This is a genomic window from Pseudoduganella lutea (assembly GCF_004209755.1).
Classification (GTDB): domain Bacteria; phylum Pseudomonadota; class Gammaproteobacteria; order Burkholderiales; family Burkholderiaceae_D; genus Rugamonas; species Rugamonas lutea.
In genome coordinates, this window is the sequence record NZ_CP035913.1 from 6,025,595 (window position 1) to 6,486,967 (window position 461,373).

The following is a 461,373-nucleotide window of genomic DNA, read 5'->3' on the forward strand; positions in this document are numbered from 1 at the left end:
CTCGGTGACGGCACAGGTGAGCACCGCCGCGGCGGTGCCCGAGCCGTCGAGCATCGCGCTGCTGGCCGCCGGCCTCGTGGGCCTCGGCTTCACGCGGCGCATGCGCACGGGACGCCCGCCTGGCGGCCGCTGATCGCCACCACGGCAGCGCACCCGCGGGCCCGGCCCGCACCACAATCCGTTCCTCCATCAAGGAGCATTACATGCGACATCTTGCATTCAAGGCGGCGCTGTGCGCCGCATTCCTGTCGTGCGCCGTGCCCGGCCGCACCGCCGATCCCGTCGACCCGGCGCGCCAGCACGCGCCATCCGACGGGTGGGCCAGCCAGGGCGGCGGCACAAAGGGCGGTTCCAGCGCTCCGGCCGCGCAGATCTACACCGTCGGCAACCGCGCGCAGCTGCTCGCGGCGATCTACAACGGCGGCGCCGAGGCCAAGATCATCAAGGTGGCCGGCGCAATCGACATGAGCGAGGGCCAGCCCTACGCCAGCAGCGCCGACCAGGCCGCGCGCGGCGCCATCCGCCTCAAGAGCAACACCACACTGATCGGCGCCGATGCCGGTGCCGGCATCGTCAATGGCCACATCGTCGTGTCCAACGTTTCGCAGGTCATCATCCGCAACCTGAAGGTGGCCAATCCCTGCGACGTGGGCCCCGTGTGGGATCCGACCGATGGCTCGTCCGGCAACTGGAATTCGGCATTCGACGCCATCGGCATCTCGGGTTCGAGCCACGTGTGGGTCGACCACGTGAGCTTCACGGATGCGCCGGTGACGGACGATCTGCTGCCCATCGAGAATGGCCACGTGAGGCAGTGCCACGACGGCGCGCTCGACATCACCAACGGCTCCGACTACGTGACCGTGTCGTACAACCTGTTCGAGAAGCACAACAAGAACAACCTGGTCGGCGGCAGCGACGGCGCGACCGGCGACGAAGGCAAGCTGCGCGTCACCTTCAGCAACAACGTGTTCCGCGACGTGGCCAGCCGCGCACCGCGCGTGCGTTTCGGCCAGGTCCACCTGTTCAACAATTACTATGCCGGCTCCCGCTCGCATGCCGTGTACCCGGTGAGCTATGCCGTGGGCGTGGGCACCGCGGCCAAGATCCTGTCGAACAACAACGTGTTCGAAGTGGCGGGCGCGCGGGCCTGCCCGGACGTCGTGAAAGACTTTTCCGGCGCCATCGCCGGCGCGTTCAAGGACAGCGGCTCGTTGCTGAACGCGGCGGTGCTGGGCACCTGCGGCGTTTCCGCCGCCGTCAGCTGGACACCGCCGTATGCCTACAGCCCGCGGCCGGTGGCGCTGGTCAAGGCGAATGCGCTGGCGCAGGCAGGCGGGGGCAAGCTGAAAACCGCGGTCACCGGTACCGGCAGCACCACGATCGATACCGGCCCGAGCCTCGTGTGCCCGGCTTCCGGCCTGTACTTCTGCGACGACTTCCAGGGTGGTACTGCGGCGAAATGGGACCTGCTGCCCGCGCCCGGCCCGAACGGCAGCTTCCGCGTGCAGGATGAAGTGGCCGGCAGCGCCAACAAGGTGTTGCAGTACACGGCCGCCTCCACGGGCGGCGTGCTTGCGCTCATCAAGCCGGCCGCGCTGGACAAGGTGCCGTCCGGCGATTATTTCGTCGAGGCGCGCATCCGCCCGATGACGAACGGCACCACCGGCAACAAGCACCTGTACCTGGTGACGCGCTATGTCGATTCGCAGAACTGGTATGGCGGCGGCCTGAACGTGCAGAACAGCACCGCCAGCACGCAGGTCGAGATCGCGAAGATGTTCGCCGGTTCGCTGAGCCGCCCGAAACAGGTGCGCAAGCCCATTTCCATCGATGGTCCGTTCTACACGGTGCGTTTCGAGATGATCGGCAGCACGCTGACCGTCTACCTCGATGGTGAAAACCTCGGCTCGGTCACCGACACGGCGTTTGCCGCGCGCGGCCTGGTGGGCCTGTACACGGCCAACAAGTCGTTCCAGATCGACGATGTGCGCATTGGCGACCCGGCCCTGAAACCCGCGCAGCTCACGCTCGAACCGGCCGTCACCACGTATATCGCGGAAGCGGGCGACGTGCCGCTGCAAGTGCAGGTCAATGCCCGCGCGCCGGACAGCACCACCGACAGCTACTCAGCGGTATCGAGCAACCCGGCGGTGGCCTCGGTGGCCCTCGACGGCAACCTCGCCACGATCACCGCGGTCGGTTCCGGCACGGCGAACATCGTGTTCACGTCCGGCTCCGATCCGCTGCTGACGCGCACGATCGCCGCCACCATCGCGCCGCGCTTCGTGCAGCCGACGCAGACCTACCAGCTCGACAACGCCACCTATCCTGCCGTGCAGGCCGGCAGCGAGCCGGTCGACCTGTCGCTCAAGCTGGTGTTCGACAAGCCGCCCGTGCTGGGCAGCGGCGGCAGCATCCGCGTGTTCCGCAGCGCCGACGATGCGCTGGTCGACGTGGTGCGCCTGACGGGCGAAACCGACACGATCGGCTATGCAGGCCAGGACATGGTGCGCAAGGTGAACACGACGCCGATCACGATCGAGGGCAATGCCGCAACGATCAAGCTGCACAGCAACAAGCTCGAGTACGGCACCGAGTACTACGTTGCCGTGTCGGACGGCGTGTTCACCGGCACCACGCTGGGCGGCGTGCCGTTCGCCGGTATCGGCAGGCTGGGTGGCTGGTCGTTCACCACCCGCGGCGACGCGCCGGCAGGCGACACCGTCACGGTCGACGACGATGGCGTTGCGGATTTCCGCACGGTGCAGGGAGCGCTCAACCATGCGATGCGCTATTTCGCCAAGGAAGAACCGGTCACCATCCGCGTGAAGAACGGCGCCTATCGGGAGCTGCTCTACCTGCGCAACAAGGACAATGTGCGCATCGTGGGCGAGAGCCGCGACGGCACGGTGATCCGCTACACCAACAACGATTCGCTGAACTCGGGTACCGGTTCGAGCCAGGGGGCCAGCACCAGCGGCGCCCGCGGCGGACGCTCGATCATGCTGGTCGAAGCGGCCGACATGCTCAGCCTCGAAACGCTGACCTTCAACAACACGACACTGCGCTCGCCATCGATCTCGGCCCAGGCCGAAACGCTGTACTTCAACAGCGATGGCGGCCGGCTGGTGGCGAAGGACGCAGCCTTCCACAGCGAGCAGGACACGCTGAACCTGAAAGGCTGGTCGTGGTTCTACCGCACGCTCGTGGCGGGCAACGTGGACTTCATCTGGGGCGGCAGCCGCGCCGCGCTGTTCGAGGAAAGCGAGATCCGCTCGGTGGGCGACACCACCAGCGCCACGGGCGGCGGCTACGTGCTGCAGGCGCGCGTGCCGACGGCCACCGACAAGGGCTTTGTGTTCCTCAACAGCACGCTGACCCATGGCCCCGGCCCGGGCCCGCTGCATGGCGACGTGCCGGACGGCGCGACCTACCTGGCGCGCAGCCCGGGCGGCACGTCGAGCTGGGACAACATCGCCTTCATCAACTGCCGCATGGACCGGCACGTTGCCCCGGTGGGCTGGGCCGGCCTCGGTGTGAACGGCCAGCCGGCGCCCAACCCGGTCGAACCGAACGCCACCTCCGGCTGGCGCGAATACGGCACCACCGACCTGGCCGGCGCGCCGGTCAACCTTGCTGGCCGCGTCGGCGGCTTCCAGCTCAGTGCCAGCGACGTGGAAGCGGGATTCTCGACGCGTGCAAAGGTGTTCGCGGCGTTTGGTAACGGTGCCGGCTGGGATCCGCAGCCGTGATGTGGCGGGTGTGACGGAATGGTGGGGTGCGCGCGCAACGGCCTGCCGGATGCGGCTCGGAGGAATCCGCAAGCTGCGTTGCGCTGGCTACTTGCGCGAGCGGTCCGATACATTCCGCCACACCGCATCCATATGCCGCTTGTAGGCTGCCCGTTCCGGCGCGAGTAGCGCTTTGTCGTGCTGGTGCGCGCCGCCAAGGGCGCCTGCCCAGGATGGCGTACGACCGATTCGCCGCGAATGGCCAGCTTCGTCGTGCCTTCACGCAGGATCACCTTCACCGTGTGCGGATCGATGCCGCCGCCGCAGAACAGGCGGTAAGGCACGGTTACTTCGGCGCGACCATCCCTGTTCAGGTCCGTGAAAGCGACGTGTTCTGTGAAGAAACCGCCGGCCACATCGAGGCCAGGGCAATCGCTGCCATCGCGGATCGTCCATTCCTGTTGCCATGTTCCGGATCCGGGCCGCTTGTAGAAATGCGCCGCGAGATCGATCTTTTCGATCCGACCGGAATGCGGTTCGGAAGGGGAGGGGCCGGCTTTCCGGACCAGCACGAGGATGTGTTCTCCGTCACGGTCGCCGATGCGCCAGGCGCCGGCAAGCTTGCCGTCGACCGCTATTGCGTGGCTGGCCAGGTAGCGGGCGTCCACGGCATGCGGCTTGCCGATGCCTGTATCAGCTCTGGTATCGGCGCCCGTATAGCCGCCCGCGGCGTGGCCGCACAGGGATAGGGCGGTACCGAGCACGATACTCGCCAGGCGGTGCTGACATGGGCGGCGTTGGCGCATGTTCGTCATCGTTCACCGGGCGCCAACGACCCGGCTTGCCTGCGTTGCGACGATTCATCGGACGACAGCTTGAATAGGCTGGTGGGAATGTAGAGCATCTCGCTCAAGCACACATGCCCCAGGAATACCAGCACGCGCACCTTGCACGCAATCCGCGAGTGCGGGGCCAGCAATGCATTGACTTCATCGTTCGACATGATCGAGTGCATCTGGCCGGGGCCAATGACCTTGTCGAAGAGCAGCCGCGTTTTGAATCGGAAGACCTTCTTGCCGCCGTCGACGCGCTCCCCGACAAGCTCTACCAGGCCCCGTGCCGGGCTGCGCGAATCGGATTCGGGTTCAAATGCGGGTTCCTTTTCGAGCGAGCAAACAAACATCCTGGAAGTCACCGACTGATAGCGTTTGCCCTCGTGCAGCTCCAGAACATTGACGTCGGCATCGAAATACACCTCATAAGGATGAGGAGCGTTGACGACGTCCACGAGCTGCAGCCTGGGTGGCGGGTGCGAATCGCATCCCGCAGCAAGGAGCAATGTGGGGAGAAGCCGGATGAGATGGTAGATGTTCTTCATTCTCGAAGAAGGGTGTGCCGGAAACTGACGAAACCTTGGCGAAGCCGCCGCTGCTGATGGGTCGGTTGACACACTGACCGCTTACAGAAGTGGGTGGTGCGATCGGACTTGAGAACATCGCCTGTTCCAATCACATCATGTTTGAGGCTGGGTCACGGTAAGGTAGACAAGGACACTGCTGCCATGCGCGCAGGTGAATCCCTCGACGACGCTGCCGGATTTTCGTACCTGCGTCGAATAACGGTGACAGTTGTCACCGCCGGCAAGTGCTATCTTTCCCAATTTCGCGCGTGCGAGTAGAGCCTTCGATGCAGCCGAGAGCCAGGGGCGTGAAACTTCGGGCACGACCCATAGCATGTCGGCTTTTTGCGCCCGCGCCGCTATCCATTCCGGTGCGACGTTATCCAGTTCTACCACAAGGGTGACATAGTCCGTGGGGGCAGGTAGCCCGCCCCTATATTCCGGCGTCTCGAAAAATTCCCATCGTCCGCTGGAAGCCGGAATGTCGAGTGCGATTTGCTCACGAATCTCTTCGAGGTTCGATGACATCCTGCTGCCCGCAGTCGGGCACCCGACAAGCCCTAAAGTCAAGAGGAAGATAAGATATTGCCACCGGCCGATAAAGGCCGTTTGGAAGATGCGCGTTGCGCTGAAGTTTTGGCTCATGGATGCCTTTTACGCTGGCGGTATTCTTGCAAGTCGAATTTTCTTTCCTCAAGCGCCGTTTTGCTTGCCAATTCTTTTACGTGATCGACAGATATATGGATCATATTGCTATAATAGGCTGGCCCATAGTATAGCAGTGTGCGGACCTTGCAGGCAATTCGGGTATGTGATGCCAGTAATTCTTCCACCTCGGAGTTCGACGAGATCGATTTAGCTTGGGTGGTGTCAGGAACGATGTGGGAAAATACCAAATGTGCTTTGAACAGATATTTACCTCTTGCGCCTGATTCCTGCACGCTTACTAAATTAACAATGCCACTTGCAGGGTTTTCCAAATCCTGTTCCGGACTGAAATCCTGCGTATCTGCGACCGAGCAAATCAAATTTGTCGAAAAAGGCTTTTGGTAACGGTTGCCGGAGGGGATGCTCAGGAGATCGATATTCGAATCAAAATATACATCGTAGTGATACGAGTGATCGATTACGTCTCTCAGCTTCAACTCTGCTGGCGGAGGAGGCGTGCATCCAATTGCGAGCAGTAGAATCGGCACGGCTCGGATTGCGTAAATCATTGTGTCAACCGTTTGATCGTTTCAATGAGGTTTCAGGCTTCAGACAGGCCCAGCCGAGCGCCCGGCAGGTATGCAAGGCCGCCGCAATGCCGTTTTGCTTACTGGTTCTGCAGGGTGACATCGGGCACGGAGTTGTCGTCTTCGACGTTCGCATGGATCGTGAAATAGCCGCGACCATCGATGCCGGTAGCTCCCCAGAACACGTGTTTTCTCGATAGCAAAGCGCCAGGCGTAATACGGAAAGTCACGTTGCAGGCCGTGCCGGGTGCGATCGGCGCCATCGAACAAGTACGATCGACCAGGTCGATCCTCTGGGCAGAACCTTCGCTTTTTTCCCAGGCGCTGAGTTGAACAGGACGGTTTCCGACGTTAGCGACACGTTAGTTCCGTATGCCAGCCGACGAAGAGCCATCGGCCATGCCCGGGCCGCGTCGTTTCCGGCATTTTGTAGCTCCAGCCAAGGCATGAACACCGTACCCGTCAGCGGACGGTCAGATAACAGGTCAATGTCCAACGGGTAGTCGGATGGGGCGTCTTCAAGTGTCAACATCGCTTCCGTTACAAACGGACCTGGCCCGAACTTCGACGGGAGGATGCTGATATTGACAGCATACTCCGATGTCCCGGCGCATCGAAGCTTCACCTTCACGGGCTCCACGCAGGTCCGTCAATGTGTTTCGAGTTGAACTACCAGAGGCTCTCAAACTTGGTGCTATCGCCTGATCCATGGTCAATTATGAGGGGTGAATCTTTGCTTGGCTTGCGCCACGCGCCACGCCAGCCATCGGCACACTCGTGTCGAGCAATAACGTCTTTGTTTCGAGAAACCTCAATTCCAGGAATTCCCCGCGCTGGCATGAAAATGCTGTACATGAACGGACCATTATGGAACCAGATTGTATCTTCCGCATTGTTCGCATAGGTTATTTCCGCGCGGTGAAAGACATTTTTTTTATCTTCCGCATCCGCCTTATAGGAAAGTTCTACTTTTGAGGCTGTTCCATATCGATATTCTAAATAATTCGAAGCGCCATTCTCTGAGGCGCAGATAGATACGACTTTCGAGTTGGAAAGTCCGCAAGAAAATAACGAGACTTCGGTCTTCTTGCAGAGTGTTTTATTTTCTGCGCGGAGTCCGCTGCATACGCTTAATGCGATCCCCACAAGCGCGCCATACGAGAATGCAGATTTAACGAGCGACATAGTCTGTTTGGAAGGAGGCTATTCCTCTGAGTTGAACCGCAGATCTCTTGGCTTAATATCGGTCATGATATTGCACTATTATATCTAAAATTCCCAGAGAAAAAATTGCGATTATTGCTGTTCACCAATGTCCTGATCAGTTCTATCCCTTGAAAAGGAAAAGCCCCGTTTCTCAGCAGTTTGTAGATCTTCTGAAAGAATGCGAAGCTCTTTGGTGCGACGTAAAGTTAGGTCTAAAATGCAGCTGTCGTGGGCTACCCCTGAGCACATGCCATGTACGCACTTTGCATCAACTTCCTCAACTTCACACTGTTCATCACGAAAAGCTATCCAGTTTCTCTGTGCGGCTCGTAAATCTTTCTTCTGCGATGCTGAGATCCGATTCATTAGTCGACGATATTCGTTATTCAGTCTCTCATCGATTTTTATGAATTCACTGTAACTTTCGCAGCGCGCTAGAGGAGTTTTATCTAGCTTGCAGTCTTGTGCATCTATCCTATTGCGCAGCACGCAATCGTCATTGCACTGCTGAGGCGCAGACATAGAAGCGCTTGCGAGTGAAAAAAACAGTAAGCCGACCGCGGCAAGTTGGTAAATGCTAAGCATATGTCGAAATATCATATAAATCCTCTGCTAAAAAGCCCAGTTCGTCGTCTATCAACCGCTTTGCACGCCTGGATTCATCCTCATGCACCGATACCGCGCCGATTGAACCATGTGCCTCAGCGATTGCCTGCATACATGCGAGTTCATCTTCAGAAGAAACGAATGGAAGCGCAAGTCCCAATTCTTTTGCGACTCTATAGGTCAGCTTGGAAAGCTTACTCCCTACGCCACCGCGAATATTGCAAGCCGCAATAAACGCCAGCGCTAAGGCGGAACGCACGTTATTATGTTTCGCCAGTGAAAGCATTGGATTGATGAAGTTTCTTACACCGTATTCTAATTGAGCCTCTTGAAAGTCAACCACTTTACCGGCAGACAAAAATCTGTCCCGCCATTCGCCTTTCCATAAATCGATTGGTGGATGACCAATGCTTGGAGCAATGGGTTGTACTCGTTTTCCACGGATTTCCCTTGCCGTTGGCAAATGAGAGCCAGACTGTGAATTAGCGAGCATCTTCAATTCGTTGCCTGCAGGCGTGTTATGTATTTGATTCCAATATGCTTGCCCGCTTAATGGAATTTGTGTGTTTTGAGCAAGATCTGGTCTTCCGGTTGTTGTAAGCTGGATAAGCGCATCGGAGAATTCTGGGTATCCCGCACCGAAGATCTCAGCAAATAATGATGGGTTTTTTGCGCGTAGGCACTTTAAAAGGTCGCCCAAGCTGCCGGAATCCTGTGTGTACTGAATGACCCCGTAAGAAAGACCGATATGGACAATCCTAGAGTAGGTTGTCTCTATTCCCTTTTTCCCATTTTTTCTTCCCACAAATTCTTGGTCAGAGTTAATACTTCCAAACCCATCTGAATTCATCTCGCATGTTGCGACAGAGGCCAGAATTTGTTTTTTCTCATTCTCTGTCAGTCGAACTCCATTGAATGTCAGTACATGAGGTTCTTTGCCCAATTTTTCTTTCAGTACTTTCTTTACATCAGTAACCTTTTTCTTGCTTTCAGAATTGGGTTTCTTAGGAAGTTCGGGAGTATGTGTAGGTGGAACCTTGTCACTAGTCAATGGAACCTTATGGGTATCCTGAATGTATTCATCGGCCTCCGCAGCACGCAGCCGCGCAAGCAGCTCAGTCAACCATTTCTCTGCTATTTCGCGACCTCGGAAAAGCGTATCTTCCCATAGTTCAGATATCGGTTTTTCGTCGGCTTGTGCTACTTTTTCTTTAGGTATTGGATGTACTTTAGTTGTCTCAGGCTGTTGCTTTAATTTTTTGTCAGGTATTTGCAGCCATTTACCTTCACGTATTTTATTGATATCAGTAATGTTATTAGCAGAGGCAAGATCTGCAATATCTACGGAAAACCGCTTGGCAATTGATGCCATGGTTTCACCTTTGATGATTTTATGCGTTTTCATGAATAGTGTGACGTTTTAAAATCTGAATTTCAAAAACCTTTGCTTTGTCTGCCAGTAGCAATTCAGTCGCACCGTTCCTGTCGGTTATTCCATCAATATATGTTGTGTTGTTGAGCCAGATACGGTAAGGCCTGTTTTTCAAGACGTGGCCAGCGCTATTTGTTAAGATTACCACCTGAGATGCACCAGGTACTGGCGATTGCTTCAGGCTTTCCAAGACATTTTCTTTAATAGATTTCGATGGAAGAGGAGGGATTGACGCCTGCTTATTGTTTCCTTCAGCAAACACATGCTTCCCACCCTTCACCGTAAAATTCCCCGGGCAAGCAAACGTAATATCCCCACCCTCCAGCGTGATGGAAGACTGCCCCGCCTGCAGCACGATCTTCTTGCTGGCCTTGATCTCGATGCTGTCGCTCACGGAAATGACAGTCACTTCCTTGTCCGCCAGGATCTCAAGCTGGTCGGTATGTGCCTGAAGCGACACCGGTCCGTTGCCGGCAAGCGCCTGGATGCCGCCCTCGTACGTGTACAGCGAGGTCGCTTCGGCCGATACGGAAGACACGGTATGCCCGGCCGCCATGTGCAGGTCCGACTGCGACGTCCAGTGCAGCTGCTGCCCCGCGAACAGCACCGTCGATGCCGGCGTTGCCCAGTTGATGCTGGACGCCGAATCCATCACCACCAGCGGGGCACCGAACTTTTCGACGGGGAAGCCGGCATCGGGCTCGCGCGAGCCGGCCTGGGGCTTGAGCGCCGGCTGGCCATTGACCGCACCGTCATGCTTACCCTTTTGTTCGGGATCGAGCAATGCCAGCATGTCTTTCCGGGCCTTCACCGCCGCCTCGCTGGTCAGCGCCTGCTGGGCACTGGCCGAGTCGAGCAGCGCCGTATCCAGCGTCTGCGCGGCCTGCAGCGACGATAGCGCCTCGGCGGCATCCATCTGGGTCGATGTGACACCGGCGGCCTGGCCGGGTCGTGCGGCGGTGGTGAGCAACACGCCTTCGCCGCCACGCACCACGGCCCAGGCGTCGGTGCGCAATTCGAAACCGCTGCCGCGATAGCTGCCCCGCTGCGCCGAGCCGGGTGACTGTGCGATCAGATAGCCGAGATTCAGTTGGGATGCTGCGCTCGACGTGGCAAGCCGCATCCGCAACTGGCCCTGCGTGTCGTCCAGCTGCCACTGGTTGTAACCGCCGCCATCGAAGCCTCGCGTGTGGATACCGGAAATCGTGCCCGCGTGGTTGGCGCCCGAGTCGACGCCGGCGGCGAAGGGCGGCGCATCGGCGCCCGTGTACAGCTGCGCGACGATGACAGGCCGGTCGATGTCGTTTTCGAAGAAATCCACTAACACCTCGGTGCCGATGCGCGGCGTGAACTGGCTGCCCCAGTTCGGGCCGGCCAGCGCTTCGGCCACGCGCACCCACGTGCCGGAGCGGTCGTCGCCCGGGGCGCTGCCTTGTTCGTCCATGTCGTGACCGAGGCCACCGGCGTTGGGACTGGCGCCTCGCTGCCATGCGAACTGCACCCGCACCTGATGGTCGCGCGTGGTCGTCGCTGCCGCATCGGGCGTGCCGACGACAAGTGCCGTCTGCGGCCCCAGCGCCGTGTGGGCATGGGGCAGGGCGGTTGCCACGGGCACGAGCGGCACGGCTTCGCGCACGCAGCAGAAGCGGTTGCGGTAGGTGCCCGGCTCCACGCCGGGGCGGCCGCCGGCGAGCGCGGGTTCGAAGTTGTTGCGTGCCTCGTGCTCCACCCACAGCACCTTGAAGGCATTGTCGCCGACGGCATAACGGTCGTGCTGCGTGAGCTGGAACGCATGGCCCGCCGCCAGGCGGCGTACCGCGCCTTCCCCCGTGAACAGCTTGTTGTCCCGCTCCAGCGCGTGCAGCATCAACAGGCTGTGAAGCTCGGCATCGCTGCTGGCGATGCATTCGCCGCTGCCGTCGAACACGGGCATTGGCGGGACTTCGCCGGCGTCGAGCACCGATTGCTGCTCGGCGGACGGTGCCATCACCTGTTCCGGATCCCAGCTGCTGATCGATACCGCGTTGGCCTGCACCTGGCGGCGGGCAGTGAAGGCGTCGATCGCGTCGTCGGTGTCGGTGGCGCGCACGCCGTGGAAACGGATTGCCGGGTTGCCGGGCGTCGCGGGCGCCGCGGCGAGGCTGTCGAAGATCACCAGCTTGTGGCGTGCCTGGCCGTCGCCGGATGCTTCCGCTCCGTCATGCTCGAAGCGCCACGACAGGCCTTCGGATGCCATCAGGCGCGCAAAGAAGTCGTAGTCGCTTTCGCGGTATTGCGTGCAGACGGGGCGCATGGCCAGTTCCTGCGTCACGTCGAATTCGAAGCGCAGCTGCGGATAGTCTTCGAAGAGTTCGGTGACGATGTCGAGCGCCGTCATGTCCTGGAAGATGTAGCTGTCGCAGCGCAGGCGCAGCAGCGCCAGTGCCGGCTCCAGGCGCAGGCGGTAGCGCGCCACGCCGCCGTCGGCACCGAGCCATTCGGCGCGCGTGCAGATGCCGTGCCATGCGCGGCGCGAATCGTCCGGCTGCAGCACGGTGACCGTGAGCTCCTCGCCGATGAAGCCATCGAGTTCCAGGTCCGTGGAGGTGCTCAGCGCGTCCACGTCGAATGCATACAGTTCGCTGACCGCCTCCCGCCCGGCGAAACGTTCGGCCATCAGCGCTTCGGGCAGGCTGCCCTCCTGCGCGCTGGCAAGCGTGACCAGCCGGGCGTGCTGGGACAGCCCGGTACCAAAGCGGCCAAGCGCCGCTACCATCGACTGCAGGTCCATCAGGGCAGGGTAATGGTCAGGTTCGCGGCGCGCGGCGCCATCTTGACGACGTCGTTGTAGGCAGCCATCTGCTGCCCGGTGTTCTTGCCGAGCGAGGTGCGCAGGCCGATGTAGCCGAGCGCGCAGATCAGCGTGAACACGGTCGCCAGTACCCACAGCGGGAAATCGCTGCGCAGCTTGTTGACGATCTGGTCGGGGCGTTCCGCATGCGGCGCGAAACCACCGCGCTTGCCCTTCATGTGGGCGATCTCGTCGCCCAGGCGCGAGGTGAGGTAGTTCAGCTTTTCCGAGCCTTCCAGGATATAGCGGCCCTGGAAGCCCAGCAGAAGGCACATATGGAACACTTCCAGCGCCTGCAGGTGCGCGCTGCCGCGTGTGCGCAGGGCCTCGAGGCGGTGGAAGAAGTTTTCGCCGGCCAGCTGTTCGCCGAACAGCGCCAGCTGCAACGGCTTTCTCGCCCACGCGTCGCGGATCGAAAAGCCGCTCTTGAGGATGATTTCATCGACGGCGGCGCAGAACGCGTATTTGGCGGCATCGATGTCGTCGGCCGAGGCGCCCTGCTTTTTCGCGTTGCGCCCGAACTCGTCGAGGAACTGCACCATGCGGGCGGCAAAGTCGGCGTCGTGCTGCGGGGCGTTGCCGTTCTTGAGCATGAACAGCGCGTAGAAGCCGTCGTACATCAGGTCGAGCAGGGTTTGCGGGGCGGCGCTCGCGTTGGTCGCGGGCGCCGCGGCGTCCATCAGGGAAGGGGCGGTCATGGTGTTCATCAGGCGGGCAAATCCTTGGCAATGCGGGGCAAAATCAGAGTCGGTAAGTTACTGCGGTCAGGAAGCGACGGCGACCAGTTCGAGCTTCAGTTCATTCATGCCCATCGGCACATAGATCGAGATCGACTGCGCCTTGATCATGCGTTCGTACATCTGCCCCTTCGATTCCAGCGTGAAGTAGACCGTATCGGGGCGCACGGGGATCGCGGCCGGCACCTGCGGCGCATGCTGCAGGCGCACGCCCGGCATGGCCGACAGCACGAACTTCTCGACGTCGTCGGGGGCGCCGACCTTGAAGCGCACCGGCACCACGTCGACCAGCTCCATCGCCGGCATGGCTGCCGAAACGGCCAGGTAGAACGCCGTCTTGTCGTCGATCTTGCCCGAATCGAGCTTGCCCAGGTGATAGGACGGCCGGATCTCCTCGAGCGCGATCGCGAAGTACTTCGACGAGATCACGGTGTCGATCAGCTCGCGGATGATCAGGTGCAGCCTGGCAAAGCCGGGGCCCGGCTCGTGGTGCTGGTAGGCGGGCAGGTCGGCCAGGGTCCAGCTTTTCGAGAACGTCATCAGCGCGCCGGCCAGGCCGAGCAACTGCTCGAACAGGCGTTCGGGATGCAGGGCCGGGTGGTGGAAGTAGTGCGTCAGCGAGGCATAGGCCGAGCTGGCCGTGTGCAGCAGCCAGAACGACGACATGTCGCCGGAGCGGTATTCGATCACGTTGCGGCTCGGCTCGCGGTGGTGGCCGTACAGCGCGCTGACCTTGGCCTGCAGGGCGTCGAGCAGGCGGCGCAGTTGCTGGGCCAGCGCCGGCGCGCTCTGCACCGACAGGGCCGGCGGAATGAAATCGGGATCGAGTTCGAAGCCGCCCGTGGCCAGGCGACGCAGGCGCAGCAGCGGGAAGCTCGTGTACGAGTCGCGCGGCTCGTATTCGGACACCAGCCGGACCGACTTCTTCAGGTAGGCCAGCTGGGCCTGCGCGGCTTGCGTGTACAGGTCCGGCGTATCGCGGTTGTCCTGCACGTAGCGGGCACTGTCAATGACCTGGCCCGGCGGGCAGAAGTTGCCGCCGAACGGCTTGAAGGCGGGCAGGGCGGCATAGAAGGTCACGCTCTGCTGGTTCTGCAGCATGGTCGACAGGTCGACGCTGGGCGGCAGCGCATCCACGGCGGGCGCCTCGACCAGCTCGCCGTCCTGGAAGCGCAGCGACAGGTCGAGCACGCGCAGCACGTTGTTGGCCAGCGCATCGGTATCGACGCGCAAGTGGTTGACGCCCCAGGCGTACGGATGCACTGCCCGCAGGCTGTGATGGAGCCGGTGCTCGTGGTACTGGTCTTGCTGCTGGAAGTGCTGCGGGCGCAGGAACAGCCCCTCTCCCCATAAAACTTTACTTGTCATGCTTTGTTATCCGCTTGTTCTAACCGGTTACCTTCCTGGTGGCAAGTCGTGCCTGTTGACCTGCTTCTCGAATTGGCGGAACAATAACATCTTTCCCGGCTCAACAGGGAGAGTGTGATTATTCAAGCGTGCGCGCGTACCAGAAAGTGAGAATGTGTGATTTTCAATTGGGTTTTGTTCAGTTTGATTTTCTGTTATTGTGCCGCCTGTCCGCTCAAAATTAAACTTAATGCAATAACTTCTCGTTACACTCAAGAGGATTTAGTATGACCATCAGTACTCTTCTGCCGCGCATCGGCGTGGCTGCCGCCCTGGTTGCGGCGCTCTCCGCCTGCAGCACGGCACCCGTGGTACCGCCGACGCCGCAGTTGCAGGATATGCTCGCCGAAGCCACCAAGGCTGCCACCACCGGCAACAAGGAGCAGGCCATTGCGCTATGGAAGCAGAGTGCTGCCGCCTATCCAACGGACAAGGCCCCATGGTTGAGTATCGCGCAGACGCGCTATGAAGCCGAACAGTATGGCGACGCCATCCAGGCCGCGCTGGAAGTGCTGGTGCGCGATCCCAACGACCAGAAGGCCAACAGCATCATCGCCATCAGCGGGCTGCGCCTGTCGACGCGCGCATTGAATGACCTGAGCCGGCAGAACAACCTGTCCGGCTCGATCAAGACGGAATCGCAAGGGCTGGCCAAGATACTGCGCGCAAGCCTGGGCGAAGAAACGCTGATCGTGGCGCCGGTGGAACCGCCGGCTGTGCGCGACCAGCGCCAGGTACGCACGAACAAGAAAGCCAAGACAACCAAGCAGCCGTCCGGAAGCAGTGCCCGTGCCAATCCATTCGATGCATTGAAGTAAATACCGTATTACACCAATAGTATCTATATTGGATTTCTTATTAGTAACGACTATTAGTAACGGCCATAGTCAGCCCAGCAGTTGGCCACATCGCGACTCATCTACAAAGGATTACTCATGTCTAAATCAGAAAGTGTGCAAAAGCGCCTGCAGAAAGTCCGGCCTCCACGGGTGCAGATGACTTACGACGTTGAAATCGGCGATTCCATCGACAGCAAGGAGCTGCCCTTCGTGATGGGCGTGGTCGGCGATTTCGGCGGTAACTCGGAAGTCGAGCAGAAGCGCCTCAAGGAGCGCGCCTTCGTCAATGTCGACCGCGACAATTTCGACGAAGTCCTCAAGGGCGTGGAACCGCGCGCAACCTACCAAGTGGAAAACACGCTGGCGGGCGACGACAGCACTTTCGCCGTGGACCTGAAGTTCACGTCGCTCGACGATTTCCGCCCCGAGGCGGTGGTCGAGCAGGTGGAGCCGCTGCGCAAGCTGCTGGAAGCGCGCACCAAGCTGGCCGACCTGCGCAACAAGCTGGCCGGCAACGACAAGCTGGAAGACCTGCTCAACGAAGTGTTGAACAGCACCGAGAAACTGGCCGAGCTGGGCCAGCAAGCCAACGCCCGGAAAGAATGACCATGTCTGCACAACTGAACGCCGGCGGCGCGGCTGCCGCCACCGAAGAAACCGCGCTGCTCGACCAGATTGTCGAAGAAAGCCGCGTTGCCCGCTCCAGCACCGAACATGAACGCGCCAAGGACCTGATCTCCGAACTGGTCAGCCAGGTCATGGAAGGCACCGTGGTGGTGTCCGACAACCTGGCCGCCACCATCGACGCGCGCGTGGCGGAACTGGACAGCATGATCTCGAAACAGCTGTCGGCCGTGATGCACGCGCCGCAGTTCCAGAAGCTGGAATCCAGCTGGACCGGCCTGCACTACCTGGTCAAGAACAGCGCCACGGGTCAGAACATCAAGATCAAGATGCTCAACGCGACCAAGAAGGAACTGGTCAAGGATTTCCAGAGCGCGATCGAGTTCGACCAGAGCACGATGTTCAAGAAGGTCTATGAAGAAGAATTCGGCACCTTCGGCGGCGCGCCGTTCGGCGCCCTGATCGGCGACTACGAAATCACCCGCCAGCCGGAAGACATGTACTTCATCGAACAGATGTCGCACGTGGCCGCGGCCGCGCATGCGCCGTTCATCAGCGCCGCGTCGCCGGAGCTGTTCGGCCTGGACAGCTACAGCGAGCTGGGTCGCCCGCGCGACCTGTCCAAGCTGTTCGACACGATGGAGTACTACAAGTGGAAGGCCTTCCGCGAATCCGAGGATTCGCGCTACGTGGGCCTGACCCTGCCGCGCTTCCTGGGCCGCCTGCCGTACAACCCGGCCGATGGCGCCATCACCGAAGGCTTCAACTTCGTCGAGGACGTGGACGGCACCGACCACCAGAAATACCTGTGGTGCAACGCCGCCTATGCGTTCGCCAGCAAGCTGACGGCCGCGTTCGAGGACTACGGCTGGTGCGCCGCGATCCGTGGCGTGGAAGGCGGCGGCCTGGTCGAAGACCTGCCGACCCACACCTTCAAGACCGACGAAGGCGAAGTGGCGCTGAAGTGCCCGACCGAGATCGCCATTACCGACCGGCGCGAGAAGGAACTGTCGGACCTGGGCTTCATCTCCCTGGTCCACTGCAAGAACACCGACTACGCCGCCTTCTTCGGCGCGCAGTCGGCGCAGAAGGCGCGCAAGTACGCATCCGACGCGGCCAACGCCAACGCGGTGCTGTCGTCGCAGCTGCAGTACATCTTCGCCGTCTCGCGCATCGCCCACTACATGAAGGCCATGATGCGCGACAAGATCGGCAGCTTCTCGGCCGCCTCCAACGTCGAGGACTTCCTCAACCGCTGGCTCACCCAATACGTGCTGCTGGACGACAACGCCAGCCAGGAACAGAAGGCCCAGTTCCCGCTGCGTGAAGCGTCGGTGCAGGTATCGGAAGTGCCGGGCCGCCCGGGCGTGTTCCGCGCCGTGTCGTTCCTGCGCCCGCACTTCCAGCTCGACGAGCTTTCCGTTTCACTCCGACTGGTCGCGGAGCTTCCAACGACCAAACCGTAATATCCAACATCCATCGAAAGGAAAATAATGGCAATCGACGTCTACCTGCAAATCGACGGCATCAAAGGCGAATCCGCCGACTCCAGCCACAAGGACTGGATCGAGGTGAAATCCGTGAACTGGGAAGTGCTGCAGCCGAAATCGGCAACGGCATCGACCGGTGGCGGCCACACCGCCGAGCGTACCGAGCACCGCGACATCGTGATCTCGAAGCTGGCCGACCTGGCAACCCCGCTGCTGCTGCAGAATTGCTCGTCGGGCAAAACCCTGCCGAAGGCAAAGTTCGAATTCCTGCGCGCCGATGGCCAGGGCGAACGCGTGAAGTACTTCGAGATCGAACTGGAAAACGTGCTGATCTCCAGCGTGGCGCCTTCGGTCGAACCAGGCGACATCCTGACCGAAGACGTGAAGCTGAAGTACTCCAAGGTCAAGTGGAAGTACACGCAGCAGAAAGTCGGCGGCGGCTCGGGTGGTAACACCTCCGGCGGCTGGGACCTGTCGACCAACAAGGTCGCTTAAGTTTTACCATCGAGGCGCCCATGCAAGGCTACACGCCAGGCCTGTTCGACCGGCTGATGGACGCGCCCGCCCATGGCGCCTCGCACGCAACGGTAACGCGGTTGTCGATCGAAGACCTCAAGGAAACGGTCGCCCGCGATCTCGAAGCGTTGCTCAACACCCGCATCGCACTGCCGGATGAACTGCTGCAGCAGTTCCCGGAGTGCGGCCGCTCGCTGGTGAGCTACGGCCTGCAGGATTTTGCCGGCCGTTCCCTGTCCAGCTTCGACGACCGCGCCTACATCTGCGCCTGTCTCGAAGAGGCCATCGCCCGCCATGAACCGCGCCTGCGCAACGTGCGGGCCACGCTGGACCTGCGCGAGGATGCAGTCAATTGCCTCAATTTCGCCATCACCGCGCTCCTGATCGTCAACACGGCGCAGGAACCGGTCAATTTCGACGCCATCCTGCAACCTTCAAGCCAGCAATACACGATCAGCAAGGCACGCCGGCCAGGATCGGCAGGAGCATGAGTTGGAACAGTTATTACCGTACTACGAGCGCGAACTGGGGTTCCTGCGCCGCTATTCCCGTGAATTCTCCGAGCGCTACCCGAAGATCGCCGGCCGCCTGCTGATCGGCGGCGAGGTCTGCGAGGATCCCCATATCGAGCGCATGATCCAGGCGTTCGCGCTGATGAACTCGCGCATCGCCAAGCGGCTCGACGACGATTATCCGCAGTTCACCGAGGCCTTGCTCGAGGTGCTGTACCCGCATTACCTGCGGCCGTTTCCATCGTGCTCAATCGTGCACATGGATTACGCCAGCCAGGCCGCGCAGCTGACCGCCGCGGCGGAGATACCGCGCGGCACCCGCCTGGCCACCCGCAAGGTCAAGGGCTCGGCCTGCACGTTCCGCACGGCCTACCCGGTGACGATCGCGCCGATCGCGCTGAGCGGGGCCGTCTTCGCGCCCATCATCGACGCGCCGGACACGGTGCGCCTGCCCCAGGGCGTCACGTCCAGCATCAGCATCACGCTCTCGGCCACGGCCGCGCAAGTGGCGCTGGGCCAGCTCAAATGCGGCAAGCTGCGCGTGTTCATCGATGGCGAGCCGTCGTTCTGCGCCGCGCTGCGCGACGCCCTGTTCATGCGCACGCTGGCGGCGTACGTAGAGGAGGGCGGCAGCGGGCGCTGGATCCAGCTCGGCGCCATCCCGCTGGCCCCGGCCGGTTTCGACGAGGACGATGCGCTGATCGATTTCTCGGCGCGCTCGCATGTCGCCTACCGCCTGCTGACCGAGTTCTTCTGCTTCCCCGAGAAATTCAACTTCGTCGACATCGACCTGGCAGCGCTGACGGCGCTGATCCCGTCGGGTACCCGCGAACTGACGCTGCACCTGGCCCTGTCGGGCCTGCGCTCGGATTCGGATATCGCGCGCATGCTCGGCGGCCTGTCGACGAACAACCTGCTGCTGGGCTGCACGCCCGTGGTCAACCTGTTCGAGAAACGCGGCGAACCGATCCGGCTGACCCACGCCAAGGCCAGCTACCCGGTGCTGGCCGACGCCCGCCGCGCCTTTGCCTACGAGGTCTACGCGATCGATTCGGTCAAGCTGGTGCGCCAGACCCCGCAGGGGAATCGGTGGTGGAATTCCGGCCTTTCTATTCGCTGCGGCATGGCCAGACGCCGGAGAAGAATGGCCATTACTACGTGGCACGGCGCGACGATGTCGTCGCCGACCGGAGCCCCGGCTACGAGACCGAAATCTCCATCGTCGACATCGACTTCGATCCGGCCGCGATCGAGACCGACACGCTGAGCCTGGAGCTGACCTGCACCAACCGCGACCTGCCGGCCTCGCTCACCTACGGCCTGCCTGGCGGCGACCTGTTCATGGAGGGCGGCTCGCGCGTGTCTGCCATCAGCTTCCTGCGCAAGCCCACGCGCTCGCAGCATTTCGGCCGCGGCGCGGGGGCCCACTGGCGCCTGATTTCGCACCTGTCGCTGAACCACCTGTCGCTCACCGATGGCGGCGTGGAAGCGTTCCGCGAAATGCTGGCCATGTATGATCTGCCGCGTTCGCCCGCATCGCAGCGCCAGATCGGCGGCATCGCCAACGTGGCGCACAAGCCGGCCAACGCCTGGTTGCCCGGCAATCCGTTCGCCTGCCTGGTGCGCGGCATGGAGGTGCGCCTCACGGTCGACGAGGAAGCCTTCGTCGGCAGCGGCATCCACGCGTTCGCCCACGTGATCGAGTGTTTCCTGGGGCTGTACGTGCATGCGAACAGCTTTACCCAACTCGTGATCGTGTCATCCAAAACCGGAGAAGAATTATTGAAATGCAGCCCGCGCAGCGGCGATTTGAGCCTGCTGTAATCGAGCGCCTGTTCGCCCAGCCGTACCGTTTCGAGTACTTCCAGGCCGTGCGCATGCTGGAGCTCTGGCTCAAGCGTCATGGCAAGGTGCGCGACGGGGCGGTGGCCAACTTCCTGCGCTTCACCAATTCCACCTCGCTGGCTTTCCCGGCCAGCCAGCTGGAAGGCATCGAAGTCGAGCCGCGCGATGTCGGGCTGGACCGGCATGCGCTTGCCGAGGCGCTGAAAAGCGCCACGCTGCGCTACGTGCGCATCACGCCCGCTTTCATGGGCCTGCTGGGCAATATGGGCGCGCTGCCGGCGCACTACACCGAGCGCATCGCCGCGCACGCGATCACCACGCGCGACGATGGCCCGCGCGCATTCCTCGATACCTTCTCGAACCGCTCGCTGGCGCTGTTCTATGAAGCCTGGCGCAAGTACCGGCTGGAACTGAAGTACCAGCTCGACGGCAAGGATGGCTTCCTGCCGCTGCTGCTCTCGCTCGCCGGGCTCGGCCAGCCTTCGCTGCGCAGCCGCTTCGCCGATGGCACGCATGGCGGCCTGCTGGACGAATCGGTGGCGTACTTCGCCACGGCGATGCGCCACCGGCCGGCATCGAGCGCGCAGATCGCCCGCGTGCTGTCCGAGTATTTCGCCGTGCCGGTAAAGACCGAGCAGTTCATCGGCCGCTGGTACGACATGCCCGAGGCGCAGCAATGCCGGCTGGGCATGGCCAACGCCATGCTGGGTGGGGGCGCCATGGCCGGCGCGCGCATCTGGCAGCGCGACCTGCGCCTGCGCATCGTGATCGGCCCGCTCAAGCGCGCGCGCTTCGACGCATTCCTGCCGGGAGGCGAGGCGGCCCGTGCGCTCGCGAGCATGCTGTCGATGATGACCGGCGTGAGCCTCGAATACGAGGTGCAGCTGGTGCTGTGCGCCCGTGAAGTGCAGGGTGCGTCGCTGGCCGATGACCGCAGCGGCGGCCGGCTGGGATGGGACACGTTCCTCGTGACCGGCGACACCCCGCGCAACCGCGACGACGTGCGCTACGACGTGCACGCGCTTTGAGGCGCGTGCCTGAACAAGCAAGTAGTGAATTTTTCATCCAACACCTGACCAACAAGGGACCACCTGCATGAGCCTGAATCTCAAGACGCTGATCGGCAAGTTGAACGACACCTGCCGCACGGCCGCCACCCGCGCCGCCGGCCTGTGCGTGTCGATGGGCCAGTTCGAAGTCGACCTGGAACACCTGTTCCTGGCGCTGCTGGAGCAGCCGAAGAGCGACTTTGCCGTGATCGCCCGCCAGAGCGGCATCGGTACAGGCATGCTGGAAGCGGACCTGCAGGCCGAGCTGGCCCGTCTGAAGACCGGCAACTCGCGCACGCCCGTGTTCTCGGCACGGCTGCCCAAGCTGTTCGAGCACGCCTGGCTGATCGCCTCGCTCGACATCCCGGACGGTCGCCCGGCCGAGATCCGCAGCGGCCACCTGCTGCAGGCGCTGCTGACCGATGCCGAACTGTCGCAGCTGGCCTACCGCGGCTCGAAACTGTTCGACAAGTTCGACGTCGACCAGATCAAGCACAACCTCGACAAGATCGCCGCCGGCTCGCAGGAAGCCGTTGCGCCGCCCACCCGCTCCGCGGCGCAGCCGCAGGGCAGCGACCCGGTGGGCGAGCTGGCGGGCGCCGCGCAGACGAAGACGCCGGCACTCGACCAGTTCACCACGAACCTCACCCAGCGCGCGCGTGACGGTAAGGTCGACCCGGTGATCGGCCGCGACACGGAAATCCGCCAGGCCATCGATATCCTGATGCGCCGCCGCCAGAACAACCCGATCCTCACCGGCGAGGCAGGCGTGGGCAAGACCGCCGTTGTCGAAGGGCTGGCGCTGCGCATCGCCGAAGGCGACGTGCCGGACGTGCTCAAGGGCGTGGAAATCCACACGCTGGACATGGGCCTGCTGCAGGCCGGCGCTTCCGTGAAGGGCGAGTTCGAGAACCGCCTGAAGAACGTAATCGACGAAGTGAAGAAAAGCCCGCACGCGATCATCCTGTTCATCGACGAGGCGCACACGATGATCGGCGCCGGCGGCCAGGCGGGCCAGAACGATGCGGCCAACCTGCTGAAACCGGCGCTGGCGCGCGGCGAATTGCGCACCATCGCGGCCACCACGTGGAGCGAGTACAAGAAGTATTTCGAGAAAGACGCGGCGCTGGCGCGGCGGTTCCAGGTCATCAAGGTGGAAGAGCCCAGCGAGGAACTGGCCTGCGCCATGCTGCGCGGCATGGCGCCGCTGATGGAAAAGCACTTCGGCGTGCGCGTCTACGACGAGGCGATCACGGAAGCGGTCCGGCTGTCGCACCGCTACATCAGCGGCCGCCAGCTGCCGGACAAGGCCATCAGCGTGCTCGATACGGCCTGCGCCAAGGTGGCGCTGGGCCAGAACGCCACGCCGGCCCTGATTGAAAACCTCGCGCGCAAGCTGGAGCGCATCGATGCCGAGGCGCAAGCGCTGCGGCGCGAGCAGAGTTCCGGCAGCGGGCATGGCGCGCGGCTCGAGGAACTGGCGGCGGCGCGGGCCGCGGCCGCCGACGAGCATGCGAGCCTGACGGCGCGCTGGGAACAGGAAAAAGCGCTGACGGAACGGATCATGCAGGAACGCCGCGGCCTGGAAGAAGCGGGCGAGGGCTATGCCAGCGCCGGCAATGACGTGCAGGCGCTGGTGGCCGAACTGCGCGCGCTGCAAGGCGAAACGCCGATGGTGCCGGTGCAGGTCGATGGCCACGTGGTGGCGGAAATCGTCGCCGGCTGGACCGGCATCCCGCTCGGCAAGATGGTGAAGGACGAGATCAACACGGTGCTCAAGCTGCGCGACCTGCTGGAAGAGCGCGTGCTGGGCCAGTCGCATGCGATCGAAGCCGTGGCGCAGCGCGTGCGCACGGCGCGCGCCAACCTGGACGACCCGAACAAGCCGAAGGGCGTGTTCCTGTTCGTCGGCCCTTCCGGCATCGGCAAGACCGAGACGGCGCTGGCGCTGGCCGACGTGCTGTACGGCGGCGAGCGCAAGCTCATCACCATCAACATGAGCGAATACCAGGAAGCGCACAGCGTCTCGGGCCTGAAAGGCTCGCCACCGGGCTACGTGGGCTACGGCGAAGGCGGCGTGCTGACCGAGGCCGTGCGGCGTAATCCGTACAGCGTGGTGCTGCTCGACGAAGTGGAAAAGGCCCACCCGGACGTGCTGGAGCTGTTCTTCCAGGTCTTCGACAAGGGCGTGATGGACGATGCCGAAGGCCGCGAGATCGACTTCAAGAACACCATCATCATCCTCACGTCGAACGTGGCCTCGAGCACGATGATGCAGGCTTGCCTGAACAAGAGCGAGGAAGAGCTGCCGGCGCCGGGTGCGCTGGAAGAACTGATCCGCCCGCACCTGATGAAGCAGTTCAAGCCGGCCTTCCTCGGCCGCCTGAAGGTGGTGCCGTACTATCCGCTGGCCGACGATGTGCTGGTCGAGATCATCGAGCTGAAGCTGGACCGGATCGCCCGTCGCATCGCCGTCAACCACAAGGCCGAGTTCTCGTACGACGAGGCGCTGGTGGAAGCCGTACTGGCGCGCTGCACCGAAGTCGATTCGGGCGCACGCAACGTGGACAACATCCTCAATGGCACGCTGCTGCCGGAAGTGGCGGAGTCGGTACTGGCGAAGATGGCCGAAGGGGCCTCGATCAGCAAGATCAGCGTGAGCGCCAGCGAAGAGGGGCAGTTCAGCTACACGATCGAGTGACGATATCGACCCGGGGCGTCGCTAAGGCAGCGCCCTGGCCAGCGCGGCCCTGGCAGAGCGGATATCCTTCGCCGCGCTGGCGTTGACGATATCGGCCAGTGCATTGCCGGACGCGATCTGCCCGTCGGGCGTTACCGGCACGATGGCGACGTGGCGCTTGCCGCTCGCCAATTCGAACATGGCGAGGTAGTACACGGCACCGCGCTTTTCAAGGCGCGTGGTCGCCAGTACTGCCTTGCATTGCTGCAGTCCCGATGCGACCGGCGCCGCGCCGGCCCGCGACAGCAAGCGGCATTGCCTTGCCTTCCTGTCTTCCAGGACCGCGAACCATGACTGCGGGGTTGCGATGAAGTGATCGTCCTGGAGCTGCGCCGGCGCAAAGCGCCTTGCTTCCCACTTGGCCTGGCCAAGGGCAACGACGTCCGCCTCCGGTCGGCGCAGGCCGCCCTTCAGTCCCGACGTCAGGTCGGTATCGGCAACATGACCCTTCGCGGGTCCGCATGAACATACTCGACGTAGCGGTAAAAATCCTCCCGCGTATCGCGCACGAGGTAGACCACGGCGACGTAATCACGGTCGCCCAGCCTGACTGCCGTCATCGATTCGATGTCCATGCATTGCGGCCAGTCGCTACCTTCGCCCGGGCCTGCCAGCTCCACTAGCTGCGGCTTGCCGTTCGCAGCCCTTCCCAGCAGGCCGCACGATGGCGCGTACGCCGACTTTTCGTAATACTGCAGCGGGACCAGGTCGGCGTTCGGCGAGCGGGGCAGGGGTGAACCGACCACGGTCCAGCCTCGTTCCCGGATGTAACTGGCAGCATTGAGCGGTTCGCCCGCTTGCGACCATCCGGCTGTGGACGCGAGCAATGCCAGTGCTGCACCGAGCCGGGCTAGCCATTTGTTCGATCGAATGGTCATTGCAGTGTTAACTTCTTTCGCTAGCGTGCGTCTAATGGTTGTCGTAATTCGCTTTGCTATCCCTGCAGGGATACCTAGTCGCGATTTTAATGTGGGCCAAGGGGTTCCTTGAACGTATATACCTTGTTCCCAATTTCGAACGAATAGCGAACGTTATCCCTTTTATCGATTCGGGTTCGCAGGGAAACCTTGTTTCCCGCCATGGTGAACGTTGCCGGGGTTGACGCCTTCTCGAAGGTGCCCTGAACGACTGCCGCGGAAAAGGGCGATCCGTCAGCAGGATTATCCGCAATTTTTACTACGGTTTGCATCAAGGGAGACCACTTTTTCTTGTCGCTCAAGGGGCTGGCAACGTAGACATGGCTATGCCCTGCAACTTTCTTCAGGTGATCGGTGAAATCCTCGTCGGATGCATATTTCGAAAACTCGGTCTTCATATCGATTGGCTTGATATTGGTTACCTCAAAGCAACACAAAACGCTAAGCCGATTACTCACTCCAACCAATCCGCTGAAAACGGTCGGGGCGTCCAGTTTCTGATTGGTAAAGATATACGTCGGTCGCGCGGTGACGTTCATTCCATCAGCCATGACCGGATACTGTTCCAGCAGGCCCACTACTGGAGCCCCGAGCGCGAAACAGCACTTAGCCAACATGCAGAGCGTCGACGCATAGATCAATTTTTTCATGTTTTAGCACAGGCGGTCATAAGCTGCGATAGCGGACGGTTTCGTCTCAAACAATCGGGCAAGGCGGAGCGGGCGGGCGCTGGCTTACCCGCGCTCGCGACAGGGACCGCAGATTGCTGCGTACCGGAAATTGTGGCGCCATGACGGATTTATTAATGTCGAGATTTATTAAAACTGGATAGTGTCGGATACCTTCATCCAGCCGGCGGTTTCTTTTTTACCGTGAGTGTATTTGACATGATACCAGCCGTTTCTTTCTTCAGTTACATAGGCAACATCTCCCGCTACAAGGAATGCCTTTCGAACTGTGCTATCGTTCGGCGAGTTGTGGAAAAAAGCACGCTTACTGCGAACTGTAATGACTCCGATCCAATCTCCTGCTGGTCCGGTATCTACTGACATAATGTACCTATTCCCGCTGTTCGTGATCCGAGGAGCACCGACCGACTCAAGGACCCAGTCACAGTCCCCCGGCGCCATGGATACCGGAAGTTCGATTCCAATGCTGCCTTTGGTAGAGATGAGAACAGCAAAGTCGTTCTGTACTGTATTTTTCTCGCCAATGTTTGCTGGCACTGCGTCTCTAACCGTAACTCTGACTTTTCCATCCGATGCCATTTTTCCATGAAACGCGAATTTACACTCGTCGGTTTTTCCTGGAGAAGTCAATAGTGCTGAAAAATATCCTGTGACAACTTTCGTTGTCGGATTTACTCCGACTGCAATAAAGGGATTTTCTGAAAAAGGACTGCTCGCTGAGATGACATTGGGCGCGGCAGTGCAAGAGGAAGCAAATGCCGTCGCCATGATAATGGCTGATAAGCTAAACTGCCGCAATTTATTTACCCTTGAATTTTTTGTATTCTTCGGCCAATTTGACATCATATGCATTATCCTTATAACGCGGTCCATTATAGGCGGCAGCTACGGCCGCCCAGTCGAGGTTTTTCAAGTGCGTGACAATTTTCGGAGATACGTACTTTATATACAGAATGAAGGAGCGCATCTGCTCTCGTGGCGATCGGGATACCTTGCGCGAAAAGTCCTTGGCCGACTCGTAACGCATTGTTTTCCAGTATTCGCCCATGATCTGGAAGGCGCCCCATGAACAGCTTTCGATTGCTGCATCCTGGTCGAGCTGATAAGCCTTCAATAGGCGTTTATAACTCCCGGCCCCCGCGATATATTTGTCTTTTTCTTTGGTAGCAGCACCACTCTTCAATAGCTGTTCCAATGATAGTGCAGCTGCTTTGGTCGCGGCGCTATCTTTTTTGCTTACGGGGCGATAGTAGTCGACATCGTCAGGCACATTCCTCTTCTTCTTGTAAGCCGCATCTGCTTTAACATAACGTGCCTTTGCATTGTAGTAAGCTGTGGGCAGAGAGATGTCGGGATATTTGGAGCTATATTGATGCTTTGTTGCTGCGGAGAATTTGTGCCGTTCATAGAGTATCTTTGGAACCGTTCGCTTCCCGACCGCAAGAAATCCGGCGCCACCCGACTCGACTTTGGCGAAAGCCTTGATTGCAGCCAGTTCGACTCCAAGCTCTTTCGCCGCCCATTCATAGTCGGCCTCTGTCATCACCGTGCCATCGTAAACGTCCAGGAAGTCGACATTTGGGATCTCGCCTTCGACAATGGTAAGAGGTTTTCCATCCGGCGTAGTGGTCGGAGTCGTTTTTGGACCAGGCAATGGCTGAGTAGCCGGCGACTGCGGCTTCTTTGGGTCGAATGCTGGTTTAACGGGTTCTTTTGGCGAGAGAGGCTTATTTACTGGTTCCTGCGGATGTGGCAACGCTTTTCCGTCAAGCTTCAAACGGTCAGTTGTGACGCTGACGAGCTTGTTTCGCGGTCCGGAGAGTATCTTTCCCACAGGCTTCCACGACTTGTCCAGGCGCTCGACGTAAATGACAACCTCATCCTTGATCGCGTCGGTGAATATTTGCTGTGTCAATCCTTCCGGTCCGGTTCGTCCACGCGCAACTTTCTTGTTGAAATAGATTTGATAACCAAGATCCCTGATGGGGTCCCTCTGGCCATCCTGCAGAAGGAAGCGCACTCCTAGAACGAGTTCTTTCTTTAGGTAAATTTTCTGGCCAATGCGTAATCGGTTGGGATTCGGTATGTCATTAATTGACAACAGGAACTTGACTGATCGGCCATTAATTTGTCCTATGCGGGTTAGCGTCTCACCTGGAGCCACAGGGTGAACGTCTCTCATTCCTCATCTCCGTCTTTTACATGTAGGACTACTTCATCAATGTTGTCATCGTACTCAAAGTGCTCTTCCAGATGCCAGTTGCTTTCACCTATAAGTACGATAAGGTCGGTGGATTCATCTGTATAGATGCGCCCTGTTAGGCCATCATCGTTAGTGGTGCCAGAGGTAAGGAACTTTCCATCCCGCGTGTAAACGCTGTACGGTTTGTTTTCGGAAGAGAAGAACCCGTCTTCGTTATATGCCAGGTGTGACAGGTCGAACTGCTGACTGAAACGAGCCAAATCCTGGTCAACCAGCGTGTCAGGCTTTGGAAGACTCAGTGATAACGGGGCCGCTTGAGCTGGCCCCGCCAGCTCCTTCTTGCTCGCCTTGAACGCCATGGTCCCCGGCCCATGCACCTCGATATTCCCGCCCGACAGCCTCAGCGAAGCGCCCTGTGCGGTCAGCAGCACGTGCTCCTTGGCCGCCACGCTGACACTCTTCGCCACGCTGGCCACGGTGATCGCCTTGTCCGCCGTGATCCGGGTCGGGCCGGACTGGCTCTGGCTGCTCACCTTGCCACTGGCCGCGTGCAGCCGGATGCCCGTTTCCTGGTTCGGTTTCGACGCGGCCTGGGCTTTGCCATAAGTGAACAGGCTGATCCCGGCCTTCACGACGTGAAAGATATTGCCCTGCGAAGCAAGGTTGATGTCCTGCCCCGCGCCCAGGCTCGTGACGCCGCCGGCGCTGACCACGGTGGAGGCGGGCGTCAAGGCGGCGATGCCCGATGGCGACGATAGCTGCAGATGCGGCGCGCTGTAAGCGGCCGCGGTGCCGGCGCCGCCCTGGTTGCCCTGGCCGCCCGTGGCGGTGGCCTGCAGAACCTCGCCAGAGGCGCCCAGCGCGGCGACCGCCGGCAGTTCGTCCGGTGCCGGTTCCCGCGGCAGCCGGGCGTTGTGCTTCTGCGCGGTTTTCGCAAGCGACTTGAGTAACTGCTGGCTTTGCTCCACCTGCGACAGCGCCGGGCCGGAATCCAGCGCGGACGAGCCAGCGCTTGCCGTATCCGTCGCCAGCAGCATGCCGCGAGCGGCGCGCAGTGCCACGCTGTGCTCAGCCTTGAGTTCCGCGCCGAAGCCGGCCGGATCGAGGCGCTGGTTGTCGGCCTGGTGGCGCAGGTGGCCGAGGTTCAGTTCGGCCGTGCCTTCGTGCGCCTTCGCGTGCTGCTGCAAGGCGACGCGCGGCTGGCCAGGGCTGTCGTCGAACACCAGCTGGCTGTAGGCGCCGGTGCCGCCGGCGCTGTCCCGCATTGCCTGGCTCTTGAAGCCGGACAGTACCGCGGCGTGCGCGTGCGCGCCGCTTTCGCCCGGAAACCACGCCGCCGCATTGCCGGTTGCCGCCCCTGTGCCACGTGCCACGCCGTTGCCTTGCGCGTCCCTGTCGCCCTTGCCGTTGTACACGGCGCCAATCACGATCGGCCGGTCGATATTGCCGTCGATGAAATCGACCAGCACTTCCTGGCCCACGCGGGGCAGGGCATTGGCGCCCCAGTTGGCGCCGGCGACCGGCGCGAGGGGCGTGGCAACGCGCACCCATGTGCCGGCTTGATCGTCGGCGGGGGCGCCGGCGTGACCTTCGGGTGCGGGATGGTCGAGACGGCTGTGGCTGGCGATGCCGCGCTGCCAGTGGAACTGCACCTTGATGCGATGGTCGCGGTCCGTGTGAACCGGTACACCCGGCGGGCCCACGACAATCGCGGTCTGCTGGCCTTGCACGGTCGGGCGCGGATGCAGCAGATGGCCCTGGCCATCGGCCCGGCTGCTCCTGTAGGGAATGTCGGCGCGGATGGCGTCGAAGCTGTTGCGGTACACGGGCCGTTCGGCGATGCGCCTGCCGGTGGCGTGCAGGCTGTGCGCGAGTGCCTGCGTATTCAATACCGCAACGGGATCTTCGCCCAGCCGCCGCACCAGTTGCGATGCCGTATCGGCCTGCAGGTTGTTGTGGGCAAGGTGGCGCACCCGCACGACCAGGAAACGATTGCCGTCATGCGTGGCATGACCCGACAGGGTAAGAGTGGTCCCGGGTGCGAGGGTGCGCACGGTGCCGGCACCCACGTGGACTTCCCTGCTTGCTTCGAGAGCCTGCAACTGGCGCTCGGCGATACGCTCGCCGTGCTTTTCGTTCGGGTACGCATAGGCGCCGGGAATGTCGCTGCTGCGCAGTTCGATATCGGTGGCGGCCGAGACCCCCACCGCGCGCGTGGCGCGGGCCCGGTAATCCCAGCTGCGCAGTTCGATCGCGTTGGTCAGCAGGCGCGTCTCGGTGCGCCAACGGTCGATGCTGTCGGCGGCCATGACTGCACCGGGCTGGGTGAAGCGGACTGTCTCCTGCGGGTTCGGCCCGAACGCGTCGTTGCTGTCGGCGATCACCAGCGTGTGGGTGCCGAGCGTGGCGCTGGCGGCGTCGCCACTGTGCTCGAAGAATGCGAACAGGCCTTCCTCGCGCATCAGCCGCTGCACGAATGCCCAGTCGCTTTCCTGGTACTGCGTCACCAGGCTGCGCACCGGATACAGCGCGCGGTCGGCCTCGATGCGCCAGGCCGGCGCCAGCGCGCCCTTGCCGTGATATGACTCGAACACCGCGTCGATGATGTCGGGCACCGACCGGTCCTGGAATATGCGGCTGTCGCGGCCCAGCGCGAGGAAGGCGGTCCACGGTTCGATGGTCAGGCGGTAGCGCGCCAGCCCGCCGTTGGCGCCGCACAGTTCGGCGGCGGTCACGTGGCCATGGAAGGTGCGCTCGGACTGGCCCGGCGCGGTCTGCAGCTGGAGCAGGGCCGGCTGGCCGAGCAATGACTTCAGGCGCAGCGCGGCATCCTGCGACAGCGCGGCAACCTGCAGGCGAAAGCCGCCGTCGATGCCTTCCTCGCCGTGCAGCGATTCGGCCAGCAGCACGTCGGCCCCCAGTGGTGTTTTTAGGCGCAGCAGGCGGCTCGATTGCGTGAACCCGGCCAGGGCCGATAAAACGGCCTGGACCAATTGTGTATCGCTGGTGACGGACATGACGGAATGTTCAGTAATTGCTGGTCAATGGGCTTGTGGGCGGCGGCCTGCCGCGGCTGTGTCAGTCCGACGCCGGCTGCACGCCCAGCAATTCCTCGATGTGTGCCAGCGAAGCCGAATCCTTGACCACGGAGCGCAGCCACGTGTGCAGGTCCTGCTCGCCCGCCTTGGCAGCCTTCTCGGCATAGTAGGACACGGGGCTGTGCGGCTCCGTGCGGCGGAAGAATTCGGCGATCGTGCGCAACTGGGTGATGGCCTGCTCGCGCGTGTGGATGGCGCCCGGCGGACCACCGGGCGAGCCGCCGTGCACGGCCGCCATCGCCTGTTGTTCACCCGGGGCCAGTGACGTGGCGGTATCGGCGGCAACCGGCGCCGCGTCCTCGGCGGGGGCGGCACGAGGGCCTGCATGTCGCGCACCGCGTCGCGCGCGCCCACGAAGCCCGGCGCGTCGTTGCCGAGGCGCTCGTCGGCCGCGCGTTCCAGTTCCACCAGCGCGTCCATGCACGCCTGGGCATCGGCCGCGAAGGCGCGGCGGAAGGCCGGCGACGTGGCGCGTTTGGCCGCTTCCAGTTCGGCCAGGCGGCGGTTGTCGTCGCCGCCCTGGCGCCGCGCGCTCTCGAAGTCGATCGGCGTGAAGGGGCCGCCGTTGCCATCTGTGATCGGCATCTCGCGCAGCAACGGCTTGATGCGGCCCAGCAGCCAGCTCAGGGTGCCGATGCGGCGCTCCTGGTCGCCGTCGTCCGCTTCCGGGTACAGGCCCTGGTCCCAGAACCGTTCGAACAGCCCGGCCAGCACGCGCAAGCCTTCGGTCAGGCCGCGCAGGTGGTGCTCCTTGGCGGCCGCCTCGGTGAGCCAGGCGGCCACGCGCAGGTCCTTGCTGGAGGTCTCGAGCAGGGCGGCGCAGCGGTGCACCACGAATTCCCAGTCGGCTTCCTTCAGCGTGGTGACCCATTCGCCCTGGTCGAGCGACGGGTCGTCGAAGGTGCGGGCGTGGGCGATGGCGTCCAGTTCGGGAGAAAAGGACAGGTCGATGCCGCCCGGCTGGTCGGCGCTGATCGGCTGGAGTAACTGCTCGGCTGAAAACATGCTCTGGTTCCTGTTCTTGTGTGGCCGCGCTTACTGCGCGATGCGGAATTCGATGCGGCGGTTGCGGGCGCGCCCTTCGACGGTGTCGTTGCTGGCGATGGGGCGGTCGGCGCCCTGGCCGGTGGCGGTCAGCAGGTCGCCGTTGATGCCGTTGGCCGCGAGGTAGGCTTTCACCGCTTCGGCGCGCGCCTGGCTCAGGCCCTGGTTGGTCGTGCGCAGGCCCTGGTTGTCGGTATGGCCGATGATCTCGATCTTGCGCTGGCGAAGCTTCTGCATGGCGCGAAGCATCTCGTCGAGGATGGCGCGCCCGGCCGGCGTCAGCGTGGCCTTGCCGACCTCGAATTCCACCGTGCGGTTGGCCAGCGTGCTGTCCAGGATGCCCTGGTCGGCGCTCGACACGCGCAAGCCGTTGTTGACGGTGTACGTGGGATTGAGGCTGGTGGCCACGTCGCTGGCGATCTTCTGGCGCCGCGCCTCGTTGGCGACTTCGCCGCGCAGGCTGACCGTGGTGCCGTCGATCTTGAGCTGGCCGCGGCTGATCTGCTTCAGTTCGGGCGTGAGGAGCTTTTGCACGTAGTCGTTCCAGTTGGCCGGCGTGGCGACCTGGCCGACGGCGATCTGGTCGACCACGCGGTCGGCACCATAGATTTCACGCAGGCGCGCGAGAACGGCAGCCCGGGTGGCTTCGTCGGGCACGGTGCCGGCGGCCAGCACCTGGCCGGGTTCGGGCGCGGCAGCCTGCGCGTGTACAGTGCCGGCGGCGAGGGCCAGGGGAAAAGCTAAAAGCAGGGGAAGCATCTTCAACATCATCAGGTTCCAATGAAGGCCGTGCACAGGGAATCGAACGCGGACTTGAGGGACAGGTCGGGTTGCGACAGGTAGACCGACAGCTGTTTCACGGCGTAGTCGTCGTTCACCTGGTCTTCCACCCAGTCCAGGTCATCGAAGGCGATGTGCCGGTCGAGGCCCGCCTGCGGGTCCATGATCGCCTGCAGCGTGTACGCCGACGCGCCGGAGAAGCCCAGCACCAGGGCCGGCCGCCCGGCCAGGCGGGTAATAAACAGCGCCAGCTCGAAATCGGCGCGCGCCAGGAACGGCGCCACCAGGTGCATCCAGAACGCCGCCGCGAGGCTGCGGTACATCGGGTCGACCGGGAGCGGCAGCACCAGGCTTTTTTCCAGGCGGCTGGAACTGCTGGCCAGCACCGGCTGCAGCAGCATGCCGAGCGCCAGCAGCACTTGCCGCAACGAGCCCTCGAAGCCGCCCTGCGCCAGCTGCGCCTGCAGGCCGCCCACGGTCTGCAACTCGAGGAAGTCGGCGAACGCGGCGCCATAGGCGGCCGCGCGCAAATCCAGCTCGATCACCTGGCCGGCCGCGGCCTGCAGCGGAGCGCTGGCATCCTGCGCATGCACCACGCCGTGGCTGAGCGCTTCCAGGCGGCTCCACAGGCGGTTCAGCACCAGCGGCGCCTCGCCCACGAAGGTGCCCGGCTCGGGCACTTCCAGGGTACCCATCATCAGGAACGGGAAGCGCCGCTGCGACTGGTCGCTGCTGGCCACGATGTGGCCGGCGATCGCATGGCGCCGGCGCGGGCCGATGATGGCGAAATTGAGCGGCTCGACGGCGTCATAGGACAGCTTCCAGCGCGCGTCGGCGCTCATCAGGTCCATCGCCTTGGCCAGCCAGTCGTCCAGCAGCTTGATCAGGGCAGGGTTGTCGCTGCCCTTGACGAAATCGCCGCGGCTGGGGATCTTGCCGAAGTAGCCGACGGCGGTGGCGCCGGCGGGGATCACGGGACGGCTCATTGCGCACCTCCTGCGGTGGTGGATGCCGCGGCCGAAATGACCGGCGACGGCACGATGATCGTTTCCGGCAGGCGCAGGCGCCGGAAGCCCTGGCCCGACTGCGCCGATGCGGCAGCGGGGCCGGGGCCGGATTCGTGGTGCCCATGATCTTCAGGTTCGCCGTCACGGTCACGCCGGCGTTGTTCCAGCTCAGTTCGAACACGCCATTGTCGCGGCGGTTGCGCTTCGCGCTTTCCACCATCTTGCGCAGCCCTTCGCGGCCCGGCTCGTTCAACAGCACCACCGTATTGCCCTGCGGCGTGATGGCGGTGATGCGCGTGCCCGGCGTGCCGGTTGCGTTCGGCCACACCATGTGCACCCAGGGCTGGGGCTGGCCACGCCAGCGCAGCGCCTGGCCATCGATCTCGATGGTGAACTCGGTGGCGCCGTTCGCGTTCAGGGCCTGCAGGTCGAACATGGTCTGCGGCTCGCTGCTGCTGGCCGCCGTCGCGGCCGCGTTGGCCACGCCGCCTTCCGACAGCGGTGCGACCCAGCCCGGGAAGCTGGTCAGCACCGCCGGGGCGAGGTTGATGCCCATGTCCGCCCAGGTCCTGGCGCTGAGCGTATCGCCGCGGCGCACCACCAGCGGGCCGATGGTCGTGTCGAAGAATTTCGCCACCGCGCCCGCCGGGCCGAAGACCTGGCCGATCTCGGCGTTGCTTGCCTCGAGCTTCGATTCGACCGAGAACGGATACTTCGGTGCGAGGTTCTGGCGGAACGGCGTGAGCACCTGCGCCGCCCAGACCTTGTCGATCTCCGTCTCGGTCGGCTTGACGATCACCGCGAAGCTCTGCATCAGCGGCCGTACCAGCAGCGGGCGCACGGCCTGCTTCTGCGTGTCGGTCATGCCGGTCAGCATCTGCTCGTCCACGTACTTCAGCGCGTCGGCCAGTTCGGAGCCCGTGCCGTCCAGCGTCTGCTGCATCAGCTGCTTGGCGCCGGGGCCCGGGTCGCCCTGGTTCTTGATCGTGTTGAAGCGGCTGCGCAGCTTGGACAGGTGGTTCATGTAGCCGCGCATCAGCGAGGCGTCGTTGTCCTTGGTCACCACCATGCGCGCCACGCCGGCGAATTCGCGGCCCACGGGACCCAGCGGCAGCGCGGTATTCTTCACGGTACCCGGCGCCTGGATGCTGACGTTGATGCGCGACGGCGTCTGGCGCAGGATCGTTTCGCGGAACCAGTCCATCACGCCGCGCTTGGCGCGGTCGATGCCCGCATCGGCGAGCGTGGGGTTGTCCCACGACGTCTGCTCGTACACGGTGCTGATCAACTTGCTGATCGGCGAGATCTGCGGGTCGCCCAGGCGGTTCATCGCGGCGGCGGCGGCGTCGAAGCCGGCCAGGTCGCGGATGGTCACGCCCTGCAGGAAGCGCTGCCATTCGCGCGCATATTCCGTCTTGTACAGTTCCACCAGGCTTTTCTGGATCTGTTCGGGGCTGCCTTCCAGCGTGAGGTCATCCTTGGCCGACGTGCGCAGCACCCAGTCGGCGCTTTGCAGTTCGCGGTTGGCGGCATCGCGGAAGGCATCGCGCACGAACCCTTCCAGGCTTCGCGAGTAAAAGTGCCGGGGATCGCGTAGCTGCCCAGTACCAGTTCCTTGTCCTGCTCGCCCACGATGCGCGCCACCGTCATGGTGGGGAAGCGCGTGGCGGCGCGGGCCTTGACGTCGGCATACACGCGTTCGCGGGCCGGCATGCCGCGCACTACGCGTTTCAGGTTCTCGCGGGTCTGTTCCACGAGAGCCAGCTTCGGTTCCAGGCGCGGCCACGAAGTATCCTGGATCTGCGCGAGGTAGAACGTGATGATGCGCTCGGCGCCGCGGATCAGCTGCTCGCGCGACATGGTGCCGCGGTTGGCGTCGAGCCAGTTGCGCCAGAAGCGCGTCAGCTGGTCGTTCAAGTGGGCGCCCTCGGCGCGTGCCGGGTCGGCCAGCATCAGGTAGGTCTTGAGGGCGTTGTAGGCATCCTCGCTGCTGGTGGGCGACGAATCCTTGAACTGCTGGCCGGCGGCCGGCGCTTCCGCCGTGGCCGCGGCAGTGGCGACAGTGTTGCCCGCGGCGGTGCGGGTGGCCGGCTGCAGCTGGGCCGCGTTGCGGTTCACTTCCGCCAGGTAGCCTTCCAGCGCTTCGCCGACGGGTTTCAGCATCACGGCGCGCACGCCGCTGAAGTATTCCTCGCGCAGCTTGCGTTCCAGCTGGTCGCCCTGGTACAGGCCCAGGCTGAGCGACAGCGGGCGTTTCTCGCGGTAGCTTTCCAGCTGCTCGATGCGGTCCTGCAGGATCTGCAGGGCCTCGAAGCGGGACTGCAGGTCGAGCCGCCTGTCCTGCACGCGCACGGCCTGGGCCAGGTCGGCTGCGACATTGGCGGCCAGCTGGCGGTTGTTCACGTACGACCAGCTCCAGCCGCCCAGCGCCAGGCCGGCGAACGCGGTGGCGGCAAAGAAGGCGGCGTAGCGCATGCGCGTCTTGGCGGGGCTGGCGTACTGCGCCACCAGGTCCTTGTCGGCGAAGATCACCTTGCGGAACAGGTTGAGCAGGAAGTAGCCCTGCTGCTGCTGTGCTTCCTCGTGATGGTCTGCCTGCAGGCGGATGTCGAAGCGCTGCGCCACGCGTTTCGACGACGCCGAGACCGGCGCGCCTTCCTGCAGCGCGCTGGTGAAGTAGAAGCCGCGGAACACGGGCTTGAACTGGAACGGGTTTTCCTCGAACAGGGTGGCGATGAATGCGCGCAGCGGCGCCTTGATCGTCGAGAACTCCAGCGGGAAGGTGAACACGCCCGGCGGCATGCGCTCGCGCCACTGCAGCGCCATATTGGCCGAGCTCAGGTCTTTCAGGCCTTCATACAGCTCGTCGAAGCGGGTGTCGAACTGGTCCAGCACCTGCTGGCCCGTGGCATGCTGGTTGTAGGGCAGGGTGGCGCCCCACACCCGGTCACGCTCGCCCCGCTCGCTGTCCTGGAAGAATTCGGAGAAGCCCGTGATCAGGTCGGCCTTGGTGAACACCACGTAGACCGGCGCGTGCACTTCGAGTTTTTCCGTCAGTTCCTGCACGCGCTGGCGCAGGTTCTTGGCCAGGTTGATCGCGAACTCGGGGCGGTTGCCGGTGAGTTCGGCCACGCTGACGGCGATGATGACGCCATTGATCGGCGCCTTCTTGCGGTATTTCTTCAGCAGCGACAGGAAGCCGAACCATTCGGCGCGGTCCTCGTCGGCCACCGAATAGCGGCCGGCCGTGTCGATCAGCACACCGTCGGTGGTGAAGAACCAGTCGCAGTTGCGGGTGCCGCCCACGCCCTGCACGATCTTCGAATCGGCAAACGGGAACTGCAGGCCCGAGCTGGCGATCGCCGTGCTCTTGCCGGCGGCCGGGTTGCCGATCACCATGTACCAGGGCAGTTCGTACAGCGCCGCGTCACCGGACAGGTGACCCAGCTTCGAACCCTTGATCGTTGCGATGGCATCGAGCATGCCCTGTTTGATGGCCTCGTGTTCCTGGCGCTGCGTGGCATTGGCCCTCGGCGCTGCCGCAATGGCCTGCTGCTCGAGCATCCCGCCCAGCTCGGCGGCCGCATGGCGGTCGTGCCACCAGCGCCAGCCCCACAGCGCGGCGCCGGCGATCACGGCCAGCAGGAACAGCCCCCGGCCCATGCCGGCGGCAGGCCAAGCAGCCGGGAAGAGATCCACAGCAGCGCAGCCAGGGCGAGATAGCCCAGTACCGTGAGGCTGGTGCGGGTGGTCAGGAACTGCCAGATTGAGTGCATCATCGTAAAACTCGATTAAAGAACAGCGAATGGGTTTGCAGCCGCACGAGGTGGCATCGCATCGGGTGGCATCGCATGGGGTGGCATCGGCGCGCTCAGGATTGTAGCGCCTGCGGGCGCACCAGCACGGCGCTGCGATGGCGGGCGTCTTCATTGCTCACGCAAAGCACGGGCGCCTGGCGCTCGAGCGCCTGCTGGTGGGCCAGCGCCAGCGCGGCCACGAACGACACGGCGCCCGCATGGCCGCAGGCGGTGCCGGTGGCCAGCACGTCGGTGCCCGTGTCGAGATGGGCGAGATGGTCGTTCGCCAAGTCCATCAATTCCATCATGCGGCTGGTGCGGTGGCCGGTATCGGCCGCCAGCATCGCCACGGCGGCAGGGGCTATGGCGGCCTGCGTGCAAGCTTCGCCGGCCAGCCGGCGCAGCAGCGCGGCATCGGCCTTGCGCGCCACGTCCGCCGAATCGTCGCGCTGGGCGGCGACCGCGTGCAGCTGCGTTGCCTCGCCGCCAAGCAGGGCAGCCTGCGTGACGTCGGCCAGCAGCAGGCCGGCCGCGCCTTCGCCCGGGATCAGTCCTTGCTGGCGAGTGGCCAGGAACAGGCGCCCATCGGCGGCCAGCGCGTTCACGCTGCTTTCACCGATCTGGGAATCGCCGGCCAGCAACATGGCCAGGGCCGGCGTGCCGGCCGCATGCGCCGTCAACTGGACCAGCCAGTTCGACACCGCCGCGCCGTTGGCCACCTGCGCCGCGACGGTAATGCTGATCCGGTCGGCTGGCCAGCCGCTTGCCTCGACGACGTGGCGAATCCACGCCGCGGCGGCATTGCGCTGCGCCTCGCTCCAGGCCGCGCTCAGTGCCAGCAGTACCTGGAGAGGCGGCAGCGCGGGCAGTGACGCCGTTCCTGCCGTGCCTTCGTCGGGCAACGCATGCGGGTGGCCGGCGGCATGCTGCGCCAGCTCGGCCGCCACCTGCGTGGCCATACCGAGCGTGCGCCACTGTTCGTCGGCGAGCAGGGGATCGAGCATGCCCTGCGCGTCGAACCATTGCGCGATCTCGTCGCGCTCATCGGGGGAGATCGGGTCGTCCGCGCGCGCGCTCATGACCGGGTAGCCTTCATCGTCCAGCAATTCGGGATCGAGGTCGCCGCGTGCCTGCTGGCCGGCGATCGCTTCGGCGAGTTCCGCCGGCGCAGCGCCATGCGGCGTGCGCAGGGCAACCGCGAGCACGGCCAGCGAGGGCCCGGCCACGGCGGGCGCCGGTGTTGCGGCTTGCGCCGGTGCGGCCGGGGGCGCCGCCTCGGCGCGCGCAGCAAGCAGGCGCCGTCCCGCCACGACCGCGGCCACCAGTGCCAGCGGCACCGCCACCAGGAAGGCAAACAGTTCGCCGTTCGATGGCGACTTGCCGCTGGCCTGCCACCACGCAATGGCGCCGCCCCAGCAGGCGACGAACGCCACCAGCGCCGCCAGGCCGCCCTTGATCCACGCCCCCATGGTCAGAGCTGGTCGATGGTGTTTTGCTGGCCCGCGATCAGCGTCGCGCCACAGCCGTTCTTGTCGCCATGGCGCGCCACCGGCTTGCCGTCCACGATGCAGGTCTGGTCACCGCTGACGATTGGCGTCGTGCCGTGGCCGGAGATCGGACAAGTCGTCTTGTCGCCCATGCGTGCAATGCCGATGCCGCCGCTGTCGCTCATGGCCGACGCCTCGATGACGGTGCCGCCATGCGAAGTCTTGTCGCCCAGCCTGATCACAGGTCCTGCCATGTTTCGTTCTCCCGCTTCCTTGTCTGCTTCATTGTCTCGCGCGGCATTCAGCGCCGCTTCATCACGCCGGGCATGCGCAGTTCCGTATGCCCCAAATCCTGCATTTTCCAGCGCCCGCCCCAGGTCAACCCCATCGATTCGGCCACCTCGCCATACAGCTGGTAGCCGCGCATCGCCCACGGATCCTTTTCCGAGATGACGATGCGGCCGTTGCGCACGAAGGCGCAGTCGGCCGCCAGCCCGTACTGGTGCCAGCTCTGGAACGCGGCCGCATTGGTCACGCCCGGGCCCATTGCCGCCAGCATGTCCTGGCGCTGCGGGCTGCGGTAGCCTTCCAGGATCGCCATGTCATAGCCATGACGTTCCTTCATGATCCGGAACACATGCAGGAGGCGCTGCTGGTAGACCACGTTGAGCAGTGCCCAGTCGCGGCTGGCCGACACGATCATCGGCCGCTCCTGCTGCACTTCCGCGCTGGCGAACGCCAAGGGCGGCAGCGGCGGCGGCGGCACGAGCTGCTCGCCCTCGAGCAGCGCCGCCACCTGCGTGTTGACGCTACGCGGCGATTCCTCGTAGTCGCTCAGCTGCGCATGGCCGGCGCTCATCCACGCCACCAGCGGCGGCACCGCCAGCAGCAGCGCGCCGCCCAGGCACAGCAGGTAATGCCGCCGCATGAAATCGCCGACCTCGCGCAGCGACGCGCCGGACGATCGCCCGATCGCATCCAGGCGCCGGCTTTCGCGCTGCGCCGCCGCGCGCCAACCGCGCTGCAGGCGATTTCCCGTGCCGGCCAGCGCCCGCAGCACCAGGGTGCGGCCCGATGGAAACAGCACCAGCCAGCTGATGAGGCAGGCCAGCAGGAAGTACAGTGCGACGGCGAGAAACAACACGTTGGGTTCGTCCTTGGACCAGTGATTGTCGCTGGCGCGGAAAATTCATTGCTCGAGAGTATAACTTACCTTATTGATAAGGGCATGCAGAGTTTTGCGTTTGTCGTATTGTTTTTGCGCACTTTTCGATACAAATTTTGCCCCGGACTTTTTATAATCGCGTAAAGTTATAGTTAAAATAATACGGGAGTGCATTTTGCAGGAAAGTGATGAACAGCGCCGCACCGGCCGGCCGAGCCTTCTTTCGGAAGGGCCGCCGCCAGGCGACGACCAGGGCATCCTGAACAAGCTGGACGGTCGCGCGGGCCCCGCAACTGGTGCGCGTGCGCCGCGCAAGGCGGGTCGCAGGACTGGCGTCATCGCCGGTCTCGTTGCCGTCGCCGCGCTGGGCGGCAGCGCCCTGGTGTGGTCCGGCATGGAGGATAGTGGCGCTGCCACGCACGTGGCTGCGGTACCGGTAACGGCATCCGCGCCGGCATTGGCGGCTGCACCGGCGCCCGCACCTGCCGTCGCGCCGGAGGTGCCCGAGCCAGCCCCGGCGCAGGAGGTCAGCGCCGCAACGATCCTCGACAATGTTCCCGACGCGGCGGCCCCCATTGCCGCGGCAGCCGCGGTAGCCGGCACGGCGGCACTCGTTGCGGACAGCAAGAGCGCGCCCAAGCCGCCGGTCGCGGCCGGGGAAAAGGATGAACTGGCGGCATTCCTCGACAAGGCCGATGCGGACAAGGCAAGGCATGCCCCGCAAAAAGCGGCGGTGAAGAAAAAGGCCGACGCCACGAAGGTGGCGCGCAAGGACAAGGCACCCGCCCGCGACAAAAAAACCGCGGTCGCGGCGGCGTCGAAGAAAAAGCCGGCCGCCAAGCCCGAGCCGAAGGTGGACAGCGACGTTGCCTTGCTGGCCGCGCTGCTGGCGCATTCGAAGGCGTCCCCGGGCCCCTCCAGCAAGACCGCGACGGAATACAAGCGTTGCGGCACGCGCGGCAGCGCGGCCGACGCCGACAAATGCCGCGAGCGCGTGTGCGAAGGCAGCAGCAAGGCCAAGGCCGAATGCAAAACGTTGAAAGTGGCCGAGGCGGCGGGTTAAGCATGGTATTGGTCGATGAAGTGCGGGCCGCGCTGGCCCTGTTTACCAGCGCCACCCGGCTGTATGCGCTGGAAGTGAATGATGACGCCCTGGACCTGGGCGCGGGCGGCCTGCTGGTCGAAGCGTTCGTGGCCGATGACCTGATACAGGGAGTCGGCGCGCGCGATGTGATCGCCGTTTCCACCAGTGCCCATATCGCCTTGCCGTCGTTGCTGGGCCAGCCGGCCAGCCTGCGGGTCAGCCTGGCCGACGGCACGCGCACCAGCTTTGCCGGCGAGATCAGCGCATTCGCGCAGCTGGGCAGCGAAGGCGGCCTGGCGCGCTACCGCGTGCGCATCTCCCACTGGATCTGGCGCCTGGCGCATGCCCGCAACAGCCGCGTGTGGCAAGACATGGGCGTGACCGACATCGTCGATGCCGTCTTCGATGCGCATGCGCCGGCCGCCCGCTGGCGCTGGAGCGACGAGGTCATGCCGTTCCTGAACGACGTGCCGCCACGCAGCTACTGCTGCCAGTACCGCGAAACCGACCTGGCCTTCGTCGAACGCCTGCTGGCCGAAGAGGGCCTGTCCTGGCGCTTCGAGCACGATGACGACGGTCCGCTGATGGTGCTGTTCGCGGACAGCACCAGCACGAGTGGTGTACCGGACGACCCGTCCAGCGCCGGCCTCGGTGTGCGCTTCCACGGCGCCCACGCGCGCGAGCAGAGCGACACCGTGCAGGCGCTGGCGTCGATGCGCAGTGTGCTGGCCTCCAGCAGCACGGTGCTCAGCTACGACTACAAGGCCAAGAAGGCGGTGGCGGCAAGTTCTCCATCGCACCAGTCGAATGGTTCGAAGCTGCCGCCCTTGGAATCGTTCGACGTGCCGGGCCAGTACGCCTATGCCGATGGCGACCAGGCGCAGCGTTACGCCAACCTGCAGATGGAATCGCGCGAGGCACGCAGCCAGCTGTGGCGCGGCCGCTCCACGGTGCGCACGCTGCGCGCCGGCACGCGGCTCACCGTCACCGGCGCGCCCTTGCAGCGGCTGGGCAAAGCGGCCGGCTACACGATCCTGCGCGTGGTCAGCGTGGGCGTGAACAACCTGCCGTCCCGCGCGGGCGAAGCGCTGGCCGAGCTGTTCGGGCCGATCCCCGAGTTGCTGCATGAGGTATCTCACGATGCGGCGCGCGACCTGCCGCCCGACTTCGACCTGGCCATCGAGCAGGCGCGCAAGGGCGGTTACGCCAACTACTTCGACGCGGTGGCCAGCGATGTCCCCTGGCGCCCCGTCCTCGTGGGTAGCGACGGTCGCGCGCATCCCAAGCCGACGGCACACGGCGCGCAAACGGCGATCGTCGTCGGGCCGGAAGGCGCCGACACGCCATCCGGCGCCGATGAACTGTATTGCGACGCGCTGGGCCGCGTGCGCATCCGCTACCACTGGCAGGACAGCGGTGACGCCACGTGCTGGGTGCGCGTGGCGCAGCGGCTTGCCGGCGGCGGCATCGGCAGCCAGTTTTTACCTCGTATCGGCCAGGAAGTGGTCGTGCAGTTCATCGAGAACGATATCGACCGGCCGATCGTCGTGGGCGCGGTCTATAACGGCCAGGGTGAAGGCGGCATTGCGCCGACACCGGGTGGCGAGCCGCCTTCGTCGGGCGATGGCGCTGCGCTGTTCCAGCCGGCGCACGATCACGGCATTTCCGCGCAGGGCAACCTGGCTGGCGGCAATGCGCCTGTGTGGCACGGCGCTTCCGCCGGCCTGGCCGGGCATCGCAACGCCGCCGCGCAATGGGGCGTGCGCACCAAGGAGTTTGGCGGGTTTGGTTATAACCAGCTGTTGTTCGACGACACCGATGCGCAGGGGCGTGTGCAGTTGCGCACCACGTCCGCGGCGACCGAGCTCAATCTGGGGCATTTGATTCACGCTGCGGACAACTACCGCGGCTCGCTGCGCGGGCAGGGCGCCGAATTGCGTACCGACGCGTATGGCGCCGTGCGGGGTGGCGCCGGGTTGCTGGTGTCCAGCTATAAGGTGGCGCATGGTGCCTCCTCGCGCGATCCGGCTGGCGAAAACGCGGCGGGGATTGCGCTGTTGAAGCAGGCGGTCAAGCTGGGCGAGACGTTCAGCAAGGCGGCTGTGACGCACGAGACGGTGGGGCTGGCTTCTCACCTGGGCGCTGCGAAGGCTTCTTCCAGCGTGGTCGATGACAAGGCCGCGCCGCTGGCCGCGATGCTGGCAGCGGTATCGGGGATGGTTGCGTCGGAGAGTTTCGATGACGCCCGGGCCGATGCTTCAGCCAGGAATACCAGTCCGCAGGATGGCAAGGTGCCGCATGCGAACGATGCCGTCGTGGCTGTTTCCGCCAGGGCGGGATTGAGCGTGACCGCCGGGCAGGCCGTGCAGCTGTCGAATGGCGAGACTGTCAGTTTGATGAGCGGGCAGGATAGCCAGTTCGTGACCGGTGGGCAGGTGCGCTTGCATAGCGGGCAGGCCATCGGCGTGTTGGCTGGTGCCGTCAAGGCAGGCGAGGGTGGGGTCGGATTGCAGATGATCGCCGCCAAGGATGCGATCGAGCTGCAGGCACAGGCCGATATGTTGAAAGTGCAGGCAAGGGATGAAGTGAATATTGTCAGTGCCAATGCGCATGTGGATTGGGCTGCAGCGAAGAGTATCAGCCTGTCGACGGCGGATGGGGCGAATATTACGATCGAAGGTGGGAATATTACGGTGCAGTGCCCAGGGAAGATTACGATTCATGCGGGGAAGAAGAGCTTTAACGCAGCCGCCAGCACAGATTACACCATGCCGGTTCTGCCCAATGAGAAAAATACCTGGACGGAACTGCATGCGGAGTATGACGATGCGTGGGCCACGCCGTGGCCGCTGGAGGACCTGCAATTCGCTGTGGCAGGCACCGTGATCAGCAAGGCTGCTACGGTCAACCCGTTGAAGTGAGATATGGAAAAGAGATCCGAGGAAGACCTGCGCCTGGCGGCGCCTAAAAGCGGCTCAGTCATTGTGACCGCAAAGCCGACTGTGACCGAGCGAGAAATCGTCCAGGAGCGTGGCAACATCGTACAAACCCTGCATGCGGCCTATCTGACGCTGAACGACGCAATGGCCGAGTTCCAGCAACGCTGGGATGCGAATCCCGCGATGTCGATTGCCGAGGGTGTGGTCGAAGGCGCTGCCGACGGCGGCTCGACCTGGCTCAGTGACCAGGCCGAGATGTTCGAGAAACAGTATTGGCAGCAGTTGGGCAAACAGATCGAGGAATTCTCCGGCGGTTGCATTGATCGCCTGGCGATCTACAGCCGCCAGCAGTACAACGACCTGGCGCGCGACGTCAATCGGCTGGTGGCTGACCCTGACAAGACTATCTACAACTGGGCATGGTGGCAGCAGTCGATCGAAGGCGCAGTGACTGGCACCATGCAGGAACAGGCAGCCAGGCTGCAAGCGCTGGAAGCCGAAGCGAGGCGCACCGCACGCATGGTGGCGGGCAGCGCGGAAAAGGCGCGCAAGCTGTACCAGCATCGTGCCGCGATCATGAACTTGCCCGTGCTGATTGCCGAGGGCGATCCAAAGCCGATCCAGGCGTTCGTGGAGAACGAGCTGATGGATATCGATCCCGAACTGGCGAAGGCAATCCGGGGTGATCAGCGCTTTGCTATCGTGCTGGAAATCCTGGCTGATAACGAAACCACGCTGTCATACATCGCCTATGCGGGGCTGATGATCGAAGCAATTCCACCCAATTTCATCGCGTATATCGGCGGCAAAGGCGCCGTGTACCTGATCATCGAATTGGTGTTGCTGGTCGCCACTGCCTTGCTGAGCGCGGGAGCTGCTGCGGCAGCACGTATTGCCTCGCTGCTGGCGCGGCTAGCGATGACGGGCGCTAAGTTGTCAGGCGCGAGCCGCAAATTCCAGCGCGCCAAGGTTGCTATCGCGGCCTTCGTCCGGGCGGTGGAGGATCTGCAGAGTGCTGTCGAACAGATTCATCAGTTAGGTCCCAAGTTAATCAGTGCCAGATCCAGGGGCCTGGTTGTGAGAGGGAATACTGAAACTACATTGTTGGCGAAAAAGCAGAGCATTCGGCGCGATAAACGCTGTCGAATCTGCGGCAGTACGAATCACCCGACTCCACGTAATCGGCGGGGTACTGTCATCTACCAATGACTGATGCAGAGACGGCCGCGATCTCGACTTACTCGTCGCTTTGCGCAAAATCCGAAGTATTGCTACGGATAATGCGGATTGCTACATATTCGCGGGTTTTACCCGTAGGCCGGCGTTAGTCCCCGACTGCGGATGGCGACGTTAAAAGTATAAACATTGCGCGCGACGGGTTTATACCTAGCCAAAAAATAACGATTTTTACATACTCTATAAAAGCAAAAAATATTGCACGCACACGATAATGTCAAGTCAGCCAAATCTACCTCGCAATGGAACGATAAATAAAAGAAGCAGTAATTATCTTCAAGCTTTGAAGCGCGTAACAATGAGTCCTGCTCATCCGCGAAATCAACAACTTAAAATGCAGGCTCATCATCTGATTTCAGAGAAGGGGGCACGTCTCAGTAATCTTGGTGACCGCATGGCGGATTTTGGTTACAATATCAATGCAATTAAGAATTTAGTCTTTATCCCTAGCACCCTGCAAGGAGCCTGTCTTCTCCAAGTTCAGCCACATCGAGGTGATCACACGGCGGTAGATCCTGTCGATAATGATGAGGAAAAACCCGCAGCTTATCATGTGATGGTTGCTATGAAGATTCAAAGGGATATGCCAGGCATCGAGAGAAAATGCGGAATACCGGGAACTGATGTTAAAGAATTAATCTGTAAAGCAATGGATGATCTTAGCGAGGAAATTGCTGATCTGATACAGAATGATCCGCGCGAAGCCAAACTTAGTGAGGTTTGGGCGAATTATGATCCTGAGAGTAAGGCGGGTTGTCGTGGTGTCGATTCGATTTCGGTTAAAAAGAAGGATTTGCTTGACGAATGTCCTGTTCACCGCAATCACACAAAAAATCAGGGTGAAGGCCAGCAGAAAGAGAATATCCATTATGTCCTTCGCACTCCGTATATTTTGAAGCCTGGTTCATAACATGACGAATTATAACGAAGACTATTATTTTTTGCGATATGATGAGGAAAATAAGCGTGCACCGTTTTTAACGCCTGATACCAATACTGTCGAGCGTCGTTATCAATATATTAGGCCGCTGATGGGTTCGGCGCCGCTTGTCTTCACAAATGGGTTTAGTAACGATTTCAAAGCTGCGCGTATTGTAGATGAAATTGCCGATGTGATGTTTGACGGGGCCACGTTTATTGCGAGCAACAGGATCCGGCAGAGGCTCTTGGAGCTTGATTTGCCAAATGTCTGGATGCACCCTTCAATTTACATTGATGATAAAGGGTGCTGGCACGAGGACTATTGGTACGTAGGCTTCGATGGGTTTATTGATTGCTGGGATCGCACTACCTCCAAGTATAATCCGACTCCGCGCGGATCAGGTCCGGAGCCGAGATTTAGCGTACGGCGATATTCGCTCGACCCGAATATACTTGAGAAAATTCCGTTGCGCGAGCGATTGTTATTCCGAATGGGGGGCGACACTAATGGTTTCGTAGTATGCCACGTTGACTTGCTCAAGCTTTTCCGGAACGGGCCCATGGTGCGGCCCATTACTGGTTGACTCATTCTTGCATCGAACTGCAAGGGCAGCAAGGTTCAAGGTGCGAGGCTTTAAGCAGCTCACAGGTCACTATAACTACGCAAAATATTGGGCTTTCAAAGGTTGGTTGGTAGAAGTGAGAGATTTCGATGGCAGATGGGAAATTAGAGTGTAAAAAGGTTCCCGCGTATCGATAATCCCGCGAAGCTTCTAGAGGAACATTATTCCATTGATGCTGGCTGTTAGTATATTGCGAGGTTTAAGAAGCAAACGGTGGCTGCAATGGATAAGGGTGATATTCGTAGCGTGACTTTCGCTATTAACGGTGGGCACTCGGCCCTGGACGAAAGAATGATTTACCGAGCGAATTAAAAAGATAGTTCTATGAAAATGGCGCGTGTCTTGATTGTTTTATGGCTGGGCGTAGTTTGTTCGATCTAACAAGCATTTGATGCCGTGGCTTCGCCAGTGAAATATTCTATCAACAGCCAAAAGCTCTCCGGTCAAAAGGGCATTGCGGGAACCGTGTCCATAAAAACTATTACGATTGAAAGTGTGCGTGGTCCTCACACGCTGGCATAGATAAAGCAGCACCCGACTTCGCTCGAAGGAAAAGAACATATTGCGCGAGATGAAGCGATGCAATATCGCCGCAGCGGGTCATTCTTGGCGTTTTGGTTTGATTTTGTGAAAATTGTAAGCTCTGCGAAATATATTAGTTTAATATTTGAAAAATCTACAGTTTGTGCCGGATCCCCGAGTATTGAGAAGGTTATTTTTATTTCCCTGGATCAGACGGTACTTTTGTGCTACGATATAAAATAGGCATACCTCAGCTCTCCGAGGGGTGCGGCGTAACGGAATCTATAATGATAAGAATTTTTTTTTCTCGTTGCCGCCTTTTTGGGTGGTGCCGCTGCACATGCTGAAATCCAGGTCGAAACGGAATGCTACTCCCGCGTCTCGCCTGGGAAGGATGGTAGGCTCATAAGAATGATATTTCAACGTTATGTGGATGCAGACTTAAAAAAAGAAGTAGGTTCATTCGTACAATACAACGATACGAAAGAAATTATTCCTCTAGTTTTTCGCAAACACGTTCCTACTGATAGGGATTCGCCTGAACTAGGGAATTTTGAAGACTTTAGGACTGAAATCGTAGATACAAAGGTGACCGGCGAGTATGCGTTTGGCCAAACAGGTGCCGGTATTAGACAAGGGAGATATGTTCGTTACACGAGCGCAAAGACCGGAAAGTCAGTCTCCTTCCAATATTTGGGGAATAACGACGGCTCGTGCAAAGTCAATCGCTGAAAAATAATCGTGATCTAGTGCAGGGCATTGGCGCATGCGATGTGATCGCCATTTTCACCAGTGCCCATATCGCCTTGCCATCGCTGCTGGGCCAGCCAGCCCTGTAGGTCAGCTTGGCAACGGCACGCGCACCAACTTTGCCGGCGAGATCAGCGCATTCGCGCAGCTGGGCAGCGAAGGCGGCGTGGCGCGCTACCGCTTGCGCATCTCCCACTGGATCTGGCGCCTGGCGCATGCCCGCAACAGCCGCGTGTGGCAAGACATGGGTGTGACCGACATCGTCGATGCCGTCTTCGATGCGCATGCCCCGGCCGCGCGCTGGCGCTGGAGCGACGAGGTCATGCCGTTCCTGAACGACATACCGCCACGTAGCTACTGCTGCCAGTACCGTGAAACCGACCTGGCGTTCGTCGAGCGCCTGCTGGCCGAAGAGGGGCTGTCCTGGCGCTTCGAGCACGATGACGACGGCCCGCTGATGGTGCTGTTCGCGGACAGCACCAGCACGAGTGGTGTACCGGACGACCCGTCCAGCGTCGGCCTCGGTGTGCGCTTCCACGGCGCCCACGCGCGCGAGCAGAGCGACACCGTGCAGGCGCTGGCGTCGATGCGCAGTGTGCTGGCCTCCAGCAGCACGGTGCTCAGCTACGACTACAAGGCCAAGAAGGCGGTGGCGGCCAGTTCGCCATCGCACCTGTCGAACGGTTCGAAGCTGCCGCCGCTCGAATCGTTCGACGTGCCGGGCCAGTACGCCTATGCCGATGGCGACCAGGCGCAGCGTTACGCTGACCTGCAGATGGAAGCGCGCGAGGCACGCAGCCAGCTATGGCGCGGCCGCTCCACGGTGCGCACGCTGCGCCCCGGCACGCGGCTCACCGTCACCGGCGCGCCCTTGCAGCGGCTGGGCGAAGCGGCCGGCTACACGATCCTGCGCGTGGTCAGCGTGGGCGTAAACAACTTGCCGTCCCGCGCGGGCGAAGCGCTGGCCGAGCTGTTCGGGCCGATCCCCGAGTTGCTGCATGAGGTATCTCACGATGCGGTGCGCGACCTGCCGCCCGACTTCGACCGGGCCATCGAGCAGGCCATGGTGTTCGCCTACAGCCTGTGCGCCGCTGTACTGGAGGCGATACCTCTCCAGCAATGGCTGCTGTTTCAGCTCGGTGGCACCGTGGAGTCGCACGTGATGTGCCACCGGTCGCTGGTACCGATATTTCGGGGAACCTCAAAGGGCGGGGCAGTGCTGAAAGGCGTCCGGGAGAGGGCGTAATTCTGCGAGGAAATTGATGAGCGACTACGATAACGAATATTTTTTCATCCGCAGCGATGATGCAAACGAATGCCTTCCCTATCTGCGGCCGGACGGGCGGACAAACGGAATAACCTTTCGCAACAGGGCCTTGCCGCAGACCACGCAACCGCTGGTCTTCACAAACGCTCTCAAAGACGATTTTCAAAGGGCGGGGATAAAGGATGAGCCAGCCGACATCCTGTTCGAGAGCAGCAATTTTCTTGTGAGGAGCCATCTTCACGAGCGCCTGCTCGAATGTGGGGTCCCCGACATGCATAGCCATCCGGCGGTCTATATCGGTGATGACGGCCTCTCGCACGAGGATTACTGGTTCATCGGATTCACGCGTCGCCTGGATTGCTGGGATCGGATGCGGTCGACATTCGACACGCCACCCGCAACGATCGGGGCAAATGACTTCTACAGTGTCCGTCGCTATGCCCTGAATGCCAGCTTGTTCGACGTCATGCCGCTCCGCCAGCGAAGACTGTTCCAGATGGGCGCGACGCAAGATGCCATGGTGGTATGTCACAAGTCCTTGGCTGCGATCTTTCTTGGCAACGGGAATAGCGGCGCCATCTTGCAACCCGTCGGCGACTATTGAGCTCATGATCCAGCCCGGTTCGCCCTGAACGGCCTCATCAACCTTTTCGACCGTTATAGGAAAAACAAAGATGGCCGACCTGGAAAAAGCAATCGCACTTGCCGTGGCTGCCCATGCGGGGCAGAAGGACAAAGCCGGCAAGCCCTACATCCTGCACCCGCTTCGCGTCATGCACCGGTGCACGAACGAAACGGAGCAGATGGTCGCGGTCTTGCATGACGTGCTCGAAGATACCGACATAACAGGTGCCGACCTGCGCCGGCAAGGTATCCCGGACGAGGTCATACGCGCGGTGGAATGCCTCACGAAGCGGGAAGGGGAAGCCTATGAAGCGTTCATTTCCCGCGTCAGCACCGATCGCCTGGCCCGGCGCGTAAAAATCGCGGACCTGCTCGAGAATCTCGACGGTTCCAGGCTGGCGTCCTTTGGCGAGCACGATGCGGCGCGCATGGCGCGGTATGTCGCTGCGCTGGCGCGTTTGCGTGCGGAAGAAAACCTGTAACGGGCGTGCCAGCCGATCGCAGGGTAAAGTGACCGCCAGCCGGTTTTCAGCTGCCCGCGCGCAGGACGCGCGGTTCGACTTCGCCACCCCGTATAGCGTTGCGCCCGCCACGCTTGGCCGCGTAGAGCTGGGCATCGGCGGCGTCGATCAGCTTTCCGGCCGATACGGGCGGCTCCGTGTGCATGACTGGCACGGTGGCAATGCCGAAGCTGGCCGTCGCCGACACGGCCTTGCCGGACTCCACGCGGCTGATGGCGCACGCGAAGGCAAGGCGGATGCGTTCGGCCAGCGCATGGGCGCCAGCGAGGTCGGTTTCCGGCAGCACCAGCAGGAACTCCTCGCCGCCGTAGCGCACCACGCGGTCGACCGTCTCGCGCGTCATCGCCATCAGCATGCCGGCGAAGTCGGCCAGTATCAGGTCGCCCGCCGTGTGACCATGCGTATCGTTGATCCGCTTGAAATGGTCGATGTCGCACAGGATCACGGAGAGGGCGGTACCGTAGCGGCGGGCGCGGGCCAGTTCCGCATCGAGCAGGCCCTTGTGCAGCACGCGGCGGTTGTAGCAGCCGGTCAGCGGGTCGCGGTCGGCCTGCTGCCGCTCGAGCACGGCGGAACGGTACTGTTGCCGTTGCGCGAGGTTGAACCGGATCGCGGCGATATAGCCGAGCGCATTGGCGAGGATCAGCAGCAGCACGAGCGTCAGCAGGTCGTCGGCTTTCAGGAAGCCCTGCACGGCAAGCATCGTGCCGAACACCACGCTGGAACCGACCCCGATCGCCACCGAATACATGAAGCGGTTCGGGAAGTTGACGTAGACGGCCATCAGGATGAGGGCCTGCGACATCGTGTTCCACGGCAGCGCTTCCGGCTGGAACCAGGCCACCACCATGAAGACGCCCAATGCCGCGACGAGCAGCGCACAGGCGGCCGCGATGGAAACGCGGACCGATCCGGGGCGGCGGGTAATGGCGTAGTGACCACCCAGTGCCACGCCAGCCACCAACACGCGCAGGCCCACGAGGAACCATGCGACGTTCGTGTCGCCCAGCGTGGCCAGGTCGGTCACGCCAAACAGCACGTAGAACGCCGCGGCGAACAGCAGGCTGCCCTTCAACTGGGCATTGCGTTGCGGTAGCAGGTGATGGATGAAACGGTCCTCGACCGCCGGGTCGTCGAATTCGGCGCGCCGGCGGTCGATCGTGAGGCTGGGTGTGGACAGGTCGAGGGACGGCACGGGCATCTCCGGCAGCCAGCCGGCGCGGTGCGCCACTGGCTGGACTGGTTGTACATCAAAAGTCTTGTAACAAGCGTTTTGAAGTCCCAACAACACACGGAGCTTGGGTGGTCGGCGTAAAAAATCGTTCGGGGACTCTGCGCTGCCAGCACATCGGCAGCGGGCGATCCGTATTCTAACGCAGTCCTGGGTGAAAAATTGCCGCTAGGATATATTTATTGATGAGATTATCCGGCAAGTGGTGGATTGCATACACCACCAGTGCCTGTCCGAAAGCTGACAACGCGACTTATCGGCCAGATTCACCGGCGGCCATGCCGCGCTCCGTCCGCAGGCATGCCATGAACCGGCCGAGCCGCTCGATCGCTTCCTGGAGTTGCGCGGTGCTGGCCGCATAGGATAACCGCACGTAGAAGTCCGCTTCGCAATGCCCGAAATCCTTGCCCGGCGTGAGCGCCACGTGCACTTCCTGCAAGACCCGTTCGCAGAATTGCCAGGACGTCAATCCCGTATCGCGCACGTCGAAGTACACATAGAAGGCGCCATCCGGCGGCACGGGCACCGGCAGGCCGATGCGCGCGAGGCCGTCGAGCACGAGTTCGCGACGGCGTGCGAATTCCACGCGGCGTTCCTCGCAGACGGCCAGCGATTCGGGCGTGAAGCACGCCAGTGCCGCCTGCTGGGCGATGGTCGACGGGCAGATATAGTAGTTCTGGGCCAGCCGTTCCATCGTCGGCACCAGTGCCTCGGGAACCACGCACCAGCCGAGCCGCCAGCCCGTCATGCCGAAATACTTGGAGAAGCTGTTGATGACGATGGCGTCGTCGTCCGACGCCAGCACCGTGCGCGGCGCATGGCCGGCGGCATCGCGGTCGCCCAGGTTCAGGTAGATCTCGTCGACGATCCGCCAGGCGTCATGCTCGCGTGCCCACGCGCAGATGGCGTCCAGTTCTTCCGGCAGCACCGAGGTGCCCGTCGGGTTCGACGGTGTCGCCACCATCACGCCGCGCGTGTGCGCCGTCCAGTGGGCGCGCACGCTGGCCGCGTCCAGCTGGAAGCGGCTTGCCGCATTCGTCGCCACCAGCCTGACGTCGGCGCCGAAGCTGCTGAGGAACTGGCGGTTGCAGGGATACGAGGGATCGCCGACGATGACCTGGTCGCCCGGATCGACCAGTGCGGCCGTCACCAGCAGCAGTGCGGCCGAGGCGCCGGCCGTCACGATGATGCGTTCCGGGGACAGCGTGAGGCCATGCTCGCGCAGGTAGAACCCGGCAATCGCGGCCCGCAGGGCCGGCAGGCCCAGCGCGGCGGTGTAGGGGAGGGCGCCATCTTCGGCCGCGGCGGCGGCGGCGCGGAGCACGGCGGCCGGAGCGCCGAAATCGGGCTCGCCGAGGCTCAAGCGGATCACGTCATGGCCAAGCTCGGCCAGGGCTGCGGCGCGCTTGCCGAACTCCATGGCGAAAAACGGGTCGACGGCTTGCGCGCGTTGGGAAATCTTCATCAGTTCATTCATGCGGTGCAAATGGGAACCCGCTAGTGTACCCGCTGCGCCGCCAAGGGCAAGGAGCGTAAAATGCCGGACCGCGACGCGACCTTCTTCCCATACCGATGACCCAGCCAGCACTGACCATTTCCCGCATCCTCCACGCCGGCTACGTGTTTGCCTGCGGCGGCACGCGCATCGCCTTCGATCCCATCTTTGAAAATCCATTCAGCCGCAACTGCCACGCTTTCCCCGCCGTGCGCTTCGACGTGGACGGCATTCGCCGCCAGCGGTTCGACGCGGTATTCATTTCGCATTTCCACGACGATCACTGCTCGTTCGACAGCCTCGACCTGCTGGACCGCGCCACGCCGCTGTACATCTACTGCCTTTTCGACGAGCTGTTCGACATGGTGCGCCAGCTGGGTTTTACCAGCGTGACGCCGTTGCGCCTGGATGTCCCGGTCGACGTCGGCGCATTCCAGGTGGTGCCCCGCGAAGCGATGGACGCGGACGTGGACTCGATGTTCCAGGTGAAGGCGGCGGGGCTGAACGTGCTCAATGTCGTCGATTCGTGGATCGACGACACCACGCTGGCGCCGCTGGTGGCGCAGGGGCCGTGGGACATGGTGCTGTGGCCATTCCAGACGATGCGCGAGCTCGAGGTGCTGGCGCCGTCGCGCTTCGCCGCCGCGCCGCCGTCACTGCCGGAAGAGTGGATACCCCAGCTGCGCGCGCTGGCGCCGCGCTATGTCGTGCCCAGTTCCTGCCAGTTCCAGCAGGAGCCATGGTCGTGGTACAACCGCGCGTTCTTCCCGATCTCGTATGCGCGGTTTGCGCAGGAAGTCACGGCGGCGCTGCCCGCCACCACGGTGGTGCGGCTCGATCCCTCGGTCTCGGTGGCGCTGGATGCCGTGTCGCTGCAGCCGGCGCCGCCGCTCGACTGGGTACTGCCCATCGGCGAGGGGAATGTGGATTACGCCTATCAGGGCAATGCCGCGCCGCCGCCGACCAGCGACATCGCGCGGCATTTCGCGCCGCTGACGGCAGGGCAGCATGCGCGTGTGCTCGACTTTTGCCGCATAGGGCTGCCGGACAAATATGGTACGGTGGAACCGGCATCGGAGTACTTCGACGAGCCGCGCACCTGGCAGCTGTCGGTCTACGATCACGCGGGCGTCGCCACGCACTTCCGCTACCGGCTGGAGCCCGGCGGCCCGGCCACGCCCGACGACGGCGTCACGCCGCCCGGCTGGACCACCGAGATTCCCGCCGCCCGGCTGTGGGCCGCGCTGGAGGAGGGCGAATCGCTGACGTCGATGTACCTGCGCATCAACGACGCCGTCTTCGATGCCGATACCGACAGCGCGCTGGCGCAGGCCGACGTCACCGACGATCCGCTGATCCGCTGCCTGTTCAGCGATACCTTCGGCGCCTACCAGGCGGCGCAGTTGCGCCGGGTGCTGGCGCGTTCGGGATCACCTGGCGCTCAGTTGCCAGCAACTGATTTGCCCAATCCGTTGCCCACTCATTTACCCAACAAATAAAGCGACTGGTTCCAGTCGTCCTGCCAGGGACGCAGGAAATCGTGCGACGCGAACGCGCGCTTCAACGGGCCGAGCGGCACGCCATACACATCGTGCAGCCCCAGCGCCAGCGTGACCGGATTCCATACGGCGTTGCGCTTGGATTTCCTGGCGCTGGCCTTTACGCGCGCGCCATCGTCGCCGAAGATGCCGATCGCGTCGTCGAGCGACTTTTCCATGTCCAGCCGTACGAGGCGCCCAAAGGCTGCCAGCACGTCGGCCTTGCCGATGCCCTGCTGCGATTCGCTGGCCGCCGGCGCTGGCCTGGTCGCTTCCGCCGCCGCGTGTTTCAGCTTGCCGGCCAGGCGCTCCACATCCTTCTTCTGGAAGCGCAACTGGTCGAGCGGCCGGCGAAAGCCCGGTTCCGGCAACCGGGCCACGATCTTGTAGGCGTCCTTCGTCATCGTGATCAGCACATCCTCGCTGCCCGCCGCGAGCCGGGCGATATCGCCCTCGAAGAAGATCGGCGCCGCATAGCCGCCGTTGGCGTCGCCGAACAGTTCCGGGTACGCGGGGTCGTAGTCCAGCCAGACATAGGGTGTGAGTTCGTGTTCGAGCAGGCGCGCCAGCGTCCATGGCGTGCCGGTCTGCGTTTCGAGCCAGGCGCAGGCTTCGGCTGTGGTGGCGCGGAAGGGCAGGTCGGTGGTGCTCATCGAATCTCTCGGCAGGAAAGGCGGGCCGCCATTGTAGTGCACGGGCGGCGATCGGGGGCCTGGCCCGGCGCCGTTCGGCGATAATACCGCCTCAATGACAAGATGAACGCTGCCGGCATGCCGGTGCAACGGGAACCACATGCAAGAGTTGATAGCGCAATTGCTCCGCCTTTACCTGCCTGCGGGCGCACCCGTGCCGCAGGGCCTGGAGGCCCACCTGGAAGGCCGGGCGACCCACGCCTTCGATCTCGTTAGGGACGGCGCGGTCCGCGCCATCGTCATCCCGTTCGAGCGGCAGCGTGATGCCGACGGTGCAATGCAGTGGGAGCGGCTGTGCGCCGTGGCCAACGCGCTGCAGGGCGAGCTGGGGCTGCCGGCGCCCGCGGTGAGCATTTCCGGCGCGGCCGGGTTTCGCCTGTGGCTGTCGTTCGAGCGGCCGATGCCGATCGTCCAGGCGCAAGTACTGCTCGACCTCGTTCGCACGGCGTACTGCCCTGACATGCCGCCGCTTACCGGCATTGGCGCGCCGATTGAGCTGCCGCCATGCCGCAACGCGGCGACGGACAAGTGGGCGGCATTCATCCACCCCGGCATGGGGGCCTCGTTCGCGGACGAGCCGGCGCTGGACATGATGCCGCCGCTCGCCGCGCAAGTCGCCTTCCTGCAAGGCTTGCAGCCGATCGACGACGAGCAGCTCCGGCATGCGCTCGACATCCTGCAGGCGGCGCAGCCGGAGACGGTGCCCGCACCCGCGCCCCGCGCTGCCGCCACGGAGCACGCGCCGGTTGCGCCCGCCGGCGATGTGCCTGCCGGGCTGCTGCTGAAGGACGCCACGCTCGAGGATATCGTGCGCCACCTGCACGCCAGGAACATCGAGCCGACGTTCCGGCATGTGCTGCCACGCGACTGACCCGGACGCGGCTTCGCTTACTTCCTGCTCTTGGCCTTGTCCCCGCCGGCAAACTGTTCGATCCTTGCCGTCGGCCCGGACACGATCAGCAGGTCGGCCGGCAGGATGCGGGTTTCCGGCCGGGCATGCTGGAAGTCCTCGTTGGCGCGCTTGACGCCGACGACGGTCACGCCGTGGCGCGTGCGCACATGCGATTCGGCCAGCGTCACGTTGTGCGTGTCCGCCGGCGCATGGATCTTGGCGATCGCGAAACCATCCTCGAACTCGATGAAATCCATCATCCGGCCCGTGATCAGGTGCGCCACGCGTTCGCCCATGTCCGCTTCCGGATATACGACATGATGCGCGCCGATGCGCTGGGCGATCTGGCCGTGTTCGGGCGTCAGCGCCTTGACCCAGATATCCTTGATGCCCAGTTCCGTGAGCACCATCAGCGTCATGAGGCTGGCCGCGAGGTCCGAGCCGATCGCCACGATCGCGTGGGAAAAATCGGCCACGCCCAGTTGCAGCATGACGTTCTCATTGGTCGAATCGGCCTGCACGGCATGCGTGAGGCGGTCGCCCCACACCTGCACCAGCTCTTCCTTCTTGTCGACGCCCATCACGTCGTGGCCCAGGTGCATCAGCGATTGCGCGACCGCGCCGCCGAACCTTCCCAGGCCGATGACGATGACGCTGTCGCTGGCCGAAAACGCGAACTGCTCCGTAAAAATCCTACCCCACAATTGGATGCTCCTCAGGAAAACGATAAGGCATGCGCCGTTCGCCGATGACCAGCGACGTGGCAAGCGTGATGGTGCCGACGCGGCCGAAGAACATCAGCAGCGCCAGCACGAACTGGCCCGCCGGCGGCAGGTCGGCGGTGATGCCCGTGGACAGGCCGGCGCTGCCGAAGGCGGCGATCACCTCGAAGATCACCTGGTCGGTCGGGAAATGCGAGATGCGCAGCAGTGCGATGGTGCCCACGGCGACGATCACGCTGCCGACGACCAGCACCGTGATGGCCTGCCGCTGCGCCGAAGCGCCGACGCGGCGGCCGAATGCCTCGGTATCGGCATGGCCCTTCGCCTCGGCGATCACGAGCAGCACGAGGATCATCACCGTGCCCACCTTCACGCCGCCGGCGGTACCGGCGCTGCCGCCGCCGACGAACATCAGGAAGTAGTGCAGGGCCCAGGTCTCCGGCGTCAGCGCACCGATGTCCACCGTGTTGAAGCCCACGGTGCGCGCGGAAGCCGACATGAACAGGCTGTTCAGCAGCTTCTCCGCGATGGACATGGGGCCGAAGGTCCGCGCATTGTCCCACTCGAACAGCAGGATGGCGACAAAGCCGCTGGCGACGAGTACCAGCGTGCCGGCCAGCGTCAGCTTGGTGTGCAGCGACCAGTGGCGCGGATCGCGGCAGCGGTCCCGCAGATCGTTCAGGATGGGGAAGCCGATGCCGCCGACCACCGCGGCGATCATGACCGGCAGCAGCACCAGCGCGTCGCCCGCATAGCGGATGAAGCCATCCGCATGGATCGAGAACCCGGCATTGTTGAAGGCCGACACGGCATGGAAGAAGCCGCTCCACGCGGCGTCGCCCCAGGCCATGTCGTGGCCGAAACGCATCCTTAATGTGAGGAGTGTGCCGATGACGAGCTGCGACAGGATCGTCACGCCGAGCACCAGCTTCGCCACGCTGGAAATGTCGCCGACCCACAGCGAGCGCGTTTCGGTCTGCGTCACCAGCCGCGTGCGCAGCCGCGGCGAGCGGTTCACCATCAGGCCGAGCAGCGTGGCCGCCGTCATCATGCCGAAGCCGCCCAGCTGGAACATGACCATGATCGTCGACTGGCCGAACACCGACCAGTAGGTGCCGGTGTCGACCAGCACGAGGCCCGTCACGCAGATCGCGGACACGGACGTGAAGAAGGCCACCATCGGCGGCGCCGGCACGCCGGCGGCGCGCGCCACGGGCAGCATCAGCAGCAGCGTGCCGATCGCGATCGCCAGGGCAAAGCCCAGGATGACCGTGCGCGCGGGGTGGAGGACTGTCTGTTTCAAGGTTCAGGCACCGGCATGGTGGCAAAGACCGACATGGTAATCGATGCCGCCGGTCCCGCCTAATCCCATGTGCCCGTCAGCAGCAACCGGTTTCCGCTTAGAAAATCGGTAACATCAGGCGAAGACCGGTGTCCGACACATTTTCCGGATGAAGCGCCCGGAAAAAGTGTCCGACACCACGCATGACAGACACCGGTTGTTTTGAAACATTTCCAGTCAAGTGATAACTAAGCGGCGCCTGTACCGGTACGTGTTGCCGGCGCTGCCGTCACGCCGGCACCGGTTCGCCCTGTGCATCCGGTATCCAGCACTCGCCGGCGCGGGCCACCAGCAGGCGCTCGGCGTGGGCCAGCCGCGCATCCGCCTCGACGATGTTGAGCATCGCCACCAGCAGCTGGCGCTGCAGGCCTGGGTCGGTGATTTCGCCAAGCACGCTGTCCAGCAATGCCGGGCCGATTTCCACTGCGCCGTGGCGCACCGTGCCGCCCAGCATGTCGCTGCACAGTTCGTCGAGCACTTCGCTGAACAGGGTCCAGTCGATGCCCAGGTCGCTCAGCACGGGAGCGTCTTTCAGCACCTGCAGTTCGGCCGGGTCGAGGTGGCCATCGACCACCATCGACAGGGCCAGGAGGCGGGCGCGGGCCTGCGGGCTGTTTGTTTCATACGGTCGCATTTCAGTTCCTTTGTTGGTCATGCGGCCCCACCGGGGCCGCGTCGTCATTACATTGATCAGGGCGATCAGTTATCGGTCTTCTTCGGCGGCAGCAGCAGGCTCGCCACCACGCTCGAGGCGATCAGGAAGGCCACCACCACCAGCGAAGCTTCCACCGGCATGTGGTACCACGGCATGATCAGCATCTTGGTACCGATGAACGCCAGCACCAGCGCCAGGCCATACTTGAGCAGGTGGAAGCGGTCGGCGATGTCGGCCAGCAGGAAGTACAGCGCCCGCAAGCCCAGGATCGCAAACAGGTTCGACGTGAACACGATGAACGGGTCGGTCGTGATCGCGAAGATCGCCGGGATTGAATCCACCGCGAAGATCAGGTCGGTCACCTCGATCAGGATCAGCACGAGGAACAGCGGCGTCACGTACAGCAGGCCGTTACGGCGCACCATGAACTTCTCGCCTTGCTCGTCCTCGGCCACGCGCAAATGCTTCTTGGCGAACTTCAGCACCGGGTTCTGCGTCACGTCCGGCTCCTGCTCGGACGCCATCAGCATCTTGATACCGGTGAACAGCAGGAACGCGCCGAACAGGTACAGCACCCACGAAAACTCCTTCACCACCCAGGCACCGGCCAGGATCATCACGGCCCGCATCACGATCGCGCCCAGCACGCCATAGATCAGCACGCGGCGCTGGTATTGCGGCGGCACCTGGAAGGCGCCGAAGATCAGCAGGAACACGAACACGTTGTCGACCGACAGCGCCTTCTCGATCAGGTAGCCGGACAGAAATTCCAGCGCCTTCTGGTCGGCGACCACTTCGCCCACTGTCCCCTTCAGGTGCCACCACAGGCCGGCGTTGAACAGCAGCGCCATCGTTACCCACACGCCCGACCATGCGGCCGCTTCCTTCACACTCACCTTGTGCGCCTTGTTACCGCCAAAGACGAACAAGTCGAGTGCCAGCATCACCAGCACGAATGCCACGAAGCCGGCCCACATGCCCGGTGTGGCTATATTTTCAAGTCCAGTCATATCGACCAACTCCTTAAGGAATATCAATACGCGAAGGATACCGGCGCCCGATTCATTGGACAAATCGAATATACTTGCCCGATACATCGAAAAAAACGATGAGTTATCGATCGATCATGTCTCGATGTCCAATCAACCATCCCGCCCGTCACGAACCATGAGCCTGAATTACAAGCATCTTCGATATTTCTGGATGGTGGCGCGCACTGGCACGATCGCCCGGGCGGCCGAGCAGCTGCACCTGACGCCGCAATCGATTTCCGGCCAGCTGACGGAATTCGCCGAGTCGCTCGGCGTGGAACTGTTCCGCCGGGCCGGGCGCACGCTGGAGCTCACCGAGGCCGGCACGCGCGTGCTCGGCTATGCCGACACGATTTTCCGCACGGGCGACGAACTGGTCGAAGCCCTGCACGACGAATCGGCGCACGCCACGCGCTTTCTCGTCGGCTGCGCCGATTCCGTGTCGAAAATGGTTGCCAGCCAGGTGCTGACACCCGCGCTGTCGCTGGCCGAGCCCGTGCGCCTCGTGTGCCGGGAAGGGCGGCTCGCCACGCTGCTGGGCGACCTGGCCGTGCACCGGCTCGACCTGATCATCGCGGACCGGCCGATGCCGCCCCACCTGGCCGTGCGCGGCTATTCGCACCTGCTGGGGGAAAGCGCGCTGAAGGTCTTCGGCGCGCCGGCCTTGCGTTCACGCCTGAAGGGGCCGTTCCCGCAATGCCTCGACAAGATGCCGATGCTGCTGCCGGGCGAGGATTTCGCCACGCGGCCGCGCGTGCTGCGCTGGCTCGAGGAACACGGGCTGCGGCCACGTATCGTCGGCGAATTCGACGACAGCGCGATGATGAAGGCGTTCGGGCGGGCCGGCGCGGGGCTGTTCTTTGCCCCCGGCGTGCTGGCCGACTATATCTGCAGGCAGTACGAGGTCGAGCAGTTCGGCGAGGCGCATGACGTGATGGACCAGGTGTATGCGATCACCACCGAGCGGCGCCTGAGCCATCCGGCCACCGTGGCGATCAGCCAGGAGGCGCGCAATCACCTGTTCGGCGGCTAGCGGCTTGTCCGACTTGGGACGTCGGAGCGAAAGATGGTCCGGTCCGGGCAAGCCGCTATGAGCCGGCGACGCCCCCGGTGTCATCCGTGGTCAACGTGACCGTAAACGCGCTGCCCAGCCCGAGCCCGTCGCTGTGTGCCGTGACCTGGCCGCCATGCAGCGCAACGATATTGCGCACCAGCGCGAGGCCGATGCCGAGGCCGCCCTGGGCGCGGTCGGGCGAACGCTCCGCCTGCGTGAACAGGTCGAACACATGCGGCAGCAACTGGTTGTCCAGGCCGATGCCGTTGTCGCGCACGCTGACCGTGAGTGCCGTGGCCGTCCGGTCGATGGCCAGTGTGATCCGCCCGCCCCGCGGCGTGTATTTAGCCGCATTGTTGAGCAGGTTGACGACCACCTGCACGAGCCGGTTCGGATCGCCGATGACGCGCGCGTCCGCGGCATCGCCTTCGATGGCGAACGCATGGTCGCGCGCCACGATGAGGGGGCGCGCCTGTTCCACGGCATTGGCGAGCATGGCCGCCACGTCCACGGGCACGCGGTCGAGCCGGATCAGGCCGCGGGTCACGCGCGACACGTCGAGCAGGTCGTCGACGAGCGACGTCATGTGCCGCACCTGCCGTGCGATCACGTCGCTGGCCCGGCGTATCGACTCCGCGCCTGCGCTGCCGCTCCGGAGCACATCCGCCGCCGCCGAGATCGGCGCCAGCGGGTTGCGCAGTTCATGGGCCAGCATGGCCAGGAATTCGTCCTTGCGGCGGTCCTGTTCGACCATCTCGTGGATGTCGGCATTCGCGCCGATCCATTCGCGCACGGCGCCGCCGGCGTCGGCGATCGGCACGCCCTTGACCGCCACCCAGCGGTAGTCGCCGTCCACGCGGCGGATGCGGTAGCGCGTCTCGAACACTGCGCGCGTCGCCACGCACTGGTTCCACAGCGCGGCCGTCGCATCGCGGTCGTCCGGGTGCAAGGCGTTCAGCCAGCCGTACTCCTTCCACTCGTCGTAGCGCTGGCCGGTGAATGCGCGCCACGACGGGGAATCCTCGACCACGCGGCCGTCGGGCGTGGTCGTCCAGACCATGTGCGATGTGGCCATCACGAGGGAGCGGAAACGCGCCTCGCGGTTGCGCAGCGCCTGTTCCGCCTCCACGCGCTCGGTGATGTCCTCGTGCATCAGCATCACTTCGAGGATATTGCCCTGGCCATCCTTGATCGGATGCGCGCGGGCGGTTACCCAGCGTGCCGGCCCGGCCCCGCCCAGTGCCGCGACGTCATAGCGGATGGCGGGGACCGCGACCGATTCGCCGGCAAATGCGCGGCGCAGATCCGCGACGATACCGGTCTCGATGAGTTGCGGATCTTCCAGCACGTTGTAGGCGGCGCTCAGCACATGGGCCTTCAGCGCCGAGCCTTCACGGATTTGCCACAGATCCTCCCACGCCTGGTTGACGTGCATCGTGCGTCCTCCCGGCGCGAGGATCTGGATGCTGACCGGCGCCTGCTCGAACAGGGCGCGGAATCGCATTTCGGGGCTTGCGCTGACGGTGGCGTCGGATGACGGGAACGTGGAGGCGGGTGGCATGGCTCGGACCTGGCGGAACAGTAGCCGGGCATGATGTCACAATTTTACGTTTCTTTGTGCAAAATAAATGTTTTGTGGTTCAATCCCGGGGCATGCCGGCGCGGCCTGGATCGCCGCGGGGTACCCCCGCGCCAGCGCGCTCACGGCCGCCGGGACTGCGGCGCCGCGGTGTAGCGATCGAGGAAATCGCGGAAGCGGCGGCCGGCGAATGCGGCGGCCGCCGCACGGTCGAAGCGGGCGATGTCGGCCTTGTCCGCCTTCGACGAATACAGCATGTAGAACGGCCGGGGCGGCATCGGCAGGCGCACCACGCGGATCGGGATGCCTGCCGCGCGGGCAAGGTAGCGTGGCGAATATTCGTTCTCGAAATAGGCCGCGTCGATCTCGCCAGTCTGGAGCCGGCGCAGGTTTTCGACCTGCCAGTCGGGTGTGGTCGTGCGAAGCCACCGGGCGCCGGACTTGCGCAGCGCGGGCGACAGCTCCGGCCCGGCGATCCAGCCGATGTCCAGGCCCGCCAGCTGGTCCAGCGAGTCCACGCCGCGCAGTGGCGAATCGTCGCGTACCGCCAGGTGCGGGCGGGCCAGCAAGTAGGTCCACCCGGCCGCCGTGGCTCCCAACTGGCGCACGCCCTCGCCGCTCGCCAGCAGCACCACGTCGAGCGTGCCGTCGCGCAGCGCTTGTACGGTTTCCGGCAACGACATCGGCGGCATCCAGCGAATGGCCACGCCGCCCGGCACCACTTCCCGCTCCAGGAAATCGCGCAATGCGCCGCGCAGCGGCCTGTTCGCCTCGCCAACGATCAGCGGGGCCACGATGAAGCCGCCGGCGCGCAGCGGGGCCGCGTGACCTGCGGTGCAGGCACTGGCCAGGAACACCGTCGACAGGAAGGCGGTAAGCGGACGGAACATGCGTGCATTGTAGTCCCGCACCAGCGCCCGGCGCCGCACACGCGGCATGTGGCGATCCAGGAGCCTACGCGGTGGTGCCGCCGATCGGCCCGTTGGCGGCGGGTGGGCAAGCGCCGGCGGCGGTCAGTGCGCCAAGCAGCTCTTCCGGTGCCACCGGCTTGACGAAGTGGCGGTCGAAGCCGGCCGCCGCGGCCTTTGCCTTGTCTTCGGCTCGGCCATATCCGCTCAGCGCGAACAGCACGACGTGCGGCCCGGCGATGGCGCGGATCTCGCGGGCCAGCGTGTAGCCATCCATGCCCGGCAGGCCGATGTCGAGGATGCACGCGTCCGGCCGGCACGCCCGCACGGCCGCCAGCGCCGACTCGGCGTCGTACAGGGCTTCGCAGTGGTGGCCGGCGCCGCGCAGCAGGATCGCCAGTGTGTCGGCGGCATCGCGGTTGTCGTCCACCAGCAGCAGCGCCATCGCTTTTCCCGGCAAGGCGGCCGGCGTGACGGTGACGGGCCGGTCGGGCAGTGCCACGGCGGGCAGCGAGACAGTGAAGCGGGCGCCGCGCCCGGGGCCGTCGCTGTCGGCCCGCACCGATCCGCCATGCAGCGCGACCATGCCGGAGACGATGGCCAGCCCGATGCCCAGGCCGCCCTGCGAACGGTCGGCACCGCGTTCGCCCTGCGTGAACAGCCCGAACACATGCGGCAGCAGTTCGGCTGGAATGCCGCACCCATCGTCGCTGACGGCCAGCATGGCCTGGCCGCCATCGTCGTGGAGCGTCACGCCGATATTGCCGCCCGGCGCGGTGAAGCGGATCGCATTGCTGAGCAGGTTGGCAACCACCTGTGTCAGGCGCGCGCGGTCGCCATCGACCCCCAGCGGCGTGGCCGGCAGCGCCGCCTCCAGGCGGTGTCGCTTCGCATCGAGCAGCGGCTGTACCTGCTCGAGCGCGTCGCGCACGGCCTCGCGCAGGTCGAAAGGGTGGCGCACCAGTTCGATCTTGCCGCGGCTGATGCGCGCCGCGTCAAGCAGGTCGTCCACCAGGCGCGACAGGTGCGACGCCTGCCGCGCGACGATGGCGGCGGCCATCGCGACCTGCGCCGGCTGCGCGATGCCGCGTTGCAGCAGCGTGGCCGCGGCGCTGATCGGCGCGAGCGGGTTGCGCAACTCGTGCGCCAGCATCGCCAGGAATTCATCCTTGCGCCGTTCTGCCGCGCGCAGGCCCTGTTCGGCCACTTCCCGGGCGGTCACGTCGATCGTCACGCCCCGCAACTGGTGCACGCCGCCATCCTGCCCGACGATGCAGCGGCCGCGCAGGTCGAGCCACATCGCTGCGCCGTTGTCGGCGCGCCGGGCGCGCACGATCATCTGGTATTCGCCGCGCCGGGCGATGGCCGCCGCGCGCGCCTCGAGCAGGCGGGGCAGGTCGTCGGGGTGCACGAGGTGCCATGGCCGGCGCAACGTTTCCAGTGACGCGCCGAACAGGACGATCGCGCTGTCCGAGAACAGGACCTCGTCGCGCACCAAGTCGAATTCCCAGACCGCCATGCGGGCCGCCATCAAGCCATCCTTCAGCCGCTCCTCGTTCAGCAGCAGGGCTTCGCGGGCACGCCGCGCTTCGCTGACATCCACACCCGACAGGAACACGCCCGCTGGCGGACCGTCGCCGGCAATCGGCTGCAGCGCGAAGTCGATGTAGCGCAGCCGTTCCGCCGGGCTGCCGCCGTTCCCCACATGGACGGGCGTTTCCCGGGCAGCATACGAGGTACCGCCACGAAACGCCGCATCGAGCTGGGCCACCAGGTGGCCGGATGCCAGTTCCGGCACGGCGGTGGCGAACGGCGTGCCGACCAGGCCGGTGCGGCCGACCAGCGCGTCGAAATCGGTATTGGTCAATTCGATCAGGTGGCCCGGCCCGCGCAGGATCACGACGAAGCCCGGCGCCTGCAGCAACAGGTGGTACAGGTGGTCGCGCTGGGCCTCGCTTTGCGCCACGCGCTCGTCGGCAAGCGCCTGTTCGGCGCGCAGTGCACGCCCCGCATAGATGCGCCCCAGGCCGCCCAGGTAGATCGAGAGCAAGCCCAGCAGCGCATAAGCGCCGATCGCCGCCGGCTCGCTGCCTTCCAGGGCGGGCGGCGTGCCGTGCGGATCGAGCATCCACACGCCGGCGAACAGCCCGGTGAGGAACACGAGCAGGGCCGGCCCATGGCCGAACGCGGCCGCCGCGAACACGAGGCAGGGGCTGAACACGAGAAAGGGCGCGCGGCCGCCGTCGAACCGCCACTGAAGCACCTGCAGCGCCACCGCCAGCACGGCCAGCGTGGCGGCGCCACCCCAGCGGGCACGGGGGCCGAGCGAAGCCATCCTGCGAACTACGCGCGCGTTTCCGAACATGTAAGCCTTTGGTCAGGTGCCGGCCCGGGTTTCCCGGCCTTGCCGAGGCAGAGTTTAACAATGCAGGCAATGGGCTCGCGCACGCCACACCACGCCATGCCATGCCGCGTCACGTCACGCCGCGCCGCGGGTGGCATTGCGGGCGGCCTGGCTGACTTTGGGTGGCCTTCAGGTTTGCCGACGGGCGCGGGTTCTGTTGACATTGTGGCTGTGTGGCAGCTGGCGCCGAACGCCGGGTGCCGAGTGCCGAGTCCTGAGTTCCAGGCATTGATCGCCAATTGGCATCGAGGGGACCGCGACCATCAGGCAGGAGAACGCCAAGCAGAAGTACAGCGAGCAGAAAATCAGCGCGCAGAAATCAGCAGGCAGAAATCAGCGAGCAGAAACAGGGAGCAGAAAACAGGGAGCAGAAAACAGGGAGCGGAAAACAGGGAGCAGAAAACAGGGAGCGGAAAACAGGGAGCGGAAAACAGGAGCGGAAAACAGGGAGCGGAAAACAGGGAGCGGAAAACAGCGAGCAGAAAAACAGCGAGCAGAAAAACAGCGGCATGAGTATTGCGGGCAAGCCGGTTCGAAAGCGGCCGCGCTGAGTCCGCAAGCAGCGATATACACTTGGCTCCTGCGGCCTGCGCCTCCGGCGCCGAGCGGTGGGCAATGGGCGGCAGGCGGCAGGCGGCAGGCGGCAGGCGGCCTCCGCCCCATGGCCGAGGCGAGCTGGCAGCCCCAACTGCAGTGGCAGCCAACGGCTTGCTGGCTATATATGCACGGTTCCGCAGTCACGGCTCACGCCTCGTTCGGTCTCGGATTGTCTGCCGTTTGTCTCGCCGGGTTTGAAATTCTCCCAGCGAATCAGGGAATTGCAGCATACCCGCGAGGCACTGGCGAGGCGTTCCGATAGCAAATGAGGCGCCCGCGCTGAGCCCCCAACCATCGATATATACTCGGCCCTTTGCGGCCTCGGCCGGCGGCGGGGGGCAGGATGGCAGGCGGTGGACGACTGGTGGCAGGTGGCAGGTGGCAGGCGGCAGGCGGCAGCCGGCAGGCGGCACGGGCCCCTGGCCAAGGCGATCTCGCAGTCTCAACCGCGGTGGGAGCCGACGGCTTGCCGGCTATATATGCACGGTTCCCCAATCACTGCTCCCGCCTCGTTCGGTCTCAGATTGTCTGCCGGTTGTCTCGTCGAGTTTGAAATTCTCCCAGCGAATCAGGGCATTGCAGCATACCCGCGAGGCGTTGGTGAGGCGTTCCGATAGCAAACGAGGCGCCCGCGCTGAGCCCCCAACCATCGATATATACTCGGCCCCTTGCGGCCTCGGCCGGCGGCGGGGGCATGATGCAGGACGGGGCACGGCAAGCAACGGGCAGCAGGCAGCGGGCAGCGGGCAGCAGGCGACGGGTGGCGTGCGACAGGTAGCAGGCGGCCCGGCCCCTGGCGCGGCGATTTGGCAGCCTCAACCGCAGTGGGAGCCAACGGCTTGCCGGCTATATATGCACGGTTCCCCAGTCACGGCTCGCGCCTCGTTCCGTCTCGGAGTGTCTGCTGTTTGTCTCGCCGGTTTCGAAATTCTCCCAGCAAATCAGCACATTGCAATACACCCGCGAGGCACTTGCGAGGCATTCCGAAAGCGAACGAGGCGCCCGCGCTGAGCCCCCAACCATCGATATATACCTGGCTCCTTGCGGCCTCAGCCGCGGCCGGCAGCGGGCGGCCTCGGCTGGCCAAAGTAATCTGGCAGCCTCAACCGCATGGCAGCCGACACTTGCTGGCTATATATGCATGGTTCCCCGGTTACGGCTCGCGCCTCGTCCGGTCTCGGAGTGTCTGCTGGTTGTCTCGCCGGTTTCGAAATTCCTCCAGCAAATCAGCACATTGCAATACACCCGCGAGGCACTTGCGAGGCATTCCGAAAGCGAACGAGGCACCCGCGCTGAGCCCCCAACCATCGATATATACCTGGCTCCTTGCGGCCTCAGCCGCGGCCGGCAGCGGGCGGCGGGCTGCCTCGGCTGGCGAAAGTAATCTGGCAGCCTCAACCGCATGGCAGCCGACACTTGCTGGCTATATATGCATGGTTCCCCGGTCACGGCTCGCGCCTCATTCGGTCTCGGAGTGTCTGCTGGTTGTCTCGCCGGTTTCGAAATTCCTCCAGCAAATCAGCACATTGCAATACACCCGCGAGGAACTTGCGAGGCATTCCGAAAGCGAACGAGGCACCCGCGCTGAGCCCCAACCATCGATATATACCCGGCTCCTTGCGGCCTCGGCCGGCGGCGGACACATGATGCAGCATGAGGACGGCAGGCGACGGGGGCAGGCAGCAGGCAGCAGGCAGCAGGCAGCAGGCAGCGGGCAGCGGGCAGCAGGCGGCAGGTGGCAGGTGGGCTCGACCATATTGCTGTGGCAACGTGGCACCTTCAATAACTGCCCCGACACTTGCCCGCCCTATGGACAGGGGCGCCCAGTTCCAGCTTGCGCCTCGTTCAGTCTCGGGCCGGCTCTTTTCTGGCTCGCCGATTTTGCATTTTCTCGGCTGAACCAGCGCCTTGTTGCACACCAGCGAGCACTTGCGAGGAATCTGAGTACTTGCGAGGCGTTTCGAAAGGCATCCGGGACGCCAGTCCAGGCATCCAACCATCGATACAACCGGATTCGGACGGCATGGCATATGGCACAGCTACCGCAAGCAGCACCCTAGCACGGCATCACGCCAGCACGGCAGCACGGCATCACGCCAGCACGGCAGCACGATTAAATGGCTGCGCGACCGGCAAGCCGCAGCCATCGGCTCTACCGTGGCACGCTGGCGGCCAGTGCAGGCGACACAACGCCGGTCCAGCCCGCGTTCATGCCAGCCGGGCTGGCTGGGCCGGCAGGCCCGGCGAAGCGGCCACGCAGACCCGGTCGCGCCCGCCATGTTTGGCGGCATACATCGCCGTGTCGGCGGCCTGCATCAGCGACTCGGGGCTGTCGCCATGGACCGGGAACGCGGCCACGCCGAACGAGGCGGAGGGCTCAGCACGTCCTTGTTGACGGTGAGGTTCAGGGCCCGGATGTCCTGGCGCAGGCGCTCGGCACGGCTGGCCGCGATCTCCAGCGTGCAGTCCGGCAGCAGCACGACCAGTTCCTCGCCGCCGTAGCGGCACGCCACGTCGCTGCCGCGGATCGATTGCAGCAGCACGCGGCCCACGTGGCGCAGCAGCAGGTCGCCGGCCTCGTGGCCGAACGTGTCGTTGACGCGCTTGAAGTGGTCGAGGTCCAGCATGATCAGGGCCAGCGGCACGTCGCGGCGCTCGGCGCGCGCCAGTTCCCGCTTCAGTGTCTCGTCCAGGTAGCGCCGGTTGTACAACTGCGTCAGCGGATCGATCACGGACTGGTGCCGCAACGAGGCGCGCAACTGCACGTTCGACAGCGCCAGCGCCACCTGTTCGCCCAGCTGCAGGATCCACGTGCGTTCTGTGGCGCTGTCGTCCTGGCCGAGCGCCATCCCTTCGGCCGTGATGAAGCCGATGACGTTGCCCTGCGTGACCAGCGGCAGGCAGATGCGCGGCAGCCGTGAGCCGGCCTGCGCCACGTGGCGGCAGGTGAGAGTGCCTTCATTGCCCAGCGTGAAATGCTGGGCACCCTTGCGCAGGGCCCAGCAGTCGAGCGGCTCGACGACGTCGGGATCGCTGGCGCTGCCCCAGGTTGCCTTGCGTTCGAGCACGTCGCGGGAATGGCGGTACAGGTACATCGAGCCGGACAACGCCGGCAGCAGCTGGCCGAAGTACAGCGCCACGATCTGCGCGCCTTCGTCCAGCGTTTCGGCCAGTTCCAGCGCGTGCAGCATCTCGCCGCCGCTTTGCAGCTGGACGTTGCGCCGTTCGGCCATGTCGGCCGTGAGCCGCAGCTGGCGGGATACTTCATTGGCATGTTGCTCGGCCTTGCGGCGCTGCGACAGCGCATTGCTGCCGACCGCGCCCATGAGGACCAGCAGCACGATATCGATGACGGTGGCCACGCTCGAGACATTCGCGGCAAGACGGGAGCGCGCGGCAAGCTCATCGCGCAGCGTGGTCCGGTAACGGCGATAGGCCGCCTCCTGCGTGCCGATCAGGACCCGCAGCCGGTCCATGTACTGCTTGCCGCGCCCCGTGTCGACGAGCGCCCCCGCGGCGACGCCGCCCTGCGCCGAGCGCACGCGCACAACGTCGCGCATGTAGGCGACCTTTGTTTCGGACAGGCGGGCGATCTCTTCCAGCGCCTTTCGTTCGGCGGCCGGTATCTTGTCCGCGGCCAGCGCCTGCTTCAGCGAAGGGAGCGCCCGCAGGGCGTCGTAATAGGGTACGAGGAATTCCTGCCGGCCGGTGATGACGTAGCCCCGCTGGGCCGCCTCGGCGTCGCTCAGGTAGTTGAGCAGCACCCCATATTCGCGTTCGCGCGTGGTGGTGGTATCCAGCTCTTCCATCACCCTGGTCACGCTCGCGGCGAGAAAATGGGACACCAGTGCAATGCCGGACATGAAGACGATGATGCAGGCGGCCGCTATCTTGAGTTTTGTTTCGACACGCATGTAGGGTGGACGCTCTCTCACGGGCGAAAGCGCTCACTGTAGCAAAAAGGCCGGCACAAGAGCGCCGGCCCGCGGCATCCCCTGCTACCCGTGTTCAGGCCGCCGTGTTCACGCGCTGATCCTGAACTCGCCGACCAGCGCCACCAGCGTGGCCGCCTGCTGTTCGAGACTCTCGGCCGCGGCGGCTGCTTCCTCCACGAGCGCGGCGTTCTGCTGCGTCACGCCATCCATCTGCACGATGGCCTGGTTGACCTGGCCGATACCACCGCTCTGCTCGGCGCCCGCCGCGGCGATCTCCGCGATGATGGACGCCACCTGGCGCACGCTGGCAACGACGCCGTCCATGGTGGCGCCGGCATCCTTCACCAGCGCGCTGCCGCGGTGCACCTGCGCGGCGGAGTCGCCGATCAGGGCCTTGATTTCCTTGGCCGCGCTGGCGCTGCGCTGCGCCAGCGTGCGCACTTCGCTGGCCACGACCGCGAAGCCGCGGCCCTGTTCGCCCGCCCGCGCCGCCTCCACGGCCGCGTTCAGGGCCAGGATATTGGTCTGGAAGGCGATGCTGTCGATCACGGCGATGATGTCCACCACCTTGCTCGACGACGCGTCGATCGCCGCCATGGTATCGACCACCTGGGCCACCACGGCACCGCCCCGCAGCGCCACGTCCGAAGCGTTGTCCGCCAGCTGGCGCGCCTGGGCGGCGTTGTCCGAGTTCTGGCGCACGCTGCCGGTCAGCTGTTCCATCGACGCCGCCGTTTCCTCCAGCGCGCTGGCCTGCTGCTCGGTGCGGGCCGACAGGTCGGCGTTGCCCTGCCGGATCTCGGCGCTGGCCGTGGCCACGCTGGTGGAACTGTCGCGCACCCGGGCCAGCACGTTCTCGATCTTGGCGATGAAGCTGTTGAAGCCCGTGGCGATCACGGCCAGTTCGTCGCTGCCCCGCACGGTCAGCCGCGCGGACAGGTCGGCATTGCCGCTTGCCAGTTGCGTCATCGCGCCGGCCAGCGTGCGCAGCGGCCGTGTCATGCGGCGCAGCACCGTCACCATGGCGATCGCGGCGACCAGCGCGCAGAGCGCCGAGGCCGCCAGCGTGTACATCAGCTGCTCGCGTGCCGGCGCGGTCGCGACCTGTTCCGGGAAGGACAAGCGCACGGCCCACGGTGCGACGTCGGCGTGCAACCGCACGGGTTGCAGCAGGTGCACGACGCCATCGGCGTCATACTCGAAAGGCTTGCCGGCGCGGATGGCTTCCAGCGCCGCGGCCGGCATGTCATTGGCCTGCTTGCCGTTACGCTCGAGCACCGGATGGCTGGCATACAGGCCGCCATTCGAGATCAGCGCCAGCTCCGCGCCCTCGATCGTCTTCATTTCGGCCAGGATACCCGTCAGTTTCGTCAGCATGAAGTCGCCGGTGACCACGCCGCGCACACCGTCCTTGGTGACGATCGGCGCCACCAGCGAGGCGATCAGCACGTCCTTGCCGTTCACGGGATAGGCATACGGTTCCGAGAAATAGCGCTTGCCGGTTTTCTTCGGCACGTCGTACCAGTCGTTGCCGCCCGGCGTGGTGGTGAATTCGATCGGTACCACGTTCACGCCGCCACCTTCCGCGCGGGTGAAATAGGGCATGTGGCGCCCGGTGGCATCGAAGCGGGGCTTCTGGCCGGCGAACTCGGCGTCCCTGCCGTCCAGCGCGTTCGGTTCCATCGTGGCGGACGTGCCCACCAGGTCTTCCGTGCCCAGCAGCACGGCCTTCGTGAAACTGTCCACCTGGTCACGGTTCGGCGCGTGCCCGTTGGCCAGCGTATTGCCCAGGCCACCGGCCAGCGTCGCCACGGCGGTCAGGTTGCTGCCCAGGCGCCCCTGCATCGCCGCGGCAGCTTCGGCAGCGGTGGTGTGCGCCAGGCGCATCGCCGCTTCGTGCGCCGTGTCGCGGCCGCGGATGCCCGTCACCGTAGCGGTGATGGCGAGGCTGATGATCACGAGAGCGGTGGCGGCGAGGGTGATGCGGGCGTTGAGCGACAGGGTGCCGCGCGACGGTTTGATGATTGCGAGGTTCATAGACGACTCCGGAAACGGATGGTGAATATATCCAGGCGGCAATAGTAACGTTGGCTGGCGAAGGCATGCCGGCCTGGTCCCGAACCGGCATGCATTTCGACAGGCACTGCGTCGCCCACGCAACAGAACGACGGTTTTGCGTTAATTCGGATACAACGTGTTGTCAACTGTGCAGTACTGTGGTTATTGCTCGGCGGCACGGTCCCGCCGCATGTGCGGGCACTATCTTATAATCAGCCTTGCAATGACCTTTGCACTCATTTGCACTCAGCTTGCAATCAGCCGTGACTTTTGGCCTCAGCCTTCTTGGGCCGGCACGGAGCCGGCACCTTCACTTGAATTCGATTATGGACACAGAAGCACAGTCACGGCGCGCGCGCCGCAAGCCGGCGCGCCGGATTTCCACCGGCGTCCCGGGCCTGGATGACATCCTCGGCGGCGGGCTCACCGCCGAGCGCGTCTACCTTGTCGAAGGCTCGCCCGGCTCGGGCAAGACGACACTGGGCCTGCAATTCCTGCTCGACGGCACCGCGCGGGGCGAGCGGGGCCTGTACATCACGCTCTCCGAGACAACGGACGAGCTCGATGCGGTCGCCGAAAGCCACGGCTGGACGATCGACGACATCGACATCTTCGAACTGGCCGACGAGACCGTGCTCGACCCGGGCGCGCAGCAGTCCGTGCTGCATGCTTCCGAGGTGGAACTGGGCGAGACCACCCGGGGCGTGCTGGAGCGCGTCGACCTGGTGCGGCCGGCGCGCGTCGTGTTCGACAGCCTGTCCGAGCTGCGCCTGCTGGCGCAGAATCCGCTGCGCTACCGCCGGCAGATCCTCGCCCTCAAGCAGTTCTTTTCCGTGCGCGCCTGCACCGTGCTGCTGCTGGACGACAAGACCAGCCAGTCGGACCAGCACCTGCACAGCATCTCGCACGGCGTGATCAGCCTTGAACAGATCGCCCAGGAATTCGGCAAGGAGCGCCGGCGCGTCAACATCATCAAGATGCGCGGCATGAAGTTCCGCGGCGGCTACCACGACTATGTGCTGGACACCGGCGGCATCCGCATGTTTCCGAGGCTGGTGGCCGCCGAGTACACGGCGGCGTTCCAGGCCGCGCTCCAGTCCAGCGGCAGCGTGGACCTCGATGCGCTGCTGGGCGGCGGCCTGACAAGCGGAACCAACACGCTGATCGTCGGCCCGTCCGGCGTCGGCAAGACCACGGTGACGGTGCGCTGCATGCTCGCGGCACTGGAACGGGGCGAGAAAGCCGCGTTCTACCTGTTCGACGAAGGCATGGGCACGTTCATGGCCCGCAACATGGCGCTCGGCATGGATCTCGCTGAGCACGTCGCGGCGGGCCGGCTGACGATCCGCCATATCGATTCCGCCGAGCTGGCGCCGGGCGAGTTCGCGCAGATGCTGCGCGACGCCGTGGAAATCGACGGGGTGGCCTTCATCGTCATCGACAGCCTGAACGCCTACATGCAGGCGATGCCCGGCGAGAAGTTCCTCACGCTGCAGATGCACGAGCTGCTGGCCTACCTGAACCAGAAGGGCGTGACGACGGTACTGGTGCTGGGCGAGCACGGCCTCATCGGCCAGGTACAGCGCGACGTCGACCTCAGCTACCTCAGCGATTCGACCGTGCTGCTGCGCTTCTTCGAGGCCTCCGGCGAGCTGCGGCGCGCGATCACGGTCATCAAGAACCGCACCGCGGGCCATGCGCTGACGATCCATGAACTGCTGCTCGACACCAGCGGCATCCGCATCGGTGCGCCGCTGGTCGGCTTCGATGGTGTCCTGACAGGGCTGCCGAACTACCGCGGCAACACGGCCATGATGACGCTGGGCGACGATGCGCCGCCCTGACGACAGCGAAGAGCGCGTCCTTGTGCTGGCCCCGCGTGGGCGTGACGCCGACGTGATCGCCGGTGTGCTCGACCGCCATGGCGTGCCGTGCGCCGCGGTGCGCGATTTCGCCGCGCTGGCCGATGGCGTCATGGCGGGCGCCGCGGCGGCGCTCGTCGCCGACGAGGCACTGCATGGCGCGGACCTGGCACCGCTGCTGGCATGGCTGGCGGCGCAGGAACCCTGGTCGGATTTCCCCATCGTAATATTGCTGTCCCGGCGCCTGGGCCCGCCTGACCCCGCGTCGGCCGCGCGCTTCGAGGCGCTGGGCAATGTGATTTTGCTGGAGCGGCCGCTGAGCGCCGAAACGCTGGGCAGCGCCATGGCCGCCGCGCTACGCGCCCGGCGCCGGCAATACCAGGCTCGCGCCGTGCTGGCCGATCGCGCGGCGATGTCCGGCGAACTGGCGGCACTCAATGCCACGCTGGAGGCGCGCGTGGCCGAGCGGACGCGGGCGCTGGCGCATGCGAACGACCGGCTGACGGCCGAAACCATCGAACGCGAGAACGCCCAGCGCGCGATGCTGCAGTACCAGAAGATGGAATCGCTGGGCCGGCTGACCGGCGGCGTGGCGCACGACTTCAACAACCTGCTCAACGTGGTGCAGGGCAGCATGGAACTGATCCTCGCCACGAGCACCGATGCCCACGTGCGGCGCCGGGCCGAGACGGCGAAGGCAGCCTGCGAACGGGGCGCCAAGCTGACGGCGCAACTGCTGTCGTTCGCGCGCAACCAGTCGCTGCACCTTCGACCGCTGTCCGTCGGGCCGCTGTTCGAGTCCGTGCTCGAGATGGCGCGGCCGCTGCTGGGCGATGCCTACGAGTTCGTCACGCGCGTGGACGAGCAGGTCGCCAGCGTGCTGGCCGATGCCAGCCAGATGGACATGGCGCTGCTGAACCTGGTCATCAATGCGCGCGACGCCATGCCCGGCGGTGGGCGCATCATGCTGCACGCGTCACTGCCGCGACCGCCGGCAGGATTGCTGCCGGACGGTGCCGACTCTGGCTTTGTCCGCATTGCCGTCTCGGACAATGGGCCCGGCATGGGTGCCGACGTGGTGGCGCGCGTGTTCGAACCGTTCTTCACGACGAAAGAGGTCGGCAAGGGCACCGGGCTGGGCCTGAGCCAGGTGTATGGCATGGCCCGCCAGTCCGGCGGCATTGCCCGCATCGACAGCACGCCGGGCCAGGGAACCACCGTCGAGATCTGGCTGCCGGCGAGCGGCGCCGAGGAGACCCGTGATGCCGAGGCCGCCGACGAAGCGCCAGCGCTGACGGGGCTGAAGGTGCTGATCGTCGAGGACGATGCCTTCGTGCGCGCCTGCATGGCCGACGCGCTGCTGGAACTGGGCTGCGACGTGACGCACGTCGCAGATGGCGCGGCGGCGCTCGCAGTGCTGGCGCAACGCCGTCCCGATGTGCTGCTGACCGACTACCTGATGCCGGGCATGACGGGCGCCGAGGTGGCGCGCCGTGCGCGCGGGCATTTCGCCGACCTCCCCGTCGTGGTGGCGACCGGTTATGCCGACATGGATGCGATCCGCGCGGCGATCGGCGACGTCGACATCCTGCGCAAGCCGTTCCCGATCGCTGCGCTCGGCGCCGCTGTGCGGGGGGCCATGCGGCGTGCATCGCACGAGCCGGCCGTGGGCGGCGAACCCGCGGCCTGAGTTCCCGCCGCCATCCTTCCCGCCCGCTGATTCTCGCCCACTGATCCGCCCGCTGCGCACGGCTTGCCGTAGCGGCGGACCAGCCGCAGGGTCATTTCGTTCAATACAGGAAAAGACAGGACCCGTATCGTGGCGCTTCGTTCAACAGGAGGAAGCGGCATGACACTTTATTTCTCGATGGCCGCGTTCGCGCTGGCGTCGTCGATCTCGCCCGGTCCCGTCAATATCGTTGCGCTCGGTGCCGGCGCCCGCCACGGGCTCATGGCCAGCATGCGCCATGTCAGTGGCGCCACGCTCGGCTTTACCGTGCTGCTGCTGGCCACGGGCCTGGGCTTGTACGAAGCGCTGCTGCGCTGGCCGCAGCTCATCGGCATGGTGCGCTGGGCGGGTATCGCCTTCCTGCTGTACCTGGCCTGGAAGCTGGCAGCCGACGATGGCGCGCTGCCGCTGGACGCCGCCGGCGCACGGGGCCCCTCGCTGCTGTCGGGCGCGGCGATGCAGTGGCTGAACCCGAAGGCGTGGCTGGCCGCAGTCTCCGGCATGGGCGCCTTCGCGGCCGATGGCGATACGGCCATGGTGTGGGAATTTGCCGCCATCTACTTCGTGGTCTGCTGGCTGTCGATCTTTTGCTGGGCATGGGCCGGGGCCCGCCTGCGCGGTTACCTGTCGAAGCCCGCGCGCGTGCGCCTGCTGAACCGGGCGATGGCGGGCCTGCTGGGCGCCAGCGCGGCCTGGCTGCTGGTGAGCTAGCTGCTGGCGGCTAGCTGCCGGAGACCTGGCGGCGGTGGTTCGCCAGGTTGTTGCGGTACTGGCCCGGCGTTGCCGCCACATGCCGCTTGAAGGCGCGCTGCAGGTGCGCCTGGTCAGCGAACCCGGCGGCCAGCGCCGCATCGGCGATGGGCACGCCGCGCCGCAGCTGTTCGCGGCAGTACTGGATGCGGCAATCGACCAGCCAGGCATGCGGTGTCATGCCATAGCGCGCCTTGAATGCGCGGATCAGGTAGGACGGCGACAGCCCCGTCGCCGCGCACAGGTCGTCCAGCGTGGGTGTGCCCGCGCGGTGCTCGCGCAGGTAGTCGGCGGCGCGCTGCAACTGGCGGCCGGCCAATTTCGCGGCCGGCGCCGGCTGCAGCACGTCGTGCATGAAGGTGAAGAAGTCGAGCGCCGCGCCATGCTTTTCCAGCGCATCGGCGGCCGGGTCCGCGCAGCTCGCGTACAGCGCCTCCAGGCGCCGGAACAGCCCAGGCGCGTAGCTGGCCACGGCCTGGTAGGGCTGGAATTCGCCCCGTTCGCCCTGCATGTCGGCCAGCCAGCGGCTGTCGACGTGGAACATGCGGTACGACCATGGCTGTTCGCCCAGCGGATTGCAGGCATGGGCGTCGCCCGGGTTCATGAGCACCACGGCACCGGCCAGCACGCGCTCGCGCGCGCGGCCGTTCACGTAGATGCTTTCGCCGCCCGTGACGGCGCCGATCGAAAAGGTTTCATGCGAGTGCTTCGCATAGCAGATGTCGCGGCCATCGGCGATGGCACGGGCTTCAAGGAAGGGCAGGGCGTCGTCGCGCCAGAAGGTGGGGTTGCTCATGACTGAATTGACTGTACCTGAATGTACCTTACTGTACCACCGCCAGTGCCCGTAGCACGACCAGCCGCCGCTGCAGGAATGCCGTGGCCTGCCGCTCGAGCAGGGCCGCCTGGTCGTCCGGCGTGGCGGACAGGTTACCGTGGCCGGGCGGCACGCCGTGCGCGCCTCCGTGCGCCAGCGCGAACGCCACCAGCTCGGCCACCTGCCGGTGGCCGCGCGCCAGCGCCAGCAGGAACAGCTGGTGCAGGCGCGGCACCGGAATGCCGCCGCCGGTGACGGGCGACGCCAGGTACTGCACGTCGCCGGCATGCTCGGCCAGCGCGACGAGGTGGTCGTTCAGGCGCCAGCAGGCAGGCCGCGCTTGTTCGGCAATGGCGTCGTCCTGGGCAAGCTGCACTTGCTGGGTGCCCGCCAGCAGGAACACCGCCTGCTGCGTCTGCAAGGTGGTGAGCCCCGCCGCCGCGCAGATGGTTTCCAGCTCGCCGATGGTGCGAGGCCGGTGGTCGGCCAGCGCCTCGATGACGGGGCGGTGCATCGCTTCGTTCAGGCCCACCTCGATCTGGCCGGCCTTGACGGAATACACGACGTCGGCCGGCGACATCACCAGCACGACCCGCTGCTGGCGCAGCAGCCGGGCGCGCTCCAGCGGCGCGAGCCGGCGCGCACCGCGCACCCAGTAATCGCGCCGGAACTGCTGGTTGACCATGAAGTCGAAGGCCATCTGCTTCAACGCCGGATCGTCGATCTCCTTGAGGAACGCGGCCTGCTCGGGCGTGACGATCGCACTGTCGATGTGCTCGATGTAGGTGGCCGGGCACGCGAAGTCGACCTTGGCCGGCGCCAGCCATTCGGCCAGCGCGGGGAACGACATCGGCTGCCAGTCACGGTTGAAATACTCGTGCGCCAGATACGCCGTCCCCTCCGCCTTCAGCAGTTCCATCCTGGCCAGCACGTGCGGGTTGGCCTGCACGAAGCCGGGATTCGTGGCCAGCAGGCGGTCGGCGAACCCCACCGCCTGGCCGATGCGCTGGCCGATGTTCGCGCTGGGCACCGTCATCGACGCATAATGGCGCGTCATCAGCTCGCGCACGGGGCACAGGGCGGCCCACCCGGGCTGCGTGTTGTAGCTCACGTACAGCACGCCGCCCACCTTCAGCTTGCGCCGCACGAAGTCCACCAGCACGCGGCGGTTCTCGTCCGACACCCAGCTCCACACGCCATGCATGCCGATGAAATCGAAATCGGGCAAGTCGGGCGGGCGCAGAAGTCGGCGAACGACGCGTCGGAAAGGTGGACATCGGCGCCCGACGCGGCCGCCAGGTCGCGGGCAAAGCCCGCCTGCGCGGGATTGAAGTCGGTGCCATGCCATTGCGTGCCCGATGCCGCCGCATGCACGTTGACGCTGACGCCTTGCCCGAACCCCAGCTCGCACGAGTAGCCTTGCCCGGGAAACATCAGCCCGGCGTGCAGGAACGCGAGCCGCACGCGCAGCGGATTCAGCTCCGAATACACGCCATAGGTATAGCCGATGTCGGACACGTAGCCGGCGGACCAGTCGGACATGCTGCCTCCTGTCGTTGACGATCCCGCCAGTGTAAGCCAAGCGGCAGGGCCGCGGGCTTACCGTTGCAACTCAGTCACCGCGGCGCTGTGCGCCCGGCACGCGCAGCAGCAGGGCCACGGCCAGCGTGATGATGATGCCGACGGCCAGCCAGACGAGGGCGCCCGACAGCGGGTGGCCGGGTTCCAGGCCGATGGCGGCATCGCTTGCGGCCTGGAGCGGCAGTGCGGCGCCGGCCAGCAAGGCAATGCCGGTGGGAATAATGGCCAACAGGGCGGTCTTGGTCAGCATGGGTACGCGAAGCCTTGTGGAGGAGGGTGGGACAAGTTGGTGGGACAATGAGCACATGATCTCGCATCCGCGATATCGATGGAAATCGTTGTTGTGCACGTGTACTATCCATGGCATGAATAAACATGGGGAACCAGACCTTGGATGAACTCCGGCGCATCGATCTCAACCTGCTGCTGACGCTGCACGCGCTGCTGGCGGAAAAGCACGTGACCCGGGCCGCGCTGCGCCTGCACAAGAGCCAGCCGGCCGTCAGCCATGCACTGGCCCAGCTGCGCGCCCATTTCGACGACCCGCTGCTCGTTCGGCGCGAAGGCCACATGGCGCTCACGCCGCGGGCCATGGCGCTGGTCGAGCCGCTGGCCGAGGCGCTGGCCACGCTCAACGGCCTGCTGGCCGAGCAGCAGTTCGACCCGGCCGCCGCGCAGCGCCGCTTCCGGCTCACGCTGTCCGACTATTCGGCGCGCATCATCCTGCCGCCGCTGGTGCGCTACGTGCGCCGTCACGCGCCGGGCATCGACCTGGCGATCAGCCAGGCCAGCCGCGACGCGATGCTGGCCCAGCTCGTCGACGGCGAAGTCGACGTGGCGCTCGGCATCTTCCCCGACCGGCCCGAGATGATCCACGTGCAGGACCTGTTCCCCGAGGAGTTCATCAGCCTGGCGGACAAGGGCACGCTGCCGGCGAAGGGCGGCCTGACCCTGGAGCAGTTCCTCGCGCGCCCGCACGTGAAGCTGGCGCTGCGCCCCGATTCCTACGATGAAATCGAAAAAGCGCTCGGCGACCTGGGACTGCAGCGCCACATCGCCGTGGCGCTGCCGCACTGGAGCGCCGCCGTGGAACTGATCGCCGGCACCGACCTGATCCTCACCGCCGCCAGCCGCACCACGGGTGCGATGGCGGCGCACAAGGCGCTGCGCCGTTTCAAGCCACCGTTCGAGCTGCCCAGTTTTTCGTACCAGCAGGCATGGCATGCGCGGCGCGACGACGATCCGGGGCACCGCTGGCTGCGCGACGCGATCTTTGCCAGCAGCCAGCCGGACGGGTGACAGGGGCAACGTCCGTCGTCGAATGACGTGCCGTACGGAATGATGTGCCGTGCGGAATGATGTGCCGTGCGGAATGATGTGCCGTGCGGCTATCTGACGCTGCCCACCAGCCGCGCATGCAGCAGTTCCCGCTCGGCCGGCACCGGCGCGTTCAGGTAGGCGAACTTGCCGGCGACGAGCGTGGCGACCGGCGCGCCGTCGCGGAACAGCACGCGGTTGCCGGCCAGCGCGGGCACCTTGTCGCCGGGGAGTAGAACACCGCCCAGGTTCAGCGGATCGACACCGGACACCAGTACGAGGGAACCGTCGTGGGGCCGCCGGCGCATCTCGCGCAGCAGCGGGATCGCTTCGGGCAGCGCGAACTGTTCGCCGGACAGGCCGGCGACGAAACGGCCGCCGCGGATCTCGCCGCGGGCTTCGAGCCGGTGATAGACGGGCAGCAGCTCGCGCCATGCGGGCAGCCAAGCCGCCTCCCGCTCCAGCAGGTGCCAGAACATCACGCCGTAGCGGCGCAGCAGCGTCATCGCGATGTGTTCCAGCGTGGCCGGCTCCGTGCGCGGCCTGCGCCCGGGCACGGGCCGGGCATCGGATTTGCCTTCGGCACCGGCTTCGGCGGCACCGCCCCGTTCGAGGATCGTCACACCATCGGCGCGGCGCACGACGGCCCAGCGGCCCGCTTCTTCCATCGTGGGACCGGCACCGCGGCGCCGTTTCCGGTCCATGGTGTTGCGCTTGTTGGCCGGCACCAGCATCGCGCGCAGGCCGGCGTAGCTGTCGGCGTTGACGAGGCCCGTCGCCACCAGTTCGCCCAGCGCTTCTTCCAGCTCGGCACCCAGCAGCCGGGCGTCGTGCGCCAGTTCGTCGTAGAACATCGCGCCGTGGGCGCGCAGCGCGTCGAGCACGCGCATGGCGCGCGACGATACCTGCACCTCGCTGGCGACGGCTGGCAACGCATGCCACAGCGCGAGCTGGCGCCGGGGCAGCAGCACGAGCGGCGTGCCGCGCACCGGGCCGCCGCTGGCGCTGGAAGGCGCGCCGACGCGCGTCCACACGATGCGGCCGGCGCGGCACAGCTCATCGAGCCACAGCATCGAATAATCCTTGACCCGCGTGGCGAGCAGGTCGCTTTCCCACGCGCCGGCGGCGGCCTCGTAGCCTTCCAGCTGGGCCAGCGCCTGGGGCAGGGCGTCGCTGCCCTGCAGGCGTGTGTCGTCGCTCACGTGCTGCCACTCGAACAGGAAGCGCATGAAATCCTGCCGCTCCACCGGTTCGATCTCGCGCCGCAGGCGCTTGATCGTGTAGCGGTGGATGCGCGCCAGCAGGTGGCGCTCGCACCATTGCTCGTCCGCCGCGCCCGGCGTGAAACGCCCGCGCATCACGTAGCCTTCGCTTTCCAGCTGAGCCAGGGCGATCGTTACCGTGCTCTCCGGCAGGGCCAGCGACGAGGCGATGGCGTCGACCGTCAAAGGCCCAAAGCCGGACAGCCGCGCGCGCAGCAGTTCGACGAGCGCGGCATCGCGCGTCCACGCCTCGTCGCCATCCAGGGCCAGGCGCTCGGGGATCGCAAGTGCCGGCGTGGCCACGGCATCCGGGTAAGCTGCCTGCGCCAGGGCCAGTCGCTCCAGCGCTAACCACAAGTCCACACCTGCGCCTTGCAGTTGCGTGGCCCGGCCGCCTTCCGCCAGCGCCATCAACCAGTCTTGCCAGCCGTCGTTGACCGCCGCCTCGTCGCGATTAACGCAGGCCAGCGCCACCAGCGCCTCGTGCATCTCGTCGGCATTGCGCACGCGCGGCCACGCTTCCTCCTCAACGGCCTCGATGGCGCCCGCATCGAGCGCGCCGAGATCGTCGGTGGACGACGGATCGGTCCAGCGCCGGTTCAGCACGGCCTGCGTGCGGCGCTCTTCCAGCGGTGCATCGTCGAGGAAGGCGTAGGGGCGGGCGGTGAGGATTTCCATCGCCAGCGGCGACGGCGCGGGCAGGTCGCGCGACAGCAACTGCACGTCGCCGGCCTCGATGCGGCGCAGCAGCGCCAGCCAGCCTTCGCTGTCCATCGCCTCGTGCAGGCAATCGTCCAGTGTCTGGTCCACCAGCGGGTGGCTGGGCAGTTCGCGTTCGCCGACGATGTTTTCCAAGCACGCGGCGCCATCCGGGAACACGGCGGCCAGCATGTCGTCGCTCTTCATGCGCATCAGTTGCGGCGCCACCTTGCGCCCGCCGGCGAAGCGGGGCAGGGCCAGCGCCGTAGTCGCGTTCCACCGCCAGCGCACGTTGAACAGCGGCGCATCGAGCAGCGCCTGGATGAGGATGTGCTCCGCGCTGGTCGAACGCAGGTAGCGCCACACGTCGTCCAATGGAAAACTGTGGCTTTCCGACAGCGACAGCACGATCGCATCCTCGGTGGCCGCCGCCTGCAGTTCGAAATTGAACGTGCGGCAGAAACGCTTGCGCAGCGCCAGGCCCCATGCACGGTTGATGCGGCTGCCATACGGCGAATGCAGCACGAGCTGCATGCCGCCCGATTCGTCGAAGAAGCGCTCCATGACGAGCGTGTCGCGCGTGGGCAGCGCCGATAGGGCCGCGCGGGCGCGGGCGAGATAGTCGACGATCTGGCGTGCCGCGTCGTCGTTCAGTCCCAGGTGTTCGAACAGCCAGTCGATCGCATGCTCGATTCCCTTTTCTCCATCGTCCCTCTCGCCCAGCAGCCGGTCGATCTCGCCGCGCAGGCGCGCCACGCCCAGCGACAGCTCGTCGCTGCGGCCTGGTGCCTCGCCCAGCCAGAACGGGATGTTCGGCGCCGCGCCGCGCGCATCTTCCACGCGCACCTTGCCCGCCTCCACGCGCACGATGCGGTAGGACGTGTTCCCGAGCTGGAACACGTCGCCGGCCAGGCTTTCCACGGCGAAGTCCTCGTGCACGGTGCCCACGTTCTGGCCACCCGGTTCCAGCAGCACCGTGAAGTCGGCATTGTCCGGAATCGCGCCGCCGGACGTGACGGCCGTCAGCCGCCCGCCGCGCCGGCCGCGCACCGTGCCGCTGACGGCGTCGCGGTGCAGGTAGGCGCCGCGCACGCCCTGGCGGCTGTTGAAGCCTTCCGTCAGCATCCGTAGGACGGCCTCGAACCGATCGCGTTCCAGCGACTCGTACGGCATCGCGCCACGCAATAAGTCGAACAGCGCCTCCTCATGCCATTCGCGGCTGCCCACTTCGGCCACGATCTGCTGGGCCAGCACGTCCAGCGGCGCCACGGGGATGTGCAGCGTGTCGAGTTCATCGCGCCGCACGCAGTCGAGCAGCGCCGTGCATTCCACCAGGTCGTCGCGCGATGTGGGGAACAGCCGGCCTTTCGGCAGGCCGCCCACGTGGTGGCCGGACCTGCCCACGCGCTGCAGGAACGCGGCGATGCTGCGCGGCGAGCCGATCTGGCATACCAGGTCGACGTCGCCGATGTCGATGCCCAACTCCAGCGATGCGGTGGCAATGAGCATGCGCAAGTCGCCCCGCTTCAGCCGCTGCTCGGCCTCCAGCCGGAATTCCTTGGCCAGGCTGCCGTGGTGCGCCGCCACGTGTTCCGCCCCGAGGCGGTCGGCCAGGTGGCGCGCCATCCGCTCGGCCATGCGCCGCGTGTTGACGAACACCAGCGTGGTCCTGTGCAGGGCCGTCAGTTCGGCCAGGCGGTCATACACGCGTTCCCACACTTCGTTCGGCATCACCGCTTCCAGCGGCACGGGCGGCAATTCAAGGCCTAGGTCGCGCGCCCGCACGTGGCCCACGTCGACCACCGCGCAATCCCGGCCGGCGCCGGCGAGGAATCGGGCCACGACGGAAATCGGCTTCTGCGTCGCGGACAGCCCGACCCGCACGGGGGCCGCATTGCCCCGCTCGATGCACAGGGCCGCCAGGCGTTCGAGGCTCAGCGACAGGTGGCTGCCCCGCTTGCTGCCGGCCACCGCGTGGATCTCGTCGACGATCACCGTGCGCACGGTGGCCAGCATGGCCCGGCCGCTGTCGGAACCGAGCAGCACATACAGCGATTCGGGTGTCGACACGAGGATGTGCGGCGGGCGCTTGCGAGCGGCATTGCGTTCGGCCTGCGGCGTGTCGCCCGTGCGCACGGCGCTGCGGATGCCGTGCGGGCGCAGGCCCAATTCCGCCATCTCGCGGTCGATGCCTTCCAGCGGTGCCAGCAGGTTGACGCGGATGTCGTTCGACAGGGCTTTGAGCGGCGAGATGTACAGCACCCGCGTTTCATCGGGCAGCGGCTGCTCCGCGCTTTCGCGCACGAGTGCGTCGATGGCGGCAAGGAAGGCCGTCAGCGTCTTGCCCGACCCGGTCGGCGCGGCAACCAGCGTGGCCTTGCCGGCCTGGATCAGCGGCCAGGCGCGGCGCTGCGCTTCGGTGGTGCCCCGGGTGAACGTCGCGTCGAACCAGGCCGCGACGGCCGGATGGAACGCATGCTTCGTGCGGGAACGGGAGGCCATCGCCGCGCCGGCTTACTCGCCGTGGAATTCGTCGGCGTTGGCGAACAGGTCCCACGAGGCGATGAACAGCGCGGCGATCACCGGCCCGATCACGAAGCCGTTCAGGCCGAACAGCGCCATGCCGCCGATCGTCGACAGCAGCACGATATAGTCGGGCAGCTTCGTGTCCTTGCCCACGAGCAGGGGGCGCAGCAGGTTGTCGACGAGGCCGATGACCACCACGCCGAACACGGTCAGCACCACGCCCTCCCAGATCGAACCGGTGATCAGGAAATAGGCGGCCACCGGGGCCCAGATGATGGCCGCGCCCACGGCGGGCAACAGCGACAGGAAGGCCATGATGACCGCCCACAGCAGCGGGCCGGGCACGTCCAGGAACCAGAAGATGCCGCCACCGAGGGCGCCCTGCGCCATCGCCACCAGCACGTTGCCTTTCACGGTGGCGCGGATTACCGTCGTGAAATTGTCGAACAGCGGCTTCTTGTAGCGCGAGGCGAGGGGCACCGCGCGCTTGACACGGGCCGCCAGCGTGCGCCCGTCGCGGAACAGGAAGAACAGCAGGTACAGCATGACGGTGGTGCTGACGAGGAAATCGAACGCCTTGCTGCCGAAGTTGATCGCATAGCGCGCCGTGGCCTGGCTGATCTGCGCGGCACCGGCCGTGAGCTTGGCCTGCAGCGCCGTCAGGTTGGCCAGCTCGAAGCGCTCGAGCAGCGACAGTGCCCATGCGGGCAGCGCGTTGATCACCTGCTGGAACATCCTGCCGAAATTGATCTGGCCCGATTCGATCATCGCGTACACGCCGGACGCCTGCTCGACGAGCGATGCGCCGATCATCGCCAGCGGCATGATGACCATCAGGAGGATCAGCAATAGCGCGAGGAGCGCCGCGGAGTTGGGCCGGTTGCCGAGCGCGTTCAGCAGGTGCGAATACAGCGGGGCGAACACGATCGCGAACACGATCCCCCAGAACACGGCGCCGAAGAACGGCAGCAGGATCCAGACGAAGGCCAGCGTGACGATGGCGAGGAGCAGCAGGAACGACGATTGCGGCAGAGTGTAGCGTTTCATGGTTTTTGTTCTGGTAGTGGTAGCAACGTGGCCCCATCATAGCCGAACGGGCAACGTTTTTTGCGCCTGCGCCTGCGCGTTGTGTGCGCTGCATACCACTCGTGCATACCCCCCTTCGCAGATCGCGCGCCAATCGTGCGCATGGGCTGCCGTGCAACTGGTCATAATGACAAGATGCGCCTTTCCGCCATCCTCATGGAACCGATGCACCCGGTCGACCGTTTGCCGGCCGGTTCTCGTCCGGTCATCGCCGCATGGGCGCGCCGATGACCGACGGCGACCCGGTCGGCTGCCACGACTGCGGCGCGCTGTACCGCTGGCGGCCCGTGGCCGATGGTCAGCGTGCCCGCTGCACCCGTTGCGGCAACGTGCTGTATCGCGGGTATGCCACCGGGCCGGCACCGACTCCGGCATCGATGGTGGCCGTCACGCTGGGCGCGGTGCTTGTCTACCTGATCGCGCAGTGCTTTCCCATCGTCGAGCTGGAAATGAACGGGCTCACGTCCGGGGCCACGTTGCTGCAGGCGATCGGCGTGCTGTGGAACGAGCGCATGGAGGTAATCGCCGCGATGGTGTTCTTCTTCGCGGTGGTGTTTCCCGCGCTGGAGCTGGGCGCGCTGCTGTATGTGTCGGCCGGACTGCTGCGCGGGCGTCGCGTGCCGGGTTTCCACCTGCTGTTGCGCGTCGTGCAGGGGGCGCGTCACTGGGCGATGACGGAAGTGCTGATGATCGGTATCCTCGTCACCGCGATCAAGATGACGAGCCTGGCGCGGGTGATTCCGCATCCCGGCCTGTTCGCGTTCGGCGCGCTGACGATCCTGTGCGCCGTCGCGCTGCGCTACGAGCCGCGCGCCTTGTGGGCACTGGGCGACCATGCCGGCCCACCGCCTCCATCGTCTGGACTGTGGAAGGAGCGGGACAAGGCAGGTGTGGACAATGCAGCGGTGGACACCGCGGCCGGGCCGCCGGTTGCCTGCCACGCCTGCGGGCTGCTCAACGACTGCGCATGCGAAGGCCGCCACTGCCGTCGCTGCGGCGCCACGCTGCACCGCCGTATCCCGAACAGCATCACGTGGACGTGGGCGCTGCTGGCCGCGGCGGCGCTGCTCTACGTGCCGGCCAACATCCTGCCCGTGATGTATACGGAATCGATCGGCGGCACGGGTGGCGACACGATCATGAGCGGCGTGGTGCTGTTCTGGGAGACGGGCTCCCCCGGGCTGGCCATCGTGATCTTCGTGGCCAGCGTGCTGGTGCCGGTATCGAAGCTGGTGGCGCTGGCGCTGCTGGCTGGCACGGCGCAATGGGGTTCGCGCTGGGCGCCGGCCGGCCGCACCCGCATCTACCGCATGGTGGAGTTCATCGGCCGCTGGTCGATGCTCGATATCTTTGTCGTCACGCTGACCGTGGCGCTGGTGCGTTTTCAAACGCTGGCAGTCATCACCGCCGGCCCCGGCGCGCTGGCCTTCGGCTGCGTGGTGATCCTGACGATGATCGCCTCCGCGCAGTTCGACCCGAGGCTGATCTGGGACGCGCTCGATGACAAGGAAAAGCGCGTCGAACACAACGGAGAAATGCATGCCTGAGCAAGACCTTCCGCCACCCGCCGTCGACCGGCCCAGCCGCTGGCTGCCGTCGCTGATCTGGCTGATTCCCGTGCTGGCCGCCATCATCGGCGCCACGCAGGTGGTGAACTGGATGACCAGCCGCGGGCCGACGATCGTCGTCAGCTTCGCCACCGGCGAGGGCCTGGAGGCCGGCAAGACCAAGGTCAAGTACAAGGATGTCGATATCGGCGAAGTCGTCGCGGTCACGCTCGGCGAGGACGGCAACCGGGTCGATGCAAAGATCCACATGGCGCGCGAGGCGAAGCGTTTCACGGCCGAGGACACGCGCTTCTGGGTGGTGCGCCCGCAGATCGGCGCCAGCGGCGTGTCCGGCCTGGGCACGCTGCTGTCCGGCCCCTACATCGGCGCGGCGCCCGGGACCAAGGGTGCGACCACGACCGAGTTCACCGGGCTCGACACGCCGCCCGCCGTGCCGCCCGGCCTGAAAGGGCGCGAGTACAAGCTGCATGCCGACAGCCTGGGCTCCGTGGGCATCGGCTCGCCCGTGTACTACCGCCGCCTGCGCGTGGGGCAGGTGGCCTCGTTCGAGCTGGATCGCAACGGCGACGGCATCGACATGTCCGTCTTCATCGAGGATCGCTACGTGGGCCTGGTGGGCACCGACACGCGCTGGTGGCATGCCAGCGGCGTGGACCTGCGGCTCGACGCGGCCGGCTTCAAGCTCAATACCCAGTCGCTGGCGGCGCTGGCCACCGGCGGCATCGCCTTTGAATCCGGGAACGGAAGAAAGCCCGCGGCCGCGGCGCCGGCGGGCAGCCGGTTCATCCTTGCCGAGGACCGTTCGGCGGCGCTGCGCGCGCCCGACGGTCCGGCCGTGGCGGCCGTGCTGTACTTCGACCAGTCGCTGCGCGGCCTCGTGCCCGGCGCAACGGTCGATTTCCGCGGCATCGTGCTGGGCGAAGTGCGCGCCGTGGGCGTGGAATTCGACCGCAAGCGCAAGGCGTTCCGCATGCCGGTCACGATCGACCTGTACCCCGGCCGGCTGGGCAAGCGCTTCCTGGATGCCTATTCGGGCGACGTGCAGGCGGGCCACGACACGATGGCGCGCATGATCGGTCGCGGCCTGCGCGGCCAGCTGCGCACGGGCAGCCTGCTCACGAACCAGCTGTACATCGCGCTGGACTTCTTCCCGAACGCGCCGAAGGCGGCGCTCGTGGTGGAGCCGGACCGGCTCGTGCTGCCGACCGTGCCCGGCTCGCTGGACGAGCTGCAAAGCCAGCTGCTGAGCATTGCCCGGAAGCTCGACAAGGTGCCGTTCGACGATATCGGCGCCAACCTGAACCGCACGCTGGCCCAGGCGGACGTGATGCTCCAGCGTGCCACGTCCACGCTGGAACGGCTCGACGGCGAAGTGCTGCCGGAGGTGAACGACACGCTGGCCTCGGCCCGCAAGACATTCGCGAGTGCGGAAAGCCTGCTGGCACAGGATGCGCCGCTGCAGTCCGACCTGCGCCGCACGCTGCAGGAAGTGACGCGCACGATGCAGTCGGTCGAAGCGCTGGCCGACTACCTCGAACGCCATCCGGAATCGCTGATCCGGGGCAAACCACAGGAAAAGAAAAAATGACGCCCTTGTTCGTTCGCGGCTCGTTCGCTCCCGCCCTGGCGCTGGCCGCCGTTCTGCTGACCGGTTGCGCCGCGCCCCCGTCCGACCATTTCTACACGCTGGCCGGCGGGCCCGCCCCCGCATCTGTTGGCGGCACAGCCCCGGTGTACATCGAGATGCTGGCCGTGAACATTCCGGCCTCGGTGAACCGGGACCAGCTCGTCGTCGGCACGGGGGAAGGGCGCGTCGACGTGCTCGACCAGCACCGCTGGGCCGGTCCCCTGGCCGATGAGATCGGCTCTGCGCTATCGCTGGGCGTTGCAGCCCGGCTCGGCGCCATCGACGTCTACCGCACGCCGGCACCCGAGGGGGCGGCGGTGTACCGGATCAGCACCAACGTCCAGCGTTTCGAGTCGGTGCCGGGCAGCTACGCGCTGGTCGATGCCGTGTGGAGCGTGCGGCAGGTGGGCAGTGCTACCGTGCTCACTTGCCGCAGCGTGCTGCGCGAGGATGCCGGCACAGCTTACGAGACCGTGGTGGCCGGGCACCGCGTCGCGCTGGGCAAGCTGGCCGACACCATCGCCGCGGCTGTGCGGGACCGGCAGGCAGGCAAGGCCACGAACTGCTGAGGCACTGATGGAGTGGCTGGTGTCAGACACTTTTTTCGGACGAATTTCCCGAAAAAGGTGTCTGACACCGGTTGTCCGCAACGCTCCGATAACGCATGCGAACACCGGTATCTGACACATCGCGGCCAACACGGACACCTCAATGTGGCGCCGCAAACGTTTTCGCGGTACTACACTCGGTCGCTGTCCTCCGCTGACCGGCGGTGTCGCGCCGGTCGTTCCGACCGCCCGCCGAAAGGAATCGCCGATGCCCGCCGCCCCAGCAGTATCGCCCCCCGTTCCCGTATCGTCACTCGCGCCGCCCACCCTCACCATTAACGGCATGCCGGTGCCGGTACCCACCGATCCGCGCGTGTCACTGCTCGACCTGCTGCGCGAACATCTCCATCTGACCGGCACGAAGAAAGGCTGCGACCAGGGCGCCTGCGGTGCCTGCACCGTGCTCGTCGACGGCGAGCGGCGCATCCTGTCCTGTCTCGCGCTCGCCGTGCAATACGCGGGACGGTCCGTCACGTCCGTGGAAGGCCTGGCGGCCGACGGCGCGCTGCACCCGCTGCAGCACGCGTTCATCGAGCACGACGGCTTCCAGTGCGGCTACTGCACGCCGGGCCAGCTGTGCTCCGCGCTGGGCATGGCGGCCGAACTGAAACGGGGCGTGCCCAGCTACGTGACGGCGGACCTGTCGGCCGAAATCGTCGAATTTTCCCATGACGAAGTGCGCGAACGGATGAGCGGCAACCTGTGCCGCTGCGGCGCCTACAACGGCATCGTCGATGCCGTGACGGAGCACCACGCGAAGGAGCCGCGATGAATCCCTTTGCCTATGCCCGCGCGATCGATGCCGCGGACGCCGTCGTCCGCGGCGGTACGCCCGGCTCGAAGTACCTGGGTGGCGGCACGAACCTCGTCGACCTGATGCGCGAAACGGTCGAGCATCCGGCGATGCTGGTGGATGTTACCGGCCTGCCCGATACCATCGACGAGCGCCCCGACGGCAGCCTGCTGATCGGCGCCGCCGCCACCAACACGGCGGTGGCCGAGCACCGGGCCGTGCGCAGCCGCTTCCCGCTGCTCACCCGCGCGATCACGGCCGGCGCGTCGGCGCAGATCCGCAACATGGCGACCGTGGGCGGCAACCTGCTGCAGCGCACCCGCTGCGGCTATTTCTACGACAACGACGGTTCGCGCTGCAACAAGCGCGAACCGGGGCAGGGCTGCGACGCGATCGGCGGCTTCAACCGCATGCATGCCATCCTCGGCGCCTCCGCGCATTGCGTGGCCACGCATCCTTCCGACATGTGCGTGGCGCTCGCCGCGCTGGATGCGGTCGTGCACCTGCAAGGCACGGGCGGCACCCGCGCCGTGCCGCTGGTGAGCTTCCACTTGCTGCCGGAAGACCATCCCGAGCGTGAAACGGCGCTGCAACCGGGCGAGCTCGTCACCGCCATCGAAGTACCGGCGCTGGCCTTCGGTGCCCGCTCCGCCTACCGCAAGGTGCGCGACCGGGCCAGCTATGCGTTCGCGCTCGTGTCGGTGGCGGCCGCGCTGGACGTCCACGATGGCGTGGTGCGCGACGTGCGGCTGGCGCTGGGTGGCGTGGCCCACAAGCCATGGCGCGCATCCACGGCCGAGGCCATGCTGAAAGGCCGGCCCGCGACGCAGGAGCTGTTCCATGCCGCCGCGGCGGCGGAACTGGCCGATGCGCGCCCGCTGCGCGACAACGCCTTCAAGGTCGACCTGGCACGCCGCGCCATCGTGGCCGTGCTGGACGGTCTCGTCGATACCCGATCCTAAGGAGCAGCGATGAGCATTCTTCAGAAAGCGGCGAAGGCGGTGATGCAGAAGGCCGTCGAGCTGGCGCCCGACGCCTTCATCCCGGGCGGCATTCCCGATCCGCTGATCCTCGAGCGCCATGCACTGATCGGCGCGCCCGTGCCGCGTGTCGACGGCGCGGTCAAGGTGCGCGGCGCGGCGCCGTTCGCGGCCGAGTTCGCGCTGGACGGCATGGTCTATGCGGCGCTCGTCCACAGCACGATCCCGCGAGGGCGGATCGCCGCGCTCGACACGGCGGCGGCCGAGGCGGCACCCGGCGTGGTGCTGGTGATGACGCACAAGAACGCGCCGCGCATGAAGCCCGTGCCGATGATCTTCACGCAGCCGAAGGCGGCGCACGGGGACAGCCTGCCCGTGTTCCAGGACGATGCCGTGTACTGGAACGGCCAGCCGGTGGCCGTGGTACTGGCCGAAACCCAGGAGCAGGCCGATCACGCCACATCCCTCGTCCGTGTCACGTATCACGCCGAGCCGGCGATCACCTCGCTGGCGGCCGCCAGGGCGCAAGGCCTCGAGCCCACCGCCTTCATGGGCGAGCCGCAGAACGTGGAGATCGGCGACGCGGAAGCGGCGCTGGCCGCATCGCCCTACCAGGTCGACACCGTGTACCGCACGCCGCTGCTGAACCACAACGCCATCGAGCTGCACGCCGTGACCGTGGCGTGGCACGATGGCGCGCTGCGCATCCACGACGCCGCGCAGGCGGTGGCGCACACGGCATGGTCGCTGGCGCAGGCGTTCGGGCTCGACGAAAAGCAGGTGCACGTGACGTCACCCTTCGTTGGCGGCGGGTTCGGCGGCAAGCTGCTCTGGCAGCACCAGGTGCTGGCCGCTGCGGCGTCGAGACTGGCGGGCAGGCCGGTGCGGCTCGCGCTGTCGCGCGAGGGGGTGTACCGCGTGGTCGGCGGGCGCACGCTGACCGAGCAGCGCGTGGCCATCGGCGCCGATCACGATGGCCGCTTTACGGCCCTGATCCACGCGGGCATGGTGGCGATGTCGCCCCATAACAACATGCCCGAGCCGTTCATCATGCCGGCCAAATCGCTGTACGCGGCAGGCAGCTTCCGGCTCGACGTGCAGGCGGTCCGCATGGACATGCTGGCCAACACGTTCATGCGCGCGCCGGGCGAATCGGTCGGTTCATTCGCGCTGGAGTGCGCAATCGACGAACTGGCCGGACGGATGGACATCGATCCGGTGGAGCTGCGGCGCCGCAACGAGCCGGACAGGGATCCCACGACGGGCGCGCCGTTTTCGTCGCGCCACCTGGTGGAAGCCTATCGGATGGGCGCGGAGCGCTTCGGCTGGGACGCCCGGCACGCGAAGCCGCGCATGCGGCGCGAGGGCGAATGGTTCGTCGGCATGGGCTGCGCCACGGCCACGTATCCGTATTACCGCATGGCCGGTGGCGCGGCGCGCATCACGCTCGCGCGCGACGCGTCGGGGCGCATCCGCGCGCACGTCGAAGTGGCCGCGCACGAGATGGGCATGGGCACGGCCACGGTGCAGGCGCAGCTCGTGGCGGCACGTCTTGGCGTGCCGCTGGAGGACGTGACAGTGTCGTATGGCGACTCGGCGTTTCCCGGCACGATCCTGGCCGGCGGCTCGCAACAAACGGCGGCGATCGGCAGCGCCGTCATTGCCGCGCTGCGCGGGCTGTTTACCGACCTGCTGCGCCTGGGCGGCCACGGCACGCCGCTCGACGGCCTGCATTTCGACGAAGTGCGCGGCCACTTTCAGGACAATGCGAGCGGCTTGTGCAAGGCGGGCGATCCGGCACGCCGGGCCAGCTATGCCGAATTGCTGGAACGCGCGGGCCACGACGCGTTGCAGGTCGAAGGGCAGGCACCGCCGCCACTGGAAAGCCGGCACTGGTCGATGCACTCGACCGGTGCGATCTTTTGCGAGGCAAGGGTCAATGCCGTGACCGGGGAGGCGCGGGTGACCCGGTTGCTGGGTTCATTCGATTGCGGCCGCATCCTCAACGCGAAGACGGCGGCCAGCCAGTTCCGCGGCGGCATGATCATGGGCCTGGGCATGGCGCTGATGGAGGAAACGCTGTTCGACCAGCGCAACGGCCGCGTGATGAACCCCAGCCTGTGGGATTACCACGTGCCGGCGCACCTGGACGTGCCTCCCATCGACGTGATGTGGACCGACATTGCCGACCCGCATGCGCCGGCCGGGGCACGGGGCATCGGCGAGATCGGCATCACCGGCACCGCGGCCGCGGTGGTCAACGCCATTCATAACGCCTGCGGGACCAGGGTGCGCGACCTGCCGGCCACGCTCGACAAGCTGCTGGGTTGAGCACCACGGGACGCCCGGCATTGCGGCCCATCCCCGGGGGCGGCACGGTCGCGCCGTCGGCTGGCCGCTATCGGCCTGGCGGCCCGCCTCGCTGTTCGCTTGACCGATCGCCCCGCCGCCCCTCCGCGCCAGCCGCGTCGTCGATCATCTGCACCAGGCGGTCCAGCTGGCGGTCGAGCATCGCCACCACGCTGGCTGCGGCGTGATCGGCCGGCAGCGTGATCTTCAGCAGTTCGAGCCCGTTGCGCATCGGTGCCAGCGGGTTGCGCAGGTCATGGCAGAACGCTTCGAGGAACGCGTCTTCATGGCGCTCGGCGGCGGCCAGTGCGCCGATGGCCGTGCGCAGCTTCTCCGTCAGGTCGTCGCGGGCAGCCTGGGCGGCAAGCGCTTCGGCCCGCAGGCGCTGCAATTCCCGTTCGAACGCGCGGCGGTCGCCCGAAGGCTGGATCGCCACTTCATCGAACGTGCCGGTATCGAAGCGGTGCCGCGCGATGGCAAGCACCGCCGGCACGCGGGCGCCGTCGCGCCGCACCAGGTCGATCTGCACGTCGCTGACCGCTTGCTGCAACTGCAGCATCGGCTGGCAATGCGACTGGTACAGCACGCCGGCGCCGATGCTGAGCAGGTCTTGCAGGCGCATGCCGCCCGTGAGTTCGTGGTGCGGGTAGCCCAGCCAGTTCACGCTGGCCACGTTCGCCTGCAGGATCATGCCGTCGGGATCGGTCAGCAGCAGGGCGCAGGGCGCGAGATTGAACAGGTAGGCGGGCGCAGGCAGTGGGTCTGGTCCAGACTCCGGCTGGCCGAAAGGGGGCTCGTATCGCAGCGACATGGCGTCAACCCGTCACGTGCCGGAGAAAGGGGCCAATCGCCGCGGCGCAGGCACGCGGTGCGCTCATGTGGGGGCAATGGCCGATATTGTCGATCAGGCGCAGCTCGCTGGCCGGCAGCGCCCGGTGCGTGTAGTCGCCCACGCTGGGCGGTGCGATCACGTCGTCCGTGCATTGGAGGATCAGCGCCGGTGTCGTCGAGTGGGGCAGGTCCTGGCGGTGATCGGAGAGGAAAGTCACGCGGGCGAAATGCGCGGCGATCGCCGGATCGGCGCGGCAGAAGCTGTCGGCCAGCTCGCTGCCGAGCTCCGGCCGGGCCGGCGCGCCCATGATGACGGGGGCCATGGCGCGGGCCCAGCCCTCGTAGTTGTCCGCCAGCGTCTGCAGCAAATCTTCGATGTCCGCCGTTTCAAAGCCGCCATGGTAGTCGCCGGCGTTCAGGTAGCAGGGCGACGGGCTGACCATCACCTGCGCCGCGAAGCGCTCGGGTTGCCGTATCGTGGCCAGCAACCCGACCATCGCCGCCACCGAATGGCCGATGAACACGACCGGCCCCTCGGCGAACGCCGTGGCGATCTCGAGCACGTCTTCCGCATAACCGTGCAGCGAACCATAGCGCGTGGGGTCGTAGGCGTTCCAGTCCGATGCGCCACTGCCGACGGCGTCGAAGGCAACGATGCGGTAACGGCCATCGAAGGCAGGCACGAGGTAGCGCCACATCGACTGGTCGCAGCCGAAGCCATGCGCGAACAGCAGCGTTGCCGGGCCGCTGCCCCACGCCTTGACATTGTTGCGTTGCCGGACGTCCATTGCCAGGTCCTCCGCACGAGCACTCTTCGCAGTGTAGCAGGCTTGTGCGCGGCCGGCACGGCCGCCTGGATGCTCAGCGGGCCGGCAGCACGGTGCCTGCAGCCTCGCCGAAACCGATGCGCGGCAGGCCGGGGCGCACAGCGCGGCCACGCAGCACGACCGTGTCGCCATCCTCGAGGAAGGTGCGCTGTTCGCCGTTCGGCAACGTGATAGCCGCCTTGCCGCCGCCGGACAGTTCCAGCAGCGAGCCCGCGGCTTCCGGTTCCGGGCCGGACTGGGTGCCGGAGCCCAGCAGGTCGCCCGGGCGCAGGCCGCAGCCGTTGACCGTGTGGTGCGCCACCATCTGCGCCACGCTCCAGTAGGAATCGCGGAAGTTCGAGCGCGATACGGAAGCCGCCTGCTGGCCTTCCCGGCGCATCGTTGCCGTTTGCAGCAGGACCTCCAGTTCGACGTCGAACGCGCCCGCCTCACGCAGCGCCGGATAATCGAGGTAGGGCAGCGGCTGCGGGTCGGCGGCGTCGCGCTGCCATGGCGCGCGATACGGCGCCAGCGCCTCGAGCGTGACGATCCATGGCGAAATCGTCGTGGCGAAGTTTTTCGCCAGGAAGGGCCCCAGCGGCTGGTATTCCCAGGCCTGCAGGTCGCGGGCGGACCAGTCGTTCAGCAGGCACAGGCCGAACACGTGCGCCTCGGCCGCATCGACGGGGATCGCGTCGCCGTCGGCATTGCCGGTGCCGACGAAGATGCCCACTTCCAGCTCGTAGTCGAGGCGGCGGCTCGGCCCGAAATTCGGCGCATCCGTGCCGCTGGCCGGGCGCGTCTGCCCCTTCGGGCGGGGAAAGCGCTGGCCTGATACCCCGATCGACGAGGCCCGGCCGTGGTAGCCGATCGGCACCCACTTGTAGTTCGGCAGCAGTGGCTCGTCCGGGCGGAACAGGCGGCCGACACTCGTGGCATGGTGGATCGATGTATAGAAATCCGTGTAGTCGCCGATGCGCGCCGGGATCGAGAACTCGGCCGCGGCCTGCGGTACCAGGGCGTGCTGCTGCGCCGCGGCACCGGCGCGCAGCAGCCGGGACAGCGCCAGGCGCAGCGCCGACCATGCGGCGGGCCCGGCGGCCATGAAATCGTTGAGTGTGTCGCGCTGCGCAAGGGCCAGCGCGGCGCTGGCCGGTTCGCCCACGGTGGCCGGGTCCAGCGCGGCCAGGTCGAGTACCTGGTCGCCGATCGCCACGCCGCCGCGGAACGTTTCCGTGGAACCGGCGCGCCGGAACACGGCGAACGGCAGGTTCTGGATCGGGAAATCGCTGGCCGGATCGTTCGCCGTGGCGACCCAGCTGGTGAGCGACGGATCGTGTGTTTCATTGATGTGCATGGTGCTTCCTTATGCCTGGGGCATGTTAGCCGGGTTGAAATGTTTGCCGATGCCTGCCCAGCATTCATGGTAGTCCGGCTGCAGCAGCGGCGTCGCCAGCGCGTGGGCCGTGGGGCGGATGATGTCGCGCGTCTCGAACATGAATGCCATCGTCGCCTCCACCTTTTGCGGCTTGCTGGTATCGGCCGCGCTGGCCTTCTCGAACGTGGCCGCGTCCGGACCGTGGCCGCTCATGCAGTTGTGCAGGCTGCCGCCGCCCGGCCTGAAGCCTTCGGCCTTGGCGTCGTACTGGCCGGCGATCAGGCCCATGAATTCGCTGGCCACGTTGCGGTGGAACCAGGGCGGCCGGAACGTGTTCTCGGCCGCCAGCCAGCGGGGCGGGAAGATCACGAAGTCCAGCGTGTCCACGCCGGCCGTGTCGCTCGGCGATTGCAGCACGAGGAAGATCGACGGGTCCGGGTGGTCGTAGCTGATCGAACCGATCGTATTGAAATGCCGCAAATCATACTTGTAGGGGGCGTAATTGCCATGCCAGGCCACGACGTCCAGCGGCGAATGGCCGATCGAAGCGCGCCACAGGTTGCCGGAGAATTTCGCCACGAGTTCGAAATCGCCCTCGCGGTCCTCGTACGCCGCCTGCGGCGTGAGGAAATCGCGCGGGTTCGCCAGGCCATTCGAGCCGATCACGCCCAGGTCGGGCAGTTGCAGCAGCGCGCCGAAGTTTTCGCAGAGATAGCCGCGGGCTTCGCCGTCGGGCAAGGTGACCTGGAATCGCACGCCGCGCGGAATGACGGCGATCTCCTGTGGTTCCACGTCGACGATGCCGAATTCGGTGGCGATGCGCAGCCGTCCCTGCTGCGGCACGACGAGCAGCTCGCCATCGGCATCGTAGAAGAAGCGGTCCGTCATCGGTGCGTTCGCGGCATACAGGTGAATCGCCACGCCGGCATTGCCGGCCATCGTGACCCAGCCGTCGACGAAATCGGTGGGCACGTCGGCAGGGGCATCGGCAGCGGATCCCAGCGCAGCTGGTTCGGTGGCGTGGGCACGTCGTCGAAACGGCTGACGATGCGGCCGTTGTCGATGCGGGTAAACGGTTGATGGACCGCGGCGGGCCGGATGCGGTACAGCCAGCTGCGGCGGTTGTGCGCCCGTGGGGCCGTGAAAGCCGTGCCGGACAGCTGCTCGGCATACAGGCCGTAGGCGGCGCGCTGCGGCGAATTGCGGTGTTGCGGCAGCGCGCCGGGCAAGGCTTCGGTGGCGAATTCGTTGCCGAAGCCGGACAGGTAACCCGGATGCAGGTCGGTCGTGTTCACGTCGTCTCCAGTCAGGATGCGGATGAGGGCATGTCAGAGTACATGCGGGCACTGTAGACCATTTGCACTGTGAATGGCAAAATGCACTTTATTTACGGGGTAAATAGAGGGACGATGGAACTGCGTGAACTGGACCTGAACCTGCTGGTCGTCTTCCAGGAAGTCTTCCGGGAGCGGCAGATCTCGGCGGCCGCCCGCCGCCTGCGCCTGACGCAGTCCGCGGTCAGCAATGCGCTGGCCCGCCTGCGCCGCGCCACCGGCGACGCGCTGTTCGTGCGCACGGCGGCCGGCATGCAGCCCACGCCGTACGCCGAGCGCATGGCCGAGCCGGTGGCCACGGCGCTTTCCCACCTCGAGCAGGCGCTGGCGCCAGCCGACGTGTTCGACCCGGCCGCCAGCCGGCGCCGCTTCAACGTCGCCATGACGGACTTGGGCGAGGTGTACTTCATGCCCCGCCTGGTGGAACTGTGCGGCGCCGCGGCGCCCGGTGTCGGGATCGCGTCGGTGCGGGCGGGCGCGGCGGACCTGCGGGCGGAAATGGAAGCGGGGCGCATCGATCTCGCCATCGGCGCGTTCGACGATGCCCCGGGCGCGCTGTACCAGCGGCGCCTGTTCCGGCAGGACTATGTCACCCTGTTCCGTGCCGGCCACCCGCTGGCCACCGGTCCGCTAACGATGAAGCGCCTGACGGATGCCCGTCACCTCGTGGTGGCGGCGCTGGAAAGTCCGTACGACCGCATCAATACCGCGCTGCAGAAGGCCGGCATCCTCACGTCCGCCAGCTTCTCCGTGCCGCATTTCTCGGCCGCGCCGTATATCGTCAGCACCACGGACCTGGTGGTGACGGTGCCGCGCAAACTCGCCGAGCGTGCGGCCGCGCCGTTTGGCCTCGTGTATGTAAAATCGCCGCTGCGGCTGGCGGCGCTGCAAACGAACGTGTTCTGGCACCGGCGCTACAACCAGGACGAGGGCAATCGCTGGCTGCGCACACTGGTGGCGGAAGCGTTCGGGGAATAGCCGCCACCCATCACCACAAAGGAAAACGCCATGCTTGTCAGTTTCACGATCCTGCTGCTGTTCCAGTGCCTGGGCGAAGGCATCGTCTACGTGCTGCACCTGCCGGTTCCCGGCCCCGTCGCCGGCATGCTGCTGCTGTTCGGCGCCCTGGTCGCGTCGCCGGCGCTGCTGGAAAAGATCGAGGCCGATGCCAATGAGCTGCTGCGGCACCTGTCGCTGCTGTTCGTGCCGGCCGGCGTGGGCATCGTGGCCGCGGCATCCTCGAGCAGCGGCCACTGGCTGGCGCTGCTGGCGGGACTGATGGGCAGCACGCTGCTGACACTGGCCGTGACGGCCCTGGTGCTGCGTGCCCTCATGCCAAAGGACCGCGATGTTTGAGCTGGCCGAACTGCGCTCGTTCTGGGTCTATCTCTCCGCCTCGCCTCTGCTGGGGCTTACGCTGACCCTGTGCGCCTACGCGGTGGCGCAGGCGATCTACGCTCGCTGCAAGTTCTCGCCGCTGGCCAACCCGGTCGCCATCGCGATCGCGCTCGTGTGCGTGGCGTTGTGGCTGTCGGGCATGTCGTACGAACGCTATTTCGCCGGCGCCCAGTTCGTGCACTTTTTACTCGGCCCTGCCACGGTGGCGCTGGCTGTGCCGCTGGTGCGGCAACTGCCACGGATGCGCCGCGCTTTCATGCCGGTCATGGTGGCGCTCGCGTGCGGCTCCGTCACGGCCATCGCGTCCGCGGTCTGCATCGTCGTGGCCCTGGGCGGTACGGCCCAGCTGGCCCGCTCGATCGGCCCGAAGTCGGCCACCACGCCGATCGCAATGGCGGTTTCCGAGCGCCTGGGCGGCCTGCCGTCGCTGACCGCCGTGCTGGTCATCGGCACCGGCATCTTCGGCGCCGTCACGGCAAGGTTCCTGTTCGGCTGGATGAAGATCCATTCGCACGAGGTGCGCGGCTTCGCGCTGGGCGTCGCCTCGCATGGCATCGGCACTGCGCGGGCGTTCCAGGTCAGTGCCGAGATGGGCGCGTTCGCCGGGCTGGGGATGGGCTTGAACGGGGTGCTGACGGCGTTGCTGGCGCCGGGGCTGATTCCGCTCGTGCTGGGGTGGCTGGGGAAAATTTGACCCTTAACGCAAGGGTTTGCCAAGTTGTGCCTCATAGGACTCAGCGACACGTTAGCGTAACTTAACAGCCTTAAACATTATGGGAAAAGAGTATCTACTTCGGCGGAATTAGGGCGTTCAACTGTTGTTCGTTGCGTAAGCGATTGAAACGACGGTGGTCGGATATTGCACGAATATCTCTTGCTTCGCTTTTGTTGTTGCGTAAACCAGACCAAGTCGGAAATTCCTTCTTTGCAAAATAGCCACGTGATATTAATCTCGAGACTCGGAACCAAGCTCCCTAAAACTATTAACAGCGATCTACGCAAGTCCCTGTAACCAAGCGGGCAGCAGCGCATGGAAACTAAGGTTTCTCTATAGTATTTTTTTTCGAAGATTATATTTCGAAATGGACATGGTTTCATTAGAAATTTTGTCGTACCGGCAGCTAGCGGAGGTTGCACGCTTATGAATAAATATTTCTCCTCGTTAGGTAGGATTGTATATTTGACAAGCATAGGATTTGCACTCATCCTATTTTTTTTGCTCGCTCGACATTGGAATGATTCGGATAACGCTGAGTTACCCGCATGGCTCCAGGCTTGGGGCGGTATTGCTGGGATTGCAGTGGCAGTCTGGATCTCACGAGAAGATATCAGACGGACGACTCGGGCCAAGTTGGAAGATGAGGAAATACTCGACAGTAGCGTCCGTAGAATTTTAGATAGTGCGGTAGATCTCGTTACACAGGTTGAGGAAGGTACGATCAGAAACGAATTGTCTTTATGTTGTGATCAACAATACTTGGAGCCGATTTATAAAGCATTTGTGGAAAGGAATTCCAGGGAGATCCATGCAGTATTGGTTTCGTTTTCCATAGAGCGTCTCGCTAGTATTGGTTTGATTGATAGTGTCATTCAGACGCGGAGAGCAATGATTGAGATTGCTGAGCAGTCCAAATGGTTTAACTTTGACAATTATGGCCAATTGGCACCGAAAACGAAACAGCAGTTTGATGTAGCTAAAAAAATGGTATTAAGCGCCTATAGAGACATGCCTAAACGTACCAAATCGAGGTAAATTGTTATCTATATTGAAATTATAAAACTGTACAGTGAGAAATATTATTCATGCGGTAGGGCTTTCTCCATGTAGATGACTGCTGTTGGCAATAGCGAAAGTTTATGCTTTATGATCTTGCTCATCAATGGTCGATGCAATAGACTATCTTCGATTGTAATGTTTTAGGAGAAATCTTGGATAACCTTTTACCTTTCACTATTGAAGAACAAAATCGTATGAAGGCGGAGGAAATATTTCGTTGGGAAGTGCGACGTAAGCTAGATCAGTCCTCAGATAAAGGGAGAAAATCGATAACAGCACTATTGAGTACTCCTTTAGGCTTATTTCTTCTGTCATCTGTTTTGCTTCCGGTACTAATCTGGCTTCATGGCTTAGTGTCTCAAGCTATTCAGGTTGAGCGCCAACGCAACGATGCTCGAGAGGCAAGAGTTGCGCGTGTCGAACGGCTCGATACAGAAATTTCTTATCGCTACAGCAAAGCGATGATGTACTTGCAGCAAGGGTTATTGGCAGTTCCGCAGTCGGAAAAGGCACAGATAACTCTTGAAAAAGCGATGCATCAGATGACTGCTAATCCACGAGTTGAAGAAGTGCACGTCCTTTATGATGACTTTGATAGGTCGAGTGGATATGCATTGCTGAGTGAATTACGTGATCATTTGGTTAGCGCGGGAATTAAATCTGAGCTGATTACTCAGTCGGGAACAGTGAGGTCCGTTATCTTAAAGCTGAGCAAGCTAGAGACAGATGTTCAATTACAAAAAGTTGAATTAAAGGAAGCCATCCAAGTATTGAAGGCTACCATGAATCTTCCGCCAGTTGAACAGTGCCAAGAGGTTGACGTCTCACGTTGGCATAAAGGGTTCGCTCGCACGGATTGTTCATCAAAAGAAGTTACATGTTAAAGGAGGATGGTATGTACATTTTTCGTAATGCGATCCTATTCGGCGCGTTTCTAATGCCGACTGCATTGGCCCACGCAGCGGATGCATCTTTTCCGAGGAAAAGCCGTGCCACTATAACGAAGGCGACTGACGTGATTATGTCCCCTCCAACCAACATTGCTGTTCGCAGTACTCTGCAATTCAAGCAATTAAATACTTCTGCGGCTAGAGCATTGGCTTCAGGTGGTTTTCAGATTCGTGTATTTACTCTATCACACCAAGCCGCAATTCCAGGTATAGTGACTGAACTGGATGACTGTAACATCTATATTTCGGCAGTCATACCTGTTCGTGCAGCTGCAGATGGGATGATCAATCTTGGCGAGATTAATGAGGCGTGGCTCGGCCAGTCAGATAGTGGAGATACTGTTCGATCTGGACGATTTCTTTTCATATTCGAAGAATTTGGGCCAAGAGATTCGCTGTTCCGACTCCGGAAAGAAGATGCAGGTTCTTATTTTAAGCAGGGTTTTATACTTACCGTTGATAAAAGTGTGCGGATGAGTATTGAGGAAGCAAGAAAGAAATTTACTGAAGCCGAAGAAAACCGTGTCCGGCTCTATATCGACGCTAATCGTATCCGTGACAGCGTCCCTTGTTACCGTTACATGGAACGCAAAGTTGCCGTACAAGAATTGCCAGATATGGGGGTAGGAGATCTGTTTGCTTGCACGCTAAAGCCTAACGATGCACTGCCAAGTGCGTGAAGTAGTGAGTTCTCATATCTAAGGCTTGGATCAGATCACAAAAAATAATAAAATCTGGTAGCGTCCAACAGCTGAATGGTACGATCTTGACTTAACCATACACTTCGAGATTAGTGACACAAGGCTGCGAAAACTGCACGCCAAAGTTTTTCGTTTGTTGCTCAGCGTATCGAGGAACGTGATCGAACTAGTAGTAATGATTGAATACTACTTAGCGAAAATTCCCAATCAGCGTCGTTCGCGCGAAAAATTGGCAAGGTTGCTGTCGAAAACAAGAATGCATTTTTCTGCGGAATTTTTTGCGCGGATGGCGAATGTGTAAGTCTTCGTTCGATCCGAAGTCATGCATCGTAGCCCCCCGAGGGGGCAGGGAGGCAGCATGCAGCGGCGAGATTTCATGCGGTACGCAAGTTCCCTTCCTGCGGGACTTCTACTGTCATCCCGTCCGGTGAGCGCAGATGCCAGCGGCAAAAAAGCCTATCTCCATTACTCGCAGCAGGAACTGGACGACGCGTATTCGGATGCGAAATGGGCGCCGAACATGCGGGAACTGCTCGGCGGGCAGGCTGCCGCCGGTACGCGCGTGCGGGCGGCCTTTCCGCCAAGGACGGCAAGCTACGGCACGCAGCTGTCGGAGAGGCTCGATGTGTTTTCGCCCGCAGGTGCAGCGCCTGCGTTACCGGCGATGATCTTCATCCATGGCGGCAACTGGCGGGTGGGCACTAAGGAATCGGTGTCGTACCTCGCACCCCGGTTTGTGAAGAACGATGTGGTGTTCATCGCGCCGGAATACGACACCATTCCCGCGACCACGCTGCCCGGCATGGTGGAGCAATGCCGGCGGGCGATCCTGTGGGTGTGGCGCCATGCGCGCGAACTCGGCGCTGATCCGGACCGAATCCACGTGGGGGTCATTCGGCTGGCGGGCACCTTGCCGTCGTCATGCTCGCTACCGACTGGACCGGCTTCGGCGCGCCAGCAGGCTTGTTGAAAGGCGGGCTGGTGCTCAACGGACTGTGCGACCTGGAGCCCGTGGTGCTGGCGGCCGGTAACCGACACCTGAAGCTGACGGCGGACGAACGGCGCGAATTGAGCCCCGTACATCGCCTGCAAACGGTGCGCTGTCCCGTGATCATTGCGTGGGGCACCGCAGAGCGCCCGGAATTCAAGCGCCAGGGGATGCTGATGGGACAGGAACTACGCGCCGCCGGGCGCCTTGCGGGAACGTACGTCCTGGAAGGCATTAACCATTTCGAGATTATCGACGCGATGGCTTCCGAACAGTCTTTGCACGCGGGAGCAACACTGGCAATGATGCGTTGATTCCTGGAGTTCTGCTGAAAGCCCTCACGCCGATCCCATGGTCAATCAGCAACTGTGATGTCGCCGGGCGAAAGCCGCACATGCAGTGCCTCCAGCAGTTCCGTGTCCACTTCCGCCGGGGCATGCGTCAGCAGGTCCTGGAATTGCTGTGTCTTCGGGAACGCGATCACGTCCCGGATGGAATCGGATTTCGTCATCAATGCAATCATGCGGTCGAGCCCGAATGCGAGGCCACCGTGCGGCGGGGCGCCGTATTGCAGCGCATCGAGAAGAAATCCGAACCGCAGCTGCGCTTCCTCGGCGTCGATGCCCAGCGTACGGAACACCCGTGACTGCAGTTCCTGCCGATGGATGCGGATCGAGCCGCCGCCCAGTTCCCAGCCGTTCAGCACCATGTCGTAGGCCTTCGCAATGCAGGCGCCCGGGTCGGTTTCCACCATGTTTTCGTGGCCGTCGATCGGGGCGGTAAAGGGGTGGTGCACCGCGGTCCAGCGCCCGCCGTCCTCGTCGTATTCGAACAGCGGGAAGTCGATGACCCACAGTGGTGCCCATCTGTCGTCGAACAGGCCGTTCGCCTTGCCGAATTCGCTGTGGCCGATCATCACCCGCAAGTCGCCGATCGCGAAGTTGACCGCCTTGGCCTTGCCTGCGCCGAACAGGAGCAGGTCGCCATTGCGGGCATCGGTACGCTCCAGGATCGTGGCCAATGCGTCGTCGTCCAGATCCCCGGCGATGGGAGACTGCAGGCCGCCGCGGCCCCTGGCCTTGTCGATGATCCTGATCCAGGCCAGGTGCGCGGTGCCCTGCCTGGCAACGAACCGTTCCCACGCGTCGATTTCCGCTTGCGCGATGCCGGCGCCGCCCGGCACGCGCAGGCCCACCACGCGCCCGCCAGGCAGGCTGGCGGCGGCCGAGAAACCCGGCAAGCCCGCGTCGGTCATTGTGTCGGTCAGTTCCGTAAAGACCAGCTTCACGCGCAAGTCCGGCTTGTCCGATCCATATTTGCCCATCGCTTCGGCAAAGTCCATGACCGGGAACGGGGCCGGCAGGTCGATGTCCAGCGTGTCCTTGAAGATCGTGCGGATCATGTCCTCGAAGAGATCACGGATTTCCTGCTCGTCCAAGAAGGAGGTTTCGCAGTCGACCTGCGTGAATTCGGGCTGGCAATCGGCGCGCAGATCCTCGTCCCGGAAGCACTTCGTGATCTGGTAATAGCGGTCGAAGCCCGCCACCATCAGCAGCTGCTTGAACAGCTGCGGCGACTGCGGCATGGCAAAGAAACGGCCCGCATTGACCCTGGACGGCACCAGGTATTCGCGCGCGCCTTCCCCGGTAGGCTGCGTCAGGATCGGTGTTTCGATGTCGATGAAACCCAGCTTGTCCAGGTAGGTGCGCATCGCCATCGTCACCCTGTGGCGCAGGCGCAGGTTGTCCTGCATGCGCGGGCGCCGCAAGTCCAGCACGCGGTGGGTCAGCCGGGTGGTTTCGCTGGCATGACCGTCGTCGAGCGCGATGGCTGCCGCCACGGAGGCGTTCAGCACCTGCAAGGCCTGGCACACGACTTCGATGTTCCTTGACGCTGCTTCGCCAGGCGTCCCTCCGGGAAGGCGATCGGTCACGATGCCCTGGACACGAACGCAATACTCTTCGCCCACCTCGCTGGCAACGGTGAACACCGCCGGCTGCGTGGCAAGGCACACCACCTGCACGCTACCCTCGCGGTCACGCAGGTCGATGCGGATGGCATCCGCGTCATCCTGGCGCACCTGCACCCAGCCGCACAGGCTGACCGTCCGACCCACGAGGGCCTCGGTGACAAGGCCACAATAATGCGTTCGCATCGACAAGATCTCGCTCCATCCAGGTTTATAAATGCACCGCTGGACTCTACCTTGCAGGGCACCGTGTCAAGAATCGTGCGCGATATACCGGCTAGACCGATATGAATATAACAACGCGGGGCAGCCCGCGCTGGTGAATCCGTTCGCACCATCGGATCGGCTGCGCAAGCAAGGCACAGGGATACCCGGTCATGGTGACGCCCGCTTGTGGATGCGGTAACCTGCCTTGTCGATGCAGGAACCATGCATCGTTGTGCCGTGCGGGCGGCCAGGAGGCGAGATGAAGCGACGCGATTTCATGGATTACGGCAGCTGCCTTGCGGTCGGAGCCATGCTTCGCGCCCCTGCGGCAATGGCTTTTTCCGATAGCGAAAAAGTCTATCTGCATTACTCGCAGCAGGAACTCGACGATGCGTATTCGGACCCGAAGTGGGCGCCGAACATGCGTGAACTGCTTGGCAAGCAGGCTGCGGCCGGTGCGCGGTTGCGGGCAGCGTTCCCGCCGAAGACACTGAGCTATGGCGCGCAAGCGGCGGAAAAGATCGATGTGTTTGCACCCGCCGGTGTCGCGGGCGGGTTGCCGGCGATGGTCTTCATCCATGGCGGGAATTGGCGGGTAGGCACCAAGGAATCGGTCTCATGCCTTGCTACCCCGTTCCTGGAAGGAGGCGCGATCTTCGCCGCGCCGGAGTTCGACAGTATTCCCGCCAACACGCTGCCCGGCATGGCGGAGCAGTGTCGCCGGGCCATCCTCTGGGTCTGGCGGCATGCGCGGGAACTGGGGGTGGACCCGGACCGGATCCACGTGGGTGGGCACTCGGCGGGTGGCCATCTCGCCGCGGTCATGCTGACGACCGACTGGACACGCCATGGCGCGCCGCCCGATTTGCTGAAGGGCGGGCTGGTGCTCAGCGGTTTATGCGACCTGGAACCTGTCGTGCTGGCGGCTGGAAACCGCCACCTGAAACTGACAGCGGCGGAACGGATCGAACTGAGTCCCGTCCATCGCCTGCGCGACGTGAAATGCCCGGTGATCGTTGCCTGGGGCACCGGCGACAGCCCGGAATTCAAGCGGCAAGGAATGCTGATGGCGCGGCAACTGCGCGCCGCGGGGCGCCTGGCCGGCACGTACGTGCTGCAGGGCGTGAACCATTTTGAAATCCTCGACGTTTTGGCCTCCGGCCAGTCGCAGCTTGCCGCAGCGGCGCTCGCGGCGATACGGTGAGCAGGCGAAGCCATCATCGCAAGACCTGCGCCGATCGCCGAATGTTGCCGTACGGGTACACCGGTTTCTCAAATACTTGCTCAGCGGCACTGTCGTGCTATCCTCGTCACTCGACGGCCAAAAAAACGCCGGCTCCATCGCTCAGCCTTTATTTGCCCGTCGTGGCCGTTGCCGTGTCCCTGTTGAATTATTTCCCACACAATTTGCTGTCGCATTGTTTGCCCATGGCAAGCGGCGCGGCCGGACCGCGCTCGGCCGCGGCCATGGCGACTATCCTGATCCTGTTCGCGCTCACGTTCTTTTCGGTACTCATCGAGAGCTGGAGCCGCCATACGGCCTATCGCAGCCAGCTGGGGCAAAGCCGCATCGCCGCCGAGAACGTGGCGCAGGCGGCCGACGAGCATGTCGAAGGGGCGATGAACACGGTCGCCTGGCTGCTCGACGGTATCGTCGAACGGGTGGAAACGGATGGTCTTGACGGCGAGGACAGGCGCCGCCTGCGCGACTACATGAAGACGCGGCTGGGCAGGAAAGACTCGGCGTTGCAGGGCATGTATGTGCATGGCCCGCGCGGCCAGTTGCTGATATCGACGGACCCGCATCCCACATGGCATGTGTCCAATGCCGATCGCGCCTATTTCGACTATCACCGCACGCATCGCGATGGCGAGGTGCGCATCGGGCCACCCATCGTGAGCCGCACCAGCGGCGAATGGATCATCACGTTGTCGCGCCGCTGGAACGACAAGGCGGGCAACTTCGGCGGCATCGTGCTGGCAACGATCCCGGTCGATTACTTTGAACGGTATTACCGGCGATTCTCCGTGGGTCCGCGCGGCGCCATGCTGCTTGCCATGACCGATGGAACGGTCGTGGTGGGACATCACTCCGGCAGGGATGACGTGGGCCAGTCCGTCGCCAGCTCGCCGCTGTTCCAGTTCATGCGGCGCAGCGGGCCGCGCGGTACCGTCATGTTGAAGACGGATTTCGACGGCGTCGAGCGGCTGATGAGCTATCGCCGTGTGGAAGGCTACCCGCTGGTGGTCACCGTGGCGCTGGCAAAGGAAGAAATCCTGGCCGACTGGTGGACGGTCACGCGGCAGGAATTCGCCGCCATCGTCGTCATGCTGGGCACCCTGTATGCGCTGGGCGGCTGGCTGCTCGTGCACATCCGCGGCAAGCAGCGCCTGGAAATCCGCCTGCGCAACGCCCAGGCGGAACTGGAAGCCAAGAACGCCACGCTGGACCGGCTGGCCCGCACGGACGCGCTGACCGGCCTGGCCAACCGCCGCTGTCTCGACGAATGCCTGGCAGCCGAAACGGCACGCGCCACCCGCGACGGCGGCCGCGTGGCGGTCATCATGATCGACGTCGATCATTTCAAGCGCTACAACGACACCTATGGCCACGCGGCCGGCGACGACTGCCTGCGCGCCGTGGCTGCCGCCATCGGTACCGTCGTCCACCGGCCGGCGGACCTGGCCGCGCGTTTCGGCGGCGAGGAATTCGCCATCCTGCTGCCCGGCACGGACGTCGATGGCGCGCTGCGGGTGGCCGAGGCGGCACGCGCCGCGGTGGGAACACTGGCGTTGCCGCACACCGGCAATGGTGCCGGCATCGTGACGATCAGCGCGGGCGTCGCCGCCATCCGGCCGCGCGAGGCCGATGCCGCCCGTTCCCTCGTCGAAGCGGCCGACGGCGCGCTGTACCAGGCCAAGGAAGCCGGCCGCAATCGCGTGGCCGCGGCCCGGACGCAGACGCAGACGCAGACGCAGACGCAGACGCAGACGCAGACCTAGACCCGGGAGCCGCCCGCCGGACTGACCGCCACCTGCAGCGTGGCCCGCAAGCCGGGCCGGTTGTCGGCCAGCAGCAGCGCGCCGCCATGCAGCCGCGCCACGGCCGAGACCACGGAAAGGCCGAGGCCCACACCGGGCGTGCCGCGGCTGGTGTCGCCGCGATAGAACCTTTCCACCACGCGGGGCCGTTCATCGGCCATGATGCCGGGACCGTTGTCGGCCACCACGATTTCCAGCATGTCGCGCCGCGGGCGCTGCACGGAGATGGCGATGTCGCCACCTTCCGGCGCATATTTCAGCGCATTTTCGACCAGGTTGCCGAGGGCCTGCGCCAGCAGCACCGGATCACCCACGGCGGTCGATGCGCCGCGCGGGGTGAATGCCAGCGCGATGTCCTTCAGCTCCGCGACCGGCGCGTAAAACTCGGCCACCTCGGCCGCCAGCTTCGCCAGGTCCACCTGGACGAAGCCGTTGCGCCGGCTGCCGCTGTCGATCTCCGCCAGGCGCAGCAGCGCATTGAAGATGTTCATCACGCGGTCCACGTCGCTGATCGCCGCATCGATCTCGGCAAACGTTTCTTCCTCGGCCGGGCGGGTCACCGACAGTTCCTCGAGCCGCGCACGCAATTCCGAGAGCGGCGTGCGCAGGTCGTGCGCGATCGCGTTCGACACGTCCTGCACGCCCGTCACCAGGTGTTCGATCTGGTCCAGCATGCGGTTCACGGTGCGCGTGAGCAGCTGCAGCTCGTCGCCATCGCGCGGTTCCTGGAGGCGGCGCGACAGCTTGCCTTCGATGATCGCGGCGGTCGTCTGGCTGATACCCTGCACGCGTGCCAGCAGTGCACGGCGGATCAGCACGCCGCCCAGCGCGGCGCCCATCAGCACCGTCGCGGCGCAGGCCAGCAGGCCCCAGACGAACAGCCGTTCCAGTTCGTCGAAGCGGTTCAGGTTACTGGCGATCAGCAGGCGGTAGCCGCCGCCAAGGGTGAGGCGCACCAGTTCGATGCGGCGCGGCTCACCAGCGACGTGGATCGTGGCCGATCCCGTGCCGTCGCGGTCCGGCAGGCCGGTGGGCCAGCCGGGCAGGTTGCCGGCCAGCTTGACACCGTTCGGCGCCATGAACAGGATGATCTTGCGCACGCCGTCGTTGGTGCCCACCACCTGGCTCTCGATGGCGGTCGTCAGCGCGAACGGCCCGCCGCGCGCGAACAGGTTGGCAAGCCGCTGCGCATCGGCCGTGATCAGTTCCGTGCGCACCTCCTGGATGTTGGTATGCCATGCATACCACAGCGGCCCGGCAAACATGGCCAGTACGAGCAGGCTGACGATACCGTAGCCGAGTGCGATCGTGCGCGCGGAAAAACCGGGCAGCCTCACGGTATTGCTCCTTTCCTTGCCCCTTTCCTTGTCCTTGTTCGGCTCATGGCTGGTCCGTCAGCATGTAGCCGGCATTGCGCACGGTGCGCAGCAGCGGCTTGCCGAAGCCGGCATCGATTTTCTGGCGCAGCTTGCTGACGTGGACGTCGATCACATTGGTCTGCGGATCGAAGTGGTAATCCCACACGTTCTCCAGCAGCATCGTGCGCGTGACCACCTGGTTCGCGTGCCGCATCAGGTATTCGAGCAGCTTGAATTCGCGCGGCTGCAGCGCCACAGGCTTGCCGGCCCGTGTCACCTTGTGGGCCAACATGTCCATGTGCAGGTCGTCCAACGCCAGTGTCGTCTCCACCGCCTGGTGTTGCGAGCGGCGCAGCAGCGCGTCCAGCCGGGCCAGCAGTTCGCCGAACGCGAACGGTTTCACGAGGTAATCGTCGCCGCCGCTCTTCAGGCCGTGGATGCGGTCGTCCACGCCATCGAGTGCGGACAGGATCAGGATCGGCACGTGGTTGCCACCCTGGCGCAGCGCTTCGACGATGGCCAGCCCGTCGATCCCGCCGGGCAGCATGCGGTCCATCACGATCGCGTCGTACGTTTCGCTCACGGCGTGGTACATGCCGTCGCGGCCGTTGTCCGCGTGGTCGACCGTGTGGCCGGCTTCGGTCAAGCCTTTCTTGACGAAGCGGGCAACGCGTTCGTTGTCTTCGACGAGTAAGAGTTTCATGGCTTTCAGAGGTGCTTTATAGCCCAACTGCGAGAGGCTGGGGTCAGACCCGGCGGGTCTGACCCCGGAATTTGCGCGCGGGTCTGGAATGCTCAGGATGCCGGAACCAACAAGCCTGCATCGGGCGCGGAAGGCGCGTCGCCGGTGCGCTCGAGCCACCCGCCACCGAGCGCGCGGTACAGGCCCACGAGGGCGGCCAGCTGGTTCTGCCGGGCGGCGATCAGTGAAACGCGCGCATTGTACAGGTCCGTCTTCGCCGTCAGCACGGACAGATAATCGTTCGTGCCGCTGCTATACAGCAGCTCGGCCAGTTCCAGCCGGCGCTGCTGCGACGCCACGTCGCGCCGGCGAGCCGCCAGTTCTGCATCGTAGGTGCCGCGCGCGGCCAGGCCGTCCGCCACCTCGCGAAATGCCACCTGCACGGCTTGCCGGTACTGCGCCACGCCGATGTCGCGCGCGATGCGGGCGTTGTCGAGATCGGCCTGGCGCGCGCCGCCGTCGAACAGCGGCAGCACGAGGCTGGGCGCGAACGACCAGACGCCGGTGCCCGCCTCGAACAGCCTGCCCAGCGCGGCGCTGGCGGTGCCGGCGCTGGCCGTCAGCCCGATGTTCGGGAAGAAGGCCGCGCGGGCCGCGCCGATGTTGGCGTATTGCGCGCGCAGCTGCGCCTCCGCCTGCAGCACGTCCGGCCGGCGCAGCAGCAGGTCCGATGGCAGGCCGGCGGGGATATCGGGAAACTGCGCGGCCAGCAGCGGCTGCCGGTCGAGCGGCGTTGCCGGCGCGCTTGCGGGCGGCAGCGGCTGGCCGAGCAGCAGCACCAGCGCGTTTTCCGCCTGTGCGCGCAAGCGCTGCTGGGCCGCGCGGTTGGCCAGCGCCTGTTCCACGGTGCCGCGCGCCAGCGTTTCATCGAGCTCCGACACGGTGCCCGTATCGAACTGCAGCTTCACGATGCGGTACGACTCGCGCGCCGCCGCCAGCGTTTCCTCCGTGACGGCCAGCTGCTCCGCATAGGCCAGCATGGCAAGGTACTGCTCGGCCACCTGGGCAACCAGCAGGATGTGGGTGGCCTGCCGGGCGTGGGCGCTGGCCAGGTACTGCTCGCGGGCGGCGTCCGTCAGGCTTTGCAGGCGGCCGAACAGGTCCACCTCCCAGGCCGCCGCGAACCCGGCGAAATTGCTGCGCGTGCTGTTGCCCCCGCCGTTACCCGCATTGTTGCTGCTTCCTGCGCTCCTGCCGCGCGTGCCCGACGCTTCGAGGTCGACGCGGGGCAGGGCGGCGCTGCGCTGCAGTTGCAGGGCCGTGCGTGCCTGGCCCACGCGCAGCAGCGCGATGCGCAAGTCCTGGTTGTTGGCCAGTGCGACGCCCACGAGCTGGCGCAGGCGCGCATCGACGAGGAAGTCCTGCCAGCCGATATCGGCCGCGGCGATGTTGCCATCCATGCCGGCTGCGCCGGCGCCGTCGTAGGCCGGGCCTGAAGGATAGGCGGCCGGTGCCGCGCCGGCCGGGCGTTCATACGCCGGCTGCAGCGCGCAGCCGGAAGCCAGTGCCGCCACCGACAGCAAGGTCGTCAGGCGCTTCATCAATTCACCTCCTGTACAGCGATGGCAGCGGGCTTGTGACCGCGCCTTTTTTCCCTGATCTTGCCGGCAATGAGCACGAAGAACAGCGGGATCATGAACGTGGCCAGGAACGTGGCCGTCAGCATGCCGCCGATCACGCCGATGCCCAGCGCGTTCTGGCTGGCCGCGCCGGCGCCGCTGGCAACGGCGAGGGGCAGCACGCCCAGCACGAAGGCCATCGACGTCATGAGGATCGGCCGCAGCCGCAGCTTGGCCGCTTCCATCGCCGCGTCCAGCACGTCCTTGCCCTGCAGTTGCAGTTCGCGGGCGAATTCCACGATCAGGATCGCGTTCTTGGCCGACAGGCCGATCGTCGTCAGCAGGCCCACCTGGAAGAACACGTCGTTTTCCAGCCCGAACAGCGTGGCCGCGGCCAGCGCGCCCAGCACGCCGATCGGCACCACCATGATGACGGAAACGGGAATGGCCCAGCTTTCATACAACGCGGCCAAACACAGGAACACCACGAGGATCGACAGCGCGTACAGCAGCGGCGCCTGGGCGCCAGCCTGCGATTCCTGCAGCGAGATGCCGCTCCACTCGTAGCCGATTCCTTCCGGCAGCTCGCCCATCAGGCGGTCCATGATTTCCATGGCTTCCCCGGTACTGTGGCCGGGCGCCGGCTGGCCCAGGATCTCGGCCGACGCGAGGCCGTTGTAGCGCTGCACCGACGGCGCACCCCATGTCCAGCGGGCGCTGGCGAAGGCGGAGAAGGGCACCATGGTGCCGGCGGCGTTGCGCACGTGCAGGAAGCGGATGTCGTCCGGGTTCATGCGGTATTGCGCGTCAGCCATCACGTAGACGCGCTTGATGCGGTTGTCCGTGTCGAGGAAGTTGTTGATATAGCGCGAACCCCAGGCGGTGGAAAAGGTCTGGTCCACGTCCGTCAGGTTCACGCCCAGCGCGGCCGCCTTCTCGCGGTCGACGTCGATCTTGTAGGTGGCGTTGTCGGCCTGGCCCGTGAACCGCACGCGGGAGAGGGCCGGTTCGTTTTTCGCCAGTTCCAGCAACTGGTCGCGTGCCTTCGCCAGCGCCTCCTGGCCCAGGCCGCCGCGGTCCTGCATCTGCAGCGAAAAACCGGTGGCCGAACCCAGGCCGCGGATCGGCGGCGGTTCCACCGCGGTGACCTGTGCTCCCTGGAAGTCGCCGTAGCGCGCGGAGATGCGGCTGCTCAGCGCCGCCACGGACAGGTCCTTGTCCGTGCGCTCGTCCCACGGTTTCAGGCGCACGAACAGCCGGCCCTGGTTCTGGCCCCGGTTCGGCTGGCTGGCGCCGATCGTGGCGAACGTGGAATCGACCATCGCCTTCTCGTCGTTCAGCAGGTAATGATTGATTTCTTCCAGCACCTTGCCCGTGGTCTCCAGCGTGCTGCCGGCCGGGGTCTGCACCTGCACGAACATATTGCCCTGGTCTTCGCGCGGCAGGAAGCCGCCCGGCAGGCGCAGGAACAGCAGTGCAACGACACCGATCATCACCACGTACAGCGCCATCCACACGCCGCGCCGGCGCACGATGGCGGCCACGCCGCCCAGGTAGCGGTCGCGGCTCGCGTCGAAACTCCGGTTGAACCAGCCGAAGAAGCCACGTTTTTCATAATGGTCCGGATCGGGGCGCTTGAGCAGGGTGGCGCATAGCGCCGGCGTCAGGGTCAGCGCGATGAACACGGACAGCAGCATCGACGCTACGACGGTCAGCGAGAACTCGCGGTAGATCGCGCCCACCGTGCCGCTGGAGAAGGCCACCGGCACGAACACGGCCGAGATCACGAGGGCCACGCCCACCAGCGCGCTGGTGATCTGGCTCATCGCCTTTTCCGTGGCCTCATAGGGCTCCAGGCCTTCCTCGTGCATCACGCGCTCGACGTTCTCCACGACCACGATCGCATCGTCGACCAGCAGGCCGATGGCCAGCACGAGGCCGAACATCGACAGCGTGTTGACGGTGAAGCCCAGCGCCGACATGATGCCGAAGGTGCCGAGCAGCACGACCGGCACCGTGATCGACGGGATCAGGGTGGCGCGGAAATTCTGCAGGAACAGGTACATGACGAGGAACACCAGCACGATGCCTTCGAGCAGGGTGATCACCACTTCATGGATCGACACTTCGATGAACGGCGTGATGTCGTTCGGGTACACCACCTTCAGGCCATGCGGGAAGAACGCCTTGAGCTCCTCAAGGCGGGCACGTACGGCATCGGCCGTGGTCAGCGCGTTGGCGCCGGGCGCCAGCTGGATGCCGATGCCGGAAGCGGACTTGCCGCTGTAGCGCACGTCGACGTTGTAGTTTTCCGGGCCGAGGGCCACGCGGGCCACGTCGCCGATGCGCACCGACGAGCCGTCCGGCTGCACCTTCAGCAGGATGCGGCGGAATTCGTCCGGCGTGCGCAGCAGGCTGGCCTGGTTGATCGTGGCCGACAGCGTCTGCCCCGCCACGGCCGGCGAACCGCCCAGCTGGCCGCCGGAGATCTGCACGTTCTGCGCCTGGATCGCGCGGTTCACGTCGAGCGGTGTCAGCGCGTAGCCCGTCAGCTTGACCGGATCGAGCCAGATGCGCATCGCATACTGCGTGCCGAACACGTTCAGACTGCCCACGCCGGGAATGCGCGACAGCGGATCCTGGATGTTCGACGCCACGTAGTTGGCGATATCGAACTTGGTCATGCTGTTGTCTTCGGAAACAAAGGCCGCCACCATCAGGAAGTCGCTCGTCGACTTCGTCACGCGCAGGCCCGACTGCTGCACTTCGGCCGGCAGCCGCGGCTCGGCCGAACGCAGCTTGTTCTGGACCTGCACCTGGGCGATGTCGGGATCGGTGCCCGGCGCGAACGTCAGCGAGGTGGTCGACTGGCCCGTATCGTCGGTGGTCGACGTCATGTACAGCAGGTTGTCGATCGCCGTCATCTGCTGCTCGATCACCTGCACCACGGTGTTGGCCATGGTTTCGGCGGAGGCGCCGGGGAAGGTGGCCTGGATCTGCACGGAAGGCGGCGAGACGGGCGGATACTGCTCGACCGGCATCTTGAACAGTGCGATGCCGCCCACCAGCATGATCAGCAGGGAAATGACGATCGCGAAGATGGGCCGCTGGATGAAGAATTTAGCCATGCGGGGTCATCCTCAGCGGGCTGCCGGGGCGGCGGCGGAAACGGGATCGGGGGCTGGTGCGGTAGCCAGCTTGCGCGGCGCCGCGGCACGCGCCTCGACGATGGTGCCGGGCCGCAGCTTCTGCACGCCGCTGACGATCAGGCGTTCGCCTTCCTTCAGGCCGTGTTCGACCAGCCAGTGGCCGTCGACCAGCGCGCCCGTTTCCACGGTGCGCACTTCGGTCTTGTTGCCGGCGCCAACGAGCATCACCGTGGCTTCGCCCTGCGGATTGCGGGTGACGGCCGGCGCCGGCACGCGCACCACGCCCTGGCGCACGCCCTGGTCGACGCTGGCGCGCACGAACATGCCGGGCAACAGCAGCTTCTCCGGGTTCGGGAAGCGTGCCCGCAGGGTTACGGAGCCGGTATCCCGGTCGACGGTCACGCCGGAAAACTCCAGCACGCCCGCATGCGCATAGGTGCTGCCGTCTTCCAGCTTGAGGCGCACCTGCGCCTTGCCGGCGCCCGCCAGTTTCAGGCTGCCGTTGGCGATGTCGCGGCGCAGCGCCAGGCCCTCGGCGCTCGACTGCTGCAGGTCGACATACATCGGGTCGAGCTGCTGGATCGTCGTCAGCAGGGTGGCCGAGCCGCCCTGTACATAGGCGCCCTGCGTCACCTGCGACACGCTGCTGCGGCCGCTGATCGGCGCCGTCACGCTCGTGTAGCCGAGGTTGATGCGCGCCGTCGTCACGGCCGCTTCCGCCGCGGCCACGTCGGCGGCGGCCTGCAATTGCGCCGCCTCGGCATTGTCATATGCCTGCTTGCTCACGGCGTTCCCGCCCACCAGCACCTTGTAGCGCTCCAGCTGCGACGTGCTGCTGACCAGGTTCGCCTTTGCCCGCTGCAGGGCGGCCTGCGCGCTCGACAGCGCCGCGCGGTAGGGTGCCGGATCGATCACGTACAGCGGATCGCCCTTGCGCACGTCCGATCCCTCGGTAAAGCGCCGGTCCTGCACGATGCCGTCGACCCGGGCGCGCACTTCGGCCAGCAGGAACGGCGCCGTGCGGCCGGGCAGTTCGAGTGCGAGCGGCACAGCCGTGCGTTCGACGGTCACCGTGGTGACCTGTGGGACGGTGGCGGCGCGGGGCGCCTTCTCGGCGCCGCAGCCGGCGAGGGCCAGCGCGGCCATGGAGGCGGCCAGCGAGGCCGCCAAAAACGTGGTGCGCACGGCAGCCGGACCCGCGTGGTGCGGGCGGTGAGGGAATGGCATGGATGGTCCAGGTGACAAGGGTTAACGATGGAATCCTCGAACCCCGCACTATGCCGGTTGGCGGCTAAAGGCGGAATGGCCGAATCATTAATTATCGTTAATCTGCGCGAACGATGGCGCCGCGACCGGCGCAACCCACTTGCGAGCGACATTGCCAGACCGGTGCCAGGGATCTGCTCACGGACCCGTTCACAGCTGGGCTAACGGGTCCGCCGCCGGCTCTCGTCCTGCCCGAGCACGCGGGCAATCACGTCATCGGGCAGCGCTTCGCGGCGCAGCATGCGTTCGGCACGGGCAATGTCCAGTCCCCCGGCCAGCGTGATGGCGGCCTCCACGACCGCCGCGTGGACGACGTCGCGCCGGCGTCCGGCCACGTGGTAGAAGCCCGGGCCTTTCGGGGCGTCCGGCGCGGGTTCGACGCTGGCGGACGCGGCAGCCGGCAGCGCCGTCATCGACGTGCGGCTCACGCCCGACGACAGCACACGCTCGACCAGGTCTTCGGCGGTGTGCGCCGACTGCAGGTACTGCATTGCCGCTTCCATGCCGCGCAACCTTAGCAGGATCAGCGCGATATCGATCGTGCGCGCTGTCGCGGTATCCCGGCGTGAATCTCGCATCCGTTCTCCTGGCGCTCAACGAACCGCGGTATCACCGCTGCCTTCCAGGCGCGGCTACCTATGGCAGATTAGCCTGCATCGGCCCCTGATGCAAAGCAATTTGTGCTTCAGGCCGGGCGCGGAAATGGGCTCTTCTGGCGGTGCGTGTTGTGAAATCGTCACACTACGACAGGAATTGGCCCGGCTGCAACGTGCCGGCGACGCACGCCACGTCACCGGACACGTCTCCGCCGGGCCGGGTCCGGCAGCGGCGGCCTGCGCCTTGCGGTAGGGGTTTTCCCTCTGAAACCCGCATGAACAGGGCCTCCCCGGACCTGGCGCGGGACACCGCCTGTTGCGACCGGTCGTTCGCTTATTCATTTGGACTGATATCCGATTCGATATCGAAAAGCGGAAAAATTTGATTGGATCGGTAATTTCCCCGTTACTAAGATGGGTTCGCAGCACCATGAAAGCGTTGCCCGAGCGACGCGCCAAAACAAGTAAAACACAGGAGATGCAGCATGAATAACACCGGAACCGGCACGGTCCGCCCATCCCGTAACCTGAAAATGAAACTGTCGGTTGCCGCGCTGATGGGTGCTGGCCTGCTCAGCAACGCCTCGGTATGGGCGCAAACGACCGAACAGACGGCACCGACTGAAACGCCGACCGTGGTCGTGACGGGCGTCAAGGCATCGCTGATCAAGAGCCTGGCGATCAAGCGCACCAGCGACCAGGTGGTGGAATCGGTTGTTGCCGAAGATATCGGCAAGCTGCCCGATAACAATGTCGTTGAAGCGCTGCAGCGCGTGACGGGCATCCAGGTCACCAACCGCGCCGGTGGTGAAGTCGGCACCTTGTCCATCCGTGGCCTGCCCGACGTCCAGACAACCTGGAACGGCCGGAGTATTTTCACCGCGTCCGGCACGCAGGTCGCGCTGCAGGACATTCCTTCGACCCTGGTTCGCCAGATCGACGTCTACAAGACGCGCGACGCCAGCCAGCTTGAAACGGGCATTGCCGGCCAGGTCGACGTCAAGTCGCTGCGGCCGTTCGATTTCAAGGGGCCGAAAGTGTCGCTTTCGGCGCGGGGAACCTATCTGGACCCCGCGGAAAAGACTAACCCGCAGCTTAGCGCCATGTTGAGCAACCGCTGGCAAACGGGCTTCGGCGAAGTCGGTGCCCTCGTCAATCTGTCGCAAACCAGGACGAGATACCGCAATGAAAGCGTGACGCCGGGTGCCATGGTGCCGTTCGCCAGCCCCAATGCCGCCGAAGTGCCCGCAGGCTACACGCCCCTGCAGCGCATCACCGACACGAGTATCTGGACGCCTGGCACCCTCACTGGCTTGCCGACGGCGGCGGGGTCGACGCTGGATTTCAACGGCAAGGCTCATCCATATTACCTGTCGCGCGACGCCATTTTCCAGTCCGACCTGCAGGGAGATCGGAAGCGCCCCTCCGCCAATATCGCCTTGCAGTGGAAACCGAACAGCAGTTCGGTCTATACGTTTGAATCGATGTACAACGGTTATCGAGACAAGGCCTTCAACCAGTTGCTGTTCAGCTTTGTCGACTGGTGGGGGGATCTCGGCAGCAACCCTGCCGGGACGATCACGACGTTCCCGGGAACGAACATCATCAAGAGCCGTACGGTCGGTAACGTCTATGGCTTCAACAGCGGCGACTACACCACGTCGGCAACCGATTCCCGTATCTATGCCCTGAACGGCAAATGGGACATTGGCGACAGGCTGAAGCTGGAAGGCGACCTGTCGTACCAAAGCAGCACCTTCCACTCGGAATTCACTGCTACCCGGATCGATCGCACCGCACCGTCCATCACTGTCGACTTCAATGACGGCGGCGACAATACGGCCTTCCGTTTCAATAACAATGCTGACCTGACCGACCCGACCAAGTGGAACGTCGCGCAGTTCTACGATACCGCCAACCGCAACAAGGGCAGCGCCGCGACGGCCAACCTGACGGGCGTCTACGATGCCGACTGGGGCCCGCTGCAGACGCTCCAGTTCGGCCTGCGCTTCGACGATCGCAAGGCATCGGAGGCCAACCGGACGCAGTCGGCCTTCTTGGGCCGCAACCTCGCCTCGCTGGATTCGAGGTATCAATCCACCAACTCGAACTTCGGCACGGACATCTCGGACGTTCCGCGCACGTGGCTGGAGCCCAATGCCTACTATATCCGCGACAATCTCGACGAGTGGCGCAAGCTCTATAACGCGGCCGACAAGAACTTCCTGACGACGGACCAGCTGAGCCTGCAGAAGACGTTCAAGGTCAATGAAAAGACGGCCAACCTCTTCCTGATGGCAAACACCCAGAACGACCTGTTCGGCCGTCGCCTGCGCGGCAATTTCGGCGTGCGCTATGTCAAGGTCGATACCGACATGACTTTCTACAAGGTCGATGCCACCACCAAGGCGGTCACGGCGACCAGTGCCAGCAAGTCGGCCAGCAAGCTGCTGCCCAGCATGACCCTGATCTACGACCCGGTCCAGGACGTGGTGGTGCGCATGAACTATGGTGAAACCCTGCGCCGCCCGGGCTTCGGTGCTTTGAATCCTGTCCTGCAACTCGGCGACGACGTGTCGAAAGTGGGTTATGGTTCGGGCAGCGGTGGCAATCCCGATCTGGAACCGACGCGCTCCAAGAACCTCGATCTGACGGCCGAGTGGTATTTCCAGAAGGACAGCGCGCTCTACGGCACGCTGTTCAAGCGCAAGATCAATGGCCTGGTGGTGGACTTGCGCCGCAAGGTGCACGTCGATCCGGCGGACGACCCGTTCCGCAACTCGACCTCCGGCGGCGACCATACGAACGGCTATGACTATGTCATCAACTCGCCCGTCAACGCCTCGAACGGTACGATCAAAGGCGCCGAGCTCGGCTTGATCTATTTCCCGAAAGGGCTGCCGAGCCTGCTGGACGGTCTGGGCATCCAGGCCAGCTTCACGCGACTCAGCTCGTCGCAAAACGTGCCCACCGCCAACGAAGCCGGCGTTATCGTCTCCCAGCTCGAGACACCGTTCTTCGGCGTGTCCGACAAGTCGTATAACGCCACCCTGGCTTACGAAAAGGGCCCGGTCAGCGCGCGGTTGTCCCATGTCTGGCGCTCCGGCTTCTTGTCCAGCAACGAAGCAGCCCTGTTTGCAAACCCGATCGGTATCTGGCGTCATCCGGAGAAGAGCCTGGACATGCAAATCTCCTACAAAATCAACGACAACATGTCGGTCGATATCAGCGGGGTCAACCTGACCAACGAAATGCAGCAGCAGTACTACCACTTCGGCGATGCGGGTAACGCGCAGGTCAGCAATTTCGGCACGCTCCAGATCGGACGTTCGGTCTCGTTCGGTTTGCGCTGGAAGATGTAAGCCCCGGCGGTCAAGAAGACTCCGCCAGCCAAAAAGGGCGTTGCCGCGTTACACCGGCAACGCCCTTTCGAGCCCGCCTGACACCGGCCGCGCGAAGCCGGGAATATACCGATGGTTGGGGCCTCAGCGCGGGCGCCTCGTTTGCTTTCGATATGTCTCGCAGGTGCCTCGCCGGTGTGTTGCAATGTGTTGATTTGCTGGGAAAAACGTGAAACCGGCGAGACAAACGGCAGGCAGTCCGAGAACGAACGAGGCGCGAGCCGTGAGGGCGGAACCATGCATATATAGGCAGCAAGTAGCCACTGCCACTGCGCTTGAGGCCGCCAGATCGCCTTCGCAAGGTGGCCGAGCCCGACTGCCACTTGCCGCCGCCGGCCACCGGCCACAAGAATCCCCGTATATATCGATGACTAAAGGTTCAGCGCGAGCGGCTAGTTCGCTTTAGAAAATCCGTCGCCCATGGTTTTCCTGCTCGCTGTTTTTCTGCCGGCGGATCGCCGCCCCGTCGATGCCGCCAGCTCAGCACTGCCAACTACTCGGCGCCAACTACCCGGCGCCCACTGCCTGCTGCCAAAAACAGCGAGGCAGTCACGATTACATCCGTAACGCCACCCAGCGCGAGCCCTCCCGGTCACTCTCCAGCACTGCATCGATGAACCGCATGCCCGCCACGCCATCGTCCACGGTCGGCAGGCCGGCTGTTTCAGCTGGCACGGGCAGCCCGGCATTCACCGCGTGGATGCGGGCGGCGGCATCCCGGTACAGCTGCGCGAACGCTTCCAGGTAGCCTTCGGGGTGCCCGGACGGCACGCGCGTCGCATGTTCGGCCGCCGCGCCGCGCACGCGGCCCCGGGTGAGCCGCTCGGCGCTGCCGCCTTGCGGCGTGAGCCACAGTTCGTTCGGGTTTTCCTGGTCGAACGCGAGGCTGGCCTTGGTGCCGAACACGCGCAGCTTCAGCGCGTTCTCGCAGCCCGTGGCCATCTGGCTCGACCACAGCATGCCGCGCGCGCCGTTCGGATACCGCAGCATCATCTGCACATGGTCGTCCAATACCCGGTTCGGCGTGAACGAGTGCAGTTCGGCCAGCAGCTCGTTCGGCTGCATGCCGGAGACGAAGCCGGCGAGGTGGAACGCGTGCGTGCCGATGTCGCTCGTGCAGCCGGTGGGGCCGGCGCGCTCGGGATCGTTGTGCCAGTTCGTGCGCTGGAACGCTTCGCTTTGCGGGCCCGCCTCGGCCATCCAGTCCTGCGCATACTCCACGTGGACCAGTCGCACGTCGCCGATCGCGCCGGACGCCACTAGTTCGCGCGCATGCCGCACCAACGGGTAGCCCGTGTACGTGTGGGTCAGCGCGAACACGCGGTTTTTCTCACGGGCCAGGGCCGCCAGCATTTCGCCCTCGGCGGTGGCGATGCCCAGCGGCTTGTCGCAGATGACGTGGATGCCCGCTTCGAGGAATGCCGTGGCCACCGGCGCATGCAGGTGGTTCGGTGTGACGATCGCCACGGCATCGATGCCATCGATGCGAGCGGCTTCGGCCCGGGCCATCTCGCGGTAGTCGGCGTAGCAGCGCGACGGATCGAAGCGCAGCGCCGTGCCGCTGGCCAGCGCGCGTTCCGGATTACTGGACAGCGCGCCGGCAACGACTTCATAGCAGTCGTCCAGCCGGGCCGCGATGCGGTGCACGGCGCCGATGAAGGCACCGTCGCCGCCGCCGACCATGCCGAGGCGCAGCTTGCGGGGCAGCGCCGTGGTTCCTGCCTGGGTCTTGATGATGCTCATGCCGCGATCCCCATCAGCTCGCGCAGCGCGGCCTGGTCGGTGCCGCTGCCGGCGAAGTCGTCGAAGGCCCGTTCGGCCACGCGGATGATGTGGCGGCGGATGAAGTCCGCGCCTTCGCGGGCACCATCTTCCGGATGCTTCAGGCAGCACTCCCATTCCAGCACGGCCCACCCCGTGTAGTCGTATTGCGCCAGCTTCGAGAAGATGCCCGTGAAATCGATCTGCCCGTCGCCCAGCGAGCGGAACCTGCCGGCGCGCTCCACCCAGCCGCTGTAGCCGCCATACACGCCTTGCCGGCCATCGGGCCGGAATTCCGCATCCTTCACGTGGAAGGCCTTGATGCGCTCATGGTAGATGTCGATGAACGCCAGGTAGTCGAGCTGTTGCAGCAGGAAGTGGCTCGGGTCGTACAGGATGTTGGCGCGCGGATGGTTGCCGGTGGCGGCCAGGAAGCGTTCGAACGTCACGCCGTCGTGCAGGTCTTCGCCGGGGTGCAGCTCGTAGCAGACATCCACGCCGGCGTCATCGAACACGTCGAGGATCGGCTTCCAGCGTTTCGCCAGTTCGCCGAACGCTTCCTCGACGAGGCCGGCCGGGCGCTGCGGCCACGGATACAGGTAGGGCCACGCGAGGGCGCCGGAAAAACTGGCGTGCGTAGTCAGGCCGAGGCGGCGCGAGGCCTTCGCCGCCGCCTTCACCTGGCCCACGGCCCATTCCTGGCGCGCCTGCGCATTGCCGCGCACGTGCGGCGCCGCGAAACCGTCGAACAGCTTGTCGTAGGCCGGATGCACGGCGACGAGCTGGCCTTGCAGGTGCGTGGACAGTTCCGTGATCTTCAGCCCGTGCTCGGCCAGCACGCCGGTGATCTCGTCGCAATAGGTCTGGCTGTCGGCGGCCTTGTCCAGGTCGATCAGGCGCGGGTCGGTCGGCAACTGCACGGCTTCGTAGCCGAGGCCTTTCGCCCAGCCGGCCAGGCCGGCCAGCGTGTCGAACGGCGCTTCGCCGCCCATGAACTGGGCGAGGAAGATCGCCGGTCCCTTGATGGTCTTCATGCTGAGCTTTCTTAGTATGGAGAATTCGGGTAATAGAACTGGCTGGCGTTCGCCCGCGTGATCAGTACCGACGGGATGATCGTCTTGGCCGGCAGCGTCTCGCCCTTCAGGCGCGCGTTGGCCGTCATCTTGATCGCGTCGTAGATGAACTTCGGCGAGTAGGAGACGTTCGCCTGGATCAGCTTGTCGCCGTCGATCACCTTCTTGACGGCGAACTTGGCGCCCGCGCCGCCGAACACTTCCTTGATGTCGGTGCGTTTCGCCTGCTCGATGGCCTTCAGCGCGCCGATGGCCATGTCGTCGTCGGCCGCCCACACGGCATCGATCGCCTTGAAGCGGGTCAGGTAATCCTGCGTGACCTTGAACGCATCGTCGCGGTTCCAGTTGCCGTACTTGGCATCGAGCACCTTGATGCCGGGATGCTTCGCGATCTCGGCGTTAAAGGCGTTCACGCGCTCGTTGTCGATCGTGCTGGGCATGCCGCGCAACACGACGATATTGCCCTTGCCGTTCAGCTTTTTCGCCAGATACTCGGCGGGCAGGCGGCCAAAGGCCGTGTTGTCGCCGGCCACATAGGCGTTCTGCGCGGACGGGCTGCTGAGCCCACGGTCGACGACCGTCACGTACACGCCCTTGTTCTTCACCTGCGCGACCGGCTGCGTCAGCGATGCCGATTCCAGCGGCAGGATCACCAGCGCGTTCATCTTGTTCACCACCAGCAGGTCCTGCACCTGGTTCGCCTGTTCCGGCGTGCTGCCGGCCGTCTTGACGATGACCTTCAGGCCGGGATGCGCCGCTTCCAGCTCCTTCTTGGCCTGGTTGGCCCACCAGACGATGCCGCCGGTGAAGCCGTGGGTGGCGGTCGGGATGGCCACGCCCAGCGTAACCGGTTGTGCTGCAGCCGGTGGTGCCGCAAGCGCGTGGCCGGCACCGGCCAGCAGGCAGGCGACAGTGATTTTGTTCAGTAGATGCATGACGATTCCTTTAAAGACTAGCGGCGGCCACGCTGCAGGTAGGCCACGGTGATGATGACGACACCCTGCACGGCGGCGTTCAGGTACACGCTGATGATGCTGGTGAGGTTCAGGATATTGCCGATCACGGACAGCAGGATCGCGCCGATCACGGTGCCCATGATGCGACCGGAGCCGCCCTTGAGCGACGTGCCGCCCACGACGACGGCGGCGATGGCTTCGAGCTCCCACAGGATGCCGGTCGTCGGCGTCGCCGAACCCAGGCGCGGCACGTACAGGATGGTTGCAATGGCCACGCACACGCCCAGCAGCAGGTATGTCAGGGTTTTCACGCGGTCCACGCGGATCGATGCATAGCGCGCCACCTGTTCGTTCGAGCCGATGGCCTGCACGTGCTGGCCGAACGGCGTGCGGTTCAGGATCACGACGCCGGCGACGGCGACCAGCGCGAAGATCCATACGGGGATCGGTATGCCCAGCAGGCTCTGGTAGTACACGGGGCCATACGTTTCCGACAGGTTGTAGTCCAGCGTGATCGCGCCACCGTCGGAAAGCCACGTGAGCACGGCCCGGAAGATGCCCAGCGTGCCGAGCGTGACGATGAACGGTTCGATCCTGCCGTGCGTGACGAGGAAGCCGTGCGCGCCGCCGGCCACGGCGCCGAACGCGAGGGCCAGCGCAATGCCGAGCACCACGGTCGCCAGCGGGGAGGGCGGGCTGGTGCCCAGCGCCAGGGCGTTCATCGCCACGATCATCACGCCGGCGATCAGCGCCGCCATCGAACCGACGGACAGGTCGATGCCGCCGGAGGCAATCACGAACGTCATGCCGACGGCGATGATGCCGATGAAGGCGGTGCGCGTGAGCACGTTCATCAGGTTGTCGACGGTGGCGAAATCGGGATTGAGCAACGCCCCGGCGATGCACAGCAGGATCAGGGCAATGACGGGGCCCGCGCCCTTGAGTCGACCGGATGCGCGGGAAAACAGGCTGGCAAGGGCGGGCTGGCCGGGGCTGCGCTCAGTGGTGGGTGTTGGTTGCATGGGAGATCAGGTTTTCTTCGGTGAGTTGGTCCGGCCCGAGCACGGCGTTGAGCCGGCCGCCGTGCAGCACGGCCACGCGGTGGCACAGGCCGATCAGTTCGATCAGTTCGGACGAGATGACGACGACGGCGCGGCCCTCGGCGGCCAGGCGGTGGATCAGCGCATAGATGTCGCGCTTGGCGCCCACGTCCACGCCGCGGGTCGGTTCGTCCAGCACCACGACCTTCGGGCCGGGCCGCAGGTATTTCGCCAGCGCGAGCTTTTGCTGGTTGCCGCCGGACAGCGAACGGGCCACGCAGTCCGGGTCGCGCAGCCGGATGCCGAAATCGGCGATCGCCTGGTCCAGCGCGGCGCGGCCCGCCTTCGTGTCGACCCAGGGTTTCGCATCGCGTTCCAGCGTCATCATCGTCAGGTTCTCGCGCAGCCCCAGGTCCATGTGCAATCCCTTGCCCTTGCGGTCTTCGCTCAGGTAGGTGAGGCCATGTTCCATCGCCTCGCGCGGGCTGCGGATTTTCACGCTTTGACCGGCGATTGCAACTGTTCCGGCGCTGCGGGGCCGCAGGCCGACGATGCTTTCGAACGCCTCGGTGCGGCCGGCGCCGACCAGCCCCGCGAAGCCGAGGATCTCGCCGGCGCGCACGTCGAAGCCCAGGTTCTCGACCCAGCCCGGCACGGTGAGACCCGATACACCCAGCAGCACCGGGGCGCTCGCGGGTGGCGGCGCCTTCGGCAGGAACATGTCGGAGACGTCCCGGCCCACCATCAGGTTGGCCATCTGCTGGCGCGTCACGTCCGCCGTATGGGCGCGCGTGACGAATTTACCGTCGCGCATCACGACCACTTCATCGGTGTGCTTTTCCATCTCGTCGAGCTTGTGCGAGATGTAGACGATCGTCACGCCCTCGCTCTTCAGCCGCGCCATCAGCGTGAACAGCTTGGCCGTTTCGCCGGGCGACAGCGTGGCGGTGGGCTCGTCCATGATCAGCAGGCGCGCCTTGCGCGACAGGGCCTTGGCGATTTCGACAAGCTGTTTTTCGGCGACGATCAGTTCCGAGACGCGGGTGTTCGCATCGACATCCAGGCCCACCTGTTCCAGGTACTGCGCCGCATCGCGCGCCATCGCGCGGTGGTCGAGCAGCCAGCCGCGCGTTTTCTCGTGGCCCAGGAAGATGTTCTGCGCGATGGACAAGTGCTCGGCCAGGTTGAATTCCTGGTGGATCAGCGCGATGCCGAGCGCCTCGGCATCGCGCGCGCTGGCGAAGTGGCGCTCGATGCCGTCGACGAGGAGCTGGCCGCCGGTGGGGCGCTCGTAACCGGCCAGGATCTTCATCAGCGTCGACTTGCCCGCGCCGTTCTCGCCCAGCAGGCCCACGACGCGGCCCGCCTCGAGCGCGAAGTCGACGCCGTGCAGCACGCGCACGGGGCCGAATTCCTTGACGACGTGGCTGAAACGTACGGAAAGGCTCATGTTATTGCTTCGGCAGTTTCGCCAGCACGGCCTGCAGGCCCTTCAGCGACGCGGCCACGGTTTCCAGCTGGCCCATGCCGTTCGGGTACTCTTCCTGCTCGATGATGATCCAGTCGGTGCCGCCGACCTGGCGCACGGCGCGCGCCAGGCCCGCCCAGTCGGTCTTGTCCTGCCCGATGATCGGCGTGCCGGCCGCGCCGTCGGCCAGTTTCGCCTTGAAGTGCGTGGTGGTGGTGCGGCCCGGATACTTCTGCACGTATTCGACCGGATCCTTGCCCGCATAGGTGGTCCAGCCCACGTCCTGCTGCATGATCGACGACTTCGGCGTGTTCTTCGCGATTACATCCCACGGCGTGCTGCCCACGGCACCGGCGAATTCCTCGGCGTGGTTGTGGTAGCCGATGCGCATGCCCTTGCCGGCCAGCTTGCCGGACAAGGCAGTGAGCTGCTTGCTCATCTCCGTGCTGCCTTCGGTGGTCTTGCCCCGTTCATCCATCGAGATCACGAGGTTCGAGCAGCCCAGCGTCTTGTAGAACGCGGTGGTGGCCTCGAACTTCGCGTCGGCCAGCGCGTCGAAATGCATGTGCGCGCCGGCGCATTGCAGTTTGTTCTTGTCCAGGAAGGCTTTCAGGCCCGCCGGGTTGCTCTTGTAGGGGCCGAACTCGCCGGCGAATTCCACGCCCTGGAAGCCCAGCTTGCCGATCTTCGCCAGCGTGCCTTCGAAATCCTGCTTGATTTCGTCCTTGACGGACCACAGCTGCACGCCGAGGCGCGGCTGTGTCGCCTGGGCGAACGCGAGGTTACCCCATGCTGCGGTGGCCAGCGCCAGCAGCGCCGTGAGTTTGATCTTTTTCATGTTGTCTCCGTGATGTGGGGGCGGGTAATCAGATGCGGCCGGCTTTCAGCTCGTCCACCGCGTAGGCGCAGGCACGGGCCGTCATCGCCATGAAGGTGAGCGACGGGTTTTGCCATGCGCACGAAGCCATGGCCGCGCCATCCGTCACGAACAGGTTCGGCACGTCGTGCGCCTGGTTGAAGCCGTTCAGCACCGAGGTCTTCGGGTCGCGGCCCATGCGCGCCGTGCCCATCTCGTGGATCGACAGGCCGGGCGGCCAGTCTTCCAGCGACTTGATGTGCTTGCTGATGTCCTTCAGGCCCAGGTCCTCCAGGATATTGGCCGCCGTATCGGCGATGTCTTCCTGCATCCTGCGGTCGTTGTCGGAATAGCTGCAATCGATGTGCAGCAGCGGCATGCCCCATTTGTCCTTCTTCGTCGAGTGCAGGCTCACCATGTTCTCGTAGCGGGGCAGCATTTCGCCCTGGCCGCCCAGGCCGAAATGCCAGGCGCCGGGCTTCCTGAGCATGGCCTTGAAGTCCTTGCCGAAGCCGGGCTTGCCCGCCGCGGCCGTCCACCCCGCGCGGCCCGCGCCGCCGGACAGCGCATAGCCGCGCAGGAATTTCTCGTGTTTTTCCAGCACGTTGCGAAAGCGCGGGATGTAGGGGCCGGTGGGGCGGCGGCCCTGGTAGTAATCGTTCTCGAAGCCTTCGATCCGGCCACTGGCGCCGGCACCGAACAGGTGGTCCATCAGGTAGTGGCCCAGCACGCCGGAGGAATTGGCGAGCCCGTTCGGGAACGCTTCGGACGTGGAGTTCAGCAGGATCGCCGTGGAGCCCAAGGTCGAGGCGCACAGCACCACCACCTTGGCGTGGAACTCGCGCATTTCCATCGTGTTGGCATCGATGATGCGCACCCCGGTCGCACGGTTCGTCCTGGCGTCGTAGATCACGCTGTGCACGATGCTGTCGGTGGCGATGCGCAGCCGGCCGGTGGCGACCGCCGGCGGCAGCGTGGAGCTCTGCGTGGAAAAATACGCGCCGAACGAACAGCCGCGGTGGCACTGGCTGCGCGCCTGGCACTGGCCGCGGCCTTGCGCCAGCTGCGTTTCGCCCGGCGTGCGCAGGTTGGCGGTGCGGCCCATGATCATGCGCGCTGGCGCATACTTCGCGTCGAACTGTTTTTTCAGCGCCAGTTCCACCGTGTTGAAGTCGAACGCGGGCAGGAATTCGCTGTCCGGCAGCACGGCCATGTTTTCCCGGCTGCCGCTGATGCCCACGTGGCGTTCCACGTGGCTGTACCACGATTCCATGTCGGCATAGCGGATCGGCCAGTCCACGCCGTGGCCATCCTTCAGGTTCGCCTCGAAATCCAGGTCGCTCCAGCGGTAGGACTGGCGCGCCCACATCAGCGACTTGCCGCCCAGCTGGTTGCCGCGGATCCAGCTGAAGGGCCGGCCCTCGGGCGTGGAATACGGCATGTCGCGGTCATTGTTGAAGAACTGCTGCGTGTGCTCGTCGAACGCGTAGCACATCTTCTGGTTGAAGAACTGTTCCTCGGCCACTTTCGCGTCGACCTTGCCGCGGTTCGGCATCACCCACGGGTCCTTGTTTTCGCCGATATAGTCGACGCCATGTTCGACGGGGCGGCCGCGTTCGACCATCAGCGTCTTCAGGCCGCGTTCCGTGAGTTCCTTGGCGGCCCAGCCGCCCGTGATGCCCGAGCCGACGACGATCGCGTCGAACGTTTCCGGGCTGTTCTTGATGTAAAACGACGAGACAGGTTCCATGTTCAGAGTGCCCAGGTGCGCGTGGATCGGTTGATCTTGACATTGCCGGTATAGCCGCCGGGGAAGGGCAGGTACGTCAGTTCCTTCGATGCGCCCGCCTCGGACGTGTAGTAGGCGAATGCCACGTAGCCTTTCAGCCGGCGGAAGAACCCCATGTCCTCGGCGTTGAACGGCGCCGTACCGGTATCGATGGCATGCAGCAGCGCCACCTGGCGCGCCTGGGACAGGGCGCCGAAGCGCTTGCCGCCCTTCGCCTGGGCCAGGGACTCGATGCGCGCCAGTCCGGCGCGAAACGCGATCTGGTCGCGATCGGGCACGCAGGCCTTCAGCAGGTGGTCGATCGTGCGGTGCGCGCCCACGGCCAGTGCACCCGGGGTGTCCGTCTGCGGAATGATCAGTTCGGCCAGCACGGCCGTCAGCGCGAGTTCGTCGCGCGTGAGCAGTTCCGGTGCGGCGTTCTTGCCGGGGGCCGCCACGGCGGCGAGAATGTCGCCGGATAGCGCTATCCCGCACAACGCACCGATGCGCAGCAGGGCGGAGCGGCGCGCATTGTCGTGCCGGATTCCAGGTCGTGCTTCGTGTCGTGCTTCAGGTCCTGCTTCGGCGGGCTCTTGCGGCCCTTGTTCACCTTGATGGAACATGCGTCTCCTCCAATAAGACAACGATTTCAAGCTCTGCTCGGACGGCATCGCGCAACTGGCATTGCCATTGCGGCTGCGGTGGCGTCAGGGCGGGGTGATGCGGGACCGGCGCGCGCCGGGGGCGCGTCCGACCAGGGACAACTGATATTGCTTCGGCGTGATGCCGACCACGGTGCGGAATTGCTTGGTGAAGTAGCTCTGGCCGCCGAAGCCCGTTTCGGCCGCCACGCGGGCGATATTGTTCACCTGGGGCAGCAGGCGGCATGCCTCGTGCACTTTCAGGTGCAGGATGTATTGCTTCGGTGTCAGGGAAAAGTGCTGCTTGAACTTGCGCTCGAACGTGGACAGCGACATGCACGACAGCCGGGCCAGGTGCTCGATGCTGACGTTTTCCATCAGGTGTGCCTGCAGGTATTCGATGCAGGCGCGGAATTCGTGGAAGGGTGCGATGACGTCCTGCGAGCGCTTGGCATCGCGTGAAAAACCCTCGATGCCGACGATGTCGCCATGCCGGTCGCGCAGTGGCGCCTTCGTCGTGAACAGCCAGGTCAGTTCGCCGCTCTCGCTGCCGAGCACTTCGAGCTTGTTTTTCACGGTGACGCCCCGTTCCATCACCGACAGGTCGTCGGCGCGGATGCGGTCGGCGATGTCGCGGCGGAAGAAATCGTGGTCGGTCTTGCCGAGGATGTCGTTGACGTCGGCCGGATGCGCATTCCCCTTCGCGCGCTGCTCCTGAAGCAGGCGGTTACCCCACACGAACTGGCCCGCCTTGTTCTTGGCGAAGTAGTACATGTCCGACAGCGTGTCGAACAACGCACTGGGTTTGGAGATCCCGTGGGCGGCGAAAAAATTGGCACATTCCGCCCGTGTGCCGGTGCCGGCGCGGGCATCGGGGCCTGCCTGCGGGCGTTCCTCGGGCGTGCCCTGCGATACCACCACACCCCTGCCAATGACGATCGTGCTCATCGCGGCTGTCTCCGTTTTCATTATGTCCGGATAGTAGCATTCCGGTAATTTTCGGCGTGTCAGAAAATCGGAAAAATTTATAACGAATTCGGCGCGGGTCCCCGTGGGGCCGGGTGGCTTCGACGCCGATGAACAGCGGTGCTACGAGGTTGCGGCGGCGCCCGCGAACCGGGGGGCGAGGGTGGCCCCGCTCGTCGCCAGCGCCGCCACGGCTTCGAAAGGCTGCGGCTGGCCATACAGCCAGCCCTGCGCATACTCGACCTTCCAGGTGCGCAGGTAATCGGCCTGTGCGGGCGTTTCGACGCCTTCGGCAACCATCACCAGCCGCATCGCCGAAGCCATCGCGATGATATGGCTGACCACCTGGTTGGTGGGAGCCGTGGTGCCGATCGCTTCGATGAACGAGCGGTCGATCTTCAGCGCGTCGACGTGCAACGATTCCAGATAGGACAGGCCGGCGTAGCCGGTGCCGAAATCGTCGATCGCCACCTTGATGCCGCGTGCGCGCAGCGCGCCGATGACGGTTCGCGCGGCCTCGATGTCGAGGATGCCCCGCTCGGTGATTTCCACGACCAGGTTGGCGGCCACGATGCCACCGCGCGCCAGCATGGCGTCGAACAGTTCGACGATCGGATCGGACTCCAGGTCTGTCGTGGAAACATTGACCGCCACGTGGAATGCCGGGTGCGCGGCCAGGAAATGCCGCGTATCGTGCTCGACCAGCTCGAGCACGCGCGCGGTGAGCGCCGTGATCGTGCCGGTTTGCTCGGCGAGCGGAATGAAGACGTCGGGGCCGATCAGCTCCCCGGTCGACCGCCGCCAGCGCAGCAGCGCCTCGGCACCGACGCACTGGCCCGACTGCAATGCGACGACCGGCTGGTACAGCATGAAGAACTCGTTGTCGCGCAACCCCTTGCGCAATGCGGTGGCGAGCGATGTCTGCTTGCGTGCCAGCAACAGCAGGGCCGCGGCCATCGCGATGCCCGCCACCACACCGGCCGGCACCAGCCGCAGTGCGACGACATGGCGGTGGGCCGGCAGGTCCGCCAGCGGCAGCGCCGCCACGCCGGCCGATGGAAACAGCGGGGACCGGGTCACGGCGACCAGGTAGCGGCCATCCGTGAAGGTGACTTCACGCCGGTTTCCGAGGCGCTTGAGCCACGCCCGGTCGACAAAGCCGGTCGACATCGACAACGGTTCGTCGGGCCGGCGTTCCAGGTGCAGCGCCGCCAGCGACATGCCGGGAATGGCGCTGCTGGCATCGAGCGGCAGGTCGGTGTGGAGCAGGGCCACATAGCCGTCGCGCTCGATCGCCATCATGCGTGTCGTGGTATCGCCTTCGACGGGAACGTGGGAATAGACCTTCAGGCCATCGGAGGCACGGAGGATGTGATTTCCCAGCGGCATCGGCGTATTCCCCTGCGATGAGCAGCGGATCACGCCGTCGCGCACGTGGCCGATGGTCTGGATATAGGTCGAAGTCAGGTCGATGCGCCGCATCAGTGCGAGCTGGCCGGAGGCACACGGGGCGTCGCGGGACTGCGCCAGCTGGCGGATGCCGCCCAGCGATTGCCGCACCATCTCGTCGGCCCGGTGTCCCACCTGGCGCGCATACCGCAGAGCCAGGTCGGCCTGCGTGGCGTAGGCATGGCGATCGGCTTCGCGCCACGCCAGCCACGGGGGCGCCAGCAGCGCGCCCAGCGCGGCCAGAATCGTGCAGGCAAGCAGGAAACGGTTCCGCAGCACGTTCTTCATCAGGGTTCGCCCCTCCCGCGCGCCCTGCCTGCACCCGCTGGTGCGGCACCGGCGCATCGTCGATATCCGGGCGCCAGTATAGTGGGAAGTGCCGGCCGGGGCCGCGCGGTTATGCCCGCCGGCGCTCCGCGTTCATGCGCATGCGCGCCGCCGTGCCTGCCGATTCCGTGCTATCCAGCCACGCCGGCGCCATGCTAGATTGCGCTACCATTTACAATAAAGCGAGACACCGATGACCTTCCTGCTCCATACCGCCCGCCTGGGCCTGATGACCGCCGCGATCGCCTTTGCCGGCCACGCCGGTGCCGCCGACGGCGCGTGGAAACCGCTCTTCAATGGCAAGGACCTGAGCGGCTGGACCACGTGGGTCAGCATGCAGCCCACGTCCGACAACATGAAGACGCCCACCACGATCCGCGGCGCGAACAACGATCCGAAAAAGGTGTTCTCGGTCGTCGACGGCATGCTGCGCGTGTCCGGCGAGGAGTGGGGCGGCGTCTCTACGACGGGCGAGTACGCGAACTTCCACCTGAAGTTCGACTTCAAGTGGGGCGAGAAAAAATGGTTCCCGCGGCTGGACGCGCCGCGCGACAGCGGCCTGCTGTACTACGCGGTCGGCCCGGAAGGCGCGCAAAGCGGCCACTGGATGCGCAGCCACGAATTCCAGATCCAGGAAGGCGACTGCGGCGACTACCACAGCCTCGATGGCGTGACCGTCGACGCCCGCGTGGGCGATGCGAACCAGGGCGACTGGAAGTTTTTCCGCTATGAACCATCGCAGCCGCTGCGCACCGGCCTCGCTGCCCGCATCCTGAAGAAGGGCAATTACGAAAAACCGTCGGGCCAGTGGAACACGATGGAAGTCATCGCCGACGGCAAGACACTCATCCACATCGTCAACGGCCATGAAGTCTTCCGCGGCGAGAATTCGCTGCAGAAGGTCGATGGCAAGACCGTGCCACTGGCACGCGGAAAATTCCAGATCCAGTCCGAGGGGGCGGAGACTTTCTATCGCAATATCGTCGTGAAGCAGCTCGACGGGCCGGCTGCGGTGGCGAAATACTGATCAGCAAAACAGGGGTGTTTCCCACAAACAGGGGACGTACCCCTGTTTCCCGGAAAGATTCCAATAGGCTGTTTCGCTTGACTGGCCTCCTGTTTCCCAGAAACAGGGGTACGTCCCCAGTTTTGTTGGGGTGAATCAGTTGCGCGCTTTTTCCCAATACCCCGGCGAGTTGTACACCTTCTTCAGGTGATCGATAAAATGCCGGATCTTGGCCGGCAGGTAGCGCTGCTGCGGGTAGACTGCCTGGATCGGGTAGCTCGGCACGGCATACTCGTCGAGCACCGTCACGAGTTCGCCCCGTTTCAGCTCGGACTGGATTTCCCACGTCGAGCGCCAGCCGATACCCAGGCCCTGCTTGACCCAGTCGAACAGCAGTTCGCCGTCGTTGCAGGACAGGTCGCCATCCACGCGCACGGCGAACGGTTTTCCTTCGTTATGGAAGATCCAGCCGCGCTGCTGGCCACCCTGCAGGTTGAAGGCCAGGCAGTTGTGGCGCACCAGGTCGTCCGGTGTGCGGGGGATGCCGTGGCGTTCGAAGTAGGCGGTGGTGCCGCATACCACGCGGCGGTTCGGGAACAGCGGCACGGCCACGTAGTTCGGGTCGGTGACTTCGCCGATGCGGATCGACATGTCATAGCCTTCGCGCACCAGGTCCACCACGCTGTCGGTCAGGTTGAACGACATTTTCAGTTCCGGGTGGTGCGAGCGGAACGCCGGCGCGTGCGGCGCCACGTGCGAGCGGCCGAAGGCGGCCGGCGCGGAGACGACCAGGTGGCCCCGCACCGTGGCGCGGCCGGCGCTGATGCTGTTTTCGGCAATGTCGAAATCGCGCAACAGTTGGCGGCAGGGTTCGATGAATTGTTCGCCCAGCGCGGTCAATGTGAGACCCCGCGTGGAGCGGTGCATCAGGCGCACGCCGAGGCGGCGTTCGAGAGCATCGAGGCGGCGCCCCATGACGACGGGCGTCACGCCCTCTGCGACGGCGGCAGCGGCGAAGCTGCCCTTTTCGGTGACAAGCAGGAAACTGCGAATTTCTGTGTAACGGTCCAATTGCATACTCCAAGTATCGACTGATCGAATACTAGCAGCAATTCAACAGATTGCGCCATCTCCGTATGCTGGGACCATTGACATTAACCCCCAGGAGACGAGCATGGCCCGCATGAGAGCGATCGATGCAGCAGCAGCAGTGATGCGTAAAGAAGGTGTATCCACGGTATTCGGTGTACCGGGCGCCGCTATCAACCCACTGTACTCGGCAATGAAGAAAGAAGGCGGCTTCAAGCACGTGCTGGCACGGCACGTGGAAGGCGCCTCGCACATGGCCGAGGGCTTCACCCGCGCCAAGGCAGGCAATATCGGCGTGTGCATCGGCACCTCTGGCCCTGCCGGTACCGACATGATCACCGGCCTGTATTCCGCGTCGGCCGATTCGATACCTATCCTTTGCATTACCGGCCAGGCACCGCGTGCCCGCCTGTACAAGGAAGACTTCCAGGCCGTCGACATCGAGTCGATCGCCAAGCCGGTCACCAAGTGGGCCGTCACGGTGCGCGAGCCGGCGCTGGTGCCGCGCGTGTTCCAGCAAGCCTTCCACATCATGCGTTCGGGCCGCCCAGGCCCCGTGCTGATCGACCTGCCGTTCGACGTGCAGATGGCTGAAATCGAATTCGACCTGGAAACGTACGAAAGCCTGCCGGCCTACAAGCCACAGGCAACCCGTGCCCAGGCTGAAAAAGCACTGGAAATGCTGAACGCGGCCAAGCGCCCGGTCATCGTGTGCGGCGGCGGCGTGATCAACGCCGACGCGGCAGCCAAGCTGCAGGAATTCGCCGAGATCCTGAACGTGCCGGTCATCCCGACCCTGATGGGCTGGGGCGCGCTGCCGGACGACCACCCGCTGATGGCGGGCATGGCCGGCCTGCAGACGTCGCACCGCTACGGCAACGCGACGATCCTGGAATCGGACTTCGTCATCGGCATCGGCAACCGCTGGGCCAACCGCCACACGGGCTCCGTCGAGGTGTACACCGAAGGCCGCAAGTTCGTCCACATCGACATCGAACCGACGCAGATCGGTCGCGTGTTCGGCCCTGACTACGGCATCGTCTCCGACGCCGGCGCCGCGCTGGACCAGCTGATCAACGTGGCCTGCGGCCTGGACGCGCTGGGCGCGCTGCCGGACCGTTCGCAATGGGTCGCCGAGTGCCAGGAACGCAAGCGCACCATGCTGCGCAAGACGCACTTCGACAACGAGCCGATCAAGCCGCAGCGCGTGTACGAAGAGATGAACAAGGCGTTTGGCCAGGAAACCTGCTACGTCAGCACGATCGGCCTGTCGCAGATCGCCGCCGCGCAGTTCCTGCACGTGTACAAGCCGCGCAACTGGATCAACTGCGGCCAGGCCGGCCCGCTGGGCTGGACTATCTCCGCCGCGCTGGGCGTGTGCGCAGCCGATCCGGAACGCCAAGTCGTCGCCATCTCGGGTGACTACGACTTCCAGTTCATGATCGAGGAACTGGCCGTGGGCGCGCAATTCAACCTGCCGTACCTGCACGTCGTCGTCAACAACGCGTACCTGGGCCTGATCCGCCAGGCGCAGCGCAACTTCGACATCGACTACTGCGTGCAACTGGCGTTCGAGAACGTGAACGCGCCGGAACTGGGCGTGTATGGCGTGGACCACGTGGCCGTCGTCGAAGGCCTGGGTTGCAAGGCGATCCGTGTCCGTGAAATCGCCGACATCCAGCCGGCATTCGCCAAGGCCCGCGAGCTGATGAAGGAATTCCGCGTGCCGGTCGTGGTCGAGATCATGCTGGAACGTATCACGAACATCGCGATGGGCACCGAGATCAACGCCATCAACGAGTTCGAGGCGCTGGCCACGGAAGAAGGCGATGCACCGACCGCCGTCAAGCCGCGCCTGAAGTAAGCGACGTAACGGAAGCACAGCCCGGCAAGGTGCCGGGCTGCAAGCAACAAGCATTGCACGAGCAAACAAGGAGAACCACATGCCAAGATTCGCAGCCAACCTGACCATGCTCTTCAACGAGCTGCCGTTCCTGGAACGCTTCAAGGCCGCCGCCGACGCGGGCTTCAAGGGCGTCGAGTACCTGTTCCCGTACCCGTTCGCCAAGGAAGAACTGGCGGCGCAGCTGGAACAGCACGGCCTCACGCAGGTGTTGCACAACCTGCCAGCCGGTAACTGGGAAAAGGGCGAGCGGGGTATTGCCTGCCATCCGGACCGCGTGGAAGAATTCCGCGAAGGCGTGGACCGGGCGATCGAATACGCGACCGCGCTGCGCTGCCGCACCGTGAACTGCCTGGTGGGCATCGCGCCGGCCGGCGTTTCCGAGGAAGTGCTGCGCAAGACCGTGGTCGACAACCTGGCCTACGCGGCGGCAAAGCTGAAGGAAGCGGGCATCCGCCTGCTGGTCGAGCCGATCAACACGTACGACATTCCCGGCTTCTACCTGAACCGCACGGAACAGGCGCTGCGCCTGCTCGACGAAGTGGGCTCCGACAACCTGTTCGTGCAGTACGACGTGTACCACGCCCAGCGCACCGAAGGGGAACTGGGCGCCACGCTGACACGGCACCTGAACCGCATCGGCCACATCCAGGTGGCGGACAACCCGGGCCGCAATGAACCGGGCACCGGCGAAATCAACTACGGCTGGCTGTTCCGCCACATCGACAAGATCGGCTACGACGGCTGGATCGGCTGCGAATACAAGCCCGCCGGCGACACGCGCGAAGGCCTGAGCTGGCTCCAGGACGTGAAGTAAGCAATACACGCAGTACACGCACTACACATAGCAGTACCCCGGACAACTGAAGAGAACACAGAGGAGAACATCATGGCAAATATCGGATTCATCGGCCTGGGCATCATGGGCACCCCGATGGCGAAACACCTGGCGGACGCCGGCAACACCCTGTTCACGTACTCGCAGACCCCGACCCCGTCGAACCTGATCGAAGCCGGCGCCAACGTGTGCGCCTGCGGTACCGACGTGGCCAAGGCCGCCGACATCATCTTCGTGATGGTGCCGGATACGCCGCACGTGGAAGACGTGCTGTTCGGCGAGCACGGCCTGTCGAAAGGCCTGACCGCCGGCAAGATCGTCGTCGACATGAGCTCGATCTCGCCGGTCGCCACGAAGGATTTCGCCAAGCGCATCAACGCGCTGGGCTGCGAATACCTGGATGCGCCCGTGTCCGGCGGTGAAGTCGGCGCCAAGGCCGCTTCGCTGACGATCATGGTCGGCGGCAGCCCGGAAGCGTTCGAGAAAGTGAAGCCGCTGTTCCAGCTGATGGGCAAGAACATCACGCTGGTGGGCGGCAACGGCGACGGCCAGATCACCAAGGTGGCCAACCAGATCATCGTGGCGCTGACCATCGAAGCGGTCGGCGAGGCGCTGCTGCTGGCCGCCAAGGCCGGTGCCGATCCGGCCCGCGTGCGTGAAGCGCTGATGGGTGGCTTCGCTGCCTCGCGCATCCTGGAAGTCCACGGCGAGCGCATGATCAAGCGCACGTTCGATCCGGGCTTCCGCATCGACCTGCACCGCAAGGACCTGAACCTGGCCCTGACGACCGCACGCCAGCTGAACATGTCGCTGCCGAACACGGCGACCGCGCAGGAACTGTTCAACGCCTGCGCCGCGCGCGACGGCGGTAACTGGGATCACTCGGCCATGGTCCGTGCCCTGGAAGTGATGGCCAACTTCGAGATCGGCCAGCAGGCAGGGAACTCGAAATGATCGCCGCGCCGCGTGAACTGTTAGGGGCAATGTTTACCGCCGCCGTGAACGCGGCGCAGCCATCGCTCACCATCGGCAAGTACCTGCCGCCCGCGCCCAAGGGCCGCACGATCGTCATTGGCGCCGGCAAGGCGTCGGCGGCGATGGCCCAGGCGCTGGAAAAAAACTGGCCGGGCAAGATCGACGGCATCGTCGTGACCCGCTACGGCTATGCCGTGCCGTGCGAACGCATCGAGATCCTCGAGGCGGCGCACCCGGTGCCCGACGCGGCCGGCCGCATCGCGGCCGAGCGCATCCTCGGCGCCGTGCAGGGGCTGACGAGTGACGACCTGGTGATCTGCCTGATCTCCGGCGGCGGCTCTTCGCTGCTGCCGCTGCCGGGCGAGGGCGTCACGCTGGAGGACAAGCAGGCGATCAACCGCGCGCTGCTGGCCTCGGGCGCCACGATTACCGAGATGAACTGCGTGCGCCGCCACCTGTCCGCCATCAAGGGCGGCCGGCTGGCAGCGGCCTGCTACCCGGCGCGCGTGGTCAATCTCCTGATTTCCGACGTGCCGGGCGACCACCCGGCCGACATCGCCTCCGGTCCGACCGTGGGCGACGCGACGACCTGCGCCGACGCGCTGGACATCGTCAAGCGCTACGGCATCGAGCTACCCGCCGGCGCGCGCCGCCTGCTGGAAAGCGGCGATGGCGAAACGATCAAGCCGGGCGACCGCCGCCTGGAAAACGTCACCACCCACATCATCGCCTCGCCGCAACAGGCGCTGGAAGCGGCTGCCGCCGTGGCCCGCGACGCCGGCGTGACGCCCGTGATCCTGGGCGACAGCATCGAAGGCGAAGCGCGCGAGGTGGCCCGCGTGATGGGCGGCATCGCACTGCAGGTTCATCGCCACGACCAGCCCGTGCCGAAGCCGTGCGTGCTGCTGTCCGGCGGGGAAACCACGGTGACGCTGCGCGGCAATGGCCGCGGTGGCCGTAACGTGGAATTCCTGTTGGCCCTCGCGATCGCGCTCGATGGCGCATCCGACGTGCACGGCGTAGCCGCCGACACCGATGGTGTCGATGGGGCCGAAGAAGTGGCCGGCGCCTTCATCGGCCCGGACACGCTGGCACGCGCCTGGGCCAGCGGCATCCGTCCTCGCGACAGCCTGGACAACAATGACGGGCATGGTTTCTTTGGCGCCCTGGGCGACGCACTGATCACCGGGCCCACCCTTACCAACGTCAACGACTTCCGGGCAATCCTGCTGGTGTAACAGCGGGCTGTAACAACGGGGCGGCAAATTCGCGGATGCGATGCCGCAGCCCCGGTTTCCGATGTCCTGAACGCATAAAAATATTTGGAGAACGCATGCTGCGCAAGCGCCGCTCACGGATTCTGGCTACCCTCGGGCCGTCCAGTTCCACGTACCAATCGATTCACGCGCTGGCCAAGGCCGGCGCCGATGTCTTCCGCCTGAACTTCAGCCACGGCAGCCATGCCGACCACGCCGAGCGCTATCGCACGATCCGCGACGTGGAAAAGGAAATCGGCCGTCCGATCGGCATCCTGATGGACCTGCAAGGGCCGAAGCTGCGCATCGGCCGCCTGTCCGGCGGCAAGGTGCAGCTCACGGAAGGCAAGAAGTTCCGGCTGGACCTGAATCCGGCGGAGGGCGACGCGACGCGCGCCAACCTGCCGCACCCGGAAATCTTCGCCGCGCTGGAAGCGGGCACCGACCTGCTGCTCGATGACGGCAAGCTGCGCCTGCGCGTCGATGCGTGCAGCGCCGAACATGCCGAGACCACTGTGCTGACGGGCGGCGTGCTGTCCGACCGCAAGGGCGTCAACGTGCCCGGCGTGGTGCTGCCGATCTCGCCGCTGACGGAAAAAGACCGTGCCGACCTGGCGTTCGGCCTGGAGCTGGGAGTGGACTGGGTAGCGCTGTCATTCGTACAACGCCCTGAAGACCTCACCGAGGCGCGCGCGCTGATCGGCGACAAGGCCTGGATCATGGCCAAGCTGGAAAAGCCGGCCGCCATCGATGCGCTGGAAGGCATCGTCGCGCTGTCCGACGGCATCATGGTGGCGCGGGGCGACCTGGGCGTCGAACTGCCGGCCCACCAGGTGCCGGTGCTGCAGCGGCGCATCGTGCATGCGGCGCGGGCAGCCGGCAAGCCGGTCGTCGTTGCCACGCAGATGCTGGAATCGATGATCGCATCGCCAGTGCCCACGCGTGCCGAAGTCTCCGACGTGGCCACCGCGATCTACCAGGGCGCCGACGCCGTGATGCTGTCCGCGGAATCGGCTTCGGGCCAGTTCCCGGTCGAATCGGTATCCGTGATGGACAACGTGATCACCGAGGTGGAGCAGGATCCGCTGTGGCGCGACGGTCTCGATGCCAGCCATTCGCCGTCGACGGCAACGACGGCGGATGCGATCTGCTGCGCGCTGCGCCGCGTCGACCGGCTACTCAAGCCCGCCGCCACGGTCACGTACACGATGAGCGGCGCAAGCTGCCTGCGCGCCAGCCGCGAGCGGCCCAACACGCCGATCCTGGCGCTCACGCCGCAACCGGCTATCGCGCGCCGCCTGGCCATCGCCTGGGGCGTGCACCCGATGTCGTTCGCCGAGGCGACGACGCTGGGCGGCATGATCGCCGACGCGCCGGCTGCCGCCGTCCGCTGCGGCCTCGCCGTGCCGGGCGACGACGTGGTCGTCATTGCCGGATATCCGTCCGGCGCCGCGGGCAGCACCAACCTGCTGCACGTCGTACGAGTCGAGTAACAAGTTGTTGTAAAGAGCTGTTGTTGTAAAGAGCTGTAGCTGTAGATGGGGGAAAGGACAGGTCGGGGGCCTGTCCTTTTTTTTCGTCCCATGGTTTTAGCGGGTCCGGCCCGCGTGCGGTACGGACGCTGTATCATCCCGGGCTCACCAAATTTCGCAACGCATGTTTTCTTTTCCTCTCTTGCCCGGCGCTTCGCGCGCCCTGCGGGCTGGCGACCTGCCGGCTCTCCTGGCCATCCAGCAAGCCTGTTATGGCGCCGCCTACATCGAGAGCGCGCAGGTGTACGCGCGCCGGCTGGCCAGCCCGGTCAACTGCTCGCGCGTGTGGGAGCGCGATGGCCAGGTGTGCGCCTACTTGGCGGCCTATCGTTCGCTGCTTGGGAAGGTCACGCCGCTGCACGGCGACTTCGGGGTGCCGCATGGCGCGGCCGATACGCTGTACGTGCACGACATGGCGGTGCTGCCGTCATGCGCGGGGCAGGGAATCGCCCGCGCGCTGCTCGAATCAGTGTGGGAAGAGGGCAGGGCCGCCGGGCTGCGCCACAGCGCCCTCGTGTCGGTGCAGGATTCGCGGGCGTACTGGGAGCGTTGCGGCTATGACGCCCGCGCGCCGTCAGGCCAGGCCGACCTGGCGCGGCTGGCCAGCTATGGCGATGGCGCCATCTACATGGTGCGCGAGCTCGATCTGGCGGGTTGATGACAGCGTGCGGATAGTACAGGGGCAGCGCTAAAGCCGCCGCGGCGCCCGCCTACTTGATGTTCGCCGCCAGCTTTTCCCACACGGCGTCCCCGATATCCGGGCGGCCGTCGGGTGCGCGCAGCACCAGGAAGAACACGTCTTTCTTCACACCGGTGGACATGTACATGAAATAGGCCGGCAGGCCGGTGGTGCGGCTGGTCATCGAGATCATCACGGCCGGATGCTTCGCGTCCTTGAACTGCCTGACCTTGACGTTGGTGGCCGATTCGCGCAGCTTGTTCAACGACCCGGGGTCGTCGATGCCGTAGAAGGTCTTGTAGCGCGCATCATAGGTGACCACGGTGGCCGTCGAACCGTACATATAGCCGTTGGCGCCCGGCAGGTTCTCGGCGGTTGCCCTTGCCGAATCGGCCGGTCGCATCCAGTACGAGTAGCCGATCTTCTTGATGTTCGACTGCGCGTACTCGACCGGCACGGGCACGTTCAGCGCGATGGGCTGCGGCAGGCGGCCCTTCATGAACACGTTGATCGGTACGTCGCGCGTCTGCACGGATGCGGCAGGCGCGGTGGGTGCTGCGGGCGTGGCGGGTGCGGTCCACGCCGCGGTGCTGGCAGCCAGGCCGGCCGCAAGGAAAAGCAGTTTCATGTTGAACCCCGGTTGACCGGCATTCCGCCGAGCGCGATGCGCGCCGGCGGAAGCGCGATCAGTTGTGAATGTATTTCGTGAAGACGTCGCTGAAATCGCGCTTGGTATGCGTGTCGAGGACGGCCGTGTTCAGTGCCGCCAGCAGCGCGTTGAACTGGGTGGTGAGGCTGCCGCCATCCGGCGCGATATTGAGCTTGTGGACGGAGGCCGTCGCTTCCAGCGCACGCAATGCATTCTTGCGGCACACCTCGTCGCGGCGCTGCTGCCGGCCGATCGAGATCAGGGCCTTGTAGATGTCCTTCAGCTGCTCGATGAACGTTTTCTTCACGTCGATCGAAAATGCGATGTCGTCCATCCTGAACTTCAGCTCGATGTCCATGTCCAGCGTGCCGGCGGTCTCGATGGCGACACCCGAGATCTGGAACGACGAATATTCGTAGCGTTTGATGGAACGCTTCGACGACACGGCCGAGTCGCCATCCACGTGGATCAGCGCGAGGTTGGTGAAGCAGTACTCATCTTTCTTGCTCTTGATGAGGAAGAATATCTGCTCGTCGTCTTCGCTGAACAGGTAATCGTCCGCATCGACCTTGTTGTAGTCGGCAGGCCCGACGATCACGCCGATATCACTGATGCCCAGCGCATCCGCCGCGAATTTCTTGAACATGGTTTTATCCCCGTTTTGGTGAAAGCGGCAACATTAACATTATTTGATTTGAAATAACATTACCTCGGCGTTTGCCAGCCGCTTATCGACGAGAGAATCAAAGCCCGGAACCCGCTCACTTGCCGGCAACCAGGTCGGCCATCGCGGCGCACGAACCCTCGGCCCGCAAGCCGGCGGCGACGCCCGCGCGGTCGGCCGGCGACCGGTTCTGGCTGGCCTTCCATTTTCCTTCGATTGCGTCGATGGGTATCTCGATGCCGGCCAGACCCGACAACAGGGCGGCCACGAAGCCGTCCGGCGCATCGGCCATCGTCCACGGATGCTCGCGCTTATCCTCATGGCTGGCGGTCAGTTGCGCCAGTTGCGCGTGAATCCAGTCCGCATCCTCGATGACGCGCGGCCGACCGCGTGCCTGCACCATGACGAAGTTCCAGGTCGGCACCACCTTGCCATGTTCGGCCTTCGACGCATACCAGGATGGCGTGACATAGGCTTCCGGACCATGGAAGACGACCAGGGCTTCCGCGCCGTTGCGCAGCGCATCGAGCTGACCGTGATTGCGCCCCAGGTGGGCGCGCAGGATGCCATGTTCGCCGCCTTCATGCAGCGAGAAGGGCACGAGGTTCGCCATCAGGCCGTCGGTGCCAACGGTGATGAGCGTGGCCAGCGGGCGGGCGCGGATCAGGTCATGGAGGACGTCCAGGCGGTCTTCGCGGAAGGGGGCAGGGCAGTGCATCGTGACTCCTTTCAGGTGATGTGGCCATTTTCCCGTAAAACTGGACTATCATTCAGAGCCAGATAGCTGAAAGATAACTGGTCCGCTTTGGGCTGCAAGGGCACTTTATGGCACGGCGCGAGCTCGTGATTGAAATACCTGCGCTGGGCGCGATCGACCGGCGGCGCGGCAGCGTGGGGCTGCAGGTCGCGGACGCGCTGCGCGGCGCCATCGCGCGGAACGAGCTGCATGCCGGTGAGCGCTTGCCCTCGACGCGCGCCCTTGCCGGATCGCTCGGCCTGTCCCGGGGCACGGTGACCGAAGCTTACGACCAGTTGATCGCGGAAGGCTGGCTGCAGGCGCAGGGCGGCTCCGGCACGCGCGTCGCCAGCGGCCTGCAGGGATTGGCGGGCACCGCGCGTCTCCCGGGCGGTACACCAACCGGGCCGGAGCCATCGCTGCCCCCATCCGTGGCCCGTTACACTGCGCTTGCGGAAGGCCTCGTGCCATTGCCGCAGGTGCCGTTTTCCGTGTCTGTCCCGCACGGCGACGTGGCGATGGATGACCATTGGCGCCGTGTGGGCAACCGCGTTCGCGCGTCGCAGGCGGCCGCGCCCACCGGCTACCCGGACCCGCAGGGGCTGCCGGCCCTGCGCGAAGCCATCGCCGATTACCTGCGGCGCTCGCGCGCGGTGAACACCACGCCGGAACGGATCGTCATCACCGAGGGCACCCAGCAGGGTCTGTATCTTGCCGCGAAAGTGCTGCTGGCGCCCGGTGACGCGGCGTGGGCCGAAGACCCCGCCTATCCGGTCCTCACGGCCGTGCTGGAAGACCGTGGCGCCCGCGTGCACCGGATCGCCGTGGACGGGCAGGGCATGGACATCGCGGCGGGGATCGCGGCCTGCCCCGATGCCAGGGCCGTGTTCGTGACGCCATCGCACCAGTACCCGATGGGCATGCCGCTTTCCATGCCGCGGCGGCTGGCGCTTGTCGAGTGGGCGCGCCGCCACGGCGGCTGGATCGTGGAAGACGATTACGACAGCGAGCTGCGTTACGCAGGGCAGCCATTCCCGGCGATGCAGGGGCTGGACGGCGACCGGGTGATCTATCTGGGCACATTCAGCAAGGTGATGGCCCCGTCGCTGCGCCTCGGCTACATCGTGGCGCCGCAACACCTCGTGAAGGCATTCGTCGGCGCCAGGGGCCTCATTGGCCGCGGCTCGCCGACGATGGAGCAGCACGTGGTGGCGGCCTACCTGAAAGAAGGGTACTTTGACACGCATATCCGGCGCATCCGCGGCATCTACGCGGAACGGCGGCAAGTGCTGATGGACGCGCTGCGTGCGGAGCTGCCGGCCTTGCGGATCGAACCGGCCGACCAGGGCATGCACATCGTCGCCTGGCTGCCGGCAGGGGTGGACGACGTTGCCGTCGCGTCGGATGCCCGCGAGGCTGGCATCGCGTTGCGCGCGCTGTCGCCCATGTGCTCGGACAAATTGCGGCTTTCCGCGCTGATGATCGGCTTTGGCGGTTTTACGGCTGACGCGTTGAGGGAAGCTGTACGACGGCTGCGCGATGTGCTGGCCGGGTTCATGGGCGCCGATGGGCGAGTGGGACTTGTTGGCAGTGTCAAGGCCGCACGGGCAGAAGCGTCGCACCGATTACGGTAAATTGTCGCTGACTGATTGATTGACGAGCGGCGACTGCGCCTGAGAGTTTCAATAAGGGATATGTATGAATCAAGATGCTGACGTCCAGGCCAATTTCTGGAATGAGTCGACCGGTCACTGTGATTGCTGCGGCAGGCAGTCCAAGACCATCTGGGGCGACCTGGCGGATTCGTCCGGCGCCAGGGCTGTCTACTTTGTACAGTGGACGGTTAATAGTCCAGAGCATATGGCGAACTTCGATCTTGTCCTCGGGCCCTGGGGGGATGGAACAAGCCCTTCTGATCGCGTGCTGGTGTCATTGCTGTATCGCCCCCGTCCCGGTGGAGGATCGTTCATGGTGACCAGTGGGAAAGGACGAAGAGCAGACGATCGCAGTCTTTGTGATCGCGCACTGGAGCGTGCGGACGTTGTCGGGACGCCGCTTGCAGGCGAGGTTTTCTCTCTAGTGGATGCGCTTTGGCGTACAGAGCCGAGGGTCGAAGAAATTCGGGCGCTTGACAGTATCGCCAGCCACGAAACATGAATGCAGGCCCGAGGTCGAAGCGGTCGATCAGGCGACGGTAATCCGGCTTACTGAAGGGGCAACGCGACTGATCCAGAGCTTGCCGGCGAATTGTCGAGACCGAACGGTGGAAAGTAGTCCAACAACTCCCATCAATTCACGGAGAACCGGGCGCTCATCTGTAGGGAATACTCCGATCTGGCCACAGGCTTGCCGACGCTGCTATGTCGAGGCTGGTGCTGGCCCGCTATGCCGGCGATCGTAAAGCTGAACTGAAAATCTGGCCGCCAAACATGCACTGCCTGGCGTCGCGCCAGGCAGTGCCAATGTCACGTTGCAGCCAAGACTTCAGCGGCTTACTTGGCGCGGTTGGCAATCTCGTTGCCGACATAGCCGCCGCCGAGAATGCCGGCCACGGTGGCCAGTTTCTTGCCATTGCCGTCGCCAATCTGATTACCGATCAGGCCGCCGACCACGGCGCCGGTGCCAATGGCCACATAGTTCGGCTTGGACTCCTGCACCACCGGCGCGGGGGCCGGCTGCTCATGGCGGGCCGCATAGGTGCGCGCTGGTTCCTTGCGCACGGCTTTCCGGGGCGCGGGCTCACGGTCACGGTAGACGATTTCCCGCACGATCACTTTTTCTGGTTGGGCCTGCTCGGCGGCCTGGCGCACGGCCGCTGCCGGTTGCAACACACCCGTGGTCGGCTGCAACGTCTGCGGCGAGAGCGGCTGCGCGCTCAACTGTGCTGCGGCCAGTTGCTGCGCTTCGAGCGCCTGGCGTGCACCAAGGGTTTGCGGTGCCGTCACGCTCGCCGGTGTGGTGAGCGCAGCCGGTTCTGCTTTGCTCGATGGCAGTATGCCGGTCAGGGCGGCGACACCGGCGGCGCTTACGGCAACCACCGATACGGCGGCGGCAGCGAACAGTGGGTGGATACGGCTTGCGGTAGCGACTTGTTCCATAATTTTTCTCCCTTTGGCCATTCATTGGCCGGCAGAAGTAGATTAATGGTTGAGGCACGTAGTGGATACACGTTGACCTGTATCACACGTTACCACTTGTAATCGAGCGCAGCATATTAGGGTCCTGCGCCGGAAGGCTGGAGGCAAGGGCGGAGCAGTGGGGCGGCGTCTCTTCCCGCGTGCTGATAGATGATCTACCGTTAGCGCGTGGACCAGCAGGCCGATGCGCCGCACCAGCCAACAAAAAAGCCCGCCCTCTCAGGAGGACGGGCTTCCCATCATCCAGCCGCGCCGGTGATCAGTCCAGCAGGTCGAACAGCGAGCGAGCAACCACCTTGGTTGCGCGGCGCAGGTCTTCCAGCACGATGTGCTCGTCGCCGCGCTTGGCGTTCGATTCCGACACGGTGCGCGGGCCGGCGCCGTACAGCACGGCAGGGATGCCGGCTTCGCCGAACAGGCGGGCGTCCGTGTACAGCGGGGTGCCGGCGGCGCCGATCTCTTCGCCGAACACGGAGGTGGCGTGGCGCGACAGGGCGTCCACCAGCGGGGCGTTGCCCGGCAGCGGCTGCAGTGCCTTGGACAGCAGCATCTGGCGGATCTCGATCGTCACGCCCGGGCAGTCAGCCACGGCTTCCTTCATCACGCGGTGCAGCTTGGCTTCCACTTCGGCCGGATTTTCTTCCGGGATCATGCGGCGGTCGACCTTCATGACGACCTTGCCCGGCACCACGTTCGTGTTCGTGCCGCCTTCGATCAGGCCGATGTTCACGTAAGGGTGGTTGATGCCCTTGACGTTGGAACGCACTTCCTTGTACTGGCGGTTCTGGTCGTACAGCGCGGTCAGCACTTTCGTGGCCGCTTGCAGCGCGTCGACGCCGGTTTCCGGCACGGCCGCGTGGCCGGACTTGCCGTGCACCGTGACTTCCATCTGCAGGCAGCCGTTGTGCGCGGTCACGACCTGGTAGCTGAAGCCGGCGGCGATCAGCACGTCCGGTTTCACCAGCTTGTTCTCGAGCAGGAAGCCCGGGCCCAGTTCGCCGCCGAATTCCTCGTCGTACGTGAAGTACAGTTCAACGCCGCCCTTCAGCGGCTTGCCCAGCGATTCCAGCGCGCGGGTGGCGAACGTGAACGTGGAGAAGTCGCACTTCGACACGGCGGCGGCGCGGCCATACAGCTTGCCGTCGACGACGTCGCCGCCGTACGGGTTCTGCGTCCAGCCTTCGCCCGGCGGCACCACGTCGCCGTGGGCGTTCAGGCCCACGGTGCGGCCTTCGCCGTACTTGCGGCGCACGACCAGGTTCGTGACCGTTTCCAGGCCCGCTTCGCGGGTGCGCTCGGCCGGCACGGCGTGCTGTTCGGCCTCGAAGCCGAATTCCTTCAGCAGTTCGGCGGTGCGCTCGGCGTGCGGCGCATTGTTGCCCGGTGGCGTGTCGGTCGGCACCTGCACCAGCGCCTGCAGGAAGCGCACCTGCTCGTCAAAATGCGCGTCGATCCACGCGTCGAGGGATTCGTAGGAGGAAGTAGTCGTCATGTCAGGTCCGAAGCAAGTTGATTGAGAAGGTTCTGGAATGCGCGCACGCACAGTTCCGTATCGTCGTTGGTAACCGATTCCAGCGGGTTGTGGCTGATGCCGGCATTCAGGCCGCGCAGGAACAGCATCGCCTGCGGCATCACACGGTGCAGCATCATCGCGTCGTGGCCCGCGCCACTCGGCATACGGAAGACCGGGAGGCCCAGCGCTTCGACGGCGCTTTCCCAGCGCAGGCGCCATTCCGGCGCGCACGGCGCGGCATCGGCCTGCATCGTTTCTTCCAGCGTGTACTGCAGGCCGCGGCGTTCGCAGATGGCCTTCAGTTCGTTGCGGATGTCTTCAGCGGCGGCATCGCGCACGTCGTTCGTCGTGGCGCGCACGTCGAGGCTGAAGCGGCAGCGGCCAGGCACCACGTTGATCGAACCGTTCGGCACTTCCAGCATGCCCACGGTCGCCACCAGGTCTTCCACGGCACCGCCGCGCTTTTCCGCGTACAGCACCAGTTCGGCCGCGGCGGCCGCGGCATCGCGGCGCATCGTCATCGGCGTGGTGCCGGCATGGCTGGCCATGCCCGTGATCTGGCCCACGTAGCGCACGCTGCCGTTGATCGACGTGACGATGCCCAGCGGCAGGTCGAGGGCGTTCAGCACCGGGCCCTGCTCGATGTGCGTTTCGATGAAGCCGAGGTAGCGCGACACGTCGCGCTTGAGCGCGTCGATGGTGGAAATGTCGAGGTCCGCGTTGGCCATGGCGGCGCGCATCGGCACGCCGTTCGCATCGACCTGGTCGAGCCAGCCCTTGTTGAATTCGCCGGTCAGCGCGCCCGAACCGAGGAACGTGGCCTTGTAGCGCTGGCCTTCCTCTTCGGCGAAGCCGATGACTTCGATACCGTAGGGCAGGCGGCGGCCGGCCAGGTGCAGTTCGCGCACGCACGCCATCGGCACCAGGATGCCCAGGCGGCCGTCGTACTTGCCGCCGTTGCGCACCGTGTCGTAGTGGGAACCGGTCATCAGGCGCTTGGCCTGCGGGTCCGCGCCCTGCTCGTTGCCGCCATGGTAGACGCCGACCACGTTGCCGACGGCATCGATCGTCACTTCATCGAAGCCGCACTCGTTGCGCATGCGGTCGGCCAGTTCGCGGGCACAGGCGCGGTGCGCGTCCGTCAGGTACGTCACGCACAGTTCGCCGCGCTCGGCGTAGCCCGGTTCGCTGTGGCAGGCCAGCTGTTCGTGCCAGTCCCACACCAGGTTGCCCAGCGTGGGCTCGGTGCCGAACTTGTCGTTCAGGCGGATCTCGGCGATGCGGTGGATGTTGCGCAGCGCTTCGTCGAACTCGAATTCCACCGGGTTGCCCAGGCGGCGCGAGAACGTGGCCATGATCTCGTAGCGGTTCATGCCCAGGCCACGCGGCCCGCGCACGGCCAGGATGAACGGGAAGCCGAACTTGGCGTTGTAGTCCGCGTTCAGTTTCTGGATGCGTTCGAATTCCTCGGGCGTGCAATCGGTCAGGCCGGCCTTGCTTTGCTCGTTCGTCGATTCGGCGGTCAGCGATTTCGTGACCATCGCCTTGCCGGCCAGCTCCGGGTGGGCCTTGATCAGGCCGAGGCGGGCTTCCTGCGGCGACTCGCGCAGCGTTTCGATCAGCGAGCGCTTCAGTTGCGCGAGGCTGCTGAAAGGCCGGGCGTGCCACGTCTGCTCGGCGATCCACGGCGAATGTTCATAGACGCCATCGAGCATGGCCGTGAATTCGGCCTGCGTAGCGTTGTTCAGTTGTTCCAGGGTCAGCATTGGGGTGTGCATATTATTCCCACGCGAATGCGGTGTCGGGGTTGAATGGATGCGCCTCTTTCCAGTGGCGCGCGATATCGATGCGGCGGGCGACCCAAACCTGGTCATGCTGGCCGATATAGTCGAGGAAGCGCTGCAGCGACCGCATGCGGCCGGGGCGGCCCAGCAGGCGGCAGTGCATGCCGATGCTCATCATCGTCGGCGTCTCGGCGCCTTCCTCGTAGTGCACGTCGAACGCATCCTTCAGGTACTGGAAGAATGGATCGCCATGCGAATAGCCCTGGGGCAGGGCAAAGCGCATGTCATTGCAGTCCAGCGTGTACGGCACCACCAGCTGCGGCGCCTGCGTGCCGTCGGTCTTGCGCACGTTGAGCCAGAAGGGCAGGTCGTCGCCGTAGTAATCGCTGTCGTACTCGAAGCCGCCGTAGTCGGCCACCAGGCGGCGCGTGTTCGGGCTGTCGCGGCCGGTGTACCAGCCGAGCGGGCGCTCGCCCGTCAGTTTGCGGATCGCTTCCATGCCGCGCGCCATGTGCTCGCGCTCGATGGCTTCGTCCACGTTCTGGTAGTTGATCCAGCGCCAGCCGTGGCACGCGATCTCATGGCCCAGTTCCACGAAGGCGGCCGTCACTTCCGGGCAGCGCTCCAGCGCCATGCCCACGCCGAAGATCGTCAGCGGCAGGCCGCGCTTCTCGAATTCCTTCAGGATGCGCCACACGCCCACGCGCGAGCCGTATTCGTAGATGCCTTCCATCGACAGGTGGCGGGCGGGGAAGGCGGCCGGATTGAACATCTCGGACAGGAACTGCTCGCTGCCGGCATCGCCATGCAGCACGGAGTTTTCACCGCCTTCTTCATAGTTCAGCACGAACTGCACGGCGACGCGCGCGCCGCCCGGCCAGTTCGCCTGCGGCCGGTCGCGGCCGTATCCTTTCAGGTCGCGAGGATAGAGTGGATTCATGGTTGCTTTTCTTCTATCGGTTGAGGATTTCAGCCAGGTCCACCTGCTGTGGATCCAGGTTCAGGTTGTGTTGCACATTGATGAGGTGCTTGCCGACCAGCCGCACCGCCGCCTTCACGTCGCGCCGCTCGAACGCATCGACGATCGCCACGTGTTCGCTGTGCGACTCGCCGGCCGAATGCGACGACTGGTGCATCAGCGCGATCAGCGAGGAACGGGTGAGCAGTTCGCTCAGCATCTGCGTCAGCACTTCGTTGCCCAGCATGCGGGCCACCACGAGGTGGAAGTCGGCCAGCAGGCGCGTGCGCCCCGGCACGGCCGCATCGTTGACCGCCGCGCTTTCCAGCGCGAGGTGCTCGCGCAGCTGGCGGATCTGCTCTTCGGTGATGGTGGCGCACAGCCGCTTGGTGACGGCCGTCTCGAGGATGCTGCGCATCTCGAACACGTCGCGTGCTTCCTCGGCGGAGGGCGTGGCGACGAACGCGCCGCGGGCCGGTTCCAGCACCACGAGCCGGTCGCGGCTCAACTGGTTGAACGCCTGCCGGACCACGGTGCGCGACACCTCGAAGATGTCGCCGATCTTCTGTTCCGACAGCTTGGTGCCCGGCATCAGCCGGCGTTCGGCGATCGCGGCGGTGATCGAATCGACAATGCGCTGGGTGGCGCCCGCCGCCGGCGCGTGCGCATCCGGTGCCAGCGTGGCGGGAACGATCTTCAGTTGGGTAGGGGATCTGGCCATGAATATCGGGTGATCGGAACATAAACTGGTTGACATCGGAAACAGAGTGTATACACTTTTCAAAAAAAGAAAAGCAAAAAGTGTATGCAATCTGTGCGTACCAGCTGTCGCCAGCGAGTACAATCCGGTGCATTCCAACCAACACCGGCAATCCTGCCGGCCCTACTCGAGAAAAGGAGCCCCATGGGACATTTAAGTACCCACGTACTGGACACGATGAACGGCTGCCCCGCAGCCGGCATGCGTGTGCAGCTGCAGCGCATCGATGGCGACACCGTCACCACGATCAAGAGCCTCGTGCTGAACGCCGACGGTCGTAACGACGGCGGTCCGCTGCTCAATGCCGAAACGATGGCGGTTGGCCGCTATCGCCTCGTGTTCTCGGTGGCCGAATACTTCCGCGGACGCGACGTGCGCCTGCCGGAACCGGCCTTCCTGGACGAGGTGCCGCTCGACTTCGGCATCGCCGACGCCGCCGGCCACTACCACGTGCCCCTGCTGGTCAGCCCGTGGTCGTATTCGACGTATCGTGGTTCCTGAGCCACAAACCGTAATTAGTTAGACGCCGTATATCCAGCTTAGACTGGATCGTATACAGTTATTAGTGTCGCCGCGGAGCACACCGGTACCGCCCCAAGCGTTGCCGATGGATGCGATGATTTGCCCCACACAGAGCCCGCTGTGGTGAGGGGACAGTACGGTGATCACACCGTGCTTCTCTGCTTGTTTGAGGCTCTATGGATATGTACTTGATGGACTGGGTCAACCTGCTGTTGCGTTGGACCCACGTCATTACCGCGATTGCCTGGATTGGCGCATCGTTTTACTTTGTTTTCCTCGACAACAGTCTCGAGAAGCCCACCGCGCCGGATCTCGTCGCCAAGGGCGTTGACGGCGAATTGTGGGCCGTCCACGGCGGTGGTTTCTACCACCCGCAGAAATACCTCGTCGCTCCGAAGTCCATGCCGGACCACCTGCACTGGTTCTACTGGGAGAGCTACGCCACCTGGCTGTCCGGTTTCGGCCTGTTCACGGTGCTGTACCTGTTCAATGCCGGCACGTTCATGGTCGACAAGTCGGTCTACGACTGGCCTGCACAGAGCGCCGTCATCGGTGCACTGGCCTTCCTGGTCGTGTTCTGGCTGATCTACGACACCATCTGCCGTTCCCTCGGCCGCACCAAGAACGGTGACATGAAGGTGGGCCTGATCGTGTTCGGCTTCGTGGTCTTCGCCTCGTGGCTGGCCTGCCAGCTGTTCGCCGGCCGTGCAGCGTTCCTGCTGGTGGGCGCGATGATGGCAACCGCGATGAGCGCCAACGTGTTCTTCTGGATCATTCCTGGCCAGCGCAAGGTCGTGAAGCAGCTGAAGGCCGGCGAGCCGGTCGACCCGATCTACGGCTGGCGCGCCAAGCAGCGTTCGGTGCACAACACCTACTTCACGCTGCCGGTGCTGTTCGCCATGCTGTCGAACCACTACGGCTTCCTGTACTCGGGCGAGCATAACTGGATCGTGCTGGTCCTGATGATGATGACGGGCGCCCTGATCCGCCACAGCTTCGTGGCCCGCCACAAGGCCCTGGTGCATGGCAAGCGCGTTCCTTGGGAACACGCGTTCGGTGGTACCGCCGCCATGGTCGCACTGATCATCTGGCTGGTGCCCGCACCGCAAGCCGAAGCGCCGGTCGAAGCCGCCGCGCCTGTCGCCACCGATGGCGCCACCGCAGCGGTCGAGCAAAGCCCGTTCGCCAAGGTCAAGACCGTGGTCGACCAGCGTTGCGTGATGTGCCACTCGGCGACGATGCAAAGCAAGGGCATCCGCCTCGATTCCACCGGCGAAATCAAGCGCCATGCGCAGGCCCTGTACCAGCAGGCCGTGGTGGCGAAGCTGATGCCGCTGAACAATGCGACCAACATGACCCCTGGCGAGCGCGATCTGCTGAAGAAATGGTATGAGGATGGCGCCAAGACGGAATAAGCCGTCGTGAAGCCACGCCGTTCAACCAACAACCAAAGCAAAAAGCAATAAAGCAAAAAAAGCAATAAAGCGATTCGAGTCGCAAGCGCGTGCCGGGTCCGGCCAGCTGCAACATGCATTCTGAAGTTTCATATAACAACCAGGAGACAAGGCATGAAGCAACAACAATTGGACCGGGCCCCGCCGCCCGGGTTGGAAATCGACCCGGTCGACGAGCGCTTGCCGCTCGGCCGCCTGACGGCACTCGGCCTGCAGCACGTTCTCGTGATGTATGCCGGTGCCATCGCCGTGCCGCTGATCGTCGGCCGCGCCCTGCAGCTGTCACCCGAACAGGTGACGATGCTGATCTCGGCCGACCTGTTCTGCTGCGGACTGGTGACGCTGATCCAGTCCCTCGGCATGACGAAGTATTTCGGCATCCGCCTGCCCGTGATGATGGGCGTCACCTTCGCCGCAGTCGGCCCGATGGTGGCGATCGCCAACGGCCTGCCGGGCGTCGATGGCGCCCGGGCCATCTTCGGTGCGGGTATCGGGGCCGGTGCGCTGGCCCTGCTGCTGGCACCGGCAATGAGCCGGATGCTGCGCTTTTTCCCGCCTGTCGTTACCGGCACCATTATCCTCGTCATCGGCATCACGCTGATGCGCGTGGGGGTGGGCTGGGCGATGGGCGGTCCCGACACCACGGCACGCGCCGTGGACGTGCCCACGCTGGTCTCGATGGTCGACCAGCTGAAGGCCGATGCGGCCGCTTCCGCCGCGCCGCTGGCTTCCAAGCTGCCGGGCCCGATCCCGACGGTGGCCAACCCGAACTACGGCGCGCTCGACAACCTGGGCATCGCCACCTTCGTGCTGCTGTTCATCGTGTTCACGGTGCGCTATGCCAAGGGCTTCCTCTGCAATATTTCCGTCCTGCTCGGCATCGTCGCCGGCTGCGCTGTCGCGTATTCGATGGGCAAGATGAACTTCGATAAGGTGGCCGGCGCCAGCTGGTTCGAACTGGTCACGCCGTTCGCCTTCGGCATGCCCACGTTCGACATCGTCATGATCCTCACGCTCACTGTCGTGATGATCGTGGTGATGATCGAATCGGCGGGCATGTTCCTCGCGCTGTCCGAAATGACGGGCACGAAGGTCGACCAGCAAAAGCTGGCCGCCGGCCTGCGCACCGATGGCCTGGGCACGCTGATCGGCGGCATCTTCAACACCTTCCCGCACACGAGCTTCTCGCAGAACGTGGGCCTGGTGGCGGTGACGGGCGTGAAGAGCCGCTGGGTATGCGTGGCGGGCGGCGTCATCATGATCGTGCTGGGCATGCTGCCGAAGCTGGCGGCGGCGGTCGAGGCGATTCCCCAGTTCGTGCTGGGCGGCGCCGGCCTCGTGATGTTCGGCATGGTGGCGGCAGCGGGCATCCGCATCCTCAACCGCGTCGACTTCCGCACCAACCGCTTCAATCTGTACATCGTGGCGCTGTCGATCGGCTTCGGCCTGATTCCACTGGTGGCGCCGCACTGGGCGCAGCAGATGGCGCACAGCCTGCACCCGCTGCTGGAATCGGGCATCCTGCTGACCGCCGTCGCGGCCGTGGCGCTGAACGTGTTCTTCAACGGGTCCGGCACCAAGGACGAGGCGCACGAAGCGGAGCTGTCGCACGCGTAAGCAATCCGTTCCGCCCGGGTCAGGTGGCCCGGGCGGAATTCTCATCACGGCATCCAGTACCGGTTGATGTCATCGAATCCCCACTTCCCCGCCTCCTCGCGACTCGCGATCCCGTCAGTCGACCCCGCCATGTTCAGGTCCACTTCTTCCGGCGCGATGTAAGCCATCGACCGGGCCGAGAAAAACACGCGCACGACCGGCTTCAGCAGCGACTTGCTGTTGTCGACCACCACGCCGAGCCGGTGTGATTTCAGGCGCAGCAGCGTGCCCACCGGATAGATGCCCATGCATTTCACGAACGCGGCAAACAGCACCGGGTCGAAATGGCCTTCGCGCGTCCATTCGGCCATGCGCTTGAGCGATTCGGCCGGGCACCATCCCGACTTGTAGGGGCGGTTCGATGTGATCGCATCGTAGACATCGCAGATGGCGCCCATCCTGGCGTGCACCGAGATCTGCTCGCCCTGGAGCCGGTCGGGGTAGCCTTTGCCGTCGAACCGTTCGTGGTGGTGCAGGCACACGTCCCGCGCGATGTCTGGCACGTCCTGCCAGCCGGCGAGCGCGGCGAAGCCCTTGGCCGGATGCTGCCGGACGACCGCGAATTCCTCGTCCGTCAGCTTGGCGGGCTTGTTGAGGATCCCGGTCGGGATGGCCGCCTTGCCCAGGTCGTGCAGCAGTCCGGCCAGCCCGCAGTCGCGCACTTCCTCGTCGGGCAGGCCGATCTGGCGCGCCAGCGAAACCATCATCGCGCAGACCGCCACGGAGTGCAGGTAGGTGTAATCGTCGGCCTGCTTCAGGCGCACGAGATTGATGAGCGCACCCTGGTTGCGCATCACCGAGGCGGCCACGTTTTCAACGAGCGTCACGGCTTCCGAGACGTCGGCGAGGCGGCCCATGCGCGCCTCGCGGAACAGGTTCATGACGGCGCCCTTGGCGCGCACGATGACTTTCGCTGCCCGGTGCATCTCTTCCTTCGTCGAGCTGTGCTCCGCCGGCGCAAAGGTGAAGGGCGCGCGGGCTGCCGCGGGTGCGGGCGGAACGGGCTGCGCAGGCTCGCGTGCTTCGGCTGGCGGTGCGGCTTGTACGTCGGCGCCCCGGGCGGTATCGATCCACAGCGTGGTGATGCCGGCGGAGCGGATCTTGCGCAGCGATTCTCGGGAGTCGACCAGGAACGAGGTTTGCCAGAGGGGCGAATCCAGCCAGGAGCCACCCGCCTTGTGCACGTACATGCCGATCCGGGCCTGGTCGATGGAAATCTGCTTCAGCACGACGGCACCATGGGTTCCGTCGGCCGGGCACGAGCGTGTGGAGGCGTAAGGGCAAGGGAGGGCTGCATGTCACATTCCAGAAATGATGGAAGGCGGATGCGAGGCCTCTCCGGTGGCGTGACTGGCGCTGGGTGGGGCAGTCCGCGTGTGCGACTATAACATGCTGTAAAGAAACAAAGATAGAGCATGTTGCATGTTGACATCAGCCTGCACGCCGGAAGCACGACACTGTCCGGTCGCCTGTGTCGACAGGCACCAGCGCGGTCAGAACCGGTGCTGGATCCCCGCCAGCACGCTTTTCTGCCGGCTGCCGAACCCGGCCTCGTCACGCGCGAGTCCCACGAGCAGGCCATGTTTGGCCTTTGCAATCGCAGCGGTGACGTACAGGTCGGTGCGGCGGGACAGCGCATAGCGCACCCGCCCGACGACCATCACGGGGTCGGCTTCGGCGGCGCCGTGCCGCACATCCTGGTAGTAAACGACGCCGGCCAGGGTGACGGCCGGCGTCACCATCACGTTCGTGCCCGCCCAGTACAGACGTGCCCGAACATCAGGCGTTCCCGCGGCTTCCTGCCGGTAGTCGCGCATCGCGGCCTGCAGTTTCACGGTCCCCGCCGAATACATGGCGCCCAGGTGCCACGCGGTGGTGTCGCCGCGCGTGCCGGTTGCCGCCTCCGGCACGCCGTTGATCCGTTCGTACGCCGCCATCGCCGACCATGGCCCGGCCATGTAGTTGACGGCCACGGCGCCTTTCGCGCCATCGCCGCTCGACGACCCTTCGCCCGCGCCATAGCTGGCACCGTAACTCAGGTTGCCCATCTTGCCCTGATACTTGACGAGATTGTCGAACGCGAACGCCATGCCGTATTTGCTGGCGCCGCTGGCATTGCCGGCCGGCGCCCACGAGTACTGGGGCGCGTATCCCATCGGATCGTAGGGCAGCACGAAGTCGTACACGGTGGTGAACGCGCGGCCGAGCAGCACAGTGCCCCAGCGGCCTTCCAGTCCCACGGTGGCCTGGCGCTTGAACAGCGGCGTGTCGGCCACGCCGGTGTCGGCCGCGATGCCCATCTCCAGCTGGAACAGCGCCTTCAGGCCGCCGCCCAGGTCTTCGCTGCCGACGAAACCGAGGCGCGACGTGTTCATGCCGCCGGAATTGATGCGCAGCGTGTTGCCTTTGTCGGCGCCGGCGTTATCGATCACGCCGATGTTCATGTCGACCAGGCCATACACATTCACGTTCGATTGCGCCGCGGCGGTGCCGCAGGCAAGGGCGCACACGCCCCATGCGAGCTTGCGTTTCATGGTGTCTCCGTATTTTTTTGGGCGCGCCGGGTCCTTGCCGGACCGGCGTCGGTGATGCAGGGGGAGGGCGGCCTGCCGGGCGATGCCGGCAGGCCGCGGGCGGGTCAGCGGTCGACGGCCTGCTTCGGCAGCAGGGTAACGAGGCAGGCGCCGATCAGCAGCATGGCCGAGGTGAGCATCAGGCCGGCGCCCTGCTTGCCCGTGAAGTCGTTCAGCCAGCCGACGAGCGATGGCGAGAAGAACCCGGCCAGGTTGGCGATGCAGTTGATCGTGGCGATGCCGGCCGCCGCCGCCATGCCGCCCAGGAAGGCGGTGGGCAGCGCCCAGAATTGCGAGGTGCCGCACAGCGCACCGGCCGCCGCCACGCTGAGCAGGGCCAGCGCCGTGCCCACACCGTCCGTGAAGGGCAGGGCGAACAGCGCGATGGCCGCAGCCACCATCGGCACGCCGCAATGCATGCGACGGGCGCGGGTGCGGTCCGAATTGCGGCCGACCAGCGGCAGGCAGACCAGCGCCACCAGGTAGGGGATCGCCGCCAGCAGCCCGACTTCTTCCATGCCGCTCACGCCGGCGTTCCTCACAATGGTCGGCAGCCAGAACGTCAGGCCGTACTGGCCCATCACGATGCAGAAGTAGATCGCCGTGAGCAGCCACAGGCGCTTGTCGGCCAGGAAGTCGCGGATCGTCTGGTGCGCCGCCTTGCCGTCGTTCTCGGCGGCGATGTTACGCTGCAGGACCGCCTTTTCCTCGGCCGACAGCCACTTCGCGCCGGCGATGCTGTCGTCCAGGTAGAACAGGATCGTGATGCCGAGGATCAGCGAGGGAATGGCTTCCAGCGCGAACAGCCACTGCCAGCCGCGCAGCCCATGCACGCCGGCAAACGATTCCATGATCCAGCCGGACAGCGGCGCGCCGACGATCGAGGCCAGCGGGATCGCCATGAAGAACAGCCCCATCACCTTGGCCCTTCGCGCGGAAGGGAACCAGTACGTGATGTACAGGATTACGCCGGGCGCGAAACCTGCCTCGGCCACGCCGAGCAGGAAGCGCAGCACGTAGAACATGGTGGGCGAACTGACAAAGGCGAAGCTGGCCGAAATCATGGCCCACGTGATCATGATGCGCGCCAGCCAGCGGCGGGCGCCGAAACGGTGCAGGATCATGTTGCTCGGCACTTCGAACAGGAAGTAGCCAAGGAAGAAGACACCGGCGCCCAGGCCGTACACGGTATTGCTCCACTGGAGGTCGGACAGCATCTGCAGCTTGGCGAAGCCCACGTTGACGCGGTCCAGGTAGGCGCCCAGGTAGCACAGCATCAGGAAGGGCACGAGCCGGCGCGTGACTTTCGCATAGGCCCGGGTTTCGATGTCGGTGGCGCCGGACGGGAAGGCGGCGCCCGCCGCGGGTGTGACGGTAGGTGTTTTCATGCGTGTCTCCAAATGTTCTGTCATCGCGCCGGAGGTCTTGCCGCCTCCTTGCGCCTGCGGGAAACTGCTGGCGGTCCGGCGCTCAGCGCAGCCAGGACCGGATGCTGCCGACCATCGCCTCCGTCGAGATGCAGTAGCGGTCGTGCAGCGTGGGCAGCGCGCCGGCATCGAGGAAGGCGTCCGGCAGCGCGATCTGGCGGAACGCCGGCGCCACGCCCGCGCGCAGCAGCGTGCCCGCCACCGCCTCGCCCAGGCCGCCCACCACGGAATGGTTTTCCGCCACCACCACGAGCCGGCCGCTGCGCGACGCTTCGCGCACGATGGTTTCCGTGTCGAGCGGCTTGATCGTCGGCACGTGCAGCACGGCCACGCCCACATTATCCTGCGCCAGCGCCTGTGCCACTTCCAGCGCCCGCATCGTCATGATGCCACTCGAAATCACCAGCACGTCGCGGCCATCGCGCAGCAGCTTTGCCTTGCCCAGCTCGAATTTGTAATCGTACTCGTCGAGCACGAGCGGCACTTTCCCGCGCAGCAGGCGCATGTAGACCGGGCCCTTGTGCTCGGCGATGGCGGCCGTCGCCTGCTCGGTGTCGAGCGCATCGCACGGGTCCACGATCGTCAGGCCCGGCACGCCGCGGAAGATGGCGATATCCTCGGTGGCCTGGTGACTCGGGCCGTATCCCGTGGTCAGGCCGGGCAGCGCGCAGGCGATCTTCACGTTCAGGTTTTCCTCGGCGATCACCTGGTGGATGAAGTCATAGGCGCGGCGCGACGCGAACACGGCATAGGTGGTGACAAATGGCGTAAACCCCTCTTTGGCCATGCCGCCGGCGGCACCCATCAGCAGCTGCTCGGCCATGCCCATCTGGAAGAAGCGCTCGGGGTACTCCTTCGCGAACAGGTGCATGTCCGTGTATTTTGACAGGTCGGCGCTCATGCCGACGATGTCGGGCCGGCGCGCGGCCAGATCCACCAGCGCGTTGCCGAACGGCGCGGCCACGGTGCGCTGGCCTTCGCTGGCGATGGAGGCGATCATCGCCGACGTGGTCAGGCGCGGTTTGTTCACAACGGCATTCATGCTTGGTCTCCTGCTTGGTCTTTTGCCTGGGCTTCATCGAGGATGGCGATGGCCTGCTGCCATTCGTCGGCCTCGACGCGGATGAAGTGGTTCTTGTCGCGCTGTTCCAGGAACGGCACGCCGGAGCCCATCAGCGTGTCGAACAGGATCACGCGCGGCTGGGGCGCGGAATGGTTGCGGGCCGCATCGAACGCCGCCAGCACGGCCGCGATGTCGTTGCCCTGCGCGCGCTGCACGTGCCAGCCGAACGCTTCCCATTTCTGCGCCAGCGGCTCGAAGCCGAGCACCTTCGTGGACGGGCCATCGGCCTGCTGGTTGTTGATGTCGACCAGCGTGATCAGGTTGCCCAGGCCGAAGTGCGCGGCGGACAGCGCCGCTTCCCATGTCGAGCCTTCATCGAGTTCGCCATCGGACATGGAGTTGTACACGAAGGCCGGATTGTTCTTCTGGCGCAGGCCCAGCGCCATGCCGACCGCGATCGTCAGGCCCTGGCCCAGCGAGCCGCCGGAGATTTCCATGCCGGGGGTGTAGGTGGCCATGCCGGACATGGGCAGGCGGCTGTCGTCGCTGCCATAGGTTTCCAGCTCGGCTTCCGGCAGGATGCCCGCCTCGAGCAGCGCGGCATACAGCGCGATCGCATAATGGCCGTGCGACAGCAGGAAACGGTCGCGGCCTTCCCATTCCGGCGCATCGGCACGATAATGCAGCGCGTGCCGGTAGGCCACGGCGAGGATGTCGGCCATGCCGAGCGCCTGGCCCACATAGCCCTGGCCCTGCACTTCACCCATCCGCAGCGCATAGCGGCGGATGCGGTAGGCGGCGGCCTTCAGGGCACTCAAACGGTCTGGTGCTTCGAGTTTCATTGCGGTCTCCGGTATCGAATCGTTGGTCTTGTCACGAAACCAGTGTAAGAATTGAAAGACCGACCGTATAGCGAGTAATTCTTGGCGATAGATGAAACCAGTTCAGCGATACCGCGCCCTGCGCAAGGCTTCCCTCAAGGGCTTGCAGGCTTTCGAAGCCGCCTACATGCATCGTTCCTTCGCCGCCGCCGCGCAGGAGCTGTCGATCACGGCATCGGCCGTGAGCCATTCGATCCAGACACTGGAAGAAGCGCTCGGCACGCTGCTGTTCGAGCGCGCGCGGCGCGGCGTGGTGCCGACGGAAGAGGGGGCCCGGCTGTATGACGTGATCCGCCGCTCGTTCGGCGACATCGACGACGAGCTGCGCACGATCCTCGACCGCGGCAGCAAGCAGCAGGTGGTGACGATCCAGTGCGCGCCCAGCTTCGCGGCGATCTGGGTGATGCCGCAACTGCCGGCCTTCCTGCGCGCCCATCCGGACATCGACGTGCGCCTGTGGGCCGTGCACCAGGCACCGGACTTTTCCAGCAGCGGCGTCGACGTGGCGGTGCTGTACGGCAGACCCACCGCCTCGGCCGGCGTGCACGTGGAACCGATTTCGGAACACGAGCGTTACCTGCCGGTCTGCAGCCCGAAGCTGGTCGATGGCTGGACCCTGCCGCTGCCGCCTGGCGATATCGAGAATTTCTATCTCATCCAGAACGACGTGTCGCTGACCTCATGGGATGAATGGATCGGGCGCTTCGCGCCGGAATGCCGGCACCCGGTGCGCGGGCTGCGGCTCGACCGCGCGTTCATGACCCTGAGCGCCGCCGAGAACGGCCTGGGCATGTGCATCGAGAGCACGGTGCTGGTGCAGGACTATCTTCGGGATGGGCGTCTGGTGTGTCCGTTCGGCGAGCTGGCCATCGAGGCGCGGGGGCATTACCTGGCCGTGCCGAAGAGCCGTGAAGGCTTGCAGGCCGTGCGCACGGTGGCGGACTGGATTCGCGGCTTCGTGACCGACACCGTCCGTTAGCGCGGAACAGCCCTGCCAAGCGCCGACAGCGACCGGGCCGCGACATCTGCGCCCAGGCCCCAGACGAGCGCTCCGAAGTAGTCGCTGAAGTGCGCCCCGAACGTAGGAGATCCGCCGAGGTACAGGATTTCATAGCCGACCAGGCAGAGGACCACCACCCCGGCCAGTTCCAGCAACCAGCCCCATGCGGCTAGTACACGGGGGCGCACGCTTTTCCACCTGCCAGGCTGCGGCGGGTTATCTTGCGGCATCTTCATTTGCAGTTCCAGGCCGTCGCTGGCGACCGGCGCTGCCGCATCGCGCAGCAGCTGCTGGTGTTGCATTTCAAGCTCCGCGAGCATGCCGCCCAGCCCGACCTGCTGCGCGAGTCTGGTCAGCCGTTGCTGCAGGGCGGCGGAAGCGAGCGCCGAGCCCGCGAGATGGCCGATCTTCTCCAGCAGGGCCACGCGGCCTGCGGCATCTGGGAGCGCAGTGGCGAATTCGGCCAGTTTGCCGTCGTCGATCATACGCTGCAATTGCGCCAGGAACATCGGCTTCTGCGGCTGTATGTCCGTGTTCAGCAACGCCACACGCGTTCGCAGCGAGCCGAGCTCGCGCTGGGCCGCCAACAAAGGCTTCCCGTGTTCGTTCATGAATTTGACCCCGCGACCCAGCGCGATGCCCGCGCAAAGCAGCGCCAGCACGCACCAGGGTGAAGCCCGCACGAGGACGTCGACCGGAACAGAGACGAAGCGGTCGCTTCCCTCGACGCCGAGCCGGGCGTAGCTGCTGTACTTATCAGGTCGCACGCCCAGGGCGTTCACTTGCAGGATCCAGTTCCCGTCCTTGTCACGCGACAGGCGTTTCTCTCCGGAGAAGTCGCCGTATCCGCGCGCCGACATCAAGGGCGACAGCGCGTACCGGTCCAGGGCAACGCCATCGGGCAGCCCTGATACGAACAGTGCCGCCTTGCCGATGACCGGCACGCCGGACAACGGTTCCGTCCCCGGCGCACCGCTCCTCATCACGGGCAGGGAAATGATCGGGGGGACGATCGCCAGCGTAGCTGCCGCCGGGAAACGCACCTGGAGCGAGATCTTCAGCTTCTCTTTAAAGTCCTTGCCATTGGCGACCGTCACGGTGCCGTGGTAGTTGCCGTAGCGCTCGGGCAGTGTACGGATTCGAAGTTCGTACACGAGCCCCGTCAGGTCGCCGGCCTTCGGTTCCACCACGACTTGCGCCGGATCGATGCGGGCCACGTCGGGCGTGCAACGCACAAGGGGCGTGGCCCTAAATTGTAAGGTGGCCTTTGCTTCGCCCTCGGCCGCGCTGAATGTCAGCGTGCGGATATCGCTGTCCTTGCCGGGTTCGCCTGAAAGTGCAATGGGCGCCGTATCGTCGAGCGTGAGCGCGGCCAGCCTGCCCGGTATTGCCAAGCAGGCCACGGCCAGCAGGATACGCCAGAAGTGTTTCATGGCTGATCGGCGCGGGACCGACCGAGGGACCTTCGGCACTGCTTGAACAGGCGCCGTGCGGCGCCGGCTAGCTCTACGCCTGCCGCGCCGGCGCGGTCGCCGCTCGCGGCGGTCGCATGAGGCGTTTTGCCGGTGTAGGCGTCGAGCATCGATACGACCGGCGCATCCGGTTCGGTCGGGGCGACGATCGCCATCGCCATGCGCACGAGTTCCACCTGATCGGTCCCGTGTGCCAGCGCTGCGGCCGTGAAATGGCCGGCCGCCCCTGCGCTATCCGCCTTCCTGCAAATCCGCCCGGTGCGGAGGTCGCGCATATCGCGTCCCAGGGAGTTCGCCAGCGCGAGGGTTGCGGCAACGCCGTTCGGACTTGCACCGAATTCCCGCGCCAGTACCTCGAGCCGGTCTCGCGCGGCCTCGTCGACACCGAAATCGCCAAACGCGAAGGCCTTGCCGACTGCCGCGTCGAGGGACAGGTGGGCGATGCGCCGTTCCGCTTGCGTTACCGGGGCGCGAATGACGATGGTGCAGAGCTGGCTGCGAACGACGTTACGTGAACCGTCGCCCAAGTCGAATTCCGCCGAGACCTGGTAGCGGCCCGTGTGACGGAAGGTGAAGCCGGTGTTGGTGTAGAAGACCTGCGCCACGCCATGCAGGGACTGGCCTGGCTCCAGCAGCACGGCGGGCCTATCGCCGCAGGCCACGATCAGGTCGCGAACGTCGTCGAGCTCGCGGTGTGGTGGCTTGACGAGCAGGCGCAGGTTGCCGCCGGAGAGGTTCAGGCCCTTGGGCACGGTGCGTGGCTGGCTACCGGCATTGGTCAACGTAAACTCGGCCTTGACGAACTCTCCGCGGTAGGCAACTTCCGGCAGGACGACAACGAGGTCCAGGCCGTCGCATTCTTCACGCGTCGCGAGTAGCCCGGCGGCGTCGACAGGTTCGTTGACGCCGCTGGCAAGGCTGCCGTGCCCCCAGCCAAAGCGCTTCCAGCCCGGCGCGACCTGTGGATCCGGCGAGTGAATCAGCGAAGCACGGCTATGGTCGTCGAACGCGAAGTCGATGTTGGCCGGAAAGGGCAGCTCTTCGGTCGCGAACATCATCAGGTCGCCGGTCTGGTTCATGATCGAGGTGCCCAGAGGGACGCCATGCACGTCGTGCTTTGGATGGAACAGGTTGAACGCGTGCCCCGCCTCGTGCACGAGTGTGCGCAGGAAGGCTTCGGGCACGTTGCCGATCTTTTGCTTTCGGACGAGGCCGGAGACGCGGGGATGATCCGGCAGCTGCATGTCGAAGAAACCGCACACACCTTCCCGGTGCGGTGCCGTGTCGTCGAACATGAGGCCAAAATTGTCTTCGTGCGCCGAGCCGATCAGCATCCACAGCCGCCAGGCACTGCCGGCATGGGCGGGACTGCGATGGGTGGCTAACGCATTTGCCAGTTCGATGGCCGACAACGCGCCGTCCGACGGGACGGTGCGCTCGTCGATGTGGACCGTGCAGTCCATCCCGGCGGCACGGTAGATGTCGGTAAAGTCCATGGCAACCCCACCATCACCCGCCAGCACCGGGAACGCGCGCCCGGCCATGACGTCGACCTCGATCTTGCAGCCGCGGTAGCAAGGCGACGTCTTTGTCAGCCTGGCGGTATAGGTTTCGCCGCCGAGGATCGCGTTGCCGGCGATGGCCACGGTCTGCTGCGGCAAGGCGGGATCGGCATGCCGGGTCGCGCCCGATAAGTCGAATTCCATATAGCCGGTGTCCTTGCCGCTGTTTTCCCGTGAAATGAATTCCTGCGTGACGCCGTTCCACAAGTGGCGCTCGAACCTCACGGCCAGCTTGCCTGCGTCGTAAACAGTACCCAGTGACCGGAAGTACCAGCTGTATTCGTCGAACGGTAACTGGGGATACCAGTGCGCTCCGAACCGGGCGGCATCCACCATCTCTTCCAGTGACAAACTCGCCGCGTTGGCGCCATCCTGCGGGCGCACATAGACGTCGCCGGAAACCCTGATCCTTCCGGGCGCAACCTCGATGCGCGCGCTTCCCCGTATGGCGACGGCCCCATTGCCGGCGGCCCCCTGCAGTTCGAGCAGCCAGCAGCCGTCGAGGTCTCCGAGTGGAACGGCCGGAGACGGGGCATCGACGCGGATGCCGTGCGCGCCGGAAGGCACGCCGGCCAGCATCCGCGCCAGCGCCAGCGATCCGTCTTCATCGGACTCAATTACCTGCTCTGCAACATGATAGCCGCCGAAGAGCGTCGTGTACCTGGCCATGATGGCACTCCTTCAGTTGCATGCGGTGCCGGCACCCAGATTCAGCAGCGCCGCGGTACATTGCGCCTTGAGGGCCGCGGCGGCGCTGGTCGTCTGAAACTTGTCGATGCATGCCGCAGCAGCGGGTTCGGCTTTCTTGCCGGCGCGGGCGGCCTGGTTGAATTCCCTGAGGGCCTTGCGCACGGCGCCAGCCTGCGCCGGGGTTGGCGCGTCCGCATCCCGGCATTCCTCGAGTGCTCCCAGCGCGGCCACCTGCTTGTCGTCGTAACTTGTCTGCGCGGCCTCTTCGGCCTGCCTACCAGTTTCGCGCGTGCTGGCCCGGTTGGCTGGCACAAGCCGATTCTGCAGCTCGGTGGTGATAGTTTCCTTCGAGTCGCCGAACACGCCGGCCACGAACGCGAGGAACTTGCTGGCATCCTGGGTTTCCGTGACGGCCGCCGACACGATCCAGGGTTCTTGTTCCTCACCGACGCTCATCGTGAACAGGTCCGACTCATGGGGGGAGCGATTGATGACGAAAGCAGTCGTATCGAACCTGGTCAAGTGAGCCGGATCGACATACTGGCGCGCCACGCCGGGTTCGAGCTTGCCGATGACCAGGGTTGCGGCAGGATTGCCGGCCGCGTCCGCGGCTTCCAGCGGTGAGTGTATCGAAATGAAGACTGCCACGTGGCGGGTCGGATCACGACGTAGCGAGCGGGTGAATAACGGTTCATTCATCCGCACATATTGCGGCGCGATCGTCAGTGCATTGCCTTTGGCAACTAGAATACGTCCCTCGAAGACAAAATCCGGCTGCGCTGCCAACCATAAGCGGTTGTCCCACAGTGCATCGAACCGTTTCTTGTCGATATAATCGCCCGATTTCCACTGCTGGAAGTCGGCAACCTTGCGATTTTCTGGTGTCGGCAAGCCTTTGTCTGAAAGTGGGAAGGGATCGGAATGGAACCACCCCCGCACGATCTGGATGCATGGTCCGAATTGTTTGGAGGAAAATAGGATATTGCGCGAGGTCTTGGCCGTTACCGCTTTTTCCTGCGACGCTTCGGTCAGCGCGGCACCTATGTGATTGACCCCGGCGGAAATGGCATTACTGAGCAATGCCGCGCCAATCGCTGCAGTTTCAGGAGCTTTCTCAATGAAGGCGCACGGGCCAATCGCAACCTGCGTTTCGTAGCGCGCATCCTGGGCATAGGACGGGCGCTCTGCGGTGTCTTCCCGCATCTTTAGGCCGCTGCACGCGCCAAGAAGCGGCAGCAGCATGGACAGCATCAGCATCCTAGTTGTGGTGTACATGATTGCGTCTCCTTAATTGAATCCGGCGGCTAGGTGGGCTTGGATAAATTCTTCCAGTGCGCCCGCGAGCACGAGTGCGACGTTGTGACGGGGGTGCGCCTCCGCATCGGGATTTGCGGCGTGGCCTTGCGTATGCAACGCAATCACGGTGCCGGTCAGGGTGTTACCGGAGACCTGAAGGACCGGTGCGCCGCTGTGTCCGCGCGCGGTGTCCACTGCATGCAGCAGTACCCTTGGCGAGTGTGTGGCAGCTTGCGCCCGGTGGGTGAAGAGAGTGCCGGGTTCTATTCCTCCCGGATTTGGATAGCCGGGTACTTCCACCTCGATGTCCCCGCCTGGACTGGAGATAAGCAGGGCAGGGCGTCCGGTCGGGGCAATAGCTAATGCGGCAATGTCGAACTGATCGAATGCGGCGGGTCCGCTATTTCCGAACTGCGCGTGCACCTTGGCGTCGAGCACAGTAATCGGCGCCGATTCCCCGGGAAATCTGACGGCAAAGGCCCGCCTGCCGTTTCCGCGGTCGTCGCGTTCGATTACGTGACCAGCCGTAATCACCGTGGCAGGGCCTGCAAGCCAACCGGTGCCAACCGGTTCGCTGTGTCCGTTCTCGATTATCTCAACCGTGCAGATCGAGCAAAACGGCACTGATGCAAAGGATAGCGCAGGCACCGGTTTCCAGCCAGGCAATCCCGCGACGTCCTCACCCAGTGGTGGCCGATAGCCAATAGGCCGCCGGCCGAGATTTTCATTCGGCATAATCAACTCCCAGTTCTGGTGGTTTATTTCGGCGGTAGTGCGCTCTCGGGAATGGACGGGTTAACCGGCCCCCCTCGTTCGGACAGTTTCACAGATGGTGAATATGCCGACGAGCTGGTTGGATTTTCTTTTGCACTTATGCCGCTACGGGAAGTAAATCTACTCCTGTCGAAAGTGAGTGGCAATGAAATAGTGAAAGCTGTTTGATTTATGAAACAGCATGAATTGCCATGCTTTTTGCGTTGAAATTTTTCCTCCGCATGCAGTCCGGCTTATGCCCTGTATTCCGTTGTAGCCATGCCACGAAAAGGAAGCCCGTATGATTTCAACCCGTCTCTTGCATAGCTCCCTATGAGGGGTAGACGAACCCTTGCATCTCGATTTATAGCTGCGTTGGGATTGGGCTATTACGAAAATCATTGCCGGAACTTGAGAAACAGCTGGAGATCCGAATCACGGGCATTTCCAGTTCTCTCAATGCCGGATCTAACTTAGGTGCGGCGAGCACTTGAGCAAAAAAAGGCAATATGCAATGAAAAGGAATCGAAGATCAGAAGATGGCTTGGATGGAAGCAAGCACTTGCGGCGCCATGACTGCGGCGCTGATGCCCTTCAGGACACGCCCGACGTTGAGGGCTCAAGGCGACAAGGCGAGACGCACAGCAGCGAAGCGGCGACGAATCCGGGCAGGCCGAGTAGGAACACGTTGCTGCGGCCGAACAAGTCGCCGGCATGACGCTGACATATTACGTTAACAACTGGATGGCTGATGACCTTGGGATGCGCGTCCGAACACTGGAGACCAACTTGTCCCGCGCGAGCATTATTTGAGTCTTGCACTAAGTATGTTAGCGCCGATGAGTTCGAAGCAAACAATGAGCACTTTGTGAAAGCAGTAGTGTGTAGGCGGGTATCGACCTCTACGGCTAATTCGGGGCAGCAACTGCCGTGCACTTAACGGCAGCAACCGGCCCAGCAGCGGACTGTGCGAAATGAAGGAAACTCATGCCAACCGTATTACATACACTTGGCCAACTGAAGGTTGGCGACTATTCGGTTTTGTCGAGACTGATATTGATGAACTTGGCGAAATGGTTGCAGAGATACTGCTGTAGAAAGTCACCGCGACGATAACGTGTAATCCATGGGCTCTTCGGTCTCGATGATCGACGCAAGAGTATTTGCCTCGCGTGGTTGCCGGGCTCCGCGATAGCCTGCGATTCCCAGCGTCCTGCCATCATGCGCAGTTTAATAGTCGGGACACCGGCTGCACACAAAAGCGCCGGCTCCGTCGTGCCGACAACCGTTCAGTGAATGAGCATCCCGCCATTTACATCCAGCGTCACGCCGGTGCAGTATGCGGACAAGTCGCTGCCCAGGAACACGACGGCGCCGGCAATATCGTCGGCCCTGCCCAGCCGCGCCAGCGGGATGTCGTTGGCGATCTCGCCTTTTCTCTCTTCCGTCAGCTTGCCTTTGATGATGTCGGTGGCGATCAGGCCCGGCGTGATGGCGTTGACGCGGATGCCATCGGGGCCGAACTCGCGCGCCATGGCCCGCATCAGGCCCAGCACGCCGGCTTTTGCGGCCGAGTAGTGCGGCCCGCCGAGGATGCCGCCGCCGCGCTGCGCCGATACCGACGAGGTGCAGATGATGCTGCCGCTACGCTGTTCCCGCATGGCGGGCAGCACGGCCTGCGACATCAGCAGCGTGCCGCGCAGGCTCACGTCGAGAACTGCGTCGTAGTCGGCCGCGGTGATGTCGAGCGTCTTGCGCGGCTGCGTGATGCCGGCGTTGGCGAACAGGATGTCGATGCGGCCGAAGCGCGCCAGCGCCGCCTGGGCCGCCGCGTCGCACTGTTCCTTGTTCGTCACGTCGGCCACCACACCAAGGTGCTGCGGCCCCAGTTCGGCCGCGGCGCCGGCCGGGTTGGCGCCGGCCAGGTCGAGGATCACCACGTTCGCGCCGTGCGCGGCCAGCATGCGCGCCGTCGCAAAGCCCAGCCCATTGATGCCGGCGCCGCCGGTCACGATTGCCACGCGATCTTTCAGTAACATTTGAGTCTCCGGTTTGTTCATGTCGTGCCGCCATGTTGGCCGACGGCAGGGATGAAAACAAACGAGGAAAACTCAGGGCAGGGCGAATCTATTTCACGGCTGGCGTCCCCGGCAGTGGCACCTGCCGGATGCGGCCATCGGCCTCGTACTCGAGCGGCGCGATGGCGATCGAACGCCGGTGGCTGCCGCCGCCCGGCAGCAGGGCATCGTGGTAGAACAGCCAGCTTTTACCCGCATGCTCGATGATCGCCTGGTGGTTGGTCGAGATCTTCAGGAAGTCCAGCACCACGCCGCGGTAAGTGAATGGCCCGAGCGGCGAGCTGCCTGTCGCATGCACGATCTGCCCGGGCCAGCCGGTCGAAAACGGAAAGTTCAGGAAGGGCGCTTCGCCATAGGCCTTCCTGCCCGTCTTGTTGGCCTTGTCCGCCTTTTCCGTCTTGTCCAGGGCGGGCAAGCCGGCGATGGCCACGTCCAGGATCGGGCCATCGAGCGTGATCATGTCGGCCTTCAGTTTCACCACCTTCGGCACGCGCGTGCCGAAGTACAGGTAAGCCTGGTCATCCTTGTCGACGAAGACGGCCGGGTCGATCGGCTCGTCGCCCGCATTGGCGTCGCGCGCCTTGTCGACCAGCGGCGTGCCGCGGGCATCGGCGAAACCGCCGTCCGGGCGGCTCGAGACCGCCACGCCGATCTTGTCGCCGCCCACCGGCGCGTAGAAGTAGAACTTGCCGTTGCGCTGCGCCGCTTCCGGTGCCCAGGCCTTGGCATCGGGACGCGCCCATTTGAACACGGTCACGTCGAGGGGGATGCCGGCATCCGTCCATGCCTTCATGTCCGGCGACGTGTACAGGCGCCACGTCGTGGAATCCCAGTAGTTGCCGGAGTTGCTGGCGTCGTCGGTGGCGTACAGGTAGAACTTGCCGCCGGCCTGCGTCGTGAAGTAATGCGGCGAAGGGTCGGCGTTGAAGCGTGGGGAGATTGGTTTGCCGGGTTCTGCGCCCGCGGAAAAGGCAAATGCCAGCAGCAGGGCAGGCAGGACGGACATCGGGCGGTGCATCGGCTCTCCGGTAACTGGTTGGTTTTCCCGCGATGGTAACGCGCCGCACCGCGCGCATTGCCCTGCTCGTATGCTTGTGTCAACATGTTGATTATTGTTCCAGGGAGACCGCCATGTCCAGGATATCGATAGCGCTGCTGGCCGCCGCGGCCCTGCTGCATCTGCCCGCCCATGCGCAGCAGGCGCCACCCGGAGCACCGGCCTATGACGCCGCGCTGGCGCAATCGCTCGGCGCCAGCGAGCAGGGCATGCGCCCCTATGTGCTGGTGCTGCTGAAAACGGGGTCCAAACCCGTGCCGAAGGGCGCGGACCGCGACCGGATGTTCGCCGGCCACTTCGCCAACATGGCGCGGCTGGCAAAGGAGAAAAAGCTGGTCATAGCCGGCCCCCTCGATGGCGTGGACGGCGTGCGCGGCATGTTCGTGTTCGCCACCGACAGCCTCGACGAGGCCAGGGCACTGGTCGCCACCGATCCCGTCATCGTGCAGGGCGAGATGGTGGCCGCGTACCATAAATTCTTTTCCACGGCCGCGCTGATGGCCGTGAACGATATCCACCACCGCATCGTCAAAAAGTAACGGAGACCCTCAATGCGCGCGTTCGTCCTGCTCATCGCCCTGTCGGCCAGCCTCGCGGGCTGCCGCTATCTGCCGCACGATACGAACCAGTCCTGCGACAAGCACATGGACTGGAACGACCGCAAGGCCTGCAAGGAACGGGTCACGACCGAATCGAAGGAATGGGAAAAGCGCAACGACAAGTGATGGGCTGTCGGCAGGGCTGTGCATCATCCGCATTGCGTGCGGGCTGAAAGTGTCCAATTGGCAAAGTGATCCGAACATCATGACGTACAATCACGCGCCGGCATCGATCGGCGCTCATCGGAACCACTAACCACTTCGAGACGAATGACTCACCTTCGCACCCCGATTTCCACCCCGCGCCATCTCGCGCGGACCACGTTGGCCATGATGCTGGCGTTTGCCGCTGGCGCACAGGCCGCCACCACCAGCCTGAACGACGCCTGGCAATTCCACCGCGCCGACGCGGCCGGCCTCGCCAGCGCCGACAAGGTGCCGGCCGCAGCCTGGAGCACCGTGAACCTGCCGCACGCGGCGCACATCGAACCGCGCGTTCCGACCGCGCCGTGGCAGGGCACCGTGTTCTACAAGAAGACGTTCGACGCGGCGCTGGCGCCGGGCGAGCGGGCGATCCTGCGTTTCGAGGCGGTGATGAACGTGGCCGACGTCTGGCTGAACGGCAAGCACCTGGGCCAGCACCTGGGCGGCTACCTGCCGTTCGCGTTCGATGTGACCGATCTGCTGAAGGCTGGCGGAAAGAACGAAGTCATCGTTCGCGCGAACAATGAAGATAACGCTATCACCGGCCCGAAGCCGCTGAAGGACCTCGATTTCATCCAGCATGGCGGCATGTACCGCGGCGTCAGCCTGATCACGAAGCCGGCCGTGCACATCACCGATGAAATGCTGGCCGCCACCACGGCGGGCGGCGGCGTGTTCGTCACGTTCCCGCAAGTGGACAAGGCGCAGGCCACCGTGCAGGTGAAGACGGAAGTGGCGAACACCTCGAAGGCCGCGCGCACCGTCACCGTGCGCAACACGCTGGCATGGCAGGGCAAGGAGATCGCCCGCGCGGAACGGAAGGTCACGCTGAAGGCCGGCGAGCGCCGCCACGTGACGATGCCCATGACGGTGGCGCAGCCGAACCTCTGGTCGCCGCAGGCGCCCAACCTGCACGTGCTGGACACGGCCATCGTGGGCGAAGGTGCCGGCGACAGCGTGCAGACGCGCATCGGCATCCGCCGCCTGGCGTTCGACGCCCGCCACAAACTGCTGGTCAACGGCGAACCGGTGCAGCTGCGTGGCGTGAACCGCCACCAGGAATATCCGCATGTGGGCTATGCGCTGTCGCCGCAGGCCGATTACCGCGATGCGCTGCTGATCAAGAAGTACGGTTTCGACTACATCCGCCTGTCGCACTACCCGCAGTCGCCGGCCTTCATGGCCGCGGCCGACGAACTGGGCCTGCTCGTCATCCCGGGCGTGCCGGGCTGGCAGTACTTCAACAAGAACCCGGCTTTTGCCAAGCAGGTGGTCAAGACCTGCGAGGACATGATCCGCCGCGACCGCAACCACGCCAGCGTGCTGGCCTGGGAATGCTCGCTGAACGAGACGGACATGCCGGACGCGTTCGTCGACACGCTGCACAAGACCGTGCACGCGGAGTACCCGGGCGAAGGCGCCTATTCGGTGGGCTGGCTGCCGCGTTCCTATGACATCTACATGCAGGCACGCCAGCACAGGATCGGCGACAAGCATGCGCTGCCGGCCAAGCCGCTGATCGTGTCCGAGTATGGCGACTGGGAATACTATGCGATGAACGCGGGCTTCAACCAGGGCGCCTGGAGCGACCTGAAGCCGGCCGACCGCTCCAGCCGCCAGTTGCTGTCGCAGGGCGAAAAGCACCTGCTGCAGCAGGCCGCCAACGTGGCCGAGGCGCATGACGACAACTTCACGACGCCCGCTTTTGCGGATGGCTACTGGGTCATGTTCGACTATGCGCGCGGCTATGCGCCGGACCTGGAAGCCTCCGGCGCGATGAGCATCGACCGGCTGCCGAAGTTCGCGGCCGAGTTCTTCCGCTCGCAGCGCAGCCCGGAGCAGGCGAATGCACAGTGGGGCGGCGGCCCGATGGTCTTCATCGCCAGTTACTGGACGCCGGAATCGTCGCCGCGCGTGCGCGTGTTCACGAATGCGGAGGAAGTGGAGCTGCGCCTGAACGGCAAGACCGTGGCACGCAAGAAAGCCGCGCCATCGTCGACGCACCCGCGCCTGAAACACCCGCCGGTGGAATTCGACACGGGCGGCTTCCAGTCCGGCGAACTGGTCGCCGTGGCATACACGGGCGGCAAGGTCGTCGCCGAGCACACGGTGCGCACGCCGGGCGAGCCCGTGAAGCTCGAGGTGGCGCTGGACGAGATGGGCGTGCCGAAGGCCGTCGGCGACCTGGTGTTCGCACGTGCCCGCGTGGTCGACGCGAACGGCACCACGGTGCCGGCGTCCGGCCAGGCCGTCACGTTCACGGCCGATCCGGGCTATGAAGTGATCCACAGCCCGCAGGCGGTGACCGAGGCCGGCATCGCCAGCGTGCTGGTGCGCGTGAAGCAGCCGAACGGCACGTTGTCCGCGGCCGCTGGCAAGCTGCAGGGCGCGCTCGCGCCGAAGTAAAGCACGAAAGACCGGCGCCTCGCGTTAGCGCCGTTCAGATAAGCCAAACCCACAGGCAGAAGCCGGGGTCAGACCCAACGGGTCTGACCCCAGACCTCTGCTTTTGGGCTTAATCCACAACTGCTTATGCGGCGAAGCCGCCGTCGATCAGCAGGTCGGCGCCGGTGACGAAGGCCGCTTCCGGGCTGGCCAGGTAGGCGATCATGCCGGCCACCTCGTCGGGCTTGCCGTGCCGCGGCAGCGCCATGAGGCTGTGCATCGTGGCGCCGAACTCGGCGTCGGCCGGGTTCATGTCGGTGTCGACGGGGCCCGGCTGCACATTGTTCACCGTGATACCGCGCGGCCCCAGGTCGCGCGCCATGCCTTTCGCCAGGCCCGTCAGGGCCGATTTGCTCATCGCATACACGGCACCGCCGGCAAACGGCATGCGCAGCGCATTGGTGCTGCTGACGTTGATGATGCGGCCGCCTTCGCCCATGTGGGCCAGCGCCGCTTCCGACGCCACGAAGACGGCGCGCACGTTGATGGCCACCGTCTCGTCGAAATCCTCCAGCGAAAATTCCGCCACGTCGCCCAGGCGCAGTACGCCCGCATTGTTGACGAGGATGTCGATGCGGCCGAACCGTTCGGCCACCGTGTCGATCGCGGCGGTCAGCGCTGCGGCATCGGCGGCGTCGGCCCTGATCGCCAGCGCCGTGCCGCCGGCCGCCTCGATCTCGGCCGCCAGCGCTTCGGCGGCGCCGGCCGACGCCGCGTAGCCGATCGCCACGGCCGCGCCGTCGCGTGCCAGCCGGCGTGCCGTGGCCGCGCCGATGCCGCGCGAACCGCCGTTGATGAAGGCGACTTTGCCGTTCAGCTTCGTGGTCATGATGTGTTCCTTTCGATGAGTGGATGAACCCAGTATGGCCGCGCCAATTGAATGGCGGTAGCCAATGAATGGCGGTTTCTCTTTCAACCGGTGGTTTAAAATGACCCATGGATACCGAACTGACCAGCTACCTGGACGCCTTTCTCGCGGCCGGCGAGGAGCGCAGCTTTTCCGCCGCCGCCCGGCGCCTCGGGTTGACGCCCGCTGCCGTCAGCAAAAGCGTGGCGCGCCTGGAAACGCGGCTGGGCGTGCGCCTGTTCCAGCGCAGCACGCGCAGCCTGGCGCTCACCACCGATGGCGAGCGGCTGTATGCGCAGGTGGGGCTGCCCCGGCGCGACATCGGCGACGCGCTTGCCGCGTTACGGCAAGGCGCTGGCGAGCCGGCCGGCACGCTGAAGGTGTCGCTTGCGCACGCGGTGGGCCGCGACTACGTGGTACCGCTGCTGGCACCGTTCGTGCGGCGCTATCCGGCCGTGGTGCCCGACCTGCATTTCGACAATCGCCAGGTGGATCTCGTGGCAGAAGGATTCGACGTGGCGATCGGCGGCGGCATCGCGTTGACCGAAGGCGTGGTGGCGCGCGAACTGGCCCGCGTGCGGCTCGTGCTCGCGGCAGCGCCGTCCTACCTGGAGGCCAATCCTCCGCCGGAAGGGCCCGGTGACCTGGCGCGCCACCAGGCCGTGGTGCGCCGGTCGCTCGATTCGGGCCGGCTGCTGCCCTGGCAGCTGTACCACCGCGACGGGGTCCAGGTGCTGGCGACGGCGCGTGCGGTCGCGGCGATGAACGATCCCGAAGCCATGGCCCACGCCGCCGCCCGCGGCATGGGCATCGCGCTGCTGCCCCTGGCGCATGCGCTGCCGTTGCTCGACAGCGGGGCGCTGGTGCGCGTGTTGCCGGAATGGGATGGCGGCCTGCGCACGCTGTCGGTCTATTACACGAGCAGGAAGCTGTTGCCCGCGAAGGTGCGGGTGTTCATCGACTTCCTCGTCGATCATTTTCGCGATGGCGGCCTGGCGGCGCGGCTCGCCGGATCGTGACGTAGGCACGGGAAGTAAACCGAACGCTCGTGCGTGACATTCGGAGAGAATTCGTGCGAATTGTCGAGTGTTGCTGGAGGTTGGTAACGATATGCGCGCGAAAGACGGCGTAATGTGTCACATGCAAGCGACAGATTGTGAAAACATCTAGCTGAAGAAACTTTACGTGCGGCAATTGCTTGCGGATAATGGGTTCACGGCGCGCAGGATCGGCGCCGGTCCGCCGCCAGGTGGATCTTGCCCACCTCGCCATCAGGACCCCGCATGAACAGCTCCGTACTCGCCCAGCCCGCTACCGAACAAGATCGCCACGCCGACGCCCTCGCCATCAGCGGCGCGCTGAACCGCGTGCAGGCCATCATCGAATTCCGCCTCGATGGCACGATCCTCCATGCCAACGAGAATTTCCTGAGCACGCTGGGCTATACGCTGGACGAAGTGGTGGGCCGCCACCATTCGATGTTCTGCGCGCCGGACTACGTGCGGTCGGCCGAGTACGATGCCTTCTGGGCCGGCCTGCGCCGCGGCGAGTTCGAACGCGCGCAATACCGCCGCATCGGCAAGGGTGGCCGCGATGTGTGGATCGAAGCATCCTACAACCCGATCCTCGACACCGATGGCAAGCCGTTCAAGGTGATCAAGTTCGCCTGCGACATCACGGCCTACAAGAAGCGCGCCAATGAACACGCGGGTCTCGTCGGCGCCATCGACAAGGCGCAGGCGGTCGTCGAGTTCGACATGCACGGCGTGGTGCTCAATGCCAACGAGAACTTCCTTGCCGTGATGGGCTATGAACTGGGCGATATCCAGGGCGAGCACCACCGCGTGTTCTGCGAGGACGATTACGCTTCCAGCCTGGAATACCGCAAGTTCTGGCAAAAGCTCAACCGCGGCGAGTTCGACGCCGGCCGCTACAAGCGCATCGGCGCCAACGGCCGCGCGGTCTGGATCCAGGCCACGTACAACCCCATCTTCGACCTCGACGGCAAGCCGTACAAGGTGGTGAAGTTCGCCACCGACATCACGGCGCAGGTGGCCCTCGAAGCGGAAGTCGAACGCAAGAGCGAAGAGGAGCGCCGCAAGGTGGCGCTGCTGCTCGCGCAGGTGGAACGGGCCGCGCACGGCGACCTGACCGGCACGCTCGACATGTCCGGCAGCGAACCGATCGACCAGTTGGGCGCCGGCGTCGGCAAGATGATCGCCGACCTGCGCGGCGTGATCGCGCACGTGGTCTCCGAAGTGTCGCGCCTGTCGTCGTCGGCCGGAACGATCGCCGAGCGGTCGAACCTGGTGGCCGGCGGCGCGCAGGCGCTCGGCGCCACGGTAGAAGAGATGAATGCATCGGTCGACGGCCTCACCGCGTCGATCACCACGATCGCGCGCGGCGCGGGCGAAGCCAACTCGCTGGCGCAAAGCACGAAGGAAGCCGCCGAGACGGGTGCGAAGGCGGTGGCCCGATCGATCGAGGCGATGGCGCTGATCAACCAGTCCTCCGAAGACATCAGCGAGATCGTCAAGGTGATCGGCGAGATCGCCAGCCAGACCAATATGCTGGCATTCAACGCCGCGATCGAGGCGGCACGCGCCGGCGAACATGGCCTGGGCTTCTCGGTCGTGGCCGACGAGGTGCGCAAGCTCGCCGAGCGTTCGTCCCAGGCCACCAAGGAAATCTCCAAGCTGATCGCGGAGTCTGTCAAGCGCGTGGCGCAGGGCAGCGAGATCTCGCGCCAGGCCAGCGATGCGTTCGACCGCATCGCCAGCGGCGTGGAACGCACGTCGCTGGCGATCGGCGACATTTCGGCCTCCGTCAACGAACAGTCGCTGTCGGCGCGTGAAGTGGCGGTGGCGATCAACCATATCGCCGAGGAATCGGAAAAGTCCGCCGGCTCCTGCGACAGCATCGCCGTGCAGACCGATGAACTGAACCGCACCGCGTCGGAGCTGAACCAGACCGTCTCGGGCTTCACCGTCTGAGCGGCCGGTCATGCAGACGCTCGACATGACGCCCGCGGCCGCGGCGGCAGCCATCGACGCGGCCCGCGCCACGGCCGCGCGAGCCCTGGCCGACGCGGCGGGGCTGGAGCTGTTCGGCTCCTTCCACCTGGGCGGCGAGGAATTCGCGCTGCCGGCGCTGGCACTTCGGGAAGTGGTCGCCTACCCGGAACGCGTGACCCGCATGCCGCTGTCGCCAGCCTGCCTGGAAGGCATCTTCACGCTGCGCGGCACGGCCATCCCGATCGTCAACCTGGCGCGCATCTTCGACCCGCAGGCGCCGGGCGCCGGCGCGCACCAGAAGATCGCCATCCTCGACCATGAGGACGTGCTCGTGGGCCTCGTATTCGACGCCACGGGCGAGGTGCTGCGCGTGCGCCCCGAACAGCGCAGCATCGTCAGCCAGGGCGCCGGCCGGCAAGCCGTCATCGGCGGCACGATCCTGCTGGAACATGGTGGACAGGAAGCGGAATCCAGGCTGCTCCAGGTGCTGGTACCCGATGCGCTGGTTCGCATCGACAACGTGCCGCAGGTGCGTTCCATGTCGTCCGCCACGCGGGCCGCCGAACGGGCGCGCTTCCTGCGCCATGCCGAGGCGCGCAAGTGCCTGTGCTTCAACGCCGGCGGCACGTCGTTCGCGTTCGCGATGGCGGCCGTGCAGGAGATCATCGACGTCCCCGAGCTGCGCACGTCCGTCATGATGGGGCCCCTGTGCAAGGGCTGGATCAACTTCCGTGGCCGCGCCGTGGGCATCGTCGATTTCGCCGCGCTGGTGGGCTGCGACGGCACCGTGGCGAACGATGCCGACCGGCGCATCCTCGTTGCCCGCATCGGCGACGAGCTGCTGGGCTTCCTGGTCGATTCGGTCGACACGATCATGCCGTATTTCGATGGCGACGTGCTGCCGATCCCGCTGCTCGGCACGCGGCGCGGCGCCATGTTCCGCGGCTGCCTGCCGCGCCAGGATGGGCCGGACACCTTGTTCCTCGACCATGCCAATGTGCTGAGCGACGCGGAACTGGCCGAGGTGTGCGCCGGCCACCGACGCATCTACCAGGACGACGCGGCGCGGGAAGCCGGCAGTGACGCAAGCCGCGCGGCAACGCGCCGGCAGGTGTACCTGGCGTTCGAGCTGGGCAGCCCATGGGCGACCGACATCGGCCAGGTGCGCGAGATCATTCCCTGCGCGCCCGGCATGGTGCGCCCGCCGGGTGCGCCGGCCTGCGTGCAGGGCATGCTGAACCTGCGCCAGCGCATGATCGCGGTCATCGACCTGCGCCGGCTGTACGGCATGCCGCCACTGGACGACACGGCCGACTGCAAGATCCTCGTGCTGGAACGGGGCAGCGAACGCTATGGCGTGATCGTCGACCGTGTCGACAGCATCGTCCATTTGCCGGCCAGCGCGCGGCGTCCGTCGCCGAAGTTGCTGCGCGCCGGTGGCATCGCCGACATGCGCTGCGACGTCAGCGAGGTGCTGGAACTGCCCGATGGGGCCGTGAAAAGCCTGTTCGAGCGCGAAGCGTTCTTCGTCACGCTGGAACGGGCGCTGGCCGTCTGACGACCTGCGGCTTCCGCGGGCGGCATCGGCAAGGCCGCCTATCAAGTACACTGCTCGCGAACCGAACCTTCGCTGACCGAGCAGATGACGAAAAAAGACGACAAGCAGAACCTTCCGCCGGTGCAGGTGCCGGCACCTGCACCGGCGCGCCGCCTCACCATCAAGGACGTGGCGCTGGCCGCCGGCGTGTCGCTGACGACCGTATCCCATGCGCTCAACGACCGCGGCTATGTCGATCCGGATACCCGGGCCAGGGTGAAGCGCGTCGCCACGGAACTGGGCTACCGCCCGAACCTGCGCGCCCAGCGCCTGCGCACCGGCAAGGCCAACAGCATCGCGCTGCTGTCGTCGATGCCGTTCGCCGTGGCGGGTGGTTCCTCCCGGCTCGGTTTCATGATGGAAGTGGCCGCCGTGGCGGCCGAGGCGGCGATGCAACGGGGCCAGGCCCTGATCCTCGTGCCGAACCTGGAAGGATCGAAGCAGCTCATCGACGAACTCGATATCGATGGTGCGCTCGTCGTGGAACCCGTGGCCGACGATCCCCAGATCCGCCGCCTCAGGGAGCGCGGTGTCGCCGTCGTGTCGATCGGCCGGGTCGTGGACGAGACGCTGCCGATCCCGCAGGTCGACCTGCAGAGCGCCGTGGCCGGCGAGCTGCTGCTGGAACACCTGCGCACGCAGGGCGCGCGCCACATCGCGCTGCTGGTCGGCTCGCAGAACCGGCATTCCTACCAGGAGATGGAGCGGGTGTACACCGCGTTCATCCGGCGCCACCGCCTGCCCAAAATGGTGGCCAAGGCCGACGAATACGGCGGCGAGGAGGCCGGGCGGGCCGCCTGCCATGAACTGCTCGCCGACTTTCCCGCCATCGATGCGATCTGCGTGCCGGTGGATGCCTTTGCGTCCGGCGCGATCACGGCGCTCAACGAGATGGGCCGTGCCGTACCCGGCGACGTGATGGTGGCGACGCGCTATGACGGCCTGCGGGCACGCAATGCCGTGCCGCCGCTCACGGCGGTCAACCTGCACCTCGAACAGGTGTCGGCGCTGGCCGTCGAGCTGCTGTTCCAGCACATCAATGGCGACAATGGCCAGCGCACCGTCTGCGGTCCCACGCCGGACCTCGTACCGCGGCGCTCCTCCCGGGCCTGAGGCCTGCCCGATGCCGGGCTGCACCTCCACGGCTGTTGCTGTTTTCTTACAACCGCACGGCGACCGGCGATGGAACGCTTGCACACGCCGCTGGCTTCACCTACACTTCCCAAAACGATTTGGGAAAAGTGCCATGAACACCTGCCGGGCTGCCGCCATTGCAATTGGCGGCTCGACAGGCTTCGTTCACGGCAGCCGGTCTTTTTTTTCGACGCAGCCCCAAAACGATTTGGGGCGAGCCCGGAAGGTCGCAGCAGCATGCCGCAGAGCAGGCGCCGCCACCGATCGCCGGGCCGCCCGACGCCAGTGAAGTGACCAACAACCATGGAGACAGACATGACGGAAATTTCGGCCAGCGCCGCCAGCGGCGCAGGAGCAGTATCATCGGGCAGGGCGGCGCCGCGCGGCGGTGCCGCGGAGGGCAGCGTGGAGGAAATCCGGGAAGGGGAAACGGCGGCGGGCGGGCCAGCGACCGCGCCGGTCGACGAACGTCTGCCGCTCGGCAAGCTGTTCGTGTTCGGCCTGCAGCACGTGCTGGTGATGGCCGCGGCGCCGATCGCCTCGGTCTTCATGATGGCCAAGGCGCTGGGGTTCGCACCCGACCTGACCATCAACCTGCTGAGTGCCACCTTCATCCTGTGCGGCCTGGGCACGCTGCTCCAGTCGCTGGGGCCGCGCGGCGTCGGTGCGCGGCTGCCGTTCGTCATGCTGCCCGGGGGCGCCCCCATCGTGCTGTTCATCCTCATCGCCCAGCAGACGGACCTGCAGACGGCCGCCGGCGCCGTGCTGCTGACGGGGGCAGCCTACTTCGTCTTCCTGCCGCTGTTCCGGTGCTGCCTGCGCTTCTTTCCCGCACTGGTCGTCGGCACGATGCTGCTGCTCGTATCGATCAATCTCATCAAGGTATCCGGGCTGCTGATCACGGGCAGCCCCGGCACGCCCGGTTTCGCCCAGCCGCTGAACATCGTGCTGGCCTTCGCCACGATCCTGTTCACCGTGCTGTTCTCGCGCCTGCTCACCGGCCTGTGGCGCCAGCTGTCGATCCTGCTCGGCCTCGTGGCGGGCACCTTCGTGGCGTTTGCGCTGGGCGCCGTGCACAGCGCGCCGATCCCGCTCTGGCCACTGGTGAGCGTGCCGTCGTTCCTGCCCTTCGGCGTGCCCAAGTTCGACGTCGTTGCCGCGCTGCCGCTGATCATCTTCTCCGTCATCTCGATGGTCGAAGCGACGGGCCAGACGGTCGCCATCAGCGAGACCGTGGGCAAGGAAATCGACCAGAAGCGCGACGTGCCGAAGACGATCCGGGGCGATGCCGTCATGTCGCTGCTCGGCGGCCTGTTCGGCACCTCGCTGATCGTCACCAGCGGTGAAAACATCGGCGTCGTGCGCGCCACCGGCGTGCGCTCGCGCTTCGTGACCGTGTGTTCCGGCCTGATCCTCGTGGTGTTCGGCCTGCTCGCGCCGCTGACGAAAGTGGTGAGCCTCGTACCGGAAGCGGTGGTCGGCGGGACCGGCGTCATCGTCTTCGCCATCGTCGGCGTGATGGGCATCGACATGCTGCGCCGCGCCGACCTGCGCAACCACGCCAATATGTACATCCTCGCCGTCGCGCTGTGCGTCGGCCTGCTGCCGATCGTCATCCCCGGCATGTACAGCAACTTCCCGCCGAACGTGCGCATGTTGCTTGGCAATGGCGTGGCGATGGGCGCGATCACCGCCGCGCTGCTGAACTACTTCTTCTTCCACCTCGGCCGGAAGGGCGCCACGGACGCGCCGGCCGATCCGCACTGACATTCACCAACCTGTACCACCACGAGGCCACCGCCATCCCGCCGGGCGGGAGGGCAGGTCGCGTTCATCGACAAAGGACCACCATGACACCGCGCTTGACTGCAAGACAATTCGACCATGCCGAGCAACTGCTGCTGCCCGAATGGGTGATGCTCAGGGACGGCCCCGTGCGCGGCTACGGCGTGCTGCTCGGCGGCGGCAAGTTCCGCGACGTCGCGCCCGTCGCCGTACTGCTCGACCGCCATCCGGGCATTCCGGTGCACAGCTTGCCGCGCACGCTGCTGATGCCCGGCTTCATCGATACGCACCACCACGTGACCCAGTCGTTCGGCAAGTCGCTCGTGTTCGGCGAACCATCGGAAATCTTCCGCCGCGTGTGGGTGCCGCTGGAAGGCTGCCTGACGAGCGAACACCTGTACATGGCCACGAAACTGTCGGCGCTGGAAGCGTTGCGGGGCGGCTTCACGACCGTGTGCGACGCGGGTACCCGTGCCGGCGGCACGCTCGACGCCGTGACGGGTGCGCTGGCCGACACGGGCATCCGCTCCGTGGTCGGGCTGATCTGCAACGACGCGGGCGGATCGGCCGGGGCGCCATCCTTCACGGAGATCCAGCGCCGCGCCGAAGCGCATATCGAGCGCTGGGGCGGCAACCGCCTGCTGCAGCCTTCGCTGGCGATCTCGATCCCCGAGGCGGCCACCGACCGCATGCTGAAATGGGTGGCCGACGTGTGCGACGAATCCGGGTGCATGTTCCAGACCCACGTGAACGAGCACCTGGCCTCGGTCGAGCGTTCGATCGAACAGCGGCGGCGGCGGCCGATCGAGCACCTGCACCACCTGGGCGCGCTGAATCCCTGCACCCTGCTGGCCCATGCCACGCTGGTGACACCGGAAGAGATCGCGATGCTGCGCGATAGCGGGGCGGCGGTCAGCTACAACCCGGTGGCCAGCGCGTGGAAGGGCAATGCGGTCGCGCCGGCGCACCTGATGGCGACGCTGGGCATCCGCATCGGGCTGGGCACCGACGGCACGCGCGGCGACGGGTTCCGCCTGCTCGACCATGCCGAGGCAGCGCAACGCTACGCCTTCGGCCTGGCCGTCGGCGATTCGTCGTGCGGTGCCGGCTGGCGCTGGTTCGACCGCGCCACGCAGGGCGGGGCCGACGTGCTTGGCATGGGCGCCAGCACGGGCGAGATCGCCGCCGGCAAGGATGCCGATTTCCTGCTGCTCGACCTCGACGTGCCGGAGATGACGCCGTCGTGGGACCTGACCTGGGAACTGGTGCGTCTTGCCAACCGCAGCCAGGTCATGGCGGTGTTCGTGGCCGGCAAGCTGCGCCTGCTCGACGGCTGGCCGGTCGACTGGGATGGCCGCGCCCTCGTGGCGGACGTGGCGGCAATGGCCAGCGCTGTCGTGGACGAAGCCCCCATCGTCAAGCTGCATGGCCTGAGCCAGGCATGCCGCGCGGCCGCGCCGAATGCGGGGACGGCACGATGAGCACGGACATCCTCGTCTGGATCGGCCTAGCCGTGTTTGCCGGCACGTTCATCCAGGGCTCCACCGGCATGGGGTTCGCGCTCATCGTCGCGCCCGTGCTGGGCTTCCTGAAGCCCGAACTGCTGCCGGGCGGGCTGCTGCTGATGATGCTGCCCCTGAACGCCTACGTGGCGTGGCGCGAATGGCGCTCGCTCGACCGGCGCGGCGTGGCATGGATCACGGGCGGCCGTGCAGCCGGCACCTTCGGCGGGCTCGCCGTGCTGCTGGCATTGCCGCCTTCCGCGCTGAACATCATGATCGGCGCGACGACGATCCTGGCCGCCGTCGCCACGCTGGCGATGCCATCGTTCGCGCCGAAGAAAAGCGCCTTCCTGTCGGCGGGCGTGTTTACCGGCATCACGGAAACGGCAACCGGCATCGGCGGACCGCCGCTGGCGCTGGTCTACCAGCACATGCCGGCGGCAACGTTGCGATCATCGGTGGCGCTGTGCTTCCTGCTGGGCGAAATCATCTCGATCGTGGTGCTGGCCATCAGCGGGCGCATCGACAGTAGCACGTTCGGCACGGTGGCCTGGGCGCTGCCGGCGATCGTGGTCGGCCTGGTCGCCAGCCAGGCCGTCTACCACCGGGTCAACGCCCGCTTCCTGCGCATCGCCGTGCTGGCCTTCGCCATCGTGTCCGGTGTGTTCATCCTCGTCCACCACTGATCCGTCATCACCCGCACCCGGAGACTTTATGTTCCAGATTGACCGCACCATAAGAAAATACGGGAATTTCGCATCATTGAAATTCGCCGCCACCGCCGCCATGCTGGCGGCGGCGTGCAGCAACGCCCACGCCCAGCCCACGCTGCGGCTGACGGGCCTGATCGACAGCTACGTGGGCAGGAACCAGCTCAGTGGCATGTCGTCGGCGGTGGCCAGCGTGGGCGCTGGCGGCATGTCGACGTCATGGTTCGGCGTGACCGGCACCGAAGACCTGGGCGACGGCTTGCAGGCGGAGTTCGCGCTGACGTCGTTCTTCAAGCCCGATACGGGCGCGCAGGGCCGCTTTCCGACCGATACCTTCTTTTCGCGCGATGCCAACATCGGCCTGAAGGGGCGCTACGGCGCGGTCCACATCGGCGCCTACACGAGCCCGAACTTCTTTCCCACCGTGCGCTTCAACCCGTTCGGCAACTCCACCGTGGTATCGCCGCTGCTGCTGCATTCCTATGTGCAGACCAACGGCGATCGCGCCACCTGGCGCAATTCGATTGCCGGCGACACCGGCTGGAGCAACCAGGTGTCGTACACCACGCCCGAGATCGACGGCTTCACGCTGGACCTGCACTACCAGTTCGGCGAGGTTGCCGGGCATTCGGGCAAGCGCAACGTGGGGGCGCGCGGATCGTACACGCGCGGGCGCCTTGCGATGGCCGCCTACGTGCAGCGCGTGGCCATCAACAATCCGCTCGATGCAGGCCTGCCGCGCTCGGCGCTCAACGCGCCCGGATCGCCGTCGCGCCAACTGGCGTGGTTCGTCGGCGCCATCGGCGATGCCGGATTCGCGAAGCTGTTTGGCACGTTCCAGCGCGCCAGCAGCGATGCCGACGTGCGCGACCGCACGTTCCAGCTGGGGGCGAACGTGCCGGCCGGCGGCGGAGCGTTTCTCGTCTCGTGGGCGAACACGCGGCGCAGCGGCCCGCTCGACGTCCCAGCGCTGGCGCGCAATACCGTGTCGGCGGGCTACGACCACTACCTGTCGAAGCGCACCGACCTGTATGCCGTGGTCATGGCGGACCGGATCACGGGGCAGGAGCGCGCGCACACCGCGGTCGCCGGCATCAGGCACCGGTTCTGAGGGCATCCCCGACCAGGCCACTGTCACTGGCACCATCCTGGGCGGCATAGGCCTGCCCGCCGGGCACGACGAGCGTGACGCACGTGCCCCGTTCGCTGCTGTCGAAGTGCAGCCGGGCACCGATCTGCGCGGCGCGTTCGCGCATGCCGGGCAGGCCGAAGTGGCCGGCCTTGCCGCCGGCGAAAGCGCCCAGGCCCTTGCCCTCGTCGCTGACCGTCAACGTGAAGGCACGCGCGCTGGCAACGGCAAGCAGCGTGACGGGGCCGGACGTGTGCCGCAACGCGTTGTTCAGCGCTTCGCGGGCGATCGCGTAGACGTCGCGCCGCAGCTTGGGCTGCAAGCGCGCCACCGCCTCGGGCGTGACCAGGCGGATACGCGCGGCGCCGCGGGGCGCCGTCAGGGCCACGTCGCGCAGCAGCGCCTCCCAGAATTCGCCGTCCGTGGCAAACTCGCCGCGCAAGCCGCGCACCTCGTCGCGGCCTTCGACCAGCACGTGTTCGGCCCGGTCCAGCACACGTTCGAACTCGGCCCGCACCGCGCTGTCGGCCGGCAGTTTCATCATCACCGCATGCATGCTGAGCATCATGCCCTGCACGCTTTGCAGGAAGGTGTCGTGCAACGAGCGGGCGATCGACTCGCGCTCGCGCACGCGCACCAGCAGCTGTTCCTCGATACGGGCGGCCATGCGGCGCGTACGCAGCCGGTAAGCGAGCGCTATCACAAGCAGGACGGCAAGTGCGGCGCCGCCGCGGAACCACCATGTCTGCGTGAAACGCGGCGCGATGTGAAAGCGCAGTGTCGTGATGCGGCTGGCGGTACCGCGTTCGTCGAAGGCCATGACATCGAACGCATGGTCGCCGGGGCCGAGGCGCTGGAAGAACGCCGTGCGGCGCGTGCCGGCATCCTGCCACGCTTCGCTGCCGGCCATCCGATAGCGGAAGGTGACACGCTGCGGCGTGCGCAGGCTTGGCACCGTGTAGTCGACCTGCACATCCTCGGTGCCTTCGGGAAGCTGCACCGGCATGGCCGCGCGATGGCGCTTGCCGCCGGCCGTCACCGACAGCACTTCCACGTCCGGCATGGCGGCGTCCGGCGGGAGCTTGCCGGGATCGACCCAGGCGAGCCCGCGTTCGCCGGTGAACCACAGCCTGCCATCGGGCGCGGCGAAAGCCGTGTTGGTGAAGTGCGAGGTTTCGCCGCCGCCCACGTAGCCCTCGAACGAATCGAACAGCGTGCCCCGCAATGCCACGCGCGGGTCGCTGGCGGTGCGCGCCCAGTCCGCCGCCTGCACGCGGAAGATGCCCCGTTCGGCATTGAGCCAGCGGGTGCGGCCGGGGCCTTCGACGATGCCGTTGACGACACCCAGGCCGCCCGGCACATCGGCACGCAGCGGATGGAAGCGGCCGCCGGCCAGGATCTGCGTGCCTTCCGCCCCGACACCAGCAGCGGGGCTCCCGGCCAGATGAACATGAATTTGCCGACGCCGATGCCATCGGTGCCATCGTAGTCGAGCGTGCCCGCGCCATCGACGATGCGCAGGCGGTTGCCGGGCAGGCCCAGATAGCTGCGGCCGGCGGCATCGGCCGCGACGACCGCCGGATTCGCGTCGACGTCCGCCGATGGGGCGGTCCAGCGCCCGCCCCGGTAGTGCCAGGGACCCGACCGCGCGGTCCATAGCCAGAACTCGCCGATGCCGGCCACCATTTTCGTGATGCGCAGGTTGTCGGATGCGGCGAGGTCCGGCGGCAGGCCGAAGCGCTGCACGCCATTCCTGCCATGCAGCGCGATGCCACGTTCGCCGGCCAGTACCAGGGTGCCATCCGGTGCACGGTCGAGCGCGCGCGCGGCAAGCGGGTCGGGCAGCGTTTCGACCTTGCCGCCGGCGATGCGCGAGAGGCCTGCCGTATCGTCGAACCGGCGTACCTGCACCGTGAGGATGCCGCCATCGAGCGCCGGCGCCGCCTGCGATTTGCCGCGGTCGAACAGCTCGGGCACCATGTGGACCGGCTGGTCGCGCAGCCGTTCCAGGCCCGATGGTGTGCCGATCCAGATGCTGCCATCGCGGCCTTCCATCATCGACACCACGGTCAGGCTGGTCATCTGCCATGGCTCGTCGAACCGCTCGGCGGCATCGACCGGCGTGAACGCCGCGCCATGCCGCCAGTGCGCCGGGCGCAGCACGCATACGCCGACCGGGCAGTTGCCGGACCACAGGTTGCCGTCGCGGTCGAACACCGACTGGAACGAGCTGCCGCGGCCGGTCGGCGACAGCACCCGGCGCGCCGACGGCGACGCCACGCGCGCGAACGCCTTGCCCTGCACCAGCCAGATGCCGCCATCGCCGGCTTCGATCACCATTGCATTCGCGTTGGCGGCGCGCACGCGTTCGAACGCCTTGCCGCCGGGCGTCATCACGTACAGCGACTGACCATCGACCGCCCACAGCCGGCCGGCGCCGTCGGCCAGTGCGTATTCGGCGCGGGCATTTGGATAGCCCAGTTCCGTGCCTACCCGCTCGGCCTTGCCGCCCGCCAGGCGGAACAGGCCGCGCCCCGTGGCCGCCCAGGCCACGCCGTCGCCGTCTTCGGCGATCGCGTACACGGCGCCCGTTTGTGCCGGCAACAGCAGGTGGCGATAACGGCCGCCGCGCAGCACAGTCACGCCGCCGCGGCCATGGCCGATCCACAGGGCGCCGTCGCGCGCCGGGCGCAGCACGGTGATGCCGGGGTTCTGCAGCTTGCTGCCATCCACGGTTTCATGCGGGTGGAAGCGCACGCCATCGAAGCGGAACAGGCCGGCCTGGCGGCCGGCGACCCACAGCCAGCCATCGGCCGTCTGCGCCAGCGTATCGATGAAGCGGGGCGCGCCTTCCGCTTCGCCCCACCGGTCGTGGCGGTAGCCATCGAGCGGAATGGCGGGATCGAGCGCGTGTACGGGTGGCCCGCTTGCGCACAGCACCGCCAGCAGGCAGGAATGGAGGAGCGCCCGAAGACGGTGGGTGGGTAACATGTTGCAATTGTCGTATGGGAACGAAGCGGCGTCCAGTCCGGCCGGGGGCAGCGGGCCCCAGTCAACGGCCGGCGTCATCATGTTGTCATAGAAGTAGTTTAAGTTTGACAACTATCTTTTCTTTCGGAGTTACCCGATGTCCCTGCCACGTTCCCCGATCCTGTGCCGCCGTACCGGCCTGCCGTTCAACACGCTGGTGCTGGCCGTGGCACTTGCCGGCCCGGCGCTGGCGCATGCCGCGTCGTTCAATATCGCGACCGGCACGACCACCACGGCGCAGAACCTTGGCACTGGCCAGGCGGGCAACGTGGCCGCCGGCGCGACGCTGGCCGTCGGCGGTTCGGCGGTCGCCGTGGCGGTCACGGGCGACAACGTCACATTGAACAACCAGGGCACGATCACGCAGTCGGGCGGCGGCCGCGCGATCCGCGCCAACGGCGCCGTGCAGCAGTTCGTCATCACCAATGGCAGCCTCACGAACGGCGCGGCACTGATCCGCACTGCGGATGCCGACGTGATCCAGATGAACAGCCCCGCGTCCAGCGTCACGCTGGAAAACTATGGCTCGCTGGTTTCGCTGAATGCCTCGGCCGGCGGTGCGCAGGCTGTCGACTTCAGCGCGGTGACCGGTGCGAACACCATCAACAACCACGCGGGCGGCCTGCTGCTGGCCACCGAGGCCGATGCCGTGCGGCCGGGCGAGCGCGGTGTCGTCTTCAACGCCGGCACGATCCGCTCGGTGACGGCGACCGGCAGCAGCAGCGACGGCATCGACGGCCAGGAAAACAGCGGCATCCGCATCACGAACGCGGCGACCGGCCTGGTGGACGCCGCCCGGCACGGCATCACGTTCGAACAGAAGAACGCGAACACGACGTCGACGCTGGACCTGACGAACCTCGCCGGCGGCATCGTGCGCGGCAACGACGGCTCGGGCATCAATGTCGACGGCTTCAATGGCCGGCAGGTGGTACTCGTCGTCAATGGCGGCCTGATCTCCGGCAATGGCGTGACGGGCGATGGCGACGGCGTCGACGTGGATGGCCTCGTGAACATCATGAACACGGGCGTGATCCGCTCGCTGAACGCGGTCGAGGCGGGCGGCCTGGCGTTCAGCGAAGGCATCTCGGCCGGCGGCGGCACGATCGTCAACAGCGGCACGATCGAGGGACTGGTCGCGGCGGGCAATACGCAGGCGGTGGGCCGCGGCATCACCTTGGCCGGCAACGACATCGAAACCGGTCCGCTGGCCGGCACCCGCGAGGGCCTGTACGGCAATGCGGCGATCGTCAATCTCGGCGGCGGCATCATCCACGGCCAGGGCGACTCCGCGATCGCCGTCACCGGCGGCACGGCCAGCGGCTACAAGGTCAGTGTCGACAACCACGTGGGCGCCACCATCCGCGGCGGCGGCACCACCGCGGCCGCGATCCGCACCAATGCCGACGACGCCACCATCACCAACGCCGGCACGATCGACGGCAGCAGCAGCGGCAAGGCGATCGCCTTCGGCGGCGGCAACGATACGCTCGTAATCAATGGCGGCGGTGCCGCGGTGCTGGGGACCATCGATGGCGGCGCGGGCACCAACAGGCTCGTCATCGAAGCGGGCGCCGGCGGCAGCTTTGCCTATGCGGGGGCGATCACGAATTTCGCGAGCGTGGAACTCAGGAGCGGCGCGCTGGCGCTGCAGGGCGCCGACGTCGTCGCCGCCGGCAGCGCACTGGTGCTGGCCGGTGGCACGCTGGACCTGACGGCCGCGGCGTCGCAGACCTTCGCCAGCCTGGCGCTGGCCGACAGCTCGGCCATCGTGCTGGGCGACACCGTGCTGACCTTCAATGGCCTGGGCACGATCGCGGTGGGCGAAACGCTGGCGCTGACGCAGGCGGGCGGCAGCTTCACGCTGCGCTTCCTCGGCGACTATGCGGGCAACGCGGCGTTCTCGCAGCTGATGGACGCGACGACGATCGGCAGCCAGGCCGTCACTTACAGCTTCGACGGCACGTATACGAACGTGAGCGCGGTGCCGGAGCCGGCCACCATCGGCATGCTGCTTGGCGGGCTGGGGATCGTGGCCCTGGCGGCGCGGCGGCGCAAGGCCGCAACGGTGTAAGCCGGTTCAGTAGCCACCAGCATCAGATACTGCCAGCGGCGTTATCGCACTGGTGTCGGACACCGGCCTCTTGGTGTCGGACACCGGTTTTCGCATGATCTTGCCGACTCCGGCGTGGAGAACCGGTGTCCGACACATTTTCCGGATGAAGCGCCCGGAAAAAATGTCCGACACCAATGATGCAGCAGCGTAAGCTGCTCGCAAAGCAAAAAGCCCGGCACGTGCCGGGCTTTTCACATCGGGAGGCGTATCAGGCGATATCGACCTGCTGGTTATCCTCGCCATACGGATACAGCGTGACGATGCGCCCGTCCTCGTCGTAGAACAGTTCCGTGACCTTCACCGAGCGCAGGTGCGTGACACCGCCGGACAGGCTGCTGTCATGGTAGTACAGGAACCACCGGCCTTCCACCTCGACGATGGAGTGGTGCGTGGTCCAGCCGATCACCGGCGTCAGGATCCTGCCCTGGTACCTAAACGGGCCATATGCATTGTCGGCCGTGGCATAGCACAGGAAGTGGGTATCGCCGGTCGAGTACGAGAAGTAGTACTTGCCGCGGTACTTGTGCATCCATGGGCCCTCGAAGTAGCGGCGGTCGTGGTCGCCCGCCAGCAGCTCCTTGCCGTCCTCGTCGAGGATGACGACGGCGCGCGGCGTTTCCGCGAACTGCTTCATGTCGGCCGACAGGCGGGCCACGCGGGCCTGCAGCGCCGGTTCCTCGTCACCCGGCTCCTCGTTGCCGGCGTCAAAGGCGTTGTCGCGATATTTCTGCAACTGGCCGCCCCAGATGCCGCCGAAGTAGATGTAGTGTTCACCGCCATCCTCGAACACGGCCGGGTCGATCGAGTAGCTGCCTTCGATCGGTGCCGGCTCGGCCGTGAACGGGCCTGTCGGGCTTTCGGATACGGCCACGCCGATCTGGAAGATGCCGTCGGCGCGCTTGGCGGGGAAGTACAGGTAATAGCGACCATCCTTGCGTGCCACGTCCGGCGCCCACATCTGGCGCGCCGCCCACGGCACGTCATTCACGTGCAGCGCCACGCCGTGATCGGTCACTTCGCCATCGGGGCGGTCCATCGAGAAGACGTGGTAATCCTCCATTGCGAAGTGGTCGCCGTTGTCGTTGAACGGGATGCCGGCTTCGATGTCGTGCGACGGGTAGAGGTAGATGCGGCCGTCGAACACGTGGGCCGACGGGTCGGCCGTATAGATATGCGTGACGAGCGGTTGCGAGATCGCGCTGCCTTTCAGCTGCTCGACGCGTGCCTGGTTGTCCTTGTTGTCTGCCATGTCGTTGCTGTTTCCGATGTTGATGATGATTGGACTATTGCGGGGCCGCGGCGCGGCGCAGGCCCAGTTCCTGTTCGATGGTGCGTTCCATCGACTTCCTGATTTCGTAGAACGCCAGGCTGCCGACGGCAAGCAGGAACGGGATCGCCGCGTACAGGCTGACGGACAGGCGGATGCCATCGGCCACGGCCGGGGCCTGCACCGCCTGCGTGGCGTCGTAGCCAACGGTCGACAGCAGCCCGGCCACCAGCGCGCCGCCGATGGACAGGCCCGCCTTCAGGCCGAAGATCATGGCCGAGAACAGCAGCGCCGTGGCGCGGCGGTTGTTCTTCCATTCCGAATAGTCGGCCACGTCGGCGATCATCGCCCACAGCAGCGGGATCGTGATGCCATAGAAGAAGCCGTGCAGCAGCTGCGACACGAACACGATGCCGATCGACGTGGGCGCGTAGAAGTAGAACGCCAGCATGAACAGCGTGGAGATGAACAGCGCGATGCCGAATACCTCGCGCTTGCCGAAGCGGTCGGCCAGTGGGCGCGAGAAGCCGATGCCGATGATCATCATCACGATGCCGATCGCGTTGAACACGCTGAACGCGGACGTGGGCGCATCTTCCGGCCACTGGAACGCGGTGAGGCCCACGCTCGCCAGCACGGCGTTGAGGCCGGCGATGAAACCGTTGAAGCCCACATCCTGCAGGAACACGGCCAGGTGCTGGCTCGACAGGTAGCTGCGGAAGTAATAGATGTACATGCCGCCCTTCAGGGCAAGCGTGATGAACACGAGGATCGTCACGGTCAGCATCACCATCCACGGGCGGTTGCGCAGCAGGTCCGTGATGTCCTGGCCGATGCTCGAGCGCTGCGCGGCCGTCGGCACGATGCGCTCGCGCGTGGTGAAGAAGGTGATAAGGAAGCAGATCGTGCCTGCGATGGCAAAGATGACCATGGTGTTGCGGAAGCCCGCGACCTTGTCGCCGTCGCCGAGGATCAGCACGAGCGGCAGCAGCAGCACCTGGATGATGAACTGCGCCACCATCACGGCCACGAAGCGGTAGGCCGACAGGCTGTTACGCTCGGACATGCTGCCGGTCAGCACGCCGGACAGCGCGGAGTAGGGCAGGTTGTTGGCCGAGTAAATCAGCATCAGCAGCACGTAGGTGAGCGAGGCATAGATGATCTTGCCGTCGGGCCCCAGGTCCGGCGTGCTGAAGGCGAGGATGGCGATCAGGCCGAACGGCACCGATGTCCACAGGATCCACGGGCGGAACTTGCCCCAGCGCGTAACGGTGCGGTCGGCAATCAGGCCCATCAGTGGATTGAAGCAGGCACCGACGAGGCCGCCGGCGAAGATGATCGTGGCCGCCGCGTTGGGCGACACCTTGAACACGTCCGTGTAGAAGAACGCGATGAAGGTGAGCAGGGTCTGGAAGATCAGGTTGGCCGCCAGGTCGCCCAGGCAGTAGCCGACTTTCTCCGTGACTGTCAGGCGGTCGGCAGCGCCCGGCTCGATGGCGGGCTGTTGCATGTTGGTCATGATGTCTCGCTTTATCGTTATGAGGTCGTAACACTCGCGTTATCGCAAATGAATAGCGCAACCATTTCTATATGTTAGCCCAAGTTCATCGCTTGTTGGAATATTTCTGGTTGCGCTACCGATCAGTGCCTCGAGAGTTATTCACAAAACTTATCTGTGTCATGCGGGAAATAAAGTGGCGGAATGCCGGGGCAACTGCGATGATGCACCTGTCTCCTCCAACTCTCCCAGAGAATTGGAATTCGCCGGCCCCGAGCCGGCATTTTTTTTTGCCCGCGGAAAGTTACCCAAAAAAATGGGGTACGTCCCCATTTTTTGTGCAACATTGCTCGAAAAATGGGGACGTACCCCATTTTCTCGGCAATTTTCAGCGCAGCGCCGGATACGTGAACATCAGGAAGTGCGTGGCGTTGAGCGCGAAGTGCGTGAGGATCGCGGCTTCGATCCGGCCGCTGCGCTGGTAGGCGAGGCCGTAGCCGAAACCGGCGAACGTGGCCAGCACGATCAGCGCGGGGCCGCCGTGCGCATGGGCCACGCCGAACAGGATGGCGGCCGTGGCCACGGCGATGCGAGCACCGTCCGGCCGGTGCGACAGCGCGGCGGCCAGCCGCCCCTGGACCAGTGCGCGAAAGAAGGCTTCCTCGGCCAGGCAGGTGGTGAACAGGTTCAGCAGCAGGAACAGTGGCGCGTAGTGGAACCAGCTGGCGAACCATTTCGGATCGATGGCGATGACGCCGGCGCCATAGCCGGCCAGCAGCACGATGACGGGTGTGGCCACGATCACGGGCCACGCGGCGATGACGGCGCGCCATGCCGCGCGGTCGCGCGCGGGTAGCGCGAACGTGGCGCACAGCACGATGCCCACGGCGGTCTTGTCCAGGTTGAGGTACAGCGATACGGGCACCGACGCCGCGCTGACCTGCAATTTCTCCAGCAGGAGCGGGTTGGCGAAGCCGGGCACGACGTGCAGCGCGAGCGCCAGCGCCAGCACGATGATCGCCGCCAGCAGCACGCCTTTCACGACGCGCTGTTTCACGCCTGCGCCCGTGGTGCGCTGCCATCCCGTGCACAGCGCGATGAGCACCAGCAGGGCCACCACGCCGCCGGCCTGCATTGCGCCGAGGGACACGGCGGTGGCGACGGCGATGGCCAGGCCGATCGGCCATGCTGGAACCCGGCCCAGTGGCGGCATCCACAACGAGAGGACGGCAAGCAGCCAGGTGGCGGCCAGGGGCCAGAACGAAGGGGGCAACGAAGTCATGGTCGGCGCGAGAGGGAAAGGTTGGCCATTATAGACAAAGAGGCAAGCCGCTTCCATGGCCCGATGGCTCTCGTGGGATGTACCTTAGAATGGCGGCTCCATCGCTCCAGGAACCGCCCGATGTTCGAGATCAGCCAGCTCCGCTGCTTTGTCGCAGTGGCGGAGGAATTGCACTTCAGCCGCGCGGCGGAACGGCTCAACATGACCCAGCCGCCGCTGAGCCGCCAGATCCGTCTGCTCGAGCACCATGTCGGTGCCCAGCTGCTGGAACGGAACAGCCGCACGGTGCGGCTGACGGCGGCCGGCAAGGCGTTCTTTCCCGAAGCGGTCCGCATCCTGCGCATGGCCGAGGAGGCGACGTTCACGGCCCGCCGCGCCGCGAAGGGCGAACAGGGCACGCTGGCGATCGGCTTCACGTCCGCTTCCGGCTACAGCCTGTTGCCCGAGGTAGTGCGCCGCCTGCGCGAACGGTCGCCCGGCATTTCGCTGACTTTGAAGGAGCTGGTCAGCACGACCCAGGTCGAGGCCTTGAACGCGGGCCAGCTCGACCTCGGCCTGATGCGGCCCCACCCGATGAATCCGGAACTGCACAGCACGCTGCTGGCACGCGAGGCGCTGATGCTGGCGATCCCGGAACGGGAAGCGGACGGCTGGCCGCTGGAGCCCACACTCGCCAGCCTGCACGGCAAGCCCTTCGTCATGTACTCGCCCTACGAGGCGCGGCCGTTCCACCAGATGCTCAGCGAACGCTTCGAGCGGGCCGGCGTGGTGCCCGATATCGTCGAACACATCGGCCAGGTGCACACGATGCTGGCGCTGGTACGCGCGGGGCTGGGGGCCGCGCTGATCGCAGAAGGCGCATCGCGCCTGCAATTCGATGGCATCGTGATGCGCCGGATGGAAACGGAACCGGTGGAAACCGTGTGCGCCTACCGGCGCGATAACGAGAACCCCGTGCTGCAGCTGTTCAGGCGCGATGTGTTGCCGACTTTTCACCCGGGCTAGATGCCTGCCGTGCATCGATCAGCAAGCTGATCGGAGCGCCAACCCCTTGATCAGATGGCGGAAAGTCCTGTCGCCCCGGCAGGCTGTTGATTCTGAGTAATTCAATTATTGAATTGGTGGCGTCACTGATTGGTTTGTTGGCATGGGAGCGCAGGCATATGATTCCCGGGCGTACAAGACAACAGGAGACACCATGCAGCACGCACCACCGATCGACAAAGCCCCAACCTCGTCTGCCACCCGCACCCGCACGCGCTGGACCATCCTGGCGATGCTGTTCGCCGTCACCACCATCAACTATGCGGACCGCGCCACGATCTCGATCGCCGGCCCGAGCCTGAAGGCCGATCTCGGCCTGTCGGCCGTGGAAATGGGCTACGTGTTCTCGGCATTCGCCTGGTCCTACGTGCTGGCCCAGCTGCCGGGTGGCTGGCTGCTCGACCGCTTCGGCACGCGCATCACGTATTTCTTCAGTATTTTCCTGTGGTCGCTGTTCACGATGCTGACGGGCGCCATCGGCTTCTTCACGGGCGCGACCGCGGTGGCGCTGCTGTTCGCATTGCGCCTGCTGGTCGGTGCCGCCGAGGCGCCTTCGTTCCCCGGCAACAGCCGCATCGCCTCGTCCTGGTTCCCCACCCATGAACGGGGCCTGGCCGCCGCCGTATTCAATTCGGCCCAGTATTTCGCCACCGTGCTGTTTGCCCCGATCATGGGCTGGCTGGTGCATACCTACGACTGGCACAGCGTGTTCTACGTGATGGGCGCCCTGGGCATCGGCCTGGCCTTCGTGTGGCTGAAGGTGATCCATGGCCCGCGCCAGCACCCGTCGATCAATGCGGCCGAACTCCAGTACATCAAGGAAGGTGGCGCGCTGGTCGACCTGGAGGAAAAAAAGCATGCCGGCGAGCCGAGCCAGGTCGACGTGTTCGCCGCCATCAAGGAACTGCTGTCGAACCGCATGCTGCTGGGCGTGTACGTGGCGCAGTACTGCATCACGACGCTGACATATTTCTTCCTGACGTGGTTCCCCGTGTACCTCGTGCAGGAACGCGGCATGACGATCCTGAAGGCGGGCTTCGTGGCCTCGATGCCGGCCATCGCCGGTTTCCTGGGCGGCATCGCCGGCGGCTGGCTGTCCGACCGCCTGAGCAAGGCCGGCTATTCGCTGTCCGTGTCGCGCAAGGTGCCGATCGTGCTGGGCATGTTCCTGTCGATGAGCATGATCGGCTGTAACTACATCGAGACCGACATGCTGGTGGTCGCCGTGATGTCGCTGGCGTTCCTGGGCAAGGGCATCGGCGCGCTGGGCTGGGCCGTGGTGGCCGACACGTCGCCGAAGGAAGCAGGTGGCCTGTCCGGCGCGCTGTTCAACACTTTCGGCAATACCGCCGGCATCACTACACCGATCGTCATCGGCTACATCGTGCAGAACACGGGTTCGTTCTCGGGCGCCCTGGTCTTCGTCGGCGCCAACGCGGCGGTCGCGATCTTCTGCTACCTGTTCATCGTGGGCGACATCAAGCGCGTCGTGTTGACCAAATCGTTGACCAAATCGTTGACCAAATCCCCGATCAAGTAATCGTTCTTACATTGGATACATACAAATGAATACCACCGTCTCCGGCGCTCCCGTCGTTACCGACATGCGTGTCGTCCCCGTCGCGGGCCAGGACAGCATGCTGCTCAACCTCTCCGGTGCGCACGGCGCCTGGTTCACCCGCAATATCGTGATCCTGACCGACAGCGCCGGCAACACCGGCCTGGGCGAAGTGCCGGGCGGCGAAAAGATTCGCCAGACACTGGAAGACGCGCGTGCCCTCGTGATCGGCAAGAGCCTGGGCGAGTACAACAACATCCTGAACGCGATGCGCGCCACCTTTGCCGAGCGCGACGCCGGTGGCCGCGGCCAGCAGACGTTCGACCTGCGCATCACGATCCACGCCGTGACGGCGATGGAATCGGCGCTGCTCGACCTGCTGGGCCAGTTCATGAACGTGCCGGTCGCCGACCTGCTGGGCGAGGGCCGGCAGCGCGACAAGGTCGAGATGCTCGGCTACCTGTTCTACGTGGGCGACCGCGCGAAAACAACGCTGGACTACCGCGCCGAGCCGGATGCGGACAATGCCTGGTTCCGCCTGCGCAATGAAGAGGCGCTGACCCCGGAAAGTATCGTGCGCCTGGCCGAAGCCACCCGCGAGCGCTATGGCTTCAACGACTTCAAGCTGAAGGGCGGCGTGCTGAGCGCGGATGCGGAAATGGAAGCGATCGTCGCACTGCACGAGCGTTTCCCCGAAGCGCGCGTGACGCTGGACCCGAATGGTGCCTGGTCGCTGCAGGAAGCGATCCGCGTGTGCCGCGACAAGCACGGCATCCTCGCCTATGCGGAAGACCCGTGCGGCGCCGAGAACGGTTTCTCGGGCCGCGAAGTGATGGCCGAATTCCGCCGCGCCACGGGACTGCCGACGGCCACGAACATGATCGCCACCGACTGGCGCCAGATGGCCCACTCGATCCAGCTGCAGTCGGTCGACATTCCGCTGGCCGACCCGCACTTCTGGACCATGCAGGGCTCCGTGCGCGTGGCGCAGCTGTGCCAGATGTTCGGCCTCACGTGGGGCTCGCACTCGAACAACCACTTCGACATTTCGCTGGCGATGTTTACGCACGTGGGCGCGGCGGCCCCGGGCAAGGTGACGGCGATCGACACGCACTGGATCTGGCAGGACGGCCAGCGCCTGACGAAGGATCCGTTGAAGATCGAGGGCGGTTTCATCGCCATTCCGCAAAGGCCGGGCCTGGGCATCGAGCTCGATGAGGCCGAACTGGAAAAGGCGCACCAGGCGTACAAGAACATGGGCCTTGGCGCCCGCGACGATGCGGCGGCCATGCAGTTCCTCGTGCCGGGCTGGCAGTTCGACAACAAGAAACCCTGCCTGGTGCGCTGACCGCCGGGTGCATGCCCGCCCGGATGGTCAGTTATTCACAGGCCTGATGGGAGGTATGCGGGAAATAAAGTAGCGTAATGGTGGAGTGGATGAGATGATGCACCTGTCTCCTCCAACTCTCCCAGAGAATTGGAATTTGCCGGCCCAGCGCCGGCATTTTTTTTGCCCGTTCGACTTTGGCGGTCTGTCGTTTATCCTACCTGCGCGATCCGCAGCAAGTTCGTGGTGCCCGGCACGCTGAACGGCATGCCCGCCGAAATGACGATCGTATCGCCCGCGCTGGCCACTTCTTCCCGGCGGGCGACCGCGCAGGCCTGGTCGGTCATCTCGGCCACGTCGGCCACCTCCGGGCACAGCACCGGGTGCACGCCCCAGGCCAGTGCCAGCCGCCGGGCGGTCGCCATGTGCGGTGTCATGCCGATGATGGGCGCGCGCGGCCGCTCGCGGGCCATGCGCAGGGCGGAATACCCGGAGCACGTGTAGGCGACGACGGCGGCGATGCGCAGCGCCTCGGTCACGCTGCGCACGGCGATGCCGATGCCGTCCGATGCCAGTGTGGCGGCGGCGCCCGCGGCGATCGCCAGCTCTTCGCGGTAATACGGATCGGCTTCCGTTTGCGCGATGATCGAATTCATGATGCGCACCGCGTCGCGCGGGTACTGGCCGGAAGCCGATTCGGCGGACAGCATCACGGCGTCCGCCCCGGCGTAGATGGCGGTGGCCACGTCCGACGCTTCGGCCCGCGTGGGCACCGGCGCCGCCACCATCGATTCGAGCATTTGCGTGGCCACGATCACCGGCTTGCCGACCTTCCTGCAGGCCCGCACGATGCGTTTCTGGATGGCCGGCACCTGTTCCGGCGGCATTTCCACGCCCAGGTCGCCGCGCGCGACCATGACCGCGTCGCTGGCCGCCACGATCGCATCGAGGCTGTGGATCGCCGCCGGCTTTTCCAGCTTGGCAACGATGGCGGCGCGGCCCGCCACGATGTCCCGGATCTCGTCGATGTCTTCCGGCCGCTGCACGAACGACAGCGCGACCCAGTCCACGCCGAGCTTCAGGCCGAATTCCAGGTCTTGCCGGTCCTTTTCCGTCAGCGCCGACAGCGGCAGCACCACGCCGGGCACGTTGACGCCCTTGCGGTCGGAAACCCGCCCGCCGGTGACGACGTGCGTTGCCGCGAAATCCGGTCCGCACGCTTCCACGCGCAGCCGCACCCGCCCGTCGTCGACCAGCAGGTCGGTGCCGGGCACCAATGCCGCGAAGATCTCGGGATGGGGCAGGGGCGCGCGATGCGCGTCACCCGCCACGTCGCGGTCCAGGTCGAGACGGAAGGCATCACCCGCGGCCAGCGTGACCGCACCCTCCGCGAACGTGCCGAGCCGCAGTTTCGGGCCTTGCAGGTCGAGCAGCACGCCGATCGGCCGCCCCGTTTCGGCCTCGATGGCGCGGATCGTGTCGAAGCGCTGGCGGTGGTCGGCATGGCTGCCATGGCTGAAGTTCAGCCGGAAGACGTCGGCACCGGCGTCGAACAGGGCGCGTATGGTGTCCGGATCCGAGCTTGCGGGGCCGAGGGTGGCGACGATCTTGGCGTTGCGTTGGCGATGCATGGGGTCTCCGTATCAGTGTTCGCGGCGCGGCAAGCTGGATTGAAGCACCAGCAGCGCGCGGAAATCGTTGACGTTCGTGAGCGTGGGGCCGGTGACGACGCTGTCGCCCAGCGCCCCGAAGAAGCCGTGGCCGTCATTGTCGTCCAGGCTGTCGTGCGGGCGCAGGCCCGCGGCCCAGGCGCGTTCCAGCGTGTCCGGGCGGATGACGGCGCCGGCGATTTCCTCCTGGCCGTCGACACCGTCCGTGTCGGCCGCCAGGCCGTAGATGCCGGGTTCGCCGCGCAGGGCCAGCGCGCAGGCAAGCAAAAATTCGACGTTGCGCCCGCCGCGGCCGTTGCCGCGCACGGTGACCGTGGTTTCGCCGCCCGACAGCAGCACGCACGGGCCCGCGAACGGCTGGCCGCGTCGCGCCGTCTGCAGCGCCACGCCCGCCAGCACCTTGCCCACGTCGCGCGCCTCACCTTCCAGGCTGTCGCCCAGGATATAGGGCGTGATGCCGGCATCGAGCGCCACGCGGGCCGCCGCTTCCAGCGCCATCTGCGGCGTGGCGATCATGCGCACCTCGGCGCGGGCCAGGCGCGGATCGCCGGGTTTGACAGACTCGCCACGGCCGCTGTGCAGTACGGCGAGCACGCGGTCCGGCAAGTCGATGCCGTAGCGGCGGATGATGGCCAGCGCATCGTCGCAGGTCGTCGGGTCGGGTACCGTGGGACCGGAAGCGATGTCGCGCGGATCGTCGCCCGGCACGTCGGAAATCAGCAGCGTGACGACTTTGGCCGGGTAACAAGCGGCGCCCAGCCGTCCGCCCTTGATGGCCGACAGGTGGCGCCGCACGCAGTTCATCTCGCCGATGGTGGCGCCGGATTTGAGCAGTGCCGTGTTGACCTGCTGCTTGTCTTCCAGCGTGATGCCCTCGAGCGGCAGCGGCAGCAGCGAGGAGCCGCCACCGGAAATCAGGCACAATACCGTGTCGTCCTCGTGCAGGCCGCCGACCATGTCCAGCATGCGCCGGGCGGCGGCGTGGCCGGCGGTATCCGGCACCGGGTGCGCCGCTTCTACGATCTCGATGCGCTCGCACGGCACCGCGTAGCCGTAGCGGGTGACAACCAGGCCTTCGAGCGGCCCGGGCCAGTTGCGCTCGACGGCGCGGGCCATCTCGGCCGACGCCTTGCCGGCGCCGATCACGATCAGCCGCCCCTTCGGCGCTTCGGGCAGCAGGCCGGGAAGGCACAGCGCCGGTTGCGAGGCGGCGATGGCTGCGTCGAGCATGCGCCGCAGCAGCCCGCATGCCTGCGGGTCTTCCCGCGTGTCATCCATCGATGTCTTCATGATAGGAGCATAGTACATGTCAGGCGGACACCTTGTGCACCGGCAGGAGCTCCGGTGCGGGCCTGTCCGCGTCGTCGTCCTGCTCGTACAGCGCACGCAGCTCTTCGGGCGACGACTGGCCGTCCAGCACGCGGTGCATCTGCTTGCGGTCCAGCGCGCCCACCCACTGGGCGATCGCCATCGTGCCGACCGCGTTGCCGATCGTGTTCGTGATGGCCCGCGCTTCGGACATGAAGCGGTCCACGCCCAGCAGCAGCACCATGCCCTCGACGGGGATCTTGCCCATCGAGGCCAGCGTGGCGGCCAGCGTGATGAAGCCCGAACCGGTCACGCCGGCCGACCCTTTCGACGTCACCATCAGCACGCCCAGCACCACCAGCTGGTCGGTCAGCGTGAGTGGCGTGTTCGTCGCCTGGGCGATGAAGATGGCCGCCATCGTGTAGTAAATGCACTGGCCGTCCGGGTTGAACGTGACGCCGGACGGGATCACGAGGCCGACGACGGGCTTCGACACGCCCACGTGCTCGAGCTTGCGCATCAGCTGCGGCACCACGGATTCGGACGAGCTGGTGCCCAGCACTGTGAAGATCTCGTCCTTTATGTAGCGCAGGAACTTCCACAGGCTGAAGCCGGAAATGCGCGCCACCAGGCCGAGGATCGCCACGACGAACACGAAGCAGGTGATGTACATGCAGGCCATCAGGTAGCCCAGCGAGACGAGCGAACCCAGGCCGTATTTCCCGACCGTGAAGCCGATGGCGCCGAACGCGGCCAGCGGCGCCACGCGCATGATCATGCCGACGACGATGAACATGCTGTTGCTGAACGCTTCCAGGAAGTCGACCACCGGCTTGGCGCGGCGGCCCATGTGCGACAGCGCCACGCCGAACATCGTGGCGAACACGAGGATCTGCAGGATGTCGTTCTTCGCCAGCGCGTCGACCACGCTGGTGGGGATCATGTGCAGCAGGAAGTCGACGAAGCCGCCGGAGTGGCCGGCGGCCGCCGTGTAGTTCTTGATGCCGGTCGTATCGAGCGTGTGCACGTCGACGTTCATGCCGACACCGGGCTTGGCCAGGTTGACGACGACCAGGCCCAGCCCCAGCGCGAACGTGGACATGACTTCGAAGTAGATCAGCGCGCGGGAACCCACGCGGCCCAGCTCCTTCATGCTGTCCATCTTGGCGATGCCCAGCACCACCATCGCGAAGATCACGGGGGCGAACACCATCTTGATGAGGCGGATGAACGCGTCGCCCAGCGGCTTCAGGTCGGCCGCGAAGTGCGGGTACAGAACGCCCAGGATGCCGCCGGCGAGCACGCCGATCAGCACCTGGACATACAGCTTTCCAAGGAATCGTTTTGACATGGTTGTCTCCAGTATGGGTAACGCTTCAGGCTGCTGCTACGCCGGATCCGCCTTGCTCTTGGTGGCAGGTCGGAATCAGCGGAAAACGATCGGATGCGGCTTCAGGCGGCCTTGCGATCGGCGTCCCTGGACAGGAAGTCGCACACCGCGCGCGTCACGTCGGCCGTGGTGGCCTTGCCGCCCAGGTCGCCCGTGTGCAGGGCTCGGTTCGCGGTCACGTGCTCGATGGCGGCCATCACGCGGGCGGCGGCTTCCGGTTCGCCCAGGTGCTCGAGCAGCATGACGACGGACCAGAACGTGCCGACCGGATTGGCCAGGCCCTTGCCCATGATGTCGAACGCGGAGCCGTGGATCGGTTCGAACATGGACGGATAGCGGCGCTCCGGGTCGATGTTGCCCGTGGGGGCGATGCCCAGGCTGCCGGCCAGCGCAGCGGCCAGGTCGGACAGGATGTCGGCGTGCAGGTTCGTGGCCACGATCGTATCGAGCGTGGCGGGGCGGTTGACCATGCGCGCCGTGGCGGCGTCGACCAGTTCCTTGTCCCATTTCACGTCCGGGAATTCCTGCGACACCTGCAGCGCGATCTCGTCCCACATCACCATGGCGTGGCGCTGCGCGTTGCTCTTGGTGATCACCGTGAGCAGCTTGCGGGGGCGAGACTTCGCCAGCTTGAACGCGAAGCGCAGGATGCGCTCGACACCCACGCGCGTCATCATCGACACGTCGGTGGCCGCCTCGATCGGGTGGCCCTGGTGCACGCGGCCGCCCACGCCCGAATACTCGCCTTCCGAATTCTCCCGCACGATGACCCAGTTCAGGTCTTGCGGCGCGCAGCGCTTCAATGGCGCGTCGATGCCCGGCAGGATGCGGGTGGGGCGCACGTTGGCATACTGGTCGAAGCCCTGGCAGATCTTCAGGCGCAGGCCCCACAGCGTGATGTGGTCGGGAATGTCCGGGTCGCCGGCCGAGCCGAACAGGATGGCGTCCTTGCCGCGCAGCGCGTCGAGACCGTCGGCCGGCATCATCACGCCGTGCTGGCGGTAGTAATCGCCGCCCCAGTCGAAGTCCTCGAACGCGAACTGGAATGTGCCGCTGTGCGCGGCCAGCGTGGCCAGGACTTCGCGGCCCGCCGGCACGACTTCCTTGCCGATGCCGTCGCCGGGAATGGTGGCGATCTGGTACGTTTTCATGGGTGTCTCCTGAGTGAATGGATTGAACAGAACGGAAGGTGTGGTCACTGTAGCGGGTGGACTGGCGCTCGAATGGCCTGTAAACTCAATCCGTTGTCAACCTGGAGCTCAATAATGGATGTGGGACTGCAGCCGGCAGAATTGACGTTCATGGTGACGCTCGCCACCAGCGGCAGCCTGAGTGCCGCGGCGCGGGAACTGGGCATCACCACGTCGGCCGTCAGCAAGCGCCTTGCGCTGCTGGAAGGGCGGATCGGCGTGCCGCTGGTAAACCGCACGACGCGCCGCATGAGCCTGACACCGGAAGGCGACGTGCTCATCGAGCATGCGCAGCGCATCCTGCGCGAGATCGCCGACCTCGAGCAGATGCTGACGAAGTCACAGGGAGTGCCGAAAGGGCAGTTGCGCGTAAATGCCACGCTGGGCTTCGGGCGATTGCACATCGCGCCGGCGATCTCGCAGTACGTGCTGCGCTATCCCGAGGTCGACGTGCAGCTGCAGCTCTCGGTCGATCCGCCGCCGCTGGCGGACGACCAGTACGACGTGTGCATCCGCTTCGGCGCGCCGGCCGATACCCGCGTGATCGCCCGGCGCCTCGCCGCGAACCGCCGGCTGCTGTGCGCAGCGCCGAAATACCTGGACCGGCACGGCGAGCCCAAGACGCCGGCCGAACTGGCGCGGCACAACTGCATCACGATCCGGCAGGGCGACGAGGCGTATGGCGTGTGGCGCCTGCTGGCCGGCCGCGATGCGGAAAACGACGCCGCCGCCGTCAAGGTGCGCGGCAACCTGGCGACGAACGATGGCGAGATCGCGGTGGGCTGGGCGCTGGACGGGCATGGCATCCTGATGCGTGCCGGATGGGATATCGAGCGATACCTGCAAAGCGGCCGGCTGGTGCAGGTGCTGCCGGGGTACCGCACGCCGGATGCGGACATCTATGCGGTGTATCCGCACCGGCATCAGCTGTCGGCGCGGATACGGACGTTCGTGGATTTTCTGGTGGAGCGGTTCGAGCGGCTGGACAAGCTGTAAAACCGCGGCCTCGGCGTCAGGCGCGACGCAGCTTCTTCGTCATCGCCAGCGCGGCCAGACCGAGGCCGAGCATGGCGTAAGTCGACGGTTCGGGGACCGGCGCCGTGACGAGCGTCAATGACGTGATGTTGGCGTTGGCCTGCATCCAGTTTTCCGTTCCAACATCGAGGAAGCTGTAGCTGACGGTCGCGGTGAAGTAGTCGGCGAAATTCAGGCTGGCCGGCGGCGCGTCGCCGGACAGCGAGCTGCCATCGTAATTGAAGAAAAAGAAATCACCGGATTCGAAACCTGCGCCGGACGCGTGGGTACCGATCGACAGGAAGTCCGACTCGGCGCCGGCTACGCCATCATGCACCTGCATCAGCGCCAGCCAGGCGAGGTCGGCGTCGGAACTGTACGACAGGCCGGTTTGCGCGTCCGTGATCGTCGCGCCCATGAAGCCTTCGTACAAGCGGTAGCTGGCCTGTTCTGGCTGTTCCGGCTGGTAGGAGCCCAGCGTCAGGTCCGTATTCCACGAAACGGTGCCGGTCCAGGTATCGCCGACGGAAATCGTCGGTCCCGCGCTGGAGCTCGACTCGACATTGTTGTAGATTTCCGTGCCGCCGGGATGCTCGGTCAGCCCCGAAACGTTGGCGGTAAACTGGTACGTGACAATGGCAGCTTGCGCGGGCATGGCGACAACGGCGGACAGCAGCAAGACAGGGACTATGCGCATGGCGATTCCTGTTATTGAAATGACCATGATTGCATCATCGTTATAACCCGTCAATAAGTTGTATTGCGTTGCAATTCTAAAGTTTCTGATGCAACTGCTGCATGTTGCGCTTTTACCACCGATGGCCCGCCATCTGGTATCAGGCGCGCGACTACTTCCTGGACACGAAGGCCAGCATACCGAGGCCCAGGCCCAGCATGCCCCAGGTGGCAGGCTCCGGGACCGGCGACTGGATGTCCACACGTGTCAGCGACGTGATCGTGGCGAAGGCTTGCAGGTTGGTGGCCCCCTGCGAGAAGCCATAATGCGCGGTCGCAAATGGGCTGCCCACACGCAGCGTCAACAGTATTGTTTTACTTGCAATTTGCCAGCCGCGCGGCCGCGGCCTGGGCATCGAGCCAATGCCGGAACGCGGTGAGCGGGGGATGGTCCGCCTTGCGCTCCGGGTACAGCAGGCGGTAGGAACGGTCGCTGCGGTAGACATGCGGCGCGGCCAAGACGAGGGCGCCGCGGGCCAGCTCGGGCTCGATCAGCAAGCGGGGCACGAGGCCGATCCCCATGCCGTGGATGGCGGCTTCGGCCACCATCGAATACAGTTCGAAGCGCGGGCCGGCCATATCCCCCTCGACGGCCATGCCGCAGGAACGGAACCAGTCGCGCCACATCGTCGGCCGCGTGCTGATCTGCAGCAGCATGCGCCGCTCCCAGCCACCGGGGATCGGCAGGTTCGGGCTGGCCACGGCGACCAGGTCCTCGGGCATCAGCACGATCCCTTCGGTACCGGGCCAGAATGCCTCGCCGGCATGGATGGCGGCGTCGAATGGCGTGTCGTCGAACAGGAACGGCCGGGCGCGGGCGGCGAGGTTGACGGTGATGCCGGGATGGCGCTGCAGGAAGTCCGGCAGCCGCGGCAGCAGCCATTTCGTCGCGAACGTGGGGACCACGCCCAGTTCCAGCGTGCCGCCGCTGCCGCCGCCGGCCATCAGTTCCAGCGTGTCGCGCTCGACGTCGTCCAGCCGCGCCATCACCTTGCGGCTGTACGCGAGGCCCGCCTCCGTCAATGCCACGCCGCGGCGCCCGCGGCGGAACAGTGCGACGCCGAGGAACTCTTCAAGCGCGCCGATCTGGCGGCAGATGGCGCTCTGCGTGACGGCCAGCTCGTCGGCCGCCTTCGTGAAGCTCTGGTGGCGGGCGGCGGCCTCGAAGGCGGAGAGGGCGAGGGTGGAAGGAATTTTTCGGCGCATGCAGGATCTCCAAGTGCGAAAAACGCACAGGTCAGTGCGTATAAAACGTTTGCCGCACGATTGGCGTGATTGTACATTGCGTCAATGTTCAACCTGCCCGAGATCCTGAAATGACATCCAAGCACAAAGCCGCCTTCCACTGGGACGATCCGCTGCTGCTGAACCAGCAACTGACCGATGAAGAACGCATGGTGCGCGATTCCGCCAGCGCCTATTGCCAGGACCGCCTCGCGCCCCGTGTGCTGGAAGCGTTCCGCAACGAGAAGACCGACAGCGAGATCTTCCGCGAGATGGGCGAGCTGGGCCTGCTGGGCGTGACGATTCCCGAACAATATGGCGGCGCCGGCCTGGGCTACGTGAGCTATGGCGTGGTGGCCCGCGAGGTCGAGCGCGTCGACTCCGGCTATCGCTCGATGATGAGCGTGCAGTCGTCGCTCGTGATGGTGCCGATCTTCGAATTCGGCAACGAGCAGACGAAACAGAAATACCTGCCGAAACTGGCGACCGGCGAATGGATCGGCTGCTTCGGCCTGACGGAACCGGACCACGGCTCCGACCCTGGCAGCATGACTACCCGCGCGCGCAAGGTCGACGGCGGCTACCGGCTCACGGGCAGCAAGATGTGGATTACCAACAGCCCGATCGCGGACGTGTTCGTCGTGTGGGCCAAGGATGACGAAGGCGCGATCCGCGGCTTCGTGCTGGAGAAGGGCTGGCAGGGCCTGTCCGCGCCGGCGATCCATGGCAAGGTGGGCCTGCGCGCCTCGATCACGGGCGAGATCGTGATGAATGACGTGTTCTGCCCGGAAGAGAATGCGTTCCCTGACGTGCGCGGCCTGAAAGGCCCGTTCACCTGCCTGAACAGCGCCCGCTACGGCATCGCCTGGGGCGCGCTGGGCGCGGCCGAGGATTGCTGGCACCGCGCCCGCCAGTATGTGCTGGACCGCAAGCAGTTCGGCAAGCCGCTGGCGGCGAACCAGCTGGTGCAGAAGAAGCTGGCCGACATGCAGACGGAGATCACCGTCGGCTTGCAGGGCTGCCTGCGGCTGGGGCGCATGAAGGATGAAGGCTCGGCTGCTGTCGAGATCACGTCGATCATGAAGCGCAATTCCTGCGGCAAGGCCCTCGACATCGCCCGCGTGGCGCGCGACATGATGGGCGGGAACGGCATCAGCGACGAATTCGGCGTGGCCCGCCACCTCGTCAACCTCGAAGTGGTCAATACCTACGAAGGCACGCACGACATCCACGCGCTGATCCTCGGCCGCGCGATGACGGGCATCGCGGCGTTCTGACGGCCATGGCGGGCACGATGAACGCAGGAGCCCTGGCTGGCCTGAAAGTGCTCGACCTGTCGCGCGTGCTGGCCGGGCCGTGGGCCGGCCAGCTGCTGGCGGACCTGGGCGCCGATGTCGTGAAGGTCGAGCGGCCGGGCAATGGCGACGACACCCGCGCATGGGGGCCGCCGTGGCTGCCCGACGCGGCAGGCAACCCCACGAGCGAGGCGGCCTACTACCTGAGCGCCAACCGCAACAAGCGCTCGGTGGCGATCGACATCGCCACGGCCGAAGGCCAGGCGCTGGTGCGGCAACTGGCGGCACGGGCCGACGTGGTGCTGGAAAACTTCAAGGTCGGCGGCCTTGCGCAGTATGGGCTCGACTATGCCAGCCTGAAGGTCGTCAATCCGCGCCTCATCTACTGCTCGATCACCGGCTTCGGGCAGGACGGCCCCTATGCGCAGCGCGCCGGCTACGACTTCCTGATCCAGGGCATGGGCGGGCTGATGAGCCTGACCGGCCGGCCGGATGGTGAAGCGGGCGCCGGTCCGATGAAGGTCGGCGTGGCGCTGACGGACGTGATGACGGGCCTGTATGCGTCGAACGCCGTGCTGGCCGCGCTGGCGCACCGCGAACGCAGCGGACAAGGGCAGCACATCGACCTCGCGCTGCTGGACGTGCAGGTGGCCGTGCTGGCGAACCAGGCGGCCAACTATCTCGTGGGCGGCACGGCGCCGCAGCGCATGGGCAATGCACACCCGAACATCGTGCCCTACCAGGATTTCGCCACGGCCGATGGCTACATGATCGTCGCCGTCGGCAACGACGGGCAGTTCCGCAAGCTGTGCGAGGTGCTGGGCCGGGCCGAGTGGGGCACCGACGAACGGTACGCCACCAACCCGCAGCGCGTGCGGCACCGCGCCGAACTCGTTGCCGGCATCCATGCCGTCACGGTCACGCGCACGACCGCCGAGTGGGTCGCGCTGATGGAGACGGCCGGCGTGCCATGCGGCCCCATCAACACCCTCGACAAGGTCTTCGACGACCCGCAGGTGCAAGCACGCGGCATGCGCATCGAGATGCCCCACCCGGTCGCGGGCACCGTCCCCCTGGTCGCCAACCCGATCCGCCTGTCGGCCACGCCGGTCACCTACGACCGCCCGCCGCCGATGCTGGGCGAGCATACGGCTGAAGTGCTGGCTGATTGGCTGCAAAACCGGTGACAGACACCAGTTCTTCGCAATGTTTCTAGAAAACCGGTGTCTGTCACCGGTTTTTTTTCACCTGCCAGGCGATCGATAATTCATAAGTAAAATACCGCTTGAAATTCAGATACCGATCAGTATAATTGATGCCTCTCATCAATTTCCTGACCGCCCATGCCCGCTTGGCACCGTTCCGACGAATCCGACCTGCCCCTGTGGGTGCTCGACCTTGATGACGAGCTGTACAGCGTGCATCATCGCCGCCTGTGCGTCTGGCCAGACGAGTTCGACGGCTGCTGGCACTGGGAGATTCAGACGTACGAGAATGCCGGTGTCGCCGCTTGCGGCAGCTGTGCCACGCTGGCCGACGCGCAGCAGGCAGCGGTCGTGGCGGCGCGGCGGCTGGCGGCCGGGCCGGCGCGGGAGGGCTGACGATGGCGACATCCCTGACGGCGGCGGCGCCCGTCGCGACGTCCCCGGCACCGGCCGCGCCGCCGGCACCGGTCGTTCACCCGTTCGGCCCGCGCCTGCTGACCGGCGTGGTCGGCGTGTTCGTGGCGGCGATGATGTCGGGCCTGAACAGCCGCATCGGCACGCTGGCGCTGGGGGACATCCGCGCCGTCTACGGTATGGGGATCGACGATGGCAGCTGGGTCGCGAGCCTGTACGGCGCCTTTGAACTGGCCGCGATGCCGTTCTCGGCATGGTTCGCGATCACGTTCTCGTTCCGCCGCTACCACATGGCCGTGGTGACGACGTTCATGCTGCTGGGCCTTGTCACGCCGCTGGCGCCCGATGCGGCCACGCTGCTCGTGCTGCGCTGCCTGCAGGGCTTTGCCGGCGGCCTGCTGATTCCGGTGCTGATGGCCGCGGCACTGCGCTTTTTCCCGGCGCCGATCCGGCTCTACGGCCTTGCCCTGTATGCGATGACGGCCACGTTCGCCCCGAACGTGGCCACCTGGCTCTCGGCCACGTGGACCGATGGCGTGGTGGACTGGCGCCTGCTGTTCTGGCAAACGGTACCGATGGCATTGTTCTCGCTGGCGGCGGTGGGCTGGGGCATCCCGCAAGACCCGGTGCGCCTCGAACGCTTCCGCCAGGTCGACTGGCTGGGGCTCGTGACCGGCATCGCGGCCCTCGTCATGCTCGGCATCGGCCTGTCGCAGGGCGAGCGGCTGGACTGGTTCAACAGTGTGCTGGTGTGCTGGCTGTTCGGTGGCGGCGGCGCGCTGCTGGGGATCTTCCTCGTGTGCGAATGGTTCCATCCCATGCCCTTTATCAAGCTGCAACTGCTGCACCGCCGAAACCTGGGCCTGGGCTTCACCATCTTCGTCGGCATGCTGGTGGTGCTGCTGTCCGGCTCCCTGCTGCCGGCCGATTACCTGGGCCATGCCTGGCATTTCCGCACACCGCAGCTGGCCGTCATCGGCCTGCAGGTGGGCCTGCCGCAATTCATTCTCGGCCCGGCCGTTTCCTGGCTGCTGTACAAGAAATGGGTCGATGCGCGGCACGTCTTCGTCATCGGACTCCTGCTGATTGCCGCGGCGTGCTGGGTCGGCTCGCGCATCACGCCCGAGTGGATGGCCGCCGAGTTCGCGCTGGCGCAGGCGCTGCACGCGTTCGGCCAGCCGATGGCCGTCATCGCGCTGCTGTTCCTGGCCACCAGCGTGGTGCAGCCGATGGAAGGGCCGCAGGTGTCGGGCATCGTCAACACGCTGCGCGCGTTCGGCACGATGTTCGGCAGCGCCCTCGTCGGCCGCCTGCTGGCCGTGCGCGAAGCCACCCATGCCAACGTGCTGCTCGACGGCGCGGTCAATATGCGGCGCAGCGCCGGTGCCGTGCCGCCCGATGCGCTGGCCGGCGTGGCCGACCGGGTCTCGCACCAGGCTTTCGTGCTGTCGATCGCGGACGGCTACCTGGCGCTCGGCGCGCTGGCGCTGGCGCTGGTGCCGCTGGTGCTGTCGCTGCAGTACATCGCGCCGCCCGTGCTGCCGCCGAAAACATAATTCACATCATTCGAGGATCACATGTCACTTCCAACTTCCGCAAAGATCGCGATCGGCGTACTGTTTGCCGCGCTTGCCGCCGGCAGCGCCTGGTCGTGGAGCCACCAGGAGGCCGGCGGCAGCCGCCAGAGTACCGACGATGCCTACGTGACGGCCGACTTCACGCTGGTGGCGCCGCAGGTTGCGGGCAAGGTGGCCGAAGTGCTGGTCGAAGACCACCAGGCCGTGGGCAAGGGCCAACTGCTGGCGCGGATCGACGACCGCGAGTTCGCCGTGGCCGTGGACATCGCCCGCGCCGACCTGACGAAAGCCGAGGCCGACCTGGCCAGCGCGCGCGCCGCGATCGCCCAGCAGGGCAGCACGATCCGGCGTGCCGCCGCCGCGGTCGAAGGCGGCGCCGCTACGCTGAAGTTCGCGAAGTCCAACGCCGAACGCTATCGCGACCTGGCGTCCGATGGCTCGGCGTCGATGCAGGACCGCCAGCAGGCCGAATCGCAGACCGATGCCGCGGCGGCAAACCACGCGGCGGACAAGGCCGCGCTGGCCGCCGCAAAGCAGCAGCTCGATGTGCTGGGCGCCCAGGTGGCGCAGGCCGATGCCCAGGTGGCGCGTGCGAAGGCGGCCCTGGCGGCCGCGCAACTGAACCTGTCGTACACCCGCATCGAGGCCCCCGTCGATGGCGTGGTCGGCCAGCGGGCCGTGCGCGTCGGCGCCTACGCGCAGGCCGGCGCCGCCATGCTGGCTATCGTGCCGCTGCAGCATGCCTACATCGAGGCGAACTTCCGCGAAACCCAACTGGCGCGGATGCGCGCCGGCCAGCGCGTTACAATTGCGGTCGACATGCTGCCCGGCACCACGCTGACCGGCCATGTCGAAAGCCTCGCGCCCGCCAGCAGCGTGTCGTTCTCGCCGATCGCACCCGACAATGCGACCGGCAATTTCACGAAAGTGGTGCAGCGCCTGCCCGTCAAGATCGTCATCGATCCGGGCCAGCGCGCCGCGCAACTGCTCAAGGTGGGCATGTCCGTCACGCCGACCGTCCTGTGCGAGGCGGGATAAAGCCGTCTTTACAAACCAGGATCATGACCGATTACGATGCCACCGTTACCAGGCCGGCGCGCCTGACGCGCGAACAGAGCCGGGCCCGCACCCGCGAGCGCCTGCTGGCCTCGGCCGCCGTCGTGTTTACGCGCGAAGGTTATGCGGGGGCGTCGATCGACCGCATCGCCGAGGAGGCGGGCTATTCAAAAGGCGCGATGTATTCGAACTTCGCGTCGAAGGATGAACTGTTCTTTGCGATGTTCGATTACTACGCGCTTGGCCAGGCCGATGAATTATGCCGGCGCCTGGATGCGGTGGACGATGCCGACGCGGTCATCGACACGGCATGCGCGTGGGCCGATGGCATGCGCCATGAACCGGACCTGCGACTGCTCGTAGTGGACATGGCGCGGCTGGCGCGTGCCGATCCGGCCGTGGCGGCGCGGCACACGAAGATGTTCGACGACGAATGGCACCAGGTGGGCTCGCGCCTCGTGAAGATCTTTCCTGGCGGCGCATCGCCGGTACCGGTGCTGCAGCTTGGCGCGCTGGTGATGGACATCGCCTACGGCAACGCCACGCAGCTGCATGCTGGGCTGACGGCCGGAGACCTGATCGGCGTTGCGCTGCGGGCGCTGCGCGACGCCTATGGTGGGCGACCTCCGGCACCGGGAAAGCGGCTGGCGTAGCCCCTTTCCCGGCCACGGGACCGGCTTACGGCGCCTTGCTTTCCAGCGTCACCTTCGCAGCCGACAAGCCGTCGGCGGTCGCGGTCAGCACCAGCTTGCCCGCCTGTCCCGCACGGGTGCGCACGATCGCCAGCGCGAGGCCATTGAACGCCTTGCGCTCACGCGACTGGAACGATTCGAAGCTGGTCGGATCGCCGTTGTCCGTGGCGATGATGTCGCCCGGGCCCGTGAGTGTAAACTTCACGCGGTTGGCGGTGCGCGGCACGGGCCGGCCATCCTTGTCGGCGATCGTCACCGTGACGAACGACAGGTCATCCCCATCGGCGCGGATCGCCTGGCGGTCGGCCGACAGCAGCAGCTTCGCTGCTTTTCCCGTCGTGTGTACGGTGTCCTCGGCCCAGCGCTTGCCATCCCTGTACGTCACCGCATGCAGCTTGCCGGGCTGGTACACCACGTCATCCCAGCGCAGCCGGTAGTCGCGGGGGCCGCGCTTCTTGCGGCCCAGCGATTTGCCGTTCAGGAAAAGTTCCGCCTCGTCGCCGGACGTGTACAGATGCACGGGCGTGACCTGGCCCACGCGCTCCGGCCAGTTCCAGTGCGGCAGCAGGTGCGCCATCGGCAGCTCGGGGCGCCAGCGCGCCTGGTACAGCCAGAAGCGGTCCTTCTTGAAGCCGGCCAGGTCGACGATGCCGAAATACGAACTGCGCGACGGCACGGCGATCTTCTTGAGGCTGTCCAGCTGCTGCGCCATGCGCTGCCGCTGCGCCGGGTCGGTGAAGTTCAGCAGGTTCGTCGCGTCGCTGTTGTACGGCGTGGGCTCGCCCAGGTAGTCGAAGCCGGTCCACACGAATTCGCCGGCGACGAACGGACTGTCGTCCTGGCCGCGGAATTCCTTGTCCGGCGGCGAAGCCCACGGCGGGGCGCTCAGGTCATAGCTGCTCACGTGGAAATTGGCCAGGCCCTTCGACTGGTCGTCGCTGACGGGGAAGAAGTATTCGCCGCGCGAGCTGACGGTCGATGCCGTCTCGCTGCCCAGCAAAGGGATGTGCGGCGCATGCTCGTGGAACTTCGCGTACTCATGCGGCTTGTAGTTGAAGCCGAACACGTCGGTGGCGTTCTGGAAACCGTTGTAGGCCGAGCCGACATGGTTGTAGGCGGCCGTCGTGGGGCGGGTACGGTCCTCGCCGCGCGCGATCTCGGACAGGTGCGCCGCCACCTTCCAGCCTTCGTCCTGGCCCTGCTCGACGATCTCGTTGCCGATGCTCCAGGCGATCACGCTCGGGTGGTTGCGGTCGCGGCGGATCATCGCGCGCAGGTCCTTCTCGTGCCACTCCTTGTAGTGCAGGTGGTAGTCGTTCGGCGTTTTCTTCAGGCCCCAGATATCGAACGCCTCGGCCACCACCACGAAGCCCATGCGGTCGGCCAGGTCGAGCAGCTCGGGTGCCGGCGGATTGTGACTGGTGCGGATGGCGTTCACGCCCATCTCGCGCAGGATCTGCAGCTGGCGTTCGAGCGCGCGCACATTGATCGCCGCGCCCAGCGCGCCCAGGTCATGGTGCTGGCACACGCCCTGGATCGTCAGGCGGCTGCCGTTCAGCAGGAAGCCCCGCTGCGCATCGAACGCGATCGTGCGGATGCCGAACGGCGTTTCAACGACGTCGACCACACGGCCCTTGTCCATCACCGTGGTGACGGCCACGTAGCGCTGTGGCGCGGTGGTGCTCCACAGCCGCGGGTTCGCGACGGCCAGCGCCTGGTTGAACTGCAGCTGGCGGCCGGCGGGGGATTTCCAGGGTGTGCTCGCATCCTTGCGCGCGACCGGCTGGCCGGTGCGCTTGCCCGCGCCATCGAGCGCGTAGATCTCGGTGGCGACCTGCACCTCGGTATCGGCACCGCGATTGTCCACCGTCACCTCGACGTTCACCGTGGCCGAGTCCTTCGTCACGATCGGCGTGGTGACGAACGTGCCGTACTGCGCCACGTGCACGGGCGCCGTCTTCACCAGCCAGACATTGCGGTAGATGCCGCCGCCCGGATACCAGCGCGACGACGCGGGCGGATTGTCGAGCCGCACCGCCACCACGTTGGCGCCGCCGGGTTTCACGTGCGGTGTCAGGTCCACCCGCCACGATGCATAACCGTAGGGCCAGCCGCCCACGTGCTGGCCGTTGATCCACACCTGGGCATTCGACATCGCGCCATCGATGTCCAGGTAGATGCGGCGGCCAACATCGGTGGCCGGCAGCGTGAAGTGCTTGCGGTACCAGGCCACGCCCCACCACGGCAGCTTGCCCGTGTCGTTCGGGTACTCCTGCCGGAACGGCCCTTCGATGCCCCAGTCGTGCGGCAGCGCCAGCTTGCGCCACGCGCCATCGTCGAAGGCGGGTTGCGCGGCCGGCGCCGCGGTAAGCGCCGCCGACGGATCTCGGGTGCCGGCGTCGTCCTTCTGGAAACGCCAGTCGGCGTTGAAGGCGAGGCGTTCGCGGACGGGCGCTTCGGCAGCGTGCGCGGCGTCGGCCAGCGTGAGGAAGCCGAAGGCAAGCAGCGGGAGGAGTCTTCTTAGCATGGGTGAATGAACGTGATGACAGAATCGAAAAAGTCTAGCCGCAATTGCAACGCCATTGCTATTCCATTTGTCGCGCGCGCTATCCGGAACCGATATAGCGTGCTTGCGCGCTCAATCATCATGCGCGGCCGATCAACCGGATGAGCGATCGACCGGCGCACTGTTCTACGCGCCGCGCAACATGCTAAGGTACGCCGCCCGATCCAGAACAACACCAAGCGGAGGAGACCATGCCCACCAACCCGACCTTGCGCCGCGCTGCGCTGGCCATGGCGCTGCTGGCACTTGCCGGCGGCGCGGCGGCGCAACAATCCAAATGGCCGGACATCACGTGGCTGTTCACGTCGTTCCAGGGCAAAGGCGATGGCCTGCACCTGTCGGCCAGCGCCGACGGCAAGGCATGGTCCGACCTGGGCAAGGTCTTCCTGAAGCCGTCCGTCGGATCGGGACTGATGCGCGATCCGCACATCCTGCGCGGGCCGGACGGCGTGTTCCGCATGGTGTGGACCACCGGCTGGAAGGACAAGGGCATCGGCTACGCGGCGTCGACGGACCTCGTCAACTGGTCGGCACAGCGCTACCTGCCGATCTTCGGGAAGACCCCCGGTGCGAACGATGCGTGGGCGCCCGAGACGTTCTACGACGAAGCGGGCAAGCAGTACGTGATCACGGTATCGTCCGACATCGATGGCCGCTTCGCCGAAACGAAGTCGGACGAGCGGATGAACCACCGCACGTACTACGTGACGACGAAGGATTTCGTCACGTTCAGCGAGCCGCAACTGTTCCTCGATCCAGGATTCGACCACATCGATACCACGGTCGTGCATGAGGAGGGCAGCAAGGGTGGACGCGATGGTGGACGCTATATCGCCGTCTTCAAGGAAGGCGACAGGCAGAAGGCCGGCAAGTGGGGCGCCGTGCGCTGGGCGGTGGCCGACAGCGCCCTCGGGCCCTACCGCGTGATGCCCGAGCCACTCGTCAGCGGCCTGCGCGCCGAAGGGCCCACGCTGTACACGCAGGATAGCAAGACCACGCTGCTGGTGGACTTCTATGCCGACAAGCGCTATGGCGCGTTCGAGACCACGGACTGGAAGACCTGGACCGACGTGTCGCCGCAGGTGGCGGTGGCGAAGGGCCAGCGGCACGGCACCGTTCTAGCGGTGCCGGCCTGGCTGGCGAAGGACCTTGTCACCGCACAGCCGGCCGCTGGCCCGGTGGAACCAAGGCCGGCGCCGCCGCCCGCGCTGGAAGGTTTCACGGCCGACCCGTCGATACGCCTGTTCGGCGACACGTATTACCTCTATCCCACGTCCGACAAGCCGAACTGGCAAACGACGGATTTCTCCGTGTGGTCGTCGAAGAACCTGGTGGACTGGAAGAAGGAGCGCATGATCCTCGACGTGGCCAATGACCTGAAATGGGCCAACGTGGAAGCATGGGCGCCGGACGTGATCGAGCGTAACGGCACCTACTACCTGTACTTTTGCGCGCAGGGGAACATCGGCGTGGCCACGGCGAAGTCGCCCACCGGTCCGTTCGTCGATGCGCTGGGCAAGCCGCTGATCGCCAAGGGCACGGGCGTGCAGTCGAACACGATCGACCCGTATCCGTTCATCGACGACGATGGCCAGGCCTACCTCTACTACGGCAACGGCAAGCTGGGCAACGTCTACAAGCTGAAGGCCGACATGGTCACGCTGGACGGCCCCGTGCACACGATCGAACTGCGGGACCACCGCGAGGCGCCGGTCGTCTTCAAGCGCAACGGCAAGTATTACTTTATGTGGTCGATCGACGATGCACGCAGCCCGAACTACCGCGTGGGCTGGGGCGTTGCCGACTCGCCCCTCGGCCCGGTGCGCTCGCCGGACCGGGATTTCATCGTCCTGCAGCGCAACGGCCCCGCCGTCGCCACGGCGCACCACAGCGTCGTCAACGTGCCGGGCACCGACCGCTGGTACGTGGCCTACCACCGCCATGCGCTGCCGCAGGGGAATGGCTACCAGCGGCAGACCGTGCTGGCGAGGATGACGTTCAATCCCGACGGGTCGATCCGGCCGATGGACCCGATGGTCGTGCCGTTCCGGCCGGGGGACGTGGGCGAGCCGGTCAAGGATGGCAGGGCGGCCGCGCCAGCTGCAGCGGGCCGCTGACCGGTTTTCCTGAGTATTCGAGCAGTCCGGCCACGCGCTTGCGCGCCCGGCGACGTGTTGTTTCGTGGCATGGTATCGTGCGCGTTTGCGGCATGCCGCGCCACGTTGTCCATTGCCATGCCCGACCATCGCCCCGATCCTGTCACCGCCATCGCTACCGCCCACGACTGGGCCATGACCCCGTTCGGCGCGGTGGCGGCATGGCCTGCGGCGTTGCGCGTGGCGGCCGGCATGGTGCTGTATTCGCGGCAGCCGATGTGTGTGATGTGGGGCGATGCGCTGCGCTTGCTGTTCAACGACGGATATCGCGCCTTGCTGGGCGCGCGGGCGCATGACGATGCGGTCCTGATGGGCCAGCCCTTCCGCGCCGTATGGCCCGAACTGGCCGACCCCGTCGGCCCCCTGCTCGACGATGCGCTGCGCGGCAATGCCACGGGCGCCGTGGAAGACCACCCGTTCACCGTGCAGCGCAACGGCTACCCGGAGCAGATCCACGTCACGTTCTTTACAAGTCCCATCCATGACGATGACGGCGCGATCGCGGGGTTGCTCGTCACCTGCGTGGAGACGACGGCCAGGGTTGCGTCGCGCCGTGAGCGCGACGATGCGATGGAGCGCCTGCGCCTGCTCGACGAGATCGGCGAGGCCACCCGCGTGGCCAGCGAGCCGCGCGCCATCATGGAGGAAGCCACGCGGCTGCTGGGCGAACACCTGGGCGTGACGCGCGTGGCGTATGCCGACCTGGAACCGGACAACGACCGCTTCACGATCCGGCACGACTGGCGCGTGCCGGGTGCGATCAGCACGGCGGGCGTGTATTCGTTGGACCTGTTCGGCTCCCGCGCCACGCAGAACCTGCGCATCGGCCGCACGCTCGTCATCAACGACGTCGACCGCGAACTCGCGCCGGGCGACGGCGACGGCATGTTCAACAGCATCGGCATCAAGGCGATCATCTGCTGCCCGCTCGTCAAGGGTGGCCGGCTGGTGGCGATGATGGCCGTGCACCAGGTGCATCCGCGGCAGTGGACCAGCGAGGACCTGGCGCTCGTGGAGGCGGTGGTCGAGCGCTGCTGGGCGCACATCGAACGGGTGCGTTCGACCGAGGCGTTGCGCGAGGCGGACCGCCACAAGTCCGAGTTCCTGGCGGTGCTGGCACACGAACTGCGCAATCCGCTGGCACCGATCCGCAACGGCCTGGAACTGCTGCGCCTCGGCGGGGGCGGCAGCGACGTCGTGGCGAAGGTGGGCGGCATGATGGACCGCCAACTGAGCCACATGACGCACCTGATCAACGACCTGCTCGACATTGCCCGCGTGTCCAGCGGAAAGATCGTGCTGCACCGGGAAGCGGCCGACTTGAACCGCATCGCCGCCGCGGCCGTCGAGGCAAGCATGCCGGCGATCGAAGCGGCCGGCCATGACCTGGAAGTGCAACTGCCGCCGGAGCCGCTGCCCATCGAGGCGGACACGGTGCGCATCAGCCAGGTGATCGGCAACCTGCTGACCAATGCCGCGAAATACACGCCGCGCAACGGCAGGATCCGCGTCGCTGCCCATGCCGACGGCGACATAGCCGTGATCACGGTGACCGACAATGGCATCGGCATCCCGGCCGAGTCGCTCGACGCCGTGTTCGACATGTTCACGCAAGTGGCCCGGCATATGGAGCGCTCGAACGGCGGCCTCGGTATCGGCCTGTCGCTGGTGCGGCGGCTGGTGGCGCTGCATGGCGGCACCGCAACGGCCGCCAGCCCGGGAGCGGGGCAGGGCAGCACGTTTACGATCCGCCTGCCGCTCGCGGGTACAGCGGCGCCGTTGGCCGAACCGTCACCATCCGCCCGTGCGGCGACGAGGCGCCTGCGCATCCTGATCGCGGACGACAATGTCGATGCGGCCCATTCGCTGTCGGACCTGCTGGCGCTGGACGGGCACGATACCCGTGTCGCCGCCGATGGCGCGGCGGCACTGGACGTGGCAGCGCAGTTCCAGCCCGAAGTCGTGTTCCTCGATATCGGCATGCCCGGCATGGATGGCTACGAGACCGCGCGCCGGCTGCGCGGCGTGCCCGGCCTGGATGGCGTGCGGCTGGCCGCGCTGACCGGCTGGGGCGCCGCCGAAGACCGCGCACGCAGCCGCGCCGCCGGCTTCGACCACCACCTGCTCAAGCCCGCCGTGCCGGCCGAAGTCAACGCGGTGCTGGCCGAGGCCTGAGGCGACGGATGCCGGCCGTGCCGGCATCCGTCGCACCGGTCTTCGATATTTCCACGATCATGGACGATTGCATCTTCTAACGATAATGAATTCTCATTATAATTAGGGTAATTTCATACCCATGACAAGGATGCATTCCCATGTACGACAAACGCACTCCGCTGGCGCTGGCTCTCGCGCTGGCCTTCGGTACTTCGTTCACCGCCCATGCCCAGACGACGGCCGAGCGCCATGGCGGCGATCCGGACAGCATTCCCACCGTGCTGGTATCGGCCAGCGCGCTGGGCGTGGTGGCCGACGACATGATCACGCCGGCCACCACGCTGGCCGGCGCCGAACTGGTACGGGTGCGCGAATCCACGCTGGGCGAGACACTGGGCCGCCTGCCCGGCATCACGTCCAGCCACTTCGGCGCGGGCGCGAGCCGCCCCGTGATCCGCGGCATGGATGGCCCGCGCGTGAAGATCCTGGCCGATGGCGCGGAAGTGCAGGATGCGGCGACGATCAGCCCGGACCACGCGGTGGCGTTCGAGCCGCTGCTGGCCGAGCGCATCGAGGTGCTGCGCGGGCCATCGGCGCTGGCCTATGGCGGCGGCGCGGTCGGCGGCGTGGTGAACATCATCGACCGGAAGATCCCGACGGCCCTGCCGTCGAAGGCTGTCGAGGGCAGCGCCGAAGTGCGCGCCGGTTCGGCCGCGCGTGAAAAGGCGGGCGCATTCGAGATGACGGCGGCGGCCGGCAGCGTGGCCTTCCATGCGGAAGGCGTCAAGCGCGATGCCGACGAATACCGTGTTGGCAAGGACTGGCCGGAAGGCCGGCGTGTCCACGGCAGCTACAAGGATACGGAAACGGGTACCGTCGGCCTGTCGTGGATCGGTGAGCGCGGCTATCTCGGCGCGGCCTTCACGAAGGAGCGCACGGAGTACGGCATTCCCGGCCACGCCCACGAATTCGAGGGATGTCATCCGCATGGCGATCACCTGCACTGCGGCGATCATGGCGACGAGGACGAAGAAGGCCACGACCATGGCCACGAGGAGGAGGGCGCGGTGCCCTACGTGAAACTGGACAGCGAGCGCTGGGATGTGCGCGGCGAATACCGCGACCCGCTGGCCGGGTTCTCGAAAGTGCGGCTGCGCGCCTCGTTTACCGATTACCGCCACGACGAGATCGAGGGCAACGAGATCGCCACCACGTTCACCAGCAAGGCGCACGACGCGCGGCTGGAACTGGAGCACAAGCCGGTGGCGGGCTGGCGTGGCGTCGTCGGCCTGCAGACCACGCGGCGCGATTTCGCCGCGCTGGGCGAGGAGGCCTATGTGCCGGCCACGCTGACGAAAAAGCATGCCGCCTTCGTGACCGAGGAATACCGGCTGGACGACTGGCGCTTCGAGGCGGGCCTGCGGCACGAATGGCAGGATATCGACGTGGCCGCCCAGCCGGAACGCGGCACCAGCGCGCGCGGCACGTCGCTGGCGCTCGGCGCGGTATGGAAGTTCGCTCCCCGGTATTCGCTGCGCGCGGCCATCTCGCGCAGCCACCGCCTGCCGGGCGCCGAGGAATTGTATGCGGACGGCATCCACCTGGCCACCAGTACGTGGGAAATCGGCAACGAGAACCTGGCGAAGGAAACGTCGAACAACATCGACGTCACGTTGCGCAAGTTCGCCGGCCCGACCACGTTCTCGGTGAGTGCCTTCCACAACCGCATCGACAACTACATCTATGCACGCACGCTGGACAACCACGAAGGCTTCCAGCTGGTGGAGTATGCGCAGCGCGATGCGACGTTCACCGGCATCGAAGGGGAACTGCGGCACGAACTGCCGGCGGGCCTGCAGGCCACGCTGTTCGGCGACTACGTACGCGCCAGGTTGCGCGACGGCGGCGGCAACGTCCCGCGCATCCCGGCCGGCCGCCTGGGCGCGAAGCTCGATGGCGAATGGCGCGGCTGGCATGGCATGGTCGAAGCCTACCGCGTGGCCACGCAGGACAAGGTGTCGCCGTACGAAGGCCGCACGGCCGGCTACAACATGCTGAACGTCGGCACGCACTACAACACCCGCATCGCCGGCCTGCCCGCGATGCTGTATACGCGGCTGAACAACGTGACCGACGAGCTGGCGTTCAGCCACACGTCGTTCATCAAGCACGCGGCACCGCTGCCGGGACGTAACCTGACCGCCGGCTTGCGCGTGACGTTCTGATCGGAGAAGCCGGGTGCGTGAAGTCGGACCATGGTCCGGCTTCGACGCTCCCGGACATGGGCTCGACGGTGCCTCCGGGCGCCTTGCGGCTCAGTGCTTGTGGGCGCGTGCGGGCCGCTTGGCCGCCGGGGTGGCTGCCGAGGTAGCCACCGGGGCGGCAGCATCGGGCGCCGCCTTGCCCTTGCGCTTGGCGGCGCATTCCGCGCATTCGCCATACAGGGTCAGTTCGTGGCGGTCGATGACGAAGCCGGCGGGCGCCAGGTCGTCCATCCTGCCCGGGCAACCTTCCACCTCGAACACACGGTCGCACGCCACGCAGTGGAAGTGGTGATGGTGGTGGTGCGCCGCATGCGATGTCTCATAGCGCGGGTTCTCACCCGGCAGCGTAACGGCCTGGAGTTCGCCTTCGCCCAGCAACAGCTTCAGGTTGCGGTAAATGGTCGCGATGCCGATCTCGGGCACGGTTACACGCACGGCATCGAGGATTTCGTGGGGACTGAGCGGGCGCGCCGCGGCTTCGATTGCCGCGCGAATCGCGGTGCGCTGGCGGGTTGAGCGTTCCATGGCAAGGCGTATCGGGTAAAGTCGCATTATCCCATAAGCGGCCCGGCGGTGGCGTGGCGCCGCGGCGCGGGCGGGCTGTGATGTATATTGCGGCACTGGCGCCGTTGCCATCCGACCAGGGAGTCCATGTTGAAATCCACGCTCGTCGGCCTCGCGGCCATCGCTTCGCTGACCCCGCTATTGCTGTTCCAGCCCGTCCACGCCCAGCCGGCGGCGCCGCTGAAAGGCGACGTCCGTGCCCGCGTCGATGCGATGTATCCCTGGCTGGATGGCATCTACAGGGACTTGCACGCCCACCCCGAACTCGCCTTCCAGGAAGTACGCACGGCCGGGAAGCTCGCGGCCGAAATGCGCAAGCTGGGCTTCGACGTCACCGAGAAGGTGGGCAGGACGGGCATCGTCGCGGTGCTGCGCAATGGTACCGGCCCCACGGTACTGGTTCGCACGGACCTCGACGGCCTGCCGATGGAAGAAAAGACCGGCCTGCCGTATGCCAGCAAGGCGCGGGCGCAAAGCGGCGGACGCGAAACCTTCGTGACCCACAGTTGCGGCCACGACGTGCACATGGCCAGCTGGCTGGGCACCGCCCGCACGCTCGTCGAACTGAAAGCCCGGTGGCAAGGCACCCTCGTGTTCGTCGGCCAGCCAGCCGAGGAAACCGTGTCCGGTGCGAAGGCGATGCTGGACGACGGCCTGTTTACGCGCTTCCCGAAACCCGATGTGGCGTTCGCGCTGCATTCCTGGCCGCTCGCGCACGGCACCGTCGGATTCAACGATGGCCCCGTGTCCTCCAATTCGGACGCGATCGACATCGAGTTCAAGGGCCGCGGCGGCCACGGTTCGGCGCCCGACAAGGCGCTCGATCCGGTCACCATCGCGGCCCGCTTCGTGGTGGACGTGCAGACCGTGGTGAGCCGCGAGAAGGATCCCAAGGAATTCGGCGTGGTGACGATCGGCGCGATCAATGGCGGCACGGTCGGCAACATCATTCCTGACAGCGTGCAAGTGCGCGGCACGATCCGCTCGTACAGCCCCGAGGTGCGCGACAAATTACTGGAAGGCGTGCGGCGTGTGGCCAATGCCTCGGCGGCGATGGCGGGCGCGCCGGCGCCGGACGTGAAGCTCACCGCCGGCGGGCAGGCCATCGTCAACAATGCGGAACTGGTGCGCAGGACGGAAGCCGTGTTCAAGGACGCCTTCGGCGACGCGAATGCCCAGCGCATGCCGGCGATGACGGCCAGCGAGGATTTCTCGCTCTTCGTCAACCAGGGCGTGCCATCGATGTTCTTCTTCACCGGCATCTACGATGCGAAGGACGTGGCCGAGTCGCAGCGGCCCGGCGGCAAGCCGGTCGCATTCAACCATTCGCCGTTCTATGCGCCCGTGCCGGAACCGTCGATCAAGACGGCCGCCACGGCGATGAGCCTGGCGGTGTTGCACGCGATGGCGCGGTGAAGCAGGGCGGCCCGGCACATCGGTGCCCGGCACCCGCATCGGCGCGATCGGGCACGTCCGGGCGCATCCAGGCTCAGTAAGGACCGCGGATATGGTCGCGCACGTGCCGTGCGTACACCTCGGCCAGTGCGCCGTGCAGCGTGGCGGGCAGCGGGTCGACCCCGGCGGCGGTTACGTTGCCCGTGACCTGCGCGGGCGAGCTGGCGCCGGGGATCACGACGGACACGGCTTCATGGTCGAGGATCCAGCGCAGTGCCATCTGCGCCATCGACAGCCCCGGCGGCACGAGCGCGGCTACCTGCTCGACGGCGGCGATGCCGCGTTCCAGTTCCAGGCCGGCGAACGTTTCGCCCACGTTGAAATGCTGGCCGTCGCGGTTGAAGTGGCGGTGGTCGTCCTGGCGGAACACGGTCTCTCGCGTGATCTTCCCGCCCAGCAGGCCGCTGGCCAGCGGCAGGCGCACGATGATGCCCACGCCTCGCGCCTGCGCGCGGGGCAGCAGTTCCTCGGCCGGCTTGCGGCGGAAGATGTTGAAGATCACCTGCAGCGACGCCAGACCCTGCTGTTCCAGGCAGATCATGCCTTCTTCCACCGATTCCACGCTCGCGCCCCAGCGGCCGATCAGGCCTTCCTGCTGCAGTTCGCGCAGCCAGTCGAACACGTGGCCCTGGCGCAGCACGTCGGTGGGCACGCAGTGCAGCTGCGTCAGGTCCAGCGCTTCCACGCCGAGCCGTTCGATCGAGCGCAGCGTGGCGTCGCGCAGCGACTCGCGGGTGTAACCGTCGGGGTAGATGCCGGCGCGGCCCAGTTTCGTGGCCACCACCAGCGAGGGATCGCGGTGCGTGGACAGGAACGTGCCGATCGAGCGTTCGCTGGCGCCGTCGCCATAGACGTCGGCCGTGTCGATGAAGCGCACACCGGCATCGTAGGCCGTTTGCAGGGTTTGCTGGGCAATGGCGTCGTCCCAGTCGTCACGCCAGCCGCCGCCCAGCTGCCAGCAGCCAAGGCCGATTTCAGGGACGGTGAAGCTGGCGAGTTTTCGTAGTTGCATAGTGTTCCTCGTTTATATTTAGCCGGGGCACATGATAGGTAATCCGGCCGTGGTTGTCGCATGATTGCAGTGTTGGCGTAAAAAAACCGGTGGCTTGGCAGGGGTTTCGCGGAGCATGCTCCGCGCCTGCCAAGCGGTGATGGCATGCATGCCATCACTCCTTGACACCACATTTGGAACAAAAAACCGGTGTCTGACACCATTTCCGGAAGATTCACCCGGAAATGGTGTCAGACACCGGTGTTCCGCGGCCAACAACGTAAGCTCGAAGCTGTTGGCGCGCTGGAGAACGAAAACTCAGAACGAGTAGTTCGCCTGGACCGTGTACCGCGGACCCGTCACGAACCACGCATGTCCGAACGTGCCGGCATGCTGCTGCATGGTCTGCTTCGACGTGGCGTCGTTCAGGTTCTGCGCCTCCAGGCCGATGCGGAATTTTTCCGTCACGTTGTAGAACACCGAGGCGTCGACCTGGCCATAGTTCTCCTGCCACAGCGGCAGGCCCCAGGCCACGTTGTGCTGGCCGTACGTCGGGCTGGCCGGGTTGCCGTCCGTGCCGTTCGTGTCGCGCGTGCCCCACTGGTTCACGCCGGCCAGGTAGCGCGAGCGCCAGTTGTAGGCCACCCGTGCCGACACCGGGCCGCGCTCATACATCAGCGCGAAGTTGATGGTCTTCTTCGACAGGCCCTGCAGCGGCATGTTGCCGAACGTGCGGCCATCCGTATCGCAGCCGTTGATGTACAGGTTCAGGTTGTTCGCATCCGCATTGCCCGAGCAGTACTCCGCGAAGACCGGGTTGTCCAGCTTGCGGCTGCTGTCCACGTACGTGAAGCTTGCCTGCACGCCCAGCCCCTTCAGGTAGCTTGGCAGCCAGTCGTAGTACTGCTGGTAGGCCAGCTCGAAGCCGCGCGCGTAGCCGTGCGCGCCGTTCACCGGGCCCGTCACCGCGAAACTCTGGGTCTTGCCGTTGACGTCCTGCACCTCGTAGTTGTACATCTGGTTGACGATGACGTTCTTCAGGTCCTTGTTGAAGAGCGCGAGCGTCACGGAGCCGGCCTTGGCGAAGTACCACTCGGCCGTCACGTCGACCGACGTGCCGGTGGTGGGGCGCAGGTTCGGGTTGCCGTCGGCCGTGCCGGTCAGCGACGTATTGGTGACCGTCACGATATTGTTTGCCGTGTCCGTGACGGTGGTGATCGACTGCGACAGCGGCGTGTACGCCTTCATCTGCGAGAAGTCCGGGCGCGACATCGAGCGGGCGATCGCAGCGCGGAATTGCAGCTGGTCGCTGTACTTCAGCCGCAGGTTCAGGCTGGGCAGCCAGTTGTGGTAGTCGTTTTCGTAATCGCGGCGGGTGGCGAACGGCGTGATGTTGGCGATCTTGTTGCGGTCCAAAACGGCGGCGGCATCCTCGAACGTCGGGATCGTCGGGTTATAGGTCGTGTAGCCGAACGCGGTGGACTTCGTTTTCACATAGCGCACGCCGATATTGCCGTCGACCGGATATTTCAGGTTGTCCCAGCCGAAGCGCAGCTGCGTGTAGAACGCGCGGGTCTTTTCTTCCTGGAAGTTGGTGCCGGCCGGGTCGTTGTCGAAGGTGGCCGCCGGCCATGGCGAGCAGGTGGTTCCCTTCTCCGCGCACAGGATGTCGTGGTAGGTGTGCAGCTTGGCGTAGCTGTCCGGGTAGCCGCGGGCCACCGCGTCGTCCGGGAACATGATCGCCGGCACCTGCACATCGCCGCCGAAGAAGTTGTTGAAGCTGCGCAGCGTGGCGCCGCCGGCGAACTTCGGATCGTCCAGCGTGGCCAGGCGGTCGACCTGCCAGCCCAGCATCCACGGCTGGCTGATCGCCTGCCAGTTGTAGCTGGGGTTCGTGTTCTGGTTGCGCGAATTGCGGTTCTGCAGGCGCACGCCGAAGCGCAGGTCGCGCAGCACCGGGTGGTCGAATTCGTACTTGATGTCGGTCTTCCATGCCTTGCTCTCGGCCTTGGAGCGGTCCTTGTGCTCCATCGTGTAGGCCCAGTAGTAATTCTTCGGGTCCGACAGGTACTTGATGTCGTCCGCATCGAACGTGATCTTCGGCAGGCCGCCGGTCAGGTCCAGCGTTTCCTTCTGCATCAGGATGCCGGTGGCCACGTCGGAATCGAGCGCCTGCGTGCTGGCGCGCACCACCTGAAAATCGGTCGTGGCGCTCCATGCCGGCGCGATGCGCCATTTGAGGTTCAGCGCCAGGTCGCGCGTGGCCGAGCGGCGGTCGGACACGCGGCGGTCCGAGTTCAGGTTGATGCCGCCATTGGCGGGGTTCGAGATCACGCCGGAGAGCAGGGCGCCATTGTCGTCATACACGCCGTTCGCCACCTGGATGCCGTAGGGCCGGTCGCCCGTTTCCTGCGACAGCAGCGCCTGTTCGGACCAGCCTTCCTTGTATTTCGACTGGAAATACGTCAGCGCCGCGGTAATGTCGCGGTTCGGCCGCCACTGGAAGGCCGCGTACTGGCCCTTGCGGTCGCGTTCCCAGTTCATCGAGCGCCACTGCGCGCCGCGCGGCACCCACACGGTGCGACCCGGCTCCGCGTTCGTCAGCGGGTAATAGGCTTCGATGAACAGTTCGTCGGTGCGCGTGTGGCTGATCGACGAGGCCAGGTCGATCAGGGCGCCGAATTCGCCGAAGCGGGTATTCCAGCGGTCCGACAGCAGCAGCGAGCCGGTCGGCTGGGCCTTGCCCTTGCGCAGGTCGGAATACGTGTACGACCCCGAGATGGCGCCCTTGAAGCCCTTGAAGTCGAACGGCATCGCCGTGCGCAGGTTGACGAGGCCGGAGACACCGCCTTCGGTCTGTTCGGCGGACGGGTTCTTGTACACGTCCACGCCGGCCATCAGTTCCGGCGGCACGTCGGTGAAGCTGAGCGAGCGACCGCCGTTGGCCGAGAAGGACTCGCGGCCGTTCAGCTCCGAGCGCACGTAGGTCAGGCCACGGATCGCAATGCCCGAACCCTCGACCGCGTAATGCTGCGGGTCGTTCGACATGCTGCGGTCCATCGTCACGCCGACCACGCGGCTCAGGATTTCGGTCACGGATCGGTCGGGCAGCTTGCCGATATCCTCGGCAACGATCGAATCCACGACTTCGTCGGCATCCTGCTTGAGTTTTTGCGCCGACTGCAACGCGGCGCGCTGGCCGCTGACGACAACGACAGCGCTGTTGTTTGCGGATGCCTGATTTTCGGTTGCGCTAACTTCCTGGGCCAATGCTGTGTGCGACCAGAATGCGAGTTGCGCGGCGGCCATGGCGATGGCCGTTTTTTGAAGGTGTCTCACTTTTGTCTCCTGTGTTTTTTATAATCGACCTGCGCGGTGCCCTCTTGTGGGGTGTGCCATCGCGGTGGAAATGAGCGGCGCTACCTGAAACCGTTTTCATCTCCCAGGACCGAATGTAGTCGAACTCGGCAGCCGGGGCAATCGCGACTTGCACAGGCGTTGTTGTTCAGTCAGTCCAATGAAACTGATCCTTGCCAAGCGCAACTTTTGGTGATCTAACATAATTTGGTTGCGCAAACATAACGCCGCTGAAGGACGGCCTGAATTGGGGTTGGCCATGCGGCAAACACTTGCCTCATGTCATGAAGTTGCGTCAAGTCTATTTCCCACAGCATGCCGGGATGCCGTCCTACAAGTTTCCAAGGGATAAGGAGTAATGTTCCTGGTTAGGTGGGGGACCAGGATCGGGCAGGTGAAATGGGCAATTTCAGTAACGAAAAGAGGGTGCTGCGGCGCATCCTGATCGTCGACGACAACTGTGACGCGGCCGAACTGCTGGCCGAGCTGGTGCGATTGTCGGGATATGAGGTCACGGTAGCGTTCAGCGGCTGCGTGGCATTGCAGACTGTGGAAGCATTTCATCCGGACGTGGTGCTGCTCGACATCGGCATGCCCGGCATGGATGGCTACGAGGTCGCCCAGGCCCTGCGCGCCCGGCCGGAGTGCGCCACGCTGCGCATCATTGCGCTGACTGCCTGGGGCGATGCCGCTGCCAGGGCGCGCACCGCCGCCTGCGGTTTCAACTTGCATCTTACGAAGCCGACCCAGCTGCCCACGCTGCTCGGCGCGCTCGAAGCTGCCTGAGCGCGAACTGGCAGGGTTGAATACCTCCCCCAGCACTTTTCCCTTACGGATGTCCGCTGCCGGCGGCACCGATTTCGACACCTCATCTGGTGAAAATCGTAGTAATTTTTCACTTATACTGCAGCCTGATCGGCATCCCGTGCCTTCGACTACATTTTTTGACTCTGCAATGTAGTTGCACATGGTATAGTTAGCGCTATCGCAACTATGATCGGCAAGCATGTCCAGCAATCAACCTGCTGACCGTTTGCGATCGCGATCGTCGATGGGGGCGCCGCCTGGTGCATCCTGTCGCCGCGATGGGACTTGGCACGGATCGGCCATGAGCCGGGCCGGACCGGAGTCGCCGGAGCACAGCAAAAAGTAAAAAAGCACAAAAATCAAAAAGTGAAAAAGTAAAAAGCAGAAGCAGGGGGCGATCGAACACCGCCCCTTACCAGAGACACACTCAAATACTTCCGATGAATCAACTTTCCACCCTGGACACGCTTGTCTTCTTGTTTTACTTCATCGTCATCTCCGGCTACGGCATCTGGATCTACCGCCGAAAAAAGAGCACTTCCGGCCAGGCATCGCATGACTACTTCCTGGCCGAAGGGTCGCTGACGTGGTGGGCCATCGGCGCCTCCCTGATCGCCTCCAACATCTCCGCCGAGCAGTTCATCGGCATGAGCGGTTCCGGCTTCAAAATCGGCATGGCGATCGCCGTGTATGAACTGATGGCCGCGGCCACGCTGATCATCGTGGCGGTGTTCTTCATGCCCGTGTACCTGAAGAACCGCATCTACACGATGCCCCAGTTCCTCGAACAGCGCTACGGCAAGGCCGTGGCCACGACGATGGCGCTGTTCTGGCTCGGCCTGTACGTGGTGGTCAACCTGACGTCGATCCTGTACCTGGGCGCGTTGGCCATTTCCAGTGTCGCCGGCATCAACGTCTTCGCCTGCATGATCTTCCTGGCCGTGTTCGCCGCTGTCATCACGCTGGGCGGCATGAAGGTGATCGGCTACACGGACGTGATCCAGGTGCTGTGCCTCGTCGTCGGCGGCCTCGTCACCACGTGGATCGCGCTGGACCTCGTTGCCATGCTGGGTGGCAAGAGCGGTTCCATCGCGGGTGCCAGCGAGCTGTTCGTGCGCGCCGGCGAGCACTTCGACATGGTGCTCGACCGCGGCAACCCGAACTACATGGATTTGCCGGGCCTCACCACGCTGATCGGCGGCATGTGGATCGTCAACCTGAACTACTGGGGCTGCAACCAGTACATCACGCAGCGCGCGCTGGGCGCGGACCTGAAGACGGCCCGCAAAGGCCTGCTGTTTGCCGCGTTCCTGAAACTGCTGATGCCCGTCATCGTGGTGCTGCCAGGCATTGCCGCCTTCGCGCTGGACAAGTCCGGCGCGCTGGGCGACTCGATGCGCGTGGGCGGTGAACTGAACCCGGACCGCGCCTACCCGACGCTGCTGGCCATGCTGCCGGCCGGTATCAAGGGCATTGCGTTCGCCGCACTGACCGCCGCCGTCGTCGCGTCGCTGGCCGGCAAGGCCAACAGTATCGCCACCATCTTCACGCTGGACATCTACAAGCAGCACTTCAACAAGACCGCCAGCGAACAGAAGCAGGTATGGGTCGGCCGCCTGACCGTGATGGTCTCCATCGCGATCGCCGCGCTGATCGCGCCGTTCCTGGGCATCGACAAGAAGGGTGGCTTCGCCTTCATCCAGGAATACACGGGCTTCGTGTCGCCGGGCATCCTGGCCATGTTCCTGCTGGGCTTCTTCTGGAAGAAGACCACGCACGCGGCGGCCATGTTCGCCACAGTGGGCGGCCTGGTGCTGTCGATCGTGCTGAAGTTCCTGCCGGGCATGATGGACCTGTCGTTCCTGGCGCCGATCGGCTTTGCCGTCGACAACGGCACGGGCGTCTACGAGATCCCGTTCCTGGACCGCATGTTCATCGTGTTCTGGGTCGTCGTCGCCGGCATGGTGCTGATCAGCAAGACCGCGGCCGTCTCGGGCGAGGCCAAGCGCATGATCGTCGATACCGGCATGTTCCGCGTGGAGCGCAGCTTCGCGATCGGCTCGGCCATCATCTGCGCACTGTTGATCGCCGTCTACGCGGCCTGGTGGTAAGCTGACCCGGGGGGCCGCGCCGGGCCCTCCACACCATTCACGCGACCCGGCTTCATGATTGCGCGCAACGCGTTATCATGCCGGGTCGCTTCCGGTTTTCCGATCCCTCCTGTCCGGTTGGTCTGATGACGAGCCCGGCGGGAGTGCGCCGGTTACCGTCCAGTCATAACGCACGAAGAAGAATAGAGGAACCGCATGTTCGATCCCACAGACCATCCGCACCGTCGTTTCAACCCCCTCATCGGCGAGTGGGTGCTTGTTTCCCCGCACCGCGCCAAGCGCCCGTGGCAGGGCCAGCAGGAAGCGATCGACAATTCCCCGCGCCCATCGCACGACCCGACCTGCTACCTGTGTGCCGGCAATACGCGCGTCAATGGTGAAGTCAATCCCGACTACAAGGGCACCTTTGTCTTCGACAACGACTTCGCCGCGCTGCTGCCGGACACGCCGGACGCGCCTGCCAGCACCGATCCGCTGTTCCAGAACACGAGCGCGCGCGGCACGAGCCGCGTGATCTGCTTCTCGCCGGACCATGGCAAGTCGCTGCCGGAACTGGACCTGCCGGCGCTGGAACAGGTCGTCGATACCTGGTGCGCGCAGGCCGAGGAACTGGGCAAGTCCTATCCGTGGGTGCAGGTGTTCGAGAACAAGGGCCAGGCGATGGGGTGCTCGAACCCGCACCCCCATGGCCAGGTGTGGGCGAACAGCTTCGTGCCGAACTCGCCGGTCAAGGAAGACGTGCAGCAACGCGACTACCTGGCGAAGCATGGCCGCCCGATGCTGCTCGACTACGTGGAGCGCGAAGCCGCTGCCGGCGAGCGCACCGTGGTCCAGACAGAACACTGGCTCGCCGTCGTGCCGTACTGGGCCAGCTGGCCGTTCGAGACGCTGCTGCTGCCGCGCTTCGAGGTAAAGCGCCTGGATGACCTGACGCGCGAACAGCGCGCCGACCTGGCTGTCGCCCTGAAAGCGCTGACCATCAAGTACGACAACCTGTTCCAGACGTCCTTCCCGTATTCGATGGGCTGGCACGGCGCTCCCTATGGTTCGGACGATACCCAGCCATGGCAGCTGCACGCCCACTTCTACCCGCCGCTGCTGCGCTCGGCATCGGTACGCAAGTTCATGGTCGGCTATGAAATGCTGGCCGAGGCGCAACGCGACCTGACGCCGGAACAGGCGGCGGCGCGCCTGCGCGAACTGCCGGATGTACACTATCTCCAGCGCCAGTAACCGACCCGACCAGGTCACCCGATTCAGTCACCCAAGTCACGCCAATAAGAAGAGATCCTGATGAGCGAAACGCTGATTAACCATACCCGCACCGCCTTTGAAAACAAGTTCGGCGCCGCGCCCGACGTCGTCGTGCAGGCCCCCGGCCGCGTCAACCTGATCGGCGAGCACACCGACTACAACGACGGTTTCGTGCTGCCTGCCGCGATCGACTACAGCACGGTGATCGCCGCGCGCCGCCGCGATGACCGCATCGTGCACATCGTGGCCGCCGACTACGCGGGCGCCGAAGACCAGTTCTCGCTGGATGCACCGATCGAGCGCCGCGACGAGCCGATGTGGGCCAACTACGTGCGCGGCGTGATCATCGACATGATCGAGCAGGGCCTGCCGCTGCAGGGCTTCGACATGGTGGTATCGGGCGACGTGCCGCAAGGCGCGGGCCTGTCGTCGTCGGCGTCGCTGACGGTGGCCATCGGCCGCCTGTTCGCCACGCTGCCGGGCTTTGAAAAAGTGACGCCGATCGACATCGCACTGGCAGCGCAGCGCGCCGAGAACAACTTCGTCGGCACCAAGTGCGGCAACATGGACCAGATCATCTCGGCCTCAGGCATCGCCGGCCACGCGCTGATGATCGACTGCCGCTCGCTGGAAACCCAGCCGGTGCCGATCCCGGCCGGCGCGGCGATCATGATCTTTAATTCGAACGTGCAGCGCGGCCTGGTGGACAGCGAATACAACACGCGCCGCAAGCAGTGCGAAGCCGCGGCAAGCCACTTCGGCGTGAAGGCCCTGCGCGACGTCGACCAGGCGATGCTCGATGCCCGTGGCGGTGAACTCGACGCCATGACCCTCAAGCGCGCGCGCCACATCGTTTCCGAGAATGCCCGCGTGCTGGCCGCCAACGAAGCACTGGGCAAGGGCGACCTGTCGCGCATGGGCGAGCTGATGGCCGCGTCGCACGCATCGATGCGCGATGATTTCGAAATCACCGTGCCGTTGATCGACCAGCTGGTGGACATCGTCAAGAACGTCATCGGCACCGAAGGCGGCGTGCGCATGACCGGTGGCGGCTTCGGTGGCTGCGTCGTGGCGCTGGTGCCGGAAGCGCAGGTGGCGCCCGTGCGCGCCGCCGTCGAGAAGGAGTATCCGGGCCCGAACGGGCAGGGTGCGACGATTTATGTTTGCAAGGCTTCGCCGGGTGCCGGGGTGGTGCCAGCCTGACCTGAAGTTACTTCGTCAAAAACCGCAGGCCGCGAGCCTGCGGTTTTTGTTTGTGCTGTGCACAAACAGTTTCAGACGGATTCCAGCCCTTCCGGGCTCGGCCGTTCGACGGGAACGGCGGCCCGCCGCCGCCGCCGCGCACTGGAATCAAGCTCCAGTACACGGCGGATCGCATTCGGTGAAATACCGAGCTGAACGAGGTGGGACCACGCTTTCAGCGTGCCTTCAATGTGTTCGATGGTGATGGCGCGATCGATTTCCCGTGCCATGTCCGTATCGCGCCGACGGTCTAGCGGTTGCATGAATTCTCCAGGGGGTTTGTGCGTAGCAGCATCCGGCAATGTTAATCGAAAGTCAAGCCTGTTCTGCTAGTCGGTTACTTTTATTTACATCACTGCCGGTATCGCGGCGCCATCATGCGGATGCCTGGGCAGCCCCACGTGCTCACGGGATTCGCGCGCGTCGAGGGAACGCGCATCCTGTATCCGCCTGGAGAGCCCGCTGCCGAATGACGGCGCTTATCTCGGCGCGCGCGTCACCAGCCAGATACCGGCGCACACGAGTGCCAGTGCAGCAAGATTCTTCCACTCGAGAATGCTCTCGTGCAGGAACAGCGCCGACAGCGCTGCCCCGAACACGGGGATCAGGAAGGCATACATGCTGATCGTGCCGACCGGATTGTGCTTCAGCAGCAGGCTCCACAGCGTAAAGGCCGCGGCCGACAGCAGCGCAAGGTAAGCCAGCAGGATGGCGGGCGCCAGCGTCATGTTACCCACCGTGCCGCCGCTCGCGTAGCCGCCGGCCAGCAGCGCCGCGCCGCCGATGGCCAGTTGCCAGCCCGTCATGACCATCGCATCCATGCCACCCGACACGTGCTTGCCATAGATCGACGCGGCCGACAGCACAAAGGCGGCGATGACGATGAAGCCTTCTCCCCGCAGCGTGAACGCGATGTCCAGCGGGCCGGCACCGAGGTTGACCGCCAGCACGCCGGCGAAACCCAGCAGGCAGCCTGCCGCCTTGCGCGGCGACAGGCGGTCGTTCCGGTAAATGAAATGCGCCAGCAGCACGCTGAAGAAGGTGGTCGTGGCATTCAGGATCGATGCGCGCACGCCCGTCGTGTAGGCAAGGCCGATGTAGAAGAACACATATTGCAGGCCCGTCTGGGCCAGGCCCAGCACGGTCAGCTGCCGCAGCTGGGCGCCGGTCAGCTTCAGGGCCGGCTTGCGCAGCGCGATGGCGAGCAGCACCAGGCACAGGCCGGCAATGAGGAAGCGGTAGCCGGCAAAGATCAGCTTTGAGGGCACGTCGTGCTGGACAATGCCCAGCAGCTCGTAGCCCGTCTTGATCGACGGGTAGGAACTGCCCCACAGCAGGCAGCACAGCGTGGCCACCAGGAGCACGGTCCTCGGGCGGGCGAAGGGGGAGCTGGTATCGGAAACGCTGGCGGCAGGCATGGATCTTCAGGAATGAAATAATGTTGAGTCCGCGATGATACGGGACATTGACCGGCCGTGCAGGCCCGCCCCTCGGGCACATGGACCGTCGTGTGTATAATCGGGCACGAAGCGCCCCCTTTCACGGTGCTCGACCACGATGCCTGCCACGATTCCCGCCCGTCACCGCCAGCCGCACGGTTCGTCCCTGAACGAGGGTGGCTGCGTGACGTGTGCCGCCCGCGCAGCCGCATTCCTGTCCGCACCGCCTTCCCGCAAGCGCCCGCGAGCTCTCGCCTGGCTTTCCCGGGCTCGGTGAGGAACCCCAGGCGGCCTTTGGCCGACCTGTCCTCCCGGGCCACTCCACTCTCCGACTGCCGCCCGCCCGAGCGGGCAAGGCCAATCCATTCGCCCGGCCGACGGCCGGGCATCAATTTGCAGGGATCATCATGAAACCGAAAATCGTCGTATCGTCGCTGGACATGGACCGACTGGAAGCACTGCTCGACGCGCTGCCGGATGCGCAGGCGCGCGGGCAGGACGCCCTGTTCGAAGAGCTGTCGCGGGCCGAGGTGGTGGAGCCGGCGGAGATGCCGCCAGACGTCGTGACCATGAATTCGCGCGTGCGCTTCATCATCGACGATACCGCCGAGGAATTCGACATGTCGCTGGCCTATCCGAAGGATATCGACGGCAGCGCCGCGAGGCTGTCGATCCTCACGCCCGTGGGCAGCGCGCTGCTGGGGCTGAAGGTCGGCGAAAGCATCGACTGGACCCGCCAGGATGGCGCCACCTTCACCGTCACGGTGCGCGACCTCGTTTACCAGCCGGAACGGGCTGGAGAGCTGCACCGATAGTACGGGCCGGCCGGCGCGCCTTCACGGCCGCCCGTCGATGGCCATTCAGTCGTACTTTCGCGCGCCGGGCGCGACCCCGTACCACGCGGGCGCGCCATCGAACACCACCTCGATCCGGTCCAGCACGAAGCCCGGATCGAGCGCATGCACGCGCAGCGTGTGCGCTCCCGGCGCCAGGGCCGGCAGCGGCAGCGTGCGCACGGCGGTGTTGGACAACACGTTCCGTTTCCACTCGTCGCTGCGGCCGACAGTGCCGAAATCCAGCGTTACCGGCGCGGCATCATCGAGCGATACGGCGATGCGCAGCTTGTTGCCTGAAGTGAGCGCATGCACGGGCACGGCCACGATCCGCAGCCGCGACTCGGCCTTCGTGTGGCTGTGGAAGGCGAATGACAGCGCCGGGGCGCCGGCCGGATCGTCGCGCGACGGCAGCGCGAGATCGGCCCGTTGCGCGGTGCCGAGGCTGCCGATGTCGACCGGCGCCCAGCCAGCGCTGGCGCCAGCGGTGGCGGCGGGCAGCGTGATGATCCTCTCGTGCTCGGTCGCAACCGCAGCGCCGGGCGCCACCTGCACCCGCACGCCGAGGCGCCTGTCGCCGCAGCCGATCCGCAGGCCGTTCGTGTCGCCCTTGCCGTCGTAGGTGACGGCGATGCGCTGCTCGTAGCCGTTCGTGGCGTCGAGCGCGCCATCGGCAGTCGATAGCCGCAGGCCGGCCGGCACCTGGTCCGCCGTCCAGCGCAGCGGCGCGGCGGCGTACTGGATCACGGTCAGCATCTTTGTTTCGGGCACGCCACGTGTAAACCACAGCGCGCCGCCCTGCGCCGAGAGCGGGGAGGGGTACGCCACGTCGCAATCCTTGCGGGACGGTACGCCATATGCCGGAAACACGGGTTCGAGGAACACGGGCAAGCGGCGCGGCGCCGCATCCATCATGCCGCGCCATTTGCCGCCGGCCAGCGCGTTGTAGTGCGCGGTGTCGGCGGCGATCGCGTCCTGCGCGTTCCTGGCCTGTCCTGCATGATACTGGGCCGATGGCCGGCCCATGCGCGCATACTGCGCGGCCAGGTCCAGCCTCAGGATGCGCGCATTCAGGTTCGCGCTGGCGCGCACCGGATACTGCACGAGCTGGAAGAACGCGTCCTGGCGGTCGGCCGGCAGTGCCGCGCCGATGGCCTGGGCGCGCAGGTCGAGCGCCTCGTAGCGCGCAAGGCGCTGCTCCGCTTCCTCGCCGCCGGCGGCCATGTAGTCCGTCTGGCGCGTCGGCGTCGTCGGTTCGGTCTGCGAAAAGCCCATGTACTCCGGCTTGCGCTCCCACGCCAGCGCATAGTACTCGCGCATGATGCCGGCGATGGCGGGCGCATGGCCCGCGCCGAACTGTTCCGCGAACCACGCCTGCATGTGGTCGGCGGCGGGGCGGTCGAGCTGACGCCTGTCGAAGGCCGCGTCGAGGAAGTACTGGGTCAGGTATTCGGCCGGTTTGATGTCGCCCACGTTGACCACCCACACGCGGTCGGTCCTGGTGGCCACGGCGCGCTGCAACTGGTCGCGGATCAGGCCCGGCGCCGTGGTGGCCAGCCACAGGTAATCGTGCGGCCGGCCCCAGTAGGAGATGTGGTAGTACAGGCCGTTGCCGCCGCCGCGTGCCGCTTCCTTCGGGTTGCCCAGCTGGTGCAGGTAGCCATAGTTATCGTCCGGCCAGACCAGCGTGATGTCGTCCGGCACCTGCAGGCCGCTGTTGTAGATGTCGAGCACCTCCTTGTACAACGTCAGCGCCTGCGCGATGTGCGGCAATGGCTTGCGCCACGCATCCGCCAGCAGCTTGCGCTGCACTGCAATCGCGTCCGTCACGCCGGCGCGTGCCGCGTCGATCGTGTCGGCACCTTCCATGGCCGAATCGTGCACGCCGCGAATGCCCATCGTGTACATCGCATCGGCCCCAGTCGTTTCATTGACGCGCCGCTGCCAGTAGCGGGTGATCGCGTCACGGTTGGTGAAGAAGTTGAACGGGCCGTCGCTCTTTTTCCATTCGCGCACGTTGTTGCGCATCATCGGCTCGGCGTGCGACGTGCCGACGACGATCGCGTAATCCTTTGCCGCCTGCGCGTTGCCCGGCACCTGGTAGAACGGTTTCGTCGAATCGTGCATCGCCGGCCAGATCAGGTTGGCCTTCAGGCGCCACAGCAGTTCGAAGATGCGCGCATACGTGGCCGGGCCGATATCCTTCGCCGGGTCGAACGTTTGCGCGGCCCATGGCTGCAGGCCCCAGTCCTCGTCGTTCAGGAAGATGCCGCGGTAGCGCACAGACGGTGCCGCCGACACGATCCTTTCGCCGCGCACGGCGACATGGCCGGTTACCTTCGGCTTCACGTCCGCCCACCATTCCCAGGCCGAGACGCCCAGTTCGCGCGTCACGTCGACCGCGCCGAACACTGCGCCGCGCACGTCCGATCCGGCGATGAGCAGCAGCCGCGTGCCGGGTTTCGTGCGCGACGCGATGCCGATGCGCTCGTATTGTTCCCACTTGCCGGCCAGTGCCGAAAAATCGAGGCCCTCGGCTTTCGCGATGTCGCGCAGCAGCGGCGAATCGTGCCGGCCGACGACAATGCACACCTCGCGGCAGTCGGCGAGCTTGCTGGCCGGCTTCGTATCCCCGCCGCCCACCGCCAGCAGGTCGCGCCGCAGCAAGTCGGCGGCGATGCGCATCGTTGCGTGGTCTTCCGCGAGCACGGTGGCGTTCTTGATGTCGAAATCGGCGGCGTGGACGGTGCAGCCGAACAGGAAGGAGATGCTCAGTGCAAGGCAGTTTCGTTGGCGGGTCATGAAAAGTATCGGAAGCTGGGCAGTGGGCGGCGCTGGTATATTACGCTGGACCGTGCGCGGGAATGTCCGTCCATTGCTCATCATGATGAGCGGATACGCGTTCCGCCTTGTACGGGCCCACCCATGAGGAGCCGCCATGTTCCGTTCCCTTGCCGCCAGCCTGTTTGCGCTGGCCTCGTTGCAACTGCCCGTGTTTGCCGCATCCGCCGCCGATGAAACTGCGCTGTGGAAGCGGCTCGCCTCGGGCGGTCACGTGATCGTCATGCGCCATGCCGCCACCACGCCCGGTGTCGGCGATCCGTCCGGTTTCAGGCTGGGCGATTGCAAGACCCAGCGCAACCTGTCGCCCGCGGGGCGGGCCGATGCGAAGGCGATCGGCGCGGCGTTCCACGCCCATGCGGTGCCGCCCGGCCGCGTGCTGACGAGCCGCTATTGCCGCTGCGTCGATACGGCGGAACTGGCCTTCGGCCGCGCGGAGCCCGCCGAAATGATCGATTCCACCTGGCAGCAGGACAGCGCCACGCAAGACCGGAAGGTCGCCGCGGTGCGGAAGTACGTGGCCACGTTCAGCGAACCGGGCAACCTGGTGCTGGTGACGCACGACGTGAACGTGCGCGCGCTGACGGGCGAGAGCCTGGCGCAGGGCGAGATGGTGGTGGCCAAGGCAAAGGCCGATGGCAGCCTGGAGGTGCTGGGAACGCTCGGCGTGCCGCGACCGGGACGGTGACGACACCGGCGCCATGACCGCGTGTTGCGGTAGTGTCCGACCGATGGCGGCGCCGGACTCTCGCGAAACCTAAGGCTGCCTGCAGGCGAGCGTAGTGTCGGCCGGCGTGAACGCATCGGGGCGCGGCGTGCCTTGCCGTGCCGACGAGTTTTCCACGAGGGCCAGCGCGCGGCGCCACTCGCGCGCCAGCAGGTCGCGCGGATCGGAAGGCCCGCCAGCGCACAACACGGTCGCCATCCGCGCCCGGCTCGCCGCGTTCAGGAACCAGCTCATGGGCGGGTCGGCGTCCAGCAGCCCGGCCGTGGCATGGCCGGGGCGCTTGCGGTCCGCTTCCGGGAAGCGCAATTCGATGACCTTGCCGGCGCTGCAGCCACCGAGCAGGCGGATGGCTTCCGCTTCCATGGCGTGGGCGCGCGCGGTGCGCGTCTGGTACAGCGCGAACGCCGGGGCGCTCAGTTCCATGGCGATCGGCAGCTTGCGCGACCGTGGCTGCGGTTTCGGATCGCAGATCCATTGCGCGCTGCCGGCGGGATCGTTTTCGATGACGATGACGACAATCTGCCGCGCCAGCGCCTGCTGGGCCGGCGTGCCGCCCTGCAGCTTGCCGATCATCGCGTTGAGCACCGCCACGCCCGAGTTCTCGAAATAGCCGCCATCGACCAGGTAGTCCCACACGGTGCCGCCGTCGGCGTGGCGGATCGCCGCGGCCGGGCTGACATACGTGAAGCGGGCGGAGTTGTGGACGGCGCCGGCGCGCGTCAGCCGGCTCGTGTCCAGCGTGCCGTCGAAAATGTCGTAGGCATCGGTGGGCACGAAGTGCAGGTCCGACTGCACGACCAGGCGGCCATCGCCGACCGTCGTCGTGTTGAAGATCATGCGGGGCACGGTGGCTGGCGTGGTGTGCGCCCCGCGCTGCGGTTCGCTCAGTGGCTGGCTCAGTGGCTGGCTCAGTGGCTGGTTTAGTGGTTGGCTCAGTGGTTGCATAAACCACGATGCCTGCGCCGGGCTGTGGTGCTGCCAGTCGCGCACCCACGCTTCCTCGAGGCCGCGCGAGCGGTCGCAGGCCGTGCAGGGCCAGGGCAGGAACCGCGCGATCGTGTCGCTGTACAGCATCTGGCCCACGGCCGGTGCCAGGAAATCGCGGGCCAGGAAGTCCGTCGGGCGCGGTGCCAGGGGTGTTTCGCCGGTGCGCCCGGCCTCCTGTTCGGCGGCCAGCGCGGCCACGAATGCCGCCACGCCCAGGCTGCCGCCCGAAACGCCGCTCACGGCATAGACGTTGTGGGCGAATTCGCGGTTGCGCAGGCGGGCCTGGTTTTCCAGGTTGGTGAGCACCACGCCGGTCCAGAACGCGGCCCGCGACGCGCCGCCCGCCGCCGCCACGAGGTAGATCGGATCGGCGCTGCGTGCGCCGCGCGCAGTATTCCACGCCTCCAGGTCGGCGGGGAACGCGGGCCGCGCGCCGCTGCCGGCCGGCGTGCCGTTCGCCGCCACAAAATGGTTTTCATTGAAAAACGACAGCACGAAGGCCAGCGCGAACGGCAGCAGCGCGAGCGATGGCCAGCCGGCGCTGCGCGGCAGGTAGGTCATGACGACGCTGCCGAACAGCGTCCACGAACCCAGTGCGACCAGCACCAGGGCGGGCGAACCGATAGCGCGGCTGGCCGTTTCCCGGCCAACGATCGTGGCCAGCAGCACGCCGAACGAGATCGCGAACATGACCACGATCGTGGCCACCGCCCCGCGGCTGAGGGTGGAGAAGCGGGGGTAGGGATCTTCATGGCGGCGCACCCAGCCGGCGTGCGCGGCCGCCAGCTGGCGGCGGAACACGGCGAACGCGAGAAAGGCGCCGGCCACCGCCGCCAGGGCCACCCAGTAGCGCGGCGAGGGCGTGGCCAGCACGAAGAACACGGTGATCGGCACCACGCCGAGCAGGCCGAGGATGCGCGGCATCCAGCGGCCGGCCAGCGCGGCGAAGCGGTCGTCGATGCAGGGGCGCAGCCGGTCGCGCGGGAAGCGCTTGCCCAGCATGATGCGGGCGCAGTACCAGCTTGCAAACGCCCAGTAGGCAAGGGCGGCGACGAACAGCGCATAGCTCGGCGACGCCAGTGGATCGGCGGTGCCGCCACCGTCCGGCTCGCCGAAAGCCACCAGCGTTTCGCGCACCTGTTCGAGGCCGAGCAGGATGACGTTGCCGGCCAGCGTCGTCAGCAAGGGGTACAGGCAAAGGTTCAATGCGCCGGCCAGGAAGGCCGTGCGGGTCAGGCGTGGCGTGGTGGTGGTTTCGGTGATCATGCTGTTCCCGGCGGCGGTTCAATGCGCCGCCGGGAACAGCATGACAAATCGCGCAGGCAAAAGCAACCGCGCCACGATTGACGCGGGGGGCGCTTAGTCCTTGATACTGCGCCCGGTGCTGCGCAGCGCCACCGTGGCGGCCTGCAAGCCATCGGCGCTCACGCGCACCGTGATCGGCCCTTTCGCGCCGGGTTTCGCGCGCACGATGCCGAGCACGAGGCCGTGGAACGCGGCCCGTTCCGGCGACTGGAACGACACAAAGCTGGTCGGATCGCCATTGTCGGTTGCAACGAGCTCGCCGGGGCCTTCCACCGTGAAGCGCACCGCATTGCTGGCGCGCGGCGCCGTCAATCCGGCCTTGTCGGTCACGCGCACGGTGATGAACGACAGGTCACGGCCGTCGCCGGCGATGGTCGCGCGGTCGGCGCTGGCGTGCAGCGCGGCCGGCGCATCGGCCGTCTTCACGGTGGAACGGGCCCACGCCTTGCCGTCCTTGTACGCCACGACTTCGATCGAGCCCGGCTCGTAGGTGACGAAGTCCCAGCGCAGGCGATAGGCGTACGGGGCCTTTTTCTGCTTGCCCTGCGACTTGCCGTTGACGAACAGCTCGGCCTCGTCGCCGGACGTGAACACGTGCACCGGCGTCACTTCGCCGACGCGATCCGGCCAGGTCCAGTGGGGCAGGATGTGCACCATCGGCAGTTCGGGGCGCCAGCGCGCCTGGTACAGGTAGAAGCGGTCCTTCTTGAACCCGGCCAGGTCGACGATGCCGGAATACGAGCTGCGCGCGCCGTAGTACGGGGTCGGTTCGCCCAGGTAGTCGAAACCGGTCCAGACGAATTCGCCGGCCGTGTAAGGGTTCTGGTCGAGCGAGGCGAATGCGCGGTCGGCGGAGCTGCCGAAGTCCGCCGCGAACAGTTCGTAGGCGGACACCTGCTGCGTCTTTGGATCGCCGCCGGCGCCCGGCCGCACCGAAGCGCTCAGCGCGCCGGGGACGGGGAACTGGTATGCGCCGCGCGACGACAGGGCCGACGCGCTTTCCGTGTGCAGGATCGCCTTGTCCGGGAATTTCTCGTGGAAGGCGGGGAACTGGCCGGGCAAGGTGCGGATGCCGGTACCCTGGTAGTTCAGGCTGATCACGTCCATCGTGCCCGGCAGCGGCATGTCCGGCTTGGCCCAGTTCATCGCCGTGGTGGCGGGGCGGCCGCCGGGATCTTCCTCGTGCACGATGCCCACCAGCTTGCGGCCGATGGCGGCGCCGTGCTCGCCCGTGTACTGCTCGCCCACCTCGTTCCCCACGCTCCACATCACGATCGACGGGTGGTTGCGGTCGCGACGCAGCATCGAACGCAGGTCCTGCTCGTGCCAATCCGGGAAGATCAGGTGGAAGTCGAGCGGCGTCTTCTTGCGCTCCCACGAATCGAACACTTCGTTCTGCAGGAGGATGCCCATGCGGTCCGTCAGTTCCAGCAATTGCGGGTCGGGCGGGTTGTGGCTCATGCGCACGGCATTGATGCCCATTTCCTGCATGATTTCCAGCTGGCGCTCGGCGGCGCGCACGTTGAAGGCCGCGCCCAGTGCGCCCAGGTCGTGGTGGTTGTTCACGCCGCGGATCGGCACGTGCTCGCCGTTGACATACAGGCCCTTCACGCCATCGAAACGCAGCTCGCGGATGCCGAACGGGGTTTCGTAGCGGTCGACCACGCGGCCATCGTGGCGTACCGTCGTCACCGCCGTATAGCGGTGCGGTTTCTGCGTCGGCACCGGACCCCACAGGCGCGGGTTGGCCAGCGTGGCGTCCCCGGCCACCGTGGCGCTGGCGCCTGGCGGCACGGTCGTCTTCGGCGAAACGACAGTGGCCACGGCCTTGCCGGCGATGCGGCCCTTGTCGTCCAGCGCGTACAGCTGCGTGGTGACTTCGGCGGCTGCGGGCGCGGTGCCGGCATTGTCCAGCGTGACGTTCCACGCCACCTGCGCCGATGCCTTCGATACCTTGGGCGTACGCACCTGCACGCCCCACTGGCCCACGTGCAGCGGCGCCGTCTTGGTGAGCCACACGTTGCGGTACAGGCCCGCGCCCGGATACCAGCGCGCCGATTCGGGCGTGTTGTCCAGGCGGATCGCCAGCTGGTTGTCGCCCGGTTTCAGGAATTTCGTCAGGTCGATGCGAAACGAGTTGTAGCCATAGGGCCAGCCGCCGGCCAGCCTGCCGTTGATCCAGACCGAGGAATATGCCATCGCGCCATCGATGTCGAGGAAGATCGACTTCCCGGCATCGGCGCCCGTGACGGCGATCTTGTTGCGGTACCAGGCCGGGCCCCATGTCTTCAGGCGGCCCATGCCGCCATAGGGACCGGTGGCGAGGAACGGGCCTTCGATGGCCCAGTCGTGCGGCAGCGTGACGGCGCGCCAGGCGGCGTCATCGAAGTCCGCCCTGGCGAACGGCGCGTCGAATGCCGGTTCCTGCGCCGGGCGGGCGTGGCGTTGTCCCGGGTCCTTGATGAAGGCGTTGCCGGTCGGGAGGATCCAGGGCTTCAGCAGCGGCACGTTGCCACGGGCGATGCGCGCGGCTTCCTCGGGCATCGCGTCGGCTACCTTGCCGTCGGCCGATTCCTTGACTTCGGGGCGGATGTCGTACAGGTACGGCGCGGAATTGCCGCCCGGGTCACCCAGGTAGAACTTCCAGCCCTCGTTGAACGGGATGCGCTGGCGCGGCGACTGCCTGTCGCCTGCCTCCAGCGGGGCCGCCACGGCCGTCACCACCATCGCGGGCACCGCCGCAAGGCACGACGCTGCCACCAACGTTCGTACTGCCCATGCGGCCGCCGGCCGCGCTTGACGCGAATGCTTCACGAATCCTCCAAGATGTCTCGCTGCGCTGTCCGATGCGGCTGGTAGCGTCTATCAACGCCGCCATTGCCCGATCTCGTGGGGCGCCGGTGCCATCATTTGCTTCCGCCGGCTTTTTATTTGTTAGCGCAACCAACGCGGAGTGTAGGGCGATGTCGGCGTCAAGTCAATCCGCGGCGGGGGAGAACCGGTGTCTGACACCATTTTCCGGAAGACCCACCCGGAAAATGGTGTCAGACACCGGTGTTCGTGGGCCAACACCTATCGGGCAATGCAACCGCTCCGACGCTAAGCGCAATTTCTGCTTTGCTTATGACGAAGCGGCGTATTACGAACTGCGAAATGGTTCGTTTCGATTGCCTGGGCAGGCCGCTATGCTGTTTTGCGGCTGGGCGATGGGCGCGGCCGCAGCCAGCCGGAGAACCAATTGTCAAAGCAAGATGTGAAGCAGATTCGCCTGAACGCCTTCAACATGAACTGCGTGGGCCACATACACCACGGCCTGTGGAAGCACCCGCGCGACAATTCCGTCGATTACCGCAAACCCGATTACTGGATCGAACTGGCGAAGCTGCTGGAGAAGGGCCTGTTCGATGCCGTGTTCCTGGCCGATATCGTCGGCGTCTACGACGTGCTGGGCGACGGCATCGACGTGACGGCGCGCGAGGCCGTGCAGTTGCCGGTAAACGACCCGAGCTACGTGGTGCCGCTAATGGCGCAGGTGACAAAACACATCGGCTTCGGCGTCACCGCCAACCTGACGTATGAGCACCCATATCTGTTCGCCCGCCGCTTCGCCACGCTCGACCACCTGACGAACGGCCGCATCGGCTGGAACATCGTCACCGGCTACCTGGACAGCGCGGCGCGCGGCGTGGGCCTGAAGCAGCAGATCGACCACGACGACCGCTACGATCGCGGCGACGACTTCATGGATGCGTTCTACAAGCTGCTCGAAGGCAGCTGGGAAGACGATGCCGTGTTGGCCGACCGTGAGCGCGGCGTGTATGCCGACCCGGCGAAGATCCACCGCGTCAACCACGACGGTCCGTTCTACAAGATCGACAACGTCTACAACCTCACCGAGCCGTCGCCGCAGCGCACGCCGGTGTTGTACCAGGCCGGCGCATCGAAGCGCGGCAACGCGTTTGCCGGTCGCCACGCCGAATGCGTGTTCACCGGTGGCCCGGACACCGCGGCAGTGGCGAAGATCGTCTCCACGATCCGTGGTCAGGCCGTCGAAGCGGGGCGCGAACGCGACGACGTGAAGATCCTGTCAAGCCTCACGGTCGTCGTCGACACGAACGAGAAGGCGGCGCGGGAGAAATTCGAGGAGTACCGCGCGTATTCGAGCCCGGAGGGCTCGCTCGCGCACATGGTCAGCGGTACCGGCGTGGACCTGAACCGCTTCGGCCTCGACGAGGAAATCACCGAGGAAAAGCTCGAGGCGCTGTATCCCGGCCGGCTGAAGCGCGTGGGCGAAGCGCGTGCCGGGCGCTTTGCCGAAGGCACCACGCGCCGCAAGCTGCTCGAGGCACGCCGCTTCGGATCGCAGCAGGCGCCGCTCGTCGGCACGCCATCGCAGGTCGCCGATGAAATCGAACGGATCGTCCGGGAAACAGACCTGGACGGCTTCAACCTCACGCGCACTGTGGCGCCGGAAAGCTACCGCGACTTCATCGAGCTGGTGATCCCCGAGCTGCAAAGCCGCGGCCTGTACAAGACGTCGTACGAGGAGGGCACGCTGCGCGAAAAACTGTTCGGCGCCGGCCGCGCGCGGCTGCCCGACCGCCACCACGCCGCGAGGTTCCGCACATGGAAATGACGGCTCCCTGGCGCAAGGGTGGCGCCGATACGCTGCTGCAAGTGCAGAAGCTCGATGTCTGGTACCCGAACGGCACCGCCGTCCAGGGCTTCGACCTCGACGTGCATCGCAACGAAGTGGTGGCGCTGGTCGGCGAATCCGGCTGCGGCAAGTCGACGGCCGCCGCGGCGATCGCCGGCCTGCTGCCACCGAAGGCGGGCGTCAACGGAGCGATCCTGTTCGAGGGGCGCGACCTGCTGGCGGCGCCGGAAAGTGCGCTGCGCGACCTGCGCGGCAACGCGATCGGCATGATCTTCCAGGAGCCGATGACGTCGCTGAACCCCGTGCTGACGATCGGCACCCAGATCACCGAAGTGCTGCGCCGGCACCGCGGGCTGGGCGCCGCGGCGGCCCGCGCCCGTGCCATCGAGCTGCTCGACCTGGTGCGCATTCCCGAGCCGCAGCGCCGGGTCGACGATTACGCGCACAACCTGTCCGGCGGCCAGCGCCAGCGCGTAATGATCGCCATCGCCGTCGCGTGCGAGCCACGCCTGCTGATCGCCGACGAGCCGACCACCGCGCTGGACGTGACGATCCAGGCGCAGGTGCTCGACCTGCTGGCCAGCCTGCGCAGGCAGCTGTCGATGTCGCTGCTGCTGATCACGCATGATCTCGCCGTCGTCGGCCAGTGGGCCGACCGCGTCGCCGTCATGCAGCACGGCCGCAAGGTTGAAGAGGGCTCGCGCGACGAGGTGTTCTTCGCGCCGCGCCACCGCTACAGCCAGGGTTTGCTGGCGTCATCGCTGCACGTCGACGGCGACTCCCACTACAGCCGCGTCAAACTGGCCGAAATCCGGCACGCGGTCGACCCGGCCGGCGAGCGCAGCTTCAGTTTCACGCAGCAGGAACACCGCCAGCCGGCGCAGCGCCCGGCCGCGATCCACCCGTCACCGGTACCGCCTGTGCTCACCGTGCGCAATCTGGTGGCGCAATACTCATCCCGCTACGGCACCATCTCCGCCGTCAAGGACGTGTCGTTCCAGATCGGCCGCGGCGAAACGCTGGGCCTCGTCGGCGAGTCGGGCTGCGGCAAGTCCACGCTATCGAAGACCATCGTAAGCCTGAACCGCGCCGTCGCTGGCCAGGTGATCCTCGACGGCACGGACATCGCACCGCTCACCGGCCGTGCATTGCGCCCCCATCGGGCGAACGTGCAGATGGTGTTCCAGGACCCGTATGCCTCGCTGAACCCGCGCCTGCGGATCGGCGACGCCCTGGACGAAGTGCTCGTCGTGCAGAACGTACGCGACCGCAACGAGCGGCAACGCCGCGTCGCCGCGATACTCGATGCCGTCGGGCTGCCCGCCACCGTCGCGCGCCGCTACCCGCATGAATTCTCGGGTGGCCAGCGGCAGCGCATCGGCATTGCCCGGGCGCTGATCCTTCGCCCGAAACTGCTGATCTGCGACGAGCCCGTGTCGGCACTGGACGTGTCGGTACGGGCGCAGATCCTGAACCTGTTCGTCGACCTGAAGCACGAGTTCGGGCTGTCGTACCTGTTCATCTCGCACGACCTGTCCGTCATCAACTACATTGCCGACCGCGTGATGGTGATGCAGAAGGGCGAAGTGGTGGAAACGCTGCCGCGTGACGACCTGTTCACGAATGCCCGCCACCCGTACACCCGCACCCTGATCGCGGCCACGCCAGCGTGGCCCGAAGCGCCGGTCGTCCTCGGCGACGCGTCGCTGTCGATCCGCACCGCATAGAAAAATCCATGAGAGCTTACATCCAACGCAGGCTGCTGCAATTCCTGCCCGTGGTATTGGGCATCTGCATCCTCAATTTCATCCTGATCCAGGCCGCGCCCGGCGACCTGGCCGAAGTGGTGGCGGCCGAATCGGCACAGGTCGAAGGCGCCATCGTCGAAGACCAGGTGGCTCGGCTGCGCGCATCATATGGGCTGGATGCGCCCCTGCACATGCAGCTGCTGGCCTATCTGGGCCGGCTGGCGACGTTCGATCTGGGTTACTCCCACCGCTTCGGCGAGCCCGTGGCGAAACTGGTCGCCGACCGGGTCGGCGCCACGGCGCTGCTCGGTCTCACGAGTCTCGTGCTGGCCGTCGTCATCGGCGTGCTGCTCGGCGCCGTGTGCGCGCGCTGGCGCAACAGCCGGCTCGACCGCGCGGTCTCCGCACTGATGGCGCTGTGCTATTCGGTGCCCGTGTTCTGGCTGGCCTTGATGATGGTGGTGCTGTTCGGCGTGACGCTGCAATGGTTTCCGATCGACGGCATGCGGGACGTCGGGCGCGCGGGGGAAGACGGCTGGGCGCAGGTGCGCGACGTGCTGTGGCATCTCGTTCTGCCCGCCACCACGCTGGCCGTCTACTCGATCGCCGTGTACGCCCGTTTTACACGTGCCTCGATGGTCGACGCATTGCAGGAAGACTATATCCGCACGGCGCGGTCGAAGGGACTGTCGGAACCCGTGGTGGTGTTCCGCCATGCCTTGCGCAACGCGATCCTGCCCGTGCTGACGCTGATCGGCGGCCACTTCGGCGAACTGCTGGCCGGCAGCATCGTCATCGAAACGGTCTTCAGCTGGCCGGGCCTGGGCAAGCTCACTTATGACGCGGTGGTCAACCGCGACACGAACCTGCTGCTGTCGATCCTGTTCCTCAGTTCCCTGCTGGTGATGGCCACCAGCCTGCTGCTGGACATCCTGTATGCCGCCCTCGATCCCCGCATCGAATTGAGAAAATAAGCTCAAGAAATGAAGAAGATCTCCTTATCCACCATTGCCAGCCTGTCGATCCTGCTGCTGGTGATCACCGCCGCGCTGGGCGCCCCGATCGTCTTTCCGGGCGATCCGCACGACATGGTCGCCACGCCATACCTGTGGCCGGGCCAGGACTGGGCCCATCCGCTCGGCTCCGACCTGATGGGCCGCGACATCGCCACGGGCCTGGCGCATGGTGCCCGTGTGTCGCTGCTGGTCGGCGCCTCGTCGGCCAGCCTCACGCTGCTGATCGGCGTCATCGTCGGCACGCTGGCGGGCTACTGCGGCGGCTGGGCCGACAACGTGCTGATGCGGCTGACGGACTTCTTCCAGATCGTGCCGCGCTTCCTGCTCGCCATCATCCTGGTGGCCGTGCTGGAACCGTCGATCTGGGTCGTCGTGCTGGCGCTGGGCATCACATCGTGGGTGCATACGGCCCGCGTGGTGCGCGCCGAGGTACTGCGGCTGCGCAATCGCGAGTACGTGCAGGCGGGACTGGCCGCGGGCATGAGCCACGCCCGCATCGTGCTGCGCCACATCCTGCCCAATGCGCTCACGCCCATCGTCGTCAGCACGTCGATCGTGGTGGCCGGCTGCATCCTGGCCGAATCGAGCCTGTCGTTCCTCGGCCTGGGCGACCCGAATGCGCTGAGCTGGGGCGCCATGATCGGGACCGGCCGCGAGGCCATCCGCACCGGCTGGTACATGATCGCGCTCCCCGGTGCCGCCACGATGCTCACCGTGTGGGCGCTGAACGTGCTGGGCGATGCGTTGAACGACTATTTCAATCCGAAACTTGGCAACTGAACGAGAGACCGAACATGCGTAACAACGAAGACAGCAACAAGGACGGCAAACATAAGGAAGGGAGCCATAAGGAAGGCAACCAGGCAGGCCCATCCTCGATCACCCCCATCGGCCAGGGCCGCGTGCACGTGATCCGCGACGACGAGGAAGCCCTTGCCGTGGCAACGGCCCTGGCGGCACAGTTCGCGCCTGGCGCGCAGTCGCGCGACCGCGAACGGCGCCTGCCAGTCGCCGAACTGCGCCAGTTGCGCCAGAGCGGGCTGTGGGGCATCACGGTGCCGCGCGAGTATGGCGGCGCCGGCGTGTCGTATGCCACGCTGGGCAGGGTGTTCGCGATCCTGGCGGCGGCCGACGGATCGATCGGCCAGATCCCGCAAAACCATTATTTCATCCTCGAGATCATCCGCCACGAAGGCAGCGAGGAACAGAAACGGTTCTTCTTCGAGCGCGTGCTGGCCGGCGACCATTTCGGCAATGCGCTGGTGGAACCGGACGTGCGCCGGCCGGAAGACCGCAAGGTCAGCCTGGTACGTGACGAAAGCGGCAGCGGCTATCGCGTCAACGTGCGCAAGTATTATTCGACGGGGGCGCTGTTCGCCGACTGGGTGCCGGTGGCCGTGGCGGACGAAGAAAAGCGCCACTTCCTGGCGATCTACCCGCGCACGGCCGAAGGCTTGCGCATCGTGGACGACTGGGCATCCTTTGGCCAGCGCACGACCGCCAGCGGCACGGTCATCGCCGACAATGCTTACCTGAAGCCGGAATGGCTGGTGCCGCATTCGGTCAATGCCGACCATGTAAAACCCGTCGGCCCCGTCGGCCAGATCATGCATGCCGGGATCGACACGGGCATCGCGCGCGCCGCGTTCGACGCCACGGTCGCCTTTATCCGCCAGCGCAACCCGAAAGCCGACGACGCACCGGCCGACGCCGTCTGGGAAGAGGACCAACTCAGCATCCGCGAGATCGGCGACCTGGCCGTGGCGCTGCACGGCACCGAAGCGCTGCTGGAGCGCGCCGGCCTGCTGATCGACAAGGCCTACCGCACGAACCTGGCTGCCGATTGGACCCGCGCCGCCGTCGCCGTGTCCGAAGTGCGCGCCGCCAGCACGCACAGCTCGCTGCTGCTGACCAATAAGCTGTTCGAACTGGCGGGCACGCGCTCGACGGCGCCCGACCATGGGCTGGACCGGCTGTGGCGCGACGCGCGCACGCACACGCTGCACGACCCCGTGCGCTGGCGCCTGTTCGATGTCGGCAATTACTACCTGAACGCCAAGGTGCCGCTGCGCCGGCCGAAGTGGGCGGAGAACCAGCAGAAGCCGAAGGCGATGCCGGAAGGGCCGGAACCGGTGACAGGCGCGCTGCCCGAGCCGCGCCTGGCGGCCGGGTTGTGAGGAGGGTGCCGATGAGTGTTCCCGCAACGTCAAACCCCGTCTTCGACGCCTTGCCGGACCTGTCGCGCCGCCAGCTGTTCCGCTTCGGCGGCGCGGCGCTGGCCGCCGGCATGCTGCCCGGAATTGCCGGTGCAGCACCTGAGGCCCCGGTACGCGGCGGCACGCTGGTGGCCATCGCCTTTCCGGAACCGGCCACGCTGGCCACGCACCTGAACGGCGCCAACCCGATCTCGCTGGTGACGTCGAAGATCTACGACCGGCTGTTCGTGGAAGGGAACAAGCACGAGCTGCTGCCGCGCCTCGGCCTGTCGGCCGAACCGTCGGCCGACGGCAAGGACATCACGATCAAGCTGCGCAAGGGCGTGAAATGGCATGACGGCCATCCTTTCGACGCGGGCGACGTGAAGTTCTCGATCGAGAAGATCTGGCCCTTGCAGGCGACGACGATCACGAACGTGATCGCCAGGGTCACGGCGCCGGACAGCCACACGATCGTGCTGCACCTGAAGGAAAAATGGCCGATCCTGCTGCGCTACCTCGGGCAGAGCGCCGGCCAGGTCTTGCCGCAGCACCTGTACGAGGGTACCGATATCGCCACGAACCCGCACAACAACAAGCCCGTGGGCACGGGCCCGTTCCGCTTCAAGGAGTGGCAGCGGGGCAGCCACATCGTGCTGGAGCGCAATCCCGAATACTACATCGCAGGCCAGCCATACCTGGACCGCATCGTCTGGAAGGTGATCAACGATTCCGCCAGCCGCGCCGCGGCGCTGGAAACGGGTGCCGCGCATTTCGCGGCGCGCAATCCGATCACGTTCGGCGACGTGGCACGCCTGAAGGGCCACCGCGACCTGGTGATCGACACGAAGCAGTATGAGCCGAATTCTTACTGGCTCGAATTCAACCTGCGCGATCCGCTCATCGGCAAGCTGGCCGTGCGCCAGGCGATCGCCCATGCGATCGACCGGGCCGCCCTCGTGAAAACCGTGTGGGGCGGCTATGGCGCGCCGCTGGATGCGCCCGTGCCGTCCGGGGTGTCCGAATACTTCACGAAGGACGTGCCAAGGTATCCGTTCGACCCCAAGCGCGCGGAACAGTTGCTGGACCAGGCGGGCTTCCCCCGCAAGGCTGGCGGCTGGCGCTTCAGGCTGACGCACGACTTCATTCCATTCGGCGACGATTACCGGCGCACCGGCGAATTCGTGCGGCAGGCGCTGCGCAAGGTGGGTATCGATGCTTCGCTGGGCGCGAAGGACCTGTCGACGTGGACGCGCGACGTGTTCACCGACCGCAAGTTCCAGGTCATCAGCACGTGGGGCGGCTGGTCGCGCGACCCGCAGGCCAGCCTGGACGTGCGCTTCGGCCAGCGCGGCGACCGCCGCGGCGTCCCGTGGAGCAAGGTGTCCGGCTACAGCAACAAGGAAGTCGATGCGCTGCTCGAACCGACCCGCTCCGGCGCCGATCCCGCGCTGCGCAAGGTGAACTACAAGCGCGTCCAGCAGATCGTGCAGGTCGAATTGCCGGTACTGCCGCTGCTCGAAGTGTATTTCTTCTCGGTGTATAACAGGCGGCTGAAGAACGCGGATGAACTTCCGTACCCGACCCGCAACAACTTCGCCAACGTGTGGCTGGCGAAGGCTTGAAGACGACAATAAGCAAAACAAAAGGACAACAATGAGCAACTACCAGCTTCTCGGCCGCAGCGGCCTGCGTGTTTCGCCACTGTGCCTCGGCACGATGATGTTCGGCGGCGTGACCAACGAGACCGACGCGCGCGCCATCATCGACGACGCGCATGAACACGGCATCAATTTCATCGACACGGCCGACGTCTACAACGGCGGCGAATCGGAACGCGTGGTGGGCCGGGCGATCGCCGCGCGGCGCGACAAGTGGGTGCTGGCGACGAAGGTCGGCAACAAGACGGGCGACTGGCCGAACGAATCGGGCCTGTCGCGCCGCCGCGTGCTGCACGCGGCCGAACAGAGCCTGGCGCGCCTCGGCACGGACCATATCGACATCTATTATTTGCACCGCCCCGATCCGTCGACACCGCTGGAAGAAACGCTGCGGGCGCTGGGCGACCTGCTGGCGCAAGGCAAGATCCGCTACTACGGCCTGTCGAACTTCCAGGCCTGGCAGATCGCCGAGGTGGCGCACCTGGCGCGCCAGCTGGGCATCGCCGGCCCGGTCGTCACGCAGCCTTACTACAATGCCGCGAACCGCATGCCGGAAGTCGAGCACCTGCCGGCCGCGGCACACTTCGGCCTTGGCGTGGTGCCCTACAGCCCGCTGGCGCGCGGCGTCCTGACCGGCAAGTACCGTCCCGGCGCGGCGCCGGAGGCGGGCAGCCGGATCGCCCGCAACGATCCACGCGCCCTGCAGACGGAGTGGCGCCCCGAGTCGCTGGCGCTGGCCGAGGCCATCGGCGAGGAAGCGCGGGCACGCGGCATCTCCACCGCCGAATTCGCGTTCGCGTGGGTGCTGAACAACCGGCACGTGTCGTCCGTCATCGGTGGACCGCGCACGCTGGAGCAATGGCGCAACTACCGCGCCGCGCTGGCCTACCGCTTCACGGCGGAAGACGAGGCGCTGTTCGACCGGCTGGTGCCGCCCGGCCACCCGAGCACGCCCGGCTACACCGACCCGGCCTACCCAGTGACTGGCCGGGTGCCCCGGGCATGACGGCGCCGGCTTCCGATAGCCCGGCTCCACCGCAGTTTTCCGAACACGTCGACCTGCACGCGATGCCCCGCGTGCTGGGCCGCCTAGCCCGACTGGCGCTGCGCCACCCCTGGCGCTGCGTGGCGGCGGTGGCGTGCGCGCTCGGCGCGGCGATCTTCAACCTCGTGATGCCCCGGCTGCTGGGCCGGGCCGTCGACCAGGCCGGGCATCTCGTCGACGACACGGGGGCGGCGCTGGCGGGCGCGGAGCAGGCGCTCGCCGTCACGGCCGTGCTGATCGTGGCGGCCTGCGCGATCCGTGGCACGCTGACGGGATTACAGGGCTATTGCGGCGAAACGCTGTCGCAGCGCGTGGCCTATGACCTGCGCATGGCGTTCTACGACAAGCTGCAGCAACTGCCGTTCAGCTACCACGACCGCATCCACACGGGTGAACTGGTCGCGCGCGGCATGCTGGACCTGGAAGGCGTGCGCGCCTTCTTTGAATTCGGCATCCTGCGCGCCATCACGCTGGCGCTGTTGCTGGGCGTCGGCTCGTGGCGCCTGCTGGGCGTGGACCCGGGCCTGGGCCTGCTGGCCTTGTCGTTCGTGCCCTTCGTGCTGTGCATCGCCATCGGCGCGGCGGTCCGGCTGCGGGCCAGCTGGCAGCGACTGCAAAAGATGATGGCCGAGCTGACCCTGCGCATGGAGGAAAACCTGCAGGGCGTGCGCGTGGTGCGCGCCTTCCATTCGAAGCTGGCGGAACTGGCGCGGTTCGACGAGATTTCGCTGCGCGCCTTGCGCCTGTCGAACATGCGCATCACCGAGCGGATGGGATCGATCGGGCTGATGACGTTCTTCTACTACGTATCGATGGCGTTGGTGCTGTGGGTGGGCGGCCGGCGCGTGGCGGCAGGGGAGCTGACGGTGGGTGCGCTGACGGAATTCCTCGCCTTCATCACCATCCTGCAGCAGCCGCTGCGCCAGGTCGGCATGGTGGTCAATTCCAGCGCCCGCGCCACCGGTTCCGGCGCCCGCCTGTTCGAGGTGCTGGACGCGGTACCGGACATCGCCGACCGCCCCGGTGCGGTCGAGCTGCAACCAGGTCCAAAAGCCCTGCGCTTCGAGAACGTCGGCTTCCGCTACGTGGAGGGCGGCCGCGAGGTGCTGCGCGGGATCACGTTCGACGTGCAGCCGGGCCGGGTGCTCGGCATCGTCGGGGTTCCGGGCAGCGGCAAGTCGACGATCGCGCATTTGGTCTCGCGCTTCTACGATGCCGGCAGCGGCCGCATCACGCTTGGCGGGCAGGACGTGCGGGACGTGACGCTGGCCTCGCTGCGCCGCGAGGTAGCGCTGGTCCAGCAGGAGAATTTCCTGTTCGATACGTCGGTCCACGACAACGTGGCCTACGCAGTGCCCGACGCGGCGATAGAGGAGGTGACGGCCGCCGCCCGCATCGCGCAGATCCATGACCACGTGGCGCACCTGCCGCAGGGCTACGGCACCCGCGTGGGCGAGCGGGGCGCGGCACTCTCCGGCGGGCAGCGGCAGCGGCTGACGATCGCCCGGGCGCTGGTGGGCGATCCGGCCGTCATCGTGCTGGACGACTCAACGGCCGCCATCGATCCCGTTACCGAGGGCAAGGTCCGCGCGGCATTGCAGGATGCCTGCCGCGACGCGGCAACCGTCATCATCGCGCACCGCCTGGGTGCGCTGCGCCATGCCGACCACATCATCGTGCTCGACGCCGGCGCGATCGTGGAGCGGGGCGACCACGCGGCATTGCTTGCCGCCGGCGGCCGGTATGCCGCGCTGTGGGCATTGCAACATCGCGCGGCACAGGATAAGGAATATGAGCACAGACAAGAGTATGACGAGAAGTACAGGGGTGACGACCACCATGCAGTGGAAGAGCCGCTGGCGAGGGTGGGCACATGAGCGCTGACCCAGGCACGCTCGCCCGGGAGCAGGGCGACGAAGTGTTCGCCCGCTTCGACCGCAGCGTGACGGCGCGGCTGTGGCAGTTCACGCGCGGCCACCGCGGCATGCTGGCCGTGGTTGTAGTGCTGGTGCTGCTGTACACGCTCGTGCAGGTGGCGATTCCCGTCGCCGTGCGGCACGCGGTCGACAGCGCGCTCGGTGACTCGGCGTTTGCGTTCGACACGGTGCTGGCCGTCTTCGCGCTGCTCGTCGTACTCAATGCGCTGCTGACCTTCTTCCAGGAATGGCTGGCGGCACGGCTCGCGCAGACCGTGATCTTCGACCTGCGCCGGGCGATGTTCGCGCACCTGCAGCGGGTGTCGCTGTCGATCCTCGACCAGACCCACGTCGGCCGGCTGATGGCGCGGCTGCAGGGTGACGTCAATGCCTTGCAGGAGTTCATGGAAACCTCGGTCACGGCGCTGGGCGACCTGTTCCTGCTCGTCGGCCTGGTCATCCTGCTGCTGACGATGGACTTCGAGCTCGGGCTGCTGACGCTGGGCGTGGTGCCGGCGCTGCTGATCCTGCGCCACGCCTGGCTGCCCTGGGCGAAGCGAATCTTTGCCCGCTCGCGCGAAGCATCGTCGAGCGTCAACGCGGCGCTGGCGGAAAACATCAACGGCATCCGCACCGTGCAGGAGAACCGGCGCGAAAGCGTGAACTACCGGCGCTACGAGGCCAAGGCGCGGGAAAACCTCGACGCGCAGACGGCATCGTCGCTGGTATCGCAGGTGATGATGCCGGCCGTCGACCTGCTGACCGGGCTGGCGATGGCGGTCGTCGTCGTGGCCGGTGGCCGGGCCGTGCTGGCGGGCACGCTGGACGTCGGCGTCATCGTCGCGTTCATCTTCTGCGTGCAGCGCTGCTTCGACCCGATCCGCACGCTGGCCATGCAGTACACGGTGATGCAGCGGGCGATGGCATCCGGCCAGCGCATCATCGAAGTGCTGGAAGTGCCCGTCACACTGGACGACCGCCCTGGTGCGGTGGCATGGAAGGATGCGCCGCCCTCCGTGGTGTTCGAGGACGTGACGTTCGGCTACCGTCCGGGGCAGCCCGTCCTGCATGGCTTGAATCTCGCTATCGCGCCATACCAGACGGTGGCGCTGGTGGGGCCCACTGGATCGGGCAAGACCAGCATCGCCGCGCTCGTGCACCGCTTCTACGACACATGGCAGGGCAGCGTGAAGGTGGGTGGGCGCGATGTGCGCGAGCTCACGCTCGATTCGCTCGGGCGCCAGGTGGGCATGGTCCTGCAGGAACCGTTCCTCTTCAGCGGCAGCGTGGCCGACAACGTGGCCTATGGCCTGGCCGGCGCCACGCGCGCGCAGGTGATCGAGGCGTGCAAGGCCGTGCACGCGCACGGTTTCATCACCGCGCTGCCGCAGGGGTACGACACGCAGCTGGGCCAGCGCGGGCGCAACCTGTCGACCGGGCAGCGGCAGTTGCTCAGCTTTGCGCGGGCGCTGCTGGCGTCGCCGAAGATCCTGATCCTCGACGAAGCCACGGCGAACATCGACAGCTTCACGGAGCTGGAAATCCAGCGCGCGCTGAACGTGCTGCGCCAGGGCCGCACGACGATCATCATCGCCCACCGGCTCGCAACGATCCGCGATGCGGACCTGATCGTGGTGCTGAATGGCGGCCGCATCGCCGAACAGGGCAATCACCGGCAACTGCTGGCGCGCAGTGGGATGTATGCGGCGCTGCATCGGAGCAGCAGTGCTTCGTTTGACGATCTGGTGCCCAACGCCCCAGGCTGAGAAGCGTGGCTACCGGCGTGCCGACTGCTTCGGGCGAACACCGGTGTCCGACACATTTTCCGGAAAGAGCGCCCGGAAAAAATGTCCGACACCAGCGCGCAGGGGGCGCGTGATACCTCTGGTGTCAGACACTATTTTCTGGGCGCCTCATCCAGAAAAAGGTGTCGGACACCGGTTCTCCCAACCGACGACCGGTTTCCCCAACCGCCCCGTTCCCCCTACTGCGGCGCCACCTTCAGCCCCGGCGCGAACATCTCGATGAAGCGGTAGGCGAAGCTGGGCAGGAACACGCCGTCGCGCACGCCCAGCATCGTCGTGCAGGTGCCGAACAGCTGGCCATCCGTCGCCAGTTCCTGCAGGCCGGACTGGTCGATGTCCTCGAGCGCCATTTCCGCAACGATGCCCACGCCCAGCCCGCGCCGCACATAGGTCTTGATCACGTCGGCATCCATGGCCGTCAGGCGGAAGTCCGGCACCAGGCCTGCCTGGCTGAATGCGGCATCGACGCACTTGCGGCCCGTGAAGTGCTCGTTGTACGTCACGAGCGGAAACGCGGCGATGTCGGCCAGCGTGACGGGCGCGCGCGCCAGCAGCGGGTGGCCGGCCGGCACCACCACGCGGTGGCTCCACGTGAAGCACGGGTAAGCCTGCACGGCCGGCGCCCCGTCCAGGGCTTCGGTGGAGATGCCGATGTCCGCGTCGCCCTCGCTGACCATCGTGGCGATCTGGCGCGGCGTGCCCTGGTGCAGTTCCAGCGTGACCTTCGGGTACGCCCGGTTGAATTCCTCCACCACTTTCGGCAGCGTGTAGCGTGCCTGCGTGTGCGTGGCCGCGATCACGAGGCGGCCGCTGTCCACGCCCGCATACTGGCTGGCGTAGCGCCGCAGGTTTTCCGTCTCCTGCAGGATGCGGCCGACGATCTGCACGGCGCCGTCGCCGGCGCGCGTGAGCGATGTGAGGCGCTTGCCGGAGCGGACGAACAGTTCGATGCCCAGTTCATCCTCGAGATCCTTGATCTGCTTGCTGACCCCGACTGCGACGTGTACAGCACCGCCGCCACCTCGGTCAGGTTCAGGTTGTTGCGCACGGCTTCGCGCACGAAGCGCAGCTGCTGGAAATTCATTTGTTGGTCGCTCCCACGTCACTATCACATCGCCATGATAGTTATCCATGCGGATTTGACAACGAACCGTTCCGAATATGGATATCGAAAACGTGTTTTCCCTGCTTTGCTTCGACGGGGCATGGCACCGATCCTTATATCGTCTGTCGTCATATCGATTCCATTTTTGATTGTTTGTGCAATGGAGTACCGTTCGGTACCTTCCGGCTGATCCAACCACTATCCATCGCACAGTCGAAAGAGAGAACAGCACGTGTACCAGGCAGAATCCAGCTCTAGCAGGACAACCCCCTCCAACCGCCATCGCATCGCCCTGACCGCCAGCGCGGCCGCCGCCCTTATGCTGTGCGCCAACGTCGCGCAGGCCGCGTCCGTCGCCGCCGCCGTTGCCGCTATCGAGGCGGCACCCGCCCTGGCCGTTGTCGCCGCGGACCAGGCCGAGGTGGCCGGATCGGCCGCCGCCGCTGGTGTCGCCACCGATGCCGGGTCCACCATCACGATGGCCGGCACCGTGCACGTTGCCGGCAAGGCGCTGAATGGCGCCGACCGCGCCCGGCTGCGGCTCGACGAGGTGCCGGGCGGCGTCAGTGTCGTCAGCCAGGAGCAGGTCGAGAAGGGCCGCGTGTTCACCAACGAGGACGTGCTGGCGTTCCAGCCGGGCGTGTATGCGCAGGCAGCCGGCGGGACCGACGGCATCAAGATCTCGATCCGCGGCTCTGCCATCAACCGCGGCACCAATTTCTTCCGTTCCGGCACACTGTTCCTGTTCGACGGCTTGCCCGTCACGGGGCCCGGCGGCACGCCCTATGAACTGTTCGAACCGCTCGGGCTGTCGCGCACGGAGATCCTGCGCGGCGCCAACGCCTTCGACGCGGGCGCACTGATGCTGGGCGGCGCCATCAATTACGTCACGCGCACGGGCCGGGATGCCGCGCCGTTCGAAGTGCGCATCGAGGGTGGCAGCTATGGCTACAAGAAGGTGGCCGTCAGTTCCGGCCAGGTGATCGGCAACTTGGACTACTACGTGGCCGGCATCGCGTCGGAGCGCGATGGCTACCAGCAGCTGTCGCAGGGGGAATCGCGCGGCTTCATCGGCAACCTCGGCTACAAGTTCAGCCCGAAGCTGGACACACGCTTCTACTTCCGCTACCGCAAGACCGACAATTACCAGCCCGGCGCGCTCACCGTCGCGCAGGTAGAACAGGACCCGCGCCAGGCCAACCCGGTCGCGGTGGCGCAGAACGCGCACCGCAACCAGCCCGGCTCCCGCTGGCTCGCCAACAAGACCACGTGGACGATCGACGAGGCCTCGTCGCTGGAAGTGGGCCTCGTCGTGCACGATTACCCGATCGACCAGCAGTTGGCCGTCAACGTGGGCAGCTGGGGCTTTTCGGACGCGTCGTATTCCTTGCAGTACGCACGCCGCGACACGCTGTTCGGCAAGCGCAGCGAAACCAAGGTGGGCGCACTGTCGACGAATCACCTGAACCACGGCTGGCTCGACACGCGCGTACGCATACCGGCCGCCGCCACGGCGAACCTGCCCGTTGGCACACTGATCCGCCGCGCCGAATACGATGGCGAAGACCACGTGCTCCATGCCGGCAACGACCTCGAAGTGGCGCCCAGGCTGTGGGTGACGACAGGCGTCTCCGCCGTCAAGACGAAGCGCTACACGGAAGTGGTCTATCCGGTCACCAACGAACCTTACAGACGCAGCACGACGGCGCTGGCGCCACGCGCCGGCCTGCGCTACACGTTCGACAACGACATCGTCGTGTTCGGCAACGTCAGCCGCTCGGTCGAGCCGCCGAACACGTGGGCGTTCCTGACGATTCCTCCCACATTTACATCGGGTCCCGCCACCGGGCTGTCGCGGCGCGGCCTCGACCTGAAGGACCAGAAGGCCAACACGGTGGAAATCGGCACGCGGGGCAGGGCTTTCGATTCGAACTGGAGCCTGTCCGTCTATCGGGCGCTGGTGAAGAACGAACTGCTGTCCGTGGAGGTGATCCCGGCGTCGGCCACGTCGGCGGGCATCACGGCCGAGTCGAACGCCACGCCGACTGTCCACCAGGGCATCGAGGCCGGGCTGGAGTCGCAGTTGTGGGATGGCGGCGCCGCCGGCAGGCTGTCGGCGCGACAGTCGTTCACGCTGAACGATTTCTACTTCCGCAACGATCGGCGCTTCGGGCGCAATACGCTGCCCGGCATCCCGAAACGCTACTACCAGGGCGAACTGCAGTACGAGCATCCGGGCGGGTTCTACGGCGGCGTGTCGGTGCAGGCGGCATCGCCGATCGACGTCGATTACGCGAACTCGTTCCGTACGCATGGCTACGGCATCGTCAACGCCAGTTTCGGCTATGACCACCCGCGCGCCGGCTGGAAGGTGTTCGTCGACTTGCGTAACCTGGCCAACAAGCATTACGTGTCCAGCGTGGCGCCGGCCTACAACGACGCCGGTACCGACCAGCGCCGCTCCGCACCGGGCGAAGGCTTCGGCGTGTACGCAGGCATCCAGTACGCTTTCCGCTGAACGGAGTTTCCTGATGAGCGACATCCACGCATCGCTGCACGCCGCGGCGTATCCCTCCGCGCGCCACGAGCCGGACTTGCCCGCCCTGACCGACGAGCAGTTGCGTGCGCGCTTCCAGCCGGTCTTCGACCGCATCGCGCGGGGCGCCGTCGAACGCGAACAGGAGCGCCGCCTGCCGTTCGAGGAAGTCCGGTGGCTGCGCGAGGCGGGTTTCGGCGCGGTGCGCATCCCGCGCCACTACGGTGGCCTGGGCGCCACGCTGCCGCAATTCTTCGCGCTGCTGCTGGACCTGGCCACTGCCGACTCGAATGTCTCGCACCTGCTGCGCGGCCACTTCTCCTTCCTGGAGAGTCGCCTGAACCATGAGGACGAGGCGACGCGCGAATTCTGGTTCCCGAAAGTCGTCGACGGGGCGCTGATCGGCTATGCGATGGCCGAGCAGTCCGCCAGCACGACGATCGGCACGTCGATCACCCGCGATGGCGACGGCTGGCTCCTGAACGGCAAGAAGTTCTACAGCACCGGCACGATCTATGCCGACTGGATCGTGGCAACGGCGAGGGATGGTGAGCAGCTGGCCAGCATCGCCTTTCCTGCCACGCTGCCGGGCGTGACCCGGCTCGACGACTGGGATGGCTTTGGCCAGCGCATGACGGGCAGCGGCACCACCGTGTTCGAGAACGTGCGGCTGCGCGACGAGCACGTGGTGCGCCGCTTCGATGGCACGGTGCCCGCATCGTACAACAAGGCATTTTTGCAACTGGTGCTGCTGACCAGCATGGCCGGTGCCGCGCAGGCTGGCGTGCGCGAGGCGATCGGCTTCGTGCAGGCCAAGACCCGGGCGTTCGACGTGCCCGGCGAATCGAGCCCGCGCCACGATCCGCTCGTGCAGCGTGTCGTCGGCCGGCTGGCCAGCCTGTCGTATGCGGCCAACAGCATCGTCGGCACGGTCGCGCGGACACTGGAGGACACGGCGCAGCGCGCCCGCGCCGGCGCGGCGGACGATGCGCTGTATGCCGCCGTCGAGATCGAGGCGTTCCAGGCGCAGCAGGTGGTGATCGACCTGGTGCTGCAGGCCAGCACGCTGCTGTTCGACGTGGGGGGCGCATCGGCCACCAGCGAGGCGCGCCGGCTCGACCGGCACTGGCGCAATGCCCGCACGGCGGCATCGCACAACCCGGCCATCTTCCGTGAAAAAATGATCGGCGACTATTGGCTCAACGGCACGGTACCGCCGCGCATGCCGACCGCCGAACCGGTACGTAACTGAAGAGTTGGTCGTTGCGCTGAAAGCTTTGGTTACAATCGATGACAATTTTCCATCTGCCACACGCTACCATGTTGGATTCCGCGGCGAGCGCTACCAGCGCCGCCGCGTCCGGCGACTGTCGGGTAACCGGGTATCCCGGTCGCCGCCGCCTGCCGCCGCCACTTGCGTAGTTCAACAACCAGAAAAGGCTCGCAGATGATTCCATTCCTGTATATGCACCTGGCTCCGCAGTTCCACTTTCCGTTCAGCGGCGCCGTCTCCCAGGCCATCGATCCCGACATCGCCTGGTTTTCGAACCTGATCCACCCGGGCGCGGGCCACGCGCGCATCGAGCGGCGCGCATTCGAGGAAGTGGCGTCGTATGGCAAGCAGCTGGGATTGATCACCGAAGTGCTGCTGGAGCAGGCGTCACGCGTGGACAGCGTCGATTCCGATGCCGTGCGCAAGCTGCGCGACTTGCAATCGCGGATCGAGAACATCAAGGTCGAGGAATACGGGGGCGAGCAGGTCGCCGTGGCGCGGCTGGCCCAGGCACTGGAGCGCTGGAGTACCGGCAATGCGGTGTTGCCCGCATTGGAAACGCAAGCCCGGCAGGTGGAACAATGAAGCGCCAGCCAAGGAAGAACAGCGACCTGGAAGCCGTCGTGCGCCAGGGCCTGGTCGTCGATTCCCAGCGCGGCGCGGCGAATGCCTGGGTGTACATGGCCGCGCAGGGCGTACCCAGCAACGTGATCGCGCGCGTGCTGTCGGCGCCGGACAACCGCCGCGACGGCGACCGCTTCGCCGTCGAGGCAAAACAGTTTCCCGCACCGGCGGTGCGCATCCGGGCGCCGCGGCACGCGCACTGACGGCACGCGCACTGACGGCGCGCGGAGCGACGGCGCGCCAATAAAACAAAAGCCTCCGCAAGCGGAGGCTTTTCATTTGCGGTCGCTGGAAATTACAGCGGCGGCAGCGGGCCGTTCACGTACGGCGCGCCAGCCAGTTCGATGGCGCGGCGCAGTTCGGCGAGGAACGAGGAAACCAGGCGGGCAAAGGTCGAGGTTTCGGTGGCGGCTTCAAAGCGCGGTGCGGTGGTCGTGGTCATGGTCAACTCCTGTATTCGTTTGCGTTCTGCGATGATTGAATTTTACGCGCGCTGGAGATATAGATCCAATTTTGATTTCCCATGCCGGCAATAAGTAGATCGAATAACTGGAGAGGGTCGTCATCATAATTTCTTTACGTAAATATGCGTTTTGCTTATTTCTCTGATGCGCGCTTATTTTCCGGAAAGAAAAGAAGCCAGGCGAGCCTGGCTTCTTCGTGGGCGTTACTCGCCATGGATTACAGGGGCGGCAGCGGACCGTTCAGGTAGGGCGCGCCATATTGCTTGATGGCGTTGCGCAGGAATGCGGCGAGGCGGCGCACTGCCCGGCTGAGAGCGGAGCCGGCGGTGTTTTCGGTGATGGTGTCGGCGATCGTGGCGTTCATGGCGTTTCCTTGCGATGTTCTTTGGATGAATGCATCGTACGGAATACGCAGATATAAGGCCAATTTCAAGTTCGGATAGCAGCCATGCGAGAGCGGAATAACTGTCCTGATCGCAACATGACAACTCTACGGTGCGTCAAAGACGAACGTTTACAGCAACCACTCCCTTTCGGAAGAAGTGCCTGGACCCCGTCGTAAGTCCGTTGGCGATTACTGCCGCCATCCTGGCTACCGGGCGACGCTGTCGACATCGCTGCGGTCCTGTGCCGACTTTTATGCATGGGGGGTACTTCAGCGTGTTCATGCGCTAGACCTGTTTGATTGGACTTGTACCTTGGTTGCGCAGCTTCAGTGCTTCGACCATCAAGGAAAATGCGGTCGTTGGCTGGCGCCGGCTTGGATAGTAAAGATGGTATCCAGACATCGATACAGACCAGTCCGCCAGGTACCCGTAGCGAGGCGCATCTGCTCGACAACCTGGGAGCCCGGCGCTTGCAATTGACCGCTGCCGATGTCCAGGAAATCGAAACAACGCTGTCGCGCTATCCTGTCTACGGCGACCGCATGGGCAAGGACCACATGAGCAGCATCGACTACACAGTCTGAACATTGGAAACATCGGCTGGACCAGCGTCCAGGCAATTGCGAATGAACTGGCGACCGTGGTGCCGCACGACAGAACGCCGCGCCAGGCATGCTGTGCATCACCTGTTGCCAGCGCTGCGTGAACCTTCCGACCCGCCTGTAGCGCGAATTCCTACGCGCCTGTAGGGGCAGGGCTTATAAAAAAACCATCGCACGCGGCCTACCATGGCGGCTCCTTCAAGCGACTTGGCATCACCAGATCGCATAAAGGATGTGTAGTGTTCAACTTACATTTTAAGGAGATCATCATGGCAGCCAATCGTTCGAACAACAACAATCCTCAAGGCAACAACCAGCACACCCAGAACGGCAACAGCCAGTCGGGCAACCGCCAGTCGGGCAATAACGGCATCAGCCAGTCCGGCAACGGCGGCACCAGCAACCGCGGCTTCGCGTCGATGGATCCGCAGCGCCAGCGCGAGATCGCATCGGAAGGTGGCCGCGCCGCCCACGCGTCGGGCAATGCCCACGAATTCACGTCGGAAGAAGCACGCCGCGCCGGCTCGATGAGCCACAAGAACGACGGCAACCGCCAGAGCAGCTCCGGCGGCAACAGCCAGTCGGGCAATCGCGGCAACAGCCAGTCCGGCAACCAGGGCAACAGCCAGTCGGGCAACCGCGGCAACAGCCAGTCCGATAGTCAAGGCAAGCAGGGCAGCCGCGGCACGCAGGGCGGCACGCCGGAACAGCACGCCGCCGCAGGCCGCCAGAGCCACAAGAACGACCGCTGACCGGATACCGGTCACACCGTTTGACGAAGCCACCCTGCGGGGTGGCTTTTTTACGGCGTGCCGAGGAGCCGCCCATGTTTGGCAACGCGGGCGCACTGCGCCGCCCTGCCGGATCGACCGGTTCGACAGGGCGGCCAGGCGCCAGCCAGCACCTGCTGACGATCGCGGCACGGCTTGGCTATGGCTCGATGAATCGTTCCTGCATACGCGCGCGCACCATTTCGGCGAGGATATCCCCATATAGCCGCCTGGCGAAGAAGAGCGTGGTGCCAGCATCGGCCACGATGGCGTCGATATCCGCCTTTGCCGCCCTTACTTGCGCAAACGCGGACCGTACGCGTGACTGGAACGATTGCAGGCTGCCGCGGATGCCGGCAATGTCTTCCACGGCGAAACCATTGCGGAAAAGAAGCTCCTCGACCAGCCGCGTGTCGACAAGCGCAAACAATTCCTGCGCCGACTTCGCGGCGACAAGCGCCTTTGGTTCGCGCGCGAGCGCCGCGTCAAGATTTTCCTGGATGGTGATCAGATCGGTTTCGTAGGCGACGAGCTCGTCGACCAGCCCGGAAGAAAAGGCCAGGCGTTCCTCCGGTCCCATCGTCGTGGGGCCGAGCAGCATGAACTCGCCGGACACATGCGTGCGGATGACAATGTTGTGCTGCTTGAGGTCGTAGACGAACGGTGCAAGATCCCGGTCGAGCAGATCGAGTGTTCGCATGGCCGCCTTCACGTTCGGGTCCTTCAAGTATTGCTCAACGCCGCGCTTGTCGGCCACGGGCTGTGGCAGGTGCTCGAGGCTGCTCAGCATTTGCTCCCGGAATTGCGCTTCGAGGATACCGGCGATCGCGCCCGTGACGATGCCAGCCAGCGCGCCCCTCACGGCTGTGCGTCCGCGAACCGTGCCAGGGTTGGGCGGTCCCCCGATCCTGCGCACGAGGATCGGCTCGGCAGCGCGCAAGGTAATCTGCGGCCGCCCTGCCTGTGTGGCACTGCGGCTGGCCGTCTTGGCGTGACCGTCTTCCCCGCCTGGCTCATGCTGTCGCGCACCGGCAAATGGGCCTCAATCCTCGTGATGCCCTTGCGCTCGGCATATGCGATGAGCCTGGCACGGCAGGACGGGCAAATCTCCTGGTCGACCACGACCACCAGCCGCCCGTTCTCGATCCGGGCCGGACCGTGGGCTTCCAGCGCCCGGATCGAGCGTGCCTCGGCATGCCCGTCGAGGCCCGCGCCGTCATAGGGCTCGGCCGCCAACGCCACCCTGCGGCCGTTCTCGTCGATCACCTGGAGTGCGCCGTAGGTTTCCCATCCCTTGCCCACGGGCGCGCCCCGGGCGCCAGGATCGAGTGCGCCTGGGGGCAGGGTCGCGGGTTTCGACCGGTGCCGGTCCGCATCGCCGCTGGGCGAAGCACCGAAGCCGCGCAGGTTCTGCACCAGCTGGCGCCACATCTCGGCGGGAGACAAGGGTTGCGTCAGCGGGTCCAGGGCCGCCTGTGCCCGCTTGACGATTCCTGGTGGACCCGGCGGGGTCGGAAGTTGTGGACCACCCATTGAAGCACCTCCTGCGTTCCGAGAAGCATGCGATCTGCTTAGTATCGCGCAACACGACGAGAAGTCAATGCCGGTTCAGGCTGCCAACGAGGACGGTCGCGGCGCCGCAACGGCCGGCCAGGACAGCTGGCGACCAGGCTTTGGGAAACTGAACTATGCAAAGGGCAATGTTGAGCTGCGCAAACAGTGCAAAAAAACGCCAGGCGCAGCGAGCGTTAGCAGAGCACACTTGTCGTACAACCAGTAGTGGCGCATGATTTTCCGGCATCACTTCCTTTACTGCAGTTCAACGACGGAGACCGCCATGATCCGCACTTCGATTCGCACGCCGCACGTTTCGCCCCGCCGCGCCCCGGCCCGCCAGGCCCTTGCCGCCGCCATTACCGCAATCACTGCCATCGTCACCATCGCCGCATCCGTCGCCGGCGCCCCGGCCCAGGCCCAGAACATCCCGCTCGCGGACCCGATCCCCGGCACGCTGCCCGCCAGCGCCGTCGGCATCACGCTGCGCCCGCTGCTGACGAACCTGACGGCGCCGGTGGCGGGCGCCGTGGCACCGGGCGAACCGGACCACCTGTACATCGTCGACCAGGTGGGCAAGATCTGGAAGGCCGCGGTGCGGGGCCCTGCCCAAAAAGGGCAGGCACAGCTCTTCTTCGATGTCGCCAGCCGGCTCGTGCCCCTCAATGAAAGCGATGAACGGGGCTTGCTGGGCCTGGCGTTCCACCCCGATTATGCGAGCAATGGCCGCTTCTACCTGTTCACATCCGAGCCGGTAACGGCGCCGGCCGACTTCTCGACACAGCCGGCCGGCGTGGCACCCGTCAACCACAGCGTGATCTCCGGATGGCGCGTAACGAATCCCGGCAGCGCCAATCCGTCCGTCGATCCGGCCAGCGCGCGCGTGCTGATGCGCATCGACAAACCGCAGGGCAACCACAATGGCGGCGCGCTGGCGTTCGGGCCGGACCGCATGCTGTACATCTCGCTGGGCGATGGCGGCGCCGGGGACGACCAGGGGCCCGGCCACGCGCCCGAAGGCAATGCCCAGAGCCTGGCGCCGGGCAATGTGCTGGGCAAGATCCTGCGCATCGATCCGCTGGGCAGCAATGCGGCCAATGGCGCCTACGGCATCCCCGCCGACAATCCGTTCGTGGGCCGCGAGGGCGCCGATGAAATCTTTGCCTACGGCTTGCGCAACCCGTTCCGGATGGCGTTCGATGGCGAGGGCCGGCTGTGGGCCGGCGACGTGGGCCAGCGCGCGATCGAGGAAGTCAACATCATCGTCTCCGGCGGCAATTATGGCTGGCGCGTCAAGGAAGGCAGCTTCCTGTTCGACGCCAACGGCACCAGCCCGGGCTTCGCGTACCAGGCAAGCCCCGGCGCACCTGCGGGGATGGTCGATCCCGTGGCCGAATACGACCATGCGGATGGCCCCGGACAGCCGCCGCTGCGGGTGGCGGTCATCGGCGGCTTTGTCTATTCCGGCATGTCGATCCCGTCGCTGCGGGGGCAGTATGTGTTTGCCGATTTCATCGGCAGCGATGGCACCGGCAAGCTGCTGACGCTGGGCGTGCGCAATACGGTGGAGCGGCTGCTGGCGCCGCAGCGCGATCCGCTCGGCTTCCCGGTCCTGGGGATGGCGCAGGATGCCGGCGGTGAAATCTACGTGCTGGGCAATGCGGACGGCGGCACGCGCGGCAATACCGGCGTGGTGCTGCGCCTGAACGGCCTGCGCTAGAGTAGGGGGCGTTTGCTACACTGCGGCCTTTTGCATCGCAAGAGGCCCCGATGGCATCGCCCGCATCGTCCACGTATTCCCCTTCGTCCGCATCACCCGGATCGCCGGTGTCTTCGACGTCCGTCACAATGCCCGAACTGCGCGCCTGGGCGCAACGCTGCCTGCTCGACACCGACCCCGTGTCGAAAACGGACGAGGTGGCGCGCATGGCCGCCGCCTATGCGTCCGGCGCCTGCACGCTCGACCCCAGTGCGGCGCTGGCCGACTCGCCGGCGATTCCGGGCCGCCCGGCACGGCCCGAACTGGTGCCGCCACGGCAGGTCGGCCGCCGTTCGATGGCCACGCCGGAAGGGCGGGCCATGCTCGTTCATGCGCTGGCGCATATCGAATTCAATGCCGTCAACCTGGCGCTGGATGCCCTGTGGCGCTTTGCCGGCATGCCGGCGCAGTACTACGCGGACTGGCTGCGCGTGGCAAGCGAGGAAGCCACGCATTACCGCCTGCTGGCCGGGCACCTGGCCACGCTCGGTCACGCGTACGGCGATTTCGCCGGCCATGACAGCCTGTGGGAAATGGTCGATCGCACCCGCGGCGACGTGACGGCCCGCATGGCGCTCGTGCCGCGCACGCTGGAGGCGCGCGGCCTGGATGCCGTGCCGCCGCTGCGCGCCAAGGTGGCGCAGGCCGGCGACATGGCCGCCGCCCATATTCTCGACATCATCCTGCGCGACGAGGTGGGGCATGTGGAAATCGGCAACCGCTGGTACCGCTGGCTGTGCGAGCGGCAGGGCCTCGAACCCTATGCGACGTATGACGCATTCGTCGTGCGCTACCGGGCACCGGTTCTGAAAGGGCCATTCAACCTGGAGGCGCGCCGGCTGGCAGGGTTCACCGACGAGGAGCTGGAACGGCTGGGCGCGTTGACCGGTACCGACGGCGAGGCGCAAGCTTCCTAGCCGCGTCACGCGGCCTGGCGCCGCCGGATCTCGCCCTGCACGCCGACCGCGTCGAGCGGGGAGGCGATGTAGTAGCCCTGCAGCTCGTCGCACTGCAGCTGCGCCAGCAGGGCCGCCTGCTCCGGCCGCTCCACGCCTTCGGCCACCACCTTCATGCCCAGCGCGTGGGCCATCGTGATGATGGCCGTGAACAGCACTTCGCCCTGGCCGTCGCCGCCGAGGCGCCTGGTGAACGATTTATCCACTTTCAGCAGGTCGAAATCGAGCTGCTGCAGCATCGACAGCGACGAGTACCCGGTACCGAAATCGTCGACCAGCAGCCGGATTCCCAGCGCGTGCATGGCCTGCAGGTGTTCGGACGTGCGCACCGGGTCGCGGATCATCGTCGACTCCGTCAGTTCGATTTCCACCCGGTCGGCGGGAATGCCATGCCGTTCCAGCGATTGCAGGAACAGCGCATGCATGTCGCGCTCGTTGAACTGGCGGCTGGAGACGTTGATCGATACTGGCACGGCCGCGCAGCCGTCACGCGTCCAGGCCGCGATCTGCGCGCACACGGTATCCACCACCAGTTCGCCCAGCGGCACGATCATGCCGGTTTCCTCGGCCAGCGGGATGAATTCGTCCGGGTAGAGCATCCCGGCGGTCGGGTGATTCCACCGCACCAGCGCCTCCAGGCTGGCCACCCGCTGCGTGGCGGCGCTGACGCGCACCTGGTAGTGCATCACGAACTGGTTGCCGGCGATGGCGGCCTGCAGCTCGCGTTCGCGTTGCTTGCGCTGGCGCATCGCGCCATAGAACGCCGGATCGAAGAACTGGTAACCGTTCTTGCCGCGCGTTTTCACTTCGTACATGGCGATATCGGCATGGCGCAGCAGCGTGTCGACATCGTGCGCATCGCCAGGGCACATGCTGATGCCGATCGACGCACCCACGCTGGCGGTGCCGGCGCCGATCGCCACGCCCGCGTGGAACGCCTGCAGCACGCGGCCCGCCACCTGCGCCGCCTCGCCCGTACCGTTCAGGTTTTCAAGGATGACGATGAACTCGTCGCCCCCCAGGCGCGCCACGTGATCGCCCGGGCGCACGGCGACCTTCAGCCGGCGGGCGACGATCTGCAGCAGCTCGTCGCCCGCCGCGTGGCCGAACGTGTCGTTGACGGCCTTGAAGCCATCGAGGTCGATGAACAGCACCGCCAGCAGTCTGTTGCCTGCCATGGCCCGCGTTACCCCGTCCGGCAGGCACTTGCCCACCCAGGCGCGGTTCGGCAGGCCGGTCAGCGCATCCTCGAAATTCTTGCGTTCCAGGTTCGACAGGTGGGCGCGCTCCAGCGTCACGTCGCGCAGCGTGACGGCCAGCACGTCGCCGGAGCGCCGCACCTTGATGCGCACGCAGGTTTGCCGGCCGCGGACGGTGGACTCGATATCGCCTTCGGCGCTGCCCTGCGCCATCGCCTGGCCCAGCAGCGCGATGGCCGGTTCCACCGGGATGGTTCCCGTGAGCGTGGAGACGCGCCTGCCGATCAGCTCTTCGCGCGTGTGGCGCGACAGCGCCGCGCCCTGTTCATTGCAGTCGACCGTCACGTAATCGACGACCGTGCCATCGGTGCCATACACCGGGGCGGTGATGAAAAAGCCCTCCGTGCTGGCTTCGGTGGCCTTGCGGTAGGCATCCTGGGCCACCGTCAGCCGGTAGCGCTGCAGGGCCAGCCGGCCCGACAGCCCCATGCCCACCAATACGAAGATCAGCAGCGCGATCGTGGCGCCGACGGCTGTCTGGCGCGATGCGATTTCGCGTTCCCGCACCACCGCCAGCGCATGGTCCTGGTCGGCCCCGGCCAGCACCATCAGCGGGACGCCTTCGACCGCCTGCCATCCGACATAGCGGCCGACGCCATCGCCGAATTCGGTGCCGCGGATGAAGGCGCTGCCGCTGCTGCTCGTCAGTGCCCGCTGCAGCGGCGGCGGCAGCAGCTGGATGCGACGGAACGCCTCGCCCAGCTTGAACGCGCGCACCGTGCCGTCGCTGCCCACGGCGGCCAGGAAGCCATGGTCGCCCAGCCGGCTGTCGTCGTATTCGGCGATCAGGTGTTCTGGATCGATCGTCACGACGGCAACGCCGGCAAACTCGCCGTCGCCATCGAGCAGCTTGCGCGAGAAGCGCACGGTATAGCCCGACCGCGTGTCATTCGCAAGGGGCATGCCGATGAACATGTCGTCGGCCGCGCGCAACTGCTGGGAGGTGAAGAAGGGCAGTTGGGCCACCCGCGCCAGGTCGCCGGCGGACCACACGCCATTGGCGTTGGTCATGAGCAGGCGCGCATCGCTGTCGAACAGGCTGATGCGCAATGGCGCGCCGGTGGGGTCGGCCATCTTGCCGAACTGCTCGAGCTTCACCACGCCGTCCAGCGCCTGCCATTGCACGCGGATGATCGTCAGCACCTGGTCGATCATGCCGAGATTGGCGCGGGTCTGCGTTGCGCCATCCTGGGCGATCTTCAGCGTGGTGGCCAGCACCTGGCGCTCGGCCGCGACCCGGTCGCGGGTAAAGCTGCTGAGCAGGAAGAGCCACGACGCGCCGGCGATCAACAGCCCGGCAATTGGCCACAGCAGAATGAACACCAGGTAGGGGCGCAAGGCGGCCAGCGGGGGCGGGCGCAAGCTGGCGAACCTGAAAGACATGTCGAGTCCGGGTCGAAAGGCGCGCGCGGCACAGGCTAGCGCCATGCTAGAAGAGCATACTCCTGTCGGCATGGCTGTGCCGCGCGGTATTGACGGGAGCGCAACACTTGGTCGTGGTGGAGCGCCCCCGCACAGACGGCGTCCTGCCGGTCGGGCGAGATATCATGAATCGATATACCGGCGATCATTAATGGAATTGGTCATCCGGCAACATGGCGCCTACGATACGCCCTTTATCTTCCGACAAAGGATTCTCCGTGGCCGGGCCAATCACTTCCGCAGGCGCGACGCTGGATGGACAGGCGCAATCGCCTGCCAGCTACAAGTCGGCGCTCTCGCTCCTGGCGAGCCTGTTCTTCATCTGGGGTTTCATCACCGTCATCAACAACACGCTGCTGCCGCACCTGCGCAGTGTGTTCGAACTCAGCTATACGCAGACGACGCTGATCGAATCCGTCTGGTTCATCGCCTATTTCGTCGCCTCGATTCCATCGGCGCGCCTGATCGAGCGGGTCGGCTACAAGAAGGCGATGGTCGTCGGCCTGTGCATCATGGCCGCCGGTGCACTGGGCATGATCCCGGCCGCGCGGTTGCCGTCGTATGCCGTGACGCTGGTCGCCCTGTTCGTCATCGCCTGCGGCATCACGCTGCTGCAGGTGGCGGCCAATCCCTACGTGGCGGTGGTGGGGCCGCCGCAGACGGCATCGTCGCGCCTGAACCTGGTGCAGGCGTTCAATTCGCTGGGAACCATGTTCGCACCGTTGTTCGGCGGCTACCTGATCCTGGGCCGCTCCACGAGCGGCACGGCCGAGGCGGGCCAGGTGCTGACCCAGGCCGAGCGCCTGGCGGACGCGCAAGCCGTGCAACTGCCTTATCTGATCGTGGCAGCCGTGCTCGTGCTGCTGGCCGTGATCATCGCCCGCTACCCACTGCCGGCGATGACGTCGCGCCGCGTGTCGAAAGAGGAGCGCGGCGCGCACTCGCTGTGGAAACACCGCAACCTCGTGTTCGGCATTCCGGCCATCTTCATCTATCTGATCGCCGAGATCGGCGTGGCCAACCTGTTCATCAACTTCGTGTCGCAGCCGGACATCGGCAACCTCACACACGAGCGCGCGTCGCACTACCTGTTCCTGCTGTGGGGCGGCATGATGGTGGGACGGTTCGTCGGCAGCATGCTGATGCGCTCGATCTCCGCCGAGCGCGTGCTGGCCGGGGCGGCCATCGGCGCGTTTGCCGTGATGCTGGTGGCGACGTTCGCCGGCGGCCCGACGGCGATGTGGGCGCTGATCGCCGTGGGCCTGTTCCACTCGGTGATGTTCCCCACCATCTTCACGCTGGGCATCCGCGGCCTGGGCCCGCTGACGGAAGAAGGCGCCGGCCTGCTGATCATGGCGATCGCCGGCGGCGCACTGGTCGTCGTGCAGGGCTGGCTGGCCGACATCTATGGCTTGCAGATGTCGTTCCTGCTGACCGTCGCGTGCGAGGTCTACATCCTGTTCTACGCGATGTGGGGCGCGAAGCCCACCAACGCGTTCCCGGACACGCAGCCCTGACAGGACCGGCCCGTACCCGGGCCGGTCACCTCCTCAGCGGGAGGCCCGGCGGCGCCATGCCGCCAGCAAGCCCAGGCCGCCCAGCATCATGCCGTACGTTGCCGGTTCCGGAACCGGCAGCGGCACGCCATCGAGCGTGACGCCATCGAACGCCAGTCCCGACTGGTACAGCTCGTCGTCCCAGTTCGTCACGCCGAACTCCAGGTAATACTGGCCGGCGGCGGCGATCGAATACGTCGACTGCACCCACCCCGTATAGCCGCAGCCGGCATCGAAGCATTCGCCGGAATCGAAGCCCAGCGGGCTCCACGTGGGGCCGCCCGCCACGATGTTCACCTGCGCCGGGGTCAGCGTGGCGGCGGCTGCCGGCATGCCGAAGCCCGGCACGGCGCTGCCGAACGACGACGTGCGCGCCGTGAACAGCAGGGCGACCTGGCCACCCTGTGCGTCCAGCAGGCGCGCCCACGCGTAGTCGGTATAGTCGGCGCCGTCGGAGCTGATGTAGTTGAACTTGAAGTCCAGCGCCTGGCCGGCCGTGGCGTTGAACAGGTTCGACACCAGGCGGCTGCCCGTGATCGTGTTGTCCGCCGTGCCCACGCCGGGCAGCGACACACCGGTAACGCCGTTCTCGCTCGACACGTAGCCGTAGGCACTGCCGCCGTCGGGCGCCAGCGTCACGTCGCCGTCGGCGGCAAGCGTGCCGCAATTGCCCTGGCATTGCCAGCCTTGCGGGAGACCGTTCTCGAAACCCTTCGCGGCGGCACTGCCACCGCCGAACAGCCCTGCGAGACATGCCGCGATACCAACCAGACGACCAGTGTTCATCGTTCCTCCATATTGTGGATAAGACAAAGGCGCACAGGCGCCCGGGGAGTGTTGATTTTAACTTAACACTTTCATCGGAAAACTATCGAAAAGTCACGCTGCCTCAAATGACGCGTCAGAAATACCTGACCCAGGCCTTGCCGCTGGTGCGCTTGTAATGCGCGAACCAGCGCGTGGGCCAGTACAGCGCAGCCGCCAGCAGCACGCTGGCCAGCCACACCTGCCAGACGTGGCCGAAATCGGCGCGCGGCACGTCCAGCAGGGCAGCGGCGCAGCGTTGCAGGGCGAGCAGCGCATACAGGTGCAACAGGTAATAGAACATCGGCGCGCCACCGAACACGGCCGGCACCGCCGTCCACCGCATCGGCCGTTCGACGAGGGCCAGTACGAGCAGGCCCACGCCCAGTGTCAGCAGGAGAAAACCCAGCGAGGGCGGGTACTTCGTGAAATTGAAGAACGACATCGCCGTCAGCAGCGGGTCGGCATGCGCCGACCACGGCACCGGCTCGCCATAGCCGTTCATGCCGCGCAGCACGGCCAACAGCGCCAGGCTGCCGGCGCCGATCGACAGCAGCCAGCGGCGACGCAGCGCCACCGACGTGGTGCGCGCATACAGCGGCCCGGCGGCATAGCCGAGCAGGATCACGCCGACCCACGCCAGCAGCGGGTAGCTGATTCTTACGCGCAGCGGGCCTTCGAACAGGAAGCCGCGCTGTTCGAGGATCGTCCAGGCGGCAGCGCCAAGGGTGCCCGGCGCGGGTGCGAACTGCAGCGCGTTGTGGCCCGCCACGATGACGGCGCCCAGCACGCCTAGGACCGCCAGCGGCAGCTTGTGCAGCAGCGCCAGCGCCAGCATCGCCAGCCCGATCGCCCAGATCACCTGCAGGTACAGCGTGGCAGGCGTGAAGCTGCCGGTCCAGGCGAAGTTCACCAGCGTCAGCTCCAGCCCCACGAGCAGGAGGCCGCGCTTGACGAGGAAGCCGGTGGCATCGCGGGGACCGGTGGACGGATGCGCATACAGCCATGCCGACAGGCCCGTGAGGAACACGAACATGGGCGCGCAGAAATGCGCGGCGATGCGCGACAGGAACAGCGCCGGGTCCGTGGCCGTGACGTCCATCGGGTCGCCCACCTGGTGCTGCAGGAAGAAAGTCTCGCGCACGTGGTCGACGGTCATCAGGAGCATGACGATGCCGCGGGCGATGTCGATCGAGGCGATCCGGTTCGCATGGTTCATCGGTGCCGCCTCAAGACGCGGATGGGGCGGTTCCTGCGCCGCGGTGACGGCGCGAGCAAGCACGCGCGGCGGGGCGCGCCAATATTGAAGGACGGGTGGGCGGCCATCTAGATGAGAATCAATTATCAGAAAGCCGGGATTGTACCCGGTGCGCGGGCCGCGCGCCATCCTTGCGGCCTGGCCGTCAGTCGGGCGCACCCATCATGCCGATGCCCAGTTCGATACCCCAGCGGCCCGTTTCGCGCGCCGCCGCCATGCGTTCGCGTTCCCAGGCAGCCAGCGCCGCATCGGCATAGCCGCAGCGCAGCGCCGCGGCCAGCGCCAGCGCATCGGCCGCCGCCTTTGCCGTGCCCGCGGCCGTGTGCGGGCGCACCACCGCCGCCGCATCGCCGAGCAGCACGGCGCGGCCGTCGCGCATGCCCGGGGCCTGGAGGTCGGCGATCACCTGCACGAACGGTTCGGCCGTCGCGTCGAGCAGCAGGCGCAGCGACGGTGCCAGCAGCGCGCGGCCATCGGCACGTAGCGCGTCGGCCTGGGCAGCGGGCATGGCGCCCGGTGGCAGCGACGCGGCATGTGCGCGGCCGTCACGATCCGTGAGTACCCCGGCCAGCGCGGCGCCGGCCGCCACGCGGCGGTACCAGACCCAGTTCCAGCGCCGCGCGCCCGCCGCGGTGGCGCCGTCCGCGCCGGGCACCGGGTAGGCCAGCAACTGGTGCCTGGCACCGTGCTGGAACACGAACGCATGGTCGAACCGTTCGACGAAGGCGGCCGGCAGGTCGCGTTCGGGCACCAGGCCGCGCCAGGCCACGTAGCCGGCGTAGGAGGGCGCCGCAGCGGGAAACATGCGCGCCCGCACGCTTGACCGGGCGCCATCCGCGCCGACCAGCAGGTCCGCCCGCGCAGTGGCGCCGCTGGCGAAGCGCACGTCGATGCCGTCTTCGTTCTGCGTGTAATCCGCCACGGCGCTGCCGGCGTGCATGCTGCCATCGGGCTGCGCGGCGCGCAGCACGCCGTACAGCGCGTTCCACGACGTCTGGGTCTGCGGCATGTGCGCGCGGCGCACCACCGCATCGGAAGCGTCGAGCCAGATGCGCTCGACGGTGGTCACGCCGGGCATGCCGGTCCAGCCGATGTCGGCGCGGCGCAGCGCGCGCAGCACGTCGCCCTGCAGCACGAGGCCGCCACCACGGCCCGACAGCGAGGACGGCGAGCGTTCATGAACGGTTGCCTCCCAGCCGGCGGCGCGCAGCAGGGCAGCCGCCATGAGGCCGCCGACGGACCCACCGGCAATGATCGCCTGCCTGCGCGAAGAAGTTTCCATGATCGCCGCGCCGGTCAGTGGACGATGTCGACGATGCCGCGCCGCACCGCCTCTCGCAATACTTCGGTGCGGCACGACGCGCCCAGCTTGGCCATGATGTTCTTCACGTGGTACTTGACGGTGCCCGGCGCGATGCCGGCCGCGCGAGCGATCAGCTTGTTCGACAGGCCCTGCGAAAGGAAGCGCAGCACGTCCAGCTCGCGGCCCGTCAGCGCATCGTTGTCGAGGCGCGACGCGAGGCGGGTGGCCACGTCGGGCGGTACGTAGCGGCGACCGGCGACAACGGCCTGCAGGCATTCGGCCAGCTGGGCTTCCGGCGCGTCCTTGAGCAGGTAGGCGCGGGCGCCGGCATGCAGCGCCCGGTACACGTGTTCTTCGCCATCGGAACCGGACACCATCACCACCCTGGCTTCCGGGTGGAAGGCGCGGATCGCCTGCAGCGCTTCCAGGCCGCCGACACGCGGCATCATGAGGTCCATCAGCACCACGTCGGGCCGCATGCGGCGGTACAGTTCGATCGCATCCGCGCCGTCGGCCGCTTCGGCCGTGACGGTGTAGCCGGGCTGGCGCGACACGACGCCGGCCATGCCGAGGCGTACGAGGGGATGGTCATCGACGAGCATCACGGATATGGTCATGTCATTCTCCTGCGAGTGGAAGGGATAGGAAAACGGTGGTGCCGCGGCCGGGGGCACTGTCGACGCGCAGCGCGGCGCCGGCCAGCGCCGCGCGCTCGTGCATGCCGCCGATGCCGAAGCCGGCACGGGGCTGGTGGAGATCGAAGCCGGCGCCGTCGTCGCGCACCTGCACCTGCACGCGGCCGGCACGGATGCGCAGGCGGCAGGCGATGACACGGGCGCGGGCATGTTTCGCGGCGTTGCCGACCGCTTCGCGGACGATCATCGCCACCTGTTCGCAGGCGGCCGGCGGGAGCACGGCATCGTCGTCGAGCTGCACGCGCAGGCGGCTGCCGGCGGCCAGCGGCTGGTTTGCCAGCGCAGCGCGGATCGCGCAAGCGGGGCTGGCTCCGTGTTCGCGGCTCGGCGCGGCGTCGCGCAGCTTGCGCACGAAGTCACGGGCGCTGGCCAGGCCCTGCTCGGCGGCCAGCATGGCGGTGGCGAGGCAGGCGGCCACCTGCGCCGGATCGGCATTGCCGCTGGCGGCCCGCAGTTGCAGCAGCACGGCGGTGAGGTCCTGCAGCACGATGTCGTGCACGTCGCGGGCGCAGCGCAGGCGCTCGGCACGGAGCGCAGCGAGCACGTCATCGTGCGCGGCGTCGCGGAAGGAGGGCATCGTGGCGTCGGGGCGGTGGATCGTCAGCTGTCTCATGGCTACTCGTTGGCTGGGAGTTGATCGGCGATGCCGGCAGCATCATTCGCTGTGCCGCCGTTCATCGTGGAGAAAGCATAAGCCGCCGCGCGGGCGGCGAACATCATACGTGCGTATGGTCCCGCGCATCGGGCACGCCGGGACCGGCCAGGGCACGCTCGATGCAGCCGACCAGCGCATCGGCGCGGAACGGCTTGCCGAGCACGCAGGAGGCGCCCGCCTGCGCGGCACGGCCCGGGGCGCCATCCTGCAGGAACGCGCTGATGACGATGAAAGGCACGCCGTCATCACGGCCGCGCAGCAGTTCGAGCAGTTCGAGGCCGCTCATGCCGGGCATCTGGAGATCGGAGATCACCAGGTCGGTCGCGCAACCGGCGGCAAGAAACTCCTCGGCGGAGGCGAACAGCCGGGCGCGCAGGCCCAGCGAGCGTACCAGGCTGCTGACGGCCGTACGCACCGAGGCATCGTCGTCGACGATGCAGACTTCCTGATCTGTGAGGGACACGGGGGCTCCTGATGGTGCAATCGGCAGGAGCTTAACGGCAATGGCGCAGCCGGGAAATCATACGTGCGTATGAGGCGGCGTTAGGACGTTAAAACCGGTGACAGACACCCGTTTTCCTGGAATGTTTCGAAACAACCGGTGTCTGTCACCGGTTTTCCAGAAAGATTTCAAAAGAACTGGTGTCTGTCACCGGTTTTCGCTACCGGTTTTCGTCAGCGGAGTGCCAGCGCCTCGGCCATGCGCACGAGGTCGGCGAAGGTCCGGGCCTGCATCTTCTTCATTGCCTGGCCACGGTGGATCTTGACGGTGATTTCGCTGGTGCCCACCTCGGCGGCGATCTGCTTGTTCATCAGGCCGCGGGCGGCCAGCGCCATGATTTCGCGTTCGCGCGGCGTCAGCGTGGCGTAGCGGCGGCGCAGGTCGGCCTGCAGGGCGTCGCCGGCGCGCCCGGCCGCGTCGCGCGCAAGAGCCTGGCCGACGGCGTCCAGCAGCTCTTCCACGCGGACCGGCTTGGCGAGGAAATCGATGGCGCCGGCCTTCATGGCGCGCACGGACATGGGAATGTCGCCGAAGCCCGTCATGAACACGACCGGCAGCGCGCAGCCCTGCGCCTTCAGCGCGGCGTGCAGGTCCATGCCGCTGTGGCCGCCGAGGCGCACGTCCAGCAGCAGGCAGCTGTTGCGGTCGTCGCGACAATGGCCGAGGAAGTCGGCGACCGAGCCGAAGGTGGCCACGTCCATGTCCGCCGAACGCAGCAGGCTCGACAGCGCGTCGCGCAGTGCGGCGTCGTCGTCGACGATATAGACCAGCGGCTTCACGCGGCGGCCTCGCGCGCCACGGGCAGCAGGATTTCCAGCGTGGCGCCGGAGCCGCCCGGCACGGCGGCGATGCGGCCGCCATGCGCTTCGACGATCGAACGGCAGATCGGCAGGCCCATGCCCATGCCATCGCGCTTGGTGCTGTAGAACGGTTCGAACAGCCGTCCGGCGCCATCTTCCGGGATGCCCGGCCCTTCGTCGCTCACGGCGATGCGCACGCCGTTGTCGCGTGGCGCGACCACCAGCCGCAACGTGCCGCCTTGCGGTTCCATCGCCTGCATGCCGTTCATCAGCAGGTTGATCAGCACCTGCTGCAGCTGCACGCGGTCGCCGGCCACGGGCGGCAGGCCTTCGGCGATGTCGACGACGAGCGTGGCGCCGTGGCTGGCGAGCTCACGCTGCAGCAGCGCCGCGCAGTCATGCACGATGCGCGCCAGGTCGACGGGCGCGAAGGCGGCGTCCGTTTTTTGCGCCAGCGTGCGGATGCGCCGGATGACTTCGCTGGCGCGGCAGGTATCGTCCAGCATCCTTTGCAGCGCGTGTTCCACTTCCTGCGGGTCCGGCTGCTGGCGGCGCAGCCAGCGCAGCGCGGCCTCGCCGTTGGCCGAGATCGCGGCCAGCGGCTGGTTGACCTCGTGGGCGATCGAGGCCGCCAGCTCGCCCAGCGTCGTGACCCGCGTCACGTGCGCCAGCTGCATGCGCGACAGGCGCAGCGATTCCTCGCGCTGCAACAGCCGCGCCGTGGCCTGCGCGCCGGCATGGGCCAGGTAGCCGCTGATGCCGATGGCGGCCAGGCTGACGGCGCAGCGGGCCAGCGAGGAATTGAGCACGCCGAACCATCCGGTGATCAGGTGCGCGGCCGCCGTCAGCACGAGGCACAGCGCCGTCACCGCCAGCACGTGGCGCGGCGACACGTGCACGGTGGCCAGCACGACGACGACATACATGACGGCGATCGCGCTGTCCATCGATGTGAAGGCATCGAGTGCGAAAATCGCCGTGGTCAGCAGCACGATGGCCCCTTTCAGCAGGGCCGTGCGCAGGGGTCCTGGCATGGGAAAACTTCACTGGTAGTTGGTTGGCGGCAGTATATGACGAGCAGTGGCCGCGGCAACCTTACCTGCCGGCCGCCTCCCACCAAAGGCAGAGGCATGCGTCGGCGGATCGGGGAAGGGAACCGACCATGGACGACGACGCGACCGGCACATCGATGCTATGCTGCCGCGCATGGAAAATCCTGTCCCCGCCCAAAGTGCCCATCGAGCCCATATCGCTCCGGTCGAGCTGACGAAAGCGTACCGCCTGCTGAACCATGGCCCCACCGTGCTCGTGTCCGCGCGCCACGGTGGCGTCGACAATGTGATGGCCGCCGCCTGGGCCTGCGCGCTCGACTTCAGTCCGCCGAAAGTCACGGTGGTGCTGGACAAGGCCGTGGCTACCCGGGCTCTCGTGGAGGGCAGCGGCCTGTTCGTGCTGCAGGTGCCGAACGCGGCCCAGGTCGACCTGGTGCACGCCGTGGGCACCCTCAGCAGGGTGGACGAGCCGGACAAGCTGGCCCGCTGCGGCGTCGAACTGTTCGGCATGGATGGCATCGACGCGCCGCTGGTGGCCGGCTGCTCCGCATGGCTGGCGTGCCGGCTCGTGCCCGAACCGCACAACCAGGCGGCTTACGACCTGTTCATCGGCGAAGTCGTTGCCGCGTGGGCCGATACGCGCGTGTTCCGCGACGGCCACTGGCACTTCGAGGATGCCGAACCGCGCTGGCGCAGCCTGCACTACATTGCCGGCGGCCAGTTCTATGCGATCGGCGAGTCGCTGCAGGCCACCGCCGCGTCGCAGTCTTAATACACGTCGCGACGGATGCGGCCTTCGGCCGCCAGCAGTTCCACCGTGTCGCGGCCCAGCAGGTCGGCCAGCGCGGCGTCGACGCCGCCGGCCATGCCCTGCAGGCTGCCGCACACGTACAGCACGGCGCCGTCGGCGATCCAGGCGCGCAGCCGGTCGCCGAGCGCGCGCAGCCGGTCCTGCACATAGCCTTCGCCGTCGCGCGAAAACACCAGGTCGAGTTCCGGCAGGAAGCCGTCGGCGGCCCAGCGTTGCAGCTCGCCCGCGCAGAGGGCATCGAACTCGCGCTGGCGTTCGCCGAACAGCAGCCAGTTGCGCCGCCGGCCGGCGGCCACGCGGGCGCGCAGGTGGCCGCGCAATCCGGCCAGACCCGAGCCGTTGCCGATGAAGAGGCAGGGCACATCGCTGTCGACGGGCGCGAAGGCCGGATTGGCCAGCAGGCGTGCCCGCACGGTCGTCCCAACCGGGGCGTGGGCCGTGAGCCAGCCGGATGCGAGGCCCATGCCCTGCTCGTGGCGCACCTGGCGCACCAGCAGTTCCACGGCACCATCGGCCGGCAGCGACGCGATCGAGTAACGGCGCGGCGCCAGGGGCTTCAGGATAGCGGCGCAGGCCTGGGCCGAAGGGAAGCGGTGGCTGGTGTCCGGCAATTCGCTGGCGGCGAGCAGTTGCGCCAGCGTGCCGCTGCCCGCACGCGCCTTGCCATCGAGCCCTGTCTGCGCCAGCCACGCCTGCACCACCGGCTCGGCGTGGCGTGCTTCGATCTCGACGAGCGCGCCGGGCAGCCAGTGCAACACGTCACCTTCCAGCCTGACTTCGAACAGCGGCGCGCCGAGGCTGCCGGGGTTGAGCAGCGTGCGCCCGGCCAGCGTCCATTGCGCCCAGGGTGCCTCGTCGGCGGCGGGCGCCTCGGCCAGCGGCGCCGCGCCCAGGCAGGCCAGCGCGGCAGACCAGCGCGTGACCGCCGCTTCGTCGCCATTATCCACCTCAACCGGCGCGAACAGCCGCGTCCCTCCCAGCGCGGCAAGCCGGTCGTCCAGCGCGCGGCCGAAACCGCAGAATTGGGCATAGGCGCTGTCGCCCAGCGCCAGCACGGCATAGCGCAGGTGCGGCAGCCGCTGCGTGGCGTCGGCCAGCTGGCGGGCAAAGCGGCGCGCGCCATCGGGCGGCTCGCCTTCGCCATAGCTGCTGGCCACGAAGAGTGCGTCGCGGTAGCCGGCCAGGTCCGCCGGTGCGATCGTGGCCACGGCCCGCACGTCGGCTGGCGTGCCGGCCGCCTGCAGCGCGGCGGCGGTGCGCAGCGCCAGGCGTTCGGCCTGGCCCGTCTGACTGGCGTAGGCGACGAGCACCGGATCGAGGCCGGGCAGCGCGAGCGCCCCGTCGGCGCCGTCCAGCGATCCCAGGCGGGCCCGCTCGGCCCGCGCCGCCCGTGCCTGGCGGCGGCGCTTCAGGTACAGCATCCAGCCAGTGATGGCGAAGCCGGGCAATGCCAGGCTGGCCAGCATCATGGCGATCTGGCCCGGCAAGCCGAAGTAGGTGCCAATGTGCAGCGGATAGAACGTCGTCAGCGCCCGTGCGCCCAGCGATTTCGCGGCGTACGGTTCGTTCTTCGTCAGGGTGCCGTCCGGCGCGATCGTCATCGCGCTGCGCGCGCGTGGGTGGGGGGCGTCGGCGGGCAGCCATGCGACCTGGATCGGGGCGTTCGGCTTGTCGGTAAAGCGCAGGAAAGCCATCTGCCAGCCGGGCGCCTGCTGGACGAACGTGTTCCAGGCCGGCGCCAGGTCGACTGGCGCCGGCCGCGCCTTTTGCATCCCCGGCCCGTGTGCAACCGGTTTGGCGGGCGCTTCACGCGGCGCGCGCTTCACGCCGGCCCAGCCATCGACCGTGTTCCTGAACGAGTCGAACGCCCAGTAGGCGCCGGTGAGGGTGAAGATGACGTAGGCGACGAGGGCCCAGGTGCCGGCTACCGAGTGCAACGCCCACAGGAACGAGCGCCCCTTCAGGCGCGTATCGAACGTCAGCCACGTGCGCCAGTTGCCGGCATTGCGCGGCCAGCGCAGGTACAGGCCGGACAGGGCCAGGCCCAGCAGGCACAGGGCCAGCGTGCCGGTGACCGGCTTGCCCGTCTCGCGGTCCAGCAGCAGCCAGCGGTGCAGGAATTCGATCCATTCGAATGCCGCTTCGCCGGCCAGCTCCGGCTGGATCGTGCCAGCATACGGGTGCACGTAGATGGACTCGCCGCGCGGCTCGCCGGGCAGCGCCGCCAGCCCGACGCGGGCCGCGGTGCCTGGCGCCGAATAGACGATCACCGACGCCACGCGCCGGTCCGGGTGGGCGGCGCGCACCGCGTCGGCCACCTGCTGCGGTGCCAGGGCGGGTGCATTCTGCACCGGCACGTGGCGCACGCCCGGATTGACCAGGTCGAGCATCTCTTCCTTGAAGACCAGCAGTGCGCCGGACAGGCCGATCACGATCAGCACGGTGCCGGCCGTGATGCCGATGAACCAGTGCAGCTGGAACCACACCTGTTTCCAGGTCGGCAGGATGAAGCGGCGGGCGGGAATGGGTGTCGGGGACGGACTGCGGGCGGGGAGCGGATCGCGTTTCATGGTGGGGGCGTCGTGCGCGCCGCACCGGGGCATGGGGTGGCGGCTGGGTTCGGATTGACAGGCATTATAGGCGCAAACTCCAGGAATGAGAATCATTCCTGTTGGCGAATGCGCCTCCTGTCGCTCAGCGCGCCGGCAACGTATAGCGCAGCGTGTAGTAGTGCTGCTTGCCTTCGATGTCGATCGTGGCCGTGCCGGCGATGCCCGCCAGTTCGCCGGTGCCCGAGCCGGGCGCGATCACGATCGCCAGGTCCTGGCGCCCGGCCTGCATCGTGCCGGAGTGCTGCATGACGAAGCTGCCGCGGCGTCCTGCCAGCGTTCCGGTGAAACGCTCCAACGCGACGTAGCCGGCGGTGCCGGTGGCCGGGCTGCCGGCCGTCAGCATCTCGCCTTCGCCTGTGCCGGCCAGTGCGCCGTAAAAGGTTTTCGTGAATGTCATGCGGCCGCGGTTATCGTCCGCGGTGGCCGGCGCGCCCGGTGCCGGCGTGACCTTCACGTCGAAGGTGCCCTTCACTTCGGTGGGCTGGGCCGGCGTGATGGCTTGTGTGGCGGTGGCGAGCGCGATGGCGGCGATGGTGTTCATGGACACTCCGGTCGTTGATAATGCTGCTACTGTAATACCGCTGAGCGGTGGCGGACCAGAAAAACACGACATGTCAGGCAGCATGCCCAAGGTGGTCCTCGATCCGCAGGGCGATGGGGCCGCTTCGATCCGCGCCGGCGCGACTGGCTGCTGTTGGCCAGCATTCTCTGCTTCGGCACCCAGTCATTTATCTCTTGCACAAGCAAAATGGATCATTTGGACTCGATTTATCAGAATACTGTCGACCTGGAAGTAGATCGTCTTTCTCGACTTTCTCCGTGTGAATTAATGCAGCTCACGCCGAAACATCGCGAAGTGGAGACCGGGCGGGGCGTCGTTGAACTGGCTTACTTGATCTTCGATGGTGGCGATTTTCGGCGCATCGCGGTCATGGCCGAGCGACCTGTCATGCTCGGTTTCGCCAAGAGAAAATTCGCAGGCGCGCTCAAAGTGCAATTGCGCTGCGAACGGTTGTCCGGAGACGAGGTTGCCGACCTGTATGATTAAAACCGGAGTACGCACGGATCGCCGCGCGTTGCAGGCACCGCAGGAGGGCTATCTGTCCTGCTACCGCCGCATCCGTGCCATGAGGATCGGGCGGGGATCGATGGGGCTGTCGAAAATGAACGTGGTGGCGCCATGTCGGCACTCGACAGCTATGCTTCCTGCATGTTGTTCAGCCACGCTGCGCACGAACGGCAAACCGATTTGCCACCCGCCTTCTCCCTTCATGGCGGTTCTTTTGTAGAGCTGGAAGATCGCTTCGATCCTGTCCGGGGGGATCGGCGGACCTTCGTTGGTAATGGATAAGGCGACACGGCCACCATAGCAACGCAGCATCGCCGTGATGGGCGTTCCGGGATCACTGTACTCGACAGCGTTCGATATCAGGTTCTCGATCGCCTTCGATATCGAATCACGATGCCAGAATCCATGCACAGCGGTTGCCATCACGTTGACGCGGGAAGCGGCGGTCGAGGATCGAACCACGCCCAGGAGGACGTCGTGAAGATCAAGCCACTGGAGCTCCGGCGTGTCAGTCGCGGGAGGACAAATCATCGACATATCGAGCATCTCGGACAGCATCGACCCGATGCGCGCCAGACGCTGCGACGCCAGTGCTCCAAGCTCGCGCGAGGCTTCAGTCTGCTGTCCCTCGAGAAGGTGATCGACGGCCATCGCTGCAGCGGAGAGCTGGGCACGAATGTCGTGCACCGCAGCTGTACTGAACTGTTCTCGCGCAGCCGCCTTGCTCAGGATGAAGCCTGTTATCGATTCGCGGATGGCTTCATCGATCAGGGAGTTAAGTCTGGCTGCCTGGTCGCGGGAGATGGCAAAGCCGGCATTCCCCCACGTGGTGAATAAGACACTTCTGAAGAGCTGAAGCTCATGCGCGACGGTTTCAACGTCATATCCGGTGAGTCGCGCACGCTCGCCGCCATGTTCGGAAGCCAGGGTTGATTGACGATAATTGAATATTTCACCGGACGCCACGGAGCACAACTGCTCATAAAAGATCGGCAAGGTATCCAGCAGCAGCGGCGCTGGTAACTCATGTGCAAAGCGTACCTGCTCCCGTACCGCGGTCATCCACGAGGCAAAGACGGTATCGCGCAACATCATGAGACGCTGGTGCAGATCGTCAGAATGTTGAGTCATGATCGATAAGGGGCGGTCATTTACTTGCGACCATGGTACCCCAGTCTACGCACACCAGGCTGTTTGCCGAGTCGTCGTGCCGACCCTCCCGGCGCTGTGCGGTTTGACGCTGCGTGCCGGGTTTCCCCTGAATGCAGGCGCGTCTGGTAAATGCCTCAACCGTGTGACGTGCGCCATAACCGCATCAGGCCGTTGTCATTGAGTGTTCCCGGCTGTCTGAACTCGGACGCGGGATTATTCCCGTTCCTGGCATGCTGATCCATCAAGACCCTCAGGATGACTTCCTGCGGCACTCTGCAGTACTGCATGTAATTCCATGCAAGCGACGGGCCTTGCGTCGTCTGGATTTGCAATCCTTTGTCGACATCGGCGGCTGTGACAATATTGGTCCTGGTGTACATGGCATTTACCTCGGTTTTTTCAGGGGCCGCACGGCAATGGTTGACTCGTTGATGTCGTTATTGCTGCGAAATCAGCTCACTTTCATAGCAAGTCAGATTATCGAACGCTTCAGTGGCTGCCTTCCTGGCTTGTTTGACCCGCATAAACAGGTCAGCAGCGAGCAGGGCATATACGTCAACTTTGGTGCATTCTGCCAACTCATGTGCAACAGCATGCTCTGCGGCCAGGGCCGCAACATAGTTGCGCTACGCATTAATTCCTTCAGCTCGGTATATTTTCATGGTGCACTTTTCTCATGATCGAGTAAAAACTCACGGACCAGAACGGCAAGATTTCGGCGAAGCCTGTTATCGGAAAATAACATGAGGCCAATTAATATTTTTGCAAGCGCTTATTCGTCGGGCGATGGATTGAAATCCTGGAAATAGCATGGGCTGAAACATATTGCGATGGAAATCGTTCCAGTCGGGAGCCTGTTGTTTGCCCCATGGGCCGCCAGGCCCGTGCAGGGATGGAGAACTGCTGCGTACCACATCATTGCGGGCCGACCTGCCTGTCGACGTTGGGCACGCGATGCCCGCTATAATCGAATTTTTCTATACAGCCGGGCCAGTCTCATGATCCTACGCCGCGGCATCACCCTCAGCCTGCGCCACCTGCTGATCCTGCTGACGGCAATCGGTTTCCTGCCGCTGGCGCTGCTCGGCACGTGGGGCCTGATGACGGCCGCCGACGTGCAGCAGCGCGAGCAGGACCGCTCGATGCTGGAACTGGCGCGGGCGTTGTCCTCGGCCGTCGATGCCGAGCATGATGGCGCGGCGTCGGCGCTGACCGGATTGGCGCGCACGCCGCAGCTGCAGGGCGGCGACCTGGCCGCGTTCCACGACATGGCCAGGCGGCAGGCCGCGGCACAGACGGGCTGGCTCGGTGTGATCCTGTCCGACAAGGCCGGCCACGCGGTATTGCGCACGATGGCGCCGTTCGGCGCGCCCGCCGCGCCCGTGGCCGATCCCGCCAGCCTGGCGCGGGCGGTTGCGACGGGCAAGTCCGTGGCCGGCAGCGTGATGCGGGGAAAGGGTGGCCGCGCCGCCTTTCCCGTGCGCGTCCCCGTCGACCTGCCGGATGGCCGCCGCTATGTGCTGTCCGCCGTCATCGCGCCGGACCGCATCGTCAACGTGATCCGCCGCCAGCGCGCACCCGGCGACTGGGTGATCGCCGTGATGGATGGCACCGGTCGGCGCGTGGCCCGTTCGCGCGACCATGAGCGTTTCGTCGGCGGGGCGGGCAGCCCCGGGCTGCAGCGCCTGCTGCGCAGCGGGGCCGAGGGGACCGGCGATTCACGGACGATCGAGAACGTGGAAGTGCGCACCGCCTTCACCACGTCGGCGCGCTGGGGCTGGACCGTGGTCGTCAGCGCGCCCACCGCGTCGCTGCGGCTGCCGCTGCTGCAGGGCGCGCTCGTCTACGCGGCCGGGCTGGTGCTTACGCTGGCGGCCTGCATCGCGCTGGCGTCGCTGCTCGCACGGCGCATCGTGCGCCGCATCGACTGCCTCGTGCAACAGGCCGCCGCGCTTGGCGCCGGCAAGCCGGTCGATGTCGAGCCTTCGCGCGTGCGCGAGATCGAACAGATGGGACAGGCGCTGGCCGCCGCGGCGGCCGCGCGCGACCGGCACGAGCGTGAGCGCTCGACCCTGCTGGCGTCGCTCGAGCGGGCCGTCGCTTCGCAGCAGGCGGCGCTGGCCGAGGCGCGCGAGGCCGGCCGGGCCAAGGATGAATTCCTGGCCGTGCTGGGCCACGAGCTGCGCAATCCGCTCAGCCCGATCGTGGCGTCGCTCGACCTGATGGACCTGCGCGGCGAGACGGGTGCCCAGCGCGAGCGCGCCGTGCTGCGGCGCCAGGTGGCCCACCTGAAGCGGCTGGTCGATGACCTGCTCGACGTGTCGCGCATCGCGTCGGGCAAGCTCGCGCTGGAGCTGCGGCCCGTGGACCTGGCCGACATCGCGCGGCAGGCCGTTGCCGCCGCGTCCGGCATGGAGGTCACGCTGGAGGCGCCGGCGTCGCTGTGGGTGCTCGGCGACGACAGCCGGCTCGCGCAGGTGCTGAGCAACCTGCTGTCGAACGCGGGCCGCTTTGGCGGCGGGACAGCAGCCGTTTCCCTCTCGACGGCGGCCGGCCCGGATGCGGAGCAGGGCATGGCCCGGCTGGCAGTCAGCGACCGCGGTACCGGGATGGCGCCGGAGCTGCTGGCGCGCGTGTTCGAACCTTTCTACCAGGCGCCGCAGCAGCTGGCGCGCCGCACGGGGGGCCTCGGGCTGGGGCTGGCCATCGTGCGCAAGCTCGTCGAGCTGCATGGCGGCCACGTGACGGCGCACAGTGCCGGTCCGGGGCAGGGCAGCACGTTCGAGGTATTGTTGCCCCTGGCGCAATGCGGGCAGGCGCCCGTGGCCGCGCCCGATGTACCGGTGGCGCAGGGCTTGCGGGTGTTGCTGGTGGACGACAACGAGGATGCCGCGCGGGCCAGCGCGCTGATGCTCGAGCACATCGGCCTGGACGTGCAGGTGGCGCACACGGCGCACGAGGCGCTGGCGGCCTATGGCGGCAGCGGCGCCGATGCCGCGCTGCTCGACATCGGCTTGCCCGACATGGATGGCTATGCGCTGGCCGTGGCGCTGCGAGAAGCGGCCGGCGGCAGGGCGCTGCGGCTGGTCGCGCTGACGGGCTATGGACAGAAGGGCGATGTGGCACGCGCACTCGATGCCGGCTTCGACCTGCACCTGACGAAACCGGCTTCGCTTGACGACCTCCGGCGCGCGCTCGCCGCCTGATTTCGTGTACCATTCCCCGTTTATTTGACAGGAAACGGCATCATGGCGGAACGCGGCACCCCGAGGTCGCGCGCTGACGCAACGACGGCTGCGCGTGTGGAAGATGCATTGAGGATCGTCGAGGCCGATGGCATCCATCCGGCACTGGAATTCATGCAGCGTGCGGGCGTCCCGCGCGAGATCGCATTGCGTGTGCTGTGCTCGCCACTATTCCACCGCCACGGCGAACGCCGCCGCAATCCCCGGTAACTGCCGCGCAGCGGCTTGCATCCTGTATTCCATCTAAGCGCAGTCCTACGTCGCGCAGGACAGCTCTCCGACTGGCGTCCCGCGCCCACCCTCCTACAATGAGGTAGGCTCGCATCCGGCGGGTCCTGCAACCTGACTCGAGGAGTAGCTGATGGCAACGATGAATACCGGCTCGGCCGACGTGGTCGCGCACAAGGCCCTGAATGCCGTGGACTGGATCGCGATGGTCCTGCTGATCGTGGGTGGCCTGAACTGGGGCCTGGTCGGCCTGCTCCAATTCGACCTGGTGGCCGCGATCTTCGGTGAACAGACGACCGCTTCGCGCATCGTCTATGCGCTCGTGGGCCTGTCCGCGCTGTACGGGATCTACCTGGCCGCGAAGAAGCTGCCGAATCACTGAGCAGCAGGCGCTCGCCGCACACCGGAGCCGCGCACCGCGCCGCTCCGGTTTTTCATTGGCGCGCCGTGCCGGCACACGCAATGGCGAATTCCAACGAAGCATAGTCGGAATGCTTCGTTCTGTTTCGTCAACGGTCCTTCTATATTGGCGGCTCGGCCATGTGCCCGCCTTTGCCAATGTTGACCGATGACCGCCGCATCCCCACACCCCGATTCCCTCACCGTGCGCAACGCCATGCTGGGCAACGAATTCCAGCGCAGCTATGGCTGGCTGACCGCCAGCATGCACCGCCTCGTCGGTTGCCGCAACGATGCGGAAGACCTGGCCGCCTCGACCTTTACCGAACTGGCCGCGCTCGACGACGTGCGCCACATCCGCCAGCCGCGCGCGCTGCTGACGACGATCGCGCGCCGCCTCACCTTTGAATTCTGGCGCCGGCGCGACCTCGAGCGGGCCTACCTGGCCGAACTGGCCCTGCGCCCGGAAGGGCACGGCGCATCGGCGGAAGAGCTCTGCATGACGGTCGAAGAAATCGTGCGCATCGATGCCGCGTTGGCGAAGTTGTCGCGCAAGGCGCGCGAAGCGTTCATCCTGAGCCAGTTCGAGGAGATGGGCTATGCCGAGATCGCGCTCCGCCTCGATGTCTCCGTCAGCATGGTGCGCAAGTACGTGGCGCAGGCACTGGCCGCCTGCTGGCCGGTGACGGAACCATGAGCGGGAGCATGGCGGAGCGCAGTCGCGCCGAACGCATGGCGATCGACTGGGAAGTGCGGCTGCGCGATCCGGGCGTGGACGAGCGCGCGCTGCGCGCCTTTCGCGCGTGGCACGACGCTGCGCTGGAGCACGCCGCCGCCTGGGCATCGCTGCAGGGCCGGCTGCAACGGATGGGGGGCCGCGACGGTGGCGCTGTGGCGCGGGCGCTGCGGTACCCCGTCGAAGAGCGCCGCCGTGCGCTGCGCGCCGGCTTCGGCATGGCGCTGCTGGCGGTGTCCGGCGCCGGCGGCTGGAAGCTGGCGCACGAGCTGGGCTACGACGCCACATGGCGCAGCGCCACGGGCGAACGCGGCGGCGCGACATTGGCGGACGGATCGGCGCTGCGCTTCGATGCCGGCTCGTACATCGACCTGGGCGCCGCGGCCGGGCGCACGCGGCTGGACCTGCGGCAGGGCCAGATGCTCGTGCGTGCGCGTGGGCCGCTGACGGTAGCGATGGGCGTGGACGGCACCCATGCCACGATCGACTGCAATGGCGTCGAACTGTGCGCCGGGCGCCTGGGCCGGCGTGGCGTGGTGACCGTGCGGGGTGGCGAAGCCGTGCTGCGCCTGCCCGGGCGCGCGCCGGTGGCATTGCCGTCCGGCGCGGCGATGACGTTCGATCGTGCCGGCGCCGTGCCGTCTGCCTTGTCGTTCAATGCAATGGCCGGCTGGACGCGCGGCATGCTCGTGGCCGACCGCCTGCCGCTGCCGGACCTGGCCGACGCCTTGGGCCGCTACCACCACCACATCCTGCGCGTGACGGGCGCGGCGGCCGGCCACGTCGTCAGCGGCGTGTTCCGGCTCGACGACCTGGAGGGCGCGCTGCGACAGATTGTCGCGGCGCTGCCGGTGAAAGTGGCGCGCTACGGCATGCTCGCCATCGTCGAATGAAAAATATTTTCAGTTTTCACTGACGCTTTCTGCATCTCGCTGCACAAGGGGATTACCAACGACATTCATGAGGTATCCCTTGCACAAGTTTTCAAAGCATGCCATCACGCTGGCCGTCATGGCTACCCTTCCTGCCCTCCATGCCCACGCCCAGGCCCAGTCCCAAGCGACACACCAGAATTACCAGTTGCCCGCGGCCCCGCTCGAGCAGACGCTGCTGACGATCGCGGCCGACACCGGCGTGGCGCTGGCCTACGATCCGCGCCTGCTGGGCGGCGCCCGCTCGGCGCCCGTGGTGGGCCGCTTCAGCGCGACCGAGGCAATTGCCCGCGCGCTCGACGGCAGCGGCTTCGAACTGGCGCCGAACGCCGGCGACGCGCTGACGATCCGCCGCCGCGCCGTGGCGCGGCCGCAGGGCCCCGCCGCCCTGCCGATGCTGAAGGTGTCGGCACCGGCCATGTCGGCAACATCGGCCGTCGCCGCCGCGCAGCCCGCGGCCACGATGGCCACGGTGACCGTCAGCGGTACGCGCCAGGTGGCCAGCGCGGGGAGCGCGGAGGACCCCCGGCGCGCGCCGACGTCGGCGTACCGCATCGGCGGCGACGAACTGGACGAGCAGAACGTCACCACGCTGGAGGAACTGCAACAGCTGGTGCCCGGCCTGAACATCCAGAGCACCGACCCGTCGGACATGCAGATCACGATCCGTGGCGTGGGCGACGGCGGCGGCCAGGCCTCGGGCGACGCGAACATCGGCATGCCCAGCGGCGTCGCCGTCTACGTCGATGGGGTCTATCTCGCCCGGCCCGGCATGCTGTCGAGCCTGGGCGACATCGACCACGCCGAAGTGCTGAGCGGCGCCCAGGGCACGCTGTTCGGCGCGAACGCCACGGGCGGCGTGGTCAACATCGTGACGAAATCGCCCACGTTCTTGCCCGAGGCGGGCATCACCGTGTCGGCCGGGCAGCATGGCTACCAGCGCGTGCGCGGCGTCGTGTCCGGACCGCTGTCCGAGAACTGGGCAGGGCGCCTCAACGCGGTGCGCAGCCATTCGGATGGTGCCGTCACCAACCTGCGCACGGGGAACAAGCTCAATGGCGGTGCGTCGAACGGCGCGCGCGGCCAGCTGCTGTACCGCGGCGGCGAGCGGTTCACCTTGCGCCTGTCCGCCGACTACAACAACAGCAACAGCGAACCGACCGCCGTGCTGGTGGCCACGCACGCCGTCAATGGCCGCGACACCTACCTGACGCATGCCGCGGCCGCCGGCCACAATGTAGTGTTCGGCCCGAACGTTGACCTGGACGATGAAAACCGCATTCACGTCTTGCAGGGCGGCGTGTCCGCGCTGGCCGAGTGGCAGCTGGAATCCGGCTGGCGGCTGCGCTCCGTCACGTCGCTGCGCTACTTCCACTCGCAGCCGACGATGGCCGACGGCCTGTCGGTGCGGGTCTATGCGAACACGGGTACCGAGGTGCGCGACAAGACGTGGTCGCAGGAAGTGCGCGTCGATTCGCCCGCGGGCCGCGCCGTCGACTACGCGCTGGGCCTCACTTACCTGGGCCAGCATGCCGAGACGCTGGCGCACACGCGCTATGCGAATACCACGGTGCCGGCGCTGTGGCTGGACAGCACGGCGTTCCGCAACCTCGACATCATCCGTCTCGGCCTGCTACGGGACCGCATGCTGTCGCCGTTCGCGCAGGGAACGCTGCACATCGGGGATGCCGTCGACATCACGGCCGGCGTGCGCGCCAACGTGCAGAAGAAAGGCGGCAGCTTCATCCGCTACAACCGCGTGCCGTTCAATTCCGGCTACCTGGAAGAAAACCACACGCTGCCCTCCGGCACGCTGGCCGCCACCTGGCGCACGGCGCCGGGGTGGAGCGCCTACGCCGCCGCATCGTACGGCGAAAAATCGGGCGGCCTGAACATCTCGGCCGGCGCCGCCCGGCAGGCCGGCCTCGACTCGCTGTACATCAAGCCGGAAAAGACGAAAACCGGCGAGATCGGCGTGAAAGCCAGCCTGGCGGGCGACCGGCTGGCGCTGAAGGGCAATCTGTTCCTGACCGAAATCAGCGATTTCCAGACCCAGGGCTACAACCCGGACGACCAGCAGGTCTACCTGCTCAACGCCGGCACGTTCATTTCGCGCGGCGCGGAAGCCAGCGCGCGCTGGGCACCGGACCGCAACTGGCGCATCGACGCGGCGGCCGTGTGGAACGACACGTACTACACGCATTACGACAATGCCCGCTGCCCGCCCGAGGTGACGCTGGCGCCGAACCCGCCGCCCTCGTGCAACCTCACCGGGTCGCGCGTGTTCAATGCGCCGAAGGTGACCGCCAACGCCAGCGTGCGCTATGGCTGGACCGGTGACAGCGGCCTGCGCTCGTTCGTCTCGGCCCGCTACGCCTACCGCAGCTGGATGTTCGGCACCGTCGACACGTCGGCGTTCACGCGCGTGCCCGGCTATGGCCTGGCCTCGTTCGCGGCCGGCACCGGAGGCAAGGCCGGCGCGGGTGAATGGAACGCCTCCATCTGGCTGAACAACGCATTCGACCGGACCTACTACAAGCGCCTCGGCAACGGCGACTACGGTTCGGTCTCCGGCTGGCTGGGCGAACGTCGTACACTCGGGGTCACGCTGGGCTACCAGTACTGATACCGCTATCTACGACTGTGCAAAACTTATCGTGCAACACGAACAGGGAGACCGATGGACCGCCGTAACCTGCTGAAACTCACCGCGCTGCTGGCCGGCGCACCCACGATGACGATGCTGCCGGCGCGCGCCGCCGGCCAGGCCGCGACGGCGCCGCCGCCAGCGACGGCGTTGCGCTGGCTCGATGGCGCGCCACCCGCCAGCTTCACCGGCGCCACGTTCGGGGTGCCCTGGCCGCAGGGCCTCGTGCCGCGCGCCAGCGGTTTCACCGTGCTGGTAGCGGCAGGCGGGGTAACGCCGGCACTGCAATCCTGGCCGCTGGCTTACTGGCCCGATGGTTCTGTGAAATGGAGCGGGCACGCGATCGGCGCCGGCGCCCCGGCTTCCGGCTATGACCTGCAGCCCGGGCCAGCCACGCCGGCGGGTGCGGCGATGGCAAGGCGCGATGGCGACGACATCGTCGTCGATACGGGCAGGCTGCGCGCCCGCGTGCCGGGCAAGGGCGGCAAGGTGCTGGCCGGGGTGGCGCTTGCCGGCCACGTGCTGCTGGGCGACGGCGAACTGGTGCTGCTGACCGATACCGTCAATGATGGCGAGGAGGGTACCGCCCGTCGCCGGCGCTGGCACGGCGAGGTGGCACGGGTGGAACTGGAGCAGGACGGCCCGGTCCGCACGGTAGTGAAAGCGACCGGCGCGCACCGGGTGGGCGACGGTGCGACGCTGCTGCCATTCACGCTGCGCCTGGAATTCCACCGCGACAGCGACGCGATCCGCGTACTGCATACCTTCGTCATCGACGTCGATCCGGCGAAGCTGGACGTGCGGGGCATCGGCCTGCGTTTCGGCCTGGCGCTCGACGGCGCGCCGCACGACCGCCATGTGCGCTTCGTGTCGGATGGCGGCGGCGTGTTCGCCGAAAGCGTGCGCAGCCTGACGGGCCTGCGCCGCGACGTGGGCGACGCCAATGCCGCCGCGCAGGTCGCCGGCCGCCCGTTGCCGCCGGTGGAGGAATTGCCGCAGGCCGTGCGCGACGGCCTGCGCTACGTGCCCGCGTTCGGCGACTACCGCCTGGTGCAGCCGAATGCGGACGGTTTCACGATCGCCAAGCGCACGGCAAAGGGCCATGGCTGGGTTCCCGCCGCCGCCGGCACCCGCGCCGGCGGGACCGGGTATGTGGGCGGCGCGAAGGGCGGTGTGGCGTTCGGCGTGCGCAATTTCTGGCAGAGCCACCCGGGCCAGCTCGACATCACCGGCGCCGCCGGCGACGACGCGGCCGTCACGTTGTGGCTGTGGGCGCCGGAAGCGCCGCCGATGCAGCTGCGCTTCTACGACGACGGCATGGGGCAGGACACGCATGCCAGACAGCGTGCCGCGCTCGACATCACCTACGAGGACTACGAGCCCGGTTTCGGCACGCCACACGGCATCGCGCGCACGAGCGAGCTGGAACTGCAGCTGCTGGCGGCCACGCCGGGGGCGGCCGACCTGGCCGCGATCGGCCAGCGCATCGCGCAGCCGCCCCGGCTGATGGCGACGCCGCAGCGCCTGCATGCGGCGGGCGTGTTCAGCGACTATTGGGCCCCCGCGGGGCAGGGGGCGCGCGCGCAACACCGCTGGCGTCGCGGCTGGCGCAGCTGTTCGACTACTATGAAAAACAGGTCGAGCAGCGGCGTTGGTACGGTTTCTGGGATTACGGCGACGTGATGCACACCTACGATCCGCGCCGCCACCAGTGGCGCTACGACGTGGGCGGCTTTGCGTGGGACAACTCGGAACTGTCCACCGACATCTGGCTGTGGCATTACTTCCTGCACTCGGGCCGTGCCGACGTGTTCCGGCTGGCCGAGGCGATGACACGCCACACGGGGGAGGTGGACGTGCACCACATCGGGCCGTTTGCACCTTTGGGCACGCGGCACGGCGTGCAGCACTGGGGCGACAGCGCCAAGCAGCTGCGCATTTCGACCGCCATCAACCGCCGCTTCATGTATTACCTGACGGCGGACGAGCGCATCGGCGACCTGCTCACCGAGCAGCAGGAGGCGGTGCGCCGGCTGCGCGACATCGTGCCCGGCCGGAAGATCGGCCAGCGGGCGGCGAGCGGCGCCAACGAGGCCAGCGTGGGCTTCGGCACGGATTGGGGCGCCATCGCCGGCGCCTGGTACACGGCCTGGGAACGCACCGGCGACAAGGCATGGCGCGACCGCCTGCTGGCCAGCATGGCCACGATCGCCGCGCAGCCGCATGGCTTCTTCACGGGCAGCGCGGTGATGAACCTGGACACGGGCGCGTTCCGCATCGATGGGTCGGGCAAGATCGCCGTCTCGCACCTGTCCGCCGTGTTCGGGCTGACGGAAATCTGCGCCGAGCTGCTGCGCACGTTGCCCGAGCCGGCCTTCCGCGACGCCTGGCTGCGCTACTGCCGCCTGTACAACGCCACGCCGGACGTGCAGAAGGCGGCCCTGGGGCAGGACCTCGGCAAGCTGAACCTGTCGCAGGGGCATGCCCGGCTGCTGGGCTACGCCGCCGCGCAGGACCGCGACCCGGCGGCGATGCGGGAAGCCTGGCGCCTGTTCGAGGCGGGCAAGGCGGGGCTGCGCGACGCCGATTTCACGATCCGGCGCGTGGCACGGCCGGCGGTGCTGGACGATGTCGACGAGGCGCCGCGCATCTCCACCAACGGCGCGGCGCAATGGGGACTGGGGGCACTGGGCCTGCTGGCGCTCGACGCTCGCGCCGCGCCGCCGGGCCGGGTGCTGGTGCGCGACGGCTTCAAGGCGTTCGACCCTCGCCGCTGGCGCGTTGAGGCGGAGCAGGGCGATCCGCGCGAGGTCGTCACGGTGAAGGATGGCGCGCTGCTGCTCGACACGCGCGCCGGCCTGACCGTGTGGCTCACCCAGCCGCTCGATGGCCACTACGAGATCGCCTATACCTGCACGGTGCTGGACGAGGGCAAGCCGGGCGACCGGGTGTCGGACATGAACATGTTCTGGCAGGCGCGAATGACGCGGCCATTGTCGGGCAAGCTGGCCGATTATGACCGGGTGCCCATGTTCTATGCCGGCATCGGCGGCAACCACAACACGACGACCCGTTTCCGGTGTTACGACGGCAGCGGCGAGCGGATACTCCTGCAGGAATATATCGACAGTCCATACCTGCTGCGGGCCAATCACCCTTACCGGGTGCGTATCGTCGTCGATGGTGACGGCACCCGGCTATACGTCGACAACGTGCAGTATTTCGCGTCCCGCCAACGGGTTGGCGCAGGCCTGTTCGGTCTGCGCACCACGCTGTCGCGGCAGCGGATCAACGATTTCACCGTTTTTCGTTTGGCGTGACAGGCCTTCAATCGAACGATCGTGCCAAAAGGGGCCGCACGCGATCTTTCATCTCAGGGTAATATTGACGGTTTCGCATGGCGTATCACTTTGATATCGCCGTGCCAGATCGACCGGTTCCACCATTACCAATTCGCCCAGGCGGCGCCGTTCCGGTGCCGCGATGGGCGGCCTGAAGGAGATTGCATGACCTACGAGCAGAACGAAGACAGCACGGACGCGCGCCGCGAACAGCAACTGCGCACGGACGCGCTGGAATACCACCGCTTCCCCACCCGCGGCAAGATCGAAGTGGTGCCGACGAAACCGCTGTCGAACCAGCGCGACCTGTCGCTGGCCTATTCGCCGGGCGTCGCCTACGCCTGCGAGGAAATCGCCGCCAACCCGGCCGCCGCCGCCGAGTACACGTCGCGCGCCAACCTGGTGGCCGTGATCACGAACGGCACCGCGGTGCTCGGCCTGGGCAATATCGGCCCGCTGGCATCGAAGCCCGTCATGGAAGGCAAGGGTTGCCTGTTCAAGCAGTTCGCCGGCGTGGACGTGTTCGACATCGAACTGGCCGAGAACGACCCGGACAAGCTGGTGGACGCCATCGCCATGCTGGAACCGACCGTGGGCGGCATCAACCTGGAAGACATCAAGGCGCCCGAGTGCTTCTACATCGAGAAGAAGCTGCGCGAGCGGATGAACATTCCCGTCTTCCATGACGACCAGCACGGTACGGCGATCATTTCCAGCGCCGCGCTGATCAACGCGCTGAAGGTGGCCAACAAGCGCATCGGCGACATCAAGCTGGTGGCCTCCGGCGCCGGCGCCGCGGCGATCGCCTGCCTGGACATGATGGTGGGCCTGGGCGTGCGCCGCGAGAACGTGTACGTGACCGACTCGCGCGGCGTGATCTGGCAGGGCCGCGAAGCAAACATGGAAGAAAACAAGGCGCGCTACGCGCAGAACACCGATGCGCGCACGCTGGCCGACATCGTGCGCGGTGCCGACGTGTTCCTGGGCTGCTCGACCGCGGGCGTGCTGACGGGCGACATGGTCAAGACGATGGCCGACCGCCCCGTGATCCTGGCGCTGGCCAACCCGGAACCGGAAATCCGCCCCGAAGTGGCGCTGGCCGCGCGGCCGGACTGCATCATCGCCACCGGCCGTTCGGATTACCCGAACCAGGTCAACAACGTGCTGTGCTTCCCGTACATCTTCCGCGGCGCCCTCGATTGCGGCGCCACGCGCATCACCGAAGAAATGAAGCAGGCCTGCGTGGTGGCGATCGCCGAACTGGCCGAAGCGGAAGTGTCCGAGACGGTGGCCGCCGCCTATGCCGGTCAGAGCCTGACGTTCGGCCCTGACTACATCATCCCGAAACCGTTCGACCAGCGCCTGATCGCGGCCATCGCGCCGGCCGTGGCGAAGGCCGCCGCGGAATCGGGCGTCGCCGCCACGCCGATCGCCGACCTGGCCGCCTACCGCGCCCAGCTCGAGCAGCAGGTATTCCACACGGGCCTCGTGATGAAGCCACTGTTCACGGCCGCCAAGGCCGCGCAGAAACGCGTGGTGTACGCCGAGGGCGACGACGAGCGCGTGCTGCGCGCCGTGCAGACCGTCGTCGACGAAGGCCTGGCCAAGCCGGTACTGGTGGGCGAGGCCGGCAAGGTCGACGCGGCGATCGCCGCCGCCGGCCTGCGCCTGAAGCGCGGCACCGACTTCACGCTGGCCGATGCCGGTGGCGCCGATACGACGGACCACGCGCTGGCACTGCTGAAGGCCGGCGAAGCCGATGCCGTGATCTGCGGCCTGCGCGGCAGCATCGACACGCATCTCGAGCAGGTGCGCGCCACGATCGGCTTGGCGCCGGGCGTGGAAGTGATGGCGACGATGAATGCGCTGGTGCTGGAAAAGCACACGCTGTTCGTGGCCGACACGCACGTCAACGACGACCCGACCGCGCGGGAACTGGCCGCCATCGCCCAACTGGCCGCCGCGCAGGTGCGTCACTTCGGCCTGGAGCCGAAGGTCGCGCTGCTGTCGCACTCGACGGCCGGCTCGTCCGAGCGCCCGTCCGCCCGCAAGATGCGCGATGCCCGCGCCGTGCTGGCCGAGGTGGTGCCGGAACTGCCGGTGATCGGCGAAGTGCAGGGCGACGTGGCACTGGTGGGCGGCGTGGTGCCTGGATTCACAGGCGAAGCCAATGTGCTGGTGATGCCGTCGCTGGATGCGGCCAACATCGCCTTCAACCTGTTGAAGGTTACGGGCGGCAAGGGCGTGACCGTCGGCCCCGTGCTGCTGGGCGCCGCCAAGCCCGTGCACGTTCTCGGCCCGGGTGCGACGGTGCGCCGTATCGTCAACATGACGGCCGTGGCCGTGGCTGACGCCGTGCGCTGATCGGCTTCGCCGGGTAACTAGAAGGGCCGCCAGCACGCTGGCGGCCCTTTTCACATGGGCGCGCAGTCTGAGCCAGGCATCATTGCCGCGAAGTCGGGTCGTCCTGCTTGCGCGGTAATGGCCGCCGGCGCGATTGCCACCGATGCCGGGCCCTGTGTCCATCGCGACATCGGCAGCCGGTACGCTTGCGAAGCGGGCGTGCGCCCGGCTATGCGAACGTCGTGCCCGGCTTCGTCAAGGCATCACGCCTTGAAGAAGTTCAGCAAGGTCACCGCCGGCGACATGCCGTAGATCTTGCGCCCCGTCTTTGCGGCCTCGACGATGTCGACGAGTTCCTCGTACTTGTCGGCCTGCCGCTCCTCCAGGTTCGTCATGTTCATGGTCCAGCGCACGAAGGTACGGAAGGCCGCCGGCTCGTTATACAGGAGGCGCAGGTCATGGTGACGGGGATCCTTGCTGATCTTGTCATACAGGGAGGCCAGGACCGGGGCAGGGCCTTCCAGTACCTGCATGAACCAGCCGCCGTTGTAGAACAGGCTTCCGGTGACATCGATCCTCGCATTGTTGGCTTTGGCCTGCGTCCAGATGGCGGACAATTCTTCCTTTTCCAGTTTGCGGGTGGATTGGCTCAGGTAGACGAGTTGATGAAGTGACATGGCAGGCGATCGTGGCGGGTTGCGGTTTGATATTTCCTGGCCTAGTCTAACTGGCCTTTGTTTTTTGGGGCGTTCTTTCACTGGCCAGGTGCAGGAATGCGTCAGGGCGCGGGCTCCCGGCAACGTGCAGAGCGATCAGGACTGGACGAATGGACCAGTTCAAACGAACCGACCAGCTTCGCCAATATTGCAACTAACCGAATGCGGGAAGGGATGCCCGACATCGCATGGCCCGGGAATTCGGGCCAGGGCATTCAGGCGGGCTGGCCAGCCCTGGACCCCGCAGCCACCCGTGCACCACCGGCGAGCCAGCCATGCTACCTTGCGCCCTTTGGCAAAAAAAGGAGCAGCCAGTGCGGTCATGCCTGTTTCTCCTGGCGGCGGTCTTCCATGCCGCCGCTGCTGCGCAAGTGCCCACCACGTATCACAATCCGCTGCCGGTCAGGCTGGCCAGCGGCGAGCTGGCGCAGAACTGCGCCGACCCGGCCGTGCTGCGCGATCCGCAGGCCGCGCAAGCCACGTGGTACCTGTACTGCACCACCGACCCGGTGAGCCGCAACGAGCGGGAAGGGGACGGTTACCGCTTCCGCTTCCTGCCCGTTTACCGGTCCACCGACCTGGTGCATTGGGACTGGGTAAGCGACGCCTTTACCGACCGCCCGGCGCCCGCCGCGCCGAAGTCCTGGCTGTGGGCGCCGGAGCCGCAATATCACGATGGCCGTTACTGGCTGTACTACACGATCACCGATACCGCCGATGCGCATAGTCCCGAGCCGGGCTGCGATGGCGACAGTTCCATTGGCGTCGCCAGCAGCGCGTCACCGGCCGGCCCGTGGCAGGCCAGCGGCAAGCCGGTGGTCGGCCCGCGCCGGGCGGCGCCGGGATGCAAGTTTGACTGGACGTTCGATCCGGATGTCGTCGTCGACGACCGCGGCACGCGCTGGCTGTACTACGGCAGCTATGGCGGCGGCCTGTTCGTGCAGCGCCTGGCCGCCGACGGCCTGTCGGTGGAAGGCGAGCCGCGGCGTGTCGGCACGTCGGGCCGGTACGAAGGGGCCGAGGTGGTGCGCCACGATGGCTGGTACTACCTGTTCGCATCGGCCACCGACTGCTGCGCCGGTCCGCTGACGGGCTATGCGCTGCACGTGGGCCGCGCCGCCAGCCCGCTCGGGCCATTCCTGGACCGGCAGGGCAACGACATGGCGGCGGCGCGGGCGGGCGGTACGCCGGTGCTGCCGCAGAGCGGCAACCGCTGGGTGGGCGCGGGGCACAATTCGGTGCTGCAGGATGCGGCGGGGCAGTGGTGGACGATCTACCATGCCATCGACCTGGCCGACCCGGTCTTCGCGCCGGGCCTGACGCGTCGGCCGGCGCTGCTGGACCGCGTGGACTGGGTCGGCGGCTGGCCGGTCGTGGCCGAAGGGCAGGGGCCATCGGATCGCGCACTGCCGGCCCCTGCGACGACCGCGGGGGCACGCGACCCGCCCCGGCGTTTGCCGGCACCGGCGTCGACGTGCGCTTGCTTTGGCGCGAGGACTTCACGCAACCGCCAGCCGCGCCCTGGCGCTGGCTGCGCGACCCCGGCACGTGGCGTGCGACGCCGGAAGGCCTGGCCTGGCGCACGCAGCCCGGTGACCTGCACGTGGACACCAACACGGCGCCGGTGCTGTCGCGCCCACTGCCGGCTGGCGCTGGCGACCTGCGCATCGAAACGCGGGTGCGGCTCGATGCGGCGGACGATTGCTGCACGCCGCATGTGCAGGCCGGCATCGTGGCAATGCGGGATGACGACAACTACGTGAAGCTGTCCGTGCTCGCATCCGCAGGGCTGCACCAGGTGGAGTTCGCCAAGGAACAGAAACCGGTGCCGGCCCATCACCCCCGGTACGGCAACACGGTGGCGGGAACGCCGGCTGCGCGGGAGGGCTGGACGTGGCTGCGGCTGGACGTGCGGCGCGTGGACGGAAGCGAGCGGTGGACCGCGTGGTCCAGCCGTGATGGCCGGGACTGGGTCGGCGGCGGCACGTGGACGCACCGGCTGGGCCCGGCACCGCGCATCGGCCTCGTGGCGATGGGGGGCGGCGGCCGGAACGTGACGTTCGGGCCGCTGGCGGTGAGCGCACTGCGGACGGGTGCGTTGCGTCCACCCCACTCAGCGGCCGGCAAGGAAGACGCGAGCGTCACGGTTACTCAACCGTGACACTGCGCGACGGATAAAAGACTTATCATAAGGACAAACGTGATGAGAGCCCTGCCCAAGGAGAACGAGATCGTGGACCACCCCCGGCCGCAGTTGCGGCGCCACCAATGGCTGAACCTGGACGGACCGTGGCAGGCGATGCTGGACGACGATGCCGTGCACCACGATCCGGCCGACGTGCCGTTCGACCGCACGATCATCGTGCCGTTCCCGCCCGAGGCGGCGGCCAGCGGCGTGCACGACCGCGGCTTCCGCCGGCGCGTGTGGTACCGGCGGGTGGTGGGGCTGGACGACGACCTGCTGCCATCGCCGGACGAGCGGCTCAAGCTGCACTTCGGCGCCGTCAACCACCGCGCGCGGGTGTGGATCAACGGCCACTTCGCCATGCAGCACAAGGGTGGCCACGGGCCGTTCTCGATCGACGTGACACGCTACCTCGATGGCCGTTCGATGGAGATCGTCGTGCAGGCCGAGGACGACCCGCACGACATGCACAAGGTGCGCGGCAAGATGGACTGGGAGCTGGAGCCCCATTCGATCTGGTATCCCCGTACCACCGGCATCTGGCGCACCGTCTGGATGGAGAAGGTGGCACGCTCGCACGTCGCCGCGGTGCGCTGGACGGCCGATGTGTTCACGTGGCAGATCCGCCTTGATGCTGACATCACGCACCACGCGCCCGGCAGCACCGTCAACGTGGTGCTGCGCCTGGGCGACCAGGTGCTCGTGTCCGACCGCTGCATGCTGCTTGAAAACCGGCTGTCACGGCTGTTCCAGCTGCCGGATCCGGGCATCGACGATGCGCGGGCACACTGGATGTGGAGCCCGGAAAGCCCGCAGTTGATCGATGCGGAGATCACGCTGCACGCGGCCGATGGACTCGTGCTCGACCATGTGGTCAGCTACACGGCGCTGCGCACGGTGTCCGTCGATGGCGACCGTTTCCTGCTGAACAGCCGGCCGTATTACCTGCGCATGGTGCTGGACCAGGGCTACTGGCCGGAAAGCCTGATGGTGGCATCCGCCGAGCAGCTGCGCCAGGACGTAGTGCTGATCAAGCGGCTCGGCTTCAACGGCGTGCGCAAGCACCAGAAATCGGAAGACCCGCGCTGGCTGTACTGGTGCGACGTGATGGGCCTGTGCGTGTGGGCGGAAATGCCGTCGGCCTACGGCTTTTCCAGCGAAACCGTGCACGGCGTGATGGAGGAGTGGAAGGAACTCGTCGCGCGCGACATTTCCCACCCGTGCATCGTGGCCTGGGTGCCCACCAACGAATCGTGGGGCGTGCCGGAACTGATGCACGATCACCGCCAGGTCGACTTCGTGCGCGCCATGTACCACATGACGCGGGCGCTGGACGGCACGCGCCCCGTGGTGGGCAACGACGGCTGGGAAATGCCGTGCGGCGACTTCGTCAACATCCACGACTACCATGCCGACCCCGAGGAACTGGTGTCGCGTTATGGCACCCGCGAAGGCTTGAAGTACACGTTCGAACACGTGCGCCCGGCCCGGCGCCGCCTCGTGATCGACGGTTTCGAGGGCACCGGCAAGCCGCTGTTCCTGTCCGAGTTCGGCGGTATCGCGTGCATGGACGAAGCCGACCCGAAAGGATGGGGCTATTCGGTGGCGCGCGACGGCGAGGAACTGCTGGAACGCTACCGCCGGCTGATGGACGCGATCCACCGCTGCCGGCCGCTGTCCGGCTTCTGCTACACGCAGCTGACGGACACGTTCCATGAAAAGAACGGCCTGCTGACGGAGCAGCGCGTGCCGAAAGCACCGATCGCCGCGCTGGCCGAAGCCACGCGCGGGCCGGATGCGCGGCTGCACGACTGGTACACGGACCCGCTGGGGCACAGTGAACTGTGGCGTGGCAAGCGTGCGCCCGAGCCGGCGCCGATGGGGGGCCAGGCCGCGGCCGTGCCCGCGACGCCGGAAACCACGCACGCGTCGGCCGGGCCGGAAGACCAGCCGGGTATGGCGGCGCCGGAGCCTGGTTTCCGGTTGCCCAGCGAGGCGGCCTAGCGGAAGGTCGGCCACGAACGCGGCCGCGAACGCCCGAACGGTAACGACAGCGGCAGCGACAACGGCAATTGCTACGATAACGACAGCGATAGCGAAAAAAGCAGGAACAGAACAACGAGCGGAGACACGGAATGCGAGCTGGCCAATGGTCGGCCGTGGCGCTGGCGCTGCTGCTTTGTTGCGGCGGCCCGGCCCGGGCCGAGGTGCAGGTGGTGCAGATGTGGACGCTGCTGTCCGGCGGCGACGGCGCCCGCATGCGCGCGCTGATCGAGTCGTTCAACGCTTCCCAGCAGGAAGTGCGCGTGGAAAGCACCACGCTCAAGTGGGGCGAGCCGTTCTACACAAAGGTGATCACGGCCACCGTGGCCGGCGCGGGGCCGGACCTGGCGACGATCCACCTGTCGCGCCTGCCGAACCTGGCCGGCGGCGGCGTGCTGCGGCCCATCACCACCGCCGAGCTGGCGTCCGCCGGCCTGCGGGGCAGCGATTTCCTGCCGCGCCAGTGGGCCCGCTCGCACTATGAGGGCGGCGCCTATGCGGTGCCGCTCGACACCCACCCGCTGGTCCTGTATTACAACAAGGATCTGGCCGGCAAGGCCGGCCTGCTCGATGCACAAGGCAGGTTGACCACCATCGTCGGCATGCCGGCGCTCACGAACGCGTTCCGCGCCGTGAAGGAAAAGACGGGCAAGGCGGGCCTCGCGATGGAGGCGGCGCAAAGCACCTATGCGATCTGGCGCCTGTGGCTGTCGCTGCTGGCCCAGCAGGGCCTGCCCGTGGTGGCGAACGGCCAGTTCGCCTACGGGCCCGCCGGTGAACGCACGCTGGCCGCGATCGCGCACTGGTTCCGTGCCGGCTACGCGACGGCGGGGCAGGATTACCCCGCTTCGACCAGCCAGTTCATGGCCGGCAATGCCGGCTTCATGATCAACGGGGTATGGGAAGTGCCGGAGCTGGTGCGCGGCACGAAGGCCGGCACGATCGGTTTCCGTTACGGCATCGCACCGTTGCCGCAGTTGTACAACAATGCCAGCACCTGGGCCGATTCGCACGGGTTCGCGATTCCCGCCAACGCGGGCCGGCCGATGACGCCCGAAAAGACCCGCGCGGTGCTGAAGTTCGTCGCCTATGTCAGCACGCATTCGTTCGGCTGGGCCGAGGGCGGCCACATTCCCGTGTACCGACCCGTGGCCGAGTCCGCCGCGGCGCGCGCGCTGATGCCGAACGCGGAATACGCCGCGGCCGCGGCCAATGTCGTCTACGACCCGGCCGGCTGGTACATGGGTGCGGCGGGGCCGCTGGAAGCGATCGCATCGAAATTCCTGCCGGCGCCGCTGGCCGGCCAACTGACGCCCGCCGACGCGCTGCGCCGTTTTGAAAGCGAAGCGCAGCGCCTGCTGAAGAAGCGCCCGCCACGCTATTGAAGAATGGAGAACCGATGAGGGGTCGCCGGTCCGAGATGCTGTCCGCCATGCTGCTGCTGTTGCCTTTCATGGCGGCATTCGTGCTGTTCTTCCTGCTGCCCGCCTTGCAGACGCTGTACCTGTCGCTGACCGAGAGCAGCCTGACGCGCACCAGCGCGTTTGTCGGGCTGGCCAACTATGACACGCTGATCCACGACCCGTCGTTCTGGTCATCGCTCGGCAACACGTTTTATTTTTCGCTGCTGACGGTCATTCCGCTGACCGCGCTCGGCCTGGTGATGGCGCTGCTGGTGGACCATTTCACGAAGGCGTCGGGCTGGCTGCAGGGCGCGTTCTTCCTGCCCTATGTGCTGCCGATCTCGGTGATGACGCTGATCGCGGACTGGATGCTGCAGCCCTCGTCGGGCATCGTCAACCACCTGCTGGGCGTGCAGCGCGCGTGGTTTTCCGACGTGGACTGGGCCATGCCCGTCGTGGCGATCGCCACGGTCTGGTGGACGGTGGGTTTCAACATGCTGATCTTCATCGCCGGCCTGCGCAATATCCCGCGCGAGCAGTACGAGGCCGCGGCGCTGGACGGCGCGCGCGGCTTCGCCGTGTTCCGTTACATCACGTGGCCGGCGCTGATGCCCGTGACGATCACGGCGCTCGTGCTGCAACTGATCGCTTCGCTGAAAGTGTTCGGCCAGACCTACATCATGACGACGGGCGGGCCGTTCAATACGACGCGGGTCACGCTGCACTACATGTATGAAACGGCGTTCACGCAAAGCGACGCCGGCTACGCCGCGGCCGTGGCCATGGCATTCATGTTCATCGTTGTCGCACTGGGACTGGCGCAGGCGCTGCTGCTGCGCAAACGAAAGGGGCGCGCATGAAGCATACGCCGCTGCACTGGACCGTGGTGGCCGCCGTGTCGGCACTGGCGCTGGCGATGCTGTGGGTGGCGCCGCTGCTGTGGGCGCTGTCGACGTCGCTGCGGCCCGAGTACGAGACCATCGCGCCCACCCTGCACCTGCTGCCGCAGCGCTGGACCGTGGAAGCGTTCACGAAGACGCTCGGCGCTGGCAACGTGCCGCGCTGGCTGTTCAACAGCGCACTGGTGGCGCTGGCCGTCACCGCCGTCACGATGGCGATCAGCCTGATGGCCGCCTTTGCGTTTTCCCAGCTGCGTTTTCGCGGGCGCAACCTGCTGTTCATGGTGTCGATGCTGGCACTGCTGCTGCCGTTCGAGGCGCTGCTGGTGCCGCTGTTCCGCACGATGAACGGGCTTGGCCTCATCAACACCTATGCCGGCATCGTGCTGCCGCAAGTGGTGTCGCCGGTGGTGATCTATGTGTTCCGCCAGTTCTTCGACGCGGTGCCGAACGATTTCCGCGATGCCGCGCTGCTGGACGGGGCATCGCCCCTGCGGGTGCTGTGGAGTGTCTACCTGCCCATGTCCGGCAATATCGTGTGGGCGATGGCGATCGTCACGTTCATCGCGGCATGGAACAATTTCCTGTGGCCGTTCATCATCGTCACGTCGAACGACATGATGACGATCCCCCTCGGCCTCACGCAAACCTACGATGCGTTCGGCGTGCGCTACGCGCAGTTGATGGCGGCCGCGCTGCTCGGCGCCTTCCCCGTCGCGCTGGCCTACATCGTGTTCCAGCGCCGCGTTACGCAGGGGCTGCTGGCCGCTACGGGCCTGAAAGGGTAGTGCCCTGCCGGGCGGGCGTCGCGAAACGTCGCGCCCGCGCAACCGAAACGGCCTAAGGAGTTGGCGTCAAATAAAGCTTGTGTCTATGATCATCAGGCAGCTTCTCCAGGCGAAGCGTCACGAGCCTGGCACGACCTCTTCCAAGAACAGCCCAGACATCGGAGACAGCCATGATTTCCCCCTTGATGACGACGCCAATGCGCCGTGCCGTTGCCGCCGCCCTGTGCGCAATGGCCGCCGGTGCCGCCGGCGCGCAGCAAACCCCCGACCCCGCCGCACCGCCCACCGCGGCCCAACCTCCGGCCCAACCGGCCGACACGCCTTCCGCATCTTCTTCGCCTTCCGCGCCAGCCGCCGGCCAGGCCACGCCGGACACGTCCGGCCAGTCCGCGCCGGCGCAGGCCACCGGCGGTAGTGATGCCGCCGTGCAGGGCGGCCCCATCGCCACCGTGGAAGTGACGGGCATTCGCCGCAGCATCCGTTCGGCCGAGCAGATCAAGCGCGACGCCACCCAGGTCGTGGACTCGATCAACGCCGACGATATCGGCAAGTTCCCCGACCGCGCGGCCGGCGATGCGCTGCAACGGATCGCCGGCGTGCAGGTGGGCCGCGACCGGGGCGAGACATCGACGGTGACGATCCGCGGCCTGCCGGACGTGGTCACGTCGCTGGACGGCAACGACATCTTCACCGGCCGCGGTCGCCGCCTGCAATACCAGGACCTGCCCGTGCAATCGATCGGCGGCATGGACGTGTACAAGTCCGCCACCGCCAACCAGCCAGAGGGCGGCATCGCCGGCGCCATCGACATCCGCCTGCGCGCGCCGTTCGACTACAAGGGCCGGACCGTGACCGGCTACCTGGAAAACCGCCGGCAGAAGGTCAACGGCAGCGACGCCGCCGAGACCCGCAACAGCCCCGGCGGCGGCGCGCTGTACAGCGACCGCTGGAACAGCGGCGCCGGCGAAATGGGCCTGCTGGTCGATGTGGCGTACAACAAGGAGCACTGGGGCTATCCGGTGCAGTGGGTGGACCGCCCGGACCGCATCTTCTCGGTCAGCCCGGACGGCACGGCCGTGCGGCTGAACGACGACCAGCCGCTCGCGCCATTGAACGCGGGCGACCGGCTGGGCAACCTGCCGCAGGTGGGCGGCATCTACAACGGCGGCGAACGCGAACGCTTTTCCGGGCATGGCGCATTCCAGTGGAAGATCAATCCGAAGCTCGACTTCACCACGCAATACCTCGGCACCGGCTATCGTGCCCGCACCGCGACCGACTATATCCTGGGCATCGTGGGCTGGGCGCCGCGCCTGAACAACGTGGTCTTGGGCGACCGGGGCTGCGACACGCCGTCGGGGCAGATCTGCCCGATCGTGTCGGCCGTCGCGCCACCCGCGCAGTTTTCCCCGAACCCCTATGACTGGGATCCCTATGTCGCCACCAGTGCCTGGGGCACGCAGGAGCGCACGAACACCCATTTCCTGAACACGAAGCTGCGCTTCCGCGACGGGCCGTGGGACGTCACGACGGGCCTGGCGTTCACCCACTCGAAGTTCATCCAGGACCGGGTGATCGTCGACCAGCAGATTCCCAACGCCACGGTGAATGTCTATACGTATGGGGCGGATGGTCACGGCGGGTACAACGCCGTGACGACGCCCACCAGCGGAACGCCACTGCGCGACCCACGCGAGTTCGTGCTGCGCGGCCTCGTGCAGAACTGGGAAGAGTCGCTCGGCAAGCAGACCCAGTGGCGCACCGACGGCACGTACAAGCTGAGCGAAGGATTCGTCCGCGCGATCAACGTGGGCCTGAAACTGTCGTCGCGTTCCACCACCTATCATTCGGCGGAACGGGCGAGCGACGTAAACCGCACCGCGCGGCCGAATCCGGTCGACGCGTTCGGGCCGGGCTTTGAAACCCTCAGCCCCGGCGTGGACCGGCTGGGCGGCCAGTACTACGTGCCGTCGTACGACTTCCTGATCGACCAGGCGGACCGCGTGCGCGCCGTGTACGGGGCGCCGGCGGGCCGCGTGCCGGATGACCCGAACCGTGTGTTCGAGCAGCGCGAGCGCTCGACCGCCGGCTATGTCAGCGCGCGCTGGCAGACCACGGTCGGCGGCATCGACGTGAGCGGCGATGCGGGCGTGCGCGTCATCCACGTGAAGCGCAAGCTGGAAGGCACGAGCCGCGTGGGCGACGTGATCACGCCGATCGACCTGTCGACATCGGAAAACAACTACCTGCCGAGCATCTCCGCCCTGGTCGGCTGGCGCCAGAACCTGCAGTCCCACTTCTCGGCCGGCAAGACGCTGACGCGGCCGGACTTCCTGCGCCTGAACCCCGCGCTGTCGCTGATCCCGCCCACCGTCAACGCACCGGGCACCGGCAGCGCCGGCAATGCCAACCTGGCGCCGACCAAGTCGACCAATCTCGATGCGACGCTGGAATACTATTTCACCGGCAACGGCTATGCGCAACTGGCCTTGTTCCATCGCGACTTCACGGGCTACCTGCAGGATTACACGCAGGACGAGATCATCGACGGCCAGCGCTACCGCGTGACGCGGCCGCAGAACTCCGGCCAGGGCACGCTGAAGGGCTTTGAATTCGGCACGCAGAAATTCTTCGACTTCCTGCCCGGCTTCTGGAGCGGCTTCGGCGCACAGTACAACTTCACGTGGATCAAGGACGAGAACGAAACCCGGCTCGACGTGAATTCGGCCGCGCTGACGAAGACCCGGCTGATCGACGTGGCGCGCAAGAGCCACAACTTCGCGCTGCTCTACGAAGGCCACGGCCTGACCGGGCGGCTGGCGGCCACGCGGCGCGGCGACTACGTGGAACAGGTGGCCGAACCGCGCTTCCTGCAGGACCGGGTCGTCAAGGCATCCACGTATGTCGACCTGTCGCTGTCGTACGAACTCACCAGGAACATCTCGCTGCAGTTCGACGCGATCAACCTGACGAAAGAGAAGTACGAAAGCTACGTGGGCGACACGATGCGCCCGCGCGACATCCGCTACACGCCCACCACGTATGGCCTGGGCCTGCGGTTCAAGCTGTGATCGGAGAGTCATGCATGACTGAGTATGTGAATCCCGTGTACCCGGCGACGTTCGCCGACCCGTTCGTGCTGCGCCATGGGAGTTATTACTATGCCTATGGCACGGCACCGGGCGGGGCGGACGGGCGCGCGTTCCCCGTGCTGCGCTCGCCGGACCTGGTGAGCTGGGAACCGCTCGGCTACGCCCTCGTGCCGCCAGGCGGCCATGACTTCTGGGCGCCAGAAGTGGCGTACGACGACGGCATGTTCTACATGTATTACTCGACGCAGGGCATCGAGGGGCGTGATCACCAGCTGCGCGTGGCCACGAGCGCCGATCCGGCCGGGCCCTTTGTCGATGCCGGCGTGGTCCTGGTGCCCGACCAGCCATTCTCGATCGATGCCCACCCGTTCAAGGATGACGACGGCCAGTGGTATCTGTTCTACTGCGTCGATTTCCTCGAGCTGGAAGACGACCACCGCGTGGGCACCGGCATCGTCGTCGACCGGATGACCAGCATGACGGCGCTGGAAGGCAAGCCGCGCATGGTGCACCGGCCGCACGAGGACTGGCACCTGTTCCTGAAGCAGCGCACGATGTATGGCAACGTCTACGACTGGCACACGGTGGAAGGCGCGGCCGTGCTGAAGCAGGAGGGGCGTTATTACTGCTTCTACAGCGGCGGGGCCTGGGAAAAGGAAAACTATGGCGTCAGCTACGTGGTGGCCGACCATCCGCTTGGGCCATACCGACGGCCGGAAGAGGGCGGGCGGGCGCTGCTGATGAGTACACTGCCGGGGCACTTGATCGGCCCGGGCCACAATTCGTTCGTGGCGTCGCCGGGTGGCGATGAAACGTGGATCGTGTACCACGCCTGGGGGCCGGACCGTGCCGGGCGGCGCATGTGCATCGACCGGCTGCGGTGGGAAGGCGGCCGGCCGGTGACGGAGGGGCCCACCGCAACGCCGCAGGCGGCGCCGGTGTAGCGGTGTAAAAGCTGTTTTCTCCTGCGGCATAAGAAAACCGGTGTCTGACACTATTTTCGGGGTGAATCTTCCCGAAAATAGTGTCAGACACCGGTGTTTCGCTGCCATCTACCAGCGGTTGATGTTTCAGCGCTCAACCGCTCAATTCGACGTGCGTTATTTCACGAAAAATCCCGCCGCTCGCCCGGCATCGCCAGTACGCGCTTGATGACGGAAGGCTTGATGCGCTTGCGTGTCAGGAACATGTGCGCATCCTTTAGCCCGGTGGACTGCTGCAGCAGCAGCGCACGGTTGATGATCAGTTCGGTTTCGATATCGGTGCGGGAATAGGCGCGGCGGACTTTGTACATCTTGTCTCTCCTTGGGTTGCTTGTTGCGTAATGTATTGCTATCAGTGATGCAATGACTTCATCGTATTAGGCCGGACTCTGCGCTACCGTGCGCCAGTTCACCTTCGCGAACGGGTCGGCGAACCGTCGTTTGTCATGGACGCAACACCTTTCTCTTGAAAATATTGCCGCACGGCATAATATGCTGCACTATTGCAGCTGTTCCGAGCCCCCGAGCAAAACATTGACCCTAGCCCGTCGCGTTTGCGATGAAGGCGAGCCGCGCATGCGTGCCGCCGACCCGTATCTGGAGCCTTGATGAAACCCGATTCCCCCCAAGTGCTGGCCCACGTCATGTCCGACGAGGAAACGCTGACCTACAACCCGAACCGCCTGCTCGATGGCCTGATCGACATCATGCACCTGAAGAACGACGCGGCCCTGGCCCGTTCGCTCGAAGTGGCACCGCCCGTGATCAGCAAGATCCGTCACCTGAAGCTGCCTGTCGGCGCTTCGCTGCTGATACGCATGCATGAAGTGAGCGAACTGTCGATCCGCGACCTGCGTTATCTGATGGGCGATCGCCGCCAGAAGTTCCGCATCAGCCCCGTGCACTTCAAGCCGGAAGCAACGGCCGAATAAGCCAGCCTTCCACCGGGCGGCCGCGCACGCGCGGCCGCTTCATCGCTATCTTTTTGTCATTGTTTGCGCGCATACTGCATGCCGCGCGTTCCCATGTCCGGAGCCGCCGTCGACTTCCGGCGACTACGAACGCATCAAAACGGAACGCCTCTAAACGGATGACCAAAGGAGAACATGCGATGAACCATGCCGAACATTTCGTCCACTACCGAATCTGCGATGCATCGGCGGCCGTGCCGCTTGATGACGAGCACTTCATCGCGGCCGACGACGAGACCAACGTGCTGCACGTCTACCGCTACGACGCGGGGCCTCCCGTGCGCGAATGCGACCTGACGCCGTTTCTCGATACCGAGGATGGTGGCGAGGCCGACATCGAAGGCGCGGCCGAATTGAATGGCCAGGTCTGGTGGATCACGTCGCACGGCTGCGACAAGAAGGGCAGGTCTAGCGCCACGCGCTGCCAGTTGTTCGCCACCGATCCGGCGGGCCGGCCTGTCGGCAAGCCCTACCGCCGCCTGCTGGACGACATGCTGGCGCATCCGCTGCTGGACCATTTCGAACTCGCCAAGGCGGCCCGCAAGGCGCCGAAGGATCCGGGTGGCCTGTGCATCGAAGGTCTCGCGGCCACGCCGGGTGGTGGCCTGCTGGTCGGGTTTCGCAATCCCGTGCCGCACGGCTGGGCGCTGATCGTGCCGGTGGCGGACCCCGCGCCGCTGCTCGATGGCGGCAGGGCCGAGCTGGGGGCGCCCATCCTGCTCGACCTTGCGGGTCGCGGTATCCGTGCGATCGAATGGTATGGCGATGCGTACTACATCGCCGCCGGTCCGCCGGCGGCAGGCGACGACTATGCGCTGTACCGCTGGTCCGGCCGCGCCGGCGACAGGCCACTGGCCGTGGATGTGCCCGCGCTCGCCGGCCTGCACCCGGAGTCGCTGTTCTTCGACGCGCAGGGCACGATGCACGTGCTGTCCGATGACGGCAAGGCACAGTCGGGCGGCCGCAAATGCAAGGAAGTGGCCGTCGAAGAGCGGACATTCCGCCGCCTGTCGATTCCGCGCGGCGAGTGGGACACTTATTGGGGCGCCTAGTCGAACGTCACCAGCGCATCGTCGCTCCATGAAGGGTCGGCAATGGGAATGGCGGCGGCGCCCGCCTTGACGGCCAGCGCCAGCGCGCGGCCTTCTTCGGCAAGCGCGGCATGGGCCACTGGCCGTCCCGCGTTGACGCTGTAGCCGCCGCCCTTGCGCGGCGCGCACCAGTCTGTGCCGCCCGCCAGGCTGATCGCGGCACTCTGCATGAAGCCGAAAAGATGCCTGGCCATCGCCATCTTCACGCGGCATTCGAGGCGCAGGTCGCCCATGCGGCGCACATTGTCCGGCAGCCCCGGCGTGCGCACGTCCGGTTGCGGCGTGCGGTTGGCGTCGAACTGGCCGACGTTGCGATTGACGGCCAGTTCGGCATCGCCGGGCAAGTCCTGCCGCGCCAGCGTAAAGAAGCCATCCAGCGCGAGTGGCACCGGCGTCAGCCGGTCGCCGTCGACAAGGGTCATGACAACATTGTCGAGCGCCGTGACGCCCGGTGTCAGCAGGAGGCGGAACCGCAACCCCGCCCGTGGCGCCAGATCGTGCCGCCCATCGTCGAACGCATCCATGCCTTCCGCCAGCACCGCGTATGGCCAACCGATGGCGATTTTCGCGCCTGGCACGATCACCCTTGGGGGCTCCGTCGCCTCCGTCGGGCCGGCATGGGCCGTGGCGGCAGCCGTCAGTAGGGCGAGCAGCAACATATAAAGCCATTTGGGCAGCGGATCAGGCATCGGCACGGCGGTTTCACAAAAGGGTTATCCATTGTGCGGCAGCCACGAAGGGCGCGGTGCTCAAGTCGCTGAGCGGATACATCCCGCCCAGTTACGCTGCCGCCCGTCGGCGAACTGTTGTATTTTTGTAACGGAAAACGATAAGCGGGTTTCGCTGGATTGCACTGTCGGAGCCGTATTCCCGGGCGCTTTGCAGCTATCTTCAAACGGAATACCAATTGATGAAAAAGTTATAGGCGCGCCTGAAAACCGCGCGTGTACCATCAAAAATGGTAACGTTGCCATATCGGATTGCCAATAATGGGTGGCGACGAGACTGCAGTGATGGGGAACGTCCATGCGCCGGGGAATGCAAATTTCCGGCATGAAGTGCCCAGCATTGCTGAAAGCTCTAACACCAAAAAACAAGGAGACCAAAGAATGCAAAAACATCGCATGCGCAAGACCGTGCTGGCGGCACTGATCGCCGAAATACTGATTCCGCTGTCGGCATTCGCACAGGATGCGCAGGGCACCACCGGGAACACGGCACAGCCCGAAAATGCGGCAACCGTCGTCGTCAGCGGCATCCGGGCTTCGCTCAGCTCGTCATTGAATACCAAGCGCATGCAGGATGGCGTGGTCGATGCCGTCTCGGCCGAGGATGCGGGCAAATTCCCGGACACGAATATCGCCGAATCGCTGCAGCGCGTGACCGGCGTGCAAATCCAGCGCAATAACGGCGAGGGCCGCTATATCTCGGTGCGCGGGCTCGGACCGGAGTTCAACAATGTGCTCGTCAACGGGCGCACGCTGACCAGTGACACGGGCGGGCGGGAATTCTCGTTCGACCTGCTGTCGTCCGACCTGATTTCAAAGGTGCTCGTCTACAAAACCTCGCAGCCCTTCCTGCCCGAAGGCGGCATTGGATCGACCGTGGACGTGCAGACGGCGCGCCCGCTGTCCGGCAAGACCGGCCATTCGTCGGTGATCAACGTCTCGCACTCCTACGACGACAATTCCAAGGAGCACACGCCGAACCTGGCCGGCATGTACACCTTCGCCAACGAGGCGCGCACCTTCGGCGTGACGGCTTCGGTGTCGTACACCGACCGCGCCTCGAAGCAGAACAAGGCCGTGACGGACGACTGGCACTACCGCGACGTGACGATGATCAACGGCGACCTGAACTCGCGCGGCCTGACGATGGCCGACGTGACGACGCGGAAGCTGTACATGCCGCAGAGCTTCGGTTTCCAGGTCGAGGATGAAAGCCGCAAGCGGACGGTCGGCAACCTGACCGTGCAGTACAACCCGTCGCGCGACTGGAAGCTGTCGGCCGATGCGCTGTATTCGCGCCTCGACCAGCGCAACAAGGTGATCGCCTTCAGCGACTGGAACAACCCGGTGCAGGTCGGCGTGCAGTACGACGACAACGACCAGGTGACGTCGTTCCAGCGCCCGGGGTCGGATTTCTACGCGAACAACCCGGGCCTGGTGGGCGAAGGAAGCCCACTCACCGAAGGCAATTCGAACGACATGATCGTCAAGGGCGGTGACCGGCTGTCGGAAACCAAGGCCTTCGGCCTGAACTCGAAATGGCAGCTGGCGCCGGACTGGAAGCTGGAAGGCGATGTCTCCACCTCGCGCACGACGTCGCAATCGCCGGACCAGTGGGTGGTGGCCGGTATGCTGCCCAGGAACGGCGACGTGCTGACCTTCGGCGCGAGGCCTACCGTGATCTTCGGCGACAACATCGCCGATCCCACGGCGGTGCGGGCCCACGCCGTGTCGAACGGCGAAGTGTCCAATTCCGACAAGCTGCACGAGGGCCGGCTGAACCTGTCGTGGAACCGCGAGGAAGGCCCCTTCAAGGGCATCGACACGGGCGTGTCGTATTCGCAGCGCGAAGTGGGGCGCCACGAGTTCGAAGCCGATTCGTGGAATGCGTTCAGCGGCTACCACGTGGCGCTGCCGTCGTCGCTGTTCACCGTGACGCCGATGGACGATTTCTTCGGCACCGGCGGCCAGGTGCCGAAGGCCTTCCTGCGCTTCGATCCGAACGAATACATGGCTTACCTGAACCAGCCGTCGCTGCTGGGCCAGTCGAACGACCCGGCCCTGTACGGCGACAAGTCGCGCTACCCGAATGGCCCGATGGGGATCAACTATGCGGCGCCGGCGTCGCAGTGGGGCGTGCGGGAAAAGGTGTCGAGCATCTTCCTCGACACGAAGTGGGAAGGCGAGCGCTGGTCGGCCAACGCCGGGGTACGCGTGGTGCACGTGAAATCGCGTTCGACCGGTTTCTCCCGCGAACTGCTGTCGGCCACGAAAAGCCCGAACGACACGACCTATATCCTGAACTGGGGTCCGCGTGTGGCCACCAGCGTCGACAACAGCTACAACAGCTACCTGCCGTCGGCCAACGTGAAGTTCGACGTGACGAAGGACATGCTGCTGCGCCTGGCGGCATCGAAGACGGAAACCCGGCCGACGCTGTCGCAGATGGGTGTCGACAACTGGTACGGCGGCAGGTTCGGCGACGTGCAGACGGGTGGCGGCAATCCTTACCTGAATCCGATGCAGTCGAAGAATCTCGACCTGTCGTATGAGTGGTACCTGTCGAAGACGAACTACGTCAGCGCGGCCTTGTTCTACAAGAAGGTGTCCGACTTCCTGGAGACGCGCTTGGTCGACATGCGCATTCCCCAGTACGACGAGGTGGTGCACGACAGCCGCGTGCGCAACGGGCAGAAGGGCAAGATCAAGGGCCTGGAGATCGCGGGCCAGTACGCGTTCGACGATGCGATCCCGTGGCTGCGTGGCTTCGGCGTGTCGGCAAACTACACCTATGTGGATGCTTCCGCGGAGCGCGATGGCGATGCGGCCGCGCTGGTGTGCGGCTACCCGGGTCTGTCGAAACAGTCGTACAACGGCTCGGTGTTCTACGAGAACGGCAGCTTCCAGGCCCGTGCCAGCTACAACTGGCGCAATCACTTCTCGATCAACTGCGGTGGCGGCAGCACCCAGCCGCGCAACCGCGCCGCGTATGGGCAGACCGATGCCAGCCTGCGCTACAACCTCACGGACACGATTGCGATCTATGCCGACGCGATCAACCTGTCGAACCAGCAGGCGCACGAGTATGCCAGCAACGAAAGCCAGTTCCTGATGCTGGAAGACGTGGGGCGCCGGGTCAACGTGGGCGTGCGCGTGGCGTTCTGACCGACCCGCACGGGAATGCGAAAGGGGCGCCGCGGCGCCCCTTTTTCACATCGTTGCCACTTCTATCGTTGCGGCATCAACCCTGCTTGCCCAGCACCGAATGGTGGCGCGAGTAGCCGAAATAGATGACCAGGCCGATCGCCAGCCAGATGCCGAAGGCCAGCCAGGTGTGCCACGACAGGTAAGCCATCAGGGTGACGCAGAACGCCACCGCCAGCAGCGGAATCACCGGCACGCCCGGGCAGCGGAATGCGCGGTGCAGGTCGGGGCGCTGCTTGCGCAGGATGATCACGGCGATCGAGACCAGCGAGAATGCGGCCAGCGTGCCGATGTTGATCAGTTCCGCCAGCACGTTCAGCGGTATCAGCGCGGCCAGCAGGCCGAACACGATGCCGACGATCCAGGTGGCGAGGAACGGCGTGCCATGCTTTGGATGGATCGCCGACAGGCGCTTGGGCAGCAGGCCATCGCGCGACATGGCGAAGATGATGCGGGTCTGGCCATAGGACATCACGAGGATCACGGTGGTCATGCCAAGGATCGCGCCCAGGTCGACGAAGCGGGCGACCCAGTTCTCGCCCGCGTACTTGAGCGCCAGCGAGACCGGGTGGTCGACGCCTGCGAACTGCTGGAACGGCACGATGCCGGTCATGATCGCCGACACGACCACGTACAGGATCGTGCAGACGGCCAGCGAGCCGATGATGCCGATCGGCAGGTCGCGCTCAGGGCGCTTGACTTCCTCGGCGGCCGAGGTGACCGCGTCGAAGCCGATGAACGCGAAGAACACGAGGGCGGCGGCGGACAGCACGCCTGTGTGCCCGAAGGGCATGAACGGCTGCCAGTTGACCGGCTTGACGTGGCCCACGCCGACGGCGATGAACAGCAGCACGACGCCGACCTTGATGGCCACCATCACGTTGTTCATGCGTGCCGATTCACGGATGCCCAGCGACAGCATGAACGCGATCACGATCATGATGACAAAGGCGGGCAGGTTGAAATACGTGGCCACGCCGGGCACGGCGCCGGGTGCCGCGCTGAGCGCGGTGGGCAGGCCGAAACCATAGCTGGCCAGCAGCGACTGCAGGTAGCCGGACCAGCCGACCGCCACGGCCGACGCGGCCAGGCCGTATTCGAGCATCAGGTCCCAGCCGATCATCCAGGCGACCAGTTCGCCCAGCGTGGCATAGCTGTAGGTATAGATGGAACCGGCGACCGGCACGGTCGACGCGAATTCCGCGTAACACAGCGCGGCGAACCCGCACGCCAGCGCGGCGATGACGAAGGAGAGGGTGAGCGCGGGGCCCGCTGTCAGTGCGCCGGTACCGGTCAGCACGAAGATGCCGGTGCCGACGATGGCACCGATGCCCATCAGGACGAGGTCGAAGGGGCCCAGGACTTTCTTCAACCCGCCGGGCGCGCGACTGGCCGCGACCATGTCGTCAAGGTTTTTGGTTCTGAAAATGCTCACTGCTTCTCCAATTTTGTTGAGATTGTCTCCGGCGCCGCGCGTTGCCGGGTAGGCCCGCAGCGGTCTGGTCGCTGATTTGCATAGCGGCAAGCCCTGTCGGGCATGCCGCCGCATACTAGCACAGCGGGAGAAGCATGAAAATCAGTTAACGTTTACGTCAACGAGCGCAAGGCTGCGGGAGGAGGAGAAGGGAGGCGAGGCGGGAGCAAGGGCTGCGACACGGAACACAGGAGGCGCCGGAAGAGGCGGCGCGCTCCGACCAGTCCGATCAGTGCAAGAAACGGCCGCGGCTGTCGATGTAGCGGCTCGTTTCAGCCATCTTGTCCAGCCGCGCCTGAACCAGCCGGTGCCACGCGTCAACCCACTTCGAAGCAGCCATGCTCTCCTCGGCCGAACTCGCATAGAGCGTGCGTTCGACCGCGCGTTGCTGGCGTTGCAGGGCATAGGAAACTTTGAAGATGCTGTTCATGGGTGCTTTCATCATCCGTTGGCTGGCACGATTGCCGTTGAAGTGAATTTTCCGGGATTCGACCGTACTTGAATGTGCGCCAGTTCACGTAGGACAGAGATTACACCGCCTGATCTTCGAATACTACATCGCGTCCTACAGTAGTCCGACTCTCAAAAACATGGCTCAACCATAAAGTGGAGGAAATGACAACGAACCGAAACATCGGACAGAACTCGACGAGGATAATGACAATGTACAAGACCACGCAAACCGACACGACCGCCCTGCCACCATCGATGATCCAGGTTCCCGGCGCTGCGCCGAAGGCAGTGCGCACCAAGCCTGCGCCACTGGGCATCAGTGTCACGGGTCTGCAGCAGAACGAATTGCTGCGCGCGCTGCCGATGGATGAACTGGAACATCTGATCCCCGACCTGGAACTGGTGGCCATGCCGGTCGGCAAGCACCTGTACGACTTCGGCGAGAAGATCGACTATACGTACTTCCCGACCACGTCGATCGTGTCGCTGCAATATGTCAACGAAGATGGCGTGACGACCGAAATCGCCGTGGTTGGCCGCGAAGGCGTGGCGGGCGTGACGATGTACAAGGGCGAGCGGGCCAGCAATACGGCAGTCGTGCAGGCCGCCGGCTATGGCTACCGCATGCGCACCGATGCGCTGCGCGCACTGTTTGCCGAGGGCGGCATGCTGGCCCAGCAACTGATGCGCTTCACCAGCTCCCTGTTTGCGCAACTGGCGCAAAATGTCGTGAGCAGCCGCCACAGCAGCATCGAACAAAAGCTGTGCCGCTGGCTGCTTGAACGCCTGGACCGCTCCCCATCGAATGAACTGAAGGTGACGCAGGAACTGATCGCCAACCTGCTGGGCGTGCGCCGCGAGAGCATCACGGCCGCTGCCGGCAAGCTGGCTGGCGACGGCCTGATCCAGTGCCGCCGCGGCATGGTCGTGGTGCTGGACCGCACGGGCCTGGAGCGTTGCGCCGGCGCCTGCTACTTCGCCGCCCGTGCTACCGCGGCGCAAGCCATGCACAGCCACTAAATTCCGCGGGATCGCCCCGGGACTCTCCGGAAACGGCAAGGCCGCCTTCGGGCGGCCTTGCCGTATCAGGGGTTCCCGCAGCAATCTTCCGTTTCAGTCTCCCGTTTCAGCACCAGCGGGGCGGATGCTGCCACGGCCCGCTTCCTTTGCCAGGTACATCTGGCGATCCGCCTCGCGCAGCAGGTCGCCCGGCGCCGGCGTATCGGCGGCGGCATGCAGCGCAATGCCGATGCTGGCACCAACCTGCACCATGTCGGGGTCATCCGCAGCATCCTTCGCCAATGCCACCGGCCGGGCGAGCTCGGCGATCAGCTTGGCCGCTACCGTGCGCGCCTGCGCCATCGTATAGGCCTGCCCCTCAAGCACGACGATGAACTCGTCCCCCGCCAGCCGCACCACGCTGTCGTTCTGGCGCACCGATGCGCGCAGGCGCCGCCCCACTTCGACCAGCAGCGCGTCGCCGGCATCGTGGCCATGCCGGTCGTTGACGGCCTTGAAACCGTCGAGGTCGATGAACAGCACGGCAAAGGCCAGGCCGTGCCGCTGCGAGCGCGCTTGCGCCTGGGGCAGCAGTTCCTCCAGGGCGCGGCGATTGAGCAAGCCCGTCAACGGATCGTGACGAATGTCGTGTTCCCGCTGAGCCTCGGCGAGCTTGCGGGCCGAGATATCGTGCAGGAAGGCGGAAAACGTGAGCTGGCCATCGATCTCTGTGGCATGGATGCGGATCTCGACCGTCAGCGCGCTGCCATCGCGGCGCACGGCCGGCAGTTCGAGCCGCTTGCCCAGCACGGTTGCCTGGCCCGAGGCGCGATAGCGCGCCATGCCCCGGCGGTGCTGCTCGCGCAGACCAATGGGAATGATGAGCTCGTCGAGGGCGCGCCCCGCCGCTTCCTGGGCCGTCCAGCCGAATGTGCGTTCGGCCTGGCGGTTCCACGCCGTGACATGGCCATGCGCGTCGATGCCGATATAAACGTCATTGGCATTTTCGAGAATGCTGGACAGTTCCGCCTCGCGGGCGCGCAGTGCCGCTTCGGCCTGTTGCTGGCGGCCGATGGCTTCGGTCAGGTGATGATTGGCTTCGACCAGCTCGCGCGTGCGGTCCTCGACCCGTGCTTCAAGCTGCGCGTGCAGCGCGGCCAGATCGTGCTCGGCCGTCTTGCGCGCCTGGATATCGATCACGGCCACGATGAAATACTCGGGCCGGCCCGTTTCGTCCGATTTCAGGCTCACGTTCGTGTGGACCCAGACGGTGCTGCCGTCGCGCCGGATATAGCGCTTCTGCCGTTCGAACTGGGTAATGCGGCCGGCAACGAGGTCGCGCACCAGGGCAAGGTCGTCGGCCACGTCGTCCGGGTGCGTGATCTGCCGGAACGTCAGGCGCCTGAACTCCTCTTCCGAGTAACCGAGGATCGCGCAGGCCGCGGCATTCACCGTGAGCCAGTTGCCAGTGTTCGCATCGATCAGGGCGATACCGAAGCTGGCCAGCTTGAAGATCGAGAACAGTCGTGCTTCCGTGCCGCGCATGGCCGCATCCGCTTCCTGCAGGTGGGCGCGCGCGCGCCCCAGCTGTTCGCGCCGGCGTACTTCGTCCGCGACGATGCCGGCGAGATCCTCGAAAGCCGCCAGCTCGTCGGGCGTCAGTTCGCGGGGCCGGGTGTCCAGCGCGCACAGCGTGCCGATCGCATGGCCCTCCTGCGACCGGATCGGCACGCCGATATAGAAACGGAATTTCAGGCCTTCGCGCACGAGCGGGTTGTCGGCAAAGCGGGGATCGTGCTGGGCGTCGTTGATGACCAGCGGCTCGCGCTGCGCGATCGCATGGGTGCAGAACGAGATGTTGCGGGGCGTTTCCGCCAGCTCCGTTCCCACGCGCGATTTGAACCACTGGCGGTCGCGGTCGACAAGCGAGAACAGCGCGATGGGTGCACCCAGCAGGCGGCTGGCCAGCCGCGTGACCCGGTCGAACACGGGCTCGGGTGCCGAATCGAGAAGTTGCAGCGCATGCAACAGGGCGAGGCGACCGGCTTCGTCGGGCCGGGCGCTGGAGTGGATGCCGGGGTGAGAAGGAGTCGGCGCAGTCATGCTCCATTGTAGCGGCTGCACCGGGAACGCATTGCGCGACGTGTTGCGGGACGCAAGGCGCAAGACGGCAGGTCACTGCTGCGGGCCGCTGGTGTGCATGGCATGGCGCATAGTGGCTGCCAGGCGCTTTTCAGACACTGTTCAGACGTTTTTCAGCGCTTCTCAAGCGTGCTCAAGCGTGCTCAAGCGTTTTCAAGCGTGTTTCAATCGCCAGCCATCGCGGTTTGCGGCGGCAGGCCGCCGGGCAGGGCGCTATTGCGGATACATGGCGCCGTCGATCGTGCCGCCGGCGCCGCGCCGCGGCACGCGGCTGCCGCCGGGAGTGGCCAGCACGCGCAGGATCGTTTCTGGCGGCAGGCCATGCTGCGCCAGGTAAGCCCATGCGAGAGCGGCGCCCCGTTCGGCGTCGTAGCGGATCGCCTGGTCGACCACGGCCGCCAGCGCGGCGTTGTTGCGCCGGTCGCTGCCGCTCCTGCTGTCACCACGCCCCTCGTTGCCCATCTCCAGAGTCATCATCGCCTCCGCCTGTGTCAGTTTGAAAGCATCCGCTGTTGCAAACCGCAAGTCAAGCTGGCTCATGTATTTTTTGTCGTCGGGTTATCGTTGGACCGGTAAAAACGGATGCGCCGGCGAGGGGCACGAAATCGATTGCGCCCGCCACGCGGACCGTGACGCGGTAGTCGTGATTCTTGAGAAGGTCGACCAGCAGCCGCTGGTCGAACGGCGCATCGTCGACGACGAAAATGTGCAAGTGGACGGTGGTGGCACGGGGAAGATGGTCTTGTCGGCAACAAATGCATTGTCGCGAATGCATTTTCCGATCATGCATCATGCTTGCCAGTGCAGCTTTTTCGCACAGTTCGTCGCTTTCAAAAGTGTTTTCGCTGCGCCCAAAACCGTGCCAGGTGAGGCTTCGTCCATAATTGAATCATGTGTTGAGTTAGGGCAATAAATCGTATTGCCTTCCTGAATTTTTTTTGGAGAGACGATCTTGATCAGTGTGAATTCGCGCCGCCTGGCTGCCGCCATTCTTGTATTCTGCGCCGCCGCTGCCAGCGCCAATGCCGCCGTGTACAACAACGGCAGCAGGACGGCCACGTTCGATGTGACGATGGGTCTGGTTGCCGACTGCACGATCGCCGCGAACGCGCTCAACTTCGGCGCCGGCCGCGGGGTGCTCGCCACCGCCGTTACCGCCACGTCGGACATCAAGGTTACCTGCACCAATACCACGCCGTTCAACCTGGGCCTGAACGAAGGGACGGGCACCGGTTCCTCCGGTACAACCCGCTATATGAGCGGCACGGGCGCCAATGCCGGCACCGTCAAGTTCAACCTGTACCAGGCGGCCGGTGGCGCCGTGTGGGGCAATACGCAAGGTACCGACACGCTGGGCGGCACCGGTAGCGGCACACAGCAGACGCTCACGGTATACGGAGAAATTCCCGCCCAGGCATCGCCGGCTCCCGACACCTACAAGTCGACGATCACGGCGACCGTCTACTTCTGATGCCCATGCCGCGCCCCGCCTTCGTTGCCTGCCTGCTGGCGCTCGGCTGCGCTGGTGCCGGCGCGGCCAACCTGCAGATATCGCCCGTGTCGATCACGTTTCGGGCGGGGCAGGGTGCCTCCGGCATTACGCTGCAGAACCAGGGCGACACGCCGGTGTACGGCCAGGTACGGGCCTACGCGTGGACGCAGCGCGATGGCGAGGACGTGCTGGGCGAGACGGCCGAACTGGTCGCAAGCCCGCCCATCATCGAGATCGCGCCGCGCGCCGCGCAGACGATCCGGCTGATCCTGAAGGCGGGTTCGCCGACCGCGGTCGAGCGCAGCTTCCGCCTGCTCATCGACGAACTGCCCCGCGCCGACGGCACGCAGTCCGGCGTGGACATCCGGTTGCGCTACTCGGTCCCCGTGTTCGTGCCGCCGGCCGGCGATGCCGCGCCGGTCCTGGCCTGGCGGGTCTTCCGGCAGGGTGGCGAATGGATGCTGCGCGTGGCGAACACGGGCGCGCAGCACGCGCAACTGGGGTCGACCACGCTTCGCAACGGGGCGGGAACAGAAATCATCGTCAGCAAGGGCCTGCTGGGCTACGTATTGCCCGGCCAGGAGCGGTCGTGGAAACTGCCGGTGGCGCAGGATGCCCAGCTTGACGGCAAGGTGGCGGTACGGTCCGTGGTCAACGCGCGGCCCGAGACGGCTGATACGGCAGGCCGCTGATGCGGGAGACATGCGCGCGCTGGCCGGGTTGATGGTCGTGGCGGCGATGCTGCCGGCGGGCGGCGCGCTGGGCCAGGCAGTGCCGCTGGCTGAACTGTATCTGGACGTCAGTGTCAACGGCGAGGAGACAGGCATGGTGTTGCGCTTCACACAGGGGCCGCGGGGTTTGCGCAGCAGCGTGCAAAACCTGCGCGACCTGCAACTCGATCCCGCCCTCTTCGGGCTGGCCGATCGCGACGAGTTCGATCTGGCCGCTGTACCCGGCCTGGCACACCGCTACGATCCCGGCGCACAGACGCTGGCGCTGACGGTTGCCGACGCGCTGCGCGCACCCACCGCCGTGGCAGCGCGCCCGGACCGGGACGTGGCCGCATCGGCCGGTACGTCGCGCGGCGCGTTGCTGAACTACCAGGTCTACGCGCAGGCGGGTCGCGGCGGCCGCGTTGCCGGGCTGCACGAGCTGCGCTGGTTCGATGCACGCGGGGTGTTTTCCTCGAGCGGCACCACCACGCTACGCGGCGAAGGCCGCGCCTATACCCGCTTCGATACCTGGTGGACGCGCTCCGATCCGCTCACACTGGAAACCGTGCAGGCGGGCGATATTGTCAGCAATGCGCTGCCGTGGAGCCGCTCGATGCGCCTGGGTGGCTTCCAGTGGCGCAAGAACTTCACGCTGCGCCCCGACCTGCTGACATATCCGGTGGCCTCCGTGCGAGGCACCGCCGTGGTGCCGACGGCCGTCAGCCTGTACGTGAACGGCATGCAGCAGATGGCGACGGAGGTGCCCAGCGGCCCATATGTGATCGACCAGATCGCCGGACTGAATGGCGCCGGGCAGGCCAGCATCATCACCCGCGACGCATTGGGCAGGTCGGTGGCGACCACGCTGCCGCTGTACATCGACACGCGGATGATGGCGCCCGGGCTGACCGACTTCTCCGCCGAAGCCGGGTTCCTGCGCCGCGACTACGGTACCCGTTCCTTCCGCTACGCGTCGAGCCCCGCCGCCAGCGCTTCCGTGCGTCACGGGTACACGGACGCCGTGACGCTCGAGGCGCATGGCGAAGCGGGTCGCGGTGTGGTCAACGGCGGCGGCGGTGCCATGCTGCGGCTCGGGCGTGCCGGCGTCGTTTCCGCATCGCTGGCCGCCAGCGTGGGGCGCGGGCGCGGCCTGCAGGGGAGTATGGGTTACCAATACATATCGGCCCGCTTCAGTGTTGACCTGCAGGCGCAGCGCGCCGGCGCGCGCTATGCCGATCTGGCCAGCGGCGAAGGCAGCCCGCCGCCGCGCCGGAACGACCGCGCCAGCGTGAACCTGGCGCTGCCTCTGGGGCAAAGTGCCGGCATCAGCTACGTGGGCTACCGGGTGCCGGGCCAGGAACGGGCGCGCATCGCGGCGCTGAACTGGTCGTCTTCGCTGCCGGGCGGCGCCTATGCCAGCCTGGGCGCATGGCGCGACCTGGACCGGCCCGATGCGCGCGGCCTGTCGTTCTCCATCAGCATGTCGTTCGGCGAGCGCATCTCGGCGAGCGCCACCGCTGGCCGCCAGCAGGGCCAGCGCAGCCACAACGTGGCGCTGGTGCGCCCCGCCGACTATGGCGGTGGTTTCGGCTGGGCGCTGCAGCAGGGCGGCATCGAAACGTCGCGCTACACGCAGGCGCAGGTGCAATACCTCGGCAGCGCCGGGCAGGCAACTTTGCTTGTCCAGCGCAACGGCGACAGCAATGGCCTGGCGCTCGACGCGGGCGGCTCGCTCGTGCTGATGGATGGTGTCGTGTCGCCCGCGCGGCAAGTGGGAGAAGGCTTCGCGCTCGTGTCCACCGGTGTGCCGGGCGTGCCGGTCGTGCACGAGAACCGGCCGCTCGGCAGCACCGACCGACGCGGCTACCTGCTCGTGCCGAACCTGATTCCCTACACCAGCAACACGCTGTCGATCGATACGACTGCATTGCCGGTCGATGCACGGGTTCCCAGCACGCGCATGACGGCCGTTCCGCAGCGGCTGGCGGGCGTGCTGGTGGCGTTTCCCGTCGAGCGCTACGCGGCCGCGACGGTCATCCTGCACGATGCCGAAGGCCGGCCGCTGCCCGTCGGCACTGCCGTGGCGGATCCGGTCTCCGGCAACGCCACGGTCGTGGGCTACGATGGCAAGGCGTTCGTCGACGGCCTGCGTGCACGGAACCGGCTGGTGATCGGTGCTGGCGCGAACCGCTGCGAGGTGCTCTTCGCATGGCAGGCGGCCAGTGGCGACCTGCCGGTGATCGGGCCGCTGGTCTGCCGCGCGGGGGTGTCGCCGTGACGGCGCGGCTGTGGCGGACGACTGGCCTGGCGGCCTCGCTGTTGCTGGCCAGTGCCGCCGCGCGGGCCGACAGCTGTACCGCGGCCATGTCGGACGTCGTGTTCGGCCAGGTCAGCCCGGTATCCGGGAGCGACTATTTCGCCAACGGTACGCTGACCGTGACCTGTACGTGGACACTGCTGGGCAACCTCGGCGTGCTGCTGCTGCCGAATGTGAATTACTGTGTCAACGCGGGGCCCGGCAGCGCGGGCACGTCCGTCACGGCGCGGGCGATGGCGAACGGCGCGGCGCGCATGCAATTCAACCTCTACCGGGACAGCAGTTATGCCGCGAATGCCGTGTGGGGTTCCACGGCGGTGGCGGGAACGTTGCCGGTCACGGGCCAGATGGGCGGCCTGCTGGCCCTCGGCTCACTGTCGCAAACCTTCACCATCCGCGGCAGGATTCCCGCCTCGGCACTTGCCGGCGTACCCTCCACGGGCGGTGCCGACACGGCCTACGTGGCCGATTTCGCCGGCCATGGCACGCTGCAGTACTCGTTCTATGGCTTGCTGGCGCCAGCCGCCGATTGCCGCGCCGGCGCCAGCACGTCGTTCTCGTTTAAGGCGCGCGCCACGGTGACCAACAACTGTTTCATCAACGCCGACACGCTGGCATTCGGCGCCAGCAATCGCGTGCTGGCGTCGGCCGTGCGGGCGGTCGGCACGCTGAGTGTCCAGTGCACCGCCAACAACCCGTACGCGATCTCGCTGAACGGCGGTTCGGTCTCGGGCAATCCCGCGGCGCGGCAGATGCGCAACGGGGCAACGGGGGAAAGCATCGGCTACGAGATTTCCGGCACGCTCGACGGCCCGCCGTGGGGCGATGGCAGTGGCGGCACGTCGATGGTGACCGGCACGGGTACCGGCGCGACGCAAGCCGTGAAGATGTATGGCAGGGTGCCTGCGCAGCGCACGCCGTCGCCGGGCACGTATCGGGACACGGTCACGGCGACGATCTGGTTCTGAGCGGCGGCGGCCGGTCAGAAGTAGACGACGGTCGGCTCGCGGTTCGCGGCGGGCGTGGTCAGCGGGGCTGGCTGGGCGGTGGCCGGCTGGGCAGCGGTGCCCGCTTTCGCCTGGATCAGGTACGGCGTCTCATGCGCGCAGCTCACCTGGGCGGCGGTGCCCTCACTCTGCACGGTGCAGGCTTCGGTCACGGTAAAACTTACCTGCATCGTCGCGCTGGCGCTCTTGCCGGCGGCGGAACAGAACACCGGCGCGCACGCCAGCAATACAAGGGCAATCTTTTTCATGGTCGTCACACATCGTCAAGGTGTCACTGCTGGCAAGGCGATCGCGCGTTCTGGGCGACAGCGGGAGCCAGCATGGTCTCGTTCCTGACAGGAGGGTTTGCTACTGCCGCGAGATGTACCAATGATACACGAGTATTGCTTTGAATCAATGTGAGAATGCGTGAGTTTGTGGTTTTTCGAGAGAATCGTTGCAGCCGCCCCACGTCATGAAATCAAGCCTGCTGGTAGCGCTGTTCGAACTCGCTGATCGGCACCGGCGGAGAAAACAGGAAACCCTGGTAGGCATCGCAGTCGTGCTCGCGCAGGAAGGCGAACTGCCGTTCGGTTTCGACTCCCTCGGCGATCACCTTCAATCCCAGCGTCTTGCCGAGCGAGACGATCAGCTCCGCGATCGCACCGGCATTGGCCACGTGTGCGACATCGCTGACGAACGAACGGTCCACCTTCAGCGCGGAGAGGGGAAACTGCTTCAGGTAGCTGAGCGAAGAGTAGCCGGTGCCGAAGTCGTCCAGCGAGAACAGCACGCCATGGCTGCGTAAGTGGGTCATCTTGGCGATCACGTCGTCCACGTCGCGGGCAAAGGCGCTTTCGGTCAGTTCCAGCGACAGCCGCGACGGCGGCGCGCCGGTTTCCGCCAGCACGGCCAGCACCCGGTCGGGAAAGTCCGGTTGCAGCAGCTGGCAGGCACTGACATTCACGGCCAGCACCAGATCGGCCAGGCCAGCGATGTGCGACCAGCGTTCAAGGCAGATGCAGGCATCGTGCAGCGCCTGCATGCCGATGCCCACGATCAGCCCCGTGGTCTCGGCCAGGCCAATGAATTCGGCGGGCCCGACCAGGCCGCGTTGCGGATGCTGCCAGCGCAGCAGGACCTCGCCGCCGACGACGCGGCCATCGGCGCCGAACTGCGGCTGGCAATGCAGCGGAAACCGGTGTCGCTTCAGCGATTCGCGCAGGTCGGCCTCCATCGCGCTGCGCTGGTCGATCGCGGCCTGCATCGCCGGGTCGAAGAAGCGCATGGTGTCGCGGCCAGCGGTCTTCGCGTGGTACATGGCGATATCGGCCTGGCGCAACGCCGCGTCGACGCTGCCATGTTCGTGGCCGAACAGCGCGACACCGATCGACGGCGTGACAGTGCAGGCGCGCCCGGCGCCGAGCTGGCCCAGCGGGTGGGGCCGTGCCAGCACGCCCAGGATCTTGCGCGCCACCTTGCCGGCCTCCACGGCCGCCTCGGTCGCGGTGCGGCCGAGGCCCTCGAGCGCGACCACGAACTCGTCGCCGCCCAGCCGGGCCAGGTGATCCGTTTCGCGCACGGCGTGGCGCAGCCGCTCGGCCACCTGGCGCAGCAGCAGGTCGCCGGCGCTGTGGCCCAGCGTGTCGTTGACCCCCTTGAAATGATCGAGGTCGATGAACAGCAGCGCGCCGACCGCCTGCGTGCGTGACGTGTGGCTGGCGATGCGCTGCAACTGCTCTAGCAGGTGGCGCCGGTTGGGCAGGCCGGTGAGCTGGTCGAAGTAGGCCAGTTCGTAGATACGCCGCTCGCTTTCCTTGCGCTCCGTGAGATCGGTGTTGGTGCCCGACAGGCGCAACGCGCGGCCGTCGTCGCCGCGCAGCACGAAGCCGCGCGAAAGGACCGGCACGTAATGGCCATCCTGGTGCCGCAGGCGGAACTCGATCGCATACGTGCGTTCGCGCCCGGCCAGCAGCGACGCCATGAACCGGTCGATCACCGGCATGTCGTCCGGGTGCATCAGGTGGCGCCAGGTGTCGTTGGCCATGCCGGCGCCGTCGGGCGGCAGGCCGACCATCTCCCACCACCGGTCCGAGTAGTACACGATGCCGGTGACCAGGTCCAGGTCCCACGTGGCGTCGGTCGAGCCGAGCAGCACGAGGCGCAGGCGTTCTTCCGACTTGCGCAGGTGCTCCTCGGCCAGCTTGAGCGCCGTGCAGTCGGTGAAGGAGACCACCACTTCCTGTACCGCGCCCGCCGCACCGAGCACCGGATAGGCGTTGCACAGCATCCACCTGGGCCGTTCTTCACCGGGGCGAACGATGCCGATCACGGCGCCGGACACTTCGGTACCCAGGCGCAGCACGCTCCACACGGGATAATCCTGCTCGGCCAGGGGGGCGCCGTCCGGGCCGAGCAGGCCCCATTCGGCCACGGCGGCCGGCAGGCCGGTAACGCCGTCCACGGTGCGGCCGAGCAGCCGTTCCGCCGTGCGGTTGGCGGTGGCGACGACGCCATCGGCCCGGTGGATCACCACACCGGCTGGCAGATGATCGAGCAGCTCACGCAATGCCCCCGTAGCGGACAGCTGGGCGACGGGAGGCTGCGCGTCCTCGCTCCTTTCAGGCTCCATCGGGGATCTCCTTTTGGTCAGCTTTCATCGTAGACCCATGTTGCCGGCGGTGGCGCTGCGCACGCTTGCATGGCGAAAAAGCTACAGTTGGCCTGGCTTTGCTGTCGTGGTTGCATATAAAGAATTTTTCGTGCAATATGGTAACCGCCCGCCGCCCTGAACCTCCTGCCGCGCGGGCCGAGTTCCCTTCCGCACCTCCGCGGGGACGCCACTCCTGGCGCATCTCACGACCACCGGTCGCGAATACGACGCACCCGCCTTCGCATTCGTACCGGCCGACAAAGCCCGATCCGGGCTGTGAACTGCAACCTCTGGAGAATGTCATGAATACCCTTGCTACCGCTGTGCGCCCCGACGCAAACGACGACGTGCTGCGCACGTACGACCCGAACCGCCTGCTCGACCACCTGATCGACCGCCTGGACCTGAAGAACGATGCGGCGCTGGCCCGCATCCTGGACGTGGCGCCGCCCGTGATCAGCAAGATCCGCCATTACCGCCTGGCGATCGGCGCCTCGCTGCTGATCCGCATGCACGAGGTGTCCGACATCTCGATCGGCAACCTGCGCATCCTGATGGGCGACCGCCGTGCCAAGTTCCGTGTGGCGTTCTCGCAGAACGACGTTCCCGACATGAGCCTGCGCGCCGCCTGACGGGCGTGGCAGGGGGGAGGGTGATGCGTCACGGCAACATTTGGCGCGCAAACGGCGCATTTGGCCCGGCTCTCGGGTACACTGGCGCTTGCCGTCCGCCGGTGCAAGCCGGGCCGGCCACCCTTCCGTGAACCCGCGCCCCCGGTTCCTGAGCCTCTACAGATAGTCAGGAATTTTCGATGTTTCGTCCTTCGGGGAGCGCCCGTCCCGCCACGCATTCCGCCACGCATCCGGCCCCGCATTCATCCCCGCGTCCGTCCCTGTTTGCGCGGCTGTTTCCGTGCCGCCGCCTCGGCACCTGGCTGGCCATGTGGCTGGCGCTGTCGGTACTGCTGTCGACCACGGTGCTCGTGCTGCTGCTCGGCCATCTCGCCACCGATGAACTGAAACGCTCGATCGGCGCGGGCCTGGCCGGGCGCGCACGCTATGCGGCGCAACAGCTGGACAGCACCATGTATGAGCGCTATCGGGAAGTGCGGCTGCTGGCGGCGCGGCCCGAATTCACCGCGCCGGAGCTGTTGATGCCGCAAAGGCGCGAACTCGTGGAGAGCCTGCAGCGCAGCTACCCCCTGTATGCCTGGATCGGCCTGGCTGGCCTCGATGGCAAGGTGGATGTCGCCACCGGCGGCCTGCTCGAAGGTGCCGACGTGGGGAGCCGCCCCTGGTTCTCGGGCGCCATGGCGGGCCGGTACGTGCATGATGTGCATGACGCGAAATTGCTGGCGAAGCTGCTGCCGCACGAGGAAGGCGGACTGCCCCGCTTCGTCGATGTCGCATTTCCCGTGGCGGACCGGGATGGCCGCACGCAGGGCGTGCTCGGTGCTCACCTGAACTGGAGCTGGGCCGAGCGGCTGCGGATACAGATCGACGCGGCCGGGAACTGGGCGGGCGAAACCCTCATCGTGGGCCACGACGGCAAGGTGCTTGCCGGCCCGGCGTCGATGACGGGCACGGTCGTCGAGTCGGCCGTGTTCAACGCGGCGCGCGGCGGCGGGCGCCACTTTGCCGAAGAGCGCTGGGCCGACGGGCGCGACTACCTGGTGGGCGGCGCCGTCACGCGCGGGTATGGGGCCTATCCCGGCCTGGGCTGGGTCGTGCTGACCCGGCAGGATACCCGCGCCGCCTATGGCGAAGTGCGCACGCTGCAGATCCGTGTGGCGCTGGTGGGGCTGGCGGTGGCGCTGGCGTTTTCGCTGGTGGCATGGCGCGTCTCGCGCCGCATCACACGCCCGCTGCAGAAGGCGGCAGCGCTGGCCGCAGCGATCGAGGAGGGCGCCACCCATTCGATCGAAGTCCCGGCCGGCAGCTTCGAGGAACTGGCCGCGCTGACGGGCGCCGTCAATGCCAGCCTGTCGCGCCTGAAGGAAAAGGAACGCCAGCTCACCGAGGTGAATGCGGAACTGGAACGACGCGTGGCGCAGCGTACGCGCGACGTGGCGCAGTCGCTCGAAGCGGTGCGCCACAACGAGGCGCGCATCCGCGCGATCCTCGAGACAGCCCATGACGCCTTCATCGGCATGGACAGCAATGGCCGCATTACGGACTGGAACCCGCGCGCCGAGCAACTGTTCGGCTGGTCGCACGCCGAAGTCGCCGGCCTGGCGCTGCACGACGTGGTGGTCCCGCTGGCGCTGCGCGAAGCGCACCGTGCCGGCCTGGGGCGCTTCATGGCCGGCGGCGCCAGCCGTGTCCTGGGCCGCAGCATCGAAGTCATGGCGCTGCGCCGCGACGGCAGCGAATTCCCGGTTGAAATGACGATCGGCCTGATCGACGTGGACGGTGCCCGTTCCTTCGGCGCGTTCCTGAACGATATCTCCGAGCGCAAGCGCATCGAGCGCGAACTGGCCGACAGCGAACGCTTCCTGCGCACCGTCGCGGACAACAGCCCGGCCCTGATCGCCTACCTCGACCGCGACGAAGTGTATCGCTTCGCCAACCGCCGCTTTGAAACGCTGCTGGGCGTGGACCCGGCGCACATGCTCGGCCGGCGCCTCGGCGACCTGGTCGGTCACAGCATCTACGACGGCCTGCGCGGCCATCTCGACGCGGTGTTGTCCGGGCAGGCCGTGCATTTCGAAGCGGAGTTCAATGTTCCCGGCTGGCCAAAGCATTTCATGGCCGACTACATCCCAGTTTCGGCGCCGATGGTGCCGTGCAGGGCTTCCACGTGATGGCCATGGACATCACGGACCGCAAGATGGCCGAGCTGGCGCAAGCGCGCAACGAACGGCTCGCGCAGGCCGCAAGCCGCGCCAAAAGCGAGTTCGTGGCCAACGTCAGCCATGAGATCCGCACGCCGATGAACGCCGTGCTGGGCCTTGCCCACCTGCTCGACAATTCGGGTCTGGCGCCGCAGCAGCGCGAATACGTGAACATGATCCAGTCCTGCGGCAAGACATTGGTCGGCATCATCAACGACGTGCTGGACTTTTCCAAGATCGAGGCTGGCCGTGTGGACATCGCCGCGCTGCCGTTCGAGCTGGGGGAAATCGTCGAGGCGGCCGCGACGGCGATGCGGGCCAGCGGCAAGCCGCTGGAACTCGTCGTCGACGTGGAACCGGACGTCCCCTCGGCCTTCATCGGCGACGCGATGCGCTTGCAGCAGGTGGTCTTGAACCTGGTCGGCAATGCGCTCAAGTTCACGGCGAAGGGCCAGGTGGTGTTTTCCGTCGCGCGCGTGGCGCAGCACGGCAACACGGCCACGCTGCGCCTGGCCGTGCGCGACACCGGCATCGGCATCGATCCGGAACAGCAGGCCCGGCTGTTCACGCCGTTCGAACAAGCCGATGGTGGCATTTCCCGCCGCTTCGGCGGCACCGGCCTCGGCTTGACGATCGCACGCCAGTTGACCGAACTGATGGGTGGACACATCACGGTGGCCAGCAAGCCGGGCGAGGGCAGCGAGTTCGCGGTCCTGCTGCCGCTGGCGTGCGCGCCGCTCCCGGCAGCGCCGGAGACACCACCGCAGGCACCGCTGCGGTTGCTGATCGTGGAGCCGCAGCGTGCCAGCCGTGCCAGCCTGGCACGTGCTGTCGAGACGCTTGGCTGGATCGCCGGCTGGGCCGACACGGCCGCACAGGCGGTGGCCGCGGCCGATGCGCCCGTCGATGCCGTGCTCGTCGACGGCGATGCGGGCGTGGTCGGGCAACTGCGACGCGGCCTGGGCGACCGTTGGCCGGGGCGCCCCATCGCCTTCCTGCAACTGGCCGGCGGCGTGGCGCCGGCCAGTCCTGTCCAGGACACAGTGCCGCTGGTGCGCCCCGTGACCGCGCAGGGCCTGCGTACGGCGCTGGCCACCGTGGTGGCGCCGGCGCCGCAGGCAATGCCGGCGGTAACCGCGGCGGTGCCGGAGCGCAGCGCCGAGCTGGCTGGCGTGCGCATCCTGCTTGTCGAGGACAATGCGCTCAACCAACTCGTGGCGAAAGGTATACTGGAACCGGCCGGCGCGCACGTGACGACGGTGGGGGACGGGCAGCAGGCGGTCGACCTGATGGCGGCCCAGTGCGGCGATAACCGCTGTGACTTCGACGTGGTGTTGATGGACGTGCAAATGCCCGTGATGGATGGTTACACGGCAACGCGCATCCTGCGCACCCGGCTGGGCCTGCAGTTGCCGATCCTGGCGATGAGCGCCGGCGTCACCGCCGCCGAGCGGGAGCAATGCCTGGCCGCCGGCATGAACGATTTCATTCCGAAGCCGATCGATGTGGAGCAGATGATGGAACAGATCCAGCAACAAGTTCAGCAAGCCCGGCGGCGGGAGCGTCCCGCCGCCCAGCCTGTGGCGCCCGCCGCGCACCGCTTCGATGTCGACCGGCTGGCCGCGCTGTCGGCGCGCAATCCGGCACAACTGCAGGCGCTCGTCGCGCTGGTGGCGCGGATGGCACGCGAGGCGCCGGCCGAACTGGCGCGCGCCCGCGGCGCCTGGCAGGATGGCGATGGCCATGGCGCCGCGCGCCTGCTGCATGCATTGCGCGGCTCCGTCGGCAGCCTCGGGGCGCGCACCTTCGCCAGCGTGACCGTCGAGCTGGAAGGCGCGCTGCGCGAGGACCGGCATGAGGATGCCGCGCGGCTGTTCGACATCGCCGCGCGCGAGCTGGATGCCACGACGGATGCCGCGCGCAACTGGCTGGCCGCCCAGCAGCAACCCGAGGTGCCGGCGGCGCAACCGGACGACGTGCGCCGCTGGATCGGCCTGCTGCGCGAGCGCGACCTCGACGCCGCCACCGTGTATGAAACGTTGCGCGGCGCCTTGGCCGCGCAGCTTGACGGCGCGCAGCAGGCGGCCGTGGCGGCCGCGATGGCCGCGCTCGATTTCGATGGCGTCCTGGCCGCGCTGCCCGCCACCTTGAAGGAAGACGGATGACCACTGCCGCACCGCGGAACACGATCCTGATCATCGACGACAACCCGGACACAATCCGGCTGCTGTCCGCCATGGTGCGCGAACAGGGCCGCGTGCTGTTCGCCACCAGCGGCGTGGCGGGCCTCGAGCTGGCGCGCTCTCAGCGGCCCCAGCTCATCCTGCTGGACGTGGAAATGCAGGGAATGGATGGCTTCGCCGTCAACGAGCAGATCAAGAAAGACCCGGACTTGCGCAGCTGCGCCGTGATCTTCGTGACGGCGCAAACGTCATCGGAAGCGGAAATCGCCTGCCTGGACGCCGGCGCCGTCGATTTCATTCCAAAGCCGCTGAACGCGGCCGTGGTGCAGGCCCGCGTGCGCACGCACCTGCGGCTGCAGGCGGCCGTGGCCGCGCTCGACGAGCTGGCCAACCAGGATGGCTTGACGGGCTTGTACAACCGCCGCTATTTCGACCAGCAGCTGGCCGCCGAATTTGCCCGCCACCGGCGCCACCAGCTGCCGCTGGGGCTGGTGCTGATCGATGTCGACGATTTCAAGCTGTTCAACGACCGGTATGGCCACCAGCGGGGCGACGCCTGCCTGCAGGAAGTGGCCGAGGCGCTGAACGATGGCGCGCGGCGGCCCGGCGAACTGGCCGCCCGCTACGGCGGCGAGGAATTCGTGGTGCTGCTGCCGAACACCACGCCGGACGCGCTGGCCCGTTACGGCGACTGGCTGTGCCGGCGGATCGCCGCGCTGGGCATTCCCCATCCGTCCGCGTCGGCGGCTCCGCACGTCACCGCCAGCATCGGGCTGTGCGCGCGCATCCCGGCCGAGGGCGATACGGCGCAGGCGATGCTGCATGCCGCCGACATGGCGCTGTACCGTGCCAAGCGGGCGGGGCGGAACCGGAGCGTGCTGGCCGGCGACGAGGTCATCGAAACGCAGCTTGGCTGAAGCATGGCACCGGATGGCGTTTCCGGCGGAAACGCCATCCGGTGCCGGTCCCGCGAGGCCTCAGGCGCCGGCTAGCGCCGCCTTCCGCTGCCTGGCCCAGTAGCCCACGCACAGCGCCAGCAGCCACACGGGAATCATGTAAACGGAAACGCGCAGGCCCGGCGTCAGGTACATCACGACGAGCACGCCGCCCAGGAACGCCAGGCACAGCCAGTTCGCCAGCGGCGCCAGCGGGCTCGGGAAACCCGTCACCTGCTTGGCTGCGCGCTTGGCGGCGCGGAAGCGCAGGTGGATCCAGCTGATCATGCCCCAGTTGATGATCAGGGCCGAGACGACCAGCCCCATCAGCATCTCGAATGCCTTGCCCGGCATGAAATAATTGACGCTGACGCACACGGCGGTGGCCACGGCCGAAACGCCCAACGCCGCCAGCGGCACGCCGCGCGCATTCACCTTCAGCAGCGAACGGGGCGCATTGCCCTGCAGGGCCAGGCCATACAGCATGCGGCTGTTGCAGTACACGCAGCTGTTGTAGACGGACAGCGCGGCCGTCAGTACGACCAGGTTCAGCGCATGCGCCACGGCCTTGGCGTCGAGCGCCTGGAAGATCAGCACGAACGGCGACCCGCCTTCCACCACCTTTTGCCACGGGTACAGCGACAGCAGCACGCCGAGCGCGCCGATGTAGAAGATCAGGATGCGGTAGATGGCCTGGTTGGTGGCCTTCGGGATCGTGCGCGACGGGTCGTCCGCCTCCGCGGCCGTGATGCCGACCAGTTCCAGCCCGCCGAACGAGAACATGATGACGGCGATCGCCATCACGAGCCCGGTCACGCCGTTGGGGAAGAAGCCGCCGTGCTGCCACAGGTTGGCGACCGTCGCTTCCGGCCCGGCGCCGCCCGAGGCCAGCAGCCACAGGCCGAAGCCGATCATGCCCACGATCGCCAGCACCTTGATGATGGCGAACCAGAACTCCATCTCGCCGAACGCCTTCACGGTGGTGAGGCTGATCGCATTGATGACGACGAAGAAGGCCAGCGCCGACACCCATGTGGGGATTTCCGGCCACCAGTACTGCACGTAGATGCCGACGGCCGACAGCTCGGCCATGCTGACCAGCACGTAGAGCACCCAGTAGTTCCAGCCCGACAGGAAGCCGGCCAGTGGGCCGCAGTACTTGTCGGCGAAGAAGCTGAACGATCCGGCGACCGGCTCGTCGACGACCATCTCGCCCAGCTGGCGCATGATCAGGAACGCCACGACCCCGGCGATCGCATAGCCGAGCAGCACCGACGGACCGGCCATGCGGATGGTCTGCGCGATACCGAGGAAGAGCCCGGTGCCGATGGCGCCGCCCAGCGCGATCAGCTGGATATGCCGGCTTTTCAGCCCGCGCTTCAAGCCGCCCGCATTATCGATGTCTGCTGCCATGGTCCCCGCCGGTCGTGTTCAAAGAGCACGATTCTATAGCATCGGGAAAGATCTGCGGAAGGCGGCTGGTGACCCGCTAGTGCGGTGGCGCGGCACGCCAGCGCGATGGCGGCATGCCGACCAGCCGGGCAAATGCCCGCGTGAACGCGGCCTCGGACTCGTAGCCGACCTCGAACGCGATCGCGGCCACGCTCGCCGGGCCCTGGCGCAGCAGCGTGGCGGCCACCTCCATGCGCCACCGTGCCAGGTAGCGCGCCGGCGACACCCCCAGCAGCCGGGCGAAGCGTTCGCAGAACGCCGAGCGCGACAGCGCAGCCGCCCGGGCCAGCTCGGCCACGTTCCAGGGATGCCGGGGATCGGCGTGGATCAGCGCCAGCGCGCGGCCCACCTGGCGGTCGCGCAGCCCGGCCAGCCAGCCGGTGGCGTGCTCGGGCAGGCGGGCGGCATGGCGGCGCACGGCGTCGATGAACATCGTTTCGCTGATGCGCTCGGCCAGCGCGCCGCCACCGGGGGTGCTACCGCCCCCCCCGCCATGGCCCGCCATCCCGCAGGCAGCCTGCAGCATCGCCTGCCGCAGCCAGGCGCCATCACCGTCCGCGGGCACGTGCAGCAGCCGCGGCAACGCTTCCAGCAAGGGGTTGAACGGGCCATGGTCGCAGCCGAGGAAGCCGCAGACGATGTCGCTGTGGCCGTCCGGCTGGCGCACCGCTTCGCCCCAGGTCAGGTTATTGCCGTCGATCGCAAGCGGCAACGGCTTCGGCAGCGCATGCGTGTCGCGCATCCAGTCCATCGAGAAAGGCAGCGGCGGCACGCCGGGCGCGCTGGCCATCACGTGCGCATCGCCCTGCGGGAACATGACGATGTCGCCCGGCGCCATGCGCACCGGCGGCTGGCCGGGCAGCGACGCCCAGGCAGTGCCTTCGAGCAGCACGTGGTATTCGATGACGCGGCCGGCGCCGGGCACGACCATGGCGGCGACCTCGGCCGAGGCAGGCGCTGCGACGGCCCATTCGGGCCCCACCGTCACGGCATAGAACACGGCGCCGCGCAGGCGGATGGCGCGCAGCACTTCGGACAGCGTGTCGACCGGCATGGCGCCTCCCCGCAGTGGATTTCCTATCGCGGACGTTTGGTCAAGCATGAACGACGTCCGGACAAGCGTCAAGCAGGGCAGGGTGGCAATAATGGCAAGGCTGCGCGGTGAAGGGCGGCACGCTTTGCGCGTTGCCTTTTTCCCTCCACCGCGCGGCACCATTCCAACAACCTGAAGGAGAATACGATGAATAACCTGGCTGAACCGTCCACCGCCACCCCCGACTTCGCTGCGATCAAGACGCGCCAGCAGGCCACCTGGGCCAGCGGCGACTTCGCGATCGTGGGCACCACGCTGCAGATCGTCGGCGAATTGCTGGCCGAAGCCGCCGACGTGCGGGCCGACGAACGCGTGCTCGACGTGGCCGCCGGCAATGGCAATGCCACGCTGGCCGCCGCGCGCCGCTTTGCCCGCGTGACGTCCACCGACTATGTGCCGGCGCTGCTCGACAAGGGACGCGACCGTGCCCAGGCCGAGGGCCTCGACGTGGCCTTCCAGGTGGCCGACGTGGAAGCGCTGCCGTTCGCCGACGGCGCATTCGACTGCGTGCTGTCGACATTCGGCTCGATGTTCGCGCCGGACCACCACCGCACCGCGGCCGAGATGCTGCGCGTGACGCGCCCCGGTGGCCGGATCGGCCTGGCCAGCTGGACGCCCGATGGCTTCATCGGCAAGATGTTCAAGGTGGTCGGCGGCTATGTGCCGCCGCCGGCCGGCGTGGCCGGCCCGCCGCTGTGGGGCACGGAGGGACACTTGCGGAACATCTTCGGGGATGTCGAGATGCACTGCACGCGGCGCGACTTCAACTTCCGCTACCGCTCGCCGGCGCACATGATGCAGGTATTTCGCGACTACTATGGCCCCGTGCTGAAGGCGTTCGCCGCGCTCGACGCGAACGGGCAGGCGAGCCTGCGGCGCGACCTCGAAGCCCTGGCGTGCGAGGCCGACATATCCGGTGGCGCGTCGCTCGTGGCCCCGGCCGCATACCTGGAGGCGGTCATCGTCAAGCGCTGACCGTTTATACGCACTGCACGCCCGCACCCACGCCGGCCGGCGCGGGTGCGGGCGTGGTGCTGTTCCTTTACAACAGTATCAGACCGCAATCCGCATGTCCGCCCGCATCGCCGGGCGGCGCGGCGCTGACGCGCCATGCCCTGGGCTGCGGCAGCGGCTGCGTCAGGCGTGTGCCGGCTTGCGTGGCAAGAGTTTCAGTGCGGCGAATGCCGCGCCGGCCACGCCCAGTACCACGGCGGCCGTGCTGCCGGAGAAACCAATGGCGTGATCCTTGGCCAGCTTGCCAGCCTGCGGCGCGACCAGCTGCATGCGGCGGCGGGTCATTTCCGCGCCCAGTTCGCTGAGGCGGTCGCGGCTCATCTTGCGCTCGGCATCCGGCAGCAGCACCGTTTCCTCGTCGGCCACGTGGTGCATCACGTCGCGCATCAATTCATGCACCAGCTCATCGTGCTTCGCTTCCGTGGCCTTGGTGGCGCGCAGCTGCGCGATCAGGCGGCGCATTTCGTTGTGCTCGGGTTCCGCCTTCAGCATCGTGGGGTCGGTTCCTTCGAGCTGGCGCATTACCGGGTAGAAGATTTCTTCTTCCAGCGTGGCATGGATTTCCAGGGCGGTGCAGATCGTCTCTGCCAGCGCCTTCTTCACTTTCGGCTTCTGCGTCGTCGTGTACTGGTGGAAGGTCACCAGCGTGTGCGAGTGATCGAAGCGGATCATGTCGGTAATCGTCGGGCTGAGCTTGTTCAGTGAAAACATCTTCTTCTCCTTGAAGTTCTGGCAACGCCCCATCTTAGGCGAGGTTCCCGGCGCCTAGCGTAGGAATAGCTCCCAGGCGAATGTCGGCCTACTGCGCACAAAGCTTACTGATCGGGTTATAGTTCAATTCAGACAAGCACTGCACCAGGAGCGATGATGAGATTCCAGCACCGTGCCTTGAAGCGCAGCACGCTCCCCTTGCAGGGGCGGGGATGGCGCAGCAGGCGCCCGCTGACCCGCTTCGACGACTTGTTCCAGGACCACCCGCAACCGATGTGGATCTACGATCTCGTGACGTTGCGCTTCCTGCGCGTGAACGCCGCGGCCTGCCGCCACTACGGCTACGACGAGGCCGAGTTCCTGCACATGACGATCCGTGAGATCCGGCCGCCGTCGGAACAGGCGCGGCTGAGCGCGGACATTGCCGCCGCGGCGCATGCGCTGCCTCAGTCCTCGGGCGTGTGGACCCACCTGAAGCGTGATGGCAGGCCGATCCTCGTGCGCATTTCCTCGCATGCGCTGATCTACGAAGGGCGCCGCGCGCGCCTCGTGTTCGCGCTGGACGTGACGCAGCAGGTGGCCACCGAACGGGCGCTGTACAAGTCCGAGCAGCTGTACCGGCGCCTGATCGACACCATGCCGCTGCAGGTGTTCTGGAAGGATCTCGGGCTGCGCTACGTGGGTTGCAACCGCCTGTTCGCGCGCGCCTCCGGCCTCGATGATCCGGCCAGCGTGGTCGGCAAGCGCGACCATGATTTCATCCGCCAGCACGCCGCGGCGCAGGGCGCGCACTCCGCGCTTGCCGCGGAAAAAGTTCACTCCGCGCTTGTCGCGGAAAAAGTTCACTCTGCGTTCGCCGCGGAAAATGCCGGCGCCGCGCTGGAAGCCGAGGATCGCATGGTCATCGAGACAGGGCGGCCGGTGCGCGGCCGCGAGCAGACGCTCGTGGCGCCCGACGGGCGCCAGCGCTGGCACCTCGTCAACAAGCTGCCGCTGCATGGCCAGCATGGCGAGATCGTGGGCCTGCTCGGCACGATCGAGGACATCACGGCCAGCCGGGAAGCCGGCGAGAAGCTGCGCCTGCAAAGCCGGGCGCTCGATGCCAGCGTCAACGCGATCCTGATCACGCGCCGCGCCGGCAGCGATGACGTGATCGAATACGCCAATCCCGCGTTTGCGCGCATCTCCGGCTACGAGCTGGCCGAGGTGGTCGGCCAGGACTGCCGCTTCCTGCAGGGCACCGACCGCGACCAGGAAGGCATGCTGGCCCTGCGGGAGGCCTTGCACGGCGACCGCGAAGTGACGGTGGAGCTGCGCAATTACCGCAAGGACGGCACGCTGTTCTGGAACCAGCTGCACGTGGCGCCCGTGCTGGACAGCCACGGCGCGACCACGCACTGGGTCGGCGTCATCAACGACATCACGGCATCGAAGCGCTACCAGCAGGAGCTGGAGCACCAGTCCACGCACGATGCGCTGACGGGCCTGCCGAACCGCAACCTGTTCCACGACCGCCTCGAGCAGGCGATCGCCTACGCGGCCCGCTACGAACACCAGTTGTGGGTCGTGGTGCTGGACCTGGACAACTTCAAGCTGATCAACGACACGCTGGGCCATGCGGTCGGCGACAGCCTGCTGCAGACGGTGGCCGGCCGCCTGCGCAATGCGCTGCGCGACTCCGATACCGTGGCGCGGCTGGGCGGCGATGAATTCATCCTGCTGTTGCCCGACCAGCCGGGCCAGTCCGACGGCACGCTGTCGCCGCGCACCGTGCAGGCCGTGCTCGACGCCGTCAGCGCGCCGATGCGGCTGGGCGCCCACGACCTGGCGCTCACCTGCAGCATGGGCGTGTCGGTGTTTCCGCGGGATGGGGATACCGCCCCCTCGCTGTTCAAGCATGCCGACATCGCGCTGTACCGCGCCAAGGACGGCGGGCGCAACCAGCTGCAGTTCTATACCAGCGAGATGAATGCCCGGGTCACGGAGCGCACCCTGATCGAGGGCCACCTGCGCAATGCGTTGCCGCGGCAGGAATTCGTACTGTACTTCCAGCCGCGCATCGATTGCGTCACCGGGCGCGTGGCCGGCCTGGAGGCGCTGCTGCGCTGGCGCCAGCCCGAGCTGGGCCTCGTCCAGCCGGACCGCTTCATCGGCGTGGCCGAGGAAACGGGGCGCATCGTCGAGATCGGCGAATGGGTGCTCCATGAAGCCTGCCGCCAGGCCAAGGCATGGCAGGATGCCGGACTGCTGCGCGTGCCGGTCGCCGTGAACGTGTCGGCCCGCCAGTTCAGGCAGGCCGGCTTCGTGCAGGAGGTGCGCGGCGCGCTCGAAGCCAGCGGGCTGGCCGCCGAGTACCTGGAGCTGGAATTGACGGAATCGCTGATGATGCAGAACATCGAAGCCGTCATCATGGCGATGCGCAACCTGAAGGAGAGCGGCGTGCGGTTGTCGATCGACGATTTCGGCACTGGCTATTCGAGCCTGTCCTACCTGCGCCGCTTCCCGCTCGATTACCTGAAGATCGACCGCAGCTTCGTGCGCGACATGCTGCACGACGCGCCGGGCTCGGCGATCGTACGCTCGATGATCACGCTGGGTCACAGCCTGGGCTGCCGCATCATCGCCGAGGGGGTCGAGACATCTGACCAGCTCGGTTACCTGACGCAGGAGGGCTGCGACGAAATCCAGGGCTACCTGTGCAGCCGGCCCTTGCCGGGCGAGCAGGCGGGGGAACTGTTATATCTGGAGGGGTAGGAGGCCGCGCAGCGAAGCGCCGCGCCGGCGGCGAACCATGAAAAACGGCGGGCTATGCCCGCCGTTTTTCATGGGATCGTCACAGCGCTCAGTTGCGGATCTCCAGCGCGCGGTTCACCGACAGCGCCGCCAGCGATGCCACGGCGCCGGACAGCAGGTACAGGCTCACGTAACCCAGGCCGTAATGCGCGGACAGGCCGAGCGCGACCAGCGGTGCGAAACCGGCACCGACCAGCCAAGCCAGGTCGGAGGTCAGCGCGGCGCCGGTGTAGCGGTGGCGCGGCGCGAAGTTGGCGGTCACGGCGCCGGCAGCCTGGCCGTACGACAGGCCGAGCAGGGCGAAGCCGACGAAGATGAAGATGGTCTGGCCCGAGTCGCCACCCTGCATCAGGGTCGGCACGAAACCGGAGAACACGGCGATGAGCGCGGCCAGCGTGCCCAGCGTGGTGCGGCGGCCGAAGCGGTCGGCGATCACGCCGGAGGCCAGGGTGCCCAGCAGGGCAACGCCGCCAGCCCAGAACTGCAGCCACAGGAAGTCGCCGATCGGCCGGGTCGAGTACAGCTGCACCCACGACAGCGGGAACACCGTCACCAGGTGGAACAGCGCGTAGCTGGCCAGCGCGGCCAGGGCGCCGATGATCACGTTGCGGCCCTGCGTGTGCGACAGCTCGGACAGGCTGACCGGTTCCAGCTCGCGCTCATCGAGCAACTTCGAATACTCCGGCGTCGACACGAGGCGCAGGCGGGCAAACAGTGCGACCACGTTGATGGCGAAGGCCACGAAGAACGGATAACGCCAGCCCCAGTCGAGGAAGTCCAGCGCCGACAGGTTGGCGACCATGTAGGCAAAGATGCCGGCGGCGATCATGAAGCCGGCCGGCGCGCCCAGCTGGCCCAGCATCGCATACCAGCCCCGCTTGTGCTGCGGCGCATTCAGCGCCAGCAGCGACGGCAGGCCGTCCCACGAACCGCCCTGGGCCACGCCCTGGCCGATGCGGAACAGGGCCAGCAGCACGATGGCCGTGGTGCCGGCTTCGGCGAACGAGGGCAGGAAGGCGATGCCGACGGTGGAAATACCCAGCAGGAAGAGGGCACCGGTCAGCTTGCCTTCGCGCGAGAAGCGCCGCTGGATCCACATGAAGATGACGGTGCCGAACGGGCGTGCGATGAAGGCAAAAGAAAAGATGACAAAGGAATACAGGGTTGCCGTCAACCGGTCGTCGAACGGGAAGAACAGCGAAGGGAATACGAGCACCGAGGCGATCGCATAGACGAAAAAGTCGAAATATTCGGATGCTCGGCCAATCACCACGCCCACGGCGATTTCGCCGGGATGGATTTCCCCATCGCGAGCATTAATGTTGCGTGCGCCGCTGCTGGTGGGACTTGGCTGATAATCCGCCGGGATGTTACTTCCGTCATAGGTAGTCGTTGCCATATTCGTCTCTCATGGTTTGTACACAAGTTCTTGCGAACTGCATTGGACAAGTTGAATCCACGATGAAACCTTACCTCGACTGTTATTGCCTCGACTGTGCGCCGCAATACATAAATGAAACATCGATGAAGCGCTGGCGGAAGTTTCATGAAGTGCAAGTCGACGACAAATCCGGGAAAGCACGATGAATCTCTTCCATGAACCGTTTGTCCGCTTGCTGCCAGTACCACACGATGCGTTCGGCGCCACGCTCGATGCAAATCACAGAACTGCCCAGAAATGGCCAGCCGGGGTGGGACAAAGTGTCCAATTCCATTTCGCACGCCTGTGACGGTACAGTAGCATGTTCTCAATCCTCTGTAGCGCACATAACTTAATGAAATCATCCATTGTTCGCAGTGGACTGGGTCTTCTCCCCCTGTTGTGGCTTACGGGCTGCAATACGGTGGTGTTGAATCCGTCCGGTGATATCGCGGCGCAGCAGGCTCATCTCGTGGTCGTTTCGTTCCTCCTGATGTGTCTGATCGTCGTTCCCGTCATTTTCCTGACCCTGTGGTTTGCCTTCCGTTATCGGAAGAGCAACACCTCGGCCAAATACGATCCAGACTGGGATCACTCCACGAAGCTGGAACTGGTCATCTGGGGCGTGCCCCTGCTGCTGATCATCGTGCTGGGCCTGATCACGTGGATCAGCACCCACCTGCTGGACCCGTATCGTCCGCTGCAGCGCATCGACCATGCGCGCCCGCTGCCGGCCGACGTGCGGCCGATGGAAGTGCAGGTCGTGGCGCTGGACTGGAAGTGGCTGTTCATCTATCCGGAGCAGGGCATCGCGACCGTGAACGAGCTGGCCACGCCGATCGACCGTCCGATCCGGTTCCGCATTACCGCCTCGTCCGTGATGAACGCGTTCTACATCCCGGCAATGGCAGGCATGATCTACGCCATGCCGGCCATGGAAACGCAGCTGAACGCCGTGATGAACAAGACCGGTGTCTATGACGGCTTCTCGTCGAACTACAGCGGTGCCGGCTTCACGCACATGCGCTTCAAGTACCACGCCATGAACGACGCCGACTTCAACGCCTACGTGGCAAAGGTGAAGGCCGAGGGCGGTTCGCTGCAGCGCCCCGAGTATTCGCAGCTGGCCAAGCCGAGCGAGAAGGACCCCGTGCGCCGCTGGGGCCAGGTCGACGGCACGCTGTACAACGCCATCCTGAACCTGTGCGTCGAGCCGGGTAGCCAGTGCATGGCGCAACAGATGCATGACGATGCGAACCGCAACGCCAAGCACCGGGCCCACCAGGAAGCGCGCAGGCAGGGTGCCAGCGAGGTCGCCAAGCTGGCGCGAGCCGACGCAGAGATCTGCACGACACCTGCGGACAAGACCAAACTTTCCATGAAGAGCAACAATGCAATCGTATCCAACTGAAACCGATCCGATCTTCGGAAGGCTGACCTGGGAAGCGATCCCATATCACGAGCCGATCCTGATCGCCACGTTCGCCGGCGTTCTGCTCGGCGGGATCGCCCTGGTCGGCGCAATGACGTATTTCCGCGTCTGGGGCAACCTGTGGCGTAACTGGATCACCAGTATCGACCACAAGAAAATCGGGATCATGTACATGATCCTGGGCCTCATCATGCTGCTGCGCGGCTTCGCCGACGCGCTCATGATGCGTGCCCAGCAGGCCATCGCCTTCGGCGACAATGCCGGCTTCCTGCCGCCGCACCACTACGACCAGGTCTTCACCGCCCACGGTGTGATCATGATCTTCTTCGTGGCGATGCCGTTCGTGACGGGCCTGATGAACTACGTGGTGCCGCTGCAGATCGGTGCGCGCGACGTGGCGTTCCCGTTCCTGAACAACTTCTCGTTCTGGATGACGACGATGGGCGCCGTGCTGGTGATGGCGTCGCTGTTCATCGGCGAATTCGCCCGTACCGGCTGGCTGGCCTATCCGCCGCTGTCCGGCATTCTCGCGTCCCCGGACGTCGGGGTGGACTACTACATCTGGGCATTGCAGATCGCCGGGGTGGGCACCTTGCTCTCCGGCGTCAACCTGATCGTCACCATCGTCAAGATGCGCGCGCCGGGCATGGACCTGATGAAGATGCCGGTGTTTACGTGGACCGCGCTGTGCACGAACATCCTGATCGTGGCCGCCTTCCCGGTGCTGACCGCCGTGCTGGCGATGCTGGGCATGGACCGCCTGCTGGGCACGCACTTCTTCACGAACGAAATGGGTGGCAACGCCATGATGTACGTGAACCTGATCTGGATCTGGGGCCACCCCGAGGTGTACATCCTGATCCTGCCTTGCTTCGGCATCTTCTCGGAAGTGGTATCGACGTTCTGCTCGAAGCGCCTGTTCGGCTACACCTCGATGGTGTATGCGACCTGCGTGATCATGATCCTGTCGTACCTGGTCTGGCTGCACCACTTCTTCACGATGGGCTCCGGCGCGTCGGTGAACGCCTTCTTCGGCATCACCACGATGATCATCTCGATCCCGACCGGCGCGAAGCTGTTCAACTGGCTGTTCACGATGTACCGCGGCCGCATCCGCTTCGAACTGCCGATGATGTGGACCATTTCGTTCATGGTCACGTTCACGATCGGCGGCATGACAGGCGTGATGCTGGCGATCCCGCCGGCCGACTTCGTGCTGCACAACTCGCTGTTCCTGATCGCCCACTTCCACAACGTGATCATCGGCGGCGTGCTGTTCGGCCTGTTCGCGGGCATCAACTACTGGTTCCCGAAAGCGTTCGGCTACAAGCTCGACGTCTTCTGGGGCAAGGTCTCGTTCTGGCTGTGGACCATCGGTTTCTACGTGGCCTGGCTGCCGGTGTACGCACTGGGCTTCATGGGCGTGACGCGCCGCCTGAACATGATGGAAGATCCGTCCCTGCAGCCGTACTTCGTGGTCGCCTTCATCGGTGTGCTGATGATCGCCGGCGGTATCGGCGCGATGCTGATGCAGTTCTTCGTGTCGTTCATGCGTCGCAAGCAGTTGCGCGACGTGACGGGCGATCCGTGGGAAGGCCGTACGCTGGAGTGGTCGACGTCGTCGCCGCCGCCGGACTACAACTTCGCGTTCACCCCGGTCGTGCATGACAACGACAGCTGGGCCGACATGAAGAAGAACGGCTACCAGCGTCCGCTGAAGGACTACGTGAAGATCCACATGCCGGCCAACACCGGCGCGGGCTTCATCATCGCGGCGCTGTCGGCCGTGGTCGGTTTCGCCATCATCTGGCACATGTGGCTGCTGGCTGGCGTCGGGTTCGCCGCCATGATGGTCGCGATCATCGTCCACACGTTCAACTACAAGCGCGATTTCTACATTTCGGCGGAAGAAGTCACCCGTTCCGAAGAACGCCATACCGCTTTGCTGGGAAGCCATGTCTGATACCTACGTAACCTCCGCCGGCGCGGCCAGCGCCGACCCGAGCTCGCGCTACCTGGTGCGCGAGCACCATCCGGAAAACGGCACCATGCTGGGTTTCTGGATCTACCTGATGAGCGACTGCCTGATCTTCGCCTGCCTGTTCGCGACCTATGCCGTACTGGGTCGCAACTATGCCGGCGGCCCGGGCGGCGCCGAACTGTTCGACCTGAAGCTGATCGCGCTGAACACGGCGTTCCTGCTGTTCTCGTCGATCACGTATGGCTTCGCCATGCTGCAGGCCAAGGCAAGGAACAAGTCCGGCACGCTGCTGTGGCTGGGCATCACCGGCGTCTTCGGCCTGCTGTTCCTGGCGGTGGAAATCTATGAATTCCACCACCTGATCCACCTGGGCGCGGGCCCGCAGCGCAGCGGTTTCCTGACGGCGTTCTTCGCGCTGGTCGGTACCCACGGCCTGCACGTGACGTTCGGCGCGATCTGGCTCGTGACGCTGATGGTCCAGATCAGCAAGCACGGCCTGATTCCGGAAAACCTGCGCCGCCTGAACTGCCTGTCGCTGTTCTGGCACTTCCTGGACGTGATCTGGATCGGCGTGTTCACCTTTGTCTACCTGATGGGAGTCCTGCCATGAGCGACCACAAACATCATCACGGCCATGGTCATGACGATCACGGTCACGGCCACGACGACCATCACGACGGTTCGGCCGTGCACGGCTCGATGAAGGATTACGTGATCGGCTTCGTGCTGTCCGTGATCCTCACCGCGATCCCGTTCTACCTCGTGATGAACAACGTGATCACGGATCCGGCCACCACCGGCTTCGTGATCCTGGGCTTCGCCGCCGTGCAGATGGTCGTGCACATGGTGTACTTCCTGCACATGAACGCGAAGTCGGAAGGCGGCTGGAACATGCTGGCCCTGATCTTCACGGTCATCATCGTCGTCATCACATTGGCTGGTTCGCTGTGGGTCATGTACCACATGAACAAGAACATGATGCCGAACATGCCGCATATCATGACGCCGCAGCAGGCGCACGACATGCCATGAACGACGCGCCACACCGTGGCGCCGAGCAAATGCCGCACGGTAGCGCGCGGGCAGCGGGTCCCTCCAGGGGAGCCCGCATCGCCCTCGCCGCCGCTGCGGCATTTTTCTTTTGCGCCTTTGCTTTTCTCGGCAGCTGGCAGGTCAAGCGGCTGCAATGGAAACAGGATCTGATCGCCCGTGTCGAGGCGCGGGTCCATGCCGACCCGGTGCCGGCACCGCGCGCCGCCGAGTGGCCCCGCGTGGCCGTCGACACGCACGAATACCTGCGCGTGACCATCCGCGGCACGTTCCTGTATGACTACACCACCCGCGTGCAGACGACGACGGCGCTGGGCATCGGCTTCTGGCTGATGACGCCGATGTGCACGGAGGACGGCATCGTGTTCGTCAACCGCGGCTTCGTGCCGATGAAATCGGGAGACCTGAATTTGCCGCCGCCGCCGGTGGCGTCGGGAGACGTTTGCGCGCAGGTGCGTTCACCCCAGCGGCAGGTGCCGGGGTCCGACCCGCCGGGTCTGACCCCAGGTGTTGCTTCCGGGGTTAATCCAGAGATCGAGATCACGGGCCTGTTGCGCTTTCCCGAACCGAAAGGGCGCATCCTGCGCGAGAACGATCCGGCGGGCGACCGCTGGTACACCCGCGACATCGGCCCGATCGCGGCGAAGCGGGGCATGCCACGCGCGGCGCCGTTCTTTGTCGATGCGCCCGCCGGCCAGGAACATCCGCGCGACGGCGACGAAAAACCGACCGGCGGCCTGACGGTCATCGCGTTTCCGAACAACCACCTGGTCTATGCGCTGACGTGGTTCGGGCTGGCCGCGATGGTCGTGGGCGGCTATTATCTCGTGCTGCGCTATGACAGGCGCCGGACGAAGGGAACGGATGACGGAACGGACTGAGGAACAGGGTACTGCCGAGCGGGGCAAGCCGGACGGTCAGCGCGAGCAGGTGGCGGCGGCCGGCGTGGAGTACGCGGCCGGCCACAAGAACATGATGCAGCTGATCCAGCTGCGCTGGATCGCCGTGTTCGGCCAGGTGGCCACGATCACCGCCGCGACCTATGTCTATGACATCGTGCTGCCGCTCGTTCCGATGCTGCAGGTGCTGGCCTGCCTGATCGCGTTCAACGTGGCCAGCCACCTGCGCTGGCACGAGGTGCGCTACGTGCGCAACACCGAACTGTTCATGGCGCTGCTGGTGGACGTAGCCATCCTCACCTCGCAACTCTACCTGTCCGGCGGCGCCACGAATCCGTTCGCGTTCCTGTACCTGCTGCAGGTGATCCTGTCGGCCGTGCTGCTGGCGCCGCCCTATGCCTGGACGTTCGTGCTGGTCACGGCCGCCTGCCTGGCCGGGCTGTCGCGCAACCACCTGCCGTTGCCGCTCGACGTGGAGCACGCGGGCGGCGTGCTGTCGCTGTACGTGCAGGGGATGCTGATCTGCTTCATGCTGAACGCGGCCCTGCTCGTGTTCTTCATTACCCGCATCACCGCCAACCTGCGTGCCGGCGATGCGCAGCTGGCCAACCTGCGCCAGCGCGCCGCCGAGGAAGAGCACGTGGTTCGCATGGGCTTGCTCGCCAGCGGCGCCGCGCACGAGCTGGGCACGCCGCTGGCCACGCTGTCCGTCATCCTCGGCGACTGGAAGCGCATGCCGGAGTTCTCCGGCAATCCCGAGCTGCTGGAGGAGATCGCCGAGATGCAGGCGCAGCTGAAACGCTGCAAGGCAATTGTGTCCGGCATCCTGCTGTCGGCGGGCGAGGCCCGCGGCGAGTCGTCGACGAAGACGACGCTGGCAACGTTCCTCGGCGAACTGGCGCAGGAATGGCGCAGCACCCGCCCCGTGCAGCATTTCTTTTACTTCAACCGCATCGGCGAGGACTTGCCGGTGGTGTTCGACGAGACGCTCAAGCAGATGATCTGCAACGTCCTCGACAACGCGCTCGAGGCGTCGCCGGTGCGGGTGGAACTCGAGGCCACGCGCGAGGACGGCCACCTGATCCTGCGCGTGACCGACACGGGCCCGGGCTTCGACCCGGCGGTCCTGGCGCAGATCGGCAAACCGTATAATTCCACCAAGGGCAAGCCTGGCAGCGGCCTGGGCCTGTTCCTCGTGGTCAACGTGGCGCGCACGCTGGGCGGCACCGTGGCGGCGCGCAACCGCGCCGCCGACGGCAAGGCGGGCGCCGAAGTCACGATCCGCCTGCCGCTGTCGTCCATCGCTCTCGACGGCATCGCTCCCTGATGCATCTCGCCTGATGCCTTGACCCGAAACCATCGAACCCCCTGCTGGCCAACCATGATCGACATGACCGAAGAACAACGCTGCCTGCTGATCGTCGAGGACGACGAAGCCTTTGCCCGCACGCTGGGCCGCTCGTTCGAGCGGCGCGGCTACCGCGTGCTGCATGCCGCCAACGTGGACGAGGCGGCGGCGCTGCTGGGCGACCATGCGCCTGGCTATGCCGTGGTGGACCTGAAGCTGAAGGGCAATTCGTCCGGCCTGGCCTGCGTGCAGCTGCTGCACCAGCACGATCCCGACATGCTGATCGTGGTACTGACCGGGTATGCCAGCATCAATACAGCCGTCGAGGCGGTCAAGCTGGGCGCGGCGCAGTATCTTGCCAAGCCCTCGAACACGGACGATATCGAAGCCGCGTTCGCCCACGTGGCAGGGAGCGCCGATGTCGAGCTGACGGGGCGCGCCACGTCGGTGAAGACGCTGGAGTGGGAACACATCCACGCCGTGCTGGCCGAGACCGAATTCAATATCTCGGAAGCGGCGCGCCGCCTCGGCATGCACCGGCGTACGCTGGCGCGAAAACTCGAGAAGCAGCGGGTGAAGTAGGGCGCAGAGGCCGTGCCGGGCGGATGATGCATGGGCGCGACACAGGCACGGCGCACGATTTGCCGTGACGGGCAGGCAGAAGGGAAACACGGTACAATATTGTTGCTCTGTGTTAATTAAATTGCACAAGCCAGCATGGTGCCCCATCCCCGCATCGCCTTTTGTCCCGCTTCCCGGCCACATCACGATACGACCACCATGACCTGTCCCCATGAAGGCGCGCGCCTCGAAGCGCTCCGCAAGCTCGACCTGCTCGACACACCTCCTTCCGAAGCGTTCGACCGCATCACCCGCATGGCGGCGCAGATGTTCAATCTGCCCGTCGCCGCCGTGTCGCTGACGGACAGTGACCGGCAATGGTTCAAATCGCGCGTGGGCGTCGACCACTGGTCGATTCCCCGACTGCAGGCCCCGTGCGGGGCCGTGGCGGAGACGGCGGAGTTCGTGGTCATTCCCGACCTGCTCGAGGACCCGGGCTATCGCGACAGCCACCTGGCCCGCAACGGCGTGCGCTTCTATGCCGGTGCGCCGCTGACGACACGCGACGGCCACGCGCTGGGCGCCATGTGCGTGCTGGGCACCGCACCGCGCCAGATCACGCAAAGCGAGCGGGCCATGCTGTCCGACCTGGCGGCGATGGTCATGTCGCAGATCGAGTTGCAGCACGCGCTGGGCCGGATCGACCCGATCAGCGGGCTGCCGAACCGCAATCAGTACATCGACGATTTCAGCGACCTCGAACGGGACCGGCCGCGCGGCGAGGAACGGCTGGCCATGCTGGTGCACCTGGCCAGCGCCGAGCAGCTGGCCAATGCCGCGCGCGTGATGGGTTCGACCTATGTGGACGGCCTCGTTGCCGAGGCGCTGCGCTCGTTCCGCGTGGCGTTCGGCGCGGGCACGAAGATGTACCACGTGGCGGCCACCCAGTTTCTGGTGCTGGTGGCGCCGGACATGGCGCTGGCCGAGTGCCATGCACGCGTGGATGCGTGGCTGCAGGGGCGGGATGCCAGGTCGACGTCGCGCTTCGTCACCACGCCGGCCGTCGGCATCGCGCCATTCGTCGTCGGTGCCACAGAAGCGCTCGACGTGCTGCGCATTGCCCAGGGCGCCGTGCACGATGCCTACGCCGGCGGCATGCAGGTGGCCGTCCATTCGTCGGCGCAGGATGCCGCCTACCAGCGGCGCTTCACGCTGCTGACCGAATTCGGCACCGCGCTCGAGGCGCGCAACCAGCTGCGGCTCGTCTATCAGCCCCGCATCGACCTGGCGACGGGGGCCTGCGTGGGTGCCGAGGCGCTGCTGCGCTGGTGCCACCCGGAGCTGGGCGGCATCTCGCCCGGCGAGTTCATGCCCATCGTCGAGCAGACGTCGATGGCCCGGCCCGCCACCGCATGGGTCGTCGACGCCGCGCTGCGCCAGTTGCGCGCCTGGCAGGAGGCGGGCCTCGCGCTGACGCTGTCCGTCAACGTGGCCGCGCCGAACCTGCTCGAACCCGATTTCGCTGCGGGGATTGCGGCGCAGCTGCACCGCCACGGCGTGCCACCCGGGCGGCTCGAGCTGGAAATCACCGAAAGCGCCGCGATGGGCAACCAGGCCGCGGCGGACCGCACGCTGGCGGCATTGCACGCGGTGGGCGTGCGCATCGCGATCGACGACTTCGGCACCGGCTACAGCAGCCTGTCCTACCTGCAGAGCATTCCCGCCCATGTGGTGAAGATCGACCAGGGCTTCGTGCGCGGCATCGACACGGATGAGCGCAAGCGCGTCCTGGTGAGCGCCATGGTGTCTCTTTCGCACGACCTCGGGTATCGGGTGGTGGCCGAAGGCGTCGAAACGGAGGCGGCCGCCGCGTTGGTGCGGGCGGCCGGCTGCGATGAGGCGCAGGGCTGGCTGTATGCCCGGGCGCTGGAACCGGCGCAGTTCGCCGAATGGCATGCGGAGCGGACGGCATGCGTGCCGGCCATTGGCAACGCCGGGCCTTCTCACCCATACTAGGGGCACCGCGGCGACCGCCGCGTTCGAAACGAGGTTCGGATGACGACGGCTTCCCTGCAAACGCTCCGGCTGGCCATGTTCAGTGCCCAGCCCTACGACCGCCGTTTCTTCGAGGAAGCGCGGGCCGCGCGGCGTTCGCCCGTGGCGATCGATTATCACGACACCGCGCTGGACATCGGCACCGCCGTGCTGGCGCAGGGTTGCGACGCCGTCTGCGTGTTCGTCAACGACGTGCTCGATGCCGCCGTACTGGAACGGCTGCACGGGCAGGGCGTGCGCGCGGTCCTGCTGCGCTGCGCCGGCTTCAACAACGTCGACCTGGTCGCGCTGGCGCGGCTGGGCATGTTTGCCGCGCGCGTGCCGGCCTACTCGCCGGAGGCGGTGGCCGAACACGCGGTGGCGATGATCCTCACGCTGAACCGGCATACCCACCGTGCGTTCAACCGTGTCCGGGAAGGCAATTTCGCACTGGACGGCCTGCTCGGCTTCACGCTGCACGGCAAGACGGCGGGCATTGTCGGCACGGGCAAGATCGGGCTGGCCACGGCACGCATCCTGGCCGGCTTCGGCTGCCGGGTGCTGGGCCACGACCCGTATCCATCGCCGGCGTTCGCCGCGCTGGGCACCATGGTCCCGCTCGACGACCTGCTTGCCCAGTCCGATATCGTGTCGCTGCATTGCCCGCTGGTCGATGCCACGCGCCACCTGATCGGGCATGCCACGCTGGGCCGGATGAAGGAAGGCGCGATGCTGGTCAACACGTCGCGCGGCGCCCTGGTGGATACGGCCGCGGTGATCGAGGCGCTGAAATCGCGCCGGCTCGGTGCGCTCGCCATCGACGTCTACGAGCAGGAAAGCGCGCTGTTTTTCCGCGACCATTCATCCGACATCATCGCCGACGATGTATTCGGCCGGCTGACCACGTTTCCCAACGTGCTCGTTACCGGGCACCAGGGCTTCTTCACCATCGAGGCGCTGCGCGAGATCGCCGCCATCACGTTCGACAACCTCGACTGCTGGCGCAGCGGCGGCGCCTGCGCGAACGTGCTGCCGGCAGCCTGACCGCAAACGCACGGAAGACAGGAATATCCCAAGACCTGGCATTCTGCAGGGTGTTGCCGGAGCGGCTATGATGCGCGTTCGACCAACCAACACGAGGTAAAGCCATGACCGATGAATCGCTGCGCGCGGCCCTGCGCGACCTGGCGCGGGGCGCACGCGGCCTGCACAAGGCCATGCTGGATGTGGAAACCCAGTACTTCGGCGCCGTCGGCGGCGTGCTGGAGCACCTGCAACTGGTGACAAACCATCCCCATTTCGCCTGGCTGCTGAAGTTGTCGGGCCTGATGGCGGAACTCGATGAGCGGCTCGATGACGCGGAAACGCTCGACGCCGGCGAGGCGGCGCAATGGCGCACCGCGTTCGAGAGCCTGATCGGCCCGCGCGCCGCGATCGACGAAGACTTCCGCAAGCGCTATCTCGCCCTGCTGCACGACGCGCCCGAGGTGGCGATGGCCAATGGCGCGCTGCGCCAGGCGCTCGGCAAGGTGCCGCAGGCGCAGTGACGCGGCATGCAAGGCGCTGTTGGCGGAAGTGCTGACTGGTTCCGCAGGAGCGTTCCCCACTTTTACACGAACAGCGAGCATGAAAAAGGCCGGGCAAGCCCGGCCTTCCAGATATTGCGGCTAACCCCGGATTACCAGCCGATATCCTTCAGCAGTGGCAGCGACAGGTCCTTCGGCGGTTCCACTTCATGCGTCAGGTCGCCGTTGATCGATGGCTCCATCAGCTGGTTCGGCGACGCGGACGTGGTGTAGTGCGACACCGAGGAGCCCGGCTGGAACGTGGTCGGCGTGAACATCAGGATGCGCTTCTGCTTGTCCGTGCCGGCCAGTTGCGTCGGGTCGGCGCCCAGCAGTGCCGTAACACCGGAGGTGGTGCGGCTGCGGAACGCCAGCGCTGCCTTGAGGGCCGCGCCATCCGCCTGGGTGATGCGTACGGACGGGATCGTGATGCTCGGATCGTTGCCGCTCATGCCGGCCGGATCGCCCGGGGCGTTGTCGGCCACGATCATCGCGATCGCGCCGGCCGCCTGCACGTTGGCCGCCTTGATGGCGAAGTTGCACGTGCCACGGTCGACCAGCGCGATATTGCCCTGCACGGCCTTGGCGTTGGCGCCCGTCAGCGGTGTGCAGGCCAGGCCCGTGTTGGTGGTGCGGTTTTCCACGACCGGCATGATCTGGCCGCTGACATTGGCGTCGGTGATGCGCGGGCCGAAGCTCGCTTCGCCGAACGGCTTGTTACCGGCCGCGCCGGCGGCGGCCGGGCCACCGATGGTGACCACGCCGCGCGGGCCGAGCACATCCGGCACCGCCGCGGTCACGTTCGGGCCGTCCCACGACATGCCATCGCCGCTGACCGCGTTGGCCACGCGCTCTTCCTCGGTCATGTCGATCCACTTCTTGTTGGTGCGGTTGTCCGTCATGAAGTGGTCCCAGATCGCCGGTGTTTCACCCAGGTACTGGCCGGTTTCCTCGTCCGTGAAGCTCTGGAAGCCCAGGCCATGGCCCATTTCATGCAGCAGCACGGTCACGAAATCGGTGGCGGTGCCATGGTTCGCGTCCAGGCCCAGGTAGAACGGCGAACCCGGCAGGCAATCCTCGGCCAGGCCGAGGCGCGAATTGAAGCGGGCGCGGATGTCGGCGACGTCCGGGCTCTGATCTTCGCCGGACAGCTTGTTGGCCAGCGCGGTCGGATACCAGGTACCCGCTTTTGGCGCGCCAGGGAAGTCGGAAAACACTTCCAGCGTGCCGGCCGAACCCAGCGTGGCACTGTTGGCCGTGCAGTTCAGCGGTTCGAAGCTGGCCTGGATGCGGATCGGTACCGAGCTTTCCAGCTTGGCGCCCCAGATGTTGGCCGCGTAGGTGAAGGCGATCAGTCGCTGCTCGCCCAGCGTGGTGCCGCTGTTGCCGCCGACCGGCGTGGCCGGCGTCGGGTCGTTGAAGCCCACGCCAGGGCCGTTGCCGTTGACGATGACGATTTCGGCGGCTTGTGCGGCACCGGCGGCGCCGAACGCGAAGGCAATGGCTGCCACGATGTGTTTCACGGGCTGCTTCACGAGGTGCGTCATGTTATTGCGCTTCATAGCGTTGTTCCTTGGCTTGCGCGGTGCGCGTGTTGTTGACCAGAGCGTTCGCGGCATCGGCGCCGGTGACGCAAGCTTCGGTGAGGCTGCCATCCGCATTACGGGTGACGACCGAGTAGACGGCCTTGTCGGCGACATTGATCTTGCGGGTGCCGTTCTTCGACACTTCCACACGCGGTGCGCTCGAAACGCCGCGCTCGGTCCGGCGTGCATGGGCGGAGGCGGCCGACGGTACCAGTGCGCGGTACTCTTCCGCGGTCGGAGCGCGCAGTGCGCCGGTGTCGGCATCGCGCACGACGACCATGCCCTGGTCTTTCGTTACCTGTTGCGTCGCTTCCTTCGATGCCTCGTGAGCCATCGCGCCCTGCGACATGCCCAGTGCGGCCAGGGCCAGGCCGGCGCCGGCGGCGGCGCGGCGGCTGCGGCGCGCGGCAAAGCCCACGGCACCCAGGCCCAGCGCCAGCATCAGCCAGGTCGACGGTTCCGGTACGGCGGCAATGGCAATGCTGTCGATGCCGATGTAGCTGGCTTCGTCATACGTGCCCGTGTAGTGGAAGCCGAAACGGCCCGTGCCCGTGCCCGTGATGTCGGCGGTGTACTGGGTCCAGCCATTCGGATAGGCCACGCCGGAAATCGACACCAGGGACGTGGTGAAGCCCGATGCGGCCGTGCCGGCGCCGGCGCTGAACAGGACTTCCAGCGAATCGGTGAAACCCTCTTCGGCGCTGTCGCGGGTGTAGAACGTCAGGCGGGTCGGGCCGGCCAGCGTGATTTCCGGGCTGATCAGCCAGCTGTCGATAACATTCGTGACGGGATCGGCTATCAGGAAGTTTGCGGCGATATACGACGTGTCCGCGCCGGCCTGCGCGCTGAAGATACCCGTGTTGCCCTGGAACCAGCCGGTGCTGCCAGCCTGTACCCAGTCGCCCAGCGACGTGACATCGTCGAACCCTTCGGTCAGGGACGACGGCGGCGTTTCCGCATGCGCGGCTGCCGATAGTGTCAGCGCCGCTGATGCAAAGAGAGTGAGGAAGGTTTTCATTGATTCACTTTCATTGACTTGTGGAAGAAGAAGCAAAATGTTTTGCAAATTGCAATCTGAGTATAAGACCAAGAACTGACGAGTTCATCGGTTGATAGTTACAATTTCAGATGTTTTTTTGATCCGTATCGAAAAAGCAACGTGCTTTTTTTTGCCTTTCCGCAAGCCCAGTATCCATGCGGGTTTCAAGCCCATCCGCGCACCCTGTCTTCCGGACAGTCACTGCACGCTTGACGTATTGGAGCACTTATGCCCCGTAATAAAATGTGAATAATGTGACTGCGGCGCGGGACTTGGCCGAATTTCGTCCGGGCATCGAAGGCGGGTACAATGCTGCCTTTATCTTTCCCCTGTCGCCACGTGTCGAGCCGCCAACTGTATTCACGCCTGCTGCTGCAATTCCGTCCTTATTCCGGCGCCCTGGCCGCCACCGTGCTCGCGGTGGGCATCGCATCGTTGACCGATGTGCTGCTGATCGGGCAGCTGCAGAGCGTGATCGACGCGTTCGGCGCGCAAGATCTTGCGCACGGTGCCAAGCCGGACAGCGCCGTGGTGTCGACCGTGAAAGGCTGGATCAGCCAGCTGCTGCCGGTCAGCTCGGGCCAGGCGGCGCTGTGGACGATCCCGGCGATCATCATGGCACTGGCGATCCTGCGCATGGTCAGCAGCTTTGCCGGCGATTATGGCGCCGCATGGCTCAGCAACCAAGTGCAGGCGGACCTGCGCGAAAAGATGTTCGCCCGCATCCTGCGCCTGCCGAACGGCTATTTCGACCAGTCGTCGACCGGCACCACGCTGTCGCGCGTCACCTTCGACGCCAACCAGGTGTCGCAGGCGGGCCTGAACGTGATCAACGTGGCAGTGCGCGATTCCGTCCTTGCCATCGGCTACCTGGTCACGATGCTCGTGTATGACTGGCAGCTGGCCGTGTTCTGCCTGACGCTGCTGCCGCCGGTCGCGGCCATCGTGACGTTCGCTGGCCGCCGGATGCGCCGCCTGTCCGAAAGCGGGCAGCACGCGATGGGCGAACTGACCCGCGTGCTGGACGAAAGCATCGGTGGCCAGCGGGTCGTGAAGATCTTCGGCGGCCAGAAGTACGAGCAGCGCCGCTTCGACGAAGTGGTAAAGCTGAACCGCCGCCTGGCGGTGAAGCACGCGGCCACGGCGGCAATGAACTCGGGGATCATCATGATGCTGATCGGCGTCATGCTGTCGGCCGTGATCTATTACGCGCTGCTGCGCGCGCAGGCCGATGCGCTTACGGCGGGCGACTTCGTCACGTTCATGGTGGCGCTGCTGGCCATGCAGTCACCGATCAAGAACCTCACCAAGATCAACGAGCCGCTGCAGCGCGGCCTCGCCGCGGCGAAATCCGTGTTCGGCGTGATCGACGCGCCGGTCGAGATGGACGACGGCACCCGCACGCTGGGGCGCGCCGGTGGCCGTATCGAACTGGCATCGGTCAGCTTCCGCTACGAGGGCACCGGCGCGGATGCCGCACCGGCGCTGGACAATGTGTCGCTGGACATTCCCGCCGGCGAAACCATCGCGCTGGTGGGGGGGTCCGGCAGCGGCAAGACCACGCTGGCCAGCCTGCTGCCGCGCTTCTACGATGTCAGCGGCGGGCGCATCATGCTCGACGGGGTGGACCTGCGCGATTACCGGCTGGCCGACCTGCGCGCGCAGATCGCGCTGGTGAGCCAGGACGTGGTGCTGTTCAACGACACGCTCGCCGCCAACATCGCGTATGGCGACCCGGCGCCGGACCCGGTGCGCATCGAAGCGGCCGCGCAGGCGGCCTATGCGCACGAATTCATCGTGCGCCAGCCCGACGGCTATGCGACCCAGGTCGGCGAGAACGGCCTGCGCCTGTCCGGCGGCCAGCGCCAGCGGCTTGCCATCGCCCGGGCGCTGTACAAGGATGCGCCGATCCTGATCCTGGACGAAGCCACGAGCGCGCTGGACACGGAATCGGAACGCCAGGTGCAGGCGGCGCTGGAACGGCTGATGGAAGGGCGCACCACCGTCGTCATCGCGCACCGGCTCTCGACGATCGAGAACGCCGACCGCATCGTCGTCATGCATGCCGGAACGATCGCCGAGATGGGCACGCACGCGGCGCTGCTGGCGCAGGGTGGCGCGTATGCGCGGTTGTACCAGACGCAGAAGCAGTTGAGCCACTGACCCGCGGCGCGTTCAGTCGTCATGCTTCTGTGACGGCGTGCGCACCGGGTCCTTGAGCACGTCCTGCACGTAGAGCATCGTCACCAGCACCGCCAGCACGGCGGTCAGCGGGGTGGCCAACGCCACGCCAGCCATGCCGAACAGGGCGCCGAACAGCAACTGCATGACGATGGTCAGTGCCGGCGGCAGCGACACGGTACGCTTTTCAATGAGCGGCGACAGCAGGTAGCCCTCCGCAAGCTGGATGCCGCCGAACAGCAGCGCCACGTAGAGCGCCTGCTGGGGGCTGTCCGAGAAGGCGATCAGCATGGCCGGCACGCCGGCCATCAGCGGGCCGAGATAGGGAATGAAGTCGAGCAGCCCGGCGATCAGCCCGAGGATCAGCGCCAGCGGCACATCCAGCAAGGCCAGGCCGGCGGCCGACAGGATCGTCACCAGCAGCATCGACGCGGCCTTGCCCAGCAGCCAGCGCGACAGCGTGCGGCCCAGTTCATCCATCACTTCGCGCGCCCGCTGCCGCCGGCGCGGCGGGACCAGCGTAATCAGGCCGTCGATGTAGATGTGGGGCTGGGCAGCGAAATACACACCCACGAACAGGATGATGACGGCATTGCCCAGCGCGCCCAGCAGGCCAGAGAAGAATAGTCCCGCGTTCGGCACGAGCTGGCCGAGCTGCTTTTGCATCTGTTCGGGCGATGGCACGCTGGCCATCAGGCGCTTGAGCAGCGGCTGCTGTTCCATGGCGGCGCGGAAGCGCTGCAGGGCCTCGGGCACGGCGGCGCCCAGCTTGTCGGCCTGCTCGCCGATCTGTGGCGCCATGAGGTAGCCGCCGATGCCGAACACGAGCAGGAGTGCCAGCACGACCACCGCCAGCGCGGCATTCCGGCCAAGGCGCAGTCGCGTGTGCACGATGCCGGCCAGCTCATAGAGCAGGATCGCGAACAGGATGCAGGCGAAGACGAGCAGCAGCGCGTCGTAGGCGAACCAGATGGCGGCCAGCGCCAGGATCGTCAGGATCGTGATGCCGTTGACGAGCGCCACGCGCCGCGTGAAACGGTGTTCGGTGGCCTTGCCGGGGTCGGGATCATGTTGCTGGTCCAAGTCTCGCTCCTTTCCGAAGTACTCCTTACAGAATTACGTCTTGCTGCGTCACTCCTTGCTGAGCAGGTAGGCGGCCATGTCGCGGGCATCGCGTTCCGTCACGCCGAGCGTGGGCATCGTCGTAAGCGGATCGATTTCATGCGGTACGCGGATCCAGCGGGCCAGGTTGTCGGCCGTGTTGGGCAGCACGCCGGCCACGTACTTGCGCTGCGACAGCCCGGCCAGGGGCGGGCCGACGAAGGTGTTCGGGCCCGTCACGCCGGGAATGTTGTGACAGGCCTGGCACGCATACTGGGTGAGAGCCATGCGGCCGCGTTCGATGTCCGGATAGGCCGGAACAGCTGGCGCGGCGGCGGTAAGCGGGCGGGATGCGGTGTCCTCGACTACCGCGCGGTAGCTGTCGCGCGTGTGCAGGGGAAAGCGCTGGAGAAACGCCACCAGGTCCCAGAGCTCTTCGTCGCGCAGGTGGAATTCCCATGCCGGCATGCCGGCCATGCGGATGCCGTGCCGCGTGATCCAGTACAGTTCGCGCGGTTGCCAGCGCCGGGCCGCGTCGACCAGTGGGCCGGGCACCGGCTGCATGCTCTTGCCGACGGGCGTCTGCGCGACGCCCGGCGCGCCGTGGCACTGCGCGCAATGCTGGTGGTACAGGTGCGCCCCGCGTACCGCGCGCGCCTTGTCCGCCAGGGGCGGTGTCGCCACGTTGCGCGCGTGGAAGCGCACCGATTCGCGCATGCCTTTTTCCAGGACCGTGTGCACGGGCTGCCAGTGCTGCTGCGTCGCCGCCACGTTGTACCAGCCGCTTTCCAGCACGATCCAGCCGCCCAGGGCGGCCACGGCCCCAGCGAAACGGTGGTGGCCAGGGCGGTCTTGACGATCAGTCGGAGTCGGTTGGAAGGCATCGATGGGACACAGGTAAAAGGGGATGCCGAGGGTGCGCACCGTTGAAAAAAATCCATGATGTGTTTGCTTTATTATATGGATTCTTCCGTTTTCTGCAGGAACAGTACGTGCGCGAAACACTACGTTGCCGGATAGCCGCCGCCATGCTGGTTGCCGTGCAGGCCGGCACCCTGGCCGGCTGCGGCGAGGACACGCCGCCGGTGCGGCGCGTGGCCGGCGGCGACGTCGAACGCGGCAAGGCGCTGCTGACGCAGTTCCAGTGTGGTGCCTGCCACTCGATTCCCGGCGTCGAGGCGGCGCGCAGCACGGCCGGCCCGCCGCTCGACACCTTCGGCCGCCAGAGCTATGTGGCCGGCAGGCTGCCGAACCAGCACGAACCGCTGGTGCGGTGGATCGTCGATCCGCCGGCGATCAAGCCCGGCACGCTGATGCCGAACCTGGGCGTGTCGCCCGAGGATGCGCGCCACATGGCGGCCTACCTCTATACCCTGCAATGACGGCGGCACCAATGACGGCGGCCGCGATGACGGGGCCGGCGCCACGGCAGTCGGCGCTCGACCCGGCCGGGCCGGATGCCCACCTCATCGACCAGCTGGGCTGGACGATGTCCATCGGTTCGCTCGTGATCCTCGCCGGCGTGATGGTCCTCGTCATGCGCGCGCTGCGTGCCCGCGCCACGGTGCGTTCACGCGTGTGGATCGTCGGCGGCGGCCTGCTGCTGCCGCTGGTCGTGCTGACGGCGTTGCTGGCATGGAGCCTGGCCAGCACGGCGGGGCTCTCGCAGCCATCGTCGCTGACGGCGCTGCGCGTGGCGGTCACGGCGAAGATGTGGTGGTGGGAGGTGCGCTATGTCGATCCCGCGACGGGGCGCGACGTGGTGCTGGCCAACGAGATCCGTATTCCCGCCGGCCGCCCCGTCTACCTTGCGCTGACGACGAGCGACGTGATCCATTCCTTCTGGGTACCCGCGCTGGCCGGCAAGGTCGACATGGTGCCCGGCCGCGTGCATGGCCTGGCGCTGCAGGCCGACCGGCCCGGCACGTGGCGCGGCCAGTGCGCCGAATTCTGTGGCGCGCAGCACGCGAAGATGGCGCTGCACGTGGTGGCGCAGCCACCGGCCGAATTCGATGCATGGCTGGCCGCGCAGGCCAGGCCGGCCGCCGCACCGGCCACCGCGCAGCTCGTGCGCGGCCGGCAGGCGTTCCTGGAGCGGCGCTGCGATGCCTGCCATGCGGTGCGCGGCGTGACCGGGGGACGCCTGGACCGTGAAACGGCGGGTCCCGACCTGACCCACGTGGGCAGCCGCCTGTACCTGGCGGCCGGCACGCTGCCCACCCGCCAGGGCACGCTGGCCGGCTGGGTCGCCGACCCGCAGTCGCACAAGCCGGGCGTGCGCATGCCTGCCGCCAGCGGCCTGGAAGGCGATGAGCTGCGCGCGCTGGTAGCATGGCTGGAGTCGCTGAAATGAGCAGGGAGGATCGCCACCCGTTGAAAGCGCTGCCCAACCGGCTGCCACGTCCGCCGGAAGAACTGGAACGCCTGGAGGCGGTCTGGCGCACGCCGCAAGGCTGGCGCCTGCTCAAGTCCGTCAACAACACCACGATCGGCTTGCTGTACATCGGCACGTCGCTGCTGTTCTTCGTGCTGGCCGGGGTGCTGGGTCTGTTGATCCGCATGCAGCTGGCGGTGCCGGAAAACGACCTGCTCGGGCCCGGTACCTACAACCAGATCTTCACGATGCATGGCACCGTGATGATGTTCCTGTTCGCGATTCCCGTGGTCGAAGCGGTGGCCGTGTACCTGCTCCCCGGCATGCTGGGTGCGCGCGACCTGCCGTTTCCGCGGCTCTCCGCCTATGCCTACTGGGCGTACGCATTCGGCGGGCTGGGCTTCTTCTGCACGCTGTTCGTGGGGCTGGCGCCGGACGGCGGCTGGTTCATGTACCCGCCGTTGACAGGCAAGGCCTACTCGCCCGGGCTGAACGCCGATTTCTGGCTGCTCGGCATCGGCTTCATCGAGATCTCGGCGATCGCCGGCGCCATCGAGCTGATCATCGGCATCCTCTTTACCCGCGCGCCCGGCATGACGCTGGCGCGCATGCCCGTCTACGCATGGGCGATGCTGGTGGTGGGCGTGATGATCGTGTTCGCTTTCCCGGCCGTGATCGGTGCCACCACGCTGCTGGAACTGGAGCGGGCATTCGACTGGCCATACTTCATCGCCGACCGGGGCGGCGACCCGATCCTGTGGCAGCACCTGTTCTGGTTCTTCGGCCACCCGGAGGTCTACATCATCTTCCTGCCCGCGGCAGGCATGGTGTCGACGATGATCCCGACGATCGCCGGCACCGCCCTGGTGGGGCGGCGCGCCGTGATCGTCGCGATGGTGGCGGTAGGCTTCTTCAGCTTCGGGCTGTGGGCACACCACATGTTTACGACGGGCCTGGGGCACCTGGAAGCAGGCTTCGCCTCGGCCGCCAGCATGGCCGTCGCCGTGCCGACGGCGATCCAGCTCTTTGCCTGGATCGGCACGCTGTGGAACGGCACCGCGCGGCACGGACGCCTGAAGATGTCGCCGCCGGCACTGTTCATCCTCGGTTTCCTGTTCATCTTCGTGCTTGGCGGGCTGACCGGCGTGATGGTGGCCGTCGTGCCCTACGACTGGCAGGTGCACGACACCTACTTCATCGTCGCGCATTTCCATTACGTGCTGATCGGCGGGATGGTGTTCCCGCTGTTTGCCGCGCTGTGCTACTGGCTGCCGCTCGTCAACGGGCGCGCCGTGCCGGCGCGGGTGGCGCGCTGGTCGTTCGGGCTGATGTTCGGCGGCTTCAACCTGGCCTTCTTCCCGATGCACATCACCGGCCTGCTCGGCATGCCGCGCCGTGTCTACACGTATCCGTCCGGCTTGGGCTGGGAGCTGCTGAACATGCTGTCCACGGTCGGCGCCTTCATCTTCGCCGCCGGCGTCGCGCTGTTCTTCGGCGGCATGGTGCGCGCACTGATGAAAAAGGAAAAGGATCCCGGCAACCCGTGGAACGCCGGCACGCTGGAATGGCTGCCGTCGGAATCCTATGCCACGCGCAGCATCCCCCAGGTGGATTCGGCCGACCCGTTGTGGACCAACCCCGGCATCATGCGCGAAGTAGAGCAGGGCGCGCACTGGCTGCCCGGCACCGTCACCGGCAAGCGCGAGACGATCGTCACCTCGCCGGTCGGCGCCAGGCTGCGCTACCTGCTGGTGCTGCCGACGGACGGCTGGACGCCGTTCCTGTCGGCCGCCGGCACGGCCGGCTTCTTCCTGCTGCTGACGGCGGAGCAGACGATGGCGGCATGGATCTGCGGCATCGTCGCGATCGTCACGCTGCTGGCATGGCTGTGGGAGCAGGACAGGCCCGCGCCTTGCCGCGAAGCCAAGGTCGGCGAGGATGCCGAGGGCAATGACGTCGTGCTGCCGGTCGGCGCCACCGGCGCCGCCAGCCATTCGTGGTGGGCGACGATCATCATGCTGATCGTTGACGCGGGTGTCTTCCTGTCCTTCCTGTTCACGTATGTGCACGTATCGATGCGGCTCGACGTGTGCCCGCCACCCGGTGCCCGGCTGCCGGCCTGGTGGATGCAGGGCCTGTCGTTCGCGCTGCTGCTGGGGGGCGGCGCACTGCTGGCCCTGGCCCGGCGGCGGCCGCTGGCAGCGCGGCAGGGGGTGCTGCGCTGGCTGCTCGGGGTGGCGATCGTGCTGGTCACGGCCGGCTTCGTGCTGGAACTCGCGGGTCAGCTGCAAAGCGGGCTCACTCCCACCAGCCATGCGTGGAGCGCGGCGGTTGCAGTGATGGTCGCCTACCAGGGCCTGCACGTGCTGCTGTGCGCCATCACCGGCATGTATGTCATCGCCCGTTCCTGGTGCCGTCACCTGACGCCGTACAGCCGCGGGTCGCTCGACAACACGGCGCTGATCTGGTACTACACCGTGCTGCAGGGTGCCGTCATCGGCATCGCGGTGCATGTCTGGCCGCGGCTGATGGGGTGAACATGGGCGACCACTTCTTCCGCAAGCTGTGGCAGGGCACCGCGCCGCTGGTGCTGTGGGCCAGCCATTTCTTCTTCTGCTACCTGTACGCGGCCAGCGGCTGCCGGCGCGAGACGTGGGCCGTGCTGCTTGGTGCCACGCTGCTGGCGCTGGCCGGTGCCGGCTGGCTCGCGTGGAAGGCGTGGCGCGGAGGTGGGGAGGCGTCGCTCGGCGTGCTGCATATGGCACGCCTTGGCGGCGCCATCCTGGCGCTCGCCGCAATCGCGTGGAGTGCGATGCCGCTGCTGGTCTTCGGGCGCTGTGGCTGAAGCTCCGTGGCTGGGCGATGCAGGCCGGCGCTCGGCGCCGGAGCGTGGTCAGAACGAATAGACGAGTGTCAGCGATGTCTGCGTATCGGTGTTCTTCTTCTCGACCGGCACGTTCGAATCGTTGCGTGCACTGAAGGCAGCCTTCATCTGCATGGTGCCGTTGATCTTGGCTTGCAACGCCGTCTCGGCCACGGAATGCGTGTTCGACGTGCCCCGCTCGACGGCGACCGTCTGCGTGAACAGGGCCGCATCGCTGATCTGCCAGCGCATGTTCGCGGCGCCGCGCACGGTGACGCCATCTTCTTCCTCGCCGGTGGCGCGCACGCCGGAGAAATAGCCCGGGCCCAGTTCCACTTCGACGATCTTGTCGTCCGACTTCAGCAGCCGCTTGGCGCGGCCCACCGAGACCGATGAATAGCGCGAGTAGGCGCCGAACCGGTCATCGACGTGGGAACCCAGCACGAACAGGCGCTCGCCTTCTTCCATCAGCTTGTAGGCGGCGCGGGCGGACAACGCGAAGCGCTCCGCCGAACGCACGTATTTCTTGTTGCCGTTGTTGGTCTGGGTCTGGTCTTCCTTGAAGAAGCCCGAGAGGATGTACTGGTTGCTCCAGTCCTCCAGCTCCTGCCGCGCATCGATCTTGCCGGTGACGGAAGTACCGGTCGTGTTGCCGGACGTGGTGATGGCGCCCAGTTCGGCGGACGTGTTCCAGGTGCGTTCTTCGATCGTGTCGGCGCCGAACGCTGCGCCATGCCCGAGGGCCATCGCGAGGATGAGGACAGAACGTAAAGTCATTGGCTGTCTGTGGCTCGTAAAACGGTGGGGACCCGCATTGTACCCCAGCTGTGCCTCCGCTGCCGCATGCACCATTGTAATAAAGGCACGGATGTTGCCTACCGTACGGAACGATGCGGCCCGTGCTGCCATAGTGCCTGCACATTGAGGAGTCGCGATGAAACCCGAAGAACTGGTCACCGATCCCCCGCTGGCGGCGCGCGCGGCGGGGCTGCGCTATGTCAGCGACAGCAAGCCGGGCCTGTCCCGCATCGCCGCCGATGGCGGTTTTCGCTATGTCGACGCGCACGGCGGCCCGGTCGACGACGACGCCACGCTGGCCCGCATCAAGGCATTGGCCATCCCGCCCGCATGGACCGATGTGTGGATCTGCGCGCAGGCCAACGGGCACCTGCAGGCCACCGGCCGCGATGTGCGGGGGCGCAAGCAGTACCGCTACCACGCCCGCTGGCGCAGCGTGCGCGACGAAGTGAAATACGAGCGCATGATCGCGTTCGGCCAGGCGCTCCCAAGCATTCGCCAGGCGGTCGAGGCGGCACTGAAGCTGCCTGGCCTGCCGCGCGAAAAGGTGCTGGCCACCGTCGTCTACCTGCTCGAGCACACGATGATGCGTATCGGTAATGAGGAGTATGCCAAGGAAAACAAGTCGTTCGGCCTGACGACGCTGCGCAACCGTCACGTGCGCATCGATGGCCGCGAAGTGGAATTCCGCTTCCGGGGCAAGAGCGGCGTTTTCCACGACGTGAAGGTGGCCGACCGCCGCCTTGCCCGCATCATCGAACGGATGCGCGACCTGCCGGGACAGGAACTGTTCCAGTACGTGGACGACGATGGCACGACCCATTCCATCGACTCGTCGGACGTCAATGACTGGTTGCGCACCGTCACCGGGGAGGATTACACGGCAAAGGATTTCCGCACCTGGTCGGGCACCGTGCTGGCCGCGCTGGCCCTGCAGGCATTCGAGAAATTCGATTCCGAAACGCAGGCCAAGAAAAACGTGGTCCGGGCCATCGAGTCGGTGGCAATGAAGCTCGGCAATACGCCATCCGTCTGCCGCAAGTGCTACGTGCATCCGGCCGTACTGGAAGCCTACATGGACGGCGCCGAACTGGCCGCGCTGCGCGCCCGCGCCGAGGAGGAGTTCAGCAAGGATCTGCATGCGCTGCAGCCGGAGGAAGCGGCCGTGCTGGCGCTGCTGCAGGAACGGCTGGCGAAAGCGGCGAAGGATATCGAGACGGCTCAGGCGCGGAAAAAGGGCAGGCGCAGTGCGCCGAGAAAGGGCGCGCGGGTACTGGCCGTGGCTGCCTGATCGGCCACCGCCCCGCCTGGCCACCGCCCGGTCACCGCTTCGCTTCAAACGATTTCTTCAGTCCCTCGATGGCGAATCTCTGCGCATCGAGCGCTTTCGGCACCGCCGCGCCCATGCCGAAGAATTCGTGCGTCACGCCGTCGAACTCCCGGTAGTCGACCCTCACCCCATCCTTCTTCAGCCGCTCCGCATACGACGCGCCCTCGCTGGCCAGCGGATCGATCTCCGCCGTGATCACGGTGGCCGGCGGCAGTCCCTTCAGCGTGTCCGCCTTCAGCGGCAGCGCATGGGGGTGCTGCGGGTCCGCGCCATAGTGCTTGAAGAACCACTGCATCATGGCCTTGTTCAGCGGTTTTGCGTTGGCATTGCGCTGGTAGGAAGGGGTGCTCATGTCATCGCTCACGACCGGGTAGATCAGCAGCTGGTGCACGGGCGCCGTCACCCCCTTGTCGCGCGCCATCAGCGACACGACGGCCGCAAGGTTGCCGCCCGCGCTTTCGCCGGCGACCGCAATGCGGCCGGGATCGCCGCCCAGCTCGCCGGCGTGGGCCTGCACCCATTGCCACGCGGCGAAGGCGTCTTCCGGGGCGGCCGGGAACCTGTGCTCCGGCGCCTGGCGGTAGTCGACCGAGACGACGACCGCTTTCGCGCCGGCGGCGATCGCCCTGATCGACGGCTCATAGGTCCTGGTATCGGCAATCACAAAGCCGCCGCCGTGGAAGTACACGACGACGGGGAAGGGCCCCTTGCCGGGCGGCGTGTAGACGGCCAGCGGAATCCTGCCACCGGCACCTTCGATGTCCAGCTGCTTTACCGTCACGCCGTCCTTCTGCGCGGGCATCGCGTCGTCCTTCATCACCTTTGCCGCGGCATCCGCTGCGGTGGGCTGCCGGCGGGCTTCCTGCGGCGTGAGTGTCTCGACCGGTTTGCCACCCAGCGCGGCCAGCGCTTCGAGCACTCTCTGCATGCGCGGCTCCGCCTTCGGCGGTTCTGCGCTGTCGAGGGCAAAGGCGGTCGTGGTGGCGACCAGGGTGGCGATGGCCAGGGACATGGCATGGATCTTCATGGAGGTTTTCCTGTGTGCTTGTGTTGCCGCCAGCTTCATCGAGCTTGCCGATGCCCTCCGTGCGCCAGGTCACCCTGGAAAGGCCGCTCACCCGGCAACCGCGGCGGCATGTTCGCCACTGCACACATCAGCTGGCACACGGCACACGCGAGCAGCGATCCGACCGCGCCATGCGGCGTCCTCCTACGGCCGGCCATGCCTGACCGTGACAGAATCGGCGCACCGATAAATTGAATGGAGCACGTCATGAAGATGAACTCTGCATTGATGGTGGCCGCCTTGCTGGCCGCCTCCGCCGCCACCGCGCAAACCGTCACCACGCCCGCCGCCGGCGGCCAGGTGAACACGGGCGTGAACACCGGTGTGAACTCGAGCGTCAATCGCGGCGCGGGACCTCTGCCGGCAACCACCCGCAGCGCGCCCGGCCCGGCGCCGGTGAACGGCGTCACGTCGCCCACGACCGGCACCATCGGGACCCCGGGCGTCACGGCACCGCTGGGGACGATCGGGAACACCACGAGCGGTGCCACGATGTCGCAGGGGCAGACCGGTTCGTCGGCCACGACGATCGGCCCGTCGAGCGTGCCCAATGTGACCGGCGCGCCGGGCACGATGAGTGCAACCGGCACGGTGAACCCGACGGGCACGCCGGCAGCCAGGACCGCGACCGGCACCGTCAACAGCGCCACCCCGGCCGGCACCAACCGCTCGGCCACCACACGCGGCACGCGGGGTTCGCAGGCGGGCGGTACCACGTCCGGCACTTCCGCCACGGGCGCCACCGGCAGCGGCATGACCACCGGTACCAGCGGCACCACCACGGGCACGTCCGGCACCGCCACGGGTACATCCGGCACGACGACGGGTACATCCGGCACGACCACGGGTACTTCGGGCACGACCGGCATGGGGACGGGCACGTCCGGCACCACGACCGGTACCTCCGGAACGGGCGGCACGACCCGGTGAGCGGCGCCAGGACCTGCGAGGCGCTGGTGATCGGCGGTGGGCCCGGCGGGCTCACCGCTGCCGTCTACCTGCGCCGCTTCCGCCGCGACGTGATCGTTGCGGACAAGGGCCACAGCCGCCTGTCGCTGATCCCAATCAGCCATAACTATCCCGGTTTTCCCGGCGGCGTGCCGGGCCATGAGCTGCTCGGTCGCCTGCGCCAGCAGCTCGACTGCTATGGCGGCACTGTCGACGATATCGAGATCACAGCGCTGGACAAGGAGGACGACGTGTTCGTCGCCCGCCACGACGGCGGTGAAATCCGCACGCCCGTCGTGGTGCTGGCGACCGGTGTCGCCGATGCCGGCCTGCCCGTCGAGGGCTGGGTGGATGCCGTGGCGGCGGGCGCGGTGCGCCTGTGCCCCGTGTGCGACGGCTACGATATCCTTGACAAGCGCGTGGCGGTCGCCTCGCAGCCGTACAACCGCACCGGGCATGCATTGTTCATGCGTACGTTCTCATGCGACGTGACGCTGTTCGAGCGGGAAGCCGGCATGCCGCTGACGCCTGAAGAGGCCGAAAGACTGCGCGTTGCGGGCGTGCGCTACGTGGCTTCGCCGCTGAAGGGCGTGACGCTGACGGATGCGATGGAGCCGGTGCTGCATACCGAGGATGGCGAAGACCACCGGTTCGACGTGTTTTATCCGATGCTGGGCGAAAAGGCCCGGTCCGGCCTGGCGCAGGGGCTCGGCGCGAAATGCGGCGAATGCGAGAAGGTGATCGTGGACGATCACCAGCGTACCACCGTACCGGGGCTGTATGCCGTCGGCGACGTGGTCCTTGGCCTGAACCAGATCAGCGTGGCGATCGGGCAGGCGGCAATCGCCGCCACGGCGATCCATAATGCCCTGCCCTGGCAATTCCGGCGGCGCGAATAAGGCACCGCGGACACTGCACGGTAACGTGCCAAAGAAAACGGCGGCCATTGGCCGCCGTTTCTGTTTCAAAAAGGGAGCGGGGCTCCCTTCCTGTTCCTTACTCCGCTTTTGCCGCGGCCTGCACCGAGGCCGATGCGGGAGCGACCTGGTATGCCGCCGCAGCGACACCACCCATCATGCTGCCGACCTTCGGCGCCGTCACCGGCGTGCGCAGCGGGTTGACGTTCGGCGCGGCATGCGGCTGCTCGTACAGCATTTCCGGTGCGGTCAGGCGCTCGAACTTGCGCGCTGGCGTGGTGGACTCGAGCAGGTCGCGCATTTGCGACGCCGTGTTTTCCCACGAGGTCTTGGCCACCACGTCGCGCATCTTGCGCGCCATTGCCGCGGTCTGTTCCGGCGTCTGTGCCAGCGCCGCTTCGACATGGGCCACGAATTCCTCGGCCGTGTGGCCGATTGCCACCACGTGCGAATACGGCTGTTCCACGTCGCGGATCGGCGTCGACACGATCGGCAGTTCGGCGGCCATGTATTCCAGCACCTTGGTCGGGCTGATGAACTTGGTGGCCTCGTTGATGGCGAACGGCATCAGGCAGACATCCCAGCCGGCCAGGAATTTCGGCAGGTCGTCATAGCCGCGCTGGCCCATGTAGTGGATGTTCGCGCGCTGCGGCAGGTGCGCCGGGTCGATCTTCACGACCGGGCCCACCAGCACGATCTGCCAGTCGGGGTTGGCATCGGCGATCTTGGCGGTCAGCTCGGTATCGAAGCGCTCGTCGATCACACCATAGAAGCCCAGGCGCGGATGCGGGATATGGGCCTGGTCCGGATGGCTCGCTTCGCGTTCCAGCGCATGGGCGAAGTGTTGCGCGTCGACCGAGCTGGAGAAGCAATGGGCATTCGAGTGGCGGTTCTTCTTGGCTTCGTACAGGCTCGGGCCGCCCGTGAATACGATGTCGGCGATATTGAGCAGTGCCGTTTCGCGCTGCAGCAGCTGGCGCGGCGGATTCTTGAAGGCGGACAGTTCATCCATGCAGTCGTACACGACGAGGCTTGCATGCAGCTGCGGCAGCAGCGGCAGCGCCATCGGCGTGTAGAACCACACGATCGGATCCTCGCCTTCCGGTACCAGCTTGGCCACCATCGGCTGCACCAGCGGAATCTGGTCGTCGTGGAAGCCGTGCTGCTGCACCGGCGTGTGCGGCTGGCACACGGTGATGTTCGGGGCCGGCTGCCACGTCTTCATGAAGCTTTCGCCCTGGTGGTGAATGGGCTCTTCCACCAGCACGATCTTGTAATGTTTGGCCAGGCGGGTCAGCAGGTGCTGTGGACGCTGAAAGACGAAGTCCCAACGCAGATGGCAGAACACGATAATGGTCGACATGGTTTCTCCCTTGCCCGTAACGGGTCGTTAATTGTGAGTCGTGAATTGTGGTGCTGCTAACTGTCGCCCGTCTCGCGAAGACGGGCGGAAATCCTGAGGCGATCAGACCGGTTCAGGCGGGTCCTGCGCGACAAGCTGGACGCTGCGGGTGGCCGCGCTGATCTTTTCGAACGGGATCTTCGGCGTGCGGTCCGCGTTCAACAGCCCGTTTGCTTCCTGGTACGTATCGGCAAACTGCGTGTAGCAGAAGCCGGAAAACATCTGCGTCTCGTTCACCACCTTCAGCAGGGCGGTGTATTGCTCGTAGAACGCATCGGCCGTCATTGCCCGCGAGTAGCCCCACGTGTCGATGTCGGGCGCCGATGTGTCGAAGGCGATACCGCCGAATTCCGTCAGCACGATCGGCTGGCCGCGGTGCGGGAAGCCGTCCAGCGTCAGGATGCGGCCGCCTGGACGCCGCTGGTCGAACAGCGTGCGGGCCGGATCGCTGACCTCGTAGCGCGCCTTGATGCGCTGCGGATCGCTGTCGTAATCGTGGATGCCGAGTATATCGGTGGCCGAAGCCTCCCATCCATCGTTGCCGATCACGGGCCGCGTCGAATCCATCATGCGCGTCATGTGATACAGCGCTTCGACGGCATTGCGATGCGCCTGCATCGACGTCAGGTTCGGCACGCCCCACGATTCGTTGAACGGTACCCACACGATCACGCAGGGGTGGCTGTAATCCCGCTCGATCGCTTCCTGCCACTCCTTGATCAGGCGCGTCATCGACTTCGGGCTGAACGAATACGCCGACGGCATTTCTTCCCACACCATCAGGCCCAGCTTGTCGGCCCAGTACAGGTAGCGCGGATCCTCGATCTTCTGGTGCTTGCGCACGCCATTGAAGCCCATCAGCTTGGCGAGTTCGACATCGCGTTTCAACGCCGCATCGTTCGGCGCCGTGATGCCGCTGTCAGGCCAGTAGCCCTGGTCCAGCACCAGGCGCAGCGGGTAGGGCCTGCCATTGAGCATGAACCGGTCCCGGTTGATGGCCACCGATCGCAGCGCTGTATAGGATCGTACCGTTTCCAGCTCGATGCCGTCGCACCGCAGGGTCAGTTCGACATCGAGCAGCGTCGGCTTTTCCGGGCTCCACAGCAGGTCGTTTCGGGAATCGTCGATGCCGGGGTCGGAAATGGCGATCTTGCGGTGCGCCTCCTGGCCCATCAGCTTGTATTCGTCGTCGGCCAGCAGCACTTCGCCGTGCCACAGCTTTACTTCGACCGTCAGCTTTTCGCGGCGGTCGCCCGCGGCCTGGATGTCGCAGCCGATCTCGAAGCCGTCGAAGTGGGGCGTCCACCGGATGCCCTTCAGGTAGGTGGCGGGCACCTGTTCCAGCCAGACGGTCTGCCAGATGCCGGTGGTGCGCGGATACCAGATCGAGTGCGGCTCGAGCTGCCAGTCCTGCTTGCCGCGCGGCTTGGCCAGATCATGCGGATCGTCTTCCGCGCGCAGCACGATCACCTGGCGCTGACCTTCGACGAGCGCATCGGTGATGTCGGCGCAGAACGACGTGTGGCCGCCCTGGTGCGTGCACACGAGCCGGTCATTGACCCAGACCCTGGCTTCATAGTCGACGGCGCCGAAATGCAGGATCGTGCGTTCGCCGCGGTCCTGCATGTCGAATTCCAGGCGATACCACGCCACGGTATGGAAACCCGTGTCGTGAATGCCGGAGAGCTTCGTCTCCGGCGCATACGGCACCTGGATCTGCTGCGTCCACTCGATGCCCTCGTCGGGGCGACAGTAACGCCGGTCGTCGTCGTAGGCGAACTGCCAGGTGCCGTTCAGGTTCTGCCACTTGTCGCGCACCAGCTGCGGTCGCGGATATTCGAAGTCACTCATGGGATCCTCTTTTAGTTATCGGGCCATTATTCGATATTGACATCGGGGTCCTGGCATCCAGGGATGCGGGAATCAGCAGCGTCGCGGCGGCGCCGGCGGCGTTTACTCTCGTTACGGCGCGCCGTCCCGCGGCAGCGGCCATGCCGACAGGGCACGAGGCCACGCGGGCGCCGCCGGAGCCGGCGCCGTCGCGCAGCTTCGCTACGGCCAATATGCGCCCATCGTTGTCGTTGGTAGGTTTGCCCGGCTGGTTCACGGAGCGTGATGCCCGGGCATGGACCGCCGGTTGCGGTCCGGAGTATGCTTCCAGATTCCGTGGTGCCGTGCTCACACGGCCTCCCGCGTAACGCTGGACGGCACATCCGGCTGCCCGGCGTGCGCGCTTGCGTCATGCAGCACATGAATGTGCGTGGGGAGGGTCATGTGACAGGTTCCGTTCTCTCTGGCTTCGAGTGGACATCCTATCAAGTATTGACCTCCCTACAAGTCAATTCCGCGCAGCAAGAGCCAGCTTTTTCGGCTCATCAGTTCGTAACTATTGGTTACCACACGGGGCGCAGCGCCGGCGCTATGGGAGGACACCAACCAGTGGTTACAGCGATGTAGGACTAGTCTGGCAATGAACCTAGTTGCGAGCTGACACTGCGAAAGCAACTTTTCGCAGTGCCAGCAGCGTTTATGCGCCCAGCCAGGTGTATTTGAAGAGGAAAACGAGGGCGATCACCCAGACCACGGCCTTGACTTCGCGCACGCGGCCCGTCAGCAGCTTCAGTGCGGCGTAGGTGATGAAGCCGAAAGCGATGCCGTGGGCGATCGAATAGGTGAAGGGAATCAGCAGCGCGGTGACGGCGGCGGGAATGCTTTCCGTGCTTTCATTCCATTCCACGTCCGCCAGGTCGCGCAGCATCAGGCACGATACGAACAGCAGCGCCGGTGCGGTGGCGTAGGCGGGCACCACGCTGGCCAGCGGCGAGATGAACAGCGCTGCCAGGAACAGCAAGGCCACCACGACGGCTGTCAGGCCCGTGCGGCCGCCGGCCTGCACGCCGGCTGCGCTCTCCACATAGGCCGTGGTGCTCGAGGTGCCCATGACGGAACCGACGACGATCGCCGTGCTGTCCGCCATCAGCGCGCGGTTCAGGCGCTCCATCTTGCCTTCGACGAGCAGGCCGGCGCGGGCGGCCACGCCCATCAGCGTGCCGGTGGCATCGAACAGTTCGACGAGGAAGAACACCAGCACCACGTTCAGGATGCCGGTACCGAACGCCCCGCCGATATCGAGCTGGGCGAACGTGGGCGCCAGCGAAGGCGGCGGCGAAAAGATGCCCTGGAAGGTATTGCCGCCGAAGAAGAACGACATGACGGTCACGACGACGATGCCGATGAGGATCGCGCCCTTCACGCGCAGCCGGTCCAGCGCGACGATCAGCAGGAAGCCCACGATGGCCATCAGGGCGGGTGCCTTGTGCAGGTCGCCCACCGTAACCATCGTCGCGGCGTTGGCCGTCACGATGCCGGCGCTCTTCAGCGCGATCAGGCCGAGGAACAGCCCGAGGCCCACGGTGATGGCCGTGCGCAGCGACGCGGGAATGCCCTTGACGATCATTTCCCGCAACCCGAAGATCGAAATGAAGAGGAACAGGCAGCCGGAAATGAACACGGCACCCAGCGCCGTCTGCCATGGCACGCCCATGCCGAGCACGACCGCATACGCGAAATAGGCGTTCAGGCCCATGCCCGGCGCCATGCCGATCGGGTAGTTCGCATACAGGCCCATGATGAGCGTGCCGAGCGCGGCCGCCAGGCAGGTGGCGACGAACACGGCTTCCTTCGGCACCCCGGCATCGCCGAGGATCGCCGGATTGACGAAGATGATGTAGGCCATCGTCAGGAACGTCGTGATCCCGGCCACCACTTCGGTGCGGACGTCCGTTCCGGCTTCCTTCAGTTTGAACAGTTTTTCAGCAATCGACACGTCGAGCTCTCCCGAATTGTTATGTTGTCCGCGAAGCATACCACCGGGGTTCGATCAGCAAGTCATCTGCGAGGTGATATAGCAATAAGTGTTGCATAGTTATAATAACGTCATGGTTTTGTGACGCATCGGGTGTGCGGCGACGCCTGCGGCTGCGCCAGCCGTCAGCCGTCAGCGGCGAGCCGCGAGTCGCCAGCCATCCTTCGACCAGCGCAGCGTGTGCGTCAGGCGCAGCGCATCGAGCAGCCGGTTGTCATGCGACACGATCGCGAAAGCGCCCGGCCAGGCCAGCAGCGCCGCCTCGAGCGCCGCGAGGGCAGGCAGGTCGAGATGGTTGCCGGGCTCGTCCAGGAGTAGCAGCTGTGCTGGCGTACGCCCCCACAGCGCGCAGGCTAGCGCCGCCTTGACGCGTTCACCGCCGGACAGCGCACCGGCCGCCACGCCGAGCCGCGTCGCCTCGAGTCCCAGCAGGGCGAGCCGGCTGCGCAGTGCGCCTTCGGCCAGCGGGCTGTCCAGCTGGCGCAGCCGGTCCAGCAACGTCGAGGCGGGCGGCAGCAGGGCCTCCGCTCCCTGGTCGAGCCAGGCGGTCGACACCGGCGTCGCGCACCGGCCGGCGCAAGGCGGCAGGACGCCCGCCAGCATCTTCAGCAGCGTGCTCTTGCCGCAGCCGTTGGGGCCGGTGATCGCCAGTCGCACGGGACCCGCAAGGACCAGGTCGAGCGGGCGCGCCCCAGCCGGCATGGGGGGCACCGCGCCTTCGCAGGCGATGACGACCCGGCCGGCCGGCACGGCGGCGTCGCCCAGCAACAGCGCGGGCAGCGCCGCATCGACGCCGGCCGCCGCCGCCTTCTGCACCGCATCCCGTACCGCTTCGTCGAGCGATGCGCGTGTCGTCTCCGCCAGCCGGACTTGCCGGCCGGCGCTGGCCTGTGCGCTGGCCTTGCGCCGGCCCAGCAGGACTGCGGCCTGGTTTTCTTCCCGTGCGGCGCGGTTTCCCCGGGCCGCACGGGCGTGGCGGGCATCGTGCGCGTCGCGCAGCTGCCGCAATCCGGCGTGCCGCGTCGCGCGCACGTGATCCAGCGCGGCCTGCGCGGCGGCGGCCTGCTCCGCGCGCCGTGCCTGGTAATGCGTGAAATTGCCGCCATACGCGTGCAGGCCCCGTTCATCCAGCTCGACGATGGCATCCATCGTGTCGAGCAGCTCACGATCATGGCTGATGGCGATGACCTGGCCCGGCCACGCGGCAAGGCGCGCATGCAGCCACGCGCGGCCCTCGCGGTCGAGATGGTTCGTCGGTTCGTCCAGTACCAGCACGTCGCGGCCGGACAGGAATGCGCCGGCCAGCGCGATGCGCGCGAGCTCGCCGCCGGACAGGCCCGCGGCAGGCGCGCCGTCGTGCAGCTGCGGCAGGCCCGCGGCGGCCAGTGCCAGGGCGAAATCGGTCGTCACGGTCCAGTGACCGTCGAGCACGGCCAGGTCGTCCGGTGTGCCGCCGCCGCTGGCCAGCCGCGCCGACGCGGCAAACAAGCGGCCGAGGCCGGCCACGTCCGCCACGGTGGCCTGCGGACCGGCGTCGACCCGCTGGGGCAGGTAGTGGATCGTGCCGTGGGCTGCCGCGCGGCCCCTGTCGGGCGCCAGCAGGCCGGCCATCACGCGGGCCAGCAGGCTCTTGCCGACGCCGTTGCGGCCCACCAGCCCGTTGCGGCGCGCCGCGAACGTGAACGTGAGGTCGTCGAACAGCGTGCGCCCGCCGGGCAGGCGCAGCGTGACGCGGTGCAGGGCGATGAACGAGGATGTGCAGGGCGCCGCCGGTGCGGCGGCAGGATGTCGGGCCATGAGGAGCTTTCGGAACGCGTGGTCGGTCCGGCCGGGGAAGGGCGCGGCGCTTGGCGGTGCGAAGGCTCAGATGGTCATTTGGGGGGAGTGCTCCTGGTGCGGTCCTGCCTGCCGTCGGCACGGCAGGCAGGGCAAGTTTAGCGGATCCGTGCGCCGTGTCAATCCAGGCCGAGGGCGCGGGCAACGTCGTCCCAGGCCACCAGCTTGAAGTTCTGCGGCCCGTCCGGCATGCGCTTGTAGCCATCCTGCACGACCAGCATGCCGCGTGCATGGGGCCCGCCCAGGTTCGCCGACGTCACTTCGAGGCCATCCGTCTCGGAAGCGCCGTCGATGCCGGCGTCCACGTTGACGCCGATCCGGAAGGCGCCGCGCACCCGATACGGCGGCGCGGCATCGAGCACCACGTAGCTGTCGTTGCCCTGGCTGGACACGACCACGTAGCTTTGCCGGGCGCCGCGGTACACGCCGATGCCTTCAACATCGGCGCGCAGCAGGCCGCCGGCCGCAAGCACCATCGACAGGCGCGGTTCCCGTGCCGCATCGGCGCTGGTCACCCACAGGCCGCGCCGCTCCTCGCCCACGAACAGCTGGCCGCTGGCCTCGTCGACCACGCAGCCTTCCGGCTGGGTTTCGGTGCGGAAGCGCCGCACGACGCGCGCGGTGAAGGCGCCATCGGCGCGGCCGATCCGGTAGTGCAGGTAGCGGCCATCCTTGTCGTTGACGAAGGCATCGAGGCCGCCGCCCACCGGGCGCGCCACGCAGGCGCCATAGATCTCGTCGAGTTCCGTCGGCAGCCGCGCCGCTTCGGTCACGGTGCCGTCGGGCGCGATCGAAAACAGCACCATCACGTTGTCGTCGCGCTGCGTGGCCAGCGCCAGGTCGAAGCGTTCGGCGCCAAAGGCGACATCCTGGCGCACGTCGACGTTGTTCAGCCGCCCCGACTCCAGCAACTGGCGCTGCCGGCCCTGCAGGTCGTATACGAGCAGGCCCTGCTTCTTGTTCGTGCCGAGCACCCGCGAGGCAGCCGGGTCGACGGGGTGCCGCCAGATCGCCGGATCGTCGGCTGCGTCGCCGGCGCGTGCCACCGGGTCCGTCTGCGCGCGGGCCGTCACCACCGGCAGCGGCGCCACGGGCGCTGCGGCCTTCATGGCCAGTGCGACGGTGCGCCAGTCCTTGCCGCCATACGCCAGCAACCGCCCCGTGCCATCGACGGCGAGGTTGTCGATGTCCGCGCCGGCCACCGCGACGGGCGACCAGCCGGTGGCGGTGCGGCGCCAGGCGTGCAGCGCGCCGTTCCCGTCGGTGGCGGCAACGCCGCCCGGCAGTACGGCCAGCGCCTGCGCGCCACCGGCCAGTTTGCCGAACGGCGGCGCCAGGCCGACAGCCCGCCGCGCCGGCGCACCTTCGGCATCGGCGCGGTAGGCCCACACGCCGGACCCCTCTTCGGCCACGTACAGCGTGCCGTCGGCGTCGTCGACCCGGCAATGCTGCACATGCGGCGGCAGGGCGAGCCGGCGCACGCGCTGCGGCGCTGCGCCATCGAGCAGCCACTGCTCGGCCTGGCCATCCTTGCCGACCAGGAAAGCGTGGGTGAGCCGTTGGGCGTCGCGGTACAGGCAGGCGGCCTCGATGCCGTAGCCCGTTTCGGGCAGCGGCGGCAGGGCGGCCAGCGTGCCGGCACGGCCGTCGACTCGCAGTGGAATGGCCCGTTCCGCATTGGCATCGATGACGATCGCCAGTGCCGCGCCGTGCGGCCCGGTGCGCACGTCGAGCTGGCGCCCGCGCACGGCCACGCTGGCCCGCCCGGTGCCCGCCGCGTCGACCAGGCGCACCGCGTTCTTTTCCAGCACCAGCCAGCCGCCGGGCAGCGGCGCCAGGTCGCGCGCGCCGGCCACGGCCGGTGGCAGGGGGCCGCGCCGGCAGGGGCCGCTAGCGCGGCCAGCAGCGACAGCATTGAAAGGTTTTTCATCAGAACAGGCTCGCTTTCAGGCCGATCTTGAACGTGCGGCCATATTGTTCGTACTGGACGTTGCGTGACTTGACGCCCTGGTACACATAGTATTTTTCATTGTTCAGGTTACTAGCTTCGAACGACAGCTGCCAGCGGCGGTCGATCTGCCACGACAGCGAGAAATCGAGCTGCGTCTGGCTGTCCACGATCCGGTCTCCACTCGCATCGAGCACATCGTCGCCCAGTTCCAGCAGGTAGGGCGACTTGTGGTTGACGGCCAGGCGCGTGCTCAGCGGTCCGTGTTCGTAGCCGATCATCGCGTTCGCCACCCGGCTCGACTGGCCAGGCAGGCGGATGGCGCGGCCGGCGCGGCGCCCGGCCTCCTCGTCGAAGCTGTCGATGCCGGCGCGCGAATGCGTCAGCGCGCCATTGAGGCCCACCAGCAGGCCGTTGAACGGTGCGGGCAGCATGCGCAGCGGCTGCTGCCACGCCAGTTCGATGCCTCGCACCTTGGCGCTGTCGCCATTGGCGTACGACGTGGCCGTGGTGTAGCCGGTCCATCGTCCGCTGCCGGCCAGGTTGGTCGCGTACGTGAAGTTGGCGATGTCCTTGTGGAAGACGTAGGCCGACATCGTGCCGTCGTTGCCCAGCACCCGTTCGATGCCCAGGTCGAGGTTGTGGGATTTCAAAGGGGCCAGGTCGGGATTGCCGATCGTGGCTTCCGTCGCGCTGTCCAGGCTGATGCCGGGCGCGAGCTGGCTGAAGTTGGCGCGCACCACGCTGTTGCTCCACGCGGCGCGCACCGTGGTGGCGCGATCAAGGTCGTAGCGGGCCTGCAGCGTCGGCAGCCAGTTCGTGTAGGAACGGCCGGCGCGCCGCGCCGTGATCGATTCGCTTTCGTCTTCCAGGATCGCGATCTGCTGGCCTGCCGCCTTGAAGCGCGTGCGCTCGGCGCGCACCCCGGCCAGCAGCGACCAGGCACCGCGCGCCAGCGTGCCCTGGACATACGCGGCATCGATGTCCTCGACCAGGGCGAAATCGTCCAGTGCCGATTCGGCGGCCTGCCGCGCGCCGGCGCGGGGCAGGCTGGCGACACGGGCACGGATGGCTGCCGGATCGAGGGCCGCGCCGATCGGGCCGAACGCGTAGTCCAGCTGGTGCGTGCCGACAAAGGCGCTCATCGAGCGTGTACCCGCGCCCCAGTAGCTGGCGCTGGTGGCATTGCCGCTGTCATAGGCCCACTGGTCCGTGTCGTTGTCCTTGTCGCGCCGGCTGGCCTTGGCGCCGAATTTCACCGCGTAGCCGTCGTCGAATTCGCGGGCAAGGTCGAGGCGCAGCGCGTTCGCGCGGTCCTTTGCAAAGCTTCGCTGCAGCGTGATCGCGTTCAGGTTGTAGCTGGCCGGATCGAAGGCGGCCGCCGGTGCAATGAGGCGCGGCGCCATCGTATTGGCAAAGCCGATGCCGGCGAAGCTGCCGCGAAAGCGCGCATCGTTGATCGATTCCGGCGCGTCGTCGGTGGCGCGGCTTGCCGTTGCCTCGGCCTGCACGCGCCAGTCGCCGAAGCGGCGGTCGGCGCTCGCCGTGAGCGAGCGGATCTCCTGCGTGTACTTCCGCTGGCGCAGGCGGCGTTCCAGGCGTGCGTCGTCCGTCACGCCTTCGGCCAGGTCGTCGTTTTCCACATTGCCCACCGTGAGGCGGTCGCGCACTTCATCGTCCGAAAACCGGCTCACGAAGGCGCGCAACGCATAGCTGGAGGCCGCATCGGGACGCCAGTCCAGGTTCAGCGCGGCGGCACGGCGTTCGCGCACCGGCAGGTAGTCACGCAATTCGAAGCCTTCGAGCCGGTTGCCGCGCCACGCGCCGCCCGTTTCCACATTGTCGGAACCGAACTTGCGCTTTTCGCCCGACAGGCCGGCCGCCACGCCCAGCTTGCCGCCGGCGAAGCGCTGCGCCCAGAGCAGGTTCGCATTCGGGCTCTCGCGATGCGTGTTCGTATCGTGGCTCGCACCGGCGCCCAGCACGAGCAGCGCGCCGGGCAGGTCGAACGCAGACAGCGTTTTTACCTCCACGGTGCCGCCGAGCGAATTCGCATCCTGGTCGGGCGTCAGCGTTTTCGATACGTGCAGCGTGCGGATCAGGCCCGCAGGCAGCACGTCCAGGGCGACGGCGCGCGTGCCGGCCTCCGGCGACGGGACCAGCGCACCGTTGATGGTGACCGCGTTCAGGTCTGGTCCCAGGCCGCGCACGCTGACATAGCGCCCTTCGCCCTGGTCGCGCTGCACGGCCACGCCGGGCAGCCGGGCCAGCGCCTCGGCGGCGTTCCTGTCAGGCAGGCCGCCGATGCCGTCGCTGGAGACGACGCTGACGATGTTGTCGGCCTTTTCCTGGGCCGCGATGGCGTTGGCAAGGCTGGCGCGCTGGCCGGCGATGACGACCGTCGGGTCGCCGGCGGCGTGGACGCCCGTGGCGGCCAGCAGGCCCAGGGCGGGGATGGCGAGGTGTCGCATGGTGATGGAACCGATCCGGTGGTTGAGATTGCGGCGGATTCTAGGCATCCCGTATGACCGATCGGTGACAGGCGGCCCGCCGCGGGCCCGGTGCGGGTGCCGCGCTGGCCCGGATGAGCTCAATTGACCCGGCAGCCGCCGCAGGCGGCGCCGCGCAGGCCATGCAACCGGCGCGAAATCGCGGCCACCGGTGAGCCGATCGCACCCCGGGCAGGATTGCAACGTCCTGGCGCGGACTGCGCCAAGGCGTCATCACGTTGTCACAACGGCACGCTAAGGTGGCCGGTCATGAAAACCTTCCAGCACTGCGCGATCCAGTCCCGCGCCCTCGCCATCGCCTGCCTTGCCGGCACGGCCATCGCGCTCCTGTATGCCACCGTTGGCACGATCAAGCCGGCCGAATCGTGGAAATGGTTCGACGTGGCGAGCGAGGGCGGCACGGCGCTCGTCGCCGCGGCGTGGGGCCTGATCGTGCTGGGCAGCCGCCCCGACGGCCGCGTGACGCGGCTGCTCGCCGCCGGCTTCGCCGCCATCATGCTCGGCTCGTGGGCCGACTGCATGGATGAATTCCTCGCGATCGACAAGGCCGCGCTGTGGGATCACGGGCTCGAAGCGCTCGTCCCGGCGGGCATGGTCATCCTCACCATCGGCATGGTGTACTGGCGGCAGGAGCAGGCCAGCCTGACCGAGCACCTGAAGAAGCGCGAGCGGCTGTTCCGCGACCACCGCGCATTCGACCGGGTCACGCAACTGGCCGACGCCGGCTATCTGCGGCCCAGCTAGCGCGCGAACTGGCACGCGGCCAGGGCACGTGCGCGCTGGTGCTGCTCGACATCGACGGCTTCCACCGCATCAACCGCGAACATGGCCCGGCCGAGGGCGACCGGGTGCTGCAGGCCGTCAGCCACATGCTGCTGCTGAACCTGCGCAACGACGACCTGCTGTGCCGCTACGCGGGCGACCGGTTCGCGGTGCTGATGCCGGGCCTCGCCGACGCGGCGGCCGATGACGCGGCCCGGCACCTGTGCCGGATGGTGGCGGCGATGCGGCACTATGTCGACGGTAACGTCGACAGCGACCGCGTGTCGCTGTCGCTGCGCTACAGCTGCGCCCAGGCTGGCGGCGCGCCCGGCCGCACGCCGGACACGGTGCTGGCCGACCTGTGTCGGCAGGTGGACGCTTGACAGGTGGACGAGTGATCCAGTGGCGCGGGGCCGCCGAACCGTCGATCCCGGCGCGGCAGCAGCCTTTGCTGGTGCTTGAATATGCCCGCTCGCGCGATGTCGGCGAGGCGGCCCTCCTGCGCGGCATGGGGCTGGATGCGCTGGCGCCGGACGCGCTGGTGTCGCCTGCCCAGCACCTGCAACTGCTGTCGAACGCGCTGCGCGCGCTGGACAGCGCCGATACCAGTTTCATGCTGGGCCAGCTGCTGCTGCCCGGTCACGACGGCGCACCCAGCAATGCACTCGTGCAGGCACCGACCCTGCGCGACGCGCTGCTGATCCTGTGCCGCTGGCATGCGCGCCTGACACCGCTGCTGCGCCCCCGCCTGGAAACGTGGGACGGCATGGCCGCGCTGTACTGGGTCGACAGCCATGGCGCGCCCGGCCTGCGGCCGGCGCTGGTGGAAATGCATATGACGGCCGTCGTGGCGCTGTGCCGCTGGCTGGGCGGGGAGCGGATGCCGTGGCGCTTCTGCTTCAACCGTGCCGCGCCGCGTCACGTGGAGCAGCACCACGTCCATCTGGGCAGCGAGTTGCGCTTCGACTGCCACTTCGACGCCATGCTGATCGAGGCCGGATGGCTGGACCGGCCGTGGCCACGTGGCAGCGCGCTGGCCGCCGCGCTGGCGCTGCGCGCCGCCGAGGACGAGCCGGAGCGGCCGCCCGGACTGCTGGCCGCGCTGTACGACTACCTGCTGGAGCGGGTGCGCACGGCACCCGTGCTGGAACGCACGGCCGCCGATTTCGGCGTGAGCCCGGCCACGCTGAAACGGCAACTGGCGCGCCACGGCACGCATTTCCAGGCGGAGCTCGACGGCGTGCGCGCGCACGTCGCCTTGTGGATGTTCCATGCGCAGGGCGCCGACAACGATGCCGTGGCGCGCTATCTCGGATTTCACGATGCCGCCAATTTCCGGCGCTCGTTCAAGCGGTGGACGGGCGTGACGCCCTGGTTGCTGCGGACGGGGATGGCGGGGTAGGGTGGTCGCAGAGGCAAACCGGTGTCTGACACCATTTCCGGGAGATTCATCCGGAAATGGTGTCAGACACCGGTGTTCAGCAGCCAACAGCTAGAACATGCGTCGGTGTTGGCCGCGCTGGCTCACGCCACCAGCAATGCCGCCTGCTCGGCGATCCGCTGCGCGCTGGCGGGATCGCTTTCCCGCAATGCCTCGACGACCTCGTTGAGCGACGAGCCGCAGGCGAACACCATCACGTCGCCGGGCTGGCACAGCGACAGGCCGTGGCGCAGCGCTTCATGGCCGTTCAGACGGCTATGGATGACGGCCTCAGGCTTGCCGGCGGCACCGGCACCGCCCAGCATCAGCCGCACGCAGTCGCCGGCAGGCCGGCCGCGGTTGTTCGATTCATACACGACGATCTCGTCGAAGCCGCCCGCGCACGTCTCGCCGACGGCTTCGAGGTCCTGGTCGCGGCGGTCGCCCGGCGCGGTGACCACGCCGACCACGCGGCCTTTCGACAGGCCCCGCGCCATGCCCGACAGCGCCGCATACGCGGCCGGATTGTGCGCGTAATCGACGACGACGGTGACGCCATGCACGTCGAACACATTGCTGCGCAGCGGGTTGGTGCGGCCGTCCGACACGAACGTGCCCAGGCCCGATGCGATCTGCTCGGGCGCGAAGCCGGAAGCCAGCAGCGCCGCCGCGGCGGCAAGCCCGTTGGCGATGTTGTAGCGGGCATGGCCGCCGAGCGTGGACGGCATGTCCGCCGCGCGCAGCAGCGCCAGGTGGCGCGTGCCGTCCGCGACGATCAGTTCACCGTCCTGCAGGTAGGCACCCCGGCCACCGTTGTGCAGGTGCTTGAGCAGCACCGGATTGTCCGGGTCCAGCGCGAAGAACAGCACCTCGAGCCTGTCGGCAAGCCGGCTGGCCATGCGCACGCAATGGCGGTCTTCCGCGTTGAGCACGACGCAGCGCGACGCCGCGCTGGCCACGACACCCTTCACGCGCGCCAGGTCCTCCACGGTGTTCACGCCGTCCAGCCCCAGGTGGTCGGCGCTGATGTTCAGCACCACGGCCACGTCGCAGCGGTCGAACGCCAGGCCGCGCTTGAGGATGCCGCCGCGCGCCGTTTCCAGCACGGCGAAGTCCACCGTGGGATCGGTCAGCACGGTGCGCGCCGACCAGTAGCCGCTGCAGTCGCCGCTGACGATGCGGCGGCCGTCGATATACACGCCCTCGGTCGTCGTCACGCCCGTGCGCAGGCCGGCCGCGCGCACGCAGTGCGCCGCCATCAGCGTGGTCGTGGTCTTGCCGTTCGTGCCGGTGATCGCGATGACGGGAATGCGGCCATTGTCGCCGCCATACATCGCCTCGACGATGGCGTCGCCCGCGTCGCGCGGCGTGCCGGCCACGGGGTACTGGTGCATGCGGATCCCCGGCGCCGCGTTCACTTCGATGATCGCGCCACCCTGTTCGGCCAGCGGCCGGGCGATGTCGCGGCAGACCAGGTCGATGCCGGCCACGTCCAGGCCGATCTTGCGCGCCGCGCGCACGCAGGTGGCGCGCGTCTCGGCGGGCAGCAGGTCCGTCACGTCCTCGGCGGTGCCGCCGGTGGACAGGTTGGCATTGCCGCGCAACAGGACGGGCACGCCCACCGGCGGCACGCTGTCGAAACCGTAACCCTGTTTCTCCAGCGCCTGCAGCGCATGCGCGTCGAGCGGGATCTGCGTGAGAATGTTGGCGTGGCCCTTGCCGCGCGCGGGATTGCGGTTTTCCATCTCGACCAGCTCGCGCACCGTGCGGTGGCCGTCGCCGGTCACGCACGGCGGGCGCCGCAGCGATGCGGCGGCAACCTTGTCGCCGGTGACGAGCACGCGGTAGTCATGACCTTCGATGAAGCGTTCCACGATCACGCTGCGGGAAAACTTGCGGGCCGCCTCGAAGGCCGCCGCCACCTGTTCCGGCGTCGTGCACTGGGTCGTCACGCCCTTGCCCTGGTTGGCATCGAGCGGCTTCACGGTCGCGGTGCCGCGCAGCTTGCGCGCCGCGCGCAGGGCCTCGTCGGCGCTGGTGACGACGGTGCCGCCAGGGACAGGCACGCCGGCCTCCTTCAGCAGTGCCTTCGTGAGGTTCTTGTCGCTGGCGATGCGGCAGGCGATGTTGCTCGCGTCGCCCGTCATGGTGGCCTGCAGGCGCTTTTGCCGGCTGCCCCAGCCCAGCTGGAACAGGTTGGCGTTTTCCGTGACGCGGAAATACGGGATGCGCCGGCGCCGCGCCGCCTTCAGGATCGCGGCGGTGCTGGTGCCCACGGCATTGCGCTCGGCCGTGCCGCGCAGCGCCGCCAGCGGGCCTTCCAGTGCGAACGGTTCGCCCTTCGCCAGCGCGCCGACGATCGCCAGCGCCAGGTCGAATGCCTCGAGGGCGACCTCCTCGACCTTGTAGGCGCACACGATGCGGTACACGCCGGGCTGGCCGCGCACGCGGCGCGTGCGGCCGAAGCCGGCCGGCGTGCCGGCCAGGCATTGCAGTTCCAGCGTCAGGTGTTCGATGATGTGGCCCATGTAGGTGCCGTCGCGCAGGCGCTCGGCGAAGCCGCCATAATGGCCGGGCGAGCAGCGGTGCGCCATCAGGCTCGGCATCAGGGCCAGCAGCGCGTCGGTGAAGTCGGGGACGTCGTTCGAGGCGACGCCATGCAAGTCTTGGAGGTCCAGTACTGTCAGCAGGCAAGGCCGTGCGGCATACAGGTTGGGGCCGCGCAGCACGCGCTGGTCCAGGATGTTCATGACAGGGGATTCCTCTTCGTGACGGTGCGGATGAAGTCGGTGAGCGGGGCCGGCGTGTCGCGCGTGGCGTCCGGCGGCAGCTGGTGCGGGTGGTTGATCTCTCCGGGCAGCGCGAAGCTGCTGCCGGTGGGCAGCAGGTGCAGGCGCACGTCGATCAGCTGCGGCGTGCCGCCGGCCGGGATGTCGGCCACGTTCGAGATCATCGCGCGGCCGTCGACGACCGTCACGCTGCCCGCGCCGATCACCTCGATGCCCACGCCGCGCTCGACCACGAGCGCCGTGTCCTCGTCGATGCCGATGCCCAGCAAATACGGATTCTGCGCGACGATCGTCAGCAGCCGCGCCAGCCGGTGCCGCTCGCTGAAATGCTGGTCGATGACGACGCGCTGGACGAAGCCGAGGCCGGCACCAAGGCTGACGGAGCCTTTTTCCGGCAACAGGTCGGCCTTGCCGTCGGCCAGCATGTGGCCGCACATGGCCGACGCGCCGGCGCTGGTGCCGCCGATGCACGCGCCGCTTTCCTTCAGCGCGCCGTGCATCGCCTCGTCGAGCAAGGTGCCGCCGATCATCGCCAGCAGGCGTTTCTGGTCACCGCCGGTCATCCAGATCCCGTCGCACTGGCGCACACGCGCCGCCAGGCCGGGATCGTTGGCGGTGGCGCGGTCCGGCAGGTCGACGCGCACCACTTCGCGTACGCCGATTTCACGGAACACCGTGTCGTAACGCTCCCACATCACGTCGGGCACGCGGCTGGCGGCCGTGATGACGGCGATCGTGCCTTGCGTGCCGCCGCACAGCTGCACGAAGCGCGACAGGATGTCCTTGCTGTTCTCGCGGTCTTCGTGGCCGCCGACGATGACGAGGTGGCCATGCTGGCTGCGGTCGAAGTGTTCGTTCGCCGGATGCCGGCTCGCTGGCGCGCTCATTTCCCCGCTCGTTTGTCCACTCATGCGCGCTCCTCCGCGCAGGGCATTTCGCGGTTGCTGCGCATGGCCGCCGCATGGCGGTTGATGGCGATGACGCCCACGTCGATTTCCGCCGGCAGCAGGTCCACGCCGCGCTGCACGGCTTCCTCGACCGGCATGCCGCCGGCCATCCAGGTATAGACGGTGTGGGCCAACAGATGGCGCACGATGTGTTCGCCGATGCCGGTGACGGCCACGGCGCCTTCCGCACCCGCATAGAAGCCGCTGCCGATGATTGGCGTGTCGCCGACGCGGCCCAGCAGCGACGGTGCCGAGCCTCCCGTGGAGCAGGCCACGGCAAAGTTGCCGGCGGCATCGCGTACCACGGCGCCGACCGTGTCGCATGGCGTGAATTCAGGCGGCGTGTCGTAGTTCCAGTAATCCTTGAACGCGCGGTTGGCCACGCCCGGCGTGGCGGGCTCCTTGCCGCCCAGCGTGGCCATCAGGCGTTCGTGCTTGGCGCGCTGGCGCTCGCTGATCGCGTGGTGGATCGCGAAGCCGGCCGTGCGGGCAAAACGTTCGGCACCTTCGCCGGCCAGCAGCCAGTGCGGGGTGCGGGCAACGGCCTGCGCCACCAGCACGGGATTTTTCACGCGCTGGAGGCACGCGACGGCGCCCAGGGCGCCTTGCGAATCCATCACGGACGCATCCATCTCGATGGTGCGGCCGTCCAGACACAGCACTGAGCCGCTGCCGGCGTTGTAGCGGCCGTCGTCTTCCAGCGCGACGACGGCGGCCACGGCGCCGTCGAGCGCGCTGCCGCCGCCGGCCAGGCGGTCGAGGCCCGTGCGGGCGGCGAACCGGCAGCCGTCATCCTGGTCTCGGCTGCCGCCTGCACCGCCGTGCGTGACGACGGTCGCTTGCAAATCTTGGGTCATGGGTCTTTCGCTCGGTATAAGTGATGCGTGAAAAGTCCGGCCAGATCAGGTGGGCCGGATCACTGTTGCGACATCAGTGCAATGGCTTGGACGCCTTCAGCCAGACGGCCGCGATGCGGTCCGCTTCGGCATAGGCGGGCGTGTCGAGTTCCTCGCCGAACACGTCGGGGTCGATTTCCTCGTACTGCCAGCTCATGCCCGCGTGCGCCAGCAGCGGCTCGATGCGCCGCAGGAACGGGTCGTCGTTGTGCAACATGGCCACGCCCGTGTACAGCAGCAGGCTGCCGCCCGGCGCGAGCCGGCTCAGCGCCTGCTTCGTCAGCGCGAGCGACAGACCAGCGCCCAGCTCGCCGCCACCATGACGGTAGGCGCGCTCGGATTTGTCCAGCAGGTAGGGCGGATTCGAGACGATGAGGTCGAACTCGCCCGGTACGTCCTGCAGCAGGTTGCTGTGGCGAACCACGACGTTGTCCAGCTCCGCCAACTGCGCGTTGATGCGGCACAGGTGCATTGCGCGGGCGTTGATGTCCAGCGCCAGTACCTCGGCGCCAGGGCAGTGGCGCGCCACCGTCAACGCGCCGGGACCGCCACCGGCGCCCACGTCCGCCGCGCGCCGCACCGGGCGCCCGGTCGCGGCGATCACGGCCAGTTCGCTGCGCAACGCACGCGCGAAGCGGTAGGTATCCGGTCCGAAGAACACGGCATCGGGTTCACTGGTGGGGTAGGCGGAATGGAAATACAGCTCACCGCCCAGTGTGGAGGCGCGCAGGGTCGAACGCCAGCCGTCGCGGTGTGGCTGGGCAATGCCGGCGCGGACCATCAGCGCGAGCAGTTCGGCCGACAGCGCCTCGGCGCGGAAGGGCCGGCTCCAGCCGAAGATGTCGGCCAGGTCGCGCGCCCACACGTGGTCGCTGCGGCCTTTCACGCGGCTGTGGGTGGCTGGCGTGACCGTGGTGAAGCGATACCCGGCGGCACGCAGCGCGCGGCCCAGGTCGAGCAGGGCGGCCGCATCCGGCATTGGCTGCCCGCGTACGGCGCATGGCGCGGCTTCCTGGCCAGAAAGGTCGGTGGAAACCGCGGCTGCGGCCCCCAGGCCGGACAGGCCCGCGCTGGCGGTGGCGTTCATCATCGTATCCCCTCGTTTCGTTGTGATCGTTGTAATCCCGTGACGCCATTGCGCTGGTCGCGCTACCGTTGCGCGCGGAGACGGCCTCGCCGCAGGGCGGCTGGCTCATTGCTTCATTGATACAGCCGGTTGAACACGCGCGTTGCCATCAGCCCGGCGGAGGTGTGATGCTGGTTCGGTGCCATCAGGCCGATCAGCAGGGCCATCGCCTCGTCCTTGCTGGCGGTCGCGGCCAGCTGTGCTTCCAGCAGGCGCAATTCACAGCCGATGCTTTGCCACGCATGTTCGTCCGCGGGGAAGGTGTGCCGGATCACACCACGCGGCGCCGTGTTGCGGGCGGGCGCCGAGTCCAGCGTGTCGAGGCTGCGGCGCAAGGCACGGTAGCTCGGCACGCGGGGAATGGCGGGATCGCTGCCGTCGCGTGGCGTGGCGATCCAGTCTTCCAGCAACTGCTGTTCATAGGGGCTGAAGACGCCGAACATCTCGGCGCGCTCGCCATGGATGAGTTTCCAGAAGCGGCTGTTCGCGGCCGGCTCACCGCGGCGGATCCAGCCCTGCTGTTCGAGCTTTTCCAGGAACTGGGGGATCTGCGCCGGGTCGGCCAGCCAGTCGTTGATGGTGCGGCCGGCCACGCGGCAGTAGTCGGAGTGCATGTTCTTGCCGACGACCGCCTTGGCGGCCAGCATCGCGACCGTTTCGCCCTCAAGGTCGAAGGAGGCGATGGACTCGACAGTACCGATGCCCAGGTCGTTCAGCCGGAAGCCGGCGGCCACGCGGCGCAGGAACGCAGCGCTGTCACCGACCCGCGGCACCAGGCGCCGCAGCGCTTCGAGCGCCGTGTGGGCGTGGCCCGTATCGGCATTGTCCACGGTGACGTGCAGCGTGAAGTAATAAGGATCGATGCCCAGCTCGTTCAATTCATACGACGTGATCAGCAGGTGCAGCGGCAACTGCTCGTAGCCGAGGTTGTAGCCGACGAGTTCGGGCAGGAAGTCATCCGCGCCCGCCGCCAGCGCAAGCTGGATCGCGCCCTGCACGAAGTGGCGATCGGGCAAACCCTGCCAATGCTCGCAGCCATGCTGTTCGAGCAGCTTGCGATAGATGGTGACGTGGTTCTTGTCCGGCACGCCGTTGCCCAGTTCTTCCAGGTAAATGCGGATCAGTGGCTGGTAATCCGGGTCTTGCCAACGCTCTAGCACGCCGTACAGCCACGCGCCATCGACGAGCTTGGTGGGGGCGACGGCCTTGATGAAGTACAGTGCCTGGGAGCGGGTCTTGAAGTAGCGGCGCGGCGCGCCATTCTTGCGGGCCGCCAGGTAAGCCCGGTATTCCGCGCCGACGGCATCGGTGTGGTGCGTGATCCACGCCGCCATCTCGTCGATGGTGGCTGGCAGGTCACATGGCAGGTTTGCCGCTTCGTTCAGCCGGGCTTCCAGGTAAGTGGCTGCGAGGGTGGGATTGGCATCGTCATGCAGCGCATGGTAGACGGCCTTGGCATCGCTGGTATCGATAGCAGCGTCAAGGCGTTGGGCGAGGGCGGTAGTGGGCATTCGTGTCTCGTGATTTGGCAGGCCGTGATGGCATAACGTTATTGAATCTCGTTAATACCGTTGTCATCTGTATAACGAGTATGCTGGCCCATTGCCGGGCTGAGTAGCAGCAGGCATCCCGTGCCCTTGTAAGAGACGGATTACAGAAATCGGAATCTCGATTAGTTCGCCCCTGCGTATAATGGACTTTCGGTTACGGGCACCTTTGGCATCGGGCAACGCGCGTCGGGAGTTTCGATCACATGGCACACATCCACCTAGTCTGGGAACTTGGCGGCGGCCTGGGGCATGCTGGCCGGCTGAAAATGCTGGCCCGCGTGTTGCTCGCGCGCGGCCATCGCGTCAGTTTCGCGCTGCGCGACCTGGGCTGCACGCAGCGCGTGCTGGCCGACCTGCCGGTGCCGCGCTTCCAGGCCCCGGTATGGCTGCAGCCCGCGGAGGGATTGCCATCGAATCACGCCAGCCTGGCCGAAACCCTGCTTGCCGTGGGATATCTCGACGTGCCTGGCCTGGCCGGCCTGGTGGCTGGCTGGCGCGCCCTCTTTGAAGAGATCGCACCGGACCTGGTCGTGGCCGATCATGCGCCGACCGCGCTGCTGGCCGCGCGCACGCTGCACGTGCCAACGAGTTCGGTCGGCATCGGGTTTTCCAGTCCGCCCGCCGACCGCCCCTTGCCCTGCCTGCGCGACTGGGATGGCGTGGCACCCCAGCGCCTCGCGCGCGCCGAAGCCCATGTCCTCAACGTGGCCAACGCCGTGCTCGAGATGCACGGCGCACCGGAGCTGCTGCACGCCGCGCGCCTGCTGCTGGGCGACGCGCCGCTGTTGTGCACCTGGCCGGAATTCGATCATTACGGCCGCGCGCCAGCCGAGGCGGAGTGGCTGGGGCCCGTCGGCCTGCCCCTGGGAACCGCCGCGCCAGCCTGGCCGCCGGGTGACGGGCCGCGCGTGTTCGCGCATCTGCGGCATGAGCATGGCCACCACGCCGCCGTGCTGCAGGCGCTGGTCGACGAAGGCTGCCGCGTGCTGTGTTACCTGCCGGAGGTGGCCGCGGGGCGCGCCGCACCGCTCAGCTCGCCGCGCATCGTGTATTCGGCCCAGCCGGTGGCGCTGGAAGCCGCCCTGCATGGCACTGTGCTGTGCATTTGCCATGCCGGCGAGGGGACGGTGGTGCAGTCGCTGCTGTGCGGCGTGCCCGTCCTGATGCTGCCAATGCAACTGGAGCAGTTCCTGATGGCGCGGCGGGTGGAAAGCTGGGGCGGCGGCATCAACGGCGCCCGGTGCGAGGCGGCTGGCGACTGGCGTGCCCCCGTGCGACAGATGCTGGACGATCGGCAGTTCCGCGCCGCCGCCGCCGCGTTCGCGCACCGGCGCGGCGACCGCACGACCCTAGAACGGGCCGAGCGGGTGGTGGATGCGTTCGAGCGGCAGATCGCATCCGTCAGGCGTTGACGCCGGCGGCAGGAAAGTTGCTCAAAAAATGGGGTACGTCCCCATTTTGCGGGCAACTTTTCAGTGATGCGGTGTGCTTGCCCGCTTACTTCGGTCGCGGCTGCCGCAGCCGCGCATCGGGTGGCACGAGCTTGCCGGCGCGGATCTGCCGCACGGCTTCGGCCACGGCCCGCGCACAGTTGCGCACTTCCTCCTGCAGCGCTTTGTCGCGGTCCAGTGTGTCGTGGCTTTCCGCATAGGATTCGTAATAGCCGATATAGCGATCCAGCACGGCCTGGTGGCCGGCGCCGATCAGGCCCATCCATTCGAGCCAGTCGGCCAGGTTGCGGCGCTGGCTTTCCACGCCCGCCACGTCGCCGTGGACGACCACGCCATAGGCGCGGCCCGCCAGGTGCTTCGGGTAATCCCAGCCTTTCAGCTCGAGCGCCTTGGCTTGCTCCGCGTCCTTGCCCTGTGTGCTGGTGGGATCGGGATTGCCGCCATCGGCGCACACCAGCCGGTCGATCATCAGCTTCAGCGGCGACGGCGACTGGTACCAATACGTGGGGGCCATGAGGATAACCCCGTGCGCCAGTACCCAGCGCTCGTAGATCTCGTTCATCCAGTCGTTCACCTGGTTCAGGCTGTGATTCGGATAGCAGCTGCACGGCCAGTGGCACAGTGGCATCGCGGTCGATACGCAACCCTTGCAGGGGTGAATGTGGTGGCTGTAGGTGGACGTGACGAGCGACAGGTCGAGCACGTCGGCCTCGATGCCTTCCGTCTCCAGCGCCGTGCGGGCCCATTCGATCATCCGGTATGTCTTGGACATCTCGCCGGGGCACGTGCCATCGTTGCGCGAGGCGCCGCAGACCAGCAGCACGCGCGAGGGTGTGGCGGGATCCTTCTGGCGCCGCTCGGCGGCCAGCAGTGCGTCGCGGGCCGCCTTCCACTCGACGGCCAGGTCGTAGCCGGGATCGGCAAAGCCGGGGCCGGCCTTCACGGTGATGGGCGCCTTGCGGCTGTCGCGGTAGTTGGTCCAGGCGACTTCCTCCAGCCTGGCGATATCGGCGCGCAGCGGCTCGAATCGCGGGTCCTGGAACGATTGCGTGAACTTGCGATGGAACTGCTCGCGGTCGAGCTTGTCGGGCGCCTGGCCCTTGCGTACCTGCGTCATGGTCTCCTCCGTTGCATCCGCTCATCGTGGCACCGCAGAGCCCATGGCTCTGTACGCTGCCGTACCGTCCTGGACAGTGAGGCGCGTTGCTGCCAGCCAGTCACTGGCAGCGGGCAGCGGCTTGCTGTCCGCGAGTTTCGCGTGTCATTTTTCGGCATCCAGCCTTCATTGCAGGGTGATCTGCATCAATGTACACTCGGCAGTAATAACGCCAGCCCAAGCGCCCACGTGTACTCGCCAACGCAGATCGATCCCGTCGTCAGTTTCCACAACGCGCAAGGCGAAGCGGTGCGTGCGACGATCGTCAACGTGCAGCGGCGCTCGCTCGTGATGGAAGTCTACAACCCATGGTCCATCGTCCAGGTCAGCGAAGTGCTGAGCGAGGTGACGGTGCGGATGGGCGCACGCGAAGCCTATGTGGGCAAGGCGGTCGTCATCAGCATGGTCAACACCGGCCTGACGGCGATCGTGTCGACCAGCCTGACGGACGAATGGCGCGAGCTGACCGAAGTGGCCCTGGCGCCCGGCGTCATCGGCCAGAAGGCGCAGGCGTTCGTCGACGGCTGGAGCGAGCGTTTCCGCATCCGGCGCGACTACCAGATCGTCGTCAACGAAACCCGGGCGTTCCTGGCCGACGCGTCGCGCTGGCTGGAACAGGTGGACCTGGCCGACGCCACGCCGGGCGGCCAGGCGACGGCGCGGCTGCCGGCCGAGTATTTCCTGGAACTGGCGCTGCCACTGATGGGCAAGATGAAAGCGTGCTTTGACAATTTCAACCACGAGGCTTCGCTGGTCGACGAGGAGCAGGCGGCCGTACACCGCGCTTTCGCCCAGGCTGCGCTGCACCCGCTGATCCTGCGCGCGCCGTTCGTGTTCCGCACCTATACGAAACCGCTGGGCTATGCCGGCGACTACCAGATGGTCAACCAGATCCTCGGCGATCCGCGCGAGGGCCCGAACACCTACTTCCAGGTCGTCAACGCGGCCTTCCTGCAGACCGCCGTGGCCACGGCGCACCGGCACCGCATCGACATCCTCGTGCAATACCTGCTGCGGCTGGCGCAGCGGGCACGGGCCGCCGGCCGCCCGCTGCGGGTGCTGAACGTGGGCTGCGGGCCGGCCGAGGAAGTGGCCCGTTTCCTGCAGCAATGCGACGAGCCGGAATGGCTGTCGTTCGAACTGGTGGACTTTTCCGGCGAAACGCTGGACTGGACGCGCACGCGCCTCGACGCAGTGCAGCGGGCCTCCGGCCGGCGCACGGCGATCGACTTCGTGCAGGACTCCGTGCACCAGTTGCTCAAGCGCCGCGATGCCGTAGGAACCGGTCGCGGCGAGTTCGATGCCGTGTATTGCGCCGGCCTGTTCGACTACCTGTCCGGCAAGGTGTGCGCGCGGCTGACCCATTATTTCGCGACGCGCGCGCGCGCGGGCGGCACGCTGCTCGTCACCAACGTGCACAGCGCGAACCCCGAAAGGTTCAGCATGGAGCACATCCTCGAGTGGTACCTGATCTATCGCGACGAGGCGGGAATGCGGGCGGTCCTGCCGCCGCGCCGCGGCGGCACCCGGGTGTACACCGACCCGACCGGCGTGAACGTGTTCGCCGAGATGACGGTCGAGCCGTGAGAGGCACGGTCACGCCGGTGCGCGGCAATTACGCCAGGGAGCTGTCGGGATTCCACCTGATGCAGAGCCGGGCCTGCGCGGTGACGGTCATCGTGCTCGTGCTGCTGGGCTTCGTGCTCGATCTCGCCGTGTACCCGCAGGAGATGGCGCGCTTCGCCGTGGCCCGAATCGTGACCAGCATCGGCGTGCTGGCGGGCCTTGGCATGCTGTACACCGCGTTCGGCAGGCGGCACGTGCACGCGGTGACGTTCGCGTGGCTGACGCTCCCGCAACTGATGATCGCCTGGATGATCCACGTGACCCAGGGGGAGGTCTCGCTGTTCTATGCGGGCATCATCCTGACCCTCTTCGCGGTCGGCACGCTGTTCCCGGTCGGCTACATGTACACGCTGGGATATGGCCTGCTGACCCTGACGTTGTACTGGATCGCCTGCGTGGCGCGGCCGCAGGGCGTGACGGACCATGCACAGTTCCTGTTCCACTCCACGATCATCCTGTTTTCGGTGGCCGCCAGCACCGTCTACACGTTCTACAACGAGCGCGGGCGGCGGCAGCTGTTCGACCTGAAGGAAGAGCTGGCGCAGAAGAACGACGAGCTGGAACGCACGAACCGCAGCCTGGCCGACATCAAGGGCCAGATGCTGCAGCAGGAAAAAATGGCCGCGCTCGGCACGCTGTCGGCCGGCCTGCTGCACGAGGTCAACAATCCGGTCAACTTTTGCCTGATGGCGATCGAGGTGGCGCGGGAAGAACCGGCGGCGAAGGGCAGCCCGATGCTGCTTGAATGCCTGGAAGACGCCCGGGAAGGCATGTTGCGCGTACAGTACATCGTGTCCGACCTGAAGACCTTCGCCTACCGGAACGAACATGTGGACGGCAGCACGTTCCTGTTGGAGCGGGCACTCGATGCGGCCGTGCGGCTGGTGAGCCACGAAACCAAGGGCATCGCGATCCGGCGCGACCTGGCCGGCGAAACGCTGGTGCGCGGCGACGAGGCGGCCATCGTCGGCGTGCTGATCAACCTGCTCAGCAATGCCGCGCTGGCGCTGCGCAAGGGGCCGACGCCGGCGCCGGAAATCCTCATTGCCTCCCGCGAGGAAGGTGAGCGGCTGCGCGTCACGGTGCGCGACAACGGGCCCGGCATCGCGCCGGAGAACCTGCAGCGCGTCGTCGAGCCGTTCTTCACCACGCGCGAAGTGGGGCAGGGCCTGGGGCTCGGGCTGTCGATCAGCTACAGCGTGATCGAGCGCCATGGCGGCCACCTGGCGGCTGAAAGCCAGCCCGGGGAGTGGACCCGGTTTTCATTCGACCTGCCTCGGGCGGGTGGGGAGCGCTGATGGAACAGGCCGCAGAGGGCACGACGCCCACCGTGCTGTACGTGGACGACGAAGACCTGGCCCGCAAGTACTTCGGCCGCGCCTTCGGCAACGAGTACCGGGTGCTCACGGCCCCGGGTGTCGACGCGGCGATCGACCTGCTCGGTGGCCACGACGTGGACGTGCTGGTGACCGACTACCGGATGCCGGGCAGGACCGGCAGCGATCTGCTGCGCGAGGTGGCACGCGCGTGGCCGGGGCTCGTGTGCATCCTCGTTACCGCCTACGCGGACAAGGAGATATTGCTGGAAACGGTCAACGGCGGCGATGTGTTCCACGTGCTGGAAAAGCCGGTCCGGCAGGATACGCTGCGCGAAGCGCTGCGCCGGGCCAGCATGGAAGCGGCGCGCCGCGCGCGCGACCGCGCCATGCGCGACCATGGCCAGATGGCGGTCGAGGAAACGGTCGCGTTCCTGTCGCACGAATTGGGCGCGCCGCTGGCGTCGATCGCCGCATTCGCACGCTCGCTGGCGCGGCAGGACCATGGCGGGAATCCCGTTGACGACGATGTGCCGGGGCGCGATGACGCGTGCCCGCAAGATCGCCATGCATTGCCGATGCGCGCGCGGATCGGCAATGCGGCCGCCCACATGGGCGAGAATGCCCGTTACTGCCAGTCCGTGCTCGATTCCTTCGTCGACGCCATCAAGCGGGCGTCGCCGGCACCGGCGGCCCGCGCGGCCGGTGCCGGCGCGCAGCGCATGGTGGAAGCACTGCTGGCATCCTATCCGATGAGTGCGGGCGAGCGGGCGGCGATGTCGGTCCACGTGCAGCAGGATTTTGCGATTCGCGCGTCGCCCAACTGCGTGGCGCTGGTATTGTCCTCCCTTGTCGCCAATGCGCTGCAGGCGTTGCGCGGCCAGTCGGCGCCGCGGCTGCGCGTCACCGTGGGCGCGGGCGGGCGCCCGGCGATCGCCGTCGAGGACAACGGCCCCGGCATCGCGCCGGAAATCCTGCACCGCCTGCTGCTCGACCCGGTATCGATGCACGGCGAGGGCGCCGGCTGGGGCCTGATGTTCTGCCACCGGGTGATGCAATCGTTCGGCGGGCACTTGCGCGTGCAATCGACACAGGCGTCGCCGGACCACCCGGAGCGCCAGCGGGGAACCACCGCCACGATGAATTTTCCAGAAACACAAAAGGAACAAGCATGACCGACGCTGCCAAACCATTGCCAGCCATCCTCTACGTCGACGATGAACCGACGGCCCTGAAATACTTCCAGCGTGCGCTCGCCTCGCAAGCCACCGTGCTGACGGCGGAATCGGTCGAGGAAGGCAAGCGCGTGCTGGACCGGCATGCCGACACCATTGCCGTGCTGGTGTCCGACCAGCGCATGCCCGGCGCCTACGGCAACGAGCTGCTGTTCTACGCGTGGGACCGCTATCCGCATATCGTGCGTATCCTGACCACCGCGTACTCGGAAATCGTGCACACGGTGGAGGCGGTAAACCAGGGCCAGATCTACCGTTACATCCAGAAGCCTTGGGACATCACCGCGCTGCGCATGGAAATGAAGCAGGCGGTCGAGCTGGCCCGGCTGCGCCGGGAGCACGCGCAACTGCTGCGTGAAAAGCTGCTCATCCGGCAAAAGCAGGCCGTGGCCAACCGCATCGGCACGCTGTATGCGCTGTGCGCCGGCGTCACCGGCAACGCCGGCACCGTGCCGATCGATGCCTACCTGTCGGCGGCGCTCTGCGCCGGGCTCACGCCGCCGGAGCCGGACTGGCTGCTGATGGACTACTCGGACCTGATCGGTTCCGAAGCGTTTCGCAGCGCCGCGTTCGGGCGGACCGTGCGGGAACAGCTCGATGCGCTGGCCGGCGGCGGCGCCGTGCCGGGCGACGTGTTCGGCCTGCTGGCCGAAGCGTTCGACGATGGCTTCGACCGCACGGCCGAAGGCGGCACCATCGTGCACACGTCGCGGCTGACCGAATTCCTCGAGACGCCCACCGCCAGCGGGGTGTCGGACCTGCACGCATTCTGGCTGGCGGTGCTGCTGTGGCTGGGCCGGAATGGCCAGACGCTGCAACTGTCCGGCGGGCCTGACGGCGTGCACGCGCGGCTGGTGCCGGCCGGGACCACGCCCACGCCGGTGCAACTGGCCGGCTGGATCGAGCAGTTCTAGTGCCCGTTTGGCGTTCGTGCGCCGGGACTGCCGCGGTTTCGCTACGATGCCCGGAACATCGACCATGGAGGACCATCATGCCACGAGGTGCGAGCCCGAAACGGGAACACGAATACGAAAAGCTCGAGAAGCAGTTCGAGAAGGAAGGCCGCTACAAGGGCCGCGAAGAGGAAGTGGCGGCGCGTATCGTCAACAAGCAGCGCAAGCAGTTCGGCGAAACGCAGGGTGCGAAGGCGAAGGACCGCGCCGGCGCGTCGCCCGACCGCAGCGTGCCGATCGCCAATTACGAACACCTGACCGTGCCGCAGGTGAAGGGCGCGCTCGCCGAGCTGACGGCCGCGCAGCGCCGCAAGGTGCGCACCTATGAGGTGAAGCACAAGAATCGCAAGGGTGTGCTGGAAGCGCTGGACCGGTTGCACTGAGTCCGCCGCAGTCCGCCGCCCCGGGGCGCGAGGGCGGCCATCCGCCGCTCGCGCTTGCTGGCGCAATCGGCGGTCCGTTAGAATACGCTTCTTCTATCCATCGCATTCTTCCTGATCGCCGCCGACCCCGATGTTCATCCGCCCGCTGTACGCCGCCGCCCTCGCGGCCGCGCTTTTCCTGCCTTCGCTCGCGCCATCCGCATTTGCCTTCGAGGCCTGCCCCCAGCATTACGTGGAAGGCCAGGCCCCGCGCATCCTCAACGACAAGCTCGCCCGCGCCACGCGCCCGCTGTGCTATGACGTGTTCGGTATCATGCATTCCGGCATCACGCGCACGCCGCTGTGGTCGGCCGAGCACCTGACGCCGCGCCGCATCGAGAAAGCCGAGGACATGTCGCGCGATAACGCCTTCCACGCCGAGTCGCGGCTGCCGAAGGCGCAGCGCGCCGAACTGGCCGACTATGCGCGCAGCGGCTTCGACCGGGGCCACATGGCACCGAGCGGCAACATGCCGGACGAGAAGAGCCAGTACCAGAGCTTCACGCTGGCGAACATGGTGCCGCAGGATGCGGACAACAACCGCCACGTGTGGGCCGGCATCGAAAGCGCCGTGCGCAAGATGGTCAAGAAGGAGGGCGACCTGTATGTGATCACCGGCCCCGCCTTCCTGGGCAGCGACTTGCGCAAGGTGGGCAACGTGCTGGTGCCGAGCCACCTGTACAAGGTGGTCTACAGCCCGCGCCAGCGGGCCGGCGGCGCGTGGTTCGTGGCCAACGAGGCCGATGCGAAGCCCCAGACGATGACCATCGCCCAACTGGAACGCAGGATCGGCATCGATCTGATACCGTCGCTGTCGGCGCAGCAGAAGCTGGTGATGCTGAAGCTGCCGAAGACCACGAAACGCAAGGGCTGAAAGGAACCCCACAGATGAGCAAGAAATTCGTGCCGTATGCGAACGAGGCCGACGTGCTGGCGATCGGCGGACTGTCGATCGAGAACCGGCTGGACCGGATCACGATCGATGGCGACATTGACCTGACGATGGACAAGCGGGGCCTCGAGCATGCGCGGGCGCTGCACCAGCTGCTGGGTGCCGTGGTGGCGAAGCTGGAAGAGCAGGACTTGCCGGCAACGCTGCCGGCACCCGCCGTGAAAAAGGTCGCGAACCCGTTCGACTGAGTTCGCCTGGCGCTTAGCCCGGCCGGCCGTCCGGTCCGGCGATCGCGCCGTTCCGAAGGGCCACCACCCCGTCATCGACGGCAACCAGGCCCGCCAGCCGGCCGTGGCCGAGCGCCCGGCCGATCCGGGCTTCCGCCTCGGGCCCCGTGCGCGCCATGCCCAGCAGCCGGCACACGGCGCGGGCCAGTCCCGCCTGCGTCGTGGCACCTTGCCCGTCCAGCACGTGCAGCGCGATATTGCCCAGCTCTTCCAGGCACACCTCGTCGATGGCGCGTTTCGCGTCCGGCTCGGCGCCGGGCAGCCGGTAGCCGTCCCACGTGGACGGATCGTGGTGCCCGGGCCAGTAGAACACATCGTCCTCGACCGTCGTGCGCACGCCGCCGGGCAGCAGGCCGGCCAGGTGCTTCTCGATACGCGCCCCGGTGCGTGCCAGTCCCCAGGCGCGCATGACACGGCGGAACAGCACCGCTTGCGCCAGCGGCCCTTCCTCGTCGATCACGCGGTGCAGCTGATGGCGCAGCTCGGCAGCCGCCGACGGCTCGTAGAACCGCTCTGGGTCGCTCTTCGGCAAGGTCACCGGCACATACAGCATGGCCGCGCCGTGCGCAGGTGGTGCGGCTTCCACCGTAACGGGCGGGATCGCCGGTGCGGCTGGCGGCGTTGTCGCGTCTCCGGTAGCCGGAATGTCTTCTTCCTCCTCGGCCGCTTCAGCCGCATCGGCCGCTTCGACCGTTACTGCGTTCTCGGGTATCTCCTGCTGCAGCAGCGCATCGAGACGCGCCAGCAGGCGCCGCAGCGGATCTTCGGGGTCGAGCCACCAGTCGGTGGACCAGACGCGGAACAGTTGCCAGCCCAGCCCTTCCAGCACGTGCTGGCGCAGCCGGTCGCGGTCGCGCGCGGTGGCGCCGGAATGGTAGGAAGGGCCGTCGCACTCGATGCCCAGCAGGTAGCGCTCCGGCGCCCGCGGGTCCACCACGCCCAGGTCGACCCGGTAGCCGGACACGCCCACGCGCCTATGCACGGTCCAGCCATGCTGGCGCAGGGCGGCGGCCACCTGGCGCTCGAACGGGCCGCCATCGTCGTCGCCGCCGGATGTGGTGCGGCCGGGCAGCGCGCGTGGCCCGTGTTGCGCGAATTCCAGGTAATGACGCAGGTCGCGCACGCCGCTGGCGCGCACGCGCGCCAGGTCGATCTGCTCCGGCAGCAGCGTGCTGTAGATGATTACGGCCTGGCGCGCGCGAGAGATCGCCACGTTCAGGCGGCGGTGCCCGCCTTCCAGGTTCAGCGGGCCGAAGTTCAGGCTGACCTTGCCCTGGGCATCCGGCCCGTAGGTGACGGAGAACAGGATGACGTCACGCTCGTCGCCCTGCACGTTTTCCAGGTTCTTGATGAACAGCGCTTCCTGGGCCGGTTGCGCGATGGCGGCATCGAGCGCCGGGTTGGCGCGGCGGCGTTCCTCCAGCAGGCGCTCGATCAGGCCTTGCTGGGCGCTGTTGAACGTGACCACGCCCAGCGTCTGCGCGCGCCGCGCCGGATCCAGGTAATGCTGCTCGATGGTCGCCACGATGGCCGCTGCTTCGGCCCGGTTGGTCTTTGTGTTGCCGCGGTCGTACACGCCCGGCACGTGCTGGAAGCGCACGGCGGTGTCCGCGGTGACCGGCGACGGGAACGTGACGAGCGCGTTGCCGTAATACGTGGCGTTGCTGAACGCGATCAGGCTCTCATGGCGGCTCCGGTAGTGCCAGTTCAGCGTCAACTCCGGCAGGCCGATGCCGAGGCATTCGTCGAGGATGCTTTCCAGGTCCTGCACTTCGGTTTCCGCGTCGCCGTGTTCGCCATCGTCGGCGCGGCTGAAGAAACTCGTTGGCGGCAGCTGCTTCGGATCGCCCACGCAGACGAGCTGGCGGCCGCGGGCGATCGCACCCACCGCATCCCACACGGGGATCTGCGACGCTTCATCGAAGATGACGACATCGAACGGCGCGTGGGCGGCGTCGAGGTACTGCGCCACGGACAGGGGCGACATCAGCAGGCAGGGCTTCAGGCGCGGCAGCAGCGTCGGCAGGCCCGCGATGAGCTGGCGGATCGGCATGTGCCGGCGCTGCTTCTGCAGCTCCCGGCGCAGGCGGCCCAGTTCGGAATCGGAGCCGGTGGCCAGCGTGGCCCCGGCCGGGATCCGCGCCGCGAGCGAAGCTACCACGTACTGCTGCGTGAGCTGCTGGAAGCGCTCGTCGGCCTGGCGGAACTCGCGGATCTTGCGTTCATGGTCGGCGCTGGAAAACGCGCACAGTACGGGTTCGCGGTCGATCGCCTTGCGCACCCACCAGTTGCGGTAGCTGTATTCGAAGTAGTCGGGTACCCGCTCCAGCGCCACCGCGCCCCCTTCCAGCGCCGCGACGATTCCCTGCAGGCCACCTGAAATGGCGCGGGCGCGCACGCCTTGCCACAGGCACCATGGCCGCAACTGGCGCGCGTGCAGCTGCCAGCCTTCCAGGATGTGCCTCACCTGCGCGACGGCGCCGTCGGCACCCGGGTCCATGCCCAGGTTGTCGCCGCAGCCGCCCAGGTTGGACGTCTGGCGCAGGTGCGTGGAAAACTCGCGCCACGCGTCGCGGTAAGCGGTCAGGCCCTTGCAGGCCGGCGCTCCGGCGGCCAGCAGCGCGCGGTTGTCCGTCACGTACGGCAGCAGGCTGGCGCGCAGCGATGCCACCGTTTCGACGTCGCCACCGGCCAGCCGGACGATGGCATCGGCATAGTCCCTGGCCCAGCGCTCGGCGCGTGCGACAGCTTCCCAATCGGTGCGGTGTCCCGCGAAATCCGCTCCCAGCAGGGTGCCGGCATCGGCCGACAGCGCTGCGATGGCCGCGTCTTCCTCGTTGACCCTGGCCAGCGCGTCCAGCAAGGCCGGCATCTCGCTTTCCGCCGCCGCCTGCGCGTCGGTGCGGTAGGTCTGCAGGCGCTTGGCCAGGCCGCGCGTGGCGAACCAGCTTTTCGGCCACCACGCCGTCTGCGCCGCGGTCCAGTCGCGCCGCAGGTCGGCAGCCGACAACTGCGCGGCGGCTTCCGCATAGCGGCCCGCCAGCGGTTCCCAGGCGCGGTTGCGCGCCAGGCCATGCTCGCGCAGCGCGGCCAGCCGCGTGCGCGCCGCTTCGTCGTGCGCCACCCGGGCAACGCCGGCTGGCACGCGCGGCGCCGCCAGCAGCGCTTCGGCCAGCCGGTCGAGGGCGGCGAAGTCGGCCAGCGACAGGTCGTCGGGCGCGGCGCCGAGCCACTGCAGCGGCATGACGGCGGCCGTGCCCAGCGCCCCCGCCCTGCCAGCCAGCGCGGTGGCGCTCTCCAGCAGATCCTGTTCCCATGACGGCGACCAGGCCGCGGTGCCGATGCGGCCCAGCGCGTGGCCGGCCAGTGTGGTCAGCTGGCTCGCCAGCGCGCCGATCTGGCGGCTCGTCTCGCGCCACGCCTCGAGCTGCGTGCGGGCGTGCGCGTCGGGGTCGTGCCATGCGAATGGAGCGGGGCGCTCGCCGGCGTGCGCGATGCACGTGCCGATGGCGTCATAGATCGTCAGGTCGTTCGGGTGCGACCGATGCAGCGCCACGGCGACATCGTTCAGGTCCGCGCGCAGCGCGGCCAGGCGCGTTACCTCCAGTTCCCACTCCTTTACCGAGCGCGTGCCGGCCGCGTCGAGCGCGATGCCGAGCTGCCGGATGACGTCGGCCTTTTTCGCCTTCGACGAGTGCAATTCCAGGCTGAACGGGCCCAGGCCGATCGCGTTCAGCCGGCGATGCACGACTTCCAGCGCGGCCATTTTTTCCGACACGAACAGCACCGACTTGCCGGTGGCCAGCAGGTGGGCGATGAGGTTCGTGATCGTCTGGCTCTTGCCGGTGCCGGGCGGGCCTTCGATGACGAGATTGGTGCCGCTGCCCGCCACGCAGATCGCCCGCAACTGCGAGGAATCCGCCAGCAGCGGCGCGAACAGCGCGTCCGGCGCGTGGCTGGCATCGAGCGTGCGCGGTTCGAATCCGAGCGCGGTGCCGGCGAAGGCCTCGCCCGGGTGGTCGACGAGCTGGGCCACGACCGGGTTGTCCTGCAGCTGGCGATGGCGGTCCTGCAAGTCCTTCCACATCAGGTACTTGGTGAACGAGAAGATGCCGAGGTGGACCTGCTCGTGCACTTCCCACCCTTTCAGCTCGCCCACGTGCAGGCGGAACGACTGCAGGATGCCGGCCACGTCGATGCCCTTGTCGTCCGCGGGCAGCACGTCGAAGGCCGGCAGTTTCAGCTGGAAGTCCTGCGCCAGCTTCTGCACGAGCGTGGGATTGACGAGCGCTTCGTCGTCGTGCCGCACCAGCCGGAAGCCGCTGCGCACGGACTGGCGCGTGAGCGTGACGGGCACGAGCAGGATCGGCGCCAGGTGCGATGCTTCCGCCGCCGGATCCTCGCGCCATTCCAGCAAGCCGAAGACGAGGAACAGCGTGTTGGCGCCACCTTCTTCCAGGCTGGTGCCGGCCGCCCGGAAGATGTCCAGCAGGCGGCCGTCGAGCGCATCTTCGGCAACCTCCACGAGGATCTCGCCACGGCCGAGCGCGTCGACGGCCAGCGCGTCGAGCGGCGCCTGTCCCGTGCGCGCGGTGAACGCGGGCGCTTCGCGCGGGTCGCCGCCCGCCATCAGCACGGGCGCGGCACGCAGCCGGAAATCCTTGCCCTCGGCCAGTGTGTCTTCGAGCGCGCCCGGATCGGGGCAGATCACGCGCAGTGTCGTCTTCGACGGCCTGAAGTTCAGCAGGCGGTTGCGCAGCGTCAGGTCGAGCAGGCGGCTTTTCCAGCGCGCCAGGCGGCCTTCGGGCGTGTCCGCGGCCGGGAGCGATGCCGGCAGCAGCGCCGGATCGAGCGGCGGCAGCGGCGGCATCGGTTCGATCGCCGGCGCATCGTCCTGCACCGGCACATCGCCGGCGCCACCGGCCGCCCCTGCGGAACGGGAGGGCAGCGGACGGATGTGCAGTTCGCGCGCGCGGCGGATGTCGATTGCGCAAAGGAATGCCGCGTCGTCGGCCAGGTGGTCCTCGCCGGCGGCGCGGGCCAGGCGCAGCGACTGCCGCTGGCCGTCCGTTACGCCGGTCGTCTCGAACACCATCAGCTCGCCCGACTTGACGCGCTTGCGCACGGTTTGCGCATCGTCGACCAGCGCGCTGGCGAAACAGGTATCGACGAGCCAGACGCCCACCCAGGCATGGCCATCCTTGAGCAGCACGACCGGGTGCAGGCCGGCCTGCTCCATCAGGGACGCGAACAGCATGGCAAGATCGAGGCAGGTGGCCAGTTTCGTGTCGATGATGCGTTCGGGCGTGCGGATCTTCTGGCCATCGGTACCGAACGATGCCGGCGGGTTCGCATAGTGCAGGTCTTGCGCCAGTACGGCGCCATGCAGCGCCGACACCTGCTGCCAGACCTTCTCGCGGTTGCGCGACTGGTAGCCGTTCATCGACGGGCTGCCCGGCGCGTCGCGCAGCAGGGCCGCCGCCGCGGCGACCAGGCGATCGACGACGCGCGCGTTCGGCATGCAGAATGCCGCCAGCAGTTCCGGCAATGCGCGCGTGCCGGCCCACTGGTCGTACGCCAGGACTTCGATGCCGTGACGGGCTTCGAACGGCGCGTGGCCATCGGCCTGCGCCGCCAGCACGATGGTGCCGCGCACGGCTTCGTCGAGCCCCGCCAGCCAGGCGTGGTCCGGCTTCAGGTCGACCGGAGAAATCGTGCGGGTTTCGCCCGCTTCCAGCCGTTCGAAGCGCAGTGGTACACCGGTCGCAAAGGGCGGATCAGAGTCGATCGACACCACGACATTGGCCAGCGGGGCCGCGCCGCCGTTGGTGAGCGCGATCGCGCGCACTGCCGGCACGTCGTTCTGCATCGCCGCATAACCGGTAGTGGCATCGGTTGTGAAGGTAACAGCGAGCGGCAGCGAGGGTAAAGGCGGGTCTGACAGGTCGGAGGCGGCGGTTTGGTCTGGTGTCATTGGCGTGGTGGGTGCTGGCTATCCTGCCAATGTTATCAGGAAGGTTGTCCGGCCGGAAAGGACGGCCGTGCGTAATCAGCGCATGCGCGTAACGGCGGCATCGCGCAATGGCCGCCAGCCCAGCCTTGCCTCGACCAGCCGGCGGTAGCGGGTATCGATGTGCGGCGGCGTGCGGCGCAGGTAGAACTCCGCGGCCTGTCGCCTTTCGCCTTCGAGGCCCGCCAGGAACGCCACGACTTCCTCGGCGGAGGGCATGTGCCCGCCGCGGCCGGCGAACTTCGGTGGCACGGCCGTCCAGACGGCGGCATCGATGTGCCGTTCGCGCAGCCAGCCGCCGATCAGCGAAGTCACGGCCGCATGTCCCGGGACATGCGGGGTGCGCTATCACTATCAACGGCGGGAATGCTGCCGATGAACTCGGGGTGGCCCGGCGCGATCTTTTCCCGGGCGGCCAGCATGGCGCGCGCCGCATCAAGGTCGGGGGCATTCAGGTAGGCCCAATAGGTGGGCACGAGCGGCTGGCCGGGGCACAGCACGAGCGCCAGTTCATCGCTGTCGTCGCTGTCGCGGCCGTATTCCAGCGGGAGCAGGGGGCCGCCGGGATGCCAGCCGGATGCCAGTTTCAAGGGGCCGGGCTTCCACAGCAGCGAGCCCCAGGCAATGCAAACGATGTTCATCGCGGTTAAATGTCATGGACAAGATTGCATTGTAGGGGGCGCCGTGGAAACGCAGAGCACGGCTGGACGATGGGCAGAATGCCGGCTGAAAGTCAGCTGAAAGTGAGCTGAAAGTGAGCTGAAACGGCCGGACACGGGCGCCGCGCGGATCTCGGGCTCAGCGGTGAATGACCACCAGCAGCGCCTTTGCTTCTGTCTTGCCGATATTGCGCAGCGCATGCTGCTGGTCCGCCGGATAGCGTGCGGTACCGCCCAGCTTGACCTTTTTCTTGTGCGCCCCCACCTCGATCTCGATGGCGCCGTGCAGCAGCGTCACGTGCTCGGTGGTGCCGGGATCGTGTGGCTGCGACACCAGTTCGCCGCCGGGCGCCAGCGTGAGTTCATACCATTCGTATTTGCCGGCCAGTTCCATGGGGCCCAGGATGCGCAGCACATAGCCCGCATGGTTGCCGGGGAGGGTGGGCGTTTCATGGGCGTCGACGACGCGGATCGTGTCGACGGGGCGCTGTTCGTCGGCCAGCAGTTCGCCGATCGCCACGCCCAGTGCGTTCGCCAGGCGCCATGTGATGGCGATGGTGGGATTGGCCTTTTCGCGCTCGATCTGCGACAGCATCGATTTCGACACGCCGGCGATGCGCGACAGGTCTTCCAGCGTGAGGCCGCGGGCCAGGCGCAGGCGTTGCAGGGCGGCACCCACCTCGGGCGGGGCGCTGGCGGTGGGGACGACGGACGATTTCATCATTGGCGGTTGCAAAGTTCAATAAGCTTATGTAGGATTCACTATATCGAACAAAAGTTCAAGATAGTGAAAACCGGAGAAAATACAGGAATCATGGCGAAGTTCGATACCCTGTTCTCCGCGATGCACGGTACAACAGGGGCAACATGCCGGTCAAGCAACCGGTTGACCCCATCATCGGCTCGACCGGACACGGTGCGACCGGTCACAGGACCCACAAAGAGGACAAGCATGAGCGAACAAGCGGATTTCTACGCCGGCCTGCGGCACAACCTGGAACAGCTGCGCGAACAGGGCCTGTACAAGCCCGAACGCGTGCTGGCTTCCCGCCAGGGTGCGGAAGTGACGGGTGACGACGGGCGGACGCTGATCAATATGTGCGCCAACAATTATCTGGGGCTGTCCGGCCAGGAATGGGTGGCACAGGCTTCGATCGACGCCACCGAACAATACGGCTACGGCCTGTCGTCCGTGCGCTTCATCTGCGGCACGCAAACGGTGCACAAGGAGCTGGAACGGGCGATTTCCGCATTTCTCGGCACCGAGGACACGATCCTTTACGCCGCGGCGTTCGACGCCAACGGCGGCGTGTTCGAACCGCTGTTCGACGAGAACGACGCGATCATCTCCGATGCGCTGAACCATGCGTCGATCATCGACGGCATCCGCCTGTGCAAGGCGGCACGGTTCCGCTATGCCCACAACGACATGGCCGACCTGGAAGCCCAGCTGCAGGCCGCAAGCGGGAAACGCCACAAGATCATCGTGACCGACGGCGTGTTCTCGATGGACGGCACGATCGCCCAGCTGGACCGTATCGTCGCGCTGGCCGAACAGTACGGCGCGCTGGTGATGATCGACGAATGCCACGCTTCGGGCTTCATGGGCAAGACCGGCCGCGGCACGCACGAGCACCACGGGGTGCTGGGCAAGATCGACATCATCACGGGCACGCTGGGCAAGGCGCTGGGCGGCGCGATGGGCGGGTTTACGTCCGGGCGCAAGGAAGTCATCGACACGCTGCGCCAGAAATCGCGCCCGTACCTGTTCTCGAACACGCTGGCCCCGTCGATCGCCGGCGCTTCGCTGGCCGTGCTGGAGAAGATTTCCGCATCGACCGAGCTGCGTGACCGGCTGCACGAGAACACGGCCTACTTCCGCCGCGAGATCGAACGCATCGGTTTCACGATCAAGCCGGGCACGCACCCGGTGGTGCCGGTGATGCTGTTTGAGGCGCCGGTGGCGCAGAAATTCGCGGCGCGCATGTATGAACTGGGCGTGCTGCTGTCCGGCTTCTTCTACCCAGTGGTGCCGATGGGGCAGGCGCGCGTGCGCGTGCAGCTGTCCGCGGCGCATACCCGGGAACAGCTGGACAAGGTACTGGCCGCGTTCGCGCAGGCCGGCAAGGAACTCGGCATCTTGAAGGAAAAAGAATGATGGAACGGATACTCGTCATCGGCGCCAATGGGCAGATCGGCAGCGAACTGGTGGAGGCCCTGTCGATCAGGCACGGCGCGGACAATGTGTTTGCCACCGATATCTCGCCAAAGAACCTGTACGGCGCGGCGCAATACCAGGTACTGAACGTGCTGGACGAGGAGGCGCTGGCGCAACTGGTGTCGTCGCAGGACATCACGCAGGTGTACCAGCTGGCCGCCATGCTGTCCGCCACGGGCGAACAGGCGCCTCTGAAAGCGTGGAAGCTCAACATGGATGGCTTGCTGAACATCCTCGAGATTGCCCGCGAGCGCAAGGAACTGGGCAAGCCGCTGAAGGTGTTCTGGCCGTCGTCGATCGCCGCGTTCGGTCCGAACACGCCGCAGGACGCCACGCCACAGATGACGGTGATGGATCCCACGTCGATCTATGGCATCAGCAAGCTGGCCGGTGAACGGCTGTGCGAGTACTACCACCTGAAATATGGCGTGGACGTGCGCAGCATCCGCTACCCCGGCATCATCAGCTACAAGTCGCCGCCGGGCGGCGGAACGACGGACTACGCGATCGCGATCTTCCACGCGGCACTGCGCGGCGAGCGCTACGAGTGCTTCCTCGGCCCGCAGACGACGCTGCCGATGATCTACATGGCCGATGCGATCCGCGCCACCATCGAATTGATGGAGGCGCCGGCGGAGAAGGTGAAGATCCGTTCGTCGTACAACGTGGCCGGCGTGTCGTTTTCGCCGCAGGAACTGGCGGCGGCGATCAAGGCGCACGTGCCGCGCTTTGCCGTGTCGTACAAGCCGGACAGCCGCCAGCAGATCGCCGACACGTGGCCGCAAAGCCTCGACGATGCCGAGGCCCGCGCCGACTGGGGCTGGCAGGCGCGGATCAGCGTTGACGAGATCGTGCGCGAGATGCTGGCAAACGTCGACGTGAAAGTCAGCCAGGCCGCCTGAGTTCTTTCTCCCATCTTCATTACAACGATAAAGAGACACAAGATGGACATGAGCGTATTCGATCTGTTCAAGATCGGCATCGGGCCTTCGAGCTCGCACACGGTGGGGCCGATGGTCGCGGCGCGCCGCTTCCTGCTGGAGCATGGGCCGCTCGACGAGGTGACGGGCGTAACGGCCGAGCTGTATGGCTCGCTGGCGCTGACCGGCGTGGGCCACGCTACCGACAAGGCGGTACTGCTGGGCCTGATGGGCGAAACGCCGCAGGACGTGGATCCGGACCGGGTCGATCCGATGCTGGCCGAGGCCGGGCTGCGGGGTGAGCTGAACCTGCTGGGCGTGAAGCCGGTGCCGTTCGTTCGCGCGCGGCACCTGGTGTTCCACAAGACGGAAAATCTGCCCGAACACCCGAACGGCATGCGTTTCATCCTGCATCGCCCGGGCGGCGATACGAGCCAGGTGTATTACTCGGTCGGCGGTGGCTTCATCCGTGCCGAAGGCGAGGGCGCGGCCAGTGCCCGGCCCGCCGCGCCGGTGCCGTACCCGTTCGATACGATGGCCGACCTGCTGGCGCATGGCGAGCGCACCGGCGCGACGATCCCGCAGATGCTGCGCACGAACGAACTGGCGCGCATGGCGCCGGAGCAGCTCGATGCGGGGCTTGACCGGATCTGGCAGGTGATGCGCTCGTGTATCGCGCGTGGCCTGGAAACCTCGGGCCAGCTGCCGGGCGGGCTGAATGTGAAGCGCCGTGCGGCCCGGCTGTGGCAGCAGGCGCAGGGCGCGGACCGTGCCAACGAGTTGCCGCACGATGCGCTCAACGGCGTGTCGCTGTATGCGATGGCTGTCAACGAGGAGAACGCCGCGGGTGGCCGCGTGGTGACGGCGCCGACCAATGGCGCGGCCGGCATCATTCCCGCCGTGCTGAAATACTATGCCGAGGACTGCAAGCCGCTCGACCCGGTGCGCGGCGTGCGCGAATTCCTGCTGACCGCGGCGGCCATCGGCATGCTGTGCAAGCGCAATGCCTCCATCTCCGGCGCGGAAATCGGCTGCCAGGGCGAAGTGGGCGTGGCCTGCGCGATGGCGGCCGCCGGCCTCGTGGCCGCGCTGGGCGGTTCCAACGCGCAGATCGAGAACGCCGCGGAAATCGGCATCGAGCACCACCTGGGCATGACGTGCGACCCCATCGGCGGGCTTGTGCAGATTCCCTGCATCGAGCGCAATGGCATGGGGGCCGTGAAGGCGATCACGGCCGCTTCGCTGGCGTTGAAGGGCGACGGCACGCATTTCGTGAGCCTCGACGAAGTGATCGAAACGATGCGCCAGACGGGCGCCGACATGCAGGCGAAGTACAAGGAAACGTCGCTGGGCGGTCTGGCGGTGCATGTGGTAACGGTGAACCACGCGGCTTGCTGACGCGTTTCCGCCCGCAGCGGCGCGACCGCGGTACCGGCATGGCGCCGGGTTTCCGCGGCCTCCCGCCTGGCTGCTGCTATCCTGCGTGCTGGCCAACTATCGCTGCCTGCACGATGCCCGCTTCGATCCGCTCTTCGCTCCGCCTGGCCAGCACGCTGGTCGCGCTGGCGCTGCCCCTCCCGCATGGCGCAGCCGCTGCCGGCTCCACTACGCCCGCGCTGCAGCCGCGCATCGCCGCGCTGCTGCATGAACAGGGCTTGCCGGGCGCCGTGTGGACAACGCTCGATGCGCAAGGGGGCGCCGGCGTGCGCGATGCGCGCAGCGGTGCCGCGATGCGGGGCGACGAGCGGGTGCTTCCCGGGTCCATTGCCAAGACCGTGCTGGCAACGGGAATCCTGCGGCTGGTGACCGAACGGCGCCTGGCACTGGATACGCCCGTTGCCGGCCTGCTGCCGGGCCTGGAATTCGACAACCGCTGGGCGGCCAGCGATCCCGTGCGCATCCGCCATCTGCTCGACCACACGTCGGGCCTCGACGATGCCCGCTTCTGGCAAGTGTTCACCATGCAAGCCCGCGCCGACGCGCCGCTCGCTGCGGCGTTCCCGCCGGGCAGGGGGCTGCTGCGCAGCCGCCACCGGCCGGGCACGCGCGTATCGTATTCCAACATGGGCTACACGCTGCTGGGCATGGTCATCGAAACCGTCACGGGCCAGCGCTACGAGCATTACCTGGACACGCAGCTGCTCGCGCCGCTGGGCATGCGGGACAGTACGTTCGGCTTTGTCACGCAGCACGGCGACCGGCGGCTGGCAATGGGGCACTTCGAAGGCGGGGCGACCCAACCCGTCACGCCATCGTATGTACGGCCCGCCGGCCAGTTCACGACGACGGCCGCGGACATGGGCCGCTTCGCCCGTTTTCTCATGAGCGATGGCCGCGTTTCTGGCAAGCCGTTCGTCGACCCGGTGCTGCTTGGGCAGATGGGCGAGCCGGCCGGCACCGAGGCGGCTCGCGCGGGGCTCGGTGTGGGATATGCGCTGGGACTGCGCAAGGTGGATCGCCACGGCGTGGTGGCGAAATGCCACAGCGGCAATACGATCGGCTTCCGGGCGATGCTGTGCCTGTTCCCGTCAACGCGGCAAGGCTTCTTCCTCGCCATCAATGGCGACAGTGAAACGGCCGATTACCATCGCTTCGACGCCTTGCTCATCGGGGCGCTGGGGCTCCACACCCCGGTGCCGGCCCGCCCCGCGGCACCTGCGTTCGATACGGGCGCCTGGCACGGGTGGTATGTTCCCGCACCGAACCGTTTCGACAGCATGCGCTTCCTCGATCATGCGTTCGGCTTCCTCCACGTTACCGGAGACGGGACATCGTTGCGGATCGCAGCGCTGCAATCGGCGGACATCGTGTTGCGCCATGCCGGAGAAGGGCTGTTCCAGGCACCCGGCAAGCTGCTGCCGTCGCACGCGCTGCTGACGCTGGCGGACGGCACGCGCGTCATGACGAACGGCACGCAGAGCCACGAGCAGGTTTCCATGGCGGGCCTGTTGGCACTCTGGGCAAGCATCGCGGCCGGGATGGCGGGCCTGGCCGCCATCCTCGTGATGGCGGCGATGCGGCTGGCCCGGCGAAAGCTGTCGGCGCGCGATCCGCTGTGCGTGCCGTTCGCGGGTGTATTGGCCCTGTTGCTGCCGCTGCCATTGTTTTACCGGCAATCGTTCCTGCAATTGGGCGACGTGACGGCGGCCAGCGTGGTGCTGGCCGCCACGACGGCCGCGCTGCCACTGGCCATGCTGGTCGGGCTGGCGGCGGCCGTACGCAGACCATCCCGGCCCGTCGCCGACATGGCGGTCCTGGCGGCCGTGCTTCAGCTGGCACTGGTGCTCGCGGCCTGGGGCCTTCTGCCGCTGCGGCTGTGGATGTGAAGCGGGCCTGATACAACATAAAATTCGAAAAGCTGGCAAATTTCGCAAAGAAACTGCGGCCGCACTATAATAGGGATCCCTCTTCTGTGCTCAAACCGGATTACCAGAACCATGCAATATGTGTCCACCCGCGCCGATGCGTCGGCCGCTGCAGCATCTTCCCAGCAAACTTCCGCACAAGTATCGGCAAACTTCAGCGACATCCTCCTCGGCGGCCTGGCCCCCGATGGCGGCCTGTACCTGCCTGTTGACTACCCGCAGGTGACGGGTGCGGAACTCGATGCGTGGCGCAAGCTACCGTATGCCGATCTCGCGTTCGAGATCCTGCGCAAGTTCGCCACCGACATTCCGGAAGCGGACCTGAAGGCGCTGACGCACAAGACCTACACGGCGGACGTGTACCGCAATGCCCGCGAAGGCGAGAGCGCGGCCGACATCACGCCGCTGCGCGTGCTGGAAGAAGAGGGCGGCAAGAAGCTGGTGCTGCAGGCCCTGTCGAACGGCCCCACGCTGGCGTTCAAGGACATGGCGATGCAACTGCTCGGCAACCTGTTCGAATATGCGCTGGCCAAGCAGGATGCCCAGCTGAACATCTTCGGCGCCACGTCGGGCGATACGGGCAGCGCGGCGGAATATGCGATGCGCGGCAAGCGCGGCATCCGCGTATTCATGCTGTCGCCGCACAAGAAGATGAGCGCGTTCCAGACGGCGCAGATGTTCAGCCTGCAGGACCCGAACATCCTGAACATCGCTGTCGAAGGCGTGTTCGACGATTGCCAGGACATCGTGAAGGCCGTGTCGAACGACCTGGAGTTCAAGGCGCGTCACAAGATCGGTACCGTCAACTCGATCAACTGGGCACGCGTGGTCGCGCAGGTGGTGTACTACTTCCGCGGCTACCTGGCGGCCACCACGTCGAACGACCAGAAGGTGTCGTTCACGGTACCGTCCGGGAACTTCGGCAATATCTGCGCGGGGCACATCGCCCGCATGATGGGCCTGCCGATCGACAAGCTGGTGGTGGCCACCAACGAGAACGACGTGCTGGACGAGTTCTTCCGCACCGGCATCTACCGCGTGCGCAAGTCGGCCGAGACCTACCACACGAGCAGCCCGTCGATGGACATCAGCAAGGCGTCGAACTTCGAGCGCTTCATCTATGACCTGGTCGGTCGCGATCCAGCGCGCGTGAAGGCGCTGTTCACGAAAGTGGAAAGCGACGGCGGCTTCGACCTGTCCGGCGCCGAGGGCAGCGACGGCGACGAATTCGCGAAGGTGGCGCAGTATGGCTTCAAGTCCGGCAAGTCGACGCACGCCGACCGCGTGCAGACGATCCGCGACGTGGCCGACGACTACGGCATCGTCATCGACACGCACACGGCCGATGGCATCAAGGTCGCGAAGGAATACATCGAGGAAGGCGTGCCGATGATCGTGCTGGAAACGGCGCTGGCGGCGAAGTTCAACGAAACGATCCTGGAAGCGCTGGGCGAGGATGCCGAGCGCCCGGCAGGGTTCGAGGATATCGAATCGCTGCCGCAGAAATACACGGTGATGCCACCGGACGTCGACAAGATGAAGGCGTACATCTCGGCCAACGTGAACGCGGCCAATGTCAACGCGGCCGACAAGGGCCAGTAAATGACGGGCGCCCGCAAGCCGATGCTGTCGCGGCAGGAAGCGCTGGACTTCCTGCTGGCGGCATGCCGCCCCGTGACGGATGCGCAGATGGTGCCGACGATCGAGGCGAACGGCCGCGTGCTGGCCGCCGATTGCGTGTCCGGCATCGACGTGCCCGCGCAGGACAATACGCAGATGGATGGCTATGCGGTGCGCGCCGCCGACTGCGCCGGTGGCGCGGCCACGCTGCCGGTCTCTCAGCGCATTCCCGCCGGCCACGTGGGCGAACCCCTGCAACCCGGCACCGCCGCCCGCATCTTCACGGGGGCGTTCATCCCGCCGGGGGCCGATGCGGTGGTGATGCAGGAACAGTGCGAGGCGAACGGCGATGCCGTCACGATCCGCCATGCGCCGCAGGTGGGCGAATGGGTACGGCGCGCGGGGGAGGACATCCGCAGCGGCAGCGTGATCCTGCCGGCCGGCACGCGACTGCGCAGCCAGGAACTGGGCCTGGCGGCATCGATCGGCCTGGCCACCCTGCCGCTGCTGCGCCGTGTGCGCGTGGCCGTGTTTTTCACGGGCGACGAACTGACGATGCCCGGCGAACCCCTGGCACCGGGCGGCATCTACAACTCGAACCGCTTCCTGCTCCGCGCACTGCTGGAAAACCTGGGCTGCGACGTGACCGATTTCGGCATCGTGCCGGACAGCCTGGAAGCCACCCGTGCCGTGTTGCGCGAGGCGGCGCAGGCCAGCGACCTGATCATCACTTCCGGCGGCGTGTCGGTGGGCGAGGAAGACCACGTGAAGCCGGCCGTGGAAGCCGAGGGCAAGCTCGCCATGTGGCAGATCGCCATCAAGCCGGGCAAGCCGCTGGCGTTCGGCGAAGTGGGCAAGGCCTTTTTCATGGGGCTGCCGGGCAACCCGGTCTCGAGCTTCGTCACGTTCCTGCTGTTCGTGCGGCCATTCCTGCTGACATTGCAGGGCGTGGCAGCGCGGGAAGTCGCGGGCAAGCCGCTGGCGTTTCCGCTGCGCGCGGACTTCGACTGGAAGGGCGACCGCCGCAACGAATTCCTGCGCGTGCGCATGAATGGCAACGGCGGCCTGGACCTGTTCCCGAACCAGGGATCAGGCGTGTTGACGTCGACCGTGTGGGGTGACGGGCTGGTGGACAATCCGCCGGGCCAGGCGATCCGCGCCGGCGACACCGTCCGCTTCATCCCGTTTACAGAATTGCTGTATTGAGTGCTGTACTGATATGCGAATCAACCTGAAATTCTTTGCCAGCGTGCGTGAAAAGCTGGGGACCGGCGCCGAGACCATTGACGTGCCGGGGGACGTGGCGACCGTGGGCGCGCTGCGCGACCTGCTGGTGGCCCGTGGCGGCGCATGGGCCGAGGCGCTCGGCGAAGGCCGCGCGTTGCGCATGGCCTGCAACCAACAAATGTGCGATGCGTCCGAAGTATTGGCCGAGAACGCCGAGGTGGCGTTCTTCCCGCCCGTGACGGGCGGCTGAGCCTTTAACGTTTCTTCTTGCGCGGCGCCGGAGCGGGCTTTGGCAGGGTGGCTTCGCATGCGGCGCACTGGAGTGCCTTGCGATAGCGGTTCCACGCGGCGCCGGTAAAGATCGCGGCGGCCACGGCGGCCCAGATGGCAGCGCTGGCGATGTCCGCCGGCGTCGTCGTTCCTTTCGCCCATTCGACGGCGGCCAGGATGGCGAACAGCGGCACGGCCGCCAGCAGGTAGCGCTTGATCCAGAAAACGGGGCCCATCGGTTCCTCCAGCGGTGGTTTTTTGCCAGTATGCCGGGGCCGGGCGCGTTTTGCACTACAATCTCGCTCCTCATGCATACCCCAGATACTTCCCCAGCGCGGCGCCCGCGCGTGGCGATCGTCGGCGGCGGACCGGCTGGCCTGATGGCTGCCGAAACGCTGTCCCGCGCCGGCGCATTCGACATCCACCTGTACGATGCGATGCCCTCCGTCGGCCGCAAGTTCCTGCTGGCCGGCCGCGGCGGCATGAACATCACCCACGCCGAGCCCTACGAACAGTTCGTTGCGCGCTACGGCGCCCGCGCCGATGCGCTGCAGCCGATGCTGGACGCATTCGGGCCGGACGCCGTGCGGGCATGGGTGCATGGCCTGGGCATTGAAACATTCGTCGGCACGTCCGGCCGCGTCTTCCCGACCGAAATGAAAGCGGCGCCGTTGCTGCGCGCATGGCTGCACCGCCTGCGCGAAGCGGGCGTGCAATTGCACCAGCGGCACCGGTGGACCGGCTGGGTGGACGATGCGCTGCGCTTCGAGACGCCGGCCGGCGAGCTGCTCGTCCAGGCCGATGCGACCATCCTTGCGCTGGGCGGTGCCAGCTGGGCGCGGCTGGGCTCCGACGGCGCGTGGCTGCCCTTGCTGGCCTCGCGCGGCATCGACGTCGCGCCGCTACGGCCGTCGAACTGCGGTTTCGACGTGGGCTGGAGCCCGCTGTTCGCGCAGCGGTACGCGGGCCAGCCATTGACCACCGTGGCGGCGACGTGGACCGACGGTGCCGGGCAGCGCGTGCGCAAGCAGGGGCAGTTCGTGGTGACGGCCACCGGCGTCGAAGGCAGCCTGATTTACGCGCTGTCCGCGCCGGTGCGGGACCAGATCGCGGCGCAAGGCAGCGCCGTCATCTTGCTGGACCTGCTGCCGGATCTGCCAGCGGAACGGGTACTGGCCGAGGTGACGCGTCCGCGCGGGTCGCGGTCGATGTCCAGCCACCTGCAGGGGCGGCTGGGGATCAAGGGCGTAAAGGCCGGCCTGCTGCACGAGTGCCTGAGCAAGCAGGCCTATGCCGACCCGGAGGCGCTCGCCCGCGCGTTGAAAGCGTTGCCCGTGACGCTGCGGGCGCCGCGGCCCATCGACGAAGCCATCAGCAGCGCCGGCGGGGTGGCGTTCGAGGCGCTCGAGAGTACGATGTTGCGGTCGATGCCGGGGGTATTCGTGGCCGGCGAGATGGTCGACTGGGAGGCGCCGACCGGAGGGTATCTGTTGACGGCTTGCCTGGCCAGCGGCGTGGCGGCCGGCAAGGCGGTTGCCGGCTGGCTTGCAGCGGCCCGGGCCTAGCGGCGTTTGGTTAGAGGGCCGGGGAGCGGCGTTGTGTCGCTACTCGAACGCCACGTCGCCCGACCCCGTGCGACTGACGCTGCGCTCATCCGGATTGCCGTACACCGTCACATCGCCACTGCCGGCGACGGCGATCGTGGCGCGCTTGCGGGCGAAAACCTCGGTGCTGCCCGAGCCCTTGACCTCGACGGACACCGTGTTCGAGGCCATGTGCTGCGCATCGATGACGCCCGAGCCGGTCAGTTCGGCGTCCAGTGCATCGCACGTGCCCGACACGCTGATCGATCCCGATCCGTACAGTGCCAGTTGCACGTCCTCGCCGCTGCCCGATTTCAGGTCCAGGCCACCGTTGCCATGGACGGCGGCCTGCACGTGCCGGTAGCGGCCGGAAAATGAGAGGTCGCCGGAGCCGTTGATCGTGATCTTCAGCCGCTCGCCGGAAAAACCCGTGATCGAACTGTCGCCGCTGCCGCGGATGTCGACCGACTGGAGCGACGGCAGCACCGCTTCCACCTGCAGCGGGCGCTTGTGGTGGAACAGCATGCCGGTGGTGGCGATGCGCAGCGTGCCGTCCTCCTGCGATGTGGCGACGTTGCCGAGCAGGCGCTGTTCGCCGCGCACCTTTAGCGACGGTGTGCTGCCCTGGCGCAGCGTGAGGTCGATCGGCCCCTGCAGATCGATCGCCGTGATGCCGTGGCCGATCTCGCGCATTTCGGTGCGGGTGACCCGCCCGGCGGTCGTCGACGGATTGGCCACGCCCTGTGCGCGCAGCATGGTGTAGGACACGCCGATCAGCCCCAGTGCGAGGACAAACAGCGACAGGCCTACCTTGACGAGGGTTCGGATGCGCATCACCGGCCCCGCAGCAAGGCGTGGTTCATCTGCACATAGCGGCGCAGGCCGATGGCGCTGTAGCGCGTGACCACCAGCGACAGCAGGAACAGCGCGATGCCGCCCAGCACGAGGCCGAAGCCGAGTACTGTCTGCGTGGCGCGCGACGCGCCTTCGGGATCGACGGAAATGCGCACGCTGCCGTCGGCCATGGCTTCGGCATTGTCCAGCAGGCGGCCGGAGCGGCTGTCTTCCTCGTCGAGTTCCTGCTGCAGTCCGGGCGACGGCTGCTGGCTGACCTCGATGCCGCCATCGCCGATCGAGATCCTTGTCTCCAGGCGCTCCCGCCCCTCGTCGTCGCCGATGTCGGCAAGGTGGCGCAGCGGACCGGCGAGTATCATTTCGTTGGCGCCCGCCAGGCCGCTTGCGGCCACGGCGATGCCGCTGACGTAGAACGCGAACGAACACGCGTACACGGTCAGCAGCAGCGCCGTGAACACGGCTGCCGGCACCACCATGAACAGGTTGAACACCGCCAGGCCGGCGAACGACACGAGCATGCGGCCAAGGCTGGCCGGCGTGCGCTTCTGCTCGAACGACTCCAGGTGCACGCTGGCACGCAGGGTCATCGCGATCCTGCGTGGCTCATCCAGGTCGGCCACGATCTCGGCCTCGCTGCGGCCCGCCACGAGCCCGTCGATGAAGCGCTGTTCGTAGTACGCCAGCGTTTTCGCGACCGTTGCCAACGGCAGGCCCGTCATGGCCTTCCTGAGCGCGTCGAGATATTCCTGCTTGCCCATCGGTGTTTCCTAGTGCATCGCCAGTTGCAGCGCCACGGGGTGGCCGTGCGCGTCGATCTGGACGATCGCCGCTGCGCTTAGCAGGACGATGGCCAGAACGGCGAGGGTTGTCAAAGTGATCTTCATGTCCGGTCCTCCGATGTTGCCACTGTACGGCTGCCGCAAGGAACATGCCAACGCGCTGCGACAGGCTGCAAAAACCGGGGGGCGGGCGGTCTCCACGCGGGACAGGGCGGGAGCGCATGCAATGCGGCAGTGCGAATCAACACAAGAGCCAGGCAACGAGGGAGCACGGATGGCCGCAAGAGCGCGGATCACCGCAAGAGCGCGGATCACCGCAAGAGCGCGGATCACTGCAAGAGCGCGGATCACCGCAAGAGCGCTGCGGCGGAGATCCCGCTGCGCACCGCCATTTCCAGCGTGGCGGGATAGTCGCCGGCCGTGTAGTCGCCTGCGAGGACGAGACCGGCCAGCGGCGTGCCGTTTGCCGGGCGGTCCAGGCCGGCCGTGCACGCGAAGGTCGCGCGCTTTTCGGTGACGACCTTCGTCCATGCCGGACTGCCGAGTTCCCGGCGGTGAAATGCGCGCGCCAGTTGCGCGGCGATGGCCTGGGCCAGCTCGGGCTGGGGCAGGGCGCTCGCCGCGCCCGACGCGCTGACGATCACGGCCAGCAGCCCCGCCTGCGCCGGGTCGAGCTGGCCGCGGTCGAACACGAACTGGCCCCATTGGCCGTTGTCCGGTTCGTCCTCCAATGCAAAGAACGGCCCGGGCAGCGTGATGGCTTCGTACTGCAGATAGCAGGTGGTGATCGGTTCATACGTCAAAGCGGACAACTGCGCGACGACCGGCGCCGCATCGGGAAGCGGCGCCAGCAGTGCGGCGGTGGCCACGGGCGGCGTGGCGAGCACCACCTTGTCGAACGGCGTGCCGTCGAGCAGCCAGCCATCGGCCTGCGCCACCACCTCCGAGATTTTTGCACCTAACCGAATGGTGGCGCCACGCTCCGCCAGCCACCGCGCCGCGGTATCGGGAAACAGGGCCGACAGGTCGTGGCGGGGGACCAGCATGTCCGACGCCTTGCGGCGCGCGCCCAGGCTGTCGCGCAGGACGGCGAGGAAGACTTTGGCGGAAGCGGATTCCGGCGGCGTGTTCAGCGCGGCCAGGCAAAGCGGGCGCCACATCAGTTTGACGAGGCGCGGCGTCTGGTCGAAGCGTTCCAGCAGTTCGGCCACGGTGCAGTCGTTGTCGAGCTGCCAGCCCATCCAGCGCGCCGTCGTCGAGAAGCGGGCCATCGCCAGCTTGTCGTCGCGGCCCAGGCCCGTGGCGCGCAGCAGCGCAATGGCGAGGTGCAGCGGGGCCGGCAGGCGTGGCGCGACGAAATCCATGCCGCCGGGCGGGTAGCGCATCTGCAGCGGCAGCGCGAGTACAGCACGGGCCAGGTCGACGCCGACGGTGCGCATCAGTTTCAGCGATGCCGCATAGGCGCCCAGCAGGATGTGCTGGCCATTGTCGAGGGTGCGCCCGGCTGCCTCGATGCGGCGCGCGCGGCCGCCCAGCGTGCGGCTGGCTTCGAACAGCGTGACATCGGCACCGCGCCGCACCAGTTCGACGGCGGCGGCGCAGCCGGCCCAGCCGCCGCCGACGACCGCCACGCGGCTAGCCATTCAGGTCAGCCACGAACGTAGGTCTTCCACGCCAGCCACAGCTTGCGGATCGGCGTCAGCGAAATGCGCTGCGTGAGCACGTGGTAACCGTCGCGCTCGATCTCGTCGAGCACCGTGCGGTAGATGGCCGCCATGATCAGGCCGGGGCGCTGGGCGCGGCGGTCTTCCTTGGGCAGCAGCGCGAACGCTTCCTCGTAGGCCTTCTGGGCGCGGTCGGCCTGGAAGGCCATCAGCTTCGTGAACCCTTCCGTGTGGCGCGCGTTCAGCAGGTCCGCCGCGGTCACGCCGAACTGCTGCAGTTCGTTGATCGGCAGGTAGATGCGGCCCTTGCGGGCATCCTCGCCCACGTCGCGGATGATGTTCGTGAGCTGGAACGCGTGCCCCAGCTTTTCGGCATAGCGCAGCGTTTGCGGGCTGGTCGAACCGAAGATGCTGGCCGACAGGATGCCGACCACGCCGGCCACGTGCCAGCAGTATTTCGACAGGCCGGCGTAATCGAGGTAGCGCGTCTGGTTCAGGTCCATCTCCATGCCGTCGATGATGGCCTGCATGTGTTCCTGCTGCAGTCCATAGGGCACCACGTGCGGCTGCAGGGCCTTCGTGACCGGATGCGTGGGCTTGCCCTCGTACATGGCCGCCATCTCGGTGCGCCACCACGCCAGCTTGATGCGGGCCAGCGATTCGTCGGTGCATTCGTCGACGGTGTCGTCCACTTCGCGGCAGAACGCATACAGCGCCGTGATCGCGCGCCGGCGTTCGGGCGGCAGGAACAGGAAGCTGTAATAGAAACTCGAGCCGCTGGCGGCGGCCTTCTGCTGGCAGTAATCGTCGGGGGACATGTAATTATTTTGCAATATTGCGCGAATCGAAGGCGCTATTCTAAGGGTAAGGGCCGCAACGCGCGCCAGAAAACTTTCAGCCAGTCGGCACGGCGCAGCACGGGGCGGCGCCGGAACACGTCGTAATCGACTTCCTCGATCGCCTCCAGGATGCGCAGGCCGCCATGCACGATAAGGCGCAATTCGAGGCCGATGCGGCCCGGCAGACGCCAGGCGAGCGGTGCCCCGGAGAGCATCAGCGCGCGCGTGCGTTCCACCTCGAAGCGCATCAGCGCGCGCCACTTGCCGCGCGCCGCCGGATCGTGCAGGTGGGCGGGGGAGATCGCGAAGCGGGCCAGGTCGTCGAGCGGAATGTAGATGCGTTCCTTTTGCTGGTCCACGGCCACGTCCTGCCAGAAGTTAATCAGCTGGAGCGCCGTGCAGATGGCGTCCGAGTCGCGCACGTTGTCCGGCGTGGCCGCGCCATACAGGTGGAGCATGAGCAGGCCGACCGGATTGGCCGAGCGCTCGCAGTAGTCGAGGAGTTCGTCGTATCGCTGGTAACGGGTGACGGTCACGTCCTGCCGGAAGGCGGACAGCAGGTCGTGGAACGGCTTGAGCGGCAAGTCGTGGGCGGCGATGGCGGCGGCGAGATTGCGGAACATCGGCTCGGGCGGTGGCGAGCCCAGTTCGATATGCACCAGCGCGGCCTCGTACTCGCCCAGCGCGGCAAGGCGCTGGGATGGCGTCGCGTCGCCTTCGTCGGCAACATCGTCGGCGCCGCGCGCGAAGGCGTAGATGGCCTGAACGGCGGGCACGAGGCGGCGCGGCATCAGCAGCGAAGCGACAGGGAAGTTCTCGTAATGATCAACGGCCATGGGCGGGCGCCTGCCTAACTGACGCGAAAGTCATTTTCAAACCGCCATGTCACGACTATAATTTTCTTCTTACTTTTGTACATTACTTAACAGAAAGTCATTGATTCAGCCCGCAATCATAGTGGCTTAGCGTTCCCGCCGCAATTGCAGCCGAACCGGAGAGAAGGAAAATACCGTGCAAGCCAAGAAGCCTTACCTGATTGCGGCCATTGCCGTGCTGCTCGCCGCCTGCTCGAAGCCGCCGGAAAAAACGGAAGACGTGCGTCCGGTACGGGCGATCGTGCTGGAAAGTTCGGACGTCGACGTGAATGCCGAGTTCTCCGGCGAGGTGCGCGCCCGCTACCAGTCGCAGCTGGGATTCCGCGTGCCCGGCAAGATCGTGGCGCGCAAGGTCGATGTCGGCGCCACCGTGCGCAAGGGCCAGGCGCTGATGCAGCTCGATCCGCAGGACCTGCGACTCGGGCAGGCGCAGGCGCAGGCCACGCTGCGGGCGACGGAAACGACGCGCGACCTGGCCGCCGCGGACGTGAAACGCTACCGCGAACTGCGTGCCCAGAATTTCGTGGCGCAGGCCGTACTCGACGAAAAGGAATCGGCGCTGCGCGCGGCTGAGGCGCAGGTGGATGCGGCCCGCGCCGGCTACCGCGAGCAGTCGAACCAGGCCGGCTATGCGGCGCTGGTGGCGGACGTCGACGGTGTCGTCACGCAGGTGGCGGCCGAGGCCGGGCAGGTGGTGGCGGCCGGCACGCCGGTCGTGACGGTGGCGCGCACCGACGAGAAGGAAGTGGTGTTCGGCGTGCCGGAAGACCGCGTGGACGCGTTGCGCCAGGTGTCGGATGTGCACGTGCGCCTGTGGGCGGCGCCGGACCAGGTGGTGCCGGCGAAGATCCGTGAAGTGTCGCCGGTGGCCGATCCCGCAACGCGCACGTACGCGTTCAAGGTCGCGCTGCCGCCCACGCTGACCCAGGCCAAGCTGGGCATGACGGCGGTGGTGCAGTTCGCGTCGAAAGGGGAGCCGAAGATCAAGGTGCCGCTGTCGGCATTGTTCCACGAACGCAATGCAACCTCCGTCTGGGTGGTCGAGCAGGGCGCCGTCCGGCTGGTGCCGGTGACGGTGGTGGCCGCCGAAGGCAACGACCTGGTGCTGGGCAGCGGCGTGAAGGCGGGGCAGACGGTCGTGACGGCCGGCGTGCACCTGCTCAAGCCCGGCCAGAAGGTGCGCATCCTGGGTGACGATGTGCCGAAGGCGCCGCCGGCGCCTGCCGCGAAGGGGGCATGATGAGCGGTTTCAACCGGGGTTTCAATCTCTCGCGGTGGGCCCTCGAACATATTCCGCTGACGCGCTACCTGATCGCCGTGATGCTGATCGGCGGCATGCTCAGCTACAAGAACCTGGGCCAGGACGAAGACCCGCCGTTCACCTTCCGGATCATGGTGGTGCAGGCCTTCTGGCCGGGTGCCACGGCGCTGCAGATGGCCAACCAGGTCACGGACAAGCTGGAAAAGAAGCTGCAGGAAACGCCGTATATCGACGAGATCAGCAGTTACTCGAAGCCAGGCCAGACGCTGATCATGCTCAGCCTGCGCGAATCGACACCGCCGAAGGAAACCGGCAACGCCTGGTACCAGGTGCGCAAGAAGGTGGGCGACATCGCCGGCACCTTGCCGCAGGGCGTGATCGGACCCACGTTCAACGACGAATTCGGCGACACGTATGGCTCGATCTTTGCGCTGTCGGGCGATGGCTTCACGTATGCCGAAATGAAGGACTACGCCGACTTTGTGCGCCAGCAACTGCTGCGCGTGGGGAAGGTCTCGAAGGTCGAACTGTTCGGCGTGCAGGATGAAAAGATCGACATCGAGTTCTCGCACCAGAAATTCGCCCAACTGGGCATCCCGTTCGAGCAGATCGTCAACCAGATCGCCACGCAGAACACGGTCGAGGCGACCGGCACGCTGGTGACGCCGACCGACAACCTGCAGGTGCGCGTCACGGGGGCACTGGCCACCGTCAAGGACCTGGAAGACCTGGAGCTGCGCGCCAATGGCACCACATTCCGGCTCGGCGATTTCGCGAAGATCCGCCGCGCTTACCAGGATCCGCCGCGCGACAAGATGCGTTTCAACGGCAAGGAAGTGATCGGGCTGGGCGTCTCGATGGAAAAGGGCGGCAACATCATCGAGATGGGCAAGGCGCTCGAGGAAACCGTGTCCGCCCTGCGGGGCAAGCTGCCGGTCGGGATCGAGCTGGCGCGCGTGTCGGACCAGCCGCAGGCCGTCACCGCCTCCGTGGGCGAATTCGTCCACACGCTCATCGAGGCCGTGCTGATCGTGCTGGCCGTGAGCTTCCTGGCGCTGGGGCTGCACACGAAACCGAAGTGGCGGCTGGACGTGCGCCCCGGGCTCGTGGTGGCGCTGACGATTCCATTGGTGCTGGCCGTGACGTTCCTGTTAATGCGCATGCTGAACATCGACCTGCACAAGATCTCGCTGGGCGCGCTGATCATCGCGCTGGGCCTGCTGGTCGACGATGCGATCATCGCCGTCGAAATGATGGTGCGGAAGATGGAGGAAGGTCTGTCGCGCCTCGAGGCGGCCACGTTCGCGTATACATCCACGGCGATGCCGATGCTGACCGGCACGCTGATCACCGTGGCCGGCTTCGTGCCGATCGGGCTGGCGCAGTCGACGGCGGGCGAGTACACGTTCTCGCTGTTCTCGGTGAACGCGATCGCATTGATCATGTCGTGGGTGGTGGCCGTGGTGTTCACGCCCTATATCGGCTACCTGCTGCTGAAGGTACAACCGCACGCGCCCGGCGAGCACGGTCACGACGTGTTCGATTCGCCGGGCTTCCAGCGCTTCCGCCGCGTGGTGACCTGGTGCGTGGAGTGGCGCAAGACGACGATCGCGGCCACCCTCGTGATCTTCGCGCTCGGCGTGTATGGCTTCAATTTCATCGAGAAGCAGTTCTTCCCGGATTCCTCGCGGCCCGAACTGATGGTGGAGATGTGGTCGCCCGAAGGCACGGCGTTCGCCGCCAACGAAGCCCAGGTGAAGAAATTCGAGGACTTCATCCGCAGGCAGCCGGGCGTGGTGTCAGTGACGAGCTACGTGGGCACCGGCAGCCCGCGCTTCTACCTGCCGCTGGACCAGATCTTCCCGCAATCGAACGTGTCGCAGATCGTGGTGCTGCCGAAGGACCTGCAGGCGCGCGCGGACCTGCAGAAGAAGATCACGCAGGTCTTCCATGACGATTTTCCCGAAGTGCGCGGCCGCGTGAAGCTGCTGCCGAACGGGCCTCCGGTGCCTTACCCGGTGCAGTTCCGCGTGACGGGCACTGAGGTCGACAAGGTGCGCACGATCGCCGACCAGGTGAAAGGCATCGTGCGCGCCAACCCGAACGCCGTGGGCGTGAACGACAACTGGAACGAGTCCGTAAAGGTGCTGCGGCTGGACCTCGACCAGGACCGCATGCGCGCCCTGGGCGTGACGACACAGACGGTGATGCGCGTCGCGAACACGGTGCTGTCCGGCACCGTGGTCGGCCAGTTCCGCGAGGGCATCCGGCTGATCGACATCCAGGTGCGCCAGCCGGTGGCGGAACGCCAGACGATCGAGATCCTGAACAATACCAACGTGCCGACGGCGAGCGGCCGTTCGGTGCCGATCTCGCAACTGGCCAGGGTGGACTTCGTGTGGGAGCCGGGCGTCGTGTGGCGCCTGGGCCGCGAGTGGGCCATCACCGTGCAGGCCGACGTGGTCGAAGGCATCCAGGGGCCCACCGTGTCGGGGCAGATCAATCCTGAGCTGGCCGACCTGCGCGCGCGCCTGCCGGCCGGCTACAAGATCGAGGAAAAGGGCGCGGCCGCCGATTCCGGCGAGGCCGAGCAGTCGATCGCCGTGAACCTGCCGCTGGCGCTGTTCCTGATCTTTACCCTGCTGATGCTGCAGTTGCACAGCTTCTCGCGATCGCTATTGGTGTTCCTGACCGGGCCGCTGGGCGTGGCCGGGGCGGCGTTCGCGCTGCTGCTGCTGGACCGGCCGCTGGGCTTCGTGGCGAACCTGGGCATCATCGCGCTGTTCGGCATGATCATCCGCAACTCGGTCATCCTGGTCGACCAGATCGAGCAGGACATCAAGGGCGGCGCCGCGCCCTGGGATGCGATCGTGGAATCGGCCGTGCGGCGCTGCCGGCCGATCCTGCTGACCGCGGCCGCCGCCGCACTGGCGATGATTCCGCTGTCGCGCTCGGTATTCTGGGGGCCGATGGCGGTGGCGATCATGGGCGGGCTGGTGCTGGCGACGGCATTGACGCTGCTGTTCCTGCCGGCCTTGTATGCGGCATGGTTCCGCGTTAAAAAGCCGGTGCGCTAGCAATGAATGAAAGCGACATGGACGAATGGGCCAGCTTATTAATTGATCAGTTGGCTAAAGGTCAAAAATCATCCCCATTTTTGGGAAAAACCAGTAAAATGCCGTGTTGAAGTTGAAAGCCCCTGTGATTTTCAGGGTAGGGCGACCCGTTTTCACTTAATGGTCGCCCTTTGCTTTTGCGCAAAGTAGCAATGGGAAAGCTGGAGATCCCGAACAGCGCCGAGCCGGCTGGTAATACGCGGCGGCGCTTGTCGAGGTTTCCCATAGCGCGAGGATGGCGAAATTGGTAGACGCACCAGGTTTAGGTCCTGACGCCAGCAATGGTGTGGGGGTTCGAGTCCCCCTCCTCGCACCAACAGTATTCACAAATTTTTTGGACGATCTTTACATGGCAACTGCTGTCGAAAACTTGGGCAAACTCGAACGCCGACTCACGATTTCCTTCCCGCTGTCGGACGTCCGCTCCGAAGTGGAAAAGCGCCTGAAGGCGCAAGCCAAGTCCGCGCGCGCCCCCGGCTTCCGCCCGGGCAAGGTGCCGATGAAGATGGTGGCGGCCCAGTATGGCTACCAGATCGAAACCGAAGTGCTGAACGATAAAGTGGGCCGCGCGTTCAACGACGCCGCCAACGAAAACAACCTGCGCGTTGCCGGTTTCCCGAAGATCGAACCGAAAGAAGGTTCGCCGGAAGGCCAGCTGGCCTTCGACGCCACGTTCGAGGTGTACCCGGAAGTGGAAATCGGCGACCTGTCGCAGGTCGAGGTCGAGACCGTGAAGTCGTCCGTGACCGACGTCGAGATCGACAAGACGATCGATATCCTGCGCAAGCAGCGCGTGCACTTCCACACCAAGGGTGAGGCGGGCGAGCACGGCGACGGCGGCGAAGCCGTGGCCGCCAACGGCGACCGCGTGACCGTGGATTTCGTGGGCAAGATCGACGGTGAAGAGTTCGCCGGCGGCAAGGCCGAGGATTATGTGTTCGTGCTGGGCGAAGGCCGCATGCTGCCGGAATTCGAAGCCGCGACCGTGGGCCTGAAAGTGGGCGAGGCGAAGACCTTCCCGCTGGCCTTCCCGGAGGATTACCACGGCAAGGACGTGGCCGGCAAGACCGCCGAGTTCACCATCACGCTGAAGAAGCTGGAATGGGCGCACCTGCCGGAAGTCGATGCCGAGTTCGCGAAATCGCTGGGCGTGGCCGATGGCGACCTGGCCAAGATGCGCGATGACATCAAGGTCAACCTGGAGCGCGAAGTGAACGGCCGTGTCAAGGCGCGCAACAAGGAAGCCGTGATGGATGCGCTGGTGAACACCGCCACGCTGGACGTGCCCCAGGCGCTGATCGACCAGGACACCGAGCGCCTGGCCGAGATGACCCGCCAGGACATGGCCGCCCGCGGCATGAACGTAAAAGATGTACCATTCCCTCCGGAGCTGTTCAAGGACAAGGCCGAGCGCCGCGTGCGCCTGGGCCTGATCCTGTCGAAGCTGGTGGGCGACAACGAACTGCAAGCCACGCCGGAACAGGTGAAGGCGCAGATCGAAGACTTCGCGCAGAGCTATGAAGATCCGCGCGAAGTGCTGAAGTACTACTACAGCGACCGTCGCCGCCTGGCCGAGGTGGAAGCCCTTGTATTGGAAGAAAACGTCGTTACTTACGTCCTGGGCCTGTCGAAGACGTCGGCGAAGGAAGTGCCGTTCGACGAACTGATGGGAAGCGCAGCACAGGGCTAAGTAAGCCTGTCGCACAACATCCGGCACCGGCCGGCTGCAAGTTACGTGATGTTGCGGACTTCAGCCGGCCGGTGCGTTTCACAAGGAAAAGGAATGATCGGAATGAACCGCAATCCGGCGCTGGACACGGAAATGCTCGGCCTGGTGCCGATGGTGATCGAACAGAGCGGCCGTGGCGAGCGCTCGTATGACATTTACTCGCGCCTGCTGAAAGAGCGCGTGATCTTCATGGTCGGCCCGGTCAACGACCAGATGGCCAACCTGATCGTGGCGCAGCTGCTGTTCCTGGAGAGCGAGAATCCCGACAAGGACATCTCGCTGTACATCAATTCGCCTGGCGGTTCGGTTTCGGCTGGCCTGGCGATTTTCGATACGATGCAGTTCATTAAACCCGATGTGTCGACGCTGTGCACGGGCATGGCCGCGTCGATGGGCGCCTTCCTGCTGGCCGCCGGCGCCAAGGGCAAGCGTTTCTCGCTGCCGAATTCGCGCATCATGATCCACCAGCCTTCCGGTGGGTCGCAAGGCCAGGCTTCCGATATCGAGATCCAGGCGAAGGAAATCCTGTACCTGCGTCATCGCCTGAACAGTATCCTCGCGGAACGCACCGGCCAGACGATCGACCAGATCGCCAAGGACACGGACCGCGATCGCTTCATGTCCGGTGACGAGGCCGCCGAATATGGCCTGATCGACAAGGTGCTGACGACCCGCGCTTGATTCGACCCAGGCCGGTAGCGGTTAGCGCGAGCCAAAACGCGAAAATTACGCCCGGACGCCACACCGTTCCGGGCGTTTTATTTTTATTTCGGGTAGCATGTGGTTGTGTGCAGGACTTCTTGCTCCATCACACGCCACGTCTGAATGCCGCATGTGTACGCTACGTCATGTCTTACTGTGGATCTGAACGGCGTATCATTTTGCGGCTGTCCGGCGGCTCATTCAGCGGCACAGTCAGCAATGCGTGCAGCACCCATTCTTGTAACTAAAGAAAACGTCCCATGTCCGACAAAAAATCTTCCAGCGGCGAAAAACTTCTGTACTGCTCCTTCTGCGGCAAGAGCCAGCACGAGGTCAAGAAGCTGATCGCCGGGCCCTCCGTCTTCATCTGCGACGAGTGCATTGATTTGTGCAATGACATCATCCGCGACGAGACGTCCAGCATCGAATCCGTTACGGGCGCCAAGTCGGACCTGCCGACGCCCCACGAAATCGCCGAGCTGCTGAACCAGTATGTGATCGGCCAGCAAACGGCGAAGCGCATCCTGTCGGTGGCGGTGTACAACCACTACAAGCGCCTGAAACACCTCGGCAAGAAGGACGACGTCGAGCTGGCCAAGAGCAATATCCTGCTCGTCGGCCCGACCGGTTCCGGCAAGACCCTGCTGGCGCAAACGCTGGCGCGCATGCTGAACGTGCCGTTCGTCATCGCCGACGCCACCACGCTGACCGAAGCCGGCTACGTGGGCGAAGACGTTGAAAACATCATCCAGAAGCTGCTGCAGAGCTGCAACTACGATGTGGAAAAAGCCCAGCGCGGCATTGTCTACATCGATGAGATCGACAAGATCTCGCGCAAGTCCGACAACCCGTCGATCACCCGCGACGTGTCCGGCGAAGGCGTGCAGCAGGCGCTGCTGAAGCTGATCGAAGGCACGATGGCTTCCGTGCCGCCGCAAGGTGGCCGCAAGCATCCGAACCAGGATTTCGTGCAGATCGACACCACGAACATCATGTTCATCTGCGGCGGCGCGTTCGACGGCCTGGCGAAGATCATCTCGAACCGTTCGGAAAAGAGCGGCATCGGCTTCTCCGCCACCGTGAAGAGCCAGGAACAGCGTTCCAACAGCGATATCCTGCTGGAAGCGGAACCGGAAGACCTGATCAAGTTCGGCCTGATCCCCGAACTGGTCGGCCGCCTGCCGGTGGTGGCCACGCTGGCCGAGCTGACGGAAGAGGCGCTGATCCAGATCCTGGTCGAGCCGAAAAATGCGCTGATCAAGCAATACGGCAAGCTGCTGGAAATGGAAGGCGCGGAACTGGAAATCCGCCCGGCCGCGCTGCACGCGATCGCCCGCAAGGCGCTGGCCCGCAAGACCGGTGCCCGTGGCCTGCGTTCGATCCTGGAACATGCACTGCTGGACATTATGTATGACCTGCCGAATCAGCAGAATGTCACGAAAGTGGTTATCGACGAAAACACCATTACCCAAGGTGCAAAGCCGTTGTTGATTTATCAGGAGTCGCCAAAAGCGTCCGGCGAGAATTGATTTATCAAGAAACCAAGGCCTGCACACAGGTCGAAAAAAGCGTTTTGCATCCTTAGAGCAACGCAGTACAATCGAAACCAATAAGAGAAGCAGGCTTCACTCGAAAAGCCACTCGCGGCGCTCGTCGCGCGTGGCTTTTTTATTTTCTGCTGACTTTTAGAGCAGCGCCGCCAATGTTTTCAGCAAAGTTAATGTGTTGAGAAGAATTATTCTGGCGGCGGGTCTTGTGATTCGGCTGCGAGTGCCTACATCATAAACATGCTTTTACATAAGGTACGCCATGACAACTTCCAAATTAACTGAGCAGACCCAACTGCCGTTGTTGCCTTTACGGGATGTCGTCGTTTTCCCGCATATGGTGATACCCCTGTTCGTGGGGCGTCCAAAATCGATCAAGGCGCTGGAAGCGGCAATGGAGCAAGGCAAGAGCATCATGCTTGCCGCACAAAAGGCTGCCGCAAAGGACGAACCTTCTCCCACCGATATTTATGAAATCGGCTGCGTTGCCAACATCCTGCAAATGCTGAAGCTGCCCGACGGTACCGTGAAGGTGCTGGTCGAAGGCGCGCAGCGCGCACGCATCCGCAAGATTACCGATACGCCCACGCACTTCGTGGCCGAGCTGCAGCCTCTCGATTCCGAAATCGGCGACGATTCCGAGATTGAGGCGATGCGCCGCGCGATCGTGCAGCAGTTCGACCAGTACGTCAAACTGAACAAGAAAATCCCGCCCGAGATCCTCGCTTCGCTGTCGGGCATCGATGACGCCGGCCGCCTGGCCGATACGGTGGCCGCCCACCTGCCGCTGAAGCTGGAACAGAAGCAGGTGATCCTCGAGATCTTCAATGTCGCCAAGCGCCTGGAGCACCTGCTCGGCCAGCTCGAAGGCGAGCTCGATATCCTGCAGGTCGAAAAGCGCATCCGTGGCCGCGTCAAGCGCCAGATGGAAAAGTCGCAGCGCGAGTACTACCTGAACGAACAGGTCAAGGCCATCCAGAAGGAACTGGGCGAAGGCGAAGAGGGCGCCGATTTCGACGAACTCGAGAAGAAGGTGCAGGCCGCCAAGATGCCGAAGGAGGCACTGGACAAGGCCAATGCCGAGCTGAAGAAGCTGAAGCTGATGTCGCCGATGTCGGCCGAAGCCACTGTGGTGCGCAACTATATCGACACGCTGGTGTCGCTGCCTTGGAAGAAGAAATCCAAGGTCAACGGCGACCTGTCCAACGCCGAGAAGGTGCTCGACACGGATCACTATGGCCTCGAGAAGGTCAAGGAACGCATCCTGGAATACCTCGCGGTGCAGCAGCGCGTGGACAAGCTGAAGGCGCCGATCCTTTGCTTCGTCGGCCCTCCGGGTGTCGGCAAGACGTCGCTGGGCCAGTCGATCGCCCGTGCCACGAACCGCAAGTACGTGCGGATGGCGCTCGGCGGTGTGCGCGACGAAGCCGAGATCCGCGGCCACCGCCGTACCTACATCGGCTCGATGCCGGGCAAGGTGCTGCAGTCGCTGGCGAAGGTCGGCGTGCGTAATCCGCTGTTCTTGCTGGACGAGATCGACAAGATGGGCGCGGACTTCCGCGGCGATCCGTCGTCGGCCCTGCTCGAGGTGCTGGATCCGGAACAGAACCACACGTTCTCGGACCACTACATCGAGGTGGACTTCGACCTGTCCGACGTGATGTTCGTGGCCACGTCGAACTCGTACAACATCCCGCCGGCGCTGCTGGACCGGATGGAAGTGATCCGCCTGTCGGGCTATACCGAGGATGAAAAAACCAGTATCGCGCTGCGCTACCTGCTGCCGAAGCAGATCAAGAACAACGGCCTGAAGGAAGGTGAAGTGTCGGTCAGCGAAGCGGCCATCCGCGACGTGATCCGCTACTACACCCGCGAAGCCGGCGTGCGTTCGCTGGAACGCGAAGTGTCGAAGATCTGCCGCAAGGTCGTCAAGCTGCTGCTGCTGAAGAAGACCGAGAAGAAGGTCATCGTCACGCCGAAGAACCTCGATAAATTCCTGGGTGTGCGCCGCTATGATTTTGGCGTGGCCGAGAAGGAGAACCAGGTGGGGCAGGTGGTCGGCCTTGCCTGGACCGAGGTCGGTGGCGACCTGCTGACGATCGAATCGGTTGCGATGCCAGGCAAGGGCGCCGTGCTGCGCACCGGCACGCTGGGCGACGTGATGAAGGAATCGATCGAGGCTGCCCGCACGGTCGTCAGGAGCCGCGCGCAGCGCCTCGGCATCAAGCCGGAAGTGTTCGAGAAGCAGGACATCCACATCCACGTGCCGGAAGGCGCGACGCCGAAGGACGGTCCGTCCGCCGGTATCGCGATGACGACGGCGATGGTGTCGGTGTTCACCGGCATTCCGGTTCGCGCCGACGTGGCGATGACGGGCGAGATCACGCTGCGCGGCGAGGTATTGCCGATCGGCGGCCTGAAGGAAAAGCTGCTGGCGGCTCACCGCGGCGGTATCAAGACGGTGCTGATCCCCGAGCAGAACGTGAAGGACCTGGCCGAGATTCCGGACAACGTCAAGAACAAGCTCGAGATCGTGCCGGTGCGCTGGATCGACAAGGTGCTGGAAATCGCCCTGGAACGCCAGCCGGAACCGCTCGCCGAAGTGCCTGCCGTGGAGCCGGTCGCGGCAGCCACGCAGAAGGCGGATGGCCCGACGGAAGTGGTCAAGCACTGACGTTTTACGGCGCGTCGTGAAAAACAGGCACCCGAGGGTGCCTGTTTTGCGTTTCAGAGGGTGTTTTTTACATATTGACGCCTTGACACAGAGCAAGCCCGGCTTGTTTAATACGGCCTGAGATTTTTCTCTGCCTTGAAAGTACCGCTTTCGTCCTGAAAAACGAAATAAACGGTATAAACGATTTAAACCTTTGTGACGGGGAACAAGCTGTGAACAAGACTGAACTGATCGACCATATCGCCACTTCCGCTGATATCTCCAAGGCGGCCGCGGCGCGTGCCCTGGACGCGATGATCGATGGCGTAACCACCACTCTGGCCAAGAACGACAGCGTTACCCTGGTCGGCTTCGGCACCTTCATGGTGAGCGAGCGCGCTGCCCGTACCGGCCGCAACCCGCGCACGAAGGAAGAGATCACGATCGATGCAGCGAAAGTACCGAAATTTAAGGCTGGTAAAGCGCTGAAAGATGCAGTAAACTAATTGCCTTCGGTGAGCAGCCCTGCTGTTCACCGGTCTGGTCGAATGACCGGCAACGGGCGCTTAGCTCAGTTGGTAGAGCGGATCCCTTACAAGGATTAGGTCGGGAGTTCGAGCCTCTCAGCGCCCACCAGCAGTTCAAGTTGCTGCTGTGAAGTAACGATGTAAACAGTATTGTGCGTTTGCTGGAGCGGTAGTTCAGTTGGTTAGAATACCGGCCTGTCACGCCGGGGGTCGCGGGTTCGAGCCCCGTCCGCTCCGCCAGCTACAGTGCGCAGACATCAAATGCAGTAAATCGTTTCCGCTAGCGGAGACACTACCGGGAGCGGTAGTTCAGTTGGTTAGAATACCGGCCTGTCACGCCGGGGGTCGCGGGTTCGAGCCCCGTCCGCTCCGCCAGAATCAGAAAAAGAAGCCTGCGAAAGCAGGCTTTTTTTCGTCCTGATTCTGGCGCAGCGGAGGACTCCCCCTGCGAGGAGTCCGGCGGGGATCGAAGGGAGTAAGGCAGGGGTTTCGCGAAGCACTGCTTCGCGCCTGCCGAACGCCGCAGCCATGCAGGGCTGCGGCTCGCTTACCAGCGATTCTGCGGCCGGCAGGATGTCGGCGAGTCCCGTCCGCGATGCCAGCCCAGCCGGGCTGGCTCGTCCGTTCTCCCTCATTCTCCAGTGCTCCCCCGCAGGGGATCACGACCGCGCGAAGCCCCGCTTCGCGTAGGCGCAGCCAAGCCTGCTCAGCCACCCGGCATGCGTCCCGCCAACCGCAGGTTCCACGGGCCGCACGCGCGTCCGTCCCACCTGTCGCCAACCGCACGCTCCGCCGGCCGCACGCGCGCCCGTCCCACGTTCCCCACCCCACTCAACCTTGCCGAAAATTCAAATGCTCACCTTGCTACATCGGAACACCGCCCCTATAATCGCGTGAGCAGCGAAAGGGGCGAACGCTAACGTTCGCCTTTTTTTTGTAATGCATAACCTGATAAATTGGCCATGTTTGAATTCATACGTACGCATCAAAAACTGATGCAGATTTTGCTGGCGATCCTGATCATTCCATCGTTCGTGTTCGTTGGCGTGCAGGGCTACGAAAGCATGGGCGACAGCGCGACGACGCTCGCCAAGGTCGACGGCAAGGTCGTGACCCAGCAGGAGTTCGATAACGCGCTGCGCCGCCAGCTGGACCAGTACCGCCAGCGCTTCGGCGAGCAGTTCGACCAGAAGATGTTCGACACCCCCGAGTTCCGCCAGAGCGTGCTGGACAACCTGATCGCGCAACGCGCCGTCACGTCCGAAGTCGTGCGCGGCCACCTGACGGTCAGCGACGCGGCACTGCAAAAGGCCATCCTCGACAGCATCAAGGATATTCCCGGCATGATCACGCCGGAAGGCAAGGTCGATATCGAGCGCTACCGCGCAACGCTGGCCAACAACAGCGGCCTCACGCCGGAAGGCTTCGAGCAGACGATGCGCCATGACATGGCTGTCCAGCAGCTCGTCAGCGGCATCCAGGGCACGGCGTTCGCGCCACGGACCGTGACGAAGCTGGTCACCGACCTGACCGAACAGGAGCGCGACGTGCAGGAACTGGCGATGCCTCTGCAGCAGTTCGTGGCCAACGTGAAGGTCACCGACGAGATGGTCAAGGCATACTACGACAAGAACGCCAAGCAGTACGCCGTGCCGGAGCAGGCGCGTATCGAATATGTGGTGCTCGATGCCAAGGCGATCGAAAGCCAGGTCAGCGTGACCGACGAGGAAGTGGCGGCGTTCTACAAGTCGAATGCCACCCGCTACACGGCACCGGAAGAGCGCCGCGCCAGCCATATCCTGGTGGCCGTCAACAAGGATGCCAAGCCGGCCGACAAGGCCGCCGCCAAGGCCAAGGCCGAAGCGATCCTGGCCGACCTGAAAAAGGCGCCGGGCACGTTTGCGCAGGTCGCCAAGGCGAAGTCGGAAGATCCGGGTTCGGCCGAGCAGGGCGGTGACCTGGGCGTGATCGAAAAAGGCTCGCTGGTGCCATCGGTGGAGCAGTCGATCTTCGCGCTGAAGCAGGGCGAGATCAGCAACGTCGTCGAATCCGAATTCGGCTACCACCTGATCACCGTGACGTCGCTGAAGCCATCGGTCGTCAAGCCGCTGGACGATGTGAAGACGGACATCGCGGCCGACCTGAAGAAGCAGAAGGCCGGCAAGAAATATTCGGAAGTGGTGGAGACCTTCACCAACACCGTGTATGAGCAGGCGGACAGCCTGAAGCCCGTTGCGGACAAGCTGGGCCTGAAGATCGAGACGGCCGACAACGTGACACGTACCCCGGCCGCGGGTGCCGCGCCGGCACCGTACAACAACGCGAAGTTCCTCACCGCGGTGTTTGCCGACGATGCCGTCAAGAACAAGCGCAACACCGAAGCGGTCGAAGTGGCGCCGAGCACGCTGGTTTCCGGCCGTATCGTCGAATTCAAGCCGGCATCGCAACAACCGCTGGCCAACGTGGCTGCGCAGATCCGCCAGCGCGTGACGATGGAAGAAGCGCTGAAGGCCGCCAAGGCTGCGGGCGAGGCCAAGCTGGCTGCGCTGAAGAAGGCCGACGATGCGACTGGCTTCAGCCCGGTCCAGAAGGTCTCTCGTGCCAACGCCCAGAACCTGCCGCAGCCTGTCGCGCGTGCCGTGCTCAAAGCCGACGTGTCGAAGCTGCCGGCCTACGTGGGCGTGGAGCTGCCGGGCATGGGCTATGGCATCTACCGGATCGGCGCCGTGCACCAGCCTGCCGCCGCCGACGAAGCGCGCCTGGCGTCGGCCCGTGAACAGATCGGCAATATCGTCGCCCAGCAGGACATGCTGAACTACGTCGAAGTGCTGAAGGAAAAGGCCAAGGTCAAGATCATGCGTCCGCTTACCGACGCGAAGGCCGGCGACGCCCAGTAAAGGCGGCGTGCAGCCAACGAAAAAAGCCACCCTCGGGTGGCTTTTTCATTGCGTTTTCATTGCGTGCGCGCGATGACTCAGTCTTCGTGCAGGGACCGCGCGGCGGCCAGGAAGGAAGCCGGCGAGATGTCCGGCAGTTCGACGGCGCGAGCCTGGTCGTACTGCGTGAAATTGCGCTGGATCGAACGGGCGTAGGCCGGGTCATAGTGATCGACGAGCAGTTCGTCGACGAGTTCCGGCATCCGCCCCTCGGTCGCCATGTGCTGCCACTTGCCGATCCGTTCCTTGCCATGCAGGTCGGTCAGGTAGGAGAGCTGCGTGTTCAGCGCCGGGGCATTGCAGGCGAAGTGCTGGTAGTCCTCGATCAGCAGCTGTACGCGGTGCTCGCGCGCTACCTGCAATGCGACGCACGGCGAGGCGCGCATGCGCTCCATCAGCGCGGCGGGAACGCGCAGCGCACCCACCTTCTTGCTTTCCGATTCCACGAAGACCGGCAGCGCCGGGTCGAAGCGGCGCAGCCGGTCCCAGATCGACGTCTCGAACGCCTTTTGCGTGGGCTGTGGCTGGCAGGGCAGGTTGCCCAGCACCGAACCACGGTGCGCCGCCAGCTGCTCCAGGTCCAGCACCTGGGCGCCGATCGATTCCAGCGTGTCCAGCAGCCGCGTCTTGCCGCTGCCGGTGGTGCCGCAGATCACGCGGAAGTCCAGTTCCGGCGCATGCTCCAGGTCGGCGTTGACGCGGTTGCGGAATGCCTTGTAGCCGCCCTCGAGCTGCACCACCGGCCAGCCGATCTTCGCCATGATATGCGCCATCGAGCCGCTGCGGTTGCCGCCGCGCCAGCAGTAGACCAGCGGCTTCCACTCGCGCGGCTTGGCGTGCCACAGCGTGTCGATATGGTGGGCGACGTTCGCCGCCACCATTGGCGCGCCGACCTTCTTGGCTTCGAAAGGGCCGGCCTGCTTGTACAGCGTGCCCACGACGATGCGCTGCTCGTCGTCGAGCACCGGGCAGTTGATTGCGTTCGGCAGGTGATCGAGCGCGAATTCGGCCGGGGTGCGCACATCGATGATGGTGTCGAAGTCGTCGAGCCGGGCCAGCACGTCGTCGATGGGGAGGATTTCGGGATACTTCATTGCGTCCTTAGGATGGGCAGCAGGTGCGGCCAGATATTGTTCAGGATGAGGGGATGGGCGGTGGCCAGCGGGTGGATGCGGTCGGCCTGGAACAGCTCCATCTTCTCGGCCACGCCATCGAGCATGAACGGCGCCAGGGCCACTTTCTCGTCGCGGCTGATCGCCTTGTACATCGCGAAGAATTTTTCCGAATAGTCGCGGCCATAGTTCGGCGGAATGCGGATGCCGACCAGCAGCACGCGCGCACCCGCGCCCCGCGCCGCCTTCACCATCGCGCGCAGGTTGCCGTCGGCGGCAGGCACAGGCAGGCCGCGCAGCCCGTCGTTGGCACCCAGTTCGAGCACCACGTAGTCCGGCTGGTGCTTCTTCAGCAGCGCCGGCAGGCGTGTACGGCCACCACTGGTGGTCTCGCCACTGACGCTCGCGTTGACGATGCGGATATCGAGTTTCTGCGCCCGCAGCTTGCCCTCGAGCAGCGCGACCCAGCCGGTACCCCGCGCCAGGCCATATTCGGCGGACAGGCTGTCGCCCACCACGAGCAGCGTTTTTGGGGCAGAATAGGCGCTCGCCGGGCTGCCCCACAGCAGCAGCATGGCGCAAAGGCACGAACAGAACCGCGAACCGATTCCGGAACTGATTTTTTCAACCAAGCCAAGCAGACCTTCGACCATGCCAGATTTTCCTCACGCGACCAGCAATTTCATTCCAAGCTCGCCTGCAACGTCGCACAATAATGCGCACGACAATGCGCACGACAATGGGCACGGCGCCGGCGCCGGCGCCGTGGCCGGCGCGGCGGCGATCGCGGTAACGGGCCTGACCAAGCGCGTAGCCGATGCAAGCGGCGAGCTCACCATTTTGCACAGCGTGGATTTTACCGTGCAAAAGGCCGAGACGCTGGCAATCGTGGGCGCATCCGGATCCGGCAAGTCCACGCTCCTCGGCTTGCTGGCTGGCCTCGATACGCCGAGCGATGGCAAGGTGCTGATCGATGGCACGGATATCTTCGCGCTCGACGAGGACGGCCGCGCCGCCCTGCGCAAGGCCAAGCTGGGCTTCGTGTTCCAGTCCTTCCAGCTGCTGCCGCACCTGACGGCGGTGGAAAACGTGATGTTGCCGCTCGAGCTGGCCGGTGATGGCGATGCCCGCCCGAAGGCCGAGGCCATGCTGGGACGCGTGGGCCTGGCGAGCCGGTTGAAGCATTATCCGAAATACCTGTCCGGCGGCGAACAGCAGCGCGTGGCGTTGGCGCGCGCCTTTGTCACGCAGCCACCATTGCTGCTGGCGGACGAGCCGACGGGCAGCCTCGATGCCGCCACCGGCGAAGCCGTCATCGCATTGATGTTCGAACTGAATCGCGAGCACGGTTCCACGCTGGTCCTTGTGACGCACGACCCGGCAATGGCGGCGCGCTGCGGCCGCACGATCACGATCGCCGCCGGCCGCCTCGTGTAGGTCGATCGCTGTTCAGCGCGACCGCTGGGCGGCCGGCTGGGTGTGCTGTTGCGCCACGAGCCGGTTCAACTCCACGCGCATCGTGGGAATCAGTTCGCTGGCCGTCAGGCCGATCGGCCCGGTGCCTTCCGCCACCAGCATGTCGGCCGCGATGCCGTGCAGCCAGACGGCGGCCAGCGTCGCTTCCCAGCCGGGCCAGCCCTGTGCCAGCAGCGCCCCGGCCAGGCCGGCCAGCACGTCGCCGGTGCCCGCGGTGGCCAGGCCGGCATTCCCGGTCGGATTGATCGCAACCCTGCCGTCCGGTGCGGCGATGACGGTGCCCGATCCTTTCAGCACGATGCAAGCGTTCAGCATCGTGGCCAGTGTGCGGGCGGCCGCAAGGCGATCGGCCTGCACCGCGTCGATCGGCTTGCCCAGCATGCGTGCCGCTTCGAGCGGATGGGGCGTGGCCAGCGTGGGCGCGGCGCGGCTCGCCACGGCGCCTCGCAGCGCTGGATCCGCCGCGAGCAGGTTGAGCGCATCCGCGTCGAGTACCAGCGGCTGCCGTGATGCCACCGCGCGTGCCAGCAGGCGTGCGGCCTCGTCACCGTTGCCGAGCCCAGGCCCGGCCACGGTCACGCCGCCGGCGAAGTCGATATCCCGTGCGGGTCGGCACATCAGTTCGGGCTGTCCCGCATCCACGGGCAGCGGTTCGCCCGCAAAGCACAGGTAGACGCGGCCCGCGCCGCCCTGCAGCGCGGCCCTGCCGGCCAGCACGGGGGCGCCGGCCATGCCCGGTGCGCCACCCAGCACGAAGACATTGCCATAGCTGCCCTTGTGGCTGTTGTGGCGCCGCACGCGCGCATGGCGTGCGAAGAACGCCGGATCGTTCAGGTGCATCGACGCCGGCGGGAGCGATGCCGCCGGCAGGTCCAGGCTGGCGACGATGATGTCGCCGGCGTGGTCGCGACCGTCGCAGGTGTGGAGGCCGGGCTTGTCGCCGATGAACGTGATGGTGTGTGTGGCGCGCACCGCGCGGCCGCCGATATTGCCTGTCTGGCCGGCGCCGACGATGCAGCCAGTATCCGCATCGAGCCCGCTGGGCACGTCCAGCGCGAGGATCGGGCAGGAGAGCGCGTTGACGGCGTCCACCAGCGCGCCGGGCACGCCGTCGAGCGGGCGTTGCAGGCCGATGCCGAACAGGCCGTCGACCACGAGGTGCCAGTCGCGGGCCGCGATGGCCTCCGGCGGAAGGTCCACGAAACGGGCCGTGCTGGCCTCGGCGCGCTGCAATGCCCGGTCCCGCTCGGGCGCCGAGGTGCGCGCTGGCGCAAGGTGAACGATGGAGACGTGGGCACCGGCATGCGCCAGGTTCGCGGCGACCTCGAAGGCGTCGCCGCCATTGTTGCCGGGCCCGGCCAGCACCAGCACGCTGGCGCCGTCGGTGGCAAAAGGCAGCAGGTCGAGGGCCGTGTCCGCGCCGGCGCGACCGGCGCGTTCCATCAGCGTGCCGCCGGGCAGGGCTGTGGCGCAAAGGCGTTCGACATCGCGGATCTGGGCAACGCTGTACAGGGGATTCATGGCCGGTGCACCGAAGGGATGGGAGCCGATAGAATAGCGCTTTTCCCGGGCAACGCGTTTCCCTCACGACGGAGCAGGCATGGACTGGCAATTCTGGATCGACCGCGGCGGCACCTTCACGGACATCGTTGCGAGGCGGCCGGACGGCACGCTGGCCACGCACAAGCTGCTGTCCGAAAACCCGGAGCGTTACCCCGATGCGGCGCTGGCCGGCATAAGGCACCTGCTTGGCGTCCCGGCTGGGGAACCTGTGCCGCCGGGGCTCGTCGGCGCGGTCAAGATGGGAACCACGGTGGCCACCAACGCGCTGCTCGAACGCAAGGGCGAGCCGACAGCGCTGGCGATCACCCGCGGCTTCGGCGATGCGCTGCGCATCGCTTACCAGAACCGCCCTCGGTTGTTCGACCGCCATATCGTGCTGCCCGAGCTGCTGTATGGCCACGTGGTCGACATCGATGAACGCGTGGGCGCCCACGGCGATATCGTGATCCCGCTCGACGAGGCGGCGGCACGGACGGCATTGCTGGCCGCGTACGGGCGTGGCTTCCGCTCGCTCGCGATCGTCTTCATGCACGGCTACCGTTTCACGGCGCACGAAAAGGCCGTGGCCCGCATCGCCCGCGAAGTGGGCTACACGCAGGTTTCGGTCTCGCACGAGGCCAGCCCGCTGATGAAGCTCGTCGCGCGCGGCGATACGACCGTGGTCGATGCCTACCTGTCGCCGATCCTGCGCCGCTACGTCGACCGGGTGGCCGCCGAGCTGCCCGGCGTGCGGCTGCAGTTCATGCAGTCGAATGGCGGCTTGACCGATGCACGCGCGTTTCACGGCAAGGACAGCATTCTCTCCGGGCCGGCCGGCGGCATCGTCGGCATGGTGCGTGCCAGCCGCCTCGCCGGCTTCGACAGGATCATCGGCTTCGACATGGGGGGCACCTCCACCGACGTCTCGCATTATGCAGGCGAGTTCGAACGCGTGTTCGAGACGCAGGTGGCCGGCGTGCGCATGCGCGCGCCGATGATGAGCATCCACACGGTGGCGGCCGGCGGTGGCTCGATCCTGCACTTCGATGGCAGCAGGCTGCGCGTGGGGCCGGACAGCGCGGGCGCCGATCCCGGCCCGGCCAGCTACCGGCGCGGCGGGCCGCTGGCTGTCACCGACTGCAATGTCATGCTGGGCAAGATCCTGCCCGCCGAGTTCCCGCACGTGTTCGGTCCTGGTGGCGACCAGCCGCTCGACGCGGACACGGTGCGCGAACGCTTTGCGGCACTGGCCACGGAGATCGGCCAGGCCAGCGGCGCTGCGCCCGCGCCGGAAGCACTGGCGGCCGGATTCATCGAGATTGCGGTCGGCAACATGGCCAACGCGATCAAGCAGATCTCCGTGCAGCGTGGCCACGACGTGACCGGCTACGCGCTGACCAGCTTTGGCGGCGCCGGCGGCCAGCACGCCTGCCTGGTGGCCGACGCACTGGGCATGAAGACCGTGTTCATCCATGCGCTGGCCGGCGTACTGTCCGCCTATGGGATGGGCCTGGCGGACCAGGCGGTGCTGCGCGAGCAGGCGATCGAAACGCGGCTCGCCGGGTCCGCGCTGCCGGCGCTGCATGCGGCGCTGGATGCGCTGGCGGCCGATGCGCGCGCCGAATTACTCAGGCAGGGCGCCGACGACGGCCACATCGTTGTCGTGCGGCGCGCGCACCTGCGCTATGAAGGCACGGACTCCGCGCTCATCGTGCTGTTCGACGAGGAGGAGGGCATGCGCGCGCAATTCCTGGACGCCTACAAAAGACGTTTTTCCTTCCTGATGCAGGACCGGGCCCTGATCGTCGAGGCGGTGTCGGTCGAAGCGATCGGCAAGGCCGAGGCACCGGCCGAAGCGGCGGCGGCCGCGCCGACTGGACGATTGCCCGAACAGTCGCCGCGTAATGACGCAGCGCCGCCCCACCGCACCGTGCCCATGTTCAGCGCCGGCCAGTGGCGCGACACGAGCCTGTACCGGCGCGACGCCTTGCGCAGCGGCGACGTGCTGCGCGGCCCGGCCATCATCGCCGAAGCCAATGCCACCACGGTCGTGGAACCCGGCTGGCAGGCGCAGGTGACACCGCAGGATCACCTGGTGCTCACCCGGATCGAGGCGCTGCCGGCGCGCCGCGCGATCGGCACGACGGCCGATCCGGTCATGCTGGAAATCTTCAACAACCTGTTCATGTCGATCGCCGAACAGATGGGCCTGCGCCTGCAGAACACGGCGCATTCGGTGAACATCAAGGAGCGCCTGGATTTTTCGTGCGCGATCTTCGATGGCGACGGCAACCTGATCGCCAACGCACCGCACATGCCCGTGCACCTTGGTTCGATGGGCGAAAGCATCAAGCGTGTGATGCACGCCAACGCGGGCGCGATGCGCCCTGGCGACGTGTACATGTTGAACGATCCCTACAATGGCGGCACGCACCTGCCGGACGTAACGGTCATCACCCCTGTCTTCGACGCAACGGGCATGGACATCCTGTTCTATGTGGGCTCGCGCGGCCACCATGCCGATATCGGCGGCACCACGCCCGGCTCCATGCCGCCCGATTCGCGCACCATCGAGGAAGAGGGCGTGCTGATCGATAACTTCAAGCTGGTCGATGGCGGCGCGCTGCGCGAGGCGGAAACGCGCGCGCTGCTGGCCGGCGCGCGCTACCCGGCACGCAATCCCGACCAGAACCTGGCCGACCTGCGCGCCCAGGTCGCCGCGAACACCAAGGGCGTGGAGGAATTGCGCCGGATGGTGGCGCACTTCGGGCTGGACGTGGTGCGCGCCTACATGGGCCACGTGCAGGACAACGCCGAGGAAGCGGTGCGGCGCGTGATCGGCGCGCTGCGCGACGGTGCATTCACGGTCGATCTCGATAATGGGGCACGGATCAGCGTGGCCGTCACGGTCGACACGGCGTCGCGCAGCGCCACGATCGATTTCACCGGCACGTCGCCCCAGTTGGACAATAATTTCAACGCGCCGTCCGCCGTCTGCATGGCCGCGGTGCTGTACGTGTTCCGCACGCTGGTGGACGACGACATTCCCCTCAATGCCGGGTGCCTCAAGCCGCTGCGCGTGATCATCCCGCCCGGCTCGATGCTTAATCCACGCGCGCCGGCCTCGGTTGTTTCCGGCAACGTGGAAACGTCGACGTGCATCACGAACGCGCTGTACGGCGCCCTGGGCGTCATGGCGGCGTCGCAGGGCACGATGAACAACTTCACGTTCGGCAGCAGCCGGCACCAGTACTATGAAACGATCAGCGGCGGCTCCGGCGCCGGCGCCGGGTTCGACGGCACCGACGTCGTGCAGACGAACATGACGAACTCACGCCTGACCGATCCGGAAATCCTGGAGTTCCGTTTTCCGGTGCGGGTCGACAGCTACGCGATCCGGCAGGGCTCGGGCGGTGCCGGCCGCTGGCGCGGCGGCAATGGCGGCGTGCGGCGCATCCGGTTCCTGGAACCGATGACGGCGGCGATCCTGTCGAACAACCGGATCCATGCGCCATTCGGCATGGCCGGCGGCGCGCCTGGCGCGCTGGGCAGGAATACCGTGGAGCGGGCCGCTGGCGGCGTCGAGGAACTGGGGCACATCGGCAAGGTAGCGATGCAACCCGGTGACGTGTTCGTCATCGAAACGCCGGGGGGCGGGGGCTACGGCACGCCGACGTGAGTCAGTCCGATATGAGTCAGTCCGATATGAGTCAGTCTTCATCGCCGCCGGGTGGCGCCGGCTGCACCTTGATGCCGCGGCGCGCCAGGGCCTCGCGCAGCAGGAACTCGATTTCCGCGTTCACGCTGCGCAGGTCGTTCGCGGCCAGCCGCTGCAGCTCGGCCCACAAGGCCGGGTCGATCCGCAGCGGGTAGGCTTTCTTTCCAGGACTCCCCATGGTGCTCAGTCCATCATTCAGTTATACAGGGTGCCTGCGTTGATGATCGGTTGCGCATTCTGGTCCGAGCACAGCACCACGAGCAGGTTGCTGACCATCGCCGCCTTGCGCTCCGGGTCGAGTTCCACGATGTCGCGTTCGGCCAGCGCCTTCAATGCCGCATCCACCATGGTGACCGCGCCGTGCACGATCTTGGCACGCGCACTGATGATGGCCTCGGCCTGCTGGCGGCGCAACATGACCTGGGCAATTTCCGCGGCATAGGCCAGGTGCGTGAGCTTGGCATCGACCACTTCCACGCCGGCCGCCTCGAAGCGGGCTTGCAGCTCGCTGCGCAATGCATGGGCCACTTCGCTGGCACCCGCGCGCAGCGTGGTTTCGCCTGCCGCCAGGTCGTCCGCTTCGTCATAGGCGTATTGCGAGGCCAGGTGGCGCAATGCGGCTTCGGCCTGGATCGACACATAGCGCTCGAAATCATCGACCTCGAACACGGCCTGCGCCGTATCGCGCACGCGCCACACGACGGCGGCGCCGATCTCGATCGGATTGCCGCGCCGGTCGTTCACTTTCAGCGTGGCCACGTTCAGGTTGCGCGCGCGCACCGTCAGCTTGCGCTTGCGGTAGAAGGGAAATGCCCAGCGCAGGCCCTCGTTGCGGTCGGTACCGACATATTTGCCGAACAGCGTGAGGATCGCTGTCTCGTTCGGCTGCAGCATGAACAGGCCGGCGCCGAGGAAGATGCCGGCGACGATCATCAGCAACCCCGGCAACACGAGAAAGCCGCGCAGCGCCAGCCCGCCCCCGATGACGAGCAGAATGCCCAGGGCGCCCGCCGCATAGCCGTTGACCGACGTGAACGGCGCTTCCTGCCTGACCTGTGTACCCATCTGGATCTCCCTGGAATTATATGAAAGTGATATCACTTTAAGATCACTGTATCGGCTTGTCAAGGGAGAACCGGCGTTGGCGCGGCCCGATCATGTCAGTGATCGTTGGCGGGGCAGTGACTTTCCGAGAGAAATCCGCAACCTCGCGCAGCTAGAATGGGGGACGCCGGAATGGCCGGCCCGAATATGGAAATCTCCAGTGCAAGCTCCAGGGCGCCGCAAGCTGATCATTGCAATGCTGGCCGTCGCGTGTGTCGCGGCGCCGCTCGGCTATGGCTACCTGAACGCCAAGCCCGCCCGCGAAGCGGAACTGGCGCGCGTCGCGCAACGCGAAATCCGCGCCACCGTCCTGGCCACGGGGCAACTGGTGTTCCGGCAGGAAGTGCAACTGTCCGCCGAGGTCATCGGCAAGGTGGCCGCCGTGCTGGTGAAGGAAGGCGACGGCGTGCAGAAGGGCCAGGTCCTGCTGCGGCTGGATCCCACCGTCTACCTCGCCGAGGTGGCCCAGCAGGAAGCGAACCGGCGCAGCGCCTCGATCGCGATCGAGCGGGCGCAGATCAACGTCGCCAACCAGCAGCGCGCGCTGGACCGCGCCCAGCGCCTGTACCAGGCGAAGTTCATCGATATCTCCAGGCATGACGACGCAGTGCACCAGGCCGATCTGGCACAGGTGGAATTGCGCGCCAGCCGCGAGGCGCTCGGCCAGGCGGAAGCGTTGCTGTCCCAGGCGCGGGAGCGGCTGGCGAAAACGGAAGTGCGCGCGCCGATCGACGGCACGGTGACCGCGCTGCCGATCAAGGTAGGTGAAACCGCCGTGGCCAGCACCACGGGGATTGCCGGCTCGTCGCTGATGACGATCGCCGACATGGGCGCGATCATCGCCGAAGTGAATGTCGATGAAGCCGATATCGCCCAGGTGGCTGCCGGCCAGCCCGCGAAGGTATTCCCGGCCGCCTACCCGGAGCAGCCGATCGCCGGCCGGGTCGAGCAGATCGCCATGGCGCCGCGGGTGGCACCGCCGGGTGCCGCCGCGCAGGGCCGCAGCTACGTGGTCAAGCTGCGGCTCGACGAAACCCGGCCGGCGCTGCGCTCGGGCATGACGTCGCGCGTGGAGATCGCCGCCGGCACCACGGTGAAGCGCCCGGCAATCCCGCTCCAGGCGCTGATGAACGAGCCGCAGGGCAGCCGCGGCGCCATCGGCGGGTACTACGCGTTTGCCGTGGTCGATGGCCGGGCCGTGCGCAAGCCGGTGCAGGTTGGCGTCTCCGACGATACGAACCAGGAGGTGCTGAAGGGCCTCGCGGTGGGCGACACGGTCGCCGTGGGGCCGGCGCGATTGCTGCGCGAACTGCGCGACGGCGACCCCGTCATTGCGGCGCCGGTCGCCGGGCCCGCGGGAGGAGGGCGTTGATCCGCCTGCAGGGCCTGGGCAAGCATTACCGCATGGGCGACCAGACCGTGCATGCGCTGCGCGACATCGATCTGGTAATCGAGCGCAACGAACTGGTGGCGTTCATCGGCGCATCGGGTTCGGGCAAGTCGACGATGATGGGCATCATCGGCTGCCTGGACCGCCCCAGCAGCGGTACGTTCCTGCTGAACGGCAGTGCGGTGGCGCACATGAGCGACGATGAACTGGCGCGCGTGCGCAACCGCGAGATCGGTTTCGTCTTCCAGAGTTTCCACCTGCTGCCGCGCATGTCGGCACTGGACAACGTGGCCCAGCCGCTGGTCTACCGCGGCATCGCCCCGGTAGAACGCCGTGACATGGCCATGCAGGCGCTGCAGCGGGTGGGACTGGAGGCGCGCATGCACCACCGACCCAACGAACTGTCCGGCGGCCAGCGGCAGAGGGTGGCGATCGCCCGTGCGCTGGTGGGCGCACCGGCGCTGCTGCTGGCCGACGAGCCGACCGGCAACCTCGATTCGGCCACCACGCGCGACATCCTGGCGCTGATCCGCGATGTGCACGCGGCCGGCCAGACGGTGGTGATGGTGACGCACGAACCGGACATTGCCGCGCAGTGCTCGCGCGTGGTGCGGCTGCAGGATGGCCGGATCGTGTCCGATACGGGCGCGGCATGACGATCCTGCTGCGCGAAAGCGTGCGCTCGGCGCTGGCGTCGATCCTCGCCCACCGGCTGCGCAGTTTCCTCACGGCGTTGGGCATCATCATCGGCGTGGCGTCGGTGATCACGGTGATCTCGCTGATCCAGGGGCTGTCGAAGAGCGTGTCGGACCAGTTCGCCGGGCTGGGCGGCACCAGCGTGACGATCCGGGCGTATAACGACATGAAGGACCAGATGCGCGGCAAGGTCAACTACCTGCGGCTGGAAGACGTGGAGCAGATCCGCCTGCGTGGCGAGAGCATCCGGCACGTGAGCCCGGTCTTCACGCCCGGCTTTGCCGAAGTGCGCTACCTGGGCGCCACGACGACGGCGCGGGTGACAGCCACGTCGGCCAGCTACCAGGACGTGAACCAGCGCTATACGCGGCTGGGGCGTTTCATCACCGAGCCGGACGACGCACGGGCGCGGCGCGTGGCCGTGATCGGCGAAGACCTGGTCGCCGAGCTGCACCTGCCGGCGGACCCGCTCGGCAAGTTCATCTTCTATGGCGGCGAATGGTTCAAGATCGTGGGCGTGCTGGAAAAGCAGGGTGCCGTCTTCGGCATGTCGCAGGATAACTACCTGATCATCCCGTTCAAGACCGGGCGCAGCATCATGGGCAACAACCGCCGGCTGAATCTGTCGATCACGGTGGCGGTCGACCAGCTGGCCGACCTGGATGGCACGATCCGGCAGTTGTCCGCCGTGATGCGCACGGCGCACCGCCTGCAGCCGGGCCAGCCCGACGATTTCGAGATCCAGTCCGCGGAACAGCTGGCGCAGAGTTTCGAGAAGATCAGCATGATGGTGACGCTGGTCATGGGCGGCGTGGTCGGTATCGCGCTGCTGGTGGGCGGCATCGGCATCATGAACATCATGCTGGTGTCGGTGAAGGAACGCACGCGCGAGATCGGCATCTGCAAGGCGCTCGGCGCGCGCAGCCGCGACATCCTGGCGCAATTCCTCGTGGAGGCGGTCATCCTGGCCACGCTGGGCGGCCTGATCGGGCTGGCGCTGGGCTACGTGCTGGGAGCCGCCATCGCCGCCCTGATCCCGGACTTCCCGCCGGCCGTCGTGCCCTGGTGGGCCGTGGCACTGTCGCTGCTGTTTTCCGGCGGCGTCGGCATCGTGTTCGGCGTGATGCCGGCCCGGCAGGCGGCGCGGCTCGATCCGATCGAGGCCCTGCGCTACGAATAAAACGGCTGCTTTCTTTCCTGGTGGATACGGCACATGCCACCGGTGCCGGGGTTTCACTCGGGTTTAGCCCTATAAACTGCCCGTTGAAACAGGTATAATGCCGGCAAATCAACCAGCCCATTCAGCGCTGGCGCACTTCGAGAGCCCGTGGTTTCTATTGCCGTGCCCATTTTCTTCTTAATCCGCAGCCCTGCTGCATCGACTCGCTCCCAACCATGTTGATACTCCCGGGCTCCAACGCCCTGTCCGCATTCCGTAGCCAGCGTCTTCTCTCCCAACTGCAAGCCGTGGTGCCCGCCGTGACGGCGGTCCAGGCCCGCTATGTCCACTTCGTCGACACGCCATCGGCCCTGTCCGACGAGGACCGTGCGCGCCTGGATGGCCTGCTGACCTATGGCGAACCGGCCCACGCGGACATCGACGACGGCGCGGTCGAGTCGTTCGTGGTGATCCCGCGCTTCGGCACGATCTCGCCCTGGGCGTCGAAGGCCACGGATATCGTGCACAACTGCGGTATGACGTACATCCACCGCGTGGAGCGGGGCGTGGCGTATCGCGTGGTGCTCAAGGGCGGCATCCTGGGCACGAGCCTGGGCGCCGCCAAGGGCCTGAACGCGGAACAGCTGCAGGCCGTGGTGGCACTGCTGCATGACCGCATGACGGAATCGGTGCTGCGCGACCCCAGCCAGGCGGCCGGCCTGTTCGCCAGCCTGGAAGGCAAGGCGCTGGAAACCGTGGACGTGCTGGGCAATGGCCGCGAAGCACTGGTGCGCGCCAACACGGAACTGGGTCTGGCGATGTCGATTGATGAGATCGATTACCTGAACGACGCGTTCACGGCGGCGGCGCGCAACCCGACGGACGTGGAACTGATGATGTTCGCGCAGGCGAACTCCGAGCACTGCCGCCACAAGATCTTCAATGCCGACTGGACCATCGACGGCACGGCGCAGGACCGCTCGCTGTTCAAGATGATCAAGAACACGCACGAGAAGCAGCCGAAGGGCACCATCGTCGCGTACTCCGACAATTCGTCGATCATGGAAGGCGCGACCGTGACGCGTTTCTTCCCGCGCGGCGAAGGCCATGAATACGGCGCGTCGACGGAACTGGTCCACACCTTGATGAAGGTGGAGACGCACAACCACCCGACGGCGATCTCGCCCTTCCCGGGCGCTTCCACCGGTGCCGGTGGCGAAATCCGCGACGAAGGCGCGACCGGCCGTGGCGCCAAGCCGAAGGCCGGCCTTGCGGGCTTCACCGTATCGAACCTGATGCTGCCCGACGCGGTGCGCCCGTGGGAGAATGCGTCCAATGTCACGGCGAAAGATGGCGCTACCGAGGCGGCGTACGGCAAGCCGGAACGCATCGCTTCGCCGCTGCAGATCATGATCGACGGCCCGCTGGGCGGCGCCGCGTTCTCGAACGAATTCGGCCGCCCGGTGCTGGGCGGCTACTTCCGCACCTATGAGCAGAACGTGGGCCACGCTGTCTACGGCTACCACAAGCCGATCATGATCGCCGGCGGCATCGGCAACATCTCGGCGCAGCACACGCACAAGAACGATATCCCGGTCGGCAGCCTGCTGATCCAGCTGGGCGGCCCGGGCATGCGCATCGGCATGGGCGGCTCGGCCGCGTCGTCGATGGCGACGGGCACCAATACGGCCGACCTGGACTTCGATTCAGTACAGCGCGGCAATCCGGAAATGGAACGCCGTGCCCAGGAAGTGATCAACGGCTGCTGGCAGCTGGGTGAAAACAACCCGATCATCTCGATCCACGACGTGGGCGCGGGCGGTTTGTCGAACGCGTTCCCGGAAATCACGAATGACGCCAAGCGCGGCGCGATTTTCGACCTGCGCAAGGTGCCGCTGGAAGAATCCGGCATGGCGCCGAAGGAAATCTGGTCGAATGAATCGCAGGAGCGCTACGTGCTTGCGATCGCGCCAGGCGACCTGGACACGTTCCGCGCGCTGTGCGAACGCGAGCGCTGCCCGTTCGCCGTGGTCGGCACGGCCACCGAGGAACGCCAGCTGAAGCTGATCGATCCCGAGAACGGCAGCAATCCGGTGGACATGCCGATGGACGTGCTGCTCGGCAAGCCGCCGAAGATGCACCGCGACGTACAGCATGTGGAGCGCGAATTCCCGGCCATCGACCTTACCGGTGTGGAGCTGGAAGAGGCCGCGCGGCGCGTGCTGCTGCAACCGACCGTGGGCGACAAGAGCTTCCTGATCACGATCGGCGACCGCACCGTGGGCGGCATGTCCGTGCGCGACCAGATGGTCGGCCCGTGGCAGGTGCCGGTGGGCGACTGTGCCGTGACCACGCTGGCCTACGAAGGCTATGTCGGCGAGGCGATGGCGATGGGCGAGCGCACGCCGCTGGCCGTCGTCGACGCGCCGGCGTCGGGCCGCATGGCCGTGGGCGAGACGGTCACCAATCTGGCCGCGGCGCCGATCGCGGATATCGCGTCGATCAAGCTGTCGGCCAACTGGATGGCCGCGTGCGGCCAGCCGGGGCAGGATGCCGCGCTGTTCGATACCGTGAAAGCCGTGGGCATGGACCTGTGCCCGGCGCTGGGCATCTCGATCCCGGTGGGCAAGGATTCGCTGTCGATGCGTACAACATGGGCAGAAGGCGGGTCCGACGATGGCGAACAGAAGGCTGTCGTGTCGCCGGTGTCGCTGATTGTCTCCGGTTTCGCGCCGGTGTACGACGTGCGCAAGTCGCTGACGCCGCAGATCCGCACCGACCTGGGCGAGACGGCGATCATCGTCATCGACCTGGGCCGTGGCAAGAACCGCATGGGTGCGTCGATCCTGTCGCAGGTGCTGGGCCAGTTGGGCAATGAGACGCCGGACGTGGACAGCGCCGAAGACCTGAAGGGCTTCTTCGCCGCCGTGCAGCAGCTGAACCGCGACGGCAAGCTGCTGGCTTACCACGACCGTTCCGATGGCGGCCTGTATGCCACGCTGGCCGAGATGGCGTTCGCCGGCCGCGCCGGCCTGTCGATCAATCTCGACATGCTGACGCTGGAAGGCGAGCACGCGGCCGACTGGGGCGATGCGAAGAACTGGGCCAGCCAGGTGGGCGAGCGCCGCAACGAACTGACCCTGCGCGCGCTGTTCAGCGAGGAACTGGGCGCCGTGATCCAGGTGCGGGCCGAGGAAAAATCGGCCGTGATGGACGTGCTGCGCTCGTTCGGCCTGGGCGCCTGCAGCCATATCATCGGCAAGCCGAACGACCGCGGCGTGATCGAATTCACGCGCGACGCCAAGCTGATTTACTCAAAGCCGCGCGCCGAGCTGCATCGCCTGTGGAGCGAAACGAGCTGGCGTATTTCGCGCATGCGCGAGAACCCGGCCACGGCGGACCAGGAATACGACCGCCTGCTCGACGAGCAGGACCCGGGCATGACGCCGAAGATCACGTTCGACCTGAACGAGAACGTGGCCGCGCCATTCCTCGCCACCGGCGCCCGCCCACGTGTCGCCATCCTGCGCGAGCAGGGTGTCAACTCGCACATCGAGACGGCGTGGGTGATGCACCAGGCGGGCTTCGCCGCGATCGACGTCCACATGAGCGACCTGATCGCGGGCCGCGTCAGGCTTGACGATTTCCAGGGCGTGATCGCCGTGGGCGGTTTCTCGTACGGCGACGTGCTTGGTGCCGGCGAGGGCTGGGCCAAGTCGATCCTGTTCAACCCGGCGCTGTCCGACCAGTTTGCCCGCTTCTTCGGCCGCACCGATACGTTCGGCCTGGGCATCTGCAACGGCTGCCAGATGATGAGCAACCTGAAATCGATCATCCCGGGCGCGCACGCCTGGCCGAAGTTCACGACGAACAAGTCGGAGAAATTCGAAGCCCGCTTCGCGCTCGTCGAGGTGCTCGATTCGCCGTCGATCTTCTTCCAGGGCATGACCGGCACGCAGACGCCGATCGCCATCGCGCACGGCGAGGGCTATGCGGACTTCAGCCAGACCGGCAGTCTCGACGAAGCAATCGCCGCGATGCGCTATGTGGACAACCGTGGCAACGCTACGGAAGCCTACCCGTTCAATCCGAATGGTTCGCCGCGCGGTATCACGTCGGTGACGACACCGGATGGCCGCTTCACCGTGCTGATGCCGCACGCCGAGCGCGTGTTCCGCACCGTGCAGCACTCGTGGGCGCCGGACGGCTGGGCCGAGGATTCGCCGTGGATGCGCATGTTCCGCAACGCGCGCAAGTTCGTCGGCTGATTGTCGGCTGAGCTTCGGCGCTGCATGAAAAGCCGGGCTTGCCCGGCTTTTTTACGCGTGCAGTGTGGTCTGTCGCATTGCAACAGTGTTAGGATTGCAAGATTCATGCGACCGCAACGGTGCGGTTTTCACATTAGGAGCAGACAGATGCAGATTTCGATCCGACAGACCCTGGTCATGGCAGCGCTCGTCGTTGGCGCGAACGCGCAAGCGGCCGAGGTGACGGTGCCGATCCA

Annotated in this window: 352 protein-coding genes, 4 tRNA genes and 6 pseudogenes (2 of these 362 only partly in view); 195 read left to right on the forward strand and 167 right to left on the reverse strand. The window is 66.0% G+C overall.

The genetic code is table 11. From position 1 onward, the window contains the following. Positions 1–133: the end of a PEP-CTERM sorting domain-containing protein gene (locus tag EWM63_RS25490; protein ID WP_130189032.1), read on the forward strand. Its footprint begins 455 nt before the window's first position; the window shows 133 of its 588 coding nt (coding positions 456–588); the start codon falls outside the window, past its left edge; its stop codon occupies positions 131–133. Between the two features lie 70 nt (positions 134–203). Next, positions 204–3,755, forward strand: a complete 3,552-nt coding sequence (locus EWM63_RS25495; RefSeq protein WP_130189033.1) for a pectinesterase family protein — start codon at positions 204–206, stop codon at positions 3,753–3,755. An 87-nt stretch (positions 3,756–3,842) separates the two neighbouring features. Here the strand turns inward: EWM63_RS25495 and EWM63_RS33090 are convergent. The 10 genes and pseudogenes from EWM63_RS33090 to tssK form a co-directional block, all read right to left on the reverse strand. Beyond that, positions 3,843–4,540 (reverse strand): annotated as a pseudogene (locus tag EWM63_RS33090) (M949_RS01915 family surface polysaccharide biosynthesis protein). Between the two features lie 5 nt (positions 4,541–4,545). Continuing rightward, the gene (locus tag EWM63_RS25505; protein ID WP_130189035.1) at positions 4,546–5,112 is read right to left on the reverse strand and encodes a hypothetical protein; all 567 of its coding nucleotides are present in this window, start codon (positions 5,110–5,112) and stop codon (positions 4,546–4,548) included. Between the two features lie 135 nt (positions 5,113–5,247). Beyond that, positions 5,248–5,778 carry a hypothetical protein gene (locus EWM63_RS25510; RefSeq protein WP_130189036.1) on the reverse strand — a complete coding sequence of 177 codons (531 nt, stop codon included), beginning with the start codon at positions 5,776–5,778 and terminating at the stop codon, positions 5,248–5,250. Beyond that, on the reverse strand, positions 5,775–6,350 hold the full coding sequence (locus EWM63_RS25515; RefSeq protein WP_130189037.1) for a hypothetical protein: 576 nt from the start codon (positions 6,348–6,350) through the stop codon (positions 5,775–5,777). The genes EWM63_RS25510 and EWM63_RS25515 overlap by 4 nt, the downstream gene beginning before the upstream one ends. Positions 6,351–7,037: 687 nt before the next feature. Continuing rightward, positions 7,038–7,553, reverse strand: coding sequence for a hypothetical protein (locus EWM63_RS25520; RefSeq protein ID WP_130189038.1), 516 nt, complete (start codon positions 7,551–7,553; stop codon positions 7,038–7,040). 111 nt (positions 7,554–7,664) lie between these two features. Next, positions 7,665–8,159, reverse strand: coding sequence for a lysozyme inhibitor LprI family protein (locus tag EWM63_RS25525; RefSeq protein ID WP_165390922.1), 495 nt, complete (start codon positions 8,157–8,159; stop codon positions 7,665–7,667). Then, a complete protein-coding gene (locus tag EWM63_RS25530) occupies positions 8,152–9,585 on the reverse strand; it encodes a LysM peptidoglycan-binding domain-containing protein (protein ID WP_130189040.1) in 1,434 nt (477 codons plus the stop codon). The genes EWM63_RS25525 and EWM63_RS25530 overlap by 8 nt, the downstream gene beginning before the upstream one ends. After that, entirely contained in the window at positions 9,572–12,382 is a 2,811-nt protein-coding gene (locus tag EWM63_RS25535) for a type VI secretion system Vgr family protein (protein ID WP_130189041.1), read from the reverse strand. The genes EWM63_RS25530 and EWM63_RS25535 overlap by 14 nt, the downstream gene beginning before the upstream one ends. Then, positions 12,382–13,149, reverse strand: coding sequence for a type IVB secretion system protein IcmH/DotU (icmH, locus tag EWM63_RS25540; protein WP_130189042.1), 768 nt, complete (start codon positions 13,147–13,149; stop codon positions 12,382–12,384). Before icmH ends, EWM63_RS25535 begins: the two co-directional genes overlap by 1 nt. Before the next feature lie 57 nt (positions 13,150–13,206). Then, a complete protein-coding gene (gene tssK, locus EWM63_RS25545; RefSeq protein WP_130189043.1) occupies positions 13,207–14,547 on the reverse strand; it encodes a type VI secretion system baseplate subunit TssK in 1,341 nt (446 codons plus the stop codon). Positions 14,548–14,813: 266 nt separating this feature from the next. Between tssK and EWM63_RS25550 the strand changes: the two genes are divergently transcribed. The 8 genes and pseudogenes from EWM63_RS25550 to tssH all read left to right on the forward strand — a co-directional run bounded on the left by EWM63_RS25550 (position 14,814) and on the right by tssH (position 24,162). Continuing rightward, a complete protein-coding gene (locus tag EWM63_RS25550; RefSeq protein WP_130189044.1) occupies positions 14,814–15,404 on the forward strand; it encodes a tetratricopeptide repeat protein in 591 nt (196 codons plus the stop codon). Between the two features lie 117 nt (positions 15,405–15,521). After that, positions 15,522–16,031, forward strand: a complete 510-nt coding sequence (gene tssB / locus EWM63_RS25555) for a type VI secretion system contractile sheath small subunit (RefSeq protein WP_130189045.1) — start codon at positions 15,522–15,524, stop codon at positions 16,029–16,031. Between the two features lie 2 nt (positions 16,032–16,033). Next, positions 16,034–17,515 (forward strand): type VI secretion system contractile sheath large subunit, encoded by a 1,482-nt coding sequence (gene tssC, locus EWM63_RS25560; RefSeq protein WP_130189046.1) that lies wholly within the window; start codon positions 16,034–16,036, stop codon positions 17,513–17,515. Between the two features lie 27 nt (positions 17,516–17,542). After that, positions 17,543–18,034, forward strand: coding sequence for an Hcp family type VI secretion system effector (locus EWM63_RS25565; RefSeq protein WP_130189047.1), 492 nt, complete (start codon positions 17,543–17,545; stop codon positions 18,032–18,034). A gap of 20 nt (positions 18,035–18,054) precedes the next feature. After that, positions 18,055–18,546: a type VI secretion system baseplate subunit TssE gene (gene tssE / locus EWM63_RS25570; protein WP_130189048.1), complete on the forward strand. Its 492-nt coding sequence runs from the start codon at positions 18,055–18,057 to the stop codon at positions 18,544–18,546. A gap of 1 nt (position 18,547) precedes the next feature. Further along, a pseudogene (gene tssF / locus EWM63_RS25575) lies at positions 18,548–20,391 on the forward strand (type VI secretion system baseplate subunit TssF). After that, entirely contained in the window at positions 20,355–21,440 is a 1,086-nt protein-coding gene (gene tssG / locus EWM63_RS25580; RefSeq protein WP_130189049.1) for a type VI secretion system baseplate subunit TssG, read from the forward strand. Before tssF ends, tssG begins: the two are co-directional and overlap by 37 nt. A 67-nt stretch (positions 21,441–21,507) precedes the next feature. Next, complete coding sequence (gene tssH, locus EWM63_RS25585) at positions 21,508–24,162, forward strand: type VI secretion system ATPase TssH (RefSeq protein ID WP_130189050.1); 2,655 nt, start codon at positions 21,508–21,510, stop codon at positions 24,160–24,162. 21 nt (positions 24,163–24,183) lie between these two features. Here the strand turns inward: tssH and EWM63_RS25590 are convergent, their stop codons facing one another. The 13 genes and pseudogenes from EWM63_RS25590 to EWM63_RS25650 form a co-directional block, all read right to left on the reverse strand. Beyond that, positions 24,184–24,450, reverse strand: a complete 267-nt coding sequence (locus tag EWM63_RS25590; protein ID WP_130189051.1) for a hypothetical protein — start codon at positions 24,448–24,450, stop codon at positions 24,184–24,186. Between the two features lie 173 nt (positions 24,451–24,623). After that, positions 24,624–25,079, reverse strand: coding sequence for a hypothetical protein (locus EWM63_RS25595; RefSeq protein ID WP_130189052.1), 456 nt, complete (start codon positions 25,077–25,079; stop codon positions 24,624–24,626). Between the two features lie 86 nt (positions 25,080–25,165). Beyond that, the gene (locus EWM63_RS25600; protein ID WP_130189053.1) at positions 25,166–25,768 is read right to left on the reverse strand and encodes a hypothetical protein; all 603 of its coding nucleotides are present in this window, start codon (positions 25,766–25,768) and stop codon (positions 25,166–25,168) included. A gap of 168 nt (positions 25,769–25,936) precedes the next feature. Beyond that, the gene (locus tag EWM63_RS25605) at positions 25,937–26,653 is read right to left on the reverse strand and encodes a hypothetical protein (RefSeq protein ID WP_130189054.1); all 717 of its coding nucleotides are present in this window, start codon (positions 26,651–26,653) and stop codon (positions 25,937–25,939) included. After that, the gene (locus tag EWM63_RS25610) at positions 26,607–27,989 is read right to left on the reverse strand and encodes a LysM peptidoglycan-binding domain-containing protein (RefSeq protein WP_130189055.1); all 1,383 of its coding nucleotides are present in this window, start codon (positions 27,987–27,989) and stop codon (positions 26,607–26,609) included. The genes EWM63_RS25605 and EWM63_RS25610 overlap by 47 nt, the downstream gene beginning before the upstream one ends. After that, positions 27,986–31,027 (reverse strand): type VI secretion system Vgr family protein, encoded by a 3,042-nt coding sequence (locus EWM63_RS25615; RefSeq protein ID WP_130189056.1) that lies wholly within the window; start codon positions 31,025–31,027, stop codon positions 27,986–27,988. Before EWM63_RS25615 ends, EWM63_RS25610 begins: the two co-directional genes overlap by 4 nt. 24 nt (positions 31,028–31,051) lie before the next feature. Then, positions 31,052–32,113: a type VI secretion system protein TssA gene (gene tssA / locus EWM63_RS25620; protein ID WP_229487504.1), complete on the reverse strand. Its 1,062-nt coding sequence runs from the start codon at positions 32,111–32,113 to the stop codon at positions 31,052–31,054. 30 nt (positions 32,114–32,143) lie between these two features. Further along, entirely contained in the window at positions 32,144–32,923 is a 780-nt protein-coding gene (locus tag EWM63_RS25625) for an OmpA family protein (protein ID WP_130189057.1), read from the reverse strand. Next, positions 32,923–33,918, reverse strand: a complete 996-nt coding sequence (gene tagF, locus EWM63_RS25630; RefSeq protein ID WP_130189058.1) for a type VI secretion system-associated protein TagF — start codon at positions 33,916–33,918, stop codon at positions 32,923–32,925. The genes EWM63_RS25625 and tagF overlap by 1 nt, the downstream gene beginning before the upstream one ends. Further along, a pseudogene (gene tssM, locus EWM63_RS25635) lies at positions 33,915–37,715 on the reverse strand (type VI secretion system membrane subunit TssM). Before tssM ends, tagF begins: the two are co-directional and overlap by 4 nt. 95 nt (positions 37,716–37,810) lie before the next feature. Beyond that, the gene (locus EWM63_RS25640) at positions 37,811–39,205 is read right to left on the reverse strand and encodes a hypothetical protein (RefSeq protein WP_130189059.1); all 1,395 of its coding nucleotides are present in this window, start codon (positions 39,203–39,205) and stop codon (positions 37,811–37,813) included. A 2-nt stretch (positions 39,206–39,207) separates the two neighbouring features. After that, positions 39,208–39,477: a PAAR domain-containing protein gene (locus tag EWM63_RS25645; RefSeq protein WP_130189060.1), complete on the reverse strand. Its 270-nt coding sequence runs from the start codon at positions 39,475–39,477 to the stop codon at positions 39,208–39,210. Between the two features lie 47 nt (positions 39,478–39,524). Beyond that, on the reverse strand, positions 39,525–40,367 hold the full coding sequence (locus EWM63_RS25650; RefSeq protein WP_130189061.1) for a M15 family metallopeptidase: 843 nt from the start codon (positions 40,365–40,367) through the stop codon (positions 39,525–39,527). Between the two features lie 196 nt (positions 40,368–40,563). On the opposite strand from EWM63_RS25650, the gene EWM63_RS25655 reads away from it, so the two are divergent. The 8 genes from EWM63_RS25655 (at position 40,564) to EWM63_RS25690 (ending at position 50,836) form a co-directional block, all read left to right on the forward strand. Continuing rightward, positions 40,564–41,451: a hypothetical protein gene (locus tag EWM63_RS25655; RefSeq protein WP_130189062.1), complete on the forward strand. Its 888-nt coding sequence runs from the start codon at positions 40,564–40,566 to the stop codon at positions 41,449–41,451. A 2-nt stretch (positions 41,452–41,453) separates the two neighbouring features. Next, positions 41,454–44,393, forward strand: coding sequence for a type VI secretion system Vgr family protein (locus tag EWM63_RS25660; RefSeq protein WP_130189063.1), 2,940 nt, complete (start codon positions 41,454–41,456; stop codon positions 44,391–44,393). Positions 44,394–44,396: 3 nt separating this feature from the next. After that, entirely contained in the window at positions 44,397–45,620 is a 1,224-nt protein-coding gene (locus EWM63_RS25665) for a hypothetical protein (RefSeq protein WP_130189064.1), read from the forward strand. Between the two features lie 325 nt (positions 45,621–45,945). Continuing rightward, positions 45,946–46,557, forward strand: a complete 612-nt coding sequence (locus tag EWM63_RS25670) for an AHH domain-containing protein (protein WP_165390924.1) — start codon at positions 45,946–45,948, stop codon at positions 46,555–46,557. A 1-nt stretch (position 46,558) separates the two neighbouring features. Beyond that, entirely contained in the window at positions 46,559–47,152 is a 594-nt protein-coding gene (locus EWM63_RS25675; protein ID WP_130189066.1) for a hypothetical protein, read from the forward strand. A gap of 1,327 nt (positions 47,153–48,479) precedes the next feature. After that, positions 48,480–49,709, forward strand: coding sequence for a type VI secretion system Vgr family protein (locus tag EWM63_RS25680; RefSeq protein ID WP_229487505.1), 1,230 nt, complete (start codon positions 48,480–48,482; stop codon positions 49,707–49,709). A gap of 16 nt (positions 49,710–49,725) precedes the next feature. Next, positions 49,726–50,334, forward strand: coding sequence for an imm11 family protein (locus tag EWM63_RS25685; RefSeq protein WP_130189067.1), 609 nt, complete (start codon positions 49,726–49,728; stop codon positions 50,332–50,334). Between the two features lie 70 nt (positions 50,335–50,404). Continuing rightward, complete coding sequence (locus EWM63_RS25690; protein ID WP_130189068.1) at positions 50,405–50,836, forward strand: HD domain-containing protein; 432 nt, start codon at positions 50,405–50,407, stop codon at positions 50,834–50,836. A gap of 46 nt (positions 50,837–50,882) precedes the next feature. Here EWM63_RS25690 and EWM63_RS25695 read toward each other — a convergent pair whose 3' ends face one another. Both EWM63_RS25695 and EWM63_RS25700 read right to left on the reverse strand, forming a co-directional pair. Beyond that, the gene (locus EWM63_RS25695; protein WP_165390925.1) at positions 50,883–52,070 is read right to left on the reverse strand and encodes a GGDEF domain-containing protein; all 1,188 of its coding nucleotides are present in this window, start codon (positions 52,068–52,070) and stop codon (positions 50,883–50,885) included. A gap of 289 nt (positions 52,071–52,359) precedes the next feature. Next, the gene (locus tag EWM63_RS25700; protein WP_130189070.1) at positions 52,360–53,571 is read right to left on the reverse strand and encodes a pyridoxal phosphate-dependent aminotransferase; all 1,212 of its coding nucleotides are present in this window, start codon (positions 53,569–53,571) and stop codon (positions 52,360–52,362) included. 107 nt (positions 53,572–53,678) lie between these two features. On the opposite strand from EWM63_RS25700, the gene EWM63_RS25705 reads away from it, so the two are divergent. After that, positions 53,679–55,100: an MBL fold metallo-hydrolase gene (locus tag EWM63_RS25705; RefSeq protein WP_130189071.1), complete on the forward strand. Its 1,422-nt coding sequence runs from the start codon at positions 53,679–53,681 to the stop codon at positions 55,098–55,100. On the opposite strand, the gene EWM63_RS25710 is transcribed toward EWM63_RS25705, so the two are convergent. Continuing rightward, positions 55,082–55,792: a hypothetical protein gene (locus EWM63_RS25710; RefSeq protein WP_130189072.1), complete on the reverse strand. Its 711-nt coding sequence runs from the start codon at positions 55,790–55,792 to the stop codon at positions 55,082–55,084. The two genes, EWM63_RS25705 and EWM63_RS25710, sit on opposite strands and share 19 nt — an antisense overlap. A 139-nt stretch (positions 55,793–55,931) precedes the next feature. Between EWM63_RS25710 and EWM63_RS25715 the strand changes: the two genes are divergently transcribed. Continuing rightward, on the forward strand, positions 55,932–56,702 hold the full coding sequence (locus EWM63_RS25715; RefSeq protein ID WP_130189073.1) for a hypothetical protein: 771 nt from the start codon (positions 55,932–55,934) through the stop codon (positions 56,700–56,702). Between the two features lie 17 nt (positions 56,703–56,719). On the opposite strand, the gene EWM63_RS25720 is transcribed toward EWM63_RS25715, so the two are convergent. From EWM63_RS25720 to EWM63_RS25735, 4 genes are all read right to left on the reverse strand, one after another. Beyond that, the gene (locus tag EWM63_RS25720; RefSeq protein WP_130189074.1) at positions 56,720–57,427 is read right to left on the reverse strand and encodes a potassium channel family protein; all 708 of its coding nucleotides are present in this window, start codon (positions 57,425–57,427) and stop codon (positions 56,720–56,722) included. Beyond that, positions 57,417–58,748: a TrkH family potassium uptake protein gene (locus tag EWM63_RS25725; RefSeq protein WP_229487506.1), complete on the reverse strand. Its 1,332-nt coding sequence runs from the start codon at positions 58,746–58,748 to the stop codon at positions 57,417–57,419. Before EWM63_RS25725 ends, EWM63_RS25720 begins: the two co-directional genes overlap by 11 nt. A gap of 268 nt (positions 58,749–59,016) precedes the next feature. Beyond that, positions 59,017–59,421 carry a tellurite resistance TerB family protein gene (locus EWM63_RS25730; RefSeq protein WP_130189075.1) on the reverse strand — a complete coding sequence of 135 codons (405 nt, stop codon included), beginning with the start codon at positions 59,419–59,421 and terminating at the stop codon, positions 59,017–59,019. Positions 59,422–59,486: 65 nt separating this feature from the next. Further along, positions 59,487–60,452 carry a TerC family protein gene (locus EWM63_RS25735; protein WP_207221154.1) on the reverse strand — a complete coding sequence of 322 codons (966 nt, stop codon included), beginning with the start codon at positions 60,450–60,452 and terminating at the stop codon, positions 59,487–59,489. Positions 60,453–60,609: 157 nt separating this feature from the next. Here EWM63_RS25735 and nhaR point away from each other — a divergent pair, with 157 nt between their 5' ends. After that, positions 60,610–61,506, forward strand: a complete 897-nt coding sequence (gene nhaR / locus EWM63_RS25740; RefSeq protein WP_130189076.1) for a transcriptional activator NhaR — start codon at positions 60,610–60,612, stop codon at positions 61,504–61,506. A gap of 55 nt (positions 61,507–61,561) precedes the next feature. Here the strand turns inward: nhaR and EWM63_RS25745 are convergent, their stop codons facing one another. The 5 genes and pseudogenes from EWM63_RS25745 to EWM63_RS25785 form a co-directional block, all read right to left on the reverse strand. Further along, positions 61,562–63,088 carry a PAS domain-containing sensor histidine kinase gene (locus tag EWM63_RS25745; RefSeq protein WP_130189077.1) on the reverse strand — a complete coding sequence of 509 codons (1,527 nt, stop codon included), beginning with the start codon at positions 63,086–63,088 and terminating at the stop codon, positions 61,562–61,564. Between the two features lie 140 nt (positions 63,089–63,228). Further along, complete coding sequence (locus EWM63_RS25750; protein ID WP_130189078.1) at positions 63,229–64,044, reverse strand: transporter substrate-binding domain-containing protein; 816 nt, start codon at positions 64,042–64,044, stop codon at positions 63,229–63,231. A 16-nt stretch (positions 64,045–64,060) separates the two neighbouring features. Next, positions 64,061–66,349, reverse strand: coding sequence for a hybrid sensor histidine kinase/response regulator (locus tag EWM63_RS25755; protein ID WP_165390926.1), 2,289 nt, complete (start codon positions 66,347–66,349; stop codon positions 64,061–64,063). Between the two features lie 2,988 nt (positions 66,350–69,337). Beyond that, positions 69,338–70,929, reverse strand: a pseudogene (locus EWM63_RS25780) (diguanylate cyclase); the annotation flags it as partial. Positions 70,930–71,037: 108 nt separating this feature from the next. Continuing rightward, complete coding sequence (locus tag EWM63_RS25785; RefSeq protein ID WP_130189084.1) at positions 71,038–72,987, reverse strand: methyl-accepting chemotaxis protein; 1,950 nt, start codon at positions 72,985–72,987, stop codon at positions 71,038–71,040. A 347-nt stretch (positions 72,988–73,334) separates the two neighbouring features. Between EWM63_RS25785 and EWM63_RS25790 the strand changes: the two genes are divergently transcribed. The 3 genes from EWM63_RS25790 to EWM63_RS25800 all read left to right on the forward strand — a co-directional run bounded on the left by EWM63_RS25790 (position 73,335) and on the right by EWM63_RS25800 (position 77,310). Next, the gene (locus EWM63_RS25790; RefSeq protein WP_130189085.1) at positions 73,335–74,852 is read left to right on the forward strand and encodes an ATPase domain-containing protein; all 1,518 of its coding nucleotides are present in this window, start codon (positions 73,335–73,337) and stop codon (positions 74,850–74,852) included. Next, a complete protein-coding gene (locus EWM63_RS25795; RefSeq protein ID WP_130189086.1) occupies positions 74,839–76,560 on the forward strand; it encodes a response regulator in 1,722 nt (573 codons plus the stop codon). The genes EWM63_RS25790 and EWM63_RS25795 overlap by 14 nt, the downstream gene beginning before the upstream one ends. Positions 76,561–76,719: 159 nt before the next feature. Continuing rightward, on the forward strand, positions 76,720–77,310 hold the full coding sequence (locus EWM63_RS25800) for a LysE family translocator (protein ID WP_130189087.1): 591 nt from the start codon (positions 76,720–76,722) through the stop codon (positions 77,308–77,310). Positions 77,311–77,320: 10 nt separating this feature from the next. On the opposite strand, the gene EWM63_RS25805 is transcribed toward EWM63_RS25800, so the two are convergent. The 4 genes from EWM63_RS25805 to EWM63_RS25815 all read right to left on the reverse strand — a co-directional run bounded on the left by EWM63_RS25805 (position 77,321) and on the right by EWM63_RS25815 (position 79,997). Continuing rightward, on the reverse strand, positions 77,321–78,145 hold the full coding sequence (locus EWM63_RS25805) for an AraC family transcriptional regulator (RefSeq protein WP_130189088.1): 825 nt from the start codon (positions 78,143–78,145) through the stop codon (positions 77,321–77,323). Positions 78,146–78,173: 28 nt separating this feature from the next. Continuing rightward, positions 78,174–79,394, reverse strand: a complete 1,221-nt coding sequence (locus tag EWM63_RS25810) for a methyltransferase regulatory domain-containing protein (protein WP_229487507.1) — start codon at positions 79,392–79,394, stop codon at positions 78,174–78,176. After that, positions 79,298–79,708, reverse strand: coding sequence for a class I SAM-dependent methyltransferase (locus EWM63_RS32565; protein ID WP_229487508.1), 411 nt, complete (start codon positions 79,706–79,708; stop codon positions 79,298–79,300). Before EWM63_RS32565 ends, EWM63_RS25810 begins: the two co-directional genes overlap by 97 nt. A gap of 70 nt (positions 79,709–79,778) precedes the next feature. Further along, positions 79,779–79,997: a DMT family transporter gene (locus tag EWM63_RS25815; protein ID WP_165390928.1), complete on the reverse strand. Its 219-nt coding sequence runs from the start codon at positions 79,995–79,997 to the stop codon at positions 79,779–79,781. A 140-nt stretch (positions 79,998–80,137) separates the two neighbouring features. Between EWM63_RS25815 and EWM63_RS25820 the strand changes: the two genes are divergently transcribed. After that, positions 80,138–81,046 carry a LysR family transcriptional regulator gene (locus tag EWM63_RS25820; protein WP_130190615.1) on the forward strand — a complete coding sequence of 303 codons (909 nt, stop codon included), beginning with the start codon at positions 80,138–80,140 and terminating at the stop codon, positions 81,044–81,046. A gap of 89 nt (positions 81,047–81,135) precedes the next feature. On the opposite strand, the gene EWM63_RS25825 is transcribed toward EWM63_RS25820, so the two are convergent. Beyond that, positions 81,136–85,527 (reverse strand): Lhr family helicase, encoded by a 4,392-nt coding sequence (locus EWM63_RS25825; protein ID WP_130189090.1) that lies wholly within the window; start codon positions 85,525–85,527, stop codon positions 81,136–81,138. A 12-nt stretch (positions 85,528–85,539) separates the two neighbouring features. Further along, positions 85,540–86,598, reverse strand: a complete 1,059-nt coding sequence (locus EWM63_RS25830) for an AI-2E family transporter (protein WP_130189091.1) — start codon at positions 86,596–86,598, stop codon at positions 85,540–85,542. 266 nt (positions 86,599–86,864) lie between these two features. Between EWM63_RS25830 and EWM63_RS25835 the strand changes: the two genes are divergently transcribed. From EWM63_RS25835 to EWM63_RS25860, 6 genes are all read left to right on the forward strand, one after another. Beyond that, positions 86,865–88,184 carry a paraquat-inducible protein A gene (locus EWM63_RS25835; protein WP_130189092.1) on the forward strand — a complete coding sequence of 440 codons (1,320 nt, stop codon included), beginning with the start codon at positions 86,865–86,867 and terminating at the stop codon, positions 88,182–88,184. Next, entirely contained in the window at positions 88,177–89,793 is a 1,617-nt protein-coding gene (locus EWM63_RS25840) for a PqiB family protein (protein ID WP_130189093.1), read from the forward strand. Before EWM63_RS25835 ends, EWM63_RS25840 begins: the two co-directional genes overlap by 8 nt. Beyond that, positions 89,790–90,401: a PqiC family protein gene (locus EWM63_RS25845; protein WP_130189094.1), complete on the forward strand. Its 612-nt coding sequence runs from the start codon at positions 89,790–89,792 to the stop codon at positions 90,399–90,401. Before EWM63_RS25840 ends, EWM63_RS25845 begins: the two co-directional genes overlap by 4 nt. Before the next feature lie 247 nt (positions 90,402–90,648). Next, positions 90,649–91,212, forward strand: coding sequence for a 2Fe-2S iron-sulfur cluster-binding protein (locus EWM63_RS25850; RefSeq protein WP_130189095.1), 564 nt, complete (start codon positions 90,649–90,651; stop codon positions 91,210–91,212). Then, positions 91,209–92,195: an FAD binding domain-containing protein gene (locus EWM63_RS25855; protein ID WP_130189096.1), complete on the forward strand. Its 987-nt coding sequence runs from the start codon at positions 91,209–91,211 to the stop codon at positions 92,193–92,195. The genes EWM63_RS25850 and EWM63_RS25855 overlap by 4 nt, the downstream gene beginning before the upstream one ends. 9 nt (positions 92,196–92,204) lie before the next feature. Further along, complete coding sequence (locus EWM63_RS25860) at positions 92,205–94,544, forward strand: xanthine dehydrogenase family protein molybdopterin-binding subunit (protein WP_130189097.1); 2,340 nt, start codon at positions 92,205–92,207, stop codon at positions 94,542–94,544. A gap of 67 nt (positions 94,545–94,611) precedes the next feature. On the opposite strand, the gene EWM63_RS25865 is transcribed toward EWM63_RS25860, so the two are convergent. The 4 genes and pseudogenes from EWM63_RS25865 to hmgA all read right to left on the reverse strand — a co-directional run bounded on the left by EWM63_RS25865 (position 94,612) and on the right by hmgA (position 98,872). Then, positions 94,612–95,373 (reverse strand): histidine kinase dimerization/phospho-acceptor domain-containing protein, encoded by a 762-nt coding sequence (locus EWM63_RS25865; RefSeq protein ID WP_130189098.1) that lies wholly within the window; start codon positions 95,371–95,373, stop codon positions 94,612–94,614. A gap of 4 nt (positions 95,374–95,377) precedes the next feature. Then, on the reverse strand, positions 95,378–96,181 hold the full coding sequence (locus EWM63_RS25870; RefSeq protein WP_130189099.1) for an alpha/beta fold hydrolase: 804 nt from the start codon (positions 96,179–96,181) through the stop codon (positions 95,378–95,380). A gap of 73 nt (positions 96,182–96,254) precedes the next feature. Beyond that, positions 96,255–97,556, reverse strand: coding sequence for a fumarylacetoacetase (fahA, locus tag EWM63_RS25875; protein ID WP_130189100.1), 1,302 nt, complete (start codon positions 97,554–97,556; stop codon positions 96,255–96,257). 9 nt (positions 97,557–97,565) lie between these two features. After that, positions 97,566–98,872 (reverse strand): annotated as a pseudogene (hmgA, locus tag EWM63_RS25880) (homogentisate 1,2-dioxygenase). Between the two features lie 114 nt (positions 98,873–98,986). Here hmgA and EWM63_RS25885 point away from each other — a divergent pair. From EWM63_RS25885 to EWM63_RS25920, 8 genes are all read left to right on the forward strand, one after another. Next, entirely contained in the window at positions 98,987–99,889 is a 903-nt protein-coding gene (locus EWM63_RS25885) for a LysR family transcriptional regulator (protein WP_130189101.1), read from the forward strand. Between the two features lie 30 nt (positions 99,890–99,919). Continuing rightward, complete coding sequence (locus tag EWM63_RS25890) at positions 99,920–100,267, forward strand: CidA/LrgA family protein (protein ID WP_130189102.1); 348 nt, start codon at positions 99,920–99,922, stop codon at positions 100,265–100,267. Continuing rightward, positions 100,260–101,003: an LrgB family protein gene (locus tag EWM63_RS25895; RefSeq protein WP_130189103.1), complete on the forward strand. Its 744-nt coding sequence runs from the start codon at positions 100,260–100,262 to the stop codon at positions 101,001–101,003. The genes EWM63_RS25890 and EWM63_RS25895 overlap by 8 nt, the downstream gene beginning before the upstream one ends. Positions 101,004–101,450: 447 nt before the next feature. Then, a complete protein-coding gene (locus EWM63_RS25900; protein WP_130189104.1) occupies positions 101,451–102,062 on the forward strand; it encodes a hypothetical protein in 612 nt (203 codons plus the stop codon). 176 nt (positions 102,063–102,238) lie between these two features. After that, complete coding sequence (locus EWM63_RS25905; protein ID WP_130189105.1) at positions 102,239–102,970, forward strand: hypothetical protein; 732 nt, start codon at positions 102,239–102,241, stop codon at positions 102,968–102,970. Next, positions 102,964–103,716 carry a hypothetical protein gene (locus EWM63_RS25910; RefSeq protein WP_130189106.1) on the forward strand — a complete coding sequence of 251 codons (753 nt, stop codon included), beginning with the start codon at positions 102,964–102,966 and terminating at the stop codon, positions 103,714–103,716. The genes EWM63_RS25905 and EWM63_RS25910 overlap by 7 nt, the downstream gene beginning before the upstream one ends. A 379-nt stretch (positions 103,717–104,095) precedes the next feature. Beyond that, complete coding sequence (locus EWM63_RS25915; protein ID WP_165390929.1) at positions 104,096–104,707, forward strand: alpha/beta hydrolase; 612 nt, start codon at positions 104,096–104,098, stop codon at positions 104,705–104,707. Further along, the gene (locus EWM63_RS25920) at positions 104,659–105,039 is read left to right on the forward strand and encodes a hypothetical protein (RefSeq protein ID WP_130189108.1); all 381 of its coding nucleotides are present in this window, start codon (positions 104,659–104,661) and stop codon (positions 105,037–105,039) included. Before EWM63_RS25915 ends, EWM63_RS25920 begins: the two co-directional genes overlap by 49 nt. Before the next feature lie 41 nt (positions 105,040–105,080). On the opposite strand, the gene aspS is transcribed toward EWM63_RS25920, so the two are convergent. Beyond that, positions 105,081–106,880 carry an aspartate--tRNA ligase gene (gene aspS / locus EWM63_RS25925; protein WP_130190616.1) on the reverse strand — a complete coding sequence of 600 codons (1,800 nt, stop codon included), beginning with the start codon at positions 106,878–106,880 and terminating at the stop codon, positions 105,081–105,083. Positions 106,881–107,160: 280 nt separating this feature from the next. On the opposite strand from aspS, the gene EWM63_RS25930 reads away from it, so the two are divergent. Both EWM63_RS25930 and EWM63_RS25935 read left to right on the forward strand, forming a co-directional pair. Then, a complete protein-coding gene (locus EWM63_RS25930) occupies positions 107,161–108,105 on the forward strand; it encodes an alpha/beta hydrolase (RefSeq protein WP_207221156.1) in 945 nt (314 codons plus the stop codon). Between the two features lie 263 nt (positions 108,106–108,368). Next, a complete protein-coding gene (locus EWM63_RS25935; RefSeq protein ID WP_165390930.1) occupies positions 108,369–109,904 on the forward strand; it encodes a GGDEF domain-containing protein in 1,536 nt (511 codons plus the stop codon). Here the strand turns inward: EWM63_RS25935 and EWM63_RS25940 are convergent. The 6 genes from EWM63_RS25940 to EWM63_RS25965 form a co-directional block, all read right to left on the reverse strand. Then, positions 109,901–111,280: a sensor histidine kinase gene (locus EWM63_RS25940; RefSeq protein WP_229487509.1), complete on the reverse strand. Its 1,380-nt coding sequence runs from the start codon at positions 111,278–111,280 to the stop codon at positions 109,901–109,903. The two genes, EWM63_RS25935 and EWM63_RS25940, sit on opposite strands and share 4 nt — an antisense overlap. 43 nt (positions 111,281–111,323) lie before the next feature. Continuing rightward, a complete protein-coding gene (locus tag EWM63_RS25945) occupies positions 111,324–112,004 on the reverse strand; it encodes a winged helix-turn-helix domain-containing protein (protein ID WP_130189110.1) in 681 nt (226 codons plus the stop codon). A gap of 92 nt (positions 112,005–112,096) precedes the next feature. Beyond that, on the reverse strand, positions 112,097–113,584 hold the full coding sequence (locus tag EWM63_RS25950; RefSeq protein WP_130189111.1) for an efflux transporter outer membrane subunit: 1,488 nt from the start codon (positions 113,582–113,584) through the stop codon (positions 112,097–112,099). Beyond that, entirely contained in the window at positions 113,584–116,730 is a 3,147-nt protein-coding gene (locus EWM63_RS25955; RefSeq protein ID WP_130189112.1) for an efflux RND transporter permease subunit, read from the reverse strand. Before EWM63_RS25955 ends, EWM63_RS25950 begins: the two co-directional genes overlap by 1 nt. A 12-nt stretch (positions 116,731–116,742) precedes the next feature. Further along, the gene (locus EWM63_RS25960; protein WP_165390931.1) at positions 116,743–117,978 is read right to left on the reverse strand and encodes an efflux RND transporter periplasmic adaptor subunit; all 1,236 of its coding nucleotides are present in this window, start codon (positions 117,976–117,978) and stop codon (positions 116,743–116,745) included. A gap of 200 nt (positions 117,979–118,178) precedes the next feature. Then, positions 118,179–118,595, reverse strand: a complete 417-nt coding sequence (locus EWM63_RS25965; RefSeq protein WP_130189113.1) for a hypothetical protein — start codon at positions 118,593–118,595, stop codon at positions 118,179–118,181. Between the two features lie 503 nt (positions 118,596–119,098). On the opposite strand from EWM63_RS25965, the gene EWM63_RS25970 reads away from it, so the two are divergent. After that, entirely contained in the window at positions 119,099–121,975 is a 2,877-nt protein-coding gene (locus EWM63_RS25970; RefSeq protein ID WP_130189114.1) for a TonB-dependent receptor, read from the forward strand. 594 nt (positions 121,976–122,569) lie between these two features. Here EWM63_RS25970 and EWM63_RS25975 read toward each other — a convergent pair. The 10 genes from EWM63_RS25975 to EWM63_RS26020 form a co-directional block, all read right to left on the reverse strand. After that, entirely contained in the window at positions 122,570–123,757 is a 1,188-nt protein-coding gene (locus EWM63_RS25975) for a Gfo/Idh/MocA family protein (protein ID WP_130189115.1), read from the reverse strand. Continuing rightward, a complete protein-coding gene (locus tag EWM63_RS25980) occupies positions 123,754–124,809 on the reverse strand; it encodes a sugar phosphate isomerase/epimerase family protein (RefSeq protein ID WP_130189116.1) in 1,056 nt (351 codons plus the stop codon). Before EWM63_RS25980 ends, EWM63_RS25975 begins: the two co-directional genes overlap by 4 nt. Positions 124,810–124,820: 11 nt before the next feature. Continuing rightward, positions 124,821–125,783: a substrate-binding domain-containing protein gene (locus EWM63_RS25985; protein WP_130189117.1), complete on the reverse strand. Its 963-nt coding sequence runs from the start codon at positions 125,781–125,783 to the stop codon at positions 124,821–124,823. Positions 125,784–125,800: 17 nt separating this feature from the next. Further along, entirely contained in the window at positions 125,801–126,826 is a 1,026-nt protein-coding gene (locus EWM63_RS25990) for an ABC transporter permease (RefSeq protein WP_130189118.1), read from the reverse strand. Continuing rightward, entirely contained in the window at positions 126,804–128,294 is a 1,491-nt protein-coding gene (locus EWM63_RS25995; RefSeq protein WP_130189119.1) for a sugar ABC transporter ATP-binding protein, read from the reverse strand. Before EWM63_RS25995 ends, EWM63_RS25990 begins: the two co-directional genes overlap by 23 nt. Position 128,295: 1 nt before the next feature. Beyond that, entirely contained in the window at positions 128,296–129,150 is an 855-nt protein-coding gene (locus tag EWM63_RS26000) for a sugar phosphate isomerase/epimerase family protein (protein WP_130189120.1), read from the reverse strand. Positions 129,151–129,178: 28 nt separating this feature from the next. Beyond that, positions 129,179–130,918, reverse strand: a complete 1,740-nt coding sequence (locus EWM63_RS26005; RefSeq protein WP_130189121.1) for a GMC oxidoreductase — start codon at positions 130,916–130,918, stop codon at positions 129,179–129,181. Between the two features lie 2 nt (positions 130,919–130,920). Further along, positions 130,921–131,559 (reverse strand): gluconate 2-dehydrogenase subunit 3 family protein, encoded by a 639-nt coding sequence (locus EWM63_RS26010; protein ID WP_165390932.1) that lies wholly within the window; start codon positions 131,557–131,559, stop codon positions 130,921–130,923. 84 nt (positions 131,560–131,643) lie between these two features. Further along, positions 131,644–132,525: an AraC family transcriptional regulator gene (locus EWM63_RS26015; protein WP_165390933.1), complete on the reverse strand. Its 882-nt coding sequence runs from the start codon at positions 132,523–132,525 to the stop codon at positions 131,644–131,646. Positions 132,526–132,666: 141 nt separating this feature from the next. Next, complete coding sequence (locus tag EWM63_RS26020; RefSeq protein ID WP_165390934.1) at positions 132,667–134,280, reverse strand: EAL domain-containing protein; 1,614 nt, start codon at positions 134,278–134,280, stop codon at positions 132,667–132,669. A 232-nt stretch (positions 134,281–134,512) separates the two neighbouring features. Here EWM63_RS26020 and EWM63_RS26025 point away from each other — a divergent pair, with 232 nt between their 5' ends. After that, positions 134,513–135,346 (forward strand): 3-keto-disaccharide hydrolase, encoded by an 834-nt coding sequence (locus tag EWM63_RS26025; protein WP_130189125.1) that lies wholly within the window; start codon positions 134,513–134,515, stop codon positions 135,344–135,346. A gap of 135 nt (positions 135,347–135,481) precedes the next feature. Here EWM63_RS26025 and EWM63_RS26030 read toward each other — a convergent pair whose 3' ends face one another. Beyond that, positions 135,482–136,396 carry a LysR family transcriptional regulator gene (locus tag EWM63_RS26030; RefSeq protein WP_130189126.1) on the reverse strand — a complete coding sequence of 305 codons (915 nt, stop codon included), beginning with the start codon at positions 136,394–136,396 and terminating at the stop codon, positions 135,482–135,484. 103 nt (positions 136,397–136,499) lie between these two features. Between EWM63_RS26030 and gcl the strand changes: the two genes are divergently transcribed. The 6 genes from gcl (at position 136,500) to EWM63_RS26060 (ending at position 143,576) form a co-directional block, all read left to right on the forward strand. Beyond that, positions 136,500–138,278, forward strand: a complete 1,779-nt coding sequence (gene gcl / locus EWM63_RS26035; protein WP_130189127.1) for a glyoxylate carboligase — start codon at positions 136,500–136,502, stop codon at positions 138,276–138,278. Positions 138,279–138,357: 79 nt separating this feature from the next. Next, positions 138,358–139,134, forward strand: a complete 777-nt coding sequence (hyi, locus tag EWM63_RS26040; protein WP_130189128.1) for a hydroxypyruvate isomerase — start codon at positions 138,358–138,360, stop codon at positions 139,132–139,134. Between the two features lie 72 nt (positions 139,135–139,206). Next, positions 139,207–140,109, forward strand: a complete 903-nt coding sequence (locus EWM63_RS26045; RefSeq protein ID WP_130189129.1) for a 2-hydroxy-3-oxopropionate reductase — start codon at positions 139,207–139,209, stop codon at positions 140,107–140,109. After that, complete coding sequence (locus tag EWM63_RS26050; RefSeq protein WP_130189130.1) at positions 140,106–141,368, forward strand: glycerate kinase type-2 family protein; 1,263 nt, start codon at positions 140,106–140,108, stop codon at positions 141,366–141,368. The genes EWM63_RS26045 and EWM63_RS26050 overlap by 4 nt, the downstream gene beginning before the upstream one ends. Positions 141,369–141,463: 95 nt before the next feature. Further along, positions 141,464–142,879 (forward strand): pyruvate kinase, encoded by a 1,416-nt coding sequence (pyk, locus tag EWM63_RS26055; RefSeq protein ID WP_130189131.1) that lies wholly within the window; start codon positions 141,464–141,466, stop codon positions 142,877–142,879. A gap of 163 nt (positions 142,880–143,042) precedes the next feature. Further along, positions 143,043–143,576, forward strand: a complete 534-nt coding sequence (locus EWM63_RS26060; RefSeq protein WP_207221157.1) for a GNAT family N-acetyltransferase — start codon at positions 143,043–143,045, stop codon at positions 143,574–143,576. A 52-nt stretch (positions 143,577–143,628) separates the two neighbouring features. Here the strand turns inward: EWM63_RS26060 and EWM63_RS26065 are convergent, their stop codons facing one another. The 3 genes from EWM63_RS26065 to EWM63_RS26075 form a co-directional block, all read right to left on the reverse strand. Continuing rightward, complete coding sequence (locus EWM63_RS26065; protein WP_130189132.1) at positions 143,629–144,225, reverse strand: hypothetical protein; 597 nt, start codon at positions 144,223–144,225, stop codon at positions 143,629–143,631. Between the two features lie 58 nt (positions 144,226–144,283). Further along, positions 144,284–144,892: a PH domain-containing protein gene (locus EWM63_RS26070; protein WP_130189133.1), complete on the reverse strand. Its 609-nt coding sequence runs from the start codon at positions 144,890–144,892 to the stop codon at positions 144,284–144,286. Between the two features lie 115 nt (positions 144,893–145,007). Continuing rightward, positions 145,008–145,628 (reverse strand): FMN-binding negative transcriptional regulator, encoded by a 621-nt coding sequence (locus EWM63_RS26075; RefSeq protein ID WP_130189134.1) that lies wholly within the window; start codon positions 145,626–145,628, stop codon positions 145,008–145,010. A 107-nt stretch (positions 145,629–145,735) separates the two neighbouring features. On the opposite strand from EWM63_RS26075, the gene pdxR reads away from it, so the two are divergent. Together pdxR and EWM63_RS26085 are read left to right on the forward strand one after the other, a co-directional pair. After that, positions 145,736–147,280, forward strand: a complete 1,545-nt coding sequence (pdxR, locus tag EWM63_RS26080; RefSeq protein WP_130189135.1) for a MocR-like pyridoxine biosynthesis transcription factor PdxR — start codon at positions 145,736–145,738, stop codon at positions 147,278–147,280. Positions 147,281–147,344: 64 nt separating this feature from the next. Further along, positions 147,345–147,803 (forward strand): hypothetical protein, encoded by a 459-nt coding sequence (locus EWM63_RS26085; RefSeq protein ID WP_130189136.1) that lies wholly within the window; start codon positions 147,345–147,347, stop codon positions 147,801–147,803. 335 nt (positions 147,804–148,138) lie between these two features. Here the strand turns inward: EWM63_RS26085 and EWM63_RS26090 are convergent, their stop codons facing one another. The 5 genes from EWM63_RS26090 to EWM63_RS26110 all read right to left on the reverse strand — a co-directional run bounded on the left by EWM63_RS26090 (position 148,139) and on the right by EWM63_RS26110 (position 153,759). Next, entirely contained in the window at positions 148,139–148,744 is a 606-nt protein-coding gene (locus tag EWM63_RS26090) for a glycine zipper 2TM domain-containing protein (RefSeq protein ID WP_130189137.1), read from the reverse strand. A 298-nt stretch (positions 148,745–149,042) separates the two neighbouring features. After that, positions 149,043–150,275: an ArgE/DapE family deacylase gene (locus EWM63_RS26095; RefSeq protein ID WP_130189138.1), complete on the reverse strand. Its 1,233-nt coding sequence runs from the start codon at positions 150,273–150,275 to the stop codon at positions 149,043–149,045. Further along, a complete protein-coding gene (uraD, locus tag EWM63_RS26100) occupies positions 150,272–152,074 on the reverse strand; it encodes a 2-oxo-4-hydroxy-4-carboxy-5-ureidoimidazoline decarboxylase (RefSeq protein WP_229487510.1) in 1,803 nt (600 codons plus the stop codon). Before uraD ends, EWM63_RS26095 begins: the two co-directional genes overlap by 4 nt. A gap of 1 nt (position 152,075) precedes the next feature. Beyond that, positions 152,076–153,020 carry an allantoinase PuuE gene (puuE, locus tag EWM63_RS26105; RefSeq protein ID WP_130189139.1) on the reverse strand — a complete coding sequence of 315 codons (945 nt, stop codon included), beginning with the start codon at positions 153,018–153,020 and terminating at the stop codon, positions 152,076–152,078. Positions 153,021–153,033: 13 nt separating this feature from the next. Beyond that, positions 153,034–153,759, reverse strand: a complete 726-nt coding sequence (locus EWM63_RS26110) for a GntR family transcriptional regulator (RefSeq protein WP_130189140.1) — start codon at positions 153,757–153,759, stop codon at positions 153,034–153,036. A 183-nt stretch (positions 153,760–153,942) separates the two neighbouring features. Here EWM63_RS26110 and uraH point away from each other — a divergent pair, with 183 nt between their 5' ends. The 3 genes from uraH to EWM63_RS26125 all read left to right on the forward strand — a co-directional run bounded on the left by uraH (position 153,943) and on the right by EWM63_RS26125 (position 157,391). Further along, positions 153,943–154,299 (forward strand): hydroxyisourate hydrolase, encoded by a 357-nt coding sequence (gene uraH, locus EWM63_RS26115; protein WP_130189141.1) that lies wholly within the window; start codon positions 153,943–153,945, stop codon positions 154,297–154,299. 197 nt (positions 154,300–154,496) lie between these two features. Beyond that, positions 154,497–155,735 (forward strand): urate hydroxylase PuuD, encoded by a 1,239-nt coding sequence (locus tag EWM63_RS26120; protein ID WP_130189142.1) that lies wholly within the window; start codon positions 154,497–154,499, stop codon positions 155,733–155,735. 153 nt (positions 155,736–155,888) lie between these two features. Next, complete coding sequence (locus tag EWM63_RS26125; protein WP_130189143.1) at positions 155,889–157,391, forward strand: nucleobase:cation symporter-2 family protein; 1,503 nt, start codon at positions 155,889–155,891, stop codon at positions 157,389–157,391. A 44-nt stretch (positions 157,392–157,435) separates the two neighbouring features. On the opposite strand, the gene EWM63_RS26130 is transcribed toward EWM63_RS26125, so the two are convergent. From EWM63_RS26130 to EWM63_RS26150, 5 genes are all read right to left on the reverse strand, one after another. Then, positions 157,436–158,659: an HD-GYP domain-containing protein gene (locus EWM63_RS26130; RefSeq protein ID WP_130189144.1), complete on the reverse strand. Its 1,224-nt coding sequence runs from the start codon at positions 158,657–158,659 to the stop codon at positions 157,436–157,438. A 264-nt stretch (positions 158,660–158,923) separates the two neighbouring features. After that, on the reverse strand, positions 158,924–159,964 hold the full coding sequence (locus EWM63_RS26135) for a porin (protein ID WP_130189145.1): 1,041 nt from the start codon (positions 159,962–159,964) through the stop codon (positions 158,924–158,926). Between the two features lie 104 nt (positions 159,965–160,068). After that, complete coding sequence (locus EWM63_RS26140; protein WP_130189146.1) at positions 160,069–161,391, reverse strand: MFS transporter; 1,323 nt, start codon at positions 161,389–161,391, stop codon at positions 160,069–160,071. 82 nt (positions 161,392–161,473) lie between these two features. Continuing rightward, a complete protein-coding gene (locus EWM63_RS26145) occupies positions 161,474–162,472 on the reverse strand; it encodes a transketolase family protein (protein WP_130189147.1) in 999 nt (332 codons plus the stop codon). Continuing rightward, positions 162,469–163,335: a transketolase gene (locus EWM63_RS26150; protein ID WP_130189148.1), complete on the reverse strand. Its 867-nt coding sequence runs from the start codon at positions 163,333–163,335 to the stop codon at positions 162,469–162,471. The genes EWM63_RS26145 and EWM63_RS26150 overlap by 4 nt, the downstream gene beginning before the upstream one ends. Before the next feature lie 91 nt (positions 163,336–163,426). On the opposite strand from EWM63_RS26150, the gene EWM63_RS26155 reads away from it, so the two are divergent. Continuing rightward, positions 163,427–164,353 (forward strand): LysR substrate-binding domain-containing protein, encoded by a 927-nt coding sequence (locus tag EWM63_RS26155; RefSeq protein ID WP_130189149.1) that lies wholly within the window; start codon positions 163,427–163,429, stop codon positions 164,351–164,353. On the opposite strand, the gene EWM63_RS26160 is transcribed toward EWM63_RS26155, so the two are convergent. From EWM63_RS26160 to EWM63_RS26190, 6 genes are all read right to left on the reverse strand, one after another. After that, a complete protein-coding gene (locus EWM63_RS26160; protein ID WP_130189150.1) occupies positions 164,350–165,807 on the reverse strand; it encodes a hypothetical protein in 1,458 nt (485 codons plus the stop codon). The genes EWM63_RS26155 and EWM63_RS26160 overlap by 4 nt on opposite strands. After that, positions 165,804–168,077 carry a hypothetical protein gene (locus EWM63_RS26165; RefSeq protein WP_130189151.1) on the reverse strand — a complete coding sequence of 758 codons (2,274 nt, stop codon included), beginning with the start codon at positions 168,075–168,077 and terminating at the stop codon, positions 165,804–165,806. Before EWM63_RS26165 ends, EWM63_RS26160 begins: the two co-directional genes overlap by 4 nt. Before the next feature lie 12 nt (positions 168,078–168,089). Further along, on the reverse strand, positions 168,090–169,373 hold the full coding sequence (locus EWM63_RS31885; protein WP_165390935.1) for a hypothetical protein: 1,284 nt from the start codon (positions 169,371–169,373) through the stop codon (positions 168,090–168,092). A gap of 12 nt (positions 169,374–169,385) precedes the next feature. Next, positions 169,386–170,129, reverse strand: a complete 744-nt coding sequence (locus EWM63_RS26175; RefSeq protein WP_130189152.1) for a trypsin-like serine peptidase — start codon at positions 170,127–170,129, stop codon at positions 169,386–169,388. Between the two features lie 1,307 nt (positions 170,130–171,436). Next, positions 171,437–172,186, reverse strand: coding sequence for an SDR family NAD(P)-dependent oxidoreductase (locus EWM63_RS26185; protein ID WP_130189153.1), 750 nt, complete (start codon positions 172,184–172,186; stop codon positions 171,437–171,439). An 88-nt stretch (positions 172,187–172,274) separates the two neighbouring features. Further along, entirely contained in the window at positions 172,275–173,243 is a 969-nt protein-coding gene (locus EWM63_RS26190; RefSeq protein ID WP_130189154.1) for a family 43 glycosylhydrolase, read from the reverse strand. 113 nt (positions 173,244–173,356) lie between these two features. On the opposite strand from EWM63_RS26190, the gene EWM63_RS26195 reads away from it, so the two are divergent. From EWM63_RS26195 to EWM63_RS26200, 3 genes are all read left to right on the forward strand, one after another. Beyond that, positions 173,357–173,821: a YciI family protein gene (locus EWM63_RS26195; RefSeq protein WP_165390936.1), complete on the forward strand. Its 465-nt coding sequence runs from the start codon at positions 173,357–173,359 to the stop codon at positions 173,819–173,821. Between the two features lie 12 nt (positions 173,822–173,833). After that, positions 173,834–174,007, forward strand: a complete 174-nt coding sequence (locus tag EWM63_RS31890; RefSeq protein ID WP_165390937.1) for a hypothetical protein — start codon at positions 173,834–173,836, stop codon at positions 174,005–174,007. A 144-nt stretch (positions 174,008–174,151) separates the two neighbouring features. Next, positions 174,152–176,491 carry a glycoside hydrolase family 2 TIM barrel-domain containing protein gene (locus EWM63_RS26200; protein WP_130189156.1) on the forward strand — a complete coding sequence of 780 codons (2,340 nt, stop codon included), beginning with the start codon at positions 174,152–174,154 and terminating at the stop codon, positions 176,489–176,491. 124 nt (positions 176,492–176,615) lie between these two features. Here EWM63_RS26200 and EWM63_RS26205 read toward each other — a convergent pair whose 3' ends face one another. After that, positions 176,616–177,359 (reverse strand): SDR family oxidoreductase, encoded by a 744-nt coding sequence (locus EWM63_RS26205; protein WP_130189157.1) that lies wholly within the window; start codon positions 177,357–177,359, stop codon positions 176,616–176,618. Positions 177,360–177,466: 107 nt separating this feature from the next. Between EWM63_RS26205 and EWM63_RS26210 the strand changes: the two genes are divergently transcribed. From EWM63_RS26210 to EWM63_RS26245, 8 genes are all read left to right on the forward strand, one after another. Beyond that, entirely contained in the window at positions 177,467–178,396 is a 930-nt protein-coding gene (locus EWM63_RS26210) for a LysR family transcriptional regulator (protein WP_130189158.1), read from the forward strand. A gap of 264 nt (positions 178,397–178,660) precedes the next feature. Next, the gene (locus EWM63_RS26215; protein ID WP_130189159.1) at positions 178,661–180,370 is read left to right on the forward strand and encodes a methyl-accepting chemotaxis protein; all 1,710 of its coding nucleotides are present in this window, start codon (positions 178,661–178,663) and stop codon (positions 180,368–180,370) included. A gap of 10 nt (positions 180,371–180,380) precedes the next feature. Beyond that, positions 180,381–181,949, forward strand: a complete 1,569-nt coding sequence (locus EWM63_RS26220; RefSeq protein WP_229487511.1) for a chemotaxis protein CheW — start codon at positions 180,381–180,383, stop codon at positions 181,947–181,949. Between the two features lie 84 nt (positions 181,950–182,033). After that, the gene (locus EWM63_RS26225; protein ID WP_130189160.1) at positions 182,034–183,101 is read left to right on the forward strand and encodes a LacI family DNA-binding transcriptional regulator; all 1,068 of its coding nucleotides are present in this window, start codon (positions 182,034–182,036) and stop codon (positions 183,099–183,101) included. A gap of 336 nt (positions 183,102–183,437) precedes the next feature. Further along, positions 183,438–184,889, forward strand: coding sequence for a uracil-xanthine permease family protein (locus EWM63_RS26230; protein ID WP_130189161.1), 1,452 nt, complete (start codon positions 183,438–183,440; stop codon positions 184,887–184,889). Positions 184,890–184,972: 83 nt separating this feature from the next. Beyond that, positions 184,973–186,388 (forward strand): amidohydrolase family protein, encoded by a 1,416-nt coding sequence (locus EWM63_RS26235; protein ID WP_130189162.1) that lies wholly within the window; start codon positions 184,973–184,975, stop codon positions 186,386–186,388. Further along, positions 186,385–187,095 (forward strand): sulfite exporter TauE/SafE family protein, encoded by a 711-nt coding sequence (locus EWM63_RS26240; RefSeq protein WP_130189163.1) that lies wholly within the window; start codon positions 186,385–186,387, stop codon positions 187,093–187,095. Before EWM63_RS26235 ends, EWM63_RS26240 begins: the two co-directional genes overlap by 4 nt. Before the next feature lie 28 nt (positions 187,096–187,123). Next, positions 187,124–188,230, forward strand: coding sequence for a porin (locus EWM63_RS26245; protein ID WP_130189164.1), 1,107 nt, complete (start codon positions 187,124–187,126; stop codon positions 188,228–188,230). Here the strand turns inward: EWM63_RS26245 and EWM63_RS32980 are convergent. Together EWM63_RS32980 and EWM63_RS32580 are read right to left on the reverse strand one after the other, a co-directional pair. Then, a complete protein-coding gene (locus tag EWM63_RS32980) occupies positions 188,214–189,311 on the reverse strand; it encodes an ATP-binding protein (protein WP_307720869.1) in 1,098 nt (365 codons plus the stop codon). The two genes, EWM63_RS26245 and EWM63_RS32980, sit on opposite strands and share 17 nt — an antisense overlap. Continuing rightward, positions 189,284–191,239, reverse strand: a complete 1,956-nt coding sequence (locus tag EWM63_RS32580; RefSeq protein ID WP_229487512.1) for a ligand-binding sensor domain-containing protein — start codon at positions 191,237–191,239, stop codon at positions 189,284–189,286. The genes EWM63_RS32980 and EWM63_RS32580 overlap by 28 nt, the downstream gene beginning before the upstream one ends. A 136-nt stretch (positions 191,240–191,375) precedes the next feature. On the opposite strand from EWM63_RS32580, the gene EWM63_RS26265 reads away from it, so the two are divergent. Next, positions 191,376–193,352 (forward strand): beta strand repeat-containing protein, encoded by a 1,977-nt coding sequence (locus EWM63_RS26265; RefSeq protein ID WP_130189168.1) that lies wholly within the window; start codon positions 191,376–191,378, stop codon positions 193,350–193,352. 250 nt (positions 193,353–193,602) lie between these two features. Here EWM63_RS26265 and EWM63_RS26270 read toward each other — a convergent pair whose 3' ends face one another. The 3 genes from EWM63_RS26270 to EWM63_RS26280 form a co-directional block, all read right to left on the reverse strand. Further along, a complete protein-coding gene (locus EWM63_RS26270; RefSeq protein WP_130189169.1) occupies positions 193,603–194,643 on the reverse strand; it encodes a glycoside hydrolase family 43 protein in 1,041 nt (346 codons plus the stop codon). A 34-nt stretch (positions 194,644–194,677) separates the two neighbouring features. Beyond that, the gene (locus tag EWM63_RS26275) at positions 194,678–196,180 is read right to left on the reverse strand and encodes an MFS transporter (protein WP_229487513.1); all 1,503 of its coding nucleotides are present in this window, start codon (positions 196,178–196,180) and stop codon (positions 194,678–194,680) included. Between the two features lie 367 nt (positions 196,181–196,547). After that, positions 196,548–197,441 (reverse strand): CPBP family intramembrane glutamic endopeptidase, encoded by an 894-nt coding sequence (locus EWM63_RS26280; RefSeq protein ID WP_165390939.1) that lies wholly within the window; start codon positions 197,439–197,441, stop codon positions 196,548–196,550. 120 nt (positions 197,442–197,561) lie between these two features. Between EWM63_RS26280 and EWM63_RS26285 the strand changes: the two genes are divergently transcribed. From EWM63_RS26285 to gudD, 3 genes are all read left to right on the forward strand, one after another. Continuing rightward, positions 197,562–198,446, forward strand: a complete 885-nt coding sequence (locus EWM63_RS26285) for a LysR substrate-binding domain-containing protein (protein ID WP_130189171.1) — start codon at positions 197,562–197,564, stop codon at positions 198,444–198,446. Positions 198,447–198,639: 193 nt separating this feature from the next. Next, entirely contained in the window at positions 198,640–200,025 is a 1,386-nt protein-coding gene (locus EWM63_RS26290) for an MFS transporter (protein WP_130189172.1), read from the forward strand. Positions 200,026–200,050: 25 nt separating this feature from the next. Continuing rightward, the gene (gene gudD / locus EWM63_RS26295; RefSeq protein ID WP_130189173.1) at positions 200,051–201,391 is read left to right on the forward strand and encodes a glucarate dehydratase; all 1,341 of its coding nucleotides are present in this window, start codon (positions 200,051–200,053) and stop codon (positions 201,389–201,391) included. 191 nt (positions 201,392–201,582) lie between these two features. Here gudD and pyk (EWM63_RS26300) read toward each other — a convergent pair whose 3' ends face one another. The 4 genes from pyk (EWM63_RS26300) to EWM63_RS26315 form a co-directional block, all read right to left on the reverse strand. Then, positions 201,583–203,001 carry a pyruvate kinase gene (pyk, locus tag EWM63_RS26300; RefSeq protein WP_130189174.1) on the reverse strand — a complete coding sequence of 473 codons (1,419 nt, stop codon included), beginning with the start codon at positions 202,999–203,001 and terminating at the stop codon, positions 201,583–201,585. A 12-nt stretch (positions 203,002–203,013) separates the two neighbouring features. After that, positions 203,014–204,330 (reverse strand): glycerate kinase type-2 family protein, encoded by a 1,317-nt coding sequence (locus EWM63_RS26305; protein ID WP_229487514.1) that lies wholly within the window; start codon positions 204,328–204,330, stop codon positions 203,014–203,016. A gap of 19 nt (positions 204,331–204,349) precedes the next feature. Continuing rightward, complete coding sequence (locus EWM63_RS26310) at positions 204,350–205,699, reverse strand: dicarboxylate/amino acid:cation symporter (RefSeq protein ID WP_130189175.1); 1,350 nt, start codon at positions 205,697–205,699, stop codon at positions 204,350–204,352. Positions 205,700–205,800: 101 nt separating this feature from the next. After that, the gene (locus tag EWM63_RS26315) at positions 205,801–206,889 is read right to left on the reverse strand and encodes a tartrate dehydrogenase (protein ID WP_130189176.1); all 1,089 of its coding nucleotides are present in this window, start codon (positions 206,887–206,889) and stop codon (positions 205,801–205,803) included. 114 nt (positions 206,890–207,003) lie between these two features. Here EWM63_RS26315 and EWM63_RS26320 point away from each other — a divergent pair, with 114 nt between their 5' ends. Then, on the forward strand, positions 207,004–207,924 hold the full coding sequence (locus EWM63_RS26320) for a LysR family transcriptional regulator (RefSeq protein ID WP_207221159.1): 921 nt from the start codon (positions 207,004–207,006) through the stop codon (positions 207,922–207,924). Positions 207,925–207,940: 16 nt separating this feature from the next. On the opposite strand, the gene EWM63_RS26325 is transcribed toward EWM63_RS26320, so the two are convergent. The 3 genes from EWM63_RS26325 to EWM63_RS26335 form a co-directional block, all read right to left on the reverse strand. Then, positions 207,941–208,639 (reverse strand): PEP-CTERM sorting domain-containing protein, encoded by a 699-nt coding sequence (locus tag EWM63_RS26325; protein ID WP_165390940.1) that lies wholly within the window; start codon positions 208,637–208,639, stop codon positions 207,941–207,943. A 151-nt stretch (positions 208,640–208,790) separates the two neighbouring features. Beyond that, a complete protein-coding gene (locus tag EWM63_RS31900; protein ID WP_165390941.1) occupies positions 208,791–208,970 on the reverse strand; it encodes a PEP-CTERM sorting domain-containing protein in 180 nt (59 codons plus the stop codon). Positions 208,971–208,992: 22 nt separating this feature from the next. Then, positions 208,993–209,883: a LysR family transcriptional regulator gene (locus EWM63_RS26335; RefSeq protein WP_130189179.1), complete on the reverse strand. Its 891-nt coding sequence runs from the start codon at positions 209,881–209,883 to the stop codon at positions 208,993–208,995. Positions 209,884–209,993: 110 nt separating this feature from the next. Between EWM63_RS26335 and EWM63_RS26340 the strand changes: the two genes are divergently transcribed. The 6 genes from EWM63_RS26340 (at position 209,994) to EWM63_RS26365 (ending at position 216,101) form a co-directional block, all read left to right on the forward strand. After that, positions 209,994–211,178 (forward strand): acyl-CoA dehydrogenase, encoded by a 1,185-nt coding sequence (locus tag EWM63_RS26340; RefSeq protein ID WP_130189180.1) that lies wholly within the window; start codon positions 209,994–209,996, stop codon positions 211,176–211,178. 5 nt (positions 211,179–211,183) lie between these two features. Next, on the forward strand, positions 211,184–212,383 hold the full coding sequence (locus EWM63_RS26345) for a CaiB/BaiF CoA transferase family protein (RefSeq protein WP_207221160.1): 1,200 nt from the start codon (positions 211,184–211,186) through the stop codon (positions 212,381–212,383). Positions 212,384–212,539: 156 nt separating this feature from the next. Next, positions 212,540–212,797, forward strand: coding sequence for a hypothetical protein (locus EWM63_RS26350; RefSeq protein ID WP_130189182.1), 258 nt, complete (start codon positions 212,540–212,542; stop codon positions 212,795–212,797). A 2-nt stretch (positions 212,798–212,799) separates the two neighbouring features. Beyond that, positions 212,800–214,371, forward strand: coding sequence for an MFS transporter (locus EWM63_RS26355; RefSeq protein WP_130189183.1), 1,572 nt, complete (start codon positions 212,800–212,802; stop codon positions 214,369–214,371). A 21-nt stretch (positions 214,372–214,392) separates the two neighbouring features. Beyond that, positions 214,393–215,430 (forward strand): HlyD family secretion protein, encoded by a 1,038-nt coding sequence (locus EWM63_RS26360; protein ID WP_130189184.1) that lies wholly within the window; start codon positions 214,393–214,395, stop codon positions 215,428–215,430. Between the two features lie 23 nt (positions 215,431–215,453). Further along, positions 215,454–216,101, forward strand: coding sequence for a TetR/AcrR family transcriptional regulator (locus EWM63_RS26365; RefSeq protein WP_130189185.1), 648 nt, complete (start codon positions 215,454–215,456; stop codon positions 216,099–216,101). Positions 216,102–216,126: 25 nt separating this feature from the next. Here the strand turns inward: EWM63_RS26365 and galB (EWM63_RS26370) are convergent, their stop codons facing one another. Further along, on the reverse strand, positions 216,127–218,667 hold the full coding sequence (gene galB / locus EWM63_RS26370; protein WP_130189186.1) for a beta-galactosidase GalB: 2,541 nt from the start codon (positions 218,665–218,667) through the stop codon (positions 216,127–216,129). Between the two features lie 230 nt (positions 218,668–218,897). Between galB (EWM63_RS26370) and EWM63_RS26375 the strand changes: the two genes are divergently transcribed. The 3 genes from EWM63_RS26375 to EWM63_RS26385 all read left to right on the forward strand — a co-directional run bounded on the left by EWM63_RS26375 (position 218,898) and on the right by EWM63_RS26385 (position 225,244). Continuing rightward, a complete protein-coding gene (locus EWM63_RS26375) occupies positions 218,898–220,823 on the forward strand; it encodes a glycoside hydrolase family 43 protein (protein WP_130189187.1) in 1,926 nt (641 codons plus the stop codon). 117 nt (positions 220,824–220,940) lie between these two features. Continuing rightward, positions 220,941–223,037, forward strand: coding sequence for a hybrid sensor histidine kinase/response regulator (locus EWM63_RS26380; RefSeq protein ID WP_229487515.1), 2,097 nt, complete (start codon positions 220,941–220,943; stop codon positions 223,035–223,037). Positions 223,038–223,177: 140 nt separating this feature from the next. Beyond that, positions 223,178–225,244, forward strand: a complete 2,067-nt coding sequence (locus tag EWM63_RS26385; protein ID WP_130189188.1) for a TonB-dependent receptor domain-containing protein — start codon at positions 223,178–223,180, stop codon at positions 225,242–225,244. A 90-nt stretch (positions 225,245–225,334) separates the two neighbouring features. Here the strand turns inward: EWM63_RS26385 and EWM63_RS26390 are convergent, their stop codons facing one another. Next, positions 225,335–225,808 (reverse strand): transcriptional repressor, encoded by a 474-nt coding sequence (locus EWM63_RS26390; RefSeq protein ID WP_130189189.1) that lies wholly within the window; start codon positions 225,806–225,808, stop codon positions 225,335–225,337. Positions 225,809–225,934: 126 nt separating this feature from the next. Between EWM63_RS26390 and EWM63_RS26395 the strand changes: the two genes are divergently transcribed. After that, the gene (locus EWM63_RS26395; protein ID WP_130189190.1) at positions 225,935–227,263 is read left to right on the forward strand and encodes an amidohydrolase; all 1,329 of its coding nucleotides are present in this window, start codon (positions 225,935–225,937) and stop codon (positions 227,261–227,263) included. 73 nt (positions 227,264–227,336) lie between these two features. Here EWM63_RS26395 and EWM63_RS26400 read toward each other — a convergent pair whose 3' ends face one another. Together EWM63_RS26400 and EWM63_RS26405 are read right to left on the reverse strand one after the other, a co-directional pair. Next, positions 227,337–228,314 (reverse strand): aldo/keto reductase, encoded by a 978-nt coding sequence (locus EWM63_RS26400; protein WP_130189191.1) that lies wholly within the window; start codon positions 228,312–228,314, stop codon positions 227,337–227,339. 297 nt (positions 228,315–228,611) lie between these two features. After that, positions 228,612–231,632: a TonB-dependent receptor gene (locus tag EWM63_RS26405; RefSeq protein WP_130189192.1), complete on the reverse strand. Its 3,021-nt coding sequence runs from the start codon at positions 231,630–231,632 to the stop codon at positions 228,612–228,614. A 417-nt stretch (positions 231,633–232,049) separates the two neighbouring features. Here EWM63_RS26405 and EWM63_RS26410 point away from each other — a divergent pair, with 417 nt between their 5' ends. From EWM63_RS26410 to galK, 4 genes are all read left to right on the forward strand, one after another. After that, positions 232,050–232,436 (forward strand): response regulator, encoded by a 387-nt coding sequence (locus tag EWM63_RS26410; protein ID WP_130189193.1) that lies wholly within the window; start codon positions 232,050–232,052, stop codon positions 232,434–232,436. Between the two features lie 461 nt (positions 232,437–232,897). Further along, on the forward strand, positions 232,898–234,568 hold the full coding sequence (locus tag EWM63_RS26415; RefSeq protein ID WP_130189194.1) for a sodium:solute symporter family transporter: 1,671 nt from the start codon (positions 232,898–232,900) through the stop codon (positions 234,566–234,568). Positions 234,569–234,763: 195 nt separating this feature from the next. Continuing rightward, positions 234,764–235,801, forward strand: a complete 1,038-nt coding sequence (locus EWM63_RS26420) for a UDP-glucose--hexose-1-phosphate uridylyltransferase (protein ID WP_130189195.1) — start codon at positions 234,764–234,766, stop codon at positions 235,799–235,801. A 60-nt stretch (positions 235,802–235,861) separates the two neighbouring features. Next, positions 235,862–237,025 carry a galactokinase gene (galK, locus tag EWM63_RS26425; protein WP_130189196.1) on the forward strand — a complete coding sequence of 388 codons (1,164 nt, stop codon included), beginning with the start codon at positions 235,862–235,864 and terminating at the stop codon, positions 237,023–237,025. Positions 237,026–237,096: 71 nt separating this feature from the next. Here the strand turns inward: galK and EWM63_RS26430 are convergent, their stop codons facing one another. Continuing rightward, positions 237,097–237,327, reverse strand: coding sequence for a hypothetical protein (locus EWM63_RS26430; protein WP_130189197.1), 231 nt, complete (start codon positions 237,325–237,327; stop codon positions 237,097–237,099). 216 nt (positions 237,328–237,543) lie between these two features. Next, entirely contained in the window at positions 237,544–238,482 is a 939-nt protein-coding gene (locus EWM63_RS26435; RefSeq protein ID WP_130189198.1) for a DMT family transporter, read from the reverse strand. 428 nt (positions 238,483–238,910) lie between these two features. On the opposite strand from EWM63_RS26435, the gene rnk reads away from it, so the two are divergent. Then, positions 238,911–239,318, forward strand: a complete 408-nt coding sequence (gene rnk, locus EWM63_RS26440) for a nucleoside diphosphate kinase regulator (RefSeq protein ID WP_371861136.1) — start codon at positions 238,911–238,913, stop codon at positions 239,316–239,318. A 45-nt stretch (positions 239,319–239,363) separates the two neighbouring features. Here the strand turns inward: rnk and EWM63_RS26445 are convergent, their stop codons facing one another. Next, positions 239,364–242,138 carry a glycosyl hydrolase 115 family protein gene (locus EWM63_RS26445; RefSeq protein WP_165390942.1) on the reverse strand — a complete coding sequence of 925 codons (2,775 nt, stop codon included), beginning with the start codon at positions 242,136–242,138 and terminating at the stop codon, positions 239,364–239,366. A gap of 136 nt (positions 242,139–242,274) precedes the next feature. Between EWM63_RS26445 and EWM63_RS26450 the strand changes: the two genes are divergently transcribed. Next, positions 242,275–242,865, forward strand: a complete 591-nt coding sequence (locus EWM63_RS26450; RefSeq protein ID WP_130189199.1) for a histidine phosphatase family protein — start codon at positions 242,275–242,277, stop codon at positions 242,863–242,865. Positions 242,866–242,934: 69 nt separating this feature from the next. On the opposite strand, the gene EWM63_RS26455 is transcribed toward EWM63_RS26450, so the two are convergent. Next, positions 242,935–245,157, reverse strand: a complete 2,223-nt coding sequence (locus EWM63_RS26455) for a patatin-like phospholipase family protein (protein WP_130189200.1) — start codon at positions 245,155–245,157, stop codon at positions 242,935–242,937. A 93-nt stretch (positions 245,158–245,250) separates the two neighbouring features. After that, positions 245,251–247,956 (reverse strand): beta-galactosidase GalB, encoded by a 2,706-nt coding sequence (gene galB, locus EWM63_RS26460; RefSeq protein ID WP_229487516.1) that lies wholly within the window; start codon positions 247,954–247,956, stop codon positions 245,251–245,253. A 478-nt stretch (positions 247,957–248,434) separates the two neighbouring features. On the opposite strand from galB (EWM63_RS26460), the gene EWM63_RS26465 reads away from it, so the two are divergent. From EWM63_RS26465 to EWM63_RS26505, 9 genes are read left to right on the forward strand one after another with little or no spacing between them, the layout of a single operon-like run. Then, a complete protein-coding gene (locus tag EWM63_RS26465; protein ID WP_259772494.1) occupies positions 248,435–249,832 on the forward strand; it encodes an LLM class flavin-dependent oxidoreductase in 1,398 nt (465 codons plus the stop codon). Beyond that, positions 249,829–251,580: an ABC transporter ATP-binding protein gene (locus tag EWM63_RS26470; protein WP_130189201.1), complete on the forward strand. Its 1,752-nt coding sequence runs from the start codon at positions 249,829–249,831 to the stop codon at positions 251,578–251,580. The genes EWM63_RS26465 and EWM63_RS26470 overlap by 4 nt, the downstream gene beginning before the upstream one ends. Before the next feature lie 8 nt (positions 251,581–251,588). After that, positions 251,589–252,575 carry an ABC transporter permease gene (locus EWM63_RS26475; protein ID WP_130189202.1) on the forward strand — a complete coding sequence of 329 codons (987 nt, stop codon included), beginning with the start codon at positions 251,589–251,591 and terminating at the stop codon, positions 252,573–252,575. A 9-nt stretch (positions 252,576–252,584) separates the two neighbouring features. Further along, positions 252,585–253,397 (forward strand): ABC transporter permease, encoded by an 813-nt coding sequence (locus EWM63_RS26480; RefSeq protein WP_130189203.1) that lies wholly within the window; start codon positions 252,585–252,587, stop codon positions 253,395–253,397. 14 nt (positions 253,398–253,411) lie between these two features. Further along, positions 253,412–254,794, forward strand: a complete 1,383-nt coding sequence (locus EWM63_RS26485; RefSeq protein ID WP_130189204.1) for an SfnB family sulfur acquisition oxidoreductase — start codon at positions 253,412–253,414, stop codon at positions 254,792–254,794. A gap of 11 nt (positions 254,795–254,805) precedes the next feature. Further along, a complete protein-coding gene (locus EWM63_RS26490; RefSeq protein WP_130189205.1) occupies positions 254,806–256,437 on the forward strand; it encodes an ABC transporter substrate-binding protein in 1,632 nt (543 codons plus the stop codon). Between the two features lie 31 nt (positions 256,438–256,468). Further along, complete coding sequence (locus tag EWM63_RS26495; RefSeq protein ID WP_130189206.1) at positions 256,469–257,479, forward strand: aldo/keto reductase; 1,011 nt, start codon at positions 256,469–256,471, stop codon at positions 257,477–257,479. Next, complete coding sequence (locus EWM63_RS26500) at positions 257,476–259,395, forward strand: ABC transporter ATP-binding protein (protein WP_130189207.1); 1,920 nt, start codon at positions 257,476–257,478, stop codon at positions 259,393–259,395. Before EWM63_RS26495 ends, EWM63_RS26500 begins: the two co-directional genes overlap by 4 nt. After that, positions 259,392–261,200, forward strand: coding sequence for an ABC transporter ATP-binding protein (locus EWM63_RS26505; protein WP_130189208.1), 1,809 nt, complete (start codon positions 259,392–259,394; stop codon positions 261,198–261,200). The genes EWM63_RS26500 and EWM63_RS26505 overlap by 4 nt, the downstream gene beginning before the upstream one ends. Positions 261,201–261,418: 218 nt before the next feature. Here EWM63_RS26505 and EWM63_RS26510 read toward each other — a convergent pair. Beyond that, positions 261,419–262,323 (reverse strand): annotated as a pseudogene (locus EWM63_RS26510) (LysR substrate-binding domain-containing protein). A gap of 340 nt (positions 262,324–262,663) precedes the next feature. Here EWM63_RS26510 and EWM63_RS26515 point away from each other — a divergent pair. From EWM63_RS26515 to EWM63_RS26530, 4 genes are all read left to right on the forward strand, one after another. Then, on the forward strand, positions 262,664–264,862 hold the full coding sequence (locus EWM63_RS26515; RefSeq protein WP_207221161.1) for a TonB-dependent receptor family protein: 2,199 nt from the start codon (positions 262,664–262,666) through the stop codon (positions 264,860–264,862). A 13-nt stretch (positions 264,863–264,875) separates the two neighbouring features. Further along, positions 264,876–266,132 carry an acyl-CoA dehydrogenase family protein gene (locus EWM63_RS26520; protein ID WP_130189209.1) on the forward strand — a complete coding sequence of 419 codons (1,257 nt, stop codon included), beginning with the start codon at positions 264,876–264,878 and terminating at the stop codon, positions 266,130–266,132. 195 nt (positions 266,133–266,327) lie between these two features. Then, the gene (locus EWM63_RS32130) at positions 266,328–266,738 is read left to right on the forward strand and encodes a hypothetical protein (protein ID WP_207221162.1); all 411 of its coding nucleotides are present in this window, start codon (positions 266,328–266,330) and stop codon (positions 266,736–266,738) included. Then, positions 266,735–266,980, forward strand: coding sequence for a hypothetical protein (locus EWM63_RS26530; protein WP_130189210.1), 246 nt, complete (start codon positions 266,735–266,737; stop codon positions 266,978–266,980). Before EWM63_RS32130 ends, EWM63_RS26530 begins: the two co-directional genes overlap by 4 nt. 92 nt (positions 266,981–267,072) lie before the next feature. On the opposite strand, the gene EWM63_RS31905 is transcribed toward EWM63_RS26530, so the two are convergent. After that, positions 267,073–267,219 carry a hypothetical protein gene (locus EWM63_RS31905; RefSeq protein ID WP_165390943.1) on the reverse strand — a complete coding sequence of 49 codons (147 nt, stop codon included), beginning with the start codon at positions 267,217–267,219 and terminating at the stop codon, positions 267,073–267,075. A 239-nt stretch (positions 267,220–267,458) separates the two neighbouring features. Beyond that, on the reverse strand, positions 267,459–267,605 hold the full coding sequence (locus EWM63_RS31910; RefSeq protein ID WP_165390944.1) for a hypothetical protein: 147 nt from the start codon (positions 267,603–267,605) through the stop codon (positions 267,459–267,461). 893 nt (positions 267,606–268,498) lie between these two features. On the opposite strand from EWM63_RS31910, the gene EWM63_RS26545 reads away from it, so the two are divergent. Next, positions 268,499–268,981 (forward strand): KGG domain-containing protein, encoded by a 483-nt coding sequence (locus tag EWM63_RS26545; RefSeq protein ID WP_130189211.1) that lies wholly within the window; start codon positions 268,499–268,501, stop codon positions 268,979–268,981. Positions 268,982–269,159: 178 nt separating this feature from the next. Here the strand turns inward: EWM63_RS26545 and EWM63_RS26550 are convergent, their stop codons facing one another. Together EWM63_RS26550 and EWM63_RS26555 are read right to left on the reverse strand one after the other, a co-directional pair. After that, complete coding sequence (locus tag EWM63_RS26550; RefSeq protein WP_130189212.1) at positions 269,160–269,861, reverse strand: hypothetical protein; 702 nt, start codon at positions 269,859–269,861, stop codon at positions 269,160–269,162. Beyond that, complete coding sequence (locus tag EWM63_RS26555; protein WP_130189213.1) at positions 269,858–270,415, reverse strand: hypothetical protein; 558 nt, start codon at positions 270,413–270,415, stop codon at positions 269,858–269,860. The genes EWM63_RS26550 and EWM63_RS26555 overlap by 4 nt, the downstream gene beginning before the upstream one ends. A 421-nt stretch (positions 270,416–270,836) precedes the next feature. Between EWM63_RS26555 and EWM63_RS26560 the strand changes: the two genes are divergently transcribed. Together EWM63_RS26560 and EWM63_RS26565 are read left to right on the forward strand one after the other, a co-directional pair. Beyond that, positions 270,837–272,273: a PQQ-dependent sugar dehydrogenase gene (locus tag EWM63_RS26560; RefSeq protein WP_130189214.1), complete on the forward strand. Its 1,437-nt coding sequence runs from the start codon at positions 270,837–270,839 to the stop codon at positions 272,271–272,273. A gap of 128 nt (positions 272,274–272,401) precedes the next feature. After that, entirely contained in the window at positions 272,402–273,229 is an 828-nt protein-coding gene (locus EWM63_RS26565) for a ferritin-like domain-containing protein (RefSeq protein WP_130190631.1), read from the forward strand. A 5-nt stretch (positions 273,230–273,234) separates the two neighbouring features. Here EWM63_RS26565 and EWM63_RS26570 read toward each other — a convergent pair whose 3' ends face one another. Continuing rightward, complete coding sequence (locus tag EWM63_RS26570; protein WP_165390945.1) at positions 273,235–275,910, reverse strand: bifunctional diguanylate cyclase/phosphodiesterase; 2,676 nt, start codon at positions 275,908–275,910, stop codon at positions 273,235–273,237. 257 nt (positions 275,911–276,167) lie between these two features. Here EWM63_RS26570 and EWM63_RS26575 point away from each other — a divergent pair, with 257 nt between their 5' ends. After that, on the forward strand, positions 276,168–277,466 hold the full coding sequence (locus EWM63_RS26575) for a sugar MFS transporter (RefSeq protein WP_130189216.1): 1,299 nt from the start codon (positions 276,168–276,170) through the stop codon (positions 277,464–277,466). A 33-nt stretch (positions 277,467–277,499) separates the two neighbouring features. Here the strand turns inward: EWM63_RS26575 and EWM63_RS32585 are convergent, their stop codons facing one another. The 8 genes from EWM63_RS32585 to EWM63_RS26615 all read right to left on the reverse strand — a co-directional run bounded on the left by EWM63_RS32585 (position 277,500) and on the right by EWM63_RS26615 (position 284,556). Then, positions 277,500–278,291, reverse strand: coding sequence for an NF038132 family protein (locus EWM63_RS32585; protein WP_130189217.1), 792 nt, complete (start codon positions 278,289–278,291; stop codon positions 277,500–277,502). 115 nt (positions 278,292–278,406) lie between these two features. Continuing rightward, on the reverse strand, positions 278,407–279,528 hold the full coding sequence (locus EWM63_RS26585; protein ID WP_130189218.1) for an acetyltransferase domain-containing protein: 1,122 nt from the start codon (positions 279,526–279,528) through the stop codon (positions 278,407–278,409). Between the two features lie 184 nt (positions 279,529–279,712). Next, on the reverse strand, positions 279,713–280,849 hold the full coding sequence (locus EWM63_RS26590; protein ID WP_130189219.1) for an FAD binding domain-containing protein: 1,137 nt from the start codon (positions 280,847–280,849) through the stop codon (positions 279,713–279,715). Positions 280,850–280,863: 14 nt separating this feature from the next. Beyond that, the gene (locus EWM63_RS26595; RefSeq protein ID WP_130189220.1) at positions 280,864–281,487 is read right to left on the reverse strand and encodes a response regulator; all 624 of its coding nucleotides are present in this window, start codon (positions 281,485–281,487) and stop codon (positions 280,864–280,866) included. A 1-nt stretch (position 281,488) separates the two neighbouring features. Further along, positions 281,489–282,178 (reverse strand): sensor histidine kinase, encoded by a 690-nt coding sequence (locus tag EWM63_RS26600; RefSeq protein ID WP_130189221.1) that lies wholly within the window; start codon positions 282,176–282,178, stop codon positions 281,489–281,491. 103 nt (positions 282,179–282,281) lie between these two features. Beyond that, positions 282,282–282,683: a response regulator transcription factor gene (locus EWM63_RS26605; protein WP_130189222.1), complete on the reverse strand. Its 402-nt coding sequence runs from the start codon at positions 282,681–282,683 to the stop codon at positions 282,282–282,284. A gap of 212 nt (positions 282,684–282,895) precedes the next feature. After that, on the reverse strand, positions 282,896–283,501 hold the full coding sequence (locus EWM63_RS26610) for a response regulator transcription factor (RefSeq protein ID WP_229487517.1): 606 nt from the start codon (positions 283,499–283,501) through the stop codon (positions 282,896–282,898). Further along, entirely contained in the window at positions 283,498–284,556 is a 1,059-nt protein-coding gene (locus tag EWM63_RS26615) for a sensor histidine kinase (protein WP_130189223.1), read from the reverse strand. The genes EWM63_RS26610 and EWM63_RS26615 overlap by 4 nt, the downstream gene beginning before the upstream one ends. A 172-nt stretch (positions 284,557–284,728) precedes the next feature. On the opposite strand from EWM63_RS26615, the gene EWM63_RS26620 reads away from it, so the two are divergent. After that, complete coding sequence (locus EWM63_RS26620; RefSeq protein ID WP_130189224.1) at positions 284,729–285,346, forward strand: flavin reductase family protein; 618 nt, start codon at positions 284,729–284,731, stop codon at positions 285,344–285,346. Here EWM63_RS26620 and EWM63_RS26625 read toward each other — a convergent pair. Together EWM63_RS26625 and EWM63_RS26630 are read right to left on the reverse strand one after the other, a co-directional pair. Continuing rightward, positions 285,343–287,955 (reverse strand): sulfite reductase flavoprotein subunit alpha, encoded by a 2,613-nt coding sequence (locus tag EWM63_RS26625; RefSeq protein WP_130189225.1) that lies wholly within the window; start codon positions 287,953–287,955, stop codon positions 285,343–285,345. The genes EWM63_RS26620 and EWM63_RS26625 overlap by 4 nt on opposite strands. A 124-nt stretch (positions 287,956–288,079) precedes the next feature. Beyond that, on the reverse strand, positions 288,080–288,538 hold the full coding sequence (locus tag EWM63_RS26630; RefSeq protein WP_130189226.1) for a DUF3224 domain-containing protein: 459 nt from the start codon (positions 288,536–288,538) through the stop codon (positions 288,080–288,082). A 207-nt stretch (positions 288,539–288,745) separates the two neighbouring features. On the opposite strand from EWM63_RS26630, the gene EWM63_RS26635 reads away from it, so the two are divergent. Continuing rightward, the gene (locus tag EWM63_RS26635) at positions 288,746–289,045 is read left to right on the forward strand and encodes a hypothetical protein (protein WP_130189227.1); all 300 of its coding nucleotides are present in this window, start codon (positions 288,746–288,748) and stop codon (positions 289,043–289,045) included. Between the two features lie 60 nt (positions 289,046–289,105). Here EWM63_RS26635 and EWM63_RS26640 read toward each other — a convergent pair whose 3' ends face one another. Continuing rightward, positions 289,106–290,161 carry a sensor histidine kinase gene (locus EWM63_RS26640; protein WP_165390946.1) on the reverse strand — a complete coding sequence of 352 codons (1,056 nt, stop codon included), beginning with the start codon at positions 290,159–290,161 and terminating at the stop codon, positions 289,106–289,108. A 287-nt stretch (positions 290,162–290,448) separates the two neighbouring features. Between EWM63_RS26640 and EWM63_RS26645 the strand changes: the two genes are divergently transcribed. The 10 genes from EWM63_RS26645 to EWM63_RS26685 all read left to right on the forward strand — a co-directional run bounded on the left by EWM63_RS26645 (position 290,449) and on the right by EWM63_RS26685 (position 304,110). Beyond that, positions 290,449–290,898 (forward strand): hypothetical protein, encoded by a 450-nt coding sequence (locus tag EWM63_RS26645; protein ID WP_130189229.1) that lies wholly within the window; start codon positions 290,449–290,451, stop codon positions 290,896–290,898. A gap of 318 nt (positions 290,899–291,216) precedes the next feature. Further along, entirely contained in the window at positions 291,217–293,424 is a 2,208-nt protein-coding gene (locus EWM63_RS26650; protein WP_130189230.1) for a hybrid sensor histidine kinase/response regulator, read from the forward strand. Positions 293,425–293,466: 42 nt separating this feature from the next. Continuing rightward, a complete protein-coding gene (locus EWM63_RS26655; RefSeq protein WP_130189231.1) occupies positions 293,467–293,673 on the forward strand; it encodes a hypothetical protein in 207 nt (68 codons plus the stop codon). Between the two features lie 151 nt (positions 293,674–293,824). After that, the gene (locus tag EWM63_RS26660) at positions 293,825–294,073 is read left to right on the forward strand and encodes a DUF378 domain-containing protein (RefSeq protein WP_130189232.1); all 249 of its coding nucleotides are present in this window, start codon (positions 293,825–293,827) and stop codon (positions 294,071–294,073) included. A 186-nt stretch (positions 294,074–294,259) separates the two neighbouring features. Next, complete coding sequence (locus EWM63_RS26665; RefSeq protein ID WP_165390947.1) at positions 294,260–294,787, forward strand: sigma-70 family RNA polymerase sigma factor; 528 nt, start codon at positions 294,260–294,262, stop codon at positions 294,785–294,787. Positions 294,788–294,795: 8 nt separating this feature from the next. Then, positions 294,796–295,719 (forward strand): FecR family protein, encoded by a 924-nt coding sequence (locus EWM63_RS26670; protein ID WP_165390948.1) that lies wholly within the window; start codon positions 294,796–294,798, stop codon positions 295,717–295,719. Positions 295,720–295,786: 67 nt separating this feature from the next. Next, positions 295,787–298,384 (forward strand): TonB-dependent receptor, encoded by a 2,598-nt coding sequence (locus EWM63_RS26675; RefSeq protein ID WP_130189234.1) that lies wholly within the window; start codon positions 295,787–295,789, stop codon positions 298,382–298,384. Positions 298,385–298,438: 54 nt separating this feature from the next. Next, positions 298,439–300,088, forward strand: coding sequence for an exo-rhamnogalacturonan lyase family protein (locus tag EWM63_RS32590; RefSeq protein ID WP_229487518.1), 1,650 nt, complete (start codon positions 298,439–298,441; stop codon positions 300,086–300,088). After that, complete coding sequence (locus EWM63_RS32865) at positions 300,019–301,725, forward strand: exo-rhamnogalacturonan lyase family protein (RefSeq protein WP_259772518.1); 1,707 nt, start codon at positions 300,019–300,021, stop codon at positions 301,723–301,725. Before EWM63_RS32590 ends, EWM63_RS32865 begins: the two co-directional genes overlap by 70 nt. Positions 301,726–301,911: 186 nt before the next feature. Continuing rightward, positions 301,912–304,110: an NADP-dependent malic enzyme gene (locus tag EWM63_RS26685; RefSeq protein ID WP_130189235.1), complete on the forward strand. Its 2,199-nt coding sequence runs from the start codon at positions 301,912–301,914 to the stop codon at positions 304,108–304,110. A 242-nt stretch (positions 304,111–304,352) separates the two neighbouring features. Here the strand turns inward: EWM63_RS26685 and EWM63_RS26690 are convergent, their stop codons facing one another. Further along, the gene (locus EWM63_RS26690; protein WP_130189236.1) at positions 304,353–304,766 is read right to left on the reverse strand and encodes a BLUF domain-containing protein; all 414 of its coding nucleotides are present in this window, start codon (positions 304,764–304,766) and stop codon (positions 304,353–304,355) included. A 353-nt stretch (positions 304,767–305,119) separates the two neighbouring features. Between EWM63_RS26690 and EWM63_RS26695 the strand changes: the two genes are divergently transcribed. The 8 genes from EWM63_RS26695 (at position 305,120) to EWM63_RS26730 (ending at position 316,159) form a co-directional block, all read left to right on the forward strand. After that, entirely contained in the window at positions 305,120–306,568 is a 1,449-nt protein-coding gene (locus tag EWM63_RS26695) for a family 43 glycosylhydrolase (RefSeq protein ID WP_165390949.1), read from the forward strand. Further along, the gene (locus EWM63_RS26700) at positions 306,538–306,966 is read left to right on the forward strand and encodes a hypothetical protein (protein WP_130189238.1); all 429 of its coding nucleotides are present in this window, start codon (positions 306,538–306,540) and stop codon (positions 306,964–306,966) included. The genes EWM63_RS26695 and EWM63_RS26700 overlap by 31 nt, the downstream gene beginning before the upstream one ends. Positions 306,967–307,008: 42 nt before the next feature. After that, a complete protein-coding gene (locus tag EWM63_RS26705) occupies positions 307,009–308,994 on the forward strand; it encodes a glycoside hydrolase family 2 TIM barrel-domain containing protein (RefSeq protein ID WP_207221165.1) in 1,986 nt (661 codons plus the stop codon). Positions 308,995–309,125: 131 nt separating this feature from the next. Continuing rightward, the gene (locus tag EWM63_RS26710) at positions 309,126–310,418 is read left to right on the forward strand and encodes an extracellular solute-binding protein (protein WP_130189239.1); all 1,293 of its coding nucleotides are present in this window, start codon (positions 309,126–309,128) and stop codon (positions 310,416–310,418) included. Positions 310,419–310,432: 14 nt separating this feature from the next. Continuing rightward, a complete protein-coding gene (locus EWM63_RS26715) occupies positions 310,433–311,296 on the forward strand; it encodes a carbohydrate ABC transporter permease (protein WP_130189240.1) in 864 nt (287 codons plus the stop codon). After that, positions 311,293–312,123, forward strand: coding sequence for a carbohydrate ABC transporter permease (locus tag EWM63_RS26720; protein ID WP_130189241.1), 831 nt, complete (start codon positions 311,293–311,295; stop codon positions 312,121–312,123). Before EWM63_RS26715 ends, EWM63_RS26720 begins: the two co-directional genes overlap by 4 nt. Positions 312,124–312,293: 170 nt before the next feature. Then, positions 312,294–315,194 carry a TonB-dependent receptor gene (locus tag EWM63_RS26725; RefSeq protein ID WP_130189242.1) on the forward strand — a complete coding sequence of 967 codons (2,901 nt, stop codon included), beginning with the start codon at positions 312,294–312,296 and terminating at the stop codon, positions 315,192–315,194. Positions 315,195–315,208: 14 nt separating this feature from the next. Continuing rightward, positions 315,209–316,159, forward strand: coding sequence for a glycoside hydrolase family 43 protein (locus tag EWM63_RS26730; RefSeq protein WP_130189243.1), 951 nt, complete (start codon positions 315,209–315,211; stop codon positions 316,157–316,159). Positions 316,160–316,320: 161 nt separating this feature from the next. On the opposite strand, the gene EWM63_RS26735 is transcribed toward EWM63_RS26730, so the two are convergent. Then, entirely contained in the window at positions 316,321–316,509 is a 189-nt protein-coding gene (locus EWM63_RS26735; protein WP_130189244.1) for a hypothetical protein, read from the reverse strand. A gap of 297 nt (positions 316,510–316,806) precedes the next feature. Here EWM63_RS26735 and EWM63_RS26740 point away from each other — a divergent pair, with 297 nt between their 5' ends. Further along, positions 316,807–317,130 carry a hypothetical protein gene (locus tag EWM63_RS26740; RefSeq protein ID WP_207221166.1) on the forward strand — a complete coding sequence of 108 codons (324 nt, stop codon included), beginning with the start codon at positions 316,807–316,809 and terminating at the stop codon, positions 317,128–317,130. Between the two features lie 179 nt (positions 317,131–317,309). Then, the gene (locus EWM63_RS26745; RefSeq protein WP_165390950.1) at positions 317,310–318,221 is read left to right on the forward strand and encodes a DUF3616 domain-containing protein; all 912 of its coding nucleotides are present in this window, start codon (positions 317,310–317,312) and stop codon (positions 318,219–318,221) included. Here EWM63_RS26745 and EWM63_RS26750 read toward each other — a convergent pair. After that, the gene (locus tag EWM63_RS26750) at positions 318,218–318,919 is read right to left on the reverse strand and encodes a hypothetical protein (protein ID WP_130189246.1); all 702 of its coding nucleotides are present in this window, start codon (positions 318,917–318,919) and stop codon (positions 318,218–318,220) included. The genes EWM63_RS26745 and EWM63_RS26750 overlap by 4 nt on opposite strands. 450 nt (positions 318,920–319,369) lie before the next feature. On the opposite strand from EWM63_RS26750, the gene EWM63_RS26755 reads away from it, so the two are divergent. Next, positions 319,370–322,153, forward strand: a complete 2,784-nt coding sequence (locus EWM63_RS26755; RefSeq protein WP_130189247.1) for a TonB-dependent receptor — start codon at positions 319,370–319,372, stop codon at positions 322,151–322,153. 76 nt (positions 322,154–322,229) lie between these two features. On the opposite strand, the gene bcaP is transcribed toward EWM63_RS26755, so the two are convergent. Both bcaP and EWM63_RS26765 read right to left on the reverse strand, forming a co-directional pair. Then, entirely contained in the window at positions 322,230–323,627 is a 1,398-nt protein-coding gene (gene bcaP, locus EWM63_RS26760) for a branched-chain amino acid transporter BcaP (protein WP_130189248.1), read from the reverse strand. A 268-nt stretch (positions 323,628–323,895) separates the two neighbouring features. Continuing rightward, the gene (locus EWM63_RS26765; RefSeq protein WP_130189249.1) at positions 323,896–324,096 is read right to left on the reverse strand and encodes a hypothetical protein; all 201 of its coding nucleotides are present in this window, start codon (positions 324,094–324,096) and stop codon (positions 323,896–323,898) included. 278 nt (positions 324,097–324,374) lie between these two features. Between EWM63_RS26765 and EWM63_RS26770 the strand changes: the two genes are divergently transcribed. Then, positions 324,375–325,139, forward strand: coding sequence for a Crp/Fnr family transcriptional regulator (locus tag EWM63_RS26770; protein ID WP_229487994.1), 765 nt, complete (start codon positions 324,375–324,377; stop codon positions 325,137–325,139). Between the two features lie 93 nt (positions 325,140–325,232). Here EWM63_RS26770 and EWM63_RS26775 read toward each other — a convergent pair whose 3' ends face one another. Together EWM63_RS26775 and EWM63_RS26780 are read right to left on the reverse strand one after the other, a co-directional pair. Beyond that, complete coding sequence (locus EWM63_RS26775; RefSeq protein WP_130189251.1) at positions 325,233–327,221, reverse strand: PAS domain S-box protein; 1,989 nt, start codon at positions 327,219–327,221, stop codon at positions 325,233–325,235. 252 nt (positions 327,222–327,473) lie between these two features. Then, entirely contained in the window at positions 327,474–327,737 is a 264-nt protein-coding gene (locus EWM63_RS26780; protein WP_130189252.1) for a hypothetical protein, read from the reverse strand. A gap of 19 nt (positions 327,738–327,756) precedes the next feature. On the opposite strand from EWM63_RS26780, the gene EWM63_RS26785 reads away from it, so the two are divergent. From EWM63_RS26785 to EWM63_RS26805, 5 genes are read left to right on the forward strand one after another with little or no spacing between them, the layout of a single operon-like run. Next, on the forward strand, positions 327,757–328,173 hold the full coding sequence (locus tag EWM63_RS26785) for a hypothetical protein (protein WP_130189253.1): 417 nt from the start codon (positions 327,757–327,759) through the stop codon (positions 328,171–328,173). A 42-nt stretch (positions 328,174–328,215) separates the two neighbouring features. Further along, positions 328,216–328,731, forward strand: a complete 516-nt coding sequence (locus tag EWM63_RS26790; protein ID WP_503826254.1) for a Csu type fimbrial protein — start codon at positions 328,216–328,218, stop codon at positions 328,729–328,731. A gap of 5 nt (positions 328,732–328,736) precedes the next feature. Next, positions 328,737–329,444, forward strand: a complete 708-nt coding sequence (locus EWM63_RS26795; RefSeq protein ID WP_130189255.1) for a fimbrial biogenesis chaperone — start codon at positions 328,737–328,739, stop codon at positions 329,442–329,444. Positions 329,445–329,454: 10 nt separating this feature from the next. Then, entirely contained in the window at positions 329,455–331,743 is a 2,289-nt protein-coding gene (locus EWM63_RS26800) for a fimbria/pilus outer membrane usher protein (protein WP_165390951.1), read from the forward strand. After that, on the forward strand, positions 331,740–332,750 hold the full coding sequence (locus tag EWM63_RS26805) for a Csu type fimbrial protein (protein ID WP_165390952.1): 1,011 nt from the start codon (positions 331,740–331,742) through the stop codon (positions 332,748–332,750). Before EWM63_RS26800 ends, EWM63_RS26805 begins: the two co-directional genes overlap by 4 nt. A 14-nt stretch (positions 332,751–332,764) precedes the next feature. Here EWM63_RS26805 and EWM63_RS26810 read toward each other — a convergent pair whose 3' ends face one another. Continuing rightward, positions 332,765–333,037, reverse strand: a complete 273-nt coding sequence (locus EWM63_RS26810) for a Csu type fimbrial protein (protein WP_130189258.1) — start codon at positions 333,035–333,037, stop codon at positions 332,765–332,767. 212 nt (positions 333,038–333,249) lie between these two features. Next, a complete protein-coding gene (locus EWM63_RS26815; RefSeq protein ID WP_130189259.1) occupies positions 333,250–335,400 on the reverse strand; it encodes a putative bifunctional diguanylate cyclase/phosphodiesterase in 2,151 nt (716 codons plus the stop codon). 323 nt (positions 335,401–335,723) lie between these two features. Between EWM63_RS26815 and EWM63_RS26820 the strand changes: the two genes are divergently transcribed. The 4 genes from EWM63_RS26820 to EWM63_RS26835 all read left to right on the forward strand — a co-directional run bounded on the left by EWM63_RS26820 (position 335,724) and on the right by EWM63_RS26835 (position 341,354). Beyond that, the gene (locus EWM63_RS26820) at positions 335,724–336,053 is read left to right on the forward strand and encodes a hypothetical protein (RefSeq protein WP_130189260.1); all 330 of its coding nucleotides are present in this window, start codon (positions 335,724–335,726) and stop codon (positions 336,051–336,053) included. A 179-nt stretch (positions 336,054–336,232) separates the two neighbouring features. Continuing rightward, a complete protein-coding gene (locus EWM63_RS26825; RefSeq protein WP_130189261.1) occupies positions 336,233–338,224 on the forward strand; it encodes a PAS domain S-box protein in 1,992 nt (663 codons plus the stop codon). A 5-nt stretch (positions 338,225–338,229) separates the two neighbouring features. After that, a complete protein-coding gene (locus EWM63_RS26830; RefSeq protein ID WP_165390953.1) occupies positions 338,230–340,419 on the forward strand; it encodes a hybrid sensor histidine kinase/response regulator in 2,190 nt (729 codons plus the stop codon). Next, positions 340,416–341,354 carry a diguanylate cyclase domain-containing protein gene (locus EWM63_RS26835; protein WP_130189263.1) on the forward strand — a complete coding sequence of 313 codons (939 nt, stop codon included), beginning with the start codon at positions 340,416–340,418 and terminating at the stop codon, positions 341,352–341,354. The genes EWM63_RS26830 and EWM63_RS26835 overlap by 4 nt, the downstream gene beginning before the upstream one ends. 60 nt (positions 341,355–341,414) lie before the next feature. Here EWM63_RS26835 and EWM63_RS26840 read toward each other — a convergent pair whose 3' ends face one another. Further along, complete coding sequence (locus tag EWM63_RS26840; protein ID WP_130189264.1) at positions 341,415–342,785, reverse strand: amino acid permease; 1,371 nt, start codon at positions 342,783–342,785, stop codon at positions 341,415–341,417. A gap of 76 nt (positions 342,786–342,861) precedes the next feature. Beyond that, on the reverse strand, positions 342,862–343,878 hold the full coding sequence (locus EWM63_RS26845) for an AraC family transcriptional regulator (protein ID WP_130189265.1): 1,017 nt from the start codon (positions 343,876–343,878) through the stop codon (positions 342,862–342,864). A 186-nt stretch (positions 343,879–344,064) separates the two neighbouring features. On the opposite strand from EWM63_RS26845, the gene EWM63_RS26850 reads away from it, so the two are divergent. After that, positions 344,065–344,892: a class I SAM-dependent methyltransferase gene (locus EWM63_RS26850; protein WP_130189266.1), complete on the forward strand. Its 828-nt coding sequence runs from the start codon at positions 344,065–344,067 to the stop codon at positions 344,890–344,892. A gap of 162 nt (positions 344,893–345,054) precedes the next feature. On the opposite strand, the gene EWM63_RS26855 is transcribed toward EWM63_RS26850, so the two are convergent. After that, positions 345,055–345,642 (reverse strand): hemerythrin domain-containing protein, encoded by a 588-nt coding sequence (locus EWM63_RS26855; protein ID WP_130189267.1) that lies wholly within the window; start codon positions 345,640–345,642, stop codon positions 345,055–345,057. Positions 345,643–345,795: 153 nt separating this feature from the next. Between EWM63_RS26855 and EWM63_RS26860 the strand changes: the two genes are divergently transcribed. Beyond that, positions 345,796–348,396, forward strand: coding sequence for a sensor domain-containing protein (locus EWM63_RS26860; RefSeq protein WP_130189268.1), 2,601 nt, complete (start codon positions 345,796–345,798; stop codon positions 348,394–348,396). A gap of 88 nt (positions 348,397–348,484) precedes the next feature. Here EWM63_RS26860 and EWM63_RS26865 read toward each other — a convergent pair whose 3' ends face one another. Next, complete coding sequence (locus tag EWM63_RS26865) at positions 348,485–349,834, reverse strand: MFS transporter (RefSeq protein WP_130189269.1); 1,350 nt, start codon at positions 349,832–349,834, stop codon at positions 348,485–348,487. A gap of 376 nt (positions 349,835–350,210) precedes the next feature. Between EWM63_RS26865 and cyoA the strand changes: the two genes are divergently transcribed. The 10 genes from cyoA to EWM63_RS26915 all read left to right on the forward strand — a co-directional run bounded on the left by cyoA (position 350,211) and on the right by EWM63_RS26915 (position 360,707). Further along, the gene (gene cyoA / locus EWM63_RS26870; protein WP_130189270.1) at positions 350,211–351,266 is read left to right on the forward strand and encodes a ubiquinol oxidase subunit II; all 1,056 of its coding nucleotides are present in this window, start codon (positions 350,211–350,213) and stop codon (positions 351,264–351,266) included. Beyond that, the gene (gene cyoB / locus EWM63_RS26875; RefSeq protein WP_130189271.1) at positions 351,247–353,250 is read left to right on the forward strand and encodes a cytochrome o ubiquinol oxidase subunit I; all 2,004 of its coding nucleotides are present in this window, start codon (positions 351,247–351,249) and stop codon (positions 353,248–353,250) included. The genes cyoA and cyoB overlap by 20 nt, the downstream gene beginning before the upstream one ends. Continuing rightward, entirely contained in the window at positions 353,243–353,878 is a 636-nt protein-coding gene (gene cyoC / locus EWM63_RS26880; RefSeq protein ID WP_130189272.1) for a cytochrome o ubiquinol oxidase subunit III, read from the forward strand. Before cyoB ends, cyoC begins: the two co-directional genes overlap by 8 nt. After that, positions 353,875–354,300 (forward strand): cytochrome o ubiquinol oxidase subunit IV, encoded by a 426-nt coding sequence (cyoD, locus tag EWM63_RS26885; protein ID WP_130189273.1) that lies wholly within the window; start codon positions 353,875–353,877, stop codon positions 354,298–354,300. Before cyoC ends, cyoD begins: the two co-directional genes overlap by 4 nt. Then, the gene (locus tag EWM63_RS26890) at positions 354,297–355,199 is read left to right on the forward strand and encodes an SURF1 family protein (RefSeq protein WP_130189274.1); all 903 of its coding nucleotides are present in this window, start codon (positions 354,297–354,299) and stop codon (positions 355,197–355,199) included. The genes cyoD and EWM63_RS26890 overlap by 4 nt, the downstream gene beginning before the upstream one ends. Beyond that, positions 355,183–356,544 carry an ATP-binding protein gene (locus tag EWM63_RS26895; protein WP_130189275.1) on the forward strand — a complete coding sequence of 454 codons (1,362 nt, stop codon included), beginning with the start codon at positions 355,183–355,185 and terminating at the stop codon, positions 356,542–356,544. Before EWM63_RS26890 ends, EWM63_RS26895 begins: the two co-directional genes overlap by 17 nt. 63 nt (positions 356,545–356,607) lie before the next feature. After that, positions 356,608–357,147, forward strand: coding sequence for a response regulator transcription factor (locus EWM63_RS26900; protein WP_130189276.1), 540 nt, complete (start codon positions 356,608–356,610; stop codon positions 357,145–357,147). A gap of 198 nt (positions 357,148–357,345) precedes the next feature. Continuing rightward, a complete protein-coding gene (locus tag EWM63_RS26905) occupies positions 357,346–359,142 on the forward strand; it encodes a sensor domain-containing phosphodiesterase (RefSeq protein WP_130189277.1) in 1,797 nt (598 codons plus the stop codon). A gap of 39 nt (positions 359,143–359,181) precedes the next feature. Beyond that, complete coding sequence (locus EWM63_RS26910) at positions 359,182–360,204, forward strand: 2-hydroxyacid dehydrogenase (protein WP_130189278.1); 1,023 nt, start codon at positions 359,182–359,184, stop codon at positions 360,202–360,204. A 104-nt stretch (positions 360,205–360,308) separates the two neighbouring features. Then, positions 360,309–360,707, forward strand: coding sequence for a hypothetical protein (locus EWM63_RS26915; RefSeq protein ID WP_130189279.1), 399 nt, complete (start codon positions 360,309–360,311; stop codon positions 360,705–360,707). A 131-nt stretch (positions 360,708–360,838) separates the two neighbouring features. Here the strand turns inward: EWM63_RS26915 and EWM63_RS26920 are convergent, their stop codons facing one another. Both EWM63_RS26920 and EWM63_RS26925 read right to left on the reverse strand, forming a co-directional pair. Beyond that, positions 360,839–362,287, reverse strand: a complete 1,449-nt coding sequence (locus tag EWM63_RS26920; RefSeq protein WP_229487519.1) for a PA domain-containing protein — start codon at positions 362,285–362,287, stop codon at positions 360,839–360,841. After that, entirely contained in the window at positions 362,274–363,329 is a 1,056-nt protein-coding gene (locus EWM63_RS26925; RefSeq protein ID WP_130189280.1) for a choice-of-anchor J family PEP-CTERM protein, read from the reverse strand. Before EWM63_RS26925 ends, EWM63_RS26920 begins: the two co-directional genes overlap by 14 nt. Before the next feature lie 330 nt (positions 363,330–363,659). Here EWM63_RS26925 and msbA point away from each other — a divergent pair, with 330 nt between their 5' ends. Beyond that, complete coding sequence (gene msbA, locus EWM63_RS26930) at positions 363,660–365,513, forward strand: lipid A export permease/ATP-binding protein MsbA (RefSeq protein WP_229487520.1); 1,854 nt, start codon at positions 363,660–363,662, stop codon at positions 365,511–365,513. Positions 365,514–365,525: 12 nt separating this feature from the next. Here the strand turns inward: msbA and EWM63_RS26935 are convergent, their stop codons facing one another. Together EWM63_RS26935 and EWM63_RS26940 are read right to left on the reverse strand one after the other, a co-directional pair. Then, positions 365,526–366,614 carry an AI-2E family transporter gene (locus tag EWM63_RS26935; protein WP_130189281.1) on the reverse strand — a complete coding sequence of 363 codons (1,089 nt, stop codon included), beginning with the start codon at positions 366,612–366,614 and terminating at the stop codon, positions 365,526–365,528. 48 nt (positions 366,615–366,662) lie between these two features. After that, positions 366,663–367,451 carry a c-type cytochrome gene (locus EWM63_RS26940; protein ID WP_229487521.1) on the reverse strand — a complete coding sequence of 263 codons (789 nt, stop codon included), beginning with the start codon at positions 367,449–367,451 and terminating at the stop codon, positions 366,663–366,665. A 173-nt stretch (positions 367,452–367,624) separates the two neighbouring features. On the opposite strand from EWM63_RS26940, the gene EWM63_RS26945 reads away from it, so the two are divergent. The 4 genes from EWM63_RS26945 to EWM63_RS26960 are packed head-to-tail and all read left to right on the forward strand — an operon-like array spanning position 367,625 to position 371,851. Further along, on the forward strand, positions 367,625–368,014 hold the full coding sequence (locus tag EWM63_RS26945; protein ID WP_229487522.1) for a c-type cytochrome: 390 nt from the start codon (positions 367,625–367,627) through the stop codon (positions 368,012–368,014). Beyond that, positions 368,011–368,985 carry a cytochrome c oxidase subunit II gene (locus EWM63_RS26950; RefSeq protein WP_229487523.1) on the forward strand — a complete coding sequence of 325 codons (975 nt, stop codon included), beginning with the start codon at positions 368,011–368,013 and terminating at the stop codon, positions 368,983–368,985. Before EWM63_RS26945 ends, EWM63_RS26950 begins: the two co-directional genes overlap by 4 nt. Further along, positions 368,982–371,543 (forward strand): cbb3-type cytochrome c oxidase subunit I, encoded by a 2,562-nt coding sequence (locus EWM63_RS26955; protein ID WP_130189282.1) that lies wholly within the window; start codon positions 368,982–368,984, stop codon positions 371,541–371,543. The genes EWM63_RS26950 and EWM63_RS26955 overlap by 4 nt, the downstream gene beginning before the upstream one ends. 2 nt (positions 371,544–371,545) lie before the next feature. Continuing rightward, a complete protein-coding gene (locus tag EWM63_RS26960) occupies positions 371,546–371,851 on the forward strand; it encodes a hypothetical protein (protein ID WP_130189283.1) in 306 nt (101 codons plus the stop codon). 48 nt (positions 371,852–371,899) lie between these two features. Here the strand turns inward: EWM63_RS26960 and EWM63_RS26965 are convergent, their stop codons facing one another. After that, positions 371,900–372,646, reverse strand: a complete 747-nt coding sequence (locus EWM63_RS26965) for a DUF481 domain-containing protein (protein ID WP_130189284.1) — start codon at positions 372,644–372,646, stop codon at positions 371,900–371,902. Between the two features lie 157 nt (positions 372,647–372,803). Between EWM63_RS26965 and EWM63_RS26970 the strand changes: the two genes are divergently transcribed. Beyond that, positions 372,804–373,958 (forward strand): DNA topoisomerase IB, encoded by a 1,155-nt coding sequence (locus tag EWM63_RS26970; protein ID WP_130189285.1) that lies wholly within the window; start codon positions 372,804–372,806, stop codon positions 373,956–373,958. Positions 373,959–373,989: 31 nt separating this feature from the next. Here EWM63_RS26970 and EWM63_RS26975 read toward each other — a convergent pair whose 3' ends face one another. Continuing rightward, the gene (locus EWM63_RS26975; protein ID WP_229487524.1) at positions 373,990–375,024 is read right to left on the reverse strand and encodes an alpha/beta hydrolase; all 1,035 of its coding nucleotides are present in this window, start codon (positions 375,022–375,024) and stop codon (positions 373,990–373,992) included. Positions 375,025–375,270: 246 nt separating this feature from the next. Between EWM63_RS26975 and EWM63_RS26980 the strand changes: the two genes are divergently transcribed. After that, the gene (locus EWM63_RS26980) at positions 375,271–375,993 is read left to right on the forward strand and encodes a hypothetical protein (RefSeq protein ID WP_130189286.1); all 723 of its coding nucleotides are present in this window, start codon (positions 375,271–375,273) and stop codon (positions 375,991–375,993) included. Next, positions 375,990–376,910, forward strand: a complete 921-nt coding sequence (locus EWM63_RS26985; protein WP_130189287.1) for an NAD(P)/FAD-dependent oxidoreductase — start codon at positions 375,990–375,992, stop codon at positions 376,908–376,910. Before EWM63_RS26980 ends, EWM63_RS26985 begins: the two co-directional genes overlap by 4 nt. 97 nt (positions 376,911–377,007) lie before the next feature. Here EWM63_RS26985 and EWM63_RS26990 read toward each other — a convergent pair whose 3' ends face one another. The 6 genes from EWM63_RS26990 to EWM63_RS27015 all read right to left on the reverse strand — a co-directional run bounded on the left by EWM63_RS26990 (position 377,008) and on the right by EWM63_RS27015 (position 388,450). Next, positions 377,008–378,291, reverse strand: coding sequence for a glycosyltransferase (locus EWM63_RS26990; RefSeq protein WP_130189288.1), 1,284 nt, complete (start codon positions 378,289–378,291; stop codon positions 377,008–377,010). Between the two features lie 102 nt (positions 378,292–378,393). Next, complete coding sequence (locus EWM63_RS26995) at positions 378,394–380,181, reverse strand: glycoside hydrolase family 2 protein (protein ID WP_130189289.1); 1,788 nt, start codon at positions 380,179–380,181, stop codon at positions 378,394–378,396. A gap of 676 nt (positions 380,182–380,857) precedes the next feature. Continuing rightward, the gene (locus EWM63_RS27000; protein ID WP_130189290.1) at positions 380,858–382,195 is read right to left on the reverse strand and encodes an NCS2 family permease; all 1,338 of its coding nucleotides are present in this window, start codon (positions 382,193–382,195) and stop codon (positions 380,858–380,860) included. Positions 382,196–382,327: 132 nt separating this feature from the next. After that, a complete protein-coding gene (locus EWM63_RS27005) occupies positions 382,328–383,992 on the reverse strand; it encodes an ATP-binding cassette domain-containing protein (RefSeq protein WP_130189291.1) in 1,665 nt (554 codons plus the stop codon). A gap of 158 nt (positions 383,993–384,150) precedes the next feature. After that, positions 384,151–385,887: a phytase gene (locus EWM63_RS27010; protein ID WP_229487525.1), complete on the reverse strand. Its 1,737-nt coding sequence runs from the start codon at positions 385,885–385,887 to the stop codon at positions 384,151–384,153. Between the two features lie 73 nt (positions 385,888–385,960). Beyond that, positions 385,961–388,450 (reverse strand): TonB-dependent receptor, encoded by a 2,490-nt coding sequence (locus tag EWM63_RS27015; RefSeq protein WP_130189292.1) that lies wholly within the window; start codon positions 388,448–388,450, stop codon positions 385,961–385,963. A 288-nt stretch (positions 388,451–388,738) separates the two neighbouring features. On the opposite strand from EWM63_RS27015, the gene EWM63_RS32600 reads away from it, so the two are divergent. Genes EWM63_RS32600 through EWM63_RS27025 form a run of 3 tightly spaced genes read left to right on the forward strand, consistent with a single transcriptional unit; the run spans position 388,739 to position 390,653 of the window. Next, a complete protein-coding gene (locus EWM63_RS32600; protein ID WP_229487526.1) occupies positions 388,739–389,233 on the forward strand; it encodes a hypothetical protein in 495 nt (164 codons plus the stop codon). A gap of 35 nt (positions 389,234–389,268) precedes the next feature. Then, entirely contained in the window at positions 389,269–389,634 is a 366-nt protein-coding gene (locus EWM63_RS32605) for a GGDEF domain-containing protein (protein ID WP_229487996.1), read from the forward strand. Positions 389,635–389,645: 11 nt separating this feature from the next. After that, complete coding sequence (locus EWM63_RS27025; RefSeq protein WP_130189293.1) at positions 389,646–390,653, forward strand: AraC family transcriptional regulator; 1,008 nt, start codon at positions 389,646–389,648, stop codon at positions 390,651–390,653. Positions 390,654–390,775: 122 nt separating this feature from the next. Here EWM63_RS27025 and cphA read toward each other — a convergent pair whose 3' ends face one another. The 5 genes from cphA to EWM63_RS27050 all read right to left on the reverse strand — a co-directional run bounded on the left by cphA (position 390,776) and on the right by EWM63_RS27050 (position 397,940). After that, a complete protein-coding gene (gene cphA / locus EWM63_RS27030; RefSeq protein ID WP_130189294.1) occupies positions 390,776–393,421 on the reverse strand; it encodes a cyanophycin synthetase in 2,646 nt (881 codons plus the stop codon). After that, positions 393,418–394,371, reverse strand: a complete 954-nt coding sequence (locus EWM63_RS27035) for a cyanophycinase (protein WP_229487527.1) — start codon at positions 394,369–394,371, stop codon at positions 393,418–393,420. The genes cphA and EWM63_RS27035 overlap by 4 nt, the downstream gene beginning before the upstream one ends. After that, positions 394,368–395,264, reverse strand: coding sequence for an isoaspartyl peptidase/L-asparaginase (locus EWM63_RS27040; RefSeq protein ID WP_130189295.1), 897 nt, complete (start codon positions 395,262–395,264; stop codon positions 394,368–394,370). Before EWM63_RS27040 ends, EWM63_RS27035 begins: the two co-directional genes overlap by 4 nt. 73 nt (positions 395,265–395,337) lie before the next feature. Then, positions 395,338–396,393, reverse strand: a complete 1,056-nt coding sequence (locus tag EWM63_RS27045; protein ID WP_229487528.1) for a methyltransferase — start codon at positions 396,391–396,393, stop codon at positions 395,338–395,340. 110 nt (positions 396,394–396,503) lie between these two features. Continuing rightward, positions 396,504–397,940: an iron-containing redox enzyme family protein gene (locus EWM63_RS27050; protein WP_130189296.1), complete on the reverse strand. Its 1,437-nt coding sequence runs from the start codon at positions 397,938–397,940 to the stop codon at positions 396,504–396,506. Positions 397,941–398,182: 242 nt separating this feature from the next. On the opposite strand from EWM63_RS27050, the gene EWM63_RS27055 reads away from it, so the two are divergent. After that, positions 398,183–399,391, forward strand: coding sequence for a glycosyltransferase (locus EWM63_RS27055; protein WP_130189297.1), 1,209 nt, complete (start codon positions 398,183–398,185; stop codon positions 399,389–399,391). Positions 399,392–399,476: 85 nt separating this feature from the next. Here the strand turns inward: EWM63_RS27055 and EWM63_RS27060 are convergent, their stop codons facing one another. Next, positions 399,477–400,547: a flavodoxin family protein gene (locus tag EWM63_RS27060; RefSeq protein WP_130189298.1), complete on the reverse strand. Its 1,071-nt coding sequence runs from the start codon at positions 400,545–400,547 to the stop codon at positions 399,477–399,479. 228 nt (positions 400,548–400,775) lie between these two features. Here EWM63_RS27060 and EWM63_RS27065 point away from each other — a divergent pair, with 228 nt between their 5' ends. The 7 genes from EWM63_RS27065 to EWM63_RS27095 all read left to right on the forward strand — a co-directional run bounded on the left by EWM63_RS27065 (position 400,776) and on the right by EWM63_RS27095 (position 407,278). Beyond that, the gene (locus EWM63_RS27065; RefSeq protein WP_130189299.1) at positions 400,776–402,173 is read left to right on the forward strand and encodes a class I SAM-dependent methyltransferase; all 1,398 of its coding nucleotides are present in this window, start codon (positions 400,776–400,778) and stop codon (positions 402,171–402,173) included. 59 nt (positions 402,174–402,232) lie between these two features. After that, positions 402,233–403,510: a sensor histidine kinase gene (locus EWM63_RS27070; RefSeq protein WP_130190641.1), complete on the forward strand. Its 1,278-nt coding sequence runs from the start codon at positions 402,233–402,235 to the stop codon at positions 403,508–403,510. Continuing rightward, entirely contained in the window at positions 403,510–404,703 is a 1,194-nt protein-coding gene (locus tag EWM63_RS27075) for a hybrid sensor histidine kinase/response regulator (protein WP_130189300.1), read from the forward strand. The genes EWM63_RS27070 and EWM63_RS27075 overlap by 1 nt, the downstream gene beginning before the upstream one ends. Beyond that, positions 404,700–405,677, forward strand: a complete 978-nt coding sequence (locus EWM63_RS27080; RefSeq protein WP_130189301.1) for a response regulator — start codon at positions 404,700–404,702, stop codon at positions 405,675–405,677. Before EWM63_RS27075 ends, EWM63_RS27080 begins: the two co-directional genes overlap by 4 nt. 77 nt (positions 405,678–405,754) lie before the next feature. After that, positions 405,755–406,099, forward strand: a complete 345-nt coding sequence (locus EWM63_RS27085; protein WP_130189302.1) for a hypothetical protein — start codon at positions 405,755–405,757, stop codon at positions 406,097–406,099. Between the two features lie 130 nt (positions 406,100–406,229). Then, positions 406,230–407,012: a DNA/RNA non-specific endonuclease gene (locus EWM63_RS27090; RefSeq protein WP_130189303.1), complete on the forward strand. Its 783-nt coding sequence runs from the start codon at positions 406,230–406,232 to the stop codon at positions 407,010–407,012. Between the two features lie 14 nt (positions 407,013–407,026). After that, a complete protein-coding gene (locus EWM63_RS27095; protein WP_130189304.1) occupies positions 407,027–407,278 on the forward strand; it encodes a hypothetical protein in 252 nt (83 codons plus the stop codon). Between the two features lie 13 nt (positions 407,279–407,291). On the opposite strand, the gene proA is transcribed toward EWM63_RS27095, so the two are convergent. The 4 genes from proA to EWM63_RS27115 all read right to left on the reverse strand — a co-directional run bounded on the left by proA (position 407,292) and on the right by EWM63_RS27115 (position 414,710). Further along, a complete protein-coding gene (gene proA / locus EWM63_RS27100; protein WP_130189305.1) occupies positions 407,292–413,291 on the reverse strand; it encodes an anti-phage protein ProA in 6,000 nt (1,999 codons plus the stop codon). Positions 413,292–413,366: 75 nt separating this feature from the next. Beyond that, entirely contained in the window at positions 413,367–413,642 is a 276-nt protein-coding gene (locus tag EWM63_RS27105) for a hypothetical protein (protein WP_130189306.1), read from the reverse strand. Continuing rightward, positions 413,639–413,968 (reverse strand): hypothetical protein, encoded by a 330-nt coding sequence (locus EWM63_RS27110; RefSeq protein WP_130189307.1) that lies wholly within the window; start codon positions 413,966–413,968, stop codon positions 413,639–413,641. Before EWM63_RS27110 ends, EWM63_RS27105 begins: the two co-directional genes overlap by 4 nt. A gap of 157 nt (positions 413,969–414,125) precedes the next feature. Continuing rightward, the gene (locus EWM63_RS27115) at positions 414,126–414,710 is read right to left on the reverse strand and encodes a helix-turn-helix domain-containing protein (RefSeq protein ID WP_371861144.1); all 585 of its coding nucleotides are present in this window, start codon (positions 414,708–414,710) and stop codon (positions 414,126–414,128) included. Between the two features lie 228 nt (positions 414,711–414,938). On the opposite strand from EWM63_RS27115, the gene kbl reads away from it, so the two are divergent. The 7 genes from kbl (at position 414,939) to moaD (ending at position 423,586) form a co-directional block, all read left to right on the forward strand. Beyond that, a complete protein-coding gene (gene kbl / locus EWM63_RS27120) occupies positions 414,939–416,144 on the forward strand; it encodes a glycine C-acetyltransferase (protein WP_130189308.1) in 1,206 nt (401 codons plus the stop codon). After that, the gene (locus EWM63_RS27125) at positions 416,144–417,106 is read left to right on the forward strand and encodes an NAD-dependent epimerase/dehydratase family protein (protein ID WP_130190643.1); all 963 of its coding nucleotides are present in this window, start codon (positions 416,144–416,146) and stop codon (positions 417,104–417,106) included. The genes kbl and EWM63_RS27125 overlap by 1 nt, the downstream gene beginning before the upstream one ends. 42 nt (positions 417,107–417,148) lie before the next feature. After that, a complete protein-coding gene (locus EWM63_RS27130; protein ID WP_130189309.1) occupies positions 417,149–418,522 on the forward strand; it encodes an L-serine ammonia-lyase in 1,374 nt (457 codons plus the stop codon). A gap of 113 nt (positions 418,523–418,635) precedes the next feature. Beyond that, a complete protein-coding gene (locus EWM63_RS27135) occupies positions 418,636–420,450 on the forward strand; it encodes a serine hydrolase domain-containing protein (protein ID WP_165390954.1) in 1,815 nt (604 codons plus the stop codon). 111 nt (positions 420,451–420,561) lie between these two features. After that, a complete protein-coding gene (thrC, locus tag EWM63_RS27140; protein WP_130189311.1) occupies positions 420,562–422,091 on the forward strand; it encodes a threonine synthase in 1,530 nt (509 codons plus the stop codon). After that, positions 422,092–423,315, forward strand: a complete 1,224-nt coding sequence (locus tag EWM63_RS27145) for a molybdopterin molybdotransferase MoeA (protein ID WP_130189312.1) — start codon at positions 422,092–422,094, stop codon at positions 423,313–423,315. A 13-nt stretch (positions 423,316–423,328) separates the two neighbouring features. Further along, positions 423,329–423,586: a molybdopterin converting factor subunit 1 gene (moaD, locus tag EWM63_RS27150; RefSeq protein WP_130189313.1), complete on the forward strand. Its 258-nt coding sequence runs from the start codon at positions 423,329–423,331 to the stop codon at positions 423,584–423,586. Between the two features lie 4 nt (positions 423,587–423,590). Here moaD and EWM63_RS27155 read toward each other — a convergent pair whose 3' ends face one another. Then, a complete protein-coding gene (locus EWM63_RS27155) occupies positions 423,591–423,842 on the reverse strand; it encodes a hypothetical protein (RefSeq protein WP_130189314.1) in 252 nt (83 codons plus the stop codon). Positions 423,843–423,914: 72 nt separating this feature from the next. On the opposite strand from EWM63_RS27155, the gene EWM63_RS27160 reads away from it, so the two are divergent. After that, positions 423,915–425,171, forward strand: coding sequence for a TIGR03862 family flavoprotein (locus EWM63_RS27160; RefSeq protein WP_130189315.1), 1,257 nt, complete (start codon positions 423,915–423,917; stop codon positions 425,169–425,171). Between the two features lie 39 nt (positions 425,172–425,210). Here the strand turns inward: EWM63_RS27160 and EWM63_RS27165 are convergent, their stop codons facing one another. The 5 genes from EWM63_RS27165 to hpnC form a co-directional block, all read right to left on the reverse strand. Beyond that, positions 425,211–426,023 (reverse strand): head GIN domain-containing protein, encoded by an 813-nt coding sequence (locus EWM63_RS27165; protein WP_307720804.1) that lies wholly within the window; start codon positions 426,021–426,023, stop codon positions 425,211–425,213. Beyond that, positions 426,023–426,802 (reverse strand): DUF1700 domain-containing protein, encoded by a 780-nt coding sequence (locus tag EWM63_RS27170; RefSeq protein ID WP_130189316.1) that lies wholly within the window; start codon positions 426,800–426,802, stop codon positions 426,023–426,025. Before EWM63_RS27170 ends, EWM63_RS27165 begins: the two co-directional genes overlap by 1 nt. 368 nt (positions 426,803–427,170) lie before the next feature. After that, positions 427,171–428,466 carry a hydroxysqualene dehydroxylase HpnE gene (gene hpnE / locus EWM63_RS27175; protein WP_130189317.1) on the reverse strand — a complete coding sequence of 432 codons (1,296 nt, stop codon included), beginning with the start codon at positions 428,464–428,466 and terminating at the stop codon, positions 427,171–427,173. A gap of 5 nt (positions 428,467–428,471) precedes the next feature. Then, positions 428,472–429,305 (reverse strand): presqualene diphosphate synthase HpnD, encoded by an 834-nt coding sequence (gene hpnD / locus EWM63_RS27180; RefSeq protein WP_130189318.1) that lies wholly within the window; start codon positions 429,303–429,305, stop codon positions 428,472–428,474. A 35-nt stretch (positions 429,306–429,340) separates the two neighbouring features. After that, positions 429,341–430,162 (reverse strand): squalene synthase HpnC, encoded by an 822-nt coding sequence (hpnC, locus tag EWM63_RS27185; protein WP_130189319.1) that lies wholly within the window; start codon positions 430,160–430,162, stop codon positions 429,341–429,343. A 175-nt stretch (positions 430,163–430,337) separates the two neighbouring features. On the opposite strand from hpnC, the gene EWM63_RS27190 reads away from it, so the two are divergent. From EWM63_RS27190 to EWM63_RS27245, 12 genes are all read left to right on the forward strand, one after another. Then, positions 430,338–431,441, forward strand: coding sequence for an efflux RND transporter periplasmic adaptor subunit (locus EWM63_RS27190; RefSeq protein WP_130189320.1), 1,104 nt, complete (start codon positions 430,338–430,340; stop codon positions 431,439–431,441). Beyond that, positions 431,438–434,539, forward strand: a complete 3,102-nt coding sequence (locus EWM63_RS27195; protein ID WP_307720805.1) for an efflux RND transporter permease subunit — start codon at positions 431,438–431,440, stop codon at positions 434,537–434,539. The genes EWM63_RS27190 and EWM63_RS27195 overlap by 4 nt, the downstream gene beginning before the upstream one ends. 268 nt (positions 434,540–434,807) lie before the next feature. Continuing rightward, positions 434,808–434,894: transfer RNA gene (locus EWM63_RS27200), tRNA-Leu, on the forward strand. A 33-nt stretch (positions 434,895–434,927) separates the two neighbouring features. Next, entirely contained in the window at positions 434,928–436,268 is a 1,341-nt protein-coding gene (gene tig, locus EWM63_RS27205; protein WP_130189321.1) for a trigger factor, read from the forward strand. 102 nt (positions 436,269–436,370) lie between these two features. Continuing rightward, positions 436,371–436,988 carry an ATP-dependent Clp endopeptidase proteolytic subunit ClpP gene (clpP, locus tag EWM63_RS27210; RefSeq protein ID WP_371861255.1) on the forward strand — a complete coding sequence of 206 codons (618 nt, stop codon included), beginning with the start codon at positions 436,371–436,373 and terminating at the stop codon, positions 436,986–436,988. Positions 436,989–437,269: 281 nt separating this feature from the next. Beyond that, on the forward strand, positions 437,270–438,538 hold the full coding sequence (gene clpX / locus EWM63_RS27215) for an ATP-dependent Clp protease ATP-binding subunit ClpX (RefSeq protein ID WP_130189323.1): 1,269 nt from the start codon (positions 437,270–437,272) through the stop codon (positions 438,536–438,538). 280 nt (positions 438,539–438,818) lie between these two features. Continuing rightward, complete coding sequence (gene lon / locus EWM63_RS27220; protein ID WP_130189324.1) at positions 438,819–441,230, forward strand: endopeptidase La; 2,412 nt, start codon at positions 438,819–438,821, stop codon at positions 441,228–441,230. 212 nt (positions 441,231–441,442) lie between these two features. Next, positions 441,443–441,715 carry an HU family DNA-binding protein gene (locus tag EWM63_RS27225; RefSeq protein WP_107142294.1) on the forward strand — a complete coding sequence of 91 codons (273 nt, stop codon included), beginning with the start codon at positions 441,443–441,445 and terminating at the stop codon, positions 441,713–441,715. 54 nt (positions 441,716–441,769) lie between these two features. Next, positions 441,770–441,845, forward strand: a tRNA-Val gene (locus EWM63_RS27230). A gap of 54 nt (positions 441,846–441,899) precedes the next feature. Further along, positions 441,900–441,976: transfer RNA gene (locus tag EWM63_RS27235), tRNA-Asp, on the forward strand. Between the two features lie 58 nt (positions 441,977–442,034). Next, positions 442,035–442,111 (forward strand) — tRNA-Asp (locus EWM63_RS27240). 587 nt (positions 442,112–442,698) lie between these two features. After that, on the forward strand, positions 442,699–444,633 hold the full coding sequence (locus EWM63_RS27245) for a SurA N-terminal domain-containing protein (protein ID WP_130189325.1): 1,935 nt from the start codon (positions 442,699–442,701) through the stop codon (positions 444,631–444,633). Between the two features lie 77 nt (positions 444,634–444,710). Here EWM63_RS27245 and mnmH read toward each other — a convergent pair whose 3' ends face one another. Both mnmH and EWM63_RS27255 read right to left on the reverse strand, forming a co-directional pair. Then, the gene (mnmH, locus tag EWM63_RS27250; RefSeq protein ID WP_130189326.1) at positions 444,711–445,766 is read right to left on the reverse strand and encodes a tRNA 2-selenouridine(34) synthase MnmH; all 1,056 of its coding nucleotides are present in this window, start codon (positions 445,764–445,766) and stop codon (positions 444,711–444,713) included. Then, the gene (locus EWM63_RS27255) at positions 445,763–446,359 is read right to left on the reverse strand and encodes an arylesterase (protein WP_130189327.1); all 597 of its coding nucleotides are present in this window, start codon (positions 446,357–446,359) and stop codon (positions 445,763–445,765) included. Before EWM63_RS27255 ends, mnmH begins: the two co-directional genes overlap by 4 nt. 223 nt (positions 446,360–446,582) lie before the next feature. Between EWM63_RS27255 and EWM63_RS27260 the strand changes: the two genes are divergently transcribed. Continuing rightward, positions 446,583–447,221: an ABC transporter ATP-binding protein gene (locus EWM63_RS27260; RefSeq protein ID WP_229487997.1), complete on the forward strand. Its 639-nt coding sequence runs from the start codon at positions 446,583–446,585 to the stop codon at positions 447,219–447,221. 12 nt (positions 447,222–447,233) lie between these two features. Here the strand turns inward: EWM63_RS27260 and EWM63_RS27265 are convergent, their stop codons facing one another. Continuing rightward, the gene (locus EWM63_RS27265; protein WP_130189329.1) at positions 447,234–448,781 is read right to left on the reverse strand and encodes an NAD(P)H-hydrate dehydratase; all 1,548 of its coding nucleotides are present in this window, start codon (positions 448,779–448,781) and stop codon (positions 447,234–447,236) included. Between the two features lie 79 nt (positions 448,782–448,860). On the opposite strand from EWM63_RS27265, the gene EWM63_RS27270 reads away from it, so the two are divergent. Then, positions 448,861–452,481: a hydantoinase B/oxoprolinase family protein gene (locus EWM63_RS27270; protein WP_130189330.1), complete on the forward strand. Its 3,621-nt coding sequence runs from the start codon at positions 448,861–448,863 to the stop codon at positions 452,479–452,481. A gap of 31 nt (positions 452,482–452,512) precedes the next feature. Here the strand turns inward: EWM63_RS27270 and EWM63_RS27275 are convergent, their stop codons facing one another. Next, positions 452,513–452,698 carry a type II toxin-antitoxin system antitoxin gene (locus tag EWM63_RS27275; RefSeq protein ID WP_130189331.1) on the reverse strand — a complete coding sequence of 62 codons (186 nt, stop codon included), beginning with the start codon at positions 452,696–452,698 and terminating at the stop codon, positions 452,513–452,515. A gap of 17 nt (positions 452,699–452,715) precedes the next feature. Continuing rightward, a complete protein-coding gene (locus EWM63_RS27280) occupies positions 452,716–453,585 on the reverse strand; it encodes an SPFH domain-containing protein (protein ID WP_130189332.1) in 870 nt (289 codons plus the stop codon). Between the two features lie 199 nt (positions 453,586–453,784). On the opposite strand from EWM63_RS27280, the gene EWM63_RS27285 reads away from it, so the two are divergent. The 5 genes from EWM63_RS27285 to sodC form a co-directional block, all read left to right on the forward strand. Continuing rightward, positions 453,785–454,996 (forward strand): efflux RND transporter periplasmic adaptor subunit, encoded by a 1,212-nt coding sequence (locus EWM63_RS27285; protein ID WP_130189333.1) that lies wholly within the window; start codon positions 453,785–453,787, stop codon positions 454,994–454,996. Continuing rightward, a complete protein-coding gene (locus EWM63_RS27290; protein WP_165390955.1) occupies positions 454,993–455,670 on the forward strand; it encodes an ABC transporter ATP-binding protein in 678 nt (225 codons plus the stop codon). The genes EWM63_RS27285 and EWM63_RS27290 overlap by 4 nt, the downstream gene beginning before the upstream one ends. Continuing rightward, positions 455,667–456,890 carry an ABC transporter permease gene (locus EWM63_RS27295; RefSeq protein WP_130189334.1) on the forward strand — a complete coding sequence of 408 codons (1,224 nt, stop codon included), beginning with the start codon at positions 455,667–455,669 and terminating at the stop codon, positions 456,888–456,890. Before EWM63_RS27290 ends, EWM63_RS27295 begins: the two co-directional genes overlap by 4 nt. 215 nt (positions 456,891–457,105) lie before the next feature. Then, positions 457,106–461,137 (forward strand): phosphoribosylformylglycinamidine synthase, encoded by a 4,032-nt coding sequence (gene purL, locus EWM63_RS27300; protein WP_130189335.1) that lies wholly within the window; start codon positions 457,106–457,108, stop codon positions 461,135–461,137. 147 nt (positions 461,138–461,284) lie between these two features. Then, a protein-coding gene (sodC, locus tag EWM63_RS27305) for a superoxide dismutase family protein (RefSeq protein WP_130189336.1) crosses the window boundary here: on the forward strand, positions 461,285–461,373 show its beginning. The gene runs 454 nt beyond the window's last position; only the first 89 of its 543 coding nucleotides appear in the window; its start codon is at positions 461,285–461,287; the stop codon falls past the right edge of the window.

Excerpts from the sequence above, each read along its gene's own strand:
- EWM63_RS26640 (WP_165390946.1), bottom strand. The coding sequence starts at position 290,161 with ATGATGTTGCGCGATACCGTCTTTGCCTCGTGGATGACCGCGGTACGG.
- EWM63_RS25975 (WP_130189115.1), bottom strand. The coding sequence starts at position 123,757 with ATGAGCATCATCAAGACCCAGGCAGGAACCACGGCGCTGCCCCGCAAG.
- purL (WP_130189335.1), top strand. The coding sequence starts at position 457,106 with ATGTTGATACTCCCGGGCTCCAACGCCCTGTCCGCATTCCGTAGCCAG.
- EWM63_RS25900 (WP_130189104.1), top strand. The coding sequence starts at position 101,451 with ATGAATAAATATTTCTCCTCGTTAGGTAGGATTGTATATTTGACAAGC.
- EWM63_RS26335 (WP_130189179.1), bottom strand. The coding sequence starts at position 209,883 with ATGCGCCGAAAAATTCCTTCCACCCTCGCCCTCTCCGCCTTCGAGGCC.
- EWM63_RS25625 (WP_130189057.1), bottom strand. The coding sequence starts at position 32,923 with ATGATGTTGAAGATGCTTCCCCTGCTTTTAGCTTTTCCCCTGGCCCTC.
- EWM63_RS26305 (WP_229487514.1), bottom strand. The coding sequence starts at position 204,330 with ATGAAGACATCGATGGATGACACGCGGGAAGACCCGCAGGCATGCGGG.
- EWM63_RS25825 (WP_130189090.1), bottom strand. The coding sequence starts at position 85,527 with ATGGCCTCCCGTTCCCGCACGAAGCATGCGTTCCATCCGGCCGTCGCG.
- EWM63_RS26190 (WP_130189154.1), bottom strand. The coding sequence starts at position 173,243 with ATGCACCGCCCGATGTCCGTCCTGCCTGCCCTGCTGCTGGCATTTGCC.
- EWM63_RS26960 (WP_130189283.1), top strand. The coding sequence starts at position 371,546 with ATGGGCGACCACTTCTTCCGCAAGCTGTGGCAGGGCACCGCGCCGCTG.
- EWM63_RS26615 (WP_130189223.1), bottom strand. The coding sequence starts at position 284,556 with ATGCCAGGACCCCTGCGCACGGCCCTGCTGAAAGGGGCCATCGTGCTG.
- EWM63_RS25845 (WP_130189094.1), top strand. The coding sequence starts at position 89,790 with ATGACGCCCTTGTTCGTTCGCGGCTCGTTCGCTCCCGCCCTGGCGCTG.
- puuE (WP_130189139.1), bottom strand. The coding sequence starts at position 153,020 with ATGAATCCACTCTATCCTCGCGACCTGAAAGGATACGGCCGCGACCGG.
- EWM63_RS27160 (WP_130189315.1), top strand. The coding sequence starts at position 423,915 with ATGCATACCCCAGATACTTCCCCAGCGCGGCGCCCGCGCGTGGCGATC.
- EWM63_RS27045 (WP_229487528.1), bottom strand. The coding sequence starts at position 396,393 with ATGATGAACGCCACCGCCAGCGCGGGCCTGTCCGGCCTGGGGGCCGCA.
- EWM63_RS26665 (WP_165390947.1), top strand. The coding sequence starts at position 294,260 with ATGACCGCCGCATCCCCACACCCCGATTCCCTCACCGTGCGCAACGCC.
- EWM63_RS32565 (WP_229487508.1), bottom strand. The coding sequence starts at position 79,708 with ATGTCCGACTGGTCCGCCGGCTACGTGTCCGACATCGGCTATACCTAT.
- EWM63_RS26070 (WP_130189133.1), bottom strand. The coding sequence starts at position 144,892 with ATGTTCAAGAAATTCGCGGCGGATGCGCTGGGCATCAGTGATATCGGC.
- EWM63_RS25800 (WP_130189087.1), top strand. The coding sequence starts at position 76,720 with ATGACACTTTATTTCTCGATGGCCGCGTTCGCGCTGGCGTCGTCGATC.
- EWM63_RS26990 (WP_130189288.1), bottom strand. The coding sequence starts at position 378,291 with ATGTCGACCATTATCGTGTTCTGCCATCTGCGTTGGGACTTCGTCTTT.
- EWM63_RS26675 (WP_130189234.1), top strand. The coding sequence starts at position 295,787 with ATGAGGTATCCCTTGCACAAGTTTTCAAAGCATGCCATCACGCTGGCC.
- clpP (WP_371861255.1), top strand. The coding sequence starts at position 436,371 with ATGAACCGCAATCCGGCGCTGGACACGGAAATGCTCGGCCTGGTGCCG.
- proA (WP_130189305.1), bottom strand. The coding sequence starts at position 413,291 with ATGACACCAGACCAAACCGCCGCCTCCGACCTGTCAGACCCGCCTTTA.
- EWM63_RS26430 (WP_130189197.1), bottom strand. The coding sequence starts at position 237,327 with ATGCAACCGCTAGACCGTCGGCGCGATACGGACATGGCACGGGAAATC.
- EWM63_RS26660 (WP_130189232.1), top strand. The coding sequence starts at position 293,825 with ATGGCAACGATGAATACCGGCTCGGCCGACGTGGTCGCGCACAAGGCC.
- EWM63_RS31905 (WP_165390943.1), bottom strand. The coding sequence starts at position 267,219 with ATGACCACGACCACCGCACCGCGCTTTGAAGCCGCCACCGAAACCTCG.
- EWM63_RS25640 (WP_130189059.1), bottom strand. The coding sequence starts at position 39,205 with ATGGGGGCGTGGATCAAGGGCGGCCTGGCGGCGCTGGTGGCGTTCGTC.
- EWM63_RS26970 (WP_130189285.1), top strand. The coding sequence starts at position 372,804 with ATGAAACCCGAAGAACTGGTCACCGATCCCCCGCTGGCGGCGCGCGCG.
- EWM63_RS25520 (WP_130189038.1), bottom strand. The coding sequence starts at position 7,553 with ATGTCGCTCGTTAAATCTGCATTCTCGTATGGCGCGCTTGTGGGGATC.
- EWM63_RS26395 (WP_130189190.1), top strand. The coding sequence starts at position 225,935 with ATGTTGAAATCCACGCTCGTCGGCCTCGCGGCCATCGCTTCGCTGACC.
- EWM63_RS26820 (WP_130189260.1), top strand. The coding sequence starts at position 335,724 with ATGAATACCCTTGCTACCGCTGTGCGCCCCGACGCAAACGACGACGTG.
- EWM63_RS26145 (WP_130189147.1), bottom strand. The coding sequence starts at position 162,472 with ATGAATGCCGTTGTGAACAAACCGCGCCTGACCACGTCGGCGATGATC.
- EWM63_RS27110 (WP_130189307.1), bottom strand. The coding sequence starts at position 413,968 with ATGAACATCGTTTGCATTGCCTGGGGCTCGCTGCTGTGGAAGCCCGGC.
- EWM63_RS25890 (WP_130189102.1), top strand. The coding sequence starts at position 99,920 with ATGCTTGTCAGTTTCACGATCCTGCTGCTGTTCCAGTGCCTGGGCGAA.
- EWM63_RS26830 (WP_165390953.1), top strand. The coding sequence starts at position 338,230 with ATGGACATCACGGACCGCAAGATGGCCGAGCTGGCGCAAGCGCGCAAC.
- EWM63_RS27275 (WP_130189331.1), bottom strand. The coding sequence starts at position 452,698 with ATGGGGAGTCCTGGAAAGAAAGCCTACCCGCTGCGGATCGACCCGGCC.
- EWM63_RS26015 (WP_165390933.1), bottom strand. The coding sequence starts at position 132,525 with ATGAGCACGATCGTCATTGGCAGGGGTGTGGTGGTATCGCAGGGCACG.
- EWM63_RS25995 (WP_130189119.1), bottom strand. The coding sequence starts at position 128,294 with ATGAGCCTTTCCGTACGTTTCAGCCACGTCGTCAAGGAATTCGGCCCC.
- EWM63_RS26815 (WP_130189259.1), bottom strand. The coding sequence starts at position 335,400 with ATGGAGCCTGAAAGGAGCGAGGACGCGCAGCCTCCCGTCGCCCAGCTG.
- EWM63_RS26155 (WP_130189149.1), top strand. The coding sequence starts at position 163,427 with ATGAAACCAGTTCAGCGATACCGCGCCCTGCGCAAGGCTTCCCTCAAG.
- EWM63_RS26310 (WP_130189175.1), bottom strand. The coding sequence starts at position 205,699 with ATGTCAAAACGATTCCTTGGAAAGCTGTATGTCCAGGTGCTGATCGGC.
- EWM63_RS25830 (WP_130189091.1), bottom strand. The coding sequence starts at position 86,598 with ATGAAACGCTACACTCTGCCGCAATCGTCGTTCCTGCTGCTCCTCGCC.
- EWM63_RS27195 (WP_307720805.1), top strand. The coding sequence starts at position 431,438 with ATGATGAGCGGTTTCAACCGGGGTTTCAATCTCTCGCGGTGGGCCCTC.
- EWM63_RS26455 (WP_130189200.1), bottom strand. The coding sequence starts at position 245,157 with ATGATCACCGAAACCACCACCACGCCACGCCTGACCCGCACGGCCTTC.
- EWM63_RS26530 (WP_130189210.1), top strand. The coding sequence starts at position 266,735 with ATGAAGCGCCAGCCAAGGAAGAACAGCGACCTGGAAGCCGTCGTGCGC.
- EWM63_RS26600 (WP_130189221.1), bottom strand. The coding sequence starts at position 282,178 with ATGAGACAGCTGACGATCCACCGCCCCGACGCCACGATGCCCTCCTTC.
- mnmH (WP_130189326.1), bottom strand. The coding sequence starts at position 445,766 with ATGAAGTATCCCGAAATCCTCCCCATCGACGACGTGCTGGCCCGGCTC.
- EWM63_RS26900 (WP_130189276.1), top strand. The coding sequence starts at position 356,608 with ATGACCGAAGAACAACGCTGCCTGCTGATCGTCGAGGACGACGAAGCC.
- EWM63_RS26390 (WP_130189189.1), bottom strand. The coding sequence starts at position 225,808 with ATGGAACGCTCAACCCGCCAGCGCACCGCGATTCGCGCGGCAATCGAA.
- EWM63_RS26120 (WP_130189142.1), top strand. The coding sequence starts at position 154,497 with ATGGATATGTACTTGATGGACTGGGTCAACCTGCTGTTGCGTTGGACC.
- EWM63_RS26320 (WP_207221159.1), top strand. The coding sequence starts at position 207,004 with ATGGATGTGGGACTGCAGCCGGCAGAATTGACGTTCATGGTGACGCTC.
- EWM63_RS25665 (WP_130189064.1), top strand. The coding sequence starts at position 44,397 with ATGGAAAAGAGATCCGAGGAAGACCTGCGCCTGGCGGCGCCTAAAAGC.
- EWM63_RS25530 (WP_130189040.1), bottom strand. The coding sequence starts at position 9,585 with ATGAAAACGCATAAAATCATCAAAGGTGAAACCATGGCATCAATTGCC.
- EWM63_RS26565 (WP_130190631.1), top strand. The coding sequence starts at position 272,402 with ATGCCCGAACTGCGCGCCTGGGCGCAACGCTGCCTGCTCGACACCGAC.
- EWM63_RS25935 (WP_165390930.1), top strand. The coding sequence starts at position 108,369 with ATGGCGACTATCCTGATCCTGTTCGCGCTCACGTTCTTTTCGGTACTC.
- EWM63_RS26325 (WP_165390940.1), bottom strand. The coding sequence starts at position 208,639 with ATGCGCATAGTCCCTGTCTTGCTGCTGTCCGCCGTTGTCGCCATGCCC.
- EWM63_RS25985 (WP_130189117.1), bottom strand. The coding sequence starts at position 125,783 with ATGCATCTACTGAACAAAATCACTGTCGCCTGCCTGCTGGCCGGTGCC.
- EWM63_RS27245 (WP_130189325.1), top strand. The coding sequence starts at position 442,699 with ATGTTTGAATTCATACGTACGCATCAAAAACTGATGCAGATTTTGCTG.
- EWM63_RS26085 (WP_130189136.1), top strand. The coding sequence starts at position 147,345 with ATGAATCAAGATGCTGACGTCCAGGCCAATTTCTGGAATGAGTCGACC.
- EWM63_RS25675 (WP_130189066.1), top strand. The coding sequence starts at position 46,559 with ATGACGAATTATAACGAAGACTATTATTTTTTGCGATATGATGAGGAA.
- EWM63_RS26925 (WP_130189280.1), bottom strand. The coding sequence starts at position 363,329 with ATGAAAACCTTCCTCACTCTCTTTGCATCAGCGGCGCTGACACTATCG.
- EWM63_RS26745 (WP_165390950.1), top strand. The coding sequence starts at position 317,310 with ATGAACCATGCCGAACATTTCGTCCACTACCGAATCTGCGATGCATCG.
- EWM63_RS26810 (WP_130189258.1), bottom strand. The coding sequence starts at position 333,037 with ATGAAAAAGATTGCCCTTGTATTGCTGGCGTGCGCGCCGGTGTTCTGT.
- EWM63_RS26850 (WP_130189266.1), top strand. The coding sequence starts at position 344,065 with ATGAATAACCTGGCTGAACCGTCCACCGCCACCCCCGACTTCGCTGCG.
- EWM63_RS26280 (WP_165390939.1), bottom strand. The coding sequence starts at position 197,441 with ATGACTTCGTTGCCCCCTTCGTTCTGGCCCCTGGCCGCCACCTGGCTG.
- EWM63_RS26075 (WP_130189134.1), bottom strand. The coding sequence starts at position 145,628 with ATGCACTGCCCTGCCCCCTTCCGCGAAGACCGCCTGGACGTCCTCCAT.
- EWM63_RS25685 (WP_130189067.1), top strand. The coding sequence starts at position 49,726 with ATGAGCGACTACGATAACGAATATTTTTTCATCCGCAGCGATGATGCA.
- EWM63_RS25670 (WP_165390924.1), top strand. The coding sequence starts at position 45,946 with ATGAGTCCTGCTCATCCGCGAAATCAACAACTTAAAATGCAGGCTCAT.
- EWM63_RS26710 (WP_130189239.1), top strand. The coding sequence starts at position 309,126 with ATGCGAGCTGGCCAATGGTCGGCCGTGGCGCTGGCGCTGCTGCTTTGT.
- EWM63_RS26645 (WP_130189229.1), top strand. The coding sequence starts at position 290,449 with ATGCTGATCCATCAAGACCCTCAGGATGACTTCCTGCGGCACTCTGCA.
- EWM63_RS32580 (WP_229487512.1), bottom strand. The coding sequence starts at position 191,239 with ATGTTACCCACCCACCGTCTTCGGGCGCTCCTCCATTCCTGCCTGCTG.
- EWM63_RS26205 (WP_130189157.1), bottom strand. The coding sequence starts at position 177,359 with ATGACCACGAAGCTGAACGGCAAAGTCGCCTTCATCAACGGCGGTTCG.
- EWM63_RS26385 (WP_130189188.1), top strand. The coding sequence starts at position 223,178 with ATGTACGACAAACGCACTCCGCTGGCGCTGGCTCTCGCGCTGGCCTTC.
- EWM63_RS27015 (WP_130189292.1), bottom strand. The coding sequence starts at position 388,450 with ATGCGACACCTCGCCATCCCCGCCCTGGGCCTGCTGGCCGCCACGGGC.
- EWM63_RS25955 (WP_130189112.1), bottom strand. The coding sequence starts at position 116,730 with ATGGCTAAATTCTTCATCCAGCGGCCCATCTTCGCGATCGTCATTTCC.
- EWM63_RS26755 (WP_130189247.1), top strand. The coding sequence starts at position 319,370 with ATGCAAAAACATCGCATGCGCAAGACCGTGCTGGCGGCACTGATCGCC.
- EWM63_RS26110 (WP_130189140.1), bottom strand. The coding sequence starts at position 153,759 with ATGGCCAGATCCCCTACCCAACTGAAGATCGTTCCCGCCACGCTGGCA.
- EWM63_RS26865 (WP_130189269.1), bottom strand. The coding sequence starts at position 349,834 with ATGGCAACGACTACCTATGACGGAAGTAACATCCCGGCGGATTATCAG.
- tagF (WP_130189058.1), bottom strand. The coding sequence starts at position 33,918 with ATGAGCCGTCCCGTGATCCCCGCCGGCGCCACCGCCGTCGGCTACTTC.
- EWM63_RS32585 (WP_130189217.1), bottom strand. The coding sequence starts at position 278,291 with ATGAACACTGGTCGTCTGGTTGGTATCGCGGCATGTCTCGCAGGGCTG.
- galK (WP_130189196.1), top strand. The coding sequence starts at position 235,862 with ATGAGCGAAACGCTGATTAACCATACCCGCACCGCCTTTGAAAACAAG.
- tssE (WP_130189048.1), top strand. The coding sequence starts at position 18,055 with ATGCAAGGCTACACGCCAGGCCTGTTCGACCGGCTGATGGACGCGCCC.
- EWM63_RS26010 (WP_165390932.1), bottom strand. The coding sequence starts at position 131,559 with ATGTTCCATCAAGGTGAACAAGGGCCGCAAGAGCCCGCCGAAGCAGGA.
- EWM63_RS26735 (WP_130189244.1), bottom strand. The coding sequence starts at position 316,509 with ATGTACAAAGTCCGCCGCGCCTATTCCCGCACCGATATCGAAACCGAA.
- EWM63_RS27000 (WP_130189290.1), bottom strand. The coding sequence starts at position 382,195 with ATGCTTCGCGGACAACATAACAATTCGGGAGAGCTCGACGTGTCGATT.
- EWM63_RS26140 (WP_130189146.1), bottom strand. The coding sequence starts at position 161,391 with ATGAAAACACCTACCGTCACACCCGCGGCGGGCGCCGCCTTCCCGTCC.
- EWM63_RS26185 (WP_130189153.1), bottom strand. The coding sequence starts at position 172,186 with ATGTTACTGAAAGATCGCGTGGCAATCGTGACCGGCGGCGCCGGCATC.
- tig (WP_130189321.1), top strand. The coding sequence starts at position 434,928 with ATGGCAACTGCTGTCGAAAACTTGGGCAAACTCGAACGCCGACTCACG.
- EWM63_RS25700 (WP_130189070.1), bottom strand. The coding sequence starts at position 53,571 with ATGAAGATTTCCCAACGCGCGCAAGCCGTCGACCCGTTTTTCGCCATG.
- EWM63_RS26840 (WP_130189264.1), bottom strand. The coding sequence starts at position 342,785 with ATGGCAGCAGACATCGATAATGCGGGCGGCTTGAAGCGCGGGCTGAAA.
- EWM63_RS25850 (WP_130189095.1), top strand. The coding sequence starts at position 90,649 with ATGCCCGCCGCCCCAGCAGTATCGCCCCCCGTTCCCGTATCGTCACTC.
- EWM63_RS26495 (WP_130189206.1), top strand. The coding sequence starts at position 256,469 with ATGAGCAACTACCAGCTTCTCGGCCGCAGCGGCCTGCGTGTTTCGCCA.
- EWM63_RS26560 (WP_130189214.1), top strand. The coding sequence starts at position 270,837 with ATGATCCGCACTTCGATTCGCACGCCGCACGTTTCGCCCCGCCGCGCC.
- EWM63_RS25860 (WP_130189097.1), top strand. The coding sequence starts at position 92,205 with ATGAGCATTCTTCAGAAAGCGGCGAAGGCGGTGATGCAGAAGGCCGTC.
- moaD (WP_130189313.1), top strand. The coding sequence starts at position 423,329 with ATGCGAATCAACCTGAAATTCTTTGCCAGCGTGCGTGAAAAGCTGGGG.
- EWM63_RS26965 (WP_130189284.1), bottom strand. The coding sequence starts at position 372,646 with ATGACTTTACGTTCTGTCCTCATCCTCGCGATGGCCCTCGGGCATGGC.
- EWM63_RS26630 (WP_130189226.1), bottom strand. The coding sequence starts at position 288,538 with ATGAACACCATCGCCGCCATCGCGCTCGCCACCGCCACACAAGCCATC.
- tssK (WP_130189043.1), bottom strand. The coding sequence starts at position 14,547 with ATGACAAGTAAAGTTTTATGGGGAGAGGGGCTGTTCCTGCGCCCGCAG.
- EWM63_RS25645 (WP_130189060.1), bottom strand. The coding sequence starts at position 39,477 with ATGGCAGGACCTGTGATCAGGCTGGGCGACAAGACTTCGCATGGCGGC.
- EWM63_RS26045 (WP_130189129.1), top strand. The coding sequence starts at position 139,207 with ATGGCAAATATCGGATTCATCGGCCTGGGCATCATGGGCACCCCGATG.
- EWM63_RS25595 (WP_130189052.1), bottom strand. The coding sequence starts at position 25,079 with ATGACCATTCGATCGAACAAATGGCTAGCCCGGCTCGGTGCAGCACTG.
- EWM63_RS26020 (WP_165390934.1), bottom strand. The coding sequence starts at position 134,280 with ATGAAGAACGTGCTGCGGAACCGTTTCCTGCTTGCCTGCACGATTCTG.
- EWM63_RS26265 (WP_130189168.1), top strand. The coding sequence starts at position 191,376 with ATGTCCCTGCCACGTTCCCCGATCCTGTGCCGCCGTACCGGCCTGCCG.
- EWM63_RS27035 (WP_229487527.1), bottom strand. The coding sequence starts at position 394,371 with ATGAGTGGACAAACGAGCGGGGAAATGAGCGCGCCAGCGAGCCGGCAT.
- EWM63_RS32980 (WP_307720869.1), bottom strand. The coding sequence starts at position 189,311 with ATGCCGGACGTGGAAGTGCTGTCGGTGACGGCCGGCGGCAAGCGCCAT.
- EWM63_RS26195 (WP_165390936.1), top strand. The coding sequence starts at position 173,357 with ATGTCCAGGATATCGATAGCGCTGCTGGCCGCCGCGGCCCTGCTGCAT.
- EWM63_RS26780 (WP_130189252.1), bottom strand. The coding sequence starts at position 327,737 with ATGATGACTCTGGAGATGGGCAACGAGGGGCGTGGTGACAGCAGGAGC.
- EWM63_RS25785 (WP_130189084.1), bottom strand. The coding sequence starts at position 72,987 with ATGAACCTCGCAATCATCAAACCGTCGCGCGGCACCCTGTCGCTCAAC.
- EWM63_RS25565 (WP_130189047.1), top strand. The coding sequence starts at position 17,543 with ATGGCAATCGACGTCTACCTGCAAATCGACGGCATCAAAGGCGAATCC.
- cyoD (WP_130189273.1), top strand. The coding sequence starts at position 353,875 with ATGAGCGACCACAAACATCATCACGGCCATGGTCATGACGATCACGGT.
- EWM63_RS27055 (WP_130189297.1), top strand. The coding sequence starts at position 398,183 with ATGGCACACATCCACCTAGTCTGGGAACTTGGCGGCGGCCTGGGGCAT.
- EWM63_RS25680 (WP_229487505.1), top strand. The coding sequence starts at position 48,480 with ATGCGATGTGATCGCCATTTTCACCAGTGCCCATATCGCCTTGCCATC.
- EWM63_RS26485 (WP_130189204.1), top strand. The coding sequence starts at position 253,412 with ATGCGTAACAACGAAGACAGCAACAAGGACGGCAAACATAAGGAAGGG.
- EWM63_RS26240 (WP_130189163.1), top strand. The coding sequence starts at position 186,385 with ATGAGCACGGACATCCTCGTCTGGATCGGCCTAGCCGTGTTTGCCGGC.
- EWM63_RS26655 (WP_130189231.1), top strand. The coding sequence starts at position 293,467 with ATGGCGGAACGCGGCACCCCGAGGTCGCGCGCTGACGCAACGACGGCT.
- EWM63_RS25615 (WP_130189056.1), bottom strand. The coding sequence starts at position 31,027 with ATGTCCGTCACCAGCGATACACAATTGGTCCAGGCCGTTTTATCGGCC.
- EWM63_RS25945 (WP_130189110.1), bottom strand. The coding sequence starts at position 112,004 with ATGAAACTCTTACTCGTCGAAGACAACGAACGCGTTGCCCGCTTCGTC.
- EWM63_RS26740 (WP_207221166.1), top strand. The coding sequence starts at position 316,807 with ATGAAACCCGATTCCCCCCAAGTGCTGGCCCACGTCATGTCCGACGAG.
- EWM63_RS25915 (WP_165390929.1), top strand. The coding sequence starts at position 104,096 with ATGCAGCGGCGAGATTTCATGCGGTACGCAAGTTCCCTTCCTGCGGGA.
- EWM63_RS26690 (WP_130189236.1), bottom strand. The coding sequence starts at position 304,766 with ATGTCACTTCATCAACTCGTCTACCTGAGCCAATCCACCCGCAAACTG.
- EWM63_RS26350 (WP_130189182.1), top strand. The coding sequence starts at position 212,540 with ATGCCCGCTTGGCACCGTTCCGACGAATCCGACCTGCCCCTGTGGGTG.
- EWM63_RS26505 (WP_130189208.1), top strand. The coding sequence starts at position 259,392 with ATGAGCGCTGACCCAGGCACGCTCGCCCGGGAGCAGGGCGACGAAGTG.
- EWM63_RS26345 (WP_207221160.1), top strand. The coding sequence starts at position 211,184 with ATGGCGGGCACGATGAACGCAGGAGCCCTGGCTGGCCTGAAAGTGCTC.
- EWM63_RS25660 (WP_130189063.1), top strand. The coding sequence starts at position 41,454 with ATGGTATTGGTCGATGAAGTGCGGGCCGCGCTGGCCCTGTTTACCAGC.
- EWM63_RS26585 (WP_130189218.1), bottom strand. The coding sequence starts at position 279,528 with ATGAACCATGCGAACCGGATCGCCTCGATCGACATCGCCCGCGGCATC.
- EWM63_RS26915 (WP_130189279.1), top strand. The coding sequence starts at position 360,309 with ATGACCGATGAATCGCTGCGCGCGGCCCTGCGCGACCTGGCGCGGGGC.
- EWM63_RS27070 (WP_130190641.1), top strand. The coding sequence starts at position 402,233 with ATGCAGAGCCGGGCCTGCGCGGTGACGGTCATCGTGCTCGTGCTGCTG.
- EWM63_RS25755 (WP_165390926.1), bottom strand. The coding sequence starts at position 66,349 with ATGGCTTCGCTCGGCCCCCGTGCCCGCTGGGGTGGCGCCGCCACGCTG.
- cyoA (WP_130189270.1), top strand. The coding sequence starts at position 350,211 with ATGAAATCATCCATTGTTCGCAGTGGACTGGGTCTTCTCCCCCTGTTG.
- aspS (WP_130190616.1), bottom strand. The coding sequence starts at position 106,880 with ATGCGAACGCATTATTGTGGCCTTGTCACCGAGGCCCTCGTGGGTCGG.
- EWM63_RS27075 (WP_130189300.1), top strand. The coding sequence starts at position 403,510 with ATGGAACAGGCCGCAGAGGGCACGACGCCCACCGTGCTGTACGTGGAC.
- EWM63_RS26160 (WP_130189150.1), bottom strand. The coding sequence starts at position 165,807 with ATGAAACACTTCTGGCGTATCCTGCTGGCCGTGGCCTGCTTGGCAATA.
- EWM63_RS26375 (WP_130189187.1), top strand. The coding sequence starts at position 218,898 with ATGCCCACCAACCCGACCTTGCGCCGCGCTGCGCTGGCCATGGCGCTG.
- EWM63_RS25505 (WP_130189035.1), bottom strand. The coding sequence starts at position 5,112 with ATGAAGAACATCTACCATCTCATCCGGCTTCTCCCCACATTGCTCCTT.
- EWM63_RS26025 (WP_130189125.1), top strand. The coding sequence starts at position 134,513 with ATGACCTTCCTGCTCCATACCGCCCGCCTGGGCCTGATGACCGCCGCG.
- EWM63_RS25980 (WP_130189116.1), bottom strand. The coding sequence starts at position 124,809 with ATGAAGACCATCAAGGGACCGGCGATCTTCCTCGCCCAGTTCATGGGC.
- EWM63_RS26715 (WP_130189240.1), top strand. The coding sequence starts at position 310,433 with ATGAGGGGTCGCCGGTCCGAGATGCTGTCCGCCATGCTGCTGCTGTTG.
- EWM63_RS26210 (WP_130189158.1), top strand. The coding sequence starts at position 177,467 with ATGGATACCGAACTGACCAGCTACCTGGACGCCTTTCTCGCGGCCGGC.
- nhaR (WP_130189076.1), top strand. The coding sequence starts at position 60,610 with ATGAGCCTGAATTACAAGCATCTTCGATATTTCTGGATGGTGGCGCGC.
- EWM63_RS27135 (WP_165390954.1), top strand. The coding sequence starts at position 418,636 with ATGCCCGCTTCGATCCGCTCTTCGCTCCGCCTGGCCAGCACGCTGGTC.
- EWM63_RS26725 (WP_130189242.1), top strand. The coding sequence starts at position 312,294 with ATGATTTCCCCCTTGATGACGACGCCAATGCGCCGTGCCGTTGCCGCC.
- EWM63_RS26000 (WP_130189120.1), bottom strand. The coding sequence starts at position 129,150 with ATGAAAAAGATCAAACTCACGGCGCTGCTGGCGCTGGCCACCGCAGCA.
- EWM63_RS26995 (WP_130189289.1), bottom strand. The coding sequence starts at position 380,181 with ATGAGTGACTTCGAATATCCGCGACCGCAGCTGGTGCGCGACAAGTGG.
- EWM63_RS25705 (WP_130189071.1), top strand. The coding sequence starts at position 53,679 with ATGACCCAGCCAGCACTGACCATTTCCCGCATCCTCCACGCCGGCTAC.
- EWM63_RS26245 (WP_130189164.1), top strand. The coding sequence starts at position 187,124 with ATGTTCCAGATTGACCGCACCATAAGAAAATACGGGAATTTCGCATCA.
- EWM63_RS27170 (WP_130189316.1), bottom strand. The coding sequence starts at position 426,802 with ATGGGCAAGCAGGAATATCTCGACGCGCTCAGGAAGGCCATGACGGGC.
- galB (WP_130189186.1), bottom strand. The coding sequence starts at position 218,667 with ATGCTAAGAAGACTCCTCCCGCTGCTTGCCTTCGGCTTCCTCACGCTG.
- EWM63_RS26835 (WP_130189263.1), top strand. The coding sequence starts at position 340,416 with ATGACCACTGCCGCACCGCGGAACACGATCCTGATCATCGACGACAAC.
- EWM63_RS27115 (WP_371861144.1), bottom strand. The coding sequence starts at position 414,710 with ATGATGAAATCGTCCGTCGTCCCCACCGCCAGCGCCCCGCCCGAGGTG.
- EWM63_RS26480 (WP_130189203.1), top strand. The coding sequence starts at position 252,585 with ATGAAGAAGATCTCCTTATCCACCATTGCCAGCCTGTCGATCCTGCTG.
- EWM63_RS25600 (WP_130189053.1), bottom strand. The coding sequence starts at position 25,768 with ATGAAAAAATTGATCTATGCGTCGACGCTCTGCATGTTGGCTAAGTGC.
- EWM63_RS27265 (WP_130189329.1), bottom strand. The coding sequence starts at position 448,781 with ATGAATCCCCTGTACAGCGTTGCCCAGATCCGCGATGTCGAACGCCTT.
- clpX (WP_130189323.1), top strand. The coding sequence starts at position 437,270 with ATGTCCGACAAAAAATCTTCCAGCGGCGAAAAACTTCTGTACTGCTCC.
- EWM63_RS26275 (WP_229487513.1), bottom strand. The coding sequence starts at position 196,180 with ATGACCAACATGCAACAGCCCGCCATCGAGCCGGGCGCTGCCGACCGC.
- EWM63_RS25750 (WP_130189078.1), bottom strand. The coding sequence starts at position 64,044 with ATGCCGCGTGTGCGGCGCCGGGCGCTGGTGCGGGACTACAATGCACGC.
- EWM63_RS26765 (WP_130189249.1), bottom strand. The coding sequence starts at position 324,096 with ATGAACAGCATCTTCAAAGTTTCCTATGCCCTGCAACGCCAGCAACGC.
- EWM63_RS25515 (WP_130189037.1), bottom strand. The coding sequence starts at position 6,350 with ATGATTTACGCAATCCGAGCCGTGCCGATTCTACTGCTCGCAATTGGA.
- EWM63_RS25715 (WP_130189073.1), top strand. The coding sequence starts at position 55,932 with ATGCAAGAGTTGATAGCGCAATTGCTCCGCCTTTACCTGCCTGCGGGC.
- EWM63_RS26445 (WP_165390942.1), bottom strand. The coding sequence starts at position 242,138 with ATGACCCGCCAACGAAACTGCCTTGCACTGAGCATCTCCTTCCTGTTC.
- EWM63_RS26450 (WP_130189199.1), top strand. The coding sequence starts at position 242,275 with ATGTTCCGTTCCCTTGCCGCCAGCCTGTTTGCGCTGGCCTCGTTGCAA.
- EWM63_RS26380 (WP_229487515.1), top strand. The coding sequence starts at position 220,941 with ATGCCCGACCATCGCCCCGATCCTGTCACCGCCATCGCTACCGCCCAC.
- EWM63_RS26215 (WP_130189159.1), top strand. The coding sequence starts at position 178,661 with ATGAACAGCTCCGTACTCGCCCAGCCCGCTACCGAACAAGATCGCCAC.
- EWM63_RS26795 (WP_130189255.1), top strand. The coding sequence starts at position 328,737 with ATGCCGCGCCCCGCCTTCGTTGCCTGCCTGCTGGCGCTCGGCTGCGCT.
- EWM63_RS26670 (WP_165390948.1), top strand. The coding sequence starts at position 294,796 with ATGGCGGAGCGCAGTCGCGCCGAACGCATGGCGATCGACTGGGAAGTG.
- EWM63_RS26515 (WP_207221161.1), top strand. The coding sequence starts at position 262,664 with ATGCTGTGCGCCAACGTCGCGCAGGCCGCGTCCGTCGCCGCCGCCGTT.
- EWM63_RS32130 (WP_207221162.1), top strand. The coding sequence starts at position 266,328 with ATGATTCCATTCCTGTATATGCACCTGGCTCCGCAGTTCCACTTTCCG.
- EWM63_RS27040 (WP_130189295.1), bottom strand. The coding sequence starts at position 395,264 with ATGACCCAAGATTTGCAAGCGACCGTCGTCACGCACGGCGGTGCAGGC.
- tssH (WP_130189050.1), top strand. The coding sequence starts at position 21,508 with ATGAGCCTGAATCTCAAGACGCTGATCGGCAAGTTGAACGACACCTGC.
- EWM63_RS26420 (WP_130189195.1), top strand. The coding sequence starts at position 234,764 with ATGTTCGATCCCACAGACCATCCGCACCGTCGTTTCAACCCCCTCATC.
- EWM63_RS25970 (WP_130189114.1), top strand. The coding sequence starts at position 119,099 with ATGAATAACACCGGAACCGGCACGGTCCGCCCATCCCGTAACCTGAAA.
- EWM63_RS25795 (WP_130189086.1), top strand. The coding sequence starts at position 74,839 with ATGCGCCGCCCTGACGACAGCGAAGAGCGCGTCCTTGTGCTGGCCCCG.
- EWM63_RS25745 (WP_130189077.1), bottom strand. The coding sequence starts at position 63,088 with ATGCCACCCGCCTCCACGTTCCCGTCATCCGACGCCACCGTCAGCGCA.
- EWM63_RS26355 (WP_130189183.1), top strand. The coding sequence starts at position 212,800 with ATGGCGACATCCCTGACGGCGGCGGCGCCCGTCGCGACGTCCCCGGCA.
- EWM63_RS26225 (WP_130189160.1), top strand. The coding sequence starts at position 182,034 with ATGACGAAAAAAGACGACAAGCAGAACCTTCCGCCGGTGCAGGTGCCG.
- EWM63_RS26415 (WP_130189194.1), top strand. The coding sequence starts at position 232,898 with ATGAATCAACTTTCCACCCTGGACACGCTTGTCTTCTTGTTTTACTTC.
- EWM63_RS26270 (WP_130189169.1), bottom strand. The coding sequence starts at position 194,643 with ATGGCAGACAACAAGGACAACCAGGCACGCGTCGAGCAGCTGAAAGGC.
- EWM63_RS26090 (WP_130189137.1), bottom strand. The coding sequence starts at position 148,744 with ATGGAACAAGTCGCTACCGCAAGCCGTATCCACCCACTGTTCGCTGCC.
- EWM63_RS26855 (WP_130189267.1), bottom strand. The coding sequence starts at position 345,642 with ATGTTTTCACTGAACAAGCTCAGCCCGACGATTACCGACATGATCCGC.
- EWM63_RS26595 (WP_130189220.1), bottom strand. The coding sequence starts at position 281,487 with ATGACCATATCCGTGATGCTCGTCGATGACCATCCCCTCGTACGCCTC.
- EWM63_RS26125 (WP_130189143.1), top strand. The coding sequence starts at position 155,889 with ATGAAGCAACAACAATTGGACCGGGCCCCGCCGCCCGGGTTGGAAATC.
- tssC (WP_130189046.1), top strand. The coding sequence starts at position 16,034 with ATGTCTGCACAACTGAACGCCGGCGGCGCGGCTGCCGCCACCGAAGAA.
- EWM63_RS26950 (WP_229487523.1), top strand. The coding sequence starts at position 368,011 with ATGACGGCGGCACCAATGACGGCGGCCGCGATGACGGGGCCGGCGCCA.
- EWM63_RS27125 (WP_130190643.1), top strand. The coding sequence starts at position 416,144 with ATGGAACGGATACTCGTCATCGGCGCCAATGGGCAGATCGGCAGCGAA.
- tssG (WP_130189049.1), top strand. The coding sequence starts at position 20,355 with ATGCAGCCCGCGCAGCGGCGATTTGAGCCTGCTGTAATCGAGCGCCTG.
- EWM63_RS26050 (WP_130189130.1), top strand. The coding sequence starts at position 140,106 with ATGATCGCCGCGCCGCGTGAACTGTTAGGGGCAATGTTTACCGCCGCC.
- cphA (WP_130189294.1), bottom strand. The coding sequence starts at position 393,421 with ATGAACATCCTGGACCAGCGCGTGCTGCGCGGCCCCAACCTGTATGCC.
- EWM63_RS25835 (WP_130189092.1), top strand. The coding sequence starts at position 86,865 with ATGACCGACGGCGACCCGGTCGGCTGCCACGACTGCGGCGCGCTGTAC.
- EWM63_RS26290 (WP_130189172.1), top strand. The coding sequence starts at position 198,640 with ATGCAGCACGCACCACCGATCGACAAAGCCCCAACCTCGTCTGCCACC.
- EWM63_RS31890 (WP_165390937.1), top strand. The coding sequence starts at position 173,834 with ATGCGCGCGTTCGTCCTGCTCATCGCCCTGTCGGCCAGCCTCGCGGGC.
- EWM63_RS26570 (WP_165390945.1), bottom strand. The coding sequence starts at position 275,910 with ATGTCTTTCAGGTTCGCCAGCTTGCGCCCGCCCCCGCTGGCCGCCTTG.
- EWM63_RS26720 (WP_130189241.1), top strand. The coding sequence starts at position 311,293 with ATGAAGCATACGCCGCTGCACTGGACCGTGGTGGCCGCCGTGTCGGCA.
- EWM63_RS26065 (WP_130189132.1), bottom strand. The coding sequence starts at position 144,225 with ATGAAACTGCTTTTCCTTGCGGCCGGCCTGGCTGCCAGCACCGCGGCG.
- EWM63_RS26410 (WP_130189193.1), top strand. The coding sequence starts at position 232,050 with ATGGGCAATTTCAGTAACGAAAAGAGGGTGCTGCGGCGCATCCTGATC.
- EWM63_RS26165 (WP_130189151.1), bottom strand. The coding sequence starts at position 168,077 with ATGGCCAGGTACACGACGCTCTTCGGCGGCTATCATGTTGCAGAGCAG.
- EWM63_RS26625 (WP_130189225.1), bottom strand. The coding sequence starts at position 287,955 with ATGAAACGCGATCCGCTCCCCGCCCGCAGTCCGTCCCCGACACCCATT.
- kbl (WP_130189308.1), top strand. The coding sequence starts at position 414,939 with ATGAGCGAACAAGCGGATTTCTACGCCGGCCTGCGGCACAACCTGGAA.
- EWM63_RS26175 (WP_130189152.1), bottom strand. The coding sequence starts at position 170,129 with ATGCCGAATGAAAATCTCGGCCGGCGGCCTATTGGCTATCGGCCACCA.
- pyk (WP_130189131.1), top strand. The coding sequence starts at position 141,464 with ATGCTGCGCAAGCGCCGCTCACGGATTCTGGCTACCCTCGGGCCGTCC.
- EWM63_RS25610 (WP_130189055.1), bottom strand. The coding sequence starts at position 27,989 with ATGAGAGACGTTCACCCTGTGGCTCCAGGTGAGACGCTAACCCGCATA.
- EWM63_RS26220 (WP_229487511.1), top strand. The coding sequence starts at position 180,381 with ATGCAGACGCTCGACATGACGCCCGCGGCCGCGGCGGCAGCCATCGAC.
- EWM63_RS26135 (WP_130189145.1), bottom strand. The coding sequence starts at position 159,964 with ATGAAACGCAAGCTCGCATGGGGCGTGTGCGCCCTTGCCTGCGGCACC.
- EWM63_RS26635 (WP_130189227.1), top strand. The coding sequence starts at position 288,746 with ATGGATCATTTGGACTCGATTTATCAGAATACTGTCGACCTGGAAGTA.
- EWM63_RS26590 (WP_130189219.1), bottom strand. The coding sequence starts at position 280,849 with ATGGAAACTTCTTCGCGCAGGCAGGCGATCATTGCCGGTGGGTCCGTC.
- EWM63_RS31910 (WP_165390944.1), bottom strand. The coding sequence starts at position 267,605 with ATGAACGCCACGATCGCCGACACCATCACCGAAAACACCGCCGGCTCC.
- EWM63_RS26905 (WP_130189277.1), top strand. The coding sequence starts at position 357,346 with ATGACCTGTCCCCATGAAGGCGCGCGCCTCGAAGCGCTCCGCAAGCTC.
- EWM63_RS25960 (WP_165390931.1), bottom strand. The coding sequence starts at position 117,978 with ATGCCATTCCCTCACCGCCCGCACCACGCGGGTCCGGCTGCCGTGCGC.
- hpnC (WP_130189319.1), bottom strand. The coding sequence starts at position 430,162 with ATGGCCGTTGATCATTACGAGAACTTCCCTGTCGCTTCGCTGCTGATG.
- EWM63_RS27155 (WP_130189314.1), bottom strand. The coding sequence starts at position 423,842 with ATGGGCCCCGTTTTCTGGATCAAGCGCTACCTGCTGGCGGCCGTGCCG.
- pdxR (WP_130189135.1), top strand. The coding sequence starts at position 145,736 with ATGGCACGGCGCGAGCTCGTGATTGAAATACCTGCGCTGGGCGCGATC.
- EWM63_RS26545 (WP_130189211.1), top strand. The coding sequence starts at position 268,499 with ATGGCAGCCAATCGTTCGAACAACAACAATCCTCAAGGCAACAACCAG.
- EWM63_RS25930 (WP_207221156.1), top strand. The coding sequence starts at position 107,161 with ATGAAGCGACGCGATTTCATGGATTACGGCAGCTGCCTTGCGGTCGGA.
- EWM63_RS32590 (WP_229487518.1), top strand. The coding sequence starts at position 298,439 with ATGGACCGCCGTAACCTGCTGAAACTCACCGCGCTGCTGGCCGGCGCA.
- EWM63_RS25730 (WP_130189075.1), bottom strand. The coding sequence starts at position 59,421 with ATGCGACCGTATGAAACAAACAGCCCGCAGGCCCGCGCCCGCCTCCTG.
- EWM63_RS26500 (WP_130189207.1), top strand. The coding sequence starts at position 257,476 with ATGACGGCGCCGGCTTCCGATAGCCCGGCTCCACCGCAGTTTTCCGAA.
- EWM63_RS25815 (WP_165390928.1), bottom strand. The coding sequence starts at position 79,997 with ATGCTGACCAAGACCGCCCTGTTGGCCATTATTCCCACCGGCATTGCC.
- EWM63_RS26005 (WP_130189121.1), bottom strand. The coding sequence starts at position 130,918 with ATGGAACCTGTCTCGTCGTTTTACATCAAGAACAGCCCGGAAACGTTC.
- EWM63_RS26150 (WP_130189148.1), bottom strand. The coding sequence starts at position 163,335 with ATGAAACTCGAAGCACCAGACCGTTTGAGTGCCCTGAAGGCCGCCGCC.
- EWM63_RS25965 (WP_130189113.1), bottom strand. The coding sequence starts at position 118,595 with ATGCGAGATTCACGCCGGGATACCGCGACAGCGCGCACGATCGATATC.
- EWM63_RS26060 (WP_207221157.1), top strand. The coding sequence starts at position 143,043 with ATGTTTTCTTTTCCTCTCTTGCCCGGCGCTTCGCGCGCCCTGCGGGCT.
- tssB (WP_130189045.1), top strand. The coding sequence starts at position 15,522 with ATGTCTAAATCAGAAAGTGTGCAAAAGCGCCTGCAGAAAGTCCGGCCT.
- hpnD (WP_130189318.1), bottom strand. The coding sequence starts at position 429,305 with ATGTCCCCCGACGATTACTGCCAGCAGAAGGCCGCCGCCAGCGGCTCG.
- uraH (WP_130189141.1), top strand. The coding sequence starts at position 153,943 with ATGGGACATTTAAGTACCCACGTACTGGACACGATGAACGGCTGCCCC.
- EWM63_RS25920 (WP_130189108.1), top strand. The coding sequence starts at position 104,659 with ATGCTCGCTACCGACTGGACCGGCTTCGGCGCGCCAGCAGGCTTGTTG.
- fahA (WP_130189100.1), bottom strand. The coding sequence starts at position 97,556 with ATGCACATCAATGAAACACACGATCCGTCGCTCACCAGCTGGGTCGCC.
- EWM63_RS26620 (WP_130189224.1), top strand. The coding sequence starts at position 284,729 with ATGGAAAATCCTGTCCCCGCCCAAAGTGCCCATCGAGCCCATATCGCT.
- EWM63_RS26200 (WP_130189156.1), top strand. The coding sequence starts at position 174,152 with ATGACTCACCTTCGCACCCCGATTTCCACCCCGCGCCATCTCGCGCGG.
- EWM63_RS26775 (WP_130189251.1), bottom strand. The coding sequence starts at position 327,221 with ATGACTGCGCCGACTCCTTCTCACCCCGGCATCCACTCCAGCGCCCGG.
- EWM63_RS27255 (WP_130189327.1), bottom strand. The coding sequence starts at position 446,359 with ATGCTGCTGCTGTGGGGCAGCCCGGCGAGCGCCTATTCTGCCCCAAAA.
- EWM63_RS26095 (WP_130189138.1), bottom strand. The coding sequence starts at position 150,275 with ATGACGACTACTTCCTCCTACGAATCCCTCGACGCGTGGATCGACGCG.
- EWM63_RS26750 (WP_130189246.1), bottom strand. The coding sequence starts at position 318,919 with ATGTTGCTGCTCGCCCTACTGACGGCTGCCGCCACGGCCCATGCCGGC.
- EWM63_RS27080 (WP_130189301.1), top strand. The coding sequence starts at position 404,700 with ATGACCGACGCTGCCAAACCATTGCCAGCCATCCTCTACGTCGACGAT.
- EWM63_RS26685 (WP_130189235.1), top strand. The coding sequence starts at position 301,912 with ATGACCTACGAGCAGAACGAAGACAGCACGGACGCGCGCCGCGAACAG.
- EWM63_RS26770 (WP_229487994.1), top strand. The coding sequence starts at position 324,375 with ATGATCCAGGTTCCCGGCGCTGCGCCGAAGGCAGTGCGCACCAAGCCT.
- EWM63_RS26800 (WP_165390951.1), top strand. The coding sequence starts at position 329,455 with ATGCGCGCGCTGGCCGGGTTGATGGTCGTGGCGGCGATGCTGCCGGCG.
- EWM63_RS25855 (WP_130189096.1), top strand. The coding sequence starts at position 91,209 with ATGAATCCCTTTGCCTATGCCCGCGCGATCGATGCCGCGGACGCCGTC.
- EWM63_RS26315 (WP_130189176.1), bottom strand. The coding sequence starts at position 206,889 with ATGAAAACGTACCAGATCGCCACCATTCCCGGCGACGGCATCGGCAAG.
- EWM63_RS27095 (WP_130189304.1), top strand. The coding sequence starts at position 407,027 with ATGAGCAAGAAATTCGTGCCGTATGCGAACGAGGCCGACGTGCTGGCG.
- EWM63_RS26360 (WP_130189184.1), top strand. The coding sequence starts at position 214,393 with ATGTCACTTCCAACTTCCGCAAAGATCGCGATCGGCGTACTGTTTGCC.
- EWM63_RS25510 (WP_130189036.1), bottom strand. The coding sequence starts at position 5,778 with ATGAGCCAAAACTTCAGCGCAACGCGCATCTTCCAAACGGCCTTTATC.
- EWM63_RS27085 (WP_130189302.1), top strand. The coding sequence starts at position 405,755 with ATGCCACGAGGTGCGAGCCCGAAACGGGAACACGAATACGAAAAGCTC.
- EWM63_RS25735 (WP_207221154.1), bottom strand. The coding sequence starts at position 60,452 with ATGACTGGACTTGAAAATATAGCCACACCGGGCATGTGGGCCGGCTTC.
- EWM63_RS25790 (WP_130189085.1), top strand. The coding sequence starts at position 73,335 with ATGGACACAGAAGCACAGTCACGGCGCGCGCGCCGCAAGCCGGCGCGC.
- EWM63_RS26730 (WP_130189243.1), top strand. The coding sequence starts at position 315,209 with ATGACTGAGTATGTGAATCCCGTGTACCCGGCGACGTTCGCCGACCCG.
- cyoC (WP_130189272.1), top strand. The coding sequence starts at position 353,243 with ATGTCTGATACCTACGTAACCTCCGCCGGCGCGGCCAGCGCCGACCCG.
- EWM63_RS32600 (WP_229487526.1), top strand. The coding sequence starts at position 388,739 with ATGAAAACCTTCCAGCACTGCGCGATCCAGTCCCGCGCCCTCGCCATC.
- EWM63_RS26895 (WP_130189275.1), top strand. The coding sequence starts at position 355,183 with ATGACGGAACGGACTGAGGAACAGGGTACTGCCGAGCGGGGCAAGCCG.
- EWM63_RS26955 (WP_130189282.1), top strand. The coding sequence starts at position 368,982 with ATGAGCAGGGAGGATCGCCACCCGTTGAAAGCGCTGCCCAACCGGCTG.
- EWM63_RS26400 (WP_130189191.1), bottom strand. The coding sequence starts at position 228,314 with ATGCAACTACGAAAACTCGCCAGCTTCACCGTCCCTGAAATCGGCCTT.
- EWM63_RS26825 (WP_130189261.1), top strand. The coding sequence starts at position 336,233 with ATGTTTCGTCCTTCGGGGAGCGCCCGTCCCGCCACGCATTCCGCCACG.
- EWM63_RS25895 (WP_130189103.1), top strand. The coding sequence starts at position 100,260 with ATGTTTGAGCTGGCCGAACTGCGCTCGTTCTGGGTCTATCTCTCCGCC.
- EWM63_RS26860 (WP_130189268.1), top strand. The coding sequence starts at position 345,796 with ATGATGAGATTCCAGCACCGTGCCTTGAAGCGCAGCACGCTCCCCTTG.
- EWM63_RS25535 (WP_130189041.1), bottom strand. The coding sequence starts at position 12,382 with ATGGACCTGCAGTCGATGGTAGCGGCGCTTGGCCGCTTTGGTACCGGG.
- thrC (WP_130189311.1), top strand. The coding sequence starts at position 420,562 with ATGCAATATGTGTCCACCCGCGCCGATGCGTCGGCCGCTGCAGCATCT.
- hpnE (WP_130189317.1), bottom strand. The coding sequence starts at position 428,466 with ATGGCTAGCCGCGTGGCGGTCGTCGGCGGCGGCTGGGCCGGCTGCGCC.
- EWM63_RS25865 (WP_130189098.1), bottom strand. The coding sequence starts at position 95,373 with ATGTCGCTGCGATACGAGCCCCCTTTCGGCCAGCCGGAGTCTGGACCA.
- EWM63_RS25870 (WP_130189099.1), bottom strand. The coding sequence starts at position 96,181 with ATGGACGTCCGGCAACGCAACAATGTCAAGGCGTGGGGCAGCGGCCCG.
- EWM63_RS27145 (WP_130189312.1), top strand. The coding sequence starts at position 422,092 with ATGACGGGCGCCCGCAAGCCGATGCTGTCGCGGCAGGAAGCGCTGGAC.
- cyoB (WP_130189271.1), top strand. The coding sequence starts at position 351,247 with ATGCAATCGTATCCAACTGAAACCGATCCGATCTTCGGAAGGCTGACC.
- EWM63_RS26705 (WP_207221165.1), top strand. The coding sequence starts at position 307,009 with ATGAGAGCCCTGCCCAAGGAGAACGAGATCGTGGACCACCCCCGGCCG.
- EWM63_RS27050 (WP_130189296.1), bottom strand. The coding sequence starts at position 397,940 with ATGCCCACTACCGCCCTCGCCCAACGCCTTGACGCTGCTATCGATACC.
- EWM63_RS25805 (WP_130189088.1), bottom strand. The coding sequence starts at position 78,145 with ATGAGCAACCCCACCTTCTGGCGCGACGACGCCCTGCCCTTCCTTGAA.
- EWM63_RS27280 (WP_130189332.1), bottom strand. The coding sequence starts at position 453,585 with ATGGGTACACAGGTCAGGCAGGAAGCGCCGTTCACGTCGGTCAACGGC.
- EWM63_RS26845 (WP_130189265.1), bottom strand. The coding sequence starts at position 343,878 with ATGCCGGTCGACACGCTGTCCGAAGTGCTGCGCGCCATCCGCCTGCGC.
- EWM63_RS31885 (WP_165390935.1), bottom strand. The coding sequence starts at position 169,373 with ATGTACACCACAACTAGGATGCTGATGCTGTCCATGCTGCTGCCGCTT.
- EWM63_RS26975 (WP_229487524.1), bottom strand. The coding sequence starts at position 375,024 with ATGAAGATCCATGCCATGTCCCTGGCCATCGCCACCCTGGTCGCCACC.
- EWM63_RS25690 (WP_130189068.1), top strand. The coding sequence starts at position 50,405 with ATGGCCGACCTGGAAAAAGCAATCGCACTTGCCGTGGCTGCCCATGCG.
- hyi (WP_130189128.1), top strand. The coding sequence starts at position 138,358 with ATGCCAAGATTCGCAGCCAACCTGACCATGCTCTTCAACGAGCTGCCG.
- EWM63_RS25990 (WP_130189118.1), bottom strand. The coding sequence starts at position 126,826 with ATGCAACCAACACCCACCACTGAGCGCAGCCCCGGCCAGCCCGCCCTT.
- EWM63_RS25840 (WP_130189093.1), top strand. The coding sequence starts at position 88,177 with ATGCCTGAGCAAGACCTTCCGCCACCCGCCGTCGACCGGCCCAGCCGC.
- EWM63_RS25605 (WP_130189054.1), bottom strand. The coding sequence starts at position 26,653 with ATGATGTCAAATTGGCCGAAGAATACAAAAAATTCAAGGGTAAATAAA.
- EWM63_RS25950 (WP_130189111.1), bottom strand. The coding sequence starts at position 113,584 with ATGAAGCGCCTGACGACCTTGCTGTCGGTGGCGGCACTGGCTTCCGGC.
- EWM63_RS27090 (WP_130189303.1), top strand. The coding sequence starts at position 406,230 with ATGTTCATCCGCCCGCTGTACGCCGCCGCCCTCGCGGCCGCGCTTTTC.
- EWM63_RS26650 (WP_130189230.1), top strand. The coding sequence starts at position 291,217 with ATGATCCTACGCCGCGGCATCACCCTCAGCCTGCGCCACCTGCTGATC.
- EWM63_RS26470 (WP_130189201.1), top strand. The coding sequence starts at position 249,829 with ATGACGGCTCCCTGGCGCAAGGGTGGCGCCGATACGCTGCTGCAAGTG.
- EWM63_RS27005 (WP_130189291.1), bottom strand. The coding sequence starts at position 383,992 with ATGGCCCGACATCCTGCCGCCGCACCGGCGGCGCCCTGCACATCCTCG.
- EWM63_RS25710 (WP_130189072.1), bottom strand. The coding sequence starts at position 55,792 with ATGAGCACCACCGACCTGCCCTTCCGCGCCACCACAGCCGAAGCCTGC.
- EWM63_RS26285 (WP_130189171.1), top strand. The coding sequence starts at position 197,562 with ATGTTCGAGATCAGCCAGCTCCGCTGCTTTGTCGCAGTGGCGGAGGAA.
- rnk (WP_371861136.1), top strand. The coding sequence starts at position 238,911 with ATGAAACCGAAAATCGTCGTATCGTCGCTGGACATGGACCGACTGGAA.
- EWM63_RS26920 (WP_229487519.1), bottom strand. The coding sequence starts at position 362,287 with ATGAAGCGCAATAACATGACGCACCTCGTGAAGCAGCCCGTGAAACAC.
- EWM63_RS26235 (WP_130189162.1), top strand. The coding sequence starts at position 184,973 with ATGACACCGCGCTTGACTGCAAGACAATTCGACCATGCCGAGCAACTG.
- EWM63_RS26230 (WP_130189161.1), top strand. The coding sequence starts at position 183,438 with ATGACGGAAATTTCGGCCAGCGCCGCCAGCGGCGCAGGAGCAGTATCA.
- msbA (WP_229487520.1), top strand. The coding sequence starts at position 363,660 with ATGCTGCCTTTATCTTTCCCCTGTCGCCACGTGTCGAGCCGCCAACTG.
- EWM63_RS26520 (WP_130189209.1), top strand. The coding sequence starts at position 264,876 with ATGAGCGACATCCACGCATCGCTGCACGCCGCGGCGTATCCCTCCGCG.
- EWM63_RS26890 (WP_130189274.1), top strand. The coding sequence starts at position 354,297 with ATGAACGACGCGCCACACCGTGGCGCCGAGCAAATGCCGCACGGTAGC.
- EWM63_RS27270 (WP_130189330.1), top strand. The coding sequence starts at position 448,861 with ATGGACTGGCAATTCTGGATCGACCGCGGCGGCACCTTCACGGACATC.
- lon (WP_130189324.1), top strand. The coding sequence starts at position 438,819 with ATGACAACTTCCAAATTAACTGAGCAGACCCAACTGCCGTTGTTGCCT.
- EWM63_RS26910 (WP_130189278.1), top strand. The coding sequence starts at position 359,182 with ATGACGACGGCTTCCCTGCAAACGCTCCGGCTGGCCATGTTCAGTGCC.
- EWM63_RS27060 (WP_130189298.1), bottom strand. The coding sequence starts at position 400,547 with ATGACGCAGGTACGCAAGGGCCAGGCGCCCGACAAGCTCGACCGCGAG.
- EWM63_RS25910 (WP_130189106.1), top strand. The coding sequence starts at position 102,964 with ATGTTAAAGGAGGATGGTATGTACATTTTTCGTAATGCGATCCTATTC.
- gcl (WP_130189127.1), top strand. The coding sequence starts at position 136,500 with ATGGCCCGCATGAGAGCGATCGATGCAGCAGCAGCAGTGATGCGTAAA.
- EWM63_RS27165 (WP_307720804.1), bottom strand. The coding sequence starts at position 426,023 with ATGCGCATCCGAACCCTCGTCAAGGTAGGCCTGTCGCTGTTTGTCCTC.
- EWM63_RS26980 (WP_130189286.1), top strand. The coding sequence starts at position 375,271 with ATGAAGATGAACTCTGCATTGATGGTGGCCGCCTTGCTGGCCGCCTCC.
- EWM63_RS26340 (WP_130189180.1), top strand. The coding sequence starts at position 209,994 with ATGACATCCAAGCACAAAGCCGCCTTCCACTGGGACGATCCGCTGCTG.
- EWM63_RS25525 (WP_165390922.1), bottom strand. The coding sequence starts at position 8,159 with ATGCTTAGCATTTACCAACTTGCCGCGGTCGGCTTACTGTTTTTTTCA.
- EWM63_RS25885 (WP_130189101.1), top strand. The coding sequence starts at position 98,987 with ATGGAACTGCGTGAACTGGACCTGAACCTGCTGGTCGTCTTCCAGGAA.
- pyk (WP_130189174.1), bottom strand. The coding sequence starts at position 203,001 with ATGCATCGCCAACGCAACGCCAAGATCGTCGCCACCCTCGGCCCCGCA.
- EWM63_RS26475 (WP_130189202.1), top strand. The coding sequence starts at position 251,589 with ATGAGAGCTTACATCCAACGCAGGCTGCTGCAATTCCTGCCCGTGGTA.
- EWM63_RS26490 (WP_130189205.1), top strand. The coding sequence starts at position 254,806 with ATGAGTGTTCCCGCAACGTCAAACCCCGTCTTCGACGCCTTGCCGGAC.
- EWM63_RS26435 (WP_130189198.1), bottom strand. The coding sequence starts at position 238,482 with ATGCCTGCCGCCAGCGTTTCCGATACCAGCTCCCCCTTCGCCCGCCCG.
- EWM63_RS26365 (WP_130189185.1), top strand. The coding sequence starts at position 215,454 with ATGACCGATTACGATGCCACCGTTACCAGGCCGGCGCGCCTGACGCGC.
- EWM63_RS27130 (WP_130189309.1), top strand. The coding sequence starts at position 417,149 with ATGGACATGAGCGTATTCGATCTGTTCAAGATCGGCATCGGGCCTTCG.
- EWM63_RS25550 (WP_130189044.1), top strand. The coding sequence starts at position 14,814 with ATGACCATCAGTACTCTTCTGCCGCGCATCGGCGTGGCTGCCGCCCTG.
- EWM63_RS25495 (WP_130189033.1), top strand. The coding sequence starts at position 204 with ATGCGACATCTTGCATTCAAGGCGGCGCTGTGCGCCGCATTCCTGTCG.
- tssA (WP_229487504.1), bottom strand. The coding sequence starts at position 32,113 with ATGTTTTCAGCCGAGCAGTTACTCCAGCCGATCAGCGCCGACCAGCCG.
- EWM63_RS27295 (WP_130189334.1), top strand. The coding sequence starts at position 455,667 with ATGACGATCCTGCTGCGCGAAAGCGTGCGCTCGGCGCTGGCGTCGATC.
- gudD (WP_130189173.1), top strand. The coding sequence starts at position 200,051 with ATGAATACCACCGTCTCCGGCGCTCCCGTCGTTACCGACATGCGTGTC.
- uraD (WP_229487510.1), bottom strand. The coding sequence starts at position 152,074 with ATGCACACCCCAATGCTGACCCTGGAACAACTGAACAACGCTACGCAG.
- icmH (WP_130189042.1), bottom strand. The coding sequence starts at position 13,149 with ATGAACACCATGACCGCCCCTTCCCTGATGGACGCCGCGGCGCCCGCG.